This window comes from Methanoregula sp., assembly GCF_049510175.1.
GTDB lineage: Archaea > Halobacteriota > Methanomicrobia > Methanomicrobiales > Methanospirillaceae > Methanoregula.
The window spans coordinates 111,603-564,221 of sequence record NZ_JBEKZF010000001.1; the positions used below are offsets into that span (position 1 = coordinate 111,603).

456 protein-coding genes, 3 tRNA genes and 1 pseudogene (1 of these 460 cut by a window edge) are annotated in these 452,619 nt (G+C 55.3%); 233 read left to right on the forward strand and 227 right to left on the reverse strand.

The genetic code is table 11. The annotated features are described in order from the left end of the window. Positions 1-747 carry the 5' portion of a nitrogenase component 1 gene (locus ABSG49_RS00625; protein WP_424024158.1) on the reverse strand. Its footprint begins 675 nt before the window's first position, so the window shows 747 of its 1,422 coding nt (coding positions 1-747); it begins with the start codon at positions 745-747; its stop codon lies off the left edge, out of view. A 56-nt stretch (positions 748-803) separates the two neighbouring features. Between ABSG49_RS00625 and ABSG49_RS00630 the strand changes: the two genes are divergently transcribed. After that, the gene (locus ABSG49_RS00630) at positions 804-1,025 is read left to right on the forward strand and encodes a hypothetical protein (protein WP_424024611.1); all 222 of its coding nucleotides are present in this window, start codon (positions 804-806) and stop codon (positions 1,023-1,025) included. Here ABSG49_RS00630 and ABSG49_RS00635 read toward each other — a convergent pair. Next, positions 976-1,347, reverse strand: a complete 372-nt coding sequence (locus ABSG49_RS00635) for a class I SAM-dependent methyltransferase (RefSeq protein WP_424024159.1) — start codon at positions 1,345-1,347, stop codon at positions 976-978. The genes ABSG49_RS00630 and ABSG49_RS00635 overlap by 50 nt on opposite strands. A 147-nt stretch (positions 1,348-1,494) precedes the next feature. On the opposite strand from ABSG49_RS00635, the pseudogene ABSG49_RS00640 reads away from it, so the two are divergent. The 4 genes and pseudogenes from ABSG49_RS00640 to ABSG49_RS00655 form a co-directional block, all read left to right on the forward strand. Then, positions 1,495-1,725 (forward strand): annotated as a pseudogene (locus tag ABSG49_RS00640) (4Fe-4S dicluster domain-containing protein); the annotation flags it as partial. Positions 1,726-1,761: 36 nt separating this feature from the next. Next, positions 1,762-2,634, forward strand: a complete 873-nt coding sequence (locus ABSG49_RS00645; protein WP_424024602.1) for a Coenzyme F420 hydrogenase/dehydrogenase, beta subunit C-terminal domain — start codon at positions 1,762-1,764, stop codon at positions 2,632-2,634. Further along, a complete protein-coding gene (locus ABSG49_RS00650) occupies positions 2,624-3,961 on the forward strand; it encodes an FAD-dependent oxidoreductase (RefSeq protein ID WP_424024160.1) in 1,338 nt (445 codons plus the stop codon). The genes ABSG49_RS00645 and ABSG49_RS00650 overlap by 11 nt, the downstream gene beginning before the upstream one ends. Then, complete coding sequence (locus tag ABSG49_RS00655) at positions 3,958-6,954, forward strand: hydrogenase iron-sulfur subunit (RefSeq protein WP_424024161.1); 2,997 nt, start codon at positions 3,958-3,960, stop codon at positions 6,952-6,954. The genes ABSG49_RS00650 and ABSG49_RS00655 overlap by 4 nt, the downstream gene beginning before the upstream one ends. Positions 6,955-7,301: 347 nt before the next feature. Here ABSG49_RS00655 and ABSG49_RS00660 read toward each other — a convergent pair whose 3' ends face one another. After that, positions 7,302-7,934 carry a class I SAM-dependent methyltransferase gene (locus ABSG49_RS00660; RefSeq protein ID WP_424024162.1) on the reverse strand — a complete coding sequence of 211 codons (633 nt, stop codon included), beginning with the start codon at positions 7,932-7,934 and terminating at the stop codon, positions 7,302-7,304. Between the two features lie 270 nt (positions 7,935-8,204). On the opposite strand from ABSG49_RS00660, the gene ABSG49_RS00665 reads away from it, so the two are divergent. The 3 genes from ABSG49_RS00665 to ABSG49_RS00675 all read left to right on the forward strand — a co-directional run bounded on the left by ABSG49_RS00665 (position 8,205) and on the right by ABSG49_RS00675 (position 13,258). Then, positions 8,205-9,980, forward strand: a complete 1,776-nt coding sequence (locus ABSG49_RS00665; protein ID WP_424024163.1) for an MFS transporter — start codon at positions 8,205-8,207, stop codon at positions 9,978-9,980. A 180-nt stretch (positions 9,981-10,160) separates the two neighbouring features. Then, the gene (locus ABSG49_RS00670) at positions 10,161-11,762 is read left to right on the forward strand and encodes an alkaline phosphatase family protein (protein ID WP_424024164.1); all 1,602 of its coding nucleotides are present in this window, start codon (positions 10,161-10,163) and stop codon (positions 11,760-11,762) included. 53 nt (positions 11,763-11,815) lie between these two features. Further along, the gene (locus ABSG49_RS00675) at positions 11,816-13,258 is read left to right on the forward strand and encodes an alkaline phosphatase family protein (RefSeq protein WP_424024165.1); all 1,443 of its coding nucleotides are present in this window, start codon (positions 11,816-11,818) and stop codon (positions 13,256-13,258) included. Positions 13,259-13,272: 14 nt separating this feature from the next. Here the strand turns inward: ABSG49_RS00675 and ABSG49_RS00680 are convergent, their stop codons facing one another. From ABSG49_RS00680 to ABSG49_RS00695, 4 genes are all read right to left on the reverse strand, one after another. After that, positions 13,273-14,019: an SDR family NAD(P)-dependent oxidoreductase gene (locus ABSG49_RS00680; protein WP_424024166.1), complete on the reverse strand. Its 747-nt coding sequence runs from the start codon at positions 14,017-14,019 to the stop codon at positions 13,273-13,275. Between the two features lie 22 nt (positions 14,020-14,041). Then, positions 14,042-14,485: a cupredoxin domain-containing protein gene (locus tag ABSG49_RS00685; protein WP_424024167.1), complete on the reverse strand. Its 444-nt coding sequence runs from the start codon at positions 14,483-14,485 to the stop codon at positions 14,042-14,044. A gap of 129 nt (positions 14,486-14,614) precedes the next feature. After that, positions 14,615-15,361 carry an ABC transporter permease gene (locus ABSG49_RS00690; protein WP_424024168.1) on the reverse strand — a complete coding sequence of 249 codons (747 nt, stop codon included), beginning with the start codon at positions 15,359-15,361 and terminating at the stop codon, positions 14,615-14,617. Beyond that, the gene (locus ABSG49_RS00695) at positions 15,361-16,278 is read right to left on the reverse strand and encodes an ABC transporter ATP-binding protein (RefSeq protein WP_424024169.1); all 918 of its coding nucleotides are present in this window, start codon (positions 16,276-16,278) and stop codon (positions 15,361-15,363) included. The genes ABSG49_RS00690 and ABSG49_RS00695 overlap by 1 nt, the downstream gene beginning before the upstream one ends. A 260-nt stretch (positions 16,279-16,538) precedes the next feature. Here ABSG49_RS00695 and ABSG49_RS00700 point away from each other — a divergent pair, with 260 nt between their 5' ends. The 6 genes from ABSG49_RS00700 to rpl12p all read left to right on the forward strand — a co-directional run bounded on the left by ABSG49_RS00700 (position 16,539) and on the right by rpl12p (position 21,827). Continuing rightward, positions 16,539-17,900: an MFS transporter gene (locus ABSG49_RS00700; RefSeq protein ID WP_424024170.1), complete on the forward strand. Its 1,362-nt coding sequence runs from the start codon at positions 16,539-16,541 to the stop codon at positions 17,898-17,900. A gap of 597 nt (positions 17,901-18,497) precedes the next feature. Then, entirely contained in the window at positions 18,498-19,385 is an 888-nt protein-coding gene (locus tag ABSG49_RS00705; RefSeq protein ID WP_424024171.1) for a hypothetical protein, read from the forward strand. A gap of 91 nt (positions 19,386-19,476) precedes the next feature. Then, positions 19,477-19,953, forward strand: coding sequence for a 50S ribosomal protein L11 (locus tag ABSG49_RS00710; protein ID WP_424024172.1), 477 nt, complete (start codon positions 19,477-19,479; stop codon positions 19,951-19,953). Between the two features lie 52 nt (positions 19,954-20,005). After that, positions 20,006-20,650 (forward strand): 50S ribosomal protein L1, encoded by a 645-nt coding sequence (locus ABSG49_RS00715; protein WP_424024173.1) that lies wholly within the window; start codon positions 20,006-20,008, stop codon positions 20,648-20,650. Next, entirely contained in the window at positions 20,650-21,498 is an 849-nt protein-coding gene (locus ABSG49_RS00720) for a 50S ribosomal protein L10 (protein WP_424024174.1), read from the forward strand. The genes ABSG49_RS00715 and ABSG49_RS00720 overlap by 1 nt, the downstream gene beginning before the upstream one ends. Positions 21,499-21,518: 20 nt before the next feature. Continuing rightward, complete coding sequence (rpl12p, locus tag ABSG49_RS00725; RefSeq protein WP_424024175.1) at positions 21,519-21,827, forward strand: 50S ribosomal protein P1; 309 nt, start codon at positions 21,519-21,521, stop codon at positions 21,825-21,827. A 171-nt stretch (positions 21,828-21,998) separates the two neighbouring features. Here rpl12p and ABSG49_RS00730 read toward each other — a convergent pair whose 3' ends face one another. The 3 genes from ABSG49_RS00730 to ABSG49_RS00740 form a co-directional block, all read right to left on the reverse strand. Next, positions 21,999-22,850 (reverse strand): DUF2927 domain-containing protein, encoded by an 852-nt coding sequence (locus tag ABSG49_RS00730; RefSeq protein ID WP_424024176.1) that lies wholly within the window; start codon positions 22,848-22,850, stop codon positions 21,999-22,001. A 67-nt stretch (positions 22,851-22,917) separates the two neighbouring features. After that, entirely contained in the window at positions 22,918-23,979 is a 1,062-nt protein-coding gene (locus ABSG49_RS00735; protein ID WP_424024177.1) for a radical SAM protein, read from the reverse strand. After that, complete coding sequence (locus ABSG49_RS00740; RefSeq protein ID WP_424024178.1) at positions 23,943-24,365, reverse strand: hypothetical protein; 423 nt, start codon at positions 24,363-24,365, stop codon at positions 23,943-23,945. Before ABSG49_RS00740 ends, ABSG49_RS00735 begins: the two co-directional genes overlap by 37 nt. Positions 24,366-24,512: 147 nt before the next feature. On the opposite strand from ABSG49_RS00740, the gene ABSG49_RS00745 reads away from it, so the two are divergent. Further along, positions 24,513-28,055, forward strand: coding sequence for a Kelch repeat-containing protein (locus tag ABSG49_RS00745; protein WP_424024179.1), 3,543 nt, complete (start codon positions 24,513-24,515; stop codon positions 28,053-28,055). A 319-nt stretch (positions 28,056-28,374) separates the two neighbouring features. On the opposite strand, the gene hypF is transcribed toward ABSG49_RS00745, so the two are convergent. Further along, on the reverse strand, positions 28,375-30,606 hold the full coding sequence (gene hypF / locus ABSG49_RS00750; protein ID WP_424024180.1) for a carbamoyltransferase HypF: 2,232 nt from the start codon (positions 30,604-30,606) through the stop codon (positions 28,375-28,377). A 57-nt stretch (positions 30,607-30,663) separates the two neighbouring features. Here hypF and ABSG49_RS00755 point away from each other — a divergent pair, with 57 nt between their 5' ends. The 4 genes from ABSG49_RS00755 to ABSG49_RS00770 all read left to right on the forward strand — a co-directional run bounded on the left by ABSG49_RS00755 (position 30,664) and on the right by ABSG49_RS00770 (position 34,341). Beyond that, a complete protein-coding gene (locus ABSG49_RS00755; protein ID WP_424024181.1) occupies positions 30,664-31,176 on the forward strand; it encodes an ArsR family transcriptional regulator in 513 nt (170 codons plus the stop codon). After that, positions 31,160-31,969, forward strand: coding sequence for a DUF7839 domain-containing protein (locus ABSG49_RS00760; protein WP_424024182.1), 810 nt, complete (start codon positions 31,160-31,162; stop codon positions 31,967-31,969). Before ABSG49_RS00755 ends, ABSG49_RS00760 begins: the two co-directional genes overlap by 17 nt. Next, positions 31,966-34,038: a DEAD/DEAH box helicase gene (locus tag ABSG49_RS00765; RefSeq protein ID WP_424024183.1), complete on the forward strand. Its 2,073-nt coding sequence runs from the start codon at positions 31,966-31,968 to the stop codon at positions 34,036-34,038. Before ABSG49_RS00760 ends, ABSG49_RS00765 begins: the two co-directional genes overlap by 4 nt. A gap of 99 nt (positions 34,039-34,137) precedes the next feature. Beyond that, entirely contained in the window at positions 34,138-34,341 is a 204-nt protein-coding gene (locus ABSG49_RS00770) for a hypothetical protein (RefSeq protein WP_424024184.1), read from the forward strand. On the opposite strand, the gene ABSG49_RS00775 is transcribed toward ABSG49_RS00770, so the two are convergent. The 3 genes from ABSG49_RS00775 to ABSG49_RS00785 are packed head-to-tail and all read right to left on the reverse strand — an operon-like array spanning position 34,305 to position 37,248. Beyond that, positions 34,305-35,141 (reverse strand): hypothetical protein, encoded by an 837-nt coding sequence (locus tag ABSG49_RS00775; protein WP_424024185.1) that lies wholly within the window; start codon positions 35,139-35,141, stop codon positions 34,305-34,307. The genes ABSG49_RS00770 and ABSG49_RS00775 overlap by 37 nt on opposite strands. Then, the gene (locus ABSG49_RS00780; protein ID WP_424024186.1) at positions 35,138-35,992 is read right to left on the reverse strand and encodes a polymer-forming cytoskeletal protein; all 855 of its coding nucleotides are present in this window, start codon (positions 35,990-35,992) and stop codon (positions 35,138-35,140) included. The genes ABSG49_RS00775 and ABSG49_RS00780 overlap by 4 nt, the downstream gene beginning before the upstream one ends. 20 nt (positions 35,993-36,012) lie before the next feature. Beyond that, positions 36,013-37,248: a 2,3-bisphosphoglycerate-independent phosphoglycerate mutase gene (locus ABSG49_RS00785; protein WP_424024187.1), complete on the reverse strand. Its 1,236-nt coding sequence runs from the start codon at positions 37,246-37,248 to the stop codon at positions 36,013-36,015. 417 nt (positions 37,249-37,665) lie between these two features. Between ABSG49_RS00785 and aspS the strand changes: the two genes are divergently transcribed. From aspS to ABSG49_RS00800, 3 genes are read left to right on the forward strand one after another with little or no spacing between them, the layout of a single operon-like run. Next, positions 37,666-38,958 (forward strand): aspartate--tRNA(Asn) ligase, encoded by a 1,293-nt coding sequence (gene aspS, locus ABSG49_RS00790; protein WP_424024188.1) that lies wholly within the window; start codon positions 37,666-37,668, stop codon positions 38,956-38,958. Positions 38,959-39,017: 59 nt separating this feature from the next. Next, complete coding sequence (locus ABSG49_RS00795) at positions 39,018-39,923, forward strand: methionine synthase (RefSeq protein ID WP_424024189.1); 906 nt, start codon at positions 39,018-39,020, stop codon at positions 39,921-39,923. A gap of 47 nt (positions 39,924-39,970) precedes the next feature. Continuing rightward, entirely contained in the window at positions 39,971-40,456 is a 486-nt protein-coding gene (locus tag ABSG49_RS00800; protein ID WP_424024190.1) for a hypothetical protein, read from the forward strand. Between the two features lie 65 nt (positions 40,457-40,521). Here ABSG49_RS00800 and ABSG49_RS00805 read toward each other — a convergent pair whose 3' ends face one another. Beyond that, on the reverse strand, positions 40,522-41,157 hold the full coding sequence (locus ABSG49_RS00805; RefSeq protein WP_424024191.1) for an RAD55 family ATPase: 636 nt from the start codon (positions 41,155-41,157) through the stop codon (positions 40,522-40,524). Positions 41,158-41,249: 92 nt separating this feature from the next. Beyond that, the gene (locus ABSG49_RS00810) at positions 41,250-42,791 is read right to left on the reverse strand and encodes a class I adenylate-forming enzyme family protein (protein ID WP_424024192.1); all 1,542 of its coding nucleotides are present in this window, start codon (positions 42,789-42,791) and stop codon (positions 41,250-41,252) included. A gap of 36 nt (positions 42,792-42,827) precedes the next feature. On the opposite strand from ABSG49_RS00810, the gene ABSG49_RS00815 reads away from it, so the two are divergent. Continuing rightward, positions 42,828-43,283, forward strand: coding sequence for a hypothetical protein (locus tag ABSG49_RS00815; protein WP_424024193.1), 456 nt, complete (start codon positions 42,828-42,830; stop codon positions 43,281-43,283). A 201-nt stretch (positions 43,284-43,484) separates the two neighbouring features. Continuing rightward, entirely contained in the window at positions 43,485-44,291 is an 807-nt protein-coding gene (locus ABSG49_RS00820; protein WP_424024194.1) for a sulfite exporter TauE/SafE family protein, read from the forward strand. Between the two features lie 427 nt (positions 44,292-44,718). On the opposite strand, the gene ABSG49_RS00825 is transcribed toward ABSG49_RS00820, so the two are convergent. Next, positions 44,719-47,136: a CDC48 family AAA ATPase gene (locus ABSG49_RS00825; protein ID WP_424024195.1), complete on the reverse strand. Its 2,418-nt coding sequence runs from the start codon at positions 47,134-47,136 to the stop codon at positions 44,719-44,721. Positions 47,137-47,178: 42 nt separating this feature from the next. Here ABSG49_RS00825 and larC point away from each other — a divergent pair, with 42 nt between their 5' ends. From larC to ABSG49_RS00840, 3 genes are all read left to right on the forward strand, one after another. After that, entirely contained in the window at positions 47,179-48,384 is a 1,206-nt protein-coding gene (larC, locus tag ABSG49_RS00830; protein ID WP_424024196.1) for a nickel pincer cofactor biosynthesis protein LarC, read from the forward strand. Positions 48,385-48,559: 175 nt separating this feature from the next. Further along, positions 48,560-49,234: a DNA repair and recombination protein RadB gene (gene radB / locus ABSG49_RS00835; RefSeq protein WP_424024197.1), complete on the forward strand. Its 675-nt coding sequence runs from the start codon at positions 48,560-48,562 to the stop codon at positions 49,232-49,234. 98 nt (positions 49,235-49,332) lie between these two features. Next, positions 49,333-51,021 (forward strand): PAS domain S-box protein, encoded by a 1,689-nt coding sequence (locus tag ABSG49_RS00840; RefSeq protein WP_424024198.1) that lies wholly within the window; start codon positions 49,333-49,335, stop codon positions 51,019-51,021. A 9-nt stretch (positions 51,022-51,030) separates the two neighbouring features. Here the strand turns inward: ABSG49_RS00840 and dapF are convergent, their stop codons facing one another. Both dapF and ABSG49_RS00850 read right to left on the reverse strand, forming a co-directional pair. Beyond that, positions 51,031-51,852, reverse strand: a complete 822-nt coding sequence (dapF, locus tag ABSG49_RS00845) for a diaminopimelate epimerase (RefSeq protein ID WP_424024199.1) — start codon at positions 51,850-51,852, stop codon at positions 51,031-51,033. Positions 51,853-51,977: 125 nt separating this feature from the next. Continuing rightward, positions 51,978-52,940, reverse strand: coding sequence for a ribose 1,5-bisphosphate isomerase (locus ABSG49_RS00850; RefSeq protein WP_424024200.1), 963 nt, complete (start codon positions 52,938-52,940; stop codon positions 51,978-51,980). A gap of 58 nt (positions 52,941-52,998) precedes the next feature. On the opposite strand from ABSG49_RS00850, the gene ABSG49_RS00855 reads away from it, so the two are divergent. From ABSG49_RS00855 to ABSG49_RS00900, 10 genes are all read left to right on the forward strand, one after another. Next, complete coding sequence (locus ABSG49_RS00855) at positions 52,999-53,856, forward strand: HAD family hydrolase (RefSeq protein WP_424024201.1); 858 nt, start codon at positions 52,999-53,001, stop codon at positions 53,854-53,856. Positions 53,857-53,891: 35 nt separating this feature from the next. Continuing rightward, a complete protein-coding gene (gene atwA / locus ABSG49_RS00860; RefSeq protein WP_424024202.1) occupies positions 53,892-55,505 on the forward strand; it encodes a methyl coenzyme M reductase system, component A2 in 1,614 nt (537 codons plus the stop codon). 8 nt (positions 55,506-55,513) lie between these two features. Further along, positions 55,514-57,046, forward strand: coding sequence for a methyl-coenzyme M reductase-associated protein Mmp3 (mmp3, locus tag ABSG49_RS00865; RefSeq protein WP_424024203.1), 1,533 nt, complete (start codon positions 55,514-55,516; stop codon positions 57,044-57,046). After that, on the forward strand, positions 57,043-57,501 hold the full coding sequence (locus ABSG49_RS00870) for a methanogenesis marker 6 protein (RefSeq protein ID WP_424024204.1): 459 nt from the start codon (positions 57,043-57,045) through the stop codon (positions 57,499-57,501). The genes mmp3 and ABSG49_RS00870 overlap by 4 nt, the downstream gene beginning before the upstream one ends. A 1-nt stretch (position 57,502) precedes the next feature. Continuing rightward, complete coding sequence (locus ABSG49_RS00875) at positions 57,503-57,949, forward strand: methanogenesis marker 5 protein (protein WP_424024205.1); 447 nt, start codon at positions 57,503-57,505, stop codon at positions 57,947-57,949. Beyond that, the gene (locus tag ABSG49_RS00880; protein ID WP_424024206.1) at positions 57,946-59,184 is read left to right on the forward strand and encodes a methanogenesis marker 15 protein; all 1,239 of its coding nucleotides are present in this window, start codon (positions 57,946-57,948) and stop codon (positions 59,182-59,184) included. The genes ABSG49_RS00875 and ABSG49_RS00880 overlap by 4 nt, the downstream gene beginning before the upstream one ends. Further along, a complete protein-coding gene (locus ABSG49_RS00885) occupies positions 59,185-59,769 on the forward strand; it encodes a methanogenesis marker 17 protein (protein ID WP_424024207.1) in 585 nt (194 codons plus the stop codon). It begins immediately after the preceding gene. After that, positions 59,766-60,704: a methanogenesis marker 7 protein gene (locus tag ABSG49_RS00890; protein ID WP_424024208.1), complete on the forward strand. Its 939-nt coding sequence runs from the start codon at positions 59,766-59,768 to the stop codon at positions 60,702-60,704. The genes ABSG49_RS00885 and ABSG49_RS00890 overlap by 4 nt, the downstream gene beginning before the upstream one ends. Next, positions 60,704-61,216, forward strand: coding sequence for a carboxymuconolactone decarboxylase family protein (locus tag ABSG49_RS00895; RefSeq protein ID WP_424024603.1), 513 nt, complete (start codon positions 60,704-60,706; stop codon positions 61,214-61,216). The genes ABSG49_RS00890 and ABSG49_RS00895 overlap by 1 nt, the downstream gene beginning before the upstream one ends. A 157-nt stretch (positions 61,217-61,373) precedes the next feature. Beyond that, on the forward strand, positions 61,374-61,502 hold the full coding sequence (locus tag ABSG49_RS00900) for a hypothetical protein (protein WP_424024209.1): 129 nt from the start codon (positions 61,374-61,376) through the stop codon (positions 61,500-61,502). Positions 61,503-62,078: 576 nt separating this feature from the next. On the opposite strand, the gene ABSG49_RS00905 is transcribed toward ABSG49_RS00900, so the two are convergent. Together ABSG49_RS00905 and ABSG49_RS00910 are read right to left on the reverse strand one after the other, a co-directional pair. Continuing rightward, positions 62,079-62,723, reverse strand: coding sequence for a hypothetical protein (locus tag ABSG49_RS00905; protein ID WP_424024210.1), 645 nt, complete (start codon positions 62,721-62,723; stop codon positions 62,079-62,081). Positions 62,724-62,732: 9 nt separating this feature from the next. Next, the gene (locus tag ABSG49_RS00910) at positions 62,733-63,659 is read right to left on the reverse strand and encodes a hypothetical protein (protein ID WP_424024211.1); all 927 of its coding nucleotides are present in this window, start codon (positions 63,657-63,659) and stop codon (positions 62,733-62,735) included. 253 nt (positions 63,660-63,912) lie between these two features. Between ABSG49_RS00910 and ABSG49_RS00915 the strand changes: the two genes are divergently transcribed. From ABSG49_RS00915 to ABSG49_RS00940, 6 genes are all read left to right on the forward strand, one after another. Then, positions 63,913-66,243 (forward strand): type I restriction-modification system subunit M, encoded by a 2,331-nt coding sequence (locus tag ABSG49_RS00915; protein ID WP_424024212.1) that lies wholly within the window; start codon positions 63,913-63,915, stop codon positions 66,241-66,243. Further along, positions 66,240-69,929, forward strand: coding sequence for an AAA family ATPase (locus ABSG49_RS00920; protein WP_424024213.1), 3,690 nt, complete (start codon positions 66,240-66,242; stop codon positions 69,927-69,929). The genes ABSG49_RS00915 and ABSG49_RS00920 overlap by 4 nt, the downstream gene beginning before the upstream one ends. Beyond that, positions 69,922-71,310 carry a restriction endonuclease subunit S gene (locus tag ABSG49_RS00925; RefSeq protein WP_424024214.1) on the forward strand — a complete coding sequence of 463 codons (1,389 nt, stop codon included), beginning with the start codon at positions 69,922-69,924 and terminating at the stop codon, positions 71,308-71,310. The genes ABSG49_RS00920 and ABSG49_RS00925 overlap by 8 nt, the downstream gene beginning before the upstream one ends. Positions 71,311-71,469: 159 nt before the next feature. Next, positions 71,470-72,285, forward strand: a complete 816-nt coding sequence (locus ABSG49_RS00930; RefSeq protein WP_424024215.1) for a hypothetical protein — start codon at positions 71,470-71,472, stop codon at positions 72,283-72,285. Beyond that, on the forward strand, positions 72,263-75,277 hold the full coding sequence (locus ABSG49_RS00935; RefSeq protein WP_424024216.1) for a type I restriction endonuclease subunit R: 3,015 nt from the start codon (positions 72,263-72,265) through the stop codon (positions 75,275-75,277). The genes ABSG49_RS00930 and ABSG49_RS00935 overlap by 23 nt, the downstream gene beginning before the upstream one ends. Positions 75,278-75,671: 394 nt before the next feature. Further along, complete coding sequence (locus ABSG49_RS00940) at positions 75,672-76,055, forward strand: hypothetical protein (protein ID WP_424024217.1); 384 nt, start codon at positions 75,672-75,674, stop codon at positions 76,053-76,055. Positions 76,056-76,748: 693 nt separating this feature from the next. Here the strand turns inward: ABSG49_RS00940 and ABSG49_RS00945 are convergent. Beyond that, the gene (locus ABSG49_RS00945) at positions 76,749-76,946 is read right to left on the reverse strand and encodes a hypothetical protein (protein WP_424024218.1); all 198 of its coding nucleotides are present in this window, start codon (positions 76,944-76,946) and stop codon (positions 76,749-76,751) included. Positions 76,947-77,235: 289 nt separating this feature from the next. Between ABSG49_RS00945 and ABSG49_RS00950 the strand changes: the two genes are divergently transcribed. After that, on the forward strand, positions 77,236-77,607 hold the full coding sequence (locus ABSG49_RS00950) for a hypothetical protein (protein WP_424024219.1): 372 nt from the start codon (positions 77,236-77,238) through the stop codon (positions 77,605-77,607). Between the two features lie 280 nt (positions 77,608-77,887). Here ABSG49_RS00950 and ABSG49_RS00955 read toward each other — a convergent pair whose 3' ends face one another. After that, the gene (locus tag ABSG49_RS00955) at positions 77,888-78,052 is read right to left on the reverse strand and encodes a hypothetical protein (protein ID WP_424024220.1); all 165 of its coding nucleotides are present in this window, start codon (positions 78,050-78,052) and stop codon (positions 77,888-77,890) included. Positions 78,053-78,157: 105 nt separating this feature from the next. Here ABSG49_RS00955 and ABSG49_RS00960 point away from each other — a divergent pair, with 105 nt between their 5' ends. After that, positions 78,158-78,736 (forward strand): HdeD family acid-resistance protein, encoded by a 579-nt coding sequence (locus ABSG49_RS00960; RefSeq protein ID WP_424024221.1) that lies wholly within the window; start codon positions 78,158-78,160, stop codon positions 78,734-78,736. Between the two features lie 8 nt (positions 78,737-78,744). Here ABSG49_RS00960 and ABSG49_RS00965 read toward each other — a convergent pair whose 3' ends face one another. Next, positions 78,745-79,188, reverse strand: coding sequence for a GNAT family N-acetyltransferase (locus ABSG49_RS00965; RefSeq protein ID WP_424024222.1), 444 nt, complete (start codon positions 79,186-79,188; stop codon positions 78,745-78,747). Between the two features lie 209 nt (positions 79,189-79,397). Here ABSG49_RS00965 and asnB point away from each other — a divergent pair, with 209 nt between their 5' ends. Both asnB and ABSG49_RS00975 read left to right on the forward strand, forming a co-directional pair. After that, a complete protein-coding gene (asnB, locus tag ABSG49_RS00970; RefSeq protein WP_424024223.1) occupies positions 79,398-81,233 on the forward strand; it encodes an asparagine synthase (glutamine-hydrolyzing) in 1,836 nt (611 codons plus the stop codon). Positions 81,234-81,368: 135 nt separating this feature from the next. Then, on the forward strand, positions 81,369-82,718 hold the full coding sequence (locus ABSG49_RS00975; protein WP_424024224.1) for a mannose-1-phosphate guanylyltransferase/mannose-6-phosphate isomerase: 1,350 nt from the start codon (positions 81,369-81,371) through the stop codon (positions 82,716-82,718). 214 nt (positions 82,719-82,932) lie between these two features. On the opposite strand, the gene ABSG49_RS00980 is transcribed toward ABSG49_RS00975, so the two are convergent. The 8 genes from ABSG49_RS00980 to ABSG49_RS01015 form a co-directional block, all read right to left on the reverse strand. Continuing rightward, positions 82,933-84,771: a YgiQ family radical SAM protein gene (locus tag ABSG49_RS00980; RefSeq protein WP_424024225.1), complete on the reverse strand. Its 1,839-nt coding sequence runs from the start codon at positions 84,769-84,771 to the stop codon at positions 82,933-82,935. A gap of 8 nt (positions 84,772-84,779) precedes the next feature. After that, the gene (locus ABSG49_RS00985; RefSeq protein ID WP_424024226.1) at positions 84,780-85,364 is read right to left on the reverse strand and encodes a PPC domain-containing DNA-binding protein; all 585 of its coding nucleotides are present in this window, start codon (positions 85,362-85,364) and stop codon (positions 84,780-84,782) included. A gap of 135 nt (positions 85,365-85,499) precedes the next feature. Continuing rightward, the gene (locus ABSG49_RS00990; protein ID WP_424024227.1) at positions 85,500-87,329 is read right to left on the reverse strand and encodes a DUF2207 family protein; all 1,830 of its coding nucleotides are present in this window, start codon (positions 87,327-87,329) and stop codon (positions 85,500-85,502) included. Positions 87,330-87,355: 26 nt separating this feature from the next. Then, positions 87,356-87,925 (reverse strand): LemA family protein, encoded by a 570-nt coding sequence (locus ABSG49_RS00995; RefSeq protein ID WP_424024228.1) that lies wholly within the window; start codon positions 87,923-87,925, stop codon positions 87,356-87,358. A gap of 84 nt (positions 87,926-88,009) precedes the next feature. Continuing rightward, positions 88,010-88,981, reverse strand: coding sequence for an EF-Tu/IF-2/RF-3 family GTPase (locus ABSG49_RS01000; protein ID WP_424024229.1), 972 nt, complete (start codon positions 88,979-88,981; stop codon positions 88,010-88,012). A gap of 132 nt (positions 88,982-89,113) precedes the next feature. Then, the gene (locus ABSG49_RS01005) at positions 89,114-90,217 is read right to left on the reverse strand and encodes a glycosyltransferase (RefSeq protein WP_424024230.1); all 1,104 of its coding nucleotides are present in this window, start codon (positions 90,215-90,217) and stop codon (positions 89,114-89,116) included. Between the two features lie 15 nt (positions 90,218-90,232). Next, a complete protein-coding gene (locus ABSG49_RS01010) occupies positions 90,233-91,774 on the reverse strand; it encodes a glycosyltransferase family 39 protein (protein WP_424024231.1) in 1,542 nt (513 codons plus the stop codon). A 121-nt stretch (positions 91,775-91,895) separates the two neighbouring features. Next, positions 91,896-92,753, reverse strand: a complete 858-nt coding sequence (locus ABSG49_RS01015; RefSeq protein ID WP_424024232.1) for a nucleoside 2-deoxyribosyltransferase — start codon at positions 92,751-92,753, stop codon at positions 91,896-91,898. 30 nt (positions 92,754-92,783) lie between these two features. Between ABSG49_RS01015 and ABSG49_RS01020 the strand changes: the two genes are divergently transcribed. From ABSG49_RS01020 to cgi121, 7 genes are all read left to right on the forward strand, one after another. Next, complete coding sequence (locus tag ABSG49_RS01020) at positions 92,784-93,275, forward strand: DUF367 family protein (RefSeq protein WP_424024233.1); 492 nt, start codon at positions 92,784-92,786, stop codon at positions 93,273-93,275. A 173-nt stretch (positions 93,276-93,448) separates the two neighbouring features. Beyond that, positions 93,449-94,480: a type II glyceraldehyde-3-phosphate dehydrogenase gene (locus ABSG49_RS01025; RefSeq protein WP_424024234.1), complete on the forward strand. Its 1,032-nt coding sequence runs from the start codon at positions 93,449-93,451 to the stop codon at positions 94,478-94,480. Positions 94,481-94,505: 25 nt separating this feature from the next. Next, a complete protein-coding gene (locus ABSG49_RS01030) occupies positions 94,506-95,447 on the forward strand; it encodes a tyrosine--tRNA ligase (protein ID WP_424024235.1) in 942 nt (313 codons plus the stop codon). Between the two features lie 25 nt (positions 95,448-95,472). Continuing rightward, positions 95,473-96,261, forward strand: a complete 789-nt coding sequence (locus ABSG49_RS01035; RefSeq protein ID WP_424024236.1) for a serine protein kinase RIO — start codon at positions 95,473-95,475, stop codon at positions 96,259-96,261. A gap of 80 nt (positions 96,262-96,341) precedes the next feature. After that, on the forward strand, positions 96,342-96,887 hold the full coding sequence (locus ABSG49_RS01040) for a KH domain-containing protein (RefSeq protein WP_424024237.1): 546 nt from the start codon (positions 96,342-96,344) through the stop codon (positions 96,885-96,887). Positions 96,888-97,040: 153 nt separating this feature from the next. Next, the gene (locus ABSG49_RS01045) at positions 97,041-99,212 is read left to right on the forward strand and encodes an ATP-dependent DNA helicase (protein WP_424024238.1); all 2,172 of its coding nucleotides are present in this window, start codon (positions 97,041-97,043) and stop codon (positions 99,210-99,212) included. Positions 99,213-99,216: 4 nt separating this feature from the next. Further along, positions 99,217-99,744 carry a KEOPS complex subunit Cgi121 gene (gene cgi121, locus ABSG49_RS01050; RefSeq protein ID WP_424024239.1) on the forward strand — a complete coding sequence of 176 codons (528 nt, stop codon included), beginning with the start codon at positions 99,217-99,219 and terminating at the stop codon, positions 99,742-99,744. An 81-nt stretch (positions 99,745-99,825) separates the two neighbouring features. On the opposite strand, the gene ABSG49_RS01055 is transcribed toward cgi121, so the two are convergent. Continuing rightward, positions 99,826-100,314: a MogA/MoaB family molybdenum cofactor biosynthesis protein gene (locus ABSG49_RS01055; RefSeq protein ID WP_424024240.1), complete on the reverse strand. Its 489-nt coding sequence runs from the start codon at positions 100,312-100,314 to the stop codon at positions 99,826-99,828. A 597-nt stretch (positions 100,315-100,911) separates the two neighbouring features. Here ABSG49_RS01055 and ABSG49_RS01060 point away from each other — a divergent pair. The 11 genes from ABSG49_RS01060 to ABSG49_RS01110 all read left to right on the forward strand — a co-directional run bounded on the left by ABSG49_RS01060 (position 100,912) and on the right by ABSG49_RS01110 (position 111,053). Beyond that, on the forward strand, positions 100,912-102,204 hold the full coding sequence (locus ABSG49_RS01060) for an ORC1-type DNA replication protein (protein ID WP_424024241.1): 1,293 nt from the start codon (positions 100,912-100,914) through the stop codon (positions 102,202-102,204). A gap of 6 nt (positions 102,205-102,210) precedes the next feature. Further along, on the forward strand, positions 102,211-102,702 hold the full coding sequence (locus ABSG49_RS01065) for an Lrp/AsnC family transcriptional regulator (protein ID WP_424024242.1): 492 nt from the start codon (positions 102,211-102,213) through the stop codon (positions 102,700-102,702). 9 nt (positions 102,703-102,711) lie between these two features. Further along, entirely contained in the window at positions 102,712-103,869 is a 1,158-nt protein-coding gene (locus tag ABSG49_RS01070) for an aminotransferase class I/II-fold pyridoxal phosphate-dependent enzyme (RefSeq protein ID WP_424024243.1), read from the forward strand. A gap of 111 nt (positions 103,870-103,980) precedes the next feature. Further along, positions 103,981-104,994, forward strand: a complete 1,014-nt coding sequence (locus ABSG49_RS01075; RefSeq protein ID WP_424024244.1) for an adenylosuccinate synthetase — start codon at positions 103,981-103,983, stop codon at positions 104,992-104,994. Beyond that, entirely contained in the window at positions 104,991-105,170 is a 180-nt protein-coding gene (locus ABSG49_RS01080; RefSeq protein ID WP_424024245.1) for a methytransferase partner Trm112, read from the forward strand. Before ABSG49_RS01075 ends, ABSG49_RS01080 begins: the two co-directional genes overlap by 4 nt. A gap of 15 nt (positions 105,171-105,185) precedes the next feature. Beyond that, positions 105,186-105,755, forward strand: a complete 570-nt coding sequence (locus tag ABSG49_RS01085; RefSeq protein WP_424024246.1) for a DUF7524 family protein — start codon at positions 105,186-105,188, stop codon at positions 105,753-105,755. Then, positions 105,737-106,678 carry an adenosylcobinamide-phosphate synthase CbiB gene (gene cbiB, locus ABSG49_RS01090; protein WP_424024247.1) on the forward strand — a complete coding sequence of 314 codons (942 nt, stop codon included), beginning with the start codon at positions 105,737-105,739 and terminating at the stop codon, positions 106,676-106,678. Before ABSG49_RS01085 ends, cbiB begins: the two co-directional genes overlap by 19 nt. Continuing rightward, positions 106,675-107,571, forward strand: coding sequence for a pyridoxal 5'-phosphate synthase lyase subunit PdxS (pdxS, locus tag ABSG49_RS01095; RefSeq protein ID WP_424024248.1), 897 nt, complete (start codon positions 106,675-106,677; stop codon positions 107,569-107,571). Before cbiB ends, pdxS begins: the two co-directional genes overlap by 4 nt. After that, positions 107,561-108,163: a pyridoxal 5'-phosphate synthase glutaminase subunit PdxT gene (gene pdxT / locus ABSG49_RS01100; RefSeq protein WP_424024249.1), complete on the forward strand. Its 603-nt coding sequence runs from the start codon at positions 107,561-107,563 to the stop codon at positions 108,161-108,163. Before pdxS ends, pdxT begins: the two co-directional genes overlap by 11 nt. 231 nt (positions 108,164-108,394) lie before the next feature. Beyond that, positions 108,395-110,593 (forward strand): adenosylcobalamin-dependent ribonucleoside-diphosphate reductase, encoded by a 2,199-nt coding sequence (locus tag ABSG49_RS01105; RefSeq protein WP_424024250.1) that lies wholly within the window; start codon positions 108,395-108,397, stop codon positions 110,591-110,593. Positions 110,594-110,822: 229 nt separating this feature from the next. After that, entirely contained in the window at positions 110,823-111,053 is a 231-nt protein-coding gene (locus tag ABSG49_RS01110) for a hypothetical protein (RefSeq protein ID WP_424024251.1), read from the forward strand. Positions 111,054-111,150: 97 nt separating this feature from the next. Here ABSG49_RS01110 and ABSG49_RS01115 read toward each other — a convergent pair whose 3' ends face one another. Continuing rightward, positions 111,151-111,864 carry a DNA alkylation repair protein gene (locus ABSG49_RS01115; RefSeq protein WP_424024252.1) on the reverse strand — a complete coding sequence of 238 codons (714 nt, stop codon included), beginning with the start codon at positions 111,862-111,864 and terminating at the stop codon, positions 111,151-111,153. Between the two features lie 234 nt (positions 111,865-112,098). On the opposite strand from ABSG49_RS01115, the gene ABSG49_RS01120 reads away from it, so the two are divergent. From ABSG49_RS01120 to ABSG49_RS01145, 6 genes are all read left to right on the forward strand, one after another. Continuing rightward, the gene (locus ABSG49_RS01120; protein ID WP_424024253.1) at positions 112,099-112,920 is read left to right on the forward strand and encodes a nitroreductase family protein; all 822 of its coding nucleotides are present in this window, start codon (positions 112,099-112,101) and stop codon (positions 112,918-112,920) included. Positions 112,921-113,245: 325 nt separating this feature from the next. Continuing rightward, a complete protein-coding gene (locus ABSG49_RS01125) occupies positions 113,246-113,920 on the forward strand; it encodes a polysaccharide deacetylase family protein (RefSeq protein WP_424024254.1) in 675 nt (224 codons plus the stop codon). Between the two features lie 3 nt (positions 113,921-113,923). Next, positions 113,924-114,811 carry a UDP-3-O-(3-hydroxymyristoyl)glucosamine N-acyltransferase gene (locus ABSG49_RS01130; protein WP_424024255.1) on the forward strand — a complete coding sequence of 296 codons (888 nt, stop codon included), beginning with the start codon at positions 113,924-113,926 and terminating at the stop codon, positions 114,809-114,811. 41 nt (positions 114,812-114,852) lie between these two features. Next, positions 114,853-115,497: a flavodoxin family protein gene (locus tag ABSG49_RS01135; protein ID WP_424024256.1), complete on the forward strand. Its 645-nt coding sequence runs from the start codon at positions 114,853-114,855 to the stop codon at positions 115,495-115,497. 239 nt (positions 115,498-115,736) lie between these two features. Beyond that, on the forward strand, positions 115,737-116,450 hold the full coding sequence (locus tag ABSG49_RS01140) for a DUF6498-containing protein (RefSeq protein WP_424024257.1): 714 nt from the start codon (positions 115,737-115,739) through the stop codon (positions 116,448-116,450). Between the two features lie 77 nt (positions 116,451-116,527). Continuing rightward, positions 116,528-116,710, forward strand: a complete 183-nt coding sequence (locus ABSG49_RS01145; RefSeq protein WP_424024258.1) for a YHS domain-containing protein — start codon at positions 116,528-116,530, stop codon at positions 116,708-116,710. 152 nt (positions 116,711-116,862) lie between these two features. Here the strand turns inward: ABSG49_RS01145 and ABSG49_RS01150 are convergent, their stop codons facing one another. Further along, the gene (locus ABSG49_RS01150) at positions 116,863-118,188 is read right to left on the reverse strand and encodes a PAS domain S-box protein (protein WP_424024259.1); all 1,326 of its coding nucleotides are present in this window, start codon (positions 118,186-118,188) and stop codon (positions 116,863-116,865) included. A 267-nt stretch (positions 118,189-118,455) separates the two neighbouring features. Here ABSG49_RS01150 and ABSG49_RS01155 point away from each other — a divergent pair, with 267 nt between their 5' ends. Further along, positions 118,456-118,821, forward strand: a complete 366-nt coding sequence (locus ABSG49_RS01155) for a HEAT repeat domain-containing protein (protein WP_424024260.1) — start codon at positions 118,456-118,458, stop codon at positions 118,819-118,821. A 145-nt stretch (positions 118,822-118,966) separates the two neighbouring features. Next, a complete protein-coding gene (locus tag ABSG49_RS01160; protein ID WP_424024261.1) occupies positions 118,967-119,230 on the forward strand; it encodes a tetratricopeptide repeat protein in 264 nt (87 codons plus the stop codon). 70 nt (positions 119,231-119,300) lie between these two features. Here ABSG49_RS01160 and ABSG49_RS01165 read toward each other — a convergent pair whose 3' ends face one another. Next, positions 119,301-121,361, reverse strand: coding sequence for a sodium-translocating pyrophosphatase (locus ABSG49_RS01165; protein ID WP_424024262.1), 2,061 nt, complete (start codon positions 121,359-121,361; stop codon positions 119,301-119,303). A 476-nt stretch (positions 121,362-121,837) separates the two neighbouring features. Between ABSG49_RS01165 and ABSG49_RS01170 the strand changes: the two genes are divergently transcribed. From ABSG49_RS01170 to ABSG49_RS01255, 18 genes are all read left to right on the forward strand, one after another. Continuing rightward, the gene (locus tag ABSG49_RS01170; protein WP_424024263.1) at positions 121,838-123,754 is read left to right on the forward strand and encodes an NADH-quinone oxidoreductase subunit 5 family protein; all 1,917 of its coding nucleotides are present in this window, start codon (positions 121,838-121,840) and stop codon (positions 123,752-123,754) included. Further along, complete coding sequence (locus ABSG49_RS01175) at positions 123,751-124,632, forward strand: respiratory chain complex I subunit 1 family protein (RefSeq protein WP_424024264.1); 882 nt, start codon at positions 123,751-123,753, stop codon at positions 124,630-124,632. The genes ABSG49_RS01170 and ABSG49_RS01175 overlap by 4 nt, the downstream gene beginning before the upstream one ends. Next, entirely contained in the window at positions 124,629-125,096 is a 468-nt protein-coding gene (locus tag ABSG49_RS01180) for an NADH-quinone oxidoreductase subunit B family protein (protein WP_424024265.1), read from the forward strand. The genes ABSG49_RS01175 and ABSG49_RS01180 overlap by 4 nt, the downstream gene beginning before the upstream one ends. After that, positions 125,093-125,470 carry an NADH-quinone oxidoreductase subunit C gene (locus tag ABSG49_RS01185; RefSeq protein WP_424024266.1) on the forward strand — a complete coding sequence of 126 codons (378 nt, stop codon included), beginning with the start codon at positions 125,093-125,095 and terminating at the stop codon, positions 125,468-125,470. The genes ABSG49_RS01180 and ABSG49_RS01185 overlap by 4 nt, the downstream gene beginning before the upstream one ends. Next, a complete protein-coding gene (locus ABSG49_RS01190; RefSeq protein ID WP_424024267.1) occupies positions 125,467-126,546 on the forward strand; it encodes a hydrogenase large subunit in 1,080 nt (359 codons plus the stop codon). Before ABSG49_RS01185 ends, ABSG49_RS01190 begins: the two co-directional genes overlap by 4 nt. Before the next feature lie 5 nt (positions 126,547-126,551). After that, positions 126,552-126,935 (forward strand): 4Fe-4S dicluster domain-containing protein, encoded by a 384-nt coding sequence (locus tag ABSG49_RS01195; protein ID WP_424024268.1) that lies wholly within the window; start codon positions 126,552-126,554, stop codon positions 126,933-126,935. Between the two features lie 505 nt (positions 126,936-127,440). Next, positions 127,441-127,704: a hypothetical protein gene (locus tag ABSG49_RS01200; protein ID WP_424024269.1), complete on the forward strand. Its 264-nt coding sequence runs from the start codon at positions 127,441-127,443 to the stop codon at positions 127,702-127,704. Then, entirely contained in the window at positions 127,701-127,943 is a 243-nt protein-coding gene (locus ABSG49_RS01205; RefSeq protein WP_424024270.1) for a hypothetical protein, read from the forward strand. The genes ABSG49_RS01200 and ABSG49_RS01205 overlap by 4 nt, the downstream gene beginning before the upstream one ends. Continuing rightward, positions 127,940-128,263, forward strand: a complete 324-nt coding sequence (locus ABSG49_RS01210; protein WP_424024271.1) for an NADH-quinone oxidoreductase subunit NuoK — start codon at positions 127,940-127,942, stop codon at positions 128,261-128,263. Before ABSG49_RS01205 ends, ABSG49_RS01210 begins: the two co-directional genes overlap by 4 nt. Continuing rightward, positions 128,263-131,547 (forward strand): Na(+)/H(+) antiporter subunit D, encoded by a 3,285-nt coding sequence (locus tag ABSG49_RS01215; protein WP_424024272.1) that lies wholly within the window; start codon positions 128,263-128,265, stop codon positions 131,545-131,547. Before ABSG49_RS01210 ends, ABSG49_RS01215 begins: the two co-directional genes overlap by 1 nt. Then, complete coding sequence (locus ABSG49_RS01220; RefSeq protein ID WP_424024273.1) at positions 131,544-133,007, forward strand: NADH-quinone oxidoreductase subunit N; 1,464 nt, start codon at positions 131,544-131,546, stop codon at positions 133,005-133,007. The genes ABSG49_RS01215 and ABSG49_RS01220 overlap by 4 nt, the downstream gene beginning before the upstream one ends. Further along, on the forward strand, positions 133,008-133,334 hold the full coding sequence (locus tag ABSG49_RS01225) for a hypothetical protein (protein ID WP_424024274.1): 327 nt from the start codon (positions 133,008-133,010) through the stop codon (positions 133,332-133,334). Between the two features lie 133 nt (positions 133,335-133,467). Next, positions 133,468-134,001 (forward strand): NADH-quinone oxidoreductase subunit B family protein, encoded by a 534-nt coding sequence (locus ABSG49_RS01230; protein WP_424024275.1) that lies wholly within the window; start codon positions 133,468-133,470, stop codon positions 133,999-134,001. Beyond that, on the forward strand, positions 133,998-134,477 hold the full coding sequence (locus ABSG49_RS01235) for an NADH-quinone oxidoreductase subunit C (RefSeq protein WP_424024276.1): 480 nt from the start codon (positions 133,998-134,000) through the stop codon (positions 134,475-134,477). The genes ABSG49_RS01230 and ABSG49_RS01235 overlap by 4 nt, the downstream gene beginning before the upstream one ends. Position 134,478: 1 nt before the next feature. Then, positions 134,479-135,654: a hydrogenase large subunit gene (locus ABSG49_RS01240; RefSeq protein WP_424024277.1), complete on the forward strand. Its 1,176-nt coding sequence runs from the start codon at positions 134,479-134,481 to the stop codon at positions 135,652-135,654. A 2-nt stretch (positions 135,655-135,656) separates the two neighbouring features. Continuing rightward, positions 135,657-136,631, forward strand: coding sequence for a complex I subunit 1 family protein (locus ABSG49_RS01245; protein ID WP_424024278.1), 975 nt, complete (start codon positions 135,657-135,659; stop codon positions 136,629-136,631). Beyond that, complete coding sequence (locus ABSG49_RS01250; RefSeq protein WP_424024279.1) at positions 136,628-136,987, forward strand: 4Fe-4S binding protein; 360 nt, start codon at positions 136,628-136,630, stop codon at positions 136,985-136,987. Before ABSG49_RS01245 ends, ABSG49_RS01250 begins: the two co-directional genes overlap by 4 nt. Next, the gene (locus ABSG49_RS01255; protein WP_424024280.1) at positions 136,987-137,481 is read left to right on the forward strand and encodes a hydrogenase maturation protease; all 495 of its coding nucleotides are present in this window, start codon (positions 136,987-136,989) and stop codon (positions 137,479-137,481) included. Before ABSG49_RS01250 ends, ABSG49_RS01255 begins: the two co-directional genes overlap by 1 nt. A 302-nt stretch (positions 137,482-137,783) precedes the next feature. Here the strand turns inward: ABSG49_RS01255 and ABSG49_RS01260 are convergent, their stop codons facing one another. Together ABSG49_RS01260 and ABSG49_RS01265 are read right to left on the reverse strand one after the other, a co-directional pair. Next, positions 137,784-138,368, reverse strand: a complete 585-nt coding sequence (locus ABSG49_RS01260; protein ID WP_424024281.1) for a TATA-box-binding protein — start codon at positions 138,366-138,368, stop codon at positions 137,784-137,786. Between the two features lie 331 nt (positions 138,369-138,699). After that, a complete protein-coding gene (locus ABSG49_RS01265) occupies positions 138,700-140,097 on the reverse strand; it encodes a DNA-directed DNA polymerase II small subunit (protein WP_424024282.1) in 1,398 nt (465 codons plus the stop codon). A gap of 155 nt (positions 140,098-140,252) precedes the next feature. Between ABSG49_RS01265 and ABSG49_RS01270 the strand changes: the two genes are divergently transcribed. From ABSG49_RS01270 to cofH (ABSG49_RS01280), 3 genes are all read left to right on the forward strand, one after another. Continuing rightward, positions 140,253-140,855: a LysE family transporter gene (locus tag ABSG49_RS01270; RefSeq protein WP_424024283.1), complete on the forward strand. Its 603-nt coding sequence runs from the start codon at positions 140,253-140,255 to the stop codon at positions 140,853-140,855. Positions 140,856-140,933: 78 nt separating this feature from the next. Beyond that, positions 140,934-141,662, forward strand: coding sequence for a signal peptidase I (locus ABSG49_RS01275; protein ID WP_424024284.1), 729 nt, complete (start codon positions 140,934-140,936; stop codon positions 141,660-141,662). A 12-nt stretch (positions 141,663-141,674) separates the two neighbouring features. Beyond that, a complete protein-coding gene (gene cofH / locus ABSG49_RS01280) occupies positions 141,675-142,760 on the forward strand; it encodes a 5-amino-6-(D-ribitylamino)uracil--L-tyrosine 4-hydroxyphenyl transferase CofH (protein ID WP_424024285.1) in 1,086 nt (361 codons plus the stop codon). A 49-nt stretch (positions 142,761-142,809) separates the two neighbouring features. On the opposite strand, the gene ABSG49_RS01285 is transcribed toward cofH (ABSG49_RS01280), so the two are convergent. Further along, positions 142,810-143,109 (reverse strand): YunC family protein, encoded by a 300-nt coding sequence (locus ABSG49_RS01285; protein WP_424024286.1) that lies wholly within the window; start codon positions 143,107-143,109, stop codon positions 142,810-142,812. Between the two features lie 111 nt (positions 143,110-143,220). On the opposite strand from ABSG49_RS01285, the gene cofH (ABSG49_RS01290) reads away from it, so the two are divergent. Beyond that, positions 143,221-144,309: a 5-amino-6-(D-ribitylamino)uracil--L-tyrosine 4-hydroxyphenyl transferase CofH gene (gene cofH, locus ABSG49_RS01290; protein ID WP_424024287.1), complete on the forward strand. Its 1,089-nt coding sequence runs from the start codon at positions 143,221-143,223 to the stop codon at positions 144,307-144,309. 105 nt (positions 144,310-144,414) lie between these two features. Here cofH (ABSG49_RS01290) and ABSG49_RS01295 read toward each other — a convergent pair whose 3' ends face one another. The 3 genes from ABSG49_RS01295 to ABSG49_RS01305 are packed head-to-tail and all read right to left on the reverse strand — an operon-like array spanning position 144,415 to position 146,019. Continuing rightward, positions 144,415-144,969, reverse strand: coding sequence for a flavodoxin family protein (locus ABSG49_RS01295; protein WP_424024288.1), 555 nt, complete (start codon positions 144,967-144,969; stop codon positions 144,415-144,417). Between the two features lie 17 nt (positions 144,970-144,986). Continuing rightward, the gene (locus ABSG49_RS01300) at positions 144,987-145,424 is read right to left on the reverse strand and encodes a GIY-YIG nuclease family protein (RefSeq protein ID WP_424024289.1); all 438 of its coding nucleotides are present in this window, start codon (positions 145,422-145,424) and stop codon (positions 144,987-144,989) included. Beyond that, positions 145,417-146,019 (reverse strand): MBL fold metallo-hydrolase, encoded by a 603-nt coding sequence (locus ABSG49_RS01305; RefSeq protein ID WP_424024290.1) that lies wholly within the window; start codon positions 146,017-146,019, stop codon positions 145,417-145,419. Before ABSG49_RS01305 ends, ABSG49_RS01300 begins: the two co-directional genes overlap by 8 nt. 25 nt (positions 146,020-146,044) lie before the next feature. Between ABSG49_RS01305 and thiC the strand changes: the two genes are divergently transcribed. Beyond that, positions 146,045-147,334: a phosphomethylpyrimidine synthase ThiC gene (gene thiC / locus ABSG49_RS01310; RefSeq protein ID WP_424024291.1), complete on the forward strand. Its 1,290-nt coding sequence runs from the start codon at positions 146,045-146,047 to the stop codon at positions 147,332-147,334. 531 nt (positions 147,335-147,865) lie between these two features. On the opposite strand, the gene ABSG49_RS01315 is transcribed toward thiC, so the two are convergent. Beyond that, a complete protein-coding gene (locus tag ABSG49_RS01315; protein WP_424024292.1) occupies positions 147,866-148,297 on the reverse strand; it encodes an LEA type 2 family protein in 432 nt (143 codons plus the stop codon). Between the two features lie 63 nt (positions 148,298-148,360). Further along, positions 148,361-148,747 (reverse strand): 5-(carboxyamino)imidazole ribonucleotide mutase, encoded by a 387-nt coding sequence (locus tag ABSG49_RS01320; RefSeq protein ID WP_424024293.1) that lies wholly within the window; start codon positions 148,745-148,747, stop codon positions 148,361-148,363. Positions 148,748-148,802: 55 nt separating this feature from the next. On the opposite strand from ABSG49_RS01320, the gene ABSG49_RS01325 reads away from it, so the two are divergent. From ABSG49_RS01325 to ABSG49_RS01340, 4 genes are read left to right on the forward strand one after another with little or no spacing between them, the layout of a single operon-like run. Then, on the forward strand, positions 148,803-149,933 hold the full coding sequence (locus ABSG49_RS01325) for a pyridoxal-phosphate-dependent aminotransferase family protein (protein WP_424024294.1): 1,131 nt from the start codon (positions 148,803-148,805) through the stop codon (positions 149,931-149,933). Further along, positions 149,930-150,391, forward strand: coding sequence for a riboflavin synthase (gene ribC / locus ABSG49_RS01330; RefSeq protein ID WP_424024295.1), 462 nt, complete (start codon positions 149,930-149,932; stop codon positions 150,389-150,391). Before ABSG49_RS01325 ends, ribC begins: the two co-directional genes overlap by 4 nt. 46 nt (positions 150,392-150,437) lie before the next feature. Further along, complete coding sequence (ribH, locus tag ABSG49_RS01335) at positions 150,438-150,857, forward strand: 6,7-dimethyl-8-ribityllumazine synthase (RefSeq protein WP_424024296.1); 420 nt, start codon at positions 150,438-150,440, stop codon at positions 150,855-150,857. Continuing rightward, positions 150,854-151,987, forward strand: coding sequence for a pyridoxal phosphate-dependent aminotransferase (locus tag ABSG49_RS01340; RefSeq protein ID WP_424024297.1), 1,134 nt, complete (start codon positions 150,854-150,856; stop codon positions 151,985-151,987). Before ribH ends, ABSG49_RS01340 begins: the two co-directional genes overlap by 4 nt. A 57-nt stretch (positions 151,988-152,044) precedes the next feature. Here the strand turns inward: ABSG49_RS01340 and ABSG49_RS01345 are convergent, their stop codons facing one another. The 6 genes from ABSG49_RS01345 to ABSG49_RS01370 all read right to left on the reverse strand — a co-directional run bounded on the left by ABSG49_RS01345 (position 152,045) and on the right by ABSG49_RS01370 (position 157,004). Then, positions 152,045-152,179 (reverse strand): hypothetical protein, encoded by a 135-nt coding sequence (locus ABSG49_RS01345; RefSeq protein WP_424024298.1) that lies wholly within the window; start codon positions 152,177-152,179, stop codon positions 152,045-152,047. Between the two features lie 182 nt (positions 152,180-152,361). After that, positions 152,362-153,219 (reverse strand): class I SAM-dependent methyltransferase, encoded by an 858-nt coding sequence (locus tag ABSG49_RS01350; RefSeq protein WP_424024299.1) that lies wholly within the window; start codon positions 153,217-153,219, stop codon positions 152,362-152,364. A gap of 64 nt (positions 153,220-153,283) precedes the next feature. Further along, positions 153,284-154,477: an ABC transporter permease gene (locus ABSG49_RS01355; protein ID WP_424024300.1), complete on the reverse strand. Its 1,194-nt coding sequence runs from the start codon at positions 154,475-154,477 to the stop codon at positions 153,284-153,286. Then, a complete protein-coding gene (locus ABSG49_RS01360; protein ID WP_424024604.1) occupies positions 154,474-155,151 on the reverse strand; it encodes an ABC transporter ATP-binding protein in 678 nt (225 codons plus the stop codon). The genes ABSG49_RS01355 and ABSG49_RS01360 overlap by 4 nt, the downstream gene beginning before the upstream one ends. 8 nt (positions 155,152-155,159) lie before the next feature. After that, positions 155,160-156,323: a COG1361 S-layer family protein gene (locus ABSG49_RS01365; protein WP_424024301.1), complete on the reverse strand. Its 1,164-nt coding sequence runs from the start codon at positions 156,321-156,323 to the stop codon at positions 155,160-155,162. Further along, positions 156,324-157,004 (reverse strand): YIP1 family protein, encoded by a 681-nt coding sequence (locus ABSG49_RS01370; protein WP_424024302.1) that lies wholly within the window; start codon positions 157,002-157,004, stop codon positions 156,324-156,326. A gap of 399 nt (positions 157,005-157,403) precedes the next feature. Here ABSG49_RS01370 and ABSG49_RS01375 point away from each other — a divergent pair, with 399 nt between their 5' ends. Both ABSG49_RS01375 and ABSG49_RS01380 read left to right on the forward strand, forming a co-directional pair. Continuing rightward, the gene (locus tag ABSG49_RS01375) at positions 157,404-158,762 is read left to right on the forward strand and encodes a TrpB-like pyridoxal phosphate-dependent enzyme (protein WP_424024303.1); all 1,359 of its coding nucleotides are present in this window, start codon (positions 157,404-157,406) and stop codon (positions 158,760-158,762) included. A gap of 22 nt (positions 158,763-158,784) precedes the next feature. Beyond that, complete coding sequence (locus tag ABSG49_RS01380) at positions 158,785-159,894, forward strand: ATP-NAD kinase family protein (protein ID WP_424024304.1); 1,110 nt, start codon at positions 158,785-158,787, stop codon at positions 159,892-159,894. Between the two features lie 94 nt (positions 159,895-159,988). On the opposite strand, the gene ABSG49_RS01385 is transcribed toward ABSG49_RS01380, so the two are convergent. Next, positions 159,989-161,254: an L-lactate MFS transporter gene (locus ABSG49_RS01385; RefSeq protein WP_424024305.1), complete on the reverse strand. Its 1,266-nt coding sequence runs from the start codon at positions 161,252-161,254 to the stop codon at positions 159,989-159,991. A gap of 56 nt (positions 161,255-161,310) precedes the next feature. Then, positions 161,311-163,209: an acetate--CoA ligase gene (gene acs, locus ABSG49_RS01390; RefSeq protein WP_424024306.1), complete on the reverse strand. Its 1,899-nt coding sequence runs from the start codon at positions 163,207-163,209 to the stop codon at positions 161,311-161,313. 220 nt (positions 163,210-163,429) lie between these two features. Between acs and ABSG49_RS01395 the strand changes: the two genes are divergently transcribed. From ABSG49_RS01395 to ABSG49_RS01425, 7 genes are all read left to right on the forward strand, one after another. After that, entirely contained in the window at positions 163,430-164,338 is a 909-nt protein-coding gene (locus tag ABSG49_RS01395; RefSeq protein ID WP_424024307.1) for an ADP-ribosylglycohydrolase family protein, read from the forward strand. 96 nt (positions 164,339-164,434) lie between these two features. Beyond that, on the forward strand, positions 164,435-165,421 hold the full coding sequence (argC, locus tag ABSG49_RS01400) for an N-acetyl-gamma-glutamyl-phosphate reductase (RefSeq protein WP_424024308.1): 987 nt from the start codon (positions 164,435-164,437) through the stop codon (positions 165,419-165,421). Between the two features lie 12 nt (positions 165,422-165,433). Then, on the forward strand, positions 165,434-165,928 hold the full coding sequence (locus ABSG49_RS01405; RefSeq protein ID WP_424024309.1) for a CBS domain-containing protein: 495 nt from the start codon (positions 165,434-165,436) through the stop codon (positions 165,926-165,928). After that, the gene (argJ, locus tag ABSG49_RS01410; RefSeq protein WP_424024310.1) at positions 165,929-167,086 is read left to right on the forward strand and encodes a bifunctional glutamate N-acetyltransferase/amino-acid acetyltransferase ArgJ; all 1,158 of its coding nucleotides are present in this window, start codon (positions 165,929-165,931) and stop codon (positions 167,084-167,086) included. Beyond that, positions 167,086-167,958, forward strand: a complete 873-nt coding sequence (argB, locus tag ABSG49_RS01415; protein ID WP_424024311.1) for an acetylglutamate kinase — start codon at positions 167,086-167,088, stop codon at positions 167,956-167,958. Before argJ ends, argB begins: the two co-directional genes overlap by 1 nt. 83 nt (positions 167,959-168,041) lie before the next feature. Further along, complete coding sequence (locus ABSG49_RS01420; protein WP_424024312.1) at positions 168,042-168,440, forward strand: thioredoxin domain-containing protein; 399 nt, start codon at positions 168,042-168,044, stop codon at positions 168,438-168,440. Between the two features lie 221 nt (positions 168,441-168,661). Continuing rightward, positions 168,662-169,528: a cytochrome c biogenesis CcdA family protein gene (locus ABSG49_RS01425; protein ID WP_424024313.1), complete on the forward strand. Its 867-nt coding sequence runs from the start codon at positions 168,662-168,664 to the stop codon at positions 169,526-169,528. A 20-nt stretch (positions 169,529-169,548) separates the two neighbouring features. On the opposite strand, the gene ABSG49_RS01430 is transcribed toward ABSG49_RS01425, so the two are convergent. Then, entirely contained in the window at positions 169,549-169,833 is a 285-nt protein-coding gene (locus tag ABSG49_RS01430; RefSeq protein WP_424024314.1) for a chorismate mutase, read from the reverse strand. Between the two features lie 98 nt (positions 169,834-169,931). On the opposite strand from ABSG49_RS01430, the gene ABSG49_RS01435 reads away from it, so the two are divergent. Then, entirely contained in the window at positions 169,932-170,582 is a 651-nt protein-coding gene (locus ABSG49_RS01435) for a site-2 protease family protein (RefSeq protein WP_424024315.1), read from the forward strand. 21 nt (positions 170,583-170,603) lie between these two features. Here the strand turns inward: ABSG49_RS01435 and ABSG49_RS01440 are convergent, their stop codons facing one another. The 7 genes from ABSG49_RS01440 to ABSG49_RS01470 all read right to left on the reverse strand — a co-directional run bounded on the left by ABSG49_RS01440 (position 170,604) and on the right by ABSG49_RS01470 (position 174,227). Continuing rightward, positions 170,604-171,209: a flavodoxin family protein gene (locus ABSG49_RS01440; protein WP_424024316.1), complete on the reverse strand. Its 606-nt coding sequence runs from the start codon at positions 171,207-171,209 to the stop codon at positions 170,604-170,606. A gap of 7 nt (positions 171,210-171,216) precedes the next feature. Next, on the reverse strand, positions 171,217-171,831 hold the full coding sequence (locus ABSG49_RS01445) for a flavodoxin family protein (protein ID WP_424024317.1): 615 nt from the start codon (positions 171,829-171,831) through the stop codon (positions 171,217-171,219). Positions 171,832-171,893: 62 nt separating this feature from the next. Continuing rightward, a complete protein-coding gene (locus ABSG49_RS01450) occupies positions 171,894-172,547 on the reverse strand; it encodes a DUF5591 domain-containing protein (RefSeq protein WP_424024318.1) in 654 nt (217 codons plus the stop codon). Positions 172,548-172,693: 146 nt separating this feature from the next. Beyond that, entirely contained in the window at positions 172,694-173,338 is a 645-nt protein-coding gene (locus ABSG49_RS01455) for a peroxiredoxin (RefSeq protein WP_424024319.1), read from the reverse strand. A 16-nt stretch (positions 173,339-173,354) separates the two neighbouring features. Continuing rightward, the gene (locus ABSG49_RS01460; RefSeq protein ID WP_424024320.1) at positions 173,355-173,714 is read right to left on the reverse strand and encodes a carboxymuconolactone decarboxylase family protein; all 360 of its coding nucleotides are present in this window, start codon (positions 173,712-173,714) and stop codon (positions 173,355-173,357) included. A gap of 6 nt (positions 173,715-173,720) precedes the next feature. After that, positions 173,721-173,846, reverse strand: coding sequence for a desulfoferrodoxin FeS4 iron-binding domain-containing protein (locus ABSG49_RS01465; RefSeq protein ID WP_424024605.1), 126 nt, complete (start codon positions 173,844-173,846; stop codon positions 173,721-173,723). 129 nt (positions 173,847-173,975) lie between these two features. Continuing rightward, a complete protein-coding gene (locus tag ABSG49_RS01470) occupies positions 173,976-174,227 on the reverse strand; it encodes a zinc ribbon-containing protein (protein WP_424024321.1) in 252 nt (83 codons plus the stop codon). A gap of 117 nt (positions 174,228-174,344) precedes the next feature. On the opposite strand from ABSG49_RS01470, the gene ABSG49_RS01475 reads away from it, so the two are divergent. Further along, positions 174,345-174,938 (forward strand): flavodoxin family protein, encoded by a 594-nt coding sequence (locus ABSG49_RS01475; protein ID WP_424024322.1) that lies wholly within the window; start codon positions 174,345-174,347, stop codon positions 174,936-174,938. Positions 174,939-175,000: 62 nt separating this feature from the next. On the opposite strand, the gene radC is transcribed toward ABSG49_RS01475, so the two are convergent. Next, positions 175,001-175,654: a RadC family protein gene (gene radC / locus ABSG49_RS01480; protein WP_424024323.1), complete on the reverse strand. Its 654-nt coding sequence runs from the start codon at positions 175,652-175,654 to the stop codon at positions 175,001-175,003. Positions 175,655-175,868: 214 nt separating this feature from the next. On the opposite strand from radC, the gene ABSG49_RS01485 reads away from it, so the two are divergent. Next, on the forward strand, positions 175,869-176,372 hold the full coding sequence (locus tag ABSG49_RS01485; protein WP_424024324.1) for a rubrerythrin family protein: 504 nt from the start codon (positions 175,869-175,871) through the stop codon (positions 176,370-176,372). 7 nt (positions 176,373-176,379) lie between these two features. On the opposite strand, the gene ABSG49_RS01490 is transcribed toward ABSG49_RS01485, so the two are convergent. Beyond that, on the reverse strand, positions 176,380-177,732 hold the full coding sequence (locus tag ABSG49_RS01490) for a LamG domain-containing protein (RefSeq protein ID WP_424024325.1): 1,353 nt from the start codon (positions 177,730-177,732) through the stop codon (positions 176,380-176,382). A 117-nt stretch (positions 177,733-177,849) separates the two neighbouring features. Here ABSG49_RS01490 and ABSG49_RS01495 point away from each other — a divergent pair, with 117 nt between their 5' ends. Continuing rightward, positions 177,850-178,998 carry an FAD-dependent oxidoreductase gene (locus tag ABSG49_RS01495; RefSeq protein WP_424024326.1) on the forward strand — a complete coding sequence of 383 codons (1,149 nt, stop codon included), beginning with the start codon at positions 177,850-177,852 and terminating at the stop codon, positions 178,996-178,998. Positions 178,999-180,064: 1,066 nt separating this feature from the next. Here the strand turns inward: ABSG49_RS01495 and tfrB are convergent. Continuing rightward, positions 180,065-181,531, reverse strand: coding sequence for a fumarate reductase (CoM/CoB) subunit TfrB (gene tfrB, locus ABSG49_RS01500; RefSeq protein ID WP_424024327.1), 1,467 nt, complete (start codon positions 181,529-181,531; stop codon positions 180,065-180,067). After that, a complete protein-coding gene (gene tfrA / locus ABSG49_RS01505; protein ID WP_424024328.1) occupies positions 181,528-183,156 on the reverse strand; it encodes a fumarate reductase (CoM/CoB) subunit TfrA in 1,629 nt (542 codons plus the stop codon). Before tfrA ends, tfrB begins: the two co-directional genes overlap by 4 nt. A 74-nt stretch (positions 183,157-183,230) precedes the next feature. Here tfrA and ABSG49_RS01510 point away from each other — a divergent pair, with 74 nt between their 5' ends. From ABSG49_RS01510 to ABSG49_RS01520, 3 genes are all read left to right on the forward strand, one after another. Then, positions 183,231-184,619 carry an aspartate kinase gene (locus ABSG49_RS01510; RefSeq protein WP_424024329.1) on the forward strand — a complete coding sequence of 463 codons (1,389 nt, stop codon included), beginning with the start codon at positions 183,231-183,233 and terminating at the stop codon, positions 184,617-184,619. After that, the gene (gene purM, locus ABSG49_RS01515; protein WP_424024330.1) at positions 184,612-185,604 is read left to right on the forward strand and encodes a phosphoribosylformylglycinamidine cyclo-ligase; all 993 of its coding nucleotides are present in this window, start codon (positions 184,612-184,614) and stop codon (positions 185,602-185,604) included. The genes ABSG49_RS01510 and purM overlap by 8 nt, the downstream gene beginning before the upstream one ends. 163 nt (positions 185,605-185,767) lie before the next feature. After that, the gene (locus tag ABSG49_RS01520) at positions 185,768-186,274 is read left to right on the forward strand and encodes a hypothetical protein (RefSeq protein ID WP_424024331.1); all 507 of its coding nucleotides are present in this window, start codon (positions 185,768-185,770) and stop codon (positions 186,272-186,274) included. Between the two features lie 163 nt (positions 186,275-186,437). Here ABSG49_RS01520 and ABSG49_RS01525 read toward each other — a convergent pair whose 3' ends face one another. Beyond that, a complete protein-coding gene (locus ABSG49_RS01525) occupies positions 186,438-187,112 on the reverse strand; it encodes a VTT domain-containing protein (RefSeq protein WP_424024332.1) in 675 nt (224 codons plus the stop codon). A gap of 165 nt (positions 187,113-187,277) precedes the next feature. Between ABSG49_RS01525 and ABSG49_RS01530 the strand changes: the two genes are divergently transcribed. Both ABSG49_RS01530 and ABSG49_RS01535 read left to right on the forward strand, forming a co-directional pair. Further along, positions 187,278-187,874, forward strand: a complete 597-nt coding sequence (locus ABSG49_RS01530) for a hypothetical protein (RefSeq protein ID WP_424024333.1) — start codon at positions 187,278-187,280, stop codon at positions 187,872-187,874. 105 nt (positions 187,875-187,979) lie between these two features. Continuing rightward, positions 187,980-188,645 carry a flavodoxin family protein gene (locus tag ABSG49_RS01535; RefSeq protein ID WP_424024606.1) on the forward strand — a complete coding sequence of 222 codons (666 nt, stop codon included), beginning with the start codon at positions 187,980-187,982 and terminating at the stop codon, positions 188,643-188,645. Positions 188,646-188,851: 206 nt separating this feature from the next. Here ABSG49_RS01535 and ABSG49_RS01540 read toward each other — a convergent pair whose 3' ends face one another. From ABSG49_RS01540 to cofD, 4 genes are all read right to left on the reverse strand, one after another. Then, complete coding sequence (locus tag ABSG49_RS01540) at positions 188,852-189,820, reverse strand: cation diffusion facilitator family transporter (RefSeq protein WP_424024334.1); 969 nt, start codon at positions 189,818-189,820, stop codon at positions 188,852-188,854. 114 nt (positions 189,821-189,934) lie between these two features. Continuing rightward, positions 189,935-191,122 (reverse strand): HEAT repeat domain-containing protein, encoded by a 1,188-nt coding sequence (locus ABSG49_RS01545; protein WP_424024335.1) that lies wholly within the window; start codon positions 191,120-191,122, stop codon positions 189,935-189,937. A gap of 211 nt (positions 191,123-191,333) precedes the next feature. Further along, on the reverse strand, positions 191,334-192,248 hold the full coding sequence (locus tag ABSG49_RS01550; protein WP_424024336.1) for a PEGA domain-containing protein: 915 nt from the start codon (positions 192,246-192,248) through the stop codon (positions 191,334-191,336). 143 nt (positions 192,249-192,391) lie between these two features. Beyond that, positions 192,392-193,294, reverse strand: coding sequence for a 2-phospho-L-lactate transferase (gene cofD, locus ABSG49_RS01555; protein WP_424024337.1), 903 nt, complete (start codon positions 193,292-193,294; stop codon positions 192,392-192,394). A gap of 39 nt (positions 193,295-193,333) precedes the next feature. Here cofD and ABSG49_RS01560 point away from each other — a divergent pair, with 39 nt between their 5' ends. The 6 genes from ABSG49_RS01560 (at position 193,334) to ABSG49_RS01585 (ending at position 198,616) form a co-directional block, all read left to right on the forward strand. Then, complete coding sequence (locus tag ABSG49_RS01560) at positions 193,334-194,539, forward strand: HD domain-containing protein (RefSeq protein WP_424024338.1); 1,206 nt, start codon at positions 193,334-193,336, stop codon at positions 194,537-194,539. A 104-nt stretch (positions 194,540-194,643) separates the two neighbouring features. Next, a complete protein-coding gene (locus ABSG49_RS01565) occupies positions 194,644-195,117 on the forward strand; it encodes a hypothetical protein (RefSeq protein WP_424024339.1) in 474 nt (157 codons plus the stop codon). A gap of 17 nt (positions 195,118-195,134) precedes the next feature. Then, positions 195,135-195,578, forward strand: a complete 444-nt coding sequence (locus ABSG49_RS01570) for a hypothetical protein (RefSeq protein ID WP_424024340.1) — start codon at positions 195,135-195,137, stop codon at positions 195,576-195,578. 57 nt (positions 195,579-195,635) lie between these two features. Next, the gene (locus ABSG49_RS01575; RefSeq protein ID WP_490356188.1) at positions 195,636-196,220 is read left to right on the forward strand and encodes a UbiX family flavin prenyltransferase; all 585 of its coding nucleotides are present in this window, start codon (positions 195,636-195,638) and stop codon (positions 196,218-196,220) included. Further along, the gene (locus ABSG49_RS01580; RefSeq protein WP_424024342.1) at positions 196,213-197,448 is read left to right on the forward strand and encodes a UbiD family decarboxylase; all 1,236 of its coding nucleotides are present in this window, start codon (positions 196,213-196,215) and stop codon (positions 197,446-197,448) included. Before ABSG49_RS01575 ends, ABSG49_RS01580 begins: the two co-directional genes overlap by 8 nt. Positions 197,449-197,452: 4 nt before the next feature. Further along, positions 197,453-198,616, forward strand: a complete 1,164-nt coding sequence (locus ABSG49_RS01585) for an aconitase X (protein WP_424024343.1) — start codon at positions 197,453-197,455, stop codon at positions 198,614-198,616. Between the two features lie 884 nt (positions 198,617-199,500). Here ABSG49_RS01585 and ABSG49_RS01590 read toward each other — a convergent pair. Beyond that, on the reverse strand, positions 199,501-199,830 hold the full coding sequence (locus tag ABSG49_RS01590; protein ID WP_424024344.1) for a hypothetical protein: 330 nt from the start codon (positions 199,828-199,830) through the stop codon (positions 199,501-199,503). A 194-nt stretch (positions 199,831-200,024) separates the two neighbouring features. Between ABSG49_RS01590 and ABSG49_RS01595 the strand changes: the two genes are divergently transcribed. The 8 genes from ABSG49_RS01595 (at position 200,025) to ABSG49_RS01630 (ending at position 206,636) form a co-directional block, all read left to right on the forward strand. After that, positions 200,025-200,369 (forward strand): hypothetical protein, encoded by a 345-nt coding sequence (locus ABSG49_RS01595; protein ID WP_424024345.1) that lies wholly within the window; start codon positions 200,025-200,027, stop codon positions 200,367-200,369. A 104-nt stretch (positions 200,370-200,473) separates the two neighbouring features. After that, positions 200,474-200,692 carry an ATPase gene (locus tag ABSG49_RS01600; RefSeq protein WP_424024346.1) on the forward strand — a complete coding sequence of 73 codons (219 nt, stop codon included), beginning with the start codon at positions 200,474-200,476 and terminating at the stop codon, positions 200,690-200,692. Between the two features lie 122 nt (positions 200,693-200,814). Then, entirely contained in the window at positions 200,815-201,417 is a 603-nt protein-coding gene (locus ABSG49_RS01605) for a V-type ATP synthase subunit E (protein WP_424024347.1), read from the forward strand. A 1-nt stretch (position 201,418) separates the two neighbouring features. After that, on the forward strand, positions 201,419-202,492 hold the full coding sequence (gene ahaC, locus ABSG49_RS01610) for an ATP synthase A1 subunit C (protein WP_424024348.1): 1,074 nt from the start codon (positions 201,419-201,421) through the stop codon (positions 202,490-202,492). Then, on the forward strand, positions 202,485-202,805 hold the full coding sequence (locus ABSG49_RS01615) for a V-type ATP synthase subunit F (protein WP_424024349.1): 321 nt from the start codon (positions 202,485-202,487) through the stop codon (positions 202,803-202,805). Before ahaC ends, ABSG49_RS01615 begins: the two co-directional genes overlap by 8 nt. A gap of 4 nt (positions 202,806-202,809) precedes the next feature. Continuing rightward, on the forward strand, positions 202,810-204,549 hold the full coding sequence (locus ABSG49_RS01620) for a V-type ATP synthase subunit A (protein ID WP_424024350.1): 1,740 nt from the start codon (positions 202,810-202,812) through the stop codon (positions 204,547-204,549). Further along, positions 204,546-205,964, forward strand: a complete 1,419-nt coding sequence (locus tag ABSG49_RS01625) for a V-type ATP synthase subunit B (RefSeq protein ID WP_424024351.1) — start codon at positions 204,546-204,548, stop codon at positions 205,962-205,964. Before ABSG49_RS01620 ends, ABSG49_RS01625 begins: the two co-directional genes overlap by 4 nt. Before the next feature lie 6 nt (positions 205,965-205,970). Then, entirely contained in the window at positions 205,971-206,636 is a 666-nt protein-coding gene (locus ABSG49_RS01630; protein WP_424024352.1) for a V-type ATP synthase subunit D, read from the forward strand. Positions 206,637-207,318: 682 nt separating this feature from the next. Here the strand turns inward: ABSG49_RS01630 and ABSG49_RS01635 are convergent. Genes ABSG49_RS01635 through ABSG49_RS01645 form a run of 3 tightly spaced genes read right to left on the reverse strand, consistent with a single transcriptional unit; the run spans position 207,319 to position 209,814 of the window. Continuing rightward, on the reverse strand, positions 207,319-209,253 hold the full coding sequence (locus ABSG49_RS01635) for a V-type ATP synthase subunit I (RefSeq protein WP_424024353.1): 1,935 nt from the start codon (positions 209,251-209,253) through the stop codon (positions 207,319-207,321). Between the two features lie 27 nt (positions 209,254-209,280). Continuing rightward, complete coding sequence (locus tag ABSG49_RS01640) at positions 209,281-209,601, reverse strand: hypothetical protein (protein WP_424024354.1); 321 nt, start codon at positions 209,599-209,601, stop codon at positions 209,281-209,283. A gap of 15 nt (positions 209,602-209,616) precedes the next feature. Beyond that, entirely contained in the window at positions 209,617-209,814 is a 198-nt protein-coding gene (locus ABSG49_RS01645; protein WP_424024355.1) for a hypothetical protein, read from the reverse strand. A gap of 177 nt (positions 209,815-209,991) precedes the next feature. Between ABSG49_RS01645 and ABSG49_RS01650 the strand changes: the two genes are divergently transcribed. Both ABSG49_RS01650 and ABSG49_RS01655 read left to right on the forward strand, forming a co-directional pair. Next, positions 209,992-211,110, forward strand: coding sequence for a DUF1646 family protein (locus tag ABSG49_RS01650; protein ID WP_424024356.1), 1,119 nt, complete (start codon positions 209,992-209,994; stop codon positions 211,108-211,110). A 92-nt stretch (positions 211,111-211,202) separates the two neighbouring features. Further along, positions 211,203-211,709, forward strand: a complete 507-nt coding sequence (locus tag ABSG49_RS01655; protein WP_424024357.1) for a HEAT repeat domain-containing protein — start codon at positions 211,203-211,205, stop codon at positions 211,707-211,709. A 142-nt stretch (positions 211,710-211,851) separates the two neighbouring features. On the opposite strand, the gene ABSG49_RS01660 is transcribed toward ABSG49_RS01655, so the two are convergent. From ABSG49_RS01660 to ABSG49_RS01675, 4 genes are all read right to left on the reverse strand, one after another. After that, entirely contained in the window at positions 211,852-214,164 is a 2,313-nt protein-coding gene (locus ABSG49_RS01660; protein ID WP_424024358.1) for an efflux RND transporter permease subunit, read from the reverse strand. A gap of 94 nt (positions 214,165-214,258) precedes the next feature. Further along, positions 214,259-215,590 carry a COG1361 S-layer family protein gene (locus ABSG49_RS01665; protein WP_424024359.1) on the reverse strand — a complete coding sequence of 444 codons (1,332 nt, stop codon included), beginning with the start codon at positions 215,588-215,590 and terminating at the stop codon, positions 214,259-214,261. A 12-nt stretch (positions 215,591-215,602) separates the two neighbouring features. Continuing rightward, positions 215,603-216,973, reverse strand: a complete 1,371-nt coding sequence (locus ABSG49_RS01670) for a COG1361 S-layer family protein (RefSeq protein ID WP_424024360.1) — start codon at positions 216,971-216,973, stop codon at positions 215,603-215,605. A 142-nt stretch (positions 216,974-217,115) separates the two neighbouring features. Next, positions 217,116-218,501: a PAS domain-containing protein gene (locus tag ABSG49_RS01675; RefSeq protein WP_424024361.1), complete on the reverse strand. Its 1,386-nt coding sequence runs from the start codon at positions 218,499-218,501 to the stop codon at positions 217,116-217,118. A gap of 200 nt (positions 218,502-218,701) precedes the next feature. On the opposite strand from ABSG49_RS01675, the gene ABSG49_RS01680 reads away from it, so the two are divergent. The 5 genes from ABSG49_RS01680 (at position 218,702) to ABSG49_RS01700 (ending at position 225,830) form a co-directional block, all read left to right on the forward strand. After that, positions 218,702-219,376, forward strand: coding sequence for a mechanosensitive ion channel family protein (locus tag ABSG49_RS01680; RefSeq protein ID WP_424024362.1), 675 nt, complete (start codon positions 218,702-218,704; stop codon positions 219,374-219,376). 350 nt (positions 219,377-219,726) lie between these two features. Continuing rightward, on the forward strand, positions 219,727-220,473 hold the full coding sequence (locus tag ABSG49_RS01685) for a PEGA domain-containing protein (protein ID WP_424024363.1): 747 nt from the start codon (positions 219,727-219,729) through the stop codon (positions 220,471-220,473). A gap of 171 nt (positions 220,474-220,644) precedes the next feature. Beyond that, on the forward strand, positions 220,645-224,562 hold the full coding sequence (locus ABSG49_RS01690) for a DNA-directed DNA polymerase II large subunit (RefSeq protein ID WP_424024364.1): 3,918 nt from the start codon (positions 220,645-220,647) through the stop codon (positions 224,560-224,562). Between the two features lie 72 nt (positions 224,563-224,634). Continuing rightward, a complete protein-coding gene (locus ABSG49_RS01695; RefSeq protein WP_424024365.1) occupies positions 224,635-225,540 on the forward strand; it encodes a cation diffusion facilitator family transporter in 906 nt (301 codons plus the stop codon). 207 nt (positions 225,541-225,747) lie between these two features. After that, positions 225,748-225,830, forward strand: a tRNA-Leu gene (locus ABSG49_RS01700). Positions 225,831-225,845: 15 nt separating this feature from the next. Here the strand turns inward: ABSG49_RS01700 and ABSG49_RS01705 are convergent. Beyond that, positions 225,846-226,880: a PhoU domain-containing protein gene (locus ABSG49_RS01705; RefSeq protein WP_424024366.1), complete on the reverse strand. Its 1,035-nt coding sequence runs from the start codon at positions 226,878-226,880 to the stop codon at positions 225,846-225,848. Positions 226,881-227,012: 132 nt separating this feature from the next. On the opposite strand from ABSG49_RS01705, the gene ABSG49_RS01710 reads away from it, so the two are divergent. The 6 genes from ABSG49_RS01710 (at position 227,013) to ABSG49_RS01735 (ending at position 232,432) form a co-directional block, all read left to right on the forward strand. Beyond that, positions 227,013-228,002: a phosphate ABC transporter substrate-binding protein gene (locus ABSG49_RS01710; RefSeq protein ID WP_424024367.1), complete on the forward strand. Its 990-nt coding sequence runs from the start codon at positions 227,013-227,015 to the stop codon at positions 228,000-228,002. 44 nt (positions 228,003-228,046) lie between these two features. Next, complete coding sequence (pstA, locus tag ABSG49_RS01715) at positions 228,047-230,011, forward strand: phosphate ABC transporter permease PstA (RefSeq protein ID WP_424024368.1); 1,965 nt, start codon at positions 228,047-228,049, stop codon at positions 230,009-230,011. Beyond that, positions 230,004-230,765: a phosphate ABC transporter ATP-binding protein PstB gene (gene pstB / locus ABSG49_RS01720; RefSeq protein ID WP_424024369.1), complete on the forward strand. Its 762-nt coding sequence runs from the start codon at positions 230,004-230,006 to the stop codon at positions 230,763-230,765. The genes pstA and pstB overlap by 8 nt, the downstream gene beginning before the upstream one ends. A gap of 9 nt (positions 230,766-230,774) precedes the next feature. Next, a complete protein-coding gene (gene phoU / locus ABSG49_RS01725; protein WP_424024370.1) occupies positions 230,775-231,425 on the forward strand; it encodes a phosphate signaling complex protein PhoU in 651 nt (216 codons plus the stop codon). Between the two features lie 3 nt (positions 231,426-231,428). Further along, complete coding sequence (locus ABSG49_RS01730) at positions 231,429-231,902, forward strand: arsenate reductase ArsC (protein ID WP_424024371.1); 474 nt, start codon at positions 231,429-231,431, stop codon at positions 231,900-231,902. Positions 231,903-232,102: 200 nt separating this feature from the next. Further along, positions 232,103-232,432, forward strand: coding sequence for a hypothetical protein (locus ABSG49_RS01735; protein WP_424024372.1), 330 nt, complete (start codon positions 232,103-232,105; stop codon positions 232,430-232,432). A 791-nt stretch (positions 232,433-233,223) separates the two neighbouring features. Here the strand turns inward: ABSG49_RS01735 and ABSG49_RS01740 are convergent. Next, entirely contained in the window at positions 233,224-233,358 is a 135-nt protein-coding gene (locus tag ABSG49_RS01740; RefSeq protein WP_424024373.1) for a hypothetical protein, read from the reverse strand. A 90-nt stretch (positions 233,359-233,448) separates the two neighbouring features. Between ABSG49_RS01740 and ABSG49_RS01745 the strand changes: the two genes are divergently transcribed. Next, on the forward strand, positions 233,449-234,189 hold the full coding sequence (locus tag ABSG49_RS01745; RefSeq protein ID WP_424024374.1) for a LysE family translocator: 741 nt from the start codon (positions 233,449-233,451) through the stop codon (positions 234,187-234,189). A gap of 103 nt (positions 234,190-234,292) precedes the next feature. Then, positions 234,293-234,601 carry a translation initiation factor eIF-1A gene (eif1A, locus tag ABSG49_RS01750; protein ID WP_424024607.1) on the forward strand — a complete coding sequence of 103 codons (309 nt, stop codon included), beginning with the start codon at positions 234,293-234,295 and terminating at the stop codon, positions 234,599-234,601. A 563-nt stretch (positions 234,602-235,164) separates the two neighbouring features. Here eif1A and ABSG49_RS01755 read toward each other — a convergent pair. The 9 genes from ABSG49_RS01755 to ABSG49_RS01795 form a co-directional block, all read right to left on the reverse strand. Further along, the gene (locus tag ABSG49_RS01755) at positions 235,165-238,380 is read right to left on the reverse strand and encodes a hypothetical protein (RefSeq protein WP_424024375.1); all 3,216 of its coding nucleotides are present in this window, start codon (positions 238,378-238,380) and stop codon (positions 235,165-235,167) included. A 246-nt stretch (positions 238,381-238,626) separates the two neighbouring features. Next, entirely contained in the window at positions 238,627-239,469 is an 843-nt protein-coding gene (locus ABSG49_RS01760; protein WP_424024376.1) for a DUF7289 family protein, read from the reverse strand. Beyond that, complete coding sequence (locus ABSG49_RS01765; RefSeq protein ID WP_424024377.1) at positions 239,469-239,876, reverse strand: hypothetical protein; 408 nt, start codon at positions 239,874-239,876, stop codon at positions 239,469-239,471. Before ABSG49_RS01765 ends, ABSG49_RS01760 begins: the two co-directional genes overlap by 1 nt. Before the next feature lie 31 nt (positions 239,877-239,907). Further along, entirely contained in the window at positions 239,908-240,291 is a 384-nt protein-coding gene (locus ABSG49_RS01770; RefSeq protein WP_424024378.1) for a hypothetical protein, read from the reverse strand. Next, positions 240,279-240,791 (reverse strand): DUF7288 family protein, encoded by a 513-nt coding sequence (locus ABSG49_RS01775; RefSeq protein WP_424024379.1) that lies wholly within the window; start codon positions 240,789-240,791, stop codon positions 240,279-240,281. Before ABSG49_RS01775 ends, ABSG49_RS01770 begins: the two co-directional genes overlap by 13 nt. Further along, on the reverse strand, positions 240,785-241,876 hold the full coding sequence (locus ABSG49_RS01780) for a hypothetical protein (protein WP_424024380.1): 1,092 nt from the start codon (positions 241,874-241,876) through the stop codon (positions 240,785-240,787). Before ABSG49_RS01780 ends, ABSG49_RS01775 begins: the two co-directional genes overlap by 7 nt. Position 241,877: 1 nt before the next feature. Further along, complete coding sequence (locus ABSG49_RS01785) at positions 241,878-242,555, reverse strand: hypothetical protein (RefSeq protein WP_424024381.1); 678 nt, start codon at positions 242,553-242,555, stop codon at positions 241,878-241,880. Positions 242,556-242,690: 135 nt separating this feature from the next. Beyond that, positions 242,691-243,563, reverse strand: coding sequence for an ATP phosphoribosyltransferase (gene hisG, locus ABSG49_RS01790; protein WP_424024382.1), 873 nt, complete (start codon positions 243,561-243,563; stop codon positions 242,691-242,693). A 58-nt stretch (positions 243,564-243,621) separates the two neighbouring features. Beyond that, positions 243,622-244,887, reverse strand: coding sequence for a DUF1015 domain-containing protein (locus ABSG49_RS01795; protein WP_424024383.1), 1,266 nt, complete (start codon positions 244,885-244,887; stop codon positions 243,622-243,624). A gap of 175 nt (positions 244,888-245,062) precedes the next feature. Between ABSG49_RS01795 and rimI the strand changes: the two genes are divergently transcribed. Next, entirely contained in the window at positions 245,063-245,548 is a 486-nt protein-coding gene (gene rimI, locus ABSG49_RS01800) for a ribosomal protein S18-alanine N-acetyltransferase (protein ID WP_424024384.1), read from the forward strand. A gap of 124 nt (positions 245,549-245,672) precedes the next feature. On the opposite strand, the gene hmgA is transcribed toward rimI, so the two are convergent. Beyond that, complete coding sequence (gene hmgA / locus ABSG49_RS01805) at positions 245,673-246,950, reverse strand: hydroxymethylglutaryl-CoA reductase (NADPH) (protein WP_424024385.1); 1,278 nt, start codon at positions 246,948-246,950, stop codon at positions 245,673-245,675. A gap of 26 nt (positions 246,951-246,976) precedes the next feature. Here hmgA and ABSG49_RS01810 point away from each other — a divergent pair, with 26 nt between their 5' ends. Then, the gene (locus tag ABSG49_RS01810; RefSeq protein WP_424024386.1) at positions 246,977-247,912 is read left to right on the forward strand and encodes a class I SAM-dependent methyltransferase; all 936 of its coding nucleotides are present in this window, start codon (positions 246,977-246,979) and stop codon (positions 247,910-247,912) included. A gap of 166 nt (positions 247,913-248,078) precedes the next feature. Here the strand turns inward: ABSG49_RS01810 and ABSG49_RS01815 are convergent, their stop codons facing one another. Genes ABSG49_RS01815 through ABSG49_RS01830 form a run of 4 tightly spaced genes read right to left on the reverse strand, consistent with a single transcriptional unit; the run spans position 248,079 to position 251,392 of the window. Further along, entirely contained in the window at positions 248,079-248,471 is a 393-nt protein-coding gene (locus ABSG49_RS01815) for a Zn-ribbon domain-containing OB-fold protein (protein WP_424024387.1), read from the reverse strand. A gap of 1 nt (position 248,472) precedes the next feature. Beyond that, complete coding sequence (locus ABSG49_RS01820) at positions 248,473-249,639, reverse strand: acetyl-CoA acetyltransferase (RefSeq protein ID WP_424024388.1); 1,167 nt, start codon at positions 249,637-249,639, stop codon at positions 248,473-248,475. Further along, positions 249,636-250,688, reverse strand: a complete 1,053-nt coding sequence (locus ABSG49_RS01825; RefSeq protein WP_424024389.1) for a hydroxymethylglutaryl-CoA synthase — start codon at positions 250,686-250,688, stop codon at positions 249,636-249,638. The genes ABSG49_RS01820 and ABSG49_RS01825 overlap by 4 nt, the downstream gene beginning before the upstream one ends. Continuing rightward, positions 250,682-251,392: a helix-turn-helix domain-containing protein gene (locus ABSG49_RS01830; RefSeq protein WP_424024390.1), complete on the reverse strand. Its 711-nt coding sequence runs from the start codon at positions 251,390-251,392 to the stop codon at positions 250,682-250,684. Before ABSG49_RS01830 ends, ABSG49_RS01825 begins: the two co-directional genes overlap by 7 nt. Positions 251,393-251,516: 124 nt before the next feature. Here ABSG49_RS01830 and ABSG49_RS01835 point away from each other — a divergent pair, with 124 nt between their 5' ends. The 4 genes from ABSG49_RS01835 (at position 251,517) to ABSG49_RS01850 (ending at position 254,845) form a co-directional block, all read left to right on the forward strand. After that, positions 251,517-252,182 carry a DUF120 domain-containing protein gene (locus ABSG49_RS01835; protein WP_424024391.1) on the forward strand — a complete coding sequence of 222 codons (666 nt, stop codon included), beginning with the start codon at positions 251,517-251,519 and terminating at the stop codon, positions 252,180-252,182. Further along, on the forward strand, positions 252,179-252,856 hold the full coding sequence (ribB, locus tag ABSG49_RS01840) for a 3,4-dihydroxy-2-butanone-4-phosphate synthase (protein ID WP_424024392.1): 678 nt from the start codon (positions 252,179-252,181) through the stop codon (positions 252,854-252,856). The genes ABSG49_RS01835 and ribB overlap by 4 nt, the downstream gene beginning before the upstream one ends. A 100-nt stretch (positions 252,857-252,956) precedes the next feature. Then, the gene (locus ABSG49_RS01845; protein ID WP_424024393.1) at positions 252,957-254,141 is read left to right on the forward strand and encodes a M24 family metallopeptidase; all 1,185 of its coding nucleotides are present in this window, start codon (positions 252,957-252,959) and stop codon (positions 254,139-254,141) included. 269 nt (positions 254,142-254,410) lie between these two features. Continuing rightward, positions 254,411-254,845 (forward strand): hypothetical protein, encoded by a 435-nt coding sequence (locus tag ABSG49_RS01850; protein WP_424024394.1) that lies wholly within the window; start codon positions 254,411-254,413, stop codon positions 254,843-254,845. A 43-nt stretch (positions 254,846-254,888) separates the two neighbouring features. On the opposite strand, the gene ABSG49_RS01855 is transcribed toward ABSG49_RS01850, so the two are convergent. Then, entirely contained in the window at positions 254,889-255,488 is a 600-nt protein-coding gene (locus ABSG49_RS01855) for an RPA family protein (protein WP_424024395.1), read from the reverse strand. Then, on the reverse strand, positions 255,485-256,741 hold the full coding sequence (locus ABSG49_RS01860) for a nucleotide-binding protein (RefSeq protein ID WP_424024396.1): 1,257 nt from the start codon (positions 256,739-256,741) through the stop codon (positions 255,485-255,487). The genes ABSG49_RS01855 and ABSG49_RS01860 overlap by 4 nt, the downstream gene beginning before the upstream one ends. Positions 256,742-256,892: 151 nt before the next feature. Between ABSG49_RS01860 and ABSG49_RS01865 the strand changes: the two genes are divergently transcribed. After that, positions 256,893-257,087 (forward strand): DUF1858 domain-containing protein, encoded by a 195-nt coding sequence (locus ABSG49_RS01865; RefSeq protein WP_424024397.1) that lies wholly within the window; start codon positions 256,893-256,895, stop codon positions 257,085-257,087. A 186-nt stretch (positions 257,088-257,273) separates the two neighbouring features. Here the strand turns inward: ABSG49_RS01865 and ABSG49_RS01870 are convergent, their stop codons facing one another. The 4 genes from ABSG49_RS01870 to ABSG49_RS01885 all read right to left on the reverse strand — a co-directional run bounded on the left by ABSG49_RS01870 (position 257,274) and on the right by ABSG49_RS01885 (position 260,223). Then, the gene (locus ABSG49_RS01870; protein WP_424024398.1) at positions 257,274-258,167 is read right to left on the reverse strand and encodes an adenosylcobinamide amidohydrolase; all 894 of its coding nucleotides are present in this window, start codon (positions 258,165-258,167) and stop codon (positions 257,274-257,276) included. Then, complete coding sequence (gene nrdD / locus ABSG49_RS01875; RefSeq protein WP_424024399.1) at positions 258,164-258,526, reverse strand: anaerobic ribonucleoside-triphosphate reductase; 363 nt, start codon at positions 258,524-258,526, stop codon at positions 258,164-258,166. Before nrdD ends, ABSG49_RS01870 begins: the two co-directional genes overlap by 4 nt. A 132-nt stretch (positions 258,527-258,658) precedes the next feature. Continuing rightward, entirely contained in the window at positions 258,659-259,291 is a 633-nt protein-coding gene (gene pyrF / locus ABSG49_RS01880; protein ID WP_424024400.1) for an orotidine-5'-phosphate decarboxylase, read from the reverse strand. Further along, entirely contained in the window at positions 259,288-260,223 is a 936-nt protein-coding gene (locus tag ABSG49_RS01885; protein ID WP_424024401.1) for a deoxyhypusine synthase, read from the reverse strand. The genes pyrF and ABSG49_RS01885 overlap by 4 nt, the downstream gene beginning before the upstream one ends. Positions 260,224-260,362: 139 nt before the next feature. Between ABSG49_RS01885 and ABSG49_RS01890 the strand changes: the two genes are divergently transcribed. Then, positions 260,363-262,747, forward strand: a complete 2,385-nt coding sequence (locus tag ABSG49_RS01890) for an Eco57I restriction-modification methylase domain-containing protein (protein WP_424024402.1) — start codon at positions 260,363-260,365, stop codon at positions 262,745-262,747. A 236-nt stretch (positions 262,748-262,983) separates the two neighbouring features. On the opposite strand, the gene ABSG49_RS01895 is transcribed toward ABSG49_RS01890, so the two are convergent. Continuing rightward, positions 262,984-263,433 (reverse strand): hypothetical protein, encoded by a 450-nt coding sequence (locus tag ABSG49_RS01895; protein WP_424024403.1) that lies wholly within the window; start codon positions 263,431-263,433, stop codon positions 262,984-262,986. Positions 263,434-263,572: 139 nt separating this feature from the next. Next, on the reverse strand, positions 263,573-264,796 hold the full coding sequence (locus tag ABSG49_RS01900) for a TiaS agmantine-binding domain-containing protein (RefSeq protein WP_424024404.1): 1,224 nt from the start codon (positions 264,794-264,796) through the stop codon (positions 263,573-263,575). A gap of 42 nt (positions 264,797-264,838) precedes the next feature. Between ABSG49_RS01900 and ABSG49_RS01905 the strand changes: the two genes are divergently transcribed. Next, positions 264,839-265,762 (forward strand): transcriptional regulator, encoded by a 924-nt coding sequence (locus ABSG49_RS01905; RefSeq protein WP_424024405.1) that lies wholly within the window; start codon positions 264,839-264,841, stop codon positions 265,760-265,762. A gap of 61 nt (positions 265,763-265,823) precedes the next feature. Then, positions 265,824-267,479, forward strand: coding sequence for a thermosome subunit alpha (thsA, locus tag ABSG49_RS01910; RefSeq protein ID WP_424024406.1), 1,656 nt, complete (start codon positions 265,824-265,826; stop codon positions 267,477-267,479). 208 nt (positions 267,480-267,687) lie between these two features. Here thsA and ABSG49_RS01915 read toward each other — a convergent pair whose 3' ends face one another. Then, entirely contained in the window at positions 267,688-268,290 is a 603-nt protein-coding gene (locus tag ABSG49_RS01915; RefSeq protein ID WP_424024407.1) for a cupredoxin domain-containing protein, read from the reverse strand. A gap of 279 nt (positions 268,291-268,569) precedes the next feature. Here ABSG49_RS01915 and ABSG49_RS01920 point away from each other — a divergent pair, with 279 nt between their 5' ends. Further along, the gene (locus ABSG49_RS01920) at positions 268,570-268,935 is read left to right on the forward strand and encodes a hypothetical protein (RefSeq protein ID WP_424024408.1); all 366 of its coding nucleotides are present in this window, start codon (positions 268,570-268,572) and stop codon (positions 268,933-268,935) included. A 30-nt stretch (positions 268,936-268,965) separates the two neighbouring features. Here the strand turns inward: ABSG49_RS01920 and ABSG49_RS01925 are convergent, their stop codons facing one another. The 5 genes from ABSG49_RS01925 to ABSG49_RS01945 form a co-directional block, all read right to left on the reverse strand. Then, positions 268,966-269,688 carry a hypothetical protein gene (locus ABSG49_RS01925; protein WP_424024409.1) on the reverse strand — a complete coding sequence of 241 codons (723 nt, stop codon included), beginning with the start codon at positions 269,686-269,688 and terminating at the stop codon, positions 268,966-268,968. 100 nt (positions 269,689-269,788) lie between these two features. Further along, entirely contained in the window at positions 269,789-270,040 is a 252-nt protein-coding gene (locus ABSG49_RS01930; protein WP_424024410.1) for a 4Fe-4S binding protein, read from the reverse strand. After that, positions 270,037-270,564, reverse strand: coding sequence for a 2-oxoacid:acceptor oxidoreductase family protein (locus tag ABSG49_RS01935; protein WP_424024411.1), 528 nt, complete (start codon positions 270,562-270,564; stop codon positions 270,037-270,039). The genes ABSG49_RS01930 and ABSG49_RS01935 overlap by 4 nt, the downstream gene beginning before the upstream one ends. Then, on the reverse strand, positions 270,557-271,669 hold the full coding sequence (locus ABSG49_RS01940; protein ID WP_424024412.1) for a transketolase C-terminal domain-containing protein: 1,113 nt from the start codon (positions 271,667-271,669) through the stop codon (positions 270,557-270,559). Before ABSG49_RS01940 ends, ABSG49_RS01935 begins: the two co-directional genes overlap by 8 nt. After that, positions 271,666-272,544 carry a thiamine pyrophosphate-dependent enzyme gene (locus tag ABSG49_RS01945; RefSeq protein WP_424024608.1) on the reverse strand — a complete coding sequence of 293 codons (879 nt, stop codon included), beginning with the start codon at positions 272,542-272,544 and terminating at the stop codon, positions 271,666-271,668. The genes ABSG49_RS01940 and ABSG49_RS01945 overlap by 4 nt, the downstream gene beginning before the upstream one ends. 102 nt (positions 272,545-272,646) lie before the next feature. Between ABSG49_RS01945 and ABSG49_RS01950 the strand changes: the two genes are divergently transcribed. Then, the gene (locus ABSG49_RS01950; RefSeq protein ID WP_424024413.1) at positions 272,647-272,901 is read left to right on the forward strand and encodes a hypothetical protein; all 255 of its coding nucleotides are present in this window, start codon (positions 272,647-272,649) and stop codon (positions 272,899-272,901) included. A gap of 37 nt (positions 272,902-272,938) precedes the next feature. Further along, on the forward strand, positions 272,939-274,270 hold the full coding sequence (locus tag ABSG49_RS01955) for a hypothetical protein (protein WP_424024414.1): 1,332 nt from the start codon (positions 272,939-272,941) through the stop codon (positions 274,268-274,270). Between the two features lie 501 nt (positions 274,271-274,771). Here the strand turns inward: ABSG49_RS01955 and ABSG49_RS01960 are convergent. Next, complete coding sequence (locus tag ABSG49_RS01960) at positions 274,772-275,500, reverse strand: hypothetical protein (RefSeq protein ID WP_424024415.1); 729 nt, start codon at positions 275,498-275,500, stop codon at positions 274,772-274,774. Between the two features lie 5 nt (positions 275,501-275,505). Further along, positions 275,506-275,958, reverse strand: coding sequence for a hypothetical protein (locus tag ABSG49_RS01965; RefSeq protein WP_424024416.1), 453 nt, complete (start codon positions 275,956-275,958; stop codon positions 275,506-275,508). Positions 275,959-276,186: 228 nt separating this feature from the next. Between ABSG49_RS01965 and ABSG49_RS01970 the strand changes: the two genes are divergently transcribed. Both ABSG49_RS01970 and ABSG49_RS01975 read left to right on the forward strand, forming a co-directional pair. Continuing rightward, positions 276,187-276,771: a hypothetical protein gene (locus tag ABSG49_RS01970; protein ID WP_424024417.1), complete on the forward strand. Its 585-nt coding sequence runs from the start codon at positions 276,187-276,189 to the stop codon at positions 276,769-276,771. A 406-nt stretch (positions 276,772-277,177) separates the two neighbouring features. Next, positions 277,178-277,639, forward strand: a complete 462-nt coding sequence (locus tag ABSG49_RS01975) for a hypothetical protein (RefSeq protein ID WP_424024418.1) — start codon at positions 277,178-277,180, stop codon at positions 277,637-277,639. Between the two features lie 443 nt (positions 277,640-278,082). Here ABSG49_RS01975 and ABSG49_RS01980 read toward each other — a convergent pair whose 3' ends face one another. Further along, entirely contained in the window at positions 278,083-278,961 is an 879-nt protein-coding gene (locus tag ABSG49_RS01980) for a hypothetical protein (protein ID WP_424024419.1), read from the reverse strand. 355 nt (positions 278,962-279,316) lie between these two features. Between ABSG49_RS01980 and ABSG49_RS01985 the strand changes: the two genes are divergently transcribed. Together ABSG49_RS01985 and ABSG49_RS01990 are read left to right on the forward strand one after the other, a co-directional pair. After that, positions 279,317-279,802: a cation:proton antiporter regulatory subunit gene (locus ABSG49_RS01985; protein WP_424024420.1), complete on the forward strand. Its 486-nt coding sequence runs from the start codon at positions 279,317-279,319 to the stop codon at positions 279,800-279,802. Continuing rightward, positions 279,802-280,950 carry a cation:proton antiporter gene (locus ABSG49_RS01990; RefSeq protein WP_424024421.1) on the forward strand — a complete coding sequence of 383 codons (1,149 nt, stop codon included), beginning with the start codon at positions 279,802-279,804 and terminating at the stop codon, positions 280,948-280,950. The genes ABSG49_RS01985 and ABSG49_RS01990 overlap by 1 nt, the downstream gene beginning before the upstream one ends. 3 nt (positions 280,951-280,953) lie before the next feature. On the opposite strand, the gene ABSG49_RS01995 is transcribed toward ABSG49_RS01990, so the two are convergent. The 6 genes from ABSG49_RS01995 to ABSG49_RS02020 all read right to left on the reverse strand — a co-directional run bounded on the left by ABSG49_RS01995 (position 280,954) and on the right by ABSG49_RS02020 (position 285,125). Then, on the reverse strand, positions 280,954-281,601 hold the full coding sequence (locus ABSG49_RS01995) for a DUF2284 domain-containing protein (RefSeq protein WP_424024422.1): 648 nt from the start codon (positions 281,599-281,601) through the stop codon (positions 280,954-280,956). Positions 281,602-281,656: 55 nt separating this feature from the next. Beyond that, positions 281,657-282,103, reverse strand: coding sequence for an FAD synthase family protein (locus ABSG49_RS02000; protein WP_424024423.1), 447 nt, complete (start codon positions 282,101-282,103; stop codon positions 281,657-281,659). Beyond that, a complete protein-coding gene (locus tag ABSG49_RS02005; protein ID WP_424024424.1) occupies positions 282,100-282,471 on the reverse strand; it encodes a Mov34/MPN/PAD-1 family protein in 372 nt (123 codons plus the stop codon). Before ABSG49_RS02005 ends, ABSG49_RS02000 begins: the two co-directional genes overlap by 4 nt. Positions 282,472-282,556: 85 nt before the next feature. Continuing rightward, entirely contained in the window at positions 282,557-283,369 is an 813-nt protein-coding gene (gene budA / locus ABSG49_RS02010; RefSeq protein ID WP_424024425.1) for an acetolactate decarboxylase, read from the reverse strand. Positions 283,370-283,384: 15 nt separating this feature from the next. Then, a complete protein-coding gene (locus ABSG49_RS02015) occupies positions 283,385-283,666 on the reverse strand; it encodes a peptidylprolyl isomerase (RefSeq protein ID WP_424024426.1) in 282 nt (93 codons plus the stop codon). Between the two features lie 46 nt (positions 283,667-283,712). Further along, entirely contained in the window at positions 283,713-285,125 is a 1,413-nt protein-coding gene (locus ABSG49_RS02020) for a dihydropteroate synthase-like protein (RefSeq protein WP_424024427.1), read from the reverse strand. 41 nt (positions 285,126-285,166) lie between these two features. Here ABSG49_RS02020 and ABSG49_RS02025 point away from each other — a divergent pair, with 41 nt between their 5' ends. Both ABSG49_RS02025 and truA read left to right on the forward strand, forming a co-directional pair. Continuing rightward, on the forward strand, positions 285,167-285,844 hold the full coding sequence (locus tag ABSG49_RS02025; RefSeq protein ID WP_424024428.1) for a CehA/McbA family metallohydrolase: 678 nt from the start codon (positions 285,167-285,169) through the stop codon (positions 285,842-285,844). Further along, entirely contained in the window at positions 285,799-286,629 is an 831-nt protein-coding gene (truA, locus tag ABSG49_RS02030) for a tRNA pseudouridine(38-40) synthase TruA (protein WP_424024429.1), read from the forward strand. The genes ABSG49_RS02025 and truA overlap by 46 nt, the downstream gene beginning before the upstream one ends. 51 nt (positions 286,630-286,680) lie before the next feature. Here the strand turns inward: truA and ABSG49_RS02035 are convergent, their stop codons facing one another. Genes ABSG49_RS02035 through hgcC form a run of 5 tightly spaced genes read right to left on the reverse strand, consistent with a single transcriptional unit; the run spans position 286,681 to position 290,162 of the window. Continuing rightward, positions 286,681-287,895, reverse strand: coding sequence for an NAD(P)-dependent malic enzyme (locus ABSG49_RS02035; protein ID WP_424024430.1), 1,215 nt, complete (start codon positions 287,893-287,895; stop codon positions 286,681-286,683). Positions 287,896-287,898: 3 nt separating this feature from the next. Beyond that, positions 287,899-288,396, reverse strand: a complete 498-nt coding sequence (locus ABSG49_RS02040) for an arsenate reductase ArsC (protein ID WP_424024431.1) — start codon at positions 288,394-288,396, stop codon at positions 287,899-287,901. Then, positions 288,393-288,785: a mercury methylation ferredoxin HgcB gene (gene hgcB, locus ABSG49_RS02045; protein ID WP_424024432.1), complete on the reverse strand. Its 393-nt coding sequence runs from the start codon at positions 288,783-288,785 to the stop codon at positions 288,393-288,395. The genes ABSG49_RS02040 and hgcB overlap by 4 nt, the downstream gene beginning before the upstream one ends. Further along, positions 288,785-289,858 carry a mercury methylation corrinoid protein HgcA gene (gene hgcA / locus ABSG49_RS02050; RefSeq protein WP_424024433.1) on the reverse strand — a complete coding sequence of 358 codons (1,074 nt, stop codon included), beginning with the start codon at positions 289,856-289,858 and terminating at the stop codon, positions 288,785-288,787. Before hgcA ends, hgcB begins: the two co-directional genes overlap by 1 nt. Positions 289,859-289,874: 16 nt before the next feature. Further along, positions 289,875-290,162, reverse strand: coding sequence for an HgcAB-associated protein HgcC (hgcC, locus tag ABSG49_RS02055; protein ID WP_424024434.1), 288 nt, complete (start codon positions 290,160-290,162; stop codon positions 289,875-289,877). Positions 290,163-290,334: 172 nt separating this feature from the next. Here hgcC and ABSG49_RS02060 point away from each other — a divergent pair, with 172 nt between their 5' ends. Next, positions 290,335-290,859 carry a YkgJ family cysteine cluster protein gene (locus ABSG49_RS02060; protein ID WP_424024435.1) on the forward strand — a complete coding sequence of 175 codons (525 nt, stop codon included), beginning with the start codon at positions 290,335-290,337 and terminating at the stop codon, positions 290,857-290,859. Positions 290,860-290,884: 25 nt separating this feature from the next. Here ABSG49_RS02060 and ABSG49_RS02065 read toward each other — a convergent pair whose 3' ends face one another. The 8 genes from ABSG49_RS02065 to trpE are packed head-to-tail and all read right to left on the reverse strand — an operon-like array spanning position 290,885 to position 297,728. Beyond that, positions 290,885-291,247, reverse strand: coding sequence for a putative hemolysin (locus ABSG49_RS02065; RefSeq protein WP_424024436.1), 363 nt, complete (start codon positions 291,245-291,247; stop codon positions 290,885-290,887). 59 nt (positions 291,248-291,306) lie between these two features. Next, entirely contained in the window at positions 291,307-292,113 is an 807-nt protein-coding gene (gene trpA / locus ABSG49_RS02070; RefSeq protein WP_424024437.1) for a tryptophan synthase subunit alpha, read from the reverse strand. Next, positions 292,110-293,285 carry a tryptophan synthase subunit beta gene (trpB, locus tag ABSG49_RS02075; protein ID WP_424024438.1) on the reverse strand — a complete coding sequence of 392 codons (1,176 nt, stop codon included), beginning with the start codon at positions 293,283-293,285 and terminating at the stop codon, positions 292,110-292,112. The genes trpA and trpB overlap by 4 nt, the downstream gene beginning before the upstream one ends. Before the next feature lies 1 nt (position 293,286). Further along, complete coding sequence (locus ABSG49_RS02080; RefSeq protein ID WP_424024439.1) at positions 293,287-293,865, reverse strand: phosphoribosylanthranilate isomerase; 579 nt, start codon at positions 293,863-293,865, stop codon at positions 293,287-293,289. Then, entirely contained in the window at positions 293,856-294,611 is a 756-nt protein-coding gene (locus ABSG49_RS02085) for an indole-3-glycerol phosphate synthase TrpC (protein ID WP_424024440.1), read from the reverse strand. The genes ABSG49_RS02080 and ABSG49_RS02085 overlap by 10 nt, the downstream gene beginning before the upstream one ends. Then, positions 294,608-295,627 carry an anthranilate phosphoribosyltransferase gene (gene trpD / locus ABSG49_RS02090; protein WP_424024441.1) on the reverse strand — a complete coding sequence of 340 codons (1,020 nt, stop codon included), beginning with the start codon at positions 295,625-295,627 and terminating at the stop codon, positions 294,608-294,610. Before trpD ends, ABSG49_RS02085 begins: the two co-directional genes overlap by 4 nt. Next, positions 295,624-296,205 carry an anthranilate synthase component II gene (locus ABSG49_RS02095; protein ID WP_424024442.1) on the reverse strand — a complete coding sequence of 194 codons (582 nt, stop codon included), beginning with the start codon at positions 296,203-296,205 and terminating at the stop codon, positions 295,624-295,626. Before ABSG49_RS02095 ends, trpD begins: the two co-directional genes overlap by 4 nt. Next, on the reverse strand, positions 296,202-297,728 hold the full coding sequence (gene trpE, locus ABSG49_RS02100; RefSeq protein ID WP_424024443.1) for an anthranilate synthase component I: 1,527 nt from the start codon (positions 297,726-297,728) through the stop codon (positions 296,202-296,204). The genes ABSG49_RS02095 and trpE overlap by 4 nt, the downstream gene beginning before the upstream one ends. 330 nt (positions 297,729-298,058) lie before the next feature. Here trpE and ABSG49_RS02105 point away from each other — a divergent pair, with 330 nt between their 5' ends. Further along, positions 298,059-299,804: a CHASE4 domain-containing protein gene (locus tag ABSG49_RS02105; RefSeq protein ID WP_424024444.1), complete on the forward strand. Its 1,746-nt coding sequence runs from the start codon at positions 298,059-298,061 to the stop codon at positions 299,802-299,804. 26 nt (positions 299,805-299,830) lie between these two features. Here the strand turns inward: ABSG49_RS02105 and ABSG49_RS02110 are convergent, their stop codons facing one another. Then, positions 299,831-300,202, reverse strand: a complete 372-nt coding sequence (locus ABSG49_RS02110) for a hypothetical protein (protein WP_424024445.1) — start codon at positions 300,200-300,202, stop codon at positions 299,831-299,833. A gap of 175 nt (positions 300,203-300,377) precedes the next feature. On the opposite strand from ABSG49_RS02110, the gene ABSG49_RS02115 reads away from it, so the two are divergent. Next, positions 300,378-300,935, forward strand: coding sequence for a hypothetical protein (locus ABSG49_RS02115; RefSeq protein WP_424024446.1), 558 nt, complete (start codon positions 300,378-300,380; stop codon positions 300,933-300,935). Between the two features lie 8 nt (positions 300,936-300,943). Here ABSG49_RS02115 and ABSG49_RS02120 read toward each other — a convergent pair whose 3' ends face one another. The 3 genes from ABSG49_RS02120 to ABSG49_RS02130 all read right to left on the reverse strand — a co-directional run bounded on the left by ABSG49_RS02120 (position 300,944) and on the right by ABSG49_RS02130 (position 302,683). Further along, on the reverse strand, positions 300,944-301,177 hold the full coding sequence (locus ABSG49_RS02120; protein WP_424024447.1) for a hypothetical protein: 234 nt from the start codon (positions 301,175-301,177) through the stop codon (positions 300,944-300,946). Between the two features lie 107 nt (positions 301,178-301,284). Continuing rightward, on the reverse strand, positions 301,285-301,452 hold the full coding sequence (locus ABSG49_RS02125) for a CxxC-x17-CxxC domain-containing protein (protein WP_015286826.1): 168 nt from the start codon (positions 301,450-301,452) through the stop codon (positions 301,285-301,287). 106 nt (positions 301,453-301,558) lie between these two features. Next, positions 301,559-302,683, reverse strand: a complete 1,125-nt coding sequence (locus ABSG49_RS02130; protein WP_424024448.1) for a TIGR04084 family radical SAM/SPASM domain-containing protein — start codon at positions 302,681-302,683, stop codon at positions 301,559-301,561. 115 nt (positions 302,684-302,798) lie between these two features. Here ABSG49_RS02130 and ABSG49_RS02135 point away from each other — a divergent pair, with 115 nt between their 5' ends. The 3 genes from ABSG49_RS02135 to ABSG49_RS02145 all read left to right on the forward strand — a co-directional run bounded on the left by ABSG49_RS02135 (position 302,799) and on the right by ABSG49_RS02145 (position 305,620). Then, complete coding sequence (locus ABSG49_RS02135; protein WP_424024449.1) at positions 302,799-303,614, forward strand: class I SAM-dependent methyltransferase; 816 nt, start codon at positions 302,799-302,801, stop codon at positions 303,612-303,614. A 53-nt stretch (positions 303,615-303,667) separates the two neighbouring features. Further along, positions 303,668-305,032, forward strand: coding sequence for a coenzyme F390 synthetase (ftsA, locus tag ABSG49_RS02140; protein WP_424024450.1), 1,365 nt, complete (start codon positions 303,668-303,670; stop codon positions 305,030-305,032). A 372-nt stretch (positions 305,033-305,404) separates the two neighbouring features. Continuing rightward, a complete protein-coding gene (locus tag ABSG49_RS02145; protein ID WP_424024451.1) occupies positions 305,405-305,620 on the forward strand; it encodes a hypothetical protein in 216 nt (71 codons plus the stop codon). A gap of 662 nt (positions 305,621-306,282) precedes the next feature. Here ABSG49_RS02145 and ABSG49_RS02150 read toward each other — a convergent pair. The 3 genes from ABSG49_RS02150 to htpX form a co-directional block, all read right to left on the reverse strand. After that, positions 306,283-306,356 (reverse strand) — tRNA-Val (locus ABSG49_RS02150). Positions 306,357-306,359: 3 nt separating this feature from the next. Beyond that, positions 306,360-306,430 (reverse strand) — tRNA-Gly (locus ABSG49_RS02155). Positions 306,431-306,631: 201 nt separating this feature from the next. After that, the gene (htpX, locus tag ABSG49_RS02160; protein WP_424024452.1) at positions 306,632-307,516 is read right to left on the reverse strand and encodes a zinc metalloprotease HtpX; all 885 of its coding nucleotides are present in this window, start codon (positions 307,514-307,516) and stop codon (positions 306,632-306,634) included. A gap of 175 nt (positions 307,517-307,691) precedes the next feature. Between htpX and ABSG49_RS02165 the strand changes: the two genes are divergently transcribed. Next, complete coding sequence (locus ABSG49_RS02165) at positions 307,692-308,342, forward strand: putative phosphothreonine lyase domain-containing protein (RefSeq protein ID WP_424024453.1); 651 nt, start codon at positions 307,692-307,694, stop codon at positions 308,340-308,342. A gap of 264 nt (positions 308,343-308,606) precedes the next feature. Here the strand turns inward: ABSG49_RS02165 and ABSG49_RS02170 are convergent, their stop codons facing one another. The 23 genes from ABSG49_RS02170 to ABSG49_RS02280 all read right to left on the reverse strand — a co-directional run bounded on the left by ABSG49_RS02170 (position 308,607) and on the right by ABSG49_RS02280 (position 328,826). Further along, on the reverse strand, positions 308,607-308,753 hold the full coding sequence (locus tag ABSG49_RS02170; RefSeq protein WP_292544608.1) for a 50S ribosomal protein L40e: 147 nt from the start codon (positions 308,751-308,753) through the stop codon (positions 308,607-308,609). A gap of 45 nt (positions 308,754-308,798) precedes the next feature. Then, positions 308,799-309,359 carry an RdgB/HAM1 family non-canonical purine NTP pyrophosphatase gene (gene rdgB / locus ABSG49_RS02175; protein WP_424024454.1) on the reverse strand — a complete coding sequence of 187 codons (561 nt, stop codon included), beginning with the start codon at positions 309,357-309,359 and terminating at the stop codon, positions 308,799-308,801. Between the two features lie 8 nt (positions 309,360-309,367). Further along, positions 309,368-310,951 carry a bifunctional N(6)-L-threonylcarbamoyladenine synthase/serine/threonine protein kinase gene (locus ABSG49_RS02180; protein ID WP_424024455.1) on the reverse strand — a complete coding sequence of 528 codons (1,584 nt, stop codon included), beginning with the start codon at positions 310,949-310,951 and terminating at the stop codon, positions 309,368-309,370. Positions 310,952-310,957: 6 nt separating this feature from the next. Then, complete coding sequence (locus tag ABSG49_RS02185) at positions 310,958-311,140, reverse strand: 30S ribosomal protein S27ae (protein WP_424024456.1); 183 nt, start codon at positions 311,138-311,140, stop codon at positions 310,958-310,960. A gap of 2 nt (positions 311,141-311,142) precedes the next feature. Further along, on the reverse strand, positions 311,143-311,442 hold the full coding sequence (locus ABSG49_RS02190) for a 30S ribosomal protein S24e (RefSeq protein ID WP_424024457.1): 300 nt from the start codon (positions 311,440-311,442) through the stop codon (positions 311,143-311,145). A 104-nt stretch (positions 311,443-311,546) separates the two neighbouring features. After that, positions 311,547-312,038 carry a GTP-dependent dephospho-CoA kinase family protein gene (locus tag ABSG49_RS02195; RefSeq protein WP_424024458.1) on the reverse strand — a complete coding sequence of 164 codons (492 nt, stop codon included), beginning with the start codon at positions 312,036-312,038 and terminating at the stop codon, positions 311,547-311,549. Then, complete coding sequence (gene spt4, locus ABSG49_RS02200; protein WP_424024459.1) at positions 312,038-312,244, reverse strand: transcription elongation factor subunit Spt4; 207 nt, start codon at positions 312,242-312,244, stop codon at positions 312,038-312,040. The genes ABSG49_RS02195 and spt4 overlap by 1 nt, the downstream gene beginning before the upstream one ends. After that, positions 312,228-312,869: a DNA-directed RNA polymerase gene (locus ABSG49_RS02205; RefSeq protein WP_424024460.1), complete on the reverse strand. Its 642-nt coding sequence runs from the start codon at positions 312,867-312,869 to the stop codon at positions 312,228-312,230. Before ABSG49_RS02205 ends, spt4 begins: the two co-directional genes overlap by 17 nt. 8 nt (positions 312,870-312,877) lie before the next feature. Beyond that, positions 312,878-313,345 (reverse strand): type II toxin-antitoxin system VapC family toxin, encoded by a 468-nt coding sequence (locus ABSG49_RS02210; protein WP_424024461.1) that lies wholly within the window; start codon positions 313,343-313,345, stop codon positions 312,878-312,880. Then, a complete protein-coding gene (locus tag ABSG49_RS02215) occupies positions 313,258-314,493 on the reverse strand; it encodes a translation initiation factor IF-2 subunit gamma (protein WP_424024462.1) in 1,236 nt (411 codons plus the stop codon). The genes ABSG49_RS02210 and ABSG49_RS02215 overlap by 88 nt, the downstream gene beginning before the upstream one ends. A 270-nt stretch (positions 314,494-314,763) precedes the next feature. Then, positions 314,764-315,057: a DUF2098 domain-containing protein gene (locus ABSG49_RS02220; protein WP_424024463.1), complete on the reverse strand. Its 294-nt coding sequence runs from the start codon at positions 315,055-315,057 to the stop codon at positions 314,764-314,766. Positions 315,058-315,190: 133 nt separating this feature from the next. Further along, entirely contained in the window at positions 315,191-317,782 is a 2,592-nt protein-coding gene (locus ABSG49_RS02225; RefSeq protein ID WP_424024464.1) for an oligosaccharyl transferase, archaeosortase A system-associated, read from the reverse strand. Positions 317,783-317,849: 67 nt separating this feature from the next. Further along, positions 317,850-318,983: a glycosyltransferase gene (locus ABSG49_RS02230; RefSeq protein ID WP_424024465.1), complete on the reverse strand. Its 1,134-nt coding sequence runs from the start codon at positions 318,981-318,983 to the stop codon at positions 317,850-317,852. A gap of 48 nt (positions 318,984-319,031) precedes the next feature. Beyond that, complete coding sequence (locus ABSG49_RS02235) at positions 319,032-319,634, reverse strand: acyltransferase (RefSeq protein WP_424024466.1); 603 nt, start codon at positions 319,632-319,634, stop codon at positions 319,032-319,034. Continuing rightward, a complete protein-coding gene (glmS, locus tag ABSG49_RS02240) occupies positions 319,631-321,376 on the reverse strand; it encodes a glutamine--fructose-6-phosphate transaminase (isomerizing) (RefSeq protein ID WP_424024467.1) in 1,746 nt (581 codons plus the stop codon). Before glmS ends, ABSG49_RS02235 begins: the two co-directional genes overlap by 4 nt. A 1-nt stretch (position 321,377) precedes the next feature. After that, positions 321,378-322,532 (reverse strand): bifunctional sugar-1-phosphate nucleotidylyltransferase/acetyltransferase, encoded by a 1,155-nt coding sequence (glmU, locus tag ABSG49_RS02245; protein WP_424024468.1) that lies wholly within the window; start codon positions 322,530-322,532, stop codon positions 321,378-321,380. Between the two features lie 7 nt (positions 322,533-322,539). Continuing rightward, a complete protein-coding gene (glmU, locus tag ABSG49_RS02250; RefSeq protein ID WP_424024469.1) occupies positions 322,540-323,739 on the reverse strand; it encodes a bifunctional sugar-1-phosphate nucleotidylyltransferase/acetyltransferase in 1,200 nt (399 codons plus the stop codon). A gap of 23 nt (positions 323,740-323,762) precedes the next feature. Beyond that, positions 323,763-325,013, reverse strand: a complete 1,251-nt coding sequence (locus ABSG49_RS02255; RefSeq protein WP_424024470.1) for a phosphopentomutase/phosphoglucosamine mutase — start codon at positions 325,011-325,013, stop codon at positions 323,763-323,765. A gap of 84 nt (positions 325,014-325,097) precedes the next feature. Then, positions 325,098-325,709, reverse strand: coding sequence for a hypothetical protein (locus tag ABSG49_RS02260; RefSeq protein ID WP_424024471.1), 612 nt, complete (start codon positions 325,707-325,709; stop codon positions 325,098-325,100). Beyond that, positions 325,706-326,320: a cyclase family protein gene (locus ABSG49_RS02265; protein WP_424024472.1), complete on the reverse strand. Its 615-nt coding sequence runs from the start codon at positions 326,318-326,320 to the stop codon at positions 325,706-325,708. The genes ABSG49_RS02260 and ABSG49_RS02265 overlap by 4 nt, the downstream gene beginning before the upstream one ends. Further along, on the reverse strand, positions 326,320-326,976 hold the full coding sequence (locus tag ABSG49_RS02270) for a protein-L-isoaspartate(D-aspartate) O-methyltransferase (protein WP_424024473.1): 657 nt from the start codon (positions 326,974-326,976) through the stop codon (positions 326,320-326,322). Before ABSG49_RS02270 ends, ABSG49_RS02265 begins: the two co-directional genes overlap by 1 nt. Before the next feature lie 18 nt (positions 326,977-326,994). After that, on the reverse strand, positions 326,995-328,110 hold the full coding sequence (locus tag ABSG49_RS02275; RefSeq protein ID WP_424024474.1) for a SufD family Fe-S cluster assembly protein: 1,116 nt from the start codon (positions 328,108-328,110) through the stop codon (positions 326,995-326,997). After that, entirely contained in the window at positions 328,095-328,826 is a 732-nt protein-coding gene (locus ABSG49_RS02280; protein WP_424024475.1) for an ABC transporter ATP-binding protein, read from the reverse strand. Before ABSG49_RS02280 ends, ABSG49_RS02275 begins: the two co-directional genes overlap by 16 nt. Positions 328,827-328,945: 119 nt before the next feature. On the opposite strand from ABSG49_RS02280, the gene ABSG49_RS02285 reads away from it, so the two are divergent. Continuing rightward, the gene (locus tag ABSG49_RS02285; protein ID WP_424024476.1) at positions 328,946-329,863 is read left to right on the forward strand and encodes a DNA-methyltransferase; all 918 of its coding nucleotides are present in this window, start codon (positions 328,946-328,948) and stop codon (positions 329,861-329,863) included. A 140-nt stretch (positions 329,864-330,003) separates the two neighbouring features. On the opposite strand, the gene ABSG49_RS02290 is transcribed toward ABSG49_RS02285, so the two are convergent. After that, a complete protein-coding gene (locus ABSG49_RS02290) occupies positions 330,004-330,771 on the reverse strand; it encodes a TIGR01458 family HAD-type hydrolase (RefSeq protein WP_424024477.1) in 768 nt (255 codons plus the stop codon). Positions 330,772-330,978: 207 nt separating this feature from the next. On the opposite strand from ABSG49_RS02290, the gene ABSG49_RS02295 reads away from it, so the two are divergent. Together ABSG49_RS02295 and ABSG49_RS02300 are read left to right on the forward strand one after the other, a co-directional pair. Beyond that, positions 330,979-332,064 carry a ribonuclease H-like domain-containing protein gene (locus ABSG49_RS02295; RefSeq protein WP_424024478.1) on the forward strand — a complete coding sequence of 362 codons (1,086 nt, stop codon included), beginning with the start codon at positions 330,979-330,981 and terminating at the stop codon, positions 332,062-332,064. Further along, complete coding sequence (locus ABSG49_RS02300) at positions 332,051-334,363, forward strand: DEAD/DEAH box helicase (RefSeq protein WP_424024479.1); 2,313 nt, start codon at positions 332,051-332,053, stop codon at positions 334,361-334,363. Before ABSG49_RS02295 ends, ABSG49_RS02300 begins: the two co-directional genes overlap by 14 nt. 1 nt (position 334,364) lies before the next feature. Here the strand turns inward: ABSG49_RS02300 and ABSG49_RS02305 are convergent, their stop codons facing one another. Then, positions 334,365-334,598 carry a helix-turn-helix transcriptional regulator gene (locus tag ABSG49_RS02305; RefSeq protein WP_424024480.1) on the reverse strand — a complete coding sequence of 78 codons (234 nt, stop codon included), beginning with the start codon at positions 334,596-334,598 and terminating at the stop codon, positions 334,365-334,367. 217 nt (positions 334,599-334,815) lie between these two features. Here ABSG49_RS02305 and ABSG49_RS02310 point away from each other — a divergent pair, with 217 nt between their 5' ends. Beyond that, a complete protein-coding gene (locus ABSG49_RS02310; RefSeq protein WP_424024481.1) occupies positions 334,816-335,781 on the forward strand; it encodes a phosphoribulokinase in 966 nt (321 codons plus the stop codon). A gap of 11 nt (positions 335,782-335,792) precedes the next feature. Here ABSG49_RS02310 and sepS read toward each other — a convergent pair whose 3' ends face one another. Genes sepS through ABSG49_RS02355 form a run of 9 tightly spaced genes read right to left on the reverse strand, consistent with a single transcriptional unit; the run spans position 335,793 to position 344,354 of the window. Further along, positions 335,793-337,439, reverse strand: coding sequence for an O-phosphoserine--tRNA ligase (sepS, locus tag ABSG49_RS02315; RefSeq protein WP_424024482.1), 1,647 nt, complete (start codon positions 337,437-337,439; stop codon positions 335,793-335,795). Then, the gene (twy1, locus tag ABSG49_RS02320; protein WP_424024483.1) at positions 337,436-338,335 is read right to left on the reverse strand and encodes a 4-demethylwyosine synthase TYW1; all 900 of its coding nucleotides are present in this window, start codon (positions 338,333-338,335) and stop codon (positions 337,436-337,438) included. The genes sepS and twy1 overlap by 4 nt, the downstream gene beginning before the upstream one ends. Continuing rightward, complete coding sequence (gene argS, locus ABSG49_RS02325) at positions 338,316-339,980, reverse strand: arginine--tRNA ligase (protein WP_424024484.1); 1,665 nt, start codon at positions 339,978-339,980, stop codon at positions 338,316-338,318. The genes twy1 and argS overlap by 20 nt, the downstream gene beginning before the upstream one ends. Continuing rightward, on the reverse strand, positions 339,980-341,251 hold the full coding sequence (gene prf1, locus ABSG49_RS02330; RefSeq protein WP_424024485.1) for a peptide chain release factor aRF-1: 1,272 nt from the start codon (positions 341,249-341,251) through the stop codon (positions 339,980-339,982). The genes argS and prf1 overlap by 1 nt, the downstream gene beginning before the upstream one ends. A 37-nt stretch (positions 341,252-341,288) precedes the next feature. Beyond that, the gene (locus ABSG49_RS02335) at positions 341,289-342,179 is read right to left on the reverse strand and encodes an alpha/beta hydrolase (RefSeq protein WP_424024486.1); all 891 of its coding nucleotides are present in this window, start codon (positions 342,177-342,179) and stop codon (positions 341,289-341,291) included. Between the two features lie 2 nt (positions 342,180-342,181). Continuing rightward, entirely contained in the window at positions 342,182-342,679 is a 498-nt protein-coding gene (locus ABSG49_RS02340) for an NUDIX hydrolase (protein ID WP_424024487.1), read from the reverse strand. Then, on the reverse strand, positions 342,680-343,345 hold the full coding sequence (gene queC / locus ABSG49_RS02345; RefSeq protein ID WP_424024609.1) for a 7-cyano-7-deazaguanine synthase QueC: 666 nt from the start codon (positions 343,343-343,345) through the stop codon (positions 342,680-342,682). Then, positions 343,345-343,953 carry a 7-carboxy-7-deazaguanine synthase QueE gene (locus ABSG49_RS02350; protein ID WP_424024488.1) on the reverse strand — a complete coding sequence of 203 codons (609 nt, stop codon included), beginning with the start codon at positions 343,951-343,953 and terminating at the stop codon, positions 343,345-343,347. The genes queC and ABSG49_RS02350 overlap by 1 nt, the downstream gene beginning before the upstream one ends. Continuing rightward, positions 343,950-344,354 (reverse strand): 6-carboxytetrahydropterin synthase, encoded by a 405-nt coding sequence (locus ABSG49_RS02355; protein WP_424024489.1) that lies wholly within the window; start codon positions 344,352-344,354, stop codon positions 343,950-343,952. Before ABSG49_RS02355 ends, ABSG49_RS02350 begins: the two co-directional genes overlap by 4 nt. A gap of 165 nt (positions 344,355-344,519) precedes the next feature. Between ABSG49_RS02355 and ABSG49_RS02360 the strand changes: the two genes are divergently transcribed. The 5 genes from ABSG49_RS02360 to ABSG49_RS02380 all read left to right on the forward strand — a co-directional run bounded on the left by ABSG49_RS02360 (position 344,520) and on the right by ABSG49_RS02380 (position 348,650). Further along, on the forward strand, positions 344,520-344,948 hold the full coding sequence (locus ABSG49_RS02360; protein ID WP_292349021.1) for a 30S ribosomal protein S12: 429 nt from the start codon (positions 344,520-344,522) through the stop codon (positions 344,946-344,948). A gap of 5 nt (positions 344,949-344,953) precedes the next feature. Beyond that, complete coding sequence (locus ABSG49_RS02365; RefSeq protein ID WP_424024490.1) at positions 344,954-345,532, forward strand: 30S ribosomal protein S7; 579 nt, start codon at positions 344,954-344,956, stop codon at positions 345,530-345,532. Between the two features lie 23 nt (positions 345,533-345,555). Continuing rightward, entirely contained in the window at positions 345,556-347,751 is a 2,196-nt protein-coding gene (locus tag ABSG49_RS02370; RefSeq protein WP_424024491.1) for an elongation factor EF-2, read from the forward strand. 89 nt (positions 347,752-347,840) lie between these two features. Beyond that, positions 347,841-348,113 carry a hypothetical protein gene (locus ABSG49_RS02375; protein ID WP_424024492.1) on the forward strand — a complete coding sequence of 91 codons (273 nt, stop codon included), beginning with the start codon at positions 347,841-347,843 and terminating at the stop codon, positions 348,111-348,113. Positions 348,114-348,140: 27 nt separating this feature from the next. Continuing rightward, on the forward strand, positions 348,141-348,650 hold the full coding sequence (locus ABSG49_RS02380) for a GTP-binding protein (RefSeq protein WP_424024493.1): 510 nt from the start codon (positions 348,141-348,143) through the stop codon (positions 348,648-348,650). Between the two features lie 113 nt (positions 348,651-348,763). Here the strand turns inward: ABSG49_RS02380 and ABSG49_RS02385 are convergent, their stop codons facing one another. From ABSG49_RS02385 to ABSG49_RS02400, 4 genes are all read right to left on the reverse strand, one after another. Next, complete coding sequence (locus ABSG49_RS02385; protein ID WP_424024494.1) at positions 348,764-349,237, reverse strand: peptidylprolyl isomerase; 474 nt, start codon at positions 349,235-349,237, stop codon at positions 348,764-348,766. A gap of 65 nt (positions 349,238-349,302) precedes the next feature. Next, complete coding sequence (locus tag ABSG49_RS02390; RefSeq protein WP_424024495.1) at positions 349,303-349,926, reverse strand: peptidylprolyl isomerase; 624 nt, start codon at positions 349,924-349,926, stop codon at positions 349,303-349,305. A gap of 80 nt (positions 349,927-350,006) precedes the next feature. After that, positions 350,007-350,498: a hypothetical protein gene (locus tag ABSG49_RS02395; RefSeq protein WP_424024496.1), complete on the reverse strand. Its 492-nt coding sequence runs from the start codon at positions 350,496-350,498 to the stop codon at positions 350,007-350,009. Between the two features lie 38 nt (positions 350,499-350,536). Further along, positions 350,537-351,736 (reverse strand): aminotransferase-like domain-containing protein, encoded by a 1,200-nt coding sequence (locus ABSG49_RS02400; protein WP_424024497.1) that lies wholly within the window; start codon positions 351,734-351,736, stop codon positions 350,537-350,539. A gap of 108 nt (positions 351,737-351,844) precedes the next feature. Here ABSG49_RS02400 and ABSG49_RS02405 point away from each other — a divergent pair, with 108 nt between their 5' ends. From ABSG49_RS02405 to ABSG49_RS02425, 5 genes are all read left to right on the forward strand, one after another. After that, positions 351,845-352,285: a C-GCAxxG-C-C family protein gene (locus tag ABSG49_RS02405; protein ID WP_424024498.1), complete on the forward strand. Its 441-nt coding sequence runs from the start codon at positions 351,845-351,847 to the stop codon at positions 352,283-352,285. 452 nt (positions 352,286-352,737) lie between these two features. After that, positions 352,738-353,979, forward strand: coding sequence for an aldo/keto reductase (locus ABSG49_RS02410; protein ID WP_424024499.1), 1,242 nt, complete (start codon positions 352,738-352,740; stop codon positions 353,977-353,979). A gap of 7 nt (positions 353,980-353,986) precedes the next feature. Continuing rightward, positions 353,987-354,547 (forward strand): TetR/AcrR family transcriptional regulator, encoded by a 561-nt coding sequence (locus ABSG49_RS02415; RefSeq protein ID WP_424024500.1) that lies wholly within the window; start codon positions 353,987-353,989, stop codon positions 354,545-354,547. A 76-nt stretch (positions 354,548-354,623) separates the two neighbouring features. Continuing rightward, positions 354,624-355,349, forward strand: a complete 726-nt coding sequence (locus ABSG49_RS02420) for an ABC transporter ATP-binding protein (protein ID WP_424024501.1) — start codon at positions 354,624-354,626, stop codon at positions 355,347-355,349. After that, a complete protein-coding gene (locus ABSG49_RS02425; protein WP_424024502.1) occupies positions 355,342-356,748 on the forward strand; it encodes a hypothetical protein in 1,407 nt (468 codons plus the stop codon). The genes ABSG49_RS02420 and ABSG49_RS02425 overlap by 8 nt, the downstream gene beginning before the upstream one ends. 43 nt (positions 356,749-356,791) lie before the next feature. On the opposite strand, the gene ABSG49_RS02430 is transcribed toward ABSG49_RS02425, so the two are convergent. From ABSG49_RS02430 to ABSG49_RS02450, 5 genes are all read right to left on the reverse strand, one after another. Further along, positions 356,792-356,983, reverse strand: a complete 192-nt coding sequence (locus ABSG49_RS02430; protein WP_424024503.1) for a hypothetical protein — start codon at positions 356,981-356,983, stop codon at positions 356,792-356,794. 251 nt (positions 356,984-357,234) lie between these two features. Beyond that, entirely contained in the window at positions 357,235-357,510 is a 276-nt protein-coding gene (locus ABSG49_RS02435; RefSeq protein WP_424024504.1) for a ribbon-helix-helix domain-containing protein, read from the reverse strand. A 381-nt stretch (positions 357,511-357,891) separates the two neighbouring features. Beyond that, positions 357,892-358,116: a type II toxin-antitoxin system HicB family antitoxin gene (locus ABSG49_RS02440; RefSeq protein ID WP_424024505.1), complete on the reverse strand. Its 225-nt coding sequence runs from the start codon at positions 358,114-358,116 to the stop codon at positions 357,892-357,894. 101 nt (positions 358,117-358,217) lie between these two features. After that, a complete protein-coding gene (locus ABSG49_RS02445) occupies positions 358,218-359,132 on the reverse strand; it encodes a DUF362 domain-containing protein (protein WP_424024506.1) in 915 nt (304 codons plus the stop codon). Between the two features lie 58 nt (positions 359,133-359,190). Next, complete coding sequence (locus ABSG49_RS02450; protein WP_424024507.1) at positions 359,191-359,952, reverse strand: DNA-methyltransferase; 762 nt, start codon at positions 359,950-359,952, stop codon at positions 359,191-359,193. A 229-nt stretch (positions 359,953-360,181) separates the two neighbouring features. On the opposite strand from ABSG49_RS02450, the gene ABSG49_RS02455 reads away from it, so the two are divergent. Beyond that, positions 360,182-360,976 carry a hypothetical protein gene (locus ABSG49_RS02455; protein WP_424024508.1) on the forward strand — a complete coding sequence of 265 codons (795 nt, stop codon included), beginning with the start codon at positions 360,182-360,184 and terminating at the stop codon, positions 360,974-360,976. Positions 360,977-361,316: 340 nt separating this feature from the next. Here ABSG49_RS02455 and arsB read toward each other — a convergent pair whose 3' ends face one another. Beyond that, on the reverse strand, positions 361,317-362,393 hold the full coding sequence (arsB, locus tag ABSG49_RS02460; protein ID WP_424024509.1) for an ACR3 family arsenite efflux transporter: 1,077 nt from the start codon (positions 362,391-362,393) through the stop codon (positions 361,317-361,319). 9 nt (positions 362,394-362,402) lie between these two features. After that, on the reverse strand, positions 362,403-362,837 hold the full coding sequence (locus ABSG49_RS02465) for a C-GCAxxG-C-C family protein (RefSeq protein WP_424024510.1): 435 nt from the start codon (positions 362,835-362,837) through the stop codon (positions 362,403-362,405). A gap of 263 nt (positions 362,838-363,100) precedes the next feature. Here ABSG49_RS02465 and ABSG49_RS02470 point away from each other — a divergent pair, with 263 nt between their 5' ends. Together ABSG49_RS02470 and ABSG49_RS02475 are read left to right on the forward strand one after the other, a co-directional pair. Then, positions 363,101-364,873: an aldehyde ferredoxin oxidoreductase family protein gene (locus ABSG49_RS02470; RefSeq protein ID WP_424024511.1), complete on the forward strand. Its 1,773-nt coding sequence runs from the start codon at positions 363,101-363,103 to the stop codon at positions 364,871-364,873. A 112-nt stretch (positions 364,874-364,985) separates the two neighbouring features. Then, on the forward strand, positions 364,986-365,285 hold the full coding sequence (locus ABSG49_RS02475) for a ubiquitin-like small modifier protein 1 (protein ID WP_424024512.1): 300 nt from the start codon (positions 364,986-364,988) through the stop codon (positions 365,283-365,285). Positions 365,286-365,375: 90 nt separating this feature from the next. Here ABSG49_RS02475 and ABSG49_RS02480 read toward each other — a convergent pair whose 3' ends face one another. From ABSG49_RS02480 to ABSG49_RS02495, 4 genes are all read right to left on the reverse strand, one after another. Further along, complete coding sequence (locus ABSG49_RS02480; protein WP_424024513.1) at positions 365,376-365,759, reverse strand: hypothetical protein; 384 nt, start codon at positions 365,757-365,759, stop codon at positions 365,376-365,378. After that, positions 365,731-366,915 carry an aminotransferase class V-fold PLP-dependent enzyme gene (locus tag ABSG49_RS02485; RefSeq protein ID WP_424024514.1) on the reverse strand — a complete coding sequence of 395 codons (1,185 nt, stop codon included), beginning with the start codon at positions 366,913-366,915 and terminating at the stop codon, positions 365,731-365,733. Before ABSG49_RS02485 ends, ABSG49_RS02480 begins: the two co-directional genes overlap by 29 nt. 78 nt (positions 366,916-366,993) lie before the next feature. After that, positions 366,994-367,659, reverse strand: coding sequence for a cytochrome c biogenesis CcdA family protein (locus ABSG49_RS02490; protein ID WP_424024515.1), 666 nt, complete (start codon positions 367,657-367,659; stop codon positions 366,994-366,996). Positions 367,660-367,747: 88 nt separating this feature from the next. Further along, positions 367,748-368,173, reverse strand: a complete 426-nt coding sequence (locus tag ABSG49_RS02495) for a winged helix-turn-helix transcriptional regulator (protein WP_424024516.1) — start codon at positions 368,171-368,173, stop codon at positions 367,748-367,750. A 276-nt stretch (positions 368,174-368,449) separates the two neighbouring features. On the opposite strand from ABSG49_RS02495, the gene ABSG49_RS02500 reads away from it, so the two are divergent. From ABSG49_RS02500 to ABSG49_RS02540, 9 genes are all read left to right on the forward strand, one after another. Then, on the forward strand, positions 368,450-369,367 hold the full coding sequence (locus ABSG49_RS02500) for an ABC transporter ATP-binding protein (RefSeq protein WP_424024517.1): 918 nt from the start codon (positions 368,450-368,452) through the stop codon (positions 369,365-369,367). Then, the gene (locus ABSG49_RS02505; protein WP_424024518.1) at positions 369,364-370,113 is read left to right on the forward strand and encodes an ABC transporter permease; all 750 of its coding nucleotides are present in this window, start codon (positions 369,364-369,366) and stop codon (positions 370,111-370,113) included. Before ABSG49_RS02500 ends, ABSG49_RS02505 begins: the two co-directional genes overlap by 4 nt. Before the next feature lie 63 nt (positions 370,114-370,176). Next, entirely contained in the window at positions 370,177-370,680 is a 504-nt protein-coding gene (tsaA, locus tag ABSG49_RS02510) for a tRNA (N6-threonylcarbamoyladenosine(37)-N6)-methyltransferase TrmO (protein WP_424024519.1), read from the forward strand. Between the two features lie 55 nt (positions 370,681-370,735). Then, complete coding sequence (locus tag ABSG49_RS02515; RefSeq protein ID WP_424024520.1) at positions 370,736-371,107, forward strand: hypothetical protein; 372 nt, start codon at positions 370,736-370,738, stop codon at positions 371,105-371,107. Positions 371,108-371,160: 53 nt separating this feature from the next. Further along, the gene (locus tag ABSG49_RS02520; RefSeq protein WP_424024521.1) at positions 371,161-371,646 is read left to right on the forward strand and encodes a DUF2124 family protein; all 486 of its coding nucleotides are present in this window, start codon (positions 371,161-371,163) and stop codon (positions 371,644-371,646) included. Between the two features lie 85 nt (positions 371,647-371,731). After that, entirely contained in the window at positions 371,732-374,530 is a 2,799-nt protein-coding gene (locus tag ABSG49_RS02525) for a PEGA domain-containing protein (protein WP_424024522.1), read from the forward strand. A gap of 250 nt (positions 374,531-374,780) precedes the next feature. Next, positions 374,781-377,729 carry a phosphoribosylformylglycinamidine synthase subunit PurL gene (locus ABSG49_RS02530; RefSeq protein ID WP_424024523.1) on the forward strand — a complete coding sequence of 983 codons (2,949 nt, stop codon included), beginning with the start codon at positions 374,781-374,783 and terminating at the stop codon, positions 377,727-377,729. 1 nt (position 377,730) lies between these two features. After that, positions 377,731-378,594, forward strand: a complete 864-nt coding sequence (locus ABSG49_RS02535) for a phosphoribosylformylglycinamidine synthase subunit PurQ (RefSeq protein ID WP_424024524.1) — start codon at positions 377,731-377,733, stop codon at positions 378,592-378,594. Positions 378,595-378,685: 91 nt separating this feature from the next. Next, on the forward strand, positions 378,686-380,080 hold the full coding sequence (locus ABSG49_RS02540; protein ID WP_424024525.1) for a response regulator: 1,395 nt from the start codon (positions 378,686-378,688) through the stop codon (positions 380,078-380,080). A gap of 37 nt (positions 380,081-380,117) precedes the next feature. Here ABSG49_RS02540 and ABSG49_RS02545 read toward each other — a convergent pair whose 3' ends face one another. Together ABSG49_RS02545 and ABSG49_RS02550 are read right to left on the reverse strand one after the other, a co-directional pair. Continuing rightward, the gene (locus ABSG49_RS02545) at positions 380,118-381,074 is read right to left on the reverse strand and encodes a hypothetical protein (protein ID WP_424024526.1); all 957 of its coding nucleotides are present in this window, start codon (positions 381,072-381,074) and stop codon (positions 380,118-380,120) included. 87 nt (positions 381,075-381,161) lie between these two features. Further along, positions 381,162-381,869 carry a zinc ribbon domain-containing protein gene (locus ABSG49_RS02550; protein WP_424024527.1) on the reverse strand — a complete coding sequence of 236 codons (708 nt, stop codon included), beginning with the start codon at positions 381,867-381,869 and terminating at the stop codon, positions 381,162-381,164. A 133-nt stretch (positions 381,870-382,002) separates the two neighbouring features. On the opposite strand from ABSG49_RS02550, the gene ABSG49_RS02555 reads away from it, so the two are divergent. The 5 genes from ABSG49_RS02555 (at position 382,003) to ABSG49_RS02575 (ending at position 385,635) form a co-directional block, all read left to right on the forward strand. Then, positions 382,003-382,596 (forward strand): class I SAM-dependent methyltransferase, encoded by a 594-nt coding sequence (locus tag ABSG49_RS02555; protein WP_424024528.1) that lies wholly within the window; start codon positions 382,003-382,005, stop codon positions 382,594-382,596. A 117-nt stretch (positions 382,597-382,713) separates the two neighbouring features. Further along, positions 382,714-384,513: a DNA helicase RecQ gene (recQ, locus tag ABSG49_RS02560; protein WP_424024529.1), complete on the forward strand. Its 1,800-nt coding sequence runs from the start codon at positions 382,714-382,716 to the stop codon at positions 384,511-384,513. 44 nt (positions 384,514-384,557) lie between these two features. After that, positions 384,558-384,938 (forward strand): hypothetical protein, encoded by a 381-nt coding sequence (locus ABSG49_RS02565; protein ID WP_424024530.1) that lies wholly within the window; start codon positions 384,558-384,560, stop codon positions 384,936-384,938. Positions 384,939-384,977: 39 nt separating this feature from the next. Then, positions 384,978-385,286, forward strand: coding sequence for a hypothetical protein (locus ABSG49_RS02570; protein ID WP_424024531.1), 309 nt, complete (start codon positions 384,978-384,980; stop codon positions 385,284-385,286). Between the two features lie 64 nt (positions 385,287-385,350). Next, on the forward strand, positions 385,351-385,635 hold the full coding sequence (locus ABSG49_RS02575; protein WP_424024532.1) for a hypothetical protein: 285 nt from the start codon (positions 385,351-385,353) through the stop codon (positions 385,633-385,635). A 112-nt stretch (positions 385,636-385,747) separates the two neighbouring features. On the opposite strand, the gene ABSG49_RS02580 is transcribed toward ABSG49_RS02575, so the two are convergent. Then, on the reverse strand, positions 385,748-386,503 hold the full coding sequence (locus ABSG49_RS02580) for a peptidase associated/transthyretin-like domain-containing protein (protein ID WP_424024533.1): 756 nt from the start codon (positions 386,501-386,503) through the stop codon (positions 385,748-385,750). 207 nt (positions 386,504-386,710) lie between these two features. Between ABSG49_RS02580 and ABSG49_RS02585 the strand changes: the two genes are divergently transcribed. Next, on the forward strand, positions 386,711-386,851 hold the full coding sequence (locus tag ABSG49_RS02585; RefSeq protein ID WP_424024534.1) for a hypothetical protein: 141 nt from the start codon (positions 386,711-386,713) through the stop codon (positions 386,849-386,851). A gap of 215 nt (positions 386,852-387,066) precedes the next feature. Then, a complete protein-coding gene (locus ABSG49_RS02590; protein WP_424024535.1) occupies positions 387,067-388,002 on the forward strand; it encodes a rhomboid family protein in 936 nt (311 codons plus the stop codon). Positions 388,003-388,152: 150 nt separating this feature from the next. Here the strand turns inward: ABSG49_RS02590 and ABSG49_RS02595 are convergent, their stop codons facing one another. Continuing rightward, the gene (locus tag ABSG49_RS02595; RefSeq protein WP_424024536.1) at positions 388,153-388,725 is read right to left on the reverse strand and encodes a hydrolase; all 573 of its coding nucleotides are present in this window, start codon (positions 388,723-388,725) and stop codon (positions 388,153-388,155) included. Between the two features lie 125 nt (positions 388,726-388,850). Then, a complete protein-coding gene (locus tag ABSG49_RS02600) occupies positions 388,851-389,591 on the reverse strand; it encodes a class I SAM-dependent methyltransferase (RefSeq protein ID WP_424024537.1) in 741 nt (246 codons plus the stop codon). Between the two features lie 191 nt (positions 389,592-389,782). Here ABSG49_RS02600 and ABSG49_RS02605 point away from each other — a divergent pair, with 191 nt between their 5' ends. After that, complete coding sequence (locus ABSG49_RS02605; protein WP_424024538.1) at positions 389,783-391,435, forward strand: S41 family peptidase; 1,653 nt, start codon at positions 389,783-389,785, stop codon at positions 391,433-391,435. Between the two features lie 184 nt (positions 391,436-391,619). Here ABSG49_RS02605 and ABSG49_RS02610 read toward each other — a convergent pair whose 3' ends face one another. Further along, entirely contained in the window at positions 391,620-391,799 is a 180-nt protein-coding gene (locus tag ABSG49_RS02610) for a CxxC-x17-CxxC domain-containing protein (protein WP_424024539.1), read from the reverse strand. A 139-nt stretch (positions 391,800-391,938) separates the two neighbouring features. Between ABSG49_RS02610 and ABSG49_RS02615 the strand changes: the two genes are divergently transcribed. Beyond that, a complete protein-coding gene (locus tag ABSG49_RS02615; RefSeq protein WP_424024540.1) occupies positions 391,939-392,067 on the forward strand; it encodes a hypothetical protein in 129 nt (42 codons plus the stop codon). A gap of 40 nt (positions 392,068-392,107) precedes the next feature. Continuing rightward, on the forward strand, positions 392,108-392,443 hold the full coding sequence (locus ABSG49_RS02620; RefSeq protein ID WP_424024541.1) for a DUF1622 domain-containing protein: 336 nt from the start codon (positions 392,108-392,110) through the stop codon (positions 392,441-392,443). Between the two features lie 425 nt (positions 392,444-392,868). Here ABSG49_RS02620 and ABSG49_RS02625 read toward each other — a convergent pair whose 3' ends face one another. From ABSG49_RS02625 to ABSG49_RS02675, 11 genes are all read right to left on the reverse strand, one after another. Continuing rightward, positions 392,869-393,372, reverse strand: a complete 504-nt coding sequence (locus tag ABSG49_RS02625; protein ID WP_424024542.1) for a shikimate kinase — start codon at positions 393,370-393,372, stop codon at positions 392,869-392,871. Between the two features lie 233 nt (positions 393,373-393,605). Beyond that, entirely contained in the window at positions 393,606-394,271 is a 666-nt protein-coding gene (locus tag ABSG49_RS02630; RefSeq protein ID WP_424024543.1) for a PEGA domain-containing protein, read from the reverse strand. A 295-nt stretch (positions 394,272-394,566) separates the two neighbouring features. Beyond that, on the reverse strand, positions 394,567-395,094 hold the full coding sequence (locus ABSG49_RS02635; RefSeq protein WP_424024544.1) for a ribonuclease III domain-containing protein: 528 nt from the start codon (positions 395,092-395,094) through the stop codon (positions 394,567-394,569). A gap of 58 nt (positions 395,095-395,152) precedes the next feature. Continuing rightward, a complete protein-coding gene (locus ABSG49_RS02640; protein ID WP_424024545.1) occupies positions 395,153-395,455 on the reverse strand; it encodes a HepT-like ribonuclease domain-containing protein in 303 nt (100 codons plus the stop codon). 79 nt (positions 395,456-395,534) lie between these two features. Continuing rightward, positions 395,535-396,320, reverse strand: a complete 786-nt coding sequence (locus ABSG49_RS02645) for a DUF4013 domain-containing protein (protein ID WP_424024546.1) — start codon at positions 396,318-396,320, stop codon at positions 395,535-395,537. A 329-nt stretch (positions 396,321-396,649) separates the two neighbouring features. Then, positions 396,650-397,207 (reverse strand): 3'-5' exonuclease family protein, encoded by a 558-nt coding sequence (locus ABSG49_RS02650; protein ID WP_424024547.1) that lies wholly within the window; start codon positions 397,205-397,207, stop codon positions 396,650-396,652. Positions 397,208-397,225: 18 nt separating this feature from the next. Beyond that, positions 397,226-397,756 (reverse strand): PIN domain-containing protein, encoded by a 531-nt coding sequence (locus tag ABSG49_RS02655; RefSeq protein ID WP_424024548.1) that lies wholly within the window; start codon positions 397,754-397,756, stop codon positions 397,226-397,228. Then, entirely contained in the window at positions 397,725-398,786 is a 1,062-nt protein-coding gene (locus ABSG49_RS02660; protein ID WP_424024549.1) for a helix-turn-helix domain-containing protein, read from the reverse strand. The genes ABSG49_RS02655 and ABSG49_RS02660 overlap by 32 nt, the downstream gene beginning before the upstream one ends. A gap of 665 nt (positions 398,787-399,451) precedes the next feature. Next, positions 399,452-400,792: an HNH endonuclease gene (locus ABSG49_RS02665; protein ID WP_424024550.1), complete on the reverse strand. Its 1,341-nt coding sequence runs from the start codon at positions 400,790-400,792 to the stop codon at positions 399,452-399,454. Further along, complete coding sequence (locus ABSG49_RS02670) at positions 400,782-401,042, reverse strand: helix-turn-helix domain-containing protein (protein WP_424024551.1); 261 nt, start codon at positions 401,040-401,042, stop codon at positions 400,782-400,784. The genes ABSG49_RS02665 and ABSG49_RS02670 overlap by 11 nt, the downstream gene beginning before the upstream one ends. Positions 401,043-401,407: 365 nt before the next feature. After that, complete coding sequence (locus tag ABSG49_RS02675; protein ID WP_424024552.1) at positions 401,408-406,642, reverse strand: NACHT domain-containing protein; 5,235 nt, start codon at positions 406,640-406,642, stop codon at positions 401,408-401,410. Positions 406,643-407,737: 1,095 nt separating this feature from the next. Here ABSG49_RS02675 and ABSG49_RS02680 point away from each other — a divergent pair. From ABSG49_RS02680 to ABSG49_RS02715, 8 genes are all read left to right on the forward strand, one after another. Further along, positions 407,738-408,019: a hypothetical protein gene (locus tag ABSG49_RS02680; RefSeq protein ID WP_424024553.1), complete on the forward strand. Its 282-nt coding sequence runs from the start codon at positions 407,738-407,740 to the stop codon at positions 408,017-408,019. Between the two features lie 44 nt (positions 408,020-408,063). Further along, on the forward strand, positions 408,064-408,876 hold the full coding sequence (locus tag ABSG49_RS02685; RefSeq protein WP_424024554.1) for a DUF4062 domain-containing protein: 813 nt from the start codon (positions 408,064-408,066) through the stop codon (positions 408,874-408,876). 39 nt (positions 408,877-408,915) lie between these two features. Continuing rightward, positions 408,916-409,305, forward strand: coding sequence for a hypothetical protein (locus tag ABSG49_RS02690; protein ID WP_424024555.1), 390 nt, complete (start codon positions 408,916-408,918; stop codon positions 409,303-409,305). A 431-nt stretch (positions 409,306-409,736) separates the two neighbouring features. Then, positions 409,737-410,420, forward strand: a complete 684-nt coding sequence (locus ABSG49_RS02695) for a hypothetical protein (RefSeq protein WP_424024556.1) — start codon at positions 409,737-409,739, stop codon at positions 410,418-410,420. 573 nt (positions 410,421-410,993) lie between these two features. Next, the gene (locus ABSG49_RS02700; RefSeq protein WP_424024557.1) at positions 410,994-411,566 is read left to right on the forward strand and encodes a hypothetical protein; all 573 of its coding nucleotides are present in this window, start codon (positions 410,994-410,996) and stop codon (positions 411,564-411,566) included. Between the two features lie 247 nt (positions 411,567-411,813). Further along, a complete protein-coding gene (locus ABSG49_RS02705; protein WP_424024558.1) occupies positions 411,814-412,317 on the forward strand; it encodes a hypothetical protein in 504 nt (167 codons plus the stop codon). 111 nt (positions 412,318-412,428) lie between these two features. Continuing rightward, the gene (locus ABSG49_RS02710; protein WP_424024559.1) at positions 412,429-412,593 is read left to right on the forward strand and encodes a hypothetical protein; all 165 of its coding nucleotides are present in this window, start codon (positions 412,429-412,431) and stop codon (positions 412,591-412,593) included. Then, positions 412,583-413,053 (forward strand): hypothetical protein, encoded by a 471-nt coding sequence (locus ABSG49_RS02715; RefSeq protein ID WP_424024560.1) that lies wholly within the window; start codon positions 412,583-412,585, stop codon positions 413,051-413,053. Before ABSG49_RS02710 ends, ABSG49_RS02715 begins: the two co-directional genes overlap by 11 nt. 152 nt (positions 413,054-413,205) lie before the next feature. On the opposite strand, the gene ABSG49_RS02720 is transcribed toward ABSG49_RS02715, so the two are convergent. The 3 genes from ABSG49_RS02720 to ABSG49_RS02730 are packed head-to-tail and all read right to left on the reverse strand — an operon-like array spanning position 413,206 to position 414,097. Continuing rightward, on the reverse strand, positions 413,206-413,424 hold the full coding sequence (locus tag ABSG49_RS02720) for a type II toxin-antitoxin system HicB family antitoxin (RefSeq protein WP_424024561.1): 219 nt from the start codon (positions 413,422-413,424) through the stop codon (positions 413,206-413,208). Positions 413,425-413,477: 53 nt separating this feature from the next. After that, positions 413,478-413,810, reverse strand: a complete 333-nt coding sequence (locus ABSG49_RS02725) for a HepT-like ribonuclease domain-containing protein (protein WP_424024562.1) — start codon at positions 413,808-413,810, stop codon at positions 413,478-413,480. Next, positions 413,807-414,097: a nucleotidyltransferase family protein gene (locus ABSG49_RS02730; protein ID WP_424024563.1), complete on the reverse strand. Its 291-nt coding sequence runs from the start codon at positions 414,095-414,097 to the stop codon at positions 413,807-413,809. Before ABSG49_RS02730 ends, ABSG49_RS02725 begins: the two co-directional genes overlap by 4 nt. 400 nt (positions 414,098-414,497) lie before the next feature. On the opposite strand from ABSG49_RS02730, the gene ABSG49_RS02735 reads away from it, so the two are divergent. From ABSG49_RS02735 to ABSG49_RS02765, 7 genes are all read left to right on the forward strand, one after another. After that, the gene (locus ABSG49_RS02735) at positions 414,498-414,977 is read left to right on the forward strand and encodes a PIN domain-containing protein (protein ID WP_424024564.1); all 480 of its coding nucleotides are present in this window, start codon (positions 414,498-414,500) and stop codon (positions 414,975-414,977) included. Continuing rightward, positions 414,955-415,176: a hypothetical protein gene (locus ABSG49_RS02740; RefSeq protein ID WP_424024565.1), complete on the forward strand. Its 222-nt coding sequence runs from the start codon at positions 414,955-414,957 to the stop codon at positions 415,174-415,176. Before ABSG49_RS02735 ends, ABSG49_RS02740 begins: the two co-directional genes overlap by 23 nt. Before the next feature lie 96 nt (positions 415,177-415,272). After that, a complete protein-coding gene (locus ABSG49_RS02745; RefSeq protein ID WP_424024566.1) occupies positions 415,273-415,482 on the forward strand; it encodes a hypothetical protein in 210 nt (69 codons plus the stop codon). A gap of 110 nt (positions 415,483-415,592) precedes the next feature. Continuing rightward, on the forward strand, positions 415,593-415,793 hold the full coding sequence (locus ABSG49_RS02750) for a RelB antitoxin-like protein (protein WP_424024567.1): 201 nt from the start codon (positions 415,593-415,595) through the stop codon (positions 415,791-415,793). Positions 415,794-415,886: 93 nt separating this feature from the next. Then, positions 415,887-416,135: a type II toxin-antitoxin system RelE family toxin gene (locus ABSG49_RS02755; RefSeq protein WP_424024610.1), complete on the forward strand. Its 249-nt coding sequence runs from the start codon at positions 415,887-415,889 to the stop codon at positions 416,133-416,135. A gap of 105 nt (positions 416,136-416,240) precedes the next feature. Continuing rightward, on the forward strand, positions 416,241-416,513 hold the full coding sequence (locus ABSG49_RS02760) for a hypothetical protein (protein WP_424024568.1): 273 nt from the start codon (positions 416,241-416,243) through the stop codon (positions 416,511-416,513). Next, positions 416,510-416,833, forward strand: coding sequence for a hypothetical protein (locus tag ABSG49_RS02765; RefSeq protein WP_424024569.1), 324 nt, complete (start codon positions 416,510-416,512; stop codon positions 416,831-416,833). Before ABSG49_RS02760 ends, ABSG49_RS02765 begins: the two co-directional genes overlap by 4 nt. A 150-nt stretch (positions 416,834-416,983) precedes the next feature. Here the strand turns inward: ABSG49_RS02765 and ABSG49_RS02770 are convergent, their stop codons facing one another. Then, the gene (locus ABSG49_RS02770) at positions 416,984-420,895 is read right to left on the reverse strand and encodes a response regulator (protein WP_424024570.1); all 3,912 of its coding nucleotides are present in this window, start codon (positions 420,893-420,895) and stop codon (positions 416,984-416,986) included. A gap of 179 nt (positions 420,896-421,074) precedes the next feature. Between ABSG49_RS02770 and ABSG49_RS02775 the strand changes: the two genes are divergently transcribed. Continuing rightward, complete coding sequence (locus ABSG49_RS02775; RefSeq protein ID WP_424024571.1) at positions 421,075-421,302, forward strand: DUF2769 domain-containing protein; 228 nt, start codon at positions 421,075-421,077, stop codon at positions 421,300-421,302. Beyond that, entirely contained in the window at positions 421,292-422,083 is a 792-nt protein-coding gene (locus ABSG49_RS02780; protein ID WP_424024572.1) for an NAD(P)H-dependent oxidoreductase, read from the forward strand. The genes ABSG49_RS02775 and ABSG49_RS02780 overlap by 11 nt, the downstream gene beginning before the upstream one ends. Before the next feature lie 245 nt (positions 422,084-422,328). Here the strand turns inward: ABSG49_RS02780 and ABSG49_RS02785 are convergent, their stop codons facing one another. From ABSG49_RS02785 to ABSG49_RS02810, 6 genes are read right to left on the reverse strand one after another with little or no spacing between them, the layout of a single operon-like run. Continuing rightward, on the reverse strand, positions 422,329-422,556 hold the full coding sequence (locus tag ABSG49_RS02785) for a ferredoxin (protein ID WP_424024573.1): 228 nt from the start codon (positions 422,554-422,556) through the stop codon (positions 422,329-422,331). A gap of 35 nt (positions 422,557-422,591) precedes the next feature. Then, positions 422,592-422,831 carry a MarR family transcriptional regulator gene (locus ABSG49_RS02790; protein ID WP_424024574.1) on the reverse strand — a complete coding sequence of 80 codons (240 nt, stop codon included), beginning with the start codon at positions 422,829-422,831 and terminating at the stop codon, positions 422,592-422,594. Between the two features lie 27 nt (positions 422,832-422,858). Then, positions 422,859-423,209 carry a hypothetical protein gene (locus ABSG49_RS02795; RefSeq protein WP_424024575.1) on the reverse strand — a complete coding sequence of 117 codons (351 nt, stop codon included), beginning with the start codon at positions 423,207-423,209 and terminating at the stop codon, positions 422,859-422,861. Positions 423,210-423,229: 20 nt separating this feature from the next. Continuing rightward, the gene (locus ABSG49_RS02800) at positions 423,230-424,018 is read right to left on the reverse strand and encodes a family 1 encapsulin nanocompartment shell protein (protein ID WP_424024576.1); all 789 of its coding nucleotides are present in this window, start codon (positions 424,016-424,018) and stop codon (positions 423,230-423,232) included. 12 nt (positions 424,019-424,030) lie between these two features. Next, positions 424,031-424,384: a ferritin family protein gene (locus tag ABSG49_RS02805; protein WP_424024577.1), complete on the reverse strand. Its 354-nt coding sequence runs from the start codon at positions 424,382-424,384 to the stop codon at positions 424,031-424,033. Positions 424,385-424,427: 43 nt separating this feature from the next. Further along, positions 424,428-425,045 carry a superoxide dismutase gene (locus ABSG49_RS02810; RefSeq protein WP_424024578.1) on the reverse strand — a complete coding sequence of 206 codons (618 nt, stop codon included), beginning with the start codon at positions 425,043-425,045 and terminating at the stop codon, positions 424,428-424,430. A gap of 153 nt (positions 425,046-425,198) precedes the next feature. Between ABSG49_RS02810 and ABSG49_RS02815 the strand changes: the two genes are divergently transcribed. Beyond that, positions 425,199-425,663 (forward strand): hypothetical protein, encoded by a 465-nt coding sequence (locus ABSG49_RS02815; RefSeq protein WP_424024579.1) that lies wholly within the window; start codon positions 425,199-425,201, stop codon positions 425,661-425,663. Between the two features lie 364 nt (positions 425,664-426,027). Here ABSG49_RS02815 and ABSG49_RS02820 read toward each other — a convergent pair whose 3' ends face one another. The 9 genes from ABSG49_RS02820 to ABSG49_RS02860 all read right to left on the reverse strand — a co-directional run bounded on the left by ABSG49_RS02820 (position 426,028) and on the right by ABSG49_RS02860 (position 436,573). Continuing rightward, a complete protein-coding gene (locus ABSG49_RS02820) occupies positions 426,028-426,738 on the reverse strand; it encodes an SRPBCC family protein (protein WP_424024580.1) in 711 nt (236 codons plus the stop codon). A gap of 15 nt (positions 426,739-426,753) precedes the next feature. Further along, a complete protein-coding gene (locus tag ABSG49_RS02825; RefSeq protein WP_424024581.1) occupies positions 426,754-426,876 on the reverse strand; it encodes a hypothetical protein in 123 nt (40 codons plus the stop codon). Positions 426,877-426,910: 34 nt separating this feature from the next. Continuing rightward, a complete protein-coding gene (locus tag ABSG49_RS02830) occupies positions 426,911-427,147 on the reverse strand; it encodes a hypothetical protein (protein ID WP_424024582.1) in 237 nt (78 codons plus the stop codon). Positions 427,148-427,270: 123 nt separating this feature from the next. After that, entirely contained in the window at positions 427,271-427,543 is a 273-nt protein-coding gene (locus ABSG49_RS02835; RefSeq protein WP_424024583.1) for an Hsp20/alpha crystallin family protein, read from the reverse strand. Positions 427,544-427,990: 447 nt separating this feature from the next. Further along, positions 427,991-429,334, reverse strand: coding sequence for a response regulator (locus ABSG49_RS02840; protein WP_424024584.1), 1,344 nt, complete (start codon positions 429,332-429,334; stop codon positions 427,991-427,993). Between the two features lie 2 nt (positions 429,335-429,336). Continuing rightward, positions 429,337-433,278, reverse strand: coding sequence for a PAS domain S-box protein (locus tag ABSG49_RS02845; RefSeq protein ID WP_424024585.1), 3,942 nt, complete (start codon positions 433,276-433,278; stop codon positions 429,337-429,339). Between the two features lie 232 nt (positions 433,279-433,510). Next, on the reverse strand, positions 433,511-433,729 hold the full coding sequence (locus tag ABSG49_RS02850) for a hypothetical protein (protein WP_424024586.1): 219 nt from the start codon (positions 433,727-433,729) through the stop codon (positions 433,511-433,513). A 285-nt stretch (positions 433,730-434,014) separates the two neighbouring features. Continuing rightward, complete coding sequence (locus ABSG49_RS02855) at positions 434,015-434,920, reverse strand: hypothetical protein (protein ID WP_424024587.1); 906 nt, start codon at positions 434,918-434,920, stop codon at positions 434,015-434,017. A 129-nt stretch (positions 434,921-435,049) separates the two neighbouring features. Then, positions 435,050-436,573, reverse strand: coding sequence for a PQQ-dependent sugar dehydrogenase (locus ABSG49_RS02860; protein ID WP_424024588.1), 1,524 nt, complete (start codon positions 436,571-436,573; stop codon positions 435,050-435,052). Between the two features lie 290 nt (positions 436,574-436,863). Between ABSG49_RS02860 and ABSG49_RS02865 the strand changes: the two genes are divergently transcribed. The 5 genes from ABSG49_RS02865 (at position 436,864) to ABSG49_RS02885 (ending at position 442,116) form a co-directional block, all read left to right on the forward strand. After that, positions 436,864-438,909: a zinc metalloprotease gene (locus ABSG49_RS02865; RefSeq protein ID WP_424024589.1), complete on the forward strand. Its 2,046-nt coding sequence runs from the start codon at positions 436,864-436,866 to the stop codon at positions 438,907-438,909. Positions 438,910-439,053: 144 nt separating this feature from the next. Continuing rightward, positions 439,054-439,428, forward strand: coding sequence for a hypothetical protein (locus tag ABSG49_RS02870; RefSeq protein WP_424024590.1), 375 nt, complete (start codon positions 439,054-439,056; stop codon positions 439,426-439,428). Positions 439,429-439,544: 116 nt separating this feature from the next. After that, the gene (locus tag ABSG49_RS02875) at positions 439,545-440,417 is read left to right on the forward strand and encodes an amidohydrolase family protein (protein WP_424024591.1); all 873 of its coding nucleotides are present in this window, start codon (positions 439,545-439,547) and stop codon (positions 440,415-440,417) included. Positions 440,418-440,561: 144 nt separating this feature from the next. Then, positions 440,562-441,554 (forward strand): radical SAM protein, encoded by a 993-nt coding sequence (locus ABSG49_RS02880; protein WP_424024592.1) that lies wholly within the window; start codon positions 440,562-440,564, stop codon positions 441,552-441,554. A 190-nt stretch (positions 441,555-441,744) separates the two neighbouring features. Then, positions 441,745-442,116 (forward strand): hypothetical protein, encoded by a 372-nt coding sequence (locus tag ABSG49_RS02885; protein ID WP_424024593.1) that lies wholly within the window; start codon positions 441,745-441,747, stop codon positions 442,114-442,116. 147 nt (positions 442,117-442,263) lie between these two features. On the opposite strand, the gene ABSG49_RS02890 is transcribed toward ABSG49_RS02885, so the two are convergent. The 3 genes from ABSG49_RS02890 to ABSG49_RS02900 form a co-directional block, all read right to left on the reverse strand. Further along, on the reverse strand, positions 442,264-442,668 hold the full coding sequence (locus ABSG49_RS02890; RefSeq protein ID WP_424024594.1) for a hypothetical protein: 405 nt from the start codon (positions 442,666-442,668) through the stop codon (positions 442,264-442,266). Positions 442,669-443,160: 492 nt separating this feature from the next. Beyond that, a complete protein-coding gene (locus ABSG49_RS02895) occupies positions 443,161-443,433 on the reverse strand; it encodes a hypothetical protein (protein WP_424024595.1) in 273 nt (90 codons plus the stop codon). A 69-nt stretch (positions 443,434-443,502) separates the two neighbouring features. Then, positions 443,503-446,841, reverse strand: a complete 3,339-nt coding sequence (locus tag ABSG49_RS02900) for a PAS domain S-box protein (protein WP_424024596.1) — start codon at positions 446,839-446,841, stop codon at positions 443,503-443,505. 431 nt (positions 446,842-447,272) lie between these two features. Between ABSG49_RS02900 and ABSG49_RS02905 the strand changes: the two genes are divergently transcribed. Continuing rightward, the gene (locus tag ABSG49_RS02905; protein ID WP_424024597.1) at positions 447,273-448,766 is read left to right on the forward strand and encodes an RNB domain-containing ribonuclease; all 1,494 of its coding nucleotides are present in this window, start codon (positions 447,273-447,275) and stop codon (positions 448,764-448,766) included. Positions 448,767-448,799: 33 nt separating this feature from the next. Here the strand turns inward: ABSG49_RS02905 and ABSG49_RS02910 are convergent, their stop codons facing one another. The 3 genes from ABSG49_RS02910 to ABSG49_RS02920 are packed head-to-tail and all read right to left on the reverse strand — an operon-like array spanning position 448,800 to position 452,250. Then, positions 448,800-450,815, reverse strand: a complete 2,016-nt coding sequence (locus ABSG49_RS02910; protein WP_424024598.1) for a helix-hairpin-helix domain-containing protein — start codon at positions 450,813-450,815, stop codon at positions 448,800-448,802. A 2-nt stretch (positions 450,816-450,817) separates the two neighbouring features. After that, on the reverse strand, positions 450,818-451,579 hold the full coding sequence (locus ABSG49_RS02915) for a PP2C family serine/threonine-protein phosphatase (RefSeq protein ID WP_424024599.1): 762 nt from the start codon (positions 451,577-451,579) through the stop codon (positions 450,818-450,820). After that, positions 451,576-452,250 carry a vWA domain-containing protein gene (locus ABSG49_RS02920; RefSeq protein WP_424024600.1) on the reverse strand — a complete coding sequence of 225 codons (675 nt, stop codon included), beginning with the start codon at positions 452,248-452,250 and terminating at the stop codon, positions 451,576-451,578. The genes ABSG49_RS02915 and ABSG49_RS02920 overlap by 4 nt, the downstream gene beginning before the upstream one ends. Positions 452,251-452,619 lie beyond the last annotated feature (369 nt).

The following is a 452,619-nucleotide window of genomic DNA, read 5'->3' on the forward strand; positions in this document are numbered from 1 at the left end:
CCCCCAGTCGTAACACCACGAGGCATTCAGCTCGACTTCCCGGGCATGTTTAATCTGCTCGACCGTACATCCTCCCGCGATGATGGCGTTTATCCTTATGCCGATCTTATCAAGGAGCCGTTCAATCTCGTCCATGTCCCAGTTGAACTCCGTGGGTGACGGCCCCCAGCGGGCCCCAAGGATGTTGATCGTCCCTTTCATCATCTTTTCCGGGGGCTCCATCAGCTCCATGATGAGCTTGAACGCATCCTCGTACCCGCTCCGGAAGTCGCCGCCGAAGCCCTCGCTCCTGAGCGCAAGCACCCTGCAGCCGACCTGCTTTTCGGCTTCACGGGCAATGCTCTCGACATCGTCACCGATGATCCCGGAACAACAGCAGGAGAGGATAACGATGAGGTCGGGATGGTACTTTTGATACGCTTCTTTCACTGCTTCCAGGAGTTTTCCCTCGCCTCCGTAGATGATGTGGCTTTCATCCAGGGTGGTGCAGGCAGTGGGTTCGAGCGGGACGCCCCGTATCTCGCAGCATTCACGGGTCCTGACAAAGTCAGACATGTAGAGCGGGCATCCCGTGGGGCCGTGTACGAGAGGGACAACGTGCCGGATACCGCTGATAACGTAATATGCAGTGAAAAATTTGCACATGGGAGCGTGCGATGCCTGCAGCTTGGGGATCATCTCGCCGGTCTCCACTTTCTCCAGCAGCTGCTGCAGGTTGCCGTGAAATACGATGGACTCGTTCTCCATGATTCACACAGTTTCCCATCACGCACGGGCGGTAAATAGTTATTGACTGATTTTTTATGGAGAATACGGGGATAAGAAGCCAGCCGGCGTTTTACCCGCAGACAAAAGGTATGAAGGGGTTGACCCTGGACAGGAAAGCCTCTCATGAAATGAATTCAGCGTCGTTCCGCCAGCAGGTAGATTACAACATGCGAACCGAATTTACCACCGATTTCAATGGTTTTCAACTCACGGATCCTGAAATACGGGGAGACGAGGTCCTGCAGTTCGGATTCTGATGAGAAATAGTGTGTTGTCCCGATCCGTGTTTTCCGGAATTTCCCGCTCCCGCCAAACTGGGGGTCCTGTTCGGGGAAGTAGACGGAGAGGTATGTGGCACAGGGGGTTCAGGATCCGGAGCACATTCCTGATATACGTCTGGTGGTCTTTCGGCAAGATGTGGTGTAACAGTTCCCAGTCAAATGCAAAATCAAACGTGCCGGTCACTTCCTGCCGGTTGACGGGGAGATCGGCAACGATGAACCGGCACCGCCCGCCTTTTTCCCGTGCGTTCTTTTCTGCAATACTGATCGCTGTTTGTGAACTGTCGACTCGGGTCACGTCAAACCCGGGACCTGATTGGGAATATTCGAGTAACAGACTCTGAAATATCAATAAAAAAATTTCTGCGTTACCTTTAACGTTTGGTACAGTGACTACTGGCGTGATTATTCAGACCAGCTAAAAAACCGATCTATACTCCATGATATGATCACCTCTACCCAGTCTCACCGTGTTACAGAACTGATCAGAGATTCGCGTGCATATTACTGTCTCGAATGTGGTAAATGTACTGCACGATGTCCTATCGCACGAGCTGACAAATCCTTCTCTCCTGTTCTGAATATTGCAAAAATTATCCGCGGATATGATCGGGAGATATGGCGCGACAGGGCCATCTGGGCATGCATGATCTGTGAAGCCTGTAGTACTGCCTGTCCCTCCGGTGTGGATTACCCTCGTCTCGTCCTTGGAATGAGGGCTGAAGCATTAAAATCTGGAGAAGAGCGATCGCATCGCTCGGAACTTGAGCATCTCTTCCTAGGTGAAGGATCAAGGGAAGGGTTTGGGGTTTTCCGTAAAGTATCTGCAGTACAAACAACTCTCTCCGGGTATGACGGGGGAGTAGTCACTTCCCTGCTCATCAAAGGGATGAAACGGAATTTTTTTGACTCTGCGATAGTTGTCCGGAGAGGAAATAACAAGAAGAACGAGGCTGTTATTGCGGAGGATCCTGATGATATTATCAGTGCGAAAGGTTCAAAATACGAACTGCTCCCGATACCAGAAAAATTTGTCGAAGCAGTACAAGAGAGAGGGAAGAAGAGGATTGCAGTGGTTGGACTTCCCTGTCAGATATTCGGATTACGGGAGATCCAGAGGTCTATGCCGGATGTAGATCTCACGGCCATCGGTCTCTTCTGTATGGAAAACTTCAGGTATTATCTCCTGAAAAAAAGAATTAAAGATCTCCTGCATGTAGATCTGGATACTGTTGAGAGAGCAGTCATATCGAAAGGGAATTTCATCGTCTCGGACAGAGGGAAGACGGTCTCATGCAGGGTGAAAGATCTGATAACTGCCGTCAGGACCGGTTGCCTGTTCTGCACCGATTTCACCTCAGAACTGGCTGATATATCAGTCGGAATGGTCGGAAGCCCAGACGGATACTCTACGGTTATTGTGAGAACACAGAAAGGAGAAGAACTTTTTAATCTTTTAAAGGATCGCGACAGTACTTCAGCAGACAATGGTGAGATAGCCAGAATGGTCTCACGGAAAGATAAGCATGGAATTGATCAGCTAAGAAAATATCTCTCTCTTTTTTGGGATGCAGATGAAAGATAGTGTGCTTGTTATCGGAGGAGGGGTAGCAGGAATTCAGGCAGCTCTTGATCTTGCTGAAAAAGGGTTGAATGTATATCTCGTCGAGAAGAGTCCGAGTATCGGGGGCAGAATGGCCCAGCTGGATAAGACGTTTCCGACCAATGACTGCTCCATCTGTATCCTTGCTCCAAAGATGATCGACTGCTTCAATCATCCGAATATCACCGTGTATTCGTATTCTCAGGTAAAAAAGATGAGTCGCCTTGGGGATTCTTTCCACGTTCAGATCATCACCAGACCACGATACATCGACGAAGAGAAATGCACCGGATGCGGTGACTGCATAACCGCATGCCCATATCAGGCCCCGGACATCTTCAATGTCGGGCTTGGATCTGGTCGCAGCATACACCTCTACTTCCCGCAGGCAGTCCCACGGGTAGCACTGATCGATTGGGATACCTGCATCAAGTGCGGTAACTGCGTGAAGGTATGCAATGCAGAGGCAATTAATCTGGATCAGAAGTCCAGGGAATTTTCACTTGATGCACGGGCTATCATCGTCGCAACCGGGCTGGACGTCTTTGATCCATCGTCAATCCCTGAATACGGATACGGTGAATACCCGAATGTGATCACTTCGATACAGTATGAGCGTCTGATCAATGCTTCCGGTCCTACCGGGGGACATCTGGTAAGAATCTCCGACGGACGTCCGGTAAAGAGACTCGCATTTATTCAGTGTGTGGGATCCCGGGATGTGAAGAATAATCCGTACTGCTCCGCGATATGCTGCATGTTCTCGACTAAGAGCGCAACCCTGGCACGGGAGCATGATCCTGATATCGAAAATTTTATCTTTTATACGGAGTTGCAGGCATCAGGGAAGAGGTTTCAGGAGTACATCGTACGGGGAAAAGCGGAGTATGGAATACAGTATATTCAGGCAAAACCCGGAGAGATCCGGGAGACTGCAGATAATAACCCGGTGCTATGGTATTATGACCGCCAGAGTTCGGAGGTAAAGAAGATCACGGTAGATATGGTTGTTCTTGCGGTTGCCCTTCAGCCAAGCCATGGGGCCGGAGAACTCGCCGGGATTCTTGGTATCGATATCGATGAGAACGGGTTTTTTTCATGCAGGGATATGCTGTTTGCTCCGTCTGATACGAAAGTTCCCGGTATTTTTGTCTGCGGATACAGCAAGAGACCGGTGGATATCACCGATGCGGTGATAAGCGCGAGCGGTGCATCTGCACGGGCGGCAGAGTATATCTGCATCCTCCGGGAATCGCTCACCAGTTCCCTGACCGGACAGCAGGATACCAGAAGCGGGTTTAGATCATGAATGAAGTCCGGATAGGTGTATTTGTCTGCCATTGCGGGACAAATATTGGCGGGTTTGTTGACGTCCCGGGGGCCATTGAATATGTGAAGAAACTCCCGGGGGTAGTATATGCAGAGCAGGATCTCTATACCTGTGCGGATAACGGGCTCACAGCAATAAAGGCAGCTATTACCGATCACCAGTTAAACAGGATTGTTGTTGCTGCCTGTACTCCGAGGACCCATGCACCTCTCTTCAGATCTGCCTGCAGGGATGCAGGACTCAATCCGTATCTCTTTGAGTTCGTGAATATCCGGGACCAGTGCTCATGGGTTCACATGAACGAGAAGGAGAAAGCTACCGCGAAGGCGAAGGATCTTTTGAGGATGGGCATCGCGAAAGCGGCACTTCTCGAACCGGATGAGGATATATCTGTTGATGTTGAGCCGTCTGCACTGGTGATCGGCAGTGGAATCGCAGGTATGACTGCAGCTCTCAGTCTGGCAAAACAGGGTTTTTTGGTTTATCTCGTCGAGAAGGAGAGAGAACTTGGGGGTATGCTCAAAAATCTGCACTCTCTTTTTCCCTCGTACCAGGACTCTGCCCAATCTTTAAAGCCCATTCTGGATGAAGTGAGATCCACTGAAAAGATAACTGTACTCGTATCATCCGTGATTCAGGATCTGAAAGGGTTTATCGGTAATTTTGATGTGATTGTTAACCGGAACGGAGAGGAGATCCCCCTCCGTGTCGGTACAATCATCGTTGCAACCGGAGCAGTCCCTTTTGAACCAGAAGGACTGTATCGATATCATGATTCTGATCAGGTGATCACCCAGTTCGAACTCGAAAAGATGATGAATGCCGGTTTTGCACCTCCTGAAGATATCGTGATGATACAATGTGTCGGTTCACGGGGTCAGTCAGTCTCGTACTGTTCGCGAATCTGTTGTATGGTTGCGATAAAGAATGCCATCCTGCTCAAAGAGATGAATCCCGATGCACGGATCTCTATCCTGCACAATGACATACAGGTATACGGAGCGGACTACGAAACCCAGTACCGAAGAGCACGGGAGACGGGCATTAAATTCATTAAATTCTTGCCTGAACGGCCGCCAACCGTAGGTGACAGAATTTGTACTGTCTATGATCCGGTGCTCAGGAGAGAACTGGATATTCGGTCAGATATGGTGGTACTCTCAACACCGCTTGTCCAGACCACGGAAGCGGAACAACTCTCAAAGGTCCTGAAGGTTCCTCTCGGACAGGACAAATTTTTCTTCGAAGCCCATTTAAAAATTCGTCCGGTTGATTTTGCGAACGACGGAATATACGTATGCGGAACAGCACGGGGACCGGCCGGGATACCGGAGAGTGTTGAACAAGCGCTTGCGGCCGCATCGAGAGCCGGGATCCCGATGTGGAACCGGGTTTTTAAAATCGATGCCATCAGCAGTATGATCGATCCTGATCTCTGCACCGGATGTGGCGTCTGTGAGAATCTCTGCCCGTACGGGGTGATACGGATCGAGAATAAGAAGGCACGAACCCTACGAGCGCTCTGCAAGGGATGCGGGAACTGTGGTGCTGCATGTCCTACCCATGCGATAACCATGTCTCATTTCACCGATGAGCAGATTCATGCACAGATCCATGCTGCTTTTCAGGAACGACGGGAAGATGAGATCAAGATAATTGCCTTCTGCTGCAACTGGTGTAGTTATGCAGGAGCGGATTTTGCAGGTGCGGCCAGGTTCCAGTATCCTCCGAATACCAGGATCATCAGGGTTATGTGCTCTGCACGGGTTGATCCGGTCTTTGTCTTTGATGCTCTCACCGAGGGGGCGGATGGGGTACTCATCTCCGGATGTCATCTGCAGGACTGTCATTACATAGACGGGAACCTGGAGACATTGCGGAGATATAACCTCCTTCATACTGTCTTTGAACGATATGGACTGGATGAGCGGATACGACTCGAGTGGGTATCTGCATCAGAAGGCGAGAAATTTTCTGAGATCACGAAAAGTTTTATTGACCGGATCCGATCCCTCGGAAAGATGGGAGAGGATGACCGGAAGAATCTGGAGCACCTCAAAGCGGTGTTTCAGGGAAAGAAGCTTCGTCTGATACTTGGTCTTGCAAGAAAGAGCATACAGAAAGGTGTTTCGGAAGAGCGGTACGGAGAGAGACTTTTAAGTACTATCCTTCAGGAGATGGAAGCTGCTCTGAGAGATGATGAGAAAGCCAGGATGTTAAAGGCAGATACAAGGACAATATCTGCAAATCTCTCATCATCTGTTCTGGCCAGAGGAGATCGCCTTGTCATTACCGGAGCGGTGACCGGATCTCTGCCTCCGGAAATTGCTATCTGGATCTTTGGGGATGAGTTCCGGTTTTATGATAGTGTTCCTGTTGAGGTCGGGAATACCTTCCAATATACTCTCCCCCCGGCCATGACGGAGAAGATGAAAACCGGTGAGTATTCCGTTATACTGCAGCATCCAGGAGAAAATAACCGGTTCGATCTGGTCTGGATGATCACTGAAGAAGGAGTGGTTGTAAAAAACACCGTGAATGATAAACAGATCCGGTTTGAGTGTTCCCTGACAGGTAGTTCAGCGGTAGCTGCACTCACTGATATGATCACGACCGATGGTCTTGATGATTTATTGGTACATATTCCGTTCTCTGTTCAGGAGCCGTTCATCAGGATCGATCCTATGTCTGATAAGGAGATGGGAGAGTCATTTACCATCTCAGGATTTACAAATATCAGTGAAGGAGAAGAGTTATCCGTGGTAATCTCTCCAATCCGATCGGAAAGGAGGAGGTTTTACCCGGTTGATGATTGTATTCTGAAAGCGCATGTCAGATCCGGGAATGAAGGCGAAAATCCATGGTCAACCGATGTCGCATGTTCATTGAAAAAACCGCAGGAGTATGAGGTCTTGGTCAGATCCGGGATCGGGATCGTTTCAGTCGGGAAAATATCAGTGAAATGGAGATAGGAATAAAATCCGGTTGAATGAGAATGCACGGGTAGAATCCGGATTTGCCTTGATAATGAAAAAGTAAAAAAATGGGCTCTGGAGAAAACCTTATTTCATTCAATCAATCTCTCAACTTTTTCCACAGATATCGCATCGCGGGGGTGTCTTTCGTGTCCAAAGGACAGGACAGGCTCACAGGAAATATTCGACAGAATATTTCCGAGTTTGCCTCAGCGGCGGGGGTGAACTGGAGGCGAAACCCCTAGGAGCGTCTTTACAAACATATCCTGTACGATTTCTCCAGAGCCCAAAAATGAATTCTATGAACTTTTTTCCGGAATTTCTATTAATTTCTCGGCTCATCGCTAGCGTCGTTCAGCTAACACTGATACCGCACAATGCGGGCCATACTTGGCGCTGACTTCCATGGTTTTCAGTTCCCGGATCGTAAAATACGGGGAGATGAGGTCTCGCAGCTCGGACTCCGATGAGAAATAGAGCGTTGTCCCGATCCGGGTCTTCCGGTACTTCCCGGTGCCGCCAAACTGGGGGTCTTTCTCGCTGAAACAGACGGAAAAGTACGTTGCTCCGGGGTTCAGGATTTTATGTACATTTTTAATATAGGTCCCCCGGTCTTCCGGGAATATATGGTGCAGGAACTCCCAGTCATAGGCAAAGTCAAACGTGCCCTTCACTTCATGCAAATTGCCGAGGAGATCCGCGACAATGAACCCGCACCGGACTCCCCGTTTTTTTGCATTTTCTCCGGCAATTTTTATTGCCGTGGGAGAACTGTCGACGCCGGTGACATCGAACCCGAGACCTGCCAGGTATATCGCATAGTTGCCGGCACCGCACCCGAGATCGATGGTTTTGCAGGGCCGGACGATCCCGTCCTGCACAAGCTCAACAAGTGCGTCGGGAGGGGTCTCGCTGTTCCAGGGAATGTTATCCAGCGGTATGGTCCGGTAAATCCTGTCGACATTGGCATATTTCATGCATGCCACCCTGAGGGAGTAATCAATTGGGGGAGGGTTTCAATGTTTCCCCGTTTTCTCCCGACGGGAACAGCTTCTTTTTCTTTTCACATTTTCGTTGCCCTTTTCTCCGGTTCTGATATCCCGTATCCCTCCGGGTACGTTCATCCGGAGCAGTTCCTTCAGGCCGGGTGCCTGAAACAATTATAGCCCCGAAGGATCTAACTTTGTAAACTATAGTTTACATGTTCAGGACAGATTCCCGGATGATAACGGGGGCGGCCCGATCCCATGGAGAAGAACGAAACCCCAGGCACTGGAACAGGACCGGTCAAAAAAGGCATCGATTACAAGTGGATCGTGCTCTCGATCACGACCATCGAGATGTTCATGGTATCCGTCAACGGCAGCATCACCTTGATCTCGCTGCCCGCGATCTTCAATGGCATCAATATCGACCCGCTCACCTCGTTCCAGTACCTGATCTGGGTACTGATGGGGTACAGCCTCGTCACCGCAACACTGCTCCTCAGCTTCGGCCGGCTCTCGGACATGTACGGGAGGGTGAAGCTTTACAATATCGGGTTTGCCATCTTCACCCTTGGATCCATCCTGCTCTTCCTCACGCCGGACAAGGGTGACGCAGGCGCCCTCGAGATCATCGCGTTCCGTCTCGTCCAGGCCGTGGGCGCGTCGTTCACGTTCTCCAACAGCGCGGCAATCCTCACCGATGCATTCCCTCCTGATGAACGGGGCAAGGCGCTGGGACTGAACACGATGGCGTTCCTGTCAGGCCAGTTCGTGGGACTCATCCTCGGCGGCATACTCGCGTTCTATAACTGGCGGTACGTGTTTCTCGTCAGCGTGCCGGTCGGCATCCTGGGCACGGTGTGGGCATTCCTGAAACTGAAGGAGACACCGTTACCGAAACGGGCCCGGAAGATCGATGTCTGGGGCAACATCACCTTTGTCGGCGGGCTGACCATCTTTTTGATCGGTATCACGTATGCCCTGCTCCCTTACGGGCAGGACCCGATGGGATGGGGCAGCCCGTGGGTCCTCGCATCGCTCGTGATCGGCATCGCCCTCCTGGTCGCATTCCCGTTCATCGAGAGCCGTGTCGAGGACCCGATGTTCCGGCTGAGCCTTTTCAGGATCCGGGTATTTTCCCTCGCGAACACCGCCGGGTTCCTGAGCGCACTTGCCCGCGGAGGCATGATGTTCCTCCTGATCATGCTGCTGCAGGGCATCTGGCTGCCACTCCACGGGTACAGCTACGAGTCGACACCGTTCTGGGCCGGGGTCTTCATGCTGCCGCTCACCGCCGGGTTCGTGATCATGGGCCCCCTCTCGGGCTGGCTGTCGGACAAATACGGCTCCCGGTGGTTCGCCACCTCCGGTCTGCTCCTCATCGCCTTCTCATTCCTGATGCTGGCCATGCTGCCCTATAATTTCGAGTACCCGATCTTTGCCATCGCACTCCTGATCATGGGCCTCGGGAATGGCATGTTCGGCACCCCGAACATTGCGGCCATCATGAATTCCGTTCCCCCGGAGGACCGGGGTGTTGCATCAGGCATGCGGTCGATGCTGCAGAACAGCGGGATGGTCATCTCCATGGCCCTGTTTTTTACCGTCGTCATCGTCAGCCTGACGCACCTGTTTCCCCCGGAACTCGCGATATCGCTTACCAACGCCGGGGCCCCGGACCTGATCGTTCCCATGAGCGTAATTCCGCCGACGGGAGCGTTGTTTGCCGCGTTCCTGGGATACAACCCGGTCCATGCGATCCTTGTCACCCTGCCCCAGTCCGTCGTTACCGCGATCAGCCCGGCGACCATGACCACCCTGACCGGCACCACCTGGTTCCCGACAACGCTTGCGCATGCCTTCATGCCATCGCTCAGGATCTCCTTCTACATCGGTGCCCTGCTCTCCGTCATCGCCGCGATATTGTGTTCCATGACCGGGTCACGGTTTGTTCACGAAATCCACGGGAAGAAGGGGGAAACACCCGGGGAGATACCCGGACCCCTGGATAATGCCGGCTGGGATATTGTGGAATAGGAATTGCGTTATGGATCCAAGAGGGAGACACACATTTTCCTGCCTGCTCCGGATTTTTCTTTCGGGGCCACCGGAATCTGACCGCAGTCTTGCCGGAGTTCCGGAATACCGGTGAGATACCTCCTTTCAAAAACTGTAAACTATCACCATATATAAACAGGCCCGGGATGATTGCCGTGCATGAAGATCGTGACTGCCGGAGTATTTGCTTTTCTCGTCCTTGCCATGTTCATCGCCGGATGTTCGTCCCAGGCTCCGGCGGGTCCGCCGGGCACGACGACAGCTCCTCAGCTGAGAACCCCTGCCGGTGCTGTGCCGGCAGCACCCACATACACGATTGCCCTGCCAAGCACACTGTCAGTTCCTCAGTCGCAAACTCCTGCTGGTGCCATGCAGGTAGCATCTACGAACACGATAGCCGGGCCGGGAACACCGGTTGTTATCCCCGCTCCGGGAGAAGGCATCCATAAGATCCAGCATGTGATCATCATCATGCAGGAGAACCGGGCGTTCGACGAGTACTTCGGCACCTATCCCGGGGCCGAGGGCATTCCGATGACAGGAGGTGTCCCCACGGTCTGCGTTCCCGATGTGGCCGGCGACAGCTGCATCGCACCCTACCATGATGCAAACGATACGAATTACGGGGGCCCGCACGGGGAGTATGATTCCATCGCTGACATCGACAACGGGAAGATGGACGGGTTCCTCCGCCAGCAGTACGAGGGAATAAGACTTGCCTGCAACCAGACATCCAATTACACGGACTGCATGGAAAAAACAGCGACCGTGGATGCCATGGGTTACCACGACCGGCGCGAACTCCCGAATTACTGGACCTATGCCGACAATTATGTCCTGCAGGACCATATGTTCGCATCGGCCGCCACCTGGAGCCTTCCCGAACACCTCTTCATCGTTTCCGGCTGGTCGGCACGGTGTTCAACAACCGACCCGATGAGCTGTGTCAATGAACTCCAGGTGCCTGAACGGCTCCTCCTCGATAAAAACGGGACGCCGACAGCAATCCCCAATTATGCCTGGACCGATATCACCTACCTGCTTCATAAGAACAAGGTAACGTGGGCGTATTACCTTGACGAAGGTACCCAGCCGGACTGCGCCAATGACGAGATGTTCTGCGAAGAGCAGCCCCAGCGGGCGGGCGTACCCCAGATCTGGAACCCGCTCCCGTGGTTTGTCACCGTACAACAGAACAACGAGACGGCAAACGTCCAGTCCCTGGATAATTATTTTGCCGCAGTGAATAACGGGACGCTCCCGCAGGTCTCGTGGATCACGCCGAATAACCGGGTCAGCGAACACCCGCCCAGCAGCATATCAACCGGGCAGGCCTACACGACCTCGATCATCAATGCCGCCATGGAGGGCCCCGACTGGAACAGCACCGCGATCTTCCTCGCATGGGACGACTGGGGAGGGTTCTATGACCATGTCGTGCCGCCGCAGGTGGACGTGAACGGGTACGGGATCCGGGTCCCGGCTCTCGTAATCAGTCCGTACGCAAAGAAAGGGTACATCGACAAACAGACACTCAGCTTCGATGCGTACCTGAAGTTCATTGAGGATGATTTCCTCGGGGGAGCACGCCTTGATCCGTCGACCGACTCCCGTCCTGACCCGCGGACGAGCGTCCGGGAATATGCCCCGGTCCTTGGCGACCTGAGCCGGGACTTCGATTTCACGCAGGAGCCGCGTCCCCCGCTCCTTCTCCCGGTGTACCCCAATTCGTCAGCAGGCGGGGGGAATGCCGGCAGCTAAACGCTCATCTGCGAATGTGAGAAAAGAATGGAAATTGCAGGAGAATTACGGCCATGAAACCAGGTCACGCGTGGACAGTGATCATTGTTTTCCTGATTGTTGCAGCAGGGTGCACGTCCGTTAAAACCGGAGTAACTACGGCCCCTGCCACGACAACCGGGCTGGCTACCGTCCCGGCGGCCCCGGGAGAGGGGATTCACAAGATCCAGCACGTGATCATCATCATGCAGGAGAACCGGGCATTCGACGAGTATTTCGGCACCTATCCCGGGGCGGACGGGTATCCCATGCAGAACGGGGCCCCGGCTGTCTGCGTCCCCGACCCGGATGAAGGACAATGCGTCCCCCCCTACCATGACCCGAGGGATGTCAATTATGGCGGGCCCCACAGCCAGTACGAGTCCGAGGCCGACATCAATGACGGAAAGATGGACGGGTTCATCGAGCAGGCGGAGATCGCGATCAACAACACCTGCACGCGGGCAGCCAACCCCGGGCAGTGCATGCGTGCCGTTGCAGAAGAGGCCGAGGTCGATGTAATGGGGTACCATGACCGGCGGGAGATCCCGAATTACTGGGAGTACGCGGACAATTATGTGCTGCAGGACCGCATGTTCGAGTCCTCCGCCTCCTGGAGCCTCCCCTCCCACTTGTACATGGTCTCGGCCTGGTCGGCACGGTGCAAAGCCGGCGACCCGATGAGCTGCGTGGATGCGCTCCAGGGCCCTCAGCGGCTTATCGTTTCCGGGAACGGGACCATCACGGAGGTCCCGGATTATGCCTGGACCGACATCACGTATCTCCTCCACCGGAACAACATCACATGGGCGTACTATCTTGCCGAGGGCGACCAGCCGGACTGCGCCGATGACGCGATGTTCTGCCCGCTCCAGCCCCAGGAGGTTGTCGTGCCCCAGATCTGGAACCCCCTGCCCTGGTTCGATACCGTGCGGGAGAACAACCAGGTGAAGAACGTCCAGGCGATCGACCGGTACTATGCCGCGGCACGGGCCGGGACCCTCCCGAAGGTTGTCTGGATCACCCCCAACCAGACCGTGAGCGAGCACCCGCCGGCCCGGGTCTCAGTCGGGCAGGCCTTCACGGCCTCCATCATCAACGCGGCGATGGAGGGGCCGGACTGGAACAGCACCGCAATCTTCCTGACATGGGACGACTGGGGCGGGTTCTACGACCATGTCGTCCCGCCGAAAGTCGACCAGAACGGGTACGGGATCCGGGTCCCGGGGATCGTGATCAGCCCCTATGCAAAGAGAGGCTATATCGACCACCAGACGCTCAGCTCCGATGCGTACCTGAAGTTCATCGAGGACGATTTCCTCAACGGGACGCGTCTTGATCCTTCCACCGATGCCCGTCCCGATTCCCGCCCCACGGTCAGGGAGAATGTCCCGGTCCTCGGAGATCTCACCAATGATTTTGATTTCAGCCAGGAGCCGCGGGCTCCGCTGGTGCTCCTGCCCTACCCGGAAAAATAGATTTTTGCCCGGGACTAAAAGGGCCGGCGCTCTTTCATCCAGTCATGGGAAAAGATCTCTGCCTCGCCGCTTACGATCCCCCCGGCAATCTTACCGGCGACAAATTCTGCTGAGTCCAGCGGGTACGGGCCGGTCGGTTCCTGTTTGTCTTCAGGCACGGGAACTGCCCGGATGGTGTTCTTCTCGAAATTGGTGAGGGTAATGTACGGGTAAACGACGGAGACGACAATCCTGTCAGCCGCCAGTTCCTGCCGGGCAGCGAGGCTGATGCCGGCCAGGGCCCGCTTGGACGACGAATACGCGCTCATCCCCGGCAGGTGCATCAGTGCGGTGCCGGAACTGATGTTGATAATCGTCCCCCCGCCCTGCGCCCTCATGACCGAGATCACCTGCTGCATGGCGACCAGCGGGCCGATCACATTCAGGTCGTAAATATATCTGAACGTGCCGGTCTCGGTCTTTTCCACCGGCGCGTCATAACCCTGGCCCGCATTATTGACAAGGATGTCAATCCTGCCAAAATAGTTCTTCGCCCTGCTGACCATCCTTTTGATCTGCGGTACCTTTGTCATGTCGGCGGGGAAGGCCTGTGAACCGGGCAGTGTCCGGGAAAGCTCGTCAAGCAGGTCCTGAGATCGCGAGACGAGCCCGACCCTGACACCGTTCTCTGCAAGGAGCCGTGCGGTCGCACGGCCAATTCCCGACGAAGCACCGGTCACGATAGCAGTTTTTCCCTGTAATTCCGGATAATTTTCATTCATGGTTTTATCACCTCCTCCTCATCTACTGGACAATGAACTTCCCGGTCATGAGCGCCGGGTGGACATCGCACCGGAAAAAATAGGTGCCCGGTGCCGCAGGCGCATTGAACCGGTAGACTGTATCCTGTCCCCCGGTAATAATCGCCCCGCTGAAGATCGTCGTCTTCGCATCCGCCGAGTCGTATACGGCGAAATTGTGGGAGATGCCGGTAACCTGTGAAGACCCCGAAGGCTCCCGGTTGTGGAAATTGACGACCACAGACGCACCGGCAGGCACAATGATCGTGGATCTGTCAAAGGCCATTTTGGCTGCGGTAAGTTCGATCGTAACGGTCTGCCGTGGCCCGCCGGCAGTTGTCGGATTCGGAGTGTTGCTATAACCACCACCGGCACTGGTACACCCGGCAATGCAGGTGAAGGCCAGTACCATCAGGACAATGAAAAGAACCGGATTGCGGAGTCTCATAGTTGCGATTTAGGGATCGTCCTTGGTAATAAGCATATGTACCGTGACACACCGGCAGGCGATGCCCGGATCGGCGGGGCGAACCCGTTGCGACTATTATTTTCCGGAGTTCTCCCCGGGAATCCGGTATTAAATCCCCTTTGAAAGATTATACTGCTGGATCAGTTTTGCACAAAGGATGAAGAGCAGGATTACTATAACAAGGACAATTACATCAAGAACTGCGGGGTAGACCGCATTGCCGTTGATCGCCCCGTTAAACAGGTCAACGAGATAGGTGAGCGGGGAGAGCGACGTGAGCATCCATTCCCAGTCCCCCAGCTGGTTAAGGGGGATAAAAATACCACTGACAAATATCAGGGGAAGGCGGATCAGGTTGGAGACCATCATCACGTTGGAGGGATTATTCATCGCCGGGGATGAGAGCAGGGTGCCGAGGGATGCAAAGGTGAATGCCCCAAGCAGTAATGTCACTACCAGAAGCCCCGGGTTTGAGAGTGGCAGGTGAAGGATAAGCGACCCTGCACTCCAGACAATCGTTGTGATAACGATCCCGAAGAGCGAACCTGCAAGGATATCGCCAAGGATGATACTTTCAAGCGTGACGGGCAGGGACAGGAGTCGCTCATAGGTCTTCTCCCGTTTTTCCCACGGTGTGATGAGCGGCCCGGTGGATGATGAGGAGAAGAACAGCATCATACCAAGGAATGCCGGGAAAAAAAGAATAAGATTGAGGTTCCGCCCGATAAAAAATGTCAGGAACATGATGAAAGGGAAGAGGAGACCGAAGATCACGACTGCCCCCTTGTAATAGTAAATCCGCATATTCTTCTCGGTGACTAACAGGACGCTCCGGGCAAATATCCTGAGATCCATTACGCGCCTCCCGTGAGCTGGACGAACGCCTCTTCAAGCGTCGGGGTCGATGTCGCAATGGAGAGGATCCTCAAACGTTCCCGTTCCGCGAGCGCTGCACAATATTTTACTGTCTGGTCCGGATCATCCGTATACAGCCGCCACTTGTCTCCGTGGGGCTCTGCCCGGGATATTCCCCCCTGGGAAAACAATTCCCTGGTAACCGGCTGTTCGAATGCGATCTCGACATAGTTCGCCCGGTCAAAACTCTTCTTGAGCTTCTCCGGGCTGCCCGTTGCTATGATGGCTCCTTTGTTGATGACGCTGATGATCGTGCAGAGCTCGTTTGCTTCCTCGATATTGTGCGTGGTAAGAAAGACCGTACTGCCCTCGTCATTCATGCGCCGGATCGTATCGATCACCAGTCGGCGGCTGAACACATCCAGCCCTCCGGTGGGTTCATCAAGAAACAGAACCGGTGGCGAGGGGACGATGGCACACGCGATGCTGATCCGCTGCCGCATCCCTTTTGAGAAGTTGCGGACAATGTCATTTCTCCGTTCGGAGAGTCCCAGGTCTGACAGGATCTCGTCTGCCCGCTTTTTGCGGGAGGCACTGTCCATGCCGTAGAATTTTGCCGTCCAGAGAATGTTCTGTTCAGCCGTCAGATCGCTGTAGACCGTGCCATTCTCGGGTATAATCCCCATCTTCATCTTGGCTTCGAGCGGGTTTTTGTGGATATCAATCCCGCAGATCCGGGCCGAACCGGCATCCGGTGTCAGTACCCCGGTCAGCATCCGGATGGTGGTGGTCTTCCCGGCACCGTTTGGTCCGAGAAAACCGAAAATTTCCCCTTCCTCAACCGCGATGCTGACATTGTCAACTGCCTTGAAAGACCCGAATGATTTGCTGAGATGATCTGCTTCGATAATTTCCATGCGTGATGTCCGGAATCAAGATTATCAGGCAGAACCATATGAGGGTATCTGTCAGCCTGTCACGGGTAACGCTATGACCCCGGCGATTCCTGTGACCCCGGGTCTCCTAGACATCCATCACCCGGGCCAGCCACTCCATATCCCTGAAACCCCCCGGCAACCGCCCGAAAGGTACAAGAACAAACAGGGTGTAATCTCTCAAAGATCTGATGGATACCCGGCAAAAAATCATTATTTCTGTTCTCATGCTCGGGACCCTGATGGGATCTCTTGATTCCACCATCGTCATCCTCGCATTTCCCACCATATCGGCAAGCCTCCACGCGGACCTTGTCACAACCCTCTGGGTGATCCTCATCTATCTTCTCGTCGTCGCCGTCTGCACTACCCAGCTCGGGCGGCTGGGAGATATATATGGCAGGAGCCGGATGTTCAATACCGGTTTTTTTGTCTTCACGCTGGGCTCGCTCTTCTGTGGTTTGTCACCAGCGATTTCCTGGCTGATCCTGTCCCGGGGTATCCAGGCATTCGGCGGGGCACTGATGCAGGCGAACAGCGGTGCGATCATTGCCGATACCTTCCCCCCGAATGTGCGGGGAACGGCATTCGGGTATATTTCCCTGGGCTGGACGAGCGGGGCGATGCTCGGTATTGTGCTGGGCGGAATAATTACGACCTATGTGGGCTGGGAATACATCTTTTTCATCAACCTGCCGATCGGGATCCTTGCCACCCTCCTCGGGTTACGGTATGTGAAGGATACGGTCAGGGCCGATGCACACCTTGACATGACCGGTATGCTCCTCCTGGGCACGGCACTTACGCTGGTCTCCTATGCCGGGGTCGACTTTGCCGGCCAGGGTGTGACGGGACTCAACAGCCTCTTCTTTGTCCTGGGTCTGGTGGCAATTGTCCTGTTTCTCATCTATGAATTCAGGTGTGCCCATCCCATCATCGACTTTGCAGTTTTTAAAAACCGGATCCTGAAATATTCCATCATGGCCGCATTTTTCTTGAGTCTTGGCTACCTGTCCGTCGTGTTTCTTATCACGATGTATCTCCAGGGTATCCGCGGGCTCTCGCCGCTCGATGCCGCACTCCTCCTGACCCCGGGGTACGTGGTGGGAAGCCTGCTCTCCCCCATGATGGGCAGGTTTTCCGACCGGTACGGGGCCCGGGTCCTTGCAACCTCCGGTGCGGCGATGCTCTGTCTTGCAACGCTCGGCTATCTCACGCTCCAGCTCGATACCCCCCTCTGGGTGGTTCTCGCTGCTTCCGGCATCTCCGGTATCGGGTCGGCGATGTTCTTCCCGTCAAATAACAGCGCTGTCATGGCAAATGCACCGCAAGGATCCTTCGGTGGGATCTCGGGGGTCCTCAGGACCGTGCAGAACATCGGGGTCCTGGGAAGTTTTGTCATTGCCATCACCGTGGCCTCCGCATCGATCCCGCGAAGTGTTGCCTTTGAAGTGTTCATTGGCACGACCAATCTTGTCGGCGGTGTCTCGGAGGCATTCCTCCATGGTATTGACGCCTCGCTCTGGGCCTCGATCGGTATCATGGGAATTGCGGCTGTCCTTTCCTGGATGAGAGGACACGAGGTACGGCACTCAGAACCGTAGGAATTGCACATAATCCGGCATGACGGATCGTCTCCAATGGTATCCAGACGCCGGCTCAGGACTCATGGCGATATTATATTTTCGGGAGTTCGCTGTTTGATTCCTCCGGATTTTTTTGATGACGGGATGGAACCTGGCATTCCTCCGTAAGCAGGGGGTCGGACAGGTACAAATCGATCCCCAGCGGAAGAGGCTGTCCGGGAAGTTCACGTCAGAAATTTAATGGTTTGCAGGATTACTCATGGCCCCTGTATTACAGAGTACACCGCCCGACCCCCCCAACCCCCTGCATTTTTTGGCAGATTTTTTGTATATTTTTAGGTAATTTTATGACGGGAATTTTGTGAATAGGCGGGATAAAATCCAGCTGAATGCGAGAGGGGGGGTCGGACGGTGTACCTTCAGTGGCAGGCTGGGATTTCTACGAAGATCCAGGGTGAGGGCGGTTTGACGAGAACCTTTAACGTTTGATTATATTGGAATATCTCATTGTTTTGGTTTGAAAAGACAATCCACCATATGAAAAATATTTCAAAAATTATTTACCTGATCAAGTCATTTTTTTGTTCTGATTTTTATATAAAACCCGGAGATGTCATGATCCAGTTTCGTGGAATATTCGCCCTGACGTTTCTTGTTGTCGGGGCGCTGCTGGCAGCAGGCTGCACATCCTCATCACCTGCTCCTGTTACTCCCGCTGGAAACATAAGTGTCTCGACGATACTAACTCCGCCCGTCACGATAAATCCCCCCACTGTAACACCGAATGTCACGGAAACCGTTGAGCAGGTGACCTGGAACACCAGCAGCGAAAATTTTACCTCCTGCGTCCCCCTTGATATCCGGGAGCCGGAAATCACTATCGATCCGCTCCCCCATCATTATGTGGGAGATACCTTCACCATCGGGGGAACCACGAACCTGCACCCGCGGGAGATGATTACTGCAGGGATTTATGCGACTGAATTCAGACCCTGTTCCATCGGTTCTTGTAGTGGAGGAATCAGCAATACAATTGCAGTTGTCCCAGGAAATTGTAATATCAACACCTGGTCCTGGGTTATCGATACTTCACAATACGGTCTCCGGCAAGGGTATCCTTATGTTCTTGATGTAAAAGGAAGAAACGGTCTCGTGGAAAACAGCAGTCTTTTCAGCGTCTGGAATATTCCAAAACCCAACATTACCTTCAACCTTCCGGAGAATGATCCAAATGAATATGCCATCCGGTTCTCCGGCCAGGTGAATACCGGGAATGGCCCGGACGAGAAATTATTGGTGAAGATCTCTTCGGATTCCGGAGCCAAAGTCAGCTACACGATTCCCGTGTTTCTCAATGGAACAGGATATTATTGGAATTTTACCCTGAAGAAGTCCGAAATAACCCCGTATAATTTCTATACCGTGAATATAACCTCCCTGACCAATCCGGAAATCGGATACCTCAATACCTTCATGTACAACAACCTGCCCGAGTACAATTAATTCCCACGATCACCTTTATTTCATATCACATCAATAGTTACAGACCCAAGCTTGGAACCCTCATCAGGAGGGACGGCATGGTGCAAAGACTATGGCAGAAGTGGTCGAGGTTTTAGTACCCGGCGGAAAGGCAACGGCAGGTCCACCCCTTGGACCGTCGCTTGGACCACTCGGTATCAACGTGAAGGCCGTAGTCGACGAGATCAACAAGAAGACCGCATCCTTCAACGGCATGCAGGTCCCGGTTAAGATCGTAGTCGACGCAAAGAAGAACTTCACGCTGACGGTCGGTATCCCACCGACCACGGCACTCATCAAGAAAGAGGCCGGTATCGAGAAAGGATCCGCAGAGCCCAACGTCAAAGTGGCAGGCAATCTGCCATTCGAGGCCGCTGTCAGAATTGCCAACATGAAACTCGAAGGCATGCTCTCCTACGAGCTGAAGACCGCAGTCAGAGAGGTCATCGGCACGTGCGTCAGCATGGGAGTCACCGTTGACGGCAAGAAGGCCAAAGAGGTCCTCGCCCTCATCGGAGAAGGCAAGTACGACAGTGTACTCGTGAAATAAACAGGAGAAAACCATAGGAGATCGGAAGGTCGCAGAACTATGGAGGAAACTGATGGTTGATAGGGCTAAGATTTTAGAAGCCGTGAAAACGGCTGTTGAAAAAGCGCCTAAGCGTAAATTCTCTGAGAGCATAGATATTACCATCAATCTCAAGAATATCGACATGGCGCAGCCGAAAAATCGTATCGACGAGACGATTATGCTCCCCCACGGAACCGGTGAAAGCATCGGCATCTGTGTCATCGGCAAGGGAGATATCGTCACCCAGGCAAAGGATGCCAAGGTCGACCTGATCATCGGCCCTGAAGAAGTTGAACGGCTCGGCGGACAGCCCCGCGAAGCACGGAAAGTTGCCAGCAAATACCGGTACTTCCTTGCAGAGACGGCGGTCATGCCCGGTGTCGGACGGTACTTAGGTCCCCGGCTCGGTCCGCGGGGCAGGATGCCGATGCCGATTACCAGCGGCCAGGACATCCGCCCGATCGTGGAGCGCCTGAAAAACTCGGTGAAGATCAGGACCAAGGACAAGACGGTCTTCTCCACCAAGGTCGGCACAACCGCGATGAAGCCGGAGCAGGTCGCCGAGAACATCGAGACGATCGTCAAGCGTGTCGAATCCGTTCTCGAACAGGGTCCGCTGAACGTCCGGTCCGTCTTTGTGAAGACAACGATGGGCCCCGCAGTGAGGTTGGGATAATGGCGTTATACACCCACCACCTTCCGGCGTGGAAGAAGGACGAGGTCGCTGACATCAAGAAGAACGCGAAGCAGTACAAGCTCATCGGGCTTGTCGACATGTACGGTATCCCCGCACAGCAGGTGCAGCAGATCCGCAGGAACCTGCGGGGAAAAGCGGTCATCAAGGTGACGAGGAACACCCTGATTGAGCACGCGTTCAACGAGATCGGCGGGGATGTCAAGAACCTCACGAAGTTCATCTCCGGTCACTCGGCGATCATCTTCACGAACGACAACCCGTTCAAGCTCTTCAAGCAGCTGGAGAAGACCAAGACAAAGATGGCGGCAAAGCCCGGCGAGAAAGCGCCGGAAGACATCGTCATCCCGAGCGGTCCGACCAGTTTCAAGCCGGGCCCGATTGTCGGGGAGCTCCAGCAGGCCGGCATTCCCGCAGCAATCGAAGCGGGAAAGGTCAGGATCAAAGAGACCAAGACAGTCGTGAAGAGGGGCGGCGTCATCTCGGCAAAACTCGCCGCGGTGCTCGTCAAGCTCGACATCAAGCCGATGGACGTAGGACTTGCCCTGCAGGTCGCGTTCCATGACGGCAGCATCTACGAGCCGTCCGTGCTCGCAGTTGACGAGACCGTCATCCTCGGACAGATCGCGCTTGCCAGCAGGCAGGCACTCGCCCTGTCGCTCGAAGCAGCGATCCCGACGAAGGACTCGATGGACGCACTCCTGACGAAGGCGGTCAGGGATGCCCGCGGTCTTGCGATCGAAGCAGCGATCTACGAGAAAGACGTTGTCGATGCGATTATCGGTAAAGCGTACAGAGAAGGCCAGGTCATCAAGAGCCTGGTAAAATAATTTAATTGAGGTGTATTAAGATGGAGTATATCTATGCAGCACTTCTCCTGCACAAGGCAGGCAAGAAGGTCGATGAGAACGGCGTCAAGGCAGTCTTGGCCGCCGCAGGTGTGGCAGCAGACGAATCACGGATCAAGGCACTCATTGTAGCGCTCGATGGCGTGAACATTGAGGACGCGATCAAGGCAGCAGCAGTCGCCCCGGTCGCAGCAGCAGCACCCGCAGCAGCAGCAGGTCACGCAGCACCCGCCAAGGAAGAGCACAAGGAAGAGCACAAGAAGGAAGACGAAGAGAGCGGCATGGCAGGGCTCGGTGCCCTGTTCGGCTAAGCTTTTTTTTCTCCAAGAGGTTCGTCAGAACCTCGGGAAAGAGAAGATTTGCAGAAGCAAATCTTCGAATTTCGAAAAGTAATCTCTGTTTTAATCTATCATTATCTGCCAGAGGCCCCCCACCCACCGGTGCACGATTGGGAATACCTTGGCAAGATACGCGAAACCCGGTTACCTGATATACACGACTCTCTTCACATCGCTCACACTCATGCCATGCGTAAGACCGGTCCCGTACATGATCCCGATCGCCTTCAGGTCGGCATAGGTCAGGTTGACATTGGTATTATCCTCCCCGTAAAAGACACTGTCGGGGTATTTCTGGGTGTCGCCGACAAACCCCAGCTCGTAGAAGAGGCTGCGGACGATGGTGTGGTTGCGCACGTCGCCGTTCAGGTTCGTGTTGATGTAGATCGTCCCGTGGGTGGTTTTTGCGGCAGTGACACCGTCCAGCCGGAACTCCCGGTTGGTCAGGTCCTCGGACGTGTTGAGGGCGATCCCGTCCATGCCTTTTTCCGAAATGAACTTGATCGCAATATTCCCGTTCTCCTCCTCTTTGATCTGCTCGGACAACTGGTTGGTCTGCGACATGCTGTTGAACTCCCGTGCTGCGGTTTCCAGCAACGGGATATCGGCATCGTTGTTCGCGGTCACCGATATGATGATGCGGCCGTTGTTCTCCGTTGCGTTCCACCGTTCGAGGTACGCGTTGCCCGCCCCGTAGGCAAGGTCCATGAAATGCATCTTGATATCGTCCGAGGATAGCTGCGCGGTGGCCTGCGCTGCGGGTATTTCCGTAGTCGGTGATGCGGGTGTCATGAGCGACGGGGAGGTGGTCGCTGCGGGAGTCATCTCCGGCGCGGAAATCCCGAAAGGAGTCTCGGTGATTTGCGGGAGTGTTGCCGCCGGGGCCGGGGAGTTGGCCGGGGCGGGTTCGGGCGCTGTTCCCCCGGTAATAATCCAGGCAACACCGATGGCGATGATGAAGATCCCGGTGAGGAGGAATGCCCAGCCCGTTTTCATACGTTCTAAGTTCATCACTACGGATTTTAAGCCTGTTTATCGTATTCCGGTTTCCGGGCCCTGTGCATCAGACCGGCATACCTGTGTAGATGTTGTGCTTTGTCGAGACGATCTTCACGCGGACCTGCCCCGACTCCTTCTCGCAATTATACACGGAGACCACACGGTTGCGGGCGACCCCGAGCATCTCGCCATGGATCCAGCCCGGCGCCCGGATCTCGACCGTCACTTTCTCCCCTTTTGAGAATGCGAGCGGCACGAACGGGCGCCTCACCGTGCCAAAGTCCCGTTTCGCATCGAGCCTGAGGACGAGACCGGACTCCTCCTCCCACGGTTTTATGCTCCGGTTGAAGAACTGCCACCAGCTCTGGGCCTTCACCCCTTTAGGCGACCTGCCGTACCGGTAGTGCTCGAACTTCTGGATGCCGAGCGGGGGGAACCGTTTGCCCGCCCCGCACTCCTGCGCGAACCGGATCAGCCTCGGGATCTCGGCATCGTTGATTCCCGGGATGTAGACCGGGGCGATGAGGAGGTCGATCCTGCTCCGGGCAACGGTCCGTGCCGCTTCGGTTACCTGGTCGATATCGAACCAGTCGACCCCTGCCAGCACCCGTGCAATCGCCGGGTCGAGGGCGTGAAGCGAAAAATTGATCCGGTCTAGCCCGGCGGACTCGAGGGCCGCAATTTTTGCCTCATCGAGCAGGGTGCCATTGGTCTGGAGCGAGATCGTGCTCACGCAATCGATCCCGCGGAGTCCCGCGACCAGCTCCGGGAGCCGGTGGTACATGAGGGGCTCCCCGGGGGAATCGATATGGCACTCGACTCCCTCTCCCTTGAACCGGGCGATCTCCTCTACCGCCCCGAGCAGGTACTCCATCTCCACTTCGTAACTGGTGGCACGGGTCTTCGATTCCGGCCCCGCGTCAACGGAGCAGAACGGGCAGTTCAGGTTACAGCCGCAGCTCGGGCGCACCTGAAGGATATTGGTGCCTCGGTCGATAATGCCAAAGTACAGGGAGCCGAGAAGGGGGATCCCCGAGGCTTCCGTGATCCGGATGTGGGCCATTGTAAGGAAAGAGCTGCACCGGCCGGTCAGCAACTGCCGGGCCGGAGCCGGTAACCGATCCATTCGCCCCGGTCGGGTACCGGCACCGGGTTCTCGATATGCGCAAAGACAAACTCCAAGGCGTCCTGGTCCACGACGCTCCTGCCATTTTTCTGGCAGTACCGGACGAAGGCATCGGACATCGATGTGCAGGGTACGTGTCCTGACGGGTCCGCGAGCAGAGCTTCCTCATGGAACCGCCAGATGCCCTCGGACTCGATGTCCTCGTCCACGAGCGGTTTTGCAAGGGTCTGGTCCACCTCATCCACGGCGTCCTGGTGATGGGAGACGCGTTCGAGGTCCCGGTAGTAGTCAGTGACGAGGGTAAGCCCCTGGCGGAGGTCGTTGAGGTCCTGCTCGAGGCTCCTGAGCTTCTTCTCCGTAGTGGTTATCTTGTCAGGTGGCTCCATTGCTCGTGATCCATGATTTTGTTTTTTGGATGATAAAGGAGTCGAATGTACGGCATTCTGCATGGGCAGAATAAATAGGGATATTTTATAATCCGGTATTAATGACACACTATCCATTCTGATTGTGGTTTTCGGAAGGGTATCACTATGAGGACAGTGTGTTATTGTTTGTTATTGCTGGGGATCGTCCTGCTCATCGGCTGTGCAGGTGCGCAGGCCCCGACAGCGGCGTTCAGCGGGACGCCGACAAGCGGTGTAATACCGCTCAACGTGGCATTCACGGATCTGTCGACCGGTGGCCCCACCGGCTGGGCATGGTTTTTCGGCGACGAGAATTTCACGGCACCGTGGTCACTGGTGAACGCGAGTCCCGGGTGGCTGGCCAGGAGATGGCACAGCAGCGTAGTGATGCCTGATGGCAGCATCGTACTAACGGGTGGTCAAGCCATCGATGGATCAAAGAATGATACATGGAAGTCTGCGAATAACGGCACTACCTGGACGCAGGTGAACGCGAGTTCCGGGTGGCCGGCACGGTACGGTCACAGCAGCGTGGCGTTATCGGACGGCAACATTGTGCTGATGGGCGGGTATGACGGTACCAATTATATGAATGACGTCTGGCGGTCCACGGATAACGGTACAACTTGGGCCCTGGTCAACGCGAGTCCCGGCTGGTCTGTACGAAACTTCTTCAGCAGCGTGGTGCTGCCGGACGGCAGTATCGTGCTGATGGGCGGTCTAAGTCAATTTGGCCAGGCAGAGCAGGACGTGTGGCGATCGACGGATGATGGCTCGACATGGGGGCGAGTGACCCCGAGCGCCCAGTGGGCGGCACGGAGTGAATTCAGCAGCGTGGTGCTGCCGGACGGCAGCATCGTCCTGACTGGCGGTGCAGACAACGTTATCGGCTATGAGAATGAGACGTGGCGATCAACGGATGGTGGTGCGACCTGGACCGAGATGAACACGAGTTCCGGCTGGCCTGTACGAAACGAACACGCCAGCGTGGCGATGCCGGATGGGAGCATCGTGCTGATGGGCGGTTGGAATCCCTCCACCGGTTTCCTGAATGACGTATGGCGGTCTACAAACAATGGCTCGACGTGGACGGATATAAACGCGAGTGCCGGGTGGACACCAAGAGGCAGCCATACCGGCATGGCGATGGCGGATGGCAGCATTGTGCTGACGGGTGGTGCCGGAACCGGCGGTGATACGAATGAAACGTGGCAGTTCGTGCCGAAAGGGTCCTCGGCACAAAACCCGTCTCATATCTATAACACCCCGGGGAGTTATCAGGTGACGCTCCAGGCGTACAATATCAATGGCTTCAACAGCACGCGGAAGGCCGGGTACATCAATGTGGTGCCGCCAGTGGTCGCTGATTTCTGGGGAACGCCCACTTTCGGCCCGGCCCCGCTGGACGTCGCGTTCATGGACAATTCAACCGGCCAGCCTATTTCCTGGAACTGGACGTTTGGCGACGGAAACTTCTCCCACCTCCAGAACCCTGTCCACCGGTACCTTACGAACGGCAACTTCACGGTCTCGCTGAACGTCACGAACGTGCAGGGATCAAACAACCTGATCCTGACAAAATATATCCAGGTGACCCCGCCGCTCGCACCCCCGGTGATCAAGTCGATAACACCCACAACGGGGGTCCGTAATTCCACCGTCTCGTTCACCATTCTCGGGAACAATTTCCAGGCTGGCCACACGACCGCAGAGTTCCGGAACCAGTCCAGCGGACTGATCACCGCCTCGCTCTCATTTATTAATGCCACCAATCTTACGGGCACTGTTGCCATTCCCGCCAATGCATCGACCGGCCTGTGGAACATTCGCGTCGTCACCACAACGAACGGGGAGGCAATCCTCATGAACGCGTTCACCATCAAAAACGCCTCGCCCCCGACCATCGCTGCCATAACCCCGCCGTCCCCGTGGTACCGGAACGCGAGCGTGAAGTTCCTCATCACCGGCACGAACTTCCAGCCCGGCAAGACCACCATCAACTTCACGTACCCGTCCAACGGCACGCAGCTGAACCTGACGCTGGACATGAAGATCCTGATCATCAATACAACCGCCATCAACGGCACGGTAGTGATACCGTATAATGCATCAGCCGTGGCGATGAACGTGAGCGTAACAACGGTGGACGGCGGCAGGGTCTGGAAAGCCTCCGCGTTCACGGTAGCCCCGTTCCCGGCCCCGACCATTGCGTCAGTGGCACCGTCCACCCCGTGGTACCGGAACGCGAGTGTCTTTTTCCTTATCACCGGCACGAACTTCCAGCCCGGCCAGACAATAGTCAACTTCACGTACCCGTCCAATGGCACGGAACTGAACCTGACGCCGGGAATGAGGATCCAGACCATAACGACGACAACGATCAATGGCACGGTTGTCGTGCCATATAATGCATCAGCCGTGGCACTGAACGTGAGCGTAAGGACGCTTGACGGCGGCAGGGTCTGGAAACCCGCTGCGTTCACGGTGGCTGTATCCCCGGCCCCGACCATTGCGTCCGTCACCCCGACCACCCCGTGGTACCGGAACGCGAGCGTGAAGTTCCTGATCACCGGCACGAACTTCCAGCCGGGTCACACAATTGTAAACTTCACCTACCCGTCCAACGGCACGCAGCTGAACCTGACGCAGGGCATGAAGATCCTGATCATCAATACAACCGCCATCAACGGCACGGTAGTGATACCGTATAATGCATCAGCCGTGGCACTGAACGTGAGCGTAAGGACGCTTGACGGCGGCAGGGTCTGGAAAGCCTCCGCGTTCACGATAGCCCCGTTCCCGGCTCCCACCATCGTGTCAGTGGCACCGACCACCCCGTGGTACCGGAACGCGAGTGTCTTTTTCCTTATCACCGGCACGAACTTCCAGCCCGGTCAGACAGCGGTCAACTTCACGTACCCGTCCAATGGCACGGAACTGAACGTAACGGGAATGAAGATCCAGACCATCACCACGACAACGATCAACGGAACGGTTGTCGTGCCATATAATGCATCAGCCGTGACGATGAACGTGAGCGTAAGGACGCTGGATGGCGGCAGGGCGTGGAAACCCGCTGCGTTCACGGTGGCCCAATTCCCGGCGCCGACCATTGGGGCCATCACGCCGGCCTCCGGGTTCCGGAACACGACCGTCGCGTTCACCATCACCGGCACGAACTTCCTGCCCGGTCAGACCACCGTCAACCTGAGTTATCCGGCAAACAGCGAGATTAGTACTACCCTTTACGCGGTCTCGTCCACCCAGATCATCGGGGGCATGCGGGTACCCGGCAATGCTACGAACGGTGCTTGGAAACTCAATGTCACTACCCTTGACGGCGGCCTTACTACCAGACCCTCCGCGTTCACCATCAGCAAATTACCGGCTCCTGCTGTCACAGCCTTCGCCCCATCAGCTGCGTACCGGGGAACAACGGTCTCGTTCATCGTGAATGGCAGTTACTTTGAGCCGGGTGGACTGACAATCGTGAACCTGACAAAGCCCGGCCAAGTCGATATTTCGACGAACCTAACCACCGTTTACTCGTCACAGATCGCCGGGAATTTCACCATCCCGTCAGGTTACGCGACAGGATTGTGGAATGTTAATGTAAGTACCATCGATGGCAATTTTGTAACAAAAGCCAGCGCCCTCAGCGTGCTGTAGGAAACCCGCTTTTTTTTATTTTGCATTTCTGATGGGGGCTGATGCCCCCATACCCCCTTCAGGATAGTCGCCGCCGCCCCCGTCGGGGCGCTGTCGAAGAATCCTGACGGATTCTTCTCCAGTCAATCATCGCTGTGTGACGAAGGAACACGAGAAGAGAGCCATCAGGCTCTCTTCGCTGACGCGACGATTGTCTCCCCGCGGCAGATCAGAAACTAAAAGCAATTTTTAAAAAACCTTCTCGCCCCGCCGTGCCTCGGAGAGGCCCTGATGCGGGGGAGACTCCCCGCTATTGCTTCACATTAGGAAATTTTCCCCCTCAATCCCTCTTCTTCAGCAGAGTCCCTGCATACACGCACTGGCCGAACGAGACGCAACCATCCCCGAGCGGGTACTCCCGGTTGAGAATACACGAACGGCCCTGTGCAGTAACCACCTTTTCGATGGTCGTGCGGATCGCATGGTTGTACGCGACCCCGCCGCTGAGCGCGATCTCCTTCATGCCGTCCCGTTCCGCAGCCCTCACTGCCATCTGCGCAATCCCGCGGGCGAGGTTCTTCTGGAACGAGGCAGCGATCGTGCGGATTGCCCGCTGGTCGCCGGAAGGTGCAGCGAGCAGCTTCTCAAGTGCTGTTGCCACGAGAACCCGGCTGGAGAGTGTCTCGCATCCGTCCCGGGTGGAGAATACCAGTTCCCACGCCTCCGGCTTGCCCCCGGCGGCAGCCGCTTCCAGTTTCATCGCAGGTTCGCCATCATATGTCCGCTCCCGGCAGATACCGAGGAGTGCGGCGCAGGCATCGAGCACCCTCCCGGTGCTCGTAGTCTGCGTTACGTTGAACCCCGAGGCGACCTGTTTTTCGAGGACGCCCAGCTCCACGTCCGACCAGCCGCGGGAGGAAAGGAGCGAGCGGACACGCTCGTCCGGCAGGATGCCGTAGAGCATCCGCTCCGGGAACCGGGTCGCAAGGTCCCCGCCGGGCATCGCCACCGGTTCAAGGTGGGCGACCCGCCGGAGCTCCGGGGCCTGCCCGGAGAAGATCTCGCTGCCCCAGACCGTCCCGTCGTCCCCGTACCCCACACCGTCGATCGCGATGCCGATACAGGGCCCCGTTGTCGTGGCGGCAATGTGGGCCCGGTGGTGCTGGACCGGGACGAGGTCGAGGCCGTGCTCGGCCGCGATCTCGCGGGCGAACCGGGTCGAGAGGAACTGCGGGTGGAGGTCGTGGGCGACCATGTCGAACTTTGCCCCGAGGATCCGCCGGAGGTTATGCACGGTCTCCTCCAGGTATTCGAGCGTCGCGGGGTTGCGCACGTTCCCCACGTGGGGCGAGGTGACGGCAAACCCTCCCTTGTAGATGGTCGCGTTTGCGTTCAGTTCGGGGCCCACGCCGAGGATGCAGTACTTGCCGAGGTCGATCGCTGTCCGTTTCGGGGCGATCCCCCGCGAAAGCCTTATGATGTATCCGTCCCGGACCACCGAGTCGTCGCACCGGTTCACGATCTTCCGGTTGTGGGTGAGGAAGAAGTCTGCGTCGCGGTTCAGTTTTGCCATCGCGGCATCGATCTCCGTGATCATCGGGTAGCCGGGCATGTTCGCGCTCGTCATGATCAGGAGCGGGTGCTTCAGGTGCGAGAAGAGGAGGTGGTGGAGGCCGGTGTAGGGAAGCATGCAGCCGACCGTGTGCAGGTTGCTGATCGCGGCGTGGGCAGTCGGGTCGCGTTTTTCGAGGACCGCGATCGGGTGCACGGGGCTCTCAAGCACCTGCCGGTCCTCCGTCGAGACGATCGTGAGCTGGTCGATATGATCCGGCCGGACCATGATCGCAAAGGGCTGCTCGATCCGGCCGAGCCGGTGCTTGAGCTTGTCCGCAGCCTCTTCAATGCACGCAAGGTGGAACCCGCCGATGCCCCGCATCGCGAGGATGAACCCGGAGTCGAGCAGCCGGGCAGCCTCCGCGACGGGGTCGGGGCAGTCGACCCTGTTCCCGAGCCTGTCGAAGAGGGTGAGGGCCGGCCCGCAGCTGGCGCAGGCAATCGTCTGGGCATGGTGGCGCCGGGAGTGCGGGTCGCTGTATTCCGCTGCGCAGGCCGGGCACATCGGGAACTCCGCCATCGACGTCCGCTCGCGGTCATAGGGAATTTCGCTGATGATGCTGTACCGGGGGCCGCAGTTGACACAGGAAGTAGCCCAGTAGTTCTCGTACCTCCCGCCGTGGGTAAAAATATCGCCGATGCACTCGTCGCAGATCGCGATGTCAGGAGGGATCATACCCGAGAACGAACCGGTGCCGCTCGCGAGGATTGAGAACCCGTCCGGGACGTCACGGTCTGTTTCCGTGCATTCAACAGAATCGATCCGGGCAAGGGGCGGTCCGCGGGAGACTGCAGCCAGAAACTCGGAAAAACGCGCGCCCTTTGCGAAAATCTCCACTTCGCTGCCAAGATTCTTCACCGTGCCGGTGATACCGAACTCGGCAGCCTTTGCAAACACAAAAGGGCGGAACCCGACACCCTGGACAATTCCCCGGACCGTGATTCTGCCTTTCTGCATGATGGTGTCGCAAAATTTTATTGATGCGCACAACGATATAATGATAGGGTTTTCACCGTGCCGGGCCATATTCGCATTGTAAACGATCCTGTAGAGCTGGTCCCTCTCCTGATGACATTCAATGACCCCTCCTTCAAGAAAGTCTATGAACTATTGAACAAATCGTGGCTTACCGAGCCCGAGATCCGGGCACACATCGATGACGATTGCGTGCCGCTCTGCCTCCAGATCCTCAAGAAGGGTAACCTTGTCGAGGAGCAGTGGCGGATGCCCAAGCCCGGATCGAAGCCCGAAAAGGAGTTCCGGGCAACGTACAACAAGTTCCGGGCAAACTTCCAGTGCAATCTCTCCGACCTCTCCGATATCCTCTACATCTCGCTCTCCAACGACGAGAATCTCCGCGAGGTGGTGGAGCAGATCGAGGGCGAGCTTGCCAAGGGCAACAGTTCCATCAACGACCTCTCCCGGAAATTCGGCGTCAGTTCTGTCTTCATCAAGGGCCTCGCCAAACGGATCACCCATATGGATGTGAAGGGACAGGGACTGGTGCTGCTTGACACAGGGCGCTAAGGATCCCCTCTATTCTATCCTGCGGAGCAAGCGCGAGGTCTCGCGCCTCCAGATCCTCGTCGAGATTGCCGAGCACCAGCCGGCGGTGCGGCAGCAGGAGATCGCCGAGAAACTTGGCGTGACCCCGCAGGCGATCTCCGAGTATATCCGTGAACTGGTCGACGAGGGCATGGTCTCGGCGAGCGGCCGGGGCAACTACGAGGTGACAAAGTCCGGCATCGAGTGGGTACTCGCAAACGCCGAGTCGCTTGAGTCGTACGCCCGGCACATCCGGCGCGACATCATCCAGCAGGTCTCGGTCTGGACCGCGATTGCGGCCGAGAACCTCAAGGACGGTGACGAGGTAGGGGTGTACATGAAGGACGGTTTCCTCTACGCGGCGAAGAAACCCTCGGCGGCAACCGGCTCGGCGATTGCGGATGCAAAGAAGGACGAGGATGTCGGGATTGCCCGCCTGAACGGGATCATCGACCACCACGAGGGCGTTCTCCACGTCTGCAAGGTCCCGCGCATCCAGCACGGCGGCTCGCGCAAGGTGCGGAGGGACAAGCTGCTGGAAGTCACGGGAAAAGCAGGCATCGTCGCGGCGGTCGGGCTCGAGGCCTACATCGCCCTGAAGTCCGCGGGCCGGAAGCCCGACATGTTCTTTGGCGCACGGGAAGGTGTGATCGAAGCGGCATTCCACGGGATCGACTGCGCGATCGTGGTCGTGGACGAGGAGTTCACGGACTTCTTAAAACGGCTGGAGAGCGTGGAACTCGCGTACGTGATCCACGACCTGATCACCCCATGAAGATCATCGTCCAGCCCCAGAAAGGGGGCAGCTACAAACTCCTTTTTTACGATGGCAGGAACGTGCGGGGTGCCGGTTATGTTGAGCTCCAGGACACGCCCCGCGGCCCCCGCCCGACCAAGTACCGGGTGAAGTGGGGGACAAAGAAGGAGTACCGGCACACGCCCTCCAAGGACCTGGTCGCAAACCTCCGCGATTCGGATGTGCGGCTGACGAAGCGGGACCATCCGTTCGAGACATTCCTTGCCGACTTCCAGGTGAAGGCGGGGACGGTCGATGCCTGCCGCATGTGCCTGCTGGACGAAAAGTACACCCCGCTCGATGAGAACAACACGGTGCTGTTCGGCAAGAACGAGCGGATCTGCCTCGACTGCGGCCGGCGCGAGCTGCGCCGGGAGGTCTCGCATATCGGGCGCCTGGGCCGGGACGGGATCGCCCATCTCGAGAGCCTCCTCGTCCAGTTCCGGAACCTCGACCGGGTGCTTGCCACGCTCAATCCCGAGAAACTGACCATGGGGGCGGCCCTCTTCGACAAGCTCGAAGCACATCCCGTGATGACGACGGCCCCGCTCGACGAGCTGCCTCTCCCCCGGCAGTTCATTGACGCAAGCGGCGTGAAACAGCTGATGCCCGCCCAGCAGCTGGCGGTGGAGGCAGGTTTGCTCTACGGGAAGGACCTGCTGGTCGTGGCAGCCACCGCGAGCGGCAAGACCTTCATCGGCGAGATGGCGGGGATCAAGAACTATCTTGAGGGCCGGGGACGAATGCTCTTCCTCGTCCCGCTCGTGGCCCTCGCGAACCAGAAGTACGAGCGGTTCGCGGAACGGTACGGGAAGTTCGCGAAGACCGGGCTCCTGACCGGGGTGAGCCGGCTCAACCTGCCCGAGACCCGGAAGGTCGGGGACCGAAACCCGCAGGCCCCGATCATTGTCGGTACCTACGAGGGGGTCGACAACATGATCCGGTGCGGGCAGAGGATGCAGAACATCGCCACGGTCGTGATCGACGAGGTGCAGATGCTCGAGGACAAAGACCGGGGCCACCGGCTCGACGGCATGATCGCCCGGCTCAAGTACCTCGCCCCGCAGGCCCAGTTCCTCTACCTCTCGGCCACGATCGGGTCGCCTAAGGTGCTCGCGAAGAAGCTCAACTGCACGCTCGTCCAGTACGCGGACCGCCCGGTCGGGCTCGAGCGTTACCTCCTCTTTGTCGAGCGCAAGCAGAAGATCCCGACCATCAAGCAGATGACGACTGAAGAGTACAAGCGGACCTCGTCCAAAGGGTTCCGGGGCCAGACGATCATCTTCACCAATGCCCGGGCCCGGTGCCACATGATCGCCGATGCCCTTGGCATGCGTGCCGCCGCCTACCACGCAGGCCTGAGTGCGCAGGAGCGCAGGGACGTGGAGAGCCGGTTCCTGCAGGGAAAGCTGATGGCCGTCGTCACCACCGCCGCGCTCGGTGCGGGGGTTGATTTCCCGGCCTCGCAGGTGATCTTTGACGCCCTCGCGATGGGCAGGGACTGGCTCTCGGTGCAGGAGTTCAACCAGATGGGGGGCCGGGCCGGCCGGCCGGACTTCCACGACCTCGGCCGGGTCGTGATCCTCGCAGAGCCCGGGGGAAGTTACTCCCGCGAGAACCCCTTTACGGAAGAGGAGGTCGCGATCCGGCTCCTCAAGGGCGAGATGGAGGAAGTGGCGCCCGAGCACGACTTCGAGCAGAGCTCGGAGGAGTACGTGGCGAATGCCGTTGCCTGCGGGGGGGAGGAGGCGGACCTCAACCGGATCAACGGCATGATGGTCGGCAGCATGGAACCGGTCCTGCCGGAACTCATCGCCCACAAGCTGGTCGAGAAGCACGGCACGAAGCTCGTGATGACCCCGCTCGCCCGCGTCATGGCGGAGCATTTCATCGGCATGGAACGGCTGCTCGAGATCATCCGGCTCACGAAGACGATGAAGGATCCGGTGGAGATCATCGCTGAACTGGAGAGCGAGGACGTGCATAAGGAGAAGAAACCGGACCCGAAAAAAACGGTGCACGAGAAGCCGGGCCGCAAACGCAGGTAGTACGTAACATGTTAAAACATGCGGAAAATTTTACCATATTTTTGCCATCACGGCTGAATTGAGACAATTTTAAGAGACCCCTAGTTTACCTTTCCAACCATGCAAGGCATGCCCATGGATACCGGGAAGGAGCGGAGCATCCGGTCCTGTACGCCACCGCCCGATACTCTTACCGGCGATGGCACTGCGGTCAGCAAGCGGCTGAAACGTGTCCCCCTCCTCCGGTGGAGTGAACGGGCTGGATTTTTGGAAGTATCGGCAGGCCTTCATTTTGCCGTCGACCGGCATACCCACAAATCATAGATCGGGTCGGCCGGGTTTTCTGAGACCTCGACTGCGCTGCCCAGTTCCTCGCCCCAGCTCCGGATGAGCAGGGCTTCCGGTTCCGTCCCGACCGTGATGATGGTCTCCTGCGATAACGCGAAGAGCTCGCTGACGATCCGCTGCCACATGTCCTGCGAGAAGCTGTTGATCTCGCCCATCATGATCCCGATACCTTTTGGAACGGGCTGGATGTACTGCGAGGCGATCGTCGCGTCCAGCCACATCGTCTCCTCCGGGAGGAGTCGTTTCTCGGTCAGGCCCCGGCAGAGGAGGGTCTCGTCATTGTCGTACGAGAGCGGGGCGTAGCCGAGATCCCGCAGGACGAGCGATCCCACGCCGGAACCACAGCAGGCGTCGATGCAGGTCCCGCCGTTTCCCGTTCCCCAGAACCCCCTGATGAGATCGGTGAGGATGCCCCTGCGCTTCGGGTTGAGGTCTTCCATGGAGGGGGGGACCGCCGCGAGGAGTGCCATGCTGTAATGCTCCCGTACCGCTGCGGCCCAGACCGCCCGGTCCTCCTGGAAGATCTCGCCGCTGACATTCTCGAACCGCTCGATCAGGGCAAGGGACGGGTTCCGGCAGAGAAACGACCCGGCCGTCCAGCCATCCGTCCCCCGGAACGCGAGCGCTACCGGTTCCTCGTGTTCGTCTACGAGGAGGCGCCCCTCATCGCCCGGGGTTTTTGCAAGGACGGCGTTGAACCCGGTATCGGTGAGGGCGGCAAAGGCCGGCTCGACGAATGTGACCGCATCAACCCCGAGGATCTCCGCCGCCTTCATGGTTTTTGGTTCCCCCGTTCGATCCGCAGGCCGTGCGGCGCCTCGATCGTCCCGTCAATCTTTGCCTCTTCGTGGAGCACGATCGACTTCGCCTTCACGTCGCCAAGGATATGGGCCCCTTTCTTCACGAACACGGTCGAGCCGCTCTCCACGTTCCCGTGGACCGTGACGCCGTCGACTACGGTGATCCGGTTCTTCGCCCGGAGGCTCCCGAAGATGACCGTGTTCTGCTGGACGTCGATGGACCCGGCCCGGATGTTCCCGTGCAGCCGGCAGCCCCTGCCGATCTTCATCGTGGAGGGAACCGCAAAGAACTTCATGTTCAGCTTCGAGCGGGCGGGGATCATGAGCGGGATCTCCCTCTTCTCCTCGTCTTCCGAGAAGAGGTCGTCGAGGAGCCGGTCGAGTTCCTTCTCGTTCTCGAGATGGAGGAGGGTCATTAAGTAGATGATGATGAACATGAAGACCGGCATCGGGTTCCTGACCTCGATGTCGCCCTTTGCTTCGAACCCGTCCCGGATCTCGACCTTCTCGCCGATATCGAGGGCTCCCGCAACGGAGAGTTTCCCGTTGATCTTCACGCCCTCGCCGATGTAGGCGTCCTCTTTTGCGATCACGTCGCCGCCGATCTCGGACCAGTTCCCGATCCGGGTGTCGCCGTTCGCCCAGATGTACTCGCGGATCTTCGAGGACTCGCCCACGAAGACATCGTTGCCCCGGAGCCCGTAGTCGATCTGGCAAAACTCGCCGATCACGATGTTCCGGTCGGTCTTGATGCTGTGTTCCTGGAGTTCGGTCCCGTCAGGAAGCAGGCAGTGCCTGTGCCAGTCTTTCACGGTGCGTTCTTTCATGCATCACCAAAGGGTGCCGTTCAGGCCCCGAACTTGTGCGTCCTGTTGATGAGGTCGAGCGCGATGGGCATCAGGGCCGTGCCCGGTATCCGGCAGAGCCCGCCTTTCGCGCAGGTGTATTCGTCAAACCGGACCACGTCGTCCGTGCGTACCCCGTCGCCCCGGATGATGAGCGGTACCGGGTCGGCGGAATGGTCCTTGAGGGTGCAGGGGGTGGAGTGGTCGCCGCAGATGATGATGATGCAGTCCTTCCGGTCGAGCAGCGGTTCGAGCACCGCGTCGATCTTTTCTATGAAGTTCTTCTTCTGCTCCGCGAGCCCGTCGTGGCCGGACTCGTCGGCGCCCTTGATGTTGACGAGCACGAAGTCCTTCGAATCGAGCTCCTTCTGTGCAGCCGCAATCTTGCCCGCGATATTGCTGTCCTGCGAGCCGGTGATGCCCGGCACGGGGACCCGGGTGAGGCCGACGGCGCTGCCGATGCCGTTGATCAGGCTGGCGGCGGCAATCACGCTGCCGTTGAGACCGTACTTCTCAAAAAAAGGCTCGAAGTGCCCCATCTCGCCGGCGCCCCGCATGAGCACGATGTTCGCCGGGTTGAGGCTGTTCTTCACCCGGTCCTTGTTGATCGGGTGGTCAAAGAGGATCGGCATGGACTGCTTCACGAACTCGTTGCAGACTGCGGCAGTCTTCTCGTGGTTTGCTGCCTTTTTGACCGCAGTGATCGTGAGCGGCGGCACACCCTCCTTCTTCGGGTCGTTCGAGGTGACACAGTGCCCGAGGCCAACACCCTTCAGGGCAAGGGCGGCCCGGTGTCCCGCTCCCGAGCGGAACGTGAACTCGACGCCGAACTTCGAGAGGTCGACCCCGTCCTGGATCGCTTTACTCAGTACAGCGGTGTCGTGGATACGTCCCGCCCGCCGGTCGAGAACCTTCCCGTCCTTCGAAACGGTCGCGTAGTTGCACCGGAACCCGATCATGCCGGGCTCCATGTGGATCCCCGAGCCCTCGCATTCGAGCGGGCCCCGCCCGGTGTAGTACTTGTACGGGTCGTAGCCGAGCAGGGCGAGGTGGGCGGTGTCGGACCCGGGCCGGATGCCGGGGCCGATGGTATCCATGATCCCGCAGATCCCTTCAGCGGCAAGCCGGTCCAGCACCGGCGTCCTTGCCGCGGCGAGCGGGGTCGTGCCGCCAAGTGACGGGTTCGGCCGGTCTGAGATCCCGTCCAGCACGAGGAAGAGGATTTTATTCGCGGTCATTCGTATGGAATGGTTGGGCGGGCGGGGTAATTAGGTTTGTCGAACCCTCCCGTCAGTGAGGGTGAGACAAGAGAAGAACGCATCAGCGTTCTTCGACTTGTCGAACCCCAATCTCATACTGTTATCCCCGGGAGATGCCGGATGCTCCCGGGGCTCCGGCCGGCTCTTCCATTCGGGAACCAGGAGAAGGAGATATCAGTCGAAGAAATTCCTGGCGGTATCCCCCGGCCTGGACCTCACTCCAAAGGATCTGGTCGAAGAAATTCCTGGCGGTATCCCCCGGCCTGGACCTCACTCCAAAGGATCTGGTCGAAGAAATTCCTGCGGAATTTCTTCTCCAGCCTGCCCTTCCCTGCGGGAACGGCAGTCTCCCCAAAAATCCATAATCCCCCCCGACCCATTGTTATAGGAATTTAAATGCGTATACCCATCCAGTCAGTCACACCGGACTGCGGATTCGCGGAAGTCTGCGGCTGGGTTCACGAGGTCAGGGACCTCGGCGGCCTCGCCTTCATGCTCATCCGCGACCGGACCGGCATCATCCAGGTGACGATCCCGAAGAAGAAAGTATCGGAAGGCGTCCTTGCAGCCATGAAAGCGGTCTCCCGTGAATCGGTTGTCCGGGTCACCGGCCTGGTCAAGGCAATCGACAAGGCCCCCGGCGGCCGTGAGCTTGTGCCCGAGACCATCGAGATCGTGAGCCTCGCCGAGACCCCGCTCCCGCTCGATGTCTCCGAAAAGGTTCCGGCAGAACTCGATACCCGGCTCGACGCCCGGTTCCTCGATGTGCGGAGGCCCCGCGTTGCTGCTGTTTTTGAGATCCGCAGCGCTGCGCTCCATGCCATCAACCAGTACTTCCATGACAACGGGTTTACGAATATCACCACCCCCAAGATCGTGGCTGCAGCCACCGAGGGCGGCACCGAACTTTTCCCGATCGCCTACTTCGACCGGGAAGCCTTCCTGAACCAGAGCCCGCAGCTCTACAAGCAGATGATGATGGCCGCCGGCTGCGAGAAGGTGTACGAGATCGGGCCGATCTTCCGGGCCGAGGAGCACAACACCACGAAACACCTCAATGAGGCGACGAGTATCGATATTGAAGTCTCGTTTGCCGACCACATCGAGGTGATGCGCATCCTCGAAGACCTGATCGTGAAGACCTACGCGTACGTGGATGCGAAATGTCCCGCCCAGCTCGCAAACCTGGAGATCACCGACTTCCCCCTGCCGAAAGCCCCGTTCCCCCGGATCACGTATGGCGAGGCGATCGTGATCGCGAAGAAGAAACTCGACGAGCCGATCAAGTATGGCGACGACATCAGCCCCGCGGCCGAGCGGGCAATCGGTGCCGAGATGGGCGGCCACTACTTTATCGTGGACTGGCCCAGCGAGATCCGCCCGTACTACGCGATGCAGTACGAGAACGATCCCTCGATCTGCAAGGCATTCGACCTGATGCACCCGCGGATGGAGCTCTCGAGCGGAGCCCAGCGGGAGCACCGGTATGACCGGCTCGTGCAGCAGATCAAAAAGAAGGGCCTGAACCCCGAGAGCTTCGAGTTCTACCTCCGCCCGTTCCGGTACGGCATGCCGCCCCACGCGGGCTGGGGCCTCGGGGCCGAGCGCCTGGTGATGACGATGCTGGGCTTATCCAACGTGCGCGAAGCGGTCCTCTTCCCACGGGACATGCACCGGCTGGTTCCCTGACCACGAACTATTTTTCTTTGAGGAACAATCGATCTGTAACGAAAGGGCCCGTATTTCCCATGTCCAAAGCGTATTTCATCAATAAGGTACTCGCGACCACGGTAGTCGGGAGCTATCCGGTTGTAAAAGGCGGCGGCCTGAGGAGCCTCTTTGACCCGCTCCATTCCGCGGTCGAGACAGCAGTTGCCGACCAGATCGGGGCAGGGATCGATATCATTTCCGACGGACAGGTCCGGGGTGACATGATCGGGGCCTTTGCATCGAAACTCCCCGGCGTCAAAGGCCAGGACGTGATCGGCAAGATCCAGCCTGCCGCTGCCGCGATCACGGCCGCCGACACAAAGTACGCCATCTCGAAGTTCCCGAAAGTGAAGGGGATCATCACCGGCCCCTCCACGCTCGCCCACGGCCTCCACATCAGCACCCCGATGTACCGGAACAAGGAGGAACTCGCGCTTGACCTCGCCGCTGCACTCGTCATCGAAGCAAGAAGCCTTGAAGCCGCGGGTGTCACCCTCCTCCAGATCGACGAGCCGATCCTCTCGACCGGTATTGCCGATCTTGCCGTCGGGAAGCAGGCGGTGGAGCTGATCACCTCTTCGGTCCGGGTCCCCACGTGCATGCATATCTGCGGGAACCTTGCAAACGTGCTCGACGAGCTCCTGAAGTACAATGTCAACGTGCTGGACTTCGAGTTCTCCAAAAACCCATCCAACCTTGATGTCCTCTCGCGCAGGGACCTCTCGGGGAAGATGCTCGGGTACGGCTGCGTCGATTCATCATCTGATGAGATCGAGACCGTGCATGAAATAAAAAAGCGGATCGAGAAAGGCGTGGAGTATTTCGACCCGAAGATCCTCCTCATCGATCCGGACTGCGGCATGCGGATGCGGAGCCGGGAGTCGGCCTACTGGAAACTCAAGAACATGTGCGATGCGGCAAGGGAAGTCAGGATTGCGCTGTAGGGGATTTTTCAGATCCGAAAAACCCCTCCCGGGAGATATATTCTGATATGCATCAGTGTTCCCGGTGGATCCTCCCCATCATCCTGGTCCTCGTTCTCCTTGCTGCCGGATGCCTCCAGAGTACGCCGGGCTTTTCAGGTACTTCCACCACCGTCCCGGCCGGTGCAGGAGCGCAGGTAACGTCACCTTCTCCCGGCGACACCTGCTCGCTCACCCCGGGACCGTTCCAGACCTTGCCGGCGTACGAGGACGCCAGCATCACGGTGGACCGGAACACGATCACCAAGCACCCGGACATCACCACACGCTTCGATGGCGGGCGGGGACTCGGCATGGTCCGGAGAATGACCGTGACCGTGGTCCGGTCGGACTGTGTCACGGAACAGGAGATCCGGGACAACCCGAAGATCGGCACCAGCGTGACCCTGACGGGGACGAGAACGACCGACCGGGTCATTGTCGTTCTCCTGATGACTTCGGGAGAGCAGTATACGGTGATCGATGCCGGTTACCCGTTCCCGATAAAAATGTAATTTTTCGTATACACTCCTGCAATAACAACCGGCTGTCGGAAAAAAATTGCTGGTAAAACCGGCCCTTACACCACTCTCGTCGTGGTCGAGGCCTCGACACCATGGTCGGTAATGATAAACGGCAGCAACCGCTGGGGCGCCGCTGCATCCCTGATCTTATGGACGCACAGCGTCCGCTCAATGTCGGACTGCGTGATCGTGGTCTTGAACTCAATGACCACGTCTGCCGCACGCATGATCTTGGTCATCTCCATGGGCGTATGGATACCCGTATAGACGACGAACAACAGGTTGGCACTCCGTTTCCTCATCTCCTCGCGGGCGAGCCGCAGGAACTTGAGCGCCTCGTTAATCTCGTACTTCATGATAATCGTCGAGAGCGAGTCGACGACAATCCTGCCACCCGCCATCTGCGGGAGGTACATCTCGGGATGCAGCTCGGTTGCATCGATCATGCCCACGTCCACATCCCCTTCGTTCATGAAGTACGTCCCCTCTTCTCCCCCTTCCGCCTTCCAGAACTGCGCCGCAGCAAGGTCGACCCCCGCAAGCGGCGTCCCGTAGATCATGACAAGGGTCCCCTCAGGAAACCCGCCGTCAAGCAGCAGGTTAAGGCCGACAATACCCGTGGTCCGCTTCTTGACCCTCCCGCTAATCGGGATGTCCTGGATCCGGCTTCTCGTGTCTGTCGGGACTGCCATCGGGGATGTACCAAAGATTATTGGTCAATATCTGCTTAAATGGTTTGCGGGACTCCCGGCGGTTTTGTCGCAGAATGTCCCCTTAAATCGGATTAGGAGCGCGATCCGCCGAACTTTTGCCGGAGGTCCCTGCGCAGCAGCTTCCAGCCATGGACCCGGGGCAGCGAGTCCACAATGATCAGTTTCCGCGGGATCTTGTACCCCGCCATGTGGTCCCGGCAGTAGGCTTCAAATTCTGCTTCGGTGAGTGCAGTCCCGGGCCTGCATACGATCGCAGCCACCGGGAACTCTCCTTTGCGTTCGTCCGGCAGACCGAAGACTGCGACATCCGCAACCGCCGGGTGCCGGATGATCACGTTCTCCACTTCCGTGGGGTAGATCTTCCAGCCCGACATAATGATCATGTCCTTCTTCCGGTCGGTGATGCAGAGGATGCCGTCCGCATCAAGGTTCCCGATATCCCCGGTCAGGAACCAGCCATCTGGACGGAATACCTCCCGGGTCGCATCCGGCAGGTTCCAGTACCCTTGTGCTATGGCAGGACCGCGGAGGGCAACTTCGCCTGTCTCGCCAAACGGCAGCTCCTTCTCCGGGTCGGTCGTGTCCACGATCTTCATCTCCGTATAGCCGACCGCGACGCCGACGCTCTGGTAATTCTTCGTGAGGTGGGGGTACTCGGGCAGCGTTGTCGTGCCCGAACCGATCACGATCGTCTCGGAGAGGCCGTACGAGTTCGCGACCGGGATGTGGTATCTCCTGTCAAATGCCTCCCAGACCGCCGGCAGGAGCCCCCCGCCACCGGAGATGATCACGCGGGCATGCCGGAGCCGCTCCTCGGTCCCGGGTGCTGCATGGACGAGCGAGTGGATGACCGGGGGCATGCCGGCGAGGATCGTCGCTTCGTACTGTTCCGCGAGGGCCAGGTAATGTTCGAGTTCGAACCGCTCCATCATTACGTACGTCCCCCCGGCCCGGATCGCTGCGAGCCCCCAGGAGAGCCCGACATGGCCCATCGGGTAGATGCCGAGGTACGTATCAACAGGCCTGAGGCGGAGGGCGTCGCGTTCCGTGTCAAGTGACGTCATCCAGTTGCCATGCGTAAGCATTGCACCCTTGGGTTTGCCGGTCGTTCCCGCGGTGTACTGGATGTGGCAGAGGTCCCCGGTCGAGCAGTTGGCCGCCCGCATATTCTCCGGGGCGGGCGGGAACGACTCCCATGCCACGGAGCCCTCGCAGGAGCCGCCAACACAGATGATGCGGGAGACCGTGGGAGCGTCCTTCCGGATACTGCTGATAACGCCGCCACCCTGGCGGTCCGTGATGACTGCGATCGCACCGGCATCGTTGAGCACGTGCAGCAGTTCCTCTCCTTTATAGACAATGTTGGTCGGCACCGCAACAGCACCAATCCGCCAGAGCGCGAAATAACTGATCAGGTATTCCGGCGAGCTGTCCAGGTAGATGCAGACCCGGTCGCCCTTCTTCACGCCAAGGGTGAGGAGGCCGTGGCCGATCCGGTTCATCTCGTCCCGGAGTTTTTTGTAATTGTAAGTCTCGTTCCGGGACGGGCAGACGAGCGCTGCTTTTGCTTCGGGAACGCTCTTTGCATCCAGGAGGGTGGTGACGTTGGACATGGATGGAGATCTCTTCTTAAACAGAATTGGACGCTGATGTATATAGTTGTTCATTATCCGGTACCGGTCGCCCGCGTGGCCGGGTGGATCCAAGAGGTCATGCCAAACTATTTCTTCTCCCTGCCCCGATTGATCAGCCGGACATTTATGGCGGAAGAAACAGAGCAGCCACAACAGACACGTGACAAAGAGCCAACACCTGCCCCGCAATCCCAGCAGTCCCCGGCCCCGCAGCACCAGCCCGGACAGCGAAGGAATGACCGGCGGGACCGGGGCCGGCACCCGGCCGGCCAGCGGGACCATTACCGGATCGACCACCCGCCGCAGCTGTCGGAGGAAAAACCCGCGGAAGCTTCAGAGAAAGAGACTGATATCGATGCCGAAGATGAGACCGAGCAGGACCGGTCCTCCTCCCGGCAGCGGCACCACCGTGGCGGCAGGCCTCCCAAGAAGATCATAGAAGAGTGGGCAAACGATATCTACTGCGAATAGTGGCCGGATCCCTGCTCCTTTTTTTGTAACATCATAGCCTCCATTCATATCGCTGCCCCACCACCTTCAGCGGTCTTCCATAAAGGACAGGATCCTCCTGCACACCGATGATCGGAGGTATTGTCTTTGCCATGGCGATTTCCCGTTAGTCTCTTGATACCCGGGACACAATATCCCTGCAGCAGATTTTTGGAGTGTGCCATGGATCCGATCCTGCAGTATGCAAGCCTCTTCTTCACCGGGATCCTGACCGGGACTGCCTCGGGGCTCTTCGGCGTCGGTGGCGGGTTCCTGATGACACCGGTGCAGTTCTGGGTGTATACGGGTGGCGGTATGGAGAGCACGCTTGCCACCCGTCTCGCCTTCGGGACATCGCTGGCCGTGATGATCCCGACGATGATCAGCGGGGCCACCGCCCACAACAGCCGTGGGGCGGTGAACTGGCAGGCCGCCGTGCCGATGGGCTGTGCCGCAGTCTTCGGGGGCCTCGCCGGCGGTACGCTTGCGGCACACCTGCCGGGCATCGTGCTCCGGACGTTCTTTTCTCTCGTGATCATCCTGATGGCGGTCCGGATGGTCTGGCATGTCCACAGCTGCCAGGTCTGCGAACCCCGCGGATCTACAGGCATCTATCTCCTCATCGGGTTTCTTATCGGCATCGTATCGGGCCTGGCCGGGATCGGCGGCGGCGTCCTGCTGGTGCCGCTCCTTGTGATACTCCTCGGCTATCCCATGCATACCGCAATCGGCACCTCTTCGGCCTGCCTCATATTCTCCTCGGCAGGCGCTGTTGCTGCCTATATCATCAATGGCTGGGGTGTGGCGGGCCTGCCACCGTATTCAATCGGTTACATGGATCTCGTGACGTTCGTGATCCTCGCGGTCACCACCATCCCGCTCGCACGGTTCGGCGTAAGGTGTGCCCACCGTTGTTCCGGGCGAAACCTGCAGATGGTGTTCGCCGGCGTGCTCATCCTCATCGGCGGGATGATGCTCGTGAGCGGGTAAACAAGAATAATGATTTAGGTAATTATCAACAATTAGCCCCAACACTGAGACAATCTCATATTTTTGGTCTGAAAAAATTATTTTCAGGTGTTGTGATTGCCCCCCTCTTGCGCCACCAGAGTCGAAGAACCTGATGGTTCTTCTTCTGTCTCATCTCTGATGAGATTCGACATCCCCGCTGGGGGATGCTGAGGGTCTTCAGACCCGGAGCAGGAGAAGAACGCGAAGCGTTCTTCGACTTCGGGGCGCATTGCGATAGCATCAGAACAGGTAATACGGCACTATCGCAATTGGGGGGTGCCCGAGCGGCGGGGGCGTAGCCCCCGAGGGCGGATTTCTCATACTTTTGATTCTTTTGACTTCAATTAATTGAGAATTTGCTTTTCCCAATACCAATCTAGGAGCTGATTTTTTACAATACTATAATTTACTGGTATTCCGGCGGCTGGACCTTCTTGGGCAGGCCGCCCTTGAAGTGCTGCTGGATCTTGTCGTAATACTGCCGGAGGTTCTCATTCATCGTCGGGTGAACCTTCTTCTGGGCCTCGTCGAAGTGGTGCCGGGTCACGATCGTTGCCCCCTCGCGGAGTGCGAGCATGCCGGCTTCCCGGCAGAGGGCCTCGAGATCCGAGCCGACAAAACCCTCGGTTATGCCGGCAAGGTCCGCTGCGAGGCGCTCGCGGGCCGGGTCGGTGAGGGTGAGGTTCTTCTCGCCGAGCAGTTCCAGGAACCGTCTCCTCCTTATGCCGGCAGGAAGCCCGGTGCTCTCCTCCTTTGCCGGCAGGATCGCTGCCTCCACACCCCCGGCAGTGACTGCCTTGTCCCTCCCGAGCTTCTCGACCAGTTCCGCAAGTGCATCTTCGTTGAACCCTCCGGTCAGCTTCACGACCTCTTCGAGCGCGGAGCCTTCGAGCGGCATGAACCGGGTGTGGATGCCGATGATCGTCTTCCGGTCCTCAAGACCGGGCTCACCGATATAGACGAGCCGGTCGAACCGTCCCGCCCGGAGCAGGGCGGGGTCGACCATCTCCGGGCGGTTCGTCGCACCCATAATGACGACGTCTTTCAGCTCGAGGAGCCCGTCCATCTCCGTCAGGATCTGGTTGAGCACATTGTCGAGGACATGGGAATCGCTGCTCCTGCCCCGTTCCGGTGCCAGTGCATCCAGTTCATCGAAGAAGATGATCGAGGGGGCAACCTGCCGCGCTTTCTTGAATATCTCGCGCACCGCCCGCTCGCTCTCGCCCACCCACTTCGAGAGGAGCTGGGGTCCCCGGACCGGGATGAAATTCGCCCCGCTCTCGCTTGCCACGGCCTTTGCGATCAGGGTCTTTCCCGTGCCGGGCGGACCGTACAGGAGGATGCCACGCGGCGGTTCGATCCCCAGATCATCGATCTTCTGCCGGTCTTTCAGGGGGAGCTCGATCGCCTCGCGGACCTCGATCTTCGCTGCATTAAGGCCACCCACGTTCTGCCACTTCACGTGCGAGACTTCAAGCATCACCTCCCGCATCGCGCTCGGGCCGACATCGCGCTGGGCACTCCGGAAGTCGCTGGCGAGCACCTTGAGCGTATCCAGGACGTCCGCAGGGATCTCCTCGGCATCGAGATCGAGGGCCGGCAGGTAGCGGCGGAGGGCACGGATGGCTGCCTCGCGGGCGAGGGCGGCAAGGTCAGCGCCCACGAACCCGTGGGTCTGCTGGGCAAGGGTATCGAGGTTCACATCATCGGCGAGCGGCATACCCCGTGTGTGGATCTTCATGATCTCGATCCGGTCGAGCTCGCTCGGGACGCCGATCTCGATCTCGCGGTCGAACCGGCCGGGCCTCCTGAGGGCCGCGTCGATCGCATCGACCCGGTTCGTTGCCCCGATGACCACGACCTGCCCGCGTTCCTCGAGGCCGTCCATCATGGTGAGGAGCTGGGCGACGACCCGGCGCTCCACTTCCCCGGTCACGTCCTCGCGCCGCGGGGCGATCGAGTCCAGTTCATCAATGAAGATGATCGAGGGAGCGTTCTCCCGGGCTTCATCGAAGATATCCCGGAGTTTCTGCTCGCTTTCACCGTAATATTTGGATATGACTTCAGGCCCGGCAATATGGATGAAGTGCGCCCCGCTCTCGCTTGCCACGGCCTTGGCGATCAGGGTCTTTCCGGTACCGGGCGGACCGTAGAGGAGCACTCCCCTGGGCGGCTCGATCCCGAGCTTCTGGAAGAGTTCCGGGTGCCGGAGCGGGAGCTCGATCGTCTCGCGGAGACGCTGGAGCTCGTCCTTGAGACCCCCGATGTCCTCGTACGAGAACCGCCTGATGCCCTCGAAACCGGCGGCCGGCTTATCCGAGAACTCAACGGAGGTGTTCTTGGTGATGATGACGGCTTCCTCAGGCTCGATCTCGACAACCTTGAACCCGATAATCTGCGGCTGGATGAACGGCAGGCCGAGCATGACCGGGACGGTATCGTTCTTGACGACCGGGAAGTCGATCAGGCCGTTGACGACATGCGGGTTGTTTGCGATCGGGATCTTCTTCGGGAGATCTTCGGGCGGTGCGAGCACGACCCGTTTTGCCTCGATCTCGTCCGTGATCTTTGAGACCTTGACCGTGTCGCCGATACTGACACTGGCATTGATCCGGGTGAAGTTATCGATCCGTATCTTGCGCTGGTTCCAGTCCTCGACAAGAGCCCGCCAGACCTTGGCCACGGTCCGGCGCTTCCCTTCGATCGCGACCAGGTCGCCGGGCGAGATCTTGAGTGCGAGCATCGTTTCGGGATCCAGCCGGGCCTTCCCGCCTCCCTGGTCGCCGGGGTACGCGGAATCCACCCTTAATTGCACTTCTGGCATTACCTTAAAGGTCATATACGCAGGGATTTATAAGTACTGATAATGCGTCTCCTCATTCTCGATCCCTTCCACGGCGCAGCGGGCGACATGATCACGGGTGCCCTGCTGGACTGCGGCGCGGACAGGGAAACCGTCGTGCGTGCGATGCGGGCAGTGGTGGCAGAGCCCTCGATCACAGAGGTCACCCGGGCCGGGATCCGTGCACTCAAGGTCGACACCCGGTCCACACCGGCCCACCGGACGCTTCACGATGTGCTGAAGCGGCTGGACGAGGCCGCACCCCACGTGCCGGCACCGGCGCAGGCAATGGCCCACCGGGTCTTTGAGCGGATCAATACTGCGGAGGAGGAAGTGCACGGGACCCAGGCTCATTTCCACGAGGTCGGGGCCGATGACGCGATCGCGGATATCGTCGGGGCCTGCACCGCCCTCCACACGCTCGGGGTTGACCGTATAGCGATCCTCCCGGTCACGCTCGGTTATGGGATTGGGACCGGTTCCCACGGCACCTTCCCGATCCCGGCGCCTGCGACCGCAGCGATCCTCCGGAAGTCAGGGCTTACTGCCGTTGCCGGCAACCACGAGGGCGAGCTCTGCACCCCGACCGGCGCCGCACTCCTCGCGGAGTTTGCCACGCTGGCTGTTGGCGAAGCGGTGCTGCCGGCGTACACGATCATAGCGGTCGGGTACGGGGCCGGCACACGCGATCCCCCCCATACGCCCAACGTGCTCCGGGCGATGGTCGTTGAGACGACCGGCCCTGCCGGGAAAAGCGGCGAACCGCCAGAGGATACCGTCGACATTCTCGAGACGAACGTGGATGACGTGAGCGGGGAGGTGATCGCCCACGCGATCGCCCGGTTCATGGAGGCAGGGGCCCGGGACGCGAGTGCCCTGCCGATCATCATGAAGAAAGGCAGGCCGGGCTTCCTGATCCGGGTGATCTGTCTCCCGGCCGCGAGCCTACAGCTCGCGGAGCTGATGGCCGGAGAACTCGGGACGCTGGGCATCCGCTGCATCCCGGTCATCCACCGGTTCATCGCGGACCGGACAACCGAAGACGTTGAGATCGAAATTGCCGGGAAGCGCCGGAGGCTGCCGGTGAAGTACGGGTGGATGCACGGTGCGGTGTACACGCTGAAGGCGGAGTTTGAGCCGGCCAAGGCATTCGCCGATGAGACGGGGGTGCCGGTCCGGGAGGTGCTCCGGATCGTCGAGGAGCGGGCCTGGGAGCGGGTGAGGAGATAGCCCCCACAGCTTTCCCCCGGGAGAACGCTCAAACCCCCGGCTTTTCATTTTCATTCCCCGCGGTGCCGGGTTTTAAACCAGTCCGTAAAATACCGGAAAGGAGAGAATTATTCAAGAACACTTATCTCTTCTTCTTACCGATGCTGATCAGAGATGAAACCGGAGGGGGTGCCTGATGAAAACGGAGAAACGGACAAGCGGGAACGCGGCCCTTGACACCCTCATCGGCGGCGGCCTTGAGATGCGGACGATCACCCAGTTTTACGGTGAGCCCGCAAGCGGCAAGAGCACCCTGTGCACGATCGCCGCGGTCGCCTGCCTGCGGGCCGGCCATGCGGTAGTCTATATCGATTCCGAAGGATTCTCGATCGAACGGTTCCGGCAGATCGCGGGCGAGGATACCGAGAAGATCGCGGACCGGCTCTTCCTGTTCGAGCCGATCGATTTCGAGCACCAGGGCACGATGATCCTCGAAGCAGAGAAGGTCCTCAAGGCGCACAAGCCGGGGCTGCTGGTCATGGACTCCGCCACCGCCCTCTACCGCACCGATCTCGAAAAAGGCCGGGATGCGATGCAGGCGCTCACCCGGCAGATGATCCACCTCCTCGGGTATGCCAAGCGCTACGAGATGCCGGTGATCATCACCAACCAGGTCTACATGGACACCGTGAAGAACACCTACTTCGGGCTGGGAGGGACGGCCCTCGAACACCTCTCGAAAGTGATCGTCCGGCTGGAGAAGACCGATACGCCCGGGCTCCGGAGAGCGCGGCTCGTCAAGCACCGGTCTTTACCGGAAGGTGCCTCCTTCGAGTTCGAGATTACCGGAGACGGCATCAGACCCCGGTAATCACCAGCCCGAAGCAACAATCCGGCAGCCTTCGGTTTTTCCTGAGAACGGAAAGATTGCAATTATTATATCTTCATAAGCAGAATATTTGCTCACAAATGGCACTGAGGAGGGAAATCACTGCCCGGATCACCGGCCTCCTGAGGCAGAACCCGCAGGGGCTCAGCATAACGGAGATCGTCAGGAGCGGGGGCATCAACCGGAACACTGCCGGGCGGTACCTGGACAACCTGCTCGTCTCCGGCCAGGTGGAGATGCGTCATTTCGGGATGGCAAAGATCTACTCTCTCTCCCAGCGGCTGCCGGTCTCTTCCGTTCTCTCCATCTCATCCGAATTCGTGATGCAGCTGGACGCCAGCCTCCGTATCGTTTTTCTCAACCAGCCTTTCATCGAGCTGCTGGGTACGGGCGGGAAGGAGATAGTGGGGAAAAACATCGAGTTTTCCCCGATCCCTCCCTTTTTTGACGAGTCGTTCCCCCGGGTTCTCGCACGGCTCCACGATGGTCTTGCAGGTACGGAATTCAAAGGCCGGCTGGAGGTTCCCGGCCGAAATCTGACCTTTTTCTGCCGGATCACACCAACGGTCTTCAATAATGGCCAGAAAGGGGTCTCGGTCATTTTCGAAGATATCACCCGGAGGCTGCAGAGCGAATCCCGCCTGCGGGAGAGCGAGGCGAGATTGCGCAGCATCATCCGCGTCGCGCCTATTGGAATCGGTGTCGTTGTAGATCGTATCCTTCTCGAGGTGAATGACCAGGTCTGCAGGATGACCGGTTATGAGGCGGGGGAGCTGATCGGATACCCGGCCCGGAAACTGTACGCAAGCCAAGAAGAGTACGATCGCGTCGGGGAGGTCAAATACGGGCAGATCCGGAAGACGGGGTCCGGTTCCGTTGAGACGCAGTGGCAGAGGAAGGACGGGGGGGTGATCGAGATCCTCCTCAGTTCCACTCCCCTGGATCTTGCGGACCCGGGTGCCGGGGTCACCTTCACGGCACTGGACATCACTGAGCGCAAACGGGCCGAGGAGGCCCTGCGGGAGAATGAGGCCCGGTACCGCTCCCTTGCCGAGGCCTCGCAGGACATGATCTTTGTGATCGACCGGGAGGACCGGGTGGTGTATATCAACCAACAGGCCGCAGATGTCCTCCGGAAACCGGTAGAAGCAGTGATCAACCAGCCCCGGAGTGATTTCTTCCCCAAAGATACCTCCACCCGCCAGTACGGGGCACTCCAGCACGTGTTTGCGACCGGCCAGCCGCTGAGGAACGAAGGGCCGATGACGATCGGGAACGGGTTGCGGTGGTTCGATCATGCACTGGTGCCCATCCTGGATTCGGAGGGGACGGTTGGCTCGGTCCTCGGGGTGTCGCGTGATATCACCAAACGCGTTGCTGCGGAACAGGAACAGCGGCAGAACGAGCGGAACAACCGGTTTATCGCCGAACACTCCGTCGATATCATCAACCGGCAGACCCCGGAGTGCATCTGTACCTACGCGTCCCCGTCCGTCACGACGCTGCTGGGCTACACGGAGCAGGAGGTGCTGGACAGATCCATGCTGGCGCTGGTGCATCCTGACGACCTCCCCGGGGTGGTGAAGGATCTCTCGGCCATCCGCAGCAGCAGTCAGGATACCGTTACTTCAACCTTCCGGTTCCGGCACAAGGACGGACACTTCCTTTGGTTCGAGTCAACGACCCGGATCGTCCGGGACGGGATGGGGCAGATCAGGGAATTTTTAAGTATCTCCCGGGACATCACGGGCCGGAAGCCCGATCAATAAACAGAGGGATCAGAACGGGATGATCCCGGTAAAGACCGTTGTGGCCGGGCCTTCCATCCTGGCGCCCCCGTCTTTTAAGGATATGACGAGCGGCCCCCCGCGGGTCTCCACGTTCACGACATCCCCGGTCAGCCCGAGCCGGTGCACGACTGCGGCAGACGCCGTTGCCCCGGTGCCGCACGAGAGGGTCTCCTCCTCGACACCCCGCTCGAACGTGCGGATCCGGATGCTGTTGTCACCGGTCCTCTCCACGAAGTTCACGTTCGCGCCTTTCTCGAACGTTGGATGGCGGCGGATTGCCGGCGCCACGGCTTCGATATCGACCGCGTCTACCGCGGGCACAACGATGACTGCATGAGGGACTCCGGTGTTCACGGCATAGACATCGTAGTCCCCGATATGTTCCTTGTATTCCCCGGTGCCGGTCGCCGGGATCTCCTTCCGGTCGAACTTCGGCGGGGTCATCGCGACGGTCGCGGCAAAGCCGTCCTCACTGTACCCCATCGCAACCCCGATCTCGCCGGCAGGGGTCTCGACGGTACAGGACTCTTTCACGTACCCGGCGTCGAAGGCATACCTGGCCAGGCAGCGGATGCCGTTGCCGCACATCTCGGCCTCGCTCTCGTCCGGCTGCAGGATGCGCATTTTGAGGTTACTCTTCTCTGACCGGGAGAGAAAAATGACCCCGTCAGCCCCGATGCCGAAACGCCGGTCGCAGTAGCACGCGGCGAACTGCCCTTTCATCTCGTCCGGGATGACAACGTGCTCAAATTCATCGATCAGGATGAAGTCATTGCCGTTACCCTGCAGCTTGGTAAAATGTATCTCCATTAAAAATCCCCTGCATTGTTTTATTCTTTCCACACGCCCTGATACGGAGCGCTGCCGTTGTATACAGCTCAAGCGTTCTGCCCTTCCATAAAGGCATCGGCACCCGGGAACGGGTGCACATGCGATCAGTCCTCGTGGCCCCCGTTCAGGTCGAATGCCTTGTGGAACTCCCCGATGTCCCAGCCCAAATACTCCCGGATGATCACGTACGCCATCTGCGGCGGGATTGCTCCCTGTTCCGTGACGATGAGATCGATATATTCTGCCGGGGTCACATCGAAGGCCGGGTTGCGGACCCTGACGTGCGGGAGGGTCTGTGCGATTGCATCTGCAAGCACCTCGCCGGGCGGGCGTTCCTCGATCTGGATCAGTTCTCCGACCACCGTCCGGGGCGCAAACTTGTAGGTCTCGGCTGCCACGATCACGTTCACGCGGGCCTCCGCGGCCGTGTGGGCCACCTGCGAGGTCCCGATCTTGTTCACCACGGCCCCGTTGACCGTCACCGCATCCGCCCCGACCATCACGAGATCGACATCGTGGATGAAGGACCGGACCGCGGAATCGACAATGAAGTTCGTTTTTATCCCGGCATCGTTCAGGGTCCGGATCGTGATGAGGCCTTGGTTCCGTGGCCGCACTTCCGTTGCGAAGACCTCGATCTCCTTTCCCTGCCGGTGGGCCGCGATCATGCACCCGAGCGCCGCCTCCGAGTTGCAGTGCGTGAGGATCACGTCCCCGTCCCGGATATGCCGGGCACCGAACTCCGCGATCTTCTCCACGGCATGCCGGGAGGATTCGATGAACTGTCCGGCGCGACTGACCACGGCCGTCCGTGCCTCTTTTACGGTCTTCGCTGCATCGAGGCCTGCCATGACAAAATGGACCGCGTTCGGGAGCGAGACCGCAGTCGGGCGGGTCGCGACAAGCTCGGCTGCCGCCCGCTCCATCTCCTGACGGAACGCAGCATTCGTCGGTGCTTTGACAGCCAGGGCATGGTCCCGGAGGGCCTCGGCCGCCGCACGGGCAATCCTGCCGGCACCCCGGATCTCCATGCTCTTTATCTTCTCTGCGGTTTCAGTTACGAACATCAGCTTCATTGATCCCATGTATCAGGGAAATACATAGAGTTATTGCAGGGTGCCCCCGATGTCGGTTGCCGTGGTCTTTGACAGTGCCGGAACGCTCATGAATACCTACCGGGTCGCAAAGGACATCTGCAACAGAAAACTGCTCCCCGGTATCGAGACGACGACGCTCACGTTCAGTTCTCCCGACCGGGTGCTCATTCTCCTCCCGGTCCACTCCAAGGACCTCATGGCAATCCCGGGGGATACCCTTCTTTCCGCATACCTTGTTGCTAAAAATATCGGCTTTGGCGTCAGCTGCACCCGGAAGATCATCACCGCTGAGGACATCGGCGACGTCCTCTACGCCGACCGACGGGCCCGGGTCGGCGACCTCCAGGAATGCATCCGCAATGTCTGGTCGATGTGCAAACAGGAGTACATGGTCACGCTCAACAGCGGGGCGATCATCAATATGGCGCACAAGGCAATCGAGTTCACCCTCACCGCCGGGGGCTGGCCGTTCGAGGGCGCAAAAGAGACCATCACCGCCCTGCACCGGATGGGCGTCCCGACCTTCATCGCATCCGGGGACCGGGTCACCAAACTCGAGAAGATGGCCGATCACTTCGGCATCCCCCACGACCGGGTGTACGGGGTCGCAACGCCCACGGTCAAGGCGCAGATCATCAGCGATCTCCGGCAGGAGTACGACCAGGTGGTGATGGTGGGGGACGGGATCAACGATCTCGCGGCGATGCGGATTGCCGATATCTCGATCCTCACCCTCCAGCAGCCGGGCGATCGCCCCGAGGAACTGTACAAGGCAGCCGACCATGTCGTGAAAAATGTCAGCGACGTTACGGTGATCGTGCAGGATCTGCTCAGGTCCGGGAAAATTTGCGATCGTGACGGCTGTGATGTATCATATAAAAGGTAATATGATACTTCTGTCACATTAGGTATAAGGGTACTATGAAGGCACCATTGATCACGGTCGACAACCTCTCCATGGATTTTGACGGCGAGAGGGTCCTCAGGAATATTTCCTTTGAGATTGGCGAGGGGGAGATCCTCGGGATTATCGGCAGGAGCGGCGCCGGTAAGACGGTCCTGATGCACCTCATCCGCGGGGTCGAGCAGCCCCCGACCAGCGGGCGCATCATCTACCACGTGGCAGCCTGCGGCGGGTGCGATTACCTGGGTGTGGGCAGTTCCGCGGGAAAGCCCTGCCCCCATTGCGGCGCCATCCTGACGGCTCTCGATATCGATCTCTGGAACGAGAAGGACGAGAACCTGACGCGGCGCCTGATGCGCCGGACCGCGATCATGTTCCAGCGCACCTTTGCCCTGTACGGGGATGACCGGGTCATCGAGAACGTCCTTCACGCGCTCGATGATATCGATTACCCGCCGGACAATGCGATCAACCGGGCCGCGGATCTCATCGACCAGGTGAAACTCTCCCACCGTATGATGCATATCGCCCGCGACCTCTCCGGAGGCGAGAAACAACGGGTCGTGCTCGCCCGGCAGCTCGCAAAAGAGCCCTTCATGCTGTTTGCCGATGAGCCCACGGGTACGCTCGACCCGGGAACCGCACAGGTCGTCCACGCTGTGCTCACCGATGCTGCAAAGGCCAACAACATGGGCATCGTCGTCACCTCCCACTTCTCGCAGGTGATCGAGGATGTCGCAGACCGGGCGATGCTGCTTGTCGACGGCAGTATCGCGAAGATCGGGACGCCCAAAGACGTGATCGAGGAGTTCATGAAGGGCTGCGATGATACCGAGACATTCGAGGAAACAAAATTCGGGGACAAGGTCATCGTCGCACGCGATCTCTTCAAGCGGTACATCTCTGTTGACCGCGGTGTCGTGAAAGCCGTCAACGGCGTCTCCTTTGAAGTCTATACCAAGGAGATCTTCGGTATCATCGGGAAGAGCGGGGCGGGAAAGACCACGCTCTCGGGCATCATCGCAGGCCTCATCGAGCCGACGAGCGGGGAGATCAACATCCGCATCGGAGACGAATGGGTCGACATGACCAAGCCGGGCATTGAGCAGCGGGGGCGGGCGACCGCGTATATCGGGCTCCTCCACCAGGAGTACGACCTCTTCCCCCACAGGACCGTGCTCGACAACCTGACGGACGCGATCGGCCTCGAATTCCCGAAGGAGCTGGCGATGCGCAAGGCCCTCGTGACCCTGAAGATGGCGGGGTTCACGGATGAGAAGAGCCAGGAGATCCTCGACCGCATGCCCTCCCAGCTCTCCGAAGGGGAACGCCACCGGGTCGCGCTCGCGCAGGTCCTGATCCGGGAGCCGCGTATCGTGATCCTCGACGAGCCGACGGGCACGATGGACCCCATTACGAAGATCGATGTGAAGCACTCCATCATGCATTCCCGGGAGGAGATGGACGAGACGTTCATTGTCGTTTCCCACGACATGGACTTCGTGCGGGACATCTGCGACCGGCTTGCTCTCATGCGGGGCGGGAAGATCATCCAGATCGGCAAGACTGCCGATGTCCTCGCTATCCTTACCGAGGACGAGAAGAAGGTCATGAGCCAGCCCACGGCCTGAGGTGACGCGTGATCACCATCCACATTGACGGGAAGAGGCTGGAGTGCGAGGAGGGGATCAGGCTCTCTTCCATCCTGTCCGAACACCCCGCCGGTTGTGCTGTCGGCATCATCCGCCCGGCAACGCAGGAACAGACAAAGACCGCGAACCTCGCGATCAGTACAACGGCCGGGGAAATTATCATCGAGATGCTGGCCGGGCAGGAGACCGGTTTCCTCGAGTCACCGGACATGACCGGCAGGCTTGCACTCCACTGGAGCGACCGGTATGCCGCTGCGTTCGGGCCGTTCCCGTCATCCGTCCGACCGGTGCGAAAGCCCCATCTCTACGAGCGGGGCGATGTGATCCTCGGGTGTGGCGGGTATGAGCCGGAGCGGTCGTACCTGATCTTTGCGAAGACCCGGCACTCGGCAGACCATGGGGCCGATGAGAGCGGGGGCATCCTCGGAAAAGTCGTCAGTGGCAGGGGGATGCTGGACCGTTTTGCGACCGGCGACCGGGTAATACGGATTGAACCGGTCGTCAGCTGGGCGGATACCAGCAGGTCGTTCACCACCACAGATCCGGACCTGGTGCTCGAAGACGGCATGCAGCTCGTGACCCGGATGGAGATCGTCGCCCAGGGATATACACCGGACCGGATCACCACGGAGGCCGCCGGCAGCGTGGAGCACCTGCTCCACGCGCTCCAGTCCGGAAAATTTACGGTCGGGCGTGCAGCGACCACGCATATCCTTGACCCGCGTCTTGCCGGCGCCGATGATATCGGGAAGGAGCACCGGCACCCGCGGCGGGAGGGTACCGTCACCGTGCGGAATACCGGGAGATCGGCCGGCGGGATCTATATCTACCGGGCGGATGTCCCGAGCAGTCCTGCCCATAATGTGGTCGGGCAGGTCGTCCACGGCATTGAACTTGCAAAACTGGCAAAAGAGCATGATGTCCTGTCCGTCACCGTCACACCTGCACGGATCGACCTTCTCGGCCGGCCCCTCGCGAAGGCACGGGAGATCGCAGCGGCAGCAGGAGTTGCGCTGAAGTCCGACAACAACGGGAGCGACCGGATCGTCGTTTCCCAGGAACCCGGGACAACCCTGGATGTCCTCAACGAGCGGCTCGTGACCGTGAATACGGCCCCCATCGACAAGGTGATCGATATCGAACTTGACGATGCCGCGGCTCCCCTGAGCTGTGAGGTGTTCCGGCGCTTCACCGGCCTTAAGGAGCACGATGCCGGCATGATGCCGGTCTTCTTCAAGTTCGACGACGTGGTCCTGTTCAAGCCGGCGATCGATCCCGGCACCAGGATCATTCCGGAAAACCAGCCCGTGGACGAGGTCCCGGCAGCCGCACTTGCCATCACCAACGATTCACGGAAAGGGACCGGGCTTGTCGGGGTCCGTATGTCCACGAACAAGGAGTTCGGCCCGACATCGGAACCTTTCGAGGGGACGAACATCATCGGGCGCGTGATCGATAAAGAGAAACTGAAGAACGTGAAGGAGCGGGAGACTGTGTATATCAGGGAAGTGAGACGATGACCGGCTATACGCCGACCCTAGTTGGCACCGTGACAAAATACGTGGTCGTGGAATCGTTCGATGTCACGCCGGCGGACCTGGCGATCCGCGGGTACGAGATCTCGAACGGGGCAATGATCAAGGAGACCTGTTTTGGTCTCGTCGTTAATGGCAAAGAGGAGGAGGTCGACCGGATCGTGAGCGAGCTCCGCAAGGTGGACCCGGACCATATCTTTGTCAAGGACCGGGGGTTCCCGCCGGGCGATTCACGGCGCTGCCGGGCAAACCTCGGCGGGGCACGCCCGGGATACCATGGCCTGGAGTTCGAGATGACCGTCATTCCCTATGTCTCCCACGGGCTCGAAGAGCTGAAGAAACGGGACGAGTCAACCGTTCCCGCACCGGAAAACCCGCTCGAACACAAGGCGATCGACATCGCCACGCTGAAAAAACTGATCGATGCACAGGAGTCCTGAAATGGCAAAAGTATTCATCTATCCCGCAACGAGCCTGATCCTCACTGACCTGGTAGCACGGCACGGCCACACCCCGCTCTCGTCGGCCGTCGCCATCCGCGAACGCATCCAGACCGCAGGACTCGAATCCCCGCCCCTCCAGATCACGCCCGAAGAGCCCAAGAAGGGGCTGAAGTGGGCGGCCGTGGAGGTCCCCAGCGGCGTCCGGGGGCGCATGTCGCTCTACGGCCCGATGATCGGGGAGTGCGAGGCCGCGATCATCATCAACGATGCGGACCTCTCGTTCGGGTGCATGGGCTGTGCCCGGACCAACGAACTGATCAAGTTCCTCCTGCGCCAGAAGGATATCCCAAAACTCGACCTGAACTACCCGAAGAACGAGGAAGAGGGCGTGAAATTCGTGGCCGTGATCAAACGGTTCCTTGACGGACTCGGGGGTAAGAAATGACAGCCCCCGTACGGATTGCCCAGCTCTCCTGCGGCCCGGACTATTCCGGTGTCCAGCATGAGATCGAAGCCGCGGCACACGAGGTCAACGGGGAGATCTTCTTCCCGGATATCGCCCTCAAGGACATCCAGCGGGACTTCGATCTGTTCGGGCTGGACGTGCGGAGCCCCGACCTCAAGCTCGCCATTGCCCGGGCCAGGGCCCTTGTCGACGGGCGGGTGGAGGCGGACGCGGTCTTCATCGCCACCTGCTTCCGGTGTGCCGAGGCCGCGATCGTGAGAAACGAGCTCCGGCGCTATATCCACGAGCACTCGAAACTGCCGGTCGTCAGTTACTCCTTCACCGAGCGGACCACGGCCGGCACGCTCCTGACGAGGATGGAGGCCCTGTCCACCATTGCGCGGCGGCGTGCCCTCCTCGCCCGCGAGACGCAACAGGGTATCACCCTCGGACTCGATTCAGGTTCGTCGACAACGAAAGCGATCGTGATGAAGGACAACCGGATCATCGGGACCGGCTGGCAGCCCACGATGGAAGTGCTGAAAAGTGCGCAGGGCGTGATCGATCACGCACTCCAGGAAGCCGGCATCACGCTGGACGATGTCCAGGCAACCGGTACCACCGGGTACGGGCGGTTCCTTGTCGGCAAGGCGATCAAGGCAGACCTCATCCAGGAAGAGCTGACCGTGAACTCGAAGGGGGCGGTCTACCTCGCGGACCGGCAGCACGGGCCGGCAACGGTGATCGATATCGGGGGTATGGACAACAAGGCGATATCGGTCATGGACGGTATCCCCGGTGTCTTCACGATGGGCGGGATCTGCGCCGGGGCGAGCGGGAGGTTCCTCGAGATGACGGCAAAACGTCTCGGCGTCGATATCACCGAACTCGGCCCGCTGTCCATGAAAGGGTTCGGCGGCCGCGTGCCGATGAACAGTTACTGTATTGTCTTTGGCACCCAGAGCCTCGTCAACGCCCTTGCTGCCGGGAGCACCCGTGAGGACGTGGCGGCCGCGGCCTGCCACAGCGTTGCAGAGCAGGTCTTCGAGCAGCAGCTGCAGGAAGTGGATATCAAGGAGCCGGTGCTCATGGTCGGCGGCACGTCGCTCATCGAAGGGCTCGTCCACGCGATGGGCGAGCTGTTGCAGACGAAGATCGTCGTGCCCCCCCACTCCCAGTATATCGGTGCCGTCGGGTCAGCGCTCCTCGCATCAGGATTCATCAGGGACGATTAAATGTTATCTGTCGAGTACTTTGATGTGGAATGTCCCGAGGCGCTGGGTGGCGAGTACTACAAGCAGATCGCCAACGACGTCCTGCTCGACCAGAACCTGCTGAAAGTGGTGAACAAACTCCACATCTTCATCGATCCCAAAATACCGGTCTTCATCGCCGTCGGTGTCCTGAACAAGATCACGACCGTGGTCCGGGTAGGGGATTTTGCGAATGTCAACCCGCAGGAGGGTAAGATGACGCTCGTCATCTCCGAAGAGACCTACCTGGCACCGATGCTGAAGATCTTCTGGGAGCGGTTCGGCAAGGAGAAGGTCGAGCAGCCCGACCGGTTCACGGTGATCCTGTACAATGTCCCTGCACAGCCCAAGGAGATCGAGGAGATCGTCGTTGCCGACCCGAGCGTGTCGCTGCACAAGGACCTCATCTATGCCCTCCGGTGCATCGCCCCCGAGGGCTTCCGGCTCAGGAGCGAGACCTTCACGGGCAGCAAATTCCTCTTTGTCGCAAGCGAGAACACGCTGGCCGAGGACATCAGCACGCTCGTCAGAGAGAAGTTTGCCCTGATGGGCGAGGTGCCCCCATGACGCTCGTGCCGGTCACCTACAAGGGCGGGATCTACCAGCACGATATCGTCATCGACCTGATCGAGGACCTGGGCGGCTATATCGTCCAGAAGCACATCATCGCGGCGGATGTCGTGCTCCAGTGCTTCGTGCCGCGGGAGGACATCGAGCTGATCCGCCAGATCTCCAAGCCCCTCTTCGGGGAAGTGACCGATTCCCCCCTGGTCGGCACGGAGATCGCGGTTGTTTCCATGAGCCTCGAGATCCACCACCTGCCCCACCCGTCCTGCGACATCGCGGAGTATGTCCGGCGGAACGGTGCCAAGAGCAACATGGTCAGCCTCGCCCGGGGCCCGGGGAAACGGATCGCGGGCCTGAACGACGAGGAGCGGGACGTGATCAACGAGCACGACATCGCGGTCTACCTCATGGGGAACTTCGAGACCTGCATCGAGTACAAGATGCCCACCCTCCGGCGGGGGATCGAAGTGCCGATCGTGCTCTGCGGGGGCCCCGCCATTGAGGTCCTCAGGAAGATCATCGACCCGCCGGTGGAGGGATATGTCGGGAATGTCGGCCGATTCATGCGGAGGACGAAGGAGGCCGACCAGCTGGATAAGCTGGACGAGATCGTTGCGGAGGTCACCCGGGTGCTCGAGGAGAAGCGGGACTCGATAGCGAAAGATCCCCTCTCGGTCTCGCCGGCCCGGCTCATGGGCCTGATCAACGAGAAGGTCCCCGAGATCCTGGACGTGACCTCGCCGACACCCCTGACCGTGCAGATGGCCGGCCTCAGGGTCAAGCTGCCCTACGACACCTTTGCAGAGAAGATGCGGAAGATCGAGATCGAGGACGGGATCACCCTCGGGGATGTTGCGGAAGTCCTCCCCTCGCGGATGCGGGACTATATCCTCGTTAAGATCCTCCCGTTCTCGGAGACGAACACGGTGGTATGATGGGAAAGAAGATATCAACACTATCCACGAAGGACCAGTTTGAGGAGAAACTTGCCCAGATCGTGGCGCAGGGCGCAGATGCGACAGCCGATGAATGGATGAAGGCGATCGAGGTCGAGTACGGCAAGGTGCCGCTCATCTTCAAGCGCATGGGGGAGCGCCCGGAGGTGCTCATCTCCCACCTCCTGTACAAGGGGACCGTGGCGCAGACGAGCCCGCTCGACCCGAAGTACGTGGAGCTGATCAGCATGGCGGTGGGGGCGGCCCTCAAGTGCCCGCACTGTACCGGCTACCACATGACGGCAGCGCTCCGCATGGGCGCGAGCCGGGAAGAGATCCTTGAAGTGATCCTCCTCGCGGGGATGATCTCCAACTCGTCCGTGCTCGCCAATGCCTACCGCATCATCGACGAGAAGCTGGAGAAGTGCGTGCCCTGCGAAGTGAAGGATGTGGAGAAGAACGGGGCGGCTAAGAAGGCACCTGTGAAACGAGCTGCAAAAAAGAAGAAGTAACTGCGTATTCTTTTTAGCATGATACGCCTTTTCCGGATCCGTTTACCTTTTTTTAAACATGCGCCAGACCCGGTGCAACCAGCTCCCGTATTACCTGCTCTTTCGCCCGTATCGCTTATGTGCATACACCACCTATGATGAAATGATCATCCGTTTCATGAAATCGCAGACAGACAGACAAACGGTCAGCGAGGATACCCTGCTGGCAATCGAAGAGGGCATCGCCGATATCCGGAATAAGAAGACCCGCGAGCTCAATGAGTTCTGCGATTCCCATGGGATTTGACAAGCCCCGGCCTACTTTTTCCGGATCTGTTTTACCTTTTTACAACCAGGGTCTGCTTCAAAGAAACCTGAAGGTTTCTTCTCCTCTTCCAAGTCTGTTGACCTGTCAGATTAAAAAAATTTGAGCAGGGTCTGGTCAATCGGCTCGCGGAGCATGAAAATGCTTCGCATTTTCAGCAGCCGCACACGAAAGTCCTGCGGACTTTCATATCCGTCTTTTTCAAGCAGGGTCTGAGGGGGTGGTTGAAATTTTTCGGGCAGGGTCCGGTTAAAAAATTTTGAGCAGAGTCTGCTGAAAAAATTTCAATCACGGTCTGGTTAAAAATTTTCAACCAGGGTCTGGTCCAATTCCCGGTTTTTCCTGCGACGGTGGTGTAGTTTCACGGTTTTGCGTTCCGGCAGATCTGTTTAACTTTTTGCAACCAGGGTCTGCTCAAAAAATTTTGAGCAGGGTCTGGTTGAAAATTTTCGAGCAAGGTCCGGTTGAACAACAATCTAAGTAAATTGGAGTTAACGTATTTGGTAAAAATAGTGTAAGTGTACACTTGGTTCACTTACGAGCGATGCATAAATCAAACTAAAAGTAATCCAGAAAGCTCACATTAGCGATGTTCGTATGATCAATAATCGTCTGTCTATTTCTGTAAACATGATAATGATCTCCAGAAACAAAATCCAAGCCAGCTAAAGTTCCTCCAACATGATGGGCATCTAAAAGGATTACTACATCTGACTCATCCTCTATAACTGATTTTAAAGTCCTGAAAAGTTCCGGATATTCAACATCACGTTCGTGGAGTTGAATTATTGCAGGTTTTTTTAATAACGAGAGTCGGTCATCACAATCGCTTTCATATTTTCGCTCGGCGAATCGGATTTTCCGTTCCAACTGTTTAATATCATGTTCATACCTTGCAGCGAGTTCCTGAATAATATCCATGGTTCTCCATTTCTCTTCTGTAACGACTGAGAAAAGATCGACTGGAGAATATCTGTCTTTTGTCAAGAGAGAAATCGCGCTGAAAAATTCATCCTTGATCTCTTGCAAAATTGTCTTGCATCTACCATGGCATCCATCCACCCCAAAACATTCATGCCAGACATGATCGCTCGAATGTTTTTGCTCCGGGATTTCAACAAGCTTTTTTGCCTGATTTCCCCACATGTCTCCACAAAAGAAATAGTAACCGATGAAAACGTTACTATCTAAAAAGTAGGGCATGATATCATCTCAATTTTCAGATTTGGATAAATGATTTCTGGAAATGAAATTTAATTTTTTTACCAGATTGTCAATTTCCTTATCGTCTTCTTGTCCCTTTTTCCATTTTTTCAACAGTGATGTGCGTAATTTATGAAGGGTTCCCTGATATTCTGGAAAAACCGTTGACGTAAAAAGCGAATCCCACTCATGAATTAAAGCGTCGGGTATGTTCTCATTTTTTATTATACGGAGATTCTTACAGAACATTTTCCAGAAAGAATCCGTCATGGAAAAAATTCTTTTTTGATCATACTCAATTGCGATTCGAGCAGTGTCATCCCATTCGAGATATGTTTCGAATATACGCTCCATGTCTTCATTGGGAAAAACCCGAAGTGAGTTGTCCAGAAACGTTTCGATTGCCTCTATGTTTTCACAAGTGAAAGATAATGAAACGGGAATTTCTCTGCGAGCGGGAGTCTTGAAGGAATTTAGGAACGGTACGAATTTCCGATTAAATGCCCTCTGAAAATCATAGGGTGCTTTCTCATATACATCATCGAGGAGGAAGTCAAGATATCCTTTTTTGAAATATCCATTCGTCTGTTTATAGTGTTGAACCAAGGTCTGGATATTCTGATCGATAATCTGTTTTTCATCAGCAGATATCGAAGTTATTGGAACGGACATCATTCTCCTGCTGGAGTGATCGGAGGTGATATAATATAGGCGTGATTTACCCACATCGGATTCGAATTGGTTTTCTTCGATTAATGAGCCCTGAAGATACCAGTAATAGGGTAGTTTGAGATCAACATCATTCTCCTGAAGCCGCTTATATAATAAAAAAATCATTTTGTTAAACGCGGTACCCCCAAAAAAGGTTCCCCCTTCAGGATTTGCTTCGTGGAGCAAACGCTCGATGGAATATTTCAGCAGGGGGTTCTTTACCAAAAGGGTCACCTAGATATTAGGATCACTAGATATTAGGAGTGGAATATTAAAGGTTTTGTTGTATGAAGCGAAAGTAACGGTCCTATCAGGAACTATTGAACATTTTGATTGAAATTCGATAATGATTTCACAATCCTTTTCGTCAAGGAACATTAATCACTCCACAATTATATCCGTGAATAATTCAGATTAATTGCGTTAACCTTGCTTTTTACGTTCGGCAAGGATTTCTTTCTCATTGGTGGAGTGCTGTATGAGTAACGGGGATACAACATGGATTCAGAATTTCATCTGGGGAATTGCAGATGACGTCTTACGGGACGATTATGTCCGGGGTAAATATCGCGATGTAATCCTGCCAATGACCGTCATCCGTCGGATTGATGCTGTTCTTGAACCGACGAAACCTGCGGTCCTGAAGATGAAGGAGTCGCTCGATAAGGCAAAGATAACGAACCAAGACGCTGCACTCCGTCAGGCTTCAGGGCAGGCGTTCTATAATATTTCCCCGTTCACCCTCCGCGACCTGAAAGCCCGGGCAAAACAACAGCAGCTCAAAGCAGATTTCGAAGCATACCTTGATGGCTTTTCCCCAAATGTTCAGGAAATTCTCGACAAATTCAAGTTCCGAAACCAGATCCTGACGCTCGTGGATAACGACCTCCTTGGACTTTTGATTGAAAAATTCCTCGAACCTTCTATCAACCTGAGCCCATATCCTGTTTTCGATGCTTCAGGTAATGAAAAAATCAAAGGTCTCGACAATCATGCGATGGGTACGATCTTCGAAGAACTGATCCGCAAGTTTAATGAAGAGAACAACGAGGAGGCCGGCGAGCACTTCACGCCCCGTGATGTGATTTATCTCATGGCTGATTTGATCTTCCTGCCAATCGCTGAGTCTATCGAGTCAGGTACGTATCTGGTCTACGATGGGGCCTGCGGCACCGGCGGAATGCTGACCATTGCAGAGGAGCGGCTGAAAGGCCTTGCAGAAGCTCACGGCAAAGAGGTCGCTATTCACCTGTATGGGCAGGAAGTGAATCCGGAGACCTATGCGATCAACAAAGCGGACCTCCTGCTCAAGGGGGAGGGTGAGGAAGCTGAAAATATCCACCATGCCTCGACCCTGTCGCAGGATGCCTTTATCAATCGGCAGTTCGATTTCATGCTCTCCAATCCCCCGTACGGGAAATCATGGAAGAAGGATCTCGAACGGATGGGCGGGAAAAAAGATCTCAGGGATCCCCGGTTCACTATCACGCATGGTGGTGATGCAGAATACTCCCTGGTTACCCGGTCCAGCGACGGCCAGCTGATGTTTCTCGTGAACAAGCTCAGCAAGATGAAGCAGGACACGCCTCTTGGGAGCAGGATCGCGGAAGTCCACAACGGTTCCTCGCTCTTTACCGGGGATGCCGGGCAGGGGGAGAGCAATATCCGGCGCTGGATAATCGAGAACGACTGGCTTGAAGCCATCATCGCCCTCCCGCTGGATATGTTCTACAACACAAATATCGCGACGTATATCTGGGTGCTTTCCAACCGGAAGCCTGCTCACCGGAAAGGAAAAGTCCAGCTTATCAACGCCACGGAATGGTACAAACCGTTGCGAAAAAATCTCGGAAAGAAGAACTGCGAACTGTCAGAGGAGAACATCCGGCAGATCTGCTCCCTGTTCCTTGAGTTCAAAGAGAGCGAGCAATCGAAGATCTTCAAAAATGAGGCCTTCGGATACTGGAAGGTGACGGTCGAGCGCCCCCTCCGGCTGCACAGCCAGTTCACAACCAAGGCAGTGGAGGCCCTGCGGTATGCGTCCGGTGATGCTGAGATCCGTGCACAACTCTACGAGGAATTCCACGATGCCCTTGTGGAGGATTTCCCGAAGATACGTAAAGCCCTTGAGACCCGGCTTGCCGAATGGGGGACTGATGAGGAAGATGAGGATGAGGAATCTTCTTTAAAGAAAGGCCTTCCCGAGAAGATCAGGAAGAAAATTCTCGACGAAAAGACATGGAAGAGGGACGCCACGCTTGTCCGTGTCGCAAAGGAACTGCGCAGGATTATCGGCGACAAACTCTTCACGGATCACAATGTTTTCCGCAGCGCGGTTGATGCTACCCTGAAAGACGCCGGCATCAAGATCTCCGCCGCTGATCTCAAGACACTCCTTAAAGCCGTGAGCTGGCGAGAGGAGACTGCTCCTCCGGTCATCGCGAAGATCCACAAACCCGGCAAAGCCAAAGCCGATCCCCTCCACGGTCTCTTTGAAACAAAGATTGACGGGCAGAAGGCCATTGTCGAGTACGAACCCGACAGCGATCTCCGCGACACCGAGCAGGTGCCCCTGCTAGAGGATGGCGGTATCGAAGCGTTCATCCGCAGGGAAGTCCTGCCACATGTCCCCGATGCCTGGATCGATGAGTCGTCCATTAAGATCGGGTACGAGATCTCCTTCACCCGGTATTTCTACAAACCAAAGCTGCTCCGAACCTTGGAAGAGATCCGGGCGGACATCCTGAAGGTGGAGAGGGAGAGCGAGGGGCTGCTGGAGAAAATTCTCGGTATGGGAAGTATGACATGAATTATCCGTTACGCCATCTCTCTGTCCGTGTTCCCTGGCATGATGCAGGATGGGACGGGACGGTCTGTCGAGCCCCCCATCTGAATGGTTCCTGTGTAAACCTCAAGACAATTGCTGAAGGAAAAAACGAGATTCAGGAACGTACTATTGCGGGGCACAGTTTTGAGGATCTCTCCCCGGATCAAAGACCCTGTTGTATCAATGAACGGGTCACTTTCATGGCCCCGTTTGAAATGGTTTATATCAAAAAACACGCACTGGCAAAAAGGAGCCCGAAAACCTATGGCCATTTTCAGCCGACTCCTCAGAGATATCCCGCGTATTCTGCCGGAATTATTCCGTTTCACTGGATGATGAGGGATAATCTGGATTATTATGGTGACCTTTTCGAACTTGATGTGGACAGTGATCGTGAGCCGGAACTGGGTTATGAATCAGACTGGACTCATGAATATCAAAACCAGATATCCCTGCTTGATTGTTTTGCAGGACATCTTCGTAAAGAGGAATCAATCTGTTTGTTTTACGCTAAGCAGGTTCCCTTCATCGAAGGGACCGGGCGTATTCTCGTCGGGGTTGGCCGGATAAAGGATATCGGTTCACTAATTGAGTATGACCGGAAGGGAGAGGGGATGCGTGGTATGGTATGGGAGCGTCCCATCCAGCACTCTATAAGACCAAAAAACCGGGACGGTTTCCTCCTACCCTATTATGAAATTATAAAGCGTGCCGAGGTTGATCCATCCCTCGATCTCGAACGCTATACCGCCAAAGCCCCCGACGAACACTGGGGTGAGTTCTCGTACGGGAGTGAACTTGTTACTCATGATGGATCAATCGCCGCATTACTCTCAATCGATCGTGCACTGAAACGGATGGAAAGCGAACTGGGAATTGCAACGGGCTGGCAGCAACAGTGGGTTCATACTGAATTGATCCGTCTCTGGAAAGTCCGCGGACCCTATCCCGGGTTTGGTGCTGTCCTCACAGCGTTTGGTTTCTCTCAGGGATTATTCATTGCACATGCTATCCAGCAGAAAGCAGGAGAGAATACCGACCCCTGGCCATTGCTTGACATTGCTTTTCAAAATCCTTCAAAGGTACTGCCCAAAGAGCTTCACCGCGATATCAATGAACTGGCTCCGATATGGACACGGATGAGTGTCGAGCGGAAAAAATTCTTACGACTGATAAGCCGTTTTGAACTGACTGCTGAACAGGCAAAGTGCCTGTATGATGCAGGATCCCGAGGAAAGAAGCATTGGGCATGCTCCGATAAGGAGATTCTGGAAAATCCGTACCATATTTACGAAATTAGTCGTCACGATCCGGAGAGGATTCATCTCCTGACGATTGATCGGGGGATATTCCCGGATGATTCAGTTCGCCTGAAACATCCTCTGGAAGAACCTTCTCAACTGACTTCAGCCGTCGATGTTCGCCGGATCCGGGCGTTTATCATCAGTGTGCTAGAAGATGCTGCATCTTCCGGAAACACCCTCCTTTCGTTCGATAAGATAGTTGAGGCTATCCGGGGAATGTCCGTTTTGCCTGAATGTCCGGTTACCAATGATATTCTCTCGGCCCGATCGCAGGATATATTTCAGGAAGTTTCCCCGGTGAAAATTGGGAACGAGAACGGGCTTCAGTTAAAACGCTATGAAAAGATCCGGGATCTTGTCCAGAAACAAGTATTAGGCCGTATTGGCGGCCAACGGCATGCAATTTCCCCGGACTGGAGGAAATTAATTGATGAAAAGTTCGGAATATCCGACGATCCGGGAGAACAACGGGCCCGGGTGGAGAAGGCTGCAGCCCTCAAGGAACTAACCGAATCAAGATTCAGCGTTCTTGCAGGTCCGGCGGGTGCCGGTAAAACAACCGTCCTTGGAATTCTCTGCAAACTAAAAGAGATAAACCGGGATGGCTTACTGCTCCTAGCACCCACGGGAAAGGCACGGGTCCGCATGGAAGAACTGGCAGGAGGGAATGGCGGAAAAGCGCTGACTATTGCCCAGTTTCTGAACGGACTCGGTCGTTATGATGGGAATTCCGGGCGCTATTTCATGAGTGATCGGCCGAAGGAGAATCGGTACGGGACAGTTATTGTTGATGAATCTTCCATGCTCACCGAGGATATGCTCGGAGCTTTAATTGATGCTCTTGCCGGAGTAAAACGTTACATCTTTGTTGGGGATCCCGCACAACTTCCTCCAATCGGTGCAGGAAGACCCTTTGTTGACATCATTGCAAGAGTACGACCTGCAAATTATGAAAGCATGTTTCCCCGTATTGCTAATGGATATGCGGAACTTACTATCGAACGCCGCCAAGTAGGAACAGAACGGGCGGATCTCTGCCTTGCGCGATGGTTCAGTACAACAGCCCCTTCAGCTGGAGAGGATGATGTTTTTTTTGCCGGTGCGGATGAGCTTTCGCATATTCGTTTTGTCGAATGGCAAAAGCCAGAGGATTTCCAATCAAAGCTTATAGCGGTTCTTGTTGAGGAGTTGAAATTATCCGATGAAAATGATATCCGGGGATTTAACGAGAAATTAGGCGCAACAAAATCCGGAAATTATGATTATTTTAATGCCATACGAGATGGAAAGGCCGGTGCAGTTGAAGCGGTTGATCGCTGGCAGATTCTCAGTCCCCTCCGTGGAAATCCGTTCGGTGTACTGGATATCAACCGCCTTATCCATGAAAAATATCGTAAGCAGTTTCTCAATCTAGCCAGCGGGCCAAACCGACCAATTGCCAAACCCATGGGGGCTGAACGCATCGTTTATGGCGATAAAGTGATTAATGTTGTAAATCATCGCCGTGATGGAAGGTGGGTATACCCTCAGGCCGGTGCCCTTGGTTACCTCGCCAACGGAGAAATCGGGATCACTGTCGGACCCTTCAAGACCGGCAGCTATCCGAAATTCCAGAATGTTGAATTTTCATCCCAAAAGGGATTCACCTATACATTTTTTAGCAGCGATTTCAGGGAAGAAGGCGAAGCAAAGCTCGAACTCGCTTATGCACTCACTGTTCATAAAGCACAAGGCAGTCAGTTCAGACTGGTCATTCTTGTTCTGCCGGAAGGCCACCCGATCCTCTCTCGTGAACTGATCTATACAGCCATCACCCGTCATCAGGACCGGGTTGTTATCATGCACCAGGGACCCCGGACCCTGTTGAAAGAGTTCGCCGCTCCCCATCGTTCAGAGACCGCACGCCGCATGACAAATCTCCTCAACGAATGCCGGATGCTGGAATTCCCGCAAACAAAAGGGAGTGTCTTTTTACAAGAGGGCCTCATCCACCGAACCAGCAAAGGTCTTGCTGTCCGTTCGAAATCGGAGCTGCTCATTGCAGAAGCCCTGGGGAATGCCGGCATTGCCTTCGAGTACGAAAAACCGCTGACACTCGGCGGGAAAACCCGTTACCCGGATTTCACGATTGAAGATGATATTTCCGGGAGAACGATCTACTGGGAACATCTCGGACTTCTCGAACGCGAAGATTACCGGCAAAGCTGGGATAAGAAACTGCGATGGTACCAGAAACACGAGGTTCTCCCGGCAAAGGATGGCGGTGGAAAGGCAGGCATGCTTGTAACGACAACAGAGTCAAGTACCACCGGGCTGGATATGGGACAAGTCACTGCACTTATCAAGGAAGCTTTCCATGCCTGAACAGATATCGAAGATGGATCTGAAGCCCTATCCGGAATACAAGGATTCGAACCTACTTTGGCTGGGTAAAATCCCGAAACACTGGGAATTACGAAAGATGAAGTATCTGTTTACCGAGAGGAAACAGAAAGGATATCCCGATGAGCCATTATTAGCTGCAACACAAACAAAAGGGGTTATACCAAAGGAATTATATGAGAACAGAACTACGACAGCAATGAAAGATCTCCATTTACTCAAGTTAGTAAAAAAAGGAGATTATGTCATTAGTTTAAGGTCATTTCAGGGAGGTATTGAGTTTGCTCATTATCAGGGAATCATAAGTCCTGCATATACTGTTCTTGAACCCCGCTCTGATGCAAATAAAGGATACTACCGCTCCCTCTTTAAATCGAAATTGTTCATAGATCAACTTACTATCTTTATTACGGGAATTCGGGAAGGACAAAATATTGATTATGGGAGATTAAGCCGTTCTTTCATCTCATTCCCTCCTCAACAAGAACAACAATTAATTGGAAATTTTTTAAATACATTTGAATTTCGATTCAATAGATTTCTTCATGCAAAGAATCGAGTCATCGATCTCCTAAATGAACGAAAGTTAGAGATAATCAGCCATGCCGTAACACGCGGCATCGATCCGAACGTCCCCTTCAGACCATCTGAGATTGATTGGATAGGTAATATTCCGGAACATTGGCAAATTCAAAAGCTAAAGTACGTAACAAAAATGATTGTCGGGGGCTCCACTCCTTCGACAACTGATCTTTCTTGTTGGAACGGGGATATTGTTTGGATTACACCTGAAGATGTGAGCAAAAGTGAATTATTATCAACATCCTCTCGAAAAATTACTCAAAATGGAGTTAGGAATTGCTCCACAGTTATCGTTCCTAAAGGGAGTATCATCATTACGTCTCGTGCACCCGTTGGAAATGTCGCCGTTGGAAATATTGATCTTTGTACAAATCAAGGGTGTAAGTCGATTATTCCAGATTTGCTAAAATTTGATACTACATACGGCTATTTCCTCCTCAAGATTATGCAACCAGAACTTCAGAGTATGTCAAAAGGGACAACATTCTATGAAATCTCAACATTTTTACTCGCTAACGTGAAAATTCCCCTCCCTCCATTAAAAGAACAGCAAATAATTGTTGAATCCCTAAAAAAAGAATTAAAAGTCGTTGAAAACTCCATTAACCGTACCGTTCACGAAATTGATCTTATTCGAGAATATCGTACTCGGCTTATTTCCGATATTATTACAGGAAAGATAGATGTTAGAACCGTAAAAATTGAAAGGAATATCGAAGATCATTTTGATACCTTTGAAAACACTGTTCTTCTTGATCCAGATGTGCCGAATGATGATTGAATCATATGTGGAAAAAGGCGTATCTCAATGAGAATATCCTGTAGAGATTTCAAAGATAATTATACTCATCTGAATAACGAACTTCACGATATCCAATTCTCATGGCCTCAGCTCCGGCATGCAGTTGTCACAATGGGCTCCCCGTCGCTGCGGGCTGCAATGCCATCGACTCAGCACGCATTTGCCTTTGCCCTTCACAAGATCTTCGCCCTTGAAAGTGTAATTGAAATTGATGATCAGGGAACGCTGCAATTACCGGACCATTATGAAGACCTCGACCAGAGTGAAAAGGGAGTCCTCTCTTACTGGCTGGGGATGTGTGTTACAAAAGTTGTATCTGCCGAGATACTGGATGTCCCATGGCCGGTTCATCTCCAGCACATGATGAAGGCCATTCGGATCTTTATGAAGGACAAACAATTTCCTGATTATGTCGGGATTGATTCAAAGAACAATTGGCATGTTATTGAAGCCAAATGTTTTCAGACCGAACCGGGAAGAATACATCGTGCACGATGGGAGAAACAGGTTGACAGCGTCGACATGATTTCAGATATGTTTCCAGATACACGATCATATTGTCTGACCAGACTCAAACCACATATTTTAATAGAATTAACCGATCCGGATGACGAGACTAAAAAAAGAAAAACCAATCTTCCGATTAAACCAGAACAACTCCAGAAATTCTATTACCAGCCCTATCTTGATCTTTTTTCTGCTGAATTGAATTATACGGACAACATCGACAATAATAGAATGCTTTATAAATCAATAGGCTTCGATTCATTAAATAAGATAAAATACTCGATCGCGGTAGAAAGAAGCATTCTCGAAGGTGTTCTCAGGAATGAACTGATAAAAAAGACCACTCCGATCCTGCAGGATGACTGGTATCTCGGATCAGATGGGATAGCACTAAAAAAAGAATCAACAACAGAAGCGGATTGCATTGAGTACCACCGACACCACTGAAAAAGGCCTGGAAACCCTCATCGTTGAGGCCCTCACACGTAAGTCCGATACCCCACAGCAACCCCCGCCCTCAGTACATTACAAACCAAGCATCTACGGCAGCCTCCCCTATGTCGAAGGCAGCCCGAAAGACTTCGACCGGGACCACGCTGTCGATCTGGTAAAACTCCTCGCGTTCCTTCAGGAGACCCAGCCAAAGGTCGTCGAACAGCTCGGCATTGGTAATGACAGCCCCAAGCGGGACCAGTTCTTGGCCCGGCTCCAGGGACAGATCACAAAACGCGGGATAATCGATGTATTACGGAAAGGTGTCCAGGATGGTCCGGCAACGATCACTCTGTTCTACGGCACCCCTACCCCGGGCAATACACGGGCCGAGGAACTCTGGCTGAAAAATATCTTCTCGGTCACCCGGCAGCTCCAGTACAGCAGGGACGAGACCCGGCTCGCGCTCGATCTCTGTCTCTTCATCAACGGGTTGCCGATTGTCACGTTCGAACTCAAGAACCGGCTCACAAAACAGACGTATGACGATGCCATCCAGCAGTACAAGCGGGACCGGGATCCCCGCGAGCTCATCTTCCAGTTCAAGCGATGCATGGTCCACTTCGCAGTCGATGACCAGCAGGTCTGGATGTGTACGCAGCTGAAGGGAAATGAGTCCTGGTTCCTGCCGTTCAACAAGGGATACCATGACGGTGCCGGAAATCCCCCGAATCCTGCCGGGATCAAGACCGATTATCTCTGGAAGGAAATCCTCACACGGGATGGCCTGACGGATATTATCGAGAACTATGCGCAGGTCGTTGAAGAGATTGATCGGAAGACCGGCAAGAAGAAGCAGAAACAGATCTTCCCACGTTTCCACCAGCTCGACCTTGTCCACAAACTCCTGAACGAAACGCGGATCCAGCGGATTGGCAAGCGGTTCCTCATCCAGCACTCGGCGGGAAGCGGTAAGAGCAATTCGATAGCATGGCTCGCCCACCAGCTTATCGGCCTGCAAAAGAATGACAAAACGGTCTTCGATTCCATCATAGTCGTCACCGATAGGAAAGTCCTTGACAAACAGATCAGGGATACTGTCAAACAGTTCGCGCAGGTTTCCTCTACCGTTGGAGCGGTCACGGAAGGATCCCCGCAGCTCCGGGAATTCATCCAGTCCGGCAAGAAGATCATCATCACCACGGTCCAGAAATTCCCGTTCATTCTCGATGAGATCGGCAACGAGCACCGGAACCATAAGTTCGCCATCATCATCGATGAAGCGCATTCCAGCCAGGGCGGCCGGACCTCCGCAAAAATGAATATTGCACTTTCCGAGACGGGTGATGAAGAGGAAGAGACCGTTGAAGATAAAATCAACCATATTATCGAAGCCCGGAAGATGCTCAAGAACGCAGACTATTTTGCGTTCACGGCAACCCCGAAGAACAAGACCCTGGAGATCTTCGGGGAGCCCTACCCGGAAGGAGATGTCGTCCACCATCGTCCCTTCCATAGTTACACAATGAAACAGGCAATCGATGAAGGATTCATTCTCGATGTCCTGAAGAACTATACACCGGTCTACAGTTACTATCGCCTTACAAAGACGATTGAGGACGATCCGGAGTTCGATACACGAAGAGCGATCAAGAAACTGCGTAAATTCGTTGAATCCAACGAGACCGCGATCGAAAAGAAAGCCGAGATCATGATCGACCACTTCAATGACCACGTCTACCGGACAAAAATCGGCGGTGAAGCGCGGGCAATGGTCGTGACAAGCGGAATCGAGAGAGCGATCCAGTACTATCATGCGTTCAATTCCTATCTTACGCAAGAGAAGAGGCCTTATAAGCCGATTGTTGCATTCTCCGGGGAGTACGAATACAAAGGAATCAAGGTTACAGAGGTTTCGCTCAACGGATTTCCCAGTAAAGATATTGAGGATAAATTCCAGGAAGACCCCTACCGGTTCCTTATCGTTGCAGAAAAATTCCAGACAGGTTATGACGAACCGCTCCTCCATACCATGTATGTCGACAAGCCTCTTTCAGGCATCAAAGCGGTCCAGACCCTCTCAAGGATCAACCGTGCACACCCGAAGAAGCACGATACCTTTGTTCTTGATTTCATGAACAATTCGGATGTCATCCGGTTCGCTTTCGAGGATTATTACCGGACCACTATCCTGTCAGATGAGACCGATCCCAACAAACTCCATGATCTCAAGGCCGACATTGACGGGTACCAGATCTATTCGCAGGAAGAGATTACCCAACTCGTTGACCTTTATCTTAAGGGGGCAAGCCGCGAGAAACTGGACCCGGTTCTTGACACCTGCACAGGACGATATATCGATGAACTCGATGAAGACGGGCAGGTAGATTTCAAGGGTAATGCCAAGGCATTTGTCAGGACATACAATTTCCTTGGATCCATTCTACCATACACTAATCCGGAATGGGAAAAACTCTCGATCTTCTTGAACTTCCTCATCCCCAAACTCCCGGCCCCGAAAGAGGAGGATCTCTCCAAAGGTATTCTTGAGGCAATCGACATGGACAGTTACCGGGTTGAAGTGAAATCAGCCCTGGCTATCAGGTTATCAGATCAGAATGGAACGGTCGGGCCGGTGCCCACACGTGGTGGGGGCAGGCTGCCAGAGCCGGATCTTGACCGGCTCAGTAATATCATCAGATCTTTCAACGAGTTATGGGGAAAAATTGACTGGAAGGACAAGGACAAGATCCAGAAAGTCATCACTGAGGAGATCCCTGCAAAAGTGGCAGCGGACAGAGCATATCAGAATGCGATGAAACATTCTGATAAGCAGAATGCCCGTATTGAACATGATACTGCATTGAACAAAGTGTTGGTTGAGCTTCTTGCGGATCAGACGGAATTATTCAAACTCTACAGCGATAACCTGTATTTTCGGAAATGGCTGGCGGATATGGTTTTCAAGAGGACGTATAGTACAAGTCAGGCATCGGCTAATAAATAATTGAAAAATCTTTTTTACTTGCCAAAAAAGGTGTATATCAACGGATCCAGATCCCTAAAAATAATTCCGAAATTGATCCCCCGCTATTCCCTGCACCTCCACCAATCTCCCCGCGGTTCAATCCCAGAACCCGCAGGTTATACCAATCAGGCCCCAATACAAGCCCAAATTCCCGCATTACGGCCACAATATTTTCTATTGACCAATCAGCATATATAGCACTTTTATGAAACCGAGTATAATCACAAATGCCAAATGAAAACTGCACACGGACACGGGCGTTGATCATGGGTTCCGGCCGGCATTTCTCTCATAGTAATAGCCGGCCGGTGAACCACGGTCTGCGCAGCCGGCAGCAGAGCAAAAATTATCCTGCCAGCCGTGAGGGGGGTACATGAGCCGCGGGCCGCCACCACGATCTGCGATCGATGCTGCGTTGAAGATAGCGCTGGCGCGTGGCTTTGTCACCTGCAGCAAACGCGGGCGTGGCAGTGTCTGTGATTTTATCATCCATATAGCAGGTTACACCGCTGTTATCCTGGTACTGCGGAGCCGGCGTCTTCATGGATCGCTCGCGGAGATGGAGGCGCAGGCTGCCGAAGCGATCGCCCGGCTCCGGCTCGTACCCGAAGATCCCTGCCGGTCACGGGAACTCTGGGCTTGCAGCCCGCATGGCGTGCTCCGGTTCTTCCGCGTCCTGAACAACGGTCTCATCGAGCTCGACCGGGATGGCAAACCGTTCGGAAGCACCGGGAATATGCCAGGAGTTCCGGGATAGCCAGCTACCGGTGTCAGACACTCCCGGGATGGGGTTCTCCGTCGGAGACACCCCTCATTTTCGAGTGCCTCTGATCCGGGGCCGTATAGGGCTCCGTTTACCCCCTCTTGGAGGCCGACCGTGTCAGTTTCGCGAAAACGCGTGTCAGTTTCCGTGTCGATAATGCGTAATTTTCCCTGTTTTTACGTCGCAGAGAGAGCGTGTCAGTTACCCTGTTAATATGGGTCAGTTGGGGCGGCCGATCGGAGGGTGAGATGAGATTTGGGAGGTGGCAGGTGGTGTGTCCGGGACCGGAGGGGTGCTATGGCGGTTTTAGAGGGGGTGGCAATTCTCCGACGGAGAATACCTGCCTGGAGAGGGGAATGGAGGTATCTTCGGGCTCTCTGGATGGATGTTTACGCTGGGGATGGAGACGCTCATCATTTTTGTGAGGGGTTCTGTTGTTGAAAATTGCATGAAAAAATTTTTTATAACAACTATTTACTCTGAAAAATTTTTTCAAGAACACTCCGCCCTCTTACAATGGAATTGCAAGAGAATTTTTTTGGCCCCGGGAGCGTCAGAAAAAATGAGAGTTCCTCAGCCGTGACTGACTGTTCATGTTCAAAGCCCTGCGACTCACATTTTTAGCCGTAAAACTGAAAAAAGGTTCGTGAAAACCTCTTTTTCAGTTAAAAAAATTGAGATTATAATCTAACTTTTGTTAGTCTTGACCGCGACAGTCTGGTTTGCCTGAACTGCAACAGTCTGGGTAGCCATAACCGCGACTCCCCCTTGGTTTTGGACCACGAATGTTGGTACTACGGTTACCGCCGGCGTTGGCGTAGGTGTCACTACAGGTTGTTTCTGTGTGCATCCGGCAATCAGTATTGCCGAAAAGACTACCAGCAAAAGGAGAAATAGTGTTGTGTTTTTCATCGAATCATCACCATGATAGATTATAAAAATCTTTGTGGTATGAAAAATAACTTTCGTTTTTAATCCAGTGGGTATATCAGATAATAATACAACATCAGCCGTATTTGACCTTGAATGTTCAAAGCCTCACGACGATAAATTTCTAAATCTCATGAGCCTTTTTTAAAATAAAAATTTTTGTTGTTATGATGTCGGAGTACCATTGGGAGGTGTTCCGCTTGAAGAATTTCCTCCGGTCATATTAACAGCAGGGGCACTGGTCATGTTTACAACCGGACTTGGGGGCATATTTCCACTGGGAGCACCGGTCATATTAACAGCAGGGGCACCGGTCATGTTTACAACCGGACTTGGGGGCATATTTCCACTGGGAGCACCGGTCATATTAACAGCAGGTGCACCGGTCATGTTTACAACCGGAGTGCTTACCGGTGCTGGTGTTTCACTTACCGGTATTGCAGTAGTGACTGCAGTAGTTACGGTTGTCGTGGATGGTGACGAGCTCGTACATCCTGTAATCAGAACCATGCCAATAAGGAAGACTGCAACTGCCAATGCTATGCAGAGGGTCCGATTTTGGCCAGAAATATTTTTAGGGAATCGGGAAATCGAATTCATGTGCACACACCTTTGATTCAAAATAATCCGTATCTATAGTCTCTATAGATTCGTCGGATTATTGATCCTTCTGAGTATAGAATTTTTAACATTATTATTGCTTCGTATTACAATTTTCGCAAGATATCCGAACGTTCTGTATTTTTAATCATTTTCCGGTAAGAGATTCATTTCGGATCTTCAATTTGTAAAAAAACTTCAGCCATGACCGACCGTAAATGTTCAAACCACTGCGACGAAAAAATATATTCTCCCGGCCAGGATGGCATTCACGGGGACTGGTCGATCACCGAGAGTCAGCTCCGGTAGAACTCCCTGCCCAGCCACCAGAAGAGAACCCCGATAAACAGCCATGACAACTGCGCACGGTAGGGACTGAATACGGTAATCCCTATCGAAATGAGGTACGCTACGGAGCCAAGTATCCCGCGACAAACGAGACAACGGTGAATATCGTCCATTGAAAAATATCAAGTATTGAAGATGCTCCAGAACCCCGTCTATGAGAAACATCCATCGGTTATAAGAACAGGGGGATGAGAAAAGAAACATTTGTGGTGTAATTTATGTCAGAGGAAGTCATCATCGTTGAAACCACATTCCACCCGGTGAAATGGGGTTCGTTCATTATCCGGGGATTGATTGCCCTCATCATCGGGATTCTCGTCCTGATCTGGACCAATATTGCAGAACAGGTTGTGGTAACCCTCATCGGGATCCTGATTATCATTGCTGCAATCCTCTCGCTGGTCCTCGCACTCAAGTCCCCGGCAGGTGCTTCGCGATCCGTTGTGCTCCTCGTGGTGGGAGTCCTGGGGCTGCTCGTCGGAATTGCAGCCATTCTGCGTCCATGGGTTGCTGCTGCAGGTCTTACGGTTATCATTGCTCTCCTTATGCTCTTTTTCGGGTTTATCGATCTCACTATTGCAATCTTCCATCCCGAATATACGAAGCATCAACTGCTGCTTGGTTTTTCCGGGGCACTTTCGGTAATTCTCGGGGGGTTATTCTTTTTCCTGCCAGCGTTGGGTGCAGTGGTGCTTGTTGCCGTGTACCTCGGGATATTTGCTATCATCTACGGTATCCTGAGCATCGCCGTCGGGATTACGGTAAGGAAAGAGCAGAAGGACGTGACCGCAGGGTAACCGGTATGCTAAGACCCGCTCACGTCCGGCTCCCGTTTCATCGGGCAGACATTGCACCCCTGCATCTCCCCGAAACAGAAGATGAAACGTTCCCGGATACTCTGCGGGAGCTCCTCCTCCGGGATCGGCACCCACCCGAGCGTCTTGTAAAAGGCGATCAGGACGAGCGTCGAGTGGATAAAGATCGGTTCCAATCCGCATGCCTGCAGGAGCGCCTCAACCGCCATCCTTGCATACCCTTTCCCCCGGTACTTTTCTGAGGAGAAGACGCAGTCCATCTCCGCCCCGTCGGGATGGCGGGTGTACCGGGCCGTTGCTGCGAGGCTGCCGCCATCGAAGACACCGAATATCCGTTCATGCGGCGCATTCGCTTTCTGGCCCCGGTACTGCTCCCAGAGCTTCTCTGCAAGCGGGAATTCCTCGGGTTTCAGCTCGCGGGTTTCCGTTGTCATCGGATTCGTCCTCTCATTTTCATGCCGGATATCGTAATGCGTTTTTTTTATCGGGATGCTCGGTGTGCTGCGGTTGGAATTCATACCCGACGCGGCCTCGGGCTGGTGCCTGAGATGGTGTAGTAAGGACAGCCGCCGCTGGCAAGAGCGCCTCAGCTCTCATATTTCCCTCACATCCTTTTAAACCACCGGTACCCACCTTTACCATAATGTGCGGGATCGCAGGCCAGTACTGTCTTGACGGCAGGGGGGTGGATACAGGGCTCCTTGCCGCAATGTCGGGGCGGCTCACCCACCGCGGCCCCGATGGCGAGGGCACCCGGATCTGCGGAAGCACGGGGCTCGTGCACCGCCGGCTTGCCATCATCGACCTGACAGCCGAGGGCCTCCAGCCCATGACGAACGAGGACGGGACGCTCTGGCTGGTCTTCAACGGCGAGATCTATAATTATGTCGAGCTCCGCGAAGAACTCATCAAAAAAGGTCACCGCTTCCATTCGCACTCCGACACGGAAGTGATCCTGCATGCGTACGAGGAATGGGACACCGGCTGCCTGAGCCGGTTCAACGGCATGTGGGCCTTTGCGCTCTGGGACGGGAAACAGCAGCAACTCTTCTGCGCCCGGGACCGCCTTGGCATCAAACCGTTCTATTACACGCAGGTAAACGGTTCGTTCCTGTTCGCGTCGGAGATCAAGGCGTTACTCGCCCACCCGGACGTGGGGAACCACCCCGATGATACGACACTCGGCACCTACCTCGCGTGGGGCGTGCTCGATCATTCCAACCGGACGATGTTTGAGGGTATCGTCCAGCTGGAACCCGCCCATGCCCTGATCGTGACCGCTGCCGGCCCGCAGCAGCCGTTCCGGTACTGGGATGTGACGGTCAATCCGGCGATCCGTTCCGATATCAGGGACAACGAGGCTGCTGCCCGGCTCCTCGCGATCCTCCGCGATGCCACCCGGATCCACCTCCGGAGCGATGTCGCGGTCGGGACCTGCCTCTCGGGGGGCATCGACTCCTCGACCCTCACCGTGCTCATCAACGACCTCATCCGGAACGAGGCGCCGGCCAGTGTCGGGGCCCGGCAGAAGACCTTCTCCGCGGTTTTTACCGATAAACGGTTCGACGAGAGCCGGTATATCGACGAGATCGTGGCCGCAACCGGGGTCGATGCCCACAAGGTCGAGCCGACACCGGAACAGCTCTGGGACGATATCAACCGGCTGGTGTACATACAGGACGAGCCGTTCGGCTCGCTCTCGATCTATGCCCAGTACTGCGTGATGCGGCTGGCAAAAGAGCAGGTAAAAGTGGTGCTGGACGGGCAGGGCGCCGACGAGCTCCTCGCCGGGTATATCGCGTACCAGGGCAGCTACATCGGCACACTCCTCCGGAAGTTTCACGGCTGGACAGCGCTTCGCGAATGCGCCGGCAGCCTCCGGCACAACGGAGGGTTCTTCCGCTCTTCAGTCCGCCAGCTCTGGGAACGCAAAAAACGCAGGAGTCTCCTTACGTGCACGGCTGAAACTATCCAGCGGTATAACGGGAACCTCGACCGCGTGCTGTATAAGGAACTCACGTCAACGAACCTGCCGGCGCTCCTCCACTACGAGGACCGCAACGCGATGGCGTTCTCGATCGAGTCGAGGGTGCCGTTCCTCGATTACCGGTTCGTGGAATATGTCGCCTCTCTCGCGCTCAACCAGAAGATCAGGAACGGTGTCACCAAGACGGCCCTGCGCTCTGCAATCAAAGGGATCGTGCCGGATGCCATCCGCTGCCGGATGGACAAGATGGGGTTTGTCACACCGGAAGAGGTCTGGATGCGGGAGGACCTGCGCCCGTTCGTGCTCAAGGTGCTCTCGTCCGATGCGTTCCGGACCCGCCCGTACTGGGACGCGGCGGCGGTCATGCGGGACTATCTCGCGTTCCTTGAAGGGCGGTCCACCTACTCCCCGGAGCTCTGGCGCATCATCTGTGCCGAGGTGTGGCTGCGAAAATTTTTCGACTGTCGCCGTGCTGCCGGGACAGGCGCATGATACCCTCGGAAAAAAAACGGGGTTGTAACGGGTGACCGTGCACAGGATCGAATTCTATAAATGGTCAATCCCACGAGATGTATGTGACGAGTCCCTGATGACCCCGTACCGGTCCGGACTCAATACGGGTTTCCCATGAGATCGATCATCCTTGCTGGCGGTGTCGGGACGCGGCTCTGGCCGCTTTCACGGGAGTACTATCCCAAGCAGTTCATCCAGCTCGACGGCCTCACCCTGTTCCAGAAGACCTACGAGCGGGCAGTCCGCCTCTCCGGGCCGGACGGCATCTTCGTGGTGACGAACGATATCCACCGGTATCTTGTCCGCAACCAGGCCGATGAGCTCGGGTACACCCTGGACGATGCCCACCTTCTCGCGGAGCCCGAAGGGAAGAATACCCTGCCTGCCATCGGGTGGGCGATGCAGCGCATCAGGAACACCGATCGCCATGCCACGGCAGTGGTATTCCCGAGCGATCACGTGCTCGGTGACGATGCCCTCGACCAGATCCGGGCAGCAGAACCCTTATCAAAAAAATATCTCGTAACGTTCGGGGTAAAACCAACCTCCCCCCATACGGGATACGGGTATATCCGGCCGGGCAGGACACTGTCGGTCGGGAACCTTGTCGAAGAATTCAGGGAGAAGCCGGACGAGAAGACCGCACAGGAGTATGTCCGAAAAGGATATCTCTGGAACAGCGGGATCTTCCTCCTCTCCACGGATTGTTTCTTTGCGGAGCTGAAAAAATACCAGCCGGGACTGTATGCCGCACTTTCCGGAGCTCAGGATCCGGATTATCGGGAACTTGAGGCAATCTCCATCGATTACGGCCTGCTGGAGCATTCCAAGAAAGTTGCGGTTGTCCCGCTCGAGGCGGAATGGAACGATCTTGGCACATTCAAGGCCCTCTATGATACGGAACCCCACGACGCCGAGGGAAATGTCGGGAACGCGGAATACCTCTCCGCCCGGAACAATTACGTGCATGCTCCCGGGAAACATGTCGGCCTTATCGGCGTCAGTGACCTGATCATCGTGGATACCACGGATGCCCTCCTGGTCTGCAATAACCGGGAGACCGAGCAGGTCAAGCACCTGGTAAACCGCTACAAGGCAGGTAATGATCCCGTGACCAAGTTCCACCGGCAGGTCCACCGGCCATGGGGTTCCTACACGGTGCTTGAAGACGGGACGGTCTACAAGATCAAGCGGGTGACCGTAAAGCCCGGCGAGAAACTCTCGCTCCAGCTCCACCACCACCGGAGCGAGCACTGGGTGGTGGTCCGGGGCACGGCAGAAGTCGAGCTGAACGGCGAGACGCGGTTCCTGCGAAAAGGCGAGAGCACGTTTGTCCGCAGCGGGACGAAGCACCGGCTGAAGAACCCCGGCCTGATCCCCCTTGAAGTCATCGAGGTGCAGCTCGGGGATTACCTTGAAGAGGATGACATCGTCCGGTTCGACGACGAGTACGGCCGGAAGTGAAGAAATTCTTAAATTTTTTTTGGCTCTATAGATCTCATTCAGAAAGCTCTGACGCTCTTGGGGGCGTTGCCCCCGCCGCTAGGGCATCCCCATTGGGATGACGACGTATCACCGGTAACCTGCCTCAGGACATCACACTGCGCCCCGTCCCCCAACGGGGGACTGGTGGCGCAAGAGGGGGGTATCAGGTCATGTAAAATATTTTCTACGGAGTTTATTTTTTCGATCCCCGGTGTTTTCCCAAAAACGATCGGGTCATGCCGGGCCCCGCTCCCACCAGGCACTTTTTATCCCTGCCAACGAGATCCCTCCTCCCCGCCGCTTCCAGCCCCTCGACGACCATCCGGTAATTCCGCGGTTCGCGGTACTGCAGCAGGGCCCGCTGGACCTGCTTCTCGCGCCCCTTCGCCACGTGGATCGGTTCCAGGGTAAACGGGTTGAGGCCGGTATAATACATACAGGTGGAGACGCTCATGGGCGTGGGTGTGAAGTCCTGGACCTGTTCCGTATACAGGTTGTTGTCCCGGATATATTCCGCAAGCTGGATCATGTCCTCGACCGTGCAGCCGGGGTGCCCTGACATGAAATAGGGCAGCAGGTACTGTTTCTTCGGTTTGCCCTGCTGGAGGAGAGAGAAACGCGTGCGGAACCGGTCGAAGACTTCCTGCGGGGGCTTGTTCATGATCGTGGTAACGTTGTGTGCAATGTGCTCGGGGGCCACTTTCAGGTGGCCGGAGACGTGGTGGTCGCAGATCTGTTCCAGGTACCCGCTCTGGTCAGCCAGAACGAGGTCATAGCGGACGCCGGACCCGATGAACACTTTCCTGACGCCGGGGATCTGCCGGAGTGCCGTGAGAAGTTCGCACTGGGCGGAATGACCCGTGTGCAGGGTCCTGCAGGCCGGGCTGCAGTGCTTGTCCCGGCATGCCCCGGAGCTCTCCCAGAGGTCACAGGAAAGGCCGTACATATTCGCTGTCGGTCCACCTACGTCCTGCACGATCCCCTTGAAACCCGGCATCTTCGTCATCCGCGTCACCTCCCTCACCAGGGATTCAATGCTCCGGCCCTGGATGATCCGGCCCTGGTGGTGGGTGAGGGCGCAGAACGAGCAGCCGCCAAAACAGCCGCGGTGGCTGGTCACTGAAAACCGGACCGGTTCGAGGGCAGGGACCGGCTGTTTGTAGGACGGGTGGGCCTCGCGGGAGAACGGCAGTTCATAGATGTGGTCGAGTTCCGGCGTGGTCAGAGGTGGGGCCGGGGGGTTCTGGATAACGACTGTCTTCGGGTGCGGCTGCGCAACGGGTCTCCCGCGGACCGGGTCCTGTTCGCCATAATGCAGGGCAAAGGCCTGGGCATAGGCGGCCTTGTCCTGCGAGACTTCGGAAAACCCGGGGATCTCGACCATCTCCGGCGGCCGGTGACTGCGCCATTCCGCAATCTCCATCGTATACGCGGTCCCGCGGATGTCCCGGAGGGACGGGACGTGCTCTCCCGCGCTGAGACGGCGGGCGATCTCTACCATCTGCCGCTCGGCCATGCCAAAGGCGAGGAGGTCCGCAGGGGCATCCGCCAGGATTGCCTGCCGCACCCGGTCCTGCCAGTAATCGTAGTGGGCGAACCGCCGGAGGCTGGCCTCGATGCCGCCGAGGACAACCGGCGTGTCGGGAAACCGTTCATGGATCCGGTTCGCGTAGACGATCACGGCCCGGTCCGGGCGTTTCGGGATCCCCCCGGGGGAATAGACGTCGTCGCTCCTTCGCTTCAGGTTCGGGGTGAAGTTGTCCACCATCGAATCAACATTGCCCGAGGAGATGCCAAAAAAGAGCCGGGGAGCCCCGAGCTTCGCAACGTCGGCGCCGGACTTCCAGTCCGGTTGCGCAATGATACCCACGGAAAAACCGGCATCCCACAGGACCCTGCCGATCAGGGCAGTCCCGAACGAGGGGTGGTCCACATAGGCATCCCCGGTGATGAGAATGACATCGAACCGGTCGATGCCCAGCCCCTGCCCTTCTTCGGATGACAGGGGGAGAAACGGGGGCTGGCGGATCATAGAAAAACTTATGTCGGCGGGCGCCGGGTCAGGTCACGGATGATCTCGGCAAGACCACCGGGTAATTCGCCCTTCTCCTCTTTTTTTTCTTCACGGGAGATCTGGCGGACTTCTTCTTTTGCCCCTTCAGGCTCACCCGCTTCAGCCTCCTTTCCGTTCCTGAGGACAGGGAGGTGAATCTGGGTCTTTTCATCGAACTCTTTCCGGGCGGAAAGCCCCGTGAATTCGTAGATGACCGCTTCGACGATGAGATAGGTAACGGCCTTTTCCCGCAGGCAGCCGGTCAGGGCATAGCCGGCCCGGCCCACCGAGGCATGGTAATGGACGTGCGGACCTCCTTCCCCGGCATAGATCGTGCCAACACCGAATACTTCCCAGCCGCCCTCAAACATCACGAAATGCGGGACCGGGGGAATGACCAGTTCTTCCGGGCCGGTGACCAGCCGCCCGTTCCTCAGGGCACCGAGGAAGAAGATCGAGCCGGCCTGGATCCCTTTGTCCTGGATAAACTGGCGGAGAGAGACGAGCATGTCCTCCCCGTCATCGATCCTCACGACAAAGACCCTGCCGAGCTGGCCTTCCGTATACTGCATATACTAAAGATTCCCTTTTTGGTATTCTTATGGTTTGCGCGGGTTTATATCTCCAGTGACCCGTTCCGGACAGGATTTGCGGGCCGAATCCGGGGGCGCCTCTCTTTTCCGGAGTGCGTGTCGGAGTCTCCCGGTTCACCGTCCCCCGGCACCGCCGCCGCCGAACCCGCCTCCTCCTCCAAAGCCGCCCCCACCGCCAAAGCCCCCGCCGCCACCGGAACCGCCATGGCTCGGCGGCGAGAAGAGGATCAACGGGACAAATGCGGCGTTCATGCCTATGGCTCCCACCGGAACACCGGTGTCGGCCACCCGGATATTGAGTGACTTCATTGCCTTCTCCACGTTCGCTCCCACACCGAGAGCGGTCCCGTAGATGAGCCAGTCGCCCCACATCGACAGGTCGGCGGGTGCATACTTCTGGATCATGGCCATATCCGAGAGGAAACGGGTGAATGAATCCCATTCCAGCTTTTCTTTGTAACGGTCACCCTTCCAGTGGCCGAACAGCGTGGACGGGGCGGCAAAGGCAATCGCTGTCTGGACGAAGACCACCCCCCAGAGCGCTGCTGCCGGGAAGAGGATGTATGACTGCATGGAGTAGACAAGAGCAAGGATCACGGTGAGGCAGAACAGGACGCCGGCAACCATTCCCAGCGGTGTGATGTGGTCCCGGCCATCCACCATGTACTGCGTGGCGAGGCTGGTGTCCACCCTGCTGGTCACATCCGTAATGTTGCGCTGGTAGCGGATGGCGGTCTCTTCCGCACTGCTGTCGGACTGCGCCCGTTTCGCAAGTGCGGCAATCCTTTCTGTGTCCAGCACACCTTTTTCCGCTACCTGGTCGATGAACGCGAGGACTCTCTGCTCGTAGGAGTCGAGGTTCTCAGATGACAGCACCCGGATCTCCACACCTTTACCGTCACCTTTCTCCGTGATCGCGATGTTCTTGCGCCGGTGGAGATCGAGCAGGGTTGCATAGTAGCCATCCACATCGAAATCCAGTACATCGCCTTTGAAGAGTAGGTTCACCTGCCAGGGCTTGAGGGCGGTAGAGGGAAGGGTACTCAGGTATGCCGGGACCGTGAACTCCTTCTCCCGTCCGTAGCAGTAATAGATCAGGATGAGGAGGAACGGGATGAGGATGACGGCAATGGTCGCAATCCCGTTCAGGATGTATGCCGCGTAATAGGGTGCATCGTACCAGAAACCCGCGGAACTGGTCTTTCCCTGGAGATCAGAAGACTCTGTCCGGAACCCGGGCATCCCGGCAAACGCGTTGCTGGTACCAAGCAGCTCGACCGACAGGATCTCGTTCTCCGCCACGTTCCCGGTAATCACATAGGTGTCAACGGTTTTTTCGGTGTGCAGGCCGGGAGGATAGACGTAGATCTGCTCCACATTATCCGCGGGGATGGTGATATGGATTTTGTTGTAGGGGATGTGCGTATCCCCGGCAAATTTCAGGTTGAGATGGGTCGTGCTGCCGTCATACTCGATCGGGGGGTAGAGGATGTAGGTGAATCCGGCGGTATAGGTACCGTCAGAATAATAATTGGGATTAAAGATGCCCACTTCGTTTGTATTGGCGAGTTCATCGATGAGTGCTTTCCGGGAAGCATCCTGTGCATCTCCAGCAACGTTTACCGTTCCATCACTGGCTTTTGCATACCAGGTTGCACCCTCTGGAGCCTCTGCGGAAACGAACTGAACGGCAGAAGACGATGGCGTCGAAAAGACCACCGGGGCATCCCAGCTCCGGTACAGCATGCGGTACTCCCCCGCAGTATGTACATTGTAAGTGTAGTGCTCCGTCAGGGTCCCGTTGCTCTGGAGGACGGCATCGTACGAGTCCACCACCAGATCCCCCGTGAACAGGGCCGGCGCTGCGTTGACCACGACGAGGCCGATGATCCCGATGACCAGGCCCGCGATAACAAGCCCGGCAAGCTGGCGCGTTTCTCCCATGGCAATGACCTTTTAGAACTTGATCTTCAGAACTCGATCTTCGGGGCTGTCGCGATGGCTTCCTCGAACTGGAGATACTCGAGCTTTGTGAGATGCATCATCTTTGCGATGAAGTTCGAGGGGATGGTATCCACCATGGTATTGAATTCCTGCGAGATGTTGTTGAAGGTATAGCGCTGCCGTCCAATCTCGTCCTCGAGCCCCTTGACCGAGTCCATGAGGCTGGTCACGGTCGCGGAGGTCTTGAGGTCCGGGTAATTCTCCGCAACGGCAAGGAGGCGGCCAAAGATAGAGCGGGACTCTGCTTCGACCTTGTTCAGGTCGCCGGGGCCGGCAGTTGCGACCGCGGCCCGCATGGCGGTGACTTTTGTAAAGGTCTCCTGCTCGAACTTTGCGTAACTTTTTACAGACCCCAGCAGTTGTTCGATCATGTCCAGCCGTTTTTTCATGGCGACACGGATCTGCCCGAGCGTGGCCTCAGATGAGTTTCTCAGGCTCACAAACCGGTTGTAGATACCTACTATCCAGAGGACCAGACCTATGATCACAAGGACAATGACGATCAGGATAATCCATCCAATAATACCTTCCAGCATGGTTTCTCGCAGTACTGATGCACGTTCCAAAAGATAAGATATATTGTTGGCCGGCCTGCACCAGACCGGGATCCGAAAAAGGGGTTATGGTAGGATCAGAAACCCGACAACCCGCAGCTTGCCGCCTTCAAGATAATGGAGCACGATACGGGCGCCGGGAGCATAGATCATCGCCTTTTCCAGGGAGAGGGTCAGGGTCGGCATCCTCCAGTCCCCCTCGACAACGGCCTTTTCAAGCCGGGTGGGAAGGAACTGCATCCAGTGCCCGGCATAGAGGACCATCCCCTCTTTGAGCGGGGCCGGCCAGTATTTCACCAGCTGGGCTTTTCCGGTGACGGAGGTGGCGTACTGTACACCGGGATCCGTGGTCAGGACAAAGCCGCGGTCGAGGTCTTCCGATTCGATATTTTTCAGGGAGAGGCCGACCCGGTCACCGGCGACCGCACTCTCGGCATCGTCATCGTGTTTCTGGATGGAGCGGATCTGGGCGGTCTTTTCTGTCGGGAGGACCTTTACCGTATCGTGCTTTTTGATGCTTCCCTGTGCCACGGAGCCGAGGACGACGACCCCGACGCCTTTCACATTGAAGTGGGTATCGATGGGAACGATCCCTTTTCCCATATTCTCGTGGGCTTTCTGGTGGGCGGTATGTTTGACCGAGATCTCGAGCATCTTCTCGCGGAGGCCTACCATATCCTCTTCGAGGATCTCGTAGTGTTCGAGAACGGTGCCCCTGATGAGCGGTGCGATCTGGTCCGGTGAGATATAGTTCTTGAGGATGAGATGCCCGGTGGACTTACCGGCACACTGGAGCATCAGCACGCATTCACCGAACGTGGCATTGATCTCATCGACGACAAGGATCACGCGGTCCGACAGGGAGACCGCATAGAAAAGGGAGGAGAGCTTCTCGGGATATCGTGTCGGTTCGATAAAGGTGACGGTCGCGTCACCTTTCTTCAGGTTATAGAATGTGATATCGCTCGTCGTCCCCTTCTTTCCCAGATCCTTGGCATAGTCCGGGGGGGCGAGGACTGCAACGGTGAGATTGGACATAATAATCATTGACGTTTCAGGGATATGAGAGTTTATATTGCGGTTTTCAGCGGATTTGATCTGCCGCGTATGAAGTGCAGAGAATACCGCGTTCAGCCCGCAAAGGGACAGCCCGGTGAAAAGGGAGTGTGATTATTTCCTTCCCCATGTCAGACGGCGGTTGATAACGAAATTCCAGACAAAACCGATGAGGATCCCAATAAGATCCGCAAGCTCAATTTTCATCCCGATGAATTGGGTGAGCGCGATGGCAATTCCATAATTGATAACTGCACCACCAGCCGAAACCGTGTAGAACAACCAGAGGCGCTGCCAGACACTGGTCACCAGTCGCTGGGCTGAGTCTTTGAAGGTCCAGAGATCATTCCACAGAAAGTTGTTCAGGATTGCAACCACAATGGCAAAAAAGAGCGCAGCATACCCGGATATGCCCGCCATAAGCAGGAGTTTGAGAACTGCCAGATTGACGATTACCCCGGTCAGTCCCACAAGACCAAACTTAAACACCTTTTTCCATTCCCGCCACGCAGCGCTCTCGTGATGGGAGAAGGAGTACAGAGTAATATCCATGACCTGCTGTGCGTACTCGATGATGGTCTTGATCTTCAGTTTGCTTGCCCCGATCTCCCGATCACTGAACTCGAACGGTATCTCCTTGTCGTTCTCCCAGATACCTTTCCCCAGCACTTCAAGGAGAATTTTGTAACCCCGGGGCTTGAGCTGTGCCTGTGCTACCACACGTTTCCTGACCGCAAAAAAGCCGCTCACCGGGTCAGTGATATCGGGAAAGAGGAGCCGGCCAAGGAACGTTGCCCCAAGGGAGATGACCCGGCGCTTGAGAGGCCATTTTTTTATCCCACCACCCTCCATGTACCGGCTGCCTATGACGACGTCGCTGCCTGCCCGGATCTCGCCATACATCTTCGGGATGAGGACGGGGGGATGGGATAAGTCGGCGTCGATGACGACAAAGACATCCGACGACGCATGCAGAAAGCCATCGGCAACAGACTGCGAGAGCCCGTGATCGGATTTCCTGACCAGCAGGCTGACATTCGTTTTTGTCTTCTTCAGTTCATTGACGATGGCGATGGTATTATCGGGCGAGTTGTCATCCACAACCAGTATTTCACCGTTCAGGGCGTTTTTTAAAAAAACCGCGTCCACTTCAGTGATGATCTTCCTGATGTTCGCCTCTTCTTTGAAGGTCGGGATAATAACGGTCAGGTCATACATGGTGGGTCAGAGGGTTTAACCGGAGGTGAACAGATAGATTCCTGTGGTCTCTCCGACCTGTTTTGTATGCTCCTGGAGCCATTTGACTGCGTCACCGGACGGATTTGCTGAACTGATGTCTCCGGTCACCACATAGTAGACGGTGTTGTTCGTTTTCTGGGCAGTAACCGCCGCCAGCTGCCCGGCATCCGAAGCCCCGTATTCGAACGTCCCTTCCGTGACATTGGAGTAATAATAATCAAACGGCTGGCTGATATACCCGGGAACCAGAACGAGGAGATCACCCGGCTGGGTGATGTTCTGGATCTGCCCGGAAAAACCTCTCCAGTCCTCCTTGGAGTATTGCGAATAATAGCTCGTAAAGAACGGGGTGGTGACACTGAGCAGGACCATCAGCGCAATAAAACCATATACCACACCACGGTTGCTGATAACGGTAAAAACGGGTTTGTACGCAAGGGCAATCCCGACAAAAAAGACCGGTGCAAAGACGATGAGATACCGGGGCACCATCGGGATCCGGTAGGAGAGGATCCAGCTGATGGCAAAGGGCAGGAGGGTGAGGGCCAGGAGAAAGATCCCTTTTTTCCTGTCAAGAAGGAAGGCCTGGACGATGCCCACCGCGAACAGGAGCAGGAGCAGGTACATCGCGATGGTGGAAAACCCGGACAACTCCCTGAAGGTCTCGGGGACAATATCGATACCCTGTATCCCGAACGTGGGTGCGGATGCCGTTCTTTTCGCGAAGAGCTGGATCGTCACGATGATCAGCGGCAGACAGATGATGGCAAACACCGCTCCCGCCGCCACGAGGGGTTTGATGGTCCTGATGTCATGCCTGAATTCCGGGATCTTCACCGCAAGGGCATAGAGGCCCATGGCCCCGATGATGACCAGCGTGTAAAAATGGGACCAGAAGGCAAGGGCCGAAAGGACGCCGAAAAGAGCCCAGGAGCGTGTCTCATTGGTTTTCAGGGCCTTAAGGAAAAAAAACATGGCAAAGGCTACAAAGAAGAGGCCCAGGGAGTATGCCCGGGCTTCCTGGGAGTAATAGATGAGGAACGGGGAGAAGGCACATGCCGCTGCCGCAATAATCCCGACATTCCTGTCAACGAATTCCTTCCCTACGAAATATATGAGCGGTATTGTCAGAACGCCCAGCAGCGCCGGAACAAACCGCAGGATGACTTCGTTGTTCCCGAGGGTCAGCATGAGGTGCTCGATCCAGTAGAACAATGGGGGGTTGAATTCTCCTGACATCGTTGCCTGCCAGATCCCGGGGATCGACATCGAGGCAAACGTATAGGTTGAGGCTTCGTCAAGCCAGAGGGAATTGAAACCGAGATTGTAGAACCGCAGGAACAGGCCGACAATGGTTAACGAGATGAGGATCTGGGTATACCTGCTGTGAAGCAGGAGAGTTTTGACAGGTTTAAAATTCCGTAACGAGAGCACCGGGGAGATAAAACCGTTATCCAGATCACAGGTACCATCGCCGGTCGTACCATCTCCGGTCTTTTTTTTCCGGCCTTCCCGGTCCTCTCGTTTTTTCGCCATAATAACGCATTACTATTGCGTAAATATTCTCATATAGTTTATTGCTTTTCCGCTTTTCCCAACAGATTTGACGCGTTTTTTGAAATCAGCTGAAATTACGTTTTATCCTGACTCCGGCCCATTATCGATCGCCCTTCAGCAACGGTGGGGCGTTGAGGGCTTCCAGGAATTTTTCCGGTGTGGTCACAACGACTGCCGATTGTTCGAGCATGAGGTTGACGTGTTCGGTGGCGCCAACATGGCGGAAGTCTGTTCTCAGGGCAATGATCGTCTTTCCCCGGGCATACGCATACCCCATTTCCCAGGCGGTGCCGGAATCCGCATCCGCTCCGTCAATGACTGCAACAACGGTATCCGCCTGTTCAATGGCCTTTTTATTCATCGTGAAGAGCTGTTCCTGCGTATTCCGGTCCCTTCCCGCTGAATCGTCACCGGCAGCCTGCGGCAGGAAAACCTTGAACAGGTTCTTTTCCAGAAGCCCTGCAATGAAGGAGTTGTAGGAACGCTCCGCTTCAGAGAAAAGGGGGGCTGCAAGGTACACCCGGTACCGGGAAAAGGTGATGGTATCCATCGCAGCGACCTGGGGGAACCGTGAAAGAAATACCCCGCGTCCCGCACGCCGGGGGGGTTCATCACCCCTGCTCCCGTAGTAGGTGCTTGTCACACCGCAGGTGGGCGATGAGTTAACCCCGATGATGCAGAGAGGCGGGCCGCGTTGTGCAAGGATACCTCTGACCCGTGTTTCGAGCTCGTCCAGCAGCCGGAAAAATGCCGGGTTGTCCAGGCGTTCAAGGAAGGTGCCCGGCTGCCGGGCCGGCCCGAGGAAGAGCGTCTCCGGGCAGGGCAACGGTACCATATCAATACCAAACGCATCACAACGGGCTTTCGTGCGCTCAAATGCCTCAAGGTCCGACGGTTTTGTGATGCCGTCCGCCCGGAGTGCCGGGTTGAGAATGCAAGGGCTGCAGAGCACGTACATTATTACAGTGTGTGCACGCACAGATGATCAATGATCCCCCTGTACGCCTACCGTGACAACAGCTGCGATCCCCGGAAATGCACGGTCAAAAAAATGGAACGGGCGGGTTTTCTCAAAATTGTCCGGAATCTGTCACAGATCCCGCGCAATACCCTGCTTCTCGATCCCACCGCGGAGCAGGCGCTCTCTCCCGCGGACAGGTATGTAAAATCCCTCACCGTGCTGGATTGTTCATGGGAGGTACTGGACACCGGGGCCATCAGTTCGTGGCGGATACGCAGGGCGCTGCCCTTTTTGATGGCGGCAAATCCGGTCAATTTCGGCAAGCCCTGCAAACTTTCATCCATCGAGGCAGTTGCCGCAGCACTCTATATTCTGGGTGAGAAAGAGCGGGCGGGAGACGTGCTCTCAAAAGTACACTGGGGAATCCGGTTCCTGGAAGTGAACCGGGAACCGCTTGAACTCTACGCCACAGCGAAGGACAGTACGGAGATTATACAGTTCCAGGCACTGTTCCTGTGACCGGCTGCAGGGTGTGCCGGACAGTTCCCGGGAGGGTAATTTCATAAAATTCTTGTTATTTCGGGAGAGTTTATACATGATATTGGTGTTTTTCTTACGGCTTTTGATGCTGTCCTGAACAGCTGCATGACATTCAGCATAGTTTTTTCTGTCCAAGCGCAATGTACGATTGTATGATCAAGGTTGCCATCAACGGGTACGGTACCATCGGCAAACGCGTGGCCGATGCAGTGGCTGCTCAGAAAGACATGAAGGTGATCGGGGTTTCCAAGACCCGGCCAAACGCGGAGGCCTTTGTCGCAAAGCAGCGGGGTTACCCGCTGTATATCGCCGATATCTCGAAGAAGGCGGCATTCGAGAAGGTCGGCCTCACGGTCGCCGGCAGTGTCGAGGAGATGTGCAAGGCCGCCGATATCGTGGTCGATGCGACACCGGGCAATGTCGGTGCCACCAATAAACCGCTCTACGAAAAGATCGGGGTCAAGGCACTCTGGCAGGGCGGGGAGGAGCACGAACTGACAGGCTTCTCCTTCAACTCTTCCTGCAATTACAAGGACGCGATCGGCAGGCAGTTTGTCCGCGTTGTTTCCTGTAATACCACGGGCCTGTGCCGCATCATCCACGAGGTCGACAAGGAGTTCGGGGTCACCCATGTCCACGCGATCATGGTGCGCCGCGGCTCCGATCCGGGCGAGATCAAGAAAGGGCCTATCGATGCGATCGTCCTGGACCCGGTGACCGTTCCCAGCCACCATGGCCCTGACGTCCTGAGTGTCCTCCCCCATATATCGATCACCACGATGGCCATGATCGTCCCGACCACGATGATGCACATGCACGCGATCCAGATGACCACCAAAAAAACGGTCAGCAAGGAACAGGTCATCGAGCTCATCAATAAGCACCCCCGCCTCGGTCTCATCAAGAAGAGTGCCGGGCTCAAGAGCACCGCCGAACTCAAAGAGTTCGCCATGGACTTGGGAAGGCAGCGGTCCGACCTCTGGGAGAACTGTATCTTCGAGGAGTCCATCTACGCAAACAAGAACGAGCTCTGCTTCTTCCAGGCCATCCACCAGGAGGCCGATGTTGTCGTTGAGAACGTCGATGCCATCCGCGCTGTGATGGGGATGGAAAAGGATGCCGCAAAATCAATTGCAGCGACCAATGCCGCACTGAACTTCAAAACCATCCAGAATAACCATTAACACTCATCATCACCCATTCTTTTTGATGGACGCATACGAGCGTGTTACCCGGAATACTGTCGAAGTTGTCACGGATGATGACCTCCGGGCGCTTCTTTTACAGCCCACAAAACGTGTTTATGCCGGCTACGAACCGAGCGGGGAGATCCACCTCGGTCACCTCGTCACGATCAACAAACTGGTGGATCTCCAGGCCGCGGGTTTTGAAGTTACCGTGCTGCTCGCCGATCTCCACGCCTTCCTCAACCGCAAGGGGACCATGGAGAAGGTCCGGGAACTTGCCGAGTACAACAAGCGCTGCTTTGAGGGGCTGGGCTTAAAGAACGTAAAATATATCCTCGGATCGGATGTGCAGCTCAACCGGGACTACGAGCTGCTGGTCCTCCGGCTCTCCCAAGAGATCACCTTAAACCGCGCCACGCGGAGCATGGATGAGGTCGGGCGGCAGATGGACCACCCCACAGTCTCTCAGATGATCTACCCGATCATGCAGATGGCAGATATCGCCCTGCTGGGAGCGGATGCCGCTGTCGGGGGGATCGACCAGCGGAAGATCCACATGCTCGCCCGCGAGCACCTCGTCAACTTCGGATACAAGGCACCGGTCTGTATCCACACGCCGATCCTGAACGGGCTCGATGGCAAAAAGATGTCCTCGTCGCAGGGGAACTATATCTCGGTCGCGGATTCTGAGGAGGAGATCCGGAAAAAGTGCCAGAAGGCATTCTGCCCGCCGGAGATTGCAGAGAACCCCATCCTCCAGATCTTCCAGCACCATGTTTTTCCCCGCCTTCCCCGGATCACCATCCACCGACCCGAAAAATTCGGCGGGGACCGGGCATTCGCCAGCTATGCCGAGCTTGAAGCGGCATACGGCATGGGTGAGATCCACCCGCTTGACCTCAAGAAATCCTGTGGCGAATCCCTCGTAGAGATCCTCGCCCCCGTCCGCGATTACATCCGGTAAACCGAGGAATACCCGGTGGCACTGCATGAAAAAGGAGACCAACATCGATAAAAAACTGGACCAGTTCGATCAGCGGCTTGAAGAGATGGGGGTCCGCATCAAGGATGCCAACAATCTCAAGGTGCGGGAGGACGTCTTCGATGAGATTACCCTCCTCGCACTCTACAAACTGGTGCACAAGAAGTGGTTTTCCGTTCTTGGCGGCTCGATCAGTACCGGTAAAGAAGCCAATGTCTTTTACGCTGAACGGGATGGGACTACTCTTGCCATCAAGATCTACCGGATCCAAACCGCCAATTTCACCACGATGAGTTCCTATATTATCGGTGACCGGCGCTTCTCCCATGTGAAAAAAGCAAAAAAGGAACTCATCTTTGCCTGGACGAGAAAGGAGTTCTCCAACCTTGTCCGGGCCCGGGATGCCGGGATCGCTGTTCCCGAACCCTTTGTCTGGGACCGGAACATCCTCATCATGTCCTTCCTTGGCGAGGGGGAGATCCCCTATCCCCAACTCCGCAATGTTGAACTGGAGGATCCCGCGGAAACGTATGCCCGGATAATAAGTATAATCGAAACCCTCTACAAGAAAGCCGATCTGGTGCATGCTGATTTAAGCGAGTTCAATATATTATACAGCGACAAACCATATCTCATAGATATGGGCCAGTCCGTCACCCGTGATCACCCCCGAGCCCTTCCGTTCCTGATGCGGGATATCAGGAACGTCAACCGGTTCTTTAAAAATCGTTGTGATGTCAGGAACGATGTGGAAATTTTCAATGCGGTGACAGGACTCGATACTGCCGAACCATGATAATTGCTTATCATGGAGGGAAAAATCAGGTAAATGGAACAACAAAAATCCCGGTATACGAAATATAGGTGAATACAAAAATGATGCAGGAAGTAAAAATTGTCGGAAGCAGGGTTGGTGTACTTATTGGCAAGGCCGGTGCAACAAAAAAGGAGCTTGAGACCAGGACGCACACGACCATAACCGTCGACAGCAAGGAGGGCCTCGTCAAAGTTGAGGGGACGGAAGAGAATACCATACCCTTTCTCAGGGCAGTGGAGATCATCAATGCGATCAACCGCGGGTTCTCACCTGAACGGGCCTTTGAGATGATCGAGGATGAAGACCTCCTTCTCGAAGTGATCGATCTCTCCGGCATGGCGGATGGCCCCCATCAACTGGACCGGCTGAGGGGAAGAATCATCGGGAAAGACGGGCGCGCCCGCGAACAGATTGAAGATATGACCGATGTTGAAATATCCGTATTCGGGAAGACCATTGCCCTGATTGGATATCCTGAGCAACTGAAGACCGCACGGACTGCAATTGACATGCTGATCGAGGGGGTACCCCATGAAAACGTCTTTGCGTTCCTTGACAAGAAGAAGAAAGAGTCGAAGCAGGATATGATCAGCTATTATTATTGATGTCCTGATAAATTCAGGAACCCCCATATATGTGTTTTGCTACATTTCCTGTGGAAGATAATTCGGTTTATAGATTAGATTTGCCCGAACAGACAGAAATAACGGCGAATTTCAGTGGAATTAAAGGGGTTCAGTAGAGGTACAGGTTGTGACATGCAAATAAGCGGACTCTCCATTCCGGAAAACCTGAAGCAACACTACCTGGCAACAGGATTCTCTGAACTCTACCCTCCGCAGGCAGAGTGCGTTGAAAAAGGCATGTTCGCCGGGAAGAACCTGCTGGTCGCCATACCAACCGCGAGCGGCAAGACGCTCATTGCCGAGATGGCGATGCACTGCCATATCGCCCGCAAAGGAAAATGCCTCTATATCGTTCCCTTAAAAGCGCTGGCAAGCGAGAAATTCGATGAATTCAACAACAAGGGTGTCCGCGTCGGCATTGCCACCGGTGATTTTGACCGGCGTGATGATATGCTCGGCAGAAATGATATCATCGTCGCCACCAGTGAGAAAGTGGACTCACTCCTGCGGAATAATGCCCGGTGGATCTCAGATATCACCCTCCTCGTCATCGATGAGGTCCACCTGATCGATTCCTTAAACCGGGGTCCTGTTGTCGAGATGGTCATTGCAAAGATGCGGTACCGGAACCCGTCCATGCAGGTGATCGGGCTCTCCGCAACGATCGGCAACCCGCAGGTCCTGGCCGGGTGGCTGGACGCTGAACTGGTCACCAGTACCTGGCACCCGGTCGATCTCCGCCAGGGCGTGTTCTGCAATGACCGGATCCATTTCCGGGATGGGGAGCGGCGGATAAAGGCGGTGTCAAAAAATTACGATGACCTCAACCTGTGTCTGGATACCATTGAAGAGGGGGGGCAGTGTCTCGTCTTTGTCTCATCGCGCCGCAATGCAGAGGCATTTGCCAAGCGGGCTGCAGGTGCCATCAAGAGCGAGGAGCCTGAGCTCAAAACATATGCCAGTCAGCTCGAAAAGACCGCGGAAACAGAGATGGGAAAGACACTGGCGCTGTGCATCTCCCGTGGGGCTGCATTCCACCATGCCGGTCTCAGTCGCCCTGAGAGGGCAATTGTCGAAGAGGGGTTCCGGAAAGGCCTGATAAAATGCATCTCCTCCACCCCGACCCTTGCCGCGGGGCTGAACCTTCCTGCACGCCGGGTGATCGTCCGGGATTACCTCCGGTTTACCGCGGGTGAGGGGATGCAGCCGATCCCGGCAAGCGAGTATCACCAGATGGCGGGACGGGCGGGACGACCCCGTCTGGATCCCTATGGTGAAGCCGTGCTCATTGCCAGGGATGAGGGGCAGGTAGAGGAACTGTTCGAATGGTATATTGAGGCACCACCCGATGAGGTTCATTCGAAGATCGCTGAGCCGAATGCCCTCTATACCCACGTGCTGTCACTGATTGCCTCCGGGTTCGCGGGCACACGGGGCGAGCTTGCCGCGTTTATGGACCGGAGTTTTTATGTCCATGAACACCGCCATGGCCGCCTGATGCAGAGAGCCGTAGATACAGCCCTTAAATTCCTCGCTGAATCCGAGATGGTGCTCGAGGTCGGTGATCATCTCGGATCGACAGAGTTTGGCACCATGGTATCGAGACTCTATATCGATCCGAGGAGTGCGGCAATGATCGTCACCACGCTCCGCGAGAAGACTGAATATTCCGATATCGGACTCCTCCACCTTATCTGCAGCACACCCGATATGCCTAAGCTCTATGTCCGCAACACGGACCAAGGGGCACTTGACCGCATGATCGAGGCGCATGAGGAGGGACTGTGGCTCACCCTCCCTCATGACGAGGATGCGCAGGAGGGTTATTATCGTGCACTCAAGACCGCGATGCTCCTGAACGACTGGGCTGATGAACTTCCGGATGCAAAAATATGCGAGCGGTATTCAGTGGGGCCCGGAGATATCTATGGGATGGTCGAGAGCGTGAACTGGTTGCTCCATGCCAGCGGAGAGCTCTCGCGGATGTTTGCCATGCGTTTTCATCCACGGATCCGCGAGTACGAGATCTGTATGAAGAACGGTATACGGCGCGAGCTCCTGCCGCTTGTTAAACTGCGTGGCATCGGCCGGGTCCGTGCCCGCCGCCTCTTCAACAACCGTATCACAACTCCCGATGCGGTTATTGATGCCGGCATCGAGACCGTAACAAAACTTATCGGCCGTGGCATTGCTGAGCAGGTGTTTGCCCAGCTTGAGAACGGGAAACGGGGGAAACAGACCTCTGCACCGACGGTTAGTGAAGATAATATGGCGGGACAATCAACACTCTCCCGGTTCAGGTAATCAGATGAGCGCGGGAGACAGGACGTGTGAGATCCGGGCTGCCCTGTCCAGTATCGACGATAAGCCCGGCTTTCTCCTGAGGCTCAAAGAGGTTGCACGGAGATGCAATACCCATATCATCTGTTTCAACGCCGACATGCTGGCCGGCAGGAGGCACGCCGAGTCGGCAGTGCTGCATGCCGTCCGTTCATTTGAGAGCGGGGATGCCATATCCAACACCCTTGAAATGGAGGCACTGTTGTACGCTGCGGGATCCCGCCAGTGCAATGTCGCTGCATCGGTCGGGATCCATGAGGGGGAGAACCGCCTCTGGGTGTGCTGTTATCCCTCAGCGGAGAGCGTATGGGATGCTCTCACACCGGTTCTTCAGTTTTGTGACGCAAATGCCTGGGATGGCATGGATCACAAGAAACGTGAGCGTCTTATGCAGATTTATGAGATTACTCCGGAAGAGCTTGAAACCCTTGACAAAGGGGAGAGATTAGCCGATCTTGTGCTTGAGCGGGTTGCCCTGCTGAACGTCCTGCGATAAATAATCTCCCGTGGGGACTGGTTATCCTTGGAATTCCTGCTGCCGGTTTTTTATAGGGATCTGACACGGGAGAGCAACCCGTTACCTGGTGGCATGTGAGAGGAGATGGGCAATTTCCGGGACGATTAACTCTGTTGTGGCAAGCGTGACTGCTGGCGTTGAACCCGGGATGCAAAATATCGCCTTCCCGTTACTGATACCGGCAACAGCACGGGACAGCATGGAGGTTATGCCAATCTGCTGGATGCTTTTCATACGGAAGAGTTCACCAAACCCGTCGATCCTTTTTTCCAGAAGCGGTGATATCGCCTCGATCGTGCAATCATCATGGGTAAGGCCGGTGCCCCCGTTGAATATGATACAATTGGCCTTTTTCATTGCCATAAACCAGGCGTCCCGGATCTTTTCAATGCGATCGGGAACGATGGTATAATAGGTAACCGGTATATTTTTTTCCTTGAGAATTTCTTCAATTGCCTTCCCGCTCGTATCATTTTCTTTCGTCCTTGTACTCGAGACGGTGATAATTGCTGCAGTGATCTCTATGGACAGGACGTGCGGATGACTCATAATAGAGTGATGTTGTCTGTATTGTATTAAGAGAATTCCGGAATCGAGGGATTTGCTACCTTTATTATATTGTATCATTAGATTCTATCAAATCTTTTTGGGGACCGGAGACCCCCTTGTTTCGCGTGGAATTTTTTCCTTGTTGGTCTCTCTTTTAAGCTATCACAGCTGCACTCAAATTCCCCGTGTTGCGATGTTTACGCACTTGGTTGAAAATTAATTTCGAATGTTTTATATATTATTAATAATAAATACTAAAATGGCTATTTTGTTAAAATTAAAAAAAAGAGCCATGTAACTTTGTTTCTGTTCCACACGAAACAAAGGGGGGGGTCCCAGAGGAAGTCCGATGATATATCTATATATTTTTCTCTTGTTGCAATGCAATATCGAGGAAGATTCATAGGTAAATAATGTGAGTTGATATTCAGAAAAAGGGAAAAACCATAAAAATGAATAATGTCAAATCTCGCGCCATTTTGAATATTGGTTGAAATAAAACAGATTTCCACACGAAATGAAGGGGTTTATATATGGTCAGACAAACCGATCGTTTTTTAGTCTTATCCCACCAACTCTCAGCTCCACAGTGTCATCATGCCTGAAACCGACGACCCCTCAACGGGACTATTTAAAAAATATCTTTCCAATAACCGGATATTTAAGGACCGCGAAGTACTCCGGCACTCATACCGTCCCCAGATCCTTCCCCACAGGAAGCCCCAGATTGATGAAGTAGCATCAATCCTTGCCCCCTCACTCAGGAACGAGACCCCCTCAAATATCCTCATCTACGGAAAGACCGGCACCGGCAAGACCGCATGTGTCCGGTACGTGGGTTCAGAGCTTGAGAAGGCCAGCAGCAAGATGGGGACGATCTGCCGGATCGTCCACCTGAACTGCGAAGTGATCGACACCCAGTACCGGGTACTGGCCCAGATCGCCAAATGCCTTGATGTTGTGGACGAACTGTCCAGTGACAAGACCCGGACCCATATCCCGATGACCGGGTGGCCGACCGACCAGGTGTACGCGGAACTGAAAAACCAGCTCGAGGTCGGTGGCGGTGTCCTCGTTATCGTGCTTGACGAGATTGATAAACTGGTAAAGAAGAGCGGCGATGACACGCTCTACAACCTCACGAGGATAAACTCCGACCTGAAAAACTCCAAGGTCAGTATCATCGGTATTTCCAACGACCTGAGTTTCAAGGATTTTCTGGATCCGCGGGTCCTGTCCTCACTCTCTGAGGAAGAGATTGTATTTCCGCCATATAACGCGCCCCAGCTGGTGGATATCCTTGCCCAGCGTGCCGACGGGGCCTTTGTCCCGGGCGCCCTTGCGGAAGGCGTCATACCTCTCTGTTCTGCGCTTGCAGCGCAGGAGCACGGTGATGCCCGGCGTGCACTTGATCTCTTCAGAATATCCGGGGAGCTGGCCGATCGCGACGGATCTACACACGTGACGGAAGAGCACGTCAAGCAGGCCCAGGCAAAGATCGAGACCGACAGCATGATTGAATGCATTGCGACGCTCCCCACGCAGAGCAAGCTGATCCTCTTCTCAATGCTCATCCTTGAACAACTGGGGCAGAATATCTTTACGAGCGGGGAAGTCTCACGTATATATCAGGACATTGCCCCGACAATCGAACTTGACGTCCTCACGCACCGGAGAATTACCGATCTGATCTCCGAGCTGAACATGCTCGGCGTAATCAACACCCGGGTCGTGAGCCGCGGGCGATATGGAAGAACAAAAGAGATGTGGTTCGATGCGAACACGGGAAAGATCCGCGAGGTCGTGCTCAAGGATTCGCGTCTGAACGGACTGAAGGACCTCGATGTATCCCAGATGGAAGCAAAGTGGTTGAAGACCTGGTTCAGGTGATACAGGATGGATGATAAGGATCTCGAACTCCTCCGGATTCTTGAGGAGAACAGCCGGCTTTCGACAGAAGAAATCGCGACCATGACGAGCCTTGGCAAGGCAGAGATTGAAAACCGCATCCGTGCCCTCGAAGATACCCACGTGATCATGCGCTACTCAACCGTAGTCAATTGGGAGCGGGCCGGTAACGGGGAGGTCTCCGCGATCATCGAACTGAAGGTAAGTCCCGAACGCGATTTCGGTTATGACCGCATTGCAGAACGGCTCTCCCGGTTCCGGCAGGTGAAAAGCCTGCGGCTCATCACCGGCACCTACGATCTCCAGCTCCTCGTGACGGGAAAGAACATGCAGGACGTCTCGCGGTTCGTCTCCGAGCATGTGGCGCCGATGGACCGGATCCGCGAAACGGCGACACACATTATCATGAAGTCGTACAAGGAAAACGGCAACACGTTCTTTGAACAGCCGGAAACGGAACGCCTCCCCTACAGCCCGTGATGTGGTGCCATGCGGAACTTTGTCTCGGCACGTGCGCAGGAGATCCCGCCATCCGGGATCAGGAAATTTTTTGATCTCGTGCTCACCATGGAAGACGTGATCTCCCTCGGCGTCGGGGAACCGGATTTTAACACGCCCTGGAACATCTGCGAATCGAGCATCTACTCGATCGAACAGGGCGTCACCTCCTACACGTCCAACCGGGGCCTCCAGACCCTGCGGGACGCCCTCTCGCGCTATCTCGCGCAGCATTACCACCTGAACTACAGCAGCGATGACGAGATGATCATCACCACGGGCGTCTCAGAAGCCCTTGATATTGCGGTCAGGGCGATTGTCGATCCGGGTGATGAAGTCCTCGTTGCCCAGCCCAGTTACGTCTCGTACGGTCCCTGCGTAACCCTCACCGGTGGGAAGCCGGTCCCGGTCAGGTGCACGGAAAAGGACCACTTCAAACTTAACCCCGACGCCCTTGCAGAACAGGTAACCGCAAAATCAAAGGCACTGATCATCAATTTCCCGAACAATCCTACGGGAGGTGTCATGAGCGAAAGCGATCTGAAAGCGATTGCAGACATTGTCATCGATCACGATCTCGTGCTCATCAGCGACGAGGTATATGCGGAGCTGACCTATGAGGCACACCACTGCGCTGCAGCAACGGTCAGCGAGCTCCGGGAACGGACCATCACGCTCAACGGCTTCTCCAAGGCCTATGCGATGACCGGGTGGCGTGTCGGATATCTCTGCGCCCCGAAAGATCTCTGCGATGCGGCCCTCAAGATCCACCAGTACGTCATGCTTTGTGCCCCGGTGATGGGGCAGGTAGGTGCCCTTGAGGCGCTCCGGTCCGCAGAGGAGGAGAAGAACAGCATGGTCAACGAGTACCGCCTGCGGCGCAACCTGTTCGTGGCAGGCCTCAACCGTATCGGTCTCCCCAGCCATATCCCTGAAGGTGCGTTCTACGCATTCCCTTCGATAGAAAAGACCGGCCTTTCTGATGTGGAATTTGCCGAGCGGCTGCTCAAGGAGCAGCGCGTGGCTGTTGTCCCGGGGAGTGTCTTTGGTGAGGGTGGCGAGGGCCATCTCCGGTGTGCCTATGCGGTTTCCCGGAAGGAACTGAGTGAATCGCTCCAGAGAATGGACGCGTTTATTCAGGGACTCTGATCAGGTACAGGAGACCACTGTTATCAGGCGTCCCCTTTTGTTAAAAACACACACTATATCGATATAAGGAATAGTTTATTGGGAAACTCGTTCAATACTACATGAAAGACAATGAGCTGTACTATCATCGTTGGTGGATTTTTTGGGGATGAGGGGAAGGGCAAGGTTGTTGCACATATCGCATGCAAGGATAAACCCGTAATCATCTCCCGCGGCGGTGTGGGTCCGAATGCCGGACACACTGTCCAGGTCGGAGATCATGAATATGGCGTCCGCATGGTCCCGTCCGGTTTTGTATACAAGGATGCGAAGCTCTGCATCGGGAGCGGAGTTCTCGTCGATCCGCGGATCCTGAAACACGAAGTCGAGATGCTGGGCGTCAGGGGGCGGATCTTTGTGGACAAACGCTGCGGTATCATCACGGAAGACCACATCGCCCGCGACAAAGGAAGCGCCCACTTATCAAAGAAGATCGGGAGCACCGGCTCAGGCTGCGGGCCGGCAAATGCCGACCGCGTTATGCGGATCTCCCCGCAGGCAAAGGACATTCCCGAACTTAAGGAATACCTCCTTGACGTCCCGAAAGCGATTGACGATGCGCTGAAAAGGAAGGAGAATGTCCTCCTGGAAGGAACACAGGGTTTCGGCATCTCCCTGTATTACGGGACCTATCCTTTTGTAACGAGCAAGGATACCTCCGCCTCCCAGATTGCCGCAGACAACGGTGTCGGGCCCACGAAAATCGATGATGTGATCGTGGTCTTCAAGGCCTACCCCACCCGTGTCGGGGAAGGCCCGTTCAGCACCGAGATGTCAGCGTCCAAATCCGATGCGATGGGTATCGAGGAGTTCGGGACGGTCACCCACCGCAAGAGGCGTATCGGCGGCTGGGATGGAGATATGGCCCGGTATTCGGCAATGATCAACGGATGTACCCAGGCGGCGATCACCGGGATCGACCGCATCGACAAGGCCTGTTTCGGTGTTACCGAATATAAAAAGCTGACAAAGAAGGCAAAGGATTTTGTCAAGCAGGCTGAGGAGGATATCGGAAGCCCGGTCACGCTCATATCCACCGGCCCGGAGATCACCCAGATTGTTGACCTTAGGGACGAACTGAGATGAGACACTCGCTCATGGATATCCTCTGCTGCCCTGTCTGCAAAGGGGATCTGGCCCTCCGCGTGGATAAGGAAGATGAGAAAGAGATCCTTGAAGGCAATCTTCATTGCACTGCCTGTAACGTGGACTATACCATTCACGAGGGCATCCCCAATCTCCTGCCTCCCACAGGGCGTTGAAACGAAGGTACCGTTATGATGTTCCCGTTTCCCGTTCCGGTGTTTTTATCGGCCGGTGCGGACGGGTATGATGCCGGGTATGAAGTGCATCTCAACCGCAGCGGGATCAATTCCATCGATACCCCCCGGGAAAAAATCACGGCAGAATCCGGCAGCAGCCTGCGCATCCGGTTCCTGAACCACGGGGCACCGATCCATATCACCATCACTTCTTCCAACGCCGGCATGTTCACCGACTTTTTCCATGAAAACCTGTACGTTGTTGATGAATCCGTGCTCACGATCCCTATCCGGAAAGACAGCCTGGAGGAGGCGTTTGATCTTGAGATCCTCTCGGGTTACGGTGTGGTGAAGACCCAGATGCAGGTTCATGTCATTCACCCGCCGGCAGTACGGCTGAGCATTCAGGAAGAATATCCCCTTCAGCCGGTTGCGCACGGACGGCCTCATCTCCTGATGATCATGATGGGCATTGCACTCCTCATCTACTGTGCCTGGCTCTATACCCACATCGAGTTCCTGAATATCGCCTCGTTCATCATCCTCATTGTCGGGGCCCTCTACACATGGTACCGTCAGCAGTAACGCTTGCAGCTATCGTCCTTTGTGCTGCGCTTGTCGTGGACCGGCTGATCGGAGATCCACACTCCCGGTACCATCCGGTCGCCCTTCTTGGCTCATTTATCGGGATATGGGGCAGACCGGCATACTATCCTCAGGAACGCCAGCGGATAGCAGGCGTCCTGTTCTGGGTACTTACGGTATTCCTGTTCTGTCTTCCATTCTACCTTGTTACAACATTTGCCCCATGGTACCTCTATCTCCTCATTGCGCCGTTCCTGCTGAAGTGCTGTTTTGCCTGGAAATCCCTCGAGGAGCATACGCAGGCTGTAGTATCAGCATTGAATGAGGGTGTGGAGATTGGCAGAGAAAAAGTCCGGCTGCTGGTATCCCGGGATACGGCAAAACTTGACCGGGACCACATCCTCTCGGCAGGCTACGAGTCCATGACCGAGAACCTTACGGATAGCATCATTGCACCGTTGTTCTGGTTCTCCCTCTTCAACCTCCCCGGTGCTGCGGTCTGCCGTGCGATCAACACGATGGACGCGATGCTCGGGTACCGCGACGAGCGCAAACGGCTCGGGTGGTGTGCCGCACGCATGGACGATCTCCTCAATTTCATCCCGGCCCGGATTACCGTCCTGTTGCTCCTTATCTGGTTTGGCAGCAGGGGGATGTTCTCCCATGCATGGCATGTCATACGCCGCGATGGCCATAAGCGCCCCGGGTTCAATGGGGGTATTGTGATGGCTGCAATGGCAGGAGGGACGGGCACCCGGTTCGAAAAGCCGGGGGTCTATACTATCGGTGACGGTGACCTGTCACTTGATGAAGCAGGCGCGGATATCCTGAAAGCAACCCGGGCGGTTACCTTGATGTATGCAATTATTGCCTGTTGTACACTGTTTTTATTGGGAGCCTTGATCAATAATATTGGCATATGAAGCTGGAAGAACTGAGATTTGGCACCGAGCTCCTCAAGCGCGGCTTTGCATCCATGCAGAAGGGGGGCGTCATCATGGATGTCGTGAATGCCGAACAGGCGAAGATCGCTGAGGACGCTGGGGCAGTCGCAGTCATGTCGCTTGAGCGTGTGCCCTCCGACATCAGGAAGGAGGGCGGAGTTGCACGCATGGCAGACCCCGAGAAGGTCATCGAGATCATTGAGGCGGTCTCCATCCCGGTAATGGGAAAAGTGCGGATCGGTCACTTCGTCGAAGCCCAGGTGCTGGAAGTCCTCGGCGTTGATATGATCGATGAGAGCGAAGTCCTTACTCCGGCAGACGAACAATACCATATCGATAAGAAGCAGTTCAAGGTGCCCTTCGTCTGCGGTGCACGCGATCTCGGTGAGGCTCTCCGGCGAATCGATGAAGGTGCGGCGATGATCCGGACCAAGGGAGAGGCCGGTACCGGTAATGTTGTTGAAGCAGTCCGCCACATGCGCAACATCATGGGTGAGATCCGGATGCTCCGGGGTCTCGACAAGCAGGAAATGACGGACTATGCCCGCGAGATCGAAGCCCCCGCGGAGCTGGTCTTTGAGTGTGCGGAACGTGGCAGGCTGCCGGTTGTGAATTTCTCGGCAGGTGGCATCGCCACGCCCTCAGATGCGGCGATGATGATGCAGCTGGGTGCCGATGGTGTATTTGTCGGGTCGGGGATCTTCAAGTCCTCAAGTCCCGAGCGGATGGCCAAGGCAATCGTGGAAGCGGTCAACCACTTTGACGATGCAAACGTGATCGCAAAGGTCAGCAAAGGTCTTGGCGACGCAATGCCGGGCCTCGATGTCCACAAGCTTAAGGATGACGAGGTGCTCCAGACCCGTGGACGCTAAGATTGGCGTGCTTGCACTCCAGGGGAACGTGAGCGAGCATATCGACGCGTTTCTCCTTGCGCTCGAACGGATGGGCCACGGCCCGTCGTCCGAAGTCTTTGAGGTGAGGAGCCCTGCCGATCTCGCGGACTGCAACGCGCTCGCGCTGCCGGGCGGGGAATCCACCACCATCTCGCGTCTTATTGACAAGAACGGGCTCTACGAACCGATCCGCAGCTTCAAAGGGGGGATCTTCGCGACCTGTGCCGGCATGGTACTGATGGCGACCCGCGTGGACGACATCCGAATCCACCCGCTCGGGCTTATCGATATGGCCGTAGACCGGAATGCATTTGGGAGGCAGAAGGAGTCCTTTGAGATGGACCTTGCGGTTGACGGCCTTCACGGCGGGCCGTTCCATGCGGTTTTCATCCGGGCCCCGGTTGTCACCTCTGCCGGCCCGGATGTGAACGTGCTTGCGCGGATCGACCAGGGGATCGTCGCAGTGGAGCAGGGAAAACACATAGCGCTGTCGTTCCATCCCGAACTCAGTGACGATACCCGGCTTCACGAGCAGTTTCTGAAAAATCTCGGGATCACGAGAAGATCCTGATACGTGCTGTGTTCCGCATTTACGGTTGTAATGTCTATTGCAAATCCCTTCCAGCACCAAAAAATGCGTATGCCTGATCGGAAACTGCTTTTAATTCAGGGAGACAATCCACAAGAGAATGACCCCGGTATAAGACCGCTGGATTCCCCGGGATACCCCCATACCATTACGGGCAAATGCCCCCCATTCCAGGAAATCTCATGAACCAGACAGAACGAATCAGGGATATGTATGAGCGCATCACCCGTTGTTGACAGTATCCTCTCCGCACGGTACCTCCGGAAAGGGGAAACTTCATTTGAGGATATCTGCCGCCGCGTCGCATCGGCCCTTGCCGAGGATCCGGAGGAAGAAACCCGCTTTTTTGAGGTCATGCGGTCGCTGCGCTTCCTCCCCAACTCCCCCACGCTGATGAATGCCGGCACCGAACTGGGCCAGCTCTCCGCATGTTTTACCCTGCCAGTCATGGACTCGATCGATGGGATCTTCGATGCGATGAAACAGGGTGCGATCATCCACAAGACGGGTGGAGGTACAGGGTATAATTTCTCGCACCTCCGGCCGGAAGGCTCTCCCGTGCAGTCAACCGAGGGGGTCGCGTCGGGCCCGGTCTCGTTCATGCGGGTCTTCAACGCCGCCACTGAGGTCATCAAGCAGGGTGGCCGCCGTCGCGGGGCCAATATGGGGATCCTCAATGTCTGGCACCCGGATATACTCCCGTTCATCACAGCAAAGACGAAGGAAGGCGAGTTTGCAAATTTCAACATCTCGGTTATGGTCAACGATACCTTCATGAACCTTGTCTCCCGCCAGCAGTTTGAGACCGTCTGGATCACCCACCCTCGTACCGGAGAGAACGTCACCGTAGGCCAGATCTGGAGCGGTATCGTTGACGGGATCTGGAAGAATGGCGAACCGGGCCTCCTCTTCTACGATGAGATCAACCGGCGGAACCCGACACCGCAGCTCGGCGATATCGATACCACCAATCCCTGCGGCGAACAGCCGCTTCTCCCCTTCGAGAGTTGTGTGCTCGGGAGCATCAACCTCGCGGCCTGTGTGTATCATGGGGCGCTCGATGAGAAGGAACTCACAGAGACTGCACGCATGGCCACCCGGTTCCTCGACCTCGTCATTGACCGGAACGTCTTCCCGATCCCCCAGATCGCGGAAGCGACGAAGAAGACCCGGAAGATCGGCCTCGGCCTCATGGGGGTCCATGACGCCTTGCTCATGGCCGGGTTCGCGTATGACGCTCCTGACGGCCGGGCCTGGTGCGAACGGATCATGCAGATCGTGACCGATGCTGCCGTGAATGAATCCCGGCGGCGTGCCGAGAAGATCGGTCCGTTCCCGGCATGGCGGGGGAGCATCTGGAAGGATTTTCCGGTGAGGAACGCGGCGATGACGACCATCGCCCCTACCGGTACGATCTCCCTCCTTGCCGGGTGTTCGAGCGGGATCGAGCCGATCTTCTCGTTTGCCTACACCCGGAAGAACACGGTGGGCAAGACATTTGTCATCGTGAACCCGGTATTCCGCGACCGACTGAAGGCTACGCTTTCCGGCATGGGGCTTGCAGGAGGCGAGCTGGAAACGAGGACCGGGGAGGTCATCGCCCATGTCCATGAGACCGGGACCGTTCAGGATCTCGGCTGGCTCCCGGAGGACTTCCGGGTACTGTTTAAGACTGCGCTGGACATCTCGTGGAAGGATCATATCCTGATGCAGGCCGCCTTCCAGAAGCATGTCCACGCATCCATCAGCAAGACCATCAATATGCCCTCATCAGCGACAAAGCAGGACTGCGCGGAAGCCCTGCTCATGGCCTGGTCGTTGAAGCTCAAGGGGATCACCATCTACCGGACCGGCAGCCGGGAAGACGTGGTCCTTACCCTGAAGGAGATAACGCCTGCGCCACTCCTTGATACCGGCAGAAATGTTCCGGAAAAAATCCCGGCGCTTTCGATCAAACGGCCCCGGGAACTCTCAGGGAGAACCTATCTCTGCCAGTCCGGGTGTTGCCGCCTGTACGTAACAGTCAACCTCTTGGATGGGAAACCCATGGAGGTTTTCATCAGGACTGTCGGGAGCGGGGGCTGCGAGGCAAACAGCAGTGCTCTTGGTCGGGCGATCAGCACCGGCCTCCAGAACGGCGTCCCCTACCCAAAATTCGTCAAGCAGTTCGCCAAGGTCAACTGTATCGTTGCCCTCAAGAATCCTTCCTCGGAGGGGCACTCCTGTGCGGATGTCGTGGGACGCTGTATCGAGCTCTCGGCAAAGAACCAGAGCATCACCACCTTAAAAGACTGGGACATCCGCGAAGTGGATAAAAAACATCTCTGCCCGGACTGTCACGAGCCCCTGGACTTCGGCGAGGGCTGCAACAAGGGGATTTGCAAGAACTGCGGCTGGACCGGGTGCAGCTGATACAACGTGACCGGAGTCCTCTAAAATCCCGGCACGCCATCGGTCCGATCCCAAAGTATAAGCCCTGAAAAAGAGAGTGGGTTCTTATATGCCCTTTGGGAGAGCTCTTGTTTGTGTCTATAACCTTGACAGTGGCGTATTGCCAAACATCAAGGATTATGCGACCCCGGGATCAGCATCTGGGACAGGAAGCTGTAACCTGTATATACTTACCAACAGCCCTATCGGCATGAAAAAAGAATGGAAGCGCTTTATTAAGGATCTTGGTATCCCGGCCCGGTTCCTGAGCCGGAATGAATTTTCATCAGAATTTGGCACCGGTCTCACGGCGTTTCCCGCCATACTTGTCCAGGCTGGAAAAGACCTGTCCCGGGTTATCAGTACTGAGGAGATCAACCAATGTCGGGCACTTGAAGATCTTATCAGCCTGCTCCGACAGCGGTTCGCGGACATCCGCTAAAGGCCACATCCGGTGTGGCTGGTTATTCTCTTTCAAGACCCCGTTGTACCGGATACCGCTGCACCGGCATAACGTTGACCCCACCTTTTTTACCACTCTACCTGTCTTTCTTCATCGCTTCGGTCTTGAGGTCTTTTGGCATCAGCTCGATCGCGTACCGCAAAGCCGTCCGGGGCATCACCCTCCTGTGTTCCATCACGTAGGAGAAGACCGCGTCCGTATGCATTCGGCTTGTTTCCTTGAGCAGCCAGCCGTAGCCTTTCTGCACCATATCGTCATCATCCGTGAGCAGCAGGTCGGCAATTTCGAGAGACTCTTCGAGAAATTTACCGTGTTTGGCCGGGACGATGAGGGAAACGGCTGCCGCACGACGCATCCAGCGGTTCTGCGACTGCGTCCAGTGCTTCAGCTCATCGATATATTCCGGGTATTGCTCCATGAAGTCGCCCATCGTGTGGTTGCAGAACCCGTCGCACGACGCCCAGTTGGTGATGTACCTATCGATCCAGCGCCGGAACACCGCGAGATCCTCTTTCTCATACCGTCCTGAGAGAGCATGGGCCCATGCGGAGACGATGAAGGACTCTTCCAGGTACCCCGATTGGTATAACTCCTCGCAGAGACGGTAGATCTCATCTTTCGGCCGCCCCTTTACTTCTTTCCAGTACTTCCTCGCAATCGCGATCACGGTTGCTGTCTTCATGCCGTAACACGTGATCGCCTCCTTGAAGAATCTCTGCGAGGTCTTCCGGATTTCAGGGTCAGCACGATGTTCCAGTTCCCCGCGTATATGTGCAATGACCGGGTCCATGCAGAAAGATGAGCGGGAATACGGGATAAGGGAGATGGTATGCGGGGAGTAAATGTGGGAGAAGAACAGCCCGGTTCAGAAAAGGATGTACCCCCCGCAAGCAGGTATTGAGGTCATGGCCCTGTCGGAGCCTGACAACCGATGCCGGATCTTTGGGAAATACGCCAGGGAGCATGGTGTATCGGAAAGAATCTGATGCAGCAGTTACAAAAAGGTACCTGGAAAGGACCGTGAATGATGGCAACAATACTTGTCGATCAGGATCTCTGCACCCGGTGCGGGATCTGCTCTGTTGTCTGCCCGATGGCGATTGTTACCCCCGCCGAGGAGAACACCCTCCCCCGGGTTGCTGACGCAAACGCCGGGATGTGCATCCGGTGCGGGCACTGCGAAGCCTACTGCCCGTCGCAAGCGCTCCTCCTGAACGTCTGCCCGGATGAGAAAGTGCCCTTGCCCGCCGGCGCCGGAACTATTGCTCCCGATGATATGGGATATTACCTGAGGAAACGGCGCTCAGTGCGGCATTTCACAAAAGACCCGGTGCCGAAAGAGAAGATCCTCGAAGTCCTCGATATTGCCCGGTACGCCGCATCGGGCAGCAACGGACAGCCGGTGGAGTGGATTGTTGTCCGCGACCCGAAAAAAGTAAAGAAGATCGCCGGGCGGACCATCGAATGGATGAAGACGCTCGTAAACTCGAATCATCCCATGGGCGGCTACGTGCCGACGCTCATTGCTGCATGGGAAGGGGGATACGATGTCATCTGCCGAGGCGCCCCGCACATGCTCTTCGCCCACATACCGGAGGGTAACCCTATTGCACCTGTCGACGCCATCATTGCCCTCACGCATTTCGATATTGCAGCGCCGGCATTTGGTATTGGGACCTGCTGGGCAGGTTTTGTCGCGATGGCAGCCGCATCCTATGAACCGCTCCAGAAGGAACTTGGTATACCCCCAGGAAGGAAATCCGCCTATGCGATGATGTTCGGCCATCCGCAGTACAAAACCTACGGGATTCCCCGCAGGAAACCCCTTGAGGTAACGTGGCGTTAACCCCGCACCGGAAGGATATTACGATAATGAATGACTGGATAACGATATGACAGAGTACGCAGCAGCTGGAGGGAAAAAACTGCTTGAAATAGACGAGAAAGTCGGCACCGGATTTAAATTAGCGGGTTTTTCATTGATTGCAGGAAGAGTAATATAAAACCCCTCAAAAAATCCCCGGAATTCGAAAAAGATAAAGAAGTAGCCTGTCCAAGAGATGTTGATGGGAAATGCCTTGATTGTGGTGCTGAATTATGGTCCTACCACTTAGTAAAACGTTTCCAAAAAGTCCATTACAGATCCTTGGAGTGGAGAGGGGTTTGAAATCATGATTGAACCTAACGCTTGGTCTAACGATTTCAGTTATGATTATTATATCAAACTTCTCAATGTTGCTGAGAACAATTTTGAATTGTGTTTGATTTCAGATGCAGAACGTGTATTAAAGATTCGGCATAAAAAACCCGTTCTCTTCTTACGGCATGACCTTGACGTTTCAGTTGAAGGAGCGTTAGATATGGCGAAGTTTGAGTTTAATCAGAACATTTATGCAACGTATTATGTCAGATTAAACACAGAGTTTTATTCGCTTAAAGATACATCAACATTCAATGCCCTCCAAAAAATTTTAGATTTGGGGCATGAAATTGGATTGCATTACGATTACAGAAAAGATCCAAGTTTGCCGTCATGTTTTAAAAAATTGGAATCTCTCACCGGAAAACCGGTACGTTCTTTAGCGTTTCATATACCTATATCCAATCAATTAAGAATGAACGGGTTGAAGATTCACGGAAGGATGAATGCTTATTCCAGTGAGTTGATGGGGTGGTATATATCGGATTCCAGTGGTAGATTTCGTGACGGTGAACCGATACCACAATTGAGGAACCCAAAAGGATCTATACTCCAAGTATTAATCCATCCGGTATGGTGGGGGAAGAAGGTTATTCCATCCAGTAAGAAGGAAATGATAATCAAGAAACTTAAAAATGGATGGTAAATTATGCAATTATCAGATTTGGATTCAGAACAGTTTAAGATTAAAGTTGTACGAGATGGCAAATTCCTATCGCTTGGTTCATTTAATTTGAAGAATCCTTACCAGTTGGTATTTATTGACAGTGAAAAGTTTTTACCCAACTTAAAAAAGTACCCAACATATTCCTGTGTAATCACAAAAGAAGAGTTTATTCCATCCATCCCAAAAGAAATGGGGATATCTCTCTCTCTCAATCCAATGGTATCCTTTTATGCCATTCATAACTTTTGGGTAAAAGAGGGTGTGTACGGTGGTCATTTCCCCTCAAAGATTTCAGATAAAGCAACTGTTCATCGGCTAGCTCATGTAGATCCATATAATGTCATTATCGGAGATGGTTGTATTGTCTATCCTCATGCTGTCATTCATAGCGGCTCTGTTTTAAAGGAGAACGTCATTATAGGTTCCGGTGCGGTCATCGGGAATGATGGGTTCCGGTTTATTAAAGACAGGGATAATATCATCAAGGTTCTTCATGCTGGGGGTGTAGTCCTCCATAATGATGTCGAGATTCAGGCTAACGCGTGTGTATGTAAAGCCGTCTATCGAAACAACACCGAAATTGGAGAGAAAACCAAAATTGGGGTTTTAGTAGATATTTCCCATAATGTGCAAATCGGGAAACGGTGTCTTATTGTCGATCATACGATGATAGCTGGTGGTGCCGAAATCGGAGATGATGTCTGGATAGGCACCGGCGCAGTAATCTCGGATCATGTGAAGATTGGAGATAATGCATTTGTATCTATCGGGGCCATCGTAACAAAGGATGTTAGATCTGGTCAAAAAGTATCCGGCAACTTTGCGATTGATCATGCAAAATTCTTGGATTTTATTAGGAGTATAAGATAGGAAGTAAACCCGGACAATCGAGAACCAGGAAGGAAAACGACATGAAGGTCCTTGCAATCAACGGAAGCCCGAGAAAGAAGTGGAACACGGCAACGCTGCTCGAACACGCCCTTGCAGGAGCACAATCCAAAGGTGCGGAGACGGAACTGGTTCATCTCTACGATCTGGATTTCAAAGGGTGCACGAGCTGCTTTGCCTGCAAACTGAAAGGCGGGAAGAGTTACGGGAAATGTGCCGTGCGTGACGGGCTGGCGCCCGTCCTCGAAAAGATAGTGGATGTTGACGCCCTCATTCTCGGCTCGCCAATCTATTTCGGTAACGTGACCGGCATGATGCGGTGTTTCATGGAGCGTCTGCTCTTCCCGTACCTGACCTACAGCCGGCCCCCGGCCTCTCTCTTCCCAAAGAAGATCCCCACCGTGTTCGTGTACACGATGAACATCTCAGAGCAGCTGATGAAGGAGAACTACGGTACGTATATCGGGGCAAACAAGCAGGTGCTGAAGATGATGTTCGGGAAGTCTGAGTCCTTCTTCTCAAACGAGACCCTCCAGTTCGAGGACTACGACAAGGTGGTCTTCAGTTATTTCGATCCGGAGGAGAGAAAGGAGCGGCGCAGAACGGTATTCCCTCAGGACTGCAAGCGGGCCTTTGAACTGGGAACACGACTGGCCCGAATTCGTTGAACGTGGGTCATCAGATAAGAGAAAATCTCCATTCGTTCAATCCAGACAACGAAAAACAGAGTAAGTGAGGTACAACAATCATGGAAGCAATCGAAGCCATCAGGACCGTATGACAATCTCCTGCTGCGGAACCTGCCTGTAGAAGAAGTGTGAATAAAAAGAGGATATCTGGCAAGGCATCTGGGTGCACCCACCTGGGTATACGCTCGTATTTCACCCGGCAGGACTATACAGACGTAATGCAGTCCCCGTCCCTCGTCTCCCGTGTTCTTCCGGGGAATCTCATCTACAGCACTCCCGTCATTTCGCTCATTGCTGCCAATCTCATCACCATCATCCTTGCGATCCTTGGGAACTGGGATCTTGCCACAGTAATGTTCATCTACTGGGCACAGAGCATCATCATCGGTTTTTTCACCGTCATGAGCCTGCTTCTGGTCAATATATCTCCTACAGCACCGGGCAAGGAACAACCCGAACAACAACCAGGCGGGCCGCGCACGATTTACATCCAAAATCCATGGGTAGTCAGGTGCATTCTGGTCGGGTTCTTTACGCTGCCCTACGTCATCTTCCACTGGGTGTATTACTCCTTCATCGTCGATTCCGGGTTCTTCGGTACGGTGCACTTCTCTGATCCAGCCATCTGGGTTTCCTGCGGTGTGTTCTTTGCAAATCATCTCTATTCATATATTGCCTACAACCACCGCGTATCGCTGGAAACCATGGATTTTTACGAATATTTCCTCCTGCCGTACCGGCGGATTATTCCCATGCACCTGACCATCATCTTCGGCGGCATCCTTCTCCTTATACTGCAGTTTATCGGAATCCAGTCAACGATACCGGTCCTCGTCCTCTTCCTTGTCCTTAAAACTTTGACGGATGTAGCTGCCCATATTGACAAGCATCAACCCAAGACGTCTTCCGATGGAGCTGCCACCAGTATATAACCTGGTGTTCCGGTAGTACCTGCGATAACACTTAAGGAACTAAGCGCGATTCTTGTACAGGAAAGGAGGGAACTTGTATGGCAACCGATCCCGTCTGTCTCATGATAGTTGATGAAGATGATGCGAAATTCACCAGTACCTATAAAAACCAGAAGTATTACTTCTGCTGCAACTACTGCAAAAAACAGTTCGAGGAAAACCCGAAACGGTACTCGCGTATGGATGTGGATATGAGTGTCGATCTCGGGTCATGCACCTGACCTGATACGAGAGGAAAGGGCTGTTTTTTATCCAGGAAGACCCGTCTCCTGAGAACGGGAGGGGGGCCGTCACAGGTGATTTTTGCACCTTCTGGTTTTTCTTGCCTCATTCCTGCGTACGCTTCCTCGTGATATTTTAACAAGGAATGAAGTTATTTTTGGGAATTATTCTGTAAGATAATGTGGGAGATGTCCTGGACGATCCCGTTGATGAATACGACGTTCTTGTTCTCGTCGAACTCTGCGAGCGCCGTGACATTGACGGAAAATGGCGTGCCGTCCGGCTTTTTTAAGTGAAGCACCCGGTTTTTCACAAACTGATTCCTTCGCAGTTCCTCGAGCAGTTCAAGCCGCCCGTCCGGCTCGTTGAAGACATTGACGACCGGCACCTCCCGAAGATCGGAGATGGAATGATACCCAAGAATATTGAGGAGGGCTGAATTCCCCCAGACAAACCGGCCGCGGGGATCACCGGTGCTCCGGTATATCCCGACATTGAGGTCTTCCACGAGCGTGCGGTACTGGTCTTCGTGTTGCCGGAGGTACTGCTCCATCTTTTCCCCGGTGATGTCCTGGACAATGGACGATGCGCCGACAACCGCCCCGTTCTCCCCCATAATAGGAGAGATAGACATCAGGACATCGAGCATCGCACCGCTCTTGGTGGTCATCCTCATCTCGTGGCGGCGGATGCTCTCCCCGTGTGAAACCCGTTCCAGGATCGCCTCCAGCTCGCTTCGGGATTTCCCGGACAGGAGCTCTGTGATCGGTGTCGAGAGCACCTCTGCCTCCTTAATACCGTAAAGCCGTTCTGCGGCCGGGTTCCAGCTGGTGATGCTGCCATCCGGGGCGCTTCCGATGATCGCTTCCCCGATGGACTGGACGAGCCCCCGGTACCTTGCCTCGCTGATCCGCAGCATCTCCTCGTATTTTTTCCGGGCCGTGATGTCTTCGGCAATGAAGGTGAATCCGTCGCTCCCGTCTTCGAATGCCGTAGGTACCTGCTTGATCCGAAAATGGCGTTCCCCGCCGTGGATCACACAATTCATGTCACTGACATGCTCCTCCTCCGCATGGGGGTCACGGGAATTTTCGGTTATGCAGATAAGCCGCATGAACGGGCTGTCGATCTCTTCCGGAAGCTTACGCATCAGGATGTCCCGCTGCATGTCCAGCAGTGTCGTTACCGGTTCGTTGACCTGCAGTATCCTCCGGTCACTGCTAATAACAATCACCGGGTCCTTGGAGAATTCCAGAAGGGCTGATATGGGAACCCTCCGTGAAAGGAAAAAAACCTTTGCGGCGCCCACGATCTGCATCTCGACCTGCCCTGAGACGAGAAGCATGTCAAGATATTTTGCAACAAGGTTCCTGTTCATTTTCATCTCGGATGAAAGGTCCGAGATCGTCATTCCCCGTGGATGCCATTTGAGGATTCTCTTGATCTTATCGACCTTTTCGGAATCCAGAATTCCCATACACCTACATTGGACGGCGGGATAGTAAATATAGTGCCTCCCTGATAATACGCTGCGAATGGAAAGGGGAGTAGTGCCGGCAGGAAGGAACGCCCACTTCATATCCGGTAACTTCGCCGATATTGAACAGCTCCTTTTCCGTAATTTTCTTATTGCATGGCAGACCGTACCAGCAGACCTGTCAGGCGGTACTGATGTGCAAATATTGAATATATGCCCCGGATGAATGAACGGTTGACCCCCGGAGCGGGGCCAGGACGGATTTGTATGAACAGGGATGTTAAAAGCGAGACTGCCGTGGAAGTGACTGCCCTGTCGGTCTCGATGTTGGCGATGAAAAAATTCCAGCAGCCCTTGGTTGAATATCTCCTGAGCGGCCTAGAGGACAACGACAAGTGGGTACGGGTCATGGCGGCAGAGATGCTGGGCACCATTGGTGACCCCCGTTCAGCGGAGCACTTGAAACCGTTCATGGTTCACCGGGACAAGGACCTGCGGCTTGTAGCGGCGAAATCCTTTACCATGATACGTTCACCGAGGATGGCGTTTGCCCGGTCACAGGCAGATAACTGCGAAAACTGCATGATCCGGCTTGTTGCCGATGAAGCGCTTGAGAGACTGAAGGCAAAATAAGAGATTGCACGTCACCTATGAGAAGAGAAGACCGTCACGAAAGGGGGGTCTGCCGGCGTGTGCCGGGATCGGAAATCCCCGGGTGCAGGAAGAAGAAAGGGGGCCTGGATGAAGGAAAAACGAAGGGAGGGAATCGCATATGAACATGTACGGAATAAACGGAATCCCGCTGGAAGCACAATACCTGTACCGGCGGGGAGTTGAATTATCAAGCCAAAAAAAATACGAGGCTGCAGTAAAGTGTCTGCGACAGGCAATCATTATCGCGCCACGGTTTACCGGGGCATACCGGGAGCTGGGCTGCTGCTTCAGACGTCTCGGGAGAGAGGAAGATGCGGCGGACTGCTACCTGAAACTCAACAGGATCGCATCGTATAGTTCCTGTCACGCGGCTCAGTCCAGTACCTGATCAGTTGAAAAGATTCTCTTTTAATTTCCATGAAGGAAACCGGCAAAATCTGCGAAGAAAAAAAGGATTTTCAGATGAAGAGTGGTGCCAGCACAAGCGTCAGCGTAGCGAGAAGCTTGATGAGCACGTGGAGTGACGGACCGGCAGTGTCCTTGAATGGATCACCGAGCGTATCACCGATGACCGCTGCCTTGTGGGCGTCGCTGCCCTTGCCGCCGTGAGCACCGGACTCGATGTATTTCTTGGCATTGTCCCATGCACCGCCACTGTTGTTGAGGATAAGGGCGAGGAGGATACCGGTGATGGTCGCGACCATGAGGAAGCCGGCGAGGGCTTCGTACTTCATGGTGACACCGATGATGATCGGGAACCCAATTACCAGGATGCCGGGGAGGACCATGCTCTTCAGGGCACCCTGGGTAGTGATATCAATGACCGCTGCATAGTCGGGCTTCTTGGTGCCTGCCATGATGGCGGGGTCCTTGAACTGGATGCGAACCGCGTCAATGACTGACTGGGCGGTCTTTGAAACGGCACGGATAGCGAAGCTCGCAAAGAGGAAGACGAGCATGGCGCCGAGGAGTGCACCGACAAAGACATTCACGCTTGCCAGGTTAACGACGTCGAATGCCTTGCCGCTGAGCTTGGTAATGTCAGCCATGTACGCGTTGAAGAGCAGGAACACAGCGAGCGATGCACTGCCGATGGCATATCCCTTGGTGAGTGCTTTCGTGGTGTTACCGGCTGCATCGAGCTTGTCCATGCGCTTGCGGACTTCCTCGGGGGCCTGGCTCATCTCGACGATACCTCCGGCATTGTCGGCGATGGGGCCGAATGTGTCCATGGTAAGGACGTACGCACAGACCATCAGCATTCCAACGGTTGCAACGGCTGTACCGTAGAGGCCGCCGCTCGGGACACCGCTCATGGTACCGAACCCATAGGAAATAATCAGAGAGAGGCCAATCAGGATGGCCGGGACTGCGGTGGTCTCGAGACCAACCGAGAACCCGGTGATGATGTTGGTTGCTGCTCCTGTTTCAGAGGCGTTAGCAATCTCCTGCACCGGGCGATAGTGGTGGTCGGTGTAATACATCGTAACCCGGAGGAAGCACACGGAGAGTGCGATACCAACGAGACCTGCATAGACGAAGTATATCCAGCCGGGAGCTGCACCGAGGAGCCACTGGACCCCGAAGAAGAGGAATACCGCGGAGATGATGGCAGTTATGTAGTATCCCCTGTTCATGGCGTCCATCGGATCGGCGCCGTCTTTTCCCCGTACGGAGAGTATACCAATCATGCTCGCAAGGAGACCGAGCGAACACATGACAATGGGGAAGAGGATACCGTTGACACCAAAGACCGGGAAGAGCGCGACACCGAGGATCATTGCACCGATGTTCTCGGCAGCGGTGGACTCGAAGAGGTCAGCGCCACGGCCGGCACAGTCGCCGACGTTGTCTCCGACAAGGTCTGCAATGGTGGCCGGGTTCCGGACATCGTCCTCGGGAATACCAGCCTCGACCTTGCCGACAAGGTCTGCACCGACATCGGCGGCTTTCGTGTAGATACCGCCACCGAGCTGGGCAAAGAGTGCCACGAACGAGGCACCGAAACCGAACCCGACGATAACGAACGGGGTGTGGGTCGGATCTGCCCCGAGAGCAATGTACGTCAGCGAGACACCGAGGAGCGACATCGAGGTGATGATCAGCCCGGAGATCGCCCCGCCGCGGAACGAGAAGTCGAGTGCCTTCCCGTCGCTGGTCTGGGCGGCTGCGGCCGTGCGGATGTTTGTCCTGACGGCAATCCACATGGCTACAACGCCGGCAACTGCACTGCAGGAAGCCCCGACAACGAAAGCAGCTGCTGTGGAGATTGCAAGCGACTGCTGTCCGGTGAGGTAATAGACCGCAAAGATCACCACGGCCAGCACGATAGCCAGCATGGCGATAGTCGAGTACTGACGCTTGATGAATGCTTCCGCACCCACCCGGATCGCATCGGAGACCTCGCGCATCTTAGGTGTCCCCTCATCCTGTGAGAGGAGATTACGCGCTAAGAGAGCTGCAAGACCCAGTGCGATAACACATATCGCAATAACGATTAGTAATGCAAAGTCGATCATTCCATGACCTCCCTGCTGTGTCAGAAGAATCTTTCAGTGCGACCGGGCCCGTACTTATTGACCGCACAGGCAAGGTACAGACCAGTCTGGAGACTCTTGCAACACATCAGGTATGATAATTGGCATCAGCAGAGACCTGCTCAAATGACCCAAAGGAGGGCTCTTAAGCTTCCGGGATCGCCCCGCACACGTACGCAACCCATCCTAAGAGATCATTAGTGCTGTTTTGAAACATTAAACTTTTATGCCTCCTGCCCTCCCTTCACTACACGGGATCAGGACGCCGTGAACGCAGTATGTGATTTTTAGGTTTTTATCCTGTCTTTGTGGTTTTCCTGACAGTATTTTTTTATTTTTTTTATGTTTCTGGTGCAGAAACTCCGGTTTTTTGCCGGGGGTGCTCACATGGGGAACCATGCACAATTCAATATGATTAATAATGAAAAATTCCCATATTCAGGGAGGGAGGGTATCTGGTGCAGATTCTTCAGCTCTTGCTTTATCTCATTCTGTTTCCCCTGATCGCGGCGCTCTTCATACTCATCGGGCGCAGGGATTCCGGGCGTAATATGATCGTGCAGTTCTCTGCGATCGTAATCGGTATTGTATCTCTACTGCTGCTGGTTTTCGGGTATGACAAAGGGACGCTCATCTATTCCATTGCCTCTGAACCGGTCAGCCAGCTCATGTTCGTTATCGAGATAATCCTGGCCGTATTCATTCTCTATCTCGGTATAAAGCACAGGAAATCGCTGACCGTGGTCCTGATCGTGCTGCAGGCCGGGCTGCTGCTCTGGTTTGAGATAAGTATGGCTGGCCACCTGCATGTAGAGGAGAACCTCTTTGTGGATCAGTTCTCGATCATCATGGCCATGATCATCGGGATCATCGGCAGCCTGATCTGTGTCTATTCCGTGGGGTACATGGAGACCTACCACCACCACCACAAGGAGATCCGGGACCGTCGGGGTATCTTCTTCGGACTCCTGTTCATTTTCCTTGCCTCCATGTTCGGGTTGATCTTCTCCAATAACCTCGTCTGGGTCTTCTTCTTCTGGGAGATCACTACCCTCTGTTCGTTCTTTCTCATCGGGTACTCGGAGACCGAGGAGGCGACCAACAATTCGTTCCTCGCCCTGTCCATGAACCTGCTGGGTGGCGTGGCGTTCATCGCGGCCATTATCTACCTGGTAATTTCCGATCCATCCGGCAAGCTGCTGGGCCTGAATTACCTGCTCACCACCGGTAAGGCGGTTGCCCTGGTGCCGGCGGTCCTGATCTGCTTTGCCGGCATCACCAAGGCTGCACTGATGCCGTTTTCGTCATGGCTTGTCGGGGCTATGGTCGCCCCCACGCCGGTTTCTGCCCTGCTCCACTCGAGCACGATGGTCAAGGCAGGTGTCTATATCATCGTGAGGTTCGCCCCGGTGCTCTCCGGGACTACTGAGGGACTCATCATCGCCTTGGTCGGAGGAACAACCTTTGCCCTTGCGTCCTTTATGGCAATATCGCAGAATAATGCCAAGAAGGTTCTTGCCTACTCGACTATCGCCAACCTCGGGCTGATCGTTGCCTGTGCCGGGGTCGGGACCTATAACCTGATGTGGGTGGCAATCCTGCTGATCATTTTCCATGCGATTGCAAAGTCGCTCCTCTTTCTCTGCGTCGGGACCGTTGAGAACCGGATCGGCAGCCGGAACATCGAGGACATGGGCGGGCTGATCGTCCGGATGCCCAAGATCGCCATCATGATGTTCATCGGCATGGCCGGCATGTTTCTTGCACCCTTCGGTATGGTCATCTCCAAATGGGCAGCGATCGAGGCGTTCATCACCGCCCCGTTTGGCCTGATCTTTATCGCCATCCTTGTATTCGGCGGTTCGGCAACGGTTTTCTTCTGGAGCAAGTGGATGGGCAAGATCATCTCGGTGATGCGCGACCAGACGGTGATCGAGGATACAGTAAAAAAAGAGAAATGGGCGGTGCTCTATATCCTGACCGGGCTGGTTGTTGTTGTCTGCCTCATCTTCCCGCTCATCTCCTCGGTCCTGATCGAGCCATTCGTCCTGAATATCTACGGCCAGACGGCCCGGCTTGCGCAGGCCAACCTCACGATCATGCTGATGATGCTCTGCCTGCTGATGATCATGCCATTCTCCATGCTCTTTTACAGGAAGGGGGAGCAACCTCCCGCAACTCCCTACATGGGAGGGCGGCCGATGGACGATCCCATGCATTTTGCCGGTTCCATGGGGGTCTCCCGTGAAGTGGTGCTCTCCAACTACTATCTCGAAAAGACCTTTGGCGAGGAGCGGTTGTTCATGATCGGGGCGTCGCTGTGCTGGGGGCTGCTTCTCATCGTCGGTATCATGCTCCTGGGGGTGATCTTATGATCCCCGAAGCGTTCGTACCCGTCTTCTACGCACTGGTGTATATCCTCGTAGCACCGCTCCTCGGGGGGCTGATCGTCGGGATAGACCGGAAGGTGACCGCGAGGATGCAGGGCCGGGTGGGGCCGCCGATCCTCCAGCCGTTCTATGATGTGGGGAAGCTCTTCGAGAAGGAGAACGCGGTGGTCACGGTGACCCAGAACTTCTACGTTCTGAGTTACCTCGTTTTCATGGTCGTGGCAGGAGCCCTCTTCTTCTCGGGAGGGGACATGCTGCTGGTCATCTTTGCATTTACCCTTTCCCACATCTTCATCGTACTCGGGGCATACGCCTCGTACTCCCCTTACAGCCATGTGGGGGCGGAGCGCGAGCTCCTCCAGATCATCGCCTATGAACCGATGATCATCCTGACCGCCGTGGGGATGTACATGGTTACGAAGAGCTTCTTTGTGAGTACGATCGTCTCCTCACCAGTTCCGATCATCCTCTATCTGCCCGGGATCTTCATCGGGTACATGATCGTGCTGACCATCAAGCTCCGCAAGTCGCCGTTCGATCTCTCCACCTCGCACCATGCGCACCAGGAGATTGTCAAGGGCGTGACCACGGACTTTGCCGGTCCCAACTTCGGCAAGATCGAGATCGCCCACTGGTACGAGTATGTCTTCCTGCTGGGAGTTATCTGGCTCTTCTTTGCCTGGAACCCTCTCATCGCGGTTGCGGCGATCCTTGTTGCTTATTTCCTGGAGATCCTCATCGACAATACCATCTCCCGGTTCAAGTGGCAGCTCATGCTCCGGAGTGCATGGATCGTTGCAGGGACCCTCGGGTTGGTAAACCTCGGGGTATTATATTACCTCAGGACGGTGGTGGTGCCATGACCTATTTACAAAAATCCCCCTGGATTGTGCACTATAATGCATCGTCGTGCAACGGGTGCGATATAGAGATCCTCGCCGCCCTGACACCGGTCTTCGATGTGGAGCGGTTCGGCATCATCAATACCGGTAACCCCAAGCACGCCGATATCCTGCTGTGTACCGGCAGTGTCAACGAGCAGAACAAGGTGCCCTTGAAGAACGTGTACGACCAGATACCGGAGCCGAAAGTCGTGGTGGCAATCGGCATCTGCGCTGCATCAGGCGGCATCTTCCGGGAGTGCTACAATGTCTTCGGCGGGATTGACAAGATCATTCCCGTTGACGTCTGGGTGCCCGGATGTGCAGCACGGCCGGAATCGATCATCGATGGCGTGGTCAAGGCACTGGGAATTCTCGAACAGAAACGGGCAAAGATGCTTGAAAAAAGCAGTTCCGGAAGCACAAAGGCGGGTGAGGCCGTATGACCCTGGAAAAACAGACAACCACAAACATCGATGTCGGGAAACTGATCGGCAGCGTGGAGCGGTTCCGGAACGAAGGTTACCGCCTCGTCCAGGTCGGCTGTACCAAGGTCGGCGACCTCTACGAGATCAACTACTCGTTTGACAAGGACTATCACTTCGAAAATATCCGTATCACGGTTACGGGAGATACTGAGATCCCGAGCATCTCCGGCATGTACTGGAACTCGTTTATTTACGAGAACGAGATGCATGACCTCTTCGGTATCCAGGTCCGGGGCATGAATATCGATTTCAAGGGGACCTTCATCCGGACTGCCGTCAAGTACCCGTTTAGCCAGCCCCCGGTCACCGTGACAAAGGGGGACAAGCCATGAGCAAGCAGATCATCGTCCCGTTCGGGCCGCAGCACCCGGTTCTGCCAGAGCCGATCCACCTCGACCTCGTCCTTGAGGACGAGAATGTCGTGGATGTAATCCCGACGATCGGGTACATCCACCGGGGTTTTGAAAAGCTCGTTGAGAAGCGGGAATTTACCGATTACGTCTATATCGCTGAGCGGACCTGCGGGATCTGCAGTTTTGTCCACGGGGCAACGTTCTGCCAGGGCATCGAGCGGATCATGAACATCGACGTGCCCGAGCGGGCCCAGTACCTGCGGGTGATCTGGTCCGAGTACTCGCGGCTCCACTCCCACCTCCTCTGGCTGGGGCTCTTTGCCGATTCGTTCGGCTTTGAGAACCTGTTCATGAATGCGTGGAAGATCCGCGAGGATATCCTCGATGTCATGGAGCAGACCACCGGTGGCAGGGTCATCCAGGGGTCCTGCAAGGTGGGCGGTGTCCGGCGGGACATCAGCAACGAGAAGCTGGACGCGATGGCAAAGGACCTTGACCGGATCGACCGCGACATGAAAGAGCTGACCACGGTCTTCCTGCACGACGACTCGATCCGGCACCGGCTCAGGAATATCGGCATCATCTCCAGGGAGGACGCGTACCACCTGGGTGCGGTCGGGCCCACGGCACGCGGGAGCGGCGTTGCCATCGATACGAGGAAGCTGGGGTATGGTGCCTACGACCGGCTCAATGTCCAGGTGGTCACGGACAGCTGCGGGGACTGTTACTCGCGCTGCGCCGTCAGGGCAAAGGAGCTCTTCACATCCACCGATCTCATCCGGCAGGCAGTGAAGAAGATCCCTGACGGACCCATCGATGTCAAGGTAATAGGGACGCCGGACGGTGAGTATTTCATGCGGGCCGAACAGCCCCGGGGAGAACTGGTCCATTACCTCAAGGGCAACGGCACCAAGTTCCTCGTGAGGTCCCGGATCCGAACCCCCACCCTGACCAATATCCCTCCGCTGATCAGGATGCTGAAGGGATGCGAGCTTGCCGACGTACCGGTGATCGTACTGTCCATCGACCCCTGTATCAGCTGCACGGAGAGGTGAGGATCATGGTATTTTTCGAGATGGTAAAAACCGCACTTAAAACTGTCATTCACCGGCCGGCAACAATCCTCTACCCCGCGCAGGCTGCTAAAAAGACTCCGATCTCCCGGGGCCACGTGGTCTTTGACGGGAGCAAATGCATCTCCTGCAGTCTCTGCCAGAGGAAATGTCCCTCGCAGGCAATCGTGCTCGACAAGGAAGCGAAGAGCTGGCAGATTGACCGGTTCCGCTGCGTGGTCTGCAACTCATGTGTCGATACCTGCCCCACTAAGTGTCTCTCCATGGATACCCAGTACACGGCACCGGTATCGGTACGGGGTGTGGAAGTCTTCACGATCACGTACGTGAAACCGCCCAAGCCCGAAAAAAAGGATGAACCCAAACAATAATTTCTTCTTTTTTTCGAAGAATTTCAAAGAACGCTGACGGATTCTTCTCATTCATGAATTTCACGGTGCTCTCGTCTTCGGAGTTCGAAGAAGTTCGTCAGGACTTCGAGATAGAGAAGGAAGGCGCAAGCCGACCTTCGATCTTCGAAGAACGCTGATGCGTTCTTCTCATCCTCGCGGTTTTGATAAACCGTTCCGATTCCCAAACCTTTATGCTCTCTGTTGTGATAAGATGAAATCATTGAGTAAAGAATGGAAATCACCTGCTATGTAGTGGGATTACCAACAAAATCAGCATGAAAACCGGCATTCTGCCGCAGAATGGCGGGGGATTGCAGGTAACCCCCGGAAGATTACCATGACCGATCCTTCCCGTTCTGTTAACCTATTGTTGAAGAGAGTACGGGTCTATTTTCACTCAGCGTTTTTTTCACTGCACCGGGGAACGGCTCCTGTTCCACCGGCAGACCGGCACCGGGATCACGGCAGGGGTGCGTGATACCCGATGCCAGGACCTGACTTCATTATCGTGCTTGCAATCGGCGTGGCGACAGTCGCCATGGCACTGATCGCGGTGTTGCAGAAAAACCTCATCCGGGCAGTGATTGCATTCGCGGTCTCAAGTACAGGTCTTGCAACCTTGTTTTTCGTGCTGTCATCCGCGTACGCCGGTGCCCTTGAGCTTACGGTCGGCGCGGGCCTTGTGGCAGTTCTCTTACTCGTGGCCCTCGTCCTCGCGGGTGGCGAAGAGGAAAAGGTGCGCACATGAATGCAAAAAATGCCTGTGCGCTGTTCTTGGGGGTGGTCTTTCCCCTTCTTTTTATTATCATCGTGATCCCGCATTTTGCTTCCTGGCCGGTCACACCCCCTCAGGTGCTTAGCGCAGGTGAAGCCCTGTGGAAAGGGCGCACGTACGAGGTGATCCTCCAGGGTTTCATTATGCTCGCCGGAGTCATGTCCATCCTCCTGCTCCTTGGCCTGAATTATTCCCGGAGGATGCCACCATGATCCCCGCTTTTGCGCCGGTGATTATGGTCGTTGCCGGTGCACTCTTTGCCATCGGGCTTGCAAGCCTGATTGCCCGCTGCAATCTGATCAAAATGGTCATGGGGCTCGAATTCCTCGGAAAAGGCGTCAGCCTGCTCTTCGTTCTCGGGGGGTATCTTGCCGGTGACGTGGGGGTGTCCCAGGCTGTGGTCATCACCCTGATCGCCATCGAGGCAGTCGTCGCGGGCGTCGCGCTGGCACTGGTCATCCTGCTGCGAAGGGTGTACAAGACCTTCGATATTGCGGCCATCTCCCGGCTTTCACGGGGAGGTGACCTGTGATGGATGTCCAGCCGTGGATGCTTGTCCTCATCGTGGCTATACCGTTTATCGGGACCGGCTTTGTGATACTTCTGCACAACCGCCCGGATGCCCGTGAAGCCGCATCGCTTGCATCTGCTGTCCTGACGTTCCTCTTCTGTGTCCTCGCCCTTCCCTCGGCATTTACAGCTCAGGCGGTCTCCACGCAGGCCCTCTCCATCCTCCCCGGTCTCTCCCTCCAGTTCACTGCCGATGCCCTCGGCCTCCTGTTTGCGTGCCTCGCCTCACTGCTCTGGATCATCACGACCGTGTACAGTATCGGCTACATGCGTGGCCTCAGGGAACACGCCCAAACGCGTTACTATGCCTGCTTTGCACTCTGTATCGGGTCGGTCATGGGGATTGCACTCTCCACCAACCTCTTCTCACTGTTCGTGTTCTACGACATCCTTGCCATGGCCGCATATCCTCTCGTTGTCCATACCGAGACGCCGGAAGCGCTTGCAGCTGGGATGAAATATCTTATTTACACCCAGGCTGGGGGCGTTGCAGTCCTCGCGGGGATCATGGCCCTGCTCGCTATGGGAAATACCCTTGACTTTGTTGCCGGCGGCAATCCCGGCATCGCAGCCATTGCCCCCGGCTTTGCCCGGCTTGCCTTTTTCCTCCTCATGGCAGGTTTTGCCGTCAAGGCAGCACTTGTCCCGGTTCACGGGTGGTTGCCGAGCGCCATGGTCGCCCCGACTCCGGTCAGCGGGCTCCTGCATGCCGTTGCCGTCGTGAATGCCGGTGTTTTCGGGCTCCTCCGCGTTATGCTGTACCTGTACGGGCCCAGCCTGATGGCGGGCCTCGGCCTTCAGAACATCGTCATTGCAGCAGCAGTCATCACGATTATCGTCGGCTCTCTCCTTGCGCTGCTGCAGGATGACTTCAAGCTCAGACTCGCGTACTCCACGGTCAGCCAGCTCAGTTACATGATCCTGGGCGCTGCCGTGCTGGTGCCGCCCGGGATATCCGGGGTCTCCGACGCGGGGAGGGCTGCCGCCATAATCGGGGCGACCTATGCATTCTGTGCCCATGCGTTCGGCAAGCTGACCATGTTTTTTGTTGCCGGTGCAGTGGCCGTGGAAACGGGGAAGAAAAAGATCTCTGAGCTTGACGGTATCGGCCGGAAAATGCCATGGGAGTTTGGTGCCTTCACCCTTGCCACCCTGAGCATGGTGGGGCTGCCTCCCATGGCCGGGTTCATCGCGAAATACTATCTCTCGCTGGGAATTGGCGGAGGAACTATCAGTATATGGTGGATCCTTTTTATCCTCATTTCAGCGAGCGTCCTGAACCTTGCGTATTTCCTGCCCATCATCATGCGGGCATTTTTCCGGCCGTCCGAAGGTGAAATACCACCGGTCCGCATGACACTCCGTGTCCCGATACTCGTGACCGCGGCAGGAGCACTGGTGCTTGGCCTCTGGACTGCGTACCCTCTCAGCCCGTTCGCACTCTGTGCCCAGGTTGCCGCGAGCGTGACCCATACTGCGGTGCTCGCATCGGGAACCCTGGCACTTGGCACTGCGGTCCCGCCATTCCTGATCTTCCTTATCGGTGCACCGCTCGTGCTGGCACTGAAGGGGCGTGCACGGCAGGCCGGGCTCATTGCGCTCGGCGGGCTCGCCCTTGCTGATGTCCTCCTCCTCCCCGGGGGGGCCTTTGCCGGCACGGCTGCTCTTGGCGTGATGCAGTGGGATCTCCCCTTTGCCGGGTATACCCTGATCCTCCTGAGAGTTGACAGCCTCTCGTACCTGACGGGGGTCATCTTTGCGATCATCACGTTCCTCGCAATCCTCTATGCCGCAGCCGTTGCAGCACCCCGTCTCCACCTTTTTGCCCTGCTCTATGCCGGCGCCTCGCTCGGCGTGGTCTTTGCAGGGGACTGGATCACCCTCTTGATCTTCTGGGAGCTCATGGCGATCACCTCGACGTTCCTCATCTGGCAGGAAGGCGGGGAAGCGATCCGGGCGGGATACCGGTACCTCCTCTTCCATGGTCTCGGGGGGGCCCTCCTTTCTGCCGGGATCGCCCTGCTCTTTTTAGGGGGAGGCTCCCCCCTTGTCGGGCCTCTTGCCGGCATTCCCAATGCGAGCTACCAGCTGTGGGCAACCGTCCTGATCATCCTGGGTACCGGCGTGAATATGGCGTTCATCCCGCTGCATACCTGGCTTCCGGATGCCTATCCCCGGGCCAACTTCGTCGCAAGCGTCTTCCTGTGCGTCTACACCACGAAAGCAGCGGTGTATCTCCTTGCACGGGCACAGCCCGGCACGGAATATATTGCCTTTATGGGGGCGCTCATGGCCGTGTATGGCGTAACATTTGCCGTCTTCCAGAACGATATGCGCCGTCTCCTCTCGTACCATATCATCTCCCAGGTGGGTTATATGGTCGCCGGGATTGGGATCCTGGGATGGCTGGGAGCAGCAAGCGGGATCGGGCAGCTCGGCCTGGACGGCGGCATGGCCCATCTCGTCAACAATATCCTCTACAAGACGCTCCTGTTCATGGCAGTCGGCGTGATCATATGGAAGACCGGTGAGAACCTGCTCAGCCGCATCGGCGGGCTCCAGAAAAAGATGCCGGTCACGGCGTTTGCCTTCTGGATCGCGGCATTCGCGATATCAGGAGTACCGCTCTTCAACGGCTATGTGTCCAAGGGGATGGTGCTCATGGCCGCGGAAAACACCAGTTTCTGGCTCTGGGCACTCCTTGAGATCGCGTCCTTCGGGACATGCCTGTCCTTCCTCAAGCTGGGATATTTCGCATTTTTACGTCCGGGCAGCTCCGAGGCCTCGGACCCGCCGCTTCTCATGCAGGCCGGCATGCTCGGTGCTGCAGCATTATGCATCATCATCGGCATATTCCCGCAGATCCTCTACGGTATCCTGCCCTACCCGACCACGTACCTGGCATATGACCCGGAGCATCTGGCCAGTGCTCTCCTGGTCCTTGGCGCTGCCGTGCTCTTCTTCTTTGCAGTCGGGCGGAAGATCCTTGAGCCTCATGAAACGCAGGTCAGGGATATTGACGTGGCGTATGTGGGACTGGCTCATGGCATCACCGCCTTTGCTGGCGGCCTCCAGGAGCTTTCCGTTTGGGTCTACCGCTGTGCCGTCGCAGCAGCTCTCACCCTCTTTACTGTCGGAAAGTATGCCATGAGTATGGAAAACCGTGATGCGAACTGGAACCTCGCCATATTCGGGAGCGTCCTTATCGCCCTCATCACCGTGGTCATTCTGGGGGTGGGCTTGTGATACCCGCTGATATTGCCGCTGCCACTCCCCTTGTTGTTGCAATGTGTGGCATAGCGATCTATTTCATCACGAAAATCCTTCCGCGGAACCTCCGCCACTGGAGCGGGACGCTGACCGCTCTGATACTCCTTGGCACCTTCTTTATCCTGTTATCCGTGATTGCCCGGCATGCCACACTCACCCATCTCTCGTTTACCGGCATTACCGGAGGACTTCTTGTCACGGGGATTGGTGCTGTTTCAGCATGGGCTTCCGAAGGGAGCCTTGACCCGAAAGGGCCGGTCCACCTGTATTACCCGCTCTTCCTCTTTGCACTGGCCGGTGCGATGGCCATCGGGTTTGCAAACGACCTCTTCACCATTTTTGTCATGGTCGAGCTGTCGGCCATCCCGGTATATGCCCTGTGCGCCTACCGGCACAAGGAAGACCCGGCAGCGCTCTCGTCGGCCATGAAGTACATGCTGCAGGGTGTCGTAGGGACGCTGACCGCCCTCTTCGGGGTGGCAATCCTGTACCTCATCGGGCATACCCTGAACCTGTCAGAACTCCCCAAAGCCCTTGCCGGTGCAGACCCGTCGCTTGTCATATTTGCAGCCATCCTGATCCTGCTCGGGTACGGGGTGAAACTGGCGATTGTCCCGCTGCACACCTGGCTTCCGGATGCCTATGCCCGGGCACCTGTTGGTGTTACCGCGATCATGGTGGGCCCGACAAAGATAGGCGTCCTGATTGCACTGTTCCTTACCCTCTCTGCCCTGCCTGCCGGCGGTGGTATTCCCAGGACCCTTGGCATCATCGTCATTTTTTTTGCCGTTCTGACCATGACCGTGGGAAATCTCCTTGCGCTCAACCAGCGGGATCTCCGGTATCTCCTTGCCTACTCGAGCGTGGCCCAGATGGGATATATCCTGCTCGGGTTCGGGATCGGCATGGTCTATAACCTGCCCCTGGGGTTTATCGCCGGCCTCTATTATGCCATCGCGTATGCGATGATGAAAGCGGGAGCGTTCATTGCCGCCGATGTGTTTGCAACCGATGCAGGATCGTTTGACACGGATAAGATGAAGGGCCTGGGGGCCCGGCACCCGTTCTTGGGCATCTCCTTTGCAATATTCATATTCGGGCTGATCGGTGTGCCGTTCACCAACGGGTTCCTGGGGAAGATGCTCCTGGAGCAGGCAGGCATGGTCACGTCCATGATGAGCGGTGTCGTCCTCGCGCTCATCCTCGCGCTGAACAGCGCCCTCTCTCTCGGGTACTATGTTCCGGTGATCTCGACACTGATGTTCTCCAGCGCGGAGAGAGGCCAGTGCCCCGTCCGTCTGAAACCAGTTCCCCTCGGTGCCCTTACAGCCGTGGTATTTCTCGCGATTGTCACGGTCTATTTCGGGCTTTTCCCGGAGTCGTTTAACTGGATCTCGCATGCATCGGAACAGATATTCACGTGGGGGGTGGCATGAATGCAGCTGTGGGATCTCATGGCGTCACCCATCACCATCATGGCGGATACTCTTGTGATCGGGTGCCTGATTTACTGGTGGTCCCGCACCGTTGCACCGGCATCGGTACCATCCGTCAACAAGACCATGCCCTACGTCGGCGGCGAGGTTGCAGTGGCGCAGGTCTGGCAGCCCGGTTACCAGTTCTTCTACGTGGCCCTGTTCTTCACGGTCGTGCACGTGGCAGCACTCGTTCTTGCAACCTCTCCCCCCGATGCACCCCTCTGGGGGCCTCTCGGGTACCTGGTCATCATGGCGGTTGCGGTAACGGTCCTGAGGTGGGAGTAATGAGCACATGCATTCATCTGTATACCGGTGTCCCGAACGGGCAGCCACAGGACGTCCGGGGTTTCCGGCTCAATGCCGGCGGAAATGTCCCGATCCATGGGTTTATATTTTCCCACGGAGGTGATGATTAACCATGGCAGTCCCGGCAGCCGGCCTGAGCCAGCGTCTCGTGAACTGGGCGCGGATGAAATCACCGTGGATTACGGTCTTCAACAGCGGTGCCTGCAATGCCTGCGATATCGAGATTATTGCGTGCCTGATGCCCCGCTTCGATGTCGAGCGTTTCGGGATCCTTGTCAAGGGCTCGCCCCGGCACGCGGATATCCTGATCGTCACCGGCCACGTCACGCTGAAACAGGCGTCCCGCCTGCGCCGTGTCTGGGAACAGATACCCGAGCCGAAATATGTGATCGCCATGGGTGCCTGCGGTGCGTCAGGGGGGGTATTCCACGGCCTGTACCACATGATGGACTGTGTTGACAGAGTAATCCCCATTGATGTCTATGTCGCCGGCTGCCCGCCTCGCCCGGACGAGATCATCAATGGCGTCGTGACATGCCTGAACCTTTTCCACGAGGATGCGGCCCATGGCGGGAAGGAGTGGCGGCAGAAAAAGGCGGTCCCGGTTACCGGCACGGACACAACAACCTGTAAGGTGGTACCATGACCGGCCCGCTGACGCTGGCCATGGTCGCTGGGAAGATGAAGGAGTTCGGGAATTCGGAACTGGTCCGGAAAAACCGTATCAGGATAACAACGACACCGGACAAGGTTCATGATACGATAAGGGCGGTCCAGGCCATGTTGGGGTGCGACCGCCTGATTACGATCAGTGCCGTGGATAACAGCAGGACGCTTGAACTGATCTACCATCTGACCGGCCCTCACCGCATGATCATTTCTATCGCCATTGAACTTGAGCGGGATCAGCCGGCGATCCCGACCAGCTCCGATATTCTCCCCCCGGCGGCGATCTACGAACGGCAGATCCACGACCTTTTCGGCATCGTCTTTACCGGCAACCCCAACCTGAACCGGATCATGTTAAATGAGGACTGGCCGGTGGACGAATATCCCCTGCGGAAGGATTGGAAGCCCGGCCCGGATACCTTCTACGGGGGCATAAAAGTGGAGAGGACCTGAAATGCCTGAGGTTGTTGTCTCCATCGGCCCGCATCATCCCGCCCTCAAGGAACCGGTGAATTTCAAGGTTGTTGTCGATGGTGAAAAAATTGTACGGCTCGAACTTGACCTTTCGTATAACCACCGGGGAGTCGAGAAGGCCGCTGAACAGCGTGACTTTATCAGGGTCCTCCCCCTCATGGAGCGGGTCTGCGGGATCTGCTCCCATTCACACTCAACGGCATTTGCCAAGGGAATCGAAGAGCTGATGCAGCTGGAGATCCCGCCACGGGCCCAGTACATCCGTACGATCATCGCCGAGCTGGAGCGGATGCACAGCCACCTTCTCTGGCTGGGAGTGGCTGCACATGTCATCGGGTTCAATACCCTCTTCATGTGGACATGGCGCGACCGCGAAGCGGTCCAGGATACGGTCGAGGAGATGAGCGGGAACCGCGTCCACTATGGCATGAACGAAGTCGGGGGTGTTCGCCGTGACCTGACGCCCGCCCAGGTGACTGCCGCCCTGGAGCGACTGCCCAATCTCGAAGAACGGATAAAAAAATACGTGGACATGGTGAGCAGCGAGGAGACCATGCTCATCCGGTTCCGGGGTGTCGGCAAGCTCTCAAAAGAGGAGGCTCTCAGGTACGGGACGGTCGGGCCGACGGCACGCGCAAGCGGTGTGGACTATGATACCCGGAAGGATGACCCGTACCTTGCCTATGCAGATGTGCCCTGGAACGTGGTGACCGATACAAAAGGGGACGTCTATGGCAGGACGCGTGTCCGCATAGGGGAACTCTGGGAGAGCCTCAGGATTGTCCGCTATTGTCTTGAAAATCTCCCGGAAGGGCCCATCCGTGTACCTGCACCGAAAAATGCGCCGAACGGGGAGATACTCTCCCGGTACGAAGCGCCAAGGGGAGAGCTGGTGCACTTTATCCGGACAAACGGGACTGACAAGGTGGAACGTGTCGATATCCGCACGCCGACCCTGGCAAACTGGACCTCGGTGGCGATATGCCTTGTCAACCAGAACCTTGCTGACTTACCCGTGATTGTTGCCGCGATCGATCCATGCCTGTCGTGCACATCACGGATCACGCTTCTGGACAACCAGTCTAAAAAAACTGGAGTTATGAGCTTTGATGAGTTGATACGGCGCAACCGCTTCCACGATCAGCGGCAGGTGTGATCATGACTGACCCCGTGTCCGGATTGATCTACATCTTCATCTTCCCGGGCTTTCTCTTCCTTTTTCTGTATGCCCTGTTCCTCGCGTTCCTGGATCGCAAGATCGCGGCCAGGATGCAGCAGCGGGTAGGCCCGCCGTTTTTCCAGCCGTTTGCGGATTTCATCAAGATGCTGGGGAAGGAGGTCATTGATCCGGCCGGCGTGGACCGGGTGATATTCGATGCAGCACCCCTTGTTGCCCTCGCAGCGGTCATGACTGCATATCTCTACGTCCCCATTGTCGGGAACAGCCCGCTCGCATTCCAGGGCGACCTCGTTGTCGTCCTCTATCTCATGTCGCTCCCGACCATCGTGCTCTTCCTGCTGGGCTGGCTCTCCCGGAACATCTTCTCTGCCATTGGCGGGATCCGGGCTGTCACCCAGCTCTTTATTTACGAGGTACCGTTCTTCCTTGCTCTTATGACCCCGGCCCTGATGGCCGGCACCTGGTCAATCTCGGAGATCGTTACCTGGCAGCAGAAAAACATGTGGTTTGTCTTTCTCCAGCCTATTGGTTTTATTGTTGCATTGATCGGGCTCCAGGCAAAACTGGAGAGGACGCCGTTTGATATTCCCGAGGCAGAGACCGAGATTGTTGCCGGGCCCTGGACAGAGTTGACCGGGCGGCGACTCGCCATCATGGACCTGACGGTCGATGTATCGTTTGTCGTCGGGAGCGCACTGGTCGCGGCCCTCTTCCTTGGCGGCCCTCTGATCCCGTGGGCGGTTACACCGGCTTGGCTTGAAGTGGTTATCGGCTTTTTCCTGTTCCTTGCAAAGACCCTTGCCGTGCTCCTCATACTGTCCTCAATAAAAGTGGCAACCGGCCGTATCCGGATCGACCAGCTGAACGATATAGGCTGGAAATATATCGCCAGCGCCTCCATCGTGCAGGTCGGGATCGTGCTCGTCATGAACTATCTCTGGGTGTACGCATGAGCGTCCTGCGGGAGATGTTTGAAAACCTCCTGTCACGGCCGATCACGATCCTCTACCCGAAGGTGAAAGTCCCGATCCCGGGGGCATTCCGCGGGAGGGTTGCCATTACCGATGAGAAATGCATCGGGTGTTCGAAGTGTTCCCTTGTCTGCCCGGCCCGGGCCATCACCATGATCGACGGACCCCGGGATGTCGAATTTAAGGGAAAAAACCTCGCCCGGAAGAAACGGCCGCAGGTAAAATTGTACAAGTGCATCCGCTGCGGCCTCTGTGAGCGGCACTGCCCGACCGGGGCGATAGAGCTGAAGCATGAATTGTCAATCTCGGGTACCGACGGGGAAGTCGTGGTAACGTAATGGAGAATGCGCCCCCGCTCTCTGAGACCCTGCAGAGCAGGATAAAAAATGCCCGCAGGCTGGCGATAATCGGTATCGGGGACGAATTCATCCCCGCGGATCGGCTGGGGATGTCCGTAGCGCGGGAGATTGAACAGCGACAACTCCCGGACATCAGGTTTTTTTTGGCCGGTACCGTACCGGAGAGTATCACCGGCCCCCTCCGCAGGTATCAGCCGGAACATGTGCTTTTCCTTGATGCTGCAGATATGGGTGCACGACCAGGTACTATTGCCGTCATCGAACCGGGACAGATCCAGGCCAGCCTCGTCTCGACGCATGTCCTCCCGCTCTCGGTGGTGATGGAGTATGTTGAACGGGAGACCGGGGCAGGGGTTACCCTGCTGGGGATCCAGCCCGATCTCACAGGAGCTGATAAAGACCTGTCAGATGCAGACAGGAAATACATGAACCGGAACCTCCGGGTATTAGCAGAAGTGCTGCGAAACCGATAGCAATCTGTGCAGCGGGTTTTTAAAGAAACACTCCGTTAATGGAGTATTGTGAAAAAAAGAAACATCTGTACCAGCCTCTCTCGATGATCTGTGTGACAGGGTTTATGCGTTTGACGAGATCAAGGTGTATTTGATGAAAAAATACCATCTCGGAGGATTTGTTTTCTATCTCTTGCGGGCTGGCTGCTGATCGGTAAGCTGAACCTGGCAAAAATCGGTGCATGAAATTAAGAACCATTGAACCGGAGTCGTGCAGGTGCCCGGGAATATTCCCCTCACTTCGGTTCGCTTCATATCTTTATCTATAAATTTTCAATTCTCTGGATTTTGTTGTCAACAACACTCAGTTTTTCCATGAGAATGTTAAGTCCTGCTTTAACATCGTCGATAATCGTTGCGCCGGTAATAACTATTTTTCCCGATGAGAAGAGAAGAAATACGATCTTGGGATCAGAAATCCGGCAAACCAGTCCAGGAAACGCTTCCGGTTCATATTCAACCTGCTCAGTATCCATTAATGCCGTTGTAATCCTGACCAGATTGAGGGGGAATCCAAGATCATAGGTGCAGACTATATTGGTGACTTTGATCTGCGGATTATCCTTGCAGGATATTCCTGCCTCTTTGAGGTTTTGCAGAAGGTTTTGTAATGCCACGGGAATATCTTCTGACCTATGGTGACCCGTAAGAACAACTCTACCTGATGAAAAAATAAGGGCCGCGGATTTCGGGTTTTGCATATGAAATACCGCACCGGGAAACTTCTTTTTCGTGAATGTACAGTTTGGGATATTATTTCCAATGAATTCCAGATCGATTGATTCTGCAATCGACCCTGCAGAGACGATATTTTGGATTTTTAATGAGCTGTTCTCACTCTTTTTCATGTAGTAAATTGGGCGGAAGTACCTATATATCAATAACTTTGCAGACATTAGATTGGAGGAGTGCCCATTTTTGTATCTTTATTTTTTAAAAAAAATTTTAAATTAGCTTAACTGCACCACATGCCACGGTCCGGATGCACCAGATCAAATTGATGCAATTCGACATTGATCGCGATTAAAAATGCCTGAAACTGCCAGAAGTTTCAGCAGCCGCTTGGGGGCGGCTTTTTCAAACGCGATCACTTTTGCGTTTTGATCGCGATCAAACGCGGTCCGGGAACCCTCAGTGAATTGGTACATGGCGCTCGGGAAAACTGCCGAACCATGATTCTTACGCGAAACTGAACGTTTCCGGTACCAGCGTCTGCAGATCGACAACCACCGCGAGCGCCGGGGTTGGGTTCACGTTCATCTGTTTCTGGAATAAGGTCTGGGACTGCCACGTACCGGCATTGATCCCGAGCACGCCACGGTAGTTTGTGATCCCCTTGATGTGGACGTGGCCGGTATGGAGGATCTCGGGCAGCGGATCGATGATCAGCCGGTCGGTCTTGCCGGCGGCGATCGGCGTTCGCCGGCCATACGCGGGTGCGAGGTGGCGGCGGATCAGCATCTCCTCCATCATCAGCCCGCTCTGCTCGTAAGAGGCCCCGGGGATCAGGCCGATCATGTCATCGATGGACCTGCCGTGGTACATCAGCACCCGGACGCCCTGGAGGTTGACGACCGCCGGGTTCTCGACGAGCGTGCAGTTGGCCGGGAATTTTTTCGTGAACGCGTCCGGGATCACGGGTTGGGGTTCTGCGCCCCGCACTACGTCGTGGTTGCCCGGTGATGCAATGATCTTCATCCGTGACGGGAGTTCGGAGAGCATGGCGCCGAACGCATCGTACTGCTCGTAGATGTTCTTGATCGTCAGTTCGCTCTCCTGGTTCGGGTAGATGCCGATACCGTCAACGAGGTCCCCGGCGATGAGGAGGTACCCGAAATCGGAATCCGAGAGCCAGTCCGCGAACCGGTTCCAGGCCCCCTCAAGGAAGGTGTTGCTGCCCACATGGACATCCGAGATGAAGACCGCTTTTCCCGGCTGTTCGCTCCGGAAGGGAGTGTTGTCGATGCGGATGTCCGGGCGGTAGAGCTGCTCTGCGAAGAAGAGGCGCCCGTCATTCGAGAGCTTGCCTTTTACTCCAATCACCTCATCGTAGATGATACGCTGAGCATCTGCAAATACCGGGAGGTCTTTCCGGAAGAGCACGGATATGCTTGCGGATGAATCCTCGATCTCGGCGATACGGTGGCCGTTCGTTGTGTTCTTGACCTCCGCGACCATGCCGATGACGGTGCATTCCTCCTGACGGTAACGGGTGCTCCGTATCAACCCTTCAATAGGCATCGCGCCCACCCGGCTCCGGATCATCCCGCCAAGCCGGGCATAACGGTCCCGGAAATAGTGGAGGTAATCACTGGTCCCATTCACGCAGCCCGAGGTGCCTGCGCTGCCGCTCACGACCTCGACACTGGGATCGATGAGGAACCGTGTCCCGTCACGGGTCGGGTGGATGCCCGGGATGTACTTGGCGGAGACGACAATGGTGTCCTTTGGCACCCCCGCAATGATGCGCTCGATCAGGTCCGGCTCGTTGTTTTCCAGGATATAGCGGACCACTTCGGGATGGACCTGCAGTTTGGTATCGAGGAACCGGTGGGTGATCTCCTGCGCATCAAGCATACCAGATTATTGGTTCCCGTTAAAATATAGACTGTTATTCTGGCATGGCACCGGGCTGGCGGTGAAAACGGCCGGGCTGCCTGATATGGTTGATAACCTTGCCCGGTACACCTTGTACTACATCACAGGCTCATACAATGTACGGTCTCCTCTCGATGTTGCTGCTGGGGTTTGTGATTGGCCTTACCGGAGCGCTCGCACCCGGCCCGACACTGGTCGCCACTATCAACGCATCGCTTGCCGGGAACTGGACCACCGGGCTGAAGATCTCTCTCGGCCATATCGTTGTCGAAATGGTCATTTTCCTGCTGATCGTCCTCGGGCTCGCGGCGGTCGCGCAACCGTACACTGCCGTGATTGCCGGTGTCGGGGGCATTGCCCTTGTTGTTTTCGGTATCATGACCATCCTGGGCAGCCGGGATGCATCGCTTACAGCATCCCCCGAAGGAGCGGTCACGAACCCTTACATGGCGGGCCTCCTCACCAGCGCGGCAAACCCGTATTTCTGGATCTGGTGGCTTTCTGTCGGGAGTGCGATGGTGATCGCAGGGCTCGAAGGGGGACTCGTGCTTGCCGGGGTGTTCATGATCGGTCACTGGTGTGCGGATACCGGTTGGTACACGTTTGTTTCCACCGGTGTTTCACGGGGCAGGAGCATCCTGACCGACCGCACATATCACCGGATCATGGCGGCCTGCGGTATCTTCCTCGTCGTGTTCGGCTTCTATTATGTCTCGGGTTTTTTCATACCCCGCTGATTCTCCGGCAATCACCTCCCGCATGGTTAATGTGTGCGGGACTTTAACACTATATAAAAATCGGTACCAGGCATATCAATGGCTGAAAAAGACACTTCCCGGGACATACGCTCGCTGATTGCGCAATTCCGTACCAGTGACCACTGGGCGATATCCCTTGCCCGCGACCTTCTCTGGGTTGTCTGCGTGGTAGGTACTATCGCGCTTGCTCTCTACCTGATCTGCGGGACATGGCCCGCGGTTGTCACGATCGAGTCCAAGAGCATGGAGCCCAACATGAACGTCGGTGACCTCGTGGTGGTGGTCCAGAAGGACCGGTACGGGGAGTTCATGACGTGGGATATGGCAAAGCAGGCGAATGTCACGAAGTATAACGGATATGGTGACGTGATCATCTACAAGCCCAACGGCATCACCTCGGTCCACCCGATCATTCACCGGGCAATCGATTACGTCATTGCCGGCTCTCCGGTAACGGAAATCCGCGGCAACCTGCTCCGGGCGAATTATACGCCCTCACATGACGGGTATATCACGTGGGGCGACAACAACCCGGCCCCGGACCAGTTCGTTTCCTATCCCGGGATTGGTACTCCCGAACCGGTCAAAGATGAGTGGATTGTCGGAAAGGCGCTGTTTTCCGTACCCCTGGTGGGTTATCTCCCTCTCCACATCGAGATAGTGATCATTGTCGTTATCGCAGTCATGCTCCTGCACGAGCTCTACCTCCGCTCGCGTGAGGGTGAAGCAGAAAAGGAGAGCGTTCGTGGCAGGCCAAGGAAGAAAGCCGGAAAGAAACAGAAGTAAGGAGAAGGGACCATGACCGCGATACCCATGCTTCTTTCTGACGTGCTTGGTGGCTACCGGCTTACGGAGGACGAGGCAGCCCTCCTCCTCAAAACACCTGGACGGGACGTATGGAAAATTACCGCAGCGGCTGACGAGATGAGGGAGCGCCGGGCAGGGGATGTCGTCACCTATGTCCGGAACCAGAACCTGCATGTGACCAACATCTGCAAGAACCTCTGCGGGTTCTGCGGGTTCGGCAGGAAGACGACGGATCCCGGGGCGTACTGCCATGAGAAGGATGGGATCCAGGCGCAGGCAAGGTTGGCATACGAGAGGAAGGTGACCGAGATCTGCCTCCTCTCCGGTGTCCACCCGGCTTTCACGCTGGATACCTTCGTTGACCTGATCCACTGGGTGCACGAGGCGGCTCCCGGTGTTCACATCCATGCATTCAGTCCCGACGAAGTGGCCTTTGCAGCAATGAAGATGCACTGTCCGACTACGGAGGTGCTTGCCCGGCTGAAAGAGGAGGGACTCGGGACCATTCAGGGGACGGCGGCGGAGATCCTTGTCGACTCCGTCCGGGAAGTGATCTGCCCCCGCAAAGTACCCACTGCCGACTGGGTCCGGATCATCCAGGAGGCGCATGGCATGGGACTACGGTCTACGGCGACCATCATGTACGGCTCGTATGAATCACCGGGGGACCAGGCTGAACACCTTGGCCTCCTGAGAGCAATCCAGGATGAGACACACGGATTTACGGAACTCGTGACCCTCCCCTTCGTCCACACCAACACGCCGCTCTACCTCAAGGGGATCGCCCGGGCCGGGCCCACCGGCCGGGAGGATCTGCTGATGATTGCGGTGTCCCGTCTCTTCCTGGACAATTTCGACAATATCCAGGTGGCGTGGGGGAAGGTCGGGCTCAAGATGACCCAGCTCACCCTGCTCTCGGGTGCCAACGATCTCTCGGGGACGATGTTCACGGACGATGTGACCGGAGATGCCGGTGCCTCCGGATCAGATTATCTGGATCCGAAGGATATGGAGCGGATCGTTTCGGATATCGGGAGGATGCTGCGGCAGCGAACGACGCTGTACGAGATGGTGTAGATCCAGGCAAATCGCTAAAAAAGTATCGCTAACGTGTTTTTTGAAAAAATCAGAGCAGTTCCAGCGCCTGACGCCCGGTCATGCCCGTCTTGATCCCGCGCCCCAGTGCAGAGCGGTTCGCCTCCTTCACGATCCCCCTGAGGATATCATCGGTGTCCACAATGGACGGGCCGAGAGAAGGCCGCACCTTTGCCGCCGGATAGCTGAAGGAATCGAGTGCGGCAACATCAAAGGCACCGCACCCGACCATGCCCACATCGGTCCTGACAGCGACAAGGTTCGCCGGGCCGAGGGGAATCACAAATCCGACTGCTTTCTTCTTATTCAGTTGAATATCTACCTGATGCATAGCTCACACAGATATGGTTGATCTACAGGATTATAATCCTGCGGCATCAGGATTCGATACCTTTACTTTTCGGGAGACGGTACACTCCGTAGCACAACCGCGGGGGACGTTATGGAACAGGATCTTAAGGTGTTATTGAATGATGTCAGGGGGGGCCACCGGATGAGCGGGGACGAGGCGCTCCGGCTCTTCCTCACCCGCGACCGTCAGGTCTGGGAGATTGCCGCCGCAGCAGATGAGGTGCGCGAACAGCGGGCAGGGAACGCGGTGACGTATGTCCGGAACCAGAACATCAATGTGACCAACCTCTGCGTGAATGCCTGCGGGTTCTGCGGGTACTCGAAAAAACCCGGTGATCCGGGGATCTATTTCCATGACAAGACGGAGATCCAGAAGAAAGTGTCACTGGCAAAGGAGCGCAAGGTCACGGAGATCTGCACCGTGAGCGGCCTCCACCCGGACTTCACCGCACAGTCCTATACTGACGTGTACCGCTGGATCCACGAAGCGGCACCGGGCATCCACCTCCATGCGAGCAACCCGATGGAAGTGGCGTATGCCGCAAAAAAGAGCAGGATGAGCACGGTTGAGGTGCTTGAAGCGATGGAAGAGGCCGGTCTCAACTCGATGTGCGGGACGGCAGCGGAGATTCTTGTGGATGATATCCGGCAGAAGATCTGTAAGGAGAAGATCCCGACGAAAGAATGGGTCCGGATCATCACCGAGGCGCATGGCCTTGGGATCCGGACAACTGCCACCATCATGTACGGGCACTGCGAGAGCGATGCCGACCGGGTGGCACACCTTGCTATCCTGAGAGATATCCAGGATGAGACGCAGGGGTTTACTGAATTTGTCCCGCTCTCGTTCATCCATATGAACACGCCGCTCTTCCGGCAGGGTAATGCCCGGGCGGGAGCGACGGGCAGGGAGGACCTCCTGATGGTGGCCGTTGCCCGCCTCTTCCTTGACAATTTCAAAAACATCCAGGTCTCGTGGGTGAAAGAGGGGATCAAGATGGCCCAGCTGGGGCTCCTTGCCGGAGGAAACGATCTCGGTGGTACCGTGTTCGAAGAGAGCATCTCAAAGGGAGCGGGCGCGACAAATACCGATTACCTTGACCCTGCAGAGATGCAGCGGGTCGCAGAAGACATCGGCCGGACCCTGCGCCGCCGTAGCACCCTCTACGAATTGCTCTGAAACCCATGTTCGGCACTCCGCATCGGTATCGGTGGAGGATCCTCACCTATCATGGAATCCTGTGAACTGTGAAGAAAATATGAGGAAAAGAAGTATTGATATCTTTTAATCGTGGTTGGGCTTGAGCAGACGGACGATTTTATCCCCGATCTTCTGTGCCCTGCGCAGCGCTTCTGCATCGTTGAGCACGTCACCTTCTTGATACCCGGTCCCTTTGACTGCCCCGAGCGAAGCGAACTCGTGCGTGGAGAGGAAGCCCTCCAGAGTCTGGATCGTGCGGCTTGCCCCCTTGTTGGCATGTACGGCCACGGCCACCCCTTTCTTCCCCGCAAGCTTGCGGTCATGATAGAGGGAATAGGTGCGGTCGATAAAATTTTTTAAATGTCCGCATACGTCGAAATAGTAAGTCGGCGACCCGATGACCAGGACATCGCACTTTAAAATTTTCTGCATTACCTCGTCCCAGTCATCATTCTCGATCACGCACCACTTCTTCTCCTTGCACTTCTCGCAGCCAAGGCAGGGGGAGATCTTCTTCCCGGAAAGCGATATGAACTCGGTCCGTATTCCCGACTCCTCGCAGCGGCTGAGAATTTCCTTGACAAGAATCGATGTATTTCCCTTTTTGCGCATGCTTCCCGATATGCCCAGAACCTGCATAGGTTACCCTTACTGCACTACCGGCTCATGATAGTTGTGGTGGCAGGGATAAGCCCGAGACTTCTGAATGCCGTCATGATCTCGTTGTGCGGGTCCTTTTCCCGGAAGAGCAGGTGAGATGGGCATCGGCAGTCGCTGCACCCAAATCCGGGGATGCCCGGGCCCCCAAGGGCATCTGTGAGCCGGCACTCGAGCCGCGCTTCCGTAACGGCATGTACGGTATACCGAAGCAAAAAGTGGCTGCTGGTAGAGAGGTAATCGACATGCCACTTCGGTATCCTGTCCTTTGCCCGGGAAAGGGCGATGTGGCGAGAGAGCCGGGCAAGCCCTCCGCTCCCGAGTGCAGAACCGATATACATATGCCAGCCGTCACGGAACGTGACCGGTCCGAGTGCGCCAATCCTGACCGTACTGGCAGGATTCTCAAAAACGAGGCAATATATTCCCTTATCCATACCCGCTCTTCATCAGGCCCTGTGCAGCAGCGATGCACCGGCTCCCGCCTTTATCCACCGGCTCCCCATGGCCCGCGTACAATCCTTCAACATCGAGCACGGATAACCGTTCGAGTGAGTGGGCCAGCTCGGTCCTGCTCCCGCCCGGGAAGTCGTACCGGCCGAAGTAGCCGTCAGCAAAGACCGTATCCCCTGAGAAGAGCACCTTATCTTTTTCGGAGAAGAGGCAGATGCTGCCCGGCGTATGACCCGGTGTATGGATGACTACGAGATCGCCAATAATATCCCCGTCGGAGAGCACGATATCGGGAACGATCCCCGGGGATCGGGCGCCAAAATGCATCGAGAGGCTGCGGGTGTCCTCGATGAGCCCCCGGGCATCGTTCTTATGGATGCCGACCTTTGCCTTGCACATGTGCGCGATCTCTTTTACCCGGGCGGTATGGTCGAAGTGGCAGTGGGTCAGGATGATGGTATCGATGGTCTCCTTATACGGGGCCACTGCCATCGGCATCACGCCCGCGTCCACGAGGATATTCCCGAAGATATACGAGTTCGCAAAGGCCGATTCACCGGCAATCCACCTGACCTGCATGCACAATAATAAGGACTCCCGACAGATGTTTCTTATGGATTTGCTCATCCGCAGGTGCTGTGGCGGGCTCCCCAGGGAACTGGACGCAGCGGCACGGGAGGAACAGTTAGACCCGGCAGGATTTGCGAAGGGCATTGCTGCGGGACGGATCGTGGTCCCGGCCAACCCGAAGCGGAAGCACCGGCTCTGCGCCATCGGCGAGGGCTGCACGGTCAAGATCAACGTGAATATCGGGACCTCGGGCACCCGCTGCGATCCTGCGCTCGAACAGGTGAAGGCGAAGGCGGCGCTCGACAACGGTGCCGATGCCCTCATGGATCTCTCCACGGGAGGCGACCTCGTGGCGATCCGGAAGAAGATTCTCGCCCTCGATACAACGGTCGGCACCGTCCCCGTGTATGAGGCGGTCCGCAGGGTGGGCAATGCCGGGGATGTCACTGCCGACCTGCTTTTTAAGGTCATCCGGGAGCACTGCCAGCAGGGTGTAGACTTCTTAACCCTCCACTGCGGCGTGAACCGGCAGGCGCTCGCCGCCCTCCGGGCAGACCCGCGGCTGATGGGCGTCGTGAGCCGGGGAGGGTCGTTCCACTGCGCGATGATGATGCAGCGGGAGGAGGAGAACCCCCTCTATGCCGAGTACGACTACCTGCTGGAGATCCTTGCCGAGTACGATGTCACGGTCAGCCTCGGTGACGGGATGCGGCCCGGCTGCCTGCAGGACGCGGAGAAACTCGCAAAATCGGTGGAATACAATACGTTGGGGATACTCGCAAAGCGGGCGCAGGCCGCCGGCGTCCAGCGGATGATCGAGGGCCCCGGCCATATGCCGCTCGACCAGGTGGGCTATAACGTGAAGATGATCAAGGAGATCACCGATCACGCCCCGCTCTACCTCCTCGGTCCGCTCGTCACCGATATTGCACCGGGCTACGACCACGTTGTCGCGGCCATCGGCGGTGCCACGGCCTGCCTGAACGGCGCCGACTTCCTCTGCATGGTCTCGCCGAGCGAACACCTCGCGTTGCCGGATGTCGCGGATATCATTGAAGGCACCCGGATCGCAAAGATTGCAGCGCATGTCGGCGATACCGTCCGCAGGCCGGAAGGCTGGCGGATGGAACGCGAGGTCCGGATGGCGGAGGCCCGGCACGAGCTTGACTGGGACGAACAGTTCCGGCTCGCGCTCTACGGCGACCATGCCCGGAAGATCCACGAGCGGGACGGCGAAACGGAGACTTGCTCGATGTGCGGGGACCTCTGTGCGGTCAAGATGGTGAACGAGCTCTTCGGGACGGGGAAGAAGAAGGGGAAGTAAGCAACTCCCCCCTCTCTCAGCGGGTGGGGTAGCTACCCCTCCCTCAGTACGAGGCACCCCCACCCCCTCAGGAAAAATCCGGCAGGGGGGGTAGGGGGTATGCCCGATACCCCTCCTCCACGGCCCGTTCAACCCCTCCCGCTTCGGGAACTCACGTGTGAAATGGAAATTTCACATGAGTTCAGAGGGGGGGTCTCCTGCAATTTTTTTTAAACGGGTGGGGGGGTATGCCCGGTTTGAAAATAAAGTGGAGGGGGGGTATGCCGGACACCCCCCCTTACCAAATGTGAGTTTGTATCCCCTTTTTTCAACCGCCAGACTTATACTTCGCGTGGAGCACCGACGGAGCGACCTGATTCGCAGGGTTCCCGAAAATGAGTAAGCGGGGTGTCCCGGCCCTGAGGGGGAGGGGGGTATGTCGGAGACCCCCCCCATAGCTGGCAGGGGGGGTATGATCGTTTTGAAATCCAAACGGTGGGGGGGGTATCCGGCATACCCCCCTTTGCGAGTGTGCCGGGACGGCCTTCAGTCTTACTTCTTCTTCCCGGCAAGGGAATTTGCAACCTGCGCCATCGTCACCGGCATGGTCTTCGTGAAAGGCACCGACCAGCCGAACAGGAGGCAGTCGATGACGGCCTTCCCCTCTATCGTGACCTGCACGTCACTATGGGTCACGAAGGTTGCAAGCGCCCCGATGAGGGCCGCGTTCTGGGACCTGACCGGCACGTGCAGCAGGAAGTTGCCCCGGGCCGGTATCTTCACCCTGCCGGTATTCCCGGCAGCGATCTGCGTGTCCCGGTTGCCCGCCCGGCACCGAACGGTGAACATCAGTTCCCGGAGGGTTACGCCAAGGGGATTTACGTTCCCGACCCGGATCGCCACATCCAGCTCAAGGGAGGAGAGCGAGAGTGCCCAGAGCTTCACCGCATCAAGGCTGACTTCCGGCTCGTGCAGGACTGGCATCGTAAAAACGTACGCTTGTGCTGGCTATAAGTATACCCCGGAAATGAATGAACGCCCTACTTTTTATTTCAGTTTTAAGATCCGGATTGCCAGCCACGCTGCATTCTCTCCGTTGTCCACGCCCACGCAGGCGACCGGCACGCCTTTGGGCATCTGGGCGATCGAGAGCAGGGCGTCCATGCCGTTCAGTGTCCCGCTCACGGGTACGCCGATGACGGGCCTGTCGGTCTTCGAGGCGATCACGCCGGGAAGCGCTGCGGAAAGCCCGGCGATGGCGATATAGATTTTACACGTGCTCGCTTTGATGTAGGCATCGAGCTTGTCGGGATCGCGGTGGGCAGAGAGGATCTGGGCATCGTATGAGATGTTGTTCGCTTCGAGGATTTTCTTCACCTTGTCGGTAATTGCCGCGTCGGATGCGGATCCGGATATAATAGCTACGTCTGCCATATCTGCCATCCAAACTTATATTGCGTCTATATTAAAATACTATGAGCAGATCCACATGGAAAAAGAACTACTCCTGATGCTGCCAGGCCCGGTGCCGATGCCGGAACGGGTCCGGCTCGCAATGTCGCGTCAGGCAATAAACCACCGCAGCGCCGAGTTCGGTGCTGTCTATGCCGACTGCGTTCGGGTACTGAAGACCGCCTTTGGGACCACCAATGATCTTTTTGTTATCAGCGGATCCGGCACGGCCGGCATGGAAGCCGCGGTCTCAAACGTGGGAAAGGACAAGGAGATCGCCTGTTTCGTCAACGGGAAGTTCGGCGAGCGGCTCTATAAGATCAGCCAGCGGTACGGCACGGCCCACGAGATCAAGTCCGAGTGGGGGACGCCGCTCAACCTGGCTGCCCTTGAAGAGCAGCTCGAGAAGGGCGCAGAGATCGTCACCCTCGTCCACAACGAGACCTCGGCCGGTATCAAAAACCCGGCACAGGAGGTAGGGAGACTCTGCCGGAAGCACGACGCGCTCTTCATCATGGACGGTATCACGTCCGTTGGCGGCGACCTGGTCGAGGCCGACAAGTGGGGCGTCGACATAGCAATCACCGGCTCGCAGAAGTGCTTTGCGGCCCCCGCGGGACTCGCGATGGTATCGGTCAGCAGCAGGGCATGGGAGCGGCTCACGAAGAACCCGCCCTTTTACCTTGACCTTGCCGCGTACAAAAAGAGCGCCTCTGGTAAACCGATGGAGACGCCGTACACCCCCGCGGTACCCCTCTTCCTTGCGCTCCGCGAGGCCTGTCTCCTGATAGAGGAGGAAGGTCTCCCCGCCCGGATCGCCCGACACCAGAAGATGTCCGGCGCGATCCAGGCCGCGGCAAAGGCATGGGGGCTCGCCCTCTTCCCGAAGATCGACAAACTGCATGGCTACTCCTCGACCGTCACCGCCATCGAGTATCCCGCCGGAGTCAAGGATGATGAGATGCGGGCGGCCATCAAGAAGATGGGGATCGTCATCGCGGGCGGCCAGGACCACCTGAAAGGAAAGATCTTCCGCATCGGGAGTATGGGCGCGGTCAGCGCACCGGAGATCCTCGCCACTCTCGCTGCAACCCAGTACGCACTGAAGAAGTGCGGCTACACGTCAAAGGGCAACGGTGTCGAAGCCGCAGCTGAGGTGCTGGGATGAGGGTAGGTGTTGCCGATACCACCTTCTCGCGCGTCAACATGGGAGCCATCGCTGTCGATGAGCTCAAAAAACATGCAAGTGTAGCGATCGAACGGGTCACGGTGCCGGGTATCAAGGATCTGCCGGTGGCCTGCAAGAAACTGATCGAGGAACGCCGGTGCGAGATTGTCATGGCGCTTGGAATGCCCGGGGGAAAAGACAAGGACCGGATGTGTGCCCACGAGGCATCGCAGGGCCTCATCATGTGCCAGCTCATGACGAACACCCATATCATCGAAGTGTTCGTGCATGAAGACGAGGCAAAGGACGGCACGGAGCTTGCCTGGCTCGCCGAGCAGCGCATCCGTGAGCACGCGGTCAATGCCGTGAAACTGGTGCTCCACCCAAAAGAGCTGGAGAAAGAGGCCGGCACCGGCCAGCGCCAGGGATTCGCCGACGCAGGGCCGGCACGCCGGTAACGAACACCGTACGAATTTATGACCCTTCACAAGAGATGATCTAACTATGTGTGATACCAACCCGATAAAACTGGGATTCGTGGTCGCGGAGTTCAACCGCGACATCACGTACATGATGGAGATTGAAGGCCGCGAACATGCAGCATTCCTCGGCGCAGAAGTGACCGAGACACTGTATGTCCCGGGTGCCTACGACATGCCGCTTGCCATCAAGAAGATGCTCACCAATGGGAAAGTCGACGCTATCGTCACTATCGGCTGTGTGATCGAGGGCTCGACCCAGCACGACGAGATCGTGGTGCAGCACGCGGCGCGGAAGATCATCGACCTCTCGCTTGAGTTCGGCAAGCCGGTCACGCTCGGCATCTCCGGTCCGGGGATGACCCGCCTTGAGGCGAACGAGCGGATCGATTACGCAAAGCGGGCCGTTGAATCCGCTATCAAGCTTGTCAAACGGTTGAAATGAAGCCCCTCTCGGCAAAGATCGGGGCCGTCGCCCCTTCCGCAACGATTGCGATCTCCGACAAGGCGAAGAAGATGCAACGGGAGGGAATCGATGTCATCAGCCTCTCGATCGGGGAGCCGGACTTCGATACGCCCCGGCACATCAAGGATGCCTGTATCGATGCGCTGAACCGGGGCGAGACCCACTATGCCCCGAGCAATGGCATACCGGAACTGCTGAGCGCCATCAGCGAGAAGATCAACCGGGACAACCACGTTCCCTGTACCCCCCAGCAGGTGATCGTTGCCTGCGGGGCGAAGGACGCGATCTACGAGGCGATGGAGGCCGTCCTGAACCCGGGCGATGAGACGATCCTCCTGACCCCCGCGTGGGTCTCCTACGAGCCCTGTGTCCAGATCGCCGGTGGCACGGTTGTCAAACACGCGGTCAACCAGAAGAGCTTCCAGCTCGACGACTCGATCCTCGAACGGGTGAATGCAAAGACCAAGATGATCGTGGTCAATTCGCCGTCCAACCCTTCGGGTGCGGTTTTTGATAAGAGTTCGATAAACCTTGTTGCCGATCTCTGCCAGGACAACGACATCTATGCGATGTCCGATGAGATTTACGAGACACTCGTGTATGGCAAGGAGCACATCTCGCTTGCTTCGCTCGGCAACATGGCGGAGCGTACCATCACCATCAACGGTTTCTCGAAGTCCTATGCGATGACCGGTTGGCGCCTCGGGTATGCGGTGGCCCCGGTCGGGATTATAAAGGCGATGTCCAAGGTCCAGCAGCACTCGATCAGCCAGGCGACGACCTTTGCGATGTGGGGTGGGGTTGCAGCGCTCAGGGGCGACCAGCGGTGCGTCGAAGAGATGCGCAAGGAGTTTGACCGGCGGAGAAAATACATCATCGCCGAGCTGAACCGCATGGGTTACCAGACTGCACCCGCGGACGGGGCCTTCTATGCATTTGTCAAAGTGGCCGGCGACGATATGGAGATTGCAAACCGCTGGCTGGAGAAAGCCCACGTCGCTGTCACACCCGGCAGTGCATTCGATGCCCCGGGATGGCTCCGGCTCTCATACGCCGCCTCCATGGACAGGCTCAAAGAGGCAATAAGCCGGATACGAAGGGTTGGGTAACACACTTTTTTTATTGGGAAAAGAGAGAAAATTTTTTTGAACCAGGAGTTTCAGGTCTCATTTTTCCTTGATAACAAGATACATGCCGGCGAGTGCGGCCAGGATAGCTATCACGTTCAGGATAGCAAGGGTATCTGCAGAGAAACCGGAGGAGTTGAGGAGATCGAAGAGTGCAAACAGGAGAAATGTCACTGCAAAGAGGTACCCGTGGTCTTTTTCAGGGCGTACCCTGCGTATAGTCCTAAGACACAGATGACCAGCTCAAGGAGCATAGCAACCGGAGTTATCACCGTATATACTGCCATAATAAATCATAACCTGTTATCTTGTTTAAAAGGATGCGATGGAGCGATCACCGGAAACGCATACGTGGATCATCCGCTTTTCTTCCACCAGATCTTCGCAAAGGTAGAGTCCCCGGAAATGACGATATCCTGTCCCTCGGTACGGATTAACGGCTTCAGATACAGTTTTACAGTCTCCTGCTGCTCCGGTGTCTTTGCACTGAACCGCCGGTTGAAGAATGTCTCCATGTCATTATGTGAAGTGAACCGGTATTCCTTGCCGAGTGGCAGCATCTCCACGTTCGCATAGATCCCCATCTGGTACAGTAAATTGAAGAGACAGTCGGCCTTTGGCCCGGCATAATACGGGCTCCCGTGCAGGGGTTCCCAGAGGTCAGCATACATCCGCTCCCAGAAGGGAAAGTCCACAAACCAGTACAGGCACACGTATTGCCGTGATGTTGCATCCATCTTCTCAAGGGCTTCCCTGATATCTTCCATGGTGAGCGAGAGCGATGCGATTACAATGTCATACGGGCCTGAGAGATCGCGATCAATATCGACATCTTCCCACAGTTTCTGCACGCAGGAGATATTCGTGATGCCCTCCTTTGCAGCCCGCTCCCGGAGGATCGAGACCATACCCGCACCGGGCTCGACCGCAGTAATATGCCTGACCCGGGGAGCAAGCGGTATCGCAAGGGTACCCGGCCCGGCCCCGATGTCCAGCACCCGCGAATCCCTCGTGGCATCGAGCCCGTCAAGGGTGAGCCTGATACGGGCATCGTACTCGGTCCGTGAGTTGGCATCGTACCGCTCTGCATTCTCCTTTTTATCCCAGTTATGGGACTGGTCATCGGATACTCTGGAGAGCTCGTGCTGTTTCTGCCGGAATTTCCAGACCTCATTCCAGTCGGGGTTCATGTCTGCCGGTTCCGGAAGGCTCATCGCTTTAGAGTATACACGCAACCGGTAATAAGACTCACGCCACGTAAAAAGGAGAGGAAAATGGTCACTCGTGCCTGAGCGCATCAATGGGATTCATATTCGCTGCCTGCCATGCCGGGTAAAGACCGCAGGCAAGACAGATCACGATCCCGAACCCGACACCTTCCGTCACAGAGATCGCAGTCGCAATGGTGAACAGGTACTTGGTCGAATTGAGCATCAGGGCGCTGATGGCATATCCCGCTACAAGGCTCAGAATGCCCCCGACAACACTGCCGATTATACCGATGATCGCAGCTTCGTAGATGAACATGCTCATCACCTCCTTTTTCTGGGTCCCGATGCTGCGCATGATGCCGATCTCCTTGATCCGCTCGTTGACCGACATCATCATGATATTGAAGATCGAGACCCCGGCAACTACCATGGAGATGCCTCCGATAGCAGTGACGAATGTCGTGACCGTGCCGAAAGTCGCATAGATTGTTGCCAGGGTCGCCTTGCTGTCCATGACCGAAACGATCTTGTCTCTCTTGTTCAGCTGTTTTTCGATGGTGGTCTTGACATCCGCGGTATCCTGCCCGCTTTTTACCTTGACGACGACCTGATCGTAATCCTCCCGGTCATAGGTGCTGTCAAACCAGTCCTGGGTAGCAACAATCGCATTGTCGGTGCTGACATCGAAGGCCATGCCCCTCTCCTCGATGATGCCGGTGACACGGAGCGTTCCCTTCTCGCCGTCGGAACCCATGGAAATCCGGGATCCGACTTTGATATTATTATCCTTGGCAAATTCCGATCCTACCAGGCACCCGGAATTGGCATTGTTGAAACCGCCTGAGGTCAGGACCAGGTTGAGATCCGGGATATACTGGGGATCGATACCATACACGGTTGCCACGATATCGTCGCCGCCAACACCCACTTTCATGCGTTCCGCGGTCGAGAGCACCGGTATCGCGACGCCGGGCGCAACGGCCCGTTTGATCTGCTGGAACTGCTGATCAGTGATCTTCAGGTTTGCGGAACTCGCGCCACCCCCTCCGCCCATACCCATACCGCCGCCACCTGTGTACGGGCTCACGATAACGCTATCGCCAACCGATTTCAGGCTGTCAGAAACAGTTGCCACCAGGCTGTTCCCGAGGATCCCCATCGATGCGATGGCCACGACACCGATCACGATCCCGAGCATCGCGAGGGTTGACCGGAGAAAGTGCAGTCGTATATTGCGCTTGGCGATCTCCCAGAAGATCATGATACGATCCTCCCGTCGGCGATCCTGATTGTCCGCCGTGAGTATTCGGCGATGTGAGGGTCGTGGGTGACCATGATGATCGTTGTGCCTTTCCGGTTGAGTTCGGTCATCAGGTCCATGATGCCGGCTCCGGTCTTTGAATCGAGGTTCCCCGTGGGCTCATCGCAGAGGAGGATGTCCGGATTATTGATGAGCGCCCGGGCAATGGCGACACGCTGCTGCTGGCCCCCGGAGAGCTCCGTCGGTGTATGAGTGAAGAGTTTCTCATCCAGCTGGACCGCCCTGAGTACCTCCTTTCCCCGCTCAGGATCCACCTCTTTCTGGGATTTGAGCATCATGGGAAACGTGACGTTCTCAATGATGTTGAGGAGGGGGAAGAGGTTGAAGTACTGGAAGATAAACCCGATCCGATCCCGCCTCAGGCTGGTCAGCTCAGTATCCGCCATATCCCCTATGTGGGTGCCGCTGATGTAGATATCCCCAGAAGTCGGCAGGTCCAGACATCCCATGAGGTTCAGGAGCGTGGACTTCCCTGAACCGGATGGGCCCATCACGGAAATGAACTCGCCCCGGTCCACCTGGAATGAGATACCGTCCAGTGCCGTGACATCTCCCGCGCGAAGCGGGTACACTTTGCTCACGTCCCGGAACAACATTACCGGCTGGTCGTCCATGGGAGCCGTCACTTCTTGTTCTTCCTGATGTAGACGAACCAGCCGCCGACAAATACTGCGACAATGACGAGCCCGGCGATGATGGGTACGAGGGGTAGGCCGCTGCTTTTCTGGGCAGTGATGCCGGTCGAGGGGATATTCACGTTCTGGACCGAGTTGTAGATATTGCCATCGCTGTCCCTGTAGGAGAGCTGGATGGGAACACTGGTGCTGTTGGCGTCGGTGGTGAAGGTAACTTCAAAGCTGCCGAAGTCATCGGCCTTGAGAGCTCCGACAACGTAGGTCTTGTAGGGATCCTGCGGGACAGCCGGTGAGAGGGAAGTCACAGTCACGGTATTCGCCGTATCGAGGCCGGCATTATTCACATCACCGGTGACGTGGTAAACAGACCCGTCATTTTTTACGATCACATTGCTCATGACCGGGTCTGCCTGTTTCTTATCCGTCCCGAAGGTGACGGGAATATTCATGGTGACCGTGTGGGGGTTGTCGCCATTATCGTATGTGAGGGTAAGGGCAAGCGGGGTCTCCTTATCCGGTGTTACGGAAAAGTTCACCGGTATTTTTGCTCCTGATGCAAGATCTCCGACAAAGGTCCTCGATGGCGAAGCAGTGATACCGTCCCCGGCAACTTCAAGGATCATGTTTCTCACATCATTTTTCCTGGGATTCGCCACCTGTATGGTGATGGTCTTCTTCTTTCCCTGCGTAAAGGCATCCGGTTTATCGACGACAGTCAGTTCAAGGGGAGTGTTATCGACCTGAACCAGCGTTTTATGGTAGAGATTCGAATTGTAAAAACTTAAGGAAAACGAAGGGTAATAATCCCCTTCAGGTACATCGGCAAGTATTGAAAATGTAAATGGCCGGGTCTGGAGAGGACCCAATGTATTCGAGAAATCATAAGTCCCGCTCAGCAGTTTGAAATTGTCATCAGAGAACGTTCCATGGTTCAGCATCACGCTGGTATTCGTGTTGCTGTTCATCACTACATACGTAGCGGTTCCCTTATCTCCGGTAAAAAAAACCTCAGGATAGAAGGTCACACTGGATACAAAAACATTACCTGTGACCGGTGACATGCTTTCGCTCAGGTCCGCGCTTGCCACGCCAACCAATGTGCTCGCGAACAGAAGAAGGCAGATGCTGGTTAAAATCCAGTGCATTTTCATTTAAGAAACCCCAAGATTATAGATCATATAAAGGATATATGCGATGACCGGGATACCCACGCAGAGTGCGCCGTCCCGTGGCGATAATTTTCGTGCATGGCGGATACCAAATATCCAGATATTGGCACTCCAGAGCAGGAACACAATAGTTATGAGAACGGTGATCTGGGTAAGTTCCACCATCGCGGGATCATGCATCATGGTACTGACAGCATTCTGTATCACCTGCCCGAGCTGATCGGTCGGGATGCCCGCTGTCGAGATCTGCGGCACCTTGACTTCTGGCAGGTATTCGAATGCTGCCGCAAGGGTGATGAAGGAACCAATGATCTGGGGAAGGTACCCGTACCCTGTGAATTCCAGGGTTCGTTTAAATGTCCCCTCACCTTTGAATACTGCAGAAAAACCGTACAGAACTCCAGCCCAGATCAGCCAGAAGACAAACGTTCCGATGATTGCCCCAAGGATCGTAGAGATCAATATAATTGATTCGATTCCTGGCGTCACAGCAGACATCATCTGTGATGTCAGCCTGCCGATCAGGTACCCATAGGCTGCACTGATAATTCCGACGGCAAGCACGATGAGCACAGGAATAGTGAAATTTTCCTCCTCTTCCATCGCATTTCGGAAGAATGTATCGGTATTGATCAGGAGGTTTATTAACGATTCTTTCATCATATGATCTCCGTTTATATATCAGCATAAATGCTGTTTTTTTACAACAACTTTTACACACATAGGTATTGTGTATTTATAATTTTATGTTCATGGGGCCATAAAAAAAATGGTCAAATATCTTTTTTGGTCTAAAATAAGAAGGGAAGAAGCCTTTTTTGAAGGAGCGTATGAACCAGAGTGAGCATCCGATGGATATCCTCGCGCCCATTACCCTGTTCATTATGGCAATGACATTCATCGTATTGTCAGGAACTCCGGTCCATCGTATGATACCCGTGGTACGTTGTATGGATTTTATGCCCTTGCCCATCCCGTGCCCTGTTTGAAATGTATACATTAATGCACAATCACTCAAAATTGTTCCACAATGTATTTATTTATACAAAGTAAGTACTGTGTATGCAGACAAAAATCCTCCTCGATGAGGAGCAGATGCCAAAGAAATGGTATAATATCCAGGCGGATCTGCCCTCGCCGCTCGATCCCCCGCTCCACCCCGCCACCCACAAACCGGTGGGACCCGACGACCTGTCAGCGATCTTTCCCATGGAACTGATCCGGCAGGAAGTGACCACGGACCGGTATGTTGATATACCGGCAGACGTTCAGGAAGTCCTGAGGCTCTGGAGGCCCAGCCCTCTGTACCGCGCCCACCGGCTTGAGAAATTCCTCAAGACCCCGGCAAAAATATACTACAAGTGGGAAGGGGTCAGCCCGGCTGGGAGCCACAAGCCCAATACCGCCGTTCCTCAGGCTTATTACAACATGAAGGCCGGGATCGAGAGGATCGCGACGGAGACCGGTGCCGGGCAATGGGGATCCGCACTGGCATTCGCCACGATGCTCTACGATCTCGAGTGCACGATCTACATGGTCAGGTCCAGCTATACCCAGAAACCCTACCGCAAGTCGATGATGCAGGCCTGGGGAGCAGAGTGCATCCCGAGCCCGAGCACCAAGACGAATTCCGGGAAAGCTGTCCTCGAAAAAGATCCCGAAACGCCAGGCGCTCTTGGCATTGCCATTTCCGAAGCGGTCGAAGATGCGGCAACCCATGCCAACACCAATTACGCGCTCGGCTCGGTGCTGAACCATGTCTGTCTCCACCAGACGATCATCGGGCAGGAATGTCGCGAGCAGCTGGCGATGGTGGATGCTTACCCGGACGTCGTGATTGGGTGCGTCGGCGGGGGGTCCAACTTTGCCGGGATCTCATTCCCGTTCGCGGGCGACAAGATGACCGGGAAGCATAAGGATATCGACCTCATCGGTGTGGAACCCGCATCGTGCCCAACCCTCACCAAAGGAGCCTACACCTATGATTTCGGTGACGTTGCCGGCCTGACACCGCTCCTGAAGATGTTCACCCTTGGCCATGATTTCGTCCCGCCGTCCATCCATGCAGGAGGCCTCCGGTACCACGGGGACTCGCCCATCGTATCCCGTCTCGTTCACGACGGCGTGATGCGGGGAGTCGCCTATCACCAGAGCGAGGTCTTCGATGCGGCCCAGACCTTCTCAAGAACGGAAGGCATCATCGTCGCTCCTGAGACTTCCCATGCTGTGAAAGCGACGATTGATGAAGCGCTGAAGTGTAAAAAGACGGGGGAGGAGAAGACGATCCTGTTCAACTGCTCTGGGCATGGCAATTTCGATATGTCGGCCTATGATGCATATTATGCGGGCCAGCTCGTGGACTATGAATATCCGGATGAACTGATCAGAGAGGCGATCGGCCGGATACCCAAGATACAATAAACCATCCATTCCATCTCTTTTTATGAAACGGATCGGTCTCATCGTCAATCCGGTTGCGGGAATGGGAGGATCGGTGGGGCTGAAAGGCACTGACGGGAACGTGGAAGAGGCAAGGCAGCGGGGGGCCGTCCCGCATGCCATGGAACGGGCCCGGATCACGCTTGCCCTGCTGTCACGGGAAACCGGGCTGCATTTCATTACCTGTTCCGGCGCCATGGGGGGAGATATCCTTCAGGAAGCCGGTATTAAGGGATTCGAGATCATGTATACCGTTTCCGGTGAAAGCAGGGCATCGGATACCAAAGCCGCGGCCCGCCGGTTCAGGGAAGCGGGAGTCGACCTGCTACTGTTCTGCGGAGGTGACGGGACAGCACGGGATATCTTCGAAGTGACCGGAAGGGACGTGCCGTTGCTCGGGATACCCGCGGGAGTGAAGATGTATTCTGCAGTCTTTGCCATCGATCCGACGGTTGCCGCCGAACTTGTCCGGGAATCTGATACCAAAAATCTCAGGGATTCGGAGATCCTCGATGTGGATGAGGAAGCCTACCGGGGAGGGGAATTAAAAACCCGGATCTTCGGTATCGCCCGGACGCCTTCTGGTGCTGGTAAAATACAGCCCGCAAAGCAGGTGTACGAGGAGCCGGACGAGGAGCGGGCGAAGCAGGAGATCGCACGGTTCATGCAGGAAGTGATGCTGCCGGATACGCTCTACATCCTCGGGGCGGGGACGACGACGGAGGCGATCGCGCACCGGCTCGGCGTGCAGAAAACCCTCCTTGGTGTTGATGCAGTAAAAGACGGTAAAGTGATAGCAGCGGATGTGGATGAAAAAACCATCCTCGATCTTGCAGCTCGCGAAAAGGAGACCCGGATAATCCTCAGCCCGATTGGTGCACAGGGATTCATTCTGGGCAGGGGGAACCAGCAGATCAGCGCCCGGGTGATCAGACTGGTGGGGAGAAACAATATCATCCTTGTCGCAACCCCCCACAAGCTCGCTGAGCTTCCGGAACTCTACGTCGATTCGGGTGATCCGGTTCTTGATACCGAATTCGGGAATTCCATCCAGGTGATCTCCGGGTACCGCATTGCGCAGCGGAAGAAGATCCACCAGCCTGTCGCTCTATAACAGCACCTGCGGCGGGGGGTACAAAATGCCAATGCCGGGAAGTGTCTGATAATCTTCTGCCGGATCCACCCCTACCCGGAGAAAAAAAGTATGGTTATGTTTTTTCGGGTGCATCTGGTATTTTCAGCAGCGCGAACGCGGTAATGAAGCCGATCACTGCGAGAACGAGCACGATGGGGAATACCCCAAGGTAGGATCCGGTCGAGGTCTTGATGAACCCGGCCATCTGAGGTCCGACGATGGCTCCGGCACCATAGGCCAGGAAAACCACGCCATAGCACCGCGGGTAATCTGCCGTCCCGAAGTAGCACCCGGTACTCGCAGGGGCGATGGCGAGCCAGCCGCCGAGGCATCCCCAGAGCAGTGCGAAAGCGACGATATATACGCTCACTCCGGTGAACTGCCACAACAGCAGCGAAGCGAGAGCAATCAGGAAAAACGAGAGCATGGCCGTAATCCTCGGCGTAAACCTGTCCGTTATTGCACCGAAGACCGGCCGCCCGAACCCGTTGAATATTGCAAAGAAGCCTACGAGCAGCGTTGCGAGTCCGGTCTCAATCCCAACATCAGTACCTACCGGTTTCGCGATCGAGATGGCCATGAGCCCTGCAAGGCAGCCGATGAAATAACACAGCCAGAGCCCGTAGAACGACCGGGATTTAAGCATCTGCTCCCGCCGGAACTCGCAGGCAATGGCCTGGCCGGGAACCGGCGCAGGAGGTGTCCACCCCCGGGGGGTCCAACCGGCGCCCGGGAACTTCATGGGCAGGGCCAACAGGCACGTCAGGATCACGAATGCAATGCCAAAGATCCTGAATGTGGTCATGACTCCGTAGGTGTCGATCAGCCAGCCCGCGATGTTTGCTGTGAAGAATGCCGAAAAGCCGAACCCAAGGACCGTAAGTCCGACTGCGAGACCTCTCCGGTCCGGGAACCAGCGCGCCGACACCGCAACGGGTACCCCGTACGCGATACCGACCCCGATTCCTCCTATCACGCCATACACGACGTAGAGCATCGGGACCGACGTGGCAAAGGAAGCCAGGAGCCAGCCGAGCCCCGTCAGGACTCCCCCGACAATAGTCACGTTCCGGGGCCCGTAGCGTTCAATATATTTTCCGGTGAAGGGCATGGCGATGGCAAAGAATGCAAGGAAGACCGAGAACGGCAGCAGGATATCGGTTGCCGTGACGGTCTGTCCCAGGTCTCTGGTGAAGTACGTGGTGAGAGGTGCGACGAACACGCTCCACGAATAGATTGTTCCCAGACAGAGATTGATGATAAGCCCGAGAAGGACCAGGATCCACCGCCCGTTCTCAGGTTCCATTCCCATGATTTTTTCCCCAGTTTTTTCACTCATGATGGTTCCTCACGTATTTTCTTAAACGACTGTTCCACCTTCTTTTTTAAAAAGGGTTATTCCTCCAGTGTGGAGATATCCCCCGGGTCAATACCCAGTTCCTTTGCCTTGAGGACGCGACGCATGATCTTGCCGCTGCGGGTCTTGGGCAGTTTCTCCACGAACTCGATCTCGTGTGGGACGGCGATGGGCCCAATCGTCATCCGCACGTGATACATTAGTTCCTGGAGGAGCTTGTCACCGGGTTTGTTCCCGACCCTGAGGATGACGAACGCCTTGATGGAATTTCCTTTCACGGGATCAGGCTTACCAATCACCGCTGCCTCAGCGACGGCGTGGTGGGAAACCAGGGCGCTCTCCACCTCGGCGGTGCCGATATTGTGCCCGGCGACGATGATGATGTCATCGGCCCGGCCCAGCACCATGATGTAGCCGTCCTTACCCTTGACTGCAAGGTCACCTGCGGAATAGCAGTCCTTGATCGTATACCAGTATTGCCGGTACCGCTCATCATTTTTATACACCGTGCGGAACATGGCTGGCCAGGGCGCTTTTATCGCGAGGAACCCCCCGGTTCCGGGAGGTACGGAATTTCCGTTCTTGTCCACGACATCCACAATCACTCCCGGTACCGCTTTTCCGGCAAACCCGGGGCGCATCGGCTCTCCCACCATGGTCGTGATCATCTGCATTCCCGTCTCCGTCTGCCACCAGGTATCTACGATAGGGCACCTGTCCCCACCAATCGCGTGGTGATACCAGACGAAGGCCTCGGGATTGAGAGGTTCTCCCACGGACCCGATCACCCTCAGGGAACTCAGGTCGTATTTTTTCGGCCATTCTTCTCCCATTTTCATGAACATCCTGATCGCTGTCGGAGCCGTATAGAGGACATTGATCTTCTGCTCCTCGACCAGTTTCCACCAGATCCCCGGGTCCGGGTAATCGGGGGTCATCTCTGTGATGAAGACTGTGGCACCCACCGCAAGCGGCCCATAGACAATGTAGCTGTGGCCGGTGATCCAGCCCGGGTCGGCAGTGCACCAGTAGATGTCGCTCTCTTTGAGATCGAAGACATATTTCGTTGTGTAGTAAATCCCAACCAGGTAGCCGGCGCAGGTATGGACGATTCCTTTGGGGGACCCGGTGGAACCACTCGTGTAGAGCATGAACAGGGGATCTTCTGCATCCATGACCTCCGGCTCGCAGACAGCGGGAACGCCTTCCATAAGACTATAAAAATCAATCTCGAAGTCCGGTCTGATTTCGACAGGGGGCTCTCTCCGCCTTCGGTAGAGGATGAGGTGTTCTACGCTTGGGGCATTGAGGATTGACTCCTGGACGGTCGTAATGAGCGGGATTGCCTTTCCCCTGCGGATGGAGATGTCCGCGGAGATGACCACCTTTGCTTCTGCCTCCCTGATCCGCATATTCAGTGCAGTCACGCCGAACCCTGCAAAGACGACACTGTGGATGGCACCGATCCGTGCACACGCCAGCATGGCAATAACCTGCTCCGGCACCATGGGCATATAGATACAGACCCGGTCGCCTTTCTTTACACCGATCTTTTTGAGGCCATTTGCAAAACGCATCACATCCGAGAGAAGTTTCTGGTATGTGTAGATCCTCTCTGCGCCTTCCTCGCCCCTCCAGATGAGTGCGACCTTGTTGCGCCGGTGGTTCTTCACCTGGCGGTCGAGACAGTTCGCGGTAATGTTGAGCTTCGCGTTCACGAACCATTTGGCATAGGGGTAGTTCCATTCCTTGACGGTATCCCACGGACGTATCCAGTCCAGATCCTTCGCTACCCTCTCCCAGAATGCATCAGGATCAGCAAGGAATTCCCGGTATGCAGTCTCATAGTCTCCAAGCCAGGAATTTTGCTTATATTCCGGGCTCGGCGTATAACGGACGGTGCTCTCAACCAGCTTGACGTCGAAGTCTTCGGTCATACGATCTCCAATTCTACATTATTAATCATGTGAAACATTGTATATAAAATTGTCGAAGTAAGATTCGACAGATCCGATGAATATATGACAGATACCGTCAGAAAACGGTAATCGATCAGACATTTATGCGATCCTGAAATTGTTCACATTTCAAAATCACATGCCCGATGAAGCAGGATATAACAAGGGTTATCTATCCGGGTTTTTCAATATAAGATCGATGCTCAAAAAATTCAAGGGGTGCCTGCTGGGTGCGGCAATCGGTGATGCACTCGGTATGCCCAATGAGAGTACATCTCCGAACCTGAATAAAATGAAGTACGGGTACCGCCGCCCGTACAAAGGACATCCCAATGAAGGATTGAACGCGGGGCAGTATACGGACGATACGCAGCTGATGATCCTTGTGGGCACTCTTCTTGCCGATGGCAGGTATAATGAAGATCGGTACGCAACGGCACTCCGGGAACTCTATACCCGGGGCGCCCTCCGTTTTCCCGATGGATCTATCTCTGCTGCCTGTGAACATATGACCAAAGAGAACCTCCCTCAGAAAGGAGTCAAATCCACAACAGCCGGCTGCCTGCCGGTTGCGGTCCCCTTTGCATTGACATTCCCCGATATGAGCGAGGCATGTGAACGTGCCGTGAGGGCCTGTAATATCACCCATTCCCATCCTGCCGCCCACGCCGCGGTTTCAACAGTTGTCACGCTTCTCTACCACGCGCTCCATGAATCGCCGGACCCCATCGAAAAGGCTGTCAATAAAGCACTGGCCGAGGACGAGATACTTGGCAGCAAGATCCATAATGCACTCCTCCTTGAAAAAGACGGGATGGACACGGAGACCGCCCTGCTCAAGATCGGCAACGATGTATCCGTGTTCCAGACCCTCCCTATCGCTTTCTTCCTGATCAACCGCTATTCCCATCCACCCGACCTCCTGACCGTGTCCGCCAATACCGGAGGTAACACCGATACCATCGCTCTCCTCTGCGGTGCCTATCTCGGCGCGGCAAAAGGCATGGATGCGCTTCCTGAAGATCTCCTCAAGGGGCTTGAGGACCGGGACAGGATCGAGCTCCTCGGGCAGCGGCTCTACAATGTCTATTCGCGCAAAAGTAAGTAAGATCAGGGCAGATTTTTCAAAAAATCGAAGATAAACCGGGCACTTCCGGAAAGCCGGTCTAAAAAGCATTAAATTTTTACAGCCGGATATTACTGTATGAAAATTGCGATTATCGGGGCCTCCGGTTATGCCGGTGGTGAATTGATCCGCCTCCTCGTTCACCATTCGGCTGCAAAAGTCACCTGTGCCACTTCACGGAAACTTGCAGGAACCCCGCTCGACCAGATCCATCCCCACCTGAAAGGGTTCACCGACCTAAAGTTCGAGAACCCTGAGATTGATGCGATCGATGCCGACGTGGTATTTCTTGCCGTGCCTCACACCGCGGCGATGACCTACGCAGGCAAACTGCTCTCCCGCGGGATCAAAGTCGTTGACCTGAGCGCGGATTACCGGTTGCCAAAAGAAGTATTTGAAAAAGTGTACGGTGTACCCCACACCGACTTTTTCCCCGCACCTTATGGTATCCCTGAACTTCATCGTAAGGAATGCATCAACGCGAAATTTGTTGCAAACCCCGGTTGTTTCCCGACCGGGGCAACCCTTGCCGCCGCTCCTCTCGCAAAATATGCCCATACCGTAATATTTGACTCCAAGACCGGTGTCAGCGGAGCCGGGGACAATCCTTCCGCAACAACACATTACCCCAACGTGGGGGACAATGTCGGGCCGTACAAGTGGACGACCCACCGGCACCTTGCGGAGATGAAACAGGAGCTGGCATTCCTTGGATCGAAGGCAAACGTCTACTTCACCCCCCACCTCGTGCCTGTCAACCGCGGGATCCTGACAACAGCGCATATCCTGCTCAACGAACCCATGGAGCAGGAAGAGGTGGAGAAACTCTACCACGACTTCTACAAGGGAGAATATTTCGTCCGCTACCAGAAGCCCTCGCTTGCCGCAGTCCGCGGGAGCAACTTCTGCGATGTTATGGTGGAGAGTGAAGGACACCGGGTTGTCGCCGTTTCTGCCATCGATAATCTTGTCAAAGGTGCGAGCGGCCAGGCGATCCAGAACATGAACCTGATGTGCGGTTATCCGGAAACGGATGGTCTCGTCAGCGCAGGGATGCTGCCCTAGGAGGATGATACCATGCTCGTACAGGATGCAATGACAAAAGACCCCGTTGTGTGTTCAGCGGAAACCCCCCTCCGGGACGTGGTAGCCCTCTTCCGGAAGCACCATATCGGGGGTCTCCCGGTCATGGAGGGAAAGGAGCTGGTGGGAATCATCACGGAGTCCGATCTCATTTCCCTCCTTGAGACCGAGAGGATCTCCGATGACCTCTGGCTCCCGTCCCCGTTCGAGATCATCGAGGTGCCGATCCGGGAGTACATCAACTGGGAAAAGACCAAGCACGCGCTGACAAATATCGGTGACATGCCGGCGAAAAAAGTCATGACCCACCGTGTAGTCACCACTACCGAAGAGATGGACGTCGAGGCGGCTGCCGCCCTCATGCTGAAGGAAGGCATCGCCCGCCTGCCGGTTCTGCGGGGTAAGAAGTGCGTCGGGATCATCACGCGTGCGGATATCATCAATGCGATCGGATCGGCGTATTCCGGAAAAGAAGGGGCTGGTGAATAAATGTCGTTCAAGAGTATCTGCGCTGTCCTGGGCGTCAAAGCCTGGGGCATGAAGGAGGGGAAGTTCGGTCTTGCACTCATTGAGGCGCATGGCACAGCAGCCGGTGTGTTTACGGAAAATCTGGTAAAGGCTGCACCAATCGAGCTGATGCGCAAACAGATAAAGGCCGGAAAACTTGAAGCAGTCATCGTCAACAGCGGGTGTGCAAACGCCTACACGGGAAAACGGGGGTATGCCGATGCCGTTGCCATGACGGAGTATGCCGGATCGGCACTCGGGGTACAACCCGCTCACACCGGAGTGGCAAGCACCGGGGTCATCGGGAGATACCTGGACCTGCCTCTGATCAAGCGTCAGTGCGAGACGGTCGCGCCGAAGATCGACCGGACTCCGGAAGCAGAAATCCTTGCTGCGCAGGCAATCATGACAACGGATACGATCCAGAAACACGCGCTCGTGGAAAAAGAGGGTTTCTGCATCGGGGGCATCACCAAAGGAAGTGGCATGATCGCACCAAACATGGGAACGATGCTCGCGTTCATCTACACCGATGCAGAGATCGGTGCAAAGCCGCTCTCCGATGCCCTGAAACTGGCAACCCGCCGTTCGTTCAACCGCGTTGTTGTCGATGGCGACACGAGCACGAATGACATCGCACTCTGTACCGCGACCGGTGACGCGGGCAACGTGAAAGCAGCCGAATTCTCTGCAGCGCTTGAAGAGTGTTGCCGTGCCCTTGCAGAGCAGATCGCAAAGGACGGTGAGGGCGCAACAAAGCTCCTCCAGATTACGGTAACGGGAGCAAAGAAGGAGGACGATGCGGAGAAGGTTGCCCGCACGGTCATCGAATCACCTCTCGTGAAGACCGCTGTGTACGGGGAGGATCCCAACTGGGGCCGGGTCGTTGCCGCGGCCGGCCGGGCGGGAGTGAAGTTTGATCCGAACGCGGTTTCGCTCTGGATCAGCGATGGCAGTAAAAAATACCCGCTGGTGAAATCCGGTGAGATCATTGCCGATCTCCATGCAGCCAAGAAGGCGATGCACGGCAGGAAAGTGACCTTCATCCTCGATCTTGCGGCAGGAAAGGAGCAGGCGACCGCATGGGGCTGCGATCTCACCGAGCGCTATGTGGAGATTAACGGGAGGTACACCACATAATGAAGCGTGAAGATGTGCTCATGGAAGCACTGCCCTACATCCAGCAGTTCCATGGCAAGACTATCGTGATCAAGCTCGGCGGGCACGCAATGGTGGATCCCGTTGTGCTCGAAAATGCGATCCGGGATGCGGTGCTCCTCCACTACGTTGGCATCCGCGTTGTACTTGTTCACGGCGGCGGTCCCGAGATCAGCGAGAAGATGAAGCAGATGGGCAAGGAATCGGTCTTTGTCGGGGGCCTGCGGGTGACCGATGAGGAGACCCTCGAGATCGCCCAGATGGTGCTCGTCGGCAAGATCAACAAGGGGATCGTCTCCCTGATAGCGAAGTGCGGCGCCCGTGGCGTTGGACTGTCCGGCAGCGACGGGAACCTCATCCTCGCAAAGAAGATGGATCTCCAGAAAGTCGAGATCGGCGGCATCCAGAAGGAAGTGGACCTCGGCCATGTAGGCGAGATCGAGTGGATCGATCCCACGATCCTCAACACTTTGCTCGATAAGGACTATATCCCGGTGGTATCGCCCATTGCCATCGACAAGAACGGGGGCAGCCTGAACATCAATGCCGATATCGCGGCGGGAGATATCGCCATCGCACTGAATGCCTACAAGCTCGTCAACATGACAGATGTCGACGGTGTCATGGACAAGGGCCGCACGAAGGTCTTCCGGAAACTGACCGTCCGCGAGGCGAACGATCTCCAGAAGTCCGGGGCAATCGCGGAAGGCATGATCCCAAAGGTCATGTCCGTCATCAAGGCCGTGGAGAACGGTGTCAGCTACTCCCACATCATCAATGGGAATATCGAACACAACCTCATCCTCGAGCTCTTTACCCACGATGGTGTCGGGACGATGATCTCCATGAGCTGACCATTTTCCCGAGCGCCGCTCATTATCTGGATAGGCATTTTATTAAATCAGAAGTTTTCAAAATAACTAACAGGTTTCTCATCATGGATAAGATCATCAAGATTGCTGCAGGGTTGTTCGCAATTATTGTTATTGCAAGTCTCGCGATTTTTTTAGTCAGCTTCCCGCAGCCGGCAGGGCCCACCACCACCCCCGCGATCATCTATTATTTCTATGGTGAAGAATGCCCGCACTGCCACAATATCAAGCCGTTCATGGACAACATTACGCAGAAATATCCGGAGGCCAATATCCAGATCCTCGAGGTCTGGCATAACCAGACCAACCAGAACATCTACAACCAGGTAAACTCGGCTGCCGGAATATCCACACCCCCTGGAGTTCCTGAAGTTGTTATCGGCAAGACCGTACTCGTGGGAGAAAAGGATATCCCTGACAAGCTCGAGGCGCTGGTCCAGGATTACCTCAAAAAAAAACTGTAAGTAATCCACCTCCTCCACCCACGCCACCGGGGAATACTACCCCGGCAAACCTCACTACTTCCAATGTCGCCATCAGTGCCGTCTATTTCTATGGTGACGGGTGCGAACATTGCGAGAAACTAAACTCCCTGATCACCAGTCTCCAGGAAAAATATCCCGAGCTGCATCTCGAACAGCTGGAAGTCTACCACAATGCCAGCAACCAGCAGAGATTCGTGGAGATGACCGGCCGGTATAATCTCAGCAACCCGGGGATCCCGATTATTTTTATCGGCGATCGGGCACTTGTCGGGGAAACCGCGATCAGGGAGCAGTTCGAGGAGCGTATCCTTGCTGAAAAAGAACGAACAGCTTCGTGCAATACAACTACAACTGGGCTGTCGTCGTCATGGGAAAACTGCACAACCGCAGTCACTCTTCTGACCCCCCAGATGGTGATCCTTCCGGCACTGGTTGACAGCCTCAACCCATGCGCACTCTCGGTCCTGATCTTCCTCCTCATTTCGATTGCCGCGGCAGCGAACCGGCGGCGGATCCTGCTCATCGGTGGTTCGTACATCGCAGCCGTCTTCCTGTTCCACCTCCTCATGGGGATTGGGATCTTCTCCGTGGTCACCCTCTCCGGCTACTCGAAACTGTTCCCGCTCCTTGGCGCAACCATTGCGATAATCCTTGGGGTAATCACCCTGGCAGACGTGATAAAAAACAGGGAAACGTTCGTCTTGTCCGTTCCGGAATCCGGCAAGGGTCTCCTCTCGAAATATATCCGGATCGCATCCCTGCCCGCCGCGTTTATCCTCGGGACACTCGCAGGACTGCTCGGTTTTTCCTGTACCGGCGGGATCTATATCAGCATAATCGCCCTGATGGGAAAGAGCCTGACCATATCGGCCGGCCTGCCCTACCTGCTCCTCTACAATATAATCTTCGTCCTGCCCCTCGCACTGGTAACGCTCCTTGTCGCGTACGGCGTATCCCCGGAAAAAGCGGACATGTGGAGGACCGAAAACAAGCGTGCCCTTCGCCTTGTCATCGGGCTCATCATGATCGCACTTGGTTTCGTGATCTTTCTCGGGTGGTTCGGGTAAAAAAACTATTGAGAAATGGGTTACGGCAGGTTGCCCTCGCCGGAGCGTTCGTGCTGGCGCTCCTCGCTCATGGCAATCAGAATCTCGAATATCTTCTGGACGGAAACGGGATCGATCCTGTTCTCGACAGCCAGGTTGAAGACGGATTCGAGTACTTCCGCGGTCCTCTTCCTGTCATGGATTGCAATCCCGTCCCGTATCTTTATCTCCGCCACCCTGTTTACCAGTTCCTGCCGTTTTGCGATAAGCCGGATGATGCCGGCATCCACGTTTGAGATCTCGGCCCGCATGTGTTCGAGCGACATACCATGTACATTCCCCCGCTTTTTCATAAACGTAATGCTTACGAGCACGAACGCCAAAGCAATTAACACAGGAAATCCCATCTGATCTGGTGTCTCACATGCTCGAACGAATAACCCGGCGCGAAGAAGCGGATCTTTTTGTTGCCTGGATGGCAATCGCATTATCGTTCACTATCATCAACCTCACTCCCTATGGCATTCTCGGTCCTATTGCGTCAATCGATCCCCTTAATGCCCTGATCTATTTCGGGATCGCCCTCCTAACAGTGGGGATCGGGTTTATCCTCCACGAGATGGCCCACAAATTCGTCGCGATCCGGTTCGGGTACTGGGCGGAATTTGTCAAGGACAACACCATGCTCCTCGTTGCCGTGGTCATGGCGGCACTGGTCGGGTTTGTATTCGCTGCCCCGGGAGCGACCGTCATTTATTCTCCTGACGGAAGGGGCCTGAGCAGGGAACAGAACGGGATTATATCAGCGGCAGGACCGGTCATCAACCTTGTCCTGTGCATCCTCTTTGCCGCCCTGTTCTTTATTGCCGGCGGAGTGATGGCACTCAAGACGGGCAGCCTTCCCGCAAAGATCGGTCTTGCCGGGATCCAGATCAATGCAATGATCGCGGCATTCAACCTCCTGCCGGTCAGCATCCTTGACGGAAGGAAAGTACTCGCGTGGAACTTCGTGATATTCATCGTCCTGATTGTCGCAGCCTTCGGGACGCTGGTCGCCTCGTTCTACCTTCTTTGATCCTTTTTTAGTACAGCCGCGTTACTGGCTTTTGAGTTTCTCTATCTCCCCGACGACCTTCTGCCCCTTGAGAAATGCATCCTTCATGGCGGTCGGGTGGTTTTTGATTCCCTTGTACTCGTCCATATTGTTTGCGATGATATTGTCGTAGTACTCAAAACCGGTGCCATTGAAGATCGCGGTGATTGCGGGAAATGCCCCGTCGAACACGTGATCCCAGTTCTGCCCGGCAGTCGAGATAAAGAGCCCTTTATGGCGCCTTATGTGCTCATCGGAAAAATACAGGGTTTTCAATATGAATTTCCGAGCCCAAAGATATTGTCCCCGGTCGATCAGCCCTTTGAGTTCTGCGGTGATACCCATGGTATAAATGGGAGAAGCAATGGCAATGCAATCCATAGCCAGTATCTTATCGAAAAGGGAGATCGCGTCGTCCTTCACGACACACTCCCCGGTCTTATGGCAGGCATTGCATCCCCGGCAGGGAGAATAGCTGAGATCTTTGAGCACCACTTTCTCTACGGACGCCCCGGCCGATCGCGCCCCGTCAAGAAAACTGTCCAGCAGGGTCTCGGTGTTCCCGTGCCGGTGCGGGCTTCCTGAAATTCCAAGAACGGTAACGACCATGGCAACCTCAGGTTGCGAGCCTTTTTTTCAGCTCAGCGATCATGGTTTTTCCCAGCTTCATGGCATCTGCCTTAGCAGTCGGGTGTTTTTCGATTGCGCCCTTCTCGTCAACATGGTTGATCATGAGGTAGCTGATGTCGGCGTCCCTGATGTCGATCACATGGTAGAAGCATTTGACTGAAGGAACAGCCGCATCGAAGACGTACTTCCAGTCCTGGCCGGCACTGGCAAGGAAGGCGCCGAGCCGCTTTCCTTTCCGTTCCGGTGGCACGATGGGGAGTTTGAGGACATACTTCCTCGACCGGAAGACCTGCGCCCGGTCGATGAGAGCCTTGGGCAGAGCAGCGATGCCCATGCAGTAGATGGGGGAGGAGAGGAGGATGCAGTCGGCTTCGATGATCTTATCGTGGTATATGTCCATCCCGTCGCGCTGGATGCACTTGTTGAGGGTCTCGCAGGCATTGCACCCGCGGCAGATATTGATATTCGCCTCGGTGAGCGGGACCTTTTCTATGGATATGTCGGGGTCCTCTGCCATCGATGCGAGCACCCAGTCGAGCAGCGTCTCAGAGTTCCCGTGCCGGCGCGGGCTCCCGGCAAAGGCGAGGACTTTGATCGTCATTACTCTGTTCTATGTCATCCGCGTTGAAAAATAATTGGATGGTGATCAGGGTAAATCCACGATCAGTGATCCCGGACCCTGCCATAGTGAGCATTCCGGAACCGGATCAGCTCGTTGCAGAACTCGCCCAGGTACTCGTCCATGGAGAGACTGCCCTCCTCAAAGACGCAGTCACCCTCCTCAACGACCTTGTTGATCATGTCCCGGGTGGGAAGGATCAGGTTGATGGGAACCCCGGACTTTTCCGAACCCCGGATCAGTGCCTCGCGGAAGAGCCCGATGCAGTACCCGATCCGGTACATGTACGTATGGCGGGTCTTTTCGAGGTATCCTGCAACGCGGTCTGTCTCGATACGGAGGAAATCCTCGAGGATCTTGGGATCCTTGCACTTCCCGAGCATGTACTTGTAATGGGCGTACGGGTACATCTCCTCGAGTTCTGCGGGGACGATGCCGCAGGTCCCGAAGATGACCATATGGTACTGCGGCTCCTCGAACACCTGGGAGATGATCATCCTGATCAGCTGGTGGCTGGGGCTTGCACTGTAGGGTTTCCGGACTGCACAGGGCATGAAGATGGCGATGTCCTTCCGGGTGATCTCATACTCGTCGATGATGTACCGGTACGACTGCTCGAACTCCGGGAGGTAGAACGGCGGATCGGTGAGGATCGGCAATGGACCAGCATCTTTGTCTTCCGGCTTATCGTCTGCCATCGTCTTCCATACCAGATCGCTCCCGGAGCAGATGAACCAAACGATCACCAGACCGTGCAGTCAGGATAGAAATGGTTTTTATTGGTGGCGAGTCACGCAGATAAAAAAGGGGGTGTTCGGTACCTCCCGAGGGGTTATGTCCGGGCTCACACCTTCTTGTAGCAGAGATACCAGTCTTTACATTCGTATCCTTCGCTCAGGCGCTTGTCCATCTCGGCCGCGGTCTTTGGCGGGGCCACGACAACCTTGTCGCCCGGCTGCCAGTTTGCCGGTGTTGACACCTTGTACTTGTCAGTTGTCTGGAGCGCCTTTACCATCCGGATGATCTCGGGCATAAACCGCCCGTTCGACTGCGGGTAGTAGATCATCGCCCGCATGATTCCCTTGTCATCGATGAAGAAAACACTCCTGACCGCCGCTGTCGAGTTCAGGGCCGGGTGGATCATGCCGAACTTCGTTGCCACTTTCATGTTCAGGTCGGCAATGACCGGGAACGGGATGGTGACACCCATCTTCTCCTTGATGTTGCGCACCCAGGCAAGGTGTGCCGATATACTGTCAACGGAAAGCCCGATCAGCTTCACGTTGAGCGCCGCAAGTTCATCGTGAATCGCGGCAAACGCTATGAATTCCGTTGTACAGACTGGAGTGAAATCGGCAGGATGCGAAAACAGCACCACCCATTTCCCCTTCTGGTCCGAGAGTTTGATCGGACCCTGCGTTGTATCAGCTTCAAAGTCCGGGGCAGGCTCTCCCAGCAGGGGAAGAGCCGGAAAGGTTTCTTCAGTCATACTTGCACTCCTTGCATTACTTTTTCATGATTTCATCAAGCTGTGCCTTGCCGTACACATAGGCTGGCATGCCTGAGAGCAGGAACGTGACGCGGAGCGCCTCTTCCACTTCCGCCTTGGTGACGCCGAGGTTTGCAGCTCCCGCAAGCTGGGCCCGGACCGCGTGCTGGTCACGGAGGGCGGCAGCGATCGCAATCGCGATCAGTTTCTTGGTCTTCTTCGTGAGCTTGCCGTCGTCCCAGATGTGGTTCTCGAACTTCATGACGAGATCGAACATCTCTGGATCGTTCGTAGTCAGTTCCTTGAAGAATTTCGGGACTTTGCCGATCTTCTTCTCCAGGTCATTTAAGTCTTTCTTGGTTGTAGCTTTTGCCATATTCAATCACTCCTCAAGTTGCATCGGTTCGCCGCAGCAGATCAGTTCTCCTCCGCCGGCTTCCCTGACCACAACAACATTGCCGCAGATCTCGCATTTGAAAACCTGCCCCTCCTTGGACACATTCACCATGATGGTCACTCTCTCTTCAACAGGATTTGCCTGGTGCCGGACGCCATGCGACAAACCGTTCAGACGGCTGTTGCCGATGTCCGGCACCAGTATTCACAACGACAGTACGCTGCGGGGAAAAATAAGAAGTTACTGGAAGCTCTTGCCACGTTTGGGCGGGTTTTTGGCATCTTCCGGCGTCTTGATATCCGGGCGGATGTGGGTCATCGGGAAACACTGGTACTCCGCACAGGAGCAGGAAGGGCATTTCCTGAGGTCCTGTTCACTCTCGTCGAGGGTCAGTTCTTTTCCGCAGTCAATGCAAACGTATTTGCCCGGCCCGACTTTCTGGCCTGCACTGTAGGTTTTCTGTTCGGTCAAACGAAACACCAAACCTCTCATTCACGCCAAAGATATATATGGGTTGTGTTGGTGCATATCCCGTCCTTCCCCCATTATTGGTGGAAAAATCTCCTGCGCTTTGCAAAACTATATGGCACATTTATCTCCAGTTGTATTATGGCTGGCAGGGTAATCGGGATTTTAGGTAGCCCCCTTCCCGAGGGTAATACCGCACGTCTGCTGGATCGGGCGCTGGACGGGGCAGAGGCTGCAGGATGTACGGTGGAAAAGATCGTGGTGCCGAACCTCAGTTTCGAGGCCTGCCAGGAGATGATGTTCTGCAAGGACCATGAGACCTGCATCCTGGATGACGACATGCAGCAGATGTACCCGAAACTCCGGGATGCGGACTGCCTTATCCTCGCCACGCCGATCATGAACATGGGCATTCCCGGGAAACTCAAGTCCTTCATGGACCGCTTCCAGGTCTTTTTCATGGCAAAGTACCTGAGGAAAAAATCCCTTGTTTCACCAGAGAAGAAGGCCGCACGAAAAGCGCTCTTTATCTGCATCTCCGGCATGAACGTCCCGGAGGTGTTTGTCGGCGCCAAACTTACCACGAGGTCATTCCTCGACATCATCGACTGCCAGTACTGGGACGAGCTGCTGGTGAGCGACATGGACACGATCCGCGATATCACGACACAGCCCGAACTCCTCAAAGCCGCGTATAATAAGGGATTGGCTCTTGGGAAGACACAAAACCCGTGACCCGCCCCTTTAACGGCTGTATCTTGTTGCAGATGAGGAAAAAGAATTTTGACAAAACCTTATCAGATCATCCCGCGTTCCCGCATGCTCAGGTGCCCGGTTTTCGTGACGATGACATGATCGATAAGCTGGATTCCCACGAGAGAGCCGGCCTCCTTGAGCTGGGTGGTGATCGCCATGTCCTGGCTGCTTGGCTCAAGGGAGCCCGAGGGGTGGTTATGCACACAGATGATCGATGCCGCCCGGTCTGTGATTGCATCGGCAAATACCTCGCGGGGGTGGACAAGGCTGTGATTCAGCAGGCCGACAGTGATAACCCGGTTGCCAAGCACTTCGCCGGCACCATTGAGGGTGATGCAGCAGAAGTGCTCCTGGCGTTTGTCCCGGAGGTGGGCGATAAGGGGAAGGATGTCATCAGGTTTTGTGACCTTCCCGCCTGCCACTTCGGGTGCAAAATATCTCCTTCCCATCTCAAAACAAGCCATAATCTGGGATGCTCTGGTAGGGCCGATTCCCTCGATTGCCCGGATAGTCTCGTACCGGATATCCTGTTTTTCCTTAAGGATCCCGCACACGTCCTTTGCAATTTCCCGGACATCCCTCTGTCGCGTGCCCCGCCCGATAATTGCCTCTATCAACTCAGTATCCGATAGTGCAGACGCACCTTTTTTTTCAATCTTTTCGCGAGGCCTGTCCTGGAGCGGTACATCTCTCATTTTTCTCATAAAAACCTGTTTTCCTGGCCGGTATTCCTGAGTGCTTTCCCGGGACCAGGAATACTGTCCATAACCATCATAACTCTCTCTTTTTTATTCATGTTAAATTATTCCAATAATAAAATGCGTTCTCGTGCCCTCCCGGCTTTCCGGTTATCGCCCGTGTGCCGCATCAAGAAAATTTAAGAACAACTTCCTGTCATACCATTCCCTCATGGCAACAAGTGACGATGCAAAGGAAGCGTTTGCCGGAGAATCGCAGGCAAACCGGAAATACCTGGCCTTTTCTGAGAAAGCTGCTGAGGAAGGGTTCAAGAGTGTAGCGACGCTCTTTAAGGCTGCCTCAGAGGCTGAGGCCATCCATGCAAAAAAACTGTTAAAAGTGCTCTCTGCCATCGGTCCGACCGCCCAGAACCTTGAAGGGAGCATCGCGGGGGAGACCGACGAGTATACCTCGATGTACCCGGGTTTTATCAAGACTGCCGAGGCAGAGAAAAAGACCGATGCGCTCCTCGCCTTCACCCTCGCGATGAAGGCAGAGCAGGTGCATGCAGGTCTTTACAAGAAGGCATTCGATGCCATCAAGGCCGGCCATGACCTCGGGCGGGAGAAAGTGTTTCTCTGCCCGGTCTGTGGTAATATCGAACTGGGCAAGGCTCCCGACAAGTGCCCGATCTGCGGGGTTTTCGGTAAGCAGTTCCGGGAAATCACCCTGTAATTCTTTTTTACTCTTTCTTGTCACCAGTATCCGTTGCATCTTTTTCTGATCCGTGGTTCTGTTCCTTTATCGTCGTCCTGCGCCGGTGGAGCCAGATAATGACGAGGAGTAACGCGATCAGTGTCGCCCACGATGCCGAATAGATCACGATGCTGGGATTGGCAAGGATATTCTGGGGAATGACCGACAGGGGTTGAGTTGCCGCAACGCACTGGAAGAGGATCCCGACGCTGGCCGGGAAACGGTATTTCCCGTCAAAATACCGGATATACACCGAAGCATTCCCGGAAGGGATCACGCCCTCAACCGGTGCATTGTTGGTGTTGGGGAATGCAATTGATCTGTCCACACGCCCCTCCTTCTCGTCTGCAATTTCGATATACCATGCGTCCGGGTATGATGAAGAGTAGAGATCATATCCACTGACAACAAGCTTCGAACCTGCGGGCACGGAAACGTGCCAGGTCCCGTTTACTGTTTTATCAGAGAACACGAGGGTCCGGGAAGCAGATTCCCCGTTGTTGAGATGCAGGGCCCCGGAACTGGAACCGCAGGAAGACACGGGTGTCGTCACATTCACCTGTTCTGGCGGGAGAACTCCCGGTTCTGCTGAGCAGCGGTACCGGTCGTCCATCACTTGGCTGTAATCCAGCGCAGTATCGTATATCCTGACCTCGTCAAGCCCGCCCTTCAGATAATGGGGGCATGCAGAGTCCGGTGATGCAGAAATCCCGGCATCAGCGCCGAGGATAATATAATTATTGTATTCATAGTGGATGGGGCCCGAGGCATTGACACTGTTCCTCAGTGCCCCGTCGAGATAGATCTTCACGGCCTGCCCGTCATAGGTACCCGTAACATGGTGCCACTGGCGGAGCGTGATACCCTCATGCTGCACAGGTACGGCAACAACACCAGAACCTTCGGTAGTTACGGTCCACCACAAGTCGTTCCCGTCTCCAAATCCCAGCCAGTATCCGCCATCGTCATCACTCGAGACGAGGGCCTGGGGGGCAAACGAATCCACATAGAACCAGGTCGAAACGGTGATCTCCTTTTCCGGGTGGTTCTGGGTCGTGAACGGTATACTTACGTAACTTCCCGTACCGTTAAACAGGAGTGCTCCCCCGCACCCTCCGCTCTCGGTACGTGTTGCCCCATATATTGTCCCTGCATTCCCGTGACCTGATGCGTCAAGGACGGTATTACCGCTTCCTTCATTGAAGTCGAGATAAACTGCCGGTTCACCCTGTGTTCTCGTGACGGCAGGAGCGGCATGAACACTGCCGGCAAGCACCAGGAGTATGATGCAGAGAAAGAGGTACTGTCTCAGCCTCCGAATGAATGGGTCGGTGTTCATGGTTTGTTTCCAATGGTGTATTTGAACTCGTTCAAAAAGAACATTGCGATGGAAACGGGTTTGACCCTCTTTGCCCCCGTCAATATGTTTATATTTTTCCGGAACATGTACCGCATAATGACCAAAGTCACCATATATTCGACGAAAAACTGCCCGTACTGCCGGATGGCCAAGGCATTTCTCGAGAAATATGGCGTCCCCTACGAAAGTGTCGATGTCGGCGCTGATGAAAATGCTGCACAGAAGATGATCGAACTGTCGGGCCAGCGCGGGGTTCCGGTCATCATGGTTGACAATGAAGTGATTGTCGGGTTCGATGCACCCAGGCTCAATGAGCTCTTCGGTGAGACTGATGCCACGGATATCTATACGGTCCTGATTGTTGGTGCAGGTCCGGCCGGGCTGACGGCGGCCGTCTACTGCGCACGGAAGATGCTCAATACCATGGTCATCAGCGAGAATATTGGCGGGCAGGCGCTGGAATCGTGGGCGATCGAGAACTATATGGGCTACCGGATGATCTCCGGTGAGGACCTGATGAAGAAGTTCGAGGAGCACGTCAGGACCCTCAATATCCGTCTGGAGCTGGACAAGGTCGTGGCCATCGCCCGGGAGGAGGACATATTCGTTGTAAAAACCCTCTCGGACAATACGATCCGGGCCCGGGCGCTGATCCTTACCCAGGGGAACCGGCCGAAAAAGCTTGGAGTGGCAAACGAGGAACAGTATATCGGCCGCGGGCTCTCGATCTGCTCCACCTGTGACGGCCCGCTCTTCAAGGGCAAGATCGTGGCGATTGTCGGTGGCGGAAACTCCGCGCTCCAGACCGCTCTTGAGATGAGTGATATCGCAAAATCGGTGAGCCTGATCACCCGCAGTATGATCCGGGCCGACCCGGTCTATATCGAGAAGCTGAACTCAAAGAAGAATATCACGGTGCACACGAACACGCAGATCACAGCACTCCAGGGCGACAAGTTCCTGAGTGGAATCACTATCAAGGATGAATCGGGCGCTGAGCAGAAGATCGATGTCGATGGGGTCTTCATCGAGATAGGCTGGCTCCCGAACACGGACATGGTAGACGGACTCCTTGACCTGAACGAGAAAAAAGAGATCATCGTGGATATCAACGGCCGGACCAGTGTCCCCGGTATCTTTGCGGCGGGAGACGTGACCAATGTCAAGAGCAAGCAGATCATCATTGCTGCCGGTGATGGTGCAAAGGCATCGCTTGAGGCGTTCGAGTACCTGATGAAGCAGTAAGGAACCGGGGGCGGTACTCTGGTCCCGGCTTTTTCCGGATCATTTTTCTTTTTTCTCTCATTGAATTGTCGCGGCACAATGGCGGAAAAAGATCTGGCCGGATTATTTCCGGAAATTGTCCGGAAATTTTTTTTTAAAAAATTATTTCCCGGGATTTTTTTATTTCCCCGCTCATGACACATCCGCCCCGGCCGCTCCTCCAGCAGCACTCGCAGCGAGTGGCAGTCCGCCCCGCTCCGGCTCGATGATCGCAGCGAGCAGCGGTGTTCATCCTGTCTTCTGGTGCATGCAGCAGGTCAGGAGGTGTATAATCCTCTGCAGCACGATGGAACAGGTTCCCGGCTCCCGGAAGATCGACTCCCCAAAACAGGCCTCCGGTTCAATAACATCTGAATCCTGTCCCGGACCCTGTTTCAGCGCCCAAATGCTGCTAAATACCGTGGGTGTCCTGCCGACGTGAAAACGCGTTTGCCTGGCCGAATTACCGTGGCATTTTCCCGAATTACCGCTTCCCGGGGGGTCCGACCCATCTTTCAGGTCAGGGGTCTCCGACGGAGAACCGGAACCTGAAGAGGGTATCTCTCCCGGCATCCCTAATTTACCCACTCTCCGACGGTGAAAGGGGGTTTATATACCCTATACGGAAGATCTGACTTTCAGGAGGAGGGTACCGGATCGCCCCCCTCTTGCGCCACCAGGGTCGAAGAACCTGATGGTTCTTATTCTGTCTCATCTCTGATGAGATTCGACATCCCCGCTGGGGGATGCTGAGGGTCTTCAGACCCGAAGCAGGAGAAGAACGCGAAGCGTTCTTCGACTTCGGGGCGCAGTGCGATGTCCCTATATTACCTTTACAGAAATTTATACAGAAAATTCTCCACAATATGTGGTAATACAGAACTATCACAACTGGGGGATGCCCACGCAGCGGGGGCAGAGCCCCCAAGAGTGTCCAGACTTTTTCTTCTTCCGGATACGAAAAAGATCCGAAAAAAATATACGGTTTACGAAATTTCGCACGGCCCGGAAAAATTTTTCAAAAAATTATGGAATGCTGAACGGGCATTCAGTCTTTCAATCCCGCGACTTTCTTCCGGTCCTTTTCCCGGTACCCTTCCAGCAAGACGGTCGCAATATTTTTCACCGGCTTGTCCGTATGGCCCATGATGTGGAACTCGCAGAACGGGCAGGACGTGATCACAATCTCTGCGCCGGTCTTCCTGATCTCCTCGCCCCGTCGCCTGCCGAGCGCCGCCGCCTCATCCGGATTGCCGGCCCGGACGCCCCCGCCGCTCCCGCAGCAGATGGACGGCATCTCCACAAGATCAACAACCTGCCGGATCAGCTCGCGGGGCTGGTCGCGGATGCCCTGCCCCCGCATCAGGTGGCACGGGTCATGGTACGTTGCTTTTACCCGAAGCCGTGCCGGTGGTTCGATACCGTACTGCGTGAGGAGCTCGTTGATGTCGATGACTTTGAACGGTGTTGTATAATCTTTCTTGAGCGTAGTACCGCAGCCGGCGCACATGGTGAGTACGGTGTCGATACCCCGCGACCGGAAGGTCTCAATGTTCCGCTGTTTGAGCGTATCCACGTACGAGAGCTGCCCGGTCCGGATGAGCGGCGAGCCGCAGCAGACCTGCTCCTTGGGGATGATAACGCGAATGCCATTGCGCTGCAGGACTTCCATCGCGTCGAGTGCAGACTGCTGCTGCCGGAGGTTGTACATACACCCGATAAAGAACCCGACCGTTGCCTTTACCGGCCCGTACGGCTCAATAACATCGCTTACCTTTTCGAGGAACGATTCCGAGGTGCGGGGAATGCTCCTTCCGGTCTCCTGGACAAGGGCCGCGACCTCTTTGTGACGGGGCAGGGTGAGCCCACGCTTGTTCGCGTGCGCCCGGAGTTTCTCGATTGCCTTGCCCGGGATTTCGATCTTCTTCGGGCAGACCTTCCAGCAGGCCTGGCACGTAGTGCAGGTGAAGAGGCCGTCCCGTACCGCATCTGTGATGCGGTCGCCGCTGTCCCGCGGATCGAGCACGAGCCGCATCTCCTGCCGCATCGCGGTCGGTCCGAGAAACTTCGTCACGTCCACGGCGGGACAGACCGAGACGCAGGCCAGGCATTCGATGCAGTCCTTTAACGGTTTTATCGCGTCGATATCGGCCTTCTTCGGGAGGATGGTCTCTTTTTTCGGCATGAGGGAGGCGATCTGTTCGAGCCTCGGTATCAGATCGGTAACGAGATCTTTTTTCACGGCAAGGTTCAGGGGCTGGATCGTGATCCCGTCCCGTGCCTCCTCCATGCAGGCAAGGACCGGCTCACCGTTCACCCGCACCGCACAGCTCCCGCACTGGCCCGAAGCACAGGAGTAGCGGTACGAGAGCGTCGGGTCGAGCTCGTCGTGGATTGCATGGAGCACGTTGAGCACGCGTGCCCCATCGTTGACGTTCACGGTGTAGGTCTCGAACCGGGGCTCCCTCTCCGTATCCGGATCGAACCGGGATACCCTGACCGTGAGCTCCTTCATATCTGCACCTCCCTCATCTCGATGCCCCCGCGGGACTGGGAGATGAACGTGTGGCCATAGGGCGAATGCTCCGCGTCGTGTGTCTGTATGATATCAGTACGCATGTGTGCCCCACGGGATTCCGTGCGGCGCAGGGCGCCCCGGCAGATGAGCGAAGCGGTCAGGCACATGTTCTGCACGATGCAGCACTCCGCAAGGTTCCGGGCTGATGCAGCCCGGAGCTGCACGGCCGACAACCGCATTGTTGTCGCCAGCGTCTTCTCAAGATCTCCCGCGTTCCGGAATATGCCTGCACCCCGCCACATGGCCAGCTGGAGTTCTTTCCTGACCTGGGCCGGGTTCGTATTTCCGCTCAGAAACCCGTCGAGCCGCTTCTGTTGTGCATCGATCTGGCGCTGGTCTACCCTCTTCTGACGCGTTCCTGATTTTCCCGCTGCCTCCCCTGCACGCTTCCCGAAGACCTGCGTTTCGGCAAGGGCATTGCCACCGAGCCGGTTGGCGCCCTGTACTCCTCCGGAGACCTCGCCGCAGGCAAAGAGGCCGGGCTGTGTAGTCCGGCAATTAGGTGTGATACGGAGGCCGCCCATGATGTGGTGGGCCGTGGGAGCAACTTCCATAGGGGTGGTGCGGATATCGACGCCGAACTTCAGGAACTGTTCGAGCATCACCGGCAGCTGCGTCTCTATCTGCTCGCGGGAAAGGTGGGTCACATCAAGGTAAACCCCCCCGTGTGCCGTCCCTCTCCCCTGTATAATCTCGGTGGCGATCGCCCGGGCAACGACATCCCGGGTGGAGAGTTCCATCCGGGCGGGATCGTAATTCTTCATGAACCGCTCGCCCTTCAAATTTTTGAGGATTCCGCCTTCGCCCCGGACCGCTTCGGTCACGAGTCTCCCACGGGCATCGTAGGGGAAGACCGCGCCGGTCGGGTGGAACTGGACCATCTCCATATCGATCAATTCAGCGCCGGCACGGTACCCGATTGCGTACCCGTCACCGGTACCGCTGGACGAGTTTGTGGAAATATCGTAGACTTTCGTACCCCCGCCTGTCGCGAGGATCGTGCTGTCCGCTTTCAGGATGACAAGGCTGCCTTTCTCATCCAGCGCCATTGCCCCGATGACTGCATCCCTGTCTTTCAGCAGGTCGATAACCGTGAACTCCTGCAGGGTCGTGACCTTCGTTGCATCGAGCTGCTCGACAAGAGTCGTCATCATCTCGTGGCCGGTGCGGTCGCCGGCATAACATGTCCGGGGGAATCGCTGGCCACCGAACGGGCGCTGGGCAACTTCATCCTTATCCGTGAAGTCAAATACCGCACCCCACTTTACAAGGTCTCCCATGCGCAGCGGGGATTCCCTGACGAGAATGTTCACCAGCGCCGGATCGTTGAGGTATGCCCCGCCTTTAAGCGTATCCTCGAAATGGATCGCGCACGAGTCCTGTTCCCTCAGGACCGCATTGTACCCGCCCTCCGCCATCGGGGTGCACCCGCCTTTACCCACGATGGTTTTTGAGATGAGGATCGTGTCGCCATATTGCGACGCCTCAATGGCAGCGCGGACACCCGCACCTCCGCTCCCGATCACCAGCACGTGGCAGTCCACAACCTCATCTGTAAGCATCTTATTATTTTGTGGATCGTATAGTTACATAAATAAATGGCACGCCCAGAGTGAGAGAAAGAATGAGATTGTTGATGAAATTCGGTGGGACATCCGTTGCAGATGCCCGGTGTATCCAGCGTGTTGTCGATATCCTCGAGAAACACCACAAAGCAGGAGACGAACTCGCCGTTGTTGTATCGGCACAGCGTGGCGTGACTGACCAGTTCATCGCGATCGCTGCCGCTCTCCCGACCGCCAATGACAACACTGCCATTGCACCGCTGATCCAAGCGCTCAGCAAGCGTCATATCACCACGCTCGAAGGGGCAGCACCCGATTATGTGCCAGAAGTCGGGGCGGAGATGGAAGAGCAGCTCATACGGCTCCAGAACATCCTCTTTGCGATCTACAACCTGCGGGAACTCACTCCCCGCTCGAAAGATTACATCATCTCGTTCGGCGAGCGGCTTCTCGCCCCGATCCTTTCCGCAGCGCTGCGCCAGCGGGGCATCGCCTCGACCGTGATGGACGGATGCGAGGCCGGTATCCTCACCACTGCCCAGCACGGGGAGTCTACCTCTCTCCCGGACAGCGATGAGCGGATTAAGCGCCGTATCGGCCCCCTGCTCGGGAAAGAGGTCCCGGTGATCATGGGGTTCATGGGCTGCACCCGCGAGGGGGTCCTGACCACGCTCGGCCGGAGCGGCTCGGACTACTCCGCTTCCATCATCGGCGCCGGTATCGATGCGGACGAGATCTGGATCTGGACCGATGTCGATGGGATCATGACCTGCGACCCCCGGGTGATCAACGATGCCCGGGTGATGCCATCGCTCTCGTATCTCGAGGTGATGGAACTCTCGTATTTCGGTGCGAAGGTGATGCACCCCCGCTCGATCGAGCCAGCGATGAGGAAAAATATCCTCGTCAGGGTGAAGAATACCTTCAATCCATCCCACCCGGGCACGGTGATCGTGCGCAACGGCAAACGGGACCACCGCGTGGTAAAGGCCCTCACCTACATCGATAAGGTGGCCGCGATCAACATCAATGGTGCCCAGATGATCGGGAGGCCCGGCGTGGCAAAAGCGATCTTCACGATCCTTGCCGATAATGAGGTGAACGTGATGATGATCTCGCAGGGCTCCTCTGAAGCGAACATCTCGCTGATTGTCGACGAGTCCCACGTGTCGGCCGCGGTAAAAGCCCTCACTGAGCTGATGAAACAGGGTGTGGTCCGCGAAGTGAGCCACAACCACGACGTCTGTGCAGTCGCAGTGGTCGGGGCTGGCATGGCAGGGGAGCCCGGGACCGGCGGGAGAATATTCACGGCATTGGGCAAAGCCGGCATCAACGTGATGATGATCTCGCAGGGCTCGAGCGAGGCGAATATCTCGTTTGTCGTCAGTCAGAACGATGGTCCGCGTGCGGTCCGCGTGCTCCATGACGAGTTCCGGCTCTCGGAGGAAAGCGATGAGTAAGAATGCTTACGCGGAAGCCGGTGTGGACATCGATCTCGAATCCATGGCGATCAAGGCCCTGATCAAAAACCTGGATTACAAGCGGAAGGGCAAGGCAACGATGATGGGAAGCGTCGGGCACTTCGCCGGCCTGATCGATTTCGGTGAGATGGCACTCGCCCTGACCACGGACGGCGTGGGGACGAAGATGCTCGTTGCCGACCAACAGGGAGACTGGAGCACGGTCGGTATCGACTGCATCGCGATGAATGTGAATGACCTCTACGTGATGAACGTGGAACCTGTCGCATTTGTTGACTACATCGCGACCGATAAGCTCTCGATTGAGAAGATGGCCCAGATCGGGATCGGTCTCAACGAGGGGGCGAAGCAGGCGAATATCGATATCGTGGGCGGGGAGACCGCGTCCCTCAAGGGCCTCGTGAACGGCCTTGACCTTGCCGGCACCTGCCTCGGTATGCAGAAGAAGGATAAGATCATTGCGGGCGAAAGGATAAAACCGGGTGACAAGATTATCGGTGTCCTCTCGACCGGTGTCCACAGTAACGGCCTCTCCCTTGCCCGCCGCATAGTGGAGAAGTATGCCGGCTATGGCAAGAAGTTCAAAGGGAAAAAGACATTCGGCGAGGAGCTCCTCACCCCGACCCGGATCTACCACGAGAGTCTGAAGGTCACGGCATCCTGCACGGTGCACGGCATGTGCCATATTACCGGTGGGGGCCTGCTCAATTTCAACCGGCTCAGCAAGTACGGGTTCCGGTTTGATACACCCATCACTCCACCAGATATTTTCTCGTGGATCCAAAAGGCGGGTGATATCTCTCTGGTCGAGATGTACCGCACCTTCAACATGGGCATGGGTTATGCCTATATTGTGCCGAAGGGCAGCGTTGCCTGCGTGCTGAAGATGGTGAAGGAGGCGCAGGTTGTCGGGGAAGTGGTGAAGGAGCCCGGGGCGTTTCTGGGCGAATTGGAAATTACCTGATCCCCGCAGTTACCTGAAATTAAACCGATTTTTTTCTGCCGTGCTCTTCACAGCCCCATCGGCAACTATGTAAGCCGATCTGGGTGTTCCCCGGGATCAGAAAGCGGGCACGATAATCCACAACCCATATAATATTCATAAACTCCTGTTTAATGGATGAACTATGGCTGATGTTACAAAAAAGCCTGAATCACCGGGCAAATCTGGCTGGAGTACCGGTACCAAGGTGCTCGTCGGAATCGTGGTGCTGATCGTTGTCATTGCCACGCTTGCTGTTGTCACGCTGACCATTGCCGTTCTTGGCACCAATGTCGGCACCGAATTCCCGTACACCACCAACTACCGCGTCACCCTGCCGGATGGCGAGCCGATTACCATCGGGAGCAGCCACATCCTCGTCACCTCGTACAACAACGAACTGATCGCCGACGTGGACGGGACAAAAGAGAAACTGGTCGTAGGCCAGCAGCGCGTCACCAGCCCCCGGCACGCACAGGTCACTGTTATCGGTATGCCGGTCATTGACACCGATTTCCAGATCACCCTCACCTACCTGGGATCGACCGGCAGCACCGCGAATTTCGACATGAGCGTGAAGACGTCGACACAGGTCCCGGAACTCGTGATCAGGCGCCTGATCCCCCCGGCAATGAACGCCCTGCCGGCATAAACTGGAATAATGGTGTAAATTTTTTTACACCGCGTATTTTTCACTGCCAGATGATATTCCCGATCTCCGGGACGAAGAACATGGATGTGGGAGAGTTGTGAGCTGGAACTCCGCTCATGGCAGTCCCTGCACGTGAACATCCGGATCCATCATCGTTGACGATTCAGTCTTTTCTCTCTTGCCCCGACGCCTTCTCATCAGCGGCGGGCTGCCGGAGCACGTTGAACACGATGGATGCAACGGCAACCATCGAAATGCCGATGATTGCATAGACGACAAGGCTGAAATTCTCCTTGACGATGGGCAGGCCGCCAAAGAAAAAGCCTGCGAGCGTGAACGCAAGGATCCAGAGGGATGCACCGATCACGTTATAGGTAAGGAACCACCGGTAACGCATCTTCCCGACACCGGCAAGGAACGGCGCGAAGGTCCGGATAAAGGGGATAAACCGCGCGATCACGATGGTGATACCGCCATATTTGTTGAAATACGCCCGGGTCCTGTCGAGGTGTTCGGTTTTGACAAAACTGTGCTTCCGTTCAAGGACTTTCATCCCGATCGTATGCCCGATCCAGTAATTCACGGTGTCTCCGAGGATTGCGGCGGCAAGGAGGGTGATAACAAGGATCTCCACATTGAGGTAACCGGCCCCTGCAAGTGTGCCGGCGACGAACAACATCGAGTCGCCGGGGAGGTAGGGCAGGATGACGAACCCTGTCTCGCAGAAGATTACTGCAAACAGGATCAGGTAGGTCCAGAACCCATAGTTCCCAATGATCCCGGGAAGGTACTTGTCAATGTGGAGCACGAGGTCGATGAGGATAAACGGTACATCCATTTCCGGGTACCTTGTTTCCGGAATACCATAAACCAATCTTCCGGCCCCTCTCCGGCACACACACTTCCCGGCACCGCACGTGCGGTCCGGATACGGGCGTCCTGCCCGGGTGCTGTCAATAACTGCTATTTATATACGAGGACAATAAGGAATAAAGGTGAATGCATGAAAAACGTTAATGAACCAACCTATTCCTTTGTCATTCTTACGTTCATCCTTATTATCATCGACACCCTCCTCGCGTGGATCTCGGTACAGATCCCCCCGACTATTGCTGGCGGTGTCGTATCCAGGTTCTATATCGCCGTCGCGTTCATGATCCTCTTTACGCTCTGGTTTGGTGCCTACGGTGCGATCGCGGCATATGCCGGGACCCTTGTCGGCTCAGGGCTCCTTGCCTCGGATACGCTCGCCCACCACCCGGAGATCGCCATCATCTGGGCGATTGCCGGTCTCCTGCAGGTCCTCATCCCGCTGGTGGCGGTCCAGAGTTTCGGTGTGAACTTGTCCATGGAGAGTCCGCGGGACTTTACCTACGTGCTCCTCTTCTGTGTGATTATCAACAATCTCATCGGTGCCGCCTGGGCCACGTGGACGCTCTCGCTCGCCGATGCCAATGCCGCCGCGAGTATGGGATCGGTCTTTTCCACCTGGTTTATCGGTAATGCGATTGTCTGCATTCTGATCGTTCCTCTCGCGCTGAAGATCTTCACGCCAAAGGTCCAGAAAAACCGGCTGTTTGTAAAAAATTACTGGGATTAACCCCTTTTTTCCCGTGCCTTGGCGTATCATCAGGTATACCAGGAATGGTCCTGTACCGCACATCTTTTATACCGCCCGGCAGGCATCATTAGTGTAGTGGTAGAGATGAAGATCATTGGGATCAACGCGAGCCCGAAAGGGGAGAAGAGCCAGACCCGCCGCCTCGTCATGGGCGTTCTCGAAGGCGCCCGGCAAGCGGGAGCCGATATAACGTTCGTGGATGTCTGCGGCCTTGACATTCATTACTGCACCGCATGCGGCACCTGTTATGCGAAGGGAGAATGCATTCACGATGACGACTACCCGGCACTGCTTGAGAAGATGCTGGACGCGGACGGGATCGTCCTCGGTTCGCCGAATTATATCAACCAGGTCACCGCCCAGCTCAAGACAATGCTCGACAGGATGGCGGACGTGGTCCATTGCCAGGCACTCTCCGGTAAGTACGGGTGTGCGGTCTGTACTGCAGGCGGCGCGTACGCGGACGAGGTCGCGGATTACATGAATATGGCCCTCTTGCACTTTGGTGCGACAACGGTTGGCAAGGTGGCGGTGGTCGTGGGGGCGGATCCGAACGCGATCGTCGTCGGCGAGAAGCAGGCAAAGGAGCTGGGCAGAAAACTGGAGGAATCGATCAGGACGAAATGGAAGGATCCTTCCCAGGAGAAGATCCACGCTGAGCGAAAAGAAAATTTCAAGCGCCTCGTCTCGTTCAACAAGGGCATCTGGAAACACGAGTACGATTACTGGAAGGACCTCGGGGAACTCTAAGGAGACCCTTACGGGTTATACCCGCACTTTTTTTGCATCGAACGCCGGGATCCTGCACGGAACTCTGCTGGCTTATTACCCCCGTTCCGGTATCCCCTCGATTAGCGGGGAGAGAAAAACGTAGAGTTGCAAAGCGAGCGATGCGACGATCTGGGTGTATCCCGGCAGGTCAGATCCTGCCCAGGATGAAAAACGGACGGGAAAAATTATTCGGACTGCTTCCTCTCGATCCTGCACAGCGAGGAGCAATCCTCGCACGCCTCGCTGCAGGGTTCGACATGGATGGAGATGCTTGTCCTTGGAAATTCAAGCAGGATATCCGATTCGAGATGATCGGCAAGGTCATGGGCCTCCTCAACCGTGGTGTCCTTTGCCACCACGAGATGCAGGTCGACAAACCGGTCGGGCCCTGACCGCCGGGTCCGCAGTGCATGGAAATTCGCAAAATCCGTGGCATGGTCGCAGAGGATCTTTTTGATCCGGGCCTCCTCCTCGTCAGAGAGACGGTGGTCGGTGAGCTCGCCAAACGAACGCACCGTCAGTTCGTACGCCGCATGCATGATCATCATGGCAACACCGAACGCGAAGAGCTGGTCGAGGATCAGGATGCCGGTGAGCTTGATCAGGATGAGTCCGGCCATGATCCCAAGGGAGGTGTAGACATCAGTGCGCAGGTGCCAGGCATCGCTCTCGAGCGCGATGGACTCCGTCTCCTTTGCCACCTTCATCAGACGCCCCGAGACGAAAAAATTTATGAGCGCCGAGATGCCCATGACGGCAATACCGATCCCGAGCAGGTCCTCGTTGAGCGCTGCCTCCCCGTGGATCAGTTTCATGACGGCCTCGTACATGATAAGGACGGCCGCACCGAAAATGAGGAGTGCCTCAAAGAAGCCGGACATGTCCTCGAATTTGCCGTGCCCGAAGGTATGGTCCTTGTCCGGGGGTTCGTTCGCCTTCTTTATCGATATATATGCGATGATCGCGGCGAGAAGGTCAATGCCCGAGTGGGCCGCCTCTGAGATGATCGCGAGCGAGCCGACAGCAAACCCGATGGCGAGTTTCATAACGACGAGGGAGATATTGGAGAGAACCGAAAGCCGCGCCGTACTTCGTTTGGCTTCGGCTGCAGACTGTACCTGCATCTTCTTCGTGCGTGAGAAAAGCCCGAGCATGATTTCTGTGCATTCTATTGGGCTGACCGGAAAAAAAGGTTATGTGGTATCTATCCGGGAAAATATGCGGTCCGTTCACAGGGTGCTTAAAAAAATATGGAAGATGCGGACGGGTTATGCCGCAGTCCGCTTCTTGATCATCTCGAGGGCTTCGAAGGCCTCTTTCCGGACCGTGACATTATCGTCAGAGAGCAGGCTGGTCAGATGGTCGACCGCCTTCTGATCGCCAATCTCGCCAAGCAGGAGGGCGGCCCGCTTCCGGACATCGCTCTGGTCGTCTTTTAAGACCATGATCAGCGGCGTCGTGGCCGGCTGGCCGAGCATCCAGAGGGCTTCCATGGCGCCGGTCCTCATACGGCCGTCCCCTTCGCGGAAGACCTGCATGAGCGGGGCGATGGCGGGAACGCCGAGGGCTGCAAGGGCCCTGACGGATTCGATCCGCACGGAGCGCTCGGGATCATTGAGGCACTCGATGATCTTCGGGATGGCCCGTGAATTCCCGATCTGCCCGAGCACCTCAGCTGCACCCCTGCGAATGCCCGGGTTCTGGTCACCGAGGGCGGCGATCAGGGCATCGATGGCCGGCTCCCCGATCGTTACAAGTGCAAACGATGCCCGGCGGCAGACGTCCTCGTTCTGGTCAACCAGTGCCCGGATCAGCGGGTCGATGGATGGTTGCCCGAGAGAGCAGAGGGTCGCCATTGCGGCTGTCCGCACCTTCTCCTGAGGGTCGCTGAGGCTCTCGATCAGCGGACTGACGCCACGGGGGTCACCGACGCGTCCGAAGGCCACCGCTGCCTCGTGCCGTACTCCGGCATCCGCGTCCTTCAGGGCTTCGGCAAGAACCGGGATTGCCCGTACCTCACTCATGATGCCGAGTGCCTCCACGGCACCCCGCCGGATGAGCGGGTGGCCGTGCTTTGTAGCCTGGACAAGAGTGGCGACTGAAGGCTCTCCAATCAGCTGGAGCGCCCGAACCGTCTCCTGCCGGACATCCTCACCGGGTTCGTCCAGTGCACCGATCAGGGGATGGACCGCTGGGGCACCGATCTTGCCGAGGGTATCAGCAGATCCCCGCCGGATAATCCAGTATTCATCCTTTAACCCACGGATCAGCGGTTCGATAAACGGCTCGCCAAGGTCGCCGACGGATCGTACGGCAGCCCAGCGGGCATCGAGGTCTCCCTCGGTAAGTGCCCTGAGGAAGTTATCATAGCGCTCCTTCTGTGCCTGGAGGCGTGCCTCCTCCTCCTCGCCTTTCCCTGACTTGAACAGGTTGAGGAATTTTTGGATAATACTCATATAACTTCTCCGAACGAATATTAGTATAAAATCATTCAAATAGGTATCGGATGGCGTGTTCGGGTTTTTATTTTCATTGCGCTGATTATTAGCCGAATATTGGAGGACGTTTTCCATTAAAAAAACATTTTATTCCATGAACCGGAAAGAATAAAGGGAATTTTTTAATGCCGATACAGGATTATTTCCAGCGGGTAGTGTCGTCAGCTGTTTAAGACAGAGGAGTTGACGATCCGGAATTAGTTAAGACTGAGAAACCTGACGATGCGGATGCGGTTCTTTGCGCATCGTTGATATATATTGTATACGCTCCCGCCGGCGTCGAATAGGATGTTACATATTTGTACGTCCAGGTATTGTCGGCATTAATTGACTGCGTCCCAAGGTTTATACCATTGGTAAATTGTCCAGGACCGTACAGGGTCAGGATGACGTTTTGTGCACCGGTTGTGCATATCCCAGAGAATGTTATGGTATCGCCAACTGTGTAGGTAGACCTGCTCGTTGTGACGGCAAGCTGACCGCCGCCAACGACATTAAACCCTGCCCTCACCGACGTTGTCTTTTGAACGTCGCTTGCAACTATGCTATAGGTACCGGACATGACTGAAGACCCCGGATTCCAGGTATATTGCCAGACACCATCTGCACCGACATTTGTCTGGTAAAGGTTAACCCCGTCAGTATATTTGCCCGGTCCGTAGAGGACCAGCAGCACGTTCTGGCCCGGAGTACCTGTGCCCGAAAATGTCTGCGTATTGCCAATAGTCATAATGTCCTTCTCAACCTTCAGGGTAAGTGTCAGGGGTGAGGAAGGTGCTAGGGTGGTGGCCATAGTGCCAATCACCGAAGTATTGCCTGCCTGAGGCAACAATGCGGCAAATACATTATTTGGACCGGATGACACCACCATGTCTGTTGACCAGCTCTCATATCCGGTATACCTGAATTCAATCGAATGGGTGCCGGGTTCGATATCCGTTACAGTACTTGGTGCGGTTCCCCGGAACTGGGAGTCAAGATAAATCTGGGCGCCTGGAGGCGAGGACGTAAACTGGATGGTCCCTTTCTCCGGGACTTTTTCAGAAACACAGCCTGCAAGTAAGACAAAAAAAATTATCGGCAAAATGATAATTTTCCGGAACATTGTGGGATTCTACCTCTTACGATAACCGTTATTGCCTAGCGATATATAGATTTGCAAACCGGGTTGATCACAACCGGGCAATTGCATCCCGGATTCTGATTTTGCGAACGGCAGGGGAGATTTCAGCAGGTCGCGATCAGCCGCAGGACTTCCTGTGCCAGCGCGATGCTTTTCTCCTCGTCCACCATCAGGGTATCGAACCGCACCGAGGGGCTCACTTCCACGGGATCGCGGACGTCCTGGACGAACAGGTCCGCCAGGCCCTTGTAACAGTTGAAGGTCCCGATCGAGTTCGGCTCAAACCCGGCTGCCTGCATGAGGGCCGCTGCCGGGCCGCTCACCGGGGCATTGCCGATGAACGGGCTGACAGCGATCACCCTCTTGTCCCTGAGCGCTGCCTTCATTCCCTCGCAGGAAAGGATGGGCAGGATGCTTGTGATCGGGTTGGAGGGTCCGATCACGACGGCATCGCTCGCTTCGATGGCCTCGAGCGCTTCCGGTGTTGCCACGGGGGGTTCGTTGAAACTCCTGATCACCTTCTGGATCTCGATCCTGCCTTTTGCCCGGACCCAGTACTCCTGGAAGTGGATGAGGCCGAGGTCCGTCTGCACCTGCGTCGTGACTTCCGTATCGGTCATGGGCAGGACGTTCTCGCGGACCCCGAACCGCTCGCACAGGATCTTGGTCACGTTGGTCAGCCGCATCCCGTTGCGCATCATCTCGCCGCGGGCGATATGCACGGCCCGGTCCTTGTCACCAATCGCGATGAACTCATCGATACCCAGCCGTGTGATCTCCTCATGGGTGGTGAAGGTGTCGCTCCGGATTCCCCACCAGGTATCGGTATTGAGCATGCCGGCGAACAGGTACATCACTGTATCGACATCCGGGGAGATATGGTTGCCCGATATCCAGATGTCCTCGGCCGTATTGACAATCACCGAGATCTCGTGCCGGTCCATCACTTTCTGCATGCCCCGCAGGAGTTTCGGCGTGCCGGTCCCACCCGACAGGAAGGTAATCATTACTCAATACTTTTATGCGATGTATATGAAGATTCTTTAGTGAATCTGAAGATCATCAAGGACCCGGTCCATGGCTATATCGAGGTGGAGGATTTCGCGCTCCGGCTGCTCGACTCCCCCGTGCTGCAGCGCCTCCGCTACATCAGGCAGCTCGGTTTTTCCTACTTCGTGTATCCGGGCGCCAACCACACGCGGTTCGAGCACTCCCTTGGCACCATGTTCCTTGCTGATGTCGCGTGCCGCAGGTTCCAGCTCCCCGATGACGAGCGCACACTTGTTGTCGCCGCGGCTCTTCTCCATGATATCGGCCACGGGCCGTTCTCCCATGCGAGCGAGCCCTTAATGGACAAGTACCTGCACCGCACCCATGACGAGATTGACCCGGTTGTTGAGGACTGCGCAGGTGACCTGCTCATTGCGGCCGGCGTAGACCCCGCGGAGCTCTGTGCGGTCGTGAAAGGGAAGCACCCCCTCTCCGGGATCATCCACGGTGATTTCGATGTGGACCGGATGGATTACCTGCTCCGGGACGCCTACTATACCGGCGCCCCGTACGGCACGGTCGATGCCCAGCGCCTGATCCGGCACCTGATTCGCTATCCCGACGGCACCGTGCTGGACGAGAACGGGGTGAATGCAGCCGAGTCCCTCCTGATCGCCCGGACGCTCATGCGCCCGACCGTCTATTTCCACCATGTCAGCAGGATTGGGGAGAGCATGTTCCAGCTCGCGGCGCTGGAGCACTTTGCTGAAGTAGAGGATGACGGGATACAGCAGTTCCTCAGGATGGACGATGCAGGCTGCATGTACGCGCTGCTGGCCTCGGAAAATGCGATCGCACGCGGGATTGCACGCCGCCTGTACGAGCGCCGGCTGTATAAGCGGGCCATCTATGTCGGCGGCGACCAGGTGAACAGCGTGGCATGGCAGGACGGGATCCCGCTGGCAGAGTCCCGGACAATCGCTGCACGGATTGCTGAAAATGCAGGCATACGGCCGGAGGAGGTGCTGGTGGATATCCCCCCGATTCCCGGCGAGATGACCCTTGGCGTCCGGGTGCAGAACCGGCATTCCGTGACGAGTTTTGAAGAGATCTCGCCCCGCATCCGCACACTCAATATGACGCGGCGCGAGCAGTGGCGTCTCGGTATTTATACGCTCCCGGAATACCGGGAGACGGTGGCCGATGCGGCATGCGAGGTCCTGCATATCAAAAAGCCGACCCGGCAGGACACGCTCTTTTAGCGCGGATAAAACGGTGTCCGGCCGAAACACCCCCCCGGACAGGCAGAATTCGCGCGGCACGCAAATAAAAAATAATATATTACCATCCCCCAACACTGACCCATATGCAATACAGTGTACTTTTAACCGTTGTGCTGGTTATTGCAGGCGTCCTGATCGCCGGGTGCACCCAGAGCCAGGGCACTGGTGCGACCCCTGCCCCTGCTCCTGTCGCCACGACTGCCGCGGCTGCCACGGCTGCCCCCCAGCCATCGTTCTCCCTCGGTGACCACTATCTCCAGAAGTCCTACACCTTCCAGAGCGAGAAGGACCGGTATACCGAACAGTTCCGGGTGGACAATGCCTCGTGGGGTATCGATATCAACGTCCTCCCGCTCAGCGACAACCTGCAGAACTGCTGGTTCCAGATGAACGTGACGAACATGGACACCAACAAGACCGATCCCTACGGGTGGCCATATAAAAACAGTTACGAGAAACACCAGCAGTTCCCGATGTACATCACCGGGCCGTATAAGATCGTTATGACCGGCACCCTGGTCAAGGTGGATGTCACCGCAGCAAAGCGGAACCCATGATAACGGAGAAGTAACGTATGTCTGACGATGTAATTGTAATAATCTGCGGGGTCATCGTTATCGTTGCTGCCATCGCGGTTGCGGTGTGGAAGCTCCGTGGCGCGGAGCGCCGGGTGCATGAGAGTACCCATAAGCTGAAAGTCTATACGGACCTCCTCAACGCGATCACCGAGCTGAACCTGGCCGGTGGAGACCCGTACAAGATGGACATCGCGAAGAAGAACCTTGCGATGACCCTCAACCGCCTCAACCTCGTGGGAAGCACCGGGGTCCTCCGGAGCACAAACGACCTGCTGGACTTCTTAAACGAGCACAAGGACAAGGACTACGACACCCTCCGGCTCCACAACATCCTCAACACGCTCGTAATCGAGGCGCGCCGGGACCTGAACCCCTCGCACGCAAAGAAGATCGAGGAGGCGCAGGTCCGGTACCGTTTCTTTGCGCCGCCAAAAAAATAAAAAACCTGCCATAGCCGGGCAGGTCCCGGCACAAACTCTTTTTGCCACCAGTCAGACATTGGTACCACACGAGAGCGCGAGGCTACCATGAAAAAGGAGTACGTAATCGGCGTGACCGGGGCAAGCGGGGTCATTTATGCCCGCCGCCTGCTCGAGGTCCTGTGCAGAGATGCGACCGTTCACCTTATCGTCACGGACATTGCGCAGCAGATCGCGGCCCACGAGCGGGTCTCGTTTGAAGGGTTTCCCGCAACGTATCACGGGATCGACGATATCGCGGCACCCATTGCCAGCGGCTCGCATCGGTCCGACGGCATGGTGGTGATCCCGTGCAGCCAGAAGACACTCGCCGCCATCGCGAACGGGTATTCCGACAACCTGATCACGCGGACCGCCGATGTCTGCCTCAAGGAGCACCGGAAGTGCATCCTCGTCACCCGCGAGACCCCGCTCTCGAAAATTCATCTGAAGAACATGCTCGCCGCCGAAGACGCCGGGGCAACGATCATGCCTGCGTGCCCGGCGTTCTATCATAAACCGGAGACGATCGATGATCTCGTGGACATGGTCGTGGCCCGCGTGCTCGACCACCTCGGGGTGGAACACAACCTTACGAAGCGCTGGGAGGGCTACGATGCGTGAGTTCATAGAAAAAATGCGGGAAAAGGGTCTCGTGATCGATGTCGAGGAACAGATCTCGGCGGACATGGAAGCTCCGAAGATGGCGGCCGGTACCGACAAGCTCCTCTTCTTCCACAGGATCGGGAGCTCCCGTGCGGTGATGAACCTCACGGCAAGCCGGGCCGCCCTCTCCATAGCACTCGGGATGGACGAGCCGGAGATCGTGCCGACACTGGCCGACGCAAGCTATGCGGGGAAGGTTGTAACGGATGGCAACCTTGCGATGAAGAAGCCAGAGCTTTCACGCATCCCGATCATGCGCCACTTCCCGAAGGACGCAGGAAAGTACATCACCTCCGGGATCGTCTTCTCGCGCTATGACGGCGTCGAGAACGCTTCGATCCACCGGATGCTCGTGCTTGACGACCACTGGGTCGCGGCCCGGCTCGTGGAAGGCCGGCACACCCACGTGATGCTCGGGAAGGCGCTTGCCAAAGGAGAGAAACTCCCGATCGCTGTCACGATCGGGACGCACCCGGCAGTGACCTTCGCGAGCTGCACCCGGGTCCCGACCGGCATGGAACTTGGGTTTGCCGCGGAACTGATGGGGGGGGAGATCCGGGTGAACCGGTGCAGTAACGGAGTCCTTGTTCCCGATGCGGAGATCGTGCTGGAAGGGTTCATCGGGTCCGACGTGACGGACGAGGGGCCGTTTGTCGACATCACCGGCACCTACGACCCGGTCCGGCGCCAGCCGGTGATCGAGTTCACCGGCATGCACACAAAGAAGGACTTCATCTACCACGGGATCCTGCCCGGCGGGGACGAGCACAAGGTGCTGATGGGCTGTCCCTACGAGCCGAAGATCTACAAGGCAGTGGCCGGTGTGACACAGGTAAAAAATGTCGTGCTCACGAAGGGCGGCTGCGGCTATCTCCACGCGGTGATCCAGATCAAAAAGAGCACGCAGGGCGACGGGAAGAACGCGATCATGGCCGCGTTTGCCGCCCACACCTCGCTCAAGCATGTCGTGGTCGTGGACGAGGACATCGATCCCACAGACCCCCACGACGTCGAATATGCGATCGCGACACGGGTGAGCGGCGACCGGGACGTGATGGTGATCACCGGTGTCCGCGGGTCTTCCTTGGACCCGTGCCAGCTCGAGGACGGCACGAATGTCAAGGTCGGGGTTGACGCGACGATGGTACTCGGGCGCGAGGCGGATTTCTCGCGTGCCACGTGGTGAAGCGATGGAGCTCGACAGGGACGAGGAACGGATACTTGCCGGTGAGCGTGGCGAGACCCGGCAGAAGATGCTCGAGCTCCTCGTCGCGCTTGGCAAGGTCTTCGGCGCCGAACGGCTCGTCCCCATCAAAAGTGCACAGGTGAGCGGGGCGTCCTACAAGACGATCGGCGAGTACGGCCTCCAGTGGCTCTCCTCGCTCGACGCAAAGGCCGTGGTCCCGGCGGTGCTGAACCCAATCGGCATGCCCCGCGGGCGTTGGCAGGAGATGGGCGTGGATCCGGACTTCGCGCAGAAGCAGCAGGCCGTCGTCGCCGCCTACGAGCGTCTCGGCATCGGCATCGAGTGCACCTGCACGCCCTACTACCTCCGTGAAACGGACTTCGGCGACCACCTGGCATGGTCGGAGTCCTCCGCGGTCAGCTACGCGAACTCGGTGATCGGGGCCCGCACCAACCGCGAAGGCGGGCCCGGCGCCCTTGCCGCTGCGCTCGTGGGAAAGACGCCCTGCTACGGCCTCCACCTGGAACAGAACCGCAAACCGCAGCTCGTTATCGATGTTAAAGCGGATACGAAAAACTGGAGCATCGCAGACTACGGGGCACTCGGTTACCATGCCGGCAAGCTGGCGGGCAACCGGATCCCGTACATCACCGGCATCCGTCCGGACAAGGACCAGCTCAAGGGGCTCGGGGCGGCGATGGCAGCAACCGGTGCTGTAGCCCTTTACCACGTCGCGGGTATCACCCCCGAGGCCGTGAAAAGACCCTTCGACCTCACCGGCCTCGACACAATTGCCGTGGAATCTGCGGAGATCAGGAAGCTGTTCAAAGAGATCCCGGTCGATGCGGTCGCGGTCGGCTGCCCGCACTGCTCCCCTGCGGAGCTGGAGGAGATCGCCCGGCTCCTCATAGGGAAGGTCGTCAGCATGCCGTTCTATATCTTTGCTTCGCAGGGCGTTATCGACAATAACCTGCGAACCGTGGATGCGATCGAGAAGAGCGGGGCCCGGGTCTTTGCCGATACCTGCATGGTGGTCTCGCCCGTGATGGAGCAGTATGAGGCAATCATGGTGAATTCCGGCAAGGCGCTCGCGTACGTGCCGGACATGTGCGCTGCGGTCGCCCGGATCGGGACGATCGAGGAGTGCGTGCGGGTGGGGACGGAGTAGGATCTCCGGCCTCCGGGAGCGTTATGAAATTCCGGGGAAAATCTTTGGGATTTCAAATTTTTTCCGGAAAAATTTCACTCCAGTTTTTTTTGAAAATTTTTTCAAAGAATTTCCGGAAAATTTTCCCGGGATTTTTTTACGATTTCCTGCCCGGTTCGCAAGACCCTACCAAATAAGTTCCCGGCTCCCGGAAATCCGGATCCCCAAAACAGGCCTCCGGTTTAATAACGTCCTGAATCCCGATCCGGATTCTGTTTCGGCGCCCAAATGCTGCTAAATACCGTCATGGTTCTGCCGACGTAAAATAGTCGGTCCGGAGCCGAATTACCGTGGCATTTTCCGAAATTACCGCTTCCCGGGAGGTCCATACCTGCCCAAGGGCAGGAAGTCTCCGACGGAGAACGGGAACCTGAAAAGAGTATCTCTTCCGGCATCCAATTTTTACCCACTCTCCGACGGTGAAAAGGGGTTTATATACCCTTTCGGATGGCTCTAACTCCCAGAGGCCGGTACCGGATCGCCCCCCCTCTTGCGCCACCAGTCAGTCGAAGAGCCTGAAGGCTCTTCTCCTGTCTCATCTCTGATGAGATTCGACACCCCGTGGGGGGACGTGGCGCATTGTGATGCCTCCGTATTACCTGTGCAGAAAATTTCTCCACATTTTTGTACAGGTAATACAGCGCTATCACAATGGGGGGACCTCAGCGGCGGGCCGGAGCCGAAGGCGGAGCCCCTGGAGCGTCAGAATTTATTGAATAATTTCTTCAGAGCCCGGAAAATTTTGTCATCGAAAAATCCAGAAAATTTTTTGGAAAATTTCAAACCCGCCCGGAAAAATCTCAAAAAATAGTTCCGGCCGCGCTCCGGAAAAAAAAAGATGATGCTCACTTCACCGCAAGCAGGATCTTCCTGATCTCTGCCACCGCATCCGGCGCCGGGTTCCGCCCCGGCATAACTCCTTCCCCGTACGAAAGGATCTGCCGGACATCGCCCGCCTTGGTATTCGCAAACGGGATCTTGTCCCAGATCCCCTGGTCGATCGTGTTCCACGTGCACTGGAGCAGGTGCGTGAGGATGCTGACATCCGCTTCGGAGAACGACTTCCACTCTGCACCGATACCCTGCTGCATCAGTTTCATCGCACGCTCGACCGTCTTTCCACGATGGACATGGTACAGGCGCCTTCCTATCTCTGCCTGAGTTACATCCGGCATACGTGTTCCTCCCGCCCCATGATGGGGATGATGAGTGAGTCCCGCTGTGCAATCATATACTTTGCGGCCTCTGCACGGACTGCGGAATCAGCGCCGCGCACGTATTATATAGTGTCATGGATTGGGTAAAAGTACATGGCCGGTGAGGGAAAGTGCTATAACTCGGGACAGTATAATTCCGATTGATTGCGAATATGACCCGCACCGATGAAGAGGAACTGGGCAGGAGGCGGTTCCAGCTCCAGAGGGAGCAGGCCGTTGAAGCTGCGGTGGAGAAGATACGGCACGCCCCGGCTGCCGGATGGCCCTCCTTTTGCAATGCAGACTACACCCTCCTCCGGGAAATTCTCGGCGAGCTCTGGATCAACCTTAAGCGTGAGAAGTGGGAAGAGTACTCGTTCTCCACGCTCACCTGCCAGGACATACAGGACCTCATCGCCCTCGGTAAGAGGGCCAAGGGCCATGTGATTACTGACGTCGTGTTCGACGAGATGGACGCGATCCTCTCGCATTCCCGGCACAGTTCTCCTCCCTTGTGACCGTCCCGCAAGCATACGTGGTGGAAGCCTGCTTCCGGTCATAACCACCGCAATACCTTAATATAGCAGCACTCTGTTAGGTTCTATCATTAAGAGGTAATGACATGGTTGGTTGGGAAGTTCCTATCGGGGCTGCGCTCGCATTCTCCTTAGGTGCGATTGGCACCGGGTGGGCGCAGTCCCGCATCGGCGCAGCAGGCGCGGGTGCGATTGCTGAAAAGCCGGAGACTGCAGGTTCGATCATCATCTTAGAAGCGATCCCCGAGACGCTGGTCATCCTCGGTTTTGTCGTCGCCGCGATGATCATCCTGATGGTGAAGTGACACAGGTGGCAAATAGGCTGCCCGTGAGAGCACTGCGTTCCCCAGACAGAATCCTTCTTTCCCCTCCCGGACCGGGAACACCGGGAGCCACAAGGCAGCAGGACCGCTTCGCTTGAGAGGAAATGCAAGACGGTGATATCGTGGCCTATGAAAATCTCTTGAAATCCGTCGAGGAGAGTGCACAGGAACGGGAGCGGGAGCTCCGGGAAAAGGCAAAAAAGCTGGCCGGGGAGATCCGGGCGGAGGCGAAGAAGAAGGCAGAGGAGATCCAGGCGATCTCCATAAAAGAAGCAGAAAAATCCGCCTCTATCGAGCGGAACAAGCAGATGTACCTCACGAAGGGGGATATCAAGGAGAAAGCTCTCAGGAGCCGGGAGAACATTTTTCTGGCCGCTTTTGACAACGCCTGGACGCAGTTGTCCCGGCTCCGGCAGGACAAAAAATACCCGGCCATATTCGAACGGCTTGCCCGGGAGGCGACCGGCGCGATGGGGGCGACCCCGTTCCTTGTCCACGTCGACAAGCGGGACCTCGATCTCTGCACAAAAACACTGGCGGCAATGGGCATCCGGTGCGAGATCCTCACCGATATCGAATGTGCGGGAGGTCTCGTGGCCAGTTCTCCGGATGGCCTCATCACGATCTCCAATACGATTGAGTCCCGGCTCGAACGGATAAAGGAGCACAAGAGACTCGAGATCTACGCCATATTGTCCGGTGGCTGACATGGACTGGGGATACATCAATGCCCGGATGCGGGGGATGAAGAGCCGGCTCTTGGATCACCACACGCTCGACAACCTGATCCTCCAGCCTGATCTCGACTCACTGATCAGCGAGCTTGAGAAGACTGCTTACCGCGAGGACCTTATCGAGGCGCGGGGCAGGTACTCCGGCATGCCCGCAATCGAGCACGCCCTCCGGAATAACTTCGTCCGGACCTTCCATAATGTCCTTAATTTTTCAAAGGAGAGGGAAGCAAGACTCTTCATCAGCATCTTCCTCCACCGCTGGGATGTCCAGAATATCAAGACGATCCTCCGCGGGAAGAACATCCATGTGACCAACGAGGAGATCCTTGACTGTCTGATACCTGCCGGTGAGCTGGACGAGGTGACCCTGACCGAGCTCGTCCGGCAGCAGGACCCAAAGGCAGTGATCGACCTGCTTGCTACGTGGGAAATCTCGTATGCGCGGCCACTTACGACGGCATTCCCGGACTTCGCAAAGACCGGGGACCTCGGCATGCTCGAGTGTGCGCTCGACCGGTATTATTACGAGGATGCACTCCTCGCGGTAAAAACCAGCTCCCCCAACAACGTGATGATCCGTGATATTGTCTCTCTCGAGATCGATGTGGTAAACATCAAGACAATCCTGCGGATGATCCGGGACCATGTCGAGCCGGAAGAGGCAAAAAAGTTCCTGCTTGACGGGGGACTGGAGGTTGACTCTGCGATGATCGACCGTCTCCTTTCCCTCCATACGATCGACGACGCCCTTGCCACGCTCGCGACCACGTGGTACCTCACGCGATACTCCAAGCGGTACCGCTTCCTCTCCAGCACACCCGAGACTGCCCTGAAGGCCCAGAAGATCTCCGTCATCGAAAAACAGCTGGAGCGGTACCTGGTCCAGCAGGGAGTCAGATCGTTCATGGGCGACCCTTTAAGCGTCGCCTCGCTCATCGGATACTTCTGGGCAAAGTACAACGAGATCACCAATATCCGGGTCATCTCGCGGTGCAAGACCGCGGATTTCCCCGTCGAGAACCTCAGGGAGGAACTCGTGTATGTATAAGTTTGTCATCGTCACGGACAGCGACCGGGCATCGGGGTTCCGGCTCGCCGGGGCGGAGGTCTACGAGGCAAAGGACGTGGCGGAGGCAAGGACCGTGATCCCTCCCCTGCTCCACAAGGATGATATCGGCATCGTGGCGGTGAACGAGGAGTACATGCTCTCTCTCGATGAGAAACTGATGGACCGGATCGAGAAGATGCACCGCCCGCTCATCATCCCGATCCCCTCGAAATCGAGGGAGGTGGACCGGCGGACATATATCGAGCGCCTCCTCAGGAAGGCGATCGGGTACAACATCGTGCTGAAGAGGTGAAGGTATGATAACGGGAACAATCTCAAGGATTTCAGGGCCTGTCATTATGGCCCGGGGCATGAAGGGGTCCAAGATGTATGACGTGGTGAAAGTCGGGACCGAGGCGCTCCGCGGCGAAATCATCCGGCTTGAGGGCGACGAGGCGGTGATCCAGGTGTACGAGGACACCACCGGGCTCACGCTGGGCGAGAACGTGGAGAACACAGAGACCCCCCTCTCCGTTGAGCTGGGCCCCGGCCTCCTCGCCTCCATCTATGATGGCGTCCAGCGCCCGCTGCCGGTCCTTCTTGCACTGAGCGGCGACTTCATCGGCCGCGGCATCACTGCACCCGGGATCGACCGGTCGAAGAGATGGGATTTTGTCCCTGTGGCAAAGATCGGTGACGAGCTCGGGTCCGGCGATGTGATCGGGACCGTGAAGGAGTTCCAGTTCGAGCACCGGGTCCTCGTCCCCCCGAAAGTGTCCGGGAAGGTCACGGAGATCCAGGCGGGGTCGTTCACGGTCGAGGATATTGTCTGCGTGCTTGACAATAAGGTCCGGCTCCCGATGTTGCAGCGCTGGCCGGTCCGGATCCCGCGCCCCCATAAGAAGAAACTCGACCCGGTCCTGCCGCTGATCACGGGGCAGCGGGTCTTTGACTGCATGTTCCCGGTAGCAAAAGGCGGGACGGCGATGATCCCGGGCGGCTTCGGGACAGGAAAGACCGTCTCGGAGCAGACGCTTGCCAAGTGGTCGGATACCCAGATCGTGGTCTATATCGGGTGCGGGGAGCGGGGCAACGAGATGACGGACGTGCTCGCGGAATTCCCCGAGCTTATCGACCCCCGGACGAAACTCCCCCTGATCGAGCGGACGATCCTGATCGCGAACACCTCGAACATGCCGGTCGCTGCCCGAGAGGCCTCGATCTACACCGGGATCACGATCGCGGAATACTTCCGGGACATGGGATACGATGTTGCGCTGATGGCGGACTCGACCTCCCGCTGGGGCGAGGCGCTGCGCGAGGTCTCCGGCAGGCTCGAGGAGATGCCGGGCGAAGAGGGCTATCCCGCCTACCTCGCGACCCGGCTCTCGGCATTCTATGAACGGGCCGGCCGGGTCGTCTGTCTCGGTGCCGGCGAACGGACCGGCTCGATCACGGTCGTGGGGGCGGTCTCGCCGCCCGGCGGGGACTTCTCGGAGCCGATCACCCAGAACACGCTGCGGGTAGTGGGTACGTTCTGGGCCCTTGACACGAACCTTGCCTACCGCCGGCATTTTCCCTCGGTGAACTGGATCAAGAGCTACTCGCTCTACCTCGACAGCATCACGGAATGGTATGACAAAAACATGGCGCGCGACTGGCGGGAACTCCGGGAGAAGGCGATGTACCTGCTCCAGAAGGAAGTCGAGCTCCAGGAGATCGTCCAGCTGGTGGGCCCGGATGCATTGCCCGACAGCGAGAAGGTGATCCTCGATGTGACGCGGATGATCCGCGAGGACTTCCTCCAGCAGAGCGCCTACAGCGACACGGACTCCTTCTGTCCTATCGATAAGCAGTACCTGATGCTCAAGGTGATCATGACGTATTACGAGCAGGGGAACCTCGCGATGAACCGGGGTGTCAGCCTGCGGCAGATCCAGGCGCTCCCGCTGAAGGCGACGATCGGGCGGATGAAGGATGTGGGAGAGGTGGATGTTATCCGGGGCATGATCGACGAGATCGGTGAGAAGATCACCGGACTGGAGGTGGAGAAATGAAGCAGGCACCGCTGCTGACAAAAGAGTACCGGACGATCGACTACGTCTCCGGCCCGCTGATCTTCGTCAACGGGGTCCTCGGGGCATCGTTTGGGGAGATGGTGAAGATCACCCTCCGGGACCGAGAGGTGCGGACCGGGCAGGTACTCGACATCTCGGAAGACCATGCGGTCGTCCAGGTCTTCGAGGGCACCCGGGGGATCGACCTCGTGGGCACAACGGTCCGGTTCATCGGGGAACCGGCACGGATCAACGTCTCGATGGATATGCTGGGCCGCATCTTTTCCGGCGTTGGGACGGCGCGGGACGGCGGCCCCGATATCATCCCGGAGGCAGTGCTTGACATTGCCGGGACGCCGATCAACCCGTCCGCCCGGGACAAGCCCGCGGACTTCATCCAGACCGGTATGTCGGCAATCGATGGCCTCAACACGCTCGTGCGGGGCCAGAAGCTGCCGATCTTCTCCGGTTCGGGCCTGCCGGCGAGCAAGCTCGCCGCCCAGATCGCCCGGCAGGCAAAGGTACGGGGTGAGGGGGAGCAGTTCGCCGTGGTCTTCGTCGCGATGGGCATCACCCATAAGGAGGCCTCGTTCTTCATGCGGGACTTCGAGCGGACGGGAGCGCTCGACCGGGTGGTCTTCTTCATGAACCTGGCCGACGACCCGACGGTCGAGCGGCTGGCGGCGCCGCGGTGCGGCCTCACGGTTGCGGAGTTCCTTGCCTTCACCCATAATCTCCACGTTCTCGTGATCTTAACGGATATGATCAATTACTGCGAGGCGCTCCGCGAGATCTCGACTGCCCGCGAGGAAGTGCCCGGCCGGCGAGGATATCCCGGGTACATGTACACTGACCTTGCCTCCATCTACGAGCGGGCCGGGAGGCTGAAAGGCCGGACCGGCTCGATCACCCAGATCCCGATCCTGACGATGCCGGACGACGATATCACCCACCCGGTACCCGACCTGACCGGCTATATTACCGAAGGCCAGATCGTCCTCTCGCGGGACATCTTCCGGCGCGGTGCGGACCCGCCGGTCGATGCCCTGCCCTGCCTCTCCCGGCTCATGAACCTCGGCATCGGCCCGGGCAAGACCCGGGAGGATCACCGCGGCGTGGCGGACCAGCTCTACGCCAGTTACGCCTATGGGCGCGACCTCAGGCGGCTCGTTGCGATTGTCGGGGAGGAGGCACTCACGGACCTCGACCGGAAGTACCTGAAGTTCGCGGACGGGTTCGAGCGGCAGTTCATCACACAGGGTGACGAAGACCGTTCTATCGAGACCACGCTCTCCATTGCCTGGGATCTGTTCTCCACCCTGCCGGTAGACGAACTCAAGCGGATCAAGCGGGAGCACATCAAAAAATACCACCCGGCGGCGAAGGAGGCCGCAGAAAAGACTGCAGGGAGTTGAACGGCCATGGAGCAGGTCAAGCCCACGCGGATGGAGCTGATGAAGAAGAAGGCCCAGATCAAGCTCGCGGAGCAGGGCCGCGACCTCCTGCGGGAGAAGATGGACGCGCTCATCCAGGAATTCTTCAAGATCTTAAGCAGCGTCTCGGACTCCCGCGACGAGCTGGAGCAGATCTCCCGGGCAGCGGACCAGGCGCTGATGATCGCGGAAGGCGTTGACGACCCGGTCACGCTGAAGTCTGCCTCGTTTGCTACCCGGCGGTCGATCATGGTGGGTATCACCGGCAAGAATATCATGGGCGTCCCGGTCCCGGTGATCGAGAAGAAACGCGTCTCGAAGAGCATGCTCGAGCGGGGGTACGGGATCATCTCCACGAGCGCCCGGATCGACGAGACTGCGGAGCGGTATGAGGTGGAGCTGGACCTCTTGATCAGGCTGGCCGAAACCGAGACAGCGATGCGGCGGCTGGGGTCCGAGATCCAGATGAACCGCCGGAGGGTCAACGCTCTCGAACAGATCCTCATCCCGGAACTCAAGAGCCAGGCGAAGTACATCAAGAACGCGATCGAGGAGCGGGAGCGGGAGGACCTGTTCCGGCTCAAGAAGGTCAAGAGTATCCTGGAGCGGAAGAAAAAGCTGGCGAAGATGAAGAAGATGAGTGCGTCGAAGTGAAGTGAACACGTGAAGGCAGGATGTGGGACCAGATGCCAGCCCGAATTTCATCTGGAATCGCATAACATAAATTTTTTCAAGGTAAGTGAGTAGCGCAAAACCCGACGGGCGTTTTGCGCGTAAGGCATCGTTTTTATAATGTGGTCTCTGGAGGTCAATAAGTGGGATCACAATAGCTTTACTATCCTCCTTAGCGCACCACACTAATCATTAAACTGCACCACATCCCACTTTCTAGCTGCACCAAGCTCAAGCCTGCACACAACGCTTATTCAATCATGAAGATCTGTTTAACTTTTTTCAAGCAACCATACGATCGCGATCAAAAATTTTCAATCGACCCACTGATCACGTTTAAAATTTTTCAATCGCGATCATTTTCGCGATCTGAAGCCCGAAAAATCTCCACAGGAAATGAAGCTATATCAGATGTAAGAGGCAGCTGGATTTCCGGTTTTATCGCGTTTAAAATTTTTCAAACGACCCATGTGATCGCATTTGAAAAATGAATATCGCGATCGCAGGCACGTTGCGATCCGGACTAAATTTGATTAAAACTTCCTGTAAAACAGGTTTTGCAGATCATGGCCATGTGCACCAGCGGAGCTGAAAAAACCTTGACACTGCTCTATAGGATCCTGTGATGGTCAAAAAAGGTATTTCGGGAAGATTGACGGTTTCTTCACTGACTTGGCTCCTTCGTCTCTGCCTCTTTCTTGAACGGCTTGTACGCCACGCCCCCTCCCTCGTAGAACTTCGAGAAGAACTCCACGATATGGAGACGCATCGCGTGGATTGAGGGGGAAAACATCGCGAGCACGATATTGAGCGCGTGCAGCAGGATGGCGACGATGATGCCGATGATGGCAAACTGGAATGCCCCGCCAAGCCGGTTTGCCACCATGGCGAGGATGACCGAGGCCATGCCGATTGCCATCAGACGGGCGTACGACAGGATGTTGCCGACCGTGCTCATCACCTCGATCGTGCCGAAGACCCCCGCCCCCATCAGGATGAGGGGCAGGGCGATGACGATGAGAATGACCACCGGGTAAATCGCGACATCCGGCAACACACCGGCAAGCATCGCCATAAGGATGACGAGTGCGCAAATCATCATCAGCATGCCGCACTTTTCACACATGTGTTTCCTGCTCTTCATGATTATCGCGTTCCGGAGGCCGATGAGAAGGCCTAAGGACACATGGATGACCCCGAGCGAGATGGCAAAGATGAGCATCGGGATCATCGCGTCCACGCGGTTCCAGGTTATCCCGAGAAATTGTATAGGGTGGAGCCAGCCCATGGACTCTCCCAGGTCACCGAAGAATTCCCCGAACAGGTACCCGAATATGATCGCCGGGATCGATGAGATGATGAGAATATCGGCAAGGCTCTTCGCAAACGCGACGGCCTGAAACCGGTGCCGGATCACAAACGCAAACGCAAGGATGACGATCCCGTATCCGATGTCGCCGACCATCATCCCGAAGAAGAGCGGGAAGAAGATCGCAAGGACCGGGGACGGGTCGACTTCGCGGTACCGCGGCGGGGCAACGAGCTGCATGATGAGCTCGAAGGGTTTCACCCAGAAGGGGTTGTCATAAAAGACCGGTGCCTTCTCCATGTCCTTCTCCGTCACCGGGAGTTCGCAGATGACCACGCGGTCATTAAAAGTCTCGTGCAGGGCCCGCTTGGTCTTCTTGAGGAACTTTTTCGGGATCCATCCCATGATGACAAACGTATAATCCGAGAGCCCGAAGTTCCGGTACGCGCCGAGTTCCCCGAGGATGTTCTCGAGCTGCTTTTTGAGGACAACAAGTTCCTGGTACCAGGTGTTCGAGAGCGTAAGCAGATCCGCATCGGTACGGGCGATCTCGTCCAGCGCATGCATCCTGCTCATTTCGAGAAGGGTGTACATCTCGTAGAAAGGCCTGCCGATGTATTCCTTCGGGAGCCTCACCTCGTTCACGTTCACGGAATAGATGAAGGAGTGGATCTCCTCGGAATACTTCTTGGGAAAGACCATAATGGCAGCGAGGGTCTCGGCATCGACTGTTGTTGCGGTCATCTCGAACCGGTTGCCGGTGATCGTGTCCAGCTCTTTTTTGATCAGCTCGAGGACGTCACGGTGCTCCTCCTGGATGAGGAGGATCGTGACCTCGAATCCCTCCAGTACCGGCAGTTCCTTCTCGACCGGCTGGATGATATCAAGCACCTTTTTGTACCGGTTCAGCGCCGTGATCGAGAGGGAGAGTTCGCTCTTCTTTGCAGCCAGCTCCCGGGTCGTTGTCTCAAGGGTATGAATGATCTCCTGGGCTCGTGCGACGAGTTCAGCGTGGGTCTTTTTTTCGAGAGAAGCCCGGATTAGCGCCTGGATTGCCGTATCATCTGCGATGACGGGGAGGGTGGTGAAGATCGCGCTGATCTTGTTAAGGACCGCCTCTGCCTTCTCTGCATCTTCCAGTCTGACACTGCCTAGGCAGATCTCGGCCCGCGAAATAAGCTCCGGCGCGTTCTCAAGATGGACGGTGCCCGCCCGGTACAGGAGGTCGACTGCCCGGCTCAGCTCATCTTTTGGCCCGATCACCTGGATCCGTTTCATCTTCTGGAGCATATGACTCCTTACCGGGCGTTCCCGGTTTCATTCCATGGTCACGTACCTGACGATCCGCTCCGCAGCGGCAGGAAGGTTCTGCTCTCCCCGCACCGTTGCGGTCTCTCTCTCCCGTTCAGCCGCTTTTTTCAGTGCTTCGATCTCGATCTCGGTCTTCCCCCGCTCCTTCCAGTACACCTGTTCGGCGGTCGTCTTCCCCGCCGTATCTGCCGTGCAGAGCAGGTCTTCCGCCTCGGTCCGTGCAGCGGCCACGGACGCTTCCGTCTCCGCCCGGACAGCATCAACCTTCAGGGAAAGATCGTGCTCCTTGTCCCGTATCTGCTGCAGGAGTGTTTTCTCCGTATCCATTTTGTCTCCCCCTCCTTACAGTCCGTGCTTCCGTTTCATGACTGAGGTCACCCCGCACTGGGGTTTCTGGCACGGTCCCGGAGCATCCGTATCCGGCGGATTGCTCGCGATGATCCCTTTTGCCCTCAGTGCTGCATCCTCTATCCGCTTCCGGCAATTCCCGATTGCCGTATTCTGCAGTACACTGATTGTCTTCATGAGGTCCTGTGCCATCCACCCACACGCCCCTTAAGAGATGATCAATTGCCTATACCATCGATGTTGGATATATACTTTCTTACCCCGGGGCATGAAGGCGGTGATAAAAGGAATCCATTAATCTTCCGGGCGTCCACATTTCCGGCAGGAACCGGCTGCAGAACACCTGCCGGGCGTTTGAGGAGGCTGGATATGGACGTGCTTGCAAACTTCGGTCTGATCATCATCTTCGCGCTTGTCCTCATCCTCCCGTTCCGGGTAAAATGTGTCGAGCACAACCTTGAGGTCTTCCTGTTTGCCTGCGGCGTTGCCTCCCTGACGATTGCCGGGTTCATGACTATCCCCGGCGAGCAGACCGGCTGGAGCCTTGCCATTGTCACCGAAGCGCTGCTTTCACCCCTGAACATCGCGAGCTTTTTTGGTATCCCCATCGGGATCGTCCAGATCGTCCTCCTCGTCGGGCTCCTGCTTCATGTTTTTTACCACCGGCTGCAGGCAGCGATCGTCAGTATGGTCGGCCGTTTCTCCCTGCAATGGATGGTCTTTGCACTCATTGTCATCCTGGGGTTTGTCTCCAGCATCATCTCCGCGATCCTCGCCGCAATCATCCTTGTCGAGATTGTCAATGCCCTTCCCGTGGTGAGGAAAGCCAAAGTGGAGATCGCGGTGGTCGCGTGCTTCTCGATAGGCCTCGGGGCCGGGCTGACCCCGCTGGGCGAACCACTGAGTACCATTGTCATCTCCAAGTTGTCCGGAGTACCCTATCATGCGGGATTCACGTACCTCTTTGAAAAGCTGGGATGGTATATCCTCCCGACTATCGTCGTCCTCGGGTTTGTCGGGGTCTTTCTCTTCTCGCAGAGCCATACCGGGAACGAGCATCTCGAATGCCTTGTCGAGCGGGAGACGGTCCCGGAGATCCTGGTCCGGGCCGGCAAGGTGTACCTGTTCATCATGGCGCTCGTCTTCCTCGGCGAGGGGTTCAAGCCGCTCATCCTCGAGTATGTCATTATGATCCCGTCTGCCGGGCTGTACTGGATCAACATCGTCTCTGCCGTGCTCGACAACGCGACCCTTGCCGCCGCGGAGATCAGTCCCGCCCTGTCGTCCCAGCAGATCACGAGCGCCCTCATGGGACTGTTGATCGCCGGTGGGATGCTCATCCCCGGCAACATCCCCAACATCATTGCGGCCTGCAAGCTCGGGATCAGCAGCAGTGAATGGGCACGGGTCGGCATCCCGCTCGGGATGGCGCTGATGCTCTCGTTGTTTGTCATCATCTTTGTCCCCGGCTGGCTGGGGATTGGGTAACCGGTACTTGGCGACCGGAAAATGGAAACAACCATGTGGGTGCAGTACCCAGATCAGTGTTACCTATGATACGAACTGGTGGGAATCAGGTCATGGATAAGGAGATTGCGCAGCAGATCGCGGCACTGGCTGACCCGGCGATCGACGTACGGCACGACGCGATCGCGGTACTGCGTGGGATTGGCACACCAGCAATCGTCCACCTGATCCAAGCACTCGCGGAAGCGCAGGACAATGACCATCGCTGGTATACTGCCGTGGCACTCTCCCAGATCGGGGAAGCAACGATCGTCCCGTTGATCGATGCGATGAAGGGTAATAACGGCCGGGAGTTCCGGCGTTACGCTGCCGCAGCGCTCGGGGAGATCGGCAGCCCGGCAGTTGAGCCCCTGATCATGGCGATGGGAAGCGATGACCGTGAACTCCGGGGTTTCCTCTCACAGGCGCTCTGCCGGATCGGCGCACCGGCTGTCGAATCCCTCCGGCAGCGGCTCGATGACGCGGACGAGATCATCCGGTCCTGTGCCACCCTGACGCTCTGGCAGATGGGTGAGACCGGTCTGCCGGTGATCGTGGAGCATGCCGGGAAAGATGAGTGAGAAGGCATTTCTGCCTGCACTTTCTGGATTGAACACGTGTCCCGCGGGATGCATGCAGTATTTTTTTACCGGTCCGTTTTTTTTTAAAAATTAGGGAATGATTTGGAAGCCTATGAATTCGTACTGACATACTGAATGGTGTTCATTCGCTTCTTTCATGTGCTCCCTGTTTTTTCCTTGCCTTGAGCCACTCATCGAGACCTCCCACAACGGAGAGCACTGCCGGCATGATGAAGATCGCGCCGATCAACGAGAACGCGACCGCAATAAGGGTCGAGGTACCGAAGTTGCTGACGATCGGGAATGTCGCGAGGAGGAGTGCGGAGAACCCGAAGAAGGTGGCAAGACCCGAGACCGTGATGGCGCTGCCGATCTTCTGAACGCTCTCCTGGATGGCGGCAATGGGATCATGCAGCCGCTCCTCCTCCTCTGCGTATCTCTCCATGACAAGGATGGTGTATTCCGCGGCAACCCCGATTGTCATCGATCCCAGTGTCGCCGTGAGCGGGTTGTACGTGAGGCCAATGATATACATCATGACCGCGTTCCAGCCGACAACGAAGATGATCGGGATCATCGGAGAGATCGCGTGGAGGTGCCGGTACACGAGGAGCAGGAAGGCGCCGACGAAGATGAACCCGAGAAGGGTCATTGTATCCTTTGATTTAGACATGGCCCCTAAGAGTGTGGTATACAACTCGAAACTGCCGGCAGGTTGTACCGAGATCCCAACAGGTGGTTCAAGGAATGCAATATCATTGATCACCTGCTCTTTCAGGCTGTTCTGCTGGGTTATCGAAATTTCAGCGGTGCTGAACCGGATGATCCCGCTCATCGGGTCGCTGAGGTAGGATGTTCTTGTATCATCCGGTATTCTCGCCAGCACGGTGTCGAGTTCGGCCTGTGTCTCCGGCATCACGCCTCCATTATACTGGAGGATATACGTGACAATACTTGTCGCACCGGTCATTTCTGTATGGTGCGCCAGCTCATAGTCCTGGAAATCCTTCATCCACATTATCGTATCAAGATCCGTTACACGGGAGCCCTGGACCAGCAGGTCTGCGGTACTGGTTGCCCCGATGACGCGGGTGACCTTGTCGATGTTGATCTTGGCCGGCATATCTGAGGGGACAAACGAGTTCTCATCAGAACTGACCGGGATGGTCGGGTCGATCTGGAACCCGATGAGGGCGATAAGACCGGCCAGGAGCAGGACCGGTACCGGGTTCTTTGCAATCTTTACCGAGGTTTCCGTGAGGAACTGGCCATAAGAGAAGGAACTCTTCTTCCCGGTGCGGTTTTTCGGGTTATCGATGACGGTATCGCACGCATTCGTCCCCACGGCATAGCACTCTCCGGTCTGCTGCGGCTTGGGCTTGTAATTCACCAGGAGGGCGATGGTGGGCATGCCGATACAGGACACCCAGAAGCAGGTGTTGATGCCGATGATGGACACCACACCGAACGATTTGATCATCGGGACGGTCGAGACCATCATGGCCAGGAATCCCATGGATGTCGCCAGCATCGCGTACATGACCGCGGGGCCGGTACGGGTCACGGTCATGAAGACCGCATCATCAAGGGATCCCTTCCTCGCTTCCTCGTCGAACCGGGCGTGGAACTGGATCGCGTAATCGATCCCCAGACCGATCAGGACCGGGAAGGCCCCGATCACCGCCATGTTCAGATTGATACCGGCCAGGCCCATCAGGCCAAGGGAGGTGATAAGACCGATCCCCACGAGCAGGACAGGCATGAACCGGTGGCGGACATAGGCAAAGAGGATCCCCATTGTGATGATCATCAGGATCATGGCACCGCCAATGAGGATGCCCATGTTGCTTGAAAGTCCGGTCCTCATCTGCTGGGTAAATGCCGGGGAGCCGGACATTTCGACTGTGACTCCCGGAGGTGCGTTGGAATTGTCGATAATCGATGCTACGTTGTTCAGGGTGGAGGTCTGGACATTATCGGACAGTCCCGGAGTGATCTGCATTTGAACGAGGGTCAGCACGTTGGAAGGATAGACTAGGGAGCGGGTGCTCTCGGGAATCGTATTGACAATGCGCAGCGTGTCAGCCTGCGTTGTGGGCAGTGTCCCTCCATTGTATGCCTTCAGGACATCAGTGATGCTCTGTACGCTCTTGATATTCTGCTGCTGCCGCAGATCTGTTTCGAGATTATCGATATACGCAAGGACATCCGGGCTCAGCGGGTTCCCGGCTTCGACAATGAGGATAATCGTACTTGACTGGTAGTCATCATTATATTTTGACTCGAGCGTGCCGGCGGGGGAGTCCTTGAAAACATAGGTCTCCCATCCCGTCTGCATGGAAAGCATGGTCATGCCATAGAGACCGATGCAGAAGATGACGAGAACCAAGCCGGCAACCAGTTTCGGCCTCTTGATGATCGTCTTCGCGATGCCTTCAAAGAGTTCCTTAATCATTCGCCTCTCCCCGGTTCTGCCCGTTCTCTGTAAGGTACCTGTAACAGGTCATGGTAATCTGAAGTCTGAGTCCACGCATCGGAGTCATGGCGTCTCACTGCAGTTTTTTTCTGCGCTGGTATGCCAGCAGCACGATGCCCGCGGCGATCACCACAAGGATGATCGCGGCAACGACCGTGCCGAGCGGAAGTCCTGCGACAGTCCCTGTTTTTGCCGGAAGAATCTGCAGATTCACGGTTATCGTGTCCGACTCCTGGCTGTTGCCAAGAGCATCGCGGAACCGGATCTTGCTGTCGTATGAATACTCCCCGGGCTCCGCTGTCCCGTCCACCTGTACGGTATACTGTGCAGTTTCGGATTCCCCTGGCTTGAGATCCCCGAGGTATGCTATGTTGTCATCGATGGTGACAAGGCCGTGGGGGTTAATCCGTGACTGGGCGTCGTATACGGTTGAATTCCCGTTGTTCCGGTACTGGACCGCGATTGTGCTCTCTGATCCGGCTGCAATCGCCGGCTCCGGTGAGATGATGGTGAAACTGGTCTTTGCACTTACCGGGATACCGATGGTCTCTGTGTCTGATGTGACGATCGCTCCCTCACGGTTTGTATAGGATACAAGGACATCAACAGGATAGGTCTGGTTCGTCGCCTCTGTCGATGCAGAAATTTTGAACTTGCATTCGACGACACCGCCGCTCGGGAAGTCCCCGATATAGACTGTACTATCGGTCGGTATGATCGCACTGCTCCCGCTCCGGACAATCTTCACGGTCGCCTTGGTACCGTCTTCAGGGCCGATATTCTGGACTTTCAAGTGGAGGTACCCTTCGGTTCCCACACTCATCGGGTCCGGGACCGCTTCAAGGACCGCGATCTTCACTACGGGTTTGATATGGATGGTGAGAGGAAGCGTGTCGTTGGCTGCGGTATACGTGTACTCAAATACATCCGCTTTTTCCTGCCGGATTACCCGGGGATATTCATACCCGATGGCAAGCGGCAGCTGATATTCGCCGGTGGTTGCATTCGTGGAGATCTTTGCATTGAATGTTACCGTGACCCCGGCCCCGCTGGAAGGGATCGTACCGACCATCTGCGGATCGGTCTTGATGACGATGGCATCGCTCCCGGACATGAGCCCGATGGTGACAAATTTTGCCGTGGTGGGAAGGTCTTCCGCATCGATCGTGCCCAAGTCAAGCTGTTTCATGGTATCGACACCGGAGTTCTTCACGAGGACGCTGATGGTGGCATCTTCGCCCGGCACAAACTCGTTGACCCCGATCACGCTGGCGGAGAAAGACGGGGAGCCCCCGAGGTACTTCGTTGCCGCGGAGACCGGTGCAACAATGGCAGCACTACAGACACAGAGAAAGATCATCGCGAGCACTGCGCCGGTATACCCGGAAAAACTGGTGGAGGTCATAAAAAATCCACCTTACTGGGACTTTTTCCTGCGGTAGAAGAAATACCCGATAGCAATGACGAGTACGGCAACTACTGCAGCAAGCGCTGGGTTTTCAGTCAGTTGGGCAATGATGCTTTTACCGGCAACAACGTTCACGTTCAGTTTCATCGTGTCCGAGATCACGGTATTGTCAAGGGCATCCCGGTAGCGGATCTCGCTATCGATACCATATTGTTTCACTGTTGCTGCACTATCCGTTGAGACCAGGAATGACGCTTCTTTCGTCTCCCCGGGTGCGAGATCTCCGAGGAATGCCGAGTCATCATTGCTGGTGAAGGGATCGACCATGCTGACACGGGCCTGGGCCTGGTATGCGGTTGCGCCGCCGGTGTTTTTGAATTTTGCCGTGATCACTTTCTTCTGGCCTGCCGTGACGGTCTGCGGGTCCGAGACGATCTCAAAATCTATTTTTCCCCCGACCGGGACACCGATCGTTTCGATGTCGGAGGTAACCATATCCCCGTCATGGTTTTCGTATTTTACATAGACATCAAGGGGATAACTCTGGGCTTCTGCACCGGAATTGACTGAAGTCTTGAAGATACAGGTCGCAGTCCCATTGGACGGGAAATCACCGACATAGGCACTGCCTTCCGTGGGTATGACCGGGCTCCCATCATTCCGTGCAATGGTTACAACGGCCTTCTTTGCATCCTCGTGACCGACATTCTGCACTTCCATGGTGATGTACCCTTCCGTGCCGGCATTCAGATCCCTGACCTGTGCAGAAAGAACGTTGATCCTGACGTCCGACTTAATTTTTACGGGAATCTGGAGGGTCTCGTTCATGGTTTTGTAGGTGTATTGGATCGTGTCAGTTCCATACTGATCGGCGGTATACATGTAGGTATAATTCAACAGGACCGGGAGGCTGTAGGTACCCGCAGGAGCATCTGATGGGATCTTAACCGTAAATTTTGCGGTTGATGTGCCGCTTGCCTTGAGGTCACCGAGCATCTGGGGATCGGACTTCACAATGAGCGGAGAGTTGCCTGCATCAAGGGTCACGGTGAGGAATTTTGCGGTATTCGGGAGGTCATCCGAATCAACGATGCCCGATTTTACAAATTTGAACTGGTTTACTCCGGTGTTCTGGATGACAACCGCGAGCTGTACTTCGTTGCCCGGAGAGAGCTCATTGCTACCGGCTATCACCGCGGAAAGCTCAGGACTTCCGGCCATATATTGGGATCCGGCACTTACGGGTGATACTGCAATAAATGTTATCGCGATCCCGGTCAGGATCAGGAGCGCGAAGACATTGCGGCTCCGGTACCCCGTGTTTCCACGAAAACCGGATAGCCTGTTCTCGGAAATTGTAATTTTTTCACGAACGGTCATAACTATCTCACGCTATATTGCAAATGTATCACTAATGTTAGAAGTTATAGTATTAAAATACTTTTCTTATGGGTTATACATATTGATGATAAAGAGTAGAGACCATTCCGGGAGAAAAAGTGCAGGAGTAAAGACTGGTGATTCAGTGCAAGAGCTCCTGAAGTGCGTCGATACGCTCGCGCAGATTCTTCTCCCGCTCCGCAAAGTCGGTGATGTCCGACATGGTGATATATGTGTTGGTAATATCCCCGTGACGGGCAGCAGTGACTTTTCCCTGGATTAATCGCAGTGTGCCATCTTTACGCCGCATCCAGACTTTGAATTCTCCGGGGGTCTCTGAGTCCGGCTGTACGTTTTTAACGATCTCTTCGATCCTGCCTTTTTCTGAAATGGGTATCATGCCCGGGGCTGAGATTGTCGACATGTCTTCAACAATGAGAGTTCCATGGATCCCCTTTGTGGCCATCTCCTCGGATGAATATCCCGAAATCTCGTTGATACGACGGTTCGTGAACACGACCTTCTCATTTTCAACGATGATAAGGCCGTCCTGGATGTTCTCTGCCATCATCCGGAACCGCTGCTCGCTCTCACGCACCCTGGCTTCCTGGTTTTTGAGTTCTGTAATATCGGTAAATATAATGAAACTGTAGAGAGTATCGCTGTGCCGCACTGTGCTGATACGGCCATAAATGAAACGCCGCGTCCCGTCTTTCCTGATGATCCACATCAGGAGGTCACCGGGTTTGTCGGGGTGTGTCTCGATATCCCGGATCCGTTGCGCTACCTCATCATAGCATTCCGGTGCGATAAGATTGAGAGGTTTCATTGCCCAGATTTCTTCGAAGGAATACCCGGCGATTTCAGTGATGCGGCTGTTGGCATACACATTTTTACCATTTTCCATGATAATAAGACCGTCACGGATATTCTCGGCCATCATCCGGAACCGCTCCTCACTCTCCCGGATTTCCCGCTCGGCAAGAATATGTTCCGTGACATCCTCAAGGATCAGCGTGATACCTTTCCTGCCATCTTCAAAGACCGTAGAGACGCATTTCTGGTGGAAGATTCTTTCCCCTTTATCTTTGACATGGAAGGTGACGGTGGTCTCGCGATCTCCCATATCGGCTCTAATCGTATCGAGAAGTTCATGAACATCCACCTCAGGTGATCGCAGGTAGGTAATATTTTTTCCCACCGTATCCTCACGCGAGAGCTGCAGGAGGCTTAAAAAATTTCCATTGATATCGACGATCCGGGATTCATTGTCCAGCACCATGATCAGATCTTTTGAATAACTGAGCATAGCCGACAGCGGAACGCGCTGCGAAAGGGTGTACACCTTTGCCATGCCATAGGTCCGCATGTCGACCTGTCCTGAGATGAGCAAGATGTCGAGATATCTCCCGATCGTGTTCTTGTTCTTTTTCAGCGCTTTTGAGATATCGGTTACACTCATCCCGTTCGGGTTCTTCTTGAGGAGATCCCGTATTACGGTGAGTTCCTGCTGGTAGTCCTGCATCATGATGGTGTCAAACCGGGTAACGCGACCTTCCTAAGAACTATTGTATGCAAGATTTATAATTGTTGTTAATCACCAAAGTGTATTGTTTATTCAGTGATATTTTTAAATATTATTATCACCCAACTAACTACTGTAGTGTATGTAACATGGTATGTTACAGCTCTATCTTAAAATGTGCTAGATAATCAGGAGTTTAAAGTATGGTAACAATGGACATAGTTTCCCGTGGATTAGTAAATGTAGTGGCAGTACTTCCTGCCATTATCGGAGCACTTGTTGTTCTTATTATTGGCTGGGTTGTAGGACGTCTGCTCGGAAAAGCAGTCCGTATCGTTATTGACAAGGCAATGACCACAGCAACCGCAACCAAGGCAATCGGCGAATCGGACTTGGGCAAAACCGTTACGAAAGCCCCAGTCTCGTTCGGTTATATAGGAGATATTACTGTACGATGCATTGTCTACCTGATCGCCATTCTTGCTGCAGTCGATCTCCTCAATCTGGACTATCTCAGCGCGTTCATGACCAAAGTCATTGAGTATATCCCCCATGTCGTCGCATTCATTGTTATCCTCGTTGTGGGTATCATCCTTGTCGATTTCTTCATCGACTTCTTCCAGAGCTACAAAAGTTCCAGCATTGAACTGCTCAACCCGGTGCTCCTGCTGGTCCGCCTGTTCCTGTACTTCGTTGTCGTCATGCTGGCGCTCTCGCAGCTGCTGTTGGACCTGACCATTATCTACACGATCATTACACCGATATTCTGGGGTATTGGTATTGGGCTTGGCGCCTCGATCGCGATCGTTGTCTGGTTCGGCATGAAGAACCGGAGCGAGGAGATCATGAACAAAGTGATGGAAGTGATTTCGAAATAACCGATATCGTGCCCCCGGTTGTACCAAGGTGAAATCCGGTTGATATTCGGCACCATGTTAAGAACCGGTGCAGCACCCCTCAATAATCAATCCCTCTCTTTTTCCCATGACGAAACCTGCAGACTGGTCTGGCAACATTCATCATGACAGCCCACGCAATAATTTGCTGAACCATGATCTCTCTGCCAGCAGGTCTCTGTTGAAGGGGTCCGTGAAATGGTCCTGCAACCAGATCCACGATGAAGGTTGCGCTAACGGAATATCCGGATTGCAATGGGGACAAACCTCACGAAAGGAAACCTGGTGTTGTCAGATGTTCATGAACGAATATGTAAACTGGAGATCATATCATGAAGATGACCTGTAGGCATCTTATCATCCTTATCGCGATTGCCTTTGTGATAGTGCCTGTTTTAGCAGATTCAGGCAATACTACGAACACTACGGCTATTCCGACAACCAACGTAACAACCTTGGAAACAACGGTGAATACGCAGGTCACCACGGTAGCAACTAATGCTACCGTGGCTACAAATGCTACAACAGTGGTGCCGATAACATCCACCGCGACGACGACTCAAACCCCGATCCCGACAATCACAGCAACGAACGTCGTAACAGCAACCGAGACGACTCAGATTTCAGCTGGCGAACTGACGGTTGCCTCGTCCCCCTTGGGTGCCGCAATCCTTATTGACGGGGTATATCATGGGATGACCCCGGTAAACGTGACCGGCATCTCCCTGGGAAACCACATGATCCGTCTGACAATGAGTGGATACAACGATTATGAAGGAACGATCTATGTCGTTGCCGGGCAGATTATCCCCGTATACGGCACCCTTCATCCCATAAGCGGGGGAGCGGCCCAGATCATCGTGGCGACAGCGGCTGCCCCCGCAACTGCTGTCGTGCCCGAGACTACCGTACAGCCAACCGCCACCGAGACCTCCTCGGGAGGGGCATTAGGGAACCCGACGGTGATTGCCGCCATAATCGGGATTATTACTGCAATCATCGGGGCAGGCGCGACCATCTACACGCATAAGCCAGGGGAAGTGCCAAAGGAAGCGCCAAAAGAAGAGAAGAAACAGTAAACCTGTTGGTGAGATGCCCCGGGATTCGTGCTATAGGATCCCGGCCCTCGTTTTCTCCCCGCAGCCAGCGGGTGTTACCATACATCGGGTATGATGGGATTTTTCTGCCCACCGTCCCGATCCTGCCCGAATCAGCATCCATAAATCCCCGTCCGGCCCAACCGTACCCGTATGCTCAAGCTTTCGCCCGCGATGGAGGCCTATGAGAAATCCTTACTGGATGACCTTTATCGTGCCATTGCGATAGCAAAAGAGGCCCGCTCCCGCGGTCTCGATCCCAGCACTGAGGTTGAGATTCCCGTTGCAAGCGATCTTGCGGACCGGGTGGAGGCACTCCTTGGGATCAAAGGGGTGGCAGTCCGGATCCGTGAGCTCGAACAGCAGATGTCCCGGGAAGAGGTCGCCCTCCGGATCGGGGACGATTTCGTTGCCCGTAAATTCGGGGAGAAGAACAACGACGAGGTGCTTGACCACGCGATCCGGGTGGCGATGGCGCTTCTGACCGAAGGGGTCGTGGCCGCTCCCACAGAAGGGATCGCGAAGATCAGCCTTGGCAGGAACGATGACGGGAGCTCGTACCTGATGATCTTTTACGCAGGTCCGATCCGGAGCGCCGGCGGTACGGCACAGGCGCTCTCGGTGCTGGTTGGCGACTACGTGCGCCAGAAACTCGGTATCAACCGGTATATCCCGCGGCAGGAGGAGGTGGAGCGGTACATCGAGGAGATCCGGCAGTACAACTCCATTATGAACCTCCAGTATCTCCCGAGCGAAGCCGAGATCCGGCTGATCATCGAGAACTGCCCGGTCTGCATTGACGGGGAAGCGACCGAACAGGAGGAGGTCTCCGGCCACCGGAATCTCGAACGGGTGGAAACGAATGTTGTCCGGGGCGGTATGGCGCTTGTTATCGGGGAAGGAATCGCCGGCAAGGCCCGCAAACTCAAGAGCCGGGTCGAGAAGATGAAGATGGGGGGCTGGGACTGGCTGGACAAACTGATCGCCGGGGCGGCAAAAGGTGGCGACGATGAGAAAACCGTGGGTATCAAGCCGCTCGATAAGTACCTCCGCGACCTGATCGGCGGCCGGCCGGTCTTCTCCTATCCGATGCGGAAAGGGGGTTTCAGGCTTCGGTACGGGAGATCGCGGAATACCGGTTTTGCTGCTGCGGGAATGCACCCTGCGACCCTCTACGTTCTCGGGGAGTTCCTCGCTACCGGCACGCAGATGAAGACCGAGCGCCCCGGAAAAGCCTGCGGTGTCGTGCCGGTTGATTCCATCGAAGGGCCGACCGTCAGGATGCAGAACGGGGACGTGCTCCGGATCGATGACGAGGCGACCGCAAAACGCCTCGCCGCCGGGATTGAGAAGATCCTCGATGTTGGTGAGATCCTTATTTCCTATGGGGAATTCCTCGAGAACAACCACCCGCTTGTGCCCGCCGGTTACTGCGAGGAGTGGTGGCTGCTCGATGCAGGGGATGGAGCGAAACTCCCGAAGGACGAACCGGAGGCACTGGGGTATGCCCGGAATGGAGGTTACCTTTACCCTGCCTGGACCTGGTTCTGGGACGATATTTCAACGGACCAGATACGGGCCCTTGCGGAGCATGTGTCGACAAAAGGAAGCGTAAAGGAGGATGGCCTGCACTGCCCGAACGATCCTGCAGTCAAGGAGTCCCTGGAGACACTTCTCATCCCGCACGAAGTCCGCGACGACACCCTCGTAATCCGGACATACCTCTCGTTCATTGCCGGGCTCGGGCTTAGCGGGGATCTCAAAAAGCAGGAGACCTGGCAGACCGCCCCGGCCGTCGCAATTCCGCTGGCACTGGTAATGCACCTGAGTGGGATGAAGATGCGGTCACGGTCCGGGACCCGGATCGGCGGACGCATGGGCAGGCCGGGCAAATCAAAGCCCCGGAAGATGAACCCGCCGCCTCATGTCCTCTTCCCTCTCGGCGATTCGGGCGGGAGCAGGCGCTCCTTCCAGTCCGCTTCAACCCATACGGAGGAGGTAGACGCGGAGAATACGGATCTTGATTTCCAGAAAGAGGGAGGGATTATCGAGATCGAAGTCGGCCGGCGCCGGTGCTCGTCCTGCAACGAGATTACGTACCTGAACCGGTGCGAAAAGTGCGGGGGCCACACGGTTGCAGTATTCACCTGCTCGAAATGTGGGCGGGAGACCACGCAGGACCGGTGTCCCGGCTGCAATGTACCGGCCACCTGCAGCCAGCGGATCACCCTGAACGTAAAGGCCGAGTACGGCAAGGCGATGGAGCGACTGGGGATAAAACCCGATAGCGTCGCCCTCGTCAAAGGAGTGAAAGGGGTGATCTCCCGGGAGAAGACCGTGGAGGCGATGGAGAAGGGCATCCTGCGGGCACGGCAGAACATCTTTGTCTTCAAGGATGGCACGACCCGGTTTGACATGATTGACCTCCCCCTTACACACATCCGCCCGGACGAGGTGCGGGTATCGGTAGAAAAACTTCGGGCTCTCGGCTACACGAAAGACACCAAAGGCTATGATCTCCAGAACGGCTCGCAGGTAGTTGAGCTCCACCCGCAGGACCTCCTTGTCTCCGATTCCTGTGCCGAATACATGGTCAGTGTAGCGCAGTTCATGGATGACCTTCTTGTGAAATGTTACGGACTCGAACCCTTCTACAAGGTGAAGGAACCTGCTGATCTCGTGGGGCACCTTGTCATCGGCCTTGCACCGCACACGAGCGCCGGTGTCCTTGCCCGGATCGTCGGGTTTACCCGGGCAAATGTCGGGTACGCCCACCCGTTCTTCCACGCCGCCAAGCGCAGGAACTGCTTTTACGGCGATACCGAAATCGAAATGTATGACGGGAAGAGCTGGGCAAAGTCCCCGATCCGGAAATTTGTGCTGGAGAATTTCGACCTCAGCCGGCCTGGCCTCGACCGGCTCGGCACGTATTACTCGGACCCGGCCCGGCCGTTCTACACCCGTGCCGTTGATTCGAATGGCCAGATCCACCTCCGGAAGATCACCTCGGTCTCCATCCATCGCTCCCCGGTTACACTGATACGGTTCACCACTTCGCGTGGCAGGGATCTCGTGGTTACCCCCGAGCACGCGATGCTGGTCTGGGACACGGGCTACCTCCGCAAGGTCAAGGCGATGGAGCTCAGGCCCGGCGACGCGGTGCCGGTCTTCGAAGGCTCGTGTGTCATCTCTGACACTATCCGTCTCGCAGAACCCGTCCCCTCGCCCGAGGAACGGGTCTACTGCCTGACGGTAGCAGACGACCATACGCTCGTGGCAAACGGCATCTTCACCGGACAGTGCGATGGCGACGAGGACTGCATCATGCTCCTCCTTGACGGCCTGATCAACTTCTCACGCTCGTTCCTGCCGCAGAACCGGGGAGGCTCGATGGACGCCCCGCTCGTCCTGACAAGCCGGATCGATCCGGCCGAGATCGACAAGGAAGCCCTCAATGTCGATGTCTGCGACCATTACCCGATCGAGATCTATACCAGCGCCCTTGTGTATGCAGAGCCAAAAACGATCGTCAAACTCATCGACCGCGTTGAAAACAGGATCGGGACACCGGCCCAGGTTGAGGGATTCCAGTTCACCCATGATACTTCCGATATATCATCGGGCCCGGTCGAATCAATGTATACCCAGCTCAAGAGTATGACCGAGAAGCTCGAGGCAGAACTGGTGCTTGCCGAGAAGATTCGTGCCGTTGATGCAGATGACGTGGCAGAACGGGTACTTACCACCCACTTCATCCGCGACCTCATGGGCAACCTCTCGGCCTTTTCCAAGCAGAAGTTCCGATGCACGAAGTGCAACACGAGCTACCGGCGGATGCCGCTCGCGGGGAAATGCACGAAATTCAGGGGAAAAGGAGTCTGCAACGGCAACATCATCCCCACGGTGCACGAGGGCTCGGTGAAGAAATACCTCGAGATGTCCCGCGAGATCTGCCGGAAGTACAAGGTCTCGGAGTACACCAAGCAGCGGGTCGAGGTGCTTGACCTTGCGATCACCTCCACGTTCGGCGAGGAGAAGCAGCAGCAGCTCGGCCTTGCGGATTTCATGTGATCCATTTTAGGTCGGTTCGGTCCCTGACCGGGTATCCTTTTTAGTGATACGATTGCTACATTCCTGTAGGTAATGGCCCATATGCACAGGGATAACGGGAAATCATTGAAGCTGGCCCTGATAATAACGACGGTGTTCTTCCTTGTCGAACTGGCCGGGGGGTTTATCTCAGGGTCGCTGGCACTCATCAGCGATGCCGGACACATGTTCAGCGATGTACTTGCCCTTCTCCTCTCGCTTGGGGCGCTCACGCTCGCGACACAGCTCCCGACCAAAGATCGGACGTACGGGTTTCTGAGAGCGGAAATTTTTGCCGCTCTTATCAATGCTCTGCTGCTCATTGCGGTCAGCACCGGGATTCTCTGGGAGGCATACCTGCGGGTGCAGAATCCCGCCCCGGTTCAGGGTCTGCTGATGGGTGTTGTGGCTGTTTCCGGTCTTGTCGCCAACATAGCAGTAGCATTTCTGCTGCATGGCAGTCATAACCTGAACGTTCGGAGTGCCTTCCTTCATGTTGTCGGGGATGCGATCTCATCGGTTGCGGTGATCGCAGCCGCCATCTGGATCTCCCTGACCGGGCAGACACTTGCCGATCCGATCTTATCAGGGATCATCGCGGTGATGATCATGTTCTCGGCTGCCCGGATCCTTCACGAGACCCTGTTGATTCTCCTCCAGTTCACTCCCCGGTCCGTGGATTTCGATGTAGTTGTTGCGGATATGGCATCCGTAGCGGGGGTCTCCGGGGTGCACCACGTCCACATCTGGAGCCTCAGCTCCGATATTAACATCCTTGATGCCCACGTGTATTCCTGTGAGCGGGATGCAGGAAAAATCGAGGGAATGAAACGGGAGATCAAGAAGCGGCTGGAAAACTATCATATTCGTCATTCGACACTAGAGTTCGAGTGCGAGGAGTGCAGCGATTGCGAAATTGTTGAACCGGTTCACAATTCCCTCGAAGGGCACGACGACTGACAGCCATGGTTCCGGGTTGCGCGGGGTATGACGGGTCTCATGATCCGTGCCCTTATGTATCCCCGTCGCCAACAGTGTCCCCGCAGGTGCGGGGACAGCAAAGTCTCGCCAACGGTGATAGACTCAAGATTTATTGACCAGGTTTGGTATAAGAGCACATTCATAAAAACTCAAACCTTTTACATGCTAGCATCAACATTATTCTGAGCGAGAATATCTAAGTGGTCAACAGAGGCGGACTCAAGATCCGTTCCCGTAGGGGTTCGCAGGTTCGACTCCTGCTTCTCGCATTGATTTAACCTACATTACTTTCCAGACTTTGTTCTCTGGGGCCCGAGTTCATTATCCACCAGCAGGTTGATGACCGTTTCGGATATATCACCGGCATATTCCCCGGCTCTGCGGATACTCTCAGAAATGTACGCAATGTTAAGAGCGATCAGCGTGTCCTGCTTGAGTACCATGTTGTTGATATCGCCGCAGATGTTCTCCAATGCAGTGATCGATTCGATATTCCGGTGGGCTTCCTTCATGTCCGCATTGAAAAACGAGACGATACTCCGTTCAAATATCTCAAGCGACATAGCGCTTGACTTCTTGATGGCATTCATGAACTTCTTGTCAAAGTCCACGTCAATGATCGGGAGCGTGTGCTCGGCAATCCGGACCGCATGATCTCCGACACGCTCGATGATGCGGCTGAGCATATAATAGTGCATGGCAAGACCTGGAGAGATCTCCATCTTCCGTGACAACGATGCGTTCTGCATCAACATGTTGGTCTGCCGGGCAATCAGCCAGTTGAGCCGGTCCGCATCCATATCGCGGTTGATGACATCATTTGCCAGGGTCTTGTTATGAGTCTCGAGTGCCGTGATCGCATCCTCATGCATGTTCTTGACGATGACAAACATTCGCTTGATCGTGTTGTCGAACGGCATCTCTGCCGGGTTGAGAAGGTCCTTGATGGCGATAACCGTTTCCGTTTCCTCAACCACTTCCTGCCCGATCGTCATCTGGGTGAAGTCCCGCACCACTGTCCGGACAAATGGCGGAAACCGTTGTTTTGTCGTAATCCGGATCATGGTAAAACCGGTAATATAGGTCCCGATCAGGAGGCGGAACAGGAAGGCAGGATCCGTAATGTTGCTGCTGTCAATCTCCTTGACCCGCTGGACCGGGTCCTCGGTTATTTTCTTGGTCACCAGGAGCGTCCCGTCCGGCTGCACCGTGAGCCCGACCGGATCGTTCTTTTTTATTTTCTGTGATTCCGCCCAATCCTTGGGGAGTGTCACCACAAAGGATGCTCCCCCGGTCATCTGTACGCGCCGTATCTCCATCTTTCCCACCATATTCCTATAGGAAACTGATTTCCCTATGTCACTCTATTTGTCCATTTCTTGTATATATATTAGTATAGTTTATGGCGAAAACACATTTAATACCCCACGTAAAATGGATGATAGAACACCATGAAGGAAAAAAGGAGTTCGTACTTACTCGTAACCATGAGCCTCGCCACATTGCTCATCTGCGCAATGTTGTTCGCAGGTTGTACAGGCAATGGAACAAAAACGCCGGTCGCTACCCTGACACCCAGTGCATCGCTTGCGGTTGTTGTAACTTCGGCCGCCCCGGCACTGATATCGACCCCGGCAGCAGTTGTAACAACTGCAGCCCCGGTCTCAACGGGCCAGAAGCAGACCATCAGGATCAGCGGATCGACTACCGTCCTCCCGATTGCCCAGGCGGCCGCTGACAAGTACATGGCAGCCCATCCGGATGCAGACATCCAGATCTCCGGAGGCGGGTCCGGTGTCGGAGTCCAGGCGATCGGTGCCAAGACCGTGGATATCGGCATGTCTTCCCGTGAAGTCACCAAGGATGAGATGGTCAAGTATCCCAGCTTTGTTATTACTCCGGTTGCACAGGATGGCGTTGCAGTCATCGTCAACCCGGCCAACACGATCCCGTATATCACTCTCGATCAGGCCAAGGGTATCTATCTCGGCAAGATCACCAAGTGGTCAGAGATCACGGGAGCAGATGTTCCCGGTACCAACAACCAGATTGTCGTTGTCGGGCGTGACAGCGCATCCGGCACCCGTACGTATTTCGATCAGACCGTGCTGGGGACTGCAACCGCGACCAACAAGATGCTTGAGAAAAACTCTAATGGTGCAGTCCTTCAGACCGTTGCACAGACCCCGGGTGCAGTCGGATATGTGTCCATCGGGTTCGTCAGCAAGGATGTGAAGGCACTCCCCATCTGGTACAATGCCCAGAAAATCATCCCGCCCACGATTGCGAACGTAAAGGACCTGTCCTACCCGATGTCCCGTGATCTTTACATGATAACGAACGGTCAGCCCTCCGGCCTCTCCGGCGACTTCATCAAGTACATCCTCAGCCCTGACGGTCAGAAGATCGTTGCGGATCAGGGATACGTTACCCTGAGCTAAACTGACTTCGTCAGGATTGAAAAAACCATTTTTTGGAGGCAGACATGGGAAAAATCTTCCAGGGTAATCCGGGTGCCAGAAGCGCCTCCGCTGGCACTGCCCGGTTATCCCTGCTCAGGGAGCAGTCGATCAAGACTGCCTTCTTCTTCACAGCCTTCTTTGCCGTTATCGTTGTCGCATTTATTCTCCTGTTTTTGTTACGGGACGGTTACCCGATCTTCACCCAGGTCGGGATCTTCAATTTCCTCCTTGGCCCTGACTGGGCGCCGACCGCGGTTGAACCGTTGTACGGTATCTTCCCGCTCATTGTCGGAACCCTCCTCGTCACCTTAGGGGCCATGGTCTTTGCCGTCCCGCTGTCCCTTGGCTGTGCAATCTATATATCTGAACTCGCGTCACCCCGTATGAAAAATATCCTCAAACCGGCCATTGAACTGCTTGCAGGGATTCCTTCGGTTGTGTACGGGTTCTTCGGTCTCATCGTTCTCACCAACTTTATCCGGGTCTTATTCGATCTCCCTACGGGAGAGACCTGGCTCGCGGCTTCGGTCCTTCTCGGCATCATGGCACTCCCCACAATCGTCAGCGTTTCTGAAGATGCCATCAGCTCGGTTCCCCATGAGTACAAGGAAGGATCCCTTGCCATCGGTGCGACCCGCTGGCAGACGATCAGTCAAGTACTTGTCCCCGCCGCCCTCTCCGGCATCGCCGCCGCCATTATTCTTGGCATCGGGCGTGCAGTCGGCGAGACCATGGCGGTCATGATGGTGGCAGGGAATGCAGCCATCATCCCGGATCCAATCTGGAATATCCTCTCCCCCTTAAGGACATTGACCGGAACGCTTGGTATTGAGATGGGGGAAGTATCCGTCGGGTCCGATCATTACAACGCCCTGTTCGGTGTTGCAGTCGTACTGCTGGTCATCACGCTCGTCATCAACATTTCCGCGGTTGCGATCCTGCGGTATATCAAGGAGGGAAGGACCGGTGGCATTGCCCGGAAACCGGTGATCTCCTCCAGGACCCGGGTAAAACTCGTATTCGCCGCCAAAATGCTTTGCCTTGCACTGTTACTTATGGTACTCACCGCGATGTCCTGGTGGCTTGCCCCTCTTATCCTGCTGGCGGGGGCCTTATGGTATGCTGGCAGGCCTTACATGTCGGAGAACAAGATCCAGATGATTGCGTTCGGGTTCATTGTTGGCGCGACCCTTGTTGTCCTCGCCATTCTCGTTATCATCCTGCAGGATATAATCATCAACGGCATCCCGGCTCTCACGTGGGACTTCCTGACAAAACCTCCGCTGGATTCCGGGAGGGCCGGCGGCATCTACCCGGCAATTGTCGGCACCCTGTATCTCGTCCTCGGAGCGATTGCCATTGCCCTTCCGCTCGGAGTGGGGGCCGCGATCTACTTGGTTGAATATACGCGGGAAGGCCGCGTTACGCGGCTGATCCGGACCGGTGTCGACCTGCTGAACGGTACTCCCTCGATCGTCTTCGGCCTGTTCGGCTTTGCCTTCATTGTCCTGTACCTCAACGTGGGCGTATCGATGCTCGCGGGGCAGGTCACCCTCGCCCTGATGGTGCTGCCAACTGTCATCAGGACCACAGAGGAATCCTTGAAAAACATACCACAGTCGCTTCGCGAAGGCAGTCTCGCGCTCGGGGCTACAAAATGGCAGACTATCAGCCGGGTCGTCATTCCACCTGCCGTTCCGGGTATCGTGACAGGGGCGATCCTGTCCATCGGGAGAGCGGCAGGAGAGACGGCACCGATTATGTTCACTGCGGTGGTCTTCTCGTCCCGCTTCCTGCCCGACTCCGTTTTCCAGCCGGTTATGGCTCTGCCCTATCATCTGTTCATCCTGGCAACGAATGTGCCAGGATCGTCAGCCAACAAGTATGGCACTGCGCTCGTGTTGCTGCTGCTTGTTGTCGCCTTCTATGCGGTCGCGATCTTTGTAAGAACCCATTTCCAGAACAAAATGCGGGGTCAACATGTCTGAAAATCCTATCCTTTCCACATCAGATCTCAATCTCTGGTATCATGAGAAGCATGCGCTTCAGTCCGTATCGATGAAGATCCCGAAGAACAAGGTCACCGCACTGATCGGGCCTTCGGGCTGCGGCAAATCCACCCTGCTGCGGTGCTTCAACCGCTTGAACGACCTGATCGATCACGTGAAAATCACCGGGAAGATTACGCTTGACAACGAGGATATCCATGCACCGGGAACCGATGTGGTCACCCTGAGGAAAAAGATCGGGATGGTCTTCCAGAAACCCAACCCGTTCCCTAAATCCATCTGGGAAAATGTGGCGTACGGCCCGAGGGTGCATGGGGTAAAAGACAAGGACGAGCTGGACCGGATTGTGGAGCAGAGCCTGCGTCACGCTGCCATCTGGGACGAAGTGAAAGACCGGCTGAATGATTCCGCACTCGGGCTTTCCGGCGGCCAGCAGCAGCGTCTCTGTATTGCCCGGACGCTCGCAGTCGAACCGGAAGTAATCTTGATGGATGAACCTTGCTCAGCGCTTGACCCGATCGCAACAGCGAAGATCGAGAACCTCATCGAAATGCTCAAGGAGGATTATACGGTTATCATTGTCACGCACAATATGCAGCAGGCGGCACGGGTGAGCGACTACACCGGGTTCATGTATCTTGGAAAACTGATCGAGTGCGGGAAAACCGTGCAGATCTTCGAGCACCCCACAGAGGAACTGACCGAGAATTATATCACCGGCCGGTTCGGCTAGGAGCGGGATATGGCAGAAAAATTTCACACGGAATTAAAAGCGGTAAAAAACGATACGGTCGAAATGGCACAATTTGGGCGTATGATGCTCCGGGATGCGGTCGATGCCCTTATCCGGCAGGATAAGGAACTTGCTGTTGAGGTCGTTGCCAGAAAAGAGCAGATCCATAGTATGGAAGTGAAACTCGAGGAGCACTGTTACCAGCTGATCGCACTCAACCAGCCGATGGCAAAGGATATGCGGGTCATTGCCTGCACGCTCAAAGTGATCACTGCCTCCATGCGGATCGGGCGGTACGGTAAGGTCATTGCAAATATTGTTAAGGAAATCTCTGACAAGCCTCATATCGCCAACATGATGAGCATCCCGCACATGTCAGAGCTGGTCATCGATATGATTGACGATTCGGTCAAAGCCTATGAAACCGATTCCATAGACCTTATCGCGGACTTTTCGGCCCGGGATGATACCATAGATGCGCTCAGGCACTCGATCTTCCGCGAAGGTATCACGTACATGATGGAAGACCCGAAGAACATCTCCCGTTGTACCCACTACATCATGGTCGCCCGTTACCTCGAACGCTGTGCGGACCATGCCTGTAAGATCGCAGAAAATGTCCATTACATGCACACGGGCGATAGGATCGAGATCCATTGATCCATGGCACGCGAAGCTGAGATCCAACGGGAGAAAGAATCCGTCCTATTCATCTGCACCTTCAACTCGGCCCGATCACAGATTGCAGAAGGATTGCTGCGGGCCCGGTGTGGCGGTCGATTTACCATTTACTCGGCCGGGATTGCCCCCGCAGGTCTGAATCCCTATGCGGTTATGGCGATGCGAGAGATCGGGATCGATATCTCACAACAGCGATCAAAGTCGCTTAAAACATTTACCGCGATGAAATTTGATCATGTTGTCACGTTGTGCGATCATGTCGGGCTGGCGGCATCCGGCAGTATTCCCCGTGGAGGCCACTATTACCACCGGGGATTTATCAGCCCCTCGGAAATGCGGCGGGATAAAGCAGCAATCCTTGTTGACTATCGCCGACTTCGGAATGATATGAGTAACTGGCTGTCTGAAGTTTTTCCGGATTGTGCTGATAAACAGGCAGAGAATAAACGTGAATAAAAATAACCGGAACCCATTCAGGAAGAAAATCATATGGCCGGTGTTAGAAACACGAGTGTTCACTCGCTGTAACTATAGTTGCTCCATCAAACATATATAGAAATTTTTTTAAATATATACTTACAGAATGGATTATGTAATTGGGTTGGGCTGCATCCGGGCTCCGAGACCGGAAGAAGAGCCCGGCAATGGAGTGGAGAATGAAAAGTTGTCAGCAGAAAGAAGCCACGTCACAAATATTTCCGGTAAAACACCATGAGTGCGAAGACAATCCGGTGATAGAATGCCGGAAACTGGTACATATTCTAACGAAAAAAACCGAGCTCCTTTACCGGGAGTGCCGGCTTGACCGGGACAAGGCCCTGCATATCCGGACAATGGGTTCAACCCTTGCAGCTCTGACGGTTCTGGTCAACAAGCTCGATCATGAATCCAGATCCTGCCAGCCACAGGAAATCCATGAAGACCCCCGTGGGTTCATCTACCGCGCTGTACGATCGTGTGATCTCAATCGGATCTGTGACAAATAATGAGACGCATCGTGCATGATATTCAGGAACAGGAAAACCCCGATCCCCTTGAAGATTTCCAAGTATCCATAATGTGCGTCGAAAAGAAACTCATGCATCCGGATGATTTCGAGGCACACCTCGCATGGGTGACCGCAAAGCGGGTTCATGAGCTTGTGTCGGAGAAACCTTTGCATAAAAGCCGATTTGTTATTGGATAATAAATGCCCCTCAATCATCCTGAAAATCTCAAGATTTATTGACCAAATTTGGTATAAGAGCACATTCATAAAAACTCGAACCTTCTACATGCTAGAATCAACATTATTCTGAGCGAGTACATCTAAGTGGTCAAAAGAGGCGGACTCAAAATTCGTTCCCGTAGAGGTTCGCAGGTTCGACTCCTGCTCCTTGCATCGGTTTAACCTACCTGATTGTAATAGAGCCGGTAAAACTGAACTCTGTTATTGATTATTTAAAAAAATATGGCAAGGAATCTCTTCTTCCGTTCATAGGAATTGGGTACAGACAACGCCCGCACCAGATGCCAGGCCGGTACTTTCCGCTGATCCTCCGATAGGAAAATCCCCCCTTTGGGACACACGGACCTGAATCTTTACCCGCCTTGACCACAGCGTCACTGGGGGGTCAATACATTCTGAAAAAAATTGGAGAGGGTGTTAATTATTGCTCCTCCCTATCGTATGTTTTGAGCAGATCGTTTCCCGGCAGGGACCGGAGCAAGCGATCCGTCCGGCTGCAACCCGGGCCCGGCCTAAAAAAAGCGGGGGAAGAAACACTCCTGCCTTTAATTATTCCCGCACCTGCATCTTCCTGCCGCAGAGCGGACACTGGTATACGACATCGCCATGGCCATCTGCCCACACCCGCCGCATCGGGGTCGCATCATGGTTCTTGTCGCATGTCGGAATCTTGGAGTCATCCATCTTTTCAGCCCTCGGATAAGATGAATTGACATCTGCCGGCATTTATGTGTATTGACCTTTTTTCAGGCAGGATCCGCGACATCCCCCCCCATGGAGTCACGGGACAGGAACATCGTTGCGGAGCTCCTGTGCAACATTAATGTCAGGCAACAGTCAACAGGTAAAGCAGCGAACAGTTCCGGGTGCCCTGTGGAAGTCAGTATCGTTATTCAGGGAATCGTCATCGGCCTCATCCTCACCGTACCGGTCGGTCCCCTCGCCCTCATGTGCATCCAGCGCTCTCTTTCTGACGGAAGGCTTCATGGCATCATATCAGGGTTCGGGGTCGCGACCGCTGACTCGCTCTATGCCACGGTGGCATTCCTCGGCCTGACCGCGATCTCCGGGTTCATCCTCTCCTGGCAGGACTTCTTCCGCTTCTTTGCCGGGCTGGTCCTTGTTATAGTCGGTATACGAATTTTTTTCATCCGTCCCGATACGGACGGGGAGAAGAGCCTGCACGAGAGCTACGCGAAGGATTACCTCTCCATGGCCGCCATCGGCATCGCAAATCCGCTGACCCTCCTTTTCCTCATGGTGACCCTGCCCGGCTTCGGTTTTTCTTTCGGCGGGACTTCGGTGATCTCGGCAGCGGAGTTCGTTACCGGGTTCTTTTGCGGTTCTGTTGCATGGTGGATCTTCCTATGCGGTACGCTCGGGTCCGTCCGGTCCCGGATTAGCGCCGGAAATCTTGCCCTGATCAACCGGGTATCCGGTCTCTTCATCATCTGTGTCGGTGCTGTTATGCTCATCAGTCTCGTTCTCGCACTGGCAGGAATATCCGGCCCGTGACGCGCCGGGATTTCCGTCCTTCGATGGGAATAAATATATTTTCTCTTGCACCAACAATTAAGCACGTAAACCCGATAAAAAACGTAAAAAAGGAGAGGTTGCACTGACAGATAAAAAACCGGGAGCACCCCCTGGCGATGAGATCATCAGGGTAAAACTGCCCCAGAAACGTAACCGGGAAATGTTCGGGTGTGCTGAACTGATGATGGGTGCAAACCATATCCGGGTCCGCTGTTTTGACGGTGTGACAAGGATGGGCAGGATCAAAGGAAAAATAAAAAAGAAAGTCTGGATCCGGGAGGGGGACATCCTTATTGTCATCCCGTGGAACTTCCAGGACGAGAAATGCGATATCATCTACCGGTACACCGGGCCGCAGGTGGAGTGGCTCCGGCGGAATAAGTATCTCTGAATGTATCATATTTATCACCACCCTGCCCTGCCTCGGCGTGGTATTCCCTGAAAATTCTGTTCTTTCCGCATCGGAATTTGTTGGCGGTGTCTTTTCAGGCTCGACACGTCTGTGGATCATTCTCTGTGTATCGATCGGTTCCGTGCAATACCCTATCCGTGCTGAATAACCTGGGGCTGCACAACCGGAGATACGGTGTGCTGATCGTCTGCACTTGGGTGGAGATGGTGCTCCTCTTACTTGGCATGTCCGGAACAGGTATTACAGGATACTTCAATGAAAGACAACTGGGACGATAGCAGCAAGCTCCCGGGAAGAACTGGTGCGATGCATGGGTGTATTGAATGAAATTGTGAGTTTAAACCTCTCTTGCTATCCGCGGTATTTGGTTTTATATAAAGGGGATATGAAGGGAATGATCCAAAGACGATCTGGAACCATGCGAGGGATTTACCGATAAAAATCATCAGGAATTCCCCTGATGGAAAAGGTGATATCATGGAGGGAACCCCCGGCAGCTGATGGAATAGCCGTGGTGCTGTATTGTTGCTGATTAAAAAAGGTTATTCGAGTTTTATAAATGATCTGCCTTGTGTGGTAAATGAATAGGGACCGCATTCATTTGTATCTGTAGCATCATTCGTGAAGGCATGAACCTGAATCGTGTAGCCGCCCGGTGGAAGTTTATCAGTATTAAGGATTGAAATCTGAGGGGAATTTAAATCGCCCGCGGCCGGGTTGAGTGTCTTCACATCAAATCTTACCGGGACGCCTCCATTATAGATATAACTCACCTCTTCGGTGATCATACTGCTACCAGTGTAGACCGTTGTCCAGGTAACCGGTAATGTACCCTTAACCGGGTCATCCAGTCCTCCATCGGTGCGGGCAAGGCCAGATATCTTGATGATATTTTCTGATACGCCGAGATTTGTCGGGTTCATTGAAGCAGTAAACGAAGCATTGCCGAGTCCCATGCAATTATTGAAGGTTGCACCGGCTGCACCGTTTTGAAAGCAGACTTGTGACGCAGGGCCGAATACTTGGATATCGCCCTCCTTTAATACCTGCAGGCTGAAATCCGCCTGCCATGTCTCGTTCAATTTGATGGTTCCGATATTGAATGCAAGTTGCTGTGGGTGAGCGGCGTCGTTCCAGTAATCCGTTTGGTTGATGATGATCGGGCCGATACTTGGGAAGGGGAGTCCTGTACTGACATCGAATCCCGGGACGAGGTGTTGGTTGATTGCCCCGAGGGGGGTTTTGTTATATTTATCCAGCATGGTCGAGCCCGGTGAGGTTGTTGTGTTGTACTGATAATTGAAATAGTTACCCGCAGAAACAGGGTTACTATTTACGATCAAATTGTGCATGTCCAGAGCTACATCGGTATCCACACTCGCATCGGTAAAAACCTGCCCGTAAATCGTCTGGTATACCGTAGACAGAGCCGTCGCATCACTGGCAACATAATTGCATCCCGGGGATGCAATTGATGTTAATGTCGCAGTATCAGCATCACTTCCGAACGCGATGGTATAGATCTTAATATTTCGTGCATCTGCCTTGATAGCCGATGCGATTTTGATGGCAGCAGTTTTTGCGATAGTGCTGCCCGTACCATCATAATCCGATGGTATGTATGCTTTTAGGGGGAATGACGAATTGACGGGAGCCATGTTGGCGATACCATCAGTCATGATGACGATCGACATGTTGTGGCCAGCATAGCCCTTGGTATTCAATTCTGTTAGGCCCGCTTCCAAGCCACCGGCAAGATCCGTACCTCCGTTCGCACCATACCCCGTATAAGTGTAACTCCCATATGTGTATGTAAAATTTCCTATTGTATTATTGAGAGTAGGGGAATCTGTTGTCAAGTCAGTGTCAATCCTTGCATCCCCGTACCATTTATTGGGTTGTTGGTAGGCAGCAGTCATAAGACTTTTATCCATATAGGGGTCAAACGGTTTTGGAGTTGTACCTGAATTCTGTAGATTCCACAATTGCATGGCTTGCGTGCTATAACCAGATGGATCATTAGCAAACGATGCGAGCGAGAGATACATCTTACCGTTTGACAGTGCCACGAATTGTTTCAATGCGGTTTTTGTCGCTGTTAATTTAGTTCCGGTACCCATAGTGTCAAGCATACTCCCTGACAAATCGGTTACAAGCACGACATCTGAAGGTTTCGGTACTAGCGCCCAGCCATCCCCGTTCAGCTTGATGGAAACATTCACTGAATCCCCCACCTTAACCTTCTGAGGATTCACGGCAACCACGGCACTGAGATAGGGATAATTCTTCCATGTGAGGTGTATATCTGTCTGATTGCCCTTCCATGCAGCCGTGACAATAGCCGTTCCGGAAACCTGTTGCTGATATCCCAGTTCTGTGGCAATCGCATATTTGGCAGGATACAAATTCACCGTTGCATATCCTTGGGCATCAGAAGTGGCGGTGGTGGTCCACAGTTTGCTGCTGCTGGAGAAGGAAGAGTTCTTTGTCTCATTGGCCGAAACGGGGGAATTTACCATATCATGCAGCGTGAAGGTCACAACTTCCCCGGCAACCCCGTTGCCCATAATATCCGTTATTTTTGCCGAGATATTCGAATAAATTGCTGAATTTGCATCCCGGCTGGGCATGGTCTGCGGGTTTGCAGACATATCAATATTTACGGCAGTTGTATTGTAAAACCGGACCGTCTTGTTACACATGAGGGTAGTATTCCCCGCTGCGGTAGCGTTGATCGGATAGAGACCGGTAAAAGACTTGGGTCCGTAGGTTGACCAGACCTGTCCAGTTGTTTCCATCGATGTCTGGAGTATGTTCCCGTCTGAGGTGTTGATCCAGACCCCCTGGTCCTGTGTCGGGTTCCCGTATTTATCATACAGGGAGTAGTAAAAGGTGAACTTGCTTGTTCCGTCGGCAAGAACGGTTGCATACGGACTGCCATCCGGGCTGAACGACTGCGTCATGGAAAAAGGCTTCCCATTTGCCACAGTATCGAACAGTTTCATCTGTTCGGGAATACTGCCCATAGAATCCATAAGGATATAGTGCCAGCCGGGTTTTGTCGCAGGTGTGATGTTGACGGTCACATTTCCGTTTGCATCGAGGTTGAATGTTTTATCGTGAACAAGTCCGTAATCCGTAAAACCGCAATTATTCGGTGGCGATGGCCCGTTTACATGGAGGGTTATGTTATGGGCGGGTAATGATTTTTCGGTCTCAAACCGGTTATCAACAACGTTGCCCCACCGGTCGAAAAGTGATATTGTAACCGGAATCACAGTCTCAACAGACCCATCATTGGAATAATAAAAAACGGCATTATAGGGAACATTATGATCAATTTTTTGATCCCAGTACAGGATGCTATGATAGGTCACACCACTTGTCTCACCCGAAACAACGTTTGCGGTGATCCTTGCAGTACCGGACGTTGGGTGGGTTGCATTGACGGTAAAGGTGCAGAGTGCCACGCCATTGGAATCTGTTGTATTACTGACGGGAGTTATTGTACCAAGCAATGGATTATCTATGCTGAAGGCGACCGGTGCATTTATAATGGGACCAACAAAACCGGGTGTTGTATTATAGGCAACCAGTTTGATGACGTTCTGTTGACCCGTATCGGCAATAATCCAGATTTTTGTGGAATCACTGGGAGAGAACCCGGTACCGTGGGCGGGATCGGCATAATACGCGGTCACCGGCCCCATCAGAAGGAGAAGCCCCAGCAGGATCATAATAGCACGTTTCACTAACATAAAGAACACCTTGGAAGAGGTAATAGTATATGATAGTATATATTTTTTTGCATTCTCTAAAAACCTCATATTTTCGTTACATTCTCTAAATAAACAAAAATCTGCCTTAAATCGAATCAGGCACCCCGTTTCAGTTACGCTACATATATTCTTGCGAAACACAATCTCTCTTTTTAATAAATGAAAACCCGAAGGATGCCCCTCAATTACTATCACCGGGGTCCGCTGACAAAAAAAGTGCAGGTATCAGAGGGATTTGATAACCATATCGTATTTTTTGATGACGAGCGTCATTGGATTGAGAACCGTAAGTGTATATTTGAGTGATCCCCCATTGCCCGGTGTTCCAGTCCGAGAATAAACTGTGATATCCGGGGCATTGTTCAGGGTTTTCATGAAATAATTATCCCAGGCAACAGAATAATCCTGTCCATTTAGTGTGGTATCAGAAGTGTAATTTACACACAGGGAATTCCCGGCGGGTATATTGACATACGTATAATTAGTCGCTCCCATTGCCGTCTGCACTGTGCCGATACCTGCCCGTGACATGCTAGTGGTACTATTGAATCCAATGAGATTGATCACCATCGTGTTCGTCTTATTATCATAGAACCATCGCGGCTCTGCAAGCATAGCGGACCCCGATTCAGCATGCTGGCGCTTCACAACGGCCCCATTCTGGAGGGATATGTCGGTATCTGCACTGTCCGATGAGTACCGTAAATCGCCGGACCTGAACGCTCCCACATAATAAGTGGTAGGGCTCCCACAATTATTAGTAATATCCATCGTAAAAACAGCCGGAGTGGACGATGCGTTATAAACCGTCAGCGACCCCCCCTCTACCTTAAGTGATGATTCTTTGTAGGGCACCGTCTTGTATGCAAGACTTTTTACATCGTTTTGCAGGACAATCATGTTCTTTTCCATGATCCGTTCGTTTGCACTCGACTGTTGCTGTATGAGTGTAGGATATCCATACAGGGTTACCAGCCCTATTCCCGCGATCATTATGCTGAAGATGAGCATGAATCCTATCGCTTCGGAAACACCCCTTTCTGCTAAACTGTACTTTCTAACCGCCATTAAGAAACCCCGCCCGAATTATAACTGATTTTGTTCATTCCCCTACCGGTTGTATTGCCCGTTACCCCGCGGGATGCCCCGATACCGGCGAGCGAAACATGGATATTAATGAGGTCCCGTGATATCTCCACATCCTGGTCTGTCGGGTTATTCCCTTGTCCGATCAGAACGTAATAATCGTTGCCAGCCACATCGTCCGGGAGATCAAAGATAGTAGTAATCGAGCCATCACTGGGTGCAAGGGCATATACATCAACAATCCGGGTGGAAACGCCATTGCCGATATCCGTGAAAGCGACATAGGTCAGGGTTTCGACAGGTGTCTCCATGAACGTTGAGTTCACCAGCAACAGCATCACGACAAGAAGGGCCATGAGAATCCCGCTCACCATGATGTACTCGATCAAAGTCGCTACCCCGGATTCAGTTTGACGGGGGTTAGTATGAGGTCCAGTTTTCATTATATGTCGTCACCCCATTGTTGTAGTGGATCAGGGAATAATTACGCATATCAGTTGTTAGTGGACCTCGTGTATAAACGGTATTTAAAGTATAATTGACAACTGCACCTTTCCGTTGTATGGAGAGGGCAATGATGTCTTGATATACCGGGTCATTAATCGTGCCGTTATTTCCAGCATGCTCTTTGATCACTTGGCTGATGTCCCTGATATCGTTTTTGGGGAATTCAATAACACTTTCCGCGGTGGTTTGTCCAACTACCGTTGACTGGTTTATGATGAGTGCCAGAAAGAACAGGCTGAAGCTTACCAGAAATCCCATCAGGATGATCCACTGGGCATCATCATTCAGTCGCGCCACAGGAGCACCTCCACAAGTACAGCCCGTCTCCCGAGAACCCCCGTATCCGGGGGGAGTTTCTTGTTCACGATTACCCACTTGGTCACTCGGATGGCATGCTCCCCACCGGTCAGGTAACGCGAGGAATTAATGTTAACACTCATGAGCGTAGCATCAGCGGGCACTCTGTACGTATAATTGGCTGAAAACTGAATGTCATGTTTCGGGCCGTATCCGGAAACATTGGTATAATTCATGAACATGACCCTGAACTGTCCCCCGCCATAAGAATCGTTCTCAATAATCTGCTGGAGAGGGCTTGCCGTCACAGTGCCGTTCGGGGGGATATCCATCATAGTCAGTGCATCGCTCCCCAGTACTTCCAGCTGCATATCACTGATGTGTGCATCCCCGGGAGTGTACATCGATGTGGCCCCTACGATAAGATATGCAGTTAAAAGCATGATGAGAGCTGCGGCTACCCCTTCTATGGTATACAGTTGCCCCTCATCGTTTACCACACTGCCACCTCCACGACAGCGTCCCTCAACCGGGGCTGGGTGACATTTGCAGGATCGTAATTATAATCAAACGGTTTTGAGAAGGTATTATTTAAAAATGAACTATTTACTGATTTTGGAGGTATCCCGGTCTTCAAATCAAACGTGAGATTGAAATACACCTGGGAATAGCCTGCCTGCATAATATCGAAAACGCGGGGATTTATTACCAGGGATATATTATCTGAAACTATGCAAGGCGGTGCTGTAACCGAACTGTTGCCGTCGATATATGGAGTATTGAACGTCCGAACCATGGATAGTGCACCCCCATCCCATTTGTAGACGTTGATACTGGTCAAACTTATGTTGACTAATTTAGAATAATTAGAGATCGATGGTGAGTTGTATCCCGGGACTATCGTTGATCGAAGATCAGTTATGTTGATCATGATCTGTTCTCTCGATGGATCGATCTGGTACGTCGGGTTCCTCATTTGTGTCTGGAGTTTGGTATTATTTATGAGAATCGAAAATTCATGGTGGGTGACATTAAGATCTGAGGGTATAGCGGTATTGTTATACTTATGCGCAATGATATACGCTAATCCGATCGAGGCATTGCTGCTACCTTTGATTTTTACGAGTCTTCGGATATACCCATACCCGTCCGGGAGAATACCTCCCACCGATTGACCCTTGCGCGTTTCCACGTCAATAACGGAAATATTGAACTGATAGGGAAAATCCCCGAAAATTGCACGGGACTGGTAGTCATCCGGATAAATAAACGACGAGCAGAAGAACCGGTTGAGTTTATCCTGAGAGAGGATACCCGGGGAATCTTTTGAGGTGGCAAAACCAAACCGGGATATTTCATATTTTTGGCCATCCCCGTAGAATTCCCAGGGTGGTGATGCCGGCCATCCGGGATCCTCGGCAAGAATCACTCCGGTCCGGTAAGCGACTGCATCATAATCTATATGACTTGACTGAAGACCCACCATAATACCGGAGATCATGGAAGCGACCCAGATGAACGCGATCAGGAATATTGTAAAGCCAACAAGAAAATCTATGGAGAGATTTCCGGTCTCATCACTCATATTATTCAATCGCCGCACCCGTTGTTGCATTGAACATTAGGATTTCTGACATGCTTCCGGAAGTTATGGTGAAGGTATAGGTTCCATTTTTCAGTTCAATGTCCCGTTGAGCAGGAATTGTTGAAGGTGAGCTTTCGAGGATTTGTTTCTTGTTTTGATCAAATATGGTCGTGGGAGATACCACGCCGTTTAAGTCTATCTCTTCTGCAGAAATGGCATTGTTCCAGGGAATGATCGTCCAGCCTGTACGATCATATACCCTCAGTTCTTTGATGTCCCCTTTGGTTACCCCAAAAACCCATCGCTCGGCATTTCCCGATTCATCAAGATTGCCTCCCTGAATGAATAAAATCCTTCTCTCTTTCTGGAATTGGTTTGAGGAGAGCGAATCACTGTCTTTCAGGCTGTCTTTCGCCTCGTCAAAACTGATGAATTTCGCACTTGGTACCATCTCTATTGGTATAACGCCCACGTCAGTTTTCGGAGATGCGTTGGGCGAGGGGATCTGCGGCGTCTGGTTCGCAGGACCCAAAGGGGAGATACATCCGCTGAAAAGGCATATCGCAAAGAGAAGCGCGATAGTGATCATCAAAGGGCGATAGCTGTGCATATTCTTCCGTAATGCCTTATTGGCGAATACCTGATATAAACATTGGTGTTTTTCTGGCCGGGAATCCATATTTCATCTATCGGGGCACGCGCTGGGCCAATCCGGGTCTGGGAACATTTATCAGCGAGTATAAGATTTACCCCGCCTTCCCGGGCCGTGCCCGGTTCGCGCATAATTAAAAAGGGATTGACGGGATACCTGGCATTACGGCACGATCTTCGAGATCGGGATCTCGAGAATATCTTCCGCCCCGCACTCCTTGAGTTTCGGGATGAGCTGGTTGACCGCACTTTTCTGCACAACGGTCTGGATGCTGTAATAATCGATGCCGTGGAGCCTGCTCACCGTCGGCTTCTTCATCGCCGGCAGTGCGGTGACCAGGCGCTCCATGGAACTGGTGGGGACGTTCATGGTCAGGAGGACCTTGTGCCGGGCCTCAATAACCCCGAACAAAAGCGTCCTGATCTCTTCGATCTCCCTGCGCTTTTCCGGGTCCTCCCAGCTCGTTTTGTTGGCGATGATAACCGTGTGCGACTCCATAATCTGGCCGATGATCTTGAGCCCGTTCTTGCGGAGTGTCGTACCCGTCTCGGTCAGGTCCACCACCACGTCCATGAGGTCCGGCACTTTTGCTTCGGATGCACCGTAGGAGTGGAAGAGCTGGACCGGGATGTCCAGCCGCTCGAAAAATTTTCGGGTGAGATCGGGGTACTCGGTCGTAACCCGGCTGGCCGGCCGGATCTGGCTGACATTCTCGATCGGCTCGTCGCGGTGCACGGCTACGACAATTCTGACATTGCCCTCCCCGGTCTTGCTGTACGAGAGGTTTGCCACCTCCACGACATCCGAACTCGTCTCGTGAACCCAGTCGAGGCCTGAGATGCCCACATCGAAGTATCCCTTCTCGACATAGGTCGGGATCTCCTGCGGGCGGAGGATCTTGATCTTGCCGATACGGCTGTCGGCGATGCGGGGATTGTAATCGCGGTCCGTGCGCCTGACCTCAAGGTCGGCCTCCTTGAAGAGCTGGAGCGTCTGCGCTTCGAGGCTGCCTTTCGGGAGTGCGATGGTGATCATACCATACATCATCGCTGTAAAAACCGATAAAGGATAGGGTGAATGGGGGGAATCGTACCTAATCGAACGAATGGATGACGAGCCCGCTGAGCAGTTTGGGTTCAAACCACGTGGACTTCGGCGGCATGATGCCCCCGGCATCCGCGATGGAGAGGACGGTCTCCACCCGGACCGGCTGCATGGCAAACGCGAGCCGGTAGGTACCGCTGTCCACGAGTTTTTCCAGATCCGCGACCGGGCGTGCACCGCCAAGGTACTGGAGCCGGGCATCGCCCCGGGGATCGGTGATACCGAGCATGTCTTCCAGCACGTGCTTCTGGAGCACCGCGACATCGAGGGCGTCGAGCGGGGTCGCGCCCGGGACCCGCGGGCGGGTACATTCGTACCATGTGCCGGCAAGATACAGGTGGACAACGTGATATTTCCCGGGATCCGCGATCGCGGGGGGGATGTTGTACCCGCTGCCGTTGACCGTTCCGTATGGCCGCACCGTGAAACAGTCTCCCAGTTTTTTAAGGAAGGAATCGGGAGAATAGGTACCGAGATCGGTGAGGAGACGGCTGTACCCGTGGATCTTCACCCGGTCGTGGGCAAACATCACACCCATGAACCGGCAGACTTCATCGTCAGGCGTCCTGCCTGATGCAATGATACGGTCCGCCAGGTTCACCGCAGCTTTTGCCCGGTGATGTCCGTCCGCGATGTAGAGGGAGGGAACTGAGGCAAACTGGCGTTCGAGACGGGCAAGCACTTCAGGATCTGAGATCCGGAATATCTGGTGGAGGATCCCCTGCTCCGTTCGCACCTCTGCGGCCGGCGGCTGGTTGCGTGCGACCTGTGATTCGATAAACGAGAAAATATCCGCCACATCGCGGTAGAGGAGTACGACAGGGCCGTTGTGCGCCCTGACCGTTTCGATATGCCGGGTCCGGTCCTCCTCCTTGTCATACCGGGTCTGTTCGTGGCGGCGGATATTATTCTTCCGGTAATCGTCCACGTCAAGACAACAGCAGAGACCGAGGAACGTGTCGCCGTCATGCTGCACGCGGTAGAGATACATGCAGAGTTCGATGTCCTTTTTCAGGAGGCCTTCCTGTTCCAGTGCAACGAACATCTCACGGGCCCGCTTATACACGTGGTCATCGAGCGGGGGTGTATCCGGGAGTTCCGCATCGGACCGGCTCACCCGCAGGAAGCTCTTCGGGTTTCTGGCAATAATGGCACGCGCCTCGTCCGCAGTCACCACATCATAAGGTACCGCCGCGATCTCCGGGGCGGCTGCCGGTACGGGCCGCACTCCTGAAAAACGATAAATCCTCACCATACCTGACACCGCACCGGGAACGTTCTTTTTAGTGCTCTCATAATTGTGTGTGATCCCATATATATCGAAGACTTCCGCCTTGCAGGGTCCGATAATCCCAATGCTTCGTGGGGCAAATGCTATGAATCCCAAGCGCTCATGACTACTGTTGCCTGAGAGCAAACGGAGGTCCCTGATGATCCGGCCGCACGATCTTGCTGTCTACCCGCTGCCGCTGATACGGAGAGCGATGCCAACGGATATTCCGGCGATTGTTGCAATTGAACAGGACTCGTTCATCGACCCGTGGGAGCAGTCTGTTTTTCTCGAAGCCCTGACCTATTACACGTCCACGTATTTCGTCGCGGTCTGCGATGGGGGCGTGGTGGGTTTTGTCGTGGGTGGCCTCGAGGATACCGGGGAGAACATCTACGGGCATCTCTGCAACCTGGGGATCAGCCCGCGGTACCGGCGCAGGGGGATCGGGAAACTGCTCGTGAACCGTGTCGAGCACCAGTTCGCGCTGGAGCTGGCCACCGGGGTCCAGCTGGAAGTGCGCCTCTCCAATACGATCGCCCAGCGCTTTTATCGCAGGATGGGATACCGTGACGTATTCGGGATCGAGCACTACTATGCCAACGGTGAAGATGCCATCGTGATGATGAAGTGGTTCCGGTTTTAAGGAAGTTCCCGCTTTTCCGGTTTTACTTTTCCGGATGGCCTGGATAAAATGAAAACGGTTTTTCCCGTGCAGGAAAAAATCCAGAAAACGCTCTTATGTCAGTGCAGGAAAAAAGAAAAACCGGTTATCCCCGCCCCAGCTGCTGGTGGGCGCGGGCAAGGTGCTGGGCGGCAAGCGCCCCGAGGAGGGAGAGTTCGCCGGCGAGGACTCCCGCCCCGATGATCTCCGCGAGTTTCTTCGCATTGGTTCCGGGAGGCCTCCCGCTGCCGGCGACACCGAGCAGTTTCAGGCACTCCTGCTGGGTATCGATGCCGGTCCCGCCGCCAACGGTCCCGACCGGCAGCGAAGGAAGAGTAACCGCGACATACACCCCCGTATCCGTGAAGTCGACCGTGGTGATGCAGGTGCTGCCATCGATTGCATGCGCCGCATCCTGTCCGCAGGCAATGAACATCGCTGCGACAACATTTACCGCATGGGCATTGAACCCCATGGAGCCGGCCCGGGCGGAGCCGACGAGGTTCTTGCGGTAGTTCACCTCAAAGAGGGTCTTTGCATCGGTCTTGAAGACCTCTTTGATCAGCCTGTGTGAGAGGGCGACACCCGCGACAACGCTCCGGCCCCTCCCCATGATGCCGTTGATCGCGGCAGGCTTCTTGTCAGTGCACATGTTCCCGGAAAGGGCGATGAGCCGCACACCCGTGCCCTGTGCGATCATATCGGCCACTTTCGCACTTGCGATCGTCACCATGTTCATGCCCATCGCATCCTTGGTATCGAACTCGAGCCGGACGAAGACGCTCGTCCCGGCAACGAAGGTGACGATATCCGTCAGTTTCCCATGCGAGGTGGTGCTCTCGGCAGCAGCTTTGAGTTCGTCTCGATGCACCTTCACCCAGTCGCCGACCTGTGCTGCGTGGATGATACTGTCCGCGGCAAAGACCGGCGCCCGGGTCATCCCGTCATGGAGGATCCGGGCTTCGGCACCGCCGGCCTTGGTGATGGCGCTGCACCCGCGGTTGACCGATGCGACGAGCGCGCCTTCCGTTGTGGCGAGCGGGAGCCAGTAATTTCCTGTTGCGTACCCCCCATTTACAAGGACCGGCCCCGCAACCCCGAGAGGCACCTGAACCGTGCCGATCATATTCTCGCAGTTTCGTTTTACCACGCGTTCGACATCGATCGAGAAGATGCCGATGTTTTTGAGTGTGGCGCCGGTCTCCTGTTCGATGAACCCGCGCCGCACCCGTATTGCGTCGATCGGAGAGAGTTCCTTCTCCAGTTCGTAGATCTTCAGTGTCCCGTCCCTGAGCCTGTTGTGAATAATCGTTTCCCTGTCCTTGTCGTGACCTGACTTCGCGCCGCTGTCCTTCCCGGTGCGGCGCTCCGCATCATCAGCCATGATTAATGGTTAGCACCTATACTGTTATGATACACGTGGTCAGAAAGACGGCCGGCCAATGGGGTATGCGGGTGCCGGCACAGCGGGGGGAGGAGATGAGGCAGGCGCTGATACACGAGGGCGCGCTCGATGCCTCGCTCAAAGTGCTCCGCGAGGATGAGGATCTCATCCTGCCGCTCCTTGAAGAGTGTGAGGGTGCGGAGTGGTTCGAGTTCGAGGTTCACCCGGGCCGGGAGCCCCTGCCACGGCACGAGCTGGTCGGCGGGATCGCAATCATGCAGGACGATGATCCGGACGGGGCAGAGAGGTTGCTTGCTTCCCGGCCGTCGCTCCGCACGGTTGTGTTTGCCCAAGGAGAGGTGCACGGTGAGTACCGGATCCGTGAGTTCAGGGTCCTGGCAGGCGACCCTACGACCCGGACGAAGGTGACCGAACACGGGCATATATTCACCGTTGACCTTGCCGGCGCCTATTTCTCTGCCCGGCTCTCCACCGAGCGGCAGCGCATCCTTGCGCAGATTCAGGAGGGAGAGGTCGTACTCGACATGTTTGCCGGGGTCGGGCCGTTTGCGATAATCCTTGCAAAGAGGGCGTCTCTTGTTGTTGCTTCAGACCTCAACCCGAGAGCGATTGGCCTGATGCTGGAGAATATCGCACAGAACCGGACGAAGAACGTGCTCCCCATGCTTGCGGATGCCAGACGCCTCGACCGGATCCTGTCATGGAAATTTGACCGTATCGTAATGAACCTTCCCCTCTCGGGCACGGAATTCCTGACGGAGGCGTTTCGGCTCTGCCGGCCGGGAGGGACGATCCATTTTTACTCACTGGTTTCAGTGGAAGGTGAGCATACGGCCCGGATCCGTGAGCTCGGCGGGACGGTGCTCGCAGAGCGGGTAGTGCGATCGTACTCGCCCGGGCAGTGGCACGCGGTTTATGATATCGCAGTTAGCGCTGAGTGATCAAGTTCTCGTTTATGGGGGAGGGGGTATCATAGCCCGGGACAGCCCTCCGTATCCAGAGTTGTCAGCTCGCTTCCCTATGCAAGTGATCCTCCCCGGGGGAATGGACAGTATATGAAAAAAATACTGTCAACGGGAAAAGAATTTACCGGTTTTTCAAAAAAATTTACTCCACCGGCACGAACTTCGTGCCATAGTGAATGATGCCGCTCTCGCCATCGGTGGCGATCCTCCGGAACACACTTTTGACCCGCATGCCGATTTTCGCATCTTTCGGGTTGCAGATGATCTGAGTTGTCATCTGGGGGCCTTCATCGAGCTTGATGATGGCGAGCACATACGGTCCGGGAGATGTGAACTGGTCCGGGGCAGTCTGGATGATTGTGTAGGTGACGATCGTTCCCTTCCCGGAGAACTTGTGGTCCACGATCTTCCCGGTCCTGCGACAGTCAGGGCAGAAGGTCCGCGGGGGGAAGAAGTGCCGGCCGCATTTCTCGCACTTCGTGCCGATCAGGTTGTACCGCTGGGGGATTTTTCTCCAGAATCGTGCAACGGTCATGTTACACCCTCCCGAGGATATGGACTGCGACCGTGGCGCCGGTGCCGCCCACATTATGGGTCATACCGATCTTTGCGCCGTCGACCTGCCGCTTGCCCGCCTCGCCGCGGAGCTGCTGGATGATCTCGTATACCTGCTTGATACCGGTCGCACCGACCGGGTGACCGCAGGCCTTGAGGCCGCCGCTTGTGTTGACCGGGATCTTACCGCCAAGCGCTGTCTCACCGTCCGCGGTGAATTTGCCGGCCATGCCTTTCCTGCAGAACCCGAGGTCCTCGATCGCACAGATCTCCGCGATCGAGAAGCAGTCGTGGACTTCCACCATATCGATGTCTTTGTGCGTGAGTTTTGCCATCTTGAACGCCCGCTGCCCTGCGGCAACGGTGGCATCAAGGGTCGAGATGTCGCGCCGGTCGTGAAGGGCGATGGAGTCGCTTGCCTGTGCCGTGGCCAGCACCTTGATCGGCGTGTCGGTGAACTCCCGTGCCCGTTCGAGCGGTGCAAGGATCACTGCTGCCGCCCCGTCCGTGATGGGCGAGCAGTCAAAGAGCCGGAGGGGCTCGGCAACCATCGTGGATTTCATGACGGTGTTGAGCGTGATCTCCTGCTGGAACTGGGCGATGGGGTTGCGGGCACCGTTGTAGTGGTTTTTCACTGCGACCTGTGCCAGCTGTTCGCGGGTCATGTGGTACTTGTGTATGTAGTCGGTTGCGATCATCGCGTAGAGGCCCGGGAATGTCGCGCCGACAAACCCCTCCCACTCACGGTCCGCTGCGCCGGTAAGGGCATCCGTTGTTGCACCGGGCTCGACATCGGTCATCTTCTCGACGCCGGCTGCCACGACAATGTCTTCCATGCCGCTGGCGACCGCAATGACGGCCTGCCGGAAAGCTAGGCCTCCCGAGGCACAGGCCGCCTCGACCCGTGTTGACGGGATGTGGCGTGTTGCCATACCCGCGTAGTCCGCGATGAGCGCACCGATATGCTCCTGCTCGATGAACCGGCCGGCACTCATGTTTCCGACGTACATTGCATCGATCTTCTCCCCGGAGAGCTGTGCGTCCTCAAGTGCAAGGGTCCCTGCCTCAACAAAGAGGTCACGGAACGAGCTCTCCCATTTCTCCCCGAATTTTGTGCAGCCAACACCGATTACAGCTACGTCTCTCATACCTGCATCACCAGTTTTCCCTTGTGTTTTGCGTACTGTGCATAGTCCAGGTAGATGGGGTTTTTCAGGAGTTTCTCAACACTTGGTGCCGCGTCGCGGTGGAACTTGTCCGATGTGATCCCATCAGTCACTTCGATGTCGAACGCATCGCTGCCTGCACCGGAACCGAACGAGCAGACAAAGATTGTGTCGCCCGGTTTTGCGATGTCCAGCGTTGCCGCGAGGCCAATCGGCGATGCTCCCGAGTAAGTGTTGCCAAGGTGCGGGACAACAAGGCCCGGTTTGATCTGCTCTGACGTGAAGCCGAGATCCTTTGCCACTTTCTGCGGAAACTTCGCGTTGGGCTGGTGGAAGACCGCGTAGGTAAAGTCCTTCGGGCTCTTCTTCGTCTGCTCGAACAGGAGCGTGGTTGCGCCCTTCACGTGCTTGAAGTAACCGGGGTCGCCGGTGAACCTGCCTCCGTGGCGGGGATAGTTCTGCCCCTCGCGGCGCCAGAAATCCGGTGTGTCCGTGGTGAACGAGCAGGTGTGGTGGATCGTGGCGATCGGGTCGTCGTTCCCGATTACGTAGGCCGCACCGCCCGCTGCTGCAGTGTACTCGAGCGCATCGCTCGGTGCACCCTGCGAGACATCGGAGCCGATGGCAACCCCGTACTTGATCATCTTGCTCTTCACAAGGCCCATGCAGGTCTGGATCGCGGCTGTACCCGCCTTGCAGGCAAACTCGTAATCCGCTGCAGTCATGTTTGGAGTGGCACCAATGGCCTCGCCCACTGTACATGCGGTCGGTTTGACGGCGTAGGGATGGGACTCGCTGCCCACATACACGGCCCCGATCTCTTTGCGATCCACATGCCTGCGGAGCAGGGCATTGCGGGCTGCTTCAACAGCGATCGTTGCCGCATCCTCATCCATGTCCGGGACGGACTTCTCAAAAACGCCCAGTCCGCCAGTGATGTCGGACGCGTTCGCGCCCCACACCCGGGCAATCTCCTCGACCTTGATGCGGTATCTCGGTATGTATACACCGTAGGTAATGATGCCTACCATTCTTTTTCCCTCAGGGTAATCACGATTTTGTCAACATCCATGCTCGTACAGAAGACGGTAATACGATCCCGTTCCGCCATCTTCTCCACCATGGGGTGAACGTCAGGGGCATCGATCCCCTGCAGTACCACGCACCGCGGCTTGAAGGGCGTGACGCGGATCGCGACCATCGGTGATTTACCCGTCGAGACGTTGGTGAAGACCAGCGCCCGCTCGGTGCTCCAGCCGTAAATGCGGTTGAACTCATCCGATGAGAGTTGCATGATCGCGTTCAGGCTGTTGACCACCGTGTAGCCGAAGATGAGCTGATCGGTCGAACCGCAGAGCAGGGTGCAGCCGATGGCATCGGCAAAGTCCTTCAGGGGGATTGGCACCTCGTACTCGTGGAGATCGTAGATCACGTCATCCTCGACATTCGAAAAGAGCATGGTTGAGAATTTCTGGATGTGTTTCCCGCCATTCTCCTCGTCCATGGCGAGGAGCGTGTCGACAATCTTGCCGACAACGGCGGTGCCGGGACTTTTCCGCCTTCCGCTTTCATAATCGCTGATGACAGACGGGGAGATGCCAAGGCGGTCCGAGAGGACGCCCGGTGCGATCTCGAAGTTCATGCGCCACTTCTTCAGCGCATGTCCCGGTGAGTCCGACAGCGTAATTTCGCCCGCCATCTTCTCGGCAAGCTGGTTCCGCAATCCGGATTTCATGCTCATAACCATGGAGCCCGGGCGTTATATAATTAACGAACGTGCATTCGACATAAAACGAACCACGACGGGAGCTTGCACGGAGAGCAACCCATAAATAATAAGCATCTCAATTTTGATAAGCATGATACCAGCGGAAGATCTCCAGTGTCTCAAGGCGATCGCGGTGCGGGGGGGGTGTCGCGGCCCCATCTTTGTCTCGACCCAGAGCATCGGTGAGATGCTCGCGATCAGCCAGCAGACCGCATCGCGCAGGCTCAAGGGACTTGAAACGGCAGGGCTCATCACGCGGACGATGACCGCGGACGGCCAGCACGTGACCGTGACCAAATCCGGCGAGGAGGTGCTGCGGAAGGAATACCAGGAATACTGCCGGATTTTTTCTGAAGGCGGCAAGACCTACCTCCTGAATGGTGCCGTGGTCAGCGGGATCGGCGAAGGCAAATATTACATGAGCCTCGGGCCATATAAGGAGCAGTTCTCCGCCTGCCTCGGGTTCGAGCCGTACCCGGGCACGCTCAACATCCGGCTCGCGCCTTCGAGCATGACGGTCAGGAAGAAGATCGATGCGCTCGACTGGACCCGGATCAAGGGCTTCTCCACGGACGGCAGGACCTTCGGCGACGCCCGGTGCATCCCGTGCCGGATCGGGACGATCAAGTGCGGCATCGTGGTGCCCGGCCGGACACACTACCCCGACGACCTTGTTGAAGTGATTGCGCCCATCGCCCTCCGCAGGAAGCTCGGCGTGGAGGACAACGACAGCGTCAACGTCGAGGTGGGGCAATGATCGATGATGCCCTTGCGGCCCTCCGGGACGGGAAGTTTATCCTTCTCTACGATTTCGACGACCGCGAGGGTGAGACCGACTTTGCGATCCGGTCCGATGTGGTCACCCCAAAGGATATTGTCCGGATGCGTAAGGACGGCGGCGGCCTGATCTGCACGGCCGTCCACCCGGTTGCTGCCCAGCGCCTCGGTCTGCCGTTTGCAAGCGACGCTCTGAGGGGGATCGCGGTGGCCGAGCGGGAAGGCGACATCCCGTACGACCGGAAGAACCACTCCTCGTTCTCGCTCTGGGTGAACCACCGGAACACCTTCACCGGCATCACCGACCGGGACCGGGCCCTGACCGTGAACGCGATCGCCGAGCAGGTGAAGCGTGCTCTCAACGGTGGCGGCGTGAACTTCCACGAGACGTTCCGGACACCCGGCCACATGGCCCTCCTCCGGGCCGCGGACGGGCTCCTCGATGTCCGGAAAGGCCAGACCGAGCTCTCGATCGCGATGGCCCAGATGGCCGGCATCACCCCATCGGTCACGATCTGCGAGATGCTGGATGACGAGTCCGGCTATGCCCTTTCAAAAGAGGATGCCAAGCTCTACGCCCGCAAACACAAGCTCGTCTTTATCGAAGGGAGCGAAGTGCTGGAGCGGTGGGAGCAGGAACGATCCTCCCGCTGATCCCCACTGTTTTTACCTGTCCCCGACAGAGGGGACAGGTCCTTTTTCCCGGCAGAAATCATCAGTCTTATTATTCCTTCAGCACCAATTTTTTATCAGCATGAAAGTCCCGCTTAAGGAACTCGACGATCGGATGAAACGCTTCCGTGCCCGGATGGACAAGGCGCAGCCCGGCTGGAAGCTTGCAGCCATCACGGGAAAGATCCCTCTCTACTACTTCACGGGCACTATGCAGGACGGCCTCCTGCTCATCCCGCAGGATGGCGATGCCGTCTTCTGGATCCGGCAGAGTTATGAGCGGGCAGTCGGCGAGTCGCTCTTCCCGAACCTCCGGAAGATGAAGAGCTACCGTGACGTTGCGATGGGCATGGGCAGTCTCCCGTCCACGGTCTATCTCGAAACAGACCTGATGCAGATCGCCCAGCTCCAGCGGATGCAGAAGCACCTGCCCTTCACTACGATAAAACCGGTTGATGAGCAGGTTGCCGCGGTCCGGGCAGTCAAGAGCCGGTACGAGCTCTCGCTTATGGAGCATGCCGGGAAGATCCACCGGCACGTGCTTGAGGACTGCGTGCCCGGCATGCTTGCGGAGGGGATCGATGAAGTCACCTTTGGCTGCGAGCTGTACTCGCTGATGGTGAAGGAAGGTCACCAGGGAATTATCCGGTTCGGTGGGTTCAACGAGATGCTGCTTGGCCAGATAGGGTTTGGCACGAGTTCCATCTGCCCGATCTGTGTCGACACTCCCGGGGGCGTCTCCGGTATGCACCCCTCGGTCCCGCAGATGGGCAGCAGGGAACGGGTGCTCAAAAAAGGTGATCTTGTCGTCATCGACACCGGGTGCGGGTACAAAGGATACCAGACCGACAAGACCCTGTCGTACATGTTCGGCAAACCCATCCCGGACGAGGCGATACGGGAGCATGAGCGGTGCGTAGCGATACAGGATCAGCTTGCAGCGCTCCTGAAACCGGGGGCCATCCCGTCAGAGATTTACACGGACGTCATGGCAGGGCTTGAACCGGCATTCTTAACCAACTTCATGGGATTCGGGAAGCACAAGGTAAAGTTCCTTGGCCACGGGATCGGGCTCTGGATCGATGAGACGCCGGTCATCGCGCAGGGGTTCGATGAGCCCCTGCAGGAGGGAATGGTCTTTGCCCTCGAACCCAAGAAAGGCATACCGGATGTCGGGCTTGTTGGTATTGAGAACACCTTTGTCGTGACACCGCAGGGTGGCCGGTCGATCACCGGGAAAAGCAAGGGACTCGTTGAGGTATACTGACGGTCACGGTCGTACTAACCGGGTCCGGCAATACTCTGCCGAAGGTGGTTGCAAAGCTCTATGCCAGCCGGCACGGGTTCATCTTTATCAACGGGAGTGAAGTGCTGGCGAGCGTAACCCGGCCCCGCTCTTCATGCAGCAGCCCAGACATTAATTTAACAACATATATGCCTCATGAAATAAAACAATCTGAATACATGGTGAAGAAAACCTGTCCGAACTGTGGTGCATCTATAGAATCCAGTCGTACTGTCTGCCCGACGTGTCGGATGGTTTTGAAGGAGAAGAGCTCTCTTACCCCCTGGCTCATCATCGCCGGCATCATCGTTGTCGTGATCCTCGTTGCCGCGTTTCTCCTTATAAGTCCCTCCCCGCAACCGGTGACCATCCCGGAAACAAAGATTACCATCCCGCCAACGACCGCAGTAGCATCTGCCCCGGCAGAGCCGAGCTGTATCATCGCAGTTACCGGCACGAAAGTGCCGCCCTCCTCAATCCGAGTTCAGGTCATGACCAGCACCTGTGGTGCGGGGGATGTTACAGAACTGACGGTATCTGTCAACGGCGCCCCAAAAGGGACGCTCGGTACCAGCACGGGTTCGAGCCAGACCTTCACCGGCACCTCCGGTCTCAATAACGTGATTGTAGTGGCGAAATTTGCCAATGGGGCAGAAAGGGTCGTATACCAGAATGTGGCACTGTGAATTTTCTTTTTTAAATACGCAAATTACTGAAAAATGAAAAAAATTATATCTTGATCTGCGCCAACGCATCGTAAGCGATCTTCCGGAACAGCGAGGGATCGATCGTAGGATACTGCTCCTTTGCCTTCAGGATATCCGGTGTCGGCTCTTTTGTATATGCGTCGACCCGGTCCATCGTATGTTTCGCTGCATCCAGCACCCAGAGGTCGCGGGTGTCCTTGTCGACCACCGTGATCGACTCGACACGGACTGAGGCAAGGTACGAACCGTCCGGCTTCTGGTACAGGTTGGGCTTCCCGATCACTGCGACGAACGCGGGGGTCTCGATCTTTGCCAGCTGCTGCATTGCCTCGGGCTGGTAACTGCCGGCCATGATAAAGAACGTGCCCGTGGGATCGACCACGCGGCCTCGGTAGAAGATATTCTGTTCACCCTGCCTCGTCTTCTCGGTCAGGGTGCCGACAAGGAAGATCCGGTTCGAACGCTCGCCGCTCGGCAGCAGGACAAATGTCGGGCTCTTCTCATCTTCGCCATCCTTGAACTGGTACCGGCACTCCCGCAGTTCCGCGGCAAAGACCCGGCGTGCGGGTTCGCGCTCGAAGGCGCCTTCCCTGCGTCCCATATCCTTTGTATTTGTGCTCATGACGGTGCACCCCCGGCGCGGTTCAGCAGGGCCGTATGGTCACCTGAGTTGAACACCACCTTGTCGCACTTGTTTACAAGGAGGCGGTTGTCGATCTCGCGGCCATGGCAGGTGATGTACCGGCCGAGTACCGTGTCCCGCATCTGGAGGAAGACTTCGTCCATGCCGAGCGGGTTGTTCTCCGCGATCTCCTGTGCCTGGGCAAGAGAGATCCCGGTCAGCGACTCCACCACATCGCGCTGGATCAGGATGTTGTGGGTCTTTTCCCCATCGTCAAGCCAGCCCTTGATCCGCAGGTCGTAGATAAATTTCGGCTGGATCTCGTGGACCGGGCAGTAGTTCTGGCGCGAGAGGGCCCGGTTGCAGCCCTCCACCGGACAGCGCTTGATGATGCCGGAGCCCGGTGCGATGTGGACAATAGCGCCGGTCACGGCCACCTCGCCGCCGCTGACCTCGATCTCACCCTCTTCCTGCAGGATCGTTGCCGTGTTCAGGTTCAGGGAGAGCCGGCCGTTGAACTCGTCAACCTGTGCATAGAAGAGATTGTATACTGCACCGGGCACGAGTTTTTCCTTGCCGGGTTCTTTCCATATAACGAACTTGATCGTGCCGGTCTCGTCCCCCAGCAGGCCGGACTGGAGCATACGCTCGTGCGAGGCGTCCCACTCCTGGATAAACTTTGCCCGGACACTGTCGATGCCAGGGTGAAGATCCTTGATCGGTACCGGGGAGGGGATGAGTGAACGATCCTCGCTGATCTCCTTGATCGTGGTCCCCGAATGGATCTTCAGGTTGGCAACTCCCTTGAACTCGTCCACCACTGCCGATTCGATCCGGTACCATGACCCTTCGGCCATCGCAGGGGCATTCGATTTTGCCCAGACCACGAACCGCATCGCGCCGGAATCGTCGGCGATAACGCCGCTCTGCGCAATGGACGGGGAGGGAGGGTTCGATAATGCGACGATCTTGCCCTCGATGGTCACCCATTCTCCGGGCACACCGTCTGCGATCTTCTTCTCCTCTGTACCGCCGCCTTTTCCCCCGCCACCGGCACTGCCACCGGAACCCGGTGCGGGAAGGTTGAACTCCTTTGCGAGTTCATTGGTCACGCTGCGTTCCGCTTCGGACGGCTGGACACCGAATTCATCCACGAGCCTGCGGAGCTTGCCCTCGATCTTTTTCACATCGGGGGTCTGTCCGCCTTTTGCAAATTTTCGGGAGATTCTGTTTGCTGCTTCAGAAAAATCCATTTTCATACATCTCCAACTATAAATCCCAATTTCTTTACAGTATAAGTGTATCAGCATGTGTAGTGAAAGTGTTGCTTTGCATTTTGGTACATTCCCCGGCACAGCCACTATGGTGAGGTTTATCTGACCCCAAAGCTGACTTAGAAATACTATGACTGAAATCACTGCTGACAGCACCATCTACGATCTCCTCAAGGCAAAACCCGAGGCAACCGAAGCGCTCTTCAAGTTCGGCATGGGATGTGTCGGGTGTGCGATTGCCCGCGGCGAGACGATCCGTGAAGCAGCCGAAGCTCATGGCATCCCGCTTGCAGAGCTCGTTGCAGCCCTCGGAATCAAAGAGTGATTGATATCACTCTTCTCATCGCGCAGCAATGACTGCACGAGGCTCAAGGAATAACTACACTTTTTAATGCGGGACTCCCGTTGGAGGTGCTCCCGGTATCAGGATATTGGCATCCATTTCGTGCAGTACAGGTGCGGACGCTGAACTTGTGAACAGGAAACCGCACCCGACGTCCCTGCACGGACGTTATTGTTCTCGTCCTTTTTTCTTTTCGTAAAGCCGCATGAGCTCTTCCCGCGATGCGTTGGGAAAGGTATTGTAATAGTCCGCGATCTCCGGCTCGTGCAGGAGCGTACAGGAAGCACAGTTCCAGACCCTTCCCCCGTTTGAGCTCTCTACCCACTGCCCGAGGCTCTCGTCTTGGCAGGGATAGAACGGGCAGTAGCAGAAATCGCAGGCCTGCCCTTTGAAATGGCAGGGATAATAGGGGCACTCCGCGCCGGGTTTCCACTCGACCCAGTGACCTCCCTGGAACCGGCTGAAGATGAAGAATGCCAGGTGTTCCGACCGGACATTCGCATCATGACGCTTCAGCGCTTCCGGTATGCCATGGAGCACAGCCTCTCTGACCCGCTGCCCGATATCGCTCATGCGGCCGGCAGAGCGGTGTTCCACTTCACTCTCGCAGGCTGCCATCACGGCGTCCGTTGGCGTGCCGGTGGCCGGGAGGTCAAGACCGATCAACGCCTCGGCCTTTGCCTCGGTCGCGACCATGATCGTTTCGAGCAGTGCCGCGTCCTCCATGCCTTCGCTGCTGCAGACAATGATGTTGATGGTCCCTGCCGTTGCCGGGGGTTCACGCCGGATGCCTGCGGTGATGAAGACGGTGATAAAATCATACTGGAGCACGCAGGCCTGGTGTATCGGCACCGCAGTCAGGAGCCCGAACAGATCGGGACCGATGCCGGCACCGGCTGCCACGATCTCGATCTCCTTTTCCGGGTCTTCCAGATCCCCGTCAGCGGGCACCGTGTGATTGAGGAGGGTTGTGACCGAGCGGATGCCCCCGGAGGTCCCGGTACTGGCAGCGCGGAACGATCCGCGGATGAAAAGAGTATTGTTCTCCAGGTAATATCTCATGCAACCGAATAGCGCGTGCGGTCCTTGAGTTCCTGCTGCTTACCGGCATTCCAGCCGGAGACGTCCTGCAGGTATCCCGTGACCCTGCTGATCTGGGTGACGTCATGGGAGCCGCATTCGGGGCAGACCGCCTGGCCGCAGAGCGGGCAGTACTCAATACCCGAGATGATCTCGTGGCTGCAGTGGCAGTGGTCAAGGGGGCACATCAGCTCGAGGTGTGTCTCGCCGCAGTTCGGACAGGGTTTTTCCTCGACAATGAGGTGGCAGGTGTGGCACTTGTATTTACGCTCTTTTTCAGGAATATCGGATAAGGTCTTGTATTGCTCTGCCAATTTCCGTTGTTCTGCGGTCCATTCCATACTATAACATCGCACAAGTCCTTAATAAATTTTTAGAACCTGCAGGTTCAGCCAATGCGTGATTCATGGTTTAAAAAGCGCGCATATGCGGATCTGGTCAGAATTTGGAAGTTGTTAATAAATCTATACGCCTTACCGGACAGCAGAAAAAGCCTTTATCGCGGTAACCGGGTCCTTTGCCTCATAAATTGCCCGTCCGACAATAATCCCGTCCACGAGCTTCGCGACGGTCTCCACATCCCCGCCCTGTGCCCCGACACCCGGTGAAAGGATCTTGCGGTTGCCCACGATCCCGCGCAGCACTGACAGCCGTTCCGGGCGCGTGGCGGGGGCGATGATCCCGTCGGCCCCGCACTCCATGGCGAGCCGTGCGATCTTCTCCGCGGTCCCGCCGTGGAAGAATGCTGTTGCCCCCGGGTGGCTCATCTCCGCCACTACGAAACATGCGCCCCCGTAATCGGCGGCTACGTCCACGCAGGCCTGCACCGCGTCCTTCCCGGTAAAACCGTGGCAGATGACCGAGGAGAAACCGGCATCGAAGACCTGCTCGGCGATCAGCCGGTTCGTGTTCGGGATGTCGGCCAGCTTGAAGTCCGCGATGAGGGGCCGGTCAAACTCTTCCAGATCTCCGGTGATCGAAAGGCCGCCGGAGAGGATGAGCGGGTAGCCGAGCTTGATCGCATCGAGGTACGGGGCACAGGCCTCGGCGATGGCGAGCGCCTTCTTCTTCTCTGTTACGTCCAGCGCGAGGATCAGTTCTGTCATCGGCCCATCCGCTCCATGACCGCTGCGACCAGCACGGGGAGGGTGATCGTCGCATCCCCGTAGACCGTCACGGCCTGCGCCTCTTCCGTGATCTTGCCCCACGACCGCGCCTCGTCCAGCGTTGCTCCCGAGAGCCCGCCGAGGTCCGGCCGGTCGCCGGTCAGCTGCACCGCGTAGCTGAACCCGTTGGGGGTCATCAGCATGCTCTGGAGAATAAAGTTCTTGGGCACGCCGCCCCCGACAAGCAGCGCCCCGGCCTTCTTCGCCGAGAAGCAGAGGTCCATGAGGGCCGGCATGTCGGCGAACGCGTCCACGGTTACCTTGTTCGTCTGGGAGAAGAGCCAGTACTGGAGGCCGATCATTGAGTCCTGCACCGCGGGGTTGTACACGGGGATCTTCTTCCGTGCGGCCGTATGGAGGATGCCGGACTTCGTGTGGTTCCCGATATGGGCAAGGAGCCCGGAAATGGAGATGGAGCTTCCGGGTTCGAGCTCCCCGAACACCCCCTGCATGAACTCCTCGAAGTGCTCGAAGGCCTCGTTGGGCAGGTAGACATCATAGATCCGGTTGATCTCATCCTGCCGGAGCTCGATATCATCGCAGAACGCGGTGCCGTGGAAATGGTGGCACCCGATCGCCTCGATGATATCGTGCGTGAGGTTGGCGCCGGTCGAGACGAGCACATCGATGTGCCCGCCCTTTATGAGATCGGAGACGATCCCCCCCATGCCTGCCGGTACCATTGCGCCGGCAAGCCCGAAGAACTTCGTGGTCTCCTGGTCAAGGAGCATCTGTTCGTAGATATTCGCTGCACGGTGCAGCGCCCCGCCGTTGTATGCGCCGGCTTTCCCCATCGCGTCCACCAGTTCGTTCACCGTCATGCCCGGTTTCACATGGAGCTGGGTGACCGGCTCATCGCATGGATGTGTCATGATTCTCCCCGGTTGTTGCGGATCTATTGGATTCTGAAAGTGATAAGGATGTTTCAGAACCGTCCGATTTATTAAGGAATTACTCATCTGGATATTAAACGCGACAAAGATATCGGCATAAGGATCAATTATTATCTCAATGCGGGAATCGATTGGATCCGACAACAGCGAGTCAATGTCCCCGTCCGACATGGGGAATGTCCTTCTCACCTGCCTTGAGTCCGCGAGGGATCTCCTCGCCCGCCGGCTTGTCCAGGAACATCACACGGTTACCGATCCGGACCTGAATTACACCGCCGTCTCATCGATCCTCCAGATCCTTTTTCTCAAAACCGGCCAGGAATACGGATTTGTTGAACCCGGCACGCTCACTGCCCTTGCGGGATGTGACAGGATTGCACAACGTATGGTGCGGGCATGCTCGGATGCCGGGTTCAGCCCGGAACAATTCTTTGAAAAAGGGCCGGAAGGTACCCGTACTTTTCCCGGGCTTCCCGATGATCCCCTTCGCGAGATCATCCAGAAGCTGGTCCAGCCGGACGTTCCTGTGCCCTCCTCCAGTCTCCCTCTGGAAGAACTTGTTGCCGTTCTTGAACAGTTCCTTGGGACAAGAATGCAGGCAGCGGAAGGCTGTCGCGTGAACCGTGTCGGCAAATCCGCACTGCTCTACACCGGGGCTGTGGATGTCCCTCCGCAGATCGTCGTTGAGAAGCTGGTGAGTGAAGCAATTGGCGGAATAACCGACAGGTCCGCAATGAGTGGAAAGACGGTACACCGGATCCTCGACCCGGCATGCGGCTCCGGGCTCTTCCTGCTTGCGGCATACCGGTTCCTTGTCCGCAAAAAAACCCGGCCCCTCGATCATTCGGAAGAAATACAGACGGTTCTGCAGGATCTGGCAGGCACATCGGTTTTTGGCACAGACATCGATCCGGAATCCGTAAGTGCAGCACGGACAGTCCTGTTGTTTGCGTTCATTGAAGAGAGCAGGCGTTCAGGTGCCGGGGTTGTATCGCCCGGTCAGATACGCAATGTCTGTTCGTGCCTGATAAAGACCATCAGGTGCGGCAACGCGCTGATCGCGCCGGATTATTTCTCCGGAAAACCGGAGTACCCGTTCAATGCGGAAGAACGCCGGAAGGTAAACCCGTTCAACTGGCAGGAAACATTTCAAAAAATTGTTGCGGAGGGCGGGTTTGATGCCGTGATCGGTGCACCCCCGCCATACCGGCCGTTTGTCATTCAGGCCCGGGAGGAGTACTTCCAGACACACTATGATGTCTATGCACCATCGGCCGGCCTGTATGGGTACTTCATCGAGAGGGGGCTTTCGCTTCTGAAGCCAGGCGGGATAATCACGGTTCTTGTTCCCGGCACGTTCCTGCGATCCCAGCACACCCGGCCGCTCCGGCGCCTCATCCTCTCCCGCCAAATCGTTGCGATAACCACTACCGGCCGGACCCGTCTTTTACCGGAAGGCGATGCGCTGATGTATGCCCTCACTCTCCAAAACCAGCCTCCCGACCGGCCGTTTATTGTCTCACCGGATGGGAATAGTGCCAGATCCCGGCAGGGTATCTTTTCCGGTGCACATGATTTCACGCTCGACCAGCGCTCGTTTGATGATGGGGGATGGAAACTGGATGACACCCGTACGGCAGATATTCTTGAAAAAATACAGATGGCCGGGACCCCGCTTGAACAGTATGTTATGGGAGAGATCGGTGCGGGAATGTGCCGGACGAGGAATAATCCGCTGGTTGTGGACCAGGCAACGAAAAACCGGTTGACGAAGAAAGTGTGGTGGTGCCGGCACTTTTTTGTCCCGTTGCTGCGCCCGGTTGATATCCGGCGATACGTGCCGGAGCATCCGGAACGGTTTGTGCTTTCGATAAAAGGCAGCCGGAATTTCCGGAAGTGCCGGGCATTAGTCACGTACTTTGAAAAAGCTATCAGAGAACACGACAAGGAACCCGGATTTATTGAGAGTAATAAGAATCCGGATCCAGCCTTGAGCGTTTTCGCGATCAATTCAAGATCAGAAGAGGGCATTCCAAAAATTATCTTCTCGCTCTATCAGCACAGCCCGGCATTCTGCTTTGATCCGATGGGAACCTATGCGATCGCGAATACACTCCTTGCGATTCCCCGAAATGATCCGTTCCTTGCAGGGATTCTGAACTCTTCGCTTGGCAGGTTCGTTATCACCCGCACGTGTTCGCTTACTGACCGCGGGTATCATATCAGCCCGGCAGCTGTCGGCAAGATCCCCATCTACGTCCCCGACTTCGATAAGCTCGCGGATAAGACCCGGCACGACAGGATAGTCTCGCTCGTCTCGAACATTTTAGAATTGAACCGCTACCTCCCGCAGGCGAAGACCGATCAGGAGCGCCGGCTCGTGCAGCAGGATATCGATGCAACGGACGTCCAGATCGATGCGCTGGTGTACGAGCTCTACGGGCTGACACCGGAGGAAATTGAGGTAGTAGAATCATCCACGACGAAGAAACTTCAGTCCTGACCCCCTCCAAAACGGTCATATTGCCCTCCGGACAGCCTCTTTTTTCAGACCTCCTGAACTATGTCCGAAAAAAGGGGGTGCGGCAGCCCCGCTATTTTGCAGGTTCAAAAAGACCACTTCACCGTTGTTTTTAGTAAAATCGTCCGATACGCAGGATTTTCTACGGGCGTTGACATAACTTCCACTCCAGCCGGAAACGGCCTTCGTCCTTTTGGTAAAAAGAGCGTTTTTCAGGCTTATTTGACTTCATCCCTCTTCTCCCCATCCTTATGGAGGGGTATGTCGATACTGTATGGTGCCTTCTTCCAGTACGCTTCCCGGTAGTGGGAGTTCCGGTAGTTTTCTGCCGTGTTCTCCTCGATCTCCGCGGTGGTGTGGGGCAGGATATAGAACCGCCGGTACGCCCGTTCGTTCTGCGTCCGTACCCAGAACTCGCGGATGACCCAGGGCGGGAGGGGAAGCGTACGGATCTCCGCGATGTCGTCCGGGAACTTCTTCTCAATAATACAGTCCTCACCCGGACTGTACCGAATTTTTATTGCCTTCACCGCGATCATGACAGGTACGCGGTACATGAACCCGTTGAACGGTACGGATGGATCGGAATTCTCCGCCCAGTAGTACCCCATACGATGTGCCAGTTTCTGTATCTCATCCTTCAGGTTTGGTGCAGGTTTCCCCCGCATCTCCGTTCACTCCGTTCAGCCGCGGAAAAAATTCGTGCGATTATATTTCTCTAAAAGAATGAATGAAAAGCTCATATGCTTTCTCGTTGTGAAGGTTCCGCATACAGAACCGTGATGGCCGTACTGTCGTCATGAAAAACTAGAGCTCCGGCTCGCCCCGGCACAACGGCTTAGCCAGATGCCGTCTCGCGGTCGGCGGTACTTCGTACCATCCCGTCTCCAGCGTGCGGGAACTCTCCTGCACGTCCGGTGCATCCGCCCGGGCCCCGCACTTTTTGCACTTCCATCCCTTGCCCTTCCCGTCGCTTGTCATCCGCTTGCTGCAAGATATGCAGAGCGGCGGGCGGACCGTTTCTGCCTTTCCAAGCGAGACAATCTTCATCTTCTCTAAGTTAATGCTCCCTTTCTTGTAGCTCCCGCATACGATCACCGCATCGCCCGGCACGAGCTGGCGGACAATCTCCCGGAAATTTTTCGTGGGCTCGTAAGCCATGCACCGGACGGCAGGATCGCCATCGCGGATCATGAACGAGATGTGACCACCCGTGCCGGTCTTCGGCACTTCCGCAACGGTCCCGCGGACCCGGTACGAGAGCCCCTCGCGCAATGCCCCGATCTTCCCGTCAACCAGGTGGGCATCCGTTCCCTGGTTGGTGACCCAGATCTGTTCGAGCGCCGGTGGTTCGGACCGGATCATCCTGCGGGCCGTCATTACCCAGTGCGGGCTCTCGCCCCTGATACCGAAGAGCACCGGGTCGGGCGTGTGCGGGACGCAGACTACGACATCGTTTGTGATATCTACCGTGTCCCACGTGTGCGGGAAGGTTGCAGCCTCAGCGGCAAACAGGCTCGCCCGGTCCACCGAGCGGGGCGTTCCGAACCGTTGAGGTTCACGGTACACGAGGATCTCGGAGGTCCGGTCCGCGAGGACGCTTGCCACCGCAGCTGTTGCCCCGATCAGCCCGCGCCGGTTCTTCCAGCCCTTGTACCAGGCACCGGCTCCATCGAGAATGGCGACAGCCTCATCGATCTCACAGAAGTCCTTCACCGCTTTTTCATAAAAAGCCCGATCCGGCCGCTTTTCCACAACTGCCACGCCGGGGTTCGTGTTGTCGCAGGAAAAGTCCGCACGCTCTTCCACGAGTGCACACGCGATCGCAAACGCACGGTCCGGGTCGCCCTCCGCATCGAGCATGATCGCTGCATTGCCCCGGGTCTTGAAGGTGACATTCGGGTTGAGCCGGACGAGCCGGGCCTCGCGCACCCGCATGTGCTCCCGGATCAGCCGGCGGGCGAGCACGGCCCCGAGGTAGGTTGTGCACATTCCCTGCGGCGAGTCCGTGTCATCAATGCCGATCAGCATGTCTATATTAATATATGGGAGCGCTCATCCATTTGTATCCACATGTCCCAGGACCTCCAGCTCCAGCTGGTCACCAGCGTTATGATCACGGCAGGTTTCGATGTCTCCGAGAGGTTCACCCTCCGCCCACGGAGTTTCGACCTCATTGCACGGAACGACGGGACGCTGCTCGTGATCAAGGTGGTATCCCACATCGACTCGGTGAGCGAGGAGGTGGCCTTCGACCTCGAGCTGATCTCGCGCCTGCTGGGAGGCATCCCGCTGATTGTCGGTGAGCGGGCCAGGGAGGCGGAACTGGAGCGCGGGGCGGTCTATGTCCGGTACGGCATCTACGCGGTCAGCCCTTCGACCCTTTATGACTATTTTGTCGAGAAGATCCCGCCGCTCGTGTACGCATCACCCGGCGGGCTGTACGTCAACATCAATGGCGACGCACTTAAGGATCTCCGCGAAAAGCGCAATATGTCGCTGGGGGATCTCGGGAACGTGCTCGGGGTCTCGCGGCGCACAATCAGCAAGTACGAGAGCGGTATGGGCACGACACTCGATGTCGCGATCCGGATCGAGGAGTTCTTCAATACCGGTGTGGTTGAATCCATCGACCTCATCCGGCACGAGAAGCCGAAGGCGATGGAGACCGAAGAGAAGTCCGGCTCGTACATCCAGAGCCCGATGGAGTTCCTGGAGCAGATCGGCGTCCGGCTCCACACGCTCCACGGCGCCCCGTTCCAGGCCCTCCTCACCTTTGACAGGCACACGATCCTGACGGGCTACGGCCCGGCGCAGAAAGTCGTGAAGCGGGCAGCTCTCATTGGCAATCTCTCGCAGATCGCGAAAAAGCACGCGATGTGCATCATCACCGATTCGGCAAAGGAGAAGAAGATCGGCAGGACCCTCGTGATCAGCGAGCAGCGCCTCCATAAAATCGAAGACGGTTTTGAACTGCTCGACCTGCTCGGCGAGTAGTTTTTCAAGAATGTTTATATAGAACCGCAGACCAATTTTAGTGCTAAAAGTGGTGATTTTTATGTCACAGCAACTTGGAGGACAACAGATACTTATTCTCAAAGAAGGCAGCACCCGTACCCGCGGCCGCGATGCCCAGGGTATGAACATCACCGCCGCAAAGGCAGTGGCAAGTGCAGTCAGGACCACACTCGGTCCCAAAGGCATGGACAAGATGCTCGTCGACACCATCGGCGACGTAGTGATCACAAATGATGGTGTCACGATCTTAAAGGAAATGGACATCGAGCACCCGGCCGCAAAGATGATGGTCGAGGTCGCCAAGACCCAGGATGATGAAGTCGGCGATGGGACTACCACCGCAGTCGTCATTGCCGGGGAACTTTTAAAGAAGGCAGAGGACCTTCTCGAGCAGGATGTCCACCCGACCATTATCGCAGCCGGCTATCGCCAGGCTGCCGAGAAGGCGCAGGCACTCTTGAAAGACCTCGCCTTTGATGTCAAGTCAACGGACAAGGCGCTCCTGAAGAACATTGCAGGCACTGCGATGACCGGCAAGGGTGCAGAGGCCAGCAAGGACAAGCTCTGTGATCTCGTTGTCCGTGCCGTTATGATGGTTACTGATGACGACGGAAAAGTCGACATCGAGAACATCAAGGTTGAGAAGAAGACCGGCGGCTCGATCGAGGACTCCGAGATCGTTGAGGGCGTACTCATCGACAAGGAACGGGTCCACCCCTCGATGCCCAAGAAGGTTGTCAATGCAAAGATCCTGCTCCTGAACGCAGCGGTCGAGTTCAAGAAGACCGAAGTCGACGCCGAGATCAACATCACCTCTCCCGACCAGCTCCAGGCATTCCTCGATGAGGAAGAGCGCATGGTCAAGGGCATCGTTGACAAGATCGTCAAGAGCGGTGCAAACGTCCTCTTCTGCCAGAAGGGTATTGACGATATCGCACAGCACTACCTGGCGAAGGCAGGAATCTTTGCAACCCGCCGTGTCAAGAAGAGCGATATGGAGAAACTCGCCCGGGCAACCGGTGCAAGCCTCGTCTCCTCGATCGACGCGATCGGCAAGGAAGAGCTCGGAAAGGCCGGGCTCGTCGAGGAACGCAAGGTCAGCGGCGAAGAGATGACCTTTGTCGAGCAGTGCAAGAACCCGAAAGCAGTCTCAATCATTATCAAGGGCGGCACTGAGCACGTAGTTGACGAACTTGAGCGTGCCATCCACGACGCACTCCGTGTCGTCGGTGTCGTTGTCGAGGACAAGAAGGTAGTCGCCGGCGGCGGTGCAATCGAGACCGAGCTCTCGCTCCGTCTCCGCGAATATGCAGCAACCGTTGGTGGCCGGGCACAGCTCGCCATCAATGCATTTGCAGACGCACTCGAGGTCATCCCCCGTACTCTTGCAGAGAATGCAGGTCTTGACCCCATCGACATGCTTGTCGAGATCCGTGCAGCCCACGAGAAGGGAAAGAAGACCTATGGCCTCAACGTGTTCGAAGGCAAGGCAGTCGACATGAAGGCAGCAGGTGTCGTTGAGCCCCTCCGCGTCAAGACCCAGGCAATCTCCTCTGCCGCAGAAGCAGCCGTCATGATCCTGCGCATTGACGATGTCATCGCCTCCTCCAAGAGCCCGTCACCAGAAGGCGGCATGCCTCCCGGAGGCATGGGTGGCATGGGCGGTATGCCCCCCGGCATGGGCGGCGACTTCTAACCTCAATTTTTCTCTCTAAAATTTTTTCTGGTTTTTTCAAATTTCTATTTATATACAATTTACACACGATTTAGCCATCGGTACGTCTCTCGTTACAATTAAAAAGTCATCGCTCGGACCGGGGTATCCGGATACCTGGCCTCGCAATAGTTCCGGTCCCGGTGGTGGATTCGTGTGGATAAAGGGCAGGATAAAAAAATGGGTTACATTACCATGTTGCATTACTCGTCATATACGTTGCAACTGGTATCTGACCATACAACGTCACACCCTTTTTGATAATTATCGCACCAGTAACGTTCGGGTTGTACCCATCCGCATATTGGAATGTCCCCTCGGCATCACCAAAATCATACCCCCATTGGCCACCGGATGCGATGTCGCCGGAATTGAACTTGCCCGCGTAATCTCCGATCGTCTTGACGGAGTGGACGGTTGTGTCATCATTGATCCAGGTAATCCTGGTTCCCGGGAGGACCTGGATGGTCGCAGGGCTGAACGTGTTGTTCGCGATATGGACGGCAGTAACCGTGGAAAAGGTCAAAGTCGGGACAACGGTCTGGGTTGTCGCAGGTACCGTGACATTTTCTTCAGGGGCAGTTACATTTGCGACAACACCCGTTTCGGCTGGTGTGATCTCTGCAGTGGCCTCGGTTGTCGGGGCAGCGTTTGTCTCAACCGGTGTGGCAACGACGGTTTCAAGTGCCGTAGGCAGGGCAGTAGTCGCCGGGGTGGTCTTTGCCTGCTGGGTACATCCACTGACCGCAACAAGGACAATGATCAAAATAAGAAGTCCAATAAATTTCTTCATGTTCAGTAAATTGATTTCATCTGATAATTAAATTTACTCCCCATTTCGCATTTCTTTTTCTGCAAAAGCCCCGAATTTTCTTTTAGCAGGAAAAATCTCCTCCTATGTACGCACACACCATGAGGATTTTTCAGGAAAACAAGCGACAGTGGGACCGGCTCCGGACAAGGGGAAATTATGGGTAACCGGCAAAAGCGGCAGATCTGCAGGCCGGAATCACCGGCATAGGGTCTCATGCTGGCAACAGGTTAATGAATCCGAACACCTCCAGTATCTCCCATGAGCGACCGGTTCATCTTCACAAAATACCGCACGGACTGCTACCATTGTAAAAAAACCGCAGACCAGATTATAAAGGCAGTCCCCTACCAGGCCCAGGTGGCCTGCGACAACTGCGGGGCGACCCGGGTCTTCATCCCCCGCATTGAGGACGTAGATGCGACAGGTACCTTGACAAAAATCGGGAAGTACCCGGTCTGGGAACTGGCGCAGGACACCACATGCCGGAACTGCCATATCACCGGCCCGCATGACATCATCGTCAGCTCCCGGCATCTCACGGTCCGGTGCCGGAACTGTCATTTTACGCACTTCTACAAATTCGATCTCGAGTATATGGCAAAGGACGAGCTCAGGCTCGGGTGACCGCGGCACTCAAAAAAAGGGTTATTTTATTCAGTCACACCCGCATGAGCGGAGGACCGGGTACGTGTTGGCATATGTTGCCACATTGTCTGAGAGTTTTTCCCGGAGTGCCGGGCTTTTTGCAAGAAGGAAAAAGACAATTTCATTATCGGTGATTGATACAGGTTTTATACCGGTGACCTCCGCAATCTGCGAACAGCGGTGACTGACGTATCCCTCGTGTGTCTCCCGGGGGAAATGCTGGTATACCATCAGGATTGAGCGGGTATCCATGGTGTCCACGATCTTTTTGAGTTCGTCAAAGAGCAGGTGCCGCTGCGTAGGATTTTTTACTTCAAGCCCGGTGTCGGGTTCGAGGAAAATAAGCGATTGTTGTGGGAATTTTTCAAACAGTTTCTTAAAATAATTCACCCGGTGCTCATGGGAGAACCGGTCCTTCTGGAGGATATCGACAAGAATGTTCTCTTTCTTAAAATAGGACTGGATGCCTGAGAAATAGTCCATGTCGTCTTCTATCTCCTGCAGTTTCCCCAGGTGCACCATCAGGTCCCTGTTCTGGGAACCCGCTTTCCCCGCTTTTACTGCCTTCCCGAGAGCTGTTTTCCCCCTCTTCTTCCGGGTCGTCGGCTCTTCCCGGTCTGTCAGCATCGGGATCAAGGTGAAGCTGCTGAGATCGGGAAAACTTTTCATGATGTGGCGGACGAGATCGAACTTGAAGAGGTCCCGCGTATCACCGGAAAATGAAATGTTCATGTGATCATCCCTATGTGGTGATATTTTTAACACAGGATGAAAAAGGTTGTGAAATTATATTTCCTGTTGTAAAAAAATAAATGCAACTGAATATTACGTCTTATTTCTCTTCCCGGACCATGGCAATCGCTTTCTTGGGGCACTCGTTGGCACAGATGCCGCAGCCCTTGCAGAAACCGAGGTCGACGTTGAGATCCTCATCGATTGCCGCGTCCGGGCAGTACGTCAGGCACAGCCCGCACTCGTTGCATTTCTCCCGGTCCACAACAGGGCGGAACACCCGCCATGTACCGGTTTTACCGGCAGCACCCACCATCGGTCTGCTTATGGCAAGGCGCTCACGTTTCGTCATGCGCTCATCTCCCGGAAGGCTTCTTCGGCGGCCTTGACATTGCGGTCATCGGTAAACATCTCGCGTATCGCTTTCTTCGCTGAATCGACCGATACGATCCCGATCTTTGCGAGGGCACCAATGACCGGCGTGTTCAGGATCGGGCTCCCCGCAACGACAAGGTTCTCCTTCAGTGCGATCCCGGTGAGGTCGACATGGCCTGAAGTGAAGCCTTTGAACTCCCGGGCGTGGGCGCTGTTGACCAGCACCCTCCCGCCCGTTTTGAGCCCCTGCAGGACATCGACCACGTCCATGACACTTGCGTCCATGACGATGACCATGTCGGGCTTCCTGATCTGGCTGTAGATCCGGATCGGCTTGTTATCGATCCGGACGAACGAGACGATCGGTGCACCCCGGCGCTCTGCACCATAGAACGGTGCCGCGGTGGCGTACTTGCCGTCATGGATGGCAGCAAGGGCGAGGAGCCGGGCTGCAGTGACGCCGCCCTGTCCGCCCCGGGAATGGATCCGGATCTCAAACATTGTTGTTCACCCCGAACCAGAACTCCGTTCCCATGCGACGTTTCCGCACAAAGTCCGCTACATCCTCATAGGTGACTTCCTGTCCCCCAATACCGGCGATGACACTGAAGACGTCTTCCTTTGTCTGCGCCATGATCTCCATTGCGAGGATCCCCCCGCGGCCAAAGGAATAGTCGCGGTCGATGACGACGACCTGTTTTCCTTTCAGATTGAGTTTCGGGAACGGGCGCAGCCAGCGCAGGCGCATCGAGCCTGCCTTTATCCCCTCCTTCCGGAGGAGATCGACCGCGACCTCTGCCTCCTTCCCGAGAGTGCCCATCGCAACGATGATGACGTCGGCATCTGTGCACAGGTAATCATCGGTAAACCCGTACTTCCGGCCAAAGCGGTTCGCAAACTCATCCTGAGTCTCTTCGATCACCTTGACCGAGTCCCGCATCGAGCGCTCGATGTCCCAGCGGAATTTGAAATGTTGTTCAGGGCCGGTAAGACCTCCGTATCCCGCAGGGTTTTTCACGTCGATCGCATGTGGAAGGAGGATGGGTGGGACAAAGTCCCCGACGTCCACAGTGTCGAGCGGCTGCATGATGTGGGAGAGCAGGAACCCGTCAAGATTCACCATCACCGGCAGGAGGACATCGTTGTGCTCCGCGATCCGGAAGGCCATCAGGATCGTATCGTATGCTTCCTGCACGGTGCTGACATAGACCTGCAGCCAGCCGGTGTCCCGCTCCTGCAGGGCATCGGTGTGCTCCGCCCAGATGTTCCAGCCGGGCCCGATCGATCGGTTGACGGTCGCCATGACAATGGGAAGCCGTGCCCCGGCAGCCCAGTTGGTCATCTCGTGCATGTAGAGGAGCCCGTGGGAGCTCGTTGCCGTAAAGGTGCGGACACCCGTGATACTCGCGCCGATGCAGGCCGCCATCGCGGAGTGCTCGCTCTCGACCGCGATGTACCGGCTTTTCAGTTCCCCTGCGGTGACAAATTCTGCGATCTGCTCCACGATCTCGGTCTGCGGTGTGATCGGGTATGCAGCGACGACTGCGGGGACAACCTGTTTCACTGCTTCGGCAACGGCCTTGTTGCCGGTTGCGATCTTCTTCATGGGGTTGCCACCTCTGCCAATAGTTTTGCAAAATTTTTTGCAATGCGCTGTTTAAGGATCTCCACTGTTCTGGGATCGATCCCCTTGAACCGGCCCTGCGGGGCCAGGTAATCCTCGAGCGGGATGGGCTTTTTCAGCGCGGCTTTTGACTGTGCACCGATGGTCAGTTTCCCGTACTCGCGCTCGTACAGGACCCACATGCCGGATTTGACCGCGAGTTTGCCGATCTCGACACTCTTCTCCGTGGAGTAGCGCCAGCCGGGCGGGCAGGGAGCAAGCATGTGAATGAAACTCGGGCCGCGGAAAGTGAGGGCTTTTGCAACTTTCTTGAAAAGGTCCTGCGGGTACGCGGCACAGGCCGTCGCCATGTAAGGGGGGTCGTGGGCGGCAATGATCGCATCGATGTCCTTCTTGGCATCGGTCTTGCCGGCCGGAGTCGTGGTGGTCCTTGCCCCGAGTGGCGTGCCGCTGGAGCGCTGCATTCCGGTATTGCCGTACGCCTCGTTATCGTAACAGATGTAGAGGAAATCCGTGCCCCGCTCAAAGGCACCTGACATCGACTGGATGCCGATGTCGAGCGTCCCGCCGTCGCCGGCATACACGATCACGTTCGTTTTTTTGCCGGCTGCACGGAACGCGTTACTCATGCCCGAGGCACAGGCAGCCGCGGCGCCAAAGGCGATATTATACACGGGGACATTGAAGGCCGTGTTCGGGTAGATGCCCTGGATCACGCTCGTGCAGCAGGCCGGCACGACCAGTACGGTGTCCGGGCCCGCCGCCTTGAGCACGTAGCGCAGGGCAAGCGAGTCGCTGCACCCGGCGCAGGCGGAAGTGCATTTCAGGATATATTCTTCCTTGGGGATTTCTGGGATGGTATCCAACTCCTGCAGGTAGTTTTGTTACAGATGACGCGAGCGAGAAACGCTCGCGGTTCCAAGTCTAATCATCGCCTTCCGGCATCAAAAAATGTTCTGTTGGAGGGGATCGGGCAGGGTAAAAAGCAGGGGGTCGTCGCGTTCACTCTGCAGCGGGAGGCCAGCGCAGGGAACGGAGATTATTCATTCGGAAAAGAGGCCAATAACATTGAGGGTGAGCCGTTAGATGACGGGGATGTCCAAGTGTTTAGGAACACCGAGAAAGAGCGAGTGAAGGTTATTGGAATGCGGCAATGCGATGCGGAGAAGATGGGGATTGCGAGGGTCACGAGATGGAGGATGGAAAATAAATAAAGTAATATCCGCTAACTATGCATAAATGACCTTTATTATGAATTGGACTCCTCGTGTTAGAAAAGAAAATTTAGCGTTAAAATATATTAAAGAAAACATTTCCTTTTTTGAACCTAACTCAACCAACCTTCAAGGAGTAAACATAATCAAATTTAATCACAATTTGTATGCTTTGCAGTATCAAATACGAAAATTTCCAAAATCGTTATCAAATGTTGAACGAGAATGGGCAATCAGGGTTGCTATTTCAAAAATTCGAGAAATATCTGATTTAACCATTGGAGACTTCCAAGATGCATTAAAACAGGAGGTTAATGCAATTCTAAGTAGCCCTCATAAAAAATTTTTTCTGATTATCCCGTCAAATATCAAATCAAATAAGATTAGAATTAAGGACTTTGACGTGTTCGGTTCTAAAATTAAATTTGTTACCATTAATTATTTAAAGAAAAAATATAGTTTTGATGAGCCCCATCTTAGGCACGTTTTAATAAACTCTACTGAAAGGACGAAATTATTAAACTCGGACAAATATTTTTTTCTCATCGAACAGATCGGAAGAAATGAGGATCATGCATCTCATGAAGCATATAAAAAATTCGAATTTTTTAGATCAATTGTAAACTTTGTTGTGGACTATGGATCATATTATTTGCTTGGATTCGGAAGTCAATCAAAACCTAGGTCTTTTCTTTTTCCACCAAAAGAATCATACCTCATAAATAATGAGACAAAACAAATTTTTCAATTCATAACAGATTTACAATTTGAACCTAATGACATTAGTTCAGAATCAGATAATAAAAAATTAAAATTCTCCATTATGCGATCCAGACTAATTATTAGAAAAATTAATAAAATTAAGGACGCAGAATTAAGAGATTTATTAATTACGTCTTTTTACATTCATGGAGATGCTCTCGATTATTATAGTCAAAAGTGGATATCCTGTTTTCATTTATGGCAGATAATTGAATCGCTATCGCTCTATGATAATATTTCATATGAAGACATTCCGAAGAGAATTATCTCGTTATTAGGTGATTTTCATCCGTGGTATGATACGATTCAGTTATTTATACAAAAGAGGAATGATTTTGTTCATCGGGGCAATAAATCAGAGTTTTCAGAATTAGATATTAATGCAATTAAAGGGTTAGTTCAATTTTTAATGTTAAGAATACTAGGGAAATCACACGAATTTAAAGATTTAAATGGATTGAGGCTATTTTATGAAGGTCTCGATTATTATTATAAAGACATCGATATAGCAAGCGAAAATTATATGGAGATAATCTCTAAAAAAGGGAATATGATAAATATAATCAAAAAGATGAAAATATTCGCAGTTCCAAGGCAAGGTACGTAAATAATTGAGCGCACACTTTAGCCACGGCCGAAACTAGTTACCGAAATGTGATATCAGAAGCGATAATACGATTGGTTCCAAAAACTGAGATAATTATAACCCAAAGTAAAAGTGCGGGTATAGAGATTCGAACCTTGATCATGAGCATGATCGGTTGGCTAAGAGTTAAAGAATAAAATGTGCGATAAACGAAATTTTCTCATCTTGCGGAAATAGTGATGAACCCCGCCGCCCCCGAAGGGACGCCCCCGCGGCGGCCTCAATTACCGGTCATATCTGAAAACCGGTAATCTGCCCCGCTGCCTCGGAGAGGCCCTGAGGCGGGGAACCCTTCTTAGTATATTCATTTTCAACCGTTCTTGTAATTTCATTTTGAACAGATTCCGCTCAAATTCTGGCAAGCCCTTTTATAAAGATTTTTAAAACGTGAAAAATTTACCGACTATATTATGGAATTTTTTACCGGTATTAAAAAAATTGAACCAACAACGGGCACAACAGTTACTTCGCCAAACTTTCTAAAATTTTTTCGTTTAAAATCTTCGTAACCAACCCTTTCATTTCCTCAATACTTACCAAAAAACTATGAAGCTTTACATAATGTTCTTTGGCGCTTGGATTCTCAAAATAATCAATTAAACAAGAATTTGCGTCATTTAACAATCTCTCTGTCTTGATCAGATCATTGATTAGGTTTTCATTTTCAAACGTATAGATTTTGGAATAGAATATCTCGAAGGGGTTCTTTTTGTCTATGAATGGCGAACCGTTCGTAATTCGATAAAACGGGTTGTCTTTCAGATGAATGATCATATCGCGTTCTTTTGCGGGATCATATGGTAACGTGGGGTCCATCCGATAGCCTGCACCCGAAGCGATTGCATGTTGCGGTGTGATCAGCGTCTCTTTTGTGACAATTCTATGAAGTCCATCAATGAAACTATTGATCCTTCTCAGCTCAATCAAGAATACATTCGCAAATTTTTTTCTATCTGTTTCATCGTCTGACTCTTTCAAAAAGAGAGCTGTGGCAATTCCTGCGAAGCCTGCGAATATTGCTCCGAGCAAGATTTCAGCCAACTTTTCGAGAGCTGCTGAATATCCTGTGTAAAATGGTTGGAGTGGTGTATAATATTGGAAAACGAGCGAACCGGCGTATAAAATTCCGAGGAAAGCCAACAAAATTGCCAATGTTAATGCGTATGCTCTCTGAATGTTCGATTTGAACATACCGTTTACCTTCTGAATGCGGCTGCGACTTCTTTCAGTTTTTTCTTGTAATCGAACCACAGGAAGATCATTAATCCGATGAACATAAACGAAATCGCGGCGATTTGACCAAATTGTAAATCGATTACATCCCCCAAGAGAGACTTTCCGTAAAGTCCAATGAACACGCTCTCGACAGTGAACGCGAGACCGATCCCAGTTAAGTACAGTGTATCGACATCCAGTTCTAATTTTATCTGTTCTACACTCTTCATTTGGGTTGCTGCTTCGGATGCACGTTCCCGCGACTCCGGCACCGTTGGGGGTGGAGTTATCTGGTTTTCGTTTCCTCTCTCATCACGCCATATCAAGTACACAGCGGTTCCAATGGAAACGAGCAAAGATGCACCCAGAGAATAATAAAAAAATCCAGGGTTGCCCTCCCTCCACATTGGATAGGCGCCTTCGATCACCAACATCAACGTGAGAAACATTAGGATTGTAGTGATCCGAGTTTCAAAAGTTAAATTAAATGCCATAGAAACCGATGAGTGCGTGTAACGATAGAGTTTTCGACCATTGTCTTTACTCAAAGATGGGGGCATTTACTTCGCAAATAGTAAATAAAAGCGCAATACGGTCAGAATTTAAATTAAGGCGCGCATTTGGTCTAAAAGTTTATTACCCGGACACGCGTTGAATGATCTATGTTCAGCGCGATGGCTCGACCAATGAGGCTTCTTTTATTGACAGGGATTGGTCTTTTGATCCTCGGTGCGATATATCTCATAATATCATTTGTGTTTTTTGGATATCGGTTGGCTGCGATAGATTTTCTTGCGATGGGGATGGGTTTCATTGGTTTCGTCATGGCATGGCCATCTTTTGAGGATGATTATAAGAGAAAACTCGGGGTGATAACGAATGAAAATGACCATCAACCCCAATCCCCCCCTCCGACTAATACCTCTCAATCTGATATTGACGAATTCTGCAAATCAGTTATCGCATGGAAGGTTTCAGCAACGAAGAAGGATGAGATCTTCGAATTATTCAGAGACAACCCGTATTACCTCATGGGATACCTCGCATACATCACGAAGAAGGATATCGAGGAAACAAAAGCCCTCCAGAAGAAGATCATCGGTTTTACGCTGGTGTCCATTATAGTCGCAGCGGGTTCGATGGCATTTGCAGGATATGCAATAAACCCGGCGTTCATTATCCCCGGTATCGGTGTCTACGCATTAGTTCTCTATGGGATATTTCGGGTATTGAACAAATCCAAGTAATATCGTTGATATAATGGGATGTAAAATGTCTTTATTTGCAGTAATTCTGGTTTGGTGGGTCTCGGGTTAACAACATTGAGTGCATGGTTTTTCGCTCGCCCCTTAATTCTGAAAGACGATGAGATAGAAAATATCTCTAAAACTCATGGAAGTCCGAACCCGTATGCATTCGGCGCTATAAACCCCCACATGAAGAGCGCATTAATTTCAGATCGCGAAATGGCACGAAAAGGTCTTATTTTTCTGACGTTCGGGTGTTTATTTCAAGCGATTTCGATCATATTTTTTTTATTTCCATAGAGTCTCCGGGCAGATCTAACGGGGATAGTGGGTATGTGAGATTGTGAGAAAATTTCAAGATGAGAAAGGTTATTTTCCACCACTCTAACTTTCAAAGGGGAAAGTTATGGGAGTTACTGACATAATAATAGCAACCGCTGCATTTTGGGGTGCGATCCTTTCCACCATTGTGTTTGTTTCACAAATACTTGAACATCGTACGAAAATTAGAGTTGAATATCAGAACTATTTGGACGAGGATGAAACCGGATTTGTTAGAGAATTTTACCTTATTCGTGCAATCAATGAGAGGAATAAACCTGTAACGATGTCGCATGCTTATATTGAACAATATCCCCCGATAAAAGTCGGAATTCTACCCACTGTAGCGAGAACAACATGGGACACGTCAATCGATGGAAAACAAATATTCAAGGAGCAACGTGTTCAAGCTGAGTTCGAATATCCAAAAGACTTCAAATTAATTATTCCTCCAGAAAATCGTGGGGAAAAAAAACAAGTTATCGGTGTTTTTGTTGATCAAGCCGGGAACATTTACAAAAGTGATAAACCATTCATGGTAGGATAATTTACGGGTGCGCACGGTTTTTAATATGCATGTGCATATTAAAACCGCAGATATCAGCGAATTTCACTTTTTAGATCGTAAAATAATCCTAACGGATGTTAGAGATTTTTACAAAAAATTCCGGATCCCGCTTGCAAAAAAAAAATCGCGATCGCTCGTGCGCCAAAAAATTTTCAATCACCCCCTCACCCCCTGCCCGGAAATTTTCAATCGACCCTTGACTGCATGTTGCGGAACCTCACGCCGGAGGACCAAAAATTTTGTAGCATGTACAAGCATTTTGTAGCATAATTATCCAATTGTAGCCTCACAAACTAACACCCTGTGATCGTGATTGAAAATTTTCCGGCAGGGTCCGGCCGAAAAAATTTTTGAAAAAAGAACATTGGGCTTGAGAAATTGTGCACCAAAAATGCACGAAAAATATGATCCCGGGTCCTGCCTCAGGAACTCTCCAGCATGCTCCTGACCAGCGAGCCGGTCGCAGGATCGGAAAAGAACCGGAAGGCAGTCTCTCCCGCTTCCGTAATCCGGTAGCTCTTCTCTTTCCGGCTCTCCGGGGAATACTGCTCTTCGATGAGCCCGGCATCGCGGAGGGTGCGGATAAACCCGGAGAAGGTGGCGTGGGACAATTCAGCGGCGGGCTTTTGGCCTTTCTTATAGTGAACAACCGGCTTTGGGGCATCACCGGGTTTTTCCCTCTTTGTCCGTGACGGGACATAGGCCGACCAGAGCTGCTTGTACAGGTACTGCCGGGGCACCCACAACTCTGGGACTGCGGGAACCGTTCCCTTTGCTGCGTCCTTTTTCATCTTATTCCGGTTGAGGAGAATCGCGAGGATCGTCTGGTGATTGGGGTTGGAAAGCAGGGAACCGATGGTACGGTCCGGCAGTGGGACCCTGCGTGTGGTCTTTTCATCAAAGGATGCATAGACCTCCCCGCCAAGCCAGGGTGCAAAGGCAAAGAGCGCCAGGCAGAGTTCTTTCGAGCCACCGGAGAGATCGAACGTGAACCGTGCATCCGGGTACTGCCGCCGTATCTTTGCAAGCGCTGACCGGACAGAAACATAGGTTGGCGGAAAGATCATCTCCCGGAAGAAGGGCATCGAAAGGGACGTGGCGATCTCCTGCACTGCCGAGACAGCATTCCGGACCGCGAGCCGGTGCTTCTCCGTCACCGGATCCGAAGAACTCTCGTGAACGGTGCTGTCGGTAAAAACCATGGTTCGGGTGATGGCCGGGAGTTCGCGGAACACTGCAGGAAAGGCGATGTGTATCTTCGCACCGGCGCTGATGATATGGACGTGCTCTGTCCGATCCATAGATCCATTCAGGCACGGCGGGTTAAATGGTTGTTTGTCGGGCGCGCTGGTGGGGAGGAAGAATCACTTTCACCCCGCCCGCTCACTGGTTTAAACGCCCCCTCTTTCAACTAGGTATGTGGGGAGGGCGATACAATCCCCTCAAGATCAAGAGTCAGGTGCCAGTTCAAGTTCGTGCATCGCTCCTCCCGACCTCTCAAACCTAACATCGAAACCCACTTTTCTTTTTTCGTGCAGCGCACAACAGCGGCGCACCCCCGCTCCCGCTCATAATTTCTTTTATGATCGTACCAACACAATCCTCTCATTCGGCAAAAGGACAATATATTTTAGGATCATTTCTCTAATGTCTGCTATGGCGCTTCGATCCCTGAATCTTCCCGGTGTAGGAACAAAATACGAATTTGAAACCGAAAAGGGCGACACTGTTGCAATTTTTTTCACCAAGACCGGTACCATCCAGATGTACACACTCCAGAAAGGGTGTCACACTCCCAGCGCTGCGGAGATGACCCCGGTCGAGGCGCGGAGGCTGGGCAACATCCTGACGGGTGCAATCATCGAGGCAGACCAGGAGAGCGTGGAGATTGCCTTCTCGGCTCTTGCCGACCTGCGGGTTACCATCCACACGTTTTACGTTCCGAAAAGCATTGCAGGGAAGACCATTGAGGACCTGCAGGTCCGTGCCAAGACCGGAGCGACCATCATCGCGATCTGCCGGCACGATAAAAATATCATCAATCCCGCCCCGTCATTCGTGTTCGAGAACGGGGATGCGGCACTGGTCATCGGGGAGAGCGACCAGATAAAAAAGTTTGAGCGCGAAATCATGGTGGAGTAATGGAAGGTTTCGTAATCGCGCTTTTTGTCTGCCTTGTGCTTGCGCTCGTCACCAAGTACCTGTCAGTGCCGACAATACCGTTCTATATACTGGCAGGTGTCATTCTCGGGAAAGCCGGGCTGGGGATTGTCCAGGCCGATGATGTGAGCCATTTCTTTTCCGAAATGGGGCTTATCTTTCTGCTGTTCTTCATGGGACTCGGCATGAAGCCTGAACGGATCGCGGCCAACCGGGCGGCGGTCCTGACCAGCGGGATCATCGATCTCAACGTGAACATGCTCATCGGGTTCTTTGCCGCATACCTGCTTGGGTTCTCGATCACGGAGTCCCTGATTGTCGCCTCAGCGTTCTACATATCCAGTACGGCGATGGCGATGACGTCGCTCATTGAGAACCGGAAACTGATGCTCCGTGAATCCGAGACGATCATCTGGCTGATGGTCTTTGAAGATCTCGTGCTGATCGTATTCCTTGCGATCATGTCCGCAGGAGACCAGAACCTGTTCTTCTTCGGCTTCAAGATCCTCTGTGTTCTCGGGATCCTGTACGCGCTGGCCCTGTACGGCAAGGAGTTCCTCATCTCCATTCTCGACCGGGACGACGAGCTGCCGATCATCTTCACGTTTGCTGCGGTCCTGACAACGGCATCCTTTGCAATCGTGCTCCAGATCCCCGAGACCATGATGGTGATCGCCCTCGGGGTGGCATTCGCCACGACCGATCCCGATGCCTTTGAGCAGCATGCCCGGCCGTTCAAGGACGTCTTCCTCGTGGTCTTCTTCGTCTTCTTCGGGGTCACCATGGATCTCTCCAGCGGTGGGGGGGTAAACCTCTTCAATATCATGGTCATCTGCGTGCTCGCTATTGTCAGCAAGCTTCTCTCCGGCCTGATTACCGGGCTCGTCATTCACGGGTCAGCGCTCTCCGGTCTCGAGATCTGGGCCAACACCATAGGGAGGGGTGAGTTCTCGATCGCGCTCGCCGCGCTGTATGGATCCCCGATTGTAGGGACGACGATTGCCGCAATGGTCATCGTGACATCGATCCTCGGTTCATTTACCGCAAAATACAGTACTAACCTGCGGCGGGGCATCGTCTCGTTCGGCCGGCGAAAAGCACCATCACACCGTGTCCACGCAGGACGCTGACCATTACTCGATCAGGACGAGACCAACCGAGTGGATGTCGGAGTGGATAACCTTGCCGTATTCGAGGTTTTTGCAGGGGATGGTGGCCAGTTCCCACCCCACGTTTTTTGCTGTTGCAAAGACGTCCATGCAGGCGGCCTCCATGGATGGGCGCACCATGTCCATGTGACGGCACTTCCTCCGGAGGCTCTCGTCCACAAGGCCTTCCTGCTCTTCTGCAATACAATGCTGGTGCTCGCACCAGATGCAGGGGTAGCCGCCGAACCCGAATGCCTTGTAGAACCCGTCGTAGAACGCGGTCTTTTCCAGGAAGTGCACGGTACCGTTCACCCAGCGGATGAGATCGCCATACCATGGGTGAAAGTCTTCGGGAATATCATCGGCCCCGAACGACCCGTGGCCGGGCACACCGTCAAACCGCAGGAGGATCCCGGCCGAGTACTCGCCCACCATGCGGAGGGTCTCTTCATACGAAGGGGCATAGGGAGGACAGCCAAAATGTTTCCCGTATCCCTTGCAACCATAACGGCACTTGAACCGCACCCATTGCGAAACGACGATCTCGTCCGGAGTGATCTCGTGTACCTTTACTCCCCGCTCCCCGGCAAGTCCGCGCAGTCTCTCAATCTCTTCCAGAAGATCCGCTGTCATATGCACCCACTATGTGCCATTGGATGCGTACGAACCAATAAAGGTTTGCCGGGGGTTACTCCGGATGGTGCTGGTCCTGGCACCGCTTGTCGATAATGCGCTTGACGACCAGCCGTGAACTGCACAGATCGCCATCGGCATACTTTCCGATACGCACGATCCGCGGGGAGAGGTTGCGGGCCAGGAGTTGTTCCTCAAGTTTTGTCTCATTGAACATCTGGTTGAATCCAATCGTGATGATCTCCGGGCGGATCTCTTCAATGGGCCGGAACATATCCGTCTTGTCCCCGAGGACTGCATGGTCGACGGGTTTTAAGGCAGCAACCATTGCGAGGCGGTGCTCTTCCGGGATAACCGGGCGGGGTTTGTGTTTCACGTTGGAGTCCCGTGCCACGATGACCCAGAGTTCGTCCCCGAGCTTCCGGGACTCCTCGAGGTAATAGAGGTGGCCGGGGTGAAGGATGTCGAATGTCCCTGTGGCGACAATGCGGCGGCCGGTCACGGGATCACCTCCAGTTCGCAGGGCTGCCCGTCCGCGGTAAAACAGTGCCAGTCGTTCTTCCGGTACGGGTACCCGATAATCAGGTGGTACCGCCCGGTCCTCGGGAAGAAACTGATGTCGGCATCCGAGGGCCTGATCACCCCGTTGGGGTGGCTGTGGGCGCTGCCGGCAAGATGGGTATCGAGGGGCATCATGTCATAGAACAGGGACGCGGAACCCTTGCGCCCGATCGTCCCGGGCAGGAGGTCCAGTTCCTCCATGATACCGTCGCGTTCGCGGATCAGACCGGCAAACTCGTTGGGATGGCTTTCACGTCCCATCTGGAGAAGAAGGGTGAGGAGGTCCTGCCGGATGCCGCGGATATTCATGCTACAATCCTTACGAGTACGCGACGTACTGTTACCGATCCTCTTGGTCTCGATCGCAAAAAAACTCTCCTTATAGAAAATGGGATTATTTCTCAATCTTCGCGAGATCCCTGCTCTGGTCCTGCGAGAGGTTGACACCGGTGAAGTCGCCGCTTGTCGGTAGTGCCATGGTAAATCCCGGTGTTATGTCATATTCCACCGTGGTGTTTGCCGGTACAGTGAAATCGAGGATATGACCCCCGGTCTGACGGTCATCGCTGATGAAGTGGAGGTGATACCCTACGACATCAAGCCCCTTGAAAAAGACCGGGGTATAGAAACCAATGACGGTACCAGTCGTATCAGTGTAACTGTAGACCGACTGGTTTTTCGACGCTTCAGCCAGCGTTGGGTAGGGCTTGTGCTGCGCCGGTATCGCCCGGACTATCATGGAGGGGAAGGTCGCATGCATCCGCACAGCGTAGATCATGTTACCGGTGGGGAGCCTGTCCCCCATCACTGAAGAGAAGACGGAAAGGTTCATCGGCTGTCCGGTAATGATGGTCAGATCTTTGTCGAAGTACGTCACCGTAGCAAACGGCGTGGTGAGGTTGTCAGCCACCTGGTATATGTGACCGTCTGCCTTTGCCTGGTAAACGACCCCGTCCAGTACGATCATCTCGCCATCCAGTGCATCGAACGTGCCGATCCCGAAGTCCCCATGCTTTTTCAGCTCTGCGACCGGCTGGATCCCATCATCGACACCCTGCATCAGGGCATCGATGGTAGAGACCTGGTAGAACGTCTCGCGGTCAACAGGAGCCGGGACTGCCTTGACAAAATGGGTGTACACCGATGCCCCGGAGAAGACGAGCACGATAGCAAGAGCGATGCCAAGCAGGAATTTTTGCGATTCCATGGGCCCCTCAAAAAATTATTTCCTGCCGGTGACCTTGATGATGTGGTACCCGAACTGGGTCTTGACCGGTCCGACAACCTTGCCGACCTGCTCCTCGAATGCGATCTTCTCGAACTCCGGGACCATCATGCCTTTCCCGAACCAGCCGAGGTCACCCCCCTGCTTGCCGGAGGGACAGGACGAGAACCTGCGGGCCACCTTGTCGAACTCTTCTCCGTCGGCAAGGCGCTTCATGATCTGGTTTGCCTGGTCTTCGGTCTTTACAAGGATGTGGGATGCGCGTGCCTGCGTGGACATGGAGTACAGGTACTTTTTCCCCGCACTAAAAGGTTGGTGTCAGGGATCAGAACTCACCGTCCTGTTCGAAGCTCCGGCCGTACCGGATCGCCAGCTCCGCTTTGTAGAGTTCCCGGCCAAGGTAACCGGCATGATCCAGAAGGGAGACATCTCCCCGTGTCAGGAGGGTGTACAGGACATCCTGCCAGCGCTTTCCCTGCACGGCTTTCCCGTGGATCACCGCAACGATCCGGTCCCCTTCGATACCGATCCGGAAGTTGCCCTTCGGATCGTACTCGATATCGTCCGGCATCTCCTTTGCGGTGATGACTGTGTCATACTCGAGCGGCGGTTCGCAACGGCGCCGCTTTTCCTTGAGAACAAGAAGGTCGATCCCGAGATCCTTCGGGTAGGGCCGGTCGCGGGCAAGCACCATCATCTCCGTTGCCCTCCGCATCTCGCGGACGGACCCCCGTGTCTTGTCTGAATGCTCGCTCGTAAAGATCACGGCGGCCCCCAGTTCCATCGCCATGCCGGCAAGGAGAGCATTAGCGCCAATGGAGTCCGCGTCGAGGAGCTCGGCAACATTGCCGGCGCCGAAGAAGTGGGGGTAGCGGCTCTTTTTGAAATTTTTGAGGGATGCAACAAGGCCGGACCCCGCTGGCCGGAGGAGAGGGTCGGCGATGATGCATCGGATCCCTGCCCGTTTTGCCAATGTGACATTCTTTGCAAGCGTGCTTGTGCCCGGGACGACAACCGCAGCAACGCCAGCCCGTGCCACCTCTTTTCCTACAATGGGGATGTTCTCTTCCTGCAGGCTGAGGATGATATCGGCCCGCACAAGTGCTGCCCGGATCAGGGCCGGGTCCTGGGTGTCAGCGGCAAGGGGGCGGTCGATATCGTCCAGGGCTGAGAATACCCGGATCACATCTGCGGGGGTCGCATCGAACCCGAACCCGAGGTCCACGATGTCCGCTCCCGAAGAGAAGAAGTCCTCCACCCGCTGACGTAGGTTCCCGCACCGGTGTGCGTCCATGATCTCCGCGAGCACTTTCATCCGCGATCCGCCGCCGATCTTCAGGCTGCGGATGATGCAGTCGCACCCGTCTTCCCGTTCCCGCTCTTCAACCCGTACCATTGCTTCTGCCGCCCGCTGCGAGGTGAGGTATTCATCCGCGGGAATCGTGCGGGAAAGGGTAATCTTACCGATAAGGGGGAGGATCATCGCAAGATCCGCTGCGTGCCGTGGTCCGCGATACACCGGTACACCGCTCTCGCGCTCCACCTGTTCGAATGAGGCGGTGCTCATACCGGAGACGATGACCATATCGTACTGCTCTTTTTTCAGGAGTTCACCGAGCCGGTGGGGTGTCAGAAAGGATGCAATCTCCCCGGTCACGACGACCTCCGCGTCAAAACCGACGGCCGCTTTCCGGACCATCTCTTCGGTGGCAGTGCCGGTGGGGAGGAGAATGCGCATAAGTTCCCTTAATACCAGAGAGATAAAAACACTATGATCAGATGCTGACCTGCGATCTGCACGTACATACGAATTATTCGAAGGATGGTGAGAGCAGCGTTGAGGAGATCCTCCGAAAGGCTGAGGTGGTGGGGCTTGACGCGATCGCCATCACCGACCACGATTCCGTTGACGGGGCAAAAAAAGCGCTGTCAATCCCGTCCCCGGTCCTCGTGATCCCCGGCATCGAAGTCTCGACTAAGCAGGGCCACCTGCTGGTGCTGGGTGTCACAGAGATCATACCCGCAGGTCTCGATGTGGTGGCCACCGTCAATATTGCCCGGCGTATGGGGGCCCTTGCCATCCTCCCCCACCCGTACCATGTCTGGCGGCACGGGGTTGCCCGCCGGAAGAAAGCCGGTATGCATATCGTGGACGCGGTCGAGGCGTTCAACAGCCGGTACATTGTCGGCTCAGCAAACCAGAAAGCGGCCCGCATCGCAAAACGGCTGGGCAAGCCGTGCGTTGGCGGAAGCGATGCCCATAACGCGAAGTTCGTCGGTTTCGGCAGGACATACATCGATGCGGAAAAGAATGTCCCTGCGATCCTTGAGGCGATCCGGGCCGGGAGAGTATCCTGCGGCGGCAGGAAGACACCGTTGCGCACCTACACGCGCCAGTCGATCAACAACACATGGAGAAAGATCAAGAGGATCACCCGGCACATGCAGCTCCGGTGAGGCTCGCGTTCCGGGTCTCCTACCTTGGCAGCAGGTTTTTCGGATCGCAGATGCAGGCGTCCCACCGGACGGTGGAAGGGGAGTTCATCGCCGCGTGCCAGCGGCTGAGTCTTTTCGAAGACTGGCGGGCAGCAGGATTCCTGTTCGCCGGCAGGACGGACCGCAGCGTCCATGCGATCGGGCAGGTGGCGGCCTTTTCGACTGCTGCTCCGGACCGGGCAGTACAGGCCATCAACACCCAGCTCCCACCGGACTGCTGGTGTACAGGTTATGCGGAAGTACCCGCTCCATTCCACCCGCGGTACGATGCCAGGAAACGTACATACCGGTATTACTTTACAGAACGCCCCGCTCATATCGGGCCGATGGCGTGTGCAGCAGGCCGGTTTGTCGGGAGCCACAATTTTACCAACTTCGCCCGGCTCGAGGGCAGGAACCCGTACCGGACGATCCTTGCTGCCGCGGTTGCCAAAGAAGATGATTTTGTGTACCTTGAAGTGACAGCGGAGAGTTTCTTATGGCACCAGGTCCGCTGCATGGCAACTGCCCTGCTCAGGGTCGGGGACGGGAAAGCGGAGGAGAACTCAATTGATGAACTTCTGACATCCGAAGCGGAAAAACCCCTTCAGCCCGCCCCGGCCGAAGGGCTGATCCTCTGGGATACGGACTGCAGCATCAGCTGGACCCCGCTGCCGGCATGCGAACGCAGCACCCTGTTTATCGATCAGCTCTTTCGGCATCACGCACTGATGGAGAACGTATGCCGGGTGATGAGACCCGGCTGAACGTCCTCGGGAGTATATTCCCGATCATTTCCCGCCCCGTTTCTGGTTGCGTCATTCAATCGTGCGGGCACACCCGCTTGCCACCGCGGCCTCGCGGACGGCCTTTGCTATGGCAGTCACGACCTGGCGGTTAAGAACCGCCGGCAGGATCCGGTCCTTGCGGGGCCGTTTCACATAATCCGCAAGTGCGTGTGCAGCCGCGACTTTCATCTCATCCGAGATCCGCGTGGCCCGGGCGTCGAGCGCTCCCCGGAAGATCCCGGGAAACGCGAGGGCATAATTGATCTGGTTCGGGAAGTCGTTCCGCCCGGTGCCGACTATTGCCGCCCCGGCCTGGAGTGCGTCGCCGGGAAGAATCTCCGGCATGGGGTGGGCGAGGGCGAAGATTATCGGGTCCTTGTTCATTGAACGGACCATGGATGGCGTGATGATCCCCGGCACGGATACACCGATGCATACATCGGCACCTTTCATGGCATCGGCAAGCGTGCCGGTCCGCCCGGTCTTGTTGGTCTCCTCGCTGATGATGAATTTGTATTTGTTTGCATACAGGCCGTCGCGGTGCCGGTAGATGATCCCGGTTCTGTCGCAGACGATGATGTCGTTGACGCTGCTGCAGATGTCGGGATTGTAGCCGATGCATTTCAGCATCCGCGTTATGGCAAAACCTGCGGCACCTGCACCACTTACGACGATATTCAAGTCTTCAAATCTCTTTTTTGTCACCCTACAGGCATTGAGGAGGGCGGCGAGGACCACGATCGCTGTCCCGTGCTGGTCGTCGTGCATCACCGGGATCCCGATATCCTGCAGCGACTCTTCGAGTTCAAAACACCGGGGCGCCGCGATGTCCTCAAGGGCAATCCCCCCAAAGACCGGTGCGATATTCCTGATATCCTCAGCAAATTCCATGTGATACCGCTCAAAACAGAGGGGAAAGGCATCGATCCCGGCGAGCTTTTTGAACAGGAGGGCTTTGCCTTCCATCACGGGGATTGCGGCAGACCCCCCGATGTTCCCCAGCGAGAGCACCCGCGAACCATCAGTCACGATGGCGATGGTGTTGGCCTTGAGCGTGTATTTGTAGGCAAGGTCCCTGTCCTTGTGGATCTCCCGGCAGACCTCTGCAACCCCCGGTGTGTATGCAAGGGACAGTTCTCTCCTGTTGGTAACGGGAACCTTAGAATAGACTTCGATCTTGCCCCGGTGCTTCCGGTGAAGTTCGAGGGATTCTGAGTATATATCTCCTTTTTTTCCCCGTTTCATTCTTCACCCGACCTTAAATATCATTGAACGCGATGGCATCTCATCAATGTTATTGTCACGGCCTGAAGATATTTCCTCCCCGCCGAAGGTGGCGTCGATCCATACCGCGATCTCATCCCTGACTCTCCGGTAGACGCCAAGGATCTCTTCATCGGTCCCGGCGCTCCCGGGTGCCAGGTGGGGATCGGCGAACCCCCGGTGGATCATCTTTCTTGCGTTGTGCACGACCGGGCAGACTGCATGTGCGTTGTCACAGAGCGTGACGGCGAGGTCAAACGTGATCCCGGATACTTCGGCAAGGGTTTTTGACCGGTGGCGGGAGATATCGATCCCGATCTCCTGCATCACAGCGATTGCCCGGGAACTCACTTTCGACTGGCGGGTGCCTGCACTGTATACTTCGTACCGGTCGCCGTATCGTGCACGGAGCAGCCCCTCCGCCATCTGGGAGCGGGCGGCATTGGCCGTACAGATGAAGAGGACCCGTGTTTTGCCGGTCATTTCTCCCCACAATCACAGGATTGTTCCTGCGACTGACCACAGCAGGATCTCTCGTCTCCACCACAGCTGCACTCCCCGCTGTCCATGTCCTTCCCTCTCAGTGCAGCGCTGATCATCGCCCATGCACAACCGACGCCGCTCTGCACTTCGATTGCCTGGACCGGACAATTGAGCGCACAGGCACCACACTCCATGCATGAGGTGGGACGGGAGAGCTCGACATTCTCTGCACCTGCTGAAAAGACTGCGTGGGGGCAGACCTGAAGGCAGCGTTTGCAGTTGATGCAGCGATCCCGGTGGAACCGGAGGGTGGTTTCGGTGTATGAATCGAAGAATCCTGATAGATTCTTCTCTCCGTCAAGGTTCTGATGAACCTCTCCGTTTAGCATCAGATCACCCCGAGGATACGGCTGGCGCCAAGGAGTATCCCAAGAATTGTCCCGGCGCCTGCCATAAGTGCCATGACCGGCACATATTGGAAAATCTCCGTTCTTACGCCCGTTCTTGAGGTAAAAGTTGTTGAACCGGTGAAGTTCAGGGAGAGGTACGCGGTTACCGCGGGCATGATGAGGAGCGGTATAACTGCCCCTGCTGTTGCTGCCCAGCCGGGCAGGGCCGGAGCCGTTGCAAATGCTGCGGCAAACGGCAAGGCAACGACTCCTCCGAGAAGGAGACCTCTTGTCGAGAAGTCCTGCGTCGGGATGAACGGCAGCAGGACCGGGAAGAGCACTGTCCCTGCTGTTACCGCAGCGATGGCTGCGATGGCTGCGACCGGGCCGGCGAGGAACCAGAGAGCGGCTGCTGCGATGATGACCGGCAGGGCAATGTGGGTGAGTTCGACAGGGATGAGAACGATGCGGTCCCAAAGCGGGAACTGCACTCTGCGCATTTCCGGTGTTGCCGCGTGAGCTCTGAGGTATTCGGGGAGATCTTGCGCCCGTACCGGACCGTATTCCACGATAAAGCCGGTTGTTCGCACTACCTCCGGCCACGAGATGCCCGGCGCTCCCAGCTGGGGGACGATAACTTTCCTGTGACTCACGACTGCTGCCAGGCCCGTGACGTCGATCCTCCGGATCAATTCCTCCGTTCCGAACGTACCCTTGCCGGCAGCGCACCAGACATTGATCCCTTTTGTATCCAGCACAAGGATATACCCGTCAATGCCGGTGAGCGCTGAACGGAGTGCGTCGAAACTCAGGGTGTAATTTGCCGATACAAAGACCGGCGAATCCGGTCCCGGGCCCCTGAGCCGGTACAGGCCCGGCTCTACCCGGTGACCTCCCCGGTTTACACCCCAGCGGGCGAGGAAGTGATCAAGCCGGTTGGCAGATGTGATCGTACTGTCAGTTGCCCGGATCTTCGTTGGTGCAGTGCTTGCCTGCGTACATCCGCAGGACGAAGTGCCCTGCCCGGATGTGCAGGCGCAGCAGGTTGAACCGGCTGTTTTGTCGGTATCCATGAACTCCTCCCTGTCTTCAGTCGCGTTCGTGCAGGAGCGGCCCGAGTACATTCTTCACTATACCGCTCAGGTTCTCGACTTTCATCAGTGCAAGGCAACAGACGGCCCCCTCTTTCTCCCAGCTGATCAGGGCGAGTTTGTCCCCGGTTCTGATCCCGGCCCTCTCCCGGACATCCTTGGGGAGCACCATCTGCCCCCGCTCATCCACGGAAAGGACCGATTCGACTTTACATGCCGATCCCGGTGTACACCCGCACTCTCCGCCGGATGGACTGCATCCGGCATTGCTGTTTTTCTTGGGCATCTGGATTCTCCGGATTATTGTTGGCAGACTAACTATTTATATTTTTCAGAAAAATCAGAAAATTCTTATTTTACAACAATAAGTACCTAAGACCAGGCAGACTCCCGAGATTTATTCACACGGTGACGAACCGTAATCCCTTTTTCCCCGCTGGACAATATTCTCTCAAGCTATGGCAACGTTCACCTGCGACTCCTGCGGAAAATGCTGCTCCAGTTTCGGCTCGTTCATCGCGATCGAACGCCAGATGAATGACCGGGACTACTACTGCCGGTATTCCCTGACACGCGACCGGTTCCCGGTCCATGTCGATGCGGAATACACGGACGAAGTGTCAGAAAGATATTCCGCACCGGCAGGCACCGGGGGATCTGCAGGGAAGAGACCCTGCCCGTTTCTCTGCCGCAAAAAAGATGGTGTCGGTTTGACCTGCGCCATCTACGCCACCCGCCCTCAGGTCTGTCGCGAGTTCCGGTGTTACCGGATGCTGGTCTATGATAGCAGCGGGCACCTTTCAGGAAAGGTGATCGGGGCAGGAGAGATCAGCACGGTCGATGAGACACTCGCCCGGCTCTGGAAAGAAAAGATCTTGTCACTTCCCCATGCTCATCCTGCGGGTGCGAACGATCCGGTTTGGGTAAAAACGGTCACCGGTATCCTCGCAGCACACAGGTATCGCGGGGATGCGGTTGAATAAAAAAATGTGGTGCTGTTTTTGAGAATTATTTCGATGCAGCGGTGGTCGCGTTTGCAGACATGCCGGGTTTGCATCCCTCGTTACGGAAGAGTGCCCACTCCTCGCAGCTTGTGCCGTTGGTAAAAGTGCACATGCCGTACTGACTGCCATCGGCCGCGGTCTTGATCTCGGTTGTGCCACCGATCTTGCCACAGTTGACGGAAGCGGGATTTGCCATGCCGGCGGTTGCTGCACTGGCCGGGGTTGCGATTTCTGATGGCGTTGCCTGGGCCGGAGCCGCGGTCGTCTGGACCGTGGCCGGAGCCTGCTGCTCCGTACATCCTGCGATAAGCAGGCCTGCGATGATGCAGGCTCCAAGAATTACAAAAATACCGGTTCTGGACATCATGATAATTCCACGATATTGTTGGGAGGCACGGGATAATAATGATGGGTTTCCACGGGCGGTTATTTCATCTCTGCGGTGCCTGTCGCACGCTTCATCAGCACGACATAATCCCTGAGTTTTTGTTCCATGATCTGAGGATTGATGAGGTTCTGTTCGATGATATCAACGATCGCACTGCCGACAATGACACCATCGGCACCGGCACCGGCGAGCGTCGCTGCATGATCGGGCGTTGATATGCCAAAACCCAGGGCCAGCGGGAGGTCCGTGTGTCTGCGGACCCGGTGCAGGAGATCGATGGCACCGGATGACACCTGATCCCTCACACCAGTGACACCCAGCACGGAGACAAGATAGAGATATCCACGTGCCTGAGCAGCGATTTTTCTGATCCGTTCGTCACTGGTAGTCTGGGTGATGAGGAAGATGGGATCGATGCCGTACCGGGCAGCAATCACCGTGACCTCTGCGGACTCTTCTACCGGCATATCGGCGATGAGAATCCCGTCCACGCCGGCCTCGCGGGCTTCGCGATAGAACCGTTCGATACCCCTCCGGTACACGATATTGTAATAGGTCAGAAAGACGACGGGAACATCGGAGTATGCACGGATTGTTTTCACCATCCTGAAGATCGTGTCCGGCGTTGTTCCGGCAGCCAGCGCCCGGTCATCCGCCCGCTGGATGGTGGGCCCATCGGCGACGGGATCCGAGAACGGCACCCCGAGTTCGAGGATGTCGGTTCCACCATCGATGAGCGCTTTGGCGATCCGGAGGGAGGTCGACTCATCCGGGTCTCCCGCGACGGTAAACCCGATGAACGCCCTCGTTCCTCGCTTCTCAAACACCTTTTCGATCCGGCTCATACCACTCGCCCCTGCATCCTTGCCACTTCAGCCACGTCCTTGTCCCCTCGCCCGGAGAGGTTGATGACAACAATATCGTCACGGTCGAACCGGTCCTGGTTCGCCATTACGTACGCGACGGCATGAGCCGACTCAAGCGCCGGGATAATGCCCTCATGACGGGAGAGAAACCTGAATGCATCGAGCACCTCCGGGTCATTGGCTGCAGCATAGGTGACCCGAAGGCTGTCCCGCAACATCGCATGCTCGGGGCCTACGCCCGGGTAGTCAAGACCTGCCGAGATGCTGTGGGTAGGCAGTACCTGCCCGTCAGCATCCTGCAGCAGGTAGGAGAGCGCCCCGTGCAACACTCCCGGCTCTCCCGCACACAGCGTGGCCGCATGTTCGCCGGTATCCAACCCTTTCCCTCCGGCCTCTACGCCGATCAGTTCCACGTCGTCTTTGAGGAACGGGTAAAAGATACCAATCGCGTTTGAGCCACCCCCGACGCATGCCACGATCGTGTCCGGGAGCCTGCCCTCCTTTTTCATCATTTGATCGCGGGTCTCCCTCCCGATCACAGACTGGAAGTCCCGGACAATGCGGGGGTACGGGTGAGGGCCGACTACCGAACCGAAGAGGAAATAGGTGTCCTGTACGTGTGCCACCCAGTAGCGGAGGGCCTCGTTGACTGCATCCTTGAGGGTGCGCGTCCCGGAGGTGACCGGGATTACTTTTGCTCCCATCAGCTCCATACGGAAGACATTGAGTGCCTGCCGCTGTGTATCGATCTCTCCCATATACACTTCAACGGACATCCCGAGTGCGGCCCCGACAATGGCCGTTGCCACGCCATGCTGGCCGGCGCCGGTCTCGGCAATCAGTTTCTTCTTGCCCATGCGCTTTGCCAGCAGCGCCTGTCCAAGCGTGTTGTTGAGTTTGTGCGAGCCACCGTGCACGAGGTCCTCCCGCTTGAGGTAGATCCTGCACCCGAGTTCCTGCGATGCGTTTGCACAGTAGGTGAGCGGGGTCTCCCTGCCGGCGTATTCCTTCTGGAGCCCAGCGAGATCGGCAGCGAAGTTCGGGTCATTCTCGACCTTTTCGTAGGCTGCTTCGAGCTCGAGTAACGCGTTCATCAGTGTTTCCGAGACGTATTGTCCGCCGTAGTTACCGTATCGTCCTTTCGGTGTCATGTCAAAAACTCCTGCATGCGGCGATAAACGCCTGTATTTTCCCGTGATCCTTTATTCCTGGTGACACCTCAACACCGCTTGCGACATCAACGGCGTAAGGGTGCACCTGCCGTATCGCGTCCCTCACATTCTCCGGACTTAATCCTCCTGCGAGGATCACCGGCACAGTGGATTTCTGCACGGTGGTACGGGCATAGGATGGATCATACTGCCGGCATTTTCCATGGCTGTCATCAACGATGACGGCATCGCAGTCTTCCGGCAGGGGATCCCCCCGGCCGATCACCCGGATCACCTTCGGGCCGGGCGCTGTATCGAACACGAACGGGTGGGAGATCTGGATTGCATCCGGGTGCAGCGCGAGCATCTGTTCAAGATCCTCCCTGGAATCCGTATGGCTTACTGCGACTGTTGTCGTGAACGGTCCGACTGAATTGAAGATCTCCCGCGCACGTTCAGCAGATACAACACGGCGCGATACCCCCCCGGAAAAGACAACAACGCCAATCGCGTCGGCCCCGGCTTCTTCGGCAAAATGTGCATCTTCCGGCCGGGTAATCCCACAGATCTTTATGCGCATACGAACTCCGCCAGTTTTTTCCTCGGGTGTTCGTGCGCCATGATTGACGAGCCGATGAGGAATGCGTCGCAGTATCCCTTCATCTCGCGCACATCATCGGCAGAACGCATCCCGCTCTCGGAAACGATCAACCTGCCCTTTGGCCGGATCTGTCCGGACAGCAGCCGCGTGGTCGAACGGTCGATTGTCATGGTGGACAGGTCGCGGTTGTTGATGCCGATGAGTGTCGTTCGGGTGCCAAGTGCAGATTCGGCTTCGGCAGCATTGTGGACCTCGACCAGCGGTTCGATCTGATAGTCCATGGCGAGATCGACAAATGCCGGCAGGTTCTTACCGATCACTGCCGCGATCAGGAGTACCGCATCCGCCCCGAGCGCCTTCGACTCCGCGATCTGGCGTTCGTCGATGATGAAATCCTTGCGGAGCACCGGGATGTCGACTGCGGTCTTCACCCGGGCAATATCCTGTCCTGCTCCCCCGAAGAAATATGGTTCGGTCAGTACTGACAGGGCGACGCATCCGGCTCCTGCGAGGACACCTGCCATCTGGGCCATGTCCACGTTGCGGCGGATGGTGCCCCCGCTGGGGGATGTGCATTTGATCTCTGCGATGACTGCATTTTTCCCGTTTCTACCCCGGATTGCACCGGAGAGGCTCGGGTGTTCGCGGGAGGACGGCTCCGGGAACGAGGATGGTAGCCGTGCCACCCGCTTTTCCGTCCTCCGGATGATCTCGTCAAGGATCATGCTGCACTTCCTGTCACGTCAACGAGGGCATCCAGCCGTGCGAGGGCATTCCCCGAATCGATGGAGGTTCCTGCGCGGGCGATCCCTTCGTGCAGGTCCCGTACCTGTCCTCCCACATAGATCGCTGCCCCGGCATTCATGAGCACGATGTCCCGGCCCGCGCCTCGTTCCCCTCCCAGAATCTCACGGATGATATGGGCATTCGTTGTTGCATCTCCGCCCTCAAGATCGGGAAGTTGCGCAGGAGCAATACCATAGGTCTCGCAGCGCAGGGTATAGGTGTTGATGGTCTCCTTAAAAAGCTCCGAGACCACGGTCTCTCCGGTTGTTGTTATCTCATCCAGCCCGCTGCCGTGGACCACCATGGCATGGGAGAGCCCGAGCAACCTGAGAACTTCTGCCAGTGTAATGGTCAGGTTACGGTGGTAGACCCCCAGCACCTGCGCCTGTGCTCCTGCGGGGTTCGCGAGCGGGCCAAGGATGTTGAAGACGGTCCTGCACCCGATCTCCTGTCGGGCTGCCATCACGTGGCGCATGGCCGGGTGGTGAAACGGCGCGAACAGGAACGCGATGCCGACCTCTTCGACGATCCGGGCCTGGGCATGTGGGTCTGCGGCAATATTCACACCCAACGCGGAGAGGACATCCGCCGAACCGCAGGTGCTGCTCACGCTCCGGTTGCCATGCTTGACGACTGGAATACCTGCCCCTGCGGCGACGAACGCTGCGGTAGTACTGATGTTGAATGTGTGTGTTCCGTCGCCACCGGTACCACAGGTATCGACCAGCATTCCCTTTGTGACCGGCCTGACCGCGACCGCGTGCCGGCGCATTACCCGGGCAAATGCCGCGATCTCCTCCGGGCTCTCACCTTTCATGTGGAGTGCAGTGAGGAATGCCCCGATCTGTGCCTGGGTTGCCTTCCCCTCCATAATCGTATCCATGATACCGGCAGCCTCGGCCTCGCCCAGATCCTGCAGATCCATAAGCCGCATGATCGCTTCTTTGAATATCATGAGCCCACCCCCGTCCCGTTAAGGAAATTTTTAATGATCCGGTCGCCTTCTGCCGAGAGGATGCTCTCCGGGTGGAACTGCACACCCTCAATCGGATATGCACGGTGCCGTAATCCCATGACATACCCGTCATCCACACTTGTGGCAGTTACCTCAAGCTCGTCGGGCAGGGATCCCTTGCGGGCTACGAGGGAATGGTACCGGGTGGCAGTGAAAGGTGTCGGAACGCCGTCAAAGATACGCTTTCCGTCATGCTGGATTGCTGATGTTTTCCCATGCATCAGGTGTGGTGCCCGGATGACTTCTCCTCCGAACGCGGTGCAGATTACCTGGTGGCCGAGACAGACGCCAAGGGTCGGGACCTTACGGCTTATGGTTTCCAGCACATCGAGGCAGACACCGGCATCCCGCGGGGTGCCCGGGCCCGGTGAGAGGATAATGCGGTCGCAGCCGGTTTTCCTCAGCACTTCAAGGGGGGTGTCGCAGGGAAGTACCAGCGGTTCTGCACCGAGTTTTCCAACCTGCTGGTACAGGTTGAAGGTGAAGCTGTCGTAACAGTCCACGATCAGCACTTTCATGAGCAGGCCCCCGAATGTTCGATGGCCCTGATCATTGCTGCTGCCTTGTTCTCCGTCTCTTTCCACTCGTTCTCCGGCACGGAATCTGCAACGATCCCGGCCCCGACCTGGACATATGCCCGGTTCTTCTGGACCAGTATCGTCCGTATGGCAATAGCAAAATCGAGGTTATGGTCAAAACCGATATACCCGACAGCGCCGGCGTACAGCCCGCGGGCCCCCGGCTCCTGCTCATCGATGATCTGCATGGCGCGAATCTTGGGTGCGCCTGAGACGGTCCCTGCCGGGAAACAGGACTTGAAGGCATCGTAACAGTCGAGGTTGTCACGGAGGGTCCCGCTCACGGTTGAAACGATGTGCTGGACATGGGAGAACTTCTCGATGCCCATGAACTCGCCGACATTCACGGACCCGAACCGACAGACGCGGCCGATGTCGTTCCGTGCGAGGTCAACGAGCATGGTATGCTCGGCACGCTCCTTCTTGTCGAGGAGCAGATCCTCTGCCAGCTGCTCATCTTCGGCTTTTGTGCGGCCGCGGGGCCGTGTCCCGGCAATGGGAACCGTTGTCACCCGGCGCCTCTCCACCCGCACCAGCATCTCCGGGCTTGCCCCGATGACTTTCTCCTCTCCGAAATCCAGGTAATACATATAGGGGCTCGGGTTGATCTCCCGGAGTGCTGCATATATGGCAAACGGATCATTGCATACGGGAAAATCCAGGCGCCGCGAGATTACGGCCTGGAAAATGTCCCCCGCAACGATGTGTTCCTTGATACTCTCGACGGCGTGCTCAAATGTCTGCCGCGATGCGTCCGGGGCGGGTGGCGCAGACGGGGTATTTCTGCTGTGCTGCGTACTTTTTCGGATCTTTTGACCCAGCATGGTGATACGGCCGGCGAGGGACTGGATCTTCGAGACGCTCTTGTAATATTCATCCACCAGATCAGAATCATAGGTCAGGAACGGGCTTGAGAAGATATACAGTTTCTTATACCGGTGATCGATGATGATACAGTCCTTTGTGAGCATGAATCTGGCATCGTGATCGGTGCCCCGTGCCCCGGGCTCGTGTTTTTCCTTTTTCCGGACTTTTTCAAAGAGGGAATACACGCAGTCGTAGGCAAAATAGCCGACCATGCCACCAAAGAACCGGGGGGCCTTGACATTCATGTAATGGAAGCGGGAAAGGATCGATTTGATCCTGTCGACCGGGTTGTCGCCATCAGGGTCGCGGGCGATGGAAACAAAGGGCTCGTTGCCCTGCACATCCACAGTATCTCCCATCGTGACTACCATCTCCGGATTAATCCCGATAAATGAGTACCGGGCGAGTTTCTCGCTCCCCTCCATCGATTCGAGCAGGAACCCGCACCCCTTCCTCGTCCCCTCATATACATCAAGCGGGGAGATATCCGGGAGTGGCAGTTCCGCACACAGCGGTATGATGAGCGGTTTTGGCTGGGTCTTCACCGCGGTGATAAACTCATCAGGCCCAAGATTGAGCATCAGTGTTGTCTTCATAATTTCAGGGTCCGTTTTCCGGCAGGGCACCAGGTGAGTGCCGGTTTTTAGTATGATTATCTGATCCTTTGCGAACTCTCCGCGGGAACCATGACTTTTGTCTGGAATACAGGTATATTTTGTACATATTTATACATTGTTGTAATTTTTTGGTTATTGATGTATTTTTTATTACACTTTATTAGGTATCACCATGGGGCGGCCGGGGATCATAGCTGAGTGGGCTCGGGAACTGCCCATAAATCTGAACCATTTCTGCGAAAGAAACAAGAATATCCCCGCGCAATAGAAGATTATCCGTATCAGCGGGTCTGCGGCAGGTGCAGCTCAGTGGATATACGTAAAAAGACCGTCGTCATCGTCTGCATTACTCTTCTCTGCCTCATTCTTGCTCTTTATGCCTCATCAGAGCTGATCGTGCAGGGCGGTTTCTCCCGTGTTGAATCGCAGAGTGCACAAAAGGATACGAACCGGGTCCTTGTCGCATTGGGCAATGATATCAACACCCTCGACGCAGTGGCCTACGACTGGGCCTCGCGTGATGATACCCGTGCATTTGTTTCAGCCAACGCTTCCGGGGGACAATGGTCACGGCTGGATGCCGATATCTTCGAACGGCTCGGTTTCAATGATATCCTGCTCTCAGATGCTGAGGGAAACCTCATCTCCGGACAGGGGTATGATCTCACAAACCACATGCTTGTTACGGTACCGGCCGGTCTTCGCACAGTGTTCTCTACTTATCCCCGTTCAGGATATATGGGCAGCGCCAGCACGGGAACGATGGGAATAGTCCGACTGCCCGATGGTCCGATGATGATCGCCATTCGCCCGGTCTTTGGTAATCCTGACAACCGGCACGTGATGGGGTACATTCTGATGGGCAGGTATCTCGATGCAATGGAGGTGTCCCGGCTCTCGTCCCTTGCCCAGCTCCCCCTTGAAATGCACCAGTACGATGTTCCTTCGATGCCTCCGGATTTTGTGGATGTAATCTCCGGTTTTACTGCATCATCCTCCCCCTTTATCCAGCGCGCGGGGAACGATGTCCTGACTCTTGATGCCCCCACGATCATCAAGCCTGTCGACAGCACTACGCTCGGTACGTACTCACTTATCCGGGACATATCCGGCAGCCCGGCACTCATCCTTAAGGTCAGTATTGCCCGGGATATCTATGAACAGGGGAAGTCTACAATCTTGTATTTCGTTATCCTGCTCATCGCCTCGGGTCTTATCTTCGGTCTGGCAACGCTCATGCTCCTTGAAAAAACCGTCCTTTCGTGGCTTGCTGAGCTGAGCTGTTGTGTGAATGATATCGGGAGAAAACGGGACTTCTCGGCACGCGTCGGGATCAGCGGGGGTGATGAGATCGGGGACCTTGCCGGTAATGTCAACAGGATGCTTGAGGACCTTGAACAGTCACAGAATGTTCTGCACAACCGTCTCATCCAAAGTGAAGAGCATTACCGGCTCCTTTTCAACAGTATTAGAGACCCGGTATGCGTGTGCCGGATGAACCCGGATAATACACCCGGAACGATCGTCGAAGTAAACGATGCTGCCTGCGAGGTACTCGGGTACCTGCGTGCTGAATTCCTGGAAATGGACTTATCAGACCTACTCATGAGAAGGGATGCCGGAGGTCTCGGCCTGCCTGTTGATGTACTCCGCTCGTTTGGCCACGTAATTTACACGGGTGTCTGCAAAACAAAATCCGGCAGGCTGATCCCGGTCGAGATCAATGCCCGGTCCTTTGACCAGTTTGGCAGGCCTGCATTTGTCGCGATCGTCCGGGATATCAGAGAGAGGGAAGAGGTCGAGCACCTGAAAAAGGAAGCCTTCCGCCAGATCGAGAGCAACCTCCAGCAGTTTGCCATCCTCAACGACCATATCCGTAACCCTCTCCAGGCAATAATCGGTGTTGCAGACATGATGGATGATTCGCTGTCACGGAAGATTATCAGGTATGCACAAATGATCGATGAGATCATCAATAAGATCGATCTAGGATACATCGAATCAGAAAAGATCCATGAGTTTCTCCGGAAATATTACGATATCGGTAAGAAATAATATCCTCATAGCAGGAACCCCGGCACTCACTCGTTTTTGATCCCCCGGTCTTTCAGTTCCTCAGTTTTCTTCTGTGAGCACACTTCGCACCGGAACTCAGGCTTGTGATCACAGGAGCGGTCGTAATCCCCGGAACGAACCAGCCGGTACCCACGGGCAATTTTCCCGCCGTCCACGCATGCGATATTGTCCCTGACCTCCCATTGCGCGGCGAGCGACTGCGATGTGAAGATGAACTGGTCGACCCAGAAGAAGATCAGGCCCCCGATCAGGTTTGCAACGATCGCTGATACCAGCTGGCCCAAAGAAACCAGGAGAATCCCTACAACTGCCAATAGGGGCGTGCTTGCCTTCAACCGGAGCAGGTAAAGACCGTACCGTTTGCAGTTGACCTGCATACCAGATCATCCCCGGTCCACCTAATACATATTCTATTCAAGGTACCATGACGGTTCTCACGTTCGTATGTCAAACACTCTTATAGCACACCCGACAACATAGATACAGCATTTGAGGGCAGGAATTATCGTGCACTGTCGTACAAGGTCATTCGGCTGGGTGTTTGTAAAAGGGATGAGCGGGATCATCTGTTTCCTGATCGTCGTCGTCCTTGCAAAGATCCTGACAAACTTCACCCCCCCCGATGGCATATTTCAAAAGGCAGCTGAGGGTATTTTATTTGCCAATTTCTGGTTGCTTCTTCTCATCACAATCATTCTGTTTATTGCAGACATCTTTGGGGCATTTCCCTTCCCCCTCAACCTGCCTGCACCGATCATTCGGGCATTTGGCAGTGTGTTCTGCATTGCGTTTATCCTCAGCATTTTTCAATGGTATGATAGTAATTTTAGCACAATGCTGTTCCAATTATTCTTGTTACCAGCATTAATCCTCATTCCTCTCCTCTTCATCATCGTTCTTGCCACAGGCTATTTCGAGATTATGCGGCAGCTCTGGTGGATACCGAAGGTTGCAGATGATCCAGATTGGCAGGTTGTGCACCAGGTCCCGGCTGTTTATCTGGAGGCGGGGGAGTCCGATGCAAAATCCTGGGAGGAGATCGGGGCTGAATTACGGCTAATGCTCTACGATCTATTCCACCGCTTCCGCCAGGAAATCAAGCGCAAGTAAAAAAAAATTCACCAGTCAGGATTCTCGGACCGGAATCTCTTTTCCTTTTCTTCCAGTTCATCCATGCTCAGGTTTGATGGCATACAGATGCAGCGGTGCTCGATGAAAATTCCATTCTTGAATGTGCCCTGCTGGTCCCCTTCCCGGCAGGCCCCGTAGTCATTGTCATCGCAGTCATGATAGACCTGGGGGAGCCCGTCCCTCATGGCACACTCCTTGGCCTCTTTCCATGATGTTGCCATGCCGAAAGCATTGGCTAATCGGAATCTTGAGACTATCGGAAAATACACATGGCAATAAAAGAGGAACTCACACCATGGGAATCTTAAAAAGGAGAAAAATTATGAGATTAAAACCGGGGTTTCCGGTGCTTGGGCAGGCAGTCCCTGCAGTAGACCGGCCTTCCTTCAGTTGGCTTGAAGGGGACTTCGCATTCCTTTCCGCAGTCTGAACAGACTGTCTTTGTCATTTCTCTGGGACCGAAATTTCTCGGGCCACCAAAACTCTTTCTTTCCATTGTATTACTCATGCAGTTTTGATCTGCATATATACAATTAACCGTTCACTATAAATACATCTCCATTATGATAGTCCCTTTTTATACAACTCAGGATATACCTGAATTAAGGTATGATCTCGCACCCGTTGAATTTCTCGTGAGTGAAATCATCTGCTGTTATTGTGCCGCTTGAGATAAGAGCCCGCACGCGGGGAAGGGCATCCGTGAGAGCCGCGTGGAGGTTCTCGACGGTCCCGCAGACAAGCCGGCGCTCAGCCTCCCCCCACGGGTGAATGATATTGGAATACAGGCATCTCCCGCCACAGAAACTGTGGATCCGGCACTCCCGACACTCCCCGCCCACATCGATTCGGTTGAGCCGACAGGGATCCGCGTCCCGGATATGCCCGACATAGTACTGTTTCATCCCGATCATGACCGGGCAGGGTGCGATATGGCCATCGGTCATGATGCTGTAATTGGCATGCCCCGACCCGCACCTGAGCCTGCTTGTACGGCCATGGAGCAGGTCATCCATCGGGTCGAGAAACGGGTACCACCGGAGGATCTCTCCTTCCGATGCCATATGGTTCACCCAGTCCCTGACGAGCGTGCGGATGCCAGGATTATAACTGACTGAAGCCCAGTCCGCAAACTGCCGGCGGGAGAAATCATGTGAAAAATTCGCGTCCAGCTGCCAGTGAATGGACGTGAACGGGTCATTGGGAATCTCCGCGAGCCAGTGGACGGCATCCACGATATCCGTGTTTTCCGTGACCGTCATCCGTGCAATGAGTTCTTCCTTGTATCCATTCGCACGGATATGCCGGACATTCTCCATAACCCGGTCATATACTCCTTCACCCCTGTTCGCATCGGTGAGTTCTCTGCGGCCATCAAGGGAGACGAGGAGAGTAATGAACCGGTTGCATATTTCATTTGGCAGCCGATCCAGCAGCAGGCCGTTGGTCTGCATCATAAACCGCCGTACCGGGGCGTCGCGCATGATACGCTCGATAAGATCCTCCCGCAGGAGCGGTTCTCCCCCATAGAATGTGAGGGTAGGCGAGGGATCTTTTCTGAGAAATGCGTACAGGGATTCAAGATCGTATTCAATGGTTAATGGAATACTCTCATCAATCTCAACTGCAACCTCCCCCTCGTTCTCTTCAAGGTCGAGAAAGGCCTTGGCCCGGCAGTAGCTGCAACAGAGGTTGCAGTCGTCAGTGAGGATGAGGTGGAAGTACATGAAAATGCCTGTACCTCTGGGTGCTGGTTGACGATAAATTTAGGGCACCTGAACGGCACAACTCACACTCCTCTCATTAATAGGTATAGCCCTCACAATTTCTGAGGATGCATGTATGGCGCCATCTGATCCATTACCGTCGTTTACCTGGAATGCAGCTGACTATCACAAGAGTTCACCTGTCCAACACCCATGGGCGCAGGAAATGATTGCAAAACTCGGTCTCTCCGGAAACGAACGGGTGCTCGATATTGGATGCGGGGATGGAAAGGTGACGGCAGAGATCGCCCACCACCTTCCGGAAGGGAACGTAACGGGCGTGGGCAGCTCACCGGAAATGATCCAATTTGCCGGCGATCATTTTCCACAGACTGAATACCAGAATCTCTCATTTTTGAAGATGGATGCACGGGCACTCTCTTTTGAGGAAGAGTTTGATGTAGTATTTTCGAATGCCGCACTTCATTGGATTACCGATCATAAGCCGGTACTTGCAGGAATTGCACAGAACCTGCGCCCGGGTGGAAGATTGTTGATCCAGATGGGCGGAAAAGGAAATGCAGATCAGGTATTCGAAGTGCTTAAGGTCCTACTAGGGAACCCACGCTGGAGTCAGTTCTTTGAAGGTTTCTCATTTGCCTATGGTTTTTTTGGCACTGCTGAGTACCGGCAATGGTTGACAGATGCAGGGTTCGAACCGGTCCGGGTCGATCTCATCCCCAAGGATATGACCTACTCATACCGCGAGGATTTTGCTGCCTGGCTCCGCACTACGTGGCTTCCATGGATGGCAAGATTACCGGATGGTGAACGATCGGGGTTCATCAACGCATTCATTGATGAATATCTCGTGACATATCCGGTTGGTGCTGACGGGATGATCCTTATTCGTATGGTCCGGCTGGAGGCCGAAGCGAAAAAACCTGCATGAGTCTGCCTGCTCACTTCGTAATTTATAAATCCTGCACCCCATAATTCTCTCTCATGCCCGCGGGATTTTATTTTTCTCCTGAAATCGAAACGATGGAGCGTGGCGATCTCGATGCGCTTATTGATGAACGGGTGCACTACACGGTGCAGTACGCGGCTGAACATTCACCGTTTTACCGCCGCTGGTTCCGGGAGAACAGGATTGAACCCACGGAGATCCGCGTCCACGAAGACCTGCTCTCCCTCCCCCTCATCGCCGGTAAAACGATACGGGAGCACCAGCCCCCGCAAACGCCGGAATTTGAGTTCCTGTCCACGGACTGGAGTTCCATCTTCTCGATACAGGAGACGAGCGGTACGAGCGGCACCCCCAAGGGTTTCTTCCTGACATGGGATGACTGGAAGCGGTACGCAGAGAAGTATGCCCGCAGTTTTGTCTCGCAGGGATTTTCTGCAAAAGACCGCATCGTGGTCTGCGCATCCTATGGCATGAACGTTGGAGCAAACACGATGACGATTGCTGCCCAAAGAATCGGAATGGGGATTATTCCCGTCGGTAAGTGCTCTTTTGATTCACGGATCATGAGAATCTACCGGCCCACAGCGATTGTCGGCAGTGTCTTCAAGCTGATCCGCCTTGGCCGGAGGCTGAAGGCAGAAGGAGTGAAACCGGAGGATATCGCAATCGACAAACTTGTGGCAGGAGGGGAGAGTTTTGCAGACGAATCCCGGAAGTATCTTGCAGAGCAGTGGGGCTGTCCCGTGTACAACACCTATGGTAGTACTGAAGGTACTATGTGCGGTGAGTGCACAGAACTTGCCGGATTACATGTACCTGAAGATCTCGTACATCTGGATGTCTATGATCCACGGTTGCAGGGATTCGTCCGAGATGGCGACTGTGGCAGGGCGGTCCTTACCACACTGCTCCCGGTTGGCGGAAGAAGCGGGATGCTCCTCCTCAATTACGATACCGAGGACACAACCGTTGTCCTGTCCCGTGAACGGTGCAGCTGCGGGAGGACACATATGCGGATCCATAATCCCCAGCGTGAGGCAGAAACCGCATGGATTTTTGGTAATTCCCTGAACCGGGTCGATATCGAGGCCGCGATCTTTCAGCCGGAAAACATGGATTATCTCACGGGAGAATACGAGGCATTCATCTACGATGGGGAAGGACCGGGCGAAGTGGTTCTGCGCATCAGCGTGGAATGCTTGGATCCGGACCAGTGCGACCGGAAGCTTGTGGAGGATCATCTTATCGGACGTTTCCTGAAGCACAAGCCGGGCCTTTCCGACCAGTATCATGATGGCAACCTGAAGATCCCCCTCAATTTTACCGGGCCAGAAGGACTGGAGCTTCATACACTGAAAGGGCGCCCGAAACGGCTTGTTGACCGCAGGGAACGGGCATGATCATATGCGGGGAATGGATGGATGATGGACTCACCCTTACCGTACCTTCCGGGATCCAGCCGGTCATGAATGTTGGAGGATCCTGCCGCACCCCCGGGAGACTCCCCAAAAAATACCCCCCCGTGCTGCGCTTGCACTTCCGGTGCTTCCGGCCGCGCCAACACGTATTCAGCTATTATTTAGCAGGAATGAGCCGAAACGGGGGATTTTAATGGCGTTTTTAAACGGAGGGAATAAAGCGTCACAATGACCAAAAAAGCCTTAAATAAGTGGCTAAAATCCTGACTTCGACGGGCTTTCGACGGAAACTTTTTATATTATCAGGCGTCAACTCTCATTATCAAAACCCGATTGCGGTTTTGAGGTGTTTAAATGGGAACCAAAATTGGAAAAGAAAAGATTCAGCGCGAAAAGGGATACCTTTACTTCATTGGCAAGGACGGGTATGTCTGGGCAGCCCCGATGAAGCACAACAAGACCGGCAGGAAGAAGAAAGTCGGTACTGAGAAGATTGCCAAGGAAAAGGGCTTCATGTACTACATTGGCAAAGACGGATTCGTCGCAAAAGCCAAGATGAAGAACGCATAATCTCACTTTTTCCTTTTGCATGCAGTCCGTCTGCCGTCCGGAGTAATCAGGCCGGCGGGACTGCTCAATGTTTTTGATCCCACGGGATCGTTTCTCGTTCTTATTTTAGCGGCTCATATCCTCCCAAGCTACACGGTTGTGAGCGTGTACCGGCTTCAACTAAAGATTGAATTATCCTGCCAAGAAAGAGGATTCCGGAGTTGTCTTTTTGCACCAGATGCACCTGTGTCTCTCTATGAGAATAAAAAATTTCAGGAAATGGACTCGCGGACTCGATCCCCGCCAGAGCAGAATCTCTGTGTTGAATACATTCGCGACATCCCTTTCTCTCTCAGTTTCTATGACCGATCAAGATGCTGCACCGGTATCCTATGCCCTTTCCCATATTATCCCCATGGTGCTGTGCAATAAACAGGCAAACTATTGAGGAAAAAGTGAAAGATATAGATACCCCTTCATTTCCAATGGAACTGCACAAGAAACGGTACTGCCAAGGTCTGGTTTCCTTTCTGTGGTCCTGCACACACCTGTTCCAGAAAAAAGCAGATCTTTCCGCACCAGAACCCGAGCCCGGTGGATCTTCACTGATGGTCGGGGCGTCGCTGCCGGATTACGAGTCAGGCAGGTTCAACGCGACTTAAGTTATCTCACAAAAACAAAAATGGGCCCGTCGTGATTCGAACACGAGATCTTCGCCGTGTGAAGGCGACGTCATAGCCAACTAGACCACGAGCCCGTATGCATCGACCGGGAATCGAACCCGGGCTATAGGCTTGGAAGGCCTAAGTCATGCCTCTAGACCATCGATGCACTGTGCTCTACAATTTTAGCGGGGAGTGGTATTAATAATTGTCACTGCGTGGTTTGTGGTTTTCCCTGCACCATCCTGCCGGCAGAGCCATTCATCTGAAAATGCCCCGGATTGCTGGTATCGTTGTAAAAACACCGCAAGGATAAGCCTGCCGGATGTATCAGTCCATTGAGAGACAGGAAGAAAAAGAGTTTTGAAGATTAATAGCCCCGGAGTTCCATCTCAATTTTCTCGAGGTTGGCAATCCGTTTTTCAAGGGGCGGGTGGGTGGAGAACAGTTCCATGAGGGTGTTGCCGGAGAGTGCCGGTATGATGAAGAACGCATTTGCACCTTCGACTTTTGCCTTTGCCTCCGCGGGAACCGCATCGATCCTGCCACTGATCTTGTTCAGTGCAGAGATGAGTGCCTGCGGGTTCCGGGTAATGAGGGCGCTGCCTCGGTCTGCGGCAAACTCGCGGAACCGTGAAAGGGCGAGAATAAGGAGTGTGCTGAGCGCGTAGACGATGATCGAGACGATCCAGATGACGATCCATCCCCCTCCGTTCTCCCGATTGTTGCCCCCGAAGAGCGCGGAGAAGAAGAAGCTCTGCATGATCATCGATGCGATCATGGCGATGAAGCTTGCCAGCGTCATGGTCAGGATGTCCCGGTTCTTGACATGCGAGAGCTCGTGGGCGAGTACGGCTTCCAATTCGTCCTTATTCAGCAGGCGCAAGATCGAATCGGTGCATGCAACGACGGCATGCTTCGGGTTTCTGCCGGTGGCAAAGGCATTTGGCACCGGGCTCTGCATGATTGCAATTTTCGGTTTCGGGAGATCAGCCTCCTGGCAGAGCTTCTCGATTATCCGGTGGAGTTCGGGATGTTCATCCTCCTCGATGATCTTTGCCCCGGTACTCCAGAGCACCATCTTGTCGGAAAAGAAGTACTGGATCAGGCCCATCCCGACTGCCAGCAGGACAATGACCCATGTCCCCACGCCAAATGCATAGAGCACAGTCATGAACACGAGGTAGAGCAATAATAACAGTAGGCCTGTCAGCCAGACCCTCGCCGTGAGGCCCCAGTCACGTTTCCATTCCATAGTTTTTACATATTTCTGCCATGCGCTCTTAAAACAATCGACAATTACAATGACGGGGTCTCCAGCAGCAGCCCGGACATGAGATCATTGCACTTCATTATGCTGTCTTATGGATGGCGCAGATCTCAGGATCAATACAGAAACTATTTTTTTGCCAACATCATTTTTGGTACCAATGGCGGAAGTCGATCCCGAAGCGCTGGCGGATGTGGCATACGGTATCTTCGAGCACCTGCTGAACCGGGGGTTGCAGGTGGAGGGGAAGTACTTGTATGTCTTGGTGGAAAGCGGTACTGACTTCAAAACGGACCTGACCGCGATCTTTGAGAAGTTCAGGGAAGAATACCCGCAGCTTGCCGATGCGATGCTGGTCCGGTTCTCTGATATCGATACGGTCTACCGGATGCTCTGCGAGGGGGAGGGTGTGATCCCTTCGAAGACCACGCAGATGTACTGGATCGTGCTGGACGCACCTGGCAGTGCGCCCGAGGCGATAGAGGATGAGAACGCGGGGAAGTGGCTGATCTTCCAGGAACCTAACGCGGTGGATGCGGCATGGAAGAACGTCCGGGATGCAACCGTCTCTCTTGAGCTGGGCATCTCGGCAAAGGTGAGCACGGCGAAGCCCAATCCCGATTCTCGCGACAACCGGAAAGTGATCTACGTGTACACGAAAGATTGGGCCGATGAAGCGGATGTGATGCGCGTGCGCGAGAATCTCCGGGAGCTGGGTTTTGTCGACCGTATCGGGTACAAGCGCAATATCGAGACCTTTGCCGGGGAATATGCAAAGAAAGGAAAACGGGTCACGTACTATTCGGTGTGATCGACTTTCTCCAAGCCTGGGGACCTATACGGGATATTTGGGTGCACGTACAGGCAGGGTATGTTCTTCAGAACGTCCCGCAACCAGCCGGTTTTTCTTGCACAGGGTCTGGTACAGAAATCCAATGTTCCGGATAATGCCGGACAACCCGGAACATCAGACCGGGCGGATTCTGTGAGTATGCGGACTATGAGAGTACCGCAGGAATTATAATGGCAAAACCGGAGCGACCGGAAAAAAGGGAACTGGAATATTGGAAATGGATTACGCTTTGCGTTCCTTGTTCTTGGGGCGCAGGTTCTGGTAGCCGCATTTGCGGCAGCTGGTTGCGCGGATTGCGTTGCGTGCGTTACAGTGCATGCATATTTTCACGTTGAGTAGCCGGGCTTCGGCTTCTGGAAACTTTGCCATTATTGAACACTCCTGTCTGTCCATATAACAAAGCTGTAAGACATATTAACCATTTGCGTCAGTGACCCGCCCCCGGTATTCATGCACGAACCAGTCATGAAATGCGGTGAGGGCCCGGGCGCGGTGGGAGATCCGGCTCTTCTCTCCAAGGGAGATCTCGGCGAGCGTCCTGCCTCCAACATCGAAGATGGGATCATAGCCGAACCCGCCCATTCCTCGCGGGGTATAGGTTACGTGGCCATCAATCGTACCTTTGAAAACGTGGACTCTGCGCTCGTCTGCAAACGCGATGGCCGTTGTGAACCGGGCAGTGCGATCCGGTATACCCTCCATCAGCTTCAGGATGCCCGTATTTCCGATGGAATGTAAGACATATGCGGCATACGGGCCAGGGAACCCATTCAGGGCATCGATAAAGAAACCGGTATCATCCACTATGAGGGGTGTTTTCAGCTGCGAATAGGCATACTGAGCCTTGCCGCGGGCGATCTCGCCCACGTCATCGGACCGGTATTCGGGAAGGTCGAGTGAGACGTGGGTTATTTCGACAGAACCCTGGAAAAACGCCGCAACTTCCGCCGCCTTGTTGGCATTGCCGGTTACCATCGTGATCTTCAGAGATATCGCCCCCGCTGTCTGATTTCGTGTTCGCGGGCGATAACCTCACCGGCACCTGGGAATGTCTCCCCATACCCTTCAGCAAATGCTGCCTTCAGATCTTCCGAACGATCGGGAGCCGTGCTTTCAAGGGTCTGGAACAGGACGTGGATATCCACCCCCCGCTGCTCGATCTCCGAGGTTACCTGTGCAAGCCCGAAATCGATCAGAACGCATTTCCTGTCACTCCCGCGCACGATCAGGTTGCTGGTGGTGAGGTCCCCATGCATGATGCCTGCTGAATGGAGCAGGCCGACCATACGCCCCGCCTCCCGGACATTGTTATCCGAAAGATCGAGTGTGAGAAGCGTACCCTGTACTTGCTCCATAACGATGGTGTCGTCCGTAATATCGCTCATGACCGGCGTGGGAACGCCTCCTTTACGTGCGGCGTGGACGAGCCGTGCCTCGGCCCGGGTCCTTTCTGTAATCAGGCGCTTGTCAAGGGCTGGTACGCGGTACCGTTTGGAGACCCGGCGCTTCTCTGCAACCCCGTCGTGGAACGCGACAATCGCTTCAGCTCCGCGTCTTCTCGATTCACCAGCCGGGTAAGTCCGTGCTGTGGTTTCCGGGAGTTCATGTCTCCATGTAACCTCTACCTCATCGGAACGGAACGAAGGGTTGATACGGGAAGATTCGATGGGAAGAGTCACCCCGCTTTCGAGCATGAGTTTTCCCGTGTATGCGATCATCGCCCCGTTATCTCCGAGATATTTCTGTTCGGGGACGAAAAATTCCGCCCCGCGATCCTTGCACATAATACGCAGCATCTCCTGCAACCGGCGGTTTGCCCCGACTCCCCCGACAAGGAGCACCTCGTTCTTGTCGGCAAGGGACATCGCCCTCTCGGTCACTTCCACGCACATCGCAAAGGCGGTCTCCTGCAGGCTATAACAGACATCGGGTAGCGGTGCCTTGTGCTCCTTTGCTGCGGAGACGAGCCCGGAGAACGCGAGGTCCATCCCCTTTACGGTGTAGGGCAGTTCGATATACCGGCCCTTTTTTGCCTGTGCTTCGATATGCGGGCCGCCCGAATGCGGGAAATTCTTTGCCCGGGCAAACTTGTCAAGTGCGTTGCCGATCCCGACATCCAGTGTCTCGCCAAAAATCCTGTACCTCCCGTTCAGGTACCCGATCACCTGCGTATTTGCCCCGCTGGCATAGAGCACGATGGGGTCTTTGCACCCTGTGGCAAAACACCCGATCTCCACGTGGGCGACACAGTGGTTTACCCCCACGAGAGGGACATCAAGAGCAAGCGCAAGCGAGCGGGCTGCGGTGGCAACAGTCCGAAGGCAGGGGCCAAGGCCCGGGCCCTGAGAGAATGCGATCCCCTCTACCTTTTCCGGTTCTTTGAGGACATAACTGATGAGTTCCTTCATCGCCGACGCATGATGCTGTGCGGCCTCACGCGGGTGTATACCCCCCTGTGCAGGGCTGTAGGGTCGTGAAGCAAGAGAAACCAGATCTCGATCAAAAAGAGCGGCACTGAGGTTCCAGGCCGTGCCCTCAATCCCCAGTATCTGCCCAAAAACAGGCATTGGATCTTATTTTCTGAATTCAGTATATCCGCACTTGCCGCAGGTGGTCCGGTCTTTATGGTCCGCCATCATGACACCGGGTCCGCAGCGCGGACAGTATTTCTTTGCGGTGGTAACCTTTGCTCCCTCGACCTTGAAGTATGCACCCCTTTTGGTTCCCTTCGAGGCTGCCGCCTTCTTCGCTGCCATTGTTACGCCGCTCCCTCTTCCTTGGGCTTGGGCATTCCGCGCGCTGACAGGTACGGGCGTTCGGTTTTGTTCCTGCCCTCTTCACTGTCGTAAACGCGTGCCGAACCGGTAAGTTCTGTCTTGCCAAAGCTGCTGTGCAGGGTGTCAAGGGTAACCTGGTGCTCTTTCACGTTGAGCAGGGCGCAGAGTTTGCCGATGATCTGCATGCGGGAGGGGGTTGCTCCGTCATATTTGAGGGTAAACTGAACCTCTCTTCTGGATAAAAGTTCATTTCTTTTATCGCTGGTGATCTCAAAGTCCATCGATATCCTGTAATTATTGGGAACCGGTTTATTTAAAACATGACCCTCGTCCGGTATCCTGAAAAAGAATCTGCGTACCGGTTAAATGAATAACCGGGCGGGTATTATCCTCGGGATCTGGCGAATCGCTCCAGGAACTGCCGTGCTGTTGCCTGTGCTTCAGGAGTGACCTCGCGAAGGACAACCCCCTCATGGGGCTGCCCGTAGAGGACGATGGCCCCAAGAGGTGCGGCGATCACCATCGGGATCACGGCAAGATCTTCTTCCCCCTCCACCATAATCGTGACCGGTGAATGGGCAACGGCATCATTGATGGCATTTATCAGGTCTTCTGTCAATGAACCGGCTGGATTTTTCACTTTGATACATTTGCCAGTTAGAACAGGCATTTTACTGCAGGGCGATCGCATGGTATACCCGTCAACTACGGCAACAGCTGGCGTGATGCCCTTTTTCTGGAGATTATGTGTGACAACATCACCAACCGAATACACGGTACGATGGCAGATGAGAGGGAGGATCTCCCCAATATTCTGATGCAACTCGCCAAAGGGTTTCTTGAAGAGCTGCCGGTGCTCTTCCGGGAGGGTGAGCATCAGCGGACCTTCAGCGCGTAGCGGCCCGGGAGTTTGATGTTCATCCGTTTTGCCACTTCGGAATTTTCGGGATCGATGATAACCAGGTACCCGGACCAGTCTTCACTCAAGTTTGATGTGCCACAGATTACGCAGCTTTCGCCGTCAACAACCCGGTGGCAGTCACGGCAGACTTTACCCTGTTTCTTCTTATTCGCCGGAGGCATGCTCCTTCCTCTTGCCCTTTGTCTTCTCGGGAGCCCGCTCCTTTGCGGCACCTGCTGACTGCCCAGCTCTCTCCTTCTCCTTAACTATTTCCTCTTCGAGCCAGAGAGCCGTACCAAGACCGGCCTGCCGCATGGTGAGCCCGATCTTGCTGTCGCGGGGCTCGCGCTCGTTCAAGGATAACGTCACTACACGGACCCGGACTACGTCGCCCACACCGATAAAGCGTTTGGATTCCTGGCAGATGAGGCGGGCATTCTTCTCATCGTAGTTGATGTACTCATCCGATATCTGGCTCACGTGCAGCATTGCATCGATCGGTCCGAGGCTGATGAACGCGCCGAAACTTGTCGTCTCGACGACAACCCCTTCGATTACTTCCTGAAGGGTGAGCCTCAGCACCAGAGCCTCGAACTTTACATCGTAATATACTCCGCCATCGCCAGGGACGATCTCTCCTTCACCAACGTCCTGCACTTTCGTGACGCAGATAAAAATCCCTATCTCCTTATCAATGCTCCCTTCAAGCTGCTCCTGAAGGACATCGAGGATCACTTTTTCGAGTTTCTCGCCCAGCCGCTGGGGGGGCACCCGCACCTTGTCCTCAAGCATCAGTTTATGATACATAGTTCTCCTTATCTCCGCAATAGTTCCAGTTTTTTCTGTTTTCTCATGGATATTACCCCGATACCGCGTGCGAACAATTCGTCCCTTACACGGCGGTCATTCGTTACTACCATGCAGCCTTTCTGCACCGCATATTCGATTAACTGAGCGTCGACAGATCCTGAAGGGATATCCCCGCTCTCTGCGATTGTGCACTTCTCACCAAGTGCAAGACCCAAGCGGGCTGCGGATCCGTGGCGCCCTTTCGCCCGGGCGAGGCCCTCAAGCTCGCGCATTACTGATGAGAGTACGATGGGTTCGAAACCCCCAAGAATGTTCCGGAGCTCATCAAAGAGATCAACCTGGAACTGTGCGGGCATCATCAGTGCGTTGGCGTCCAGGAGAACCTTTACTCTCCCAGAACACCCATCCCGATCAAGCGCCAGCGTGCTCCCACCTGTCGGCTGATGGCAATCCTTGAGCCGATTTCTGCACATACGGGTCGTTTCAGTTGTATTTCGACACTGTCTTTCTTGGTGTTCGTGACAACCCCCACGGTGACTGCAGTACCTACAGAAAGCATCAATGGTTCGGAATGCTTCAGTGGTTCGATAATGAGTTCGCTTGTGGCTCCCACAACCCGTTCCATCAGGGTAACCCTGCACCGGATCTTGTCCCAGACAGGAGGAAGTTTTCCTTCGTGACCCAGTACCTGGCCGGCGAGTGCATCGCTCTTTGTCAGCGCAGGATCAAGTTTTGTTCCTACACCCAGAAGTCCACCAGGTGTTGCCTCACTTACCGTTTTGGAACCGGCATTGATTGATGTGACGGTCGTGGTTATGGGGATCCATTTGATCCTGTTCTCAACCTGGGTCTGCCTGCCTGGACGGATCTCGATCTTTTCATCTTCGCGGAGGATGCCCCGGATAAGAGACCCCCCGACGACACCGCCTTTCACATCCTTCCAGTTACAGCCGGGCTTATTCACGTCGAATGAGCGGGCAATCAGCATTACCGGTTCGGCATTGGGATCCCGTTCAGGTTCAGGAATTATCTGGTCCAATGCCTGCACAAGCGCACCCATGTTGATCCCTTTCTGCGAAGATACCGGGATGATGGGAGCATTTTCAGCGATCGTCCCCTTGACGAATGCCTTGATCTCAAGGTAGTTGTCCATCGCCTCTTTCTGGCTGATCACATCGATCTTGCTCTGGACAATAACAATTTTTTTGATGCCGACGAGTTCCAGCGCCATCAGATGCTCTTTGGTCTGCGGTTGCGGGCACTTCTCGCTTGCAGCGATCACCAGCATTGCCCCGTCCATCAGTGCCGAACCCGAGAGCATTGTCGCCATAAGGGTTTCATGCCCGGGTGCATCGACAAACGATACGGAACGGAACGGTATCCCCTTCCCTCCGCAGACCGGACATTCGGGGCTTGTCGAAAAAGCGTCAGTACCTTCACACTTTTCGCATCGGTAAAATGTTGCATCAGCATAACCGAGCCGGATTGAGATACCCCGCTTCACCTCCTCGCTGTGCCGGTCGGTCCATGTCCCGGTGAGCGCGTTGACGAGGGTGGTCTTGCCGTGATCGACATGACCCACAACTCCGATATTGACACTGGGAACTGTCACATCATGCAAATGAAATCGAACCTCCTTATTCTATATCTAACGATCATACTTATACATAACCAGTCAGGATGAACCCCAGCGATATGTTTGCTGTTTATTCCATTCGTTGGATGATTCCGCGTACTTAAATGTCAAAAAAATGATCTGGTTACGGTAAGCGTCTGGCGGTATTCTGGATAAAAGGAATGGACTCTGCGAGCTGGGTTTTTGGTACGGTAATTGACGTGGGAACCGGAAATATGAGATACAAGTAAAAATTGCCGGAACATGAAGGGAGGCTTAACCTCCTCCCTCACAGCTCTGATCAATATTCTTTAATGCTTCCTGCAGTTCGCTTCCTGCAGCAAATTTCCGCTCACGGGCAATGACTTCCTTTGCATCCTCAATCATGGTGGTTGTGGTTTTCACCGTCCCCGTTGTCGGGATCAGGGAGTCAACACGGTACAGAAGATTTGTTGTATCCAGTTCAGCAAAGGTGTCACCTCTGACCTGTTCAATACGGAGGATTTTACCGGTCGTTCCGGTCCGCGGGTATCGTACCCGCATACCCAAGGCAATCTCTTCCGCTAACATAGTTGTGAATGATGAGTGTCCGATGATATAAGGTTTTTCCAAAATTTGTCTGAAAAAACCAGGAAAAACCATATCCATGATGCAAAGTCATGATAAAATACAAAAACTTGGTTTTTAAGGAAAAGAGATGGGGTTATTGGATGGTCAGACCCTGAATGACCGCGGATTCCGGAACATCATATTCGCGGCCAGTACCGGCAATCTTGTATTTTCCGGTTGTTTTCACATCGTATGGATTACCGGTTGTGGAATAGGGCACGATGAATTCCCCATTGACACTTGCCTGACGGTACGTGAAATTTCGTCCGGTATTGCTGACAACCGGTATCTCGATGATGCCGTCTCCCTTAATTTGGGCACCTTTGACGTATTCGAAGATCTTGACATATTTCAAATCAATCGTTTTTGAATTGAATACATTGGTCGGGGACTCGTGGACAAGCCGGTAGTGCTGGAGTGCTGGCACTGTGTCTAGTGGTGAAACAATGCTCGGACTATACACGGCAGCATGGTAACCTGGTGCGGCATTAAGATTGTACTGGGCTACTTTCTGTATTGCAGCAGAGGTATTCATTGACTCTCCGTCAGTGATGACCGGCAAGGTCGTACCGTAAATCTTGGGATCTGCATATACGATATAATATACGCTGTTCGAATCGGTCATCGAACCGTCAAAGTTGTGGAGCCGGGATATCATCGTCAGGTAGTACGGCTGTTTGTTCAGGACTGCCGAGGTGAGCGAGTTATCCTGCCCGGGCAGGAGCAGGGTATCATAGTAGGGTCCTGCTGCATCTGTCGCGTTGTACCATGTTGCCATTGCCCAGAATTTTCCCTGATCCATTTCCACATCTGTGACAACGTAACGGGTTCCGCGTTTGTCGAGAATCGCGTTCGCAGTATCCTCTGATGTGGACACAAAATACGCTGCAGCTCCGTCATTTCCGGCAACCCCCTGCTGGAACGGATTCGCGTTGGGAATACGTTTCCCGATCGTTGTGATGAGGTGACCATAATCCCACCAGGACATCACACCGTACGATCCGTTCGGATAATGGAAGGTGTCTTTGTTATATAATGTGTAATAATCAACACCCGTTTCCGGAGTATTGTTCTGCATCCACTCCATCGACTCCTTCCAATCGGGATTCATCAGTGTTGGATTATTTGAAGCATTCGTATAACTGTAATTAACCGAGGTGTACACAAAAAGAATACTCAGCCCGACGATTACAATTGTGGCAGTTATCAGAAGATATACCGATACGTCAGTGTGAGAGGGGCCTTTCTGGATTTTTTTCTGTTTTTTACCCTTTGGCGGAGTGTCTTTGAAATATGGTTTTGAAGAGCTTTCTGAAATTGCCCGAGAAGTATCAGGGGTTATCAGTTGCTGGATACCGGGCCAGCAGCGCTCAAGGAAGAAGCTGACAAATACTGCTGAGAGTAACACGACGTTGATCGCAAGATAATACTCATACCGGATATGTTGCCACGTTGAAAATAAAATAATTATTGACCATAGTATTGTGAAAACCTGCTCCGGGCGCTCATCCCGAACATTATTGTAAACCATGACAAGCATGCCACCGGCCATGAGAAGGAGACCGTAGTTGAATGTCTGCCAGGCAAGATCCGTGGCCCAACCGCGTGCTTCTTGGACTGTATTAGTGATAGGAGCCTGTCCAAAAAAGGCGAATGAATCGACAACGAGCAGGTTAAACAGATTTGGACTGTATACATACAGGACGAGGAAAATAAGTAACGCAGAACCGATGATTGCAACCGGGTAATAAAATTTCGGCTTCTCTTTTACATAACGCTGGAGGATATACAGAAAAACTGTCCCTCCAATCATCGCAAGACCGGCATAGACATGTGCTATGGAATATGTTGAGAGTTCCGGTATAGCACTCTTGAATCCAAATGCCAGAAGCCCGAGTATGGCAATAAGGAATATTACACTGTTGATGATCAGGAGATATTCACTTGTTCGGTTACGATACGTATCAATAACAAACTGGACGAGAGTGAATACCCCAGCAATTAATGCAAATAGTATCATTGTCGGCATCACAAAGAATCCAAGAAGATACGCGAATCCCGCGAGCACAGAAATCAGGAATGCTGTTTTATACGTGCTGAAATTTTTCAGATTGATGGCGGTGTCCTTCTCGGAAAGGACGGCGTACATATAGAAGAGGCAGAATATCGTGGAAAAAAGAACTTCTGCGATATGGTGGTCCATATACCCGTACATGGATCGGTAAAAATATTGTCCTGTGACTGCCGCTGTGAAGCCTGATGCAAGAAGACCTGTCTTCCAATTGCCACAGAGTTTTCCTACAAAATACATTAATGCAGTCACGATCGTTGCCATGAGGGGTGGAACGAGAAGCCCAACACTTATAATTTCAGGGCGTGTTGTCGCCCCTGTTATCAGGCAGCAGATCGCGATAATTGTCGGGAAAAGAGGGCCCCAGTACATGTCCGACCCCGTCGGATAAAGGGTCATGGGGTCGAACCACTGGTAAGTGAGATGATTCGACAGTAAAAATTCGACCTGGCGAAGGTTATAGAGTGGATCATCGCTCGCAACCATTGACAATATATCGGTATGCCCCATAGTGAACATGGGCAGGAGGCGGAGCCAGAGCGCAAAGAGCGAAAATAGTGTAACAAGACCGACGACTAACCAGGTCCGGCGGCTTTTCAGATCTAGAGATATCATGAAATCATCCTATCTTTCTATCGTAATTTGTTTCTGTTGAGACCATTAATAAATTTGGATGAATGCATTAGATAATGCTTTGAAGAATCGCCTCGAATTGCCTGGATTTCTCCTTCCAACTGTTGTTTTCGAGATCCACAGAGTATGTAACAGGGTTTTGCATCAGTTTTTTTATATGTCCGATATACTCGTCTTGGGTACAGTAGACCCTTAGGTGCGGTCCCCCTGTTTTTTCTACATCCGGCATGGGACGCATGACAATCGGCTTTCCGCAAGCTGAATATTCAAAGAATTTATTCGGAAGTGCGATATTTCCCCAATGAGGTGGCGATAGTGGAATTGTACAGGCATCCATGCAGGCAATATACCTCGGCAGTTCATGATAGGGTTTTGTTCCGGTGAATATGACATATTCTGATACACCGAGATCATCTGTGAGTGTCATGAGTTCCTGCTGGTAATCGGTGAAGAGAGATCCCCCGACGATCAGCAGTTTTGTTTCTGGATGGTATTTGATCAGGGCAGGAAGCGCCCGGATCATCTCATCGATAGCATACCATCGTTCAATACTCCCCGAAAATCCGATAACAAAATCATCAGAATCGATACCGAGTTTTTTCCTCGTTGCACCCCCGTTTATTGGCTTAAAAAGATCCGTGTCAACACCATTAGTGATGAGATCCGCAGCGAAGCCAAAACCGGAGAGTCTCTCTACGAGAGACGGTGAGACGGTTGTGATTTTATCACTATTAGACAGGTTGTGTCTGGTTATGGCCCAGACGCTCACACGAACCATTTCCTGAAGAATGCGATTCTTAAAATAGGCGGCAGCAGAATCCGGGAACCAGTCCTTGAGATCGAATACGACCGGCACGTTGTATTTTTTTGCCGCCCGGATAACGGCGGTTCCGGCAAGTACATTAGCGGCAACGATGACATCAAAATTTCCCTCCCGGATAATTTTATTAAAAATATAGAAGTGATACGGGGTGTTAAGTGTGTAATGCAGCAGGGGACTTTTTAGCGGGAATTGCGTTGCCTCTTCGACGATCAGTCTGGTAGGGCGGGATATCTCCCTGCTGACATGAAAGTGGGCCACATGCACTTCATGCCGTTGTGCCAGGTCCTCAAATATGTAGTGGTGCCGGGATGGGACCGGATGATGGATGTAATCCTGGGTGGAGACAAGAAGGATCTTCATAGGTCAAGAATTTTTATTTTGATCGGATCGAAACAGAATTCACAATGCTTATTGCTCGTTCGTGTTCAGTTCGCGGGGAAGATTCTTTATTCTCGCGGGCGTCCCAATTGCAAGCATATGATCGGGAACATCACGAGTTACGACGGCCCCTGCGGCAACCAGTGAACCTTCTCCTATGCAGACCCCCGGAAGCAGGGTCGTGTTCGCACCAATCGCTGCGCCATCGCTGATAACAGGTCCTCGAAGGCCTCCGATTCTGTGTGGAGGGTACCGATCATTCGTCAGTACGGCATTTGGACCGATGAATACGCGGTTTCCTATCCGGGTATCTGTCGGGATATATACCATACTCTGCAGGCTTACATCATTTCCGATGGTTGAATGCCCCTCGATTATTGTTCCAGTCCCAATGGCGACCCGGTCACCAATCCTGGTTTTTTCGCGGATCATAACATTATGTCCTGTCTGGAAGCCATCCCCGATAATGACATCGCAGTACACTACAGTCCCGGAACGGATGATTGCATTTTTTCCAATCGTCGTACCGGGAAAACCCGTTTTTGAAAGATTTTCCCGTGAGGGAAAACCTATGGTAACCGGCTCGAAAATCCGTGCATCCGGACCAATATAATTCAACCCGTATTCAATCATTCAACCGTCACACTCTTTGCAAGATTTCTCGGTTTGTCGATATCCCTTCCCAGCATCTCTGCCGTATGATATGCGAGGAGCTGGAGTACGACTAGCGTTGTCAGAACCTGGACGAAAAGACCGGCCCGGGGAAGTGGGATAAACTGATCGACAATATCTGACAGTTCTGTATCCCCTTCACACCCAACTGCAATCACGGGAGCCCCTCGTGCTTTCATCTCTTTGATATTTGAGATCATCACGTCATACGTAACTCCAGGCATACAAAGTGCAATTACCGGAGTATTCTGGGAAAGAAGGGCAAAGGGCCCATGCTTGAGTTCCCCGGCGGCATACCCTTCTGCGTGAATATAGGAAATTTCCTTCATTTTCAAGGCACCTTCAAGGGAAACCGCATAGAACGGCCCGCGGCCAACAAAAAAAATACTTTGGGCGTTCTTACAGAGATCTACGCTCTCGTTGAGATCCATCAGGAGTACTTCTTCAATCGCCTTATGGGCGTGCAAAAGAATTTCATCATCCTTCCCGCAACGCAGGTTGTTGATAATCTGCATGAGAACGGCCAGCTGGGCAATAAAGGATTTTGTTGCCGCTACACTGATCTCCGGGCCGGCACGCATAAAAAGGGTTGCGTCAGCGATTCTTGTCACGGTACTACCCAGTACATTGGTCACTGCAAGTGTCCTGCAGTTGTGTGCTTTTGCCAGCCTGAGTGCTGTGAGGGTATCTGCCGTTTCCCCGGACTGGGTGATCCCCATGACAAGCCCGTTGATTGGAGGAGGATAATACCTGAATTCGGATGCAAATTCCAAGCGTGCGGGAATCCCGCAGGATTCCTCAAGCAGGTACTTGAAAATAAGCCCTGCATGATATGATGATCCACAGGCAACAATCGTGATGGAGTCGGGCCGGCTGGCAAACTTTGGCAGGATGTCAGGGTTCACGGCACGAACGGTATTATAGAATGCCTGAGGTTGTTCATAGATCTCTTTGAGCATATAATGCGCAAATCCTCCCTTTTTTACATCTTCAACAGACCAGTTGATTAGTTCAACAGGACGTGTAACCTTCTTGCCATTACTGAAGATTTCTACCGTTCCGCGTGTCAGGGATGCTATATCCCCGTCTTCGAGAAAAACTGCCCGTTCCGTATGTTCGAGAATAGGTGTCATATCGGATGCGGCAAAGTTCTCCCCATCCCCGATACCGATCACCAGCGGGCTTGCATTCCGGGCCGCAATAATCCTCTCTTCCTCTTCTGCGATCACCAGTAATGCGAAGGATCCCTTGAGACTGGGAATAACAGCCTGCACTGCCACAAAAAGATCTTTTTCCTTCGCATATTCCTCTTCAATGAGGTGGACAATAACCTCAGTATCAGTTTCTGAATGGAAGGTATGCCCACGCGCTAGGAGCTCACGCCTCAGCCCTGCATAATTCTCGATGATCCCGTTGTGGACCAATGCAATCTTTCCAGAACAGTCTGTATGGGGGTGAGCATTGGCATCACTCGGAATACCGTGTGTTGCCCACCGTGTGTGCCCAACACCGATTTTTCCTTTCAGGTCGGATGCTGAACCGGCATTTTCCGATATCCTGCCTTGGTGTTTTATAAGGGTAATTCCTTTTCCCGTCGTTGCGACGCCAAAAGAGTCATAACCCCGGTATTCAAGTTTTTTCAACCCTTCCACAATTAATGGTGCAGCCTCCCTCCGGCCAATGTATCCCACAATACCGCACACGTTATATCACCGTGGAATTATCCGGGATATATCTGGATGACAGGTCGGCGCGACCTTCGATGGTCACATTGTTGCCGATAACCGTGTTTTTAAAGACTGTAAACGGCCCGCTCGCCACGGTATCCCCGAGAATTGCCCCGAATTCAGCTCGTGTTGCGATCCCTTCAATTTCCATGAGCCCCGGTACCGTCCATGTGGATGTATGATCCGCAAGTATACACCGTTCACCCGTGACGGCATCAATGACTCGTGAATGGGATCCTACCGATGTATCATCCATAATAATTGCGTCGCCAATAACGGTAAATGGTTCAACCGTTACACGGGCACCGATACTGGTATTTGGCATGACACAGCAGTTTGGTCCGATGGTGCAGTCATTTCCGATGACAACCGGACCGGTAATAACGGTATTCGGTCCGATTGTCGTCCCCTTGCCGATCCTGACTGCACCCTGGATGATTGTCTGTCTGCTTGCGGTACCGTTGCGTGTGGACGGCAGATTGCATAATAGACGACGGTTCATCTTGAGGAGGTCCCAAGCAAAGATTGCATCCTGCCAGTCATCGGCAGGAATACCCTGGATATTCACACCGCTTTCGATCATGGAAGATATGGCATAGGTCAGATCGTTTTCCCTGATGTGGGGAAAAATCTCCCTTGTCAGGGAATAGATCCCGGTGCTGACCATGAAACTGGGAGCATATTCTGGTTTTTCGACAATGCGGGTAACGCGGCCCTCACTTATCATCACAACGCCAAAATTCGAAGGATTTGGATGCTCTTTTACCAGCATAGCATTCGGGAGATCCTTGATACGGGCGATAGATGAGGGATCGATATAGTTGTCCCCCGGGAGCAGGAGGAAATTATCTCGTATTCTGGATTTAGCAGACAGAAGGGCGTGTCCCGTTCCCAGTTGCTTATTCTGGACTACGACCTCTATCGGTGCATCCAGCTGATTCAGGAATCGTGTTACCTGTTCTTTCCGGTATCCTACAACAACAATGATTTCACGGATCCCGTTTTTCAACAGGGCTTCGATTACATATTCTATGATCGGGCGGTTGGCCACCGGGATCATTGCCTTGGGGCGGCTCCCTGTCAGGGGGCGAACCCGTTTTCCCTCTCCTGCTGCGAGAATTACTGCCTGCATATTTCACCTACTTTATTATCGCTTTATCCCCAATACAGCCCTCAATGAAGGTATTGGGTGCAAATTGTGCATCACTCCCGATCATGGTACCGACGTTGATTGAACAATTGATACCAAACCGGACATTATCTCCAATAACAGCCCCAAATTTTTTCCTACGGGTATCCTCTCCACAGACACTAATATTCGCATGGTCGTTGCGGAGGTTTGCAATTTTTGTACCCGCACCGAAATTACAGCCAGTTCCTATGACAGAATCACCGATGTAGTTGAAATGCGGGATCTTTGTCCCGCTCATAATAATCGAGTTCTTGAGTTCGGAACAATGGCCTACATGACAATCGTCACCGATACTGGTTGCTCCGCGAATATAGGCATGGGGGCCGATGCGGCAGTTTTTCCCTATGACACAGGGCCCTTCGATGTACGTGCCGGATTTGATCACCGTCCCCTCTCCGATCACTACACTATCCTGCAGGGTCACTCCATCCTCGACTTTTCCATTATTCGCAGGTTCAAGGTGTTCCATGAGCGTTGAATTCGCGTCAAGCATGTCCCAGGGATAACCTACATCCATCCAGTACGAGAGATAATGAGCATGTAATTGCCGTTGCTCCACTAATTCTGCAAGGGCATCAGTGAGTTCAAGTTCCCCTCGAGGTGAAGGTTGAACCTTATCGATGAGATCGAAGATATCGGGTGAAAAAAGGTATGCCCCGGCATTGATCAGATTCGATTTTGGCTGTTTTGATTTTTCTTCAAGGGACGTGATAATACCATTCTCCTTTAATACCACCCCATAATCCCCGGGATGGTCTGTTGTGCTTATGCACATGCAGGCAGGTTTTTTCTGGCACAGATCCGCGATATCCTCCCGTTTGAGGATCATATCCCCGTTCATGACAAGAAAAGGATCTGTGACTAGATCACGAGCTGCCCCCACGGCATCAGCCGTCCCACGCTGATGTCGCTGTGTGGCATATTCGATGTGGACCCCCCATCTGGCACCGTCACCGAAATGTCGCCGTATTTCCCGTTCGCCATACCCGACAATGAAAATAAATTCGGTGATACCGGCATCACGGGTTGCAAGGACAAGATGCTCCATCATCGGGCGGTTGGCAAGAGGGAGCATGACTTTCGGGCGCTTCGCGGTCAGGGGGCGCATTCGCTTGCCCTCCCCCGCTGCGAGAACGACACATTCCATAGGTACAGCTCCTCTTACAAACTTTAAGCAGTTTTCCCTTGCCGGACGAGTTCTTTGCCCTTTGCGAGCATTGCCTTTGCTTTCTCCAGGTTCTTTCCTTCGGCAGTAATACGGATCTTCGGCTCGGTGCCGCTTGCCCGGACCAGGCACCACCCGTCAGCTTCGGAAATGCGGATGCCGTCAGTCGGGCTGGAGGCGCCAAGGATAGAAAGAATCGCCCTTGCGGAATCGTTGTAGAGCGATTCCCGAAGAATGGGGTAACGGGGCATGGCATCAATCTCCTGTGCAATATCCCATTCAGAGGCAATCTCGCAGAAAAGAGCCGCCGCAAATGGTCCATCGGGGCAAAGGGAGATCTGAGGGAATATCCATGCACCAGAAGGCTCACCGCCAAAATCCCCCCAGTTCATCAGTTCCTCGGAAACATATGCGTCGCCAACCGGCGTGCGGTGCACTTCTGCAACCTCATCGATGATCATGGAAGCATCACTCGTGGTTACGACATGTCTTGCACCGGTATATTTTGCAAAAAGCATGAGGAGGTGGTCGCCATCAATATATCTCCCCCGTTTGTCAAATGCTATCATTCGGTCGGCATCCCCGTCATGGACTACGGCACAGTCAGCACCGGTTTTTTTCACCATGTCCCCGATATACCCAAGATATTCCGGTAGCGGTTCGGATGGCCGGGCAAAATACCCTGATGGATTGCAGTTGATGCAGGTGGTCCTGATCCCGGCATCTGACAGGAGGAAGGGTGTAAGCATACACCCGGCCCCATTGCCACAGTCAATAATTACTGAGATCTTCGGATCGATGTGCACCTTATCCACTATTGCCTTCTTATGCGGCGTCAGGGCGTCGATGGTGCAGTCTTTTCCCAGATGTTGCCAGTCTGTATTGTTCGGAGTCTTGAGCAGTTCTTCGGTCTCTCGCTGCTGTGCCTGGGTGAACGAGGAACCGTCGGGATTAAAGAGTTTCAGCCCGTTATATTCTTCCGGGTTATGCGAAGCGGTGATCATACAGCCCGCTTTGACCCTGCGTGTATTGAAAGCGACCGTTGGTGTCGGGACAATCCCTGCGACGTGTGCAGTCCCGCCATTACTCAGGATGCCAGAAACTACAAGGTGGACAAGGAGCGGGCTCGTTGTGCGGGTGTCCGTGCCTACAAGGACATCAGAGGATCCGGAAGCCAGCACAGTTCCGATTTTCAGGGCAGTATCGACCAGTTCCTGGTCAAACTTCCTCCGTATCCCCGACGATCCAAAAAGCATGATTAAGTATTGGGCGCACATCCAAAAGAGTTTACGCCATGAGAGGAACAGTTCCGGAACCCGAATGAATGGAAGTTACTTGCTTCAGTTCCTTCCAAAAGGACACCAGTGTTCGATCTCATGGAGACGGGCGATTCCTGCTGTTGAAGGACCAACACAGATAATCCGTTTTGAATCTTTATTGTTCGCGATAATTTCCCCGGTCCCCCCGGTAAGAATCCCTTCCCCGTTGATGAGAATTATATCGGCATTGGTGGGTTTATCCAAAACAAAATTACATAATTCCGGCTCCACGGCTCCCATCGATCCGATACAGAAGAGTTTCTTCGCGGCAATCTCCTTCAGAATCTGGTCCCGACAGGATACGTGGCAGGACTCCGGACAAGCATGGAGCACTCTCGACATGCAGAGAAAGCCCAGCATAACGTTGATAATTGCACATGCGGCACTACGGGCCGGGGAAGTGTCCAGGGGTGCGCCGAACATGAATGAGACCTTTGTGCAAGCCCGTACAGGATCGTAGGTAGTAAAATCCGCACTTTTTCCGCCGAAAGAGGCAGACATGGATGCCCCCCGTTCGAACTGGCAGATAACAACACCGGGATCAACATCAAGGAGCACCCCGGCATCTGTACAGCCACTGTGTTCGAGAAGAGTCTCGATTTTTTTTACTGATTCAATGATGATATCCGTCATTCACCTCCTTCTTTGTTCACGAGAATAACGCGGGCAGGAGCCCCGTCAAGGCCGGTGAGACGGAGCGATAATGCGACCAGCGTGTAATCCCCTTCCGAAACCCGGGATAGATCGAGAAGTTCGATGATGATGCACCCGTGGCTGAGAAGTTCTCGGTGCACTGATCCATCACAGACGAATGCCTCGATCGAGAAAGAATCGATACCCACACAGAGTGCCCCTGTTGTTGTGAGATACCGCGCTGCATCCATTGTCAGCGAGGGATAATCTTCTCTGAAAGAAGTACATCCGGAAAATGTGGTCTTGAGCAGGATGCGTGGCACTCCCCCGGTCCTGCCTTTAATGTACGAAGCATCAATAAGCGGACCGGCACCGGATACATCCAGCACGCGACAGGATCCAACCACGTGGGAGAGAGGAACTGCATCAATGGTTGGGCCAGACTTCAGGTAATGAACCGGTGCATCAATATGCGTCCCGGAATGGCTGTTCATCCGGAGTTCGGAGATGAGGTAGAGACCACGGTCTTCCTGCGTGAAACGCGGGGGAGTATCACCGGGATATACAACGGAATCTCCCGAAAGGGGCCGGGTTATATCAATAATCAGCATCAGGTATCATCCCAGCCGTGCTCACCAATGAGAGGGACAAACCGGACCCCCCCGTGGGAAGAGCATACCATCCCGTTCTCGTTTCTTGTCAAGGTAATCAGTTCCTGGATCTCCCGCCCACCTACCGGTGCAACCAGTATTCCCCCAAAGGTGAGTTGATCGATAAGAGGCTTGGGAATTTCCGGTGTTGCAGCTGTTATCATGATCCCGTCGTAGGGTGCGTTTTCCGGGTATCCCCGTGTCCCGTCCCCGACAATGATACTGATGTTCTTTAATCCGATTTTTGCGAGATTTTCCCTGGCCAGATCCGCTACGGCAGGTATGCGCTCGATCGTGGTCACGTACCGCACAAGCATTGAGAGGATCGCGGCCTGGTAACCGCTTCCGGCACCGATTTCGAGGACACGGTCTTCGGGTCGGGGATCCAGCAGTTCCGTCATGAGAGCAACGATATAGGGTTGTGAGATTGTCTGGCCATTCCCGATGGGAAGCGGGGCGTCCTCGTATGCCGACGTGTTGTACGGTGTGGGTATGAAAAGATGACGGGGAATTTCCCGCAATGCCCTGAGTACTTGGGGATTGGAAATGCCCCGGGACTGGATCTGCTGCTCCACCATCCTGCGGCGCTCGTCCGATCTCGGGTACGGGAGAATCATGGGCAGACTTAATAGAACCTAGAATCCGGCCTTCTCTGCCACATCGATGGTGGCATCGATCTGTTTCTGGAGTGCGTCGGGAAGACCAGCGATCTTGATGTCAAGGAATCCCCGGATGATCGTCGCGGTTGCTTCATCCTCGTCAAGCCCCCGGGCCATCAAATACTCGATCTCCTCCTGTGCAAGTTTTCCCACCGCTGCTTCGTGGGAGAGTTCGGTGCCGACAACCATTCCCTCGATTTCCGGGATCGCCCAGATGGTTCCGTCTTTGAGGATCAGGCCTTTGCATTCAAGGTGGCCTTTTGTTCCGGAGGTTTTTCCCTGGATATCGCCCCGGGACATGATCGTCCCGCCTTTCGTTATCGCACGGGTGATCAGTTCCGCGCTTGAACCCTTTCCTTCAAGGATCGCCCTGGATCCGACATCTATAAACGAGGTCGGGGACGCGATGGCAATCGTGGAGAACCGGGCAACCGAGTTCTCGCCTTTCAGGGTCGCCGTCGGGTACATCTGGACCTTTTTCACCGGCTGCATGCAGACGTAGTTTGACAGGAACACCCCGTTCTCTTCCACGATGGAGGCGCTGCGCGGGAAGACCTCGATGTTTTCTGTCCAGGTGTGGATCATGGTGAAACTGATCTTCGCATTCTTTTTGACGTAGAACTCCGACACGCCGTAGTGTGCGGCGCCCGGGCCCACATGTCCGCCACTTGTGCAGCCCGAGATGATGTGGAGCTCCGCGCCTTCCTCAGCGATGATGATATTGTGGACGTGCTGGATCGTCTCGCGCCCGAGATAAAGACAGGCCTGGATCGGAAGGATGTTGCTTGTGCCCTTATGGGCGATGATCACGTAGCCTTTCGGATCGTTTTGTGCCGCAACGTATTTTGTGATCTCGTCTTTTTCCTTTGATACTGCCTTCCAGTTATATTCCCGTAACCAGTCGTGCTTCTCCATCGCTTTTTTGTAGGAGAGGACCTCGATGCCTTCCTGCCTACACTCTGCATCAACGACATCTTGGTTCATCTGGAGGTAACTGCCGCAGCGGTTCTCCATGGAAAGGTCGATCCCCGACTGGACGAGCCGTTTCTGGTCCTCCTTTGATATGCCCGCTGTATTCAGTTGTGAGGACATTCCAGACACTCCCTGTACCCGCGCTGCTTGATATCTTTTAGGATCTCGCGGGGATTTCCGTGGCACTTGATTATGCCGTCGCACATCACGTGCCCCTTGTCCGCATCAAGGTAATCGAGGATAAATCCCGTGTGGGTGATCACAAGGCCGCTCTTTGCCCTCTTTACGATCCGTTTTTCCTTTTCGAGCAGGGCACCGATGGCGTTTCCGATCAGGGATATGTTTTCAAGGTCGACCCCACTCTCAGGCTCGTCGAGCATCACAAAGTCCGGGTTCTGGATCATCAGCTGGAGCACCTCGCTCCTCTTGATCTCCCCTCCCGAGAACCCCTTGTTGATATCCCGGTCAAGGAACCCACCCATGTGCACCGATTTGGCAAGGCCCGGGATGTCCACGTTTTTGTCGTGCGAGATAGCCGTGAGGAGCTTCCCGAGTTTAAGCCCTGAAATGGTGGGCGGGCGCTGGAAGAGCATCCCGATCCCGCGCTTGGACCGTTCGTCGGCGTGCATCGCGGTCACGTCCTCCCCGTTGAAGAGGATGGTTCCTTTGGTGATTTTGTAATTTGAAAAACCCATCAGTGTCATTAAGAGCGTGGTCTTTCCGGAGCCGTTGGGGCCCATGAGCACGTGGGTCTCCCCGGCATCGATATGGAGATCGATACCGTGCAGCACCTCTTTGTCACCAATGTTCACATGAAGGTCTTTGATGTCCAGCATAAGATAACCGTAGACAATATATCCATCGCGGCATTAAACGCTTTTCTCGTTGGCATCAGCGTATGCAGATTCGGCATCTTTTACTCATCCCGGGCTATAGTATCGTATGAGAAAGAGAAATGCGACCAGAGAAAGTCAAAGATAAGGAAGGGAAAGCAAGGATCCGCCGGGGGTCTCAGGATGCACAAAAAAACCTGCACTCCGACGAACCTGCGGATATCCAACCCTTCATCAACCGCATTATCTGCGGGGATGCACAGGAAGCCCTCACCCGAATTCCTGACCGGAGTATTGATCTCATTATCACATCCCCCCCCTATAACTTCGGCCATTCCTATGCTCAGGATCAGCATGATGACACCCACGAATGGAATGAATATTTTGAAAAGCTTCTCCATGTCTGGCACGAATGTGTCCGCGTGCTTAAGCCCGGTGGCCGGATGGCGGTAAATGTCCAGCCCCTCTTCTCGGATTATGTTCCCACTCACCACATCATCTCGCACCAGCTTGCCGGCCTTGGGCTTCTCTGGAGGGCGGAATTACTATGGGAAAAGAACACTTATAATGCGAAATACACTGCGTGGGGAAGCTGGAAGTCCCCTTCAATGCCCTACATCAAATACACATGGGAATATATCGAGGTTTTTGACAAGGAGTCCCACAAGAAAACCGGCCGTAGGGAAGACATCGATATCTCGGCCGAGGAATTCAAGGAATGGGTTTTGGGCCGGTGGTCGTTTCCCCCGGAAACACGGATGAAAGATTATGATCACCCGGCAATGTTCCCGGAAGAGCTGCCACGGCGGCTCATGAAACTGTTCTCGTATAAAAATGACCTCATCCTCGATCCGTTCAATGGCGCAGGTACGACAACCCTTGTGGCGTGGAAACTCGGGCGCAGGTTTATCGGTATCGATATATCAGGACAGTATTCCGATCAGGCAATGGCGAGACTGGTAGCGTCAGGTGACCCGGGATGCGAATCGAATGCCTATCCCGCACCAAAAATGATTCATCTTGAGGAACTTGAGAGATAAATCGCTTACGTGAATCTTACCTTGGCATATGATTTTTTACGTACTGGTATGTGCCCCTTCCGGTCATACGGATGATAGAGAATATAGTTATGGCAAGAATTGCATATTTTAAAAACCGGTGTTAAGGAATTCATGAACTTTCAGACGATTTCCTTCAGGTTGGCAATCGAGTCAATGATCGCATCAGGCCGGATCGGTGAATTTTGCAGAATATCTTCGCGGAATTTCCCCGTCCGGACGAGAATACCGGTCATACCGGCACTGTGTGCACCGGCAATGTCCGAATAAATATCATCGCCAACCATGGCGACCTGATACGGGTGAAGATTCATATCCTGGAGTGCGAGTTCGAAGAATGATTTCGATGGTTTTCCCATGACAATGGCTTGTTTTCCTGTCGCGAACTCGAGTGCGGATACAAATGGTCCCGCAGAGAGGGAGATTCCGTCATGTGCCATCCAGTACCGGTCTTTTTCGAGCGCTATTAGTTCCGCTCCATCCATGAGGTGCCTGAAGGCAGAGTTCAGGCTGTCATAGGTTATTGCATCTCCTGCGTCACCGATTATTACATAGTCAGTTTTTCCTGAAATGCTTCGAGATCCGCTATCCGCAAAGTCCCTGTCAACATCTCCGGTGGTGAGGAGGTGAAAATGGTTCTTTCCGGTTTTTTTCATGTAGGTAATTGCTGCTTGTGGAGGTGTGAAAATATACTCTTCGGGAATAGCAAAACCCATTGCTGTTAACTGGTCGGATATGGTCTTCCTGCATTTACGGGTGGTATTCGAGATAAACCTGAACGTATACTTTTTATTCGTAAGATAAGCGATCGCTTCCCGGGCCCCCTTGAGTGGCTGACCCCCCACATACAGGACCCCGTCAAGATCGATCAGTAAACCCTTGACCTGCATCAGCACTCTCATCCCTGTATAAACGTGTCTGTGAAACGGCAGCACCCGTCCCTGTTTTTTGCGTTATAATAATGACAGAAGAGTTGCATCGCCCGGCAGATTAAACGTCTCATTATGCCCGCGGAAGACCCGCAATAGCCTTGCCATCACTTTCACTCCGCACGCTAGGATATTTAAACGCCCGTATCGGGATGTTGTATCCGGAAGATGGCAGTCGTCCCGGCGTATTCACGAATTGGCGCACTCTGGCAGCAGCGGATGCAGGCATTGCGTGAATATGAAGTTGTCCGCGACGGGAATGCGTTCAGGGCCGGTTTTTCAAACTCCTTTGTATTTTCATCAGAATACGAGCAGGCCCGGCACCATCTCGAAACCCTCCTTTCCCGTTACAGGGAGGTGACTATCGATGAACAATTCCGTGGTAAAGAAATCGTCAATGACGGGGGTACCTGTTTTGCACTCGAATACCGGCAGGATTTTTCAAGTCCTGCATTCGATCTCGATCGTTTCAGGGCGGGTCTCCTTGAGGACCTGACTCTTGTCCATGGCATCGGTCAGGCGACCCGGAAGAAGCTGAATTCACGGGGATTTTATTCCCTGACGGATCTGCTGGAGCATCCCGTGCTGAGATCGCGTGCACATCAGGTCCTTGCATGTATATCGGAAGGGGATACCTCCGCGATAATGGACCTGATAGGCAGCCGGCACTCCAAATCCCACGTTTCGGTGCTGGGAACGGCAGGACTCCATGAACCGGAAGACTATGTGTTTCTTGATATCGAGACCCTCGGGCTTTTTTCCCGCCCTATCATCCTTTTCGGGATTGGCGTTATTGATAACGGGCAACTTGTTGTCCACCAGTACCTGCTACGCGACATAACGGAGGAACAGGCCGCTCTTATCGCGACAGTTGAACACCTGTCCACAAATCGACCGGCCCTGGTCACCTTCAATGGCAAATCGTTCGATCTCCCCTACATCACCGATCGTCTCGCTTACTATGGTATGGGGTCTCCCGCTAGAATCCCTCACTTCGATGTCCTTCATTTCAGCCGTCGAAGGTGGAAAGACCAGCTCCCCTCGCTGCGACTGACCGCCTTGGAACGGGAGATCCTCGGGATCCGTCGGGGGGACGATATACCAGGGCAGATGGTGCCGGAATTCTACGATACGTACCTCCATACCGGAAATATCGGCCCCCTCGTACCCATCGTTGAGCACAACCGGCAGGATGTCATCTCGCTTGCGTTGCTCTTCTTCCACCTGCTGGAGGAGTCCTGTGGCTGTCACTGATCTGATCCGGCTCCTGAATGTGAATCCGGTCTACCGCAACAGGGTTGTTCATGCAAAGACAACCGAACCGGAACCTGCCCGCTACGGGTTGCTGGAAACTCCGCTGTCTTCCTCGATGAGAGCCTACCTTGACCAGAAAGGGATCCGGCTCTATTCGCACCAGTGCGAGGCAATCAACCATGTGCGGGCCGGAAAAAATGTGGTCCTCACGACCTCCACTGCGAGTGGCAAGACTCTTGCATTCAACATTCCCGTTTTCGGTCATCTTGAAGCGCATGCAGATGCACGCGCACTCTATCTCTATCCCACAAAAGCCCTCTCGAACGACCAGCTCCTGTCCCTCGAGCAGATGGCACAGTTCACCGGTATTGCGGCAAAGCCTGCCATCTATGACGGCGATACACCCCAGTCAAAGAGGGCCGCGATCCGTGAACACTCGCGGGTGATCATCTCCAATCCCCACGAACTGCACCACGTGCTTTCGTGGCATGTAAAGTGGCAGCCTTTCCTCTCAAATCTGGACTTCATCGTTATCGACGAGGCGCACCGGTACCGGGGGGTATTTGGCTCGCATATCGCATTTGTAATACGGCGGCTTCTGCGCCTCTGCCAGTATTATGGATCGAGTCCACGGTTCATCCTTTCCACTGCAACGCTGGCAAACCCGCGCGAGTTTGCACACCATCTCACCGGAGAGGAATTTGAGCTTGTTGATAATGACGGCTCACCCCATGGCAAGCGGAATTTCATCATGTACAATCCGTTTTATAATGGCATCGGCGAACGCTCCCTGCACCAGGAGACAAAGGATCTTCTGGTCTCCTGCGTCAAAGAGAATCTCCAGACCCTCTGTTTTACCGGATCCCGGAAGATGGCAGAGCTGGTCACAGTCTGGGCGCGAGACGATGCGAAACGGACCTCCTCGCGCCTTGCAGCATTAATCTCGGTTTACCGGGCAGGTTTTCTCCCGGAAGAACGGAGGGCGATCGAGCGGCAGCTCAAAGAGGGGGTCATGAAAGGCGTGGTCTCAACGAATGCTCTTGAGCTGGGCATCGATATCGGCTCACTTGATACGGTGATCATTTCGGGGTATCCCGGAACCATGATGTCCACTCGCCAGCAGGCCGGGAGGGCCGGGAGGAAAGGAGAAGAATCCCTTGCGATTCTCGTTGCACAGGCAAACCCCCTTGACCAGTATTTCATGCACCACCCGGATCAGTTTTTCGAACGTTCCCACGAGAACGCGATCATTGACACCGGCAATCCGTATATTGTCTCAGGGCACCTCCTCTGTGCTGCTGCCGAACTTCCCCTGAGCGAAGAAGCTGACAGGACATTTTTCGGGGAGTCGATCTCACGGCTCCTGCCGGAACTTGAATCGGGCGGCCTGCTGAGGAGAACCTCCCGCGGGTGGGTATATGCCGGGCGCGGGCGGGCAGCAGATGGCGTGAGGCTTGACGGTATTCCCGGTGAAACGTTCCGGGTGATGTGCCACGGCAGGCTGCTCGAGACTCTGGACCGCGGGCAGGCATACCGCGAAGCCCATAAAGGCGCGATCATGCTCCACCAGGGCGAGACATATGTCGTCAATGAAATGGACCTTGAAACCCATACGATACGCGTGACAGAAACCGATGTGGACTACTATACGCAGCCTCTCAAGGAAGTGGACCTTTCCATCATTGAGACCCTTGAAACCCGGACGATCCATGGTGTTCCGTGCGCCTTTGGGGATGTTGAGGTGACTGAACAGTTTACCGGTTATAAGATCAAGCGGGGTGACACGATCATTGGTCTGGAACCCCTGTCCCTGCCCCCCCTCACGTTCGGGACGAAGGCATTCTGGTTTCATCCTCCTGATTTTATCGGACAAAAAATTACCGGTTCCGGCCTTGACCTTGCCGGGGGACTGCACGGCGCGGAACACGCGATTATCGCGCTTATGCCCCTGCACGTGATGTGCGACCGTTGGGATATCGGCGGTTTGTCTTCACCAGCATTTGGTGAGCAGGGTGAACCCGCTATTTTTGTCTATGATACGTATGAAGGAGGCATCGGGCTTGCGGAGAAGGCATTCGAAATTCTTCCACAATTGTTCTCGAGTTCGCATGAACTGGTAAGGGACTGCCCATGTGACACCGGTTGTCCTTCCTGTATATACTCCCCGAAATGCGGGAACGATAATCAGCCGCTGGACAAGGACGCAACTATTCTTATTCTCGGAGAGCTCTGCCGGGAACCGGAAAGTAAAACATCCAATCCCTCCTGCCCGACAGGGCAGGATATTGCAGCATTATAATTCAGTCTGCCAGAACGACCCGGCTCTCCGGCGTTTCCGGCTCATCATCAAAGATAAACAGGTCATCGATTGTTGTGTTCAGTCCTTTTGCCACATCATGGGCGAGTTTGAGCGATGGATTATATTTACCCTGTTCAAGAAAAACGATGGTCTCACGGCGCACGCCGGCTTTTTTTGCGAGATCATCCTGTGTCAGTGAGAGCCGGACCCGGTATTCCCTGATTTTTGTCTGCACAAAATTACCTCTGTGAATCCGAGATCTTGAGATTTCTCGGTTTCATGATTATTTGCCTTATATGTTATTTATCTCTAACATAAATATATATAAATGTTATCTATTTCTAACAATTTTGGTGAAATCGTGGCAGCACAGACACATTTTCCGATAATTACTGGAGCTGCACCATTCACGGGGTCTTAATATGGATATGCACTACACAGTTACTTGCGATATGGATTACCTGCCCAATTTCAAGGAGATCATAGCCCATTCCCCTATCGTCTTCACCATCGGTGTTGCCGGGGACAGCGGGTCGGGTAAGACCACGTTCACGAACGCGATCCGGCAGATATTCGGCCCTGGACTGGTTTCCACGATCACGCTGGACGATTACCACCGCTATGACCGGGAGGAACGCAGGCGGCTCGACATCACCCCCTTACACCCGGATGCCAATAATATTTCACAGCTTGAGAAGGATGTTGCATGGTTAAAGCAGGGACACCCCATTGAAAAACCGGTGTACAACCATACCACTGGCAGGTTCGATCCCCCGGTCCCGTTCTCCCCCCGGAAGATCCTGATCCTCGAAGGGCTTCACACGCTGTATACCCCGCGTCTCCGGGAACTGATGGATTTCTCCATCTTTGTCGACCCGGAAAAAGAGGTGAAATATGCGTGGAAACGGCTCCGCGACATGGAACGCCGGGGGTATAACTCGGCTGAAGTGGCGGACGAGATCGTGCGGCGCGAGAAGGATTATGAGACGTACATCGCACCGCAGCGGTGTGATGCGGATGCGATCATACGGATCGCCCACTCAAAGTACGGCAGAGACAAGGGCCCCGGGAGAAATATTTACAACATCTCCCTCATGCAGAACCGGATGAGGCGCACGATCACGGATATCGATCTCAATATCGACCTGTACTCGCTCCTCTCGTTTCATGATGAGGATTTCCTGATCGAATTCTCCACGCAGTTCGTGGACTGCGCGAAGATGCGTGCGCTCACGTTTGATGGCGCGATGAATTACGATACGATCCGGAAACTGGAGAAGAGCATCGAGCACCAGACCGGCGTCCACCCGATTGCCATGTTTGAGGGGCGCCAGACCATCACGCCGACGGATATCATCCAGCTCATCCTCTCCTGGCGCATCATCCACCGCCGGATCTTTATCCGGGAACGGGCATAAAAAAGTATAGCTTATTCGCCGGTTACTGACCGGACCGAGAGGAAGACCGGTCCCCGGACATCGACTTTCTTCTTGTTGTCGGTGATAAAGCGCATCGCGTATTCATCGATCTTCAGGTTGATATCGCTGGGGAGCTTTGCCATTTTTATCTGGACCGTGGTGGCGTTCCCGCACCGGGCTGCCTCTTCGATCCTCGCTGCTGCGAGGGCCGAGACTGCACTCAGATAGGTGAGACCGGTCGTGACGCCTTCGGTGCGGACCTGTTTCCACTTTTCTATATCCGGGACACCGAGTACCGACCCTTCATGGACAAAGATCTCGTTGGCGCAGGCCGGGCCGCAGAGTTTTGCCGTAGACTCCGTCTCTTCCACCACGCCCCTTACCTTAAGACCCCCGAGCACACCCTCCCATACATCGAAGGCGCACGGGCCTTGGGCGGTGGCATGTGCTGCCGCGGTCTTTGCGATTGCCGCTGCAAGCATCTTCCCTTCCGGAGAGACAGGCTCCTCGCGCAGGTGGACTGCCCGGGCGATCTCCCGGTCGGCCAGCTGCCGGGGGAAGAACTGCGGGAAGCAGAGCTGCCGGACATCGTTCGCATTGTACGCGATCATCGCCAGCCGCTCGACACCAAGGCCGAGGTTCATGACCGGGACACCGATCCCATACTCCGCGAGCGCCGAGGGGGAGTACATGCCAAAGGTTGCGACCTCCACCCAGCCATGGACCGGGTGCCTGGCATAGACCTCGGTCTGGGAGTCCGGCATGTAATACTTGGAGCGCTTCTCATCCGGCTGGAACCGGAAGTCCGTATACCCGAACGCAGAGAGGAGCGCCTCGCTGACCGCTTTTCCCTCCTCGTTGGTGATATCATCCCCGGCGACAATGCATGAGGCCGAGTGGTAGGTCATGAGCCGGGTCGGCCCCTCGGCCTGCTCGCGGCGGAAACAGCGGTCAACCGAGAACATCCGGATAGGAAGCGGTGTCTTGTCCCAGATGGAGCCGAGCGTCATGAACCAGCCGCTCGTCATGTGGCTGCGGAGCGTGGACCGGGAGGATTCGGGAGTGAGTGCCCTGAATTCCGGGAAGACCGCATCGAGGATGTGCACGACGAGGGCATCGTCCACGCCAAGCACTTTGGCGATCTCAACGGTCAGCTCATCGCCGTCTATCTCCGATTTCTTGTAGGCATGGAGCGTCTCCCGCAGGTGCTCCTCGGTCTCCGGGGTCATCGGTCGGTAGTGTTCGTGAGGCTTCCCAGCAGGAGCGGAATCGCTGTGCACCAGCGGATTGCTGTGACTCTGCAGGATCTCGTTGATCTCGTCCAGTTGCTTGCGGGCAATCCCCACGTTCGGCCGGGGAAGGCCGCCGAGGTAGAAGACCCGGTCGAGCACAGCCATGGCCTCGGGACCGAACTGCCGGTAGATGTCCTGCTCCTCGATGATCACCGGGTTCTCGGCCTCGTCAAAGCCGAGTGAGAGGTAGATCTCGCGCAGGCGGTTGATCGTAGCAAAGATCGGGTGGGCACAAGCCCGCTTATAGGCCCTGTTCGGATAGGTTCCCGCATGGCTGGCGGGCGTCAGAACCGACGGCCCCTCATGCCATGCCCCTTCGAAGTTCTCATGCGACTTTCTTTTCCATTCATCAGGACTGAACCTCATGTAAAACGCTCCAGGCAGACCACTCTGCTCAATTCATTCTGATCCCGGATTCGGTAATCGCACGCGGTTGCAACCTTCTCCGCAAAGGATCGCACGTACGCGTGGTCCGGCATATTCTCCCTTGCCAAACGATTTCTACTGTATCCCAGATACATATATCCCTTTATTTCCACAAAGGTTGCGCCCGAATCCTGGACCATGGCCGCATACTGTTCGGGTGCGAAATCGTTCAGGCCCCGGACAAGCGTGATCCTGACCGCTGATCGGAGGGAGCCAAGCAGCGAAAGGCTCTCCCGGACCCGGTCCCAGTAATCCCCGAGCGGGCGGCAGACTGCCTGATAGGTCTCCTTGTCCGGCGCATCCAGCGAGACGTACATCTGGAACGGTCTGCATCGCCGGAGCATGGCCGGGTTTGTCCCATTGCTGACTAGGAAGGTGGTGTAGCCCTTGCTGTTGAAGAGGTCGATCAGTTCTGGCAACTGCCGGTACAGCGTGGGCTCTCCCGAGAGCGAGATCGCCACGTGCCGGGGATCCAGCGCCTCCCGCCACCGCTCCTCCGTAACCGTGTTGTCGAGGATTGCGTTGTAGCCAGCGAGCGCCTTCTTCTGGAACTTGTGGATGCCGGCAAGGATGGTCTCCGGTGGACACTCCTCCGCCACCGACGGTTCGTGCTCGAACGACCGCCAACAGAAGAGGCAGCGCTGGTTGCAGCGCAGGGTCGGCGTCATCTGGACGCAGCGGTGGCTGTCGATCCCGTAGAACTGGTGCTTGTAGCACATCGCCCCGCCCGCAAGGGCCCTCTTGCACCACATGCAGGGCTTGAGGGCTGCCGATGACGTCTTTGAAAAAAACTGGTACCCCTGTTTCTGCAGGGGTTCACATGGATCTGATGGCATCGATCCCAAGCGTCTCGAGGGACTCTTTTAAGGTGTTCTGCACCGCTTTTACCAGCGTCAGCCGGCGGTCCCGGATTGTTCCTTCGCTCTTCAGCACCGGCTCGAAATGGTAAAAGGTGTTGAACGTGTCCGCAAGCTCCCGTGCATAGGTGGCAAGGATGTGTGGCCTGAGTTCGGTGATGACCCTGTCGATGACCCCGGGGAACTTTGCGATCTGCTTCGCGACTATGATCTCCTGCTCCGTCTCCAGATCATAGCACTCGGTAAAGGCCCCGGCTTTATCAAGGATACTGCAGGCACGGGCATGGGCGTACTGGATATAGGGACCGCTCTGGCGTTCGAAGTCCAGCGCCTCCTTCCAGTCGAACACGGTGCTCTTCTCCGGTGAAACCTTCACGATATCGTAGCGGATGGCAGCAAGACCGACCGATTTTGCGATCGAGCGCCTCATCGCTTCATCGAGTTCCGGCCTGCGGGTCGTCACTTCATCGAACGCCCGTTTCGTGATCTCGGTGATGAGGTCATCGGCAGACACGAATTTGCCGGCCCGGGTGCTCATCGAGCCTTCCGGGAGGGAGACGAACTCGAAGTGGACGATCTCCGGGGCTTTTTCCCCGAGGAGTTTGAGGGTGCACTGGAGCTGTGCCCCGATGAGCTTGTGGTCCGCGCCGAGGACATCGATCACCCGGTCGAAGTTTGCCGCTTTCCAGGCATGGAATGCGAGGTCCCGGGCCGCGTAGACCGACGTCCCATCGCTACGGCGTATGACATACTTGTTCTCGAACCCGAATTCCGACAGGTCAAGAGCGAGAGTCTCATCGTCAACTGCCTGCGGGAGCTTCCGGATCCTTGAGATGATCCGCTCGGTATACCCGTTCCGGATGAAGTCGCTCTCCCAGACGAAACGGTCATGGGCCACATTGAGGTCCTTCATGGTCACCTTGAACCCGTCAAGGCAGCGGGACACCTCTTTGCGGAACTTCCTGACGGTCGCCGGGTCGCCGTTCTCCACGAGCTGCATCAGGGTGTTCACCTGCTGGGTGATCCCCTCGTCTTTCTCGATCTCGCGGTTCGCTGCAATATACACCCGGGCGATGTGGGCATCCTGTTTCTCCCCCGGCAGCTGGGTGCTGTCAAGGTTGTCGAACCCCCAGACCACGATCGCGATCTGGCGGCCCATATCGTTGACATAATACTGCACTTCGAGCGGGTACCCGGCCTTCCGGAACGCCCGGGCAAGGGTGTCTCCGATAATGGAATTACGGATGTGGCCCACGTGCAGGGGGCCGTTCGGGTTGGCGCTCGTATGCTCGAGCACGACCCGTACGTCTTTGCGCGGGAGGGTGCCGTAACCGGGCAGCACCGCCGCTTTCACCGATTCGCGTACATAGTTTTTGCCGAAAATAAAGTTGAGGTAGGGCCCTTTTGCTTCGACTGAGATCCCTGCCAATCGTGCATCCTTGGCCAGTTCTGCGGCAAGCTCCTGCGCGATCTTGACCGGTGCCTGTTTCTTCTGTTTTGCGAGCGCGAATGCGGCCGTTGACGCGAGGTCGGCATGCTCCCCCCCGTCCGTCAGTTGCGGGTCTGCAAGACCGGTGTGTTCGGTAATCGTGTTCCCGATCGTGGTGTACATCTCGTGCAGCATCAAGATCCCGTCCTGTAGCGGAGGATCGCGGCAATCCCGCCGAATGCCGAGAAGAGGATGGACCCCTCCTCGAAATCGTCCGATATGAGCTCGACCTTCGCACTGCTCTGGTCGGCAAGTTTGGTCAACTCGTCGATGATGTCGATCTCCTCCTCAAGGATGAGGGGCGCCGTGCACTTCGGGCAGTTGCCCAGGGCAATATCCGCAACGGTCTTGCCGGTTTCGACATTCACGGTCTTCTCGTTCGTGTAGTCGCAGCTCTGACACTTGATCTTCAGCCGTGACTTGCGGAGGTTTGCGGAAAGGAGAAGGATATCCACTGCCCCGATCCCGAGGTTGTGCCGGATGCTCTCCTCGCCGTACGCGGCAAGCCCGTCGTCCTTGACCAGTTCTTTTAAGAACCGCATCATGAACGCCTTCTCCTTGATGACGGTCATGCCCTTGAGCGCGTCTGCTGCAGCATCCACGAGTTCCGCGAGCCCGTCCTCGTTGGTATATGCAACATCGAAGAGCCCGATAATCCGCTTCTGGACCTCATGATGGAGATAATTCCCCTTCTCGAACTCCTCTTTTGTCGGGCTCGGTCCTCCGATAAGGACGCCTTTGAACCGCTCGAAAAAATCTTTTTCGGCGAGGAAGATCGCACTTGACCGCTCGCCGACTTTGGTATAGAACTCATTAATGGCGATCTCGCGCAGGCGCCCGAACCGGGCTGCTGACTGGCCGCCTTTTCGCATTTTACCCGGCACCGTTGAGTTCGCCCCGCCCATCGGTTCGATCCGGTTGCCGCGCAGGAATCCCCAGTATGCTTCACGCTTGTCGAGAACGAGCAGGCCGTACACATACTTTTCCTCGAGCATCTGCTTGAGGGGCTCGAGCTCGAAATTGGAGCTGCACCGGTACATGTAGAGATTGAGGGGTTCCGGCGGCTCAACGATCGTGCATTGCAGATCGGTCCGGTCACCGTACAGTTTCACCGTGCCGCAGAAGACCGCTATACCCTTCTCGGGCGGCCGTTTGTAGTACTTGAGGCGGGCGAGGATGGACGAGATGGCGCTCTGGACATTGGTCCGCGTCTGCTTGCTCTTGATGTTCGCGCACTGCCCGAACTCATCCTTGAGCTGGTTGGTCACATCGTAGATCTGCTTGTCGGGCGGGATGTAGAGGGTTATCAACTCGGTTCCGTCACCCTGCTGCGACTGGAGCTTCTCTAGGACCTTCTTGAATTCATAGCGCTTTCGCGCATCGTCCATCTCCACTTCTTCTGCCATTGCCGGTCTCAAACCTCTCTTTAAAGCTATTACCTATTCACCCGCGGGTGCCATAAATTTGCGCCCATTGCATAAGGATCCGGTTATCCACATCTGCGTTGATGCCGTGGCTGCCGTAAAACTCGATGAAGGTTTTGGGCGCGTTTGCTGTTGCGAAGAGGGCTTTTCCTTCGGCAAAGGGAATAATCGGGTCGGTTGCGTTATGGAACATCCAGACCGGTCGGGGGGAGATTCCTGGCAGGTAGGTACTTGGCTCAAGGGATGTCGCAAACCTCAGAATATCCCCTGATCCGCCCTGACCAAGGACCATCTCCCGGAGTCCCCAGTCCGCGGTCGAAATCCCCACGTACCCGGCAAATTTCGGATCAACCCCGGCCGCTACTGCTGCGTACCGTCCCCCATTGCTTCCCCCGACTGCATAGACCGGAACGCCAAACCTGCTGGCAAGCACGGAGCGTGCGGATGAGATGTCACAGATGGTCAGATAGTACTGGGGCCAGTTGCCGCTCTCGAATCTGGCATAATCCGTCTGGGGGTCGAACGCGTCCCCTCCCGTCTCCCCGCCCCTGCCCCGGATATCGACAAATATGAATGCATATCCGGTTGCCGCGTATTTTACCATCCGCTCCTCGTGTCCCGAAATTTTTTCACCGGCTCCTGGTATGTACACGATCACGGCCTTTGGCTGTTCTGGATAACTCAGGTAGGTAATTACGTCACCGGTTTGCGTGTGCAGGACGACCCGCGATTTGGTATAGGTCTCGTTTGAGAAGAGCACGGTCTCGTTTGTCGTAACCGGTGCGCAGGTCACCGCAAGGATGCCGTTCTTGTCCACGGAATAGGAAGGCGTGGCAGAAGTACTGCTGGTACAGCCGGCAAAGGCGGTTACCACAACGAGGATTGCAACAAGAATAAGGATGGCACGCATCTTCAGCATCCCAGGCAGCGCTGTATCAGGCAGATCGTCTTGCCGTCAACGATCCTGCCATCACGGATCATTCCCGAAAGCTCGCTCGTGGCGACATCGATCACCTCGATCACCTCATCCTCGTCCTTCTCGTATTCCTGCGACGGCGACAGGTCCCGGGCCTCGAACAGGTAGATCTTCTCGTCGGTAAAGCCGGGAGTCGTGTAGATGAACCCCACCGGGATGATCGTCTTTGCCGAAAAGCCGGTCTCTTCGATCAGCTCCCGGTGTGCAGTAACGAGGGGCGCCTCGCCTGGCTCCATCGTGCCGGCCGGTGCTTCGAGGATGTACTGGTCGATGGCGTAGCGGTACTGCCGTAACAACGTGCACCGGTCCCCGTTCAGGGGAAGGATGGCGACCGCGTTTGACGGGTGGACGATCACCTTCTCCCTCTCCGATCCGGTCGGGAGCCGGATCGTCTTTGTTTCGATCCAGAGGCTCCTGCCACGGAAGATCTCCATTTATCCCTCGTACTCTATTGGGTCGCGGATCCCTACGGTATCGAACGCCTCTTTCCGGAAGTGGCAGGACCCGCAGGTACCGCAGGCCTTCCCCTCGTTCCGGTAGCAGGACCACGTGTGCTCGTACGGCACGCCGAGCCGGATACCTTCACGCAGGATATCCGTCTTGGTCATCCGGATGAACGGCGTGAAGAGGGTGATCTTTGTGGTGTCCTTCGTCCCGAGATCGATCACCTTCTGGAATGCGGCGATGAACTCCGGTCGGCAGTCGGGGTAGCCGCTGTAATCGAGCGACTGGACGCCGATGAAGATCGCGTCAGCACCCCGCGCCTCGGCAAAGCTCGTCGCGATCGAGAGCAGGTTCGCGTTCCGGAACGGTACGTACGTGTTGGGCATGTGAACCCGGGCCGGATCAAACTCCTCGACGGCGATCCCCTTGTCCGTCAGGCTGCTCGCACCGAACTTCGTGAAATAATCGAGGTTGATCTCGACAAATGCCTCCGCGTCCAGCAGTCCTGCGATCTTCTTTGCGCTTGCGAGTTCCTTTCTTTCCGTTCGCTGGCCGTAGTTCAGGTGCAGGGCAAGGATATCGTACCCTTTGCTCCTGGCGAGATACGCGAGCGTTGAGGAGTCCATGCCTCCCGAGAGTAAACATACTGCCTTCATCATTTCACCCCGATAATTTTGTGGAGCTGGAGCTGGAACCGCACTGGCAGATTGTTGACAAGAATGAATTTCGTTATTGCCGTGTAGTCCGTGCCGAAGACCGGTGAGAAGAAGCACTCCCCCGCGATCCGGTGCGAACTCATGACTTCCTGTGCATACCGGCAGTCCGCTTCATCGTTCACGACAAACTTGACACTGTCCTGCGGCCGGATCTTTTCGAGGAGTGTAAGATTGCTCTGCTCTCCCGAAGAGGGGCATTTCACGTCCATGCAGACCGATGCGTACTGCTGCAACCGGGAAAAATCGATCGTCCCGTTTGTCTCGATATCGATCTGCGTCCCCCGCTTCTGCAGCGAGGTGAGCAGGGGCTCGAGCGCATCCTCCTGCACGAGGGGTTCTCCGCCCGTGATGCAGACGTACGGGGGGTTGACGCGCCAGACCTGTTCGAGCACAGAGTCAAGGCTCATCTCAATACCCCCGTCCCGTGCGTATTTCGTATCGCACCAGGTGCAGTCCAGGTTGCATCCTGCAAGCCGGATGAAGAGGCAGGTCCTGCCCTGGTTCTTCCCTTCCCCCTGGAGACTCTTGAAAATTTCAGCGATCTTCATTCTTTAAGCTCAGCGCAGGATGTCGGGGATTCCCAGACCCGGATCTTCGGTACTGTAGCCTTTATTCCCAGGTCCCGGCAGACCGCATAGAGGTCCTCGCGGATAATCCCCGCGATCAGTTCACTGGTCGGATCACCGGGCGTCGTGATCACCGGGTTGAACTTCTGGATACAGGGCACCATCGGATCATCGCGGTTGAGTATGATCTGGTGATCGTACTTGCCGATGACCTGTTTGATCAGGGTGTAATCGATCAGGATTTGCGTAGCCGGGTCCGGCTCCCCCTCCATCCAGACCTCCACCTTCCACCGGTGCCCGTGGAGGTTTGCGCACTTCCCCTTGTAATGGAGCAGACGGTGGCTGGTATCAATCTGCACCTCTTTATAGATCCCGACTTTCATCGTGTAGTATTGGCCGGATCAGGATATAAGATTATTATGAGTGAGAACCAATAGTGTAAGACAGGCAGGTGGGATGCCACAATTTATAAATCGATTACCCGCGCTAGTACATATCCCAGTGTGGGTTATCGATAACCACAACAAAAACTTACATGAGGCTATTTAATGGGACAGGGTAAATTTGCAGCCAGAAAACTGGTTCGGGACTCAAATAAGTTCCGGTGGGCGGATAAGAACTACGCCCGCCGCGAGCTCAATCTCGATGTAAAGTCGGACCCTCTTGAGGGTGCTCCGCAGGCGAGAGGTATCGTGCTTGAGAAGATCGGTGTCGAGGCAAAACAGCCGAACTCCGCGATCCGGAAGTGCGTGCGCGTCCAGCTGATCAAGAACGGCCGGCAGGTCAGCGCATTCGCGGTCGGCGACGGTGCTATTAACTTCATCGATGAACACGATGAAGTCGAGATCGAAGGCATCGGCGGACGTCTCGGTCGTTCCATGGGAGATATCCCTGGCGTCCGGTACGTGGTCACCAAGGTGAACAACGTCTGCCTCCACGAGATGGTGATTGGCAGGAAGGAGAAACCGCGCAGGTGATGATGATGGCAGAAGCAATTGGAAAGAAACTCCTGTTCAACCAGTGGGATGCCTCCGAAGTCAAGGTCACCGATCCCAGCCTTATCCGCTATGTTACGCTCTCCTCCCTGATCATCCCCCACACCTGCGGTAAGTTCTCCCGCCAGGAATTTGGCAAGAGCAACATGATGATCGTTGAGCGGCTCATCAACCGCCTGATGCAGACCGAGAATAATACCGGAAAGAAGCAGCTGGCCATCCGGATCGTGCGGGATGCATTCGTCATCATCAACAAGAAGACCAAGCGCAATCCCGTCGAAGTGCTGGTCGAGGCGATCGCAAACGCCGGTCCCCGTGAAGAGACTGTCCGCCTGAAATACGGTGGTATCAACGTCCCGAAATCGGTCGACACCGCACCCATGCGCAGGGTCGACACTGCCATCCACTTCCTTGCCGAAGCAACACTGAAAGGATCCAGCTCCAGCAAAAAGAGTGCAAGTGCAGTCCTCGCCGACGAACTCATCGCCGCATCCAAGGGCGACATGAAGTGCTACTCGGTCGGGAAAAAGGAAGAACGCGAGCGGATCGCGAAGTCCGCCCGTTAAACATCTTTTTTGAGGTTATTTTCATGGTCCGCGGCAAAAAATCAGTTGAGCGCGTAACTGAGCTCATGAAGGAACCGAAGCACATTCGGAACATCGGTATTGTAGCGCACATCGATCACGGTAAGACCACCCTCTCCGACAACCTGCTCTCAGGTGCCGGTATCATCTCTGAAGAGCTTGCAGGCAAGCAGCTCTTTATGGACTCGGATGCGGAAGAGCAGGCACGTGGTATCACCATCGACGCATCCAACGTCTCGATGGTGCATGATTATGAGGGTCAGGATTACCTGATCAACATGATCGATACGCCGGGTCACGTTGACTTCGGTGGCGATGTCACCCGTGCCATGCGTGCTGTTGACGGTGCAATCGTTCTCGTTGACGCAGTCGAGGGCACCATGCCTCAGACCGAGACCGTACTTCGGCAGGCGTTAAAGGAGCAGGTCCGCCCGGTCCTCTTCATCAACAAGGTCGACCGGCTTGTCAACGAGCTGAAAGTCGACGAGACGGAGATGCAGATCCGGCTCGGTAAGGTCATCGACAAGGTGAACAAGCTGATCAAGGGTATGAACGAGGAGTCCTACAACAACGGCTGGAAGCTCGATGCATCCGAGGGTACCGTTGCCTTCGGTTCCGCGCTCTACAACTGGGCTGTCTCGGTGCCGTACATGAAGAAGGGCGGCGTCTCGTTCAAGGATGTGTTCGAGAAGTGCCGTGCCGGGGACATGAAGTACCTTGCAAAGAAGAGCCCGCTCTACGAAGTGGTACTCGACATGGTCGTGCACCACCTGCCAGACCCGCTTGTAGCACAGAAACGCCGTATCCCGGTTATCTGGCACGGCGACAAGGAGTCCAAGGAAGGAAAGGGAATGCTCACCTGCGACCCGAATGCTCCCGTATGCATGATGGTCACCGACATCTCCTTTGACCCCCATGCGGGCGAAGTCGCAACAGGCCGTCTCTTCTCCGGCAGCCTCAAGCGGGGCGACACCCTTTATGTCATGGGTTCGGCCATGAAGGAGAACCGTCTCCAGCAGGTCGGTATCTTCATGGGACCCAAGCGTGTGGAAGTCGAGGAGATCGTTGCGGGGAACATCCCGGCAGTCACCGGCCTCAAGGATGCCTATGTCGGTTCCACCGTCTCCTCGCTCATGGAGATGGCCACGTTCGAGTCACTCAAGCACTACTCGGAACCGGTCATGACCGTTGCAGTCGAGGCAAAGAACATGAAGGACCTGCCCAAGCTCGTTGAAGTGCTCCGGCAGGTTGCAAAGGAAGACCCGACGCTGATCATCACCATCAACGAGGAGACTGGCGAGCACCTCATCTCCGGTATGGGAGAACTCCACCTCGAGATCGTCACGGGTAGAATCAAGCGTGACAAGGGTGTCGAGATCGTCACCTCCGAACCTATCGTGGTATACCGTGAAACCGTCACCGGCAAGATCGAGGCGGTCGAAGGCAAGTCCCCGAACCGCCACAACCGGTTCTACTTCGACCTTGAACCATTGCCCGATGCGATCGTCGACCTGATCAAGAAAGGCGAGGTCTCGATGAACCAGCCGGCCATCGAGCGCCGTGATGTGCTCCTGAAGGCCGGCATGGACAAGGACGATGCCAAGAGCGTCAAGCATATCAAGGGCACGAACATGCTCATCGACCGGACAAAAGGTATCCAGTACCTCAACGAAACGATGGAACTGATCATCGAGGGTATCAGTGAGGCCCTTGCCGGCGGCCCGCTTGCCGACGAGCCGGTACAGAACCTCAAGATGACGCTTGTCGATGTGAAGCTCCACGAGGATGCGATCCACCGTGGCCCCGCGCAGGTCATCCCTGCAGTCCGCGGCGCCATCAAGGGTGGCATGCTGATTGCCGGGGACTCGCTTCTCGAGCCGGTCCAGAAGATGCAGATCACCGTGCCGATGGACCAGATGGGGGCAGCGACCTCCCAGATCCAAGGCCGGCGCGGCCAGGTCTTCGATATGCAGAGCGAGGGAGACACGATCACGGTCGTTGGCAAGGCCCCGGTTGCCGAACTCTTCGGGTTTGCCGGTGACATCCGGTCTGCAACCGAAGGCCGTGCGATGTGGAACACCGAGTTCTCAGGATTCGAACTCGTGCCCAACAGCATGGTCAAGGATGTTGTTGTCAGTATCCGCAAGCGCAAGGGCTTAAAAGAGCAGATGCCCACCCCGAGCGATTACCTTGCGGTATAATTTTATCCCGGTACCCTTCCTTTTTTTGTCCGACAGGTCATCAGACCTGGAGGATGAGAAGAAACCGAAGGTTTCTTCGAAGAACTCTGATGACCCTCACTACAGCGAAGTCCGACAGGTCATCAGACCTGGAGGATGAGAAGAATCCGCCAGGATTCTTCGAAGAAACCTTCGGTTTCTTCTCGTCTTCAGGGTCATTTTCCATACTTCGGGGTTCGGGTCTGATGACCCTCACCACAGCGAAGTCCGACAGGTCATCAGACCTGGAGGATGAGAAGAATCCGCCAGGATTCTTCGAAGAAACCTTCGGTTTCTTCTCGTCTTCAGGGTCCTTACGGACCCTTCAGAGACCGAAACGGTAAACACTCCTCCCCGCCCAAATTGTACCAATGGCAGATGAGATAAAACAGAAAATCGTTGTTTTCGGTGCGTTTGGCGCGGGAAAGACCACGATGATCAAGACCATCGATCCCAAATCCACTCATATTGAGGCGAACTGCGCGGGTGGGACAACAACCGTGGCCCTTGATTTCGGGCGCGTGGAACTTGACGGGCGCCAGATCCACATATATGGAACCCCGGGACAGGAACGGTTCGAGTTTGCCCGCGAGATCATCGGAAAGGGAATGGACGGGGCGGTCCTGCTCGTGGACGCGGGTTCACCGCTTGACGAGTTCACCCGCCATCTCTATGATTCACTGACCGCAGCGAACGTCCCGTTCGTGGTCTTCCTCAACAAGTGCGATGCCAAGGCCCCGGTTCCTGCGGTCTTTGCATCGGCGTTCGGGACCGTACCGGTCTGGACGGTCTCGGCTCTGGACAAGAAGCAGTGTTTCGGCGCCATACGGCGGTTTACCGAAACATTGCCGGTAAGGACGAACGGGTCCGGCAAGCGATAATTTTTTCAACTGCGGTATCTGTCAACCGCTTATACACTCCCCTCTGCGGGCATTCTTAAAAAAGAGAACAGGATCGGATTATCGGTCGGGGAATCCGGGCGCGGTCTCCCCGCTCATTCCAGGACTGCCTTCACGATGGTGACATCCTTGAGCGGCCGGTCCCCATGACCGGTCTTGGTCTTCCCGATCTTGTCCACTACATCCATGCCCCCGACAACCTTCCCGAACGCCGGGTGTTTACCGTCAAGGAAATTGTTGTCGACGAGGTTGATGAAGAACTGGCTGCCGCCCGTGTCGGGGCCGGAATTTGCCATGGAGATGGTGCCGCGGTCGTTCCGGTTGCCGGGCGGGAACTCGTCCCTGATCGCGTAGCCCGGCCCGCCGCGGCCGGTGCCCGTGGGGTCGCCGCCCTGGATCATGAACCCGTTGATGACGCGGTGGAAGATCACACCGTTATAGTATCCTTTCTGTACAAGTGTCTCGAAGTTGCCTGCTGTGATGGGCATGTCGGAAGCAAGGGCGATCTTGATCGTGCCCATGTTCGTCTCGAGCCGTGCAATCTTTCCGGGGGATTCTGGTGCTGTCATGGTATGCTGTAAGAGTATGGGGGTTCCGGTTATATGAAAATACTACGGGAATTTAAAAAAGAAGTTCAGACCATCACGGCACGGATGATCGTAACATTCTGGAGCGGGCGGTTGTTTGTACCGGTCTGCACTTTCCCTATTGCATCCACCACGTCCATCCCATCGATAACGTTGCCGAAGACCGGGTAGTTGTTGTCGAAGGTGTTGCCCTGGAGGGCGCTGTTGTCAACAAGATTGATGAAGAACTGGGAGCCTCCGCTGTTGGGCTGGCCGGTATTGGCCATCGCGACTGCGCCCCGGCCGTTCTTGTTGTGGCTCGTGAATTCATCCTGGATCGTGTAGCCCGGGCCGCCGCGGCCGGTGCCCGTGGGGTCGCCCCCTTGGATCATGAACCCGTTGATGACGCGGTGGAAGATCACGCCGTTATAGTAGCCTTTCTGTACGAGTGTCTCGAAGTTTCCGGCCGTGATCGGCATATCGGGATCGAGGGCGATGGTGATGTTGCCCATCGTGGTCTCGAGTCGCACGTTCTTCCCAGAGAGTGACGATACCGTCGGGGCGGCGGTGGCTGTGGACGAGAGGGTGGTGGATTCTGTTTTCCCTGCGGAAGTGGACTGTGTGCATCCTGCGCAGAGCAGAAGCAGTGCGATCAGGAGACCGGAAATCAACAATGATCTGACTGGTGACATTCCCATGATCATGGGCGTCACGGAAAAAAGAAGTTACGGTTTTTGTCTCTTCGGGACCGTGGTGTTATCCCGCCGTCTTCTCAAATATCCCTGCGGACCAGGAATAGAACCCGGATTTTGCCACCGTCACTCTCCTGACCGGAGTACCCGCGGGAGAGACCCCGACGGTACAGACACCCAGGGCAATCGTGCACTGGTGCCGTCGAATGAGACGGAAGACCGTCTGTATTGCAGTAGGTGTCGATGTAGCCCTTCCCGCCACCTACCTCAGTGGGTTCCCAGAGTGTGATAGTGATGGTCGGTTCTGTTGTAGGCGGTGTAGTTGGCTTGGTAGTAACAACTGTCGGAACGGTGATTGTCGGCTCAGTCGTGATAGGAACCGTTGTCGGGATCGTTGTTGGGTCTGTCGTAAGTACCGTGGTCGGTTCTGGAGTGACGAGCGTCACCGGTTCCGCCGTCGTTGTGAGAACGCCGATCGGGGACTTCCCCACTGCGGCCACCGGAGTAACAACCGCAGCACATAGGGTGCAGACGATGAACACGGTCAGGAGAATTGTAAGCGTATGTTTCACTGTATCTCTTCCTGCAAGAGTAATTCTTGAAAACCGGTTTATTTATAGGGGGGGCTTTCTCTCCCGGAAAGTCCGGCAATCACCCGCGAGAGGCGGTGCATCCCTTCCGTGATCTGGTCCTCGGATGCCGACGAGAAATTTAACCGGATCGTGTCCGTGCCTCCCCCATCCACGTAAAAGGGTATGCCGGGCAGCACGGCGACCTTGTTCTTCACGCCCTCGTCAAAGACCGTTCGGGAGGAGAGGCCCGGGGGAAGTGTCGCCATGAGGAACATCCCTCCTTCCGGGCGGGTGTGGGTGAGCCGTGGCATCAGATCGTCGAAGAGGTCGCACATGAGTTGACACTTTTGGCCGTACGCGGCCACGATCGTACGGATATGTGCATCGAGGTCGTGGGTGGTGAGGTACCGGTGCAGGATCTTCTGGCAAAGGAAGTTGGAGTGGAGATCGGCGGCCTGTTTGACGACATTGAACTTTTTGAGGATCTCACGGGGTGCATACATCCACCCAATCCGCATCCCCGGCGCCACGGTCTTGGAGAATGAGCCGGAGATCACGGCCTGGTCGGGGACCCGGTACTTGACCGGCAGCCGCGGCCGGGCATCGAAGAAGAGCTCGCCGAACGCATCGTCCTCGTAGAAGATGGTGCTGCTGCCTTCCAGGATCTCCACGATCGCCTCCCTCTTCTCCTGTGAATAGGTCTGCCCCGACGGGTTCTGGGAGTTGGGGATGCCGTAAAAGAACTTCACCTGCGTTTTTTTGACCAGATATTCGAAGGCCGTGAGGTCGGGGCCGTCTTCCCCGAGCGGCACGGTGTCGATCACCGGCTCGTAGAGCGAGAAGGCCTCGATCGCCCCGAGGTAGCCGGGCCGCTCCATGCCCACGTGGTCGCCGGTGTTGAGAAAGAGCTTGGCAAACAGGTCGAGGCACTGCTGGGAGCCGTTGACGATCTGGATCTCCTCCGCAGTTGCCAGGATACCAAGGCGGCGGCGGTACCGGTCCGCGATGTACTGCCGCAGGGGAAGGAACCCGTCAGTCGTGGTGTACTGGAGCGCGACCTGTGGCTCCTCTTCCATGACCTCGCGGGCCGCCCGTGCGATCCCTTCAGTATCGATCAAGGCAGAAGATGGGAGCCCCCCGGCAAAGGAGATGATGGAGGGGTCGGCCGAGACCCGGAAGAGCTCGTCGAGGAAGGATTCGGGCGCCTGTGCGACCCTGTCTGCAAACCGGTACTGCATGGTATGACCTGACCCGGGTGGGTGATAGTAACATGGACTGCGGGAGAAAAAAAGGTATGGAGACCCCGAGCGGCAATCCTTTTTTGTGCACGGGACAACCGTTACTCCATGGCACCGACAAGGGGTGACGATGCAGCCGCGCTGTTCCGGGACGGCTGGTCCTGTTCGCAGGCAGTCTGCTGTGCGTTCGCGAAAGATTTCGGCATTGACGAGAAGATCGCTCTCCGGCTCTCCTGCGGACTGGGTGGCGGGATGAGTCACACGGGAAACATGTGCGGGGCGGTCTCGGGCGCACTGATGGTGATCGGGATGAAGTACGGGCGCACGGAGCTCGACGACCCTGCCTCGAAAGAGAAGACGTACGAGCTGGGGCAACAGTTCATCCGGGAATTCCGGCGCCGGGACCATGCGGTGAACTGCACGGAGCTGATAGGATACGACCTCTCCAATCCCAAAGAACTGGCGGATGCACGGGAGAAGAAAGTGTTCCAAACACGGTGCGTGAAGTTTGTCCGCGATGCCGGTGAGATCCTGGAAATACTGCTGTAAATTTTTCAGTTCCGGGAATTAATAGAGAAACCCCTTTGTGATGTTGCGAGGGTCCCCCGCATCAGGGCTTCTCCGGGGATTGAGTGGTTCATCAGAACCGCGAAATTGAGAAGAATCATCAGATTCTTCGAGTCACAGCGGGGCCAGAAATCCGGCATTTTATTATCAGGTCATTGATCCGCCGCGGGGAGACTATCGTCGCATCAGCGAGGATTGGCTGGAGAAGAGCATCTTCGACTGCGGCGGGGTTCATCGCAATTGACAGAAAAACGGAAAAACCTGCTCCAGATCTCCCCGCATTGTTGATTTTTTAGGAATACAGGTGTGAATATACAGATTCATTTCCGTTTCAGCACAACAATTTTTCCGGAATTCCCGCGTTTTTCATGTTCCGCAAATTTAAATACTACCCCGACGTATTGACTGACTAGTCAATTTACGTGGTGTTCCTGATGCTATACCGGACCGTTCCCAAGACCGGCGATAAACTCTCGATCCTCGGCTTCGGCTGCATGCGCCTCCCGTCCACCCGGGCCGGAGGCGTGGACGAGGAGCGTGCGATCTGCCAGATCCGGCACGCGATCGATGGCGGTGTCAACTACCTGGATACTGCCCCTGTCTACCATCTCGGCAGGAGCGAGCAGGTGCTGGGCAAGGCGCTGGCCGGCGGGTACCGGGAGAAGGTGCGGATCGCGACCAAGCTCCCCCACTGGTCCGTCTTCGAACGGGCGGATATGGACCGGATCCTGGACGGCCAGCTGAAGACACTACAGACCGATCACATCGACTACTACCTCCTCCACAGCCTTGCGGGGTCCAGTTTCAGGATCATGCGGGACCTCGGTGTCCTCGAATTCCTCGACACCGCCAAGAAGGACGGCCGGATCCGGAACGCCGGTTTCTCATTCCATGGTCGGCTGGAGGATTTTAAGGAGATCGTGGACGCGTACGACTGGCAGTTCTGCCAGATCCAGTACAACTACCTCGACGAGACAAACCAGGCGGGAACTGTTGGGCTGCAGTACGCTGCAGCAAAGGGGCTCGCAGTCATGATCATGGAACCCCTCCGGGGCGGCAACCTTGCCGGCAGGGTGCCGGAGACGATCCGGAAGCTCTGGGACGGGGCGCCGGTGAAACGGTCGCCGGCCGAGTGGGGCCTGCGCTGGGTCTGGGACCATCCGGAAGTGACGGTCGTCCTCTCCGGCATGAACGATGAGGCGCATATCGACGAGAACCTGCGGGTGGCGGGTGAGGCTCTCCCGGAATCTCTCACACCCGACGAGCGTGCGCTCATCGGCAGGGTGCGGGACGAGTACCGCCGGCTGATGAAGGTCAGCTGCACGGGCTGCGGGTACTGCATGCCCTGCCCTTCAGGGGTTGATATTCCCGGCTGCTTTGCGAGCTACAATGCCCATGCCCTCTTCCCCCATGACCGGGCCGGCAAATTCCAGTATATCAGCCGGCACGGCGGCCTGATGGGCGAGAAGTCCAATGCCGGGCTCTGCCGACAGTGCGGGAAGTGCCAAAAGGCCTGCCCCCAGCACCTGCCGATCCCCTCCCTGATGAAAGAGGTCTCACGGGAGATGGAGGGGATGATGGGTGTTGCGGTTCCGGTCTTCAAGGGAGCGCTCTGGTGCATGAACAAGGTTGGCAGGGTCAGGCGGGCCATCACGGGTGAGAAGCCCCATGCGTGAGCAGGGTATGGATAAGCAGGAGGCGATCCTGACAACGGCACTCACCCTCTTTACCGAACGGGGATTTTTCGGGACACCGACTTCGCTGATCTCAAAAGAAGCGGGTGTTGCGACCGGTACACTCTTCTTTTACTTCAAGACCAAGGAAGACCTGATCGACACGCTCTACCGCCGGACAAAGAGCGAGGCGGCGCAGGCGATGTGCCGGGGCCTCAACAAGGAGAAGACCGCGAAGGCGAAGCTCCGCCGCCTCGGGTTCAACGCGGTTGAGTGGGGGATACAGAACCCCGCAAAGCTGAAGTTCATGGAGCAGTTCGCCCACTCCCCGTTTGTCTCGACGACCGCCCAGGAGGAGGGCATGTCCCATTTCCTCTTCCTGCAGGACCTGGTGCAGGCAGGGATCCGGGAGGGCGTTATCCGCACCTTCGACCCGTCCCTCCTCTTCTGCATGATGGCCTCTGCCCTCTCCGGCCTGATCACCCGTGCCTCTGCCACGGACGACCCGGCCGAGCAGGAGGCGCTCATCGAGCAGGGGCTGGATTTTGTCTGGAACGGGATGAAGGCGTGATGGCAGAAGAGTGATGGTGAGAAGATGACAGGAATACATGAAAGGCAGGGCATATGCTGTTCCACGGAGTGATGGAATGACGATGGTAATCGAAGCACGGGACGTATCGAAAACCTATGGCAATGTACAGGCAGTGAACCACGTGACCCTGACGGTTGCGGAGGGAGCGCTCTTCGGCCTGCTGGGCCCCAACGGCTCCGGCAAGACGACGATGATCAAGATGCTGACCGGGCAGACCCGGCCGACCGGCGGCACGGCGAGCGTGCTCGGGGTCGACGTGATCAGGGACCCGGTCGGGGTTCGCGAACGGGTGGGGATCATCCCCGAACAGGAGACCCCGCCCAGTTTCCTCACCGCGATGGAGTACCTCGAGTTCGTCGCCGCGGTCCGGAAGATCCCGGACATCGGGACAAAGGCGGACTGGTGGTTTGATTTCCTCGATTTTGCTGACAAGAAGAACGTGCTCTGCAAGGACTTATCACGGGGCACCCGGCAGAAGCTGATGTTCACGCAGGCCTTCATCCATGAGCCGGCGCTCGCGCTGATCGACGAGCCCCTGATCAACTTCGACCCGATCATGCAGGACGTGGTCAAGGAGTACCTCGCGGCCTATGTCAGGAAGGGCAGGACGATCTTCATCTCGACCCACATCCTCGAAGTGGCCGAGGAGATCTGTTCGGGGTTTGCGATCCTCCACAAGGGAGAACTGCTCCATACCGGCCCCGTTGCCGAACTGACCGGCAGGGGCGAACACCTGCCCTCGTTCTTCCTCTCGCTCGTCCGGAAGGATCGCCATGCTTGAGCTCTTCAAAAACATGATGAAGGAGGAGTGGCGGGTCCATTCCACGATGTTCGGCAGCCTCTCCTTTGCCCTCTTCCCGGTCATGATCTTCGGGATTGCGTTTATGGGCTCGTTCCTCATCCCCCTGATGAAGGCCACGCTTCCCGCCGGCAACCTCACGCTGATCATCCATGCGAACTACCTGATGCTCGGGATCATGGTCGGCGGGTTCGGGCTCCTGGGCAACGAGGTGATGAACCGGCGGTTCGGCCAGGCAAGCCTGCTCACCTACTCCGCGAGGAGCCTCCCGTTCTCCGAGCAGTTCATCTTCACGAACTTCGTCGTCAAGGACACGGTCTATTACTTCTTCCTCTGGGTCTTTCCCTTTGGTTTCGGGTACATCCTCGCCTCGCCGTTCACCGGCGTCTCTCTCGTAAGCGCCCTCCTCCTGCTCCTCACCCTGACGCTCTCCTTCCTCTTCGGCCTCTGCGGCGTCTTCTTCCTCTCCGCGGTCTATACCCGCTCACGACCGGCACTCTGGCTCGTCCTGCTGGCCCTTGTCGCCGTCCTGGGCGGCCTTTCCCTCATGACCGGCGCAAACCCGGTGATCTTCTTCCCGCCGCTCCTCCTGAACAGCGCGTTCACCTGGATAAACCTCCTCATCTCCTGCGCCGTGCTCGCCCTCCTCTTCGGGGTCGCGATCGTGCTGTTCAACCCCGAATCCGTTGGATCGGAGAAGACGTACACGGACTCCTTTGCGCCCCTTATGCGGCGGCTCTCGTTCCTGCCGAACCCTCCGCTCGCCGCCAAGGACACGCTCGACCTGTACCGGAGCGGGAGCATGGTTGGCCAGACGATCTTCTCCTTCATTCTCCCGCTTGCGGTGATCTGGTTCTTCCTCGCCCTGCTGGGCCCGTACTTCCCGCCCCACGGCCTGCTCTTCATCTTTGCCATCACCACCGGCGTGATCGCGTCGACGATGTACACCTGGGTCACGATGTTTGATTCATTCGGGCCGTATGCCTGCCTGCCGGTTGCCGTCAGCACGCTGATCGGAAGCAAACTCACCACCTTTTCGATCCTCCAGGTGATACCGGCAGTCTTCATCGCGGCCGTGGCGCTCCTTGCCGGGGAGGCCGTGTACCTTGTCCCCGCCGTGGTGCTCGGCATTTCCGTCTCGTTTTATGCCGTCGCCGTCATGTCCTGGCTCTGCGGGCTCTCCCCCAACGTGCTGGTCTACGATGTGAAAGTGCTCGCCATCTACCTCGTCTTTGTCGGGATCGTGCTGACCGTCTTCACGTCGGTAGCCTTCGCAAACCCGTATTATTCCCTCGTGTCGGTGGTCCTCGCGGTCCCGGCCTGGTGGCTCGTGCAGAAAGCAAAGCTCCGCTGGGATCAGGTCGACCCGGCAGGGTTCTGATTATGAAAGGGGATACCCCAAGCCCTGAAACCTGTCATCCCCTCTATCTGTTGCGAAGGCTGAACCAGTACCACAACACGTTGAAGATGAGCGTGCCGGTCAACAGCCCGCTGAACCAGAGAAAGAGTGTCGCGTCAAGCGAAAGGTCTGGGAAAACGAATCCGCTCAACGCATCGAACGTGAACGAGAAGACGATCCAGAACCCGACATTGAGGAAGATCCTGCGGTAATCCATTGCTGCTATCAAGTCCTATGGACAGGGAAGATGATAAGTGGATATGGCCGATGGCGATCTCTTGGCAGTAGTGTCCGGACGGTAAGATGATGCTCATGGATTGACATCAGACCAGCCCCCGTATTTTTGGCGTTTCTCCGGGCTGATGGGATTGAACTGCGTGGCAAGGAAAAAGAGAGCCGGTTTTCGGGTAAGGATTATTCATTTTCCCCGGTATTCTTCTGTCGTATTTCCTGCAAAGGATTCGGGTATTATTTGCGGTTTTTAGAATCCGCATTCAGATCTTCCCGGAACACACCCCGTAATGTGTCACGGAATTCTCCATCGTGACGAGCAAGGTTAAAAAGTATATCGCGTGTTGTTTCAGGAATCGGTTCATTTTTCTTATCGTGGAATTGACAATAATACGTACACGCATCAATAATAACATCGGCACGGTTCAGATACTTCTGTTTTGCAATAGTATCCAGTTTTTCTATCAACAGTATCGGCATTCTCAACGAGACCGTCACTTCTTCGCGAGTCATATGTTCGAATTATTTGTTGTGATATTTAATTAGGCTGTTCCACAAAAGCCTGCAGGCTGTGGGCGTCTCTCTGCACTGATGTGAACGTATGCGCCGGATGAAAGAACCCCTGTTTTATTAGTACAGTCTCACCCCCTCTCATGCCCCGCAGTACGATACTGCTGTATTACCTGTCAGGCAAATAATCGCGATTTTCAGGGTTGAGAAAAATCCAGATATCGTTGTGGCGCAGGAGGGCGGTTCGAATCATGGGGGAACGGATCGTTGCACAATTTTTTTTACCGTGTAAAGAAGGTCACTGAATCGTGCCCGGCAGGGTTTACCCTCGTTAACGACACCAGAAAAAAGAGAGAAATTTTTCCCCCGGCAGTGCCGGGGAGGTTATGCGGAGTCAGCGACTTCGATCCTGATGATCTCAGAATGGACGGATGCAATGGTCTTGTGCAGTTCCTCATTCTGTGCTTCCCGCACCACTTCAATCGCCTCCCTGATCGTGGCAATCGCCTCACCTTGGGTGTTGCCATAACCACGGGCTCCCGGGATCTCAATGCAACGGGCAGTAAAACCGCCCATTTCGTGAGATTCCGTGATGATGGTGTAGTGCATGATTGTACAGGAATGACGGGGTTATTTACAAAGTTTCTGGTCGGAATGGCCATTCCGGGGCAGGAAAACCGCATGCACGCACGTAAAAACCGGACCGGCATTTACCGGTCCCGGTCCAGCTGCTCCTGTATCCGGTGCGCCGCGCCTTCCCCGGCGTCATCGAGGGGCACCAGCCGGATCGCGTCGGCGGATGCGATGCCAACGCCGAGTTCTGCAGCCCGGGCGATCTGTTCAAGTCCGAAGATTTTCCCGTTGGCCACGTCAGGAACAGTCCCGTACGAGCGGAGGAGCGCAACGCCCGCGGCATCGATCGCCACCCGGTCGGCGCCGGCAATGATGACGCCCGGCTGTATGAGTTTTCCCTTGTCCGGGCCGCCGCTCGCAAACCCGACCGTTGCATCCATCACCACGAGGTCGGTCCGGAGGAACCTGCTGATCTCGGCGATCATGAGGCGCTGGCGGGGCGAGGTGTGCAGCTCGTTCATGAAATCGTAGTTCACTCCCGGTACTGTCCGGGCCACGCACCCCACGGCGTTCTTGAGGGAGAAGGTGAAGTGCCCGCCGAACCGGTGGGTCTTCAGGCAGCAGGTCTGGACAACATGGTCTGCCCGGGCGAAGGCACTGGCGAGGAAGAACCCCCTGCTCCAGTGGAGGCCGGGTGCCTGGATCTCCTGCCAGCCGGTCCGGTCGAGCTCGTCGAGCACAACGACCGCGAACCCTCTCTGCTGTGCAAGGGCAAGGACGCCCGTCCGGTCCAGCACCTGTCGTGTCAGCCCCATGCCGCTGCGTTCGGCGAGGGTGAGCCGGGAGGGCCGCTCCGCAAGGATGGCGGTGCAGAGGGTGTCCAGCGTTTCGATATGGGTGGATGCGGGGAACGGGTCGGCGCTGTTGAAGTTTGCCTTGAGTGCGACCGATGTGCCTGCCATCCCCGGGAGGTCGAACGCTCCCAGCACGGCCTCAACGCCGGCTGCACGGTCTGCGGCACCGGCAATGAAAAGGTCTGTTCTGTCCGTCACGGTGATCCCACAGCAACCTGTACCGCACGGCGCCTCTTGAAGGCTTGCCTTCCTGTTATCAGCACCCGTTTTCGATCCGGTCCCGTGCGATCCCGCAGTAGCGGGTATCGATCTCGATCCCGACTCCGATCCTTTGGCACCTGACGGCGGCCAGAAGCGTACTCCCGCTCCCCATGAACGGGTCGAGTACGGTGTCGCCGACAAACGAGAAGAGTTTCATGCACCGGAGGGGAAGCTCCACGGGGAACGGGGCCGGGTGCCTCACCTTCTTTTTGCTCTCGCCGTTAAATGTCCAGAGGCCGTTGGTCCAGGCGATGAACTCCTCCTTCGTGATGTCGGACTTAAGGGAGCCGCTCGTCTTCTTCCACGAGTCCTTGTAGAGCACCACGATCAGCTCCACGGGCGCGATCACGAACGGGGCCGAGGCGGAGAGCCAGGATCCCCACGCGGTCCGGCGCGAGATGTTCCCCTCGTTCCAGACAATCGTCGCGTGGTAGGAGAAGCCGGCCTCTTTTGCAATCCCGGTGAGATCGGCCCCCACGCTCTGCTGGCCGCCCTTGTTCTTGTCGAGCGGGATGTTCAGGCAGAACCGGCCGTTGGCCTTGAGCCACCCGTGGCACCGCTTCATCCAGCGGGACGAGAAGTCAAGGTACTCCGCGTAGGTGAGATGGTCATTATGGGAATGGTAGGGGATGTCAACGTTGTATGGCGGCGACGTGACGACGAGATCAATACTCCCTTTCGGAATTTTTCTGGTAGCAAAGAGATCTTCGTTGATGATGGTGGATTGACCGTCCCGGAAAAAAACGTCCTTTGCCACGCGCGTATCCTCAGATCAGGTACGTCAGCCTGTGGTATAGCATTTCGCTCTTTTGACCCGGTTCAGGCCCGGCCCCAGCGGGACAGGTCTCCCTGTGGGGAACCCGGGAGGCCTCTCTTGATCTAACCCCGCGGTTATACGAATAACCGCTGCCATCCGAGCAATATTATTTACTACTCCCCCTACAGCTGGGTAGTGAAACATTTTCCGTGCATGGGGGGTGAATGAAATGGCCTGGAGAGACCGTAAGGCTGCATTCAGGGCAGTGGCGTGTCTCGCGATCCTGCTGCTGCTCGTACCGTATGTCTCCGCAACGGTTGACAGCACCACGATCCCGCAGAGCACGGCCCCCAACGATGTGGACCGGCCGGACATGATCGCTACCCTCAAGACCCATGTCGCGTATGTCGGCGAGGTGCAGGACGCCCGCATGGATGGCGTGATCATGTACGTCAATAACATCAGCGATGGGACCGGTATCACCAGCCTGCAGCAGATCCGGGACGATTACCTCGTGATTGCCTCCTCCATCCCCCTCATGCACGCCTATGCGGAGATCGCAAAGGCACGCGAGGACCTCCGCGTCCAGACGCAGTTGTTCTCTGAAGAGACGAAGGCCCAGATGGTGATGTTCAACGGCAGCGATGATGAGATGAGAAGCTGCATCCGCTCCTCCACCGATGCAATCGACAATACATCTGCCGCCATGACGGATTCCCTCTGGCTGGCAAAGGACGCGGCCCGGCTCACCCTCTTCAACCAGGCCTCGGGGGATCGCACGCTCCTTATCCGCAGTCTCGACAAACAGGGAATTAACATAACACTGGCCAAAAATATATCCGACCAGATCGATGCCCAGCGCTCCAGCCTCCAGGATGCCCTCACCAGCCAGTCGGCAGAAGCGCTGAAGTCCACCAACACCGCCATCAAGAGCCTCACCCGCCAGTTCCGCGAGAATGTCGCGAGCTCCCGTGCGGCCCTTGCGATCGAGATAAAGCGCGATGCGATGATGGCGATGAAATAATTCCCGGCTCTGTAGAAATCCTATTTCATCATGAAATTCGGTTATATTCTTCATCAGTCATGAGTGTGACCCCCTCTCTCCCCCAGAGGGGGAGGCAACGCAAGGGGAGCGCCCCTTGACCTCCTTCTTTTATCCCTCCCTATTTTTCAGAGAGTTTTTCATCAACCTTCTGAGGGACTATCGCAATGTGGGGGATGCCCGAGCGGCGGGGGCGAAGGCATCATATGCCAAAGCCCCCAAGAGCGTCAACAATGAAAGCCGATGATTTCTACAGAGCCTAATTCCCGGGCTTTTTTAAAAAAACACTCCATCGATGGAGTATGAAAACACCAGTATCATTTCACCGCAGCGACGGGCTGCACGTACCATTATCCTTTCCGCCATACCATTTCTCCCGGATCCAGAGCGAGACGTTCACAAGCCCAATCAGCACTGGCACCTCGATGAGGGGGCCGATAACAGTGGCGAAGGCCTCTAAGGAACCTATCCCAAAGACTGCAACAGCAACTGCAATCGCGAGCTCGAAGTTGTTAGATGCAGCAGTGAAGGACAGAGTCGCTGAACGTGAATAGTCCACATTGAGTTTCCAGCATATCCAGAAACTGACAAAGAACATGATCAGGAAGTAGAAGACCAGCGGTATCGCCACCCGCACCACATCGATCGGGAGAGCAATGATATACTCTCCTTTGAGCGAGAACATCACGATGATGGTGAAGAGCAGTGCAATGAGGGTAATTGGAGAGATCTTCGGGATAAATGTATGTTCATACCATCTCTTTGATTTTATCCGGATGAGGGTGAATCTGGTGATCACTCCGGCAAGGAAGGGTATCCCAAGGTAGATGAAGACGGTCACTGCGATATCAACGATGGTGACCGGGACTGTGACGCCACCTGCAATACCGAGAAACACGGGGAGAAAGGTGATGAAGAACCAGGCATAGATTGCGTAAAAAAGCACCTGGAATATTGAATTAAGCCCTACAATTGCCGCACAAAATTCACAGTGGCCCCCTGCCAGATCATTCCAGACAATGACCATCGCGATGCATGGGGCGATCCCGACGAGGATCAGCCCGTACATAAAATGAGGCTGGTCGCGAAGGAAGACGACTGCAAGGGCGAACATGACGATAGGTGCAATAACCCAGTTCAGGACAAACGCGAGCCCAAGGATCTTCTTGTCCCGGAACACGTTGCCGAGTTCCTCATAATGTACTTTTGCCAGCGGCGGATACATCATCAGGATCAGCCCGACCGCGATCGGGATCGAGGTGGTCCCGACCGAGAGGCCGGTGATCAGGGCCGGTATGGCGGGGAAGAAGTACCCGATCGCTATTCCGGCTGCCATCGCAAGGAAAATCCAAAGAGTCAGGTAACGGTCAAGGAATGAGAGGCGTCTGGTGGTTTCCATAGGCAAGCCTTACAGGATCTTCTCCAGAATATCTGCAGCATCACGGACAAGCGGCGTGCATTTCGCGACGAAGAGTCCGCTGTCGCGTGCCCGCGCAAATTCTTCCGGGTTGCTCAGGTTATACCCGAGCAGTTCCGTGCAATTGATCGAGCCGTTCTTCTCAGTAAACTCGTGGATGAACCGCCGGACAAGGGCCCGCGTCTTCTCGGTTGCGGCATCGTCCTCCGCGACGGTCTTCCCGTATTTCAGCCCGATCACCAGGATTGAGCCGGATACCGCCCCGCAGATATTGCCGGTCTTCGAGATCCCGGCACCGAAGCCGCACGCGATCTTTTTTGCCGTTTCGGGATCCAGGCCCAGGTCACCGGAAAAGGCAGAAAGCACTGCTGCCGAACAGGTAAACCTATTCCTGTAACTGGCCACTGCTTCATCAGATTTTGTCATGGCGCATTTCCCCACATTATTAAATTATCCCCGTATCGCATTAAACAAATACCCCGTCAGCGTGAACGAGACGAACAGGATCCCGGCAAAGATCGCGAGCAGCTTGATCGTGATCACTTTTCTCAGGATGATCATTCGGCGTCAGGATAATCCGAATCCGGTAATTTCTGTTAACAATCTCTCCCGGTTAACATATTACATAATCTGTTTTTTATAAAAAATTTTATGAATAAGAACCATGAAGTAATCTTTTGGTAATCATCATGGACGGATACGCAGGAAAGATAGCCTACGCCGACCTTTCGGCAGAAAAAGTTACGATCACCCCCACACCACCGGAACTCAAGAAGCAGTACATTGGCGGGCGGGGGTTTGGCATCCGTCTTCTGACCGATATGGTTGATCCGAAGATCGATCCGCTGGGCGAGAAAAATGTTGTCGTATTTGCCGCCGGGCCGCTGACCGGCACCGGCATCCCCCTGGGGAGCCGGTACGAGGTCTCGGCTATCTCGCCGCTCTCGGGGACTGCCATGAGCGCCAACAGCGGCGGGGTCTTTGGCTGGAAGATGAAGAAGGCGGGATTCGACGCGGTCGTCGTGACCGGAAAATCGAAAAAGCCGGTCTACCTCCTGCTGGACAGCGGGAAGGCCGAACTACGGGATGCCGCCCATCTCTGGGGTAAAACCACCGGCCAGACCACCGACGCAATTGTGGACGAACTCAAGGACAAGAGCGTCCGCGTTGCCTGCATCGGGCCGGCCGGGGAAAAACGTGTACTGTTCGCCTGCATCATCAATGAGAAGACACGGGCTGCCGGGCGCGGAGGTGTCGGCGCTGTCATGGGGTCGAAGAACCTGAAAGCGATTGCGGCCCGGGGAGACCTGCCTGTCAAGGCAGCGGATGAAGCGCAGCTCGAATCAGTCAAGGAACGTGTGAAAAAGAAGATTGAGGATAATGGGATCGCACAGGCGCTGGGAAAATATGGCACGGCCGTGCTTGTCAACATCATCAACGAGAACTATGTCCTCCCGACCCGGAACTTCCAGACTGCCCATTTCCCGGCAGCAGAGAAGGTCTCCGGCGAGACCATGGCAGCGACCATCCTCAAGCAGAACAAGGGCTGCTATGCCTGCATCGTGAAGTGCGGCCGGGTCTGTGCATTCGATGGCGAGAGCGGGGAAGGCCCGGAGTACGAACCCGACTGGGCTTTCGGGCCGGACTGCGGGATCGACGACCTCAAGGCCGTTGCCCGGGCGAATAACATCTGCAACGAGTACGGGCTCGATGCGATCTCAACGCCGACAACGATCGCCTGCCTGATGGAGATGGCAGAGAAAGGGTACGTCAAGCACCCGGTCCGGTTCGGCGACGCAAAGGGGATGCTGGAGCTGGTGGGGCAGATCTCCAGGCGGGAAGGGATCGGGAACGAACTGGCAGAAGGATCCTTCCGGTTTGCCACGAAATACGGCCATCCCGAATGCTCGATGAGCTCCAAGAAGCAGGAGCTGCCGGCCTATGATCCCCGGGGGATCCAGGGATACGGGCTTGCGACAGCCACCTCGGTCCGTGGCGGCGACCACGTATACGGGTACATGATCGCGCCCGAGATCCTCGGGTCACCGGAGAAACTTGACCCGTACGTGACGAAGGGGAAACCGCAGTGGGTCAAGACGTTCCAGGACCTGACGGCGGCCATCGACGCATCGGGTATGTGCCTGTTCACCTCGTTTGCGCTGGGAGTGGAGGATTATGCAGATCTGCTTTCTGCGACCACGGGGATGAAGATCGACCCTGCTGAACTGCTGAAGGTTGGCGAACGGATCTGGAACCTCCAGAAATTGTACAACATCAAGCGCGGGTTCGGCCGCAAGGATGACACGCTGCCGGCCCGGCTCCTGAACGAGCCGCTGAAGGAGGGTGCACCTGCAGGGCAGGTGTGGCGGGGGGAAGAGATGCTCGACGAGTATTACACTCTGAGGGGCTGGGACAGGGAAGGGACGCCGACAAAGGAGAAACAAAAAGAACTGGGACTCTGAAAACAGGAAAGACGTATCCACACGGGGTCCGGCTGCTGATCAGGTGGCGTGCCAGATCTCTCTGCCGTAACCGAATGACTAAAATATCATGCAGCGCTGACGCGAGACTGTGATGACCGATATACATGACCGCATAACCGTCACGGTCAAATCGTTTGCCACCCTGCGCGAGGTCATGGATGCGGAGGTCCGGATGGAGTTTGCTGAGGGTGCAACCATCCGCTCGCTGCTTACTGAACTTACCGGCTGGTACAGTGGCTTGTCCGATCTGCTCTTTTCTGCCCCGGATACCCTCCGGGACTTTGTCAATATCCTGAAAAACGGCAGGAACATCCATTTCCTGGCCGGGCTTGACACCCCGCTTGAAGACGGGGATATCATCGCATTATTCCCACCTGCTGCGGGGGGGTAAGACGGCACCTGCTGCGCTAATCTAGTGCCGGGATTTACCCGCAGTCACGGACACTCACCCTGCGAGCATACGGGCCTGCTCCTGATGGGATCATCTGCTGTTCCCGTCCGACAGGCCCAGCCGGATCTTCATTTTCTCCCGGATAGACTCCTCCACCCCTTTCAGTTTTACAATCCCCGGCTCGCCTTCGCGATAATAGTAGAGCAGGAGATGAAAATAGTCCGCTACCAGATCCTGGAACTCTTTTTTATACCGCACTTCAACATTACTCTCCCCGACAAATCCCTTGATGGAGATGAACCGCTCTTTCTCAAACGAGAAGTACGGTTTTTTCAGCTGTTCAAGGTACCGGACCGTGCCGAACTGCTCCAGGAATTTCAGGAACCCTTGGGTCAGCGGCTCATCGAGAACATACTCCTTCATGAGCGAGCCATCGACGCAGACCTTAGTCTGTACGGATTTGAGTATCCGCACTCAGCGCCACCTCACGGATTGCATGTGCTGCCATTTCGATCTGCTCGATGGTATTGAAGAACGAAAAACTTGCCCGGATACACCCTTTCCCGCTATCAATTCGTTCATGGACGAGCGGGGCGCAGTGGAGGCCGGTCCTCGTGATCACGTTGTAGGCCCGGGCAAGGATGAAACCCGCCTCATTGTTGTCGATACCCGTGATATCGAACGATACGACCGGGAGATCAGGATTTTCGTTATAGAGGGTGATACCCCGCATTCCCTTCAGTTCGCGGATGAAAGACCGGGTAAGATTCGTATTCTTTCTCTCAATTGCTTCCTGACCGGTCGTTATAATGAACCGTATCCCTGCATAGAGCGATGCGATGCCGGGGTAGTTGTGCGTCCCTGCCTCGAATCGCATCGGCATCTCGAAAGGATGGGTGAGCGTCCGCGAATCAGTACCGGTCCCTCCCTGCCGGATGATCGCGACTGCATCCGGGTCGGGGATGAAGAATCCGCCAATGCCGGGGATGCCGAAGAGCGCTTTGTGCCCGGTGAATACGAAAGCTCCGATCGGGATGTCCGAAAGCTCGACCCGGATATGGCCGGAGGTCTGTGCCCCATCCACGATGAAGAAAATGTCGTTGGTATGGAGGTATTCCGCAATCGGCCTGATGTCCTGCACGGATCCGAGCACATTGCTCCCGTGTGTCATGACGACAAGCCGGGTCTCCGGACAGATCGCTTTTTTGATTGCCGCGAGGCTGACGGTGTTGTCAGTGAAAGGCACGACCGAAAGCGTGATCGCTCCTCCCTGCTCCAGCGCGGTGAGCGGACGGAGCACCGAGTTGTGTTCGAGTTCTGTGGTGATCGCGTGGAATGGCACATGGATCTTTTTTACAAATCCGTGAATCAGCAGGTTGAGCGAGTCGGTGGCGTTCTGGGTAAAAATGAAGTGCTCGGGAGGACCGGCATGGAAAAATGCTGAAAGGGCTTCCCGTGCAGCAGAGGGATAATCCGTGGATCCATCCCCGGTCGTCCTCCCCGGTTCATAGAGAGGCAGTCGCAGGCAATCTGCAACTTCCTCAAGTACTCCCACCGGCTTCGGCCACGTCGTCGCAGCGTTGTTGAGGTAGATAAGCGGGGATTGTGTATCCTGCTGTGCATATTCCATGGGGCCGACCTGCACTGATCTCTCTTCATTGTCCTCTTCAAACGCAATAAGATAATCGGAGGAAAAAATGAAAAAAATTCAGGAGAACGCAAGATACAGGAAATAGATCCCAATCAGCACAATAACTATACCAATGATCTTATCGAATACCTCGCCGCTCACCCGCGCCTTGTCCTTGATTTTTTTACCCATTGCCCCGCCCAGCGAGCTGATAACGATAAGCGGGATGGAGAGCCCGATGGCGTAAATCAGCATCGTGAAAAATCCCTGGACTGCAGTCTGGTAAAGAGCGATGTAGGTCAGGACGATAAGGAGCATAGGAGCCCCTCTCCCAACCGTGATTGCACCGAACGAGAGCCCGAGCAGGAACGCTCCGGTCACCGTATAGGACATCGGCACTTTGAAGAAGTTGAAGATACTCCGTATCGGTGGCTTGTAAATCTGGAGAAGCTGCAATCCCATCAGGATCAGAAGTACTCCACCGATGGCCCATGTGATTGTGCTGTTGAGGAACAGCAGGTATTTTCCGATAAATCCAGCAATTATGCCAAGCGGCAGGAGCACAAGTACCGTTCCTATGCAGAACGATAGAGTCAGTTTAAGAATATTTATTGGAGAAAGTTGTGTATTCCCGCTTGTCAGGTATCCAATCAGTCCGAGGCATAAGATGCTGTTGCACGGACAGATACCGGCAATCAGCCCGAAGATGAAGATACCAAGGAAGGAAGGATCGAGAGCAGCCATTCCATTACCGTTTTACTGGACCAATAAAATATATTTATGTTCGTATTCTATCCCGGAGGATTGATTTCTGTCGACCGGCTTACCCCGGTTAACGGACTGACCCGCTTTTTGGTAATCTCCGTTGGCGCGTCACTCCCTTCCTGGATGACATGGTATCATCATGGCAGTTTCCCCGGCACCGGTGCTTATCGACATTATCGCGTTTTTCCGCCCACTGGATCAGGGGAAGGACGGCTTCGCAGAGCTGTTTCCCGTCTTCCGTCAGGGAATACTCGACCCGTGGCGGGATCTCCGAGAAGGATTCACGGTGAATCAGGTTTTCTTTCTGAAGATTTTTCAACACATCTGCAAGGGTTTTGGGACTGACCCCGCCAAGCCTCTGCTGGAGGTCATTAAACCGTATCTTCTTATCATGGCCAATGATGCTGATGATCAGAATGGCCCATTTTTTTCCAATGATATTGATGATGCCCTCAAGGGGGCACAGGCAGATGTGGTTACTTTCTTTTTCCATAGTCACTTCAAAACTATAAACTTGACACTATTAATACTGTTCAATTGATAGTAAGCTTGAAGAAGAAAACTGTTTGGAGGGAAAAAGTATGTGCCATGTATCAACAGGAAAGCCGGTATCGCAGATGAACACCCATTGCGGTTGTGAATGTGGCTGCCCCGTCATACTCCCCATTGCGGAAGAGATCCGAAGCCTGGAAGACCACAAAAAAATCCTTCAGGATCAGCTTGAAGCAATCGAGAAGAAAATAAGTGCTTTGAAATCCGTGAAGGAAGCATGAACGCGATCCAGGCTGATCATCTCATCAAACGGTTTGGTTCCGTAACAGCAGTGAACGATGTCAGCCTTGCCGTACGCGAGGGGGAGATCTTCGGTTTTCTCGGTCCGAACGGGGCCGGGAAGACCACCACGATGCGCCTGCTCACCGGTGTTCTCACGCCGGATTCAGGAGCCGTCCACATCAACGGCATCGATATCCACCGTCATCCGCTCGATGCCAAGATGCAGATGGGCGTCATACCGGAGAGCAGCACGGTCTACGGCGACCTCTCGGCAGAGCAGAACCTGCAATTGAGCGGGCAGATGTATGGAATGTCCCGGGCACTCCGGGAGGAGCGAATAGCAGAGCTCCTGTCGCGGATGGGCCTTTCGGAAAAAAGACGCTTACCGGTCCGGACATTCTCGAAAGGGATGAAGCAGCGAGTGAGTATCGCGTGTGCCATCATTCACCGGCCCCACGTCCTCCTGCTCGATGAACCTACGAGCGGTCTTGACGTGCAGAGCCGCAGGCTCGTAATTGAGACGATCCGTGATATGAATGAACAAGGCAGCACGATCTTCCTGACCACGCACAATATCGAAGAGGCAAACACCCTCTGCCAGACAGTCTGCATCATCAACAAGGGGAAGATCGTTGCACAGGACAGTCCCGAACGACTCAAAAAGATGTTTGACACCACGCAATCGGTCGAGGTCTCCTTTGACCGGGCCGTTACCCGCGATCTGTTTGCGGCTGAAGCGATCCTGCGGGCGGAGCCGTGCGGTGACAAGTGGCGGTTGTACACGGACAACCCGGACCGGGTTCTGAAATATATTGTCGGGCGTGCTGCGCAGGAATCCATTGGCATCACGTCCCTCACGACCTCCGGCCCGAGCCTTGAAGAAGCATTTGTCCAGATCACGGAGTGTGCATGATGGAGATCCCGCTGGCCCTCCGTGGCATTGTGGTTATCACCAAGAAAAACATGAGGCTGTATTATACGAAACCGCCCGTCCTGATGTTCGGGCTCCTGTTCCCGCTCTTCATGTTCTTCGCCTTCTTTGTCGGTCGTAAACTCGATCTGACCACATTCTTCCCGGCGTTTCTTGCGATGATGCTGTTCTTCACCGCGTCATCGGTGGGCCCGCTGATCACGCCGTGGGAGAAACGGGAGAAGACCTATGAACGGCTTCTCTCCTATCCGGTGACCCAGGACAGCATTATCCTCGGCGACCTTACGGCAGGTGCAATCTTCGGGATCGGCATCTCCCTGCTGGTATGGACAGTAAGTTTATTTCTCGTCCCGGTAGCGGTCACAAACACCGGGTTGTTTGCCCTCGCGTTCATCCTTGGCACACTGTCCTGTGCTGCGCTGGGAGTCCTGCTTGCATCACCGGCAACCGACAGCCCGCCTAACGTGATGATCTTCTCGAACCTGATACGTTTCCCGCTCATCTTCATCTCCGGGATATTCGTCCCGCTTGCACAGATGCAGGGGCTGGGGTTAACTCTGGCGTACTGTTCGCCGCTCACGTATCTCGTCGATCTTTTCAATGCTGCCATGTCAGGGGCATCGGTATTTTCTCCGATCGTTGACTGTGGCGTACTGATCGGAGTCTCAGCGGTGTTTATTTTCGCGGCACGGGTCATCCAGATGAGGAATCTGGTAAAAGGGTTGTGATGTTAATCATGTGTTATTTAAAAAACAAGGGGTTTTTACTGCCGGGAGCCCAAAGAGTTCTTCATGCACGACCCGCAGGACACCCCTGCCACCTTTACGTATACGCCGATCGGTACGATCCACTCGCCGTTCAGGGACATCGCCGGCATGCCCATCCAGCCGAACGGGGCCCGGGGCACCCGGGGGACCATCGAAATCCACGCTTCGTATCGTGAAGGGCTCCGCGATCTTGACGGGTTTGAGCGGATCATCCTCATCTACGCGCTCCACCGGTGTGCGGATCACCGCCTCACCGTCACGCCCTTCCTCGATACTACGCCCCGGGGCATCTTTGCCACCCGGTCGCCGAAGCGCCCGAACGCGATCGGCCTCTCGGTGGTCCGGCTTACGGGCGTGAACGGCGGGACGCTCACCATCGGGGACGTGGATGTCCTCGATGGCACCCCGCTGCTCGACCTCAAGCCGTACGTGCCGGCGTTCGATGCGTACCCCGGCTCCTGCTGCGGGTGGCTGGAGGAGGTAGCCGGCAACGCGGAGACGGTCCGGTCGGACGACCGGTTCCGATGACGCAGTTCCCCCGCAAATCTCATCATGCCGGCAGTCCAACTGAACCCTGATCTCCATGCAATGGTACCCGCTCACCGTAAAAGAGGCCCTGCTCCTCCTTGTCGTCTTTGTCATAAGCGGCATCTTCTCGAACCTCCAGCAATATTTTGTCGAGCCGTCCCTGCGCCCGTACACCTACGTCTTTGCCCTCCTTCTCCTCCTGCTTGCCTTCTTCCCGGCTGCAAAACCTGCCGATCCCCTGGCGCTGGCGAAGTTCCTTGCGGTCCTGCTCGGGGCGATCTTTGCCCTGATGATCGTGCTGAAGGATCTCATTTTACAGCAGAATCTCTCCTGGAATATCGCCATCGTCCTTGCAGGGGCAGTCCTCTCCCCGCTCGTGGCCGGAGGGCTCTACAGCATCACCGTAAAAAAGCCGGCCGGCGGATAGTTCCCTGCCCCCTTTTCCAAACCCTTATCCCGCAGAGCGTCCGAGATCAGGTCATGGCAACACGGGAGATCACAAAAAGCGTGACCGGCATCCTGCGCCCTTACAAGGAGTTCGTGCAGGGCCTGGGGCTCAAACAGGGGGACCAGATCGCGTACTTCGGCTGCACGGGCACCTGCACGCCGTTTGTCGAGCTGCTCGCGGTTACGGTCCGCGGCCTGCACGTGGACCAGGTCTTCGTGCCCCTTCTCGACGAGGCAAAGGCAAAAAAGATCCAGTATGTTGAGGACGTGGGGATGCAGGTCTCCGGCGGCCCTGCCGTGCTCAGCCCGAAGCTGCTGGTCATCATGGGCGGGCTTGCGATGCCGATGATGCCGGTGACCAAGGAACAGGTCCGCGATCTCGCCGGGAAGTATGGTGGGGCAAAGCTGGCCGGCGTCTGCTTCATGAGCATGTTCGAGAAGGCCGGCTGGCTGGACACCGTCGACTTCGACCTGATGATCGATGCGACCATCGACCCGGTTATCGTGACAAAGAAGTGATGTGCTGCGGATCTCCCGCAGGCGGTGTGTATACCCCGGGAAATATTTCACAATCTTTATCGTTTTTGTCAGACCCATTTGACGTATGCCTCCTGAGAAAAAACCGGTTTTCCTTCTCCTTCTCCTGGTCCTTCTTCTCACGCTCCCTGTCCCCGTCTTTGCATCGCTGATCGCCCCCGCGACAACTACCTCGCCCGCCCTGAACCTCGCGCCGGTCCGGACGGTTGCCGTGGTTCCTGTGGCAACGACCGTCACGTCCGCGGCCCCGCAGACCGGCGCGATCAGCATCAGCAGCGCCCCGTCCGGCGCCAGCGTGGTCATCGACGGCACCGCGATGGGCACGACACCGTTTACCATCCGTACCCTCACGGCGGGCAGCCATTCTCTCGTGCTGCAGATGAACGGCTATCTCGATTATACCACGAGTTTCACGATCCAGGCCGACCAGCTGAACCAGCAGAGCTATACGCTGGTCCCTGTCCCGGCAACCACGTCCCAACAGACCCCCGTGCAGACAACCGTCCTGTCAACCGTGGCCGCGACAACGGTGGCGACCCGTGCAACGACTGCCCAGCCAGCCGTCACGCAGGTTATTCCCACTCCCACGCCGACGCATGCGCCGCAGGCCCCGGCCCGGAGCCTTGCAGAGCAGCTGCAGGCGCTCGGCCCGGTCACGATCCAGCCGGTCACCATCCGGGTCGGCAACCATTCAAAGACGCCCCTCCTCACCACCCTCTCGCCCTATTTCTCGTACCAGTTCAATACGCAGAACGTGACCTCCTCCCTTGGCTACCAGACCCCGACCGTAACCACGTTCCCCCTCAGCTACATCGAGGTGGACACCATGAACACCCCGCTCTCCAGTACGCGCCCGGTGAGCAGCCAGGATACCGCATACTGGGCCATCTGGGCAGATGACTGTACCGTGTTCATCAAGATAACGGACACCGTTTACAACGACCCGAACTTCCGCTGGATCTCGCTCGATCCGACCGCGACCGCCTTCTACCAGGTCTCGCGTTTCCCCTTCAGCGACAATGCCACCCGCTGGCAGAACCAGTACGTGCCGGGGCTCGTTGCCTCCGGCCCGGTCAAGGATGTCTATGTGGATAGCGAGGGCTTCCATTACTTTGCCCTCAACTTCGCGCCGATTGCCAACCATAACCCTTCCGACCCGCCCATCTATACCGGCCTCGTCCACCTCGACCAGACCGTGTCGGGGCAGGGGAAGCCCATGGGCCTCCTGAAGATCCCCCTGACCGGCTCGGGTATCTGGTACAAGAAGGCGTCCGTCGGGCCGCTTACGATCCCGGTGCCGGACAGCTTCGTCCAGGTCCCGGCAGGCGAGCTCACCGAGCAGGACGTGGGCAACCCCAACGACAACATGATTTTAAGCGAAGCCAGCAGTTCCTCGCTCCAGGGGGCCTCTGCATTTGCAATACTGTTTGCGGACATGGACCACACCTATTACGTCCGGATCATCCCGATCAGCAAGAACGGGAATGCCGGCGTCCCCACCATGCCGGTGACGGTAACCGTGAAGCGCCCGGTGCCCTGCCCCGCGACGGGCACCGGGAACGTGCAGAGTGATGTCCTCGTCAGACCCCCCTCTGCGACGATCTCTGCGTTCTACATGACCTTGTTTGTCCCGGACTGGATCCGGACCTACCAGGACGGCTCGCTGGAAGCCCGGGCCCACTTCGTCACTGTCGCGACCCCCCCGTTCTGTTCGGCACCGGTTACCGGGAACCAGGCGATTGACATGCTCAATGCCCAGAGCTGCAGCATGTTCGGCGGCAGCCAGCCCGGCTACCACTTCTACGCGGACCCGGCGGAGAGCCACTGGTACGATACCGTCTGGGACATCATCACGGCCCTCTTCCAGGCCTTCAAGACCGTTGCGAATGCGGTCTCAGCGGCCTATAACTCGATCAACAACTTCGTGGTCCAGATCGCTGCATACGCGGTCCAGGGGCTGACGTTCGGGGCGTTCGACTGCAACAGCAGCCCTGCCTGCACAGGCGTCCTGCACGCCGGCCTTGCGATTGCCGAGAGTGCGCTGGGTGTCCCGCCGACCCTCCCCAATGCCGCCGACCTCGAGAACATGGGGGCAGACTACATGGCGAAGATGGCGGCCGACGAGATCGGTGCGGGCGGTGTCCTCGACGCAGCGCAGAGCGCCTACAGCAACATGCCGGACAGCGCCAAGGATACGATCAAGAGCAATGCGGGCGATATCGGCAGGCAGATGGGCGAGGCTGTCGGGGCCCAGTCCGCGGCCGCGGTGTACGGGGCCGCCGGCAACTTCTACATCCCCGACCCGCTCTATTACCAGGCGCACCCGGCAACGGTGATGGTCAGGGTGACGAACCCGAATACCATTGCCACGGACCCGGTCACCCTGTACGTGAAGGACACCGGGGGGTTCTACCATCCCGCAAGTGCTATGGTCCCGTCCCTGAAGCCCTCCGACTCCACCGTGATCCCGATCATCCTGAACGAGGACTTTTCGAAAGGGTACACGACCGGGTGCACCGGCACTTCATATACCTCCACGAACGGCGTCCCCTGCTACTGGGACAACTGGCAGCAGGCGGCACGGGACTACGGCCCTGACCAGTTCGTCATCACGTACTCGGTGAAGAAGAACGGGCAGTGGATCTCTGATCTTACACCGTCCTCATCAGGCACGCTACTCTCGAACCAGAATGTCATCAATATCGATGAGAATGGGAATACCTGTCCCCCGTACACATCGACACAGGTGCTGAAGTACCCGGACGGCTGGCAGGTACAGGAGAACGGCCTGTCGCAGGAGCTTGAGAACGTGATGTGGAACGTGTACTCGTTCACGGAAGGCGACCACGGCCGGCTGATTGGATAACCCCCCTTTTTTCATGCCGGCGGCCTGCATCAGTACAGGATGAAGCACGTCGAAGAATCCTTTTGGATTCTTCGAAGACCACAGGTCTTCTCCTGTCTCAAGTCTGATGACTCTCGACAATCTCCAGCCAATCCTCGCTGTGTGACAAAGGAACACGGGAAGAGAGGCATAAGGCTCTCTTCGCTGATGCGACGATTGACTCCCTGCCGTGACGATACCTATTTTCTCCTGTGCGCCGAAACCTGTATACATGGCTTCTTTTGTCCACCGCATAGAAGTTCACTACACCACAGACCCGCGCCTGAAGACCCGGACTGACCGGATCCGTTCGCTCGGCTTTCCCATCGACGAGCTGCATCTCACCGATGTCTACACGGTTGCGACCGGCACGCGGGACTTCACCCGCGACGAGCTGGTGCAGGTCGCCCGGCAGCTGATCAACCCGGTGGTGCAGGAATTCACGGTGGACGAAGCAACAAGACCCCTCTTCGATTACGCGATCGAGGTCGGGTTCCTGCCGGGCGTGACCGACAATGTCGGCACCACGGCCCGGCAGATGATCGAGGACTTCCTGGGGATGAAATTCGGTGAGGGGGAGGCGGTCTGCTCCTCGCAGCTCTACTTTATCCGCGGCCGGCTCGCGCCCGGTGCCCTGGAGAAACTCGCGTCGATGCTGGCAAATCCCCTCGTGAACCGGGTGCATGAGAAGACATGGGCGGAATACGGGCAGAAGGGTATGGACCGCAGTGTGCCGTACGTGGAGCTCCACGAGCTGCCGACCGCGGGGCCGGTGGACCTCGATCTCGATGATGCGGCGTTATCGAAGCTCGGGAAGGAAGGGATTTTGGACCCGCAGACACGCGAGCGCCGGGGGCCGCTCGCCCTTGACCTCGTCCAGCTCCACGCGATCCGCGACTATTTCCGGAAACGCGGGAGGCAGCCGACCGATGTGGAGATCGAGTCGCTCGCCCAGACCTGGAGCGAGCACTGCAAGCACACGATCTTCGCCTCGGCGATGGACGACGACGTGCCCGGAGGGCTCTACAAGACCTACATCCAGGCGGCGACCAACGAGATCCGGGCGGAGGCCGGGGACAAGGACATCTGCGTCTCGGTCTTCTCCGACAACTCCGGCGCGATCGTCTTTGACGAGCAGTTCCTCGTCACCCACAAGGTCGAGACCCACAACTCGCCCTCGGCCCTCGACCCGTTCGGCGGGGCCCTGACCGGCATCGTGGGCGTGAACCGGGACACGATCGGCTTCGGCCTCGGGGCAAAGCCCTGCATCAATGTCTATGGGTACTGCGTCGGCGATCCCGATGCGGCAGTCCCCCTCTTCCGCGGGAAGGACAGGAAAAACCCGGTCCCCTCCCCCCGGCAGATACTCGACGGCGTGGTCCGGGGCGTGGGGGTGGGCGGGAACTGCTCGGGCATCCCGACGCCGCAGGGCTTCTGCTGGTTCGATCCCCGCTACGCGGGAAAGCCGCTCGTCTTTGCCGGTACCGTCGGTGTCATCCCCCGGGAATCGGGCGGGCGGAAGCTCTACGAGAAGGCGGCCCGCCCCGGTGACCTGATCGTGATGGTGGGCGGCCGGGTGGGCAAGGACGGCATCCACGGCGCCACCTTCTCCTCGGAGGCGCTCGACCCGGCAAGCCCCGTGACCGCGGTGCAGATTGGCGACCCGATCACCCAGAAGAAGTTCTCGGACGTGATCGTCAAGGAAGCCCGCGACGCCGGCCTCTACCGGAGCATCACCGACAACGGGGCGGGCGGCCTCTCCTGCTCGGTCGCAGAGATGGCAAAGGAGTGCAACGGCTGCCACGTGCAGCTCGACAGGGTGCCCCTGAAATACCACGGCATGGCGCCGTGGGAGATCTGGATCTCCGAGTCGCAGGAGCGGATGACGCTCGCCGTGCCGCCGGAGCACCTGGAGGCCTTCATGGAGCTGATGGAGCGCCGCGAGGTGGAAGCGACGGTGATCGGGACGTTCACGGACACCGGCCGGTGCGTGGTGGAGTGCGGCGGAGCGGTCGTGATGGACATCGGACTCGCGTTCCTCCACGAAGGGCTGCCGAAGAAGCACCTGAAGACGGTTTTTGTAAAGAAGACAAACCCGGAGCCGGATGCTCCCTGCCCCGCGAGGCTCGATGAGGCCCTGTTCGCGATGGTGAAGCGGAAGAACTGCTGCGGAAAAGAGTTCATCACCATCCAGTACGACCACACCGTGCAGGGCGGCCACGTGCTCGGGCCGGTGCAGGGGAAGGGGCGGGTGCAGTCGGTCGCGACACTGACAAAGATCGTGCCGGGGTCGAAGAAGGCCGTCGGGCTCTCGCAGGCGCTCTTTCCCTCGTACTCCGAGATCGATCCCTATGCCATGGCCGGTGCCGGCATCGACACGGCAATCCGCGGGCTTGTCGCGATGGGCATCCCGCCCGGCGCGATCGCGATCCTCGACAACTTCTGCTGGTGCTCGTCCGACGAGCCTGAACGCCTCGGGCAGCTGAAGCTCGCGGCGAAAGGGTGCTATGACTTCGCGAAAGCATTCGGCACCCCGTTCATCTCCGGCAAGGACAGCATGTTCAACGACTTCTCGGGATTCGATGCGGAGGGAAAACCGGTCAAAGTCTCCGTGCCGCCGACCCTCCTCATCTCCTCCATCGGCGTCCACCCGGATGCGGGAAAAGCGGTCTCGATGGACGCGAAGGTTGCCGGCGACCTCGTGTACGTGGTGGGCGGGACCCGGGAGGAACTGGGGGGTTCGGAGTATTTCGCGCACCTCGGGAGCGCAGGGAATACGGTGCCGGTGCTGGATGCGGTCGCGGCAAAGGAGCGGTACATCCGGCTTGCGGGTGCGATCGCCCACGAGCTCGTCGCCTCGGCCTTCCCGGTCGGCCACGGCGGCCTTGGCGTCGCGCTTGCCAAGGTAGCAATCGCCGGCCGGCTCGGCATGGACCTCACGGTCCCTGTCCCGGACAGCATGCGGCCGGACTACTTCCTCTTCTCGGAATCGCTCTCCCGGTTCGTGATCACGGTCGATAAGGACCACAAGCGGGCGTTCGAGCAGGCGCTCGGGCCCGATGCCGTCCTCCTCGGCCGGACGGGCGGCAGCCGGCTCCGGATCAGCGGAAGGACGCTCCTGCTGGACGTCGGGATCGCGGAACTCGAAAAAGCCTACAAGGCACCGTTCGGGGGGTACTGAGATGGCGGTGCGAAGAAACATAAAACGCCCGGCAGCTGTGGCAAAGGATCCGGCCGCACGGGAGCCGATCCCCGAGAAGGCCCTGATCATGAGCGGGTACGGGATCAACTCCGAGATGGAGACGAAAGTCGCCCTTGCCCGGGCCGGCATGGGCTCGGAGATCGTCCACATCAACGACCTGATCGCGGGCGACCGGTCGCTGGCGGACTACCGGCTCCTCGTCTTCCCCGGCGGCTTCTCGTACGGCGACGACACCGGCGCCGGCAACGCCTATGCGAACCGGGTCAGGAACAACCTCTGGGACGAGCTCCAGGAGTTCATGGAGGGCGACAATCTCGTGCTCGGCATCTGCAACGGGTTCCAGATCCTCGCCAACCTCGGCCTTGTCCCCGCATTCGATACGGCGTATGCCCGGGAGATCGCCCTGATGCCGAACCGTCTCGGGAGGCTGGAGTGCCGGTTCGTCACCCTGAAGCCGGCGAACGAGAACCTCTGGACCACGGGTATCGGGCGGATGTACTGCCCCGTCTCCCACGGCGAGGGCAACCTCTCGTGCTCAAAGGAGACCCTCCTGAAGATCAGACAGAAGAAGATGGTCGCGTTCACGTACTGCCGGGAAGACCTGAGCCCGGCAGACGGCGAGTACCCGTACAACCCGAACGGCTCGGTGGAGGACATCGCCGGCATCACGTCCGCGAACGGCCGGGTGCTCGGCCTGATGCCCCACCCCGAGCGGGCGATGGAGTTTACGAACCTCTATGACTGGCCGCTCCTCCGGGAGCAGGCGCGGCGCGAGGGCCGGGCCCTGCCTGCTGAATCGCTCAACATGCAGCTCTTCCGGAATATCGTCGGGTACTTCTCGTAACCCTTTTTTCATGGCCTTCCGGCACCCCCCGCTGCCACTCCACGGTAAAACACTCGCTTTATATCCCTCCGGGGAATATGTCAATATACTGATGGCCTCATCCTACTTCTCTGTCCTGCTCATCGATGACGATCCGGGCCTGCTCGAGGTCTTCTCGCATATGGCCGAGCGGTCCCGCGAGGTGACGATGCAGACCGCCTCATCCGCAAAGGACGCCCTGCGGCTGCTGCAGGAACAGGGCTTCGATGCGATCATCGTCGACTATGACATGCCAAGGACCGACGGGATCGAGTTCCTCAAGATCCTCCGCTCCCGCGGGGATACCACCATCCCCATCATCGTCTACACGGGCGAGGAGCGCGGGCATACCGCGATCGAGGCGCTCAACAACGGGGCGAACTTCTACGTGAAGAAAAGCGTGGACACCCGGATGCAGTTCCGGGAGATCATGGCGATGGTGAAGGCCACTCTTGAGCGGAACTCCCCCGTCAGGCCTGTCGGGACCACCCAGCGGATCATCATGGACATGGTCAATTTCGCGTCCTATCCCTGGTTTGCGATCGACAGCAGGGGGATCGTGATTGCCTGGAACGACGCGATGGAGCAGCTGACCGACGTACCTGCCTCTGCGATCCTCGGCAAGGGCGACCTCGTCTACGCGGAGCCCTTCTTAGGGACAAGGCGGAAGATGCTCATCAATCTCCTCTTCGAATCCGACGACGAGATCCGGGCACAGAAGTACATGCTGATCAACCGGGTACCGAAAGGCCCTGTCATCGCGGTCACCCGGGGGAAGAAGCGGGACGGGTGCGAGTGGACCCTCTGGATGAAGGCAATGCCCATCTTCGATGAGCAGGGGACCTTCATCGCGGCGGTCGGGAACGTCCGGGACGTCACATCGACGTTCAGCGACGTGGTGATCCGGGAGAAGGCTGACGAAGCGAAGCCGGAGGCCCCCGTAGAAGACCCGAAGAAACCTGCCGGGCATCTGTTCGACAAGATCCTCGGCAAGGCCACGGCCGAGTACCGGAAGGGTGTAGCCCTGATGGTGAACGAGAAGAAGTTCACCGAGGCGATCGCGGCCTTCGACCGTGCGCTCAAGATCGATGAGAAGTTTGCCCAGGCCTGGAACGACCGGGGCGTCTGCTACCGGGAGCTCAATGACTACATGAACGCCCTCAAGTCCTGCCTGCGGGCAGTGGAGCTGGAGTCCGAGAACCCCGAGATGCTCTTCACGCTCGGCCTGACCCTCGAACATATCGGCGTGCTCTACAAGAGCAACAAGTATCTCGACTCCGGGATCCAGGTCTTCAAGATGGTGATCAGCCAGTTGCCCAACAACGTGGACGTGTGGAACCACCTTGGCACCTGCTACAAGGAGATGGGCAAGGAGGAAGAAGCGAAGTTCCACTTCGACCGGGCACGGGACATCAAGTCCTCCCAAAAGGACACGCCCATCGTGAGCAGGCGCAACGAGTACCTGTGACCTGACTGGCGTGTGCCGTGGTACCCGGGAGGTTCGATTATTTTTTGCTGGTCGTGTACACGACAACGGCAAACACGAAGATTATGCCGAGGATGAGCAGCGTGTCAAGCCCCTTCGGGAGCGCGACGATCCCGCTGATCCCCGTCTGCTCTGGTGTCGGCGTGACGGTCCGGGTCTCCGCGACGGTAAACTGCGCAGTGCTGTTGGCACGGGAGTCTGCCGAGCCTACGGTCAGGAGGTAGTCCCCCGGTTCAAGGCCGGGCTCCTCTATCCCGTAGCTCCAGATGTTGAGGCTCTTGCCGGCGATGATGGGGAGTTCCTTTGACGTGACGGGCGAGGTGGAACCCGGCGTGCGGATCTCCGCCATGAGGGTGTTTTCCGTTCCCAGGTTGGTGGTGCCGGTAAAGAGGACCTGCCCGCCCGAGACCTTGTCGGGGAGACGCGACCCCGATGCAGGGATGATCCCGTCGAACTGCACGGAGGGTTCCTCGACGAAGAAATACTCCGGCAGGAAGGTGTCGTCGACGCCCTGGAGGCCGGCAGCGGACGTCAGGGCATAGGTCTCCGCCTGGACATTGCCTTGGAGGTCCTCTTGTGCCCCGAGCCGTGCGATGATCTTGCCCCGGTTCATGATGGTGAGGTTGCCGTTGCTGTCCCTGCCGGGCTCGATCTCCATCGTGCCGCTGGCCCCCGGGTCCTGGAGGACGACGGCATACTGGCCGGTTGAGAATTTTTCCGTCTCGGTGGGCTGGAAGACAATGGAGAAGTTGCCGCGCCGGTCCGGTGCGGTCGACCGGATCTCGAAATACTTCCTGCCGATGACCCAGAGGGCGACCGGGCCGTTGGTCGCACCGGTGCCGCTGACGGAGAACGCGTCACCCCTGGTGATGATCTGCGGGATGCTGGAGTCATAGTAGACCGCTGCCGTTGCCGGCAGGGTGATGCATGCGGCGATGATAATCATGACGGCCATGACCGGTAGTACGGACTTCATGCATCTCCATCCCGCGGGATAGTGATCCGTGTGCCGCAGGCAGTTATACGCTTTCGGGTGTATCGCGTGCCAGGCGTTGTGCATGCTCTACCGTTTAAGGAAACCGAGGACGCCCCTCTTTGCAGGGCGTTCCTTTTTTGAGGGTCCGGGGGGCTCACCGGGACCCGTATACGGGGTTTTTGCGTCTTTCAGCTCGTCGGCGATGAAGGGGAGGTGGGAATATTTCTTCTGGGGTACGCGGACCTGCGGGGCCCGGGATGCCTCTTCTTCGGCAGCGGGTGGCGGGCCGGCGTACTGGTCTTCCTGCGGGGCAGGAGGCCGGGCATCGCCATCCGGGCTCCCGTCGCTCCACGGGTTCCAGCCGGCATCCGTTTCTTCCTGCACCGGCAGGGAGGTCCTCTTCTTGGTAATGACAACGACAGGAGCGGCTGCCGGTCCCGCACGCCGGAGCGATGCACCGCACCGTTCGCAGAAGACTGACCGTTCATCGGGGATGGGCGAGCCGCACCCGGGACAGGTGCCCGGCTTTACGAACGTCGTGCCGCACCGGGTGCAGAACTTCGAGTTCTCATCGACAGCCTTGTTCCCGCAGGCCGGGCAGGCGATCGTCTTCCGGATCGGTCCCCCGCACTTGTCGCAGAACTGTGCCTCCGGGTCGGCAACCTTCGCGCCGCACGTGCTGCAGACTACAAACTGCGGTGCCGGCTCGTCCACGATCGCCGACCCGCACCGGTTGCAGAACTTCGACCCCTCGTCAGGAGCAGGGACACCACAGCTGCCGCATTTTCTGGCCATATCTCTCCTTAGTGGATTCAGGGGGCAGCGCCATAAAACCTGTGGTTCAGATATAATACCCCGGTTACTTACATGACCTTGCCGGGAAAATAACTAAATTGCTTACGGGCAATCCCTCCTGAGGTTAGCGGATATGCATGTCACCGAGGATGTTGAGAAATTTAATTCCTGGTCAGGCACCTATGAGGATTCATGGTTTCAATACCTGTATTTCGATCGGGTCCATAAAGGAGTCCTCAGGTTAGTCAGTGTGAAATCTGCTCCCGGAGACATAGTGGATGTCGGATGCGGAACTGGCAGACTATTACGAAAAATCAGGGAACGCTGGCCCTCTGCACGGCTGATTGGGGTTGATCCGGCTGAAGGTATGGTGAAAAAAGCCCGGCAGATGATGCCGGATTCTTCATTTATGATCTGCCCTGCCGAATCAATCCCGCTCCCTGATACTTCTGTCGATCTCGTTTTCAGTACTACTTCTTTTCATCACTGGTCAGACCAGCTCCAGGGTATACGTGAGATCAGGCGTATCTTGCGTCCCGGGGGCCAGTTCTTTCTCGCTGATATGGCACCTCTCCCCTTCTTTTTAAGATCTGTTCATCGCGGTCATGGCCAGATTCGCAATAAAAATGAGGTACGAAACATGTTTGAACAGGCGGGTCTGGAAGTCCAGACACAGCAACGGCTGTTATTGGGACATTTCCTGGTAACCTCCGGTATCCGACAGTAACGACCGAATGCATCTCTGATGAATCCGGTGAGAATGGACTCTTACCAAAGAATTCTTCTCGACGGCCGGCGTATTCTGAGGCAGTATTTTCCCGTCATTAGCGTACCCGTTCAAACTATGGTCACGACCAGCGAACTCCTGCACAAGTACTGGGGCTCCTCCGCCTTCCTGCCGTACCAGGAGGAGATCATCGGCTCCGTCCTTGCCGGCCACGACACCCTCGCGATCATGGCGACGGGCGGCGGCAAGTCGCTCTGCTACCAGCTGCCGGCCCTGTACCTCGGCGGCCTCACGCTCGTCATCTCCCCCCTGATCTCGCTGATGAAGGACCAGGTCGATGACCTGAACGCCCGGGGGATCCCGGCCGCGGCCTGGAACAGCACGCTCGAGTACCGCGAGCGGGTCAGGCTCGAGGCGGGGCTCTCGGACGGCCGGCTCCGGCTCCTCTTCATCTCGCCAGAGAAGTGCATGCAGCCCCACTTCCTGTCCTCGCTCTCCCTCACCCCGGTCCGGCTGATCGCGATCGACGAGGCGCACTGCATCTCGGAGTGGGGGCACAACTTCCGGCCGGAGTACCGGCAGCTCGTAAAGCTCCGGGAGTATTTCCCGGGCATCCCCCTCATCGCCCTGACCGCAACCGCAGTCCCCGAGGTCCGCCGGGACATCCGGCAGCAGCTGGGGCTTGAGAGTGCACGGGAGTTCGTCGGCAGCTTCAACCGCACCAACCTCCGGTACCGTGTCGTTTTGAAGAAGAACCCTCTCGTCTTCTTAATGGACTACCTCGGGCAGCACCGCGGGGACTCGGGGATCGTCTACTGCCTCTCCCGGGAGGAGACGGAAGAGGTGGCGGGGGAGCTCAGGAAACGCGGCTTTTTGGCGCTCGCCTACCATGCCGGGCTCTCGAAGCAGGTGCGGGAGGAGGTGCAGGAGGCGTTCATCAGGGACCGGGTGCAGGTGGTCTGCGCCACGGTCGCGTTCGGGATGGGCATCGACAAGCCCGATGTGCGGTTCGTGATCCACTACGACCTGCCCAAGACCCTCGAGGGCTATTACCAGGAGACGGGCCGGGCCGGCCGGGACGGCCAGTACAGCGAGTGCGTCCTCCTCTACAGCAGGGGCGACTACGGACGCGTCCGCGCCATGCTGGAACACGACGATACCGGTGGCCGGCAGGTGAGGATTGCCTTAAAGAAACTGCAGGAGATGGCGGACTACTGCGAGACGACCGGCTGCCGCCGGAAATTCCTGCTCAGGTACTTCGGGGAGGAGTACCCGCAGGAGAACTGCGGGTCGTGCGATACCTGCGACCATCCTCCCGACATGGTGGACTGCACGGATGCGGCGAAAACGATCGCCTCCTGCGTGCAGCAGCTGCCCCAGGACTTCGGGATCGAGCTGATTGCCGATGTGCTCCGGGGCTCGCGGGGTAAGAAGATCCAGGAGTACGGGCTTGCTGCCCTGCCCTCCTACGGGACCGGGAAGAAGTACAGCAAGGCCCAGTACCGCATCTGGATCAACGAACTCGTCCGGCAGGGGTTCCTGGCCCGGGCCGGCGACACGTACCCGGTGATCCGGTGCACGGTACGGTCCGGCGAGCTCCTGAAGGGCCGCTGCCGCGTGATGCTCCCGGTACCGGAGCCCGGCGCTGCGAAGGCGGCGGCGCACGCGCCGGCCCCGCTGGACCCGGGTGATGGGGACCTGTTCCTGCGCCTGAAGGCGCTGCGCAGGGAGATCGCGGATAAGAACGGCGTGCCGCCGTACGTGATCTTCCCCGACCGGAGCCTGCGGGAGATGGCCTCCCGCCGGCCGTGCGACCTGGCCGGGTTCGGGACGGTCTTTGGCGTGGGCGGGATCAGGCGGGAGATGTACGGGCCGGCGTTCCTCGCGGAGATCCTGAGGGATCGGAGGGATGGCTGAACAATTCCGAAAACGTCAATTTCCCCGCGGGATGATACCTTTCCATGAACCCGTTGCTCGGAGATGCCGCCGGCCTTGGCCTTGCCTTCTGGCTGATCGGTTATATCCTCGGCATCGTCCTGTTCCTCACGCCCTTTGCCCCGGTCATGGGCTGGGTCCTCTTCGTCTGCCTGACGCCGGTGATGGTCTTCGTGACCTTCCGGTGGTTCTCCCGCCGCAGCCTCCCGCTGTCGTACTTCGTGCAGCTGGCGGTGGCCTGGACGGCGATCGCGGTCGTCCTTGATGATCTCTTCATCGTCCTGCTCTTCCATCCCGCTGCGTATTACCAGCCCGATGTGCTCGTCTCCTATGCCGTGACCTTCCTCGTACCGGTCTGCACCGGCTGGTACCTGCAGGAGCACCGCCCGGCCTCCCCCCTGCCATGAAAGAAGGGCATATGAGGATCCAGCGCGTATGGTATGAGCATGAAATATACGGCGCGGCATATCCAGCGTTTTCTCGAACAGGGCAAGATCGATCCCACCCTCTGGAAAAACCACTTCCCCTCGCTGCTGCCCACCCAGGTGCCGACCTGCGCAGAGTGCGAGGAGTTCAGGGCAAGGACCTGTCCCGGCGACCGGGACCCGGTCGACTGTTTCCTCGCGAAGGTGCCGGCAGCGGCTCCGGACGACGGGGAGCACAGGAAGAAGAAGCGTGACCCGATGCTCGGCCTCGGTGCGAAGGGCCCCGGGGTCCACGGCACGGCGCCCCCCCGCGACCAGTCGAAGATGTAGGAAATCTGCCGTTCATCAGAAGGGCAGATTGGAGAAAATTCCCACAGGGAATTTTCGACCTGACATGCCGTTCATCAGCAAAGCCAGCGGCAGAATTTTCGCAGGGATTTTTCACAAGACCGCCGTTCATCAGAAGGGCGGGCTGGAGAAAATTCCCGCGGGGAATTTTCGACTTGACATGCCGTTCATCAGCAAAGCCAGCGGCAGAATTTTCGCAGGGATTTTTCACAAGACCGCCGTTCATCAGAAGGGCGGGCTGGAGAAAATTCCCGCGGGGAATTTTCGACCTGACATGCCGTTCATCAGCAAAGCCGGCAGGAGAATATCCAAACGGATATTCTCAACCTGACCACCGTTCATCAGAAGGGCAAGTTGGAGAAAATTCCCATAGGGAATTTTCGACCTGACGTGCCGTTCATCAGAAAACCGGCGGGAGAATATTCCCGCCGGCCCTATCCTGGCTATTTATTCGGTGTTATGGTCGTTGTGGATTTATCGTCTGCCGGTGGTTCCTTGAACATGGCTTCTGCCAGGGCCTTCAGATTGATGGAGACCGGCTCTTCACCATATCCGGCAAGGAAGGACAGGGCAACATAGAACATGACAGACTGCTGGGTATACAGGCCGTTAGTAGTTGCCGATCCGCCTGATGATAAGGTCATGAGACCCCCGGCAACAAGAAAGAAGACGAAAACGCCATAGAGGATGCCGATGAACGGGCGGAGGTAATACGAAGATGCGAACTCCACCCGGAAATCCTCCTCCCGGCCAATATGGTCGGTATACACGTACATGTTGTAAGCGAGGCCGCCGAGTCCCCCTGCGCAGCCAATAAAAATAAGTTCCTTGAACAGCGGATCGAGTGAAGGAATAGTACTGAAAGTACGCAGGACAACCAGTTCCGTAAGGACGGCTATAGCAGCGAGGATAAAACTAAAAATAATGGTATAAAAGCAGATGTGGTGGATTTCTTTCTTGATCTCTTTGGTAAATATTGTTATTTCTACCGTAGTTTCCGATCCCGATTCAACTTTTACTTCTTTTGAATTCGAGACATCGTCTATGGTGACATATACCGTATAGGTCCCTGGATCTCTATCAGCAATCGTGTACGGTGTTGCTGGAACGATTTCCTCAGTCTTGTTGTTATACCCGAGCAGGATCTTTGCCCCGCCTGGATTGGAGATCACCTTGATCGAGCCTTTTTCATCCGCCATATAATAACTCCCCCATAATAATTTATTATTCGGTAATATGTTCATGAGATAATATATTTTTCCGATCTTTTTAAAAAAATCATGCGCAGCGAGGTTCCTGCCCGTCCAGGATCACCGCTTCCTGATTATTCACGCGATCCCGGTCCGGGTGAAAGGCCCGGCACAGGCCTGCGGTATATCTTTATAGGAACCCGGCAATCAATCCCCATGGATAAACAACCCCCGGCCACGCGGGTAAAACACGACCGTCCGATCTGCGAGCAGTGCCAGGACCCCAATATCGTCCGGAAGCCCGACGGCAGCTACCGCTGCAAGCGGTGCGGGTACGACAGCGCGAAAGGCCGGTAAGCGGGGACCGGGAGCACCCCGGCAATCCGGATGGTAATACCATCGGATAGGGCGGTTTTTGGTGGACTCTCCGTATTGGCGAAGCCCGGTGCCCGGGCGGGGTACCCGCCGTCACCGGGAAACCCGGCAGCCCCGTCATCGCCCTGCGGCCGGCCGTACCCGGGAACTCCCCCCGCGTTTATCGTATGATCCTCTCTTTTATCCCCCGGGGACCGATGTATGGATCAGGGAAGGGAAAAGACCGGCTGCGTACCATGAACCTTATCCAGAAGTATAGCGACTTCCGATCAACGGTCAACCTCCGGCTCTTCTCCTTCTATCTCGCGATCGTGCTCATCATCCCGGCAATCACGATCGCCATCGAGTATCTCGTCTCCGTCTACCCGTCGTTCCGTTCAGGCCTGCAGGTCGACCTGCAGGACTTCCATGTCTACCAGCTCTTCACGTCGTCGTTCGTCCACCTGAACTTCGATCATTTCCTCGGGAACGTGACCGCGTACCTGCTGATCGCCATCTACGGCCTCGTGCTGGCAACGATCGTCAACCGGAAACGGCTGTACCTCGTCCTGACCAAGGTGATCGTCGTCATCTTTCTCATCTTCGGTGCATGCTTTGCCGTCTTCAATGCGACAACGAGCTATTATGCCGGCCTCTCCGGCATCGATTCGGCACTTGCAGGGCTGCTGCTCCTCTTCTGGCTGATGTACCTGGAGAGGACGTCCGGGAGGAGCATGCGCAGCTATTACGGCGTTGTGCTTGTCGGTATCCTGGCCATGTCCGCGGGGATCATCGCACGCTACATGCTCCTGTACCGCACGGGGACGGGCTCCCCGCTCCTGTACGGCCTCGCGGCCGTGACCGGCATGCTGGTGCTTGCCGCCCTTGCTTATCGGCACCAGTTCAGGGATTTATATCGCGTGATGCAGGAATTCTCCTGGCCTTCCCGGCTCCTCACCATCGCGATCGCTGCCATCTTCCTGTACTTTGTCTGGAACCTCTTCCCGGAGCGGCTGGCAAACTCGACACGGACCGTGAGCATCTCCCTTCACCTGGCCGGCATCGTGATCGGCATCCTTGCCGGGTACCTGTTCATGGTGTACCTGGAACAGATGGCGTATTTCAGGGGAGAAAAAGAGGTGATCGTACGGTAGGTGCGGAAAATCCGGGGTACCGTAAACGGGCCGGATGGCGGCCAGCCTCCCGGCCCCCGTCACTCATCGCTGCTCTCTCTTTTACCGGCGATGGATCGCCCGGGGTGCCGGGCAGCGCAGGGGAGCTGGCAAAAAGGAGAGATCACGCGGTTACCCTATCGCCCTGAGTATCTCACCGGTCTTCCGGACCCTGCCCATCCTTTTAAAGATGAAATTTACCGCCGCGTGGTGCGACTCGGCCGACGCCGAGGACATCGCGTCTTCCGCAAAGACCTGCCGGAAGCCGTACTCGTAGGCGAACCGGGCCGTGCTCTCGACCCCGTACTCCGTGGAGATCCCGCAGAGCACGATCGTGTCCATCCCCCGCCTCCGGAGCTGGAGTTCGAGGTCGGTGCCGTAGAACGCCCCCCACTGCTTCTTTGCGATCACGATATCGGACGGGACCGGCGCGATTGCCGGGACGAACTCCGACCAGTCCGGGGGCATGACCGGTGGCCGGGGAAAGGACGTGTCGGTCGGTACTTTCAGCATCGTCTCCGGTGCATGTATGACATGCACGAGGAAGACCGGCATCCCGTTCTTCCGGAACGCCTGCACGAGCAACGCGGCGTTCCTGACCACGTCCTGTGCGGCATGCGGCTCCGTGGGCCGGCCCGCGATGCCCTTCTGCAGGTCGATGACGACGAGGGCGGTTGTTGCCTTGTTGATTTCCAGTTCCGGCATGGTATCACCATGGGAGCATAGGGGAGCAGGGGATATTTATGAGCTGCGGTGAAGGATGTGCAGCAGGGGTTCCGGCGTCGATGGCCGGACCGGCCGCCCGGGGAGACCGCCGGTCCCTTCCGGTCTTACGCCGGCTTTTCCGTGCAGAATTCAAAGACGCACATGTTGTCCTTGTCGCCGGGGACATCATGCGGGACGTGATAGCGCTGGACGATTTCGGGGTGCCTGAACCCGGCGACGGCCAGCTCACCGGCCAGCTGCTCCCGCGGCGGCCCCCGTCCATCCGGAGACCTGACCGCCCCCTCCGCCAGCCCCAGCGTGGAGCCAAAGAGGATCCCGCCGGGCCGGAGGGCAGACCAGGCATTCGAAAGATATGTCCTGAACTCCCCCTCATCGGCGATCACGTGGACAACCGAGGCGGAATACACCATGCCGAACTCCGCCGGCCCGTACGGGAACGTGCCGGAAATGCTGAAGAGGTCCTGCATCTCCTCCCGGTCACGGTACAGGTCGAAGCCGAGGTCGATGCTTGCCCGGTTGATGTCGAACGCGGTGATCCTCTCCCGGGGAAACCCGTCACGGATCAACTGCCGGATATTATCCCCGGTGCCGCACCCGTAATCGAGGAGCCTGCCGGTCCGTCCGAGCGCACGGGGATAGAAGAAATGGTGGTTGATCCGCGGCTGCCCGAGGATGATGAGGATGTGGGGGTAGAGGACCCCCTCCCGGGAGTACTTCCCGACGAGCGCCTGCTCATACCCCGCGGGATAGACGACGCCGAAGGCTGCGACCCGTTTCATGGCGAGGCCAAGTTCCCCCCCGAGCGTCTTTCCCGGCGGGAACCAGCGGGATCCTGGTGCAGACATACCGGAATAAGGGTGTGTCACGGGACTATTCATGGTTACCTGAAGGGGCCGGCCGTGCACCCATCCCCGCCATATGTACGCTCCACGGACAATCCCGCAGTATGGCGGATGAGGGTATCCACTAAATACCCCTCCGGTAAATACAGGAATACCATGAGTGCTGCTGCCAGCCTGAGAGAGGAGAGTACCGCATGAACGCCCGTATCCTTGTTTTTTGTGTCCTTCTCGTCCTCCTTACCGCCACGGTCCTGCCGGTGGCGGCTGCCGGTGCTGCCAGCTGCCCGGGCTGCGGGATGGTCTGGAAGGACAGCTGCGTCCCGTTCGAGCGGAACAACGAGACCGCGTACACTGAGGAACTGATCGCCGCCTTTGCGCCGGTTGCGGCGAACGAGACACCGCTCGCGGATTACAGCAACCGGTCGTGGAGCGGGGCGTTCCTCTCGTTCCATAACCTCATCAGGGAACGATATGCCTTCAAAGAGTGGCGGTCCGTTGACTTCGATGCACTCTATGCAGCGTACGCGCCTGCGATCAGCGCTGCCGAGAAGAACCAGGACAGGGCCGCGTATTACCGGGCCCTCCGGGGATACCTGGTCGCGATCCCGGACGGGCACGTGGACGTGCTGGATACCGAAGGAGACTTCGGGGCAAAGTATGCCGATATCGGCGGGGGCTACGGGATTGCCTTAACCCGGCTGGACTCCGGCACGGTGATCGTGAGTTATGTTGCGAATGGCAGCGCAGCGGAGACTGCGGGAATCAGGCCCGGCGATGAAGTGACCGGATGGAACGGGAAGGAGATCCACGAGGCCATGAACGCCACGCCGTACATCTGGGCGGTGAAGAAGCCCTCCACGGCCGAAGCGATACAGGTCCAGCAGGCCCGGCTCCTGACCCGGGCCCCGGTGGGAACACCGGTGACCGTCAAGGTGACGTACGGTGCCGTCCATCACCCGCGGACCCTGAGCCTCACGGCATACGATGACGGGTACGACAGCCTGGAGAAGAGCACCATCTTCCTCGGGAAACAGGTCAACGATATCGGCGCTGTGAACCGCCTGACCGATATCCAGCCGCAGATCAGCAATGATACGCTCACGTACCGGACGCTGCCGGGCGGGTACACGTACATCGCGATCTACCATGAATCGTACGAGGTGTACGAGCCGTTTAAGGCTGCGATGCTCTCCGCGATCGCGAACAAATCCCCCGGTGTGGTGATCGACCTCCGGTACAACAGCGGCGGGGATGACAACATCGCGTCCTGCTTTGCCGGGTGGTTCGTGGACAAGCCGGTCTTCTACGAGTATGCCACGAAATACGATCCCGGCTCCCGCAGGTTCACGATCGTATCAGAGGCCTGGACGCAGCCGCAGACAAGCCGGTATGACGGGCCGGTCGCGGTGCTCGTCTCCCCGGACACGATCAGCTCCGGCGAGGGTCTCCCGAATATTTTCACCCGCTCCGGCACCGGTGCGATCGTCTCCTGGTACGGGACCAACGGGGCGTTCGGCATGAACAACGTCCAGGCAGTCCTGCCGCTCGGCATGTACGTGTTCTTCCCTGACGGGGCATCGCTCGACCAGACCGGCAGCATCCAGGTCGACAGCAATGCGTCCCTTACCGGCGGGATTGCGCCGACCGTCCGGGTCCCGCTCAATGAAGATACCCTTGCCCGGGCCATGGCCGGCGAGGACGTCCAGCTGAGCTATGCGACGCAGTGGCTGGACGGGCAGCAGGCACCGGTGGCAACGGCGACTACGCCAGCGCAGAAGGCTTCGCCCGCGGTCGCGGCCGTGATACTGGCGCTCGGGGTGCTGGTCGTCGTGAAAGGAAGGAAGTGAATCCTTTTTTTTAAAACGGGAGGGATCCCCGGAAGTTCCGGAACGGGTGACGGTACCTCCCGGAACCGTCGGGCAGTCCCGGCCCGGCACACGTGTACGGGAGAAGGGCTCCGCTCACGGGGAAACACGGTACTCATTTGTTGCTGGCTCTAAAAAAAAGGAAAATAATAAACCGTCAAGACACTTAGAAGCGGGGCTTCCGGTGTTTCGGCAGGCAGTCCCGGCAATAGACGGGCCTTCCCTCGGTTGGCTTGAACGGTACTTCGCACTCTTTTCCGCAGTCTGAACAGACTACTTTTGTCATTTCGCGGGGACCCATGTCGCGGGGGCCGCGGTTTCCACCAAAATTGGATGATCCAAACATAATGATTTCTCGTACTGCCTATTTGATAGAACAGTGTTCTATAATATTAGCCGCTCGAGTATAAGAGTTCGCGCCTTGTATCCTATGGGATCCCGTGGCCCGGAATGGCGGGGTGCGACGTAAACCGTGCATGTGCCTGATGATCCGGTGTACACGCGTGCGCAGGAACACGAACCGGCCTAGCACGATACCTGAAGACCTGTCGGAACTCGCAGGACCCTTCAGAACTGACGATATGTTCATCCCGCACCGGATTGACAGAACCTGATAAAAGGAGTCTTGAAATACTTCCCGATTGATCATCACTCATGGACGTATTGGCATTGCCTGACATCATCACGTTCTTTTCCCTCCTGTTTGGAATTGCCGGTGCAATCCTGATCATATACGGCGGGCTCAGGGCAATGGTGTTTATAGTCCTGCGGGAATTCCGCAAAACAGAGACTACCTATACCCAGATCAGGCGGGCATTTACCAGTTACCTTGTTTTCGGGCTGGAATTTTTTATTGCCGCTGATGTACTGAAGACATTTATCACACCCTCTGAACAGGAGATCATCCTTCTCGGTGCAGTTGTTATCATACGGACGATTCTCGGATATTTCCTCTCGCGGGAGTCCAAGGAATTTGAACTGGCGCTGTAAGAAGTATCCCGTTTTACTCTCATCCTATTCGGGCGACGGGTAGAGAGACCTCATATCCTGATAGAAATACACCATCAACGAAAAAATTCAGTGAAATTTTCGTATGGGGCACTATCAGAAGATATCCGATACCGAACCATCCGGATCCAGGACAAACGTCGAACCACACCCATGAGGACCGGAACACAAACAAAAATGCCCATCATTACCCAACTCTTCGTGAATTATTACGGTCTCTTCCCGCTGGCAGACGGGACATGCAGGAAGTTTTCGGTGAACCATCCCCTTATATTTGACAGCCTGTTAAAAAAAGATTACGGTTTTTCCGTCCTCCGGATTTTCATTTTTATACAATGTTAACTGATGGGTTCGAAGAACTCTTATGAGTTCTTCTCGTCCTCCGGGTTCAGATGAACCCGTCGGATTCAGATGAACTCGTCGGATTTGTCGATCGCGTTCCTGACGCAATCCTCGAAATGCTCGTCCGAGCAATCGATGGTGATGTCGGCATATTGCTCGTATAACGGGACCCTCTCGTTGTACATATCACGGAGGCCCTGGCCTGCATGCAAGACAATGCCCCGTGTCGTGATGTTATTGAGCCTTTTTTCCATCTCTTCAAAGGAGATCCTGAGGTAAATGACGAGGCCACCTGATTTCAGGTATTCCATCGCCTTCCCGCTGAAGACAACGCTGCCCCCCGTGGCAATGACTGCATTGCGACACTGGAGCGACAGTATCGTTTTTTCCTCGATTGCCAGGAATGCTGCGGGCCCCTCCCCATCAATAATGTCCTGCAGGAGCCTTCCGGACTTCTCCTGTATCACGATGTCGGTATCGATGAACTTCAACCCAAGAGTTTTTGCAAGGATCACCCCCATGGTGCTCTTCCCTGCACCGGGCATGCCGATGATGATGATGTTCTTCACGGGGTTCTCCTCCCATTCAATTCAACCTGTGAGGGAAAAAGCCTGTTTCCACCCCCCGGGACTGGCTGGTGTACTGCTCATGGGTCCGACAGGTCATCTGAATGCCGCATCTCATCAGAGATGTGGCAGGAGAAGAACCCTCTCATTCTTCGACCCGGAGGAAGAGAAGAACCCGTCAGGGTTCTTCGGACAGAATGTCCGAAAATTCCCGCCACCGCAGCCCTTCGCAGGTGTTACGGGGCCACCACAATGTTCTCGAACCGGACAACAAGGTCCGGGTCGGAAAATCCGGATGGCAGAGAGCAGGAGACCATGGTGTCCCTGCCCACATGGCCGCCGGCCGCGAGCGTCCCGAGATACACCGTGTTCCAGCAGACCATCCGTCCTCCGTAGTAGAAATTTGCCGAGGCCGTCACTTCCCGGGCATCGGCAGACCCGGTATTGAACGCTTCGGTGTGCACGATCAGCGGTACCGGGGTTGTCGTGCTGCCTCTCTCCTGCGGGTACGTCCAGTACCCGTCCACGTGGATCTGCGGGAGAGCTTTTGTGGCAGCGGGGATGGCTGTCGTAGCAGAGGTGACCGGCAGGGTGGCAGGAAGGCCCACGAGCCGGGCAGGGATGGTCTCATTGCTCCCTTTCGTAATCGTGACGGGAACCGACCAGGGCTCGAAGCCGTTCATGCGGATTCCGACCGTGTGGCTGCCGGCCGGGACCGCGGAGATGGTGGCGGGCGTGGTTCCGTGGTATTCATTGTCGAGATAGACCTCTGCTCCGGGCGGTACTGAAATGACCTGGACGGACCCGGTCTCCTGCGGCGGGACGGGGCTTGAGCATCCCGCTGATAGGATACCGAGCACGAGGAGACAGAGAGCAGGGGCCGGGAGGAATGCGCGGGACATGGATTATCCGGGGTGGCGCTGGGGAGTATATGAATTATACAGATGGTGCTGGTTCAACGCATATCCGGATAACCCGGTTTTCTTATCGGTCCTGCAGAAAAGCCTGACGCTTCAGGTGGGGGGGCTCGAAGCGATTTGAGCATCGCTGCATAAAAATGCTTCAGGCATGTTCATCAACCGTGCATAAAATTCATTCTGAATTTTATACCCGTTTTTCTCAAATCCGCCCTTCTCATGAACGACAGATACTGCGCCCCCACAGCCGCGGGGACTTCCCCGGAGGTCGGATTTCCTGTTATTTGATCGTATATTTTTTGTCAATCTCTTCGAAGAATTTCTGTTTTTTCAAAAAATCTTTAACAGCATCAATGCCCTTTTCGAGATAAATCACGCCGATAAGCATCTCGAAACGGTCCGCTAAAATATAGGTCTCCGGAAAATTCCATTTTTGTTTGTCTCTTTCATCCGGTCCCCAGAGAATGAAATTTTGTAAATGCATACAATTCTTTGAGAACCAATGAAGAGTATCATTGTTTCCATAAAATTGCCGGCAATCATTGATTTCCCTGGGAGTTGTGCTCTCTTCTTTGGGAAAATTTTCGATTATTGCATAATCCAGAACAAAATCACCGATTGTCTCTAAACTCTTATCCTCAGGGATTTTCCTGAGCTCTTCAAAATCGACCTTTTCATTCAGGAGTGCATTGCTTATTATCGCACTGATAAGGCGTTCTTTGTTCCGGATTGAATAGCCAAGAAGATACCGTTCGACCGGATAACATATTTTATCCCGATAATCGATCCATCCGGTAGTATCTTCCATACGTGGTCCTCTTTTGAATATTCTTTAAACAGCAAAGGTATCTTTCAGGACATAACGTTTATCGATCATCCTGACACGTGAGAGGGGCCGTCCCGAAATATGCATGTATCAGGTTGTCCCTCATTCCTGCCATCTCATTCCAGGGAACCTCAGGGTATGCGGAACGGACTGATGCCGGGATATGTTTTGCCGCTTCACCGATGATCTCAACACACTGGATGGTGGCAAAATAGGTTTTTTCATCGGTCCGGAACTGCTCCAACGTCATACCGTTCGTGAACCGATCGATCCTGTTGATATTGGTAAGAATGTCGTCGAGAAAAATACCGATATTCCGAGCCTGGCAGATCCTCCCGGACAATCCCGGACCCCTGCAGAATTCCCCAAAGGCACCTGGTCAACGGTTATGGCGTACCCGCGAAAAATGAGGGGGGAGCCTGTTATGGCGCTGCAGCCTGCGGTACGCCATGATCATAGACCCGGGAGATGTACCGTGCCGAGAAGATGGAATACAGGGGGGTGAGGACGAGCTGGACCACCCAGCCCGCGTACGGGACCAGGGAGAATACTGACATGACGGCAAAGAAGGCAATGGCCACGACCATCAGGATGACGAGGGCGATGACGTACCTGCCCCACCCGATCGTCCGGATCGTTCCCGTGATCGCCGTAAACCGGATACCTTCCAGGATGCTGCCGGTGCGGGAGAAGCGGACCGACCCCAGGATGCTGTAGAGGACGGTGACGACCGCCAGCGCGATCTCGATCACGACAAGGACGAGCACGAGGCCGATCCACAGGCCCGCGGACGCACCCCTGCCCCCGGCCATGCCCAGGAAGGCCGTGGCGAGCATGAGGGCGAGGACTGCCATCAGCGGGATGAACCAGAGGATGCCGACAACCGTCAGCCTGATCCCGTCAATGAACAGCGTGCCCCAGTCGTCGAACTCCGGGGCGGGACTGACCCCCCGGTAGACCCGGACGATGTACCCCGCCACGAAGAAGGAGAGGAGGATACCAACAACGACGATCACGGCAAGCTCGCCCCAGGGGACGGTCTCCCAGTGGACGGCGGTGCCGGTAAAGATCTTCTTCGGGTCCATGACGAACGGGACGAGGGCCATGGGCAGGCTGCAGATGATAAAGATGAGCCAGCGGGCCCATCTGCCCCAGAGCGCTTCCTTTGCGTACCCGGCCGATTCGGTGAGGATTGCCTTGTAATCCATGGATAACCGTTCCGCCTTTTACATTATAACAATAGTGAAATGGATGGCGGGGCCGGGTTCGGCCCGGGTTTGATCCCTGCTGCACGGGGGTCCGCCCCTCGCTGCGTGGGCCGGGCCCGGGAGGCTGGACCGGATTTTAGAGACCGGGAAAAAATTGCCGGGTACATTTTAAAAATTCACGAAAAAAAAATCATTCATCATTCAATGGATCTGTCGCACCGGCTTCTTTGAATGCTGCCAGCCGTTCATCACATGGTTCCCAGTGATTAATATGCAGGATTTTGTCCACGAGTCATTCTGGCATGAACTGAAAATAGTAGGTAAATCCATTATGGTTTTTTATTCATTAGAGACATTTTAGGCATTTCATTTTTTAACTTTTGATAAAATCGAAGGAACGCTTCGGATTCTTTAATAATATAATTTTCAATACTGGCATAATCCTTCATAGCATACCAATGAGAAACCATTTTACCACTTTGTTCTTTTCCACAAAATTTTTCCAAAGAAGCCCCTTTGAATTCTCCCTTATTGAGGATTACAATGATTGGTTTTATATCAATTTTCGGATGGTCATACAATAATGTCATGAGAGGAACATTTATTCCATATTTTTTCCACCGATTATGAAGTACGAAAAGATCAAAATTAAGATTCATACCAATAGGAATAAAATTAAATGATTTTTCTGGAATAAATATCGAGTGGAATCTCTCTAAAATTTCTTTTTCAGAAGATTCCCATGATTTTAGAATTTGTAATGGTTCCTTTGGTTCTCCCGTTTCAGTTGTAACTTTTTGGTATTGAATTGTTAAAATTTCATCATTTTCAATATCCGGTCTCACTCCAGTTGAATTTGTTTCTATATCAAAGTAATATTCTGACATATTCAATCTCGGTAATTGTCATTGTGTTTCCAACCGCGTATACCCTATGTCTTTTTTCCATTGGGCAAAACGGGCATCACATTCTTTTTTAGGTAACCGGCATTCATGATCAAGCATTTCCTGTAATGCAATTGCCGCATCTTTTTGTGTGATGATTTTATTCCTGACAAGCTCATCAAGGATCCACAATATCCCATGGACCTGTATACCGGATGCTTCTGCATATTCCCTCAGTGCATTATCACCAGTTAAGAGCGTTATTCCGTGATCTCTTGCCAGAATGAATGCGGAAATGTCATAAATCGAGAGATTTTTATGAGATGTCCGAATCTGGCTCATAGCATTGATCTGCGAGCCGGATAATTCTTCTTTTATGAGGCCCTCACTTTTAAATTCAGAGAAAGGTGGGTTTTTCAGTTCTCTGTCCGTGATAAAGTCGCTGGTAACAAAAGTGAATGGGAGTTGGAACATTTCATGTAAGATTCCTCCTTTGACCGCATCGAAGAGGATGCTTGCATCAGTCACATACCGGTATCGGGAATCCATCATGCTCCTTTGCCTCATTCAGGCAAAACTCATCGAAATCCGTCCCGAGCAGTTCAGCTGCCCGTGAACGGGTAATTTTATTTTCGCTCAAGGCACGGAATATGAGCCGTTTCATCCGGGTCGGGCTTTCCGGTTTCAGGTGATCCCCGGGTTCATTGGTTCTCCAACCTTTTTCCTCGAACATATTAAATAACAGATCCCATTTTACGTTGCTGATGATGTGTAGATCCCGGGCTCGGTATATGAGGGCCTGCATGCTGATGCCATATTTATGCTTGAGAAGATGAAGTTCATAGATATCCAGCATTTTCCTTTTAGTACCAAAGTCTGTGATGATTCCTGATGAAGGTGCCAGGAAAGCCCCGGCAAACCGGTGTGCTGCAGCTTCAATATTGACATCTGGTTCAATGTTCATCACAATATGGCCTAACTCATGTGCAAGGCTGAATCTCTGGCGGTCGCCAACTACATTTTTCTTAACAACGATTACCGGGGTTTTATCATCTATTGAGAATGTAAGAGCATCGAAATTGTCCGTACCGTCAATTTCTCCTACCTTAATCCCATTCTGTTCGAAGGTGTCTATGACATTCTCGATTGGATCCGTGCCAAGCTTCCATAACGTCCGGATATTCTGTGCAACAATTTCCGCCTCATCGAGAGTCGCGATCCGGCGTTTCTCCTTTGGAGGCATCCTGAACTGCTGCCGCTCTCCTACGATCTCTTCAATATCCAGGTAGCGTTCAATCAGTTCGCGAATCTGTTCGTGAATCTCTTTCTCTTCTTTTTTTGGCAGAGCTTCATGGTTCCGGTACACTGGCCGGGAAAGGTTTACTTCGACAGTCCTGAAGAAATAATCCAAATTCACACCAAGTGCTTCACTCATGCGAATTAATACTCCTGACCGGGGAACATCCTTCCCGTTCTCGTATTTTGATATCGCCATCGCACTTACGCCCGTTTTTTCTGCGAGAGCCCTCAGGCTGAGTCCGGCAGCAGTTCGCGCCATCCTGATCCTGTTACCTAATACCATGTTCTTCCCCCCATCAGGGGGTTTACAAATCTAGATAAAAACTTGGAGTTTGTAAACCGCTGATATGTAGTACTATCCGTTGGGGATAATAAGAATTGCGATTGGACCCATAAAAATTCATCAGGGATTTCCCAGTAGTACATCAGTATTTTTGATTATCATAGGCTTTAATTATTCAATTCTTAAGATATGTCCAAAGCAATGAACATAAAATAATTTTACCAATTCTACTTGAAGTCTGCCCGTACTGCTGCAGAACCGCAGGTGCACCGGTCGCGATCTGCTGAGCGCCATTTTTGTGCATTCCGGACCGCATTTGATCAGGATCGCAACGCAAAAGTGATCGCGATTAAAAAATTCCAATCGCGATCAGCAGGGTCGATGAAAAAATTTCAAACGCGAAAATGATCGCGATTGAAAAAAATAAAACGCGATCAATGCTTGCGACCGGAAGGCACTTACGTCTGATGCACCTTGGTTTCCTGTGGAGATTTTGCGAGCGATCGATCGCGAAAACGATCGCGATGAAAAATTTTCAAACGCAAAAGTGATCGCGATTGAAAAATTTCAAACGCGATCACAATCGCGATCGCAAAAAGTTAAACAGGTTTGAATGAGCGGGCCGGAAATGATGTAAATGATGAAATATGGTGCGGTTGATCCTATCAATATGTGATGGTGGTTTGACGCTCATCGGGGTTCCGCCCCTCGCCGCGTGGGCTAGCCCCGCTGGGTTCACGTATCTCTTTTAGGAATTCTTTGTATCGCCACTGAAGGGCATCGATGTGAGGTGCATTCCGTTTGGGGGCGAGAGAATCAGTTTCGATCTTCAATTCATTCATCGTAGGTCCCTTTGGTCGATAGAGAATTTTCTTTGTTTCAGGATGGATGCAGAATAAATAATCATCAAATGCATCGTGATGATTATGACAGAAAATGAGACCATTTCTTTCATCATCGCTTGTGCGAGGTGCATCTTTGGGAATGATATGAGCTGCATGTAACAGATTATCAATCGTTATCGAACATACTGCACATTTTGAGCCATAACGTTTCAAAACCTTAAAGCGAAATTTGGTATCCCGTCGTATTGAGTTACTTGTTGTCGATTTTCTATCCGTCTGATATACCATAAATGGTTGTTCATCAACGGTTTGTGTCGGGGCACTCTTCACTTCACCCACCGAAGAAAACTCGATGAGGAATGTTTCATTTTCATCATTCCATTCGATCACATATCCTAGACGGACATCCCGCAGTTTGTCATTTGTTTCCGAGTGGGTAATGATGAAAAGGGGCACTTGGAATCTTTTCGCATTTTTTGTAGCCTCAATTTCATTATGATCAAAATTTTTCGGACGGTTCGTTTTTGGATAGTGATAGACGATGGAATCTTCCGTAAGATCATCAGGATACGATTTACCAGTATGTAATACGGAAACTGATATGCCAAACTCATCTTCAGATAGTGGGGTAGTCCGCTCTTTATCACACCAAATTCCTGCTGCTCCCCGATAAATTCGATACTGCTCCCGTAACACTTTAGGGGATAGATTTCGAGCATTATCCAGTGTTTGCAATTCTCTCCAAATCTTGATGCGATAATCCCGTTCTATGGAGATTTTGCTTTTTTCTTTTATGGGATATTGATCCTCGGATAATTTCGGATCGATATAGCGAAATTCAGGAACAGTCTCTTTTTTCAGAAGTATGTCAAAACCTCTCGCTCTGAAAAATTTATTTGTTGTCTCCTCTCCACCGGAGAATTTCGATACATCGAACAATTCGCCATTGGCATATTTGTTCGCATACATCACAACGATTTTTGGAGGATATTTCTCTCCCTCGTAAAAGAGATCATAGGTTGTTGAGTTATTTCTTGGAGGCCATCGTACTTTTTTGATCTCTTCGATGGCTTGGATGATGTGTTCTCGGGTAATATTTTGGGGAATCCGGAGTTTTAGCCTTTGTTTTTGAATAGGCGGATTGCCCTCTTCATTTTCCACGCTTCCCACCTTTCTTCACGGAATAATCCGGATCCTTCTTCTCATAAATCGAGAAGAGTTCCGAGGGCTCGATTTCTAGCGCTACGCAAATTTTCAAAATCGTGGTAAATGTTGGGCTTCGCTTTCCGTTCTCGACAAGACTGATGAATGTTCGGTCGAGACCGGTGAGTTTTGCGAGTTTATCCTGAGATATCTTTTTGGCTTTTCGTTGTTCCTGGAGGATTTTGCCAAAAATCTCTTCTTTGTGCATTTTTCTCTGAAGGAGAATCAGTGAAAAGAGGCTTGTGTCTATCGCAGACTATAGTCGACAAAGATGTTGACCTTTTTTCAACTCATGTTGTGTATTATAATTTATGATAACAATGTTCTCATACCAAGGACTGTAGTTGGATTTCCTAATGGTAAATTTGGAAATGTGGAAAATTGTGAGGTTCGAATTTGAACCCTCGCATAGGTATTTGGGGTTATAGGTATCTCGCAAATTTTGAACCCCTCACTTGTGATATCATACTGCTCTCAAGTTGCGTGGTGTTTGCGCGCGGGTCGCTGTTTAAAAAATGTATATGCTAGCGGCGCGCTTTCATTTAAAACGCAGAGGTAAAAAAATCCCCAAAATTATAAAATTATCCGTATCTTTTCAGTCAATTCCATTGCTTGGGGGATCTGATGATCTGTAAGACCTTTTAATAACCGTTTAAACGTATTGAAAATATCCGCATTATCCGTTATTGCTTGCCGATCCTTTTCCCAACAAAGATTCAATAATTCTGCGAGTTTTTCATTTTGGGTACTATCTTTCCAAAACTCTCCCGATTGTAATGACACCCCATATTGTTCTAACCATTTCAAAGCGGATAGACGAATACCTGAGCTGGCAGGTTTTGTTAAAAAGGATGTGAAATTCTTCAAACAATAGAGATGAGAGAGATTATATCTCGCCCATTTCTCGTAACAAACATTCATAGTCGTTACAATTTTTGTTAATTCTAGTCCCCAAGGATCGTGGAATTCACGTTCAATTCCTATTAATTGACACCATTTTTCTTCAATTGAATGATTCTCCGATATAGAATAACTCCAATGAGACGCACTTAAAGCATATTCAATCATTTTTTGCCATTCGTGAACAAATGAATCAGGATTTTCAATACAATTGTACATCCGAATGAACCAAAATGAGAAGAAATCCTTCGTCCAGTAATTTCGTTTTGTCTCTAAATCTAAAAATGGCTGCCATATTTCAATGGGATGTTCATTATCGGTCATTTCTGTAATGAATGTTGTAGATACAAGGAAGAACCAATTATCAAATTCATCGGGGGTGTGGGTGTCATTTTTTGGCCTTGTTTCATCCTTAATCGAGTAAATTACATATGCATTAATGTTCTTGACTAGTTTTATCCAATGTTTTCGTTCATCGTCGTCAAATGCTTGGTTTAATGATGATAACCATTTAAATGAAGACATGAGGGCTTGACGATCATGAAATTGTGGTGCATTCCATTTCCGCCCCCCATTATTTTGAAGGGGAGCAAATTTTCCAATTTTTTCAACTATTTGGAGTATCTGAGGGATATCTGGTGATAGTTTCCCCCCAATAAAATCTTGAAATTGTTGATTTATCCATTCAATAAAATCTAAATGGGATTTTTGGAAACCGTGATCATTGTTGTAAAAATAACAAAACGTCCTTGAAAACGAATTAATAATTGCTACATGAACCAATTGATAGAAATCATCGCGTATTACTGATCGAATTTTAAAAATGCTATTATAAAGGATTTCAACGGTTTTGTAATGATAAGATATAGCGAGACGTAAAATCATTTTACGGTTTTTTATTGATTTGGGGTCATCCACCCAGATATACGGAGCGGCCCATGCACAAAATGAATCCCATCCCATATCGTTGACATTTCGAGATGAATCAAATTGACTTGAAGGTGGTGGGTTAGAAACAAAATTGAAAACTTGTTCTATGCACCAGCGTTTTTTATCAGGATTTTTTTCAAGCCACTCTTTTCCTAATACAAATAAAACAGCGATTCCACCAGCGATTACATCCTCGTTTCTAAAAGGTCTCGATGTATCTGAATTGGGATTAGAGGAATGAGATAATTTTTGAATTACTGCCCAGATGTTATCCAATCTTTCTTGATCGAGTAACTCTCCTTTTTTCAACGCATTTGAACAATTTACGAGAAAATTCAGATGTTGTAAGCCTTCTTGAGACTTAATATAGTCATTTTCACTCTTTTGGAGTAAGATTTTAAGTTTTTCTGGTTCATTAAAGGCCCATCCTACTTTTCCATCCACCTCCGTGGTCTTGTAATTTTCACATTTAAATGCTTCAATTAAACGATATAGAAACAAATAGTCTTGAGAGTCCGAACTCATTGTGGCTAAACGATTTTCCCATAGTTGACGATATTGAATAAATGCAGATCGTATATCAGAGTCATTCAAGAATAGTGTGACCGCTATTTCATAAAAGGGGAGTTTTCTATGCACCATAGAATGCCATTTGGAGTGTTGTTCCCACATCATTTCATTAGAAATTCCAAACGCCGATGCGGATAAACTTCCTTCATTGAAGATTGTTTCCCATTGGAAGAGTTCAAAAGAACTAAATAAGGTGAATAGTGGCCCTTTGAAAAGTGATATTTTCTTTTTTCCGACAGATGCTAATACACCTAAAATCGAGACAGAATTTGTTTTTTCCAAAATTGTCTGAATATAGGGGTCAATTGATTCGTTCTCATCAATCTTATCGTATAAAAATTTCTCTAAAGCCATTAACATTGAGCCTAGGATAGTCGGGCAACAAGATACACCAGTGTCTCCCCTATACCAATAATATACCTGATGGTCTCCTTTCAATTTTTTTAGGGAACCCGATAACAATATCTCAACTTCATTTTTTGAATCGGATTCTAAGAAATCACTAACTCTTGAATCAGGATATCGCGTCTCAAACTTTTTTTTATTTTCGATGTACCTATCAGTTGAAAAATTAACGATTCGAATTATAAGATCTATTCCTTCAATAGGATGTTTATAAAGGAAAAATAGAAAGGAGGCATTGGTGGGTAAGGCCGGAATAACACCTTGGAAATCCTTGAGTCCTAATTCCCGTTCATGGTAATCACTTTCAAAATGAGGATCAACCCTTCTGGGTTCTTCGATAATTAAACCTAATAAGATATTTTTTGCTAATTCTGGATTTTTCACAATTATTGGTAGCAATTCATTTTCTTGTATGCACATCCGTTGAAAGAGATCATCAACTCGTTTATATGGACCATCGGGCCACGGAGGGAGGACCGTATCAGAATATTTGCCAAGTTTCGAATGAATAACCTGATCGGAAATTTCTTCAGAGGGCTCAATCTCACCCTTCCCAGATAAACTCAATAGAAGATTTTCAACTCGCTTTGAATCCTCATCAAATGCGGATATTGCCGCTGAATACGCCTTTTTCACTAGTTCTTCATCGTCATAATGCCATCTAGAATTATTTTTTTTAATTTTTTCAGCTATTGTTAACGCGATATCCGCGATTTCTCGTCTGCAATAATATTTTTCAGGCGTATATTTTAACCAGCTTTTTGCAATTTCAACAACAAATTTTGGTACGATCGTTTCAAAATCTGCTTTATTTCGAATAATAAATTGAAGCATTGGGATCCAATATTGTGGCACCGGAATTCTATCAATCAGTGCAGCTTGAGTCTCACTCAATCCCATTGCCTTTCCTAAGATTAACAATTGCCTATTCGGGATTGCAGCAACAATCATGAAACGATTTAAGAAACGTTTAAGTAAAATTCCATCCTCTTTTTTAAATTCTGACCATAATTTCTCTAATAACGGTAGGGGATTCGTTGCGAAAATAATTGATTCAAGAAGTAAATCGTGGATAGTTGTGAATTCATTATTTTCCTTTTGAATACTGTAAAAAATCTTGAGAAACTCAGTTGTATCAGGGAATTGTTCTAGTAGGTACAATCCAAATAATCGAATTCCTCTATGCCAAAGAGGAGAATCATACCTAGATTTTAAGAATATTTCAATATCCAAAATATGGCTAATCAGACATTGTTGGCGAGACCAATCCCCATAAAGATCGTGAGAAAATTGAATCCGATTTTGATTAATAAGGCAAAGTCCAGTCTTTTTTAGATCATCAAATAAGATTAAATCAGAGGGTGAAATCTCTGCGATAGGTGTTGAGCTTTGCCATTTTTCCGCTTGAAGTCTCGCAATGTTTTGAAGAAGACTTGATTTTGCAACTCCATTTTGTTGATTATTTACTTCATTTGTCCAAAACCATTGGATAAGGTCTGATTCGCCCACCCATTTTGACGCATCAGGAGCGCCGTAAGTGACAAGAAGATCAATAATTTTTGGTCGTGAGAGAAGCGATTTTAAATGAGGATGTTTAAAAATACTCGCCAATGACGGAAATTCCTTTGTAATTTGTGTAATCTCATTATCATCAAACAACCTAATATCTAGTATATTCCAATATTTTGGATTATTTTCATGTTTTAAAAATTGAAAGATAACCCTATTGTTCCACTCTTCCGTTTGACATGTGAATATAATTTTCCAGGGTGTTGATTTATCCTTAATGTTGCATGAATTGACGATCTGAAAAAGTTGATTAAAGCCTATTTCTGTAATAATTCTATCGAGTCCATCAATAATTACCCAGCATTCGTCATCTGAGATATTTGTAAATAATTCAGAGATGGAATGAGTTAATCGCCAATCACTTTCCAGTTGAGAAACACTTTGATCATTAAACCATCCTGCATCAAACCAGACGACTTTTCGATTAATTCTTTTTTGTTCAGCAATTCTTTTAACAATAACACTTTTTCCACTTCCAGAAACTCCGAGAAGAAGTGAAACATTTTCTGTTGTTGATTGAATTTTTATGATTTGTTTATCTCGGGGGATAGATAGTCTTCCACCAATTTTATCAGGGATTGCAGCAACAAAATTTTTTGAGGCAATATCGATATTTTTAAGATCTTGTTCATAAATCGGATAATTTTTTAAATTGTATTTCCGACGGAATCTGTTTAATAATTTCGTTAAATCAATATATCCATTATTTCCATCCTCTTCTATTGCAAATTCGATTAAATCAATCCATAATTTTTCAGCCTCAACTTGTGAACCACTCGAAAGAACGCATTGGCAATTTGCTATCCCAATATTTTCTTTTTCAGATGGATCACTATCAAAATCGAATGTAAAAACTTTAACGTGTTTTAGAAAGTCCCCGATGTGATCATCGGTAATATTCTTTTGTTCAGCGATTTCTTTAGGGCATTTAAAACTCGCAAAAAATGTCCTGACTGTGTCTGATGTATATTTGACTGTTGGAAGTCGGGCGTTCAAATCTTTGGAATCTTGAGAAGTGGCAAGTTGTAACAGTTCATAAATGGCTGCTTCATTATCATGTCCAAATGGTGCACAGGCTAAACCTAATACATCCTGATTTGCATCAAATTTTGATCCATCAAATCCTGTAAAGTCTATCCAAGCCGCATCAACAAAATCTTTCGGAGCACCATTTCTTGTAAATTGGGAGTTGCTTTTTGCTGAAAGAAATATACGCTTGTTCTGTCCCAGAAGATTAAATGTAACACACAAATCATCAATTTGAAGATGATCCCCACGCATCTGAAAATCAATTCGTGTTATCTCTCCGAGAGATCTGTCAAAATTTTTGTTAGCAAGGAGATATGTAAGAAAATATGCCCCAACTTTATGCTCGAATTGATAGCCTCCGCCGGATTTACTCTTAAGTGGTGCATTTTCTTTAATAGTTACCATTGATGCAACTTCTTGTTTTGAGACCAAAAATAGTATCGGTTTTATTTTTAAATGAGATAGTGATAACGTATTCTTTGATCAATTCATCCAATCAACCATTGATCCTCGCTGATCCGCATCAATATCCTGCTAATCAGTACCCAACATCAGCATAAATCAGCGCTTATCTGCACATCATCCGGTCTGATCAGCGCTTTGATCCCATTGATCTAGGCGTGTTATCACATGTTTATTGAGGATGAATGGTCGATCTCTCTCGGCGTTCTTTCCAACTGAAAACTTACAATAAATTAATACTCGGATAATAATAATATAAATTCTAATAATGGACGTTCCGAAAAATTTTTGTCAGAATTGCGGCCACGAATTGGATGAAGGTGCTGTGAAATGTAAACGATGCAACCTTGTAGCCGCAATAAACTTGGAAAATTTTCTGATTAGTAAATACAAATTATTGGCAGTTATCGGAGTTTTTGCGGCATTATCTGTTTATCTCTCAACTACTGCAATTTCCAACGGGAATAATGAATTTCTCCGATATGGAAGTTATATCAGTTTATCGATAGTCATTTTATTGTCCTTAATATTCGGCTGGGAAATCATTGGATATTCCATAAAAATTTTACAATTCCCATTCGATGGAGAATACCATTATAGAGATTGGTTTAAACTTGGATTTCGTTTTTCTACAATATTATTATTCATAAGTTTTTTTATCGTCATCATCGGTTTCATTTCGTTTTACATACTAGCAACGGAAAAAAACATTGCAACATCATTGGTTCTGACAATTCTTGTGGATTTTCTTCTCTTTTTTATCATTTCGACATTCTATTTTCCGACGAGATCACTAATTGAATCAGGGAATAATTTATTCAGATTAATCGTGGTTTTCTCTCTTATTTTCCTTCAATTTCTTACGATTAAATTATATTTTTTGGGACATACGGAAGATGTATTCGCATTATTAATGCCAATCTTTATAATTGTGATTGCATTTGTCCTAATAATCAGATCCTCGTGGTTAATTCTTCTGACGATGGATAACGGCATAAGATGTTTTACAACAGAAAATTTAAAAAAAATGAGGTCATTATGGCAATATTAAAAAAAGCGATTCTCTCAATTAAACCAACTGAAGGTAACGTGTTAATTTACGGAGGAATCGGGATATTATTCATTTTTCTTGGAGGAATGCTTCTCAGCATGAACCCTCCGAATTTTCAAGTGGGTTATCCCACAATAGCTATCGGTTTTGCTTTTTTTGTCTTCGCTGTTTCTATAGACAATTCAAAAAAATCTGCAAAGAAATCAGATCAGATATTAGCAAAACTCGATGAAATCCACGAAGAAATAAAGAAAAAAAATGAACCTTAAGATCATTACCATAGAATGAAAATGTAAAAATTACCGGTGAAAAAATGGTATTTTCTCCTAAAACCCCGATTTTCGTAAGTTCAACGTATTCCGATTTAATTCCCTACAGAAATGCAGTGAGACATATTTTATCGCAATTCTCTGTGGATATCCATGGGATGGAGGTCTTTGGAGCACAGACACGGAAACCTCTTGATACCTGCCTTGCAGAAGTCTTGACCTCTGAAGTCTTCATCGGAATTCTCGGAATGCGATATGGCTCGGTTGACGAAGCTACTGGGAAATCATTCGTTGAACTCGAATATGAGTCTGCACAAAAAAGCGGCCTAGAAATATGGATTTTCCTCATCGATGAAGAAAATACCAGCATCCCCCCAGTCTATGTCGATTGCGAATATGCGGAAAAATTAAAAGATTTTAAGAAACGATTGAAAAAAGAACACACTTGTGTAATCTACAATTCGGTAGATGATCTCGCATTACGAATCAAGAGTAATCTGGAGAAATATTTCGCCAACAAAGTGAGTGAACCGCCCCGATCGAAAGCGTTTGTTTCAGCAATAGTAAGTTCAGCTACAATCGCGAAAGGCGATGATTTCTATATCGCCGGAACCGCAACTGAAACAACATATTCCGGTGTAGCAATCTGGTTCTTTGGGCCGAATTTCTATAATCACTGGGTTGTGGATGTCAGGGATGATGATAGTTATATTATTACAATCTCGTCTTCATTAACGAAAACGATGCTTACCGGTCAATATTTCGTTGTTGTTCAGCATCCCATGGGTAATCATTCTTATGATGTAATGCCGGTGATATCCCATGATTCAATTATTGTGAAAAATTCCTTCAATTAAGAAAAATTTGTTGTAAGTGGAAAAGGAAGCCTCAGTAGTATGGAAGCTGCAGTCAACCTCATCGAATTTCTCAACAAATCGGGGATAGATGACACCTATACAAAACTGCAATTCCTCATCGAAGAACTGATCATTCGAATCGATCCGATTTCCCTCAAAAAAATAGGTGAGAAATTCATTATTACCGGACAGACAAATCTTGCCGTAGATAATGAAGTTCTGGTTGAAGTTATGCCAAGAATAGTTCCTCATAGTGCTGAAGCTTATTTTGGAATACGGGGGGCAACGAAAATTATCAAAGGTGATGCGGGACTAAATACATTTAGTTTTGCTGTTGAACTTGCCGACACAAAACCGGGGGAATATATCATCAATGTCATCTCTTATAAGATAGAAAAATTTTGGAGTCAGGTATTTCAAGTAATATAATCTACCCCTCCTTTTCAAAAGTGTGTTTCCCCGAGAAAATTTTGGGACGGAGCCCCGATGAGCGTCAGACATCATTTTACTTTTTCTTATATTCAAAAAAGATCCCCGCTACCCGGTTGCCCTTTTCCGGTAAGATATCCGAAGTTTATTCCTGCCACTCAATTAATTTTAGGCATTCTACAGAGATTATAATCCTTTACAAAAAAACATGATAAAAAATTACGAAAAGAATATAGTCTTACAGATAAAGTACGCCTTATGTCTCATTATTGCTATAAATGTCACAGCCAATTAGACGTCAAAGAACCAGTAACCGCACTTATTACTGTCATATGTCCTAATCCCACTTGTAAAGCAGAAAATAAAATCGGACCCTTTTACGATTATATAGCACCCCCACAACAGAACTCCAAAGAACGGAATATCTGACTATGACGACGGAAAATAAATCTGTTACCGCACCCGCTGCGAATGACAATACGGTTGAAAAGGAAATTGAAAACCAGAAAGCGGAATGGATAAAATATGCCCAGACATCACAGAGGAATCTGAGCGACAAGTATAATGAGACGGCAAAAACCCTTGTCACGTTATTCTCCGCAATTTTTGGTGCCTTTACATTATTGTTATCATTCTTCGGCCTTCCCGGTCAGGTAAATGTCAATATGTGGATAGCCATGGCGACTATCATTTGTTTTGCCGTAAGCATCATCTTCATGGTTATTGTTATCGGGCCAAGGGAATTTTTAACATCTCCGGAAGGCCTGAATTATTCCAACTCAGACGCAATCTGGCAAACCGTCTCCGACAGAAACAGTAAGGATCACCGTAATCTCTCGATTGGCATTGTGTTATTCATCATAGGAATTATCCTGATCCCCTGTTCTATTGCAATCAGTGTGATCAACCCGGGACAGAATGTCCAGGTGCTGACTACCAATGATAAAGTCCCATATTTGGAAAATTTATCCGTGTCATTCCTGGGCAACTCCTCACTAACCGAAGAGATGCTGTTGATCCGGCAGGATACAAAGACCTATTCATTTAAGCTTCCGAATGGCGAGGTTATCAAATTGAATAGTGACTGGGTTCAGGCCATTGTCACGAAACAATAACGCAAATTTTTTCACGCTTCTGTCTCGTTCTTATATCATTGTTATTAACGTTCACCCCTCCGCGGTTCATTCCCAGAACCAGCAGGTTCACCCAATCCGGCCCCATTAAACAGCCCGAATCCCTGTCGAAACTTATTTCGACGGATATTTAACCGACAAATATATAACAGGCCCAATTCTTGCTTAGATAATCACATGTCGCACCAATCCATTACACCAGAGTCAGTAAGGTAAGGATACATGCGGCTGTGGGTTACGGGCATCCTCAAGAAGCCCGCACAGCGGGAACGGCTCCATATTTTGCCGCAGCCGTTGTTGAACGCCGGCCAGTCAGGAACAGGTCGAACCGGGAGGGGCAGGAAGCCGCCCGGTGAAAGACCCGGTCCCCGCCGCAACCGGCAATGGCGGATGATCACGCTGCAACGAGCGTACGCTCCCGCAGGGAATGATGAACGAGACCATGTGCACGGCCATCAGTGCACACGAAGCAGCCCGGGACGTGATGGGTGGAGGGACATCAGGATGATGCCCCTTGAGTGGATGTGCATGCCCGGGTACCAGCAGGAAAGAACCATGAAGAAGAATGATACCAGCAAACATGGCGCCGGCCAGGACCCGATCACGCCCGGGGAGGCCGGCACTGCACAGGATAGTACAAGGAACACCCCGCAGGCACCGGCACCGTTCTGGACCGGGAGCCGGGGGCAGCACATCCGGACGGTGGTGCTGGAGGCGATCGGGGTCCTCAGGTCGGAGGGCTACTGGGTCGGGAGGCTCGATGAGCCCGAGCTCCCCTTCGACCTGGTCGGGATCCTGGACAAGGCGATCATGTTCGTCCGGGTCGTCCGGGCAAAACACCCGGTCGACAATGCGCTCGGGGTAGCCCATTATTTCCGGGACGAGATCCTGAAGATCCAGCCGTTCTGGCACCACGACTCGGACAATTACCAGTTCTGGGTCTTCTCGAAAGTCTCCGGGCTCCTCCGCTACCGGGTGTACCGCGGCGGTATCTGGAACGAGGTGACCAGGAAAGCGCCGGAAAAGAAAAAGCCGGGCAGGGAACAGACCGGGCTCAAAATGCGCACCGGACAAGGCTCCGCAGGCCAGACCGGGCACGTATACCTCCCGGATGGGTCACCCGCCTGAACGGGTTATACCCGGTACGCCAAATGCTGTTTGTCCGAGGAGTTCGGTAGAACTCTGAGGACGAGACAGCGAAGAATCCTGACGGATTCTTCTTGTCTTCCTGGTTCTTGCGAACCAGTCAGATGTCCAAGGGCGCCCGAGGACGAAATGAAAGAGAGTTCCGATGCACCTGAGGGAAATCGAAGGCCGGCTGATGCCTCCCTTCTCCTCCCCCGGGTCCTGAAGGACTCTCAGGAGAGTCAAAAAAATGGCAGACTTTAACCTGAACAACACCACGAAGAGCGCGGTCCGCAAGATTGCGACCCCGCTCGCAGATGTGACTGCCTTTGACAACCTCGTCCAGGGCGTCATAACGAGCAACCCCTTCCAGTGCGTTGGCTACAACGCATCGGGAGTGAACCACCCCCCGGTTGAACGCAGCCGGCAGGGTTACACATCGAGGATCCTCTACGAGGACGCCGATGCCAAGACCGTGGCGCTCATCTCGGTCAGGGCCGGGACCATTGCCGGGTTCACCAGCGTGGCAAACCGGATCCATGACGACACCACGATCGCCGCGGCCCTTGGCGGGACACCGTTCCGGGACCTCGAAAGCGAGAAGTATACCTCAACCCTGAAGTGCCACGATGCAAACGGCGAGATCTACTTCGTCAACTTCAGCCGGAATCAGGTGACCCTCACCTCCTACTCCGATGAAGCGATCCGGAGCCGGGTCGAGACCTGGGCCGACACCGTTGCGGCGTTAGCCTAGAGTGAGAAAAGCCGAAGGGAAGATCCCGAGAGATCTTCGAAGAATGCTGATACATTCTTCTCATGCCTCGGGGTCTGATGACCCTCGGCATTTCCACGGAGGTCATTCACTATGGAAACAGAAATTGTAGCACTCATCCTCGGCACCGTGCTCCCCCTCTACCCGGTCCTGTTCGTGATCAACCAGCGGATCGGCAGGTACGACGAGGTGGTCGAGGAGTTCAAGAAACTCCGGGACGAGCACGGGCACATGATGGAGGCGCTCCATGGCGGCTGAAATTTCCCCGGTCGCCACCGTCACCGGCCTGTACCGGGGCACCTTCTCCGGACTCGAACCGCTGACGAAGGACACCCCGCTCACGCTCGACGAGGTCCGGCGCAACCCGGTCTTCTACGAGCTGGAGCTCCACCCGGAGCAGGAGGACGGGGACCTGATCATCGATGTGATCTACGACAACATGTCCCCGCTGCGCCTTCCTGACCTCATGCGGGGCACCGACATCCCGCGGGGCGTCCGCTTCTGGCCGGACTGGTTCGAGGTCCCGCCCTACCGGGAGATGCACGACACCGACGGCCGCCGGGTCTACCCGCGTGCGCCGGGTACCCACACGGTGCGGATCCGCACGGCACGGCGGAAGCGGGAGCAGGCCGGGAAGGTCCGGGACTTCAGCCCGGCCAACGGCGGCTCGACGAGCCCGGTGTTTGAGCTCGTGATCGCGGCGGGCGGGGAGTCCTGAAGGTCGATCAGGACCTGAGGGAAGAGAAGAAGACCATCAGGTCTTCGCCCCCCCGGTCTATTTTTTTTTATTCGCATGACAGAGCCCAGGCTTTTTTATTCGAAACGGGCAAAAGGCACAGAAACACCCCGGCCGACCATAGAAACATTATATTATTCCGCCGGAACAGCGACAAATGAGGCAGAGGAATGCGATTTCGGAACCGGAATACCGTCCTCTATCAACCCCCGGATATGCATACCGATCGCTTCATGCATCCGCTCTTCCGCTTCGTCCCGGGTCTTTCCCGTTGCAATACAGCCCGGAAGGTCCGGCGAATAGGCAGAATAATTTTTTCCTGCTTTTTCTATTACGATAAGGAACCTGTGCATAGTCTCATTCCCTCAATTGTGTTTGTCGGTGAAACTCCAGAATATTCCGGAATTTACCTGTTTTCCAGAATCAGGGAGATCTCCCGCTGAAGTTCAGGAAGATCTTTTTGTACGGTATTCCAGATTTCATCGAGATCGATACCGAAGTACTGGTGCACGAGCAGGTGACGCATGGCGATGATATCTTTCCAGGGAATTTTCCGGTGTTTTTTCTGGAATTCCGGCGAGATGCCGTTTGCAGCTTCCCCGATTACCTGGATATGATAGAGAACCCAGACCTGGAGCAGGTCTGAGTTTGCGAATTCCTCTTTGCCGGGAGGGATTTTCTCCATAATGCGCTGGATTGCCTCGTTGATGTCAACGAGCCGGTCGCGATCACTTCTCATAGTGGTACTGCTTCCTGTATCACAGAATGGCGGATCTGGTCCCTGAGTCCATTGACTGACGCAACATCCACATCGCAGCCGAGAAGTTCTGCCAGTTCACGCTGGAATGCCGCGTGGGTAAGAAGAGATGTTCCGAATGGAAACTCGACAAGGAAATCGATATCGCTTCCTTCACGGGCTTCATGCCGGGCTACGGAGCCGAAGATGCGGATATTCTTTATCCCGAACCGATCTGCAAGTAGGAGGATCTTATCGCGCTTGGCCGTGATCCGTTCGTAGAGATCCATACTCCGGTCCCTGATACCAGATAAGTATACCGGAGGGATTATTAATCCATTGACCCGATGGCCGGCGATCCTGGCAAGGGAACGGCAAGGTCCGGGACTTCAGCCCGGCCAACGGCGGCTCGACGAGCCCGGTGTTTGAGCTGGTGATAGCGGCGGGCGGGGACGAAGGCTGAGCACAGCGTGCAGGCCCCGCAATCGCACGGCAGGTGATCGGGGCCATTACGGGGGAATAGCGAAGGGGCAGGGGCCCCTCAAACCCCGTGTATTTTTTCATGTGATTGTCGTTCCTGATAAACGTCCGTCCCTCCACCGCGGCATCTCACGTTCACCCCGCCAACCGGGTCTCTTATCCTCAATCGCGAATAATAACAGAATCATTTATTGATTCCGGAAGAGAACGGTGAAACAGGAGGTTTATGTGAAAGTCTATCTCGATGTGTGCTGCTTATGCCGACCATTTGACGATCAGCTCATCCCGAGAATCCGGTATGAAAGCGAAGCAGTCATTGCCATTCTGAACCGGTGTTCACGGGACTGGGAACTGGTCTGGAGTTCCGCAATCACGTATGAGATTGCCAAAATTGTTGATCACGACAGAAGACATTACGTCAGCACCTTCGCAGCAAAGACAACCACAAATATCCTCGTAGATATGGCAATAAAGGAACGTGCAGCCGTGCTCATGAACCTGGGAGTAAAAGCCCTTGACGCGTTGCATATTGCCTGTGCGGAACGGGCGGGTGCAACGGTCCTGATCACGACGGATGACGCATTGAAAAACATTATGAGCCGTCACAGCGATATAATTTCCATACGAATCGTGAACCCCGCTGCATGGTATGAGGAGGTGACCGGGAATGAAAGTGAAGACACTGCATGAAATTCATGATGAAGGGATTGATGCTCTGCGTAAGACACTTGGTCCTGTTGACATGGTCCGCTTCATCCAGATGTTTGATCAGGGAAAGGGAGATTATACCAAAGAGCGCAAGCAGTGGCTCAGTAATGATCTCGATGAAATATGCAACGAGATCTTTGAAATGCAGAAACAGGCTAAAACTGTTTCCGGTTCCGAATAACTCCTCTTTTTTCCCTTGAGACCGGGAAAGTGGCCCACTTATCAGAAACCAGGTACAGGTAAAATCCCGTTGAATGGCTTATGGAGGTGAACGAACATGGAGGCAAAGACACTGAATGAGATCCACAAACAGGGTATCGATGCACTCGTGAAAGTGCTTGGACCGGTTGACACGGCCCGGTTCCTCCAGATATATGACCAGGGAAGCGGCGATTATACCGAAGAACGAAAACAGTGGCTGGAAAAAGATCCTGACAAATATCTTGCAGCTGTTATCGCTCACGGGAAGAAAAAGACCCGGGCATAATTTTTTTTAGTTTGTTTTGGACTGACTGTCGGTCTGACCGCTCTTATAATCGTCAGACCCCCGCCAACTTCTTTATGCTCTCCCGCAAAAAACACTGGAGTGATACAGGCATGACCGCAATACCCCGGAAATATATCACGGATGCCAGGAGCCGGAAGCAGGCGGTGATCGTCGACCTTGAAACCTTCAACCGGATGGAATCCATCATCGAAGACCACGGGCTTGGAAAATTCATGGAAGAGGCAGAGGACGACGAGATTCTCTCAGTTCACGAAGCAAAGAAGCACTACAAATCTTTGAAAAAGGACTGAAATGCCGTCCTGTGGCTACAAAAATCGTGTATTAAAGTCAGTTTGACGTTCATGCACGGTTGCTGAAAATGCTGAAAGCATTTTCATGCCAAAATTTTCTTAAAAGATCTCGCCGCGATCCCCGGACGGTACCGGTCCCGGATCGAACGGCTGGTATTTGATGAAATTCCCGTGTCGGAAAATATTTTTTCCGATTTCGATGTCAGCAGAATGAAAGGGTTTGAACACTATTATCGCATTTGCACCGGACACTACCGCATCGGGTGTGAGATCACCGATGATAACATGATCATATTCTACCGGGTGAAGAGCCGGGAAGAGATTTACCGGGTTTTTCCCTGACTTTTTTTGTTATGACAGGCCGGTAGCCGTTACCGGATATATCTTCTTCAGGCAGATCTTTCCGGGTTCAAATGTTATATATAATTATATAACAAAAATCATCCCATGACATCTGAGACAACAGCCGTACATTCCCCCCAACTCGACACCATCCTGATGGTTGAATCATTCATAAAAGAGCACAGCGGGGAATACCGGCGGAGGGCTTTATGGGAGAACCTGCCCAGGAAGATGATGTACCAGACGTTTTCCACCATCATCGCCTATCTCCAGGATTCCGGCAAGATCGCCGTCGATGCCGATAAAAAAATCTGCTGGATATATAATCCAGAACTTATAAAACGATATCTTGCCAATACTGATCTGAAGATCCGATGAAGGCTTCTGTTTATTTCGTCGATGACAGGATCAGACAGTCTTTTTTTGCCCTTGCAACCGGAACAGCAGAAGAGAACGAGGTATACACCCGGCTGAATGCATCGTTCGATATCATTGCTCTCAAGCCATTTTGCGGGATCCAGGTCCCGTTTAACCCGGACGTTTATGTGACGAAGTACGGGATTGACAACCTGTGGAAATACCATTTTCATAAGAACTGGCGGCTGATGTATTCTGTTGCCGGTGACGGGACCACCGTGATCGCCCTCGTTATCGAATGGCTGCCGCATAAGGAATACGAGCGCAGGTTCGGGTATTAAAGCGGCTGAGCGGGACAGCCGGGCTTACGCGAACCGTTTCTTCGAACCGAAAAAATCCCCGGGATCTTTTCTTCGGGAAATAAAATCAGGCGTCTCGAGAAAAGTGACGAGATCTTTTCCCTTTACAACCGGAAGCATTACGCACCCCGGCTACCGATGAGAAAACCGGTACTTCCCGTTCGGCACCGTGATCTCGAACCGTGCACCGTTGCCCGGCTCCCCGGTCTCCCTGATCGCGATGCCCGTCAGGGAAAGAATCTCCCGGATCAGGAACATCCCAAGGCCGGTATTTTTCCCGAAGCCCGGCTCGAAGATCCGCTCCTTTTCATCAGCAGCAACGCCAATCCCGTTGTCCTCCCACAGCACAACCAGCACGTCGCCCGGCTTTTGTGACGATACCCGGATGTCGGTCACCCGCTCGCCGTGCCGGATGGAGTTGTCAAGGAGATTGAAAAACACCTTCTCAAGCATCGGGTCGGCAAATACCGTGACCCCCTTCACTGCAGCCTTCAGGGTCATCGTTGCCGGGACCTGTGAGCGGAGGGGCATGACCTTATCCAGCGCGATCCACTGCGGCTCATGCGTGCCAAGATCCTGGTAGATCCGGGAGAATTCGATCTGCGACTGGATCTCCGTAGCGGCGGATTCCACTTTCCCCAGGTACTCTGCCAGCGCGGGATCGCCGGATCTCATCTCTGCGAGTTGAATATACCCGAGGATGACCGGAATCTTGTTGAGGATATCGTGCCGGGTGATGCCGGAGAGCAGGCTGAGCTGGCGGTTCGCCCGGCGGAGTGCCTCTTCCGCCTCTTTGCGTTCGGTGATGTCGATGACGATGCCCCGGAGCCCGGTGATCCTGCCATTCTCGACAATCGGTGACGAGTAGATGGTGATGGGAAACGTGCTGCCGTCTTTCCGCAGGGCCATATATTCGTTCACCGGTCCTACCCTCCATCCATCCCCCTCGACAATGGCGCGGAAATCAGCCGCGGCCCGGTCCGCGTCATCGGGAGCAAGCATCTGCATGGCATTGAGACCCTGCCGGAAGTCATCTTCCGTATAGCCGAAATAATCGAATGCGATGTGGTTCGTGTATTTCAGCTTACCCTCTCCATCCACTTCATAGACGACCAGGGGCAGGAGGTCGGAGAGCTCGTGGAACCGCTTCTCACTCGCGCGCACTGCCTCTTCGGCCTCTTTGCGTTCGGTGATGTCCTCGACCTGGGCGGTAAAATAGCGCAGGGAACCCTGCTGATCGCGGAGCGTTGTCACCCTGATCAGTCCCCAGAGAATACGGTTATCTTTCCTGATATACCGTTTCTCCGTACTATAGACCGGAATCGTTCCCGCAGTCAGCTCCTGCATGTGTTCCAGATCACCGGCAAGATCATCCGGATGGGTGATATCCTTAAAAGACATCTTCAGCAGTTCCTCTTCGGTATAGCCGGTCATCGATACCCAGGCCGGGTTGACAGAAAAAAACCGGAAACTCGGCGTGACAAGGCTCATTCCCAGCGGACTGTTCTCAAATATTTTCCGGAACCTCTCTTCGCTGTTCCGGAGTGCCTCTTCCGCCTCTTTGCGTTCGGTGATATCATCCATGTGGACCATGATCAGGTCCGGGGGGACGAAGGCAGCAGTGGCATGGATGAGCCCTCCGGGCAGGAAGTGCTCCACTACGAGTTCCTGTGAGATCGCGATCCGTTCGGAAAAACAGTGCCCGATTACGGATATGAGTGCCGGCCGGGTTGCGGAGAACCCGGACGCGCTCCTTCCCAGAAATTCATGCGATCGCCCGCCGGTGAGGGCGTCCGCTGCCTTGTTGCAGTCGATAAGGATAAAATCGCCCTCCCGGTGTTGCCAGATGAAGATGGCAAGCGGATTGTTCTGGTACTGCAGACGGAACCGGATCTCGCTCTTCTCCAATGCGGTCTGCGTTGCCTTCTCCTCCGTAATATCCCGGCCAACCGACTGGTATTCGGTCACCGTTCCCAAAGGATCGAAGATCGCACGGTCGCTCCACCGCTGCCACCGCAGTGCTCCGTCCGGCATGATGATCCGGTGTTCGATCTGATCGATCGGGTGGTCCGGCGCCAGGGATGCAAAGAACCGTTTCACACGCTCCCGGTCCTCGGCCGGGATCCGTGGCCGGAACCGGTGCCCGACGATCTCTTCACGCTTCAGGTTGAAATACCGGCAGTAGGCATCGTTGACAAAGATATGCGTGTCATCCGGGAGGAACCTGCAGATGAACTCGGTCTGGTCCTCGACCACGTTCCTGTACCGCTGTTCGCTCTCCAGAAGCGCCTTCTCCGCCATTTTGACGTCCGTTATATCCCGGCCAACCGACTGGTATTCGACGAGGTTTCCTGCATCGTCAAAGATCGCACGGTCACTCCACCGCTGCCACCGGACGCTCCCGTCCGGGAAGATCACCCGCTGCCGGATAAAATTCACCGGGTTTTCCGGCGTGAGGGCAGCCAGCATCTCCTTGATCCGGCGGCCGTCCTCTTCAGGCACGACCGGCCGGAACCGGTGCCCGAGGATCTCCTCACGTTTCAGGCCGAAATACCGGCAGTAGGCTTCATTGACAAAGACATGGGTGCCATCCGGTAAGAACCGGGAGATAAATTCGGTCTGGTCCTCGACGACATCCCGGTACTTCTTCTCGCTTGCTTCCAGCAGTTTCTGGCTTTCTGCCAGTTCGTCGAAATTCTGCTGGAGTTCCTGTTCGGTTGCTATCAGGTGCTCGTAGGTTAGATGCAGTTCCTCGTTGCGCCGGACAATCTCTTCTTCCGCTGCCTTACGATCCGTGATATCGGAACACATCGCAAAGGAACCCCGGAACGTGCCGTCAGGATCCATGAGCGTGGTCGTCGATACCTGCAGCCACCGGATCCTCCCGTCTTTGGTCACAAAGCGGCGCTCGTACCGGCCGTTCTTTCCCTGGCTGCGTTCCTGTATCCGGGAGGTATTGTCGGGTATATCTTCTGCTGCCATGAACGAAGCGATGTTCCGGCCCAGCGTCTCTTCCGGCGTGTAGCCGAGCATCTCCGCCATCCGGCGGTTGACATACACCGTCTCGAACTTCTCGTCCAGCTGAGTGATGCCCTCATCCGCGGTCTCGACGATCCGGCGGTACTGCTCCTCGCTCACCCGCAGTGCCTGTTCGATCCGTTTGAAGTGCGTGATATCGCGGATGGACTCGATCGCCCCGGTAAGGACACCGTCCTTTGAGTAGAGGGGGGATGCAGTAAACCACAGGTATGCCTCCGTTTCCCCCCGCATCCGGGGAACATAGGCTTCCGAGAAGAGCGTCTCTCCCACCCGTTGTACCGTGTGATAGTTCGCTGCCGCGAAGCTCTCGTCAAAATTGAGGATCAGATTGATCAGAATCCGCCGCCTCTCACCATAGAACGGCAGTGCGTAACAGAAATCCCCCTGCCCCAGGATATCCTCTTTCCGGATACCGGTCATGGTCTCAATCGCCTTGTTCCAGGATATCACCTTCCCGGCGGTGTCGATGGCAAACGTTGCGTCCGGTAAAAAATCAATAATACTGGAGAGCATCTGCTGCGAGTCGGCAGTCCGCTGCTGCAGGGCGACCATACTGTCATACTGCCGGCGGAGTTCTCCCTCCTGTGCGGTGATCTGCTCGGATGCCCCCCGGAGTTCTGTCTCCGCACGCCTGCGCATGACCGCGTACTGAATCTTGTTTGAGAGCTCGGCAAACTGGCTCCTGGGCTCCCCGCCTTTCTGGAGATAGAAATCGGCCCCTTCGTTCAGGGCCTGGATGACGACCTCTTCGCGTCCTCGTCCGGTGAAGAGGATGAACGGGATCGTATTTCCCGAAGTTCTTACCTTCTTTAAGAATTCAATGCCATTCATCTCCGGCATCTGGTAATCGGCAATAATGGCATCGTAGGGCTTTGCATTCAGGAGGGTAAGCGCAGCGGGAGCCGAGGTGACGGTGTCAACGATGAACTGCCCGCTCTGCTCAAGGAAGAGTTTGCCGATCTCCAGCAGGCCGGGTTCATCATCGACATAGAGAATACGATACATGGGGCAACGTTCTGGTGGTAGCGTACTCTACGATGTGGTGAGGCTTGACATTTTCGATTTTGATGATTTCCCGTGACGTGCGGCGCAGGGTCGCAAAGAGGGTAGCTTCATCTCGATGCTCGTGTCGGGAAATCCATTAAGTAGTTGAGCGGGCAATCAAGAGCCGGGAGAAACGTATCATGGACAGGAAAGAAGCAACCGGGCTCTGCATGTGCAGGATGTGCCCGAGTTTTGTGGACTGCAAAGAAGAGATCGCGTTTTGCCTTGCTGAACAGGGAACGAGCGGCTGTATCAAAACGGAACAGGGATGCCTCTGCCCGGGATGCCCTGTACAGGCGGAGGAGAATTTCCGGCATGTCTTTTACTGCACCCGGGGAAGCGAAATCGGGCAGTCCCATGCCCGGTAAAGCATGGAAGTGTGCTGTCTGCGGCTACATCTCCCAGGGAGAGAACCCGCCCGCAGAATGCCCGCAATGTGCCGGTACCGGCAGGGAATTCATCGAGGTTACCGAAAAGAAAACGTTTCGCTATGACGGGGAAACGTTCGATGTCCTGTTGATTAATGGCAGCAGCCACCGGGCGAACAATACCGGTTACCTGGCAGACCTTGCAGAGGAGGTCCTGATAGAGAAGGGAGTGAGTTACCGGCGGTATAATATCAACGAGTTTGCCATCAACCATTGCTGGTGCTGTTACAGTATGCGGGACAATGCCTGCAGGTATCCATGCAGGGACCAGCTCGACGACATGCCCGCGTTTCACGAGATGATCATCGCATCAAAAGCGATCATCGTTGCCTCGCCAATCAACTGGAACAATATGTCGGCACGGCTCAAGGATTTTCTCGACCGGATGAACTGCATCCAGAACCTCTACCTGCTGAAAATGCCAGGACTCACGGAAGGAAAAATTGTGGGGATTGCTGTTTCGGGACATGAGGACGGTGCGACCAAGACTGCGATGGACATCTACCTGTACTTCCAGCAGATGGGGTACGTGCTGGCACCCTTCGGCATCGCGTACCGCACCCATGGGGCGCAGTTCAACACGATCACTGATACGGAATTCTTAAAAACAGATCCCCTCGTGATTCAGAAAGTTAAAGGAATGGCAAACAATGTTGTGGAAATGATCAGGCTGGATCCTGAGACAAAACTGAAGGGAAAACTGGTCCCGGTCTGCGAATAATCCGGTCCCTGATGCGGCGGGGCGGCACCTCCCGCCAACGGCATGGTGGTGCAGTGTACTGGTTTCTGAGAATATCCGAAGAGTTAATTCTCCCATCCGACCCCCCCCAAAAACTGCGATGACAAGAAGAAACCATCAGTTTTCGGCGAGTTCGGAGCAGTCATCAGACTGCGACGAGGAGAAGAAACCATCAGGTTTCGGCGAGATCGGAGAGGTCTTCAGACCTCGACGAGGAGAAGAAACCATCAGGTTTCTTCGACCGTGATGATCTGCACGGGACAGAGATCCGAAGCCTCTTTCACGCAGGCTTCGAGGTCCGGCGGCGACATGCCCTCTGCAATATCCCCGTTGAGCCGGAATTTTTGCATTACCTGGCTGAACGCGTCGTCCGGGTTCTCTTCAAAGAATGCCGGGCAGGTATCCCAGCAGGTACCACAGCTGGTGCAGTTTTTCCTGTCAATCGTTACCTTCATACTATCACCTGACTTATGGGGATCACATCACAGCATCAGCTTTCTGCCATCCTGGTCTCCTTCACCGGGGAAACACGGAACTGGTAGATGATCTGGCGCATGTCACGTATGTTCATCTTCTCGATGATCAGTTCATGCTCCTTGAGCCTTTTCAGGGCATAGCGTACGGTCCTCGGGGAGCAGTGGGTTTTATTCACAATATCCTTGTGGGTCAGTGCACCATCCGTGCCGAGTATTTTCAGCACGATCTTTGATGACGGGGGTAACGGGTTCATAATCATCATCGGGTTTCCGGGGACCGTTCAGCCGCAGCTGGTCCCGCACCCCTCCTCCTGTCCCTGGTCTGCCGCATCCTTGTCTGCAAGGATCCGGTCGAGCGCGATGTTCACAAAATCATCGATCGTCTCCATCGGTCCCCAGGACTCCACGCTGTAGGCATCGGAGACAAACGGGTCCCGCAGGACCAGGACATTGCCGTCCTGGCCCGGGCCGGACACGTATTTTATCCCGTGGTGCAGGTGGTGCGGCCCCTCCTCATGGACCTGCTGGACCCGTGCATACACGACCCAGTAGGTCAGCGCTTCCGTCGCGCTGACGTAGATCTCGTGGTCCTGTTCGAATTTTTTTATGAGTTCCTGTGTTTCTTCACGCATGATTTCACATCAGGTATTTTTCAGGTGAGGACGCAGATCGCTTCCGGCACCCGGATCAGGAGTGCAAGGCTCTCGGAGATACTGAATTCAAGCGCATCGCCGGCCGGGCCGTTATACCCGATGCTCATGTCCTGGCCGATCACGAGCGAACAGAACTGGCGGCCGGATGCGAGCAGGACGCCTCCTTTTTTCAGGACCGGGGCCTTGATCACATCCCCGCCAATGATCGTCCGTATATGATCGAGTTCGGTGCCATCGCCCTGCGGGTACCGGCGCAGGAGCAGGTTGTACTGGGCGGGTGCGAGCCCCATGCAGTACGGGCCGTGTAAGCCGGCATCGTCCAGCAGCGTCACGGCGTTGATGACCTGGTCTGCCGCGGTGCCGACTTTGTCCCATTTTGCCAGGGCGAGCGATCCCGAGCCTTCAGCACCCAGGAGCCCGGGGACGTCCTGGATCCCATGGAAGATAATGCTGTCCTCTTTTGCTGCACACGCCATCGCGGCACAGGCAACCGGGTCCATATCCAGGAGCAGTCCGTTTTTCTCGCTCGCGGCAAGGTCCCGCTTGTTGAGGAAGAACGTGCTGGTGAGCAGGTTTACCGGTATAACCGGGCTCGCCGTGATCCCCTCTGCGATCTCGCTGTCGCTGAGCGGTATGACCTTGAGTCCGAACCCGAACGGGCCTTCGATACTGATCAACCGCCGTCCCGAAAGCTGGCTCTTTGCCGCTTCAATCATCGCGGTATCAAGCAGTTTCCAGGTCTCGGCGCTGACAGGGGCGTCAACACGTCCCAGGTAATCTTTTTCCATGTCATTCATCTCCTAGTTTTTCAGGGATCCGATGGTGGTCTCACCCGCTGCCTGCGGGGGTTTCTGTGCCAGCGATGCCGCCATGGCATCGACTTCCAGCGTGCCCTTCCTGAGCTGCTCGTCCTCGTCACCGGTCAGGATCGACAGGAGCCGGATGAGTTCGCCGAAGTGGACACGCTCTTCATCCGCGATATCGACGAGCACCGCCTTTGCAAGGGGATTGTCCGTTGCATCGGCATGGGCCATATAACCGTGGATGGCTTCAAGTTCCCCGGCAATATCAAGACGGATTGCCCGCACAAGTTCTTCCTTCGTCATGGTACGTTCCGGGACCATCCCGCTGAACGGGTTAATAAATTCAGGCATCTTTTCTCACTCCCTTTTCGTTCATTTCCCCGGTCTCACCGGCTCATTTCTTCAGTTTGTCGAACCGCTGTGCAACCACATCCCAGTTCACGATGTTCCAGAAGGCGTCGACAAATTTTGCCCGGTCGTTTTTGTAGTCAAGGTAGTAGGCATGTTCCCAGACGTCAAGGACCATGAGGATATCGAACCCGGGGATCACGTTGACGTTGTGCTTTTCTACCTGGACGATCAGCGGCCGCCGTGTCTTATAACAGAATGTCAGGGCTGCCCACCCGGAGCCCTCGGCACCGGATGCTGCCTGGGTGAACTCCTTCTTGAACCGGTCGAATGTGGAAAATTCACCGCTGATCGCTTTGCCTAGTTCTCCTTTCGGGGCCCCGCCGCCACCTTTTCCTGCAGGTGCGAGGTTCTCCCAGAACAGGTTGTGAAGCTTGAAACCCCCGATATGGAACGACAGTTCCTTAAGGGTCGCCTTCATGTCCAGATCGGTATTCTCCTTGCGTGCCTTGTCCAGTTTTTCAAATACTGCGTTTGCGCCGTTTACATAGGCCTGGTGGTGTTTCTGGTGGTGGAGCTTGAGCTGCTCTTCAGAAATATAGGGTGCCAGGGCCGCGTAATCGTACGGCAGTTTCGGCAGTGTATAAAATCTGCTGTCTTCCATGGTTCTCTCCTCGGAAACAAGGGAGATGCCGGTGCCGGCCTGCTCCCTGCCTTCATGGGAATGCACAACGGAATGGTATAGGCTCTTTCACAAAAGTCAAACTATGAAACAAAATTTGAAACATGCAGGAAATGAATAAGGAGAGATGTCCCTATGGTACAGCAGGATGTAAAGATCAGGGATCCGGCTATGCCTCAGGACACGGAAAAGACGATCAGGGAACTGGCTGCACGGTTATGGGGATTTCCCATCGAAGAATACCTGTCATCTGAAAATTTTTCCCTTTTTTGCAGGGAATATGATCTGGGTGATGCATGGAGGGAATACCTGGAACTTTCCCGGGATATACCGGAGTTATACGGCAGTACCGTAATAAAGAATGCGTTTGTCCTGTTTTTACACCATATTTTTCACAGCCGGCCAAAAGAATTCCCTGCATTGTTTCTCTCTCTCCTCATGGATTTTTCCCGGGGGATTTCCTGTGTTTTACCTCTTGACGAGCTGAAAGCGGACCTGGTGCTCCTGGGCTATCCCGATCAGGAGATAGAACATGAATTTTCCCGCGTAAACGCGGATGGAAAGGATACACCGGAATCGCGGGACGACAGGTTGTCCTGATTGAAAAAATATATCCCGGATACCCCCGGAAAATTACCTTACCGGGTCTGCAGAAAACCGCTTTTTTCCTGACGCTCCCGGGGGCTTCGCCGTGCGGCTCCGCCCCCGCGCTGTGGCACCCTCACGGAGCGATAGTGACGCATGGAGTCAGTGAAAAACAATCAAACAAAAAGGGGGTCAGGGGGTGCTCCTCCTGGGCTGCCTCCCCCTCCGGGGGAGAGAGGGGGTCACCCTCATAGTGTTTGAGAGGAATGGTAAAAAGGGCGTAAAATGTTTTCCCCGGAGCGAAATTATCGGTGATTATGGATAAAACGTGTCCCGGCATATCCCCCGGACTAAAAAAGGATACACCGGCTGCCGGGGGTCACGCCAGTCTTTTGAACACTGCCTGTGCGAGGACGCCGGCGTACTTGTCCAGGGATTCGTTCCACCCGGCCCTCGCCAGGTCACGCACGTCACCGGCGGGAAACCCGGCATGCCGCAGGATGAGCCGTGTCCTCCCTGCCAGGACTTCGAAGGTCACGGTGACGAGCATTTCGGCGGGAATGTCCGGGCTCATGCCGTACCGGGTCGCCGGGACCACATTGCCTTTTTCATCGGCGAAGCTGTCCGTGCAGACGATCCGCTCCGGCCTTTTAATCTCCCGGTAAACACCGGTGCTCCAGTAGTCTTTACCATCGGGGGACCGCATGCAGCAGAGATAGGCCCCGCCCACCCGGAGATCGATCCTGCAGGAGGGCGACATGAAGTTTTTCGGTCCCCACCATTGCATGACAAGCTCCGGCTCCGTCCATACTCTCCAGGCAAGGTCCCGCGGTGCATCGAAGAGGCGCGTGATGACGATCTCTTCCTCGCAGGTGGCCGTTGCAAAACTGCATGCGGCTGCGGACGATTCAATTTTGTGGCCTGCCAGGTTCACCCGGTAGAGCCGGGGATTGTTCAGTAAGTCCAGCGCATTGATCTTCTGGTCAATGAGGTCTTCATAGGAGAAGAAATCGGAAAGGTCGTTTCCCGTATCGGTCCAGAAGACCTCGACCCCGTTCTGGTACTTTTTGCTTCTGGTAATCTGCTGCATGGTCTTCCTCTATTCTCATTCGTTTTTTTCATGGTTTTTGCCGGTGAATTTTTCCCCTGGATCGCGCGAGCGTTTTTGCCCGGGCCATGCCGGGTCTGCTCTTCGGGTTTTTTTCCAGAGGTGCTCGCTGGTTTCCATCCGATTACCGGGGAAAGGTTTCCCGTATGGTTCGTCAGTCAAACCGGGGATGACGCCAGTACTGCCGGATAAAATCCGCATAAGGACAGTCCGAATTCGTGCAGCGGTGGCAGCCCTGTGCAGGACATACGGTCCCGTACCGGTGGAGTACTGTCCGGGAATCCGTCCTGAGGTCACCTTTCCAATGACAAAGATCCCGCAAAATCCGATCCAGGTCCTCTCCTGCCATGAAGAGTCCTTCGGAGTTCTCAAGAAGGGGAATTTTTGTCACACCCGTTTTTGGAATTGACGAGGCGATATAATAGGCTCTTTTGTAAAATTCAGATTTTGAAACAAAATTTGGAATAACGATGGAACAATGATGAAAAACGTACATGGCTTCGCCGGCCATGGATCATGATGCCGGCTTTTCAAGGACGATTTCCAGTACTCCGTCGGAGAACTTTTTTTTGAAAAACCGTGCTCCCCGGGGGACCTGGATGGCTTTTGTTATGGTCTTTTGATCTTCCGATATGGATATGGTAAAGGTTGTTTTTTCCAGGTCGATCCGGATCTGTTCTTCCGCTACGCCGGGAAGATCGATGCCGACGCGGATATGCCTGCCCTCATCAGTAATGCGGATCGGCGGGTCGAACACAGTACTGTCTTTGAGTTCATCGCGTTTCATCACAAACCACCTACTTGCAATGATTGGGATTATCTGTTTTTTGGGGAATTTTCCCTGGCAGCTCAGACCGTTGCCAGGGAACTATCTGGTTCTGTTGTCAGACTAAGCGATCTCTCTCCCGGGCAGTTTTTCCCTCTGCGGTTTTTCTGGTGTGTGCAATGGCCTCCGTGGCATATGCTGCATCCGGTGTCCTGCCCGCATAGTGGTTTCAAAGATGAATGAGAGGTTCATCCTTTCAGGCATGGCATTTTCCCTGGATGTGGGATTAATACCCACGCATCTTCCTTTTTTTGGCTCCTCCATATAGGTTACCGGATATTGCAGGAATTGTTTCAAACTTTGTAACATCGTTATCCTGCGTTACGGTCCGGACCTCCCTCACGGCAGGGAACATGCCGGTGATTGCCGGATTTCATCACGGGAGAACGGGATATCCGGAAAAAAATGTCATTTCGTGTCGGACGGGGGAATGGCAGTGACACCATCTCCCAGGATATGCCGGAAGACAAACTTGAATTCGTTAAGCCGGTTATGAATATACTTTCTTCCGGCCTCTGTCGGCGAGTATAGTTTTGATTTTCCAGAGATCTTCATGGCAAGGTATCCTTTCTGTTCCAGCTCATAGAGGTACGTGTAAATCCTGGCCTGGGGGATGAGGACATTATACCGGCTGTGGATCTCATGGACGATATCATATCCCGATATGGGTTTTTCCAGAAGCGAGAGCACTACCGGTTCAAGGGATTTTTTCACGACATCGTCGATGGTTGCCTGGGGGACAACGGTGACAGCTTCGGAAGGGAATGACCGGTGGGCAAAGGACAGGGTGGTCTCTTTGCCGGTTGATATGATGATCTTTGCAATGCCGTCAGAGAGCAGTTTTATCTGGTGGTGATCGATATCGGCCATATCCACGGCAATGATACCCGAGAGGGGTACGCCCTGGCTCTTTTTTTCGACGATCCAATTTTTTACGGTAATGATATCGGAAAACTCTTCCGTTTCGGAAAAATCAAAAAGGACCTGGAGCGTGCCGGCCGGCGGGTCTTGGGGTAACGATGCTGAACACTTCTCAAGGATTCCGGGCAGGAGATAGACCTCGCCCGCCTTTACCCGTCGCATGAAAAGGTCTCCGTCCCGGATCTCTTTCAGGAAATATTTCTGCAGGATGGACCGGTGATAGGCAAAGAAGTTGCGCCCTCCTTTTTTCAACCCGGCTTCAATGGCAAACCTGAATATCGGCTCTTTCAGGGTTGGATCGGCGTACAGGAAGAGGACAATATCGGTAAAAATATCCTTTAAGAGGACCGTCTTGATCTCCGGCAGGTCAATATATTCCGCCCCGGTCTCATCCTCTGCGTCACCTCCTTTACGGCGGGTACTCTTCTCAGGAGTCGCATGAGCGGCCTTCCGGAGTTCCTGTTCAGCAGTTTTGCGGAACAGGGCGACCTCGATCGCAGCCTTGATCTCCAGTTCGTTAAAGGGTTTTACGATATACCCATAGGGACCGACCTGTTTTGCTTTCTCGATTATTGCATCGTCTGCATAGGACGTGACAAAGACCACCGGGATGTCCATTTCGGCAATCGTTTTTGCCGCTTCAATACCATTCAGCCTGCCCGGCATGACGATGTCCATCAGCACCAGGTCCGGTGTAAGCCGTCGTGCCTTCGCGATGGCGTCCTCCCCCGATGACGCCATCCCGGCAACGGTATACCCCATTGCGCTCAGGCGCTCTTCCAGCTGCATCGTTATAATCGCTTCATCATCAACAACAAGAATCTTTGACATGGTTATTTACCTCCTGAATGGAGAGGGAATTCCACTACCACTTCCGTGCCATGGTCACTGGTGATAGCAACGGACCCGCTCAGCTGCAGGACAAGACTGCGGATGAGTTTGAGTCCCAGGCTGGTGGTCCGCCCGACATCCACTTCCTGGGGGATCCCGACCCCGTCGTCCCGGACGATGATACGGATGCGGTTATCCGTCTGTGTTGCAGAGACACTCAGGTTCCCGTGCTTTTTCCCTTTGAATGCATGTTTGAATGCATTGGAAAGGATCTCGTTCACCACGAGAGCACAGGGGATGGCCTGGTCAACCGGCAGGTAGATATCCTCTGCATCGATCTCGCTTTGGATCTCGGCACCCGAACGGCCGTATATAGTCGACAGATCTGCAACCTGGTCCCGGATCTGGCTTCCCATATTGATCTTATCGAACTGTTTGCTCTCGTACAGCCGCGTATGGATCTGTGCCATGGTCTTGATCTTCATCATCATGTCGGTCAGGATGCTGTTTGTTGTACTGTCGGGTGTCCGCATCCGTGTCATATCCAGGAGACCGGAGATGATCTGGAGATTGTTTTTGACCCGGTGGTGGATCTCCCGGATCAGGGTCTCCTTTTCCTCGATGGAAGCGATGAGTTTTTCCTCGGCGTGCCTCCGGTCGGTGACATCCCGGTAGCTCAGGACCCTCCCGATGATAGATGAGTCCATTTTCTGGGGTTTTGAATATCGTTCAAAGATCCTGCCATCGTTAAGTTCCAGCATGTCATAGGTCTCACGATCCTTGTGATGGACATGGTCATCAGCACTACCCTTGAACAACCCGGGATTTTTTACCTGGGTCTGCAGATATCCTGACACCGTGCGGTCGTCACCGCTCTGCAGCAGTTCGTCCGGGATCTTCCACATGGATGCAAAATTCTGGTTATACCGGATGATCTTCCCGGCCCGGTCTACCACATAAATCCCGTCAGCCGTTGATTCAATGGCTGCATACAGTTCGGATACGGTTTTCTTCACCAGGGATTCCGCGAGCCTGCGCTGGGAAATCTCTTCTTTGAGCTGGGCATTGGACTGCACCAGCTCTGAGGTCCGCTCTTTGACCCGCTTTTCCAGAAGATCGTGCTCTTTCCGGAGTGCCTCTTCGGCCTTTTTTCGTTCGGTGATGTCCCGGGCAGCGGCAAAGACACCGATGACATTTCCCGCCTTATCCCGGTATAAGCTCGCATTATAGAGGACCGACGTGACCTGCCCGTTCCTGTGCCGGATCTCCAGTGCATAGTCGGTCACCGACCCGTCACGGAATACTTTCTCATGGCCTGCCCTTGCTTTCGCAGGCTCCGTGAAGTAGTCCGAGAAGTCGGTCCCGATCAGTTCCTCCCAGGAGAAACCGGTGACCCGGATCGTTGCTTCATTGACGTCACTGATCGTCCCGTCCGGGCTGATGGTGACCAGCGGGTCGAGGCTCGCTTCGATCAGGCTCCGGTTATAGGTGTTTGCCCTTTCGATCGCATCCTGGGCCTTTTTCCTTTCTGTGATGTCCCGTGCGGCGGCAAATGCCCCGATGACGTTACCGGATTCGTCCCGGTATACCGTGGCATTATAAAGAACTGGCGTCACATGTCCGTTCCTGTGCCGGATCTCCAGCGCGTAGTTGGTTACCAACCCGTCGCGGAACACGCGCTCGTAGCCGGCCTTTGCCTTCGCCGGTTCCGTGAAATAGTCCGAGAAGTCGGTCCCGATCAGTTCCCCCCGGGAAAAACCGGTGACCCGGATCGTTGCCTCGTTGACATCACTGATCGTCCCGTCCGGGCTGATGGTGATCAGAGGGTCAAGGCTTGCCTCGATCAGGCTCCGATTATATACATTCGCTTTTTTCAGGGCGCCTTCGGCCTTCTTCTGTTCCGTAATATCGATACCCATCTCGAGTATCATGAAGGACCCGTCGGTATCCGTGAAGGGGAAGTCGTAGATATCGTAGTCCCTGCCGTTCGGCCCGGTCCAGAACCAGTGATGGGGCGCACGGGTCTTCATGACGGTATAGGTCTCGCAGGTCCCACAGGGTTCAGTACGGTTGAAGAGGAAGTCATAACAACGGCGCCCTTTCGGATCCTTAAAGGTCTCCCGGAAGTACCTGTTGGCAAATGGCATGCGGTAGTCCTTGTCGAGCAGGCAGACATACACAGGGAGCGCCTCAAGAACATCGTAGAGCCGGTGGCGTTCGGTACTGACAGATTCCACCGCCTCTTCCAGGTCAGCGGTGCGTTCCTCTACGCGCATCTCCAGTTCGTCCCGGGCTTCGAGCAGCGCTTCCTCTGCCTGTCTGCGCTCGGTGGTGTCCCTGTTCGAACCCCGTGTGCCCAAAAATCTCCCTTCCGCGTCAAGAACCGGCTGGCATACATGCTGGACCCAGCGCACCTCGCCATCCGGGCGTACGATCCGGAACTCCAAGGTTAATGGACCCTGCCCGGCCATCTCCTGAGCCATGTGTGCAAGCAGGATGAAGAGATCGTCAGGGTGCGTTACGTCCCTGAAAAGAGCCTCTGCAGAGGTATACTGGCTGACCGGCCTGCCCAGGATCTTTTCGGCCGATGGTGAAAGGTAGATGAACCGGCCATCAGGATCGATCCAGAACTCCCAGTCATAGGTGAAATCGGCAACGGTGCGGTACCGTGCCTCGCTCTCGCGCAGCGCCGCTTCCGCAAGCTTGCGATCCGTGATATCGACTGAAGCTCCCAGCATCGCCTCGTTCCCGTCGAACCTGGTGCGGGCGAGCGAAGCAGAGACCCAGAAGGGTGTCCCGTCTTTTCGTACAACCCTTACCTCGCGGTCCCGTAACCCGCCTGTTTTACGAAGGATATCGATAGACGCACTTCGTTCAGCGGCATCGTAAAACCGGTCCGCTGCAGGCCTGCCGATAATCTCCCCCGGCTGGAATCCGAATGCGCTGTTATAGGCAGGGTTGGTAAAGAGGATCGTACCATCCGATATGCTGCTGACTGATAACAGTACGGGAGATGTTTCGGCAATGACCCGGAACCGCTCTTCGCTCTCCCGGAGTGCCTCCTCGGTCTGTTTCCGCCCGGTGATGTCCCGCATGTAGACATCGACCCCTCCCCGGCGGCCCTTCATGAAGACCTCGTACCACCGCCCGTTCAGCGGTGACTGGGCCTCGTAGCGCTCGAGGGTGAACTTCTCCGCTGCATCGAGGTAATGCCGGTGGATCCGGGTCCCGACGAGGTGCGGGTAGAGATCCCAGATGACCCTGCCGAGCAGTTCGGAGGCCGGCCTCCCGAACGGTGCCTTCTCGGCGGCAGGGTTCACGAGGGTAAAGCGCCATTCTTCGTCAAGCGAATAGAACGTATCCGCAATGCCCTCCAGGATAGCGGAGGTCCTCTCCTGCCCCTCGCGCAGCGCCGCTTCTGCCCGCCTGCTTTCGGTCATATCGAGGACCACGTAGGCAAACCGGGGGTGCCCGTGGGGAGGAGTTCCCAGGTACGTGACGGTGGCGTGGAGCCAGGCCTCCGGTCTCCCCCGCGTGTCCGCGTATTCGAATGTCACCGGTTTTTTCGTCTTCCGGCTCTCGTTATAGTGACCGATCCACATCCGCAGGACATCACGCGGTTCGCCCAGTTCGGAGCCGCGTCTGTTTTTCATGGCATCCGGCGTCAGGCCGATAAAAGCGGCGGTGACGGCATTATCGGCGATATGCAGCACGTCATCCTCTGCAATCACTTCCACGATACCCCGCATGACGCCGGCGGAATCAAAGAAACTGCGCAGGACGGATTCGCTCTCCCGCAGCGCTTTTTCCGCCAGCTTCCGACCGGTACTATCCCGGCCGGATGCCACAATACCCACAACTGAACCCTCATCATTGCCGGGAGCAGGATTCCTTTGTGAGTCCGGCAGGTCCGCTTTTGTTCTTTTACTGCTCCCTTTGCTCATCTGCCAGCGCCGCCAGTATTACCGGGAAACAATGATGGTATCAAAGCGACTGCAGCTCCCGGTATATACGATCACTAAATTACGATAATTAAAACCTTTTTAAGGATTTAAAAAGCGTTTTGTCATATTACAATTTTTGAAACGATACTGATGAATCTATATACCCATGAGGATCGTGAGAGAAAAAAGCGGTTATGCCCTCCGCCTGCAATCCGGCACATCCGCGTGCCGCCTAAGACTCATCCAGCATCTTCTTGACCATCTTCATGGTCTCGATCTTGAACTGGAAGTGCTTGATCATACCCTCTTTCATCATGATCTTCGCATCCATCATGCGTTTCATGAGCGTTTTTTTCTGTTCGTCGCTGAGGGTATTCCACATCTCCGTCATAAGCATCTCTTTCTGCTGCATCATACCCATACCTGGGTGCATCCCGCCTTCGTGCATCATGGTTTCGACTCCTGCTCTTGTCCGGCTGCCCGGACCGATGCCACTGTGTACTCAGGGAAAATATAGTTCTGTTCCATGGTTCCAAAAATTGTTTCATGGATTGGAAATCTCCGGGATCCTAACCGGTCCATCAGAGACCCGAAGGAGGAGAATGCCGGAAGTCGTCGCACCTGAGACCGGATAAGAACGGAGTTCTTCGACTGAATGCATCAGCATTCTTCGAATTCCCCGGCGTATTTTCATTGACCTGTAGTACACTTAAAAAAAGTGAATGGTCCCCTGCTTTTAGTACCCGCCGCCACTGCTGCTGGAGCCGCCATAGCTGGCTGCGTAGTTCGTGGTCGGGACGGTCGTCGGAACCGTCGTGGGAACTGTCGTGACGACCGGTACGATACCGGAGACATTCGCGACATACCACAGGTTGTTGAACCCCTGGCCGTTCGTGTCGCCCGGCATGTTATCACCGGAGTAGTAGTAGAGCGGCTTTCCCTTGTAGGCCGTCTGTGTCACGTTGTCTGTCCGGGCAAGCGGGACGAAGTCTGCGAGGTTCAGCGAGGAGGGGACCTTCAACGGGTAGTCGGGACCGAAGGCCGGCCATTTTGCGAGGCAGGTGCCCGAGCAGGAGGTGGTCCCGGCGGTATCCTTCGTGAAGACATAGAGCGTCTTTCCGGAGGTATCCGTGAGGTACGAGCCGAGGGCTGCAGTATGTGCGACGAGTACGCTCTCATCGGGCCTGAACACGTACCAGATCCCGAGGACGCCATCCCCCTTCACATCGCCCGGGTTTGCATCGGCCTGGTAGTAGTAGAGCGGCCAGCCGTAGTAGGTGGTCTGTTTCGTCCCGTCGCCCCGCGTGATCGACCCGAAGTCTGCCGGGTCCAGCGGGGAGGAGACGTGGACGGTACCTGCCGAAAAGGCCGGCCAGATGGCGGCACACTGCCCGCTGCAGGCGCTTGCGCCGCTGTCAGGCCGGTCATTGGCGAAGTAATAGAGGGTCTTTCCCTGGGCATCCGTCAGGATGGTGCCCAGCGGGCTTGCAGCAGCAATGACCGTGTCGGCGGCCGGAACCGCTGTCGGCGGTGCGGCCGGCGGCAGGGTCTGCTGCACCGGCTGCTGTTGCTGCGTGCATCCGGCAATGAGCAGCGCTGCTGTCACTGCCAGCATAAGGATGAAAAGTGTTGCGTGCTTCATGGCATTCCCCTTGAGAGGCTGCCGGGAATTCCCTCCGCGGGAATGATAATCCTTTGGATAACTTTCACTTTTTGGAAACAGGGCAAGGGCACCTGCCAGGACGGGAGTTCCCGGCCGGCAGGAGGATCGTCACCTGGCCGCTGTCGCGGGAGGGGCTGCCGTTCCTGTCGTCGTGTCCACCAGGCCCGGGGTATCCGCCGGCACCATCTCCCAGACCTCGCCGGAGTCCTGCGGCGCGAGCCCCGGGCCGCCGGCCCGGTTCGCCAGCACGAGGACCTCGTTATCGTCGTTCCCGGAGAGGCCGCGGACGAACGCGTTGATCCGCCCGTTCCCGTTGTTGGCAACGCTCAGGACCCGGGTCGTCCACATCGCGTTCCCGGCCGGTGTCAGGGCTGATGCATCTGCGGGAAGGGCCGCGAGATCAAGGCCGGCCGGCGGTGCGGAGACGAGGAGCGTCCCGTCCCCGGTGCCGCCGAATGCATCCGACCAGGTGCCGTACACGTACGACCCGTTGAGTCCGGGGAGCAGGCTGCCGCGGTAGAGGACCCCGCCGACGATCGTGTTGCCGGTGTCGTGGCCGAGCTCCACGATGGGGCCGATCAGCGGCTGGCCGGCAGCGCTCGTTGCCGGGCAGGGGCCGTCCTTTGGCCGGGAATCATCGTTCGGGTCGAAGCAGTGCGTGCCCTCCCGGATGTTCCAGGGGTACGCCCCCCCCTTATAGACGATGAAGAGGGACTCGAAGAGCCGCTGCCCCGCCATGGCGATGAACAGCCGGTGGCTGCCGCCGGAGTCGAACGTGGCATAGGCCGGGTTCCGGAACCCGTACGCGAAGATCTCGGGCCGGGCACCGGTTTTAAACGGGTTATCCGCAGGTATTGCATAGGGCGTGCCCGGATTATTTACGTCGATCCGGATCACCTTCCCGAGGAGCGTTGATATGTCCTGCGCATTCCCGGTGCCGGGCGTGTGGCCCGGCCCGGTGTTGTCCGCCCCGCCCCCGTCGCCGAGCGGGAGGTAGAGGTACCCGTCGTCCGGCCCGAAGAGGAGCGTGCCGCCGTTGTGGTTCTGGTACGGCTTGTCGACCTCGAGGAGGACCTTCTCGGACGACATGTCGGCCCGGTCCGCGCCTGCATGGAACTCCGAGAGCCGGTTCGTGCAGCTCCAGCCGGGGTCCGCGCCGGCCCGCAGCGGTGCGCTGTAGTAGACGAACACCCGGCCGTTCGTGCGGTAGTCCGGGTGGAACGCGATGGAGAGGAGGCCCCGCTCGTCGTACCCCGGGCTGAGGCGGACCATCCGGTCCCGGAGGTCGAGGAACGGGGTTTCCCGTATCGTGCCGTTCATGAAGAAGATCTTCACGTACCCGGTCTGGTCGACGAGGAAGAGCCGGCCGGTCCCGTCGTGGGGGGAGACGACCTGCATCGGGGCGGTAAAACCGCCGGCAACGAACCGGAGGCCCACCGGCACGGCCGGGGCGTGGAGGTGCGTAAGGGAATGGCCGTCAGCAAAGCCGGCCGCCTCCGGGGAGTCCTGGTTCGTCAGGTCAGGTGCGGGCGCCCGGGAGGGAGAAGGCGATACCCCGTTACCACTGCACCCCGCGATCACGGCGGCCGCAGCGAGGACCGCAAGGAGGACGAGGATACGACCACTCTTCATGAGCGCACCTGGGGACCGGGATACGATAAACCTGTCCGGGATTCTCAAAATCAGAAAGGACGAGACGTTGCACCACAGTTAATGTAAATATTTTTATATTTGTATATTTTATAGTAAGCTTTTGTCTGCAGGAAATTCACGGGGAGCATCCCGCGTGGGATCGCTTCTGCCTTTCTCCATACTATCCGTAGTCCGGGCGGGTGCACGGCTGAAGATGAGGGGAGGTACCTCCGGTACCCGCCCGCCGGGAGGCAGGGAATTCCAGAGGACTGCAGAAGGAGGAACAACCTATGGCCAGAAAGAATATGGAAGACAACACGAAGCGTCACCGGACCTGCGCGACGATGGACGAGCACCGCCGCCTTGCCGCACTCTCTCCTGAATACCGCCGGAGGCGCCGCGAGATCGAGCTCGAGACCCGCCAGTTCATTGCCCGCTTTGCAGCGGAAGGGTTGCGCACGGGTATCGTCCGCATCCCCGTGGTCGTCCACGTCGTCTACAACACGGCGGCGCAGAACGTCAGCGATGCACAGATCCAGTCGCAGATCGATGTCCTGAACGCCGATTACCGCCGGACAAATACCGATGCCACCAGTGTGCCGGCCGCGTTCGCGGGCGTGGCCGCCGATACCCGGATTGAATTTGCCCTCGCCGTGCGCGACCCCCATTGCGGCACGACCACCGGCATCACCCGCACCCATACGACAACCACCGGTTTCACGATATCGACGAGGAACAACGTCAAGGCGGCAGCGACCGGGGGTGCGGACCCGTGGCCTTCGGACCGGTACCTGAATATGTGGGTGGCAAACTTTACCGACACCCTCCTCGGGTTCGCAACCTTTCCCGGGGCCCCGGCAGCGCTGGACGGGTTCGTCGTCGCGACCCATGCGTTCGGCACGACGGGAACCGCCACGGCGCCCTTCAACCTCGGACGTACCGCAACGCACGAGATCGGGCACTGGCTCAACCTGATCCATATCTGGGGCGACGATGAGAATCTCCCGGATATCTGCAGCCTCTCCGACGAGTGTGCCGACACGCCGAACCAGGGGATCATGAACTTCGGGACACCTGCGTTCCCCCATGTCACCTGCAGCAACGGGCCGAACGGGGACATGTTCATGAACTACATGGACTACGTCGATGACGCGGCGATGTTCATGTTCACGCAGGACCAGGCAACGCGGATGAACGCGACGCTCTCCGTTGCGAGAGCCGGTATCCTTTCATCAGACGGCCTCGTCCCGGTCAGCGGGGGGACCACCCCGGACCTGTGGATGCAGGACAATGCCGATGACACCGGTGATGAACCCGACGCGAGTCCGCACGCCATGTGCATAACCGATGACATCTGGGTGCGCAACAGCCCGGACGGGCTGACGACCCAGGACCACCAGAACCCGCGTGGCGAGGAATTGAACTATGTCTACGTGCGTGTCCGCAACCGGGGCTGCCCGACCGCCGGCTCCCAGTCGGGCAACCTGAAACTCTACTGGGCAAAGGCCTCGAGTTCGCTCTCCTGGCCTGCGCCCTGGGACGGCAGCGTGACCACGCCGGCGCTGATGGGCGGCGTCATTGGCAGCCAGCCGGTGACCGTGGCCGGCGGCGCACAGGAGATCCTGTCGTTCGACTGGACACCCCCGGACCCCTCGGATTACAGCACCTTCGGCGCAGACAAGGCGCACTTCTGTCTCCTCGCCCGCATTGAGACTACGCCGGCAGCACCATATGGGATGACGGCGCCGGAGATCCCGGGAAATCTCTATGCCAACGTGAAGAACAACAACAACATCGTCTGGAAGAACATCACCATCGTCGATACCGATGGGGACGGTGCGCGGTATGCCGATTTCATTGTCGGCAATTTCACCCGCGGGAGACGCGAGATCCGCCTGGTCTTTGAGACGCCCGGGAAGCGACGCGGCGCTTCCCTGTTTGAGTGGGGGCACATCCTCGTCGAGTTCCGCGGCGACGCATTGGCCCGGTTTGGAAAGGGCGAGGTCAAGGGGAAAGGGTTCGAGCGGCTTTCCGACGGGCGGCTCATGATCACGCGTCCGGGGGCAGAGCTGCTGGACCTCCCGTTAACCCCGCTGAAGTTCGGGACAGTGCATGTGCAGTTCGTGCCCGATGGCCACCGTGCAACCGGTGCTCAGGTCTTTGCACTCGATGTCACTGAACTGGACGAGAAGGGAGAGCGCATTGGTGGCCAGCGCCTCCTGCTCAAGACAACGGCAGGGATGAAGCGCCCCGACTGGGATAAACAGCTCTGTACCTTCGACGGCGTAACCTGGACGCCCCGGTACAAGGGCGGGTGCGGGTGCGATCACCATTGAGTGATCGGGACCCTCCCGGCACCTGCTATCGGGGAGATATCCGGCACCACTCATATCATCAATCACCTTTTTTTCCGGGGAACCAACCCCTCCTCCGAAATCCTCCTCCAAAAAATCCATTATCCTCCGCCACCAACGAACCGTATGCACCCGGATCTCAGGGACACCGCGGGCCTCGGCACCCTCCTCTGGCTGATCGGGTACCTCGCGTCCATGGCGCTCTTCTTCTCGCCCCTCTCGTACAGCCTGGGCTGGATCATCCTTGTGGTCTTCACCCCGTTCACGGTCTGGGTCACGTGGTGGTGGTTCCACCCGAAGGGACGCCTCCCCCTGCAGTATTACGCGGAGGTGGGAGCGGCCTGGACCCTGATCGCGGTCGTGCTCGACTACCTCTTCATCGTGCTCCTCTTCAGGGCCACGTATTACGCGCCGGACGTCTTCCTGTACTACGTCCTGATGTTCCTGATCCCGGTCGGGGTCGGCTGGTACCTGGGACGGGGTTCAGTACCGGCCGGGTGACCGGCCGCGGCTTCCGGTATACCGGGGTTTCGGCACGGGGGCAGTGCACCGGCCAGGTCTCCGATGATCTCCTTTATTACGGTACACGTCTCCGGAGAATATACCGTGGGAGGAGAATGTCAGGAATGATACTCGATGCACGGGTGCGACCCCCGTTTAAAAGTCTCAGGAATGTACTGGCACCGGAACCGGGAGCCCGGCCGGCGGCCAGACGCAGCCCCCTGGTGAGCGGGTACGAACGCCCGCTATCGATGGTCGAGAAATCGGTCGACCTGTTCATCAGGGAGATGGATGAAGCCGGCGTGGACAAGGGTATCCTGGTGGGCAGGCAGGCGGGACACCGTATTATCTCGAACGACGACATCGCTGAACTCCGTGACCAGTACCCCGGACGGTTCCCCCTCGCCCTTGCGGGTATCAGCGGGATCGATGTCCCCGCTGCCATCCATGAGGTTGAGCGTACCATTACGAAGCTGGGATTTTCCGGCATTGCCGTTGACCCCGGCTGGTGGGTCCCCCCGAGGTATGTGGATGACCCCCGCATCTACCCGGTGTATGCAAAATGCGCAGAACTCAAAGGCGTGCTCTATCTCACCTGCAGCCTGATGCAGGGGCCGGATATCTCGTATGCTGAACCCTGGCGCATCCAGCGCGTGGCAAATGCCTTCCCGACCCTGCAGATCGTTGTCGTGCACGGGGCATTCCCCTACACCCGCGAGATGCTCGGGGTCATGATTGCCAATGCCCCCCTGGGAAACCTGTGGGTAGTGCCGGATTTCTTCCAGTTCATCCCGGGTTTTCCGGGAGCCCAGGACTGGGTGGATGCGGCCAACCACTACCTGGGGGACCGGATCATCTACGCCTCATCGTACCCGGTACGGCCCCTGAAACAGAGTCTTGAAGAGTTCCGGCGGTTCTCGTACAGACCCGGGGTGCTGGAGAACCTCCTTGCAAAGAATGCAGAGAACCTGTTTGGCATCCGGATATAATACGCAGGGCTCCAAAAAGGGAACAGAGAAATCACGGGATGAGGGGTATGTCATCGAAGAGCATGACACGCGAGGGGCACACGGACCAGGGCAATGATGGTGAACACGGGAACGGTACCAAAACCAGCATGGAGAAAGGATAAAATGACCCACATGAACGCGGAGATCAAGGCGGAATTACTGGCACGAGGAAAAGTCGATGTCGAGCGTTCGTTGCTGCCGCCGCCTTCCCGTTCTACCGCAGGCCCCGGGACCGGACTGCGGTCCATCTTCTTTAAATCCGGGGGGCACCGGGTGCGCCTGGAGATCGATGCAGCATCCCCCCTGAAGATGGTACGGCAGGATGGCGATGTGGTCATTCTTCAGGACAATAAAGAACTGGTGCGGGGACAGATTGACCCCATCGTCGCGCACTGTCCCGGACAGACCTACATCACGATCAGCGAACAGTGCAGGTATGACTGCAAGTTCTGTTCGGTCCCCAAGTTCCAGGGAACGATCAAGACCCTTGACCAGGTCCTTGCTATTGTTGAGAAGGCAAAGTCAGGCGGGAACCTGAAAACGATTGCATTCACCTCGGGGGTAGCGACCACACCGGAGAACGAGATCGACCGGGTCGTGGCATATGTCCAGGCAGTAAAAAAATACCATGTCCCTGTCGGTGTCGCGGTGTACCCGACGGAAGACTCGTCCCAGCGGCTGAAAGACGCAGGGGTGACGGAAGTGAAATACAATGTGGAGACCATGGACCGGGAGATCTTTGATCGGGTCTGTACCGGAAGAAAAGGCCAATCCCTCGATTTTATCCTGACATCGTTACGCGATGCGGTAACGGTATTCGGGAAGAACCGGGTCTCTTCAAACATTATTATCGGGCTTGGCGAGACTGACGAATGTGTCCGGAAAGGGGTGGAATACCTGGCAAAGATGGGGGTGATCCCGGTCCTCCGCCCGATCACCCTTTCACCCTACCGCCAAGGAGAGATTTCAGCAACACGGCCCAGTGCCGGAAGATTGCTGAAACTCGCGAAGATGACGCGCGACATACTCGAAAAATATCATCTGGATACCGGAGTTTCGAAGACCATGTGTCTTCCCTGTACCGGCTGCGACCTGACACCCGGCCGCGATGCGTGATAATGAATAACGATTGAGCAGGGATGGCAGTGCCCTCCCCCTCATCACCGTTTGAAACCGTGGCGCCCTCCCTGCAACCCCATTTCCCGGACTGGTGGCCGGAGTGACCGGTGCATCCGGTACACCAGTAATAACAAATAGCGAGACGGGACAATCAGATTGTTACAGAGATCAAAAAAAGAGCATACTGATGAAAAAAACTGCCTTTGTTATCATGCTCCTCATCACGGTGGTCATGCTTGCGGGATGCACCACGACCGGGACTGCTGGCCAGGAGACCGCACGGGACACGATCCGGGCTCACTATGACTATCACGAGAGCTGGTCGCCCGGACTGGGATGCTACGGGAAGGTATCCGGGTATGCCTACAATGCGGGAAATACAACGGTGGATAATGTGGCGCTGGACTTCAACCTTGTCGATACCCGGACCGGGACCATCCGTGATTCGCGGTCCGTGTTCATCGGCACGATGGGGGCCGGGCAGTCGGTCACGTTCGAGTCGGTCCTCGATGGTGAATGCGCGCAGGAGTACCGGGTCGACGGGACCATCGTACCATAACCCCTCCTGAAAAATTATCCTGTTTTTCCGGTTCTGATACGGTAATACTTGATCGCCGGATTTTTATCTCATATCATTTCCGGTCTGCCGGCAACGTACCGGTACCGTCTTAAAAAAAATGTGGAAAGCCGGGAGGAGGTGGTACGATCAAGAGACGTCCTCAACGTAGACCCGGTATGTCCAATTCGCCGGGAGGTTGGTGGACTTAAAGATAATCACCTCGTACTGGGACTGCCCGTACGGGGCGATGCTGACTTCGCTGTCCCCGTTGGCCAGCTGCCTTCTGCGCGACTCGTCATAAATATTGACAGCGATAACGGCAGTGACCGGCACCGCGATATCGGACTTCACCGTCCCGGAAATATCGGGCGCGCCATAGGATGTGTATCCCGCCATCGTATTGACAATCTCCACGACCGGGCCTGCTGGTGTTGGAGCGGTATAGGTATCTGATGATGCCGGAACGGTGGAGCCCGGGAATCCGAAATAAATAACCACAAATGCGATCACGATACAGCAGATCAGCACAAGGGGTACTGTTCTTCTGTTCATAGTTCCCTGATCATATCTTCATGTCATAAGAGTTTGCATCCCGACTGGTTCATCAGAACCAGAAGGTTGAGAAAAACTCTTCAGAGTTCTTCGAGTTCCGACTGGTTCATCAGCATTCGAAGTCCGGCTTTTTGCCTTACTTTTCCTTATCTGGATTTGCAAAACCCCTCCCATTCTCCTCGTCGGGGTTTTGAGAAACCTCTCCGAACCAGAAGTTCAGTACATGATCCGGGGAGGCGGTCGGGCATGTGTCTATTTATCAGGAGTGCGAGAATGAATCAGTATGAATTATCAGAACCTGAAAAGCCCCCGGGTTATTTCGATAATTCTGGGGCTCATCGTCGCGATCATGCTGACCGCGTTTCGCATACCTCCGGCTTTCGCTCTCGTTGTGGGCATCATTTTCGGAGTTGTGGCGTTTTTTGTCCTGAATGAAAATAAAAAGGAGAGATGAATCCCCTTCCGTCTGCAGGGACCATGCAGGTACCCCCGCTACCGCCCCGGATCCTCCTCCGGCTCCCGGAGACGATCGTCCCCGCCTTCGTGCAGCTTCCGGTACCAGGGCCACACCACGAAGATGCTGGCCAGGGCCCCGAGGACCATGATAACGATGATGACGTATTCCATCGTCTCTGACAACTGCCAGCCCAGCCAGAAGAGCAGGAAGAGATACGCAGCGATGACCAGGAGGCTCTCGAGGATAAAGGCGAGGATGGACCACCTCCTGAACGCTGGTGACAGCCCCTCACCTTCCCCGCCTGGCATACCAGATCATGGAACCGGGAGAATAAAATTGTATTTATTTTATAAAACAGCCCGCCGCCGGATAAGGTATTACTGTTTCTGCTCTTTTCCCTTCGGCAGCCGGAACGCCCCTTTCGGCACCAGCATCTCGAACCGGGCACCTTTCCCGAACGAGCCGGTCTCGCGGATGCTGATGCCGGTGATCGCGAGGATCTCCCGGGAGAGGAAGAGGCCGAATCCCGTGTTCTTCCCATAGCCCTTGGTGAAGATCTTCTCCTTCTCGTGCGGCTTGACCCCCACGCCGTCGTCCTCGACAATCACGAGCAGGCCGTCGGGCTCCCGCTCGCAGCGGACGGTGATTGCGGTCACCCGCTTCCCGTGACGGACCGCGTTTTCGAAGAGGTTGAAAAAGACCCGCTCGAGCATCGGGTCGGCGAGGACAGAGACCTCCCGGCACGTTCCGGAGAACCGGACCGGCACGGCAGGAGGTGAAACTTTAGGAACGACCTCATCGAGCGCGAACCACGCTGGGGCCTGGATGCCCAGCTCCTGGTAGACCCGGGTGAGCGCGATCTGGCGGTCGATCGTATCGGCCGCCCCCTGGATCTTGTGGAGGAAATCCGTAATGACGGGATCGGGCTTTTTCAGGCACGCGAGCTGGACATAGCCCTGCAGCGCCGTCAGCTGGTTTACCACATCGTGCCGGGTGATGGTATTTAAGAGGTTGAGCTTCCGGTTCGCCTCCTGGATCGCGTGCTCCATTGTCCTGCGATCGCTGATGTCTCTCACGATCGCCTCGGTGCCGATCCTGTGCCCCTCACGGTCCTGCAGGAACTGGACGCTTATCGATGCCCAGAATAACGAGCCATCCTTGCGCCGGGCCTCCCCGGTGTAGTCGTTGATCCTCCCGCTCTCCTGCATCTTCCCAAGCATTTCGTCCCGTTGCCCTCGATTGCGGTACAGCGACACGGCCGGTATCCCGATCATCTCTTCCGGGGAACCGTACCCGTAGATGCGGGCCGCCGATGGGCTGACCATGGTGAGGTTCCCGTCCCGGTCCGCACGGAAATAGGCGTCCTGCAGGTTCTCGAGGATATGGCGGTACTTCGCCTCGCTCTCACGGAGCGCCGATTCGGCCTGTTTATTACGCGTGATGTCCGTGACCGTACCGACCATCCGGGCCGGCTTGCCGTTGGTGTCCCGGACGGTGATCTTTGCCCTGCTCAAAAACCACTTATAGCCTCCGTCCTTTGCCCGGAGCCGGAATTCGATCTCATGGTCACTGCGCTTCCCCTCGCGGTATTCGCTGACGATACGGAAAATACGGTCCCGGTCGTCCGGGTGCTGGAGTTCCATAAAGGTGTCGATCGATGCCGGCAGCTCGCCCGGTATATACCCGAGCATGCTGAAGCACCGCGGGCTCAGGTAGAGGGAACCGGATACCATGTCCCAGTCGATCAGCCCGTCGTTCGACGCCTCGAGCGCCATCTGGAACTGCTCCTCGCTTGCGCGGAGCGCCTCTTCCGACCGCTTCCGCTCGGTGATGTCGGAGATCATCGCCATTTTCGAGACCGAGCCGTCGGTGTGGTGGATGGGGATATTCACGATATGGTTCCAGCGGTTGTCCCGTGGGCTTGGGGCCTCCCAGACCACTTTCTCGCCGGCAAAGACCCGGTCGTTCACGCACCATGGGCAGACGCTCTCGCGATCATGGAGGACCTTGTAGCAGGGTTCTCCCGTGGCATCGCGGCCGGTCCTCTCGATCAGCTGCCGGTTCATGAACTCCACGCGGTAGTCCTTCGAGCAGACATAGATCAGGCCTTCGAACCCCTCGACGAGCGTGCGGTACTTCTCCTTGCTCTCCCGCAAGGTCTCTTCCGCCTGCTTCCGCTCGGAGACATCCACGATCACCCCGCGCAACCCGGAAAAGGCCCCGTCATGCAGGATTGGCGCGGCGTAGATGAGGGCGGCAAACCTGGTGCCGTTCCGGCGGATCACCTCGTACTCGTGGTGGTCAATGCTCTCTCCCCGGATGACCTTCCCGATGCTCTCCTTTGCCCGTTTATGATCCTTTTTTGCGATGAAGTCAAAGGCGGCGCAGCCCCGTTCAAGGTCATCCTGCGTCAGTCCTGTAACGATGCTGGCCCGCCGGTTCATGTACGTGACCCGGAGGTCCTTGTCCGTCTCGAAGACGAGCTGGGGCAGGAGCTCGGCCAGTTCCCGGAACCGTGCCTCGCTGGCCCGCAGCGAGTCCTCGGCCTCCTTGCGCACCGTGATGTCGCGTGCGATCCCGAGGATAGCGGGCGCTCCCTGGTAGATGACGAGGTCCGCGAAAAATTCGCAGGGCTTCTCGCCGCCATCTTTTGTCATGAGCCGGGCGGTAAACCCTGAGGGGACCTCTTCCCCGGCAAACCTCTTCTTTGCATTCTCCATGAGGGCATCCCGGTCGTCCGGGTGCACGAGATCCCAGAGCCGGATCTTCAGGAGTTCTTCATGCGTGTAGCCGGTCATCTCCAATGCCCGGTTGTTGGCGAAGACCACCCGGTCGGACCGGTGGATGTAGACCGCGTCCTGGCTGTGCTCGACGACAAGCCGGTATTTCCCCTCGCTCTCCCTCAGTGCTTCTTCCGCGGATCTCATGACCGAGATGTCCCGGAGGGACTCAATCGCGCCGTCAACCCCACCCCGGCGGTTGTAGAGTGGCCCCGCGGTTGCCATGAGGGTACGGGGCCTGCCGTGTGGGGGGGTAAGGAATGTTTCACCGGTGAGAATCCCCCGGTTATGGCTGATATGGGTATAGTGCTGCTCCAGCACCTTGTCAGGCTCGAAGACCCTGTCAATCAGGATCGGCTGGCGCTCACCGTAGAACGGGACCGCGTACGCGTAGTCGCCTTTCCCGAGCATCTCCCCGGCAGGGACACCGGTCATCTCCTCGATCGCGTGGTTCCAGGCAATCACGCGGCCCGTCTTGTCGATGGCAAACGTGGCATCGGGGAGGAAGTTGATGATGTCGGTGAGGCGCTTCTCCGACTCCACGAGCGAATGCTCTGCCTGCCGCCGGGCCACGGCCTGCCGGATCTTATGTTCCAGCTCGGCGAACTGGGCCTTTGCGTCCCCTCCTTTCTGGATGTAGGAGTCTGCGCCGTTGTTGATCGCCTGGATCACGATCTCTTCCCGGCCCCTACCGGTGAACAGGATGAAGGGGATGTCGCCGTACTGCTCCCGGACGGCCTTGAGGAATGCAATCCCGTCCATGTCCTCCATCTGGTAATCCGAGACGATGGCGTCGCAGTCTTTGATCTCCGGGGACCCGAGTGCGTCCCGTGCCAGGCTCAGGGTCACCACTCTGAACTCCTGCGACTGCTCGAGGAATTCCCGGCCCAGCTCGAGCAGGTCCGGCTCGTCATCCACGTAAAAAACAGTATACATGCGCCGGAACTCCTGTATTTCTGATACCTTCCTCTGTATATTTTAACATGTCGGGATGAATCTGGGTTCCTGCCCTGACACCGGCCGGGAGAGCGCCCCCGGGGGTCATGGCGTGTTCATTCAACGGGAGACCGGTCTCCGCATGGGGAACCGGAGAGGTCGTCACTTCCGCGTCAGTACTTTTCATGGTGCAGGGTACCCGGATCCTGCCAACAGCACGATACGGCTCGCCCGGTACATGGGTACACCGGGTGGATTTTCCCGGGTTTCCGACGGTACGTCAGGGTGAATCCCCGCCCCTTTTTCCATAAATCAGCCGGCGGTTTATTTGCAGATCAGAATGGGAAACGCCTTCGTTTCCTGTCCCGTGCGGATGGCCGTGCACAAAGCCGATCAGGTGATATGGGAGAACGACAGAAAGATCACCAGCCATGAGCAGAAAACCCCCGGTACGACGCGGCACCCCTCCGATCAACATGGAAGCCATTGCATGGGATGCCATGAAGAAGTACGGTTTCCGGCCGCAGTTCGAGAACGCCGTGATGCAGGAGGTCAGCGCGATCGAAGCGGATGACCGGGCCCTGATGCGGTCCGGAGCAGAGGACCTGCGTGCCCTCCTCTGGTCCTCGATCGACAACTATGACTCGATGGACCTCGACCAGATGGAGTACTGCGAGAAGGAGGCAAACGGCGATATCCATGTCCGGGTCGCGATCGCGGATGTCGACAGCCGGGTGCCGAAGGGCTCACCGATCGACAAGCACGCGGCCTACAACGGCGCCTCGATCTACCTTGATGTCGCCATGTTCCCCATGCTCCCCCTGCAGCTCTCGGCGGGTATCACCTCCCTCCTGCCCGGCAAGGACTGCCCGGCGATGGTCGTGGACTACCGGGTGCTTGCGGACGGCAGTATCCGCTATGGGGACGTCTGCCGTGCCTTGGTCGCGAACAAGGCAAAGCTCGTCTACGAACAGGTAGGCGCCTGGCTTGAGGGGACCGGCCCGGAGCCGGGAAGCGTCAGCGGAGTGCCGAATCTTGCAGAGCAGCTCCGGCTGCAGAACGAGGCGGCCTCACGCCTGCGGCAGCAGAGGACCGGGCAGGGTGCGCTCGACCTCCAGACGATCGAGGCGCAGGCAATCTACGACAAGGGCATAGTAAAAGACCTCACGGTCGTCGAGATGAACGCGGCCCGCTCCCTCATCGAGGAGTTCATGGTCGCGGCGAACCGGACGATGATGGCCTTCCTCTCCGGCGCCGGCATCCCCCGCATCGAACGGGTGGTGCGGACACCGAAGAACTGGGACGGGATCGTGCTTACCGCCGCCGCCCTTGGCGAGACCCTGCCGGCGCAGCCCGACGTCCAGGCGCTCGCCCGCTTCCTCGCGGTGCGGAAGCAGGCCGACCCCGAGCGCTTCCCCGACCTCTCCCTCACGGTTGTCAAGCTGATGGGGCCGGGGGAATATGCCCTGCTCGAGCCCGGCAGCCCGCCGGTGGGCCATTTTGCGCTCGCGGTCACCGACTACACGCATGGCACGGCCCCGAACCGGCGCTATGTCGACCTTGTTATCCAGCGCCTCCTGAAATCGGTGCTGGACAAGTTGCCCGCCCCCTATTCCGTGCAGGAACTCGAGGACCTCTGCCTCTGGCTGACCGACCAGGAGAAGCAGTCCAAGAAGGCCGAGCGGTTCATGCGCAAGGCGGCGGCGGCAGTCCTGCTCCGCGACCAGATCGGGAAGACATTTACCGGCCTCGTCACCGGCGCGTCCGAGAAAGGGACGTACGTCCGGCTCTCCACCCCGCCGGCTGAAGGGCGGATCACGCAGGGCGAGCGAGGCCTCCGGGTCGGCCAGAAAGTCCGCGTCCGGTTGCTCAGCACCGACCCGTACCACGGCTACATCGACTTTGCGTATCTCGGGAATGCGTGACAGGGGCCCACCGGGGATGCCGTACCCTGTCTGCTACCGGGAGAAGAGCCGTGCATCAAGAGACTGGATGTCCCGCCGGACTGCCTCTTCCACGTCACTCCCGAACACCCGGTAGTCCGCCCTGGCCTGGGCGAGCTCCCGTGCCCTCTTCTCGACGGACGGGCGGAGCATGACCCGTTTTTTTGTCACATCCTGCTGGATCCGGGACAGCCTGCCGATCCCCTGCATGAGCTCCCGCTCGACAGGCCGCATCTGCGGCTGGTACGTGTGGACAAGAGCCATCGCATCGGACCGCCCGACACCCCGGGTGGGATCGAACAGGAATGCCGTTCCAAGCTTCTCCCGCCACGAGACCAGCGCGCCCGTGACCGCCGGGTCCAGACGCGGGATGAGCCGCAGGCTGGCTGGCGTCACGTCAGCCGCAGTTACGATGCCCCCCGCCTTCAGGTTTGCCAGCGTGGCCGCCCCGATACGGGGGAAGGCGTTCCGGTCAACAGGGTGCTTTTTCAGGAACTGGTGCAGCTGACGGTCCCGCACCGTGCCTTCCAGTGCGGCAAGGCCGCTCCGGTACTGCCGGTCAATATCCTCGTATGTTCGCCTGAGTTCCCGCAGCCGGTTCAGCTGGGATGAAAAGGCTTCTTCGCCCGCCTCTGCGGTCCATTTCCTGCTCCAGAGCCTCCACATGTACTGTGCGGTCTCGAGGTTCGCCCACCGCCGTTTCCTCTCGTTGGCTTCCTTTCCCGGGAAGAAGAAGAGCGCGATGGCGATGATACCGGTAACGAGGATCACGAACGGATCGGTGATGACCTCCCCGATCGCGAGCACCAGGCAGCCTGCAGCAAGCGCTGCTCCGGTGAGCTGGCGGATCCTCCGGAAATCGAGCGACCGTTGAAGTACCGAATTGAGCGGGGCCGGGCGCGGCCGGTATGCGTCCGGGCTGATCACCGGTATGGGCCCCGGGGGCCGGATCGCCTCCACCCGCTGCCACTCCCGCTTCAGGTCGATCTTCGTGATGCTGTCGGCGGAAAGAAAGAGCAGGACTCCCGAAGACTCCTCCAGCCGGCACCACGGGCAGGAGGAGAGGCCGGCATAGTAGTGGTGGACCGCGTCGGCACTGCACCGCCGGAGTTTGCTCTCGAAGGGGTCCAGTATGTCCCACCAGTCCCCCGCCGTCGGGCGGCCGCCATTGCGGGTCCCGGATTCGGCAAAGGCCTGTTCGAAGAGACGGGCGATCTGGTCCGGGACGATGGCGGGGCCTACGGAGGCGGGCGGGGGTGCCATCGATTTCAGCCGGGCGTTCCGGCCGTAGGCAAACCGGAACCCGGCGATCGCCTTTTCGATGGGCATGTCCTCCTTCCCAGAGTAGACGCCGGCATAGGGATGCCTGCCGAGGAAGAGGAGCTGGAAGATCAGGATCGCGAGCCCGAAGTTGTCGTGGTTTGCCGTCCGTTCGAGCCGGAAGTTCCCGGACTTCTGGAGCTCCGGCGGCGTGAACTGTGCCACGCCGACCTCGCAGTAATACAGGCACTCCTTTGACCGGATCTGGAACGAGTCGCAGTCGATCAGCCGGACGCAGGCCTTGTCATTGACGAGGATGTTGCCTTCGTTGACGTCCCCGATCACGTACCCGTACTTGTGGATCACGTAGAACGCGGCCGCGAGGTTCTTGGCTGCACGGACGAGGAACCGCCAGTCCGCGTGGGGGAAGGTCTCTTTACGGTGCGTGGGCCCGTACACCTTGTGGATCGGTTCTGCGTCGGCAATCCTCGGCATCAGGAACCCGACCACCGGGCCGCCCGGCCGGGTGGAGAGCACATCCGTGGGCCACGCCGAGATGCCTTTCAGTTCATCGTTGCACCCCCGGGCCATCAGCCGGAGCTTCTCCTGCTTGTGGGCATCCAGCGGCTTGTGGTAGATCTTCGCCACGGTGGTGTCCGGCGCTGCCAGGAGCTCGTACACGTCCCCCTCGCCGCCGCTCCCGATCCGCTTTCCAAGGCGGAGGGGGGTGCCATGGCTGTCCAGGAAGGACGTGAGGGGAATGGTGACCATGATCAATCCTGCACGGCAAGGACGAGGGTCTTGTCATCATCGCTGCGGGCGCTGATGTCGTCCCGGGCAAGGAAGTTGTCCAGCTGGCCGGAAAAACCGGAGAACCCGTTGTCCGGGTCCTTCCGGAGCGCCTCGAAGAGGGGCCGGAAGAAGCCGGCATGGGCCTTCTTCTGCGAGAACGAGAGGACGAGGTTCTGCAGGCCGTCGGTGAAGAGGGCGATCTCCGCGGGAGAAGACGCGCTGTGCAGGATATTGAGGCGTTCCAGGCAGGTATCATCCGATACGAAGAACGTCGTGTTGGCGTACTCCCCCTGCTCCGGCCAGAAGATCGTCTGGTACTCCCCGTCAGCACTGACCACGATCGCGCCGTCGCCGATCTGGAAGAAGACGGCCCGGTCCTTTCCTATCACCGCCCCGATGAGGGTGCAGGCATAGTCCTTCAGCTGCTTTCCCGTGTTCGCCGCCTCTGACCCGATCGCGTCCCGCGACGCAATGATCCAGCCACGGATCCTGTCATCCGTGACCCGGGAGAGGTCGCCGTCCTGCCGCAGGGTCCCGATGATGCACTCCCAGGCAGTCTCGCATGCGATCTCTGCGCCCCGCCCCCCGTCCGTCGTGCTGCCGGCACCGTCGGCGGCAAGCCCGATGAAAAATTCGCTCTCTGCTATCCGGACGGACCCGGCCCGGTGGTAGTCCTGCCCGTTCTCACCACGGTCCGCATGCGATCTTCCCGTGACAGATGAAGAGGTGAACTTCCATGTCATATCTCACTCCAGCCGATCGGTGAAGCGAGCTGGATCCGGTCGCCGGGGTTGGACCGGGACGCGGACTTCATGGAGTTGGAGAGCCACTGGAAGAACTCCCGGAATTTCAGGCCCTGGAGTTTGACCGGTTCGCGGACGGATATCTGCCTGAGGACCTTCATGTCCGCCTTGTTGACGCCGATGGCAAAGAAGGCAAAGGACTTCGACTGCTCGCCCTCGCGGACGAGCGCTGCGGCGCTCTGCCACTCGTCGGTCGGGGCGCCGTCGGTGATCAGGAAGATCCAGGGCCGGTAGAACGAGATGCCGTTTGCCCGGTACTGCTCCTTGCGGGCACGGATCAGCTCGATCCCTTTCCGGATCGCCTCGCCCATCGGCGTGTCGCCGACGGCCTCGAGCTGGGGGTCAAAGAAGCATTCCGCGGTGTTGAACTCGCTGATGACCCGGACCGGGCCAAACGAGAGGAGCGCGACCTCGACCCGTTTGATCGCGAGGGAGTCGGTCTGCAGTTCGTTGTAGAAAGATTTGATGCCGGTATTAAGCTCGGCGATTGCTTCGCCGGCCATGGATCCTGAGGTGTCGAGCAGCAGCAGGCAGGGGCACCGGGGCTCCGGGTTCTCCGCGAAGGTCACTGCTACCAGCGGCTGCTGGTCGAGGTATGTATCGTCGCTCATATCGTCTCACCATAAAATACTGGTTGTATCGCTACCTGTTTCGTAGCTCTCTGTTGGAGTTTGTAGGTATTTTAGGTTGGCGAGGGTCATCAGACCCGAACCAGGAGAAGAACGAAGTTCTTCGACATAAAGAGGGTCATCAGACCCAAGGGTCATCCCCCCGACCACTCCCTGCTATCACTCTTTACAAATACCCTGAAAACTTGTCCTGACCGAGTGCGGGTATCAGAGATACTCTGTTACGAAAAAGTCTATTTCTCACCGGTTCGAAGAACTTCGTTCTTCTCATGGCTCAGGTTTGATAACCTTTGCAATTTCGAAGAACTTCGTTCTTCTCATGGCTCAGGTTTGATAACCTTTGCAATTTCG

Excerpts from the sequence above, each read along its gene's own strand:
- ABSG49_RS00630 (WP_424024611.1), top strand. The coding sequence starts at position 804 with ATGGAGAATACGGGGATAAGAAGCCAGCCGGCGTTTTACCCGCAGACA.
- ABSG49_RS00645 (WP_424024602.1), top strand. The coding sequence starts at position 1,762 with ATGAGGGCTGAAGCATTAAAATCTGGAGAAGAGCGATCGCATCGCTCG.
- ABSG49_RS00650 (WP_424024160.1), top strand. The coding sequence starts at position 2,624 with ATGAAAGATAGTGTGCTTGTTATCGGAGGAGGGGTAGCAGGAATTCAG.
- ABSG49_RS00655 (WP_424024161.1), top strand. The coding sequence starts at position 3,958 with ATGAATGAAGTCCGGATAGGTGTATTTGTCTGCCATTGCGGGACAAAT.
- ABSG49_RS00660 (WP_424024162.1), bottom strand. The coding sequence starts at position 7,934 with ATGAAATATGCCAATGTCGACAGGATTTACCGGACCATACCGCTGGAT.
- ABSG49_RS00665 (WP_424024163.1), top strand. The coding sequence starts at position 8,205 with ATGGAGAAGAACGAAACCCCAGGCACTGGAACAGGACCGGTCAAAAAA.
- ABSG49_RS00670 (WP_424024164.1), top strand. The coding sequence starts at position 10,161 with ATGAAGATCGTGACTGCCGGAGTATTTGCTTTTCTCGTCCTTGCCATG.
- ABSG49_RS00675 (WP_424024165.1), top strand. The coding sequence starts at position 11,816 with ATGAAACCAGGTCACGCGTGGACAGTGATCATTGTTTTCCTGATTGTT.
- ABSG49_RS00680 (WP_424024166.1), bottom strand. The coding sequence starts at position 14,019 with ATGAATGAAAATTATCCGGAATTACAGGGAAAAACTGCTATCGTGACC.
- ABSG49_RS00685 (WP_424024167.1), bottom strand. The coding sequence starts at position 14,485 with ATGAGACTCCGCAATCCGGTTCTTTTCATTGTCCTGATGGTACTGGCC.
- ABSG49_RS00690 (WP_424024168.1), bottom strand. The coding sequence starts at position 15,361 with ATGGATCTCAGGATATTTGCCCGGAGCGTCCTGTTAGTCACCGAGAAG.
- ABSG49_RS00695 (WP_424024169.1), bottom strand. The coding sequence starts at position 16,278 with ATGGAAATTATCGAAGCAGATCATCTCAGCAAATCATTCGGGTCTTTC.
- ABSG49_RS00700 (WP_424024170.1), top strand. The coding sequence starts at position 16,539 with ATGGGATCTCTTGATTCCACCATCGTCATCCTCGCATTTCCCACCATA.
- ABSG49_RS00705 (WP_424024171.1), top strand. The coding sequence starts at position 18,498 with ATGATCCAGTTTCGTGGAATATTCGCCCTGACGTTTCTTGTTGTCGGG.
- ABSG49_RS00710 (WP_424024172.1), top strand. The coding sequence starts at position 19,477 with ATGGCAGAAGTGGTCGAGGTTTTAGTACCCGGCGGAAAGGCAACGGCA.
- ABSG49_RS00715 (WP_424024173.1), top strand. The coding sequence starts at position 20,006 with ATGGTTGATAGGGCTAAGATTTTAGAAGCCGTGAAAACGGCTGTTGAA.
- ABSG49_RS00720 (WP_424024174.1), top strand. The coding sequence starts at position 20,650 with ATGGCGTTATACACCCACCACCTTCCGGCGTGGAAGAAGGACGAGGTC.
- rpl12p (WP_424024175.1), top strand. The coding sequence starts at position 21,519 with ATGGAGTATATCTATGCAGCACTTCTCCTGCACAAGGCAGGCAAGAAG.
- ABSG49_RS00730 (WP_424024176.1), bottom strand. The coding sequence starts at position 22,850 with ATGAAAACGGGCTGGGCATTCCTCCTCACCGGGATCTTCATCATCGCC.
- ABSG49_RS00735 (WP_424024177.1), bottom strand. The coding sequence starts at position 23,979 with ATGGATCGGTTACCGGCTCCGGCCCGGCAGTTGCTGACCGGCCGGTGC.
- ABSG49_RS00740 (WP_424024178.1), bottom strand. The coding sequence starts at position 24,365 with ATGGAGCCACCTGACAAGATAACCACTACGGAGAAGAAGCTCAGGAGC.
- ABSG49_RS00745 (WP_424024179.1), top strand. The coding sequence starts at position 24,513 with ATGAGGACAGTGTGTTATTGTTTGTTATTGCTGGGGATCGTCCTGCTC.
- hypF (WP_424024180.1), bottom strand. The coding sequence starts at position 30,606 with ATGCAGAAAGGCAGAATCACGGTCCGGGGAATTGTCCAGGGTGTCGGG.
- ABSG49_RS00765 (WP_424024183.1), top strand. The coding sequence starts at position 31,966 with ATGAAGATCATCGTCCAGCCCCAGAAAGGGGGCAGCTACAAACTCCTT.
- ABSG49_RS00770 (WP_424024184.1), top strand. The coding sequence starts at position 34,138 with ATGCAAGGCATGCCCATGGATACCGGGAAGGAGCGGAGCATCCGGTCC.
- ABSG49_RS00775 (WP_424024185.1), bottom strand. The coding sequence starts at position 35,141 with ATGAAGGCGGCGGAGATCCTCGGGGTTGATGCGGTCACATTCGTCGAG.
- ABSG49_RS00780 (WP_424024186.1), bottom strand. The coding sequence starts at position 35,992 with ATGAAAGAACGCACCGTGAAAGACTGGCACAGGCACTGCCTGCTTCCT.
- ABSG49_RS00785 (WP_424024187.1), bottom strand. The coding sequence starts at position 37,248 with ATGACCGCGAATAAAATCCTCTTCCTCGTGCTGGACGGGATCTCAGAC.
- aspS (WP_424024188.1), top strand. The coding sequence starts at position 37,666 with ATGCGTATACCCATCCAGTCAGTCACACCGGACTGCGGATTCGCGGAA.
- ABSG49_RS00795 (WP_424024189.1), top strand. The coding sequence starts at position 39,018 with ATGTCCAAAGCGTATTTCATCAATAAGGTACTCGCGACCACGGTAGTC.
- ABSG49_RS00800 (WP_424024190.1), top strand. The coding sequence starts at position 39,971 with ATGCATCAGTGTTCCCGGTGGATCCTCCCCATCATCCTGGTCCTCGTT.
- ABSG49_RS00805 (WP_424024191.1), bottom strand. The coding sequence starts at position 41,157 with ATGGCAGTCCCGACAGACACGAGAAGCCGGATCCAGGACATCCCGATT.
- ABSG49_RS00810 (WP_424024192.1), bottom strand. The coding sequence starts at position 42,791 with ATGTCCAACGTCACCACCCTCCTGGATGCAAAGAGCGTTCCCGAAGCA.
- ABSG49_RS00815 (WP_424024193.1), top strand. The coding sequence starts at position 42,828 with ATGTATATAGTTGTTCATTATCCGGTACCGGTCGCCCGCGTGGCCGGG.
- ABSG49_RS00820 (WP_424024194.1), top strand. The coding sequence starts at position 43,485 with ATGGATCCGATCCTGCAGTATGCAAGCCTCTTCTTCACCGGGATCCTG.
- ABSG49_RS00825 (WP_424024195.1), bottom strand. The coding sequence starts at position 47,136 with ATGCCAGAAGTGCAATTAAGGGTGGATTCCGCGTACCCCGGCGACCAG.
- larC (WP_424024196.1), top strand. The coding sequence starts at position 47,179 with ATGCGTCTCCTCATTCTCGATCCCTTCCACGGCGCAGCGGGCGACATG.
- radB (WP_424024197.1), top strand. The coding sequence starts at position 48,560 with ATGAAAACGGAGAAACGGACAAGCGGGAACGCGGCCCTTGACACCCTC.
- ABSG49_RS00840 (WP_424024198.1), top strand. The coding sequence starts at position 49,333 with ATGGCACTGAGGAGGGAAATCACTGCCCGGATCACCGGCCTCCTGAGG.
- dapF (WP_424024199.1), bottom strand. The coding sequence starts at position 51,852 with ATGGAGATACATTTTACCAAGCTGCAGGGTAACGGCAATGACTTCATC.
- ABSG49_RS00850 (WP_424024200.1), bottom strand. The coding sequence starts at position 52,940 with ATGTTCGTAACTGAAACCGCAGAGAAGATAAAGAGCATGGAGATCCGG.
- ABSG49_RS00855 (WP_424024201.1), top strand. The coding sequence starts at position 52,999 with ATGTCGGTTGCCGTGGTCTTTGACAGTGCCGGAACGCTCATGAATACC.
- atwA (WP_424024202.1), top strand. The coding sequence starts at position 53,892 with ATGAAGGCACCATTGATCACGGTCGACAACCTCTCCATGGATTTTGAC.
- ABSG49_RS00870 (WP_424024204.1), top strand. The coding sequence starts at position 57,043 with ATGACCGGCTATACGCCGACCCTAGTTGGCACCGTGACAAAATACGTG.
- ABSG49_RS00875 (WP_424024205.1), top strand. The coding sequence starts at position 57,503 with ATGGCAAAAGTATTCATCTATCCCGCAACGAGCCTGATCCTCACTGAC.
- ABSG49_RS00880 (WP_424024206.1), top strand. The coding sequence starts at position 57,946 with ATGACAGCCCCCGTACGGATTGCCCAGCTCTCCTGCGGCCCGGACTAT.
- ABSG49_RS00885 (WP_424024207.1), top strand. The coding sequence starts at position 59,185 with ATGTTATCTGTCGAGTACTTTGATGTGGAATGTCCCGAGGCGCTGGGT.
- ABSG49_RS00890 (WP_424024208.1), top strand. The coding sequence starts at position 59,766 with ATGACGCTCGTGCCGGTCACCTACAAGGGCGGGATCTACCAGCACGAT.
- ABSG49_RS00895 (WP_424024603.1), top strand. The coding sequence starts at position 60,704 with ATGGGAAAGAAGATATCAACACTATCCACGAAGGACCAGTTTGAGGAG.
- ABSG49_RS00900 (WP_424024209.1), top strand. The coding sequence starts at position 61,374 with ATGAAATCGCAGACAGACAGACAAACGGTCAGCGAGGATACCCTGCTG.
- ABSG49_RS00905 (WP_424024210.1), bottom strand. The coding sequence starts at position 62,723 with ATGCCCTACTTTTTAGATAGTAACGTTTTCATCGGTTACTATTTCTTT.
- ABSG49_RS00915 (WP_424024212.1), top strand. The coding sequence starts at position 63,913 with ATGAGTAACGGGGATACAACATGGATTCAGAATTTCATCTGGGGAATT.
- ABSG49_RS00920 (WP_424024213.1), top strand. The coding sequence starts at position 66,240 with ATGAATTATCCGTTACGCCATCTCTCTGTCCGTGTTCCCTGGCATGAT.
- ABSG49_RS00925 (WP_424024214.1), top strand. The coding sequence starts at position 69,922 with ATGCCTGAACAGATATCGAAGATGGATCTGAAGCCCTATCCGGAATAC.
- ABSG49_RS00930 (WP_424024215.1), top strand. The coding sequence starts at position 71,470 with ATGCCATCGACTCAGCACGCATTTGCCTTTGCCCTTCACAAGATCTTC.
- ABSG49_RS00940 (WP_424024217.1), top strand. The coding sequence starts at position 75,672 with ATGAGCCGCGGGCCGCCACCACGATCTGCGATCGATGCTGCGTTGAAG.
- ABSG49_RS00950 (WP_424024219.1), top strand. The coding sequence starts at position 77,236 with ATGTTTACAACCGGACTTGGGGGCATATTTCCACTGGGAGCACCGGTC.
- ABSG49_RS00955 (WP_424024220.1), bottom strand. The coding sequence starts at position 78,052 with ATGGACGATATTCACCGTTGTCTCGTTTGTCGCGGGATACTTGGCTCC.
- ABSG49_RS00960 (WP_424024221.1), top strand. The coding sequence starts at position 78,158 with ATGTCAGAGGAAGTCATCATCGTTGAAACCACATTCCACCCGGTGAAA.
- ABSG49_RS00965 (WP_424024222.1), bottom strand. The coding sequence starts at position 79,188 with ATGACAACGGAAACCCGCGAGCTGAAACCCGAGGAATTCCCGCTTGCA.
- asnB (WP_424024223.1), top strand. The coding sequence starts at position 79,398 with ATGTGCGGGATCGCAGGCCAGTACTGTCTTGACGGCAGGGGGGTGGAT.
- ABSG49_RS00975 (WP_424024224.1), top strand. The coding sequence starts at position 81,369 with ATGAGATCGATCATCCTTGCTGGCGGTGTCGGGACGCGGCTCTGGCCG.
- ABSG49_RS00980 (WP_424024225.1), bottom strand. The coding sequence starts at position 84,771 with ATGATCCGCCAGCCCCCGTTTCTCCCCCTGTCATCCGAAGAAGGGCAG.
- ABSG49_RS00985 (WP_424024226.1), bottom strand. The coding sequence starts at position 85,364 with ATGCAGTATACGGAAGGCCAGCTCGGCAGGGTCTTTGTCGTGAGGATC.
- ABSG49_RS00990 (WP_424024227.1), bottom strand. The coding sequence starts at position 87,329 with ATGGGAGAAACGCGCCAGCTTGCCGGGCTTGTTATCGCGGGCCTGGTC.
- ABSG49_RS00995 (WP_424024228.1), bottom strand. The coding sequence starts at position 87,925 with ATGCTGGAAGGTATTATTGGATGGATTATCCTGATCGTCATTGTCCTT.
- ABSG49_RS01000 (WP_424024229.1), bottom strand. The coding sequence starts at position 88,981 with ATGTCCAATCTCACCGTTGCAGTCCTCGCCCCCCCGGACTATGCCAAG.
- ABSG49_RS01005 (WP_424024230.1), bottom strand. The coding sequence starts at position 90,217 with ATGTATGACCTGACCGTTATTATCCCGACCTTCAAAGAAGAGGCGAAC.
- ABSG49_RS01010 (WP_424024231.1), bottom strand. The coding sequence starts at position 91,774 with ATGGCGAAAAAACGAGAGGACCGGGAAGGCCGGAAAAAAAAGACCGGA.
- ABSG49_RS01015 (WP_424024232.1), bottom strand. The coding sequence starts at position 92,753 with ATGTACGTGCTCTGCAGCCCTTGCATTCTCAACCCGGCACTCCGGGCG.
- ABSG49_RS01020 (WP_424024233.1), top strand. The coding sequence starts at position 92,784 with ATGATCCCCCTGTACGCCTACCGTGACAACAGCTGCGATCCCCGGAAA.
- ABSG49_RS01025 (WP_424024234.1), top strand. The coding sequence starts at position 93,449 with ATGATCAAGGTTGCCATCAACGGGTACGGTACCATCGGCAAACGCGTG.
- ABSG49_RS01030 (WP_424024235.1), top strand. The coding sequence starts at position 94,506 with ATGGACGCATACGAGCGTGTTACCCGGAATACTGTCGAAGTTGTCACG.
- ABSG49_RS01035 (WP_424024236.1), top strand. The coding sequence starts at position 95,473 with ATGAAAAAGGAGACCAACATCGATAAAAAACTGGACCAGTTCGATCAG.
- ABSG49_RS01040 (WP_424024237.1), top strand. The coding sequence starts at position 96,342 with ATGATGCAGGAAGTAAAAATTGTCGGAAGCAGGGTTGGTGTACTTATT.
- ABSG49_RS01045 (WP_424024238.1), top strand. The coding sequence starts at position 97,041 with ATGCAAATAAGCGGACTCTCCATTCCGGAAAACCTGAAGCAACACTAC.
- cgi121 (WP_424024239.1), top strand. The coding sequence starts at position 99,217 with ATGAGCGCGGGAGACAGGACGTGTGAGATCCGGGCTGCCCTGTCCAGT.
- ABSG49_RS01055 (WP_424024240.1), bottom strand. The coding sequence starts at position 100,314 with ATGAGTCATCCGCACGTCCTGTCCATAGAGATCACTGCAGCAATTATC.
- ABSG49_RS01060 (WP_424024241.1), top strand. The coding sequence starts at position 100,912 with ATGCCTGAAACCGACGACCCCTCAACGGGACTATTTAAAAAATATCTT.
- ABSG49_RS01065 (WP_424024242.1), top strand. The coding sequence starts at position 102,211 with ATGGATGATAAGGATCTCGAACTCCTCCGGATTCTTGAGGAGAACAGC.
- ABSG49_RS01070 (WP_424024243.1), top strand. The coding sequence starts at position 102,712 with ATGCGGAACTTTGTCTCGGCACGTGCGCAGGAGATCCCGCCATCCGGG.
- ABSG49_RS01075 (WP_424024244.1), top strand. The coding sequence starts at position 103,981 with ATGAGCTGTACTATCATCGTTGGTGGATTTTTTGGGGATGAGGGGAAG.
- ABSG49_RS01080 (WP_424024245.1), top strand. The coding sequence starts at position 104,991 with ATGAGACACTCGCTCATGGATATCCTCTGCTGCCCTGTCTGCAAAGGG.
- ABSG49_RS01085 (WP_424024246.1), top strand. The coding sequence starts at position 105,186 with ATGATGTTCCCGTTTCCCGTTCCGGTGTTTTTATCGGCCGGTGCGGAC.
- cbiB (WP_424024247.1), top strand. The coding sequence starts at position 105,737 with ATGGTACCGTCAGCAGTAACGCTTGCAGCTATCGTCCTTTGTGCTGCG.
- pdxS (WP_424024248.1), top strand. The coding sequence starts at position 106,675 with ATGAAGCTGGAAGAACTGAGATTTGGCACCGAGCTCCTCAAGCGCGGC.
- ABSG49_RS01105 (WP_424024250.1), top strand. The coding sequence starts at position 108,395 with ATGAGCGCATCACCCGTTGTTGACAGTATCCTCTCCGCACGGTACCTC.
- ABSG49_RS01110 (WP_424024251.1), top strand. The coding sequence starts at position 110,823 with ATGAAAAAAGAATGGAAGCGCTTTATTAAGGATCTTGGTATCCCGGCC.
- ABSG49_RS01115 (WP_424024252.1), bottom strand. The coding sequence starts at position 111,864 with ATGGACCCGGTCATTGCACATATACGCGGGGAACTGGAACATCGTGCT.
- ABSG49_RS01120 (WP_424024253.1), top strand. The coding sequence starts at position 112,099 with ATGATGGCAACAATACTTGTCGATCAGGATCTCTGCACCCGGTGCGGG.
- ABSG49_RS01125 (WP_424024254.1), top strand. The coding sequence starts at position 113,246 with ATGATTGAACCTAACGCTTGGTCTAACGATTTCAGTTATGATTATTAT.
- ABSG49_RS01130 (WP_424024255.1), top strand. The coding sequence starts at position 113,924 with ATGCAATTATCAGATTTGGATTCAGAACAGTTTAAGATTAAAGTTGTA.
- ABSG49_RS01135 (WP_424024256.1), top strand. The coding sequence starts at position 114,853 with ATGAAGGTCCTTGCAATCAACGGAAGCCCGAGAAAGAAGTGGAACACG.
- ABSG49_RS01140 (WP_424024257.1), top strand. The coding sequence starts at position 115,737 with ATGCAGTCCCCGTCCCTCGTCTCCCGTGTTCTTCCGGGGAATCTCATC.
- ABSG49_RS01145 (WP_424024258.1), top strand. The coding sequence starts at position 116,528 with ATGGCAACCGATCCCGTCTGTCTCATGATAGTTGATGAAGATGATGCG.
- ABSG49_RS01150 (WP_424024259.1), bottom strand. The coding sequence starts at position 118,188 with ATGGGAATTCTGGATTCCGAAAAGGTCGATAAGATCAAGAGAATCCTC.
- ABSG49_RS01155 (WP_424024260.1), top strand. The coding sequence starts at position 118,456 with ATGAACAGGGATGTTAAAAGCGAGACTGCCGTGGAAGTGACTGCCCTG.
- ABSG49_RS01160 (WP_424024261.1), top strand. The coding sequence starts at position 118,967 with ATGTACGGAATAAACGGAATCCCGCTGGAAGCACAATACCTGTACCGG.
- ABSG49_RS01165 (WP_424024262.1), bottom strand. The coding sequence starts at position 121,361 with ATGATCGACTTTGCATTACTAATCGTTATTGCGATATGTGTTATCGCA.
- ABSG49_RS01175 (WP_424024264.1), top strand. The coding sequence starts at position 123,751 with ATGATCCCCGAAGCGTTCGTACCCGTCTTCTACGCACTGGTGTATATC.
- ABSG49_RS01180 (WP_424024265.1), top strand. The coding sequence starts at position 124,629 with ATGACCTATTTACAAAAATCCCCCTGGATTGTGCACTATAATGCATCG.
- ABSG49_RS01185 (WP_424024266.1), top strand. The coding sequence starts at position 125,093 with ATGACCCTGGAAAAACAGACAACCACAAACATCGATGTCGGGAAACTG.
- ABSG49_RS01190 (WP_424024267.1), top strand. The coding sequence starts at position 125,467 with ATGAGCAAGCAGATCATCGTCCCGTTCGGGCCGCAGCACCCGGTTCTG.
- ABSG49_RS01195 (WP_424024268.1), top strand. The coding sequence starts at position 126,552 with ATGGTATTTTTCGAGATGGTAAAAACCGCACTTAAAACTGTCATTCAC.
- ABSG49_RS01200 (WP_424024269.1), top strand. The coding sequence starts at position 127,441 with ATGCCAGGACCTGACTTCATTATCGTGCTTGCAATCGGCGTGGCGACA.
- ABSG49_RS01205 (WP_424024270.1), top strand. The coding sequence starts at position 127,701 with ATGAATGCAAAAAATGCCTGTGCGCTGTTCTTGGGGGTGGTCTTTCCC.
- ABSG49_RS01210 (WP_424024271.1), top strand. The coding sequence starts at position 127,940 with ATGATCCCCGCTTTTGCGCCGGTGATTATGGTCGTTGCCGGTGCACTC.
- ABSG49_RS01215 (WP_424024272.1), top strand. The coding sequence starts at position 128,263 with ATGGATGTCCAGCCGTGGATGCTTGTCCTCATCGTGGCTATACCGTTT.
- ABSG49_RS01225 (WP_424024274.1), top strand. The coding sequence starts at position 133,008 with ATGCAGCTGTGGGATCTCATGGCGTCACCCATCACCATCATGGCGGAT.
- ABSG49_RS01230 (WP_424024275.1), top strand. The coding sequence starts at position 133,468 with ATGGCAGTCCCGGCAGCCGGCCTGAGCCAGCGTCTCGTGAACTGGGCG.
- ABSG49_RS01235 (WP_424024276.1), top strand. The coding sequence starts at position 133,998 with ATGACCGGCCCGCTGACGCTGGCCATGGTCGCTGGGAAGATGAAGGAG.
- ABSG49_RS01240 (WP_424024277.1), top strand. The coding sequence starts at position 134,479 with ATGCCTGAGGTTGTTGTCTCCATCGGCCCGCATCATCCCGCCCTCAAG.
- ABSG49_RS01245 (WP_424024278.1), top strand. The coding sequence starts at position 135,657 with ATGACTGACCCCGTGTCCGGATTGATCTACATCTTCATCTTCCCGGGC.
- ABSG49_RS01250 (WP_424024279.1), top strand. The coding sequence starts at position 136,628 with ATGAGCGTCCTGCGGGAGATGTTTGAAAACCTCCTGTCACGGCCGATC.
- ABSG49_RS01255 (WP_424024280.1), top strand. The coding sequence starts at position 136,987 with ATGGAGAATGCGCCCCCGCTCTCTGAGACCCTGCAGAGCAGGATAAAA.
- ABSG49_RS01260 (WP_424024281.1), bottom strand. The coding sequence starts at position 138,368 with ATGAAAAAGAGTGAGAACAGCTCATTAAAAATCCAAAATATCGTCTCT.
- ABSG49_RS01265 (WP_424024282.1), bottom strand. The coding sequence starts at position 140,097 with ATGCTTGATGCGCAGGAGATCACCCACCGGTTCCTCGATACCAAACTG.
- ABSG49_RS01270 (WP_424024283.1), top strand. The coding sequence starts at position 140,253 with ATGTTGCTGCTGGGGTTTGTGATTGGCCTTACCGGAGCGCTCGCACCC.
- ABSG49_RS01275 (WP_424024284.1), top strand. The coding sequence starts at position 140,934 with ATGGCTGAAAAAGACACTTCCCGGGACATACGCTCGCTGATTGCGCAA.
- cofH (WP_424024285.1), top strand. The coding sequence starts at position 141,675 with ATGACCGCGATACCCATGCTTCTTTCTGACGTGCTTGGTGGCTACCGG.
- ABSG49_RS01285 (WP_424024286.1), bottom strand. The coding sequence starts at position 143,109 with ATGCATCAGGTAGATATTCAACTGAATAAGAAGAAAGCAGTCGGATTT.
- cofH (WP_424024287.1), top strand. The coding sequence starts at position 143,221 with ATGGAACAGGATCTTAAGGTGTTATTGAATGATGTCAGGGGGGGCCAC.
- ABSG49_RS01295 (WP_424024288.1), bottom strand. The coding sequence starts at position 144,969 with ATGCAGGTTCTGGGCATATCGGGAAGCATGCGCAAAAAGGGAAATACA.
- ABSG49_RS01300 (WP_424024289.1), bottom strand. The coding sequence starts at position 145,424 with ATGGATAAGGGAATATATTGCCTCGTTTTTGAGAATCCTGCCAGTACG.
- ABSG49_RS01305 (WP_424024290.1), bottom strand. The coding sequence starts at position 146,019 with ATGCAGGTCAGGTGGATTGCCGGTGAATCGGCCTTTGCGAACTCGTAT.
- thiC (WP_424024291.1), top strand. The coding sequence starts at position 146,045 with ATGTTTCTTATGGATTTGCTCATCCGCAGGTGCTGTGGCGGGCTCCCC.
- ABSG49_RS01315 (WP_424024292.1), bottom strand. The coding sequence starts at position 148,297 with ATGCCAGTCCTGCACGAGCCGGAAGTCAGCCTTGATGCGGTGAAGCTC.
- ABSG49_RS01320 (WP_424024293.1), bottom strand. The coding sequence starts at position 148,747 with ATGGCAGACGTAGCTATTATATCCGGATCCGCATCCGACGCGGCAATT.
- ABSG49_RS01325 (WP_424024294.1), top strand. The coding sequence starts at position 148,803 with ATGGAAAAAGAACTACTCCTGATGCTGCCAGGCCCGGTGCCGATGCCG.
- ribC (WP_424024295.1), top strand. The coding sequence starts at position 149,930 with ATGAGGGTAGGTGTTGCCGATACCACCTTCTCGCGCGTCAACATGGGA.
- ribH (WP_424024296.1), top strand. The coding sequence starts at position 150,438 with ATGTGTGATACCAACCCGATAAAACTGGGATTCGTGGTCGCGGAGTTC.
- ABSG49_RS01340 (WP_424024297.1), top strand. The coding sequence starts at position 150,854 with ATGAAGCCCCTCTCGGCAAAGATCGGGGCCGTCGCCCCTTCCGCAACG.
- ABSG49_RS01350 (WP_424024299.1), bottom strand. The coding sequence starts at position 153,219 with ATGAGCCTTCCGGAACCGGCAGACATGAACCCCGACTGGAATGAGGTC.
- ABSG49_RS01355 (WP_424024300.1), bottom strand. The coding sequence starts at position 154,477 with ATGATCTTCTGGGAGATCGCCAAGCGCAATATACGACTGCACTTTCTC.
- ABSG49_RS01360 (WP_424024604.1), bottom strand. The coding sequence starts at position 155,151 with ATGGACGACCAGCCGGTAATGTTGTTCCGGGACGTGAGCAAAGTGTAC.
- ABSG49_RS01365 (WP_424024301.1), bottom strand. The coding sequence starts at position 156,323 with ATGAAAATGCACTGGATTTTAACCAGCATCTGCCTTCTTCTGTTCGCG.
- ABSG49_RS01370 (WP_424024302.1), bottom strand. The coding sequence starts at position 157,004 with ATGATGAAAGAATCGTTAATAAACCTCCTGATCAATACCGATACATTC.
- ABSG49_RS01375 (WP_424024303.1), top strand. The coding sequence starts at position 157,404 with ATGCAGACAAAAATCCTCCTCGATGAGGAGCAGATGCCAAAGAAATGG.
- ABSG49_RS01380 (WP_424024304.1), top strand. The coding sequence starts at position 158,785 with ATGAAACGGATCGGTCTCATCGTCAATCCGGTTGCGGGAATGGGAGGA.
- ABSG49_RS01385 (WP_424024305.1), bottom strand. The coding sequence starts at position 161,254 with ATGAGTGAAAAAACTGGGGAAAAAATCATGGGAATGGAACCTGAGAAC.
- acs (WP_424024306.1), bottom strand. The coding sequence starts at position 163,209 with ATGACCGAAGACTTCGACGTCAAGCTGGTTGAGAGCACCGTCCGTTAT.
- ABSG49_RS01395 (WP_424024307.1), top strand. The coding sequence starts at position 163,430 with ATGCTCAAAAAATTCAAGGGGTGCCTGCTGGGTGCGGCAATCGGTGAT.
- argC (WP_424024308.1), top strand. The coding sequence starts at position 164,435 with ATGAAAATTGCGATTATCGGGGCCTCCGGTTATGCCGGTGGTGAATTG.
- ABSG49_RS01405 (WP_424024309.1), top strand. The coding sequence starts at position 165,434 with ATGCTCGTACAGGATGCAATGACAAAAGACCCCGTTGTGTGTTCAGCG.
- argJ (WP_424024310.1), top strand. The coding sequence starts at position 165,929 with ATGTCGTTCAAGAGTATCTGCGCTGTCCTGGGCGTCAAAGCCTGGGGC.
- argB (WP_424024311.1), top strand. The coding sequence starts at position 167,086 with ATGAAGCGTGAAGATGTGCTCATGGAAGCACTGCCCTACATCCAGCAG.
- ABSG49_RS01420 (WP_424024312.1), top strand. The coding sequence starts at position 168,042 with ATGGATAAGATCATCAAGATTGCTGCAGGGTTGTTCGCAATTATTGTT.
- ABSG49_RS01425 (WP_424024313.1), top strand. The coding sequence starts at position 168,662 with ATGACCGGCCGGTATAATCTCAGCAACCCGGGGATCCCGATTATTTTT.
- ABSG49_RS01430 (WP_424024314.1), bottom strand. The coding sequence starts at position 169,833 with ATGTCGCTCGAACACATGCGGGCCGAGATCTCAAACGTGGATGCCGGC.
- ABSG49_RS01435 (WP_424024315.1), top strand. The coding sequence starts at position 169,932 with ATGCTCGAACGAATAACCCGGCGCGAAGAAGCGGATCTTTTTGTTGCC.
- ABSG49_RS01440 (WP_424024316.1), bottom strand. The coding sequence starts at position 171,209 with ATGGTCGTTACCGTTCTTGGAATTTCAGGAAGCCCGCACCGGCACGGG.
- ABSG49_RS01445 (WP_424024317.1), bottom strand. The coding sequence starts at position 171,831 with ATGACGATCAAAGTCCTCGCCTTTGCCGGGAGCCCGCGCCGGCACGGG.
- ABSG49_RS01450 (WP_424024318.1), bottom strand. The coding sequence starts at position 172,547 with ATGGCAGACGATAAGCCGGAAGACAAAGATGCTGGTCCATTGCCGATC.
- ABSG49_RS01455 (WP_424024319.1), bottom strand. The coding sequence starts at position 173,338 with ATGACTGAAGAAACCTTTCCGGCTCTTCCCCTGCTGGGAGAGCCTGCC.
- ABSG49_RS01460 (WP_424024320.1), bottom strand. The coding sequence starts at position 173,714 with ATGGCAAAAGCTACAACCAAGAAAGACTTAAATGACCTGGAGAAGAAG.
- ABSG49_RS01465 (WP_424024605.1), bottom strand. The coding sequence starts at position 173,846 with ATGGTGAATGTGTCCAAGGAGGGGCAGGTTTTCAAATGCGAGATCTGC.
- ABSG49_RS01470 (WP_424024321.1), bottom strand. The coding sequence starts at position 174,227 with ATGAGAGGTTTGGTGTTTCGTTTGACCGAACAGAAAACCTACAGTGCA.
- ABSG49_RS01475 (WP_424024322.1), top strand. The coding sequence starts at position 174,345 with ATGGCTGGCAGGGTAATCGGGATTTTAGGTAGCCCCCTTCCCGAGGGT.
- radC (WP_424024323.1), bottom strand. The coding sequence starts at position 175,654 with ATGAGAGATGTACCGCTCCAGGACAGGCCTCGCGAAAAGATTGAAAAA.
- ABSG49_RS01485 (WP_424024324.1), top strand. The coding sequence starts at position 175,869 with ATGGCAACAAGTGACGATGCAAAGGAAGCGTTTGCCGGAGAATCGCAG.
- ABSG49_RS01490 (WP_424024325.1), bottom strand. The coding sequence starts at position 177,732 with ATGAACACCGACCCATTCATTCGGAGGCTGAGACAGTACCTCTTTCTC.
- ABSG49_RS01495 (WP_424024326.1), top strand. The coding sequence starts at position 177,850 with ATGACCAAAGTCACCATATATTCGACGAAAAACTGCCCGTACTGCCGG.
- tfrB (WP_424024327.1), bottom strand. The coding sequence starts at position 181,531 with ATGAAGGAGCTCACGGTCAGGGTATCCCGGTTCGATCCGGATACGGAG.
- tfrA (WP_424024328.1), bottom strand. The coding sequence starts at position 183,156 with ATGCTTACAGATGAGGTTGTGGACTGCCACGTGCTGGTGATCGGGAGC.
- ABSG49_RS01510 (WP_424024329.1), top strand. The coding sequence starts at position 183,231 with ATGAAATTCGGTGGGACATCCGTTGCAGATGCCCGGTGTATCCAGCGT.
- purM (WP_424024330.1), top strand. The coding sequence starts at position 184,612 with ATGAGTAAGAATGCTTACGCGGAAGCCGGTGTGGACATCGATCTCGAA.
- ABSG49_RS01520 (WP_424024331.1), top strand. The coding sequence starts at position 185,768 with ATGGCTGATGTTACAAAAAAGCCTGAATCACCGGGCAAATCTGGCTGG.
- ABSG49_RS01525 (WP_424024332.1), bottom strand. The coding sequence starts at position 187,112 with ATGGATGTACCGTTTATCCTCATCGACCTCGTGCTCCACATTGACAAG.
- ABSG49_RS01530 (WP_424024333.1), top strand. The coding sequence starts at position 187,278 with ATGAAAAACGTTAATGAACCAACCTATTCCTTTGTCATTCTTACGTTC.
- ABSG49_RS01535 (WP_424024606.1), top strand. The coding sequence starts at position 187,980 with ATGAAGATCATTGGGATCAACGCGAGCCCGAAAGGGGAGAAGAGCCAG.
- ABSG49_RS01540 (WP_424024334.1), bottom strand. The coding sequence starts at position 189,820 with ATGCTCGGGCTTTTCTCACGCACGAAGAAGATGCAGGTACAGTCTGCA.
- ABSG49_RS01545 (WP_424024335.1), bottom strand. The coding sequence starts at position 191,122 with ATGAGTATTATCCAAAAATTCCTCAACCTGTTCAAGTCAGGGAAAGGC.
- cofD (WP_424024337.1), bottom strand. The coding sequence starts at position 193,294 with ATGATTACCTTCCTGTCGGGTGGGACCGGCACGCCGAAACTCCTGCGG.
- ABSG49_RS01565 (WP_424024339.1), top strand. The coding sequence starts at position 194,644 with ATGCAATACAGTGTACTTTTAACCGTTGTGCTGGTTATTGCAGGCGTC.
- ABSG49_RS01570 (WP_424024340.1), top strand. The coding sequence starts at position 195,135 with ATGTCTGACGATGTAATTGTAATAATCTGCGGGGTCATCGTTATCGTT.
- ABSG49_RS01580 (WP_424024342.1), top strand. The coding sequence starts at position 196,213 with ATGCGTGAGTTCATAGAAAAAATGCGGGAAAAGGGTCTCGTGATCGAT.
- ABSG49_RS01585 (WP_424024343.1), top strand. The coding sequence starts at position 197,453 with ATGGAGCTCGACAGGGACGAGGAACGGATACTTGCCGGTGAGCGTGGC.
- ABSG49_RS01590 (WP_424024344.1), bottom strand. The coding sequence starts at position 199,830 with ATGCCGGATGTAACTCAGGCAGAGATAGGAAGGCGCCTGTACCATGTC.
- ABSG49_RS01595 (WP_424024345.1), top strand. The coding sequence starts at position 200,025 with ATGACCCGCACCGATGAAGAGGAACTGGGCAGGAGGCGGTTCCAGCTC.
- ABSG49_RS01600 (WP_424024346.1), top strand. The coding sequence starts at position 200,474 with ATGGTTGGTTGGGAAGTTCCTATCGGGGCTGCGCTCGCATTCTCCTTA.
- ABSG49_RS01605 (WP_424024347.1), top strand. The coding sequence starts at position 200,815 with ATGCAAGACGGTGATATCGTGGCCTATGAAAATCTCTTGAAATCCGTC.
- ahaC (WP_424024348.1), top strand. The coding sequence starts at position 201,419 with ATGGACTGGGGATACATCAATGCCCGGATGCGGGGGATGAAGAGCCGG.
- ABSG49_RS01615 (WP_424024349.1), top strand. The coding sequence starts at position 202,485 with ATGTATAAGTTTGTCATCGTCACGGACAGCGACCGGGCATCGGGGTTC.
- ABSG49_RS01620 (WP_424024350.1), top strand. The coding sequence starts at position 202,810 with ATGATAACGGGAACAATCTCAAGGATTTCAGGGCCTGTCATTATGGCC.
- ABSG49_RS01625 (WP_424024351.1), top strand. The coding sequence starts at position 204,546 with ATGAAGCAGGCACCGCTGCTGACAAAAGAGTACCGGACGATCGACTAC.
- ABSG49_RS01630 (WP_424024352.1), top strand. The coding sequence starts at position 205,971 with ATGGAGCAGGTCAAGCCCACGCGGATGGAGCTGATGAAGAAGAAGGCC.
- ABSG49_RS01635 (WP_424024353.1), bottom strand. The coding sequence starts at position 209,253 with ATGCTCCAGAAGATGAAACGGATCCAGGTGATCGGGCCAAAAGATGAG.
- ABSG49_RS01640 (WP_424024354.1), bottom strand. The coding sequence starts at position 209,601 with ATGGATACGGAGAAAACACTCCTGCAGCAGATACGGGACAAGGAGCAC.
- ABSG49_RS01645 (WP_424024355.1), bottom strand. The coding sequence starts at position 209,814 with ATGGCACAGGACCTCATGAAGACAATCAGTGTACTGCAGAATACGGCA.
- ABSG49_RS01650 (WP_424024356.1), top strand. The coding sequence starts at position 209,992 with ATGGACGTGCTTGCAAACTTCGGTCTGATCATCATCTTCGCGCTTGTC.
- ABSG49_RS01655 (WP_424024357.1), top strand. The coding sequence starts at position 211,203 with ATGGATAAGGAGATTGCGCAGCAGATCGCGGCACTGGCTGACCCGGCG.
- ABSG49_RS01660 (WP_424024358.1), bottom strand. The coding sequence starts at position 214,164 with ATGATTAAGGAACTCTTTGAAGGCATCGCGAAGACGATCATCAAGAGG.
- ABSG49_RS01665 (WP_424024359.1), bottom strand. The coding sequence starts at position 215,590 with ATGACCTCCACCAGTTTTTCCGGGTATACCGGCGCAGTGCTCGCGATG.
- ABSG49_RS01670 (WP_424024360.1), bottom strand. The coding sequence starts at position 216,973 with ATGACCGTTCGTGAAAAAATTACAATTTCCGAGAACAGGCTATCCGGT.
- ABSG49_RS01675 (WP_424024361.1), bottom strand. The coding sequence starts at position 218,501 with ATGATGCAGGACTACCAGCAGGAACTCACCGTAATACGGGATCTCCTC.
- ABSG49_RS01680 (WP_424024362.1), top strand. The coding sequence starts at position 218,702 with ATGGTAACAATGGACATAGTTTCCCGTGGATTAGTAAATGTAGTGGCA.
- ABSG49_RS01685 (WP_424024363.1), top strand. The coding sequence starts at position 219,727 with ATGAAGATGACCTGTAGGCATCTTATCATCCTTATCGCGATTGCCTTT.
- ABSG49_RS01690 (WP_424024364.1), top strand. The coding sequence starts at position 220,645 with ATGCTCAAGCTTTCGCCCGCGATGGAGGCCTATGAGAAATCCTTACTG.
- ABSG49_RS01695 (WP_424024365.1), top strand. The coding sequence starts at position 224,635 with ATGGCCCATATGCACAGGGATAACGGGAAATCATTGAAGCTGGCCCTG.
- ABSG49_RS01705 (WP_424024366.1), bottom strand. The coding sequence starts at position 226,880 with ATGGAGATACGGCGCGTACAGATGACCGGGGGAGCATCCTTTGTGGTG.
- ABSG49_RS01710 (WP_424024367.1), top strand. The coding sequence starts at position 227,013 with ATGAAGGAAAAAAGGAGTTCGTACTTACTCGTAACCATGAGCCTCGCC.
- pstA (WP_424024368.1), top strand. The coding sequence starts at position 228,047 with ATGGGAAAAATCTTCCAGGGTAATCCGGGTGCCAGAAGCGCCTCCGCT.
- pstB (WP_424024369.1), top strand. The coding sequence starts at position 230,004 with ATGTCTGAAAATCCTATCCTTTCCACATCAGATCTCAATCTCTGGTAT.
- phoU (WP_424024370.1), top strand. The coding sequence starts at position 230,775 with ATGGCAGAAAAATTTCACACGGAATTAAAAGCGGTAAAAAACGATACG.
- ABSG49_RS01730 (WP_424024371.1), top strand. The coding sequence starts at position 231,429 with ATGGCACGCGAAGCTGAGATCCAACGGGAGAAAGAATCCGTCCTATTC.
- ABSG49_RS01735 (WP_424024372.1), top strand. The coding sequence starts at position 232,103 with ATGAAAAGTTGTCAGCAGAAAGAAGCCACGTCACAAATATTTCCGGTA.
- ABSG49_RS01740 (WP_424024373.1), bottom strand. The coding sequence starts at position 233,358 with ATGGATGACTCCAAGATTCCGACATGCGACAAGAACCATGATGCGACC.
- ABSG49_RS01745 (WP_424024374.1), top strand. The coding sequence starts at position 233,449 with ATGGAGTCACGGGACAGGAACATCGTTGCGGAGCTCCTGTGCAACATT.
- ABSG49_RS01755 (WP_424024375.1), bottom strand. The coding sequence starts at position 238,380 with ATGTTAGTGAAACGTGCTATTATGATCCTGCTGGGGCTTCTCCTTCTG.
- ABSG49_RS01760 (WP_424024376.1), bottom strand. The coding sequence starts at position 239,469 with ATGGCGGTTAGAAAGTACAGTTTAGCAGAAAGGGGTGTTTCCGAAGCG.
- ABSG49_RS01780 (WP_424024380.1), bottom strand. The coding sequence starts at position 241,876 with ATGAGTGATGAGACCGGAAATCTCTCCATAGATTTTCTTGTTGGCTTT.
- ABSG49_RS01785 (WP_424024381.1), bottom strand. The coding sequence starts at position 242,555 with ATGGATTCCCGGCCAGAAAAACACCAATGTTTATATCAGGTATTCGCC.
- hisG (WP_424024382.1), bottom strand. The coding sequence starts at position 243,563 with ATGATCACCATCGCACTCCCGAAAGGCAGCCTCGAAGCGCAGACGCTC.
- ABSG49_RS01795 (WP_424024383.1), bottom strand. The coding sequence starts at position 244,887 with ATGGTGAGGATTTATCGTTTTTCAGGAGTGCGGCCCGTACCGGCAGCC.
- rimI (WP_424024384.1), top strand. The coding sequence starts at position 245,063 with ATGATCCGGCCGCACGATCTTGCTGTCTACCCGCTGCCGCTGATACGG.
- hmgA (WP_424024385.1), bottom strand. The coding sequence starts at position 246,950 with ATGGCTGATGATGCGGAGCGCCGCACCGGGAAGGACAGCGGCGCGAAG.
- ABSG49_RS01810 (WP_424024386.1), top strand. The coding sequence starts at position 246,977 with ATGATACACGTGGTCAGAAAGACGGCCGGCCAATGGGGTATGCGGGTG.
- ABSG49_RS01815 (WP_424024387.1), bottom strand. The coding sequence starts at position 248,471 with ATGACCGTTGCACGATTCTGGAGAAAAATCCCCCAGCGGTACAACCTG.
- ABSG49_RS01820 (WP_424024388.1), bottom strand. The coding sequence starts at position 249,639 with ATGAGAGACGTAGCTGTAATCGGTGTTGGCTGCACAAAATTCGGGGAG.
- ABSG49_RS01825 (WP_424024389.1), bottom strand. The coding sequence starts at position 250,688 with ATGGTAGGCATCATTACCTACGGTGTATACATACCGAGATACCGCATC.
- ABSG49_RS01830 (WP_424024390.1), bottom strand. The coding sequence starts at position 251,392 with ATGAAATCCGGATTGCGGAACCAGCTTGCCGAGAAGATGGCGGGCGAA.
- ABSG49_RS01835 (WP_424024391.1), top strand. The coding sequence starts at position 251,517 with ATGATACCAGCGGAAGATCTCCAGTGTCTCAAGGCGATCGCGGTGCGG.
- ribB (WP_424024392.1), top strand. The coding sequence starts at position 252,179 with ATGATCGATGATGCCCTTGCGGCCCTCCGGGACGGGAAGTTTATCCTT.
- ABSG49_RS01845 (WP_424024393.1), top strand. The coding sequence starts at position 252,957 with ATGAAAGTCCCGCTTAAGGAACTCGACGATCGGATGAAACGCTTCCGT.
- ABSG49_RS01850 (WP_424024394.1), top strand. The coding sequence starts at position 254,411 with ATGGTTTTGAAGGAGAAGAGCTCTCTTACCCCCTGGCTCATCATCGCC.
- ABSG49_RS01855 (WP_424024395.1), bottom strand. The coding sequence starts at position 255,488 with ATGAGCACAAATACAAAGGATATGGGACGCAGGGAAGGCGCCTTCGAG.
- ABSG49_RS01860 (WP_424024396.1), bottom strand. The coding sequence starts at position 256,741 with ATGGATTTTTCTGAAGCAGCAAACAGAATCTCCCGAAAATTTGCAAAA.
- ABSG49_RS01865 (WP_424024397.1), top strand. The coding sequence starts at position 256,893 with ATGACTGAAATCACTGCTGACAGCACCATCTACGATCTCCTCAAGGCA.
- ABSG49_RS01870 (WP_424024398.1), bottom strand. The coding sequence starts at position 258,167 with ATGAGATATTACCTGGAGAACAATACTCTTTTCATCCGCGGATCGTTC.
- nrdD (WP_424024399.1), bottom strand. The coding sequence starts at position 258,526 with ATGGAATGGACCGCAGAACAACGGAAATTGGCAGAGCAATACAAGACC.
- pyrF (WP_424024400.1), bottom strand. The coding sequence starts at position 259,291 with ATGACAGAACTGATCCTCGCGCTGGACGTAACAGAGAAGAAGAAGGCG.
- ABSG49_RS01885 (WP_424024401.1), bottom strand. The coding sequence starts at position 260,223 with ATGACACATCCATGCGATGAGCCGGTCACCCAGCTCCATGTGAAACCG.
- ABSG49_RS01890 (WP_424024402.1), top strand. The coding sequence starts at position 260,363 with ATGCGGGAATCGATTGGATCCGACAACAGCGAGTCAATGTCCCCGTCC.
- ABSG49_RS01895 (WP_424024403.1), bottom strand. The coding sequence starts at position 263,433 with ATGCGGGGGAAACCTGCACCAAACCTGAAGGATGAGATACAGAAACTG.
- ABSG49_RS01900 (WP_424024404.1), bottom strand. The coding sequence starts at position 264,796 with ATGCTGATCGGCATTGATGACACGGACTCGCCGCAGGGAATGTGCACA.
- ABSG49_RS01905 (WP_424024405.1), top strand. The coding sequence starts at position 264,839 with ATGTCCCAGGACCTCCAGCTCCAGCTGGTCACCAGCGTTATGATCACG.
- thsA (WP_424024406.1), top strand. The coding sequence starts at position 265,824 with ATGTCACAGCAACTTGGAGGACAACAGATACTTATTCTCAAAGAAGGC.
- ABSG49_RS01915 (WP_424024407.1), bottom strand. The coding sequence starts at position 268,290 with ATGAAGAAATTTATTGGACTTCTTATTTTGATCATTGTCCTTGTTGCG.
- ABSG49_RS01920 (WP_424024408.1), top strand. The coding sequence starts at position 268,570 with ATGAGCGACCGGTTCATCTTCACAAAATACCGCACGGACTGCTACCAT.
- ABSG49_RS01925 (WP_424024409.1), bottom strand. The coding sequence starts at position 269,688 with ATGAACATTTCATTTTCCGGTGATACGCGGGACCTCTTCAAGTTCGAT.
- ABSG49_RS01930 (WP_424024410.1), bottom strand. The coding sequence starts at position 270,040 with ATGACGAAACGTGAGCGCCTTGCCATAAGCAGACCGATGGTGGGTGCT.
- ABSG49_RS01935 (WP_424024411.1), bottom strand. The coding sequence starts at position 270,564 with ATGTTTGAGATCCGGATCCATTCCCGGGGCGGACAGGGCGGCGTCACT.
- ABSG49_RS01940 (WP_424024412.1), bottom strand. The coding sequence starts at position 271,669 with ATGAAGAAGATCGCAACCGGCAACAAGGCCGTTGCCGAAGCAGTGAAA.
- ABSG49_RS01955 (WP_424024414.1), top strand. The coding sequence starts at position 272,939 with ATGAATTGGACTCCTCGTGTTAGAAAAGAAAATTTAGCGTTAAAATAT.
- ABSG49_RS01960 (WP_424024415.1), bottom strand. The coding sequence starts at position 275,500 with ATGTTCAAATCGAACATTCAGAGAGCATACGCATTAACATTGGCAATT.
- ABSG49_RS01965 (WP_424024416.1), bottom strand. The coding sequence starts at position 275,958 with ATGTTGGTGATCGAAGGCGCCTATCCAATGTGGAGGGAGGGCAACCCT.
- ABSG49_RS01970 (WP_424024417.1), top strand. The coding sequence starts at position 276,187 with ATGTTCAGCGCGATGGCTCGACCAATGAGGCTTCTTTTATTGACAGGG.
- ABSG49_RS01975 (WP_424024418.1), top strand. The coding sequence starts at position 277,178 with ATGGGAGTTACTGACATAATAATAGCAACCGCTGCATTTTGGGGTGCG.
- ABSG49_RS01980 (WP_424024419.1), bottom strand. The coding sequence starts at position 278,961 with ATGGATCGGACAGAGCACGTCCATATCATCAGCGCCGGTGCGAAGATA.
- ABSG49_RS01985 (WP_424024420.1), top strand. The coding sequence starts at position 279,317 with ATGGCGCTTCGATCCCTGAATCTTCCCGGTGTAGGAACAAAATACGAA.
- ABSG49_RS01990 (WP_424024421.1), top strand. The coding sequence starts at position 279,802 with ATGGAAGGTTTCGTAATCGCGCTTTTTGTCTGCCTTGTGCTTGCGCTC.
- ABSG49_RS01995 (WP_424024422.1), bottom strand. The coding sequence starts at position 281,601 with ATGACAGCGGATCTTCTGGAAGAGATTGAGAGACTGCGCGGACTTGCC.
- ABSG49_RS02005 (WP_424024424.1), bottom strand. The coding sequence starts at position 282,471 with ATGAATATCCGCGGCATCCGGCAGGACCTCCTCACCCTTCTTCTCCAG.
- budA (WP_424024425.1), bottom strand. The coding sequence starts at position 283,369 with ATGGAATCGCAAAAATTCCTGCTTGGCATCGCTCTTGCTATCGTGCTC.
- ABSG49_RS02015 (WP_424024426.1), bottom strand. The coding sequence starts at position 283,666 with ATGTCCACGCAGGCACGCGCATCCCACATCCTTGTAAAGACCGAAGAC.
- ABSG49_RS02020 (WP_424024427.1), bottom strand. The coding sequence starts at position 285,125 with ATGCGCATTCTCCTCCCCACCGGCACTGCCACCGAAGAGATGGTCCGG.
- ABSG49_RS02025 (WP_424024428.1), top strand. The coding sequence starts at position 285,167 with ATGCTGACCTGCGATCTGCACGTACATACGAATTATTCGAAGGATGGT.
- truA (WP_424024429.1), top strand. The coding sequence starts at position 285,799 with ATGGAGAAAGATCAAGAGGATCACCCGGCACATGCAGCTCCGGTGAGG.
- ABSG49_RS02035 (WP_424024430.1), bottom strand. The coding sequence starts at position 287,895 with ATGAAACGGGGAAAAAAAGGAGATATATACTCAGAATCCCTCGAACTT.
- ABSG49_RS02040 (WP_424024431.1), bottom strand. The coding sequence starts at position 288,396 with ATGACCGGCAAAACACGGGTCCTCTTCATCTGTACGGCCAATGCCGCC.
- hgcB (WP_424024432.1), bottom strand. The coding sequence starts at position 288,785 with ATGCTAAACGGAGAGGTTCATCAGAACCTTGACGGAGAGAAGAATCTA.
- hgcA (WP_424024433.1), bottom strand. The coding sequence starts at position 289,858 with ATGGATACCGACAAAACAGCCGGTTCAACCTGCTGCGCCTGCACATCC.
- hgcC (WP_424024434.1), bottom strand. The coding sequence starts at position 290,162 with ATGCCCAAGAAAAACAGCAATGCCGGATGCAGTCCATCCGGCGGAGAG.
- ABSG49_RS02060 (WP_424024435.1), top strand. The coding sequence starts at position 290,335 with ATGGCAACGTTCACCTGCGACTCCTGCGGAAAATGCTGCTCCAGTTTC.
- ABSG49_RS02065 (WP_424024436.1), bottom strand. The coding sequence starts at position 291,247 with ATGATGTCCAGAACCGGTATTTTTGTAATTCTTGGAGCCTGCATCATC.
- trpA (WP_424024437.1), bottom strand. The coding sequence starts at position 292,113 with ATGAGCCGGATCGAAAAGGTGTTTGAGAAGCGAGGAACGAGGGCGTTC.
- trpB (WP_424024438.1), bottom strand. The coding sequence starts at position 293,285 with ATGACACCGAAAGGACGATACGGTAACTACGGCGGACAATACGTCTCG.
- ABSG49_RS02080 (WP_424024439.1), bottom strand. The coding sequence starts at position 293,865 with ATGCGCATAAAGATCTGTGGGATTACCCGGCCGGAAGATGCACATTTT.
- ABSG49_RS02085 (WP_424024440.1), bottom strand. The coding sequence starts at position 294,611 with ATGATCCTTGACGAGATCATCCGGAGGACGGAAAAGCGGGTGGCACGG.
- trpD (WP_424024441.1), bottom strand. The coding sequence starts at position 295,627 with ATGATATTCAAAGAAGCGATCATGCGGCTTATGGATCTGCAGGATCTG.
- ABSG49_RS02095 (WP_424024442.1), bottom strand. The coding sequence starts at position 296,205 with ATGAAAGTGCTGATCGTGGACTGTTACGACAGCTTCACCTTCAACCTG.
- trpE (WP_424024443.1), bottom strand. The coding sequence starts at position 297,728 with ATGAAGACAACACTGATGCTCAATCTTGGGCCTGATGAGTTTATCACC.
- ABSG49_RS02110 (WP_424024445.1), bottom strand. The coding sequence starts at position 300,202 with ATGCAGGTCAACTGCAAACGGTACGGTCTTTACCTGCTCCGGTTGAAG.
- ABSG49_RS02115 (WP_424024446.1), top strand. The coding sequence starts at position 300,378 with ATGAGCGGGATCATCTGTTTCCTGATCGTCGTCGTCCTTGCAAAGATC.
- ABSG49_RS02120 (WP_424024447.1), bottom strand. The coding sequence starts at position 301,177 with ATGGCAACATCATGGAAAGAGGCCAAGGAGTGTGCCATGAGGGACGGG.
- ABSG49_RS02125 (WP_015286826.1), bottom strand. The coding sequence starts at position 301,452 with ATGGAAAGAAAGAGTTTTGGTGGCCCGAGAAATTTCGGTCCCAGAGAA.
- ABSG49_RS02130 (WP_424024448.1), bottom strand. The coding sequence starts at position 302,683 with ATGTACTTCCACCTCATCCTCACTGACGACTGCAACCTCTGTTGCAGC.
- ABSG49_RS02135 (WP_424024449.1), top strand. The coding sequence starts at position 302,799 with ATGGCGCCATCTGATCCATTACCGTCGTTTACCTGGAATGCAGCTGAC.
- ftsA (WP_424024450.1), top strand. The coding sequence starts at position 303,668 with ATGCCCGCGGGATTTTATTTTTCTCCTGAAATCGAAACGATGGAGCGT.
- ABSG49_RS02145 (WP_424024451.1), top strand. The coding sequence starts at position 305,405 with ATGGGAACCAAAATTGGAAAAGAAAAGATTCAGCGCGAAAAGGGATAC.
- htpX (WP_424024452.1), bottom strand. The coding sequence starts at position 307,516 with ATGGAATGGAAACGTGACTGGGGCCTCACGGCGAGGGTCTGGCTGACA.
- ABSG49_RS02165 (WP_424024453.1), top strand. The coding sequence starts at position 307,692 with ATGGCGGAAGTCGATCCCGAAGCGCTGGCGGATGTGGCATACGGTATC.
- ABSG49_RS02170 (WP_292544608.1), bottom strand. The coding sequence starts at position 308,753 with ATGGCAAAGTTTCCAGAAGCCGAAGCCCGGCTACTCAACGTGAAAATA.
- rdgB (WP_424024454.1), bottom strand. The coding sequence starts at position 309,359 with ATGGTAACCGGCAATGCCAACAAGGCGGCGGAAGTTGCGGCGTTTTTC.
- ABSG49_RS02180 (WP_424024455.1), bottom strand. The coding sequence starts at position 310,951 with ATGCCTGTTTTTGGGCAGATACTGGGGATTGAGGGCACGGCCTGGAAC.
- ABSG49_RS02185 (WP_424024456.1), bottom strand. The coding sequence starts at position 311,140 with ATGGCAGCGAAGAAGGCGGCAGCCTCGAAGGGAACCAAAAGGGGTGCA.
- ABSG49_RS02190 (WP_424024457.1), bottom strand. The coding sequence starts at position 311,442 with ATGGACTTTGAGATCACCAGCGATAAAAGAAATGAACTTTTATCCAGA.
- ABSG49_RS02195 (WP_424024458.1), bottom strand. The coding sequence starts at position 312,038 with ATGCTCACCCTCCCGGAAGAGCACCGGCAGCTCTTCAAGAAACCCTTT.
- spt4 (WP_424024459.1), bottom strand. The coding sequence starts at position 312,244 with ATGCCTCCGGCGAATAAGAAGAAACAGGGTAAAGTCTGCCGTGACTGC.
- ABSG49_RS02205 (WP_424024460.1), bottom strand. The coding sequence starts at position 312,869 with ATGTATCATAAACTGATGCTTGAGGACAAGGTGCGGGTGCCCCCCCAG.
- ABSG49_RS02210 (WP_424024461.1), bottom strand. The coding sequence starts at position 313,345 with ATGTGCAGAAATCGGCTCAAGGATTGCCATCAGCCGACAGGTGGGAGC.
- ABSG49_RS02220 (WP_424024463.1), bottom strand. The coding sequence starts at position 315,057 with ATGTTAGCGGAAGAGATTGCCTTGGGTATGCGGGTACGATACCCGCGG.
- ABSG49_RS02225 (WP_424024464.1), bottom strand. The coding sequence starts at position 317,782 with ATGATATCTCTAGATCTGAAAAGCCGCCGGACCTGGTTAGTCGTCGGT.
- ABSG49_RS02230 (WP_424024465.1), bottom strand. The coding sequence starts at position 318,983 with ATGAAGATCCTTCTTGTCTCCACCCAGGATTACATCCATCATCCGGTC.
- ABSG49_RS02235 (WP_424024466.1), bottom strand. The coding sequence starts at position 319,634 with ATGATTGAATACGGGTTGAATTATATTGGTCCGGATGCACGGATTTTC.
- glmU (WP_424024468.1), bottom strand. The coding sequence starts at position 322,532 with ATGCAGGCAGTAATTCTCGCAGCAGGAGAGGGAAAACGGGTTCGCCCC.
- glmU (WP_424024469.1), bottom strand. The coding sequence starts at position 323,739 with ATGGAATGTGTCGTTCTCGCAGCGGGGGAGGGCAAGCGAATGCGCCCC.
- ABSG49_RS02255 (WP_424024470.1), bottom strand. The coding sequence starts at position 325,013 with ATGCTTTTTGGATCGTCGGGGATACGGAGGAAGTTTGACCAGGAACTG.
- ABSG49_RS02260 (WP_424024471.1), bottom strand. The coding sequence starts at position 325,709 with ATGACGGATATCATCATTGAATCAGTAAAAAAAATCGAGACTCTTCTC.
- ABSG49_RS02265 (WP_424024472.1), bottom strand. The coding sequence starts at position 326,320 with ATGCTGATTATTGATATAACCCGGCCCCTTTCGGGAGATTCCGTTGTA.
- ABSG49_RS02270 (WP_424024473.1), bottom strand. The coding sequence starts at position 326,976 with ATGATTCTCCCGTACCCGAGATCGGACGAGCGCCGCAGGATGGTGGAG.
- ABSG49_RS02275 (WP_424024474.1), bottom strand. The coding sequence starts at position 328,110 with ATGTCCTCACAACTGAATACAGCGGGCATATCAAAGGAGGACCAGAAA.
- ABSG49_RS02280 (WP_424024475.1), bottom strand. The coding sequence starts at position 328,826 with ATGCTGGACATCAAAGACCTTCATGTGAACATTGGTGACAAAGAGGTG.
- ABSG49_RS02285 (WP_424024476.1), top strand. The coding sequence starts at position 328,946 with ATGCGACCAGAGAAAGTCAAAGATAAGGAAGGGAAAGCAAGGATCCGC.
- ABSG49_RS02290 (WP_424024477.1), bottom strand. The coding sequence starts at position 330,771 with ATGCAGGTCAAGGGTTTACTGATCGATCTTGACGGGGTCCTGTATGTG.
- ABSG49_RS02295 (WP_424024478.1), top strand. The coding sequence starts at position 330,979 with ATGGCAGTCGTCCCGGCGTATTCACGAATTGGCGCACTCTGGCAGCAG.
- ABSG49_RS02310 (WP_424024481.1), top strand. The coding sequence starts at position 334,816 with ATGGATTACCTGCCCAATTTCAAGGAGATCATAGCCCATTCCCCTATC.
- sepS (WP_424024482.1), bottom strand. The coding sequence starts at position 337,439 with ATGAGGTTCAGTCCTGATGAATGGAAAAGAAAGTCGCATGAGAACTTC.
- twy1 (WP_424024483.1), bottom strand. The coding sequence starts at position 338,335 with ATGCCATCAGATCCATGTGAACCCCTGCAGAAACAGGGGTACCAGTTT.
- argS (WP_424024484.1), bottom strand. The coding sequence starts at position 339,980 with ATGCTGCACGAGATGTACACCACGATCGGGAACACGATTACCGAACAC.
- prf1 (WP_424024485.1), bottom strand. The coding sequence starts at position 341,251 with ATGGCAGAAGAAGTGGAGATGGACGATGCGCGAAAGCGCTATGAATTC.
- ABSG49_RS02335 (WP_424024486.1), bottom strand. The coding sequence starts at position 342,179 with ATGCGTGCCATCCTTATTCTTGTTGCAATCCTCGTTGTGGTAACCGCC.
- ABSG49_RS02340 (WP_424024487.1), bottom strand. The coding sequence starts at position 342,679 with ATGGAGATCTTCCGTGGCAGGAGCCTCTGGATCGAAACAAAGACGATC.
- queC (WP_424024609.1), bottom strand. The coding sequence starts at position 343,345 with ATGAAGGCAGTATGTTTACTCTCGGGAGGCATGGACTCCTCAACGCTC.
- ABSG49_RS02350 (WP_424024488.1), bottom strand. The coding sequence starts at position 343,953 with ATGAAGATCGCTGAAATTTTCAAGAGTCTCCAGGGGGAAGGGAAGAAC.
- ABSG49_RS02355 (WP_424024489.1), bottom strand. The coding sequence starts at position 344,354 with ATGAAAGTCGGGATCTATAAAGAGGTGCAGATTGATACCAGCCACCGT.
- ABSG49_RS02360 (WP_292349021.1), top strand. The coding sequence starts at position 344,520 with ATGGGACAGGGTAAATTTGCAGCCAGAAAACTGGTTCGGGACTCAAAT.
- ABSG49_RS02365 (WP_424024490.1), top strand. The coding sequence starts at position 344,954 with ATGGCAGAAGCAATTGGAAAGAAACTCCTGTTCAACCAGTGGGATGCC.
- ABSG49_RS02370 (WP_424024491.1), top strand. The coding sequence starts at position 345,556 with ATGGTCCGCGGCAAAAAATCAGTTGAGCGCGTAACTGAGCTCATGAAG.
- ABSG49_RS02375 (WP_424024492.1), top strand. The coding sequence starts at position 347,841 with ATGACCCTCACTACAGCGAAGTCCGACAGGTCATCAGACCTGGAGGAT.
- ABSG49_RS02380 (WP_424024493.1), top strand. The coding sequence starts at position 348,141 with ATGGCAGATGAGATAAAACAGAAAATCGTTGTTTTCGGTGCGTTTGGC.
- ABSG49_RS02385 (WP_424024494.1), bottom strand. The coding sequence starts at position 349,237 with ATGACAGCACCAGAATCCCCCGGAAAGATTGCACGGCTCGAGACGAAC.
- ABSG49_RS02390 (WP_424024495.1), bottom strand. The coding sequence starts at position 349,926 with ATGTCACCAGTCAGATCATTGTTGATTTCCGGTCTCCTGATCGCACTG.
- ABSG49_RS02400 (WP_424024497.1), bottom strand. The coding sequence starts at position 351,736 with ATGCAGTACCGGTTTGCAGACAGGGTCGCACAGGCGCCCGAATCCTTC.
- ABSG49_RS02405 (WP_424024498.1), top strand. The coding sequence starts at position 351,845 with ATGGCACCGACAAGGGGTGACGATGCAGCCGCGCTGTTCCGGGACGGC.
- ABSG49_RS02410 (WP_424024499.1), top strand. The coding sequence starts at position 352,738 with ATGCTATACCGGACCGTTCCCAAGACCGGCGATAAACTCTCGATCCTC.
- ABSG49_RS02415 (WP_424024500.1), top strand. The coding sequence starts at position 353,987 with ATGGATAAGCAGGAGGCGATCCTGACAACGGCACTCACCCTCTTTACC.
- ABSG49_RS02420 (WP_424024501.1), top strand. The coding sequence starts at position 354,624 with ATGACGATGGTAATCGAAGCACGGGACGTATCGAAAACCTATGGCAAT.
- ABSG49_RS02425 (WP_424024502.1), top strand. The coding sequence starts at position 355,342 with ATGCTTGAGCTCTTCAAAAACATGATGAAGGAGGAGTGGCGGGTCCAT.
- ABSG49_RS02430 (WP_424024503.1), bottom strand. The coding sequence starts at position 356,983 with ATGGATTACCGCAGGATCTTCCTCAATGTCGGGTTCTGGATCGTCTTC.
- ABSG49_RS02435 (WP_424024504.1), bottom strand. The coding sequence starts at position 357,510 with ATGACTCGCGAAGAAGTGACGGTCTCGTTGAGAATGCCGATACTGTTG.
- ABSG49_RS02440 (WP_424024505.1), bottom strand. The coding sequence starts at position 358,116 with ATGCACTACACCATCATCACGGAATCTCACGAAATGGGCGGTTTTACT.
- ABSG49_RS02455 (WP_424024508.1), top strand. The coding sequence starts at position 360,182 with ATGGCCTGGAGAGACCGTAAGGCTGCATTCAGGGCAGTGGCGTGTCTC.
- arsB (WP_424024509.1), bottom strand. The coding sequence starts at position 362,393 with ATGGAAACCACCAGACGCCTCTCATTCCTTGACCGTTACCTGACTCTT.
- ABSG49_RS02465 (WP_424024510.1), bottom strand. The coding sequence starts at position 362,837 with ATGACAAAATCTGATGAAGCAGTGGCCAGTTACAGGAATAGGTTTACC.
- ABSG49_RS02470 (WP_424024511.1), top strand. The coding sequence starts at position 363,101 with ATGGACGGATACGCAGGAAAGATAGCCTACGCCGACCTTTCGGCAGAA.
- ABSG49_RS02475 (WP_424024512.1), top strand. The coding sequence starts at position 364,986 with ATGACCGATATACATGACCGCATAACCGTCACGGTCAAATCGTTTGCC.
- ABSG49_RS02485 (WP_424024514.1), bottom strand. The coding sequence starts at position 366,915 with ATGGAATATGCACAGCAGGATACACAATCCCCGCTTATCTACCTCAAC.
- ABSG49_RS02490 (WP_424024515.1), bottom strand. The coding sequence starts at position 367,659 with ATGGCTGCTCTCGATCCTTCCTTCCTTGGTATCTTCATCTTCGGGCTG.
- ABSG49_RS02495 (WP_424024516.1), bottom strand. The coding sequence starts at position 368,173 with ATGGAAAAAGAAAGTAACCACATCTGCCTGTGCCCCCTTGAGGGCATC.
- ABSG49_RS02500 (WP_424024517.1), top strand. The coding sequence starts at position 368,450 with ATGAACGCGATCCAGGCTGATCATCTCATCAAACGGTTTGGTTCCGTA.
- ABSG49_RS02505 (WP_424024518.1), top strand. The coding sequence starts at position 369,364 with ATGATGGAGATCCCGCTGGCCCTCCGTGGCATTGTGGTTATCACCAAG.
- tsaA (WP_424024519.1), top strand. The coding sequence starts at position 370,177 with ATGCACGACCCGCAGGACACCCCTGCCACCTTTACGTATACGCCGATC.
- ABSG49_RS02515 (WP_424024520.1), top strand. The coding sequence starts at position 370,736 with ATGCAATGGTACCCGCTCACCGTAAAAGAGGCCCTGCTCCTCCTTGTC.
- ABSG49_RS02520 (WP_424024521.1), top strand. The coding sequence starts at position 371,161 with ATGGCAACACGGGAGATCACAAAAAGCGTGACCGGCATCCTGCGCCCT.
- ABSG49_RS02525 (WP_424024522.1), top strand. The coding sequence starts at position 371,732 with ATGCCTCCTGAGAAAAAACCGGTTTTCCTTCTCCTTCTCCTGGTCCTT.
- ABSG49_RS02530 (WP_424024523.1), top strand. The coding sequence starts at position 374,781 with ATGGCTTCTTTTGTCCACCGCATAGAAGTTCACTACACCACAGACCCG.
- ABSG49_RS02535 (WP_424024524.1), top strand. The coding sequence starts at position 377,731 with ATGGCGGTGCGAAGAAACATAAAACGCCCGGCAGCTGTGGCAAAGGAT.
- ABSG49_RS02540 (WP_424024525.1), top strand. The coding sequence starts at position 378,686 with ATGGCCTCATCCTACTTCTCTGTCCTGCTCATCGATGACGATCCGGGC.
- ABSG49_RS02545 (WP_424024526.1), bottom strand. The coding sequence starts at position 381,074 with ATGAAGTCCGTACTACCGGTCATGGCCGTCATGATTATCATCGCCGCA.
- ABSG49_RS02550 (WP_424024527.1), bottom strand. The coding sequence starts at position 381,869 with ATGGCCAGAAAATGCGGCAGCTGTGGTGTCCCTGCTCCTGACGAGGGG.
- ABSG49_RS02555 (WP_424024528.1), top strand. The coding sequence starts at position 382,003 with ATGCATGTCACCGAGGATGTTGAGAAATTTAATTCCTGGTCAGGCACC.
- recQ (WP_424024529.1), top strand. The coding sequence starts at position 382,714 with ATGGTCACGACCAGCGAACTCCTGCACAAGTACTGGGGCTCCTCCGCC.
- ABSG49_RS02565 (WP_424024530.1), top strand. The coding sequence starts at position 384,558 with ATGAACCCGTTGCTCGGAGATGCCGCCGGCCTTGGCCTTGCCTTCTGG.
- ABSG49_RS02570 (WP_424024531.1), top strand. The coding sequence starts at position 384,978 with ATGAAATATACGGCGCGGCATATCCAGCGTTTTCTCGAACAGGGCAAG.
- ABSG49_RS02575 (WP_424024532.1), top strand. The coding sequence starts at position 385,351 with ATGCCGTTCATCAGCAAAGCCAGCGGCAGAATTTTCGCAGGGATTTTT.
- ABSG49_RS02580 (WP_424024533.1), bottom strand. The coding sequence starts at position 386,503 with ATGGCGGATGAAAAAGGCTCGATCAAGGTGATCTCCAATCCAGGCGGG.
- ABSG49_RS02585 (WP_424024534.1), top strand. The coding sequence starts at position 386,711 with ATGGATAAACAACCCCCGGCCACGCGGGTAAAACACGACCGTCCGATC.
- ABSG49_RS02590 (WP_424024535.1), top strand. The coding sequence starts at position 387,067 with ATGTATGGATCAGGGAAGGGAAAAGACCGGCTGCGTACCATGAACCTT.
- ABSG49_RS02595 (WP_424024536.1), bottom strand. The coding sequence starts at position 388,725 with ATGCCGGAACTGGAAATCAACAAGGCAACAACCGCCCTCGTCGTCATC.
- ABSG49_RS02600 (WP_424024537.1), bottom strand. The coding sequence starts at position 389,591 with ATGTCTGCACCAGGATCCCGCTGGTTCCCGCCGGGAAAGACGCTCGGG.
- ABSG49_RS02605 (WP_424024538.1), top strand. The coding sequence starts at position 389,783 with ATGAACGCCCGTATCCTTGTTTTTTGTGTCCTTCTCGTCCTCCTTACC.
- ABSG49_RS02610 (WP_424024539.1), bottom strand. The coding sequence starts at position 391,799 with ATGTTTGGATCATCCAATTTTGGTGGAAACCGCGGCCCCCGCGACATG.
- ABSG49_RS02615 (WP_424024540.1), top strand. The coding sequence starts at position 391,939 with ATGATCCGGTGTACACGCGTGCGCAGGAACACGAACCGGCCTAGCACG.
- ABSG49_RS02620 (WP_424024541.1), top strand. The coding sequence starts at position 392,108 with ATGGACGTATTGGCATTGCCTGACATCATCACGTTCTTTTCCCTCCTG.
- ABSG49_RS02630 (WP_424024543.1), bottom strand. The coding sequence starts at position 394,271 with ATGTCCCGCGCATTCCTCCCGGCCCCTGCTCTCTGTCTCCTCGTGCTC.
- ABSG49_RS02635 (WP_424024544.1), bottom strand. The coding sequence starts at position 395,094 with ATGGAAGATACTACCGGATGGATCGATTATCGGGATAAAATATGTTAT.
- ABSG49_RS02645 (WP_424024546.1), bottom strand. The coding sequence starts at position 396,320 with ATGGATTACAAGGCAATCCTCACCGAATCGGCCGGGTACGCAAAGGAA.
- ABSG49_RS02650 (WP_424024547.1), bottom strand. The coding sequence starts at position 397,207 with ATGTCAGAATATTACTTTGATATAGAAACAAATTCAACTGGAGTGAGA.
- ABSG49_RS02655 (WP_424024548.1), bottom strand. The coding sequence starts at position 397,756 with ATGATGGATTCCCGATACCGGTATGTGACTGATGCAAGCATCCTCTTC.
- ABSG49_RS02660 (WP_424024549.1), bottom strand. The coding sequence starts at position 398,786 with ATGGTATTAGGTAACAGGATCAGGATGGCGCGAACTGCTGCCGGACTC.
- ABSG49_RS02670 (WP_424024551.1), bottom strand. The coding sequence starts at position 401,042 with ATGCACAAAGAAGAGATTTTTGGCAAAATCCTCCAGGAACAACGAAAA.
- ABSG49_RS02675 (WP_424024552.1), bottom strand. The coding sequence starts at position 406,642 with ATGGTAACTATTAAAGAAAATGCACCACTTAAGAGTAAATCCGGCGGA.
- ABSG49_RS02680 (WP_424024553.1), top strand. The coding sequence starts at position 407,738 with ATGGCAATATTAAAAAAAGCGATTCTCTCAATTAAACCAACTGAAGGT.
- ABSG49_RS02685 (WP_424024554.1), top strand. The coding sequence starts at position 408,064 with ATGGTATTTTCTCCTAAAACCCCGATTTTCGTAAGTTCAACGTATTCC.
- ABSG49_RS02690 (WP_424024555.1), top strand. The coding sequence starts at position 408,916 with ATGGAAGCTGCAGTCAACCTCATCGAATTTCTCAACAAATCGGGGATA.
- ABSG49_RS02695 (WP_424024556.1), top strand. The coding sequence starts at position 409,737 with ATGACGACGGAAAATAAATCTGTTACCGCACCCGCTGCGAATGACAAT.
- ABSG49_RS02700 (WP_424024557.1), top strand. The coding sequence starts at position 410,994 with ATGAAGAAGAATGATACCAGCAAACATGGCGCCGGCCAGGACCCGATC.
- ABSG49_RS02705 (WP_424024558.1), top strand. The coding sequence starts at position 411,814 with ATGGCAGACTTTAACCTGAACAACACCACGAAGAGCGCGGTCCGCAAG.
- ABSG49_RS02710 (WP_424024559.1), top strand. The coding sequence starts at position 412,429 with ATGGAAACAGAAATTGTAGCACTCATCCTCGGCACCGTGCTCCCCCTC.
- ABSG49_RS02715 (WP_424024560.1), top strand. The coding sequence starts at position 412,583 with ATGGCGGCTGAAATTTCCCCGGTCGCCACCGTCACCGGCCTGTACCGG.
- ABSG49_RS02720 (WP_424024561.1), bottom strand. The coding sequence starts at position 413,424 with ATGCACAGGTTCCTTATCGTAATAGAAAAAGCAGGAAAAAATTATTCT.
- ABSG49_RS02725 (WP_424024562.1), bottom strand. The coding sequence starts at position 413,810 with ATGAGAAGTGATCGCGACCGGCTCGTTGACATCAACGAGGCAATCCAG.
- ABSG49_RS02730 (WP_424024563.1), bottom strand. The coding sequence starts at position 414,097 with ATGGATCTCTACGAACGGATCACGGCCAAGCGCGATAAGATCCTCCTA.
- ABSG49_RS02740 (WP_424024565.1), top strand. The coding sequence starts at position 414,955 with ATGAAAGTGAAGACACTGCATGAAATTCATGATGAAGGGATTGATGCT.
- ABSG49_RS02745 (WP_424024566.1), top strand. The coding sequence starts at position 415,273 with ATGGAGGCAAAGACACTGAATGAGATCCACAAACAGGGTATCGATGCA.
- ABSG49_RS02750 (WP_424024567.1), top strand. The coding sequence starts at position 415,593 with ATGACCGCAATACCCCGGAAATATATCACGGATGCCAGGAGCCGGAAG.
- ABSG49_RS02760 (WP_424024568.1), top strand. The coding sequence starts at position 416,241 with ATGACATCTGAGACAACAGCCGTACATTCCCCCCAACTCGACACCATC.
- ABSG49_RS02765 (WP_424024569.1), top strand. The coding sequence starts at position 416,510 with ATGAAGGCTTCTGTTTATTTCGTCGATGACAGGATCAGACAGTCTTTT.
- ABSG49_RS02770 (WP_424024570.1), bottom strand. The coding sequence starts at position 420,895 with ATGTATCGTATTCTCTATGTCGATGATGAACCCGGCCTGCTGGAGATC.
- ABSG49_RS02775 (WP_424024571.1), top strand. The coding sequence starts at position 421,075 with ATGGACAGGAAAGAAGCAACCGGGCTCTGCATGTGCAGGATGTGCCCG.
- ABSG49_RS02780 (WP_424024572.1), top strand. The coding sequence starts at position 421,292 with ATGCCCGGTAAAGCATGGAAGTGTGCTGTCTGCGGCTACATCTCCCAG.
- ABSG49_RS02785 (WP_424024573.1), bottom strand. The coding sequence starts at position 422,556 with ATGAAGGTAACGATTGACAGGAAAAACTGCACCAGCTGTGGTACCTGC.
- ABSG49_RS02790 (WP_424024574.1), bottom strand. The coding sequence starts at position 422,831 with ATGAACCCGTTACCCCCGTCATCAAAGATCGTGCTGAAAATACTCGGC.
- ABSG49_RS02795 (WP_424024575.1), bottom strand. The coding sequence starts at position 423,209 with ATGCGTGAAGAAACACAGGAACTCATAAAAAAATTCGAACAGGACCAC.
- ABSG49_RS02800 (WP_424024576.1), bottom strand. The coding sequence starts at position 424,018 with ATGGAAAAAGATTACCTGGGACGTGTTGACGCCCCTGTCAGCGCCGAG.
- ABSG49_RS02805 (WP_424024577.1), bottom strand. The coding sequence starts at position 424,384 with ATGCCTGAATTTATTAACCCGTTCAGCGGGATGGTCCCGGAACGTACC.
- ABSG49_RS02810 (WP_424024578.1), bottom strand. The coding sequence starts at position 425,045 with ATGGAAGACAGCAGATTTTATACACTGCCGAAACTGCCGTACGATTAC.
- ABSG49_RS02815 (WP_424024579.1), top strand. The coding sequence starts at position 425,199 with ATGGTACAGCAGGATGTAAAGATCAGGGATCCGGCTATGCCTCAGGAC.
- ABSG49_RS02820 (WP_424024580.1), bottom strand. The coding sequence starts at position 426,738 with ATGCAGCAGATTACCAGAAGCAAAAAGTACCAGAACGGGGTCGAGGTC.
- ABSG49_RS02825 (WP_424024581.1), bottom strand. The coding sequence starts at position 426,876 with ATGGAAACCAGCGAGCACCTCTGGAAAAAAACCCGAAGAGCAGACCCG.
- ABSG49_RS02835 (WP_424024583.1), bottom strand. The coding sequence starts at position 427,543 with ATGAAACGCGATGAACTCAAAGACAGTACTGTGTTCGACCCGCCGATC.
- ABSG49_RS02840 (WP_424024584.1), bottom strand. The coding sequence starts at position 429,334 with ATGTCAAAGATTCTTGTTGTTGATGATGAAGCGATTATAACGATGCAG.
- ABSG49_RS02845 (WP_424024585.1), bottom strand. The coding sequence starts at position 433,278 with ATGAGCAAAGGGAGCAGTAAAAGAACAAAAGCGGACCTGCCGGACTCA.
- ABSG49_RS02850 (WP_424024586.1), bottom strand. The coding sequence starts at position 433,729 with ATGATGCACGAAGGCGGGATGCACCCAGGTATGGGTATGATGCAGCAG.
- ABSG49_RS02855 (WP_424024587.1), bottom strand. The coding sequence starts at position 434,920 with ATGAAGCACGCAACACTTTTCATCCTTATGCTGGCAGTGACAGCAGCG.
- ABSG49_RS02860 (WP_424024588.1), bottom strand. The coding sequence starts at position 436,573 with ATGAAGAGTGGTCGTATCCTCGTCCTCCTTGCGGTCCTCGCTGCGGCC.
- ABSG49_RS02865 (WP_424024589.1), top strand. The coding sequence starts at position 436,864 with ATGGCCAGAAAGAATATGGAAGACAACACGAAGCGTCACCGGACCTGC.
- ABSG49_RS02870 (WP_424024590.1), top strand. The coding sequence starts at position 439,054 with ATGCACCCGGATCTCAGGGACACCGCGGGCCTCGGCACCCTCCTCTGG.
- ABSG49_RS02875 (WP_424024591.1), top strand. The coding sequence starts at position 439,545 with ATGTCAGGAATGATACTCGATGCACGGGTGCGACCCCCGTTTAAAAGT.
- ABSG49_RS02880 (WP_424024592.1), top strand. The coding sequence starts at position 440,562 with ATGACCCACATGAACGCGGAGATCAAGGCGGAATTACTGGCACGAGGA.
- ABSG49_RS02885 (WP_424024593.1), top strand. The coding sequence starts at position 441,745 with ATGAAAAAAACTGCCTTTGTTATCATGCTCCTCATCACGGTGGTCATG.
- ABSG49_RS02890 (WP_424024594.1), bottom strand. The coding sequence starts at position 442,668 with ATGAACAGAAGAACAGTACCCCTTGTGCTGATCTGCTGTATCGTGATC.
- ABSG49_RS02895 (WP_424024595.1), bottom strand. The coding sequence starts at position 443,433 with ATGCCAGGCGGGGAAGGTGAGGGGCTGTCACCAGCGTTCAGGAGGTGG.
- ABSG49_RS02900 (WP_424024596.1), bottom strand. The coding sequence starts at position 446,841 with ATGTATACTGTTTTTTACGTGGATGACGAGCCGGACCTGCTCGAGCTG.
- ABSG49_RS02905 (WP_424024597.1), top strand. The coding sequence starts at position 447,273 with ATGAGCAGAAAACCCCCGGTACGACGCGGCACCCCTCCGATCAACATG.
- ABSG49_RS02910 (WP_424024598.1), bottom strand. The coding sequence starts at position 450,815 with ATGGTCACCATTCCCCTCACGTCCTTCCTGGACAGCCATGGCACCCCC.
- ABSG49_RS02915 (WP_424024599.1), bottom strand. The coding sequence starts at position 451,579 with ATGACATGGAAGTTCACCTCTTCATCTGTCACGGGAAGATCGCATGCG.
- ABSG49_RS02920 (WP_424024600.1), bottom strand. The coding sequence starts at position 452,250 with ATGAGCGACGATACATACCTCGACCAGCAGCCGCTGGTAGCAGTGACC.